467 protein-coding genes, 12 tRNA genes, 6 pseudogenes, 5 riboswitches and 2 other annotated features (2 of these 492 only partly in view) are annotated in these 461,373 nt (G+C 39.4%); of the genes and pseudogenes, 87 read left to right on the forward strand and 398 right to left on the reverse strand.

Going from position 1 to position 461,373, the window contains the following annotated elements:
- A protein-coding gene (locus tag LXM54_RS05955; RefSeq protein WP_233314161.1) for a helix-turn-helix domain-containing protein crosses the window boundary here: on the reverse strand, positions 1-576 show its 5' portion. Its footprint begins 150 nt before the window's first position; 576 of the gene's 726 nt are visible here — the first part of the coding sequence; the start codon lies at positions 574-576; its stop codon lies beyond the left edge, outside the window.
- 248 nt (positions 577-824) lie between these two features.
- Here LXM54_RS05955 and LXM54_RS05960 point away from each other — a divergent pair, with 248 nt between their 5' ends.
- On the forward strand, positions 825-2,012 hold the full coding sequence (locus LXM54_RS05960; protein ID WP_233314162.1) for a tyrosine-type recombinase/integrase: 1,188 nt from the start codon (positions 825-827) through the stop codon (positions 2,010-2,012).
- A 66-nt stretch (positions 2,013-2,078) separates the two neighbouring features.
- Here LXM54_RS05960 and glnA read toward each other — a convergent pair whose 3' ends face one another.
- The 11 genes from glnA to nadB form a co-directional block, all read right to left on the reverse strand.
- On the reverse strand, positions 2,079-3,416 hold the full coding sequence (gene glnA, locus LXM54_RS05965; RefSeq protein WP_233314163.1) for a type I glutamate--ammonia ligase: 1,338 nt from the start codon (positions 3,414-3,416) through the stop codon (positions 2,079-2,081).
- Positions 3,417-3,447: 31 nt separating this feature from the next.
- Positions 3,448-3,861, reverse strand: coding sequence for a MerR family transcriptional regulator (locus LXM54_RS05970; RefSeq protein WP_233314164.1), 414 nt, complete (start codon positions 3,859-3,861; stop codon positions 3,448-3,450).
- A gap of 107 nt (positions 3,862-3,968) precedes the next feature.
- Complete coding sequence (locus LXM54_RS05975; protein ID WP_233314165.1) at positions 3,969-5,237, reverse strand: methionine gamma-lyase family protein; 1,269 nt, start codon at positions 5,235-5,237, stop codon at positions 3,969-3,971.
- 10 nt (positions 5,238-5,247) lie between these two features.
- A complete protein-coding gene (hflX, locus tag LXM54_RS05980) occupies positions 5,248-6,513 on the reverse strand; it encodes a GTPase HflX (protein WP_233314166.1) in 1,266 nt (421 codons plus the stop codon).
- A gap of 262 nt (positions 6,514-6,775) precedes the next feature.
- Positions 6,776-7,765: a stage V sporulation protein K gene (gene spoVK, locus LXM54_RS05985; RefSeq protein WP_233314167.1), complete on the reverse strand. Its 990-nt coding sequence runs from the start codon at positions 7,763-7,765 to the stop codon at positions 6,776-6,778.
- Positions 7,766-8,020: 255 nt separating this feature from the next.
- Complete coding sequence (hfq, locus tag LXM54_RS05990) at positions 8,021-8,257, reverse strand: RNA chaperone Hfq (protein ID WP_127742850.1); 237 nt, start codon at positions 8,255-8,257, stop codon at positions 8,021-8,023.
- 39 nt (positions 8,258-8,296) lie between these two features.
- Positions 8,297-9,247, reverse strand: coding sequence for a tRNA (adenosine(37)-N6)-dimethylallyltransferase MiaA (gene miaA / locus LXM54_RS05995; RefSeq protein ID WP_233314168.1), 951 nt, complete (start codon positions 9,245-9,247; stop codon positions 8,297-8,299).
- A gap of 134 nt (positions 9,248-9,381) precedes the next feature.
- Complete coding sequence (locus tag LXM54_RS06000) at positions 9,382-10,812, reverse strand: hypothetical protein (protein ID WP_233314169.1); 1,431 nt, start codon at positions 10,810-10,812, stop codon at positions 9,382-9,384.
- A gap of 174 nt (positions 10,813-10,986) precedes the next feature.
- Positions 10,987-12,090, reverse strand: a complete 1,104-nt coding sequence (gene nadA / locus LXM54_RS06005; RefSeq protein WP_233314170.1) for a quinolinate synthase NadA — start codon at positions 12,088-12,090, stop codon at positions 10,987-10,989.
- A 27-nt stretch (positions 12,091-12,117) separates the two neighbouring features.
- Complete coding sequence (gene nadC, locus LXM54_RS06010) at positions 12,118-12,954, reverse strand: carboxylating nicotinate-nucleotide diphosphorylase (protein ID WP_233314171.1); 837 nt, start codon at positions 12,952-12,954, stop codon at positions 12,118-12,120.
- Positions 12,923-14,491 (reverse strand): L-aspartate oxidase, encoded by a 1,569-nt coding sequence (nadB, locus tag LXM54_RS06015; RefSeq protein WP_233314172.1) that lies wholly within the window; start codon positions 14,489-14,491, stop codon positions 12,923-12,925. The genes nadC and nadB overlap by 32 nt, the downstream gene beginning before the upstream one ends.
- Before the next feature lie 101 nt (positions 14,492-14,592).
- Here nadB and LXM54_RS06020 point away from each other — a divergent pair, with 101 nt between their 5' ends.
- Positions 14,593-15,711 (forward strand): IscS subfamily cysteine desulfurase, encoded by a 1,119-nt coding sequence (locus tag LXM54_RS06020; RefSeq protein WP_233314173.1) that lies wholly within the window; start codon positions 14,593-14,595, stop codon positions 15,709-15,711.
- Positions 15,712-15,729: 18 nt separating this feature from the next.
- On the opposite strand, the gene LXM54_RS06025 is transcribed toward LXM54_RS06020, so the two are convergent.
- From LXM54_RS06025 to LXM54_RS06040, 4 genes are all read right to left on the reverse strand, one after another.
- On the reverse strand, positions 15,730-16,323 hold the full coding sequence (locus LXM54_RS06025) for a TetR/AcrR family transcriptional regulator (protein WP_233314174.1): 594 nt from the start codon (positions 16,321-16,323) through the stop codon (positions 15,730-15,732).
- A 12-nt stretch (positions 16,324-16,335) separates the two neighbouring features.
- Positions 16,336-16,647 carry a DMT family transporter gene (locus LXM54_RS06030; RefSeq protein WP_245399861.1) on the reverse strand — a complete coding sequence of 104 codons (312 nt, stop codon included), beginning with the start codon at positions 16,645-16,647 and terminating at the stop codon, positions 16,336-16,338.
- Positions 16,647-16,988 carry a DMT family transporter gene (locus tag LXM54_RS06035; RefSeq protein WP_233314175.1) on the reverse strand — a complete coding sequence of 114 codons (342 nt, stop codon included), beginning with the start codon at positions 16,986-16,988 and terminating at the stop codon, positions 16,647-16,649. Before LXM54_RS06035 ends, LXM54_RS06030 begins: the two co-directional genes overlap by 1 nt.
- A 185-nt stretch (positions 16,989-17,173) precedes the next feature.
- Positions 17,174-18,136, reverse strand: a complete 963-nt coding sequence (locus tag LXM54_RS06040) for a glycoside hydrolase family 43 protein (RefSeq protein WP_233314176.1) — start codon at positions 18,134-18,136, stop codon at positions 17,174-17,176.
- Positions 18,137-18,382: 246 nt separating this feature from the next.
- Between LXM54_RS06040 and LXM54_RS06045 the strand changes: the two genes are divergently transcribed.
- Positions 18,383-19,642, forward strand: a complete 1,260-nt coding sequence (locus tag LXM54_RS06045) for an erythromycin esterase family protein (protein WP_233314767.1) — start codon at positions 18,383-18,385, stop codon at positions 19,640-19,642.
- Positions 19,643-19,686: 44 nt separating this feature from the next.
- Here LXM54_RS06045 and LXM54_RS06050 read toward each other — a convergent pair whose 3' ends face one another.
- Positions 19,687-20,334: a YcnI family copper-binding membrane protein gene (locus LXM54_RS06050; RefSeq protein WP_233314177.1), complete on the reverse strand. Its 648-nt coding sequence runs from the start codon at positions 20,332-20,334 to the stop codon at positions 19,687-19,689.
- Positions 20,335-20,881: 547 nt separating this feature from the next.
- Here LXM54_RS06050 and LXM54_RS06055 point away from each other — a divergent pair.
- Positions 20,882-21,643, forward strand: a complete 762-nt coding sequence (locus LXM54_RS06055; protein WP_233314178.1) for an SDR family oxidoreductase — start codon at positions 20,882-20,884, stop codon at positions 21,641-21,643.
- A gap of 32 nt (positions 21,644-21,675) precedes the next feature.
- On the opposite strand, the gene LXM54_RS06060 is transcribed toward LXM54_RS06055, so the two are convergent.
- The gene (locus tag LXM54_RS06060; RefSeq protein ID WP_233314179.1) at positions 21,676-22,434 is read right to left on the reverse strand and encodes a class I SAM-dependent DNA methyltransferase; all 759 of its coding nucleotides are present in this window, start codon (positions 22,432-22,434) and stop codon (positions 21,676-21,678) included.
- 90 nt (positions 22,435-22,524) lie between these two features.
- Here LXM54_RS06060 and LXM54_RS06065 point away from each other — a divergent pair, with 90 nt between their 5' ends.
- Positions 22,525-22,761, forward strand: a complete 237-nt coding sequence (locus tag LXM54_RS06065) for a hypothetical protein (protein ID WP_233314180.1) — start codon at positions 22,525-22,527, stop codon at positions 22,759-22,761.
- Between the two features lie 48 nt (positions 22,762-22,809).
- Here LXM54_RS06065 and LXM54_RS06070 read toward each other — a convergent pair whose 3' ends face one another.
- The 5 genes from LXM54_RS06070 to LXM54_RS06090 form a co-directional block, all read right to left on the reverse strand.
- Positions 22,810-23,241 (reverse strand): hypothetical protein, encoded by a 432-nt coding sequence (locus tag LXM54_RS06070; RefSeq protein WP_233314181.1) that lies wholly within the window; start codon positions 23,239-23,241, stop codon positions 22,810-22,812.
- Positions 23,242-23,314: 73 nt separating this feature from the next.
- A complete protein-coding gene (locus LXM54_RS06075; protein WP_233314182.1) occupies positions 23,315-23,776 on the reverse strand; it encodes a DinB family protein in 462 nt (153 codons plus the stop codon).
- A gap of 27 nt (positions 23,777-23,803) precedes the next feature.
- Complete coding sequence (locus LXM54_RS06080) at positions 23,804-24,667, reverse strand: GyrI-like domain-containing protein (protein ID WP_233314183.1); 864 nt, start codon at positions 24,665-24,667, stop codon at positions 23,804-23,806.
- 187 nt (positions 24,668-24,854) lie between these two features.
- Positions 24,855-25,085, reverse strand: a complete 231-nt coding sequence (locus tag LXM54_RS06085; protein ID WP_233314184.1) for a hypothetical protein — start codon at positions 25,083-25,085, stop codon at positions 24,855-24,857.
- 106 nt (positions 25,086-25,191) lie between these two features.
- The gene (locus LXM54_RS06090) at positions 25,192-25,815 is read right to left on the reverse strand and encodes a TVP38/TMEM64 family protein (RefSeq protein WP_233314185.1); all 624 of its coding nucleotides are present in this window, start codon (positions 25,813-25,815) and stop codon (positions 25,192-25,194) included.
- A gap of 309 nt (positions 25,816-26,124) precedes the next feature.
- On the opposite strand from LXM54_RS06090, the gene LXM54_RS06095 reads away from it, so the two are divergent.
- The 6 genes from LXM54_RS06095 (at position 26,125) to LXM54_RS06120 (ending at position 29,647) form a co-directional block, all read left to right on the forward strand.
- Positions 26,125-26,364: a YueH family protein gene (locus LXM54_RS06095; RefSeq protein ID WP_233314186.1), complete on the forward strand. Its 240-nt coding sequence runs from the start codon at positions 26,125-26,127 to the stop codon at positions 26,362-26,364.
- A 126-nt stretch (positions 26,365-26,490) separates the two neighbouring features.
- On the forward strand, positions 26,491-26,994 hold the full coding sequence (locus tag LXM54_RS06100; RefSeq protein WP_233314187.1) for a GNAT family N-acetyltransferase: 504 nt from the start codon (positions 26,491-26,493) through the stop codon (positions 26,992-26,994).
- A gap of 166 nt (positions 26,995-27,160) precedes the next feature.
- Positions 27,161-27,577, forward strand: a complete 417-nt coding sequence (locus LXM54_RS06105) for a BlaI/MecI/CopY family transcriptional regulator (protein ID WP_233314188.1) — start codon at positions 27,161-27,163, stop codon at positions 27,575-27,577.
- A 1-nt stretch (position 27,578) separates the two neighbouring features.
- Entirely contained in the window at positions 27,579-28,418 is an 840-nt protein-coding gene (locus tag LXM54_RS06110) for a M56 family metallopeptidase (RefSeq protein WP_233314189.1), read from the forward strand.
- A 107-nt stretch (positions 28,419-28,525) separates the two neighbouring features.
- A complete protein-coding gene (locus LXM54_RS06115; protein ID WP_233314190.1) occupies positions 28,526-28,927 on the forward strand; it encodes a DoxX family protein in 402 nt (133 codons plus the stop codon).
- A gap of 30 nt (positions 28,928-28,957) precedes the next feature.
- Complete coding sequence (locus tag LXM54_RS06120) at positions 28,958-29,647, forward strand: DsbA family protein (RefSeq protein WP_233314191.1); 690 nt, start codon at positions 28,958-28,960, stop codon at positions 29,645-29,647.
- 36 nt (positions 29,648-29,683) lie between these two features.
- On the opposite strand, the gene LXM54_RS06125 is transcribed toward LXM54_RS06120, so the two are convergent.
- The 4 genes from LXM54_RS06125 to LXM54_RS28215 all read right to left on the reverse strand — a co-directional run bounded on the left by LXM54_RS06125 (position 29,684) and on the right by LXM54_RS28215 (position 33,121).
- The gene (locus tag LXM54_RS06125) at positions 29,684-30,340 is read right to left on the reverse strand and encodes a Type 1 glutamine amidotransferase-like domain-containing protein (RefSeq protein WP_233314192.1); all 657 of its coding nucleotides are present in this window, start codon (positions 30,338-30,340) and stop codon (positions 29,684-29,686) included.
- A 157-nt stretch (positions 30,341-30,497) separates the two neighbouring features.
- Entirely contained in the window at positions 30,498-31,217 is a 720-nt protein-coding gene (locus tag LXM54_RS06130) for a YebC/PmpR family DNA-binding transcriptional regulator (protein WP_233314193.1), read from the reverse strand.
- Positions 31,218-31,404: 187 nt separating this feature from the next.
- Positions 31,405-32,103, reverse strand: a complete 699-nt coding sequence (locus tag LXM54_RS06135; RefSeq protein WP_233314194.1) for a site-specific integrase — start codon at positions 32,101-32,103, stop codon at positions 31,405-31,407.
- Between the two features lie 289 nt (positions 32,104-32,392).
- Positions 32,393-33,121 carry a replication initiation factor domain-containing protein gene (locus LXM54_RS28215; RefSeq protein ID WP_325169557.1) on the reverse strand — a complete coding sequence of 243 codons (729 nt, stop codon included), beginning with the start codon at positions 33,119-33,121 and terminating at the stop codon, positions 32,393-32,395.
- 469 nt (positions 33,122-33,590) lie between these two features.
- Here LXM54_RS28215 and LXM54_RS06145 point away from each other — a divergent pair, with 469 nt between their 5' ends.
- The 3 genes from LXM54_RS06145 (at position 33,591) to LXM54_RS06155 (ending at position 35,455) form a co-directional block, all read left to right on the forward strand.
- Entirely contained in the window at positions 33,591-34,250 is a 660-nt protein-coding gene (locus tag LXM54_RS06145; protein WP_233314196.1) for a hypothetical protein, read from the forward strand.
- Between the two features lie 14 nt (positions 34,251-34,264).
- Positions 34,265-34,747 (forward strand): hypothetical protein, encoded by a 483-nt coding sequence (locus LXM54_RS06150; RefSeq protein WP_233314197.1) that lies wholly within the window; start codon positions 34,265-34,267, stop codon positions 34,745-34,747.
- Between the two features lie 333 nt (positions 34,748-35,080).
- Positions 35,081-35,455 (forward strand): SET domain-containing protein, encoded by a 375-nt coding sequence (locus tag LXM54_RS06155; protein WP_233314198.1) that lies wholly within the window; start codon positions 35,081-35,083, stop codon positions 35,453-35,455.
- A 42-nt stretch (positions 35,456-35,497) separates the two neighbouring features.
- Here the strand turns inward: LXM54_RS06155 and LXM54_RS06160 are convergent, their stop codons facing one another.
- The 8 genes from LXM54_RS06160 to LXM54_RS06195 form a co-directional block, all read right to left on the reverse strand.
- Positions 35,498-36,499 (reverse strand): LLM class flavin-dependent oxidoreductase, encoded by a 1,002-nt coding sequence (locus tag LXM54_RS06160; protein ID WP_233314199.1) that lies wholly within the window; start codon positions 36,497-36,499, stop codon positions 35,498-35,500.
- 129 nt (positions 36,500-36,628) lie between these two features.
- Positions 36,629-37,234 (reverse strand): YesL family protein, encoded by a 606-nt coding sequence (locus LXM54_RS06165; RefSeq protein ID WP_233314200.1) that lies wholly within the window; start codon positions 37,232-37,234, stop codon positions 36,629-36,631.
- Between the two features lie 30 nt (positions 37,235-37,264).
- Positions 37,265-38,257, reverse strand: coding sequence for a LacI family DNA-binding transcriptional regulator (locus tag LXM54_RS06170; RefSeq protein ID WP_233314201.1), 993 nt, complete (start codon positions 38,255-38,257; stop codon positions 37,265-37,267).
- Positions 38,258-38,427: 170 nt separating this feature from the next.
- Entirely contained in the window at positions 38,428-39,330 is a 903-nt protein-coding gene (locus tag LXM54_RS06175) for a carbohydrate ABC transporter permease (RefSeq protein WP_233314202.1), read from the reverse strand.
- A 10-nt stretch (positions 39,331-39,340) separates the two neighbouring features.
- Positions 39,341-40,195 (reverse strand): ABC transporter permease, encoded by an 855-nt coding sequence (locus tag LXM54_RS06180; RefSeq protein WP_233314768.1) that lies wholly within the window; start codon positions 40,193-40,195, stop codon positions 39,341-39,343.
- A 168-nt stretch (positions 40,196-40,363) separates the two neighbouring features.
- Positions 40,364-41,971 (reverse strand): extracellular solute-binding protein, encoded by a 1,608-nt coding sequence (locus LXM54_RS06185; protein ID WP_233314203.1) that lies wholly within the window; start codon positions 41,969-41,971, stop codon positions 40,364-40,366.
- 553 nt (positions 41,972-42,524) lie between these two features.
- The gene (locus tag LXM54_RS06190; RefSeq protein WP_233314204.1) at positions 42,525-43,460 is read right to left on the reverse strand and encodes an NAD(P)H-binding protein; all 936 of its coding nucleotides are present in this window, start codon (positions 43,458-43,460) and stop codon (positions 42,525-42,527) included.
- Between the two features lie 82 nt (positions 43,461-43,542).
- Complete coding sequence (locus LXM54_RS06195; protein WP_233314205.1) at positions 43,543-44,121, reverse strand: TetR/AcrR family transcriptional regulator; 579 nt, start codon at positions 44,119-44,121, stop codon at positions 43,543-43,545.
- Positions 44,122-44,573: 452 nt separating this feature from the next.
- Between LXM54_RS06195 and LXM54_RS06200 the strand changes: the two genes are divergently transcribed.
- From LXM54_RS06200 to LXM54_RS06215, 4 genes are all read left to right on the forward strand, one after another.
- On the forward strand, positions 44,574-44,903 hold the full coding sequence (locus LXM54_RS06200) for a YolD-like family protein (RefSeq protein ID WP_233314206.1): 330 nt from the start codon (positions 44,574-44,576) through the stop codon (positions 44,901-44,903).
- Positions 44,904-44,921: 18 nt separating this feature from the next.
- Positions 44,922-46,187: a Y-family DNA polymerase gene (locus LXM54_RS06205; protein ID WP_233314207.1), complete on the forward strand. Its 1,266-nt coding sequence runs from the start codon at positions 44,922-44,924 to the stop codon at positions 46,185-46,187.
- Between the two features lie 67 nt (positions 46,188-46,254).
- The gene (locus LXM54_RS06210) at positions 46,255-46,992 is read left to right on the forward strand and encodes an AAA family ATPase (RefSeq protein ID WP_233314208.1); all 738 of its coding nucleotides are present in this window, start codon (positions 46,255-46,257) and stop codon (positions 46,990-46,992) included.
- Between the two features lie 77 nt (positions 46,993-47,069).
- On the forward strand, positions 47,070-47,549 hold the full coding sequence (locus LXM54_RS06215; RefSeq protein WP_233314209.1) for a hypothetical protein: 480 nt from the start codon (positions 47,070-47,072) through the stop codon (positions 47,547-47,549).
- Between the two features lie 126 nt (positions 47,550-47,675).
- Positions 47,676-47,758: riboswitch (cyclic di-GMP riboswitch) on the forward strand.
- A gap of 358 nt (positions 47,759-48,116) precedes the next feature.
- Here LXM54_RS06215 and LXM54_RS06220 read toward each other — a convergent pair.
- On the reverse strand, positions 48,117-48,347 hold the full coding sequence (locus LXM54_RS06220; protein ID WP_233314210.1) for a hypothetical protein: 231 nt from the start codon (positions 48,345-48,347) through the stop codon (positions 48,117-48,119).
- A 428-nt stretch (positions 48,348-48,775) separates the two neighbouring features.
- On the opposite strand from LXM54_RS06220, the gene sda reads away from it, so the two are divergent.
- Positions 48,776-48,964, forward strand: coding sequence for a sporulation histidine kinase inhibitor Sda (gene sda / locus LXM54_RS06225; RefSeq protein ID WP_233314211.1), 189 nt, complete (start codon positions 48,776-48,778; stop codon positions 48,962-48,964).
- 76 nt (positions 48,965-49,040) lie between these two features.
- Positions 49,041-49,130 (forward strand) — tRNA-OTHER (locus LXM54_RS06230).
- 419 nt (positions 49,131-49,549) lie between these two features.
- Here LXM54_RS06230 and mngB read toward each other — a convergent pair.
- The 4 genes from mngB to LXM54_RS06250 form a co-directional block, all read right to left on the reverse strand.
- Positions 49,550-52,156, reverse strand: coding sequence for a mannosylglycerate hydrolase (mngB, locus tag LXM54_RS06235; protein ID WP_233314212.1), 2,607 nt, complete (start codon positions 52,154-52,156; stop codon positions 49,550-49,552).
- On the reverse strand, positions 52,153-54,072 hold the full coding sequence (gene mngA / locus LXM54_RS06240; RefSeq protein ID WP_233314213.1) for a PTS 2-O-a-mannosyl-D-glycerate transporter subunit IIABC: 1,920 nt from the start codon (positions 54,070-54,072) through the stop codon (positions 52,153-52,155). Before mngA ends, mngB begins: the two co-directional genes overlap by 4 nt.
- 133 nt (positions 54,073-54,205) lie before the next feature.
- Entirely contained in the window at positions 54,206-54,931 is a 726-nt protein-coding gene (locus LXM54_RS06245; RefSeq protein ID WP_233314214.1) for a MurR/RpiR family transcriptional regulator, read from the reverse strand.
- Between the two features lie 49 nt (positions 54,932-54,980).
- Positions 54,981-55,523 carry a GNAT family N-acetyltransferase gene (locus LXM54_RS06250; protein WP_233314215.1) on the reverse strand — a complete coding sequence of 181 codons (543 nt, stop codon included), beginning with the start codon at positions 55,521-55,523 and terminating at the stop codon, positions 54,981-54,983.
- A 243-nt stretch (positions 55,524-55,766) separates the two neighbouring features.
- Here LXM54_RS06250 and LXM54_RS06255 point away from each other — a divergent pair, with 243 nt between their 5' ends.
- Positions 55,767-56,021: a hypothetical protein gene (locus LXM54_RS06255; protein ID WP_233314216.1), complete on the forward strand. Its 255-nt coding sequence runs from the start codon at positions 55,767-55,769 to the stop codon at positions 56,019-56,021.
- Between the two features lie 78 nt (positions 56,022-56,099).
- Here LXM54_RS06255 and LXM54_RS06260 read toward each other — a convergent pair whose 3' ends face one another.
- The 5 genes from LXM54_RS06260 to vanR all read right to left on the reverse strand — a co-directional run bounded on the left by LXM54_RS06260 (position 56,100) and on the right by vanR (position 61,617).
- Complete coding sequence (locus LXM54_RS06260; protein ID WP_233314217.1) at positions 56,100-57,032, reverse strand: metallophosphoesterase; 933 nt, start codon at positions 57,030-57,032, stop codon at positions 56,100-56,102.
- Between the two features lie 12 nt (positions 57,033-57,044).
- Positions 57,045-58,964, reverse strand: coding sequence for an FtsX-like permease family protein (locus tag LXM54_RS06265; RefSeq protein ID WP_233314218.1), 1,920 nt, complete (start codon positions 58,962-58,964; stop codon positions 57,045-57,047).
- Positions 58,961-59,722, reverse strand: a complete 762-nt coding sequence (locus tag LXM54_RS06270; protein ID WP_233314219.1) for an ABC transporter ATP-binding protein — start codon at positions 59,720-59,722, stop codon at positions 58,961-58,963. Before LXM54_RS06270 ends, LXM54_RS06265 begins: the two co-directional genes overlap by 4 nt.
- Before the next feature lie 130 nt (positions 59,723-59,852).
- A complete protein-coding gene (locus LXM54_RS06275; RefSeq protein WP_233314220.1) occupies positions 59,853-60,929 on the reverse strand; it encodes a sensor histidine kinase in 1,077 nt (358 codons plus the stop codon).
- Positions 60,922-61,617 carry a VanR-ABDEGLN family response regulator transcription factor gene (gene vanR / locus LXM54_RS06280; protein WP_233314221.1) on the reverse strand — a complete coding sequence of 232 codons (696 nt, stop codon included), beginning with the start codon at positions 61,615-61,617 and terminating at the stop codon, positions 60,922-60,924. The genes LXM54_RS06275 and vanR overlap by 8 nt, the downstream gene beginning before the upstream one ends.
- A 205-nt stretch (positions 61,618-61,822) precedes the next feature.
- Between vanR and LXM54_RS06285 the strand changes: the two genes are divergently transcribed.
- Positions 61,823-62,521, forward strand: coding sequence for a DUF2711 family protein (locus LXM54_RS06285; protein ID WP_325169547.1), 699 nt, complete (start codon positions 61,823-61,825; stop codon positions 62,519-62,521).
- 128 nt (positions 62,522-62,649) lie between these two features.
- On the opposite strand, the gene LXM54_RS06290 is transcribed toward LXM54_RS06285, so the two are convergent.
- Both LXM54_RS06290 and LXM54_RS06295 read right to left on the reverse strand, forming a co-directional pair.
- A complete protein-coding gene (locus LXM54_RS06290) occupies positions 62,650-63,120 on the reverse strand; it encodes a flavin reductase family protein (RefSeq protein WP_233314223.1) in 471 nt (156 codons plus the stop codon).
- A gap of 45 nt (positions 63,121-63,165) precedes the next feature.
- On the reverse strand, positions 63,166-64,431 hold the full coding sequence (locus tag LXM54_RS06295; RefSeq protein WP_233314224.1) for an acyl-CoA dehydrogenase family protein: 1,266 nt from the start codon (positions 64,429-64,431) through the stop codon (positions 63,166-63,168).
- 132 nt (positions 64,432-64,563) lie between these two features.
- Here LXM54_RS06295 and LXM54_RS28220 point away from each other — a divergent pair, with 132 nt between their 5' ends.
- Positions 64,564-65,118: a TetR/AcrR family transcriptional regulator gene (locus LXM54_RS28220; protein WP_325169548.1), complete on the forward strand. Its 555-nt coding sequence runs from the start codon at positions 64,564-64,566 to the stop codon at positions 65,116-65,118.
- Positions 65,119-65,244: 126 nt separating this feature from the next.
- Here LXM54_RS28220 and LXM54_RS06310 read toward each other — a convergent pair whose 3' ends face one another.
- The 5 genes from LXM54_RS06310 to LXM54_RS06330 all read right to left on the reverse strand — a co-directional run bounded on the left by LXM54_RS06310 (position 65,245) and on the right by LXM54_RS06330 (position 71,715).
- On the reverse strand, positions 65,245-66,675 hold the full coding sequence (locus tag LXM54_RS06310) for a 6-phospho-beta-glucosidase (protein WP_233314225.1): 1,431 nt from the start codon (positions 66,673-66,675) through the stop codon (positions 65,245-65,247).
- Between the two features lie 11 nt (positions 66,676-66,686).
- The gene (locus LXM54_RS06315) at positions 66,687-68,567 is read right to left on the reverse strand and encodes a beta-glucoside-specific PTS transporter subunit IIABC (RefSeq protein WP_233314226.1); all 1,881 of its coding nucleotides are present in this window, start codon (positions 68,565-68,567) and stop codon (positions 66,687-66,689) included.
- A gap of 104 nt (positions 68,568-68,671) precedes the next feature.
- Positions 68,672-69,508 (reverse strand): BglG family transcription antiterminator LicT, encoded by an 837-nt coding sequence (licT, locus tag LXM54_RS06320; protein WP_233314227.1) that lies wholly within the window; start codon positions 69,506-69,508, stop codon positions 68,672-68,674.
- Positions 69,509-69,917: 409 nt separating this feature from the next.
- Positions 69,918-70,733, reverse strand: coding sequence for a Cof-type HAD-IIB family hydrolase (locus tag LXM54_RS06325; protein ID WP_233314228.1), 816 nt, complete (start codon positions 70,731-70,733; stop codon positions 69,918-69,920).
- A 526-nt stretch (positions 70,734-71,259) separates the two neighbouring features.
- Entirely contained in the window at positions 71,260-71,715 is a 456-nt protein-coding gene (locus tag LXM54_RS06330; RefSeq protein ID WP_233314229.1) for a VOC family protein, read from the reverse strand.
- A gap of 328 nt (positions 71,716-72,043) precedes the next feature.
- Between LXM54_RS06330 and LXM54_RS06335 the strand changes: the two genes are divergently transcribed.
- Positions 72,044-72,238 (forward strand): CsbD family protein, encoded by a 195-nt coding sequence (locus LXM54_RS06335; RefSeq protein ID WP_233314230.1) that lies wholly within the window; start codon positions 72,044-72,046, stop codon positions 72,236-72,238.
- 192 nt (positions 72,239-72,430) lie between these two features.
- Positions 72,431-72,710 (forward strand) — a binding site (T-box leader).
- A 62-nt stretch (positions 72,711-72,772) separates the two neighbouring features.
- Positions 72,773-73,984, forward strand: a complete 1,212-nt coding sequence (locus LXM54_RS06340) for an MFS transporter (protein WP_233314231.1) — start codon at positions 72,773-72,775, stop codon at positions 73,982-73,984.
- Between the two features lie 130 nt (positions 73,985-74,114).
- On the opposite strand, the gene LXM54_RS06345 is transcribed toward LXM54_RS06340, so the two are convergent.
- Positions 74,115-74,795 (reverse strand): TetR family transcriptional regulator, encoded by a 681-nt coding sequence (locus LXM54_RS06345; RefSeq protein ID WP_233314770.1) that lies wholly within the window; start codon positions 74,793-74,795, stop codon positions 74,115-74,117.
- Positions 74,796-74,998: 203 nt separating this feature from the next.
- Between LXM54_RS06345 and LXM54_RS06350 the strand changes: the two genes are divergently transcribed.
- The gene (locus tag LXM54_RS06350) at positions 74,999-76,357 is read left to right on the forward strand and encodes an MATE family efflux transporter (protein ID WP_233314232.1); all 1,359 of its coding nucleotides are present in this window, start codon (positions 74,999-75,001) and stop codon (positions 76,355-76,357) included.
- A gap of 671 nt (positions 76,358-77,028) precedes the next feature.
- Here the strand turns inward: LXM54_RS06350 and mutL are convergent.
- From mutL to LXM54_RS06390, 8 genes and pseudogenes are all read right to left on the reverse strand, one after another.
- Positions 77,029-78,930 (reverse strand): DNA mismatch repair endonuclease MutL, encoded by a 1,902-nt coding sequence (gene mutL / locus LXM54_RS06355; RefSeq protein WP_233314233.1) that lies wholly within the window; start codon positions 78,928-78,930, stop codon positions 77,029-77,031.
- Positions 78,931-78,957: 27 nt separating this feature from the next.
- Positions 78,958-81,573 carry a DNA mismatch repair protein MutS gene (gene mutS, locus LXM54_RS06360; protein WP_233314234.1) on the reverse strand — a complete coding sequence of 872 codons (2,616 nt, stop codon included), beginning with the start codon at positions 81,571-81,573 and terminating at the stop codon, positions 78,958-78,960.
- A gap of 178 nt (positions 81,574-81,751) precedes the next feature.
- Positions 81,752-82,300 (reverse strand): outer spore coat protein CotE, encoded by a 549-nt coding sequence (locus LXM54_RS06365; protein WP_233314235.1) that lies wholly within the window; start codon positions 82,298-82,300, stop codon positions 81,752-81,754.
- Between the two features lie 190 nt (positions 82,301-82,490).
- Positions 82,491-82,940: a GNAT family N-acetyltransferase gene (locus tag LXM54_RS06370; RefSeq protein WP_233314236.1), complete on the reverse strand. Its 450-nt coding sequence runs from the start codon at positions 82,938-82,940 to the stop codon at positions 82,491-82,493.
- Between the two features lie 103 nt (positions 82,941-83,043).
- A complete protein-coding gene (locus LXM54_RS06375; protein ID WP_233314237.1) occupies positions 83,044-83,394 on the reverse strand; it encodes a hypothetical protein in 351 nt (116 codons plus the stop codon).
- Positions 83,395-83,406: 12 nt separating this feature from the next.
- Positions 83,407-84,402: a ketoacyl-ACP synthase III gene (locus tag LXM54_RS06380; RefSeq protein ID WP_233314238.1), complete on the reverse strand. Its 996-nt coding sequence runs from the start codon at positions 84,400-84,402 to the stop codon at positions 83,407-83,409.
- 71 nt (positions 84,403-84,473) lie between these two features.
- Positions 84,474-84,564, reverse strand: a riboswitch (cyclic di-GMP riboswitch).
- Between the two features lie 132 nt (positions 84,565-84,696).
- Positions 84,697-85,264 (reverse strand): annotated as a pseudogene (locus tag LXM54_RS06385) (histidine phosphatase family protein).
- Between the two features lie 68 nt (positions 85,265-85,332).
- Positions 85,333-85,671, reverse strand: a complete 339-nt coding sequence (locus tag LXM54_RS06390; protein WP_233314771.1) for a cupin domain-containing protein — start codon at positions 85,669-85,671, stop codon at positions 85,333-85,335.
- Between the two features lie 133 nt (positions 85,672-85,804).
- Here LXM54_RS06390 and LXM54_RS06395 point away from each other — a divergent pair, with 133 nt between their 5' ends.
- Positions 85,805-86,167 (forward strand): group I truncated hemoglobin, encoded by a 363-nt coding sequence (locus LXM54_RS06395; protein WP_233314239.1) that lies wholly within the window; start codon positions 85,805-85,807, stop codon positions 86,165-86,167.
- Between the two features lie 46 nt (positions 86,168-86,213).
- Here LXM54_RS06395 and LXM54_RS06400 read toward each other — a convergent pair whose 3' ends face one another.
- The 3 genes from LXM54_RS06400 to LXM54_RS06410 form a co-directional block, all read right to left on the reverse strand.
- Positions 86,214-87,248 carry a DUF3231 family protein gene (locus LXM54_RS06400; RefSeq protein WP_233314240.1) on the reverse strand — a complete coding sequence of 345 codons (1,035 nt, stop codon included), beginning with the start codon at positions 87,246-87,248 and terminating at the stop codon, positions 86,214-86,216.
- Positions 87,249-87,321: 73 nt separating this feature from the next.
- Positions 87,322-88,101 (reverse strand): Cof-type HAD-IIB family hydrolase, encoded by a 780-nt coding sequence (locus LXM54_RS06405; protein ID WP_233314241.1) that lies wholly within the window; start codon positions 88,099-88,101, stop codon positions 87,322-87,324.
- Positions 88,102-88,246: 145 nt separating this feature from the next.
- A complete protein-coding gene (locus LXM54_RS06410) occupies positions 88,247-89,533 on the reverse strand; it encodes an MFS transporter (RefSeq protein ID WP_233314242.1) in 1,287 nt (428 codons plus the stop codon).
- Positions 89,534-89,940: 407 nt separating this feature from the next.
- On the opposite strand from LXM54_RS06410, the gene LXM54_RS06415 reads away from it, so the two are divergent.
- Entirely contained in the window at positions 89,941-90,642 is a 702-nt protein-coding gene (locus tag LXM54_RS06415) for a YoaK family protein (protein ID WP_233314243.1), read from the forward strand.
- 51 nt (positions 90,643-90,693) lie between these two features.
- Here the strand turns inward: LXM54_RS06415 and LXM54_RS06420 are convergent, their stop codons facing one another.
- Entirely contained in the window at positions 90,694-91,026 is a 333-nt protein-coding gene (locus LXM54_RS06420; RefSeq protein WP_233314244.1) for a YisL family protein, read from the reverse strand.
- A gap of 593 nt (positions 91,027-91,619) precedes the next feature.
- Here LXM54_RS06420 and brnQ point away from each other — a divergent pair.
- From brnQ to LXM54_RS06435, 3 genes are all read left to right on the forward strand, one after another.
- Positions 91,620-92,954: a branched-chain amino acid transport system II carrier protein gene (brnQ, locus tag LXM54_RS06425; protein WP_233314245.1), complete on the forward strand. Its 1,335-nt coding sequence runs from the start codon at positions 91,620-91,622 to the stop codon at positions 92,952-92,954.
- Between the two features lie 148 nt (positions 92,955-93,102).
- Positions 93,103-93,348, forward strand: coding sequence for a DUF2164 domain-containing protein (locus LXM54_RS06430; RefSeq protein ID WP_233314246.1), 246 nt, complete (start codon positions 93,103-93,105; stop codon positions 93,346-93,348).
- A gap of 103 nt (positions 93,349-93,451) precedes the next feature.
- Positions 93,452-93,589, forward strand: coding sequence for a hypothetical protein (locus LXM54_RS06435; RefSeq protein ID WP_233314247.1), 138 nt, complete (start codon positions 93,452-93,454; stop codon positions 93,587-93,589).
- A 74-nt stretch (positions 93,590-93,663) separates the two neighbouring features.
- Here the strand turns inward: LXM54_RS06435 and LXM54_RS06440 are convergent.
- Together LXM54_RS06440 and LXM54_RS06445 are read right to left on the reverse strand one after the other, a co-directional pair.
- Positions 93,664-93,873, reverse strand: a pseudogene (locus LXM54_RS06440) (RsfA family transcriptional regulator); the annotation flags it as partial.
- A 158-nt stretch (positions 93,874-94,031) separates the two neighbouring features.
- On the reverse strand, positions 94,032-94,814 hold the full coding sequence (locus LXM54_RS06445) for a D-alanyl-D-alanine carboxypeptidase family protein (RefSeq protein ID WP_233314248.1): 783 nt from the start codon (positions 94,812-94,814) through the stop codon (positions 94,032-94,034).
- A 235-nt stretch (positions 94,815-95,049) separates the two neighbouring features.
- On the opposite strand from LXM54_RS06445, the gene LXM54_RS06450 reads away from it, so the two are divergent.
- The gene (locus tag LXM54_RS06450) at positions 95,050-95,262 is read left to right on the forward strand and encodes a hypothetical protein (RefSeq protein ID WP_233314249.1); all 213 of its coding nucleotides are present in this window, start codon (positions 95,050-95,052) and stop codon (positions 95,260-95,262) included.
- A gap of 27 nt (positions 95,263-95,289) precedes the next feature.
- Here LXM54_RS06450 and LXM54_RS06455 read toward each other — a convergent pair whose 3' ends face one another.
- From LXM54_RS06455 to LXM54_RS06465, 3 genes are all read right to left on the reverse strand, one after another.
- On the reverse strand, positions 95,290-96,072 hold the full coding sequence (locus LXM54_RS06455; RefSeq protein WP_233314250.1) for an arylamine N-acetyltransferase family protein: 783 nt from the start codon (positions 96,070-96,072) through the stop codon (positions 95,290-95,292).
- Positions 96,073-96,087: 15 nt separating this feature from the next.
- The gene (locus LXM54_RS06460) at positions 96,088-96,426 is read right to left on the reverse strand and encodes a cupin domain-containing protein (protein ID WP_233314251.1); all 339 of its coding nucleotides are present in this window, start codon (positions 96,424-96,426) and stop codon (positions 96,088-96,090) included.
- A gap of 66 nt (positions 96,427-96,492) precedes the next feature.
- Entirely contained in the window at positions 96,493-97,374 is an 882-nt protein-coding gene (locus LXM54_RS06465) for an AraC family transcriptional regulator (protein WP_233314252.1), read from the reverse strand.
- Between the two features lie 96 nt (positions 97,375-97,470).
- On the opposite strand from LXM54_RS06465, the gene LXM54_RS06470 reads away from it, so the two are divergent.
- Positions 97,471-98,388: a DMT family transporter gene (locus LXM54_RS06470; RefSeq protein ID WP_233314772.1), complete on the forward strand. Its 918-nt coding sequence runs from the start codon at positions 97,471-97,473 to the stop codon at positions 98,386-98,388.
- Between the two features lie 36 nt (positions 98,389-98,424).
- Here the strand turns inward: LXM54_RS06470 and LXM54_RS06475 are convergent, their stop codons facing one another.
- Positions 98,425-98,928, reverse strand: a complete 504-nt coding sequence (locus LXM54_RS06475) for a GNAT family N-acetyltransferase (protein ID WP_233314253.1) — start codon at positions 98,926-98,928, stop codon at positions 98,425-98,427.
- A gap of 158 nt (positions 98,929-99,086) precedes the next feature.
- Here LXM54_RS06475 and LXM54_RS06480 point away from each other — a divergent pair, with 158 nt between their 5' ends.
- Complete coding sequence (locus LXM54_RS06480; RefSeq protein ID WP_233314254.1) at positions 99,087-99,332, forward strand: YkuS family protein; 246 nt, start codon at positions 99,087-99,089, stop codon at positions 99,330-99,332.
- A gap of 365 nt (positions 99,333-99,697) precedes the next feature.
- Here LXM54_RS06480 and LXM54_RS06485 read toward each other — a convergent pair whose 3' ends face one another.
- Together LXM54_RS06485 and LXM54_RS06490 are read right to left on the reverse strand one after the other, a co-directional pair.
- Complete coding sequence (locus tag LXM54_RS06485; protein ID WP_233314255.1) at positions 99,698-100,660, reverse strand: RtcB family protein; 963 nt, start codon at positions 100,658-100,660, stop codon at positions 99,698-99,700.
- Between the two features lie 269 nt (positions 100,661-100,929).
- A complete protein-coding gene (locus tag LXM54_RS06490; protein ID WP_233314256.1) occupies positions 100,930-101,148 on the reverse strand; it encodes an RtcB family protein in 219 nt (72 codons plus the stop codon).
- 213 nt (positions 101,149-101,361) lie between these two features.
- On the opposite strand from LXM54_RS06490, the gene LXM54_RS06495 reads away from it, so the two are divergent.
- Together LXM54_RS06495 and LXM54_RS06500 are read left to right on the forward strand one after the other, a co-directional pair.
- The gene (locus tag LXM54_RS06495) at positions 101,362-102,375 is read left to right on the forward strand and encodes a DUF3231 family protein (protein WP_233314257.1); all 1,014 of its coding nucleotides are present in this window, start codon (positions 101,362-101,364) and stop codon (positions 102,373-102,375) included.
- A 28-nt stretch (positions 102,376-102,403) separates the two neighbouring features.
- Positions 102,404-102,523: a hypothetical protein gene (locus tag LXM54_RS06500; RefSeq protein ID WP_233314258.1), complete on the forward strand. Its 120-nt coding sequence runs from the start codon at positions 102,404-102,406 to the stop codon at positions 102,521-102,523.
- Between the two features lie 167 nt (positions 102,524-102,690).
- Here the strand turns inward: LXM54_RS06500 and LXM54_RS06505 are convergent, their stop codons facing one another.
- The 7 genes and pseudogenes from LXM54_RS06505 to LXM54_RS06535 form a co-directional block, all read right to left on the reverse strand.
- Complete coding sequence (locus LXM54_RS06505; protein WP_233314259.1) at positions 102,691-103,248, reverse strand: GNAT family N-acetyltransferase; 558 nt, start codon at positions 103,246-103,248, stop codon at positions 102,691-102,693.
- 14 nt (positions 103,249-103,262) lie between these two features.
- Positions 103,263-103,568 carry a YciI family protein gene (locus LXM54_RS06510; protein ID WP_233314260.1) on the reverse strand — a complete coding sequence of 102 codons (306 nt, stop codon included), beginning with the start codon at positions 103,566-103,568 and terminating at the stop codon, positions 103,263-103,265.
- 102 nt (positions 103,569-103,670) lie between these two features.
- Entirely contained in the window at positions 103,671-105,299 is a 1,629-nt protein-coding gene (abc-f, locus tag LXM54_RS06515) for a ribosomal protection-like ABC-F family protein (protein WP_233314261.1), read from the reverse strand.
- Positions 105,300-105,615: 316 nt separating this feature from the next.
- Positions 105,616-106,155: a GNAT family N-acetyltransferase gene (locus LXM54_RS06520; protein ID WP_233314773.1), complete on the reverse strand. Its 540-nt coding sequence runs from the start codon at positions 106,153-106,155 to the stop codon at positions 105,616-105,618.
- A gap of 57 nt (positions 106,156-106,212) precedes the next feature.
- Positions 106,213-106,830: pseudogene (locus LXM54_RS06525) on the reverse strand (HAD hydrolase-like protein); the annotation flags it as partial.
- A gap of 120 nt (positions 106,831-106,950) precedes the next feature.
- The gene (locus tag LXM54_RS06530; RefSeq protein WP_233314262.1) at positions 106,951-107,394 is read right to left on the reverse strand and encodes an SRPBCC domain-containing protein; all 444 of its coding nucleotides are present in this window, start codon (positions 107,392-107,394) and stop codon (positions 106,951-106,953) included.
- A gap of 145 nt (positions 107,395-107,539) precedes the next feature.
- A complete protein-coding gene (locus tag LXM54_RS06535) occupies positions 107,540-108,526 on the reverse strand; it encodes a DUF3231 family protein (RefSeq protein ID WP_233314263.1) in 987 nt (328 codons plus the stop codon).
- A 169-nt stretch (positions 108,527-108,695) separates the two neighbouring features.
- Between LXM54_RS06535 and LXM54_RS06540 the strand changes: the two genes are divergently transcribed.
- Positions 108,696-109,238 carry a helix-turn-helix domain-containing protein gene (locus LXM54_RS06540; protein WP_233314264.1) on the forward strand — a complete coding sequence of 181 codons (543 nt, stop codon included), beginning with the start codon at positions 108,696-108,698 and terminating at the stop codon, positions 109,236-109,238.
- Positions 109,239-109,267: 29 nt separating this feature from the next.
- Here the strand turns inward: LXM54_RS06540 and LXM54_RS06545 are convergent, their stop codons facing one another.
- The 7 genes from LXM54_RS06545 to LXM54_RS06575 form a co-directional block, all read right to left on the reverse strand.
- Positions 109,268-110,254 (reverse strand): ornithine cyclodeaminase family protein, encoded by a 987-nt coding sequence (locus tag LXM54_RS06545; RefSeq protein ID WP_233314265.1) that lies wholly within the window; start codon positions 110,252-110,254, stop codon positions 109,268-109,270.
- A 57-nt stretch (positions 110,255-110,311) separates the two neighbouring features.
- Entirely contained in the window at positions 110,312-111,622 is a 1,311-nt protein-coding gene (locus LXM54_RS06550; protein WP_233314266.1) for an MFS transporter, read from the reverse strand.
- Between the two features lie 318 nt (positions 111,623-111,940).
- Positions 111,941-112,879, reverse strand: coding sequence for a magnesium transporter CorA family protein (locus LXM54_RS06555; RefSeq protein WP_233314267.1), 939 nt, complete (start codon positions 112,877-112,879; stop codon positions 111,941-111,943).
- Between the two features lie 317 nt (positions 112,880-113,196).
- Positions 113,197-114,312 (reverse strand): DUF418 domain-containing protein, encoded by a 1,116-nt coding sequence (locus LXM54_RS06560; RefSeq protein WP_233314268.1) that lies wholly within the window; start codon positions 114,310-114,312, stop codon positions 113,197-113,199.
- Between the two features lie 95 nt (positions 114,313-114,407).
- Positions 114,408-114,749 carry an ArsR/SmtB family transcription factor gene (locus LXM54_RS06565; RefSeq protein WP_233314269.1) on the reverse strand — a complete coding sequence of 114 codons (342 nt, stop codon included), beginning with the start codon at positions 114,747-114,749 and terminating at the stop codon, positions 114,408-114,410.
- Positions 114,750-114,832: 83 nt separating this feature from the next.
- Positions 114,833-115,222, reverse strand: coding sequence for a hypothetical protein (locus LXM54_RS06570; protein WP_233314270.1), 390 nt, complete (start codon positions 115,220-115,222; stop codon positions 114,833-114,835).
- Between the two features lie 85 nt (positions 115,223-115,307).
- Positions 115,308-115,751: a hypothetical protein gene (locus tag LXM54_RS06575; RefSeq protein WP_233314271.1), complete on the reverse strand. Its 444-nt coding sequence runs from the start codon at positions 115,749-115,751 to the stop codon at positions 115,308-115,310.
- Positions 115,752-115,886: 135 nt separating this feature from the next.
- Between LXM54_RS06575 and LXM54_RS06580 the strand changes: the two genes are divergently transcribed.
- From LXM54_RS06580 to LXM54_RS06590, 3 genes are read left to right on the forward strand one after another with little or no spacing between them, the layout of a single operon-like run.
- Positions 115,887-116,438 carry a TetR/AcrR family transcriptional regulator gene (locus LXM54_RS06580; protein WP_233314272.1) on the forward strand — a complete coding sequence of 184 codons (552 nt, stop codon included), beginning with the start codon at positions 115,887-115,889 and terminating at the stop codon, positions 116,436-116,438.
- Entirely contained in the window at positions 116,438-116,761 is a 324-nt protein-coding gene (locus LXM54_RS06585; protein WP_233314273.1) for a DMT family transporter, read from the forward strand. The genes LXM54_RS06580 and LXM54_RS06585 overlap by 1 nt, the downstream gene beginning before the upstream one ends.
- 19 nt (positions 116,762-116,780) lie before the next feature.
- Complete coding sequence (locus LXM54_RS06590) at positions 116,781-117,128, forward strand: DMT family transporter (RefSeq protein WP_282581426.1); 348 nt, start codon at positions 116,781-116,783, stop codon at positions 117,126-117,128.
- An 18-nt stretch (positions 117,129-117,146) separates the two neighbouring features.
- Here the strand turns inward: LXM54_RS06590 and LXM54_RS06595 are convergent, their stop codons facing one another.
- Entirely contained in the window at positions 117,147-117,893 is a 747-nt protein-coding gene (locus tag LXM54_RS06595) for a phosphorylase family protein (protein ID WP_233314274.1), read from the reverse strand.
- A 38-nt stretch (positions 117,894-117,931) separates the two neighbouring features.
- A complete protein-coding gene (locus tag LXM54_RS06600) occupies positions 117,932-118,417 on the reverse strand; it encodes a tetratricopeptide repeat protein (protein ID WP_233314275.1) in 486 nt (161 codons plus the stop codon).
- 238 nt (positions 118,418-118,655) lie between these two features.
- Here LXM54_RS06600 and LXM54_RS06605 point away from each other — a divergent pair, with 238 nt between their 5' ends.
- Positions 118,656-118,841 (forward strand): hypothetical protein, encoded by a 186-nt coding sequence (locus LXM54_RS06605; RefSeq protein WP_233314276.1) that lies wholly within the window; start codon positions 118,656-118,658, stop codon positions 118,839-118,841.
- A gap of 211 nt (positions 118,842-119,052) precedes the next feature.
- Positions 119,053-120,063: an aliphatic sulfonate ABC transporter substrate-binding protein gene (locus LXM54_RS06610; protein ID WP_233314277.1), complete on the forward strand. Its 1,011-nt coding sequence runs from the start codon at positions 119,053-119,055 to the stop codon at positions 120,061-120,063.
- A gap of 85 nt (positions 120,064-120,148) precedes the next feature.
- Here the strand turns inward: LXM54_RS06610 and LXM54_RS06615 are convergent, their stop codons facing one another.
- From LXM54_RS06615 to LXM54_RS06650, 8 genes are all read right to left on the reverse strand, one after another.
- On the reverse strand, positions 120,149-121,462 hold the full coding sequence (locus LXM54_RS06615) for an LLM class flavin-dependent oxidoreductase (protein WP_233314278.1): 1,314 nt from the start codon (positions 121,460-121,462) through the stop codon (positions 120,149-120,151).
- Positions 121,463-121,484: 22 nt separating this feature from the next.
- Positions 121,485-122,330 (reverse strand): ABC transporter permease, encoded by an 846-nt coding sequence (locus LXM54_RS06620; protein ID WP_245399858.1) that lies wholly within the window; start codon positions 122,328-122,330, stop codon positions 121,485-121,487.
- Positions 122,327-123,094 (reverse strand): ABC transporter ATP-binding protein, encoded by a 768-nt coding sequence (locus tag LXM54_RS06625; RefSeq protein ID WP_233314279.1) that lies wholly within the window; start codon positions 123,092-123,094, stop codon positions 122,327-122,329. Before LXM54_RS06625 ends, LXM54_RS06620 begins: the two co-directional genes overlap by 4 nt.
- Positions 123,095-123,213: 119 nt before the next feature.
- Positions 123,214-123,366: a YezD family protein gene (locus LXM54_RS06630; RefSeq protein ID WP_233314280.1), complete on the reverse strand. Its 153-nt coding sequence runs from the start codon at positions 123,364-123,366 to the stop codon at positions 123,214-123,216.
- An 84-nt stretch (positions 123,367-123,450) separates the two neighbouring features.
- Complete coding sequence (locus tag LXM54_RS06635; RefSeq protein ID WP_233314281.1) at positions 123,451-123,612, reverse strand: Fur-regulated basic protein FbpA; 162 nt, start codon at positions 123,610-123,612, stop codon at positions 123,451-123,453.
- Between the two features lie 76 nt (positions 123,613-123,688).
- Entirely contained in the window at positions 123,689-124,891 is a 1,203-nt protein-coding gene (locus LXM54_RS06640) for a threonine synthase (protein WP_233314282.1), read from the reverse strand.
- A 248-nt stretch (positions 124,892-125,139) separates the two neighbouring features.
- Positions 125,140-125,643, reverse strand: coding sequence for a hypothetical protein (locus LXM54_RS06645; protein WP_233314283.1), 504 nt, complete (start codon positions 125,641-125,643; stop codon positions 125,140-125,142).
- Entirely contained in the window at positions 125,640-126,155 is a 516-nt protein-coding gene (locus LXM54_RS06650) for a hypothetical protein (RefSeq protein ID WP_233314284.1), read from the reverse strand. Before LXM54_RS06650 ends, LXM54_RS06645 begins: the two co-directional genes overlap by 4 nt.
- Before the next feature lie 133 nt (positions 126,156-126,288).
- On the opposite strand from LXM54_RS06650, the gene LXM54_RS06655 reads away from it, so the two are divergent.
- On the forward strand, positions 126,289-127,038 hold the full coding sequence (locus LXM54_RS06655) for a sulfotransferase family 2 domain-containing protein (RefSeq protein ID WP_233314285.1): 750 nt from the start codon (positions 126,289-126,291) through the stop codon (positions 127,036-127,038).
- Between the two features lie 13 nt (positions 127,039-127,051).
- On the opposite strand, the gene LXM54_RS06660 is transcribed toward LXM54_RS06655, so the two are convergent.
- From LXM54_RS06660 to lepB (LXM54_RS06685), 5 genes and pseudogenes are all read right to left on the reverse strand, one after another.
- Positions 127,052-127,921 carry a cation diffusion facilitator family transporter gene (locus LXM54_RS06660; RefSeq protein ID WP_233314286.1) on the reverse strand — a complete coding sequence of 290 codons (870 nt, stop codon included), beginning with the start codon at positions 127,919-127,921 and terminating at the stop codon, positions 127,052-127,054.
- Between the two features lie 226 nt (positions 127,922-128,147).
- Positions 128,148-129,157 (reverse strand): annotated as a pseudogene (locus tag LXM54_RS06665) (GerAB/ArcD/ProY family transporter).
- Between the two features lie 103 nt (positions 129,158-129,260).
- On the reverse strand, positions 129,261-129,920 hold the full coding sequence (locus LXM54_RS06675; RefSeq protein ID WP_233314289.1) for an HAD family hydrolase: 660 nt from the start codon (positions 129,918-129,920) through the stop codon (positions 129,261-129,263).
- 12 nt (positions 129,921-129,932) lie between these two features.
- The gene (locus LXM54_RS06680; protein ID WP_233314290.1) at positions 129,933-130,271 is read right to left on the reverse strand and encodes an HIT domain-containing protein; all 339 of its coding nucleotides are present in this window, start codon (positions 130,269-130,271) and stop codon (positions 129,933-129,935) included.
- 23 nt (positions 130,272-130,294) lie between these two features.
- Positions 130,295-130,852, reverse strand: a complete 558-nt coding sequence (lepB, locus tag LXM54_RS06685) for a signal peptidase I (RefSeq protein WP_233314291.1) — start codon at positions 130,850-130,852, stop codon at positions 130,295-130,297.
- A 138-nt stretch (positions 130,853-130,990) separates the two neighbouring features.
- Here lepB (LXM54_RS06685) and LXM54_RS06690 point away from each other — a divergent pair, with 138 nt between their 5' ends.
- Both LXM54_RS06690 and LXM54_RS06695 read left to right on the forward strand, forming a co-directional pair.
- Positions 130,991-131,446: a hypothetical protein gene (locus tag LXM54_RS06690; RefSeq protein WP_233314292.1), complete on the forward strand. Its 456-nt coding sequence runs from the start codon at positions 130,991-130,993 to the stop codon at positions 131,444-131,446.
- 45 nt (positions 131,447-131,491) lie between these two features.
- Positions 131,492-131,950 (forward strand): CBO0543 family protein, encoded by a 459-nt coding sequence (locus LXM54_RS06695; RefSeq protein WP_233314293.1) that lies wholly within the window; start codon positions 131,492-131,494, stop codon positions 131,948-131,950.
- Between the two features lie 19 nt (positions 131,951-131,969).
- Here LXM54_RS06695 and LXM54_RS06700 read toward each other — a convergent pair whose 3' ends face one another.
- A complete protein-coding gene (locus LXM54_RS06700; protein WP_233314294.1) occupies positions 131,970-132,683 on the reverse strand; it encodes a class I SAM-dependent methyltransferase in 714 nt (237 codons plus the stop codon).
- Positions 132,684-132,840: 157 nt separating this feature from the next.
- Between LXM54_RS06700 and LXM54_RS06705 the strand changes: the two genes are divergently transcribed.
- Positions 132,841-133,854 (forward strand): helix-turn-helix transcriptional regulator, encoded by a 1,014-nt coding sequence (locus tag LXM54_RS06705; RefSeq protein ID WP_233314295.1) that lies wholly within the window; start codon positions 132,841-132,843, stop codon positions 133,852-133,854.
- 51 nt (positions 133,855-133,905) lie between these two features.
- Here LXM54_RS06705 and LXM54_RS06710 read toward each other — a convergent pair whose 3' ends face one another.
- The 35 genes and pseudogenes from LXM54_RS06710 to LXM54_RS06875 all read right to left on the reverse strand — a co-directional run bounded on the left by LXM54_RS06710 (position 133,906) and on the right by LXM54_RS06875 (position 160,554).
- Positions 133,906-134,352 carry a CBO0543 family protein gene (locus LXM54_RS06710; RefSeq protein ID WP_233314296.1) on the reverse strand — a complete coding sequence of 149 codons (447 nt, stop codon included), beginning with the start codon at positions 134,350-134,352 and terminating at the stop codon, positions 133,906-133,908.
- A 160-nt stretch (positions 134,353-134,512) separates the two neighbouring features.
- Entirely contained in the window at positions 134,513-135,220 is a 708-nt protein-coding gene (locus LXM54_RS06715; RefSeq protein ID WP_233314297.1) for a M48 family metallopeptidase, read from the reverse strand.
- Positions 135,221-135,230: 10 nt separating this feature from the next.
- Positions 135,231-135,728 (reverse strand): DUF1456 family protein, encoded by a 498-nt coding sequence (locus LXM54_RS06720; protein ID WP_233314298.1) that lies wholly within the window; start codon positions 135,726-135,728, stop codon positions 135,231-135,233.
- Positions 135,729-135,903: 175 nt separating this feature from the next.
- Complete coding sequence (locus LXM54_RS06725; protein WP_233314776.1) at positions 135,904-136,881, reverse strand: tRNA dihydrouridine synthase; 978 nt, start codon at positions 136,879-136,881, stop codon at positions 135,904-135,906.
- 128 nt (positions 136,882-137,009) lie between these two features.
- Positions 137,010-137,090, reverse strand: a tRNA-Leu gene (locus LXM54_RS06730).
- A gap of 5 nt (positions 137,091-137,095) precedes the next feature.
- Positions 137,096-137,169 (reverse strand) — tRNA-Gly (locus LXM54_RS06735).
- 9 nt (positions 137,170-137,178) lie between these two features.
- A tRNA-Asp gene (locus LXM54_RS06740) sits at positions 137,179-137,255 on the reverse strand.
- A 15-nt stretch (positions 137,256-137,270) separates the two neighbouring features.
- A tRNA-Ser gene (locus LXM54_RS06745) sits at positions 137,271-137,363 on the reverse strand.
- 4 nt (positions 137,364-137,367) lie between these two features.
- Positions 137,368-137,443: transfer RNA gene (locus LXM54_RS06750), tRNA-Ala, on the reverse strand.
- Between the two features lie 18 nt (positions 137,444-137,461).
- A tRNA-Arg gene (locus tag LXM54_RS06755) sits at positions 137,462-137,538 on the reverse strand.
- 7 nt (positions 137,539-137,545) lie between these two features.
- Positions 137,546-137,620, reverse strand: a tRNA-Gly gene (locus LXM54_RS06760).
- A 19-nt stretch (positions 137,621-137,639) separates the two neighbouring features.
- A tRNA-Leu gene (locus LXM54_RS06765) sits at positions 137,640-137,724 on the reverse strand.
- 9 nt (positions 137,725-137,733) lie between these two features.
- Positions 137,734-137,809: transfer RNA gene (locus LXM54_RS06770), tRNA-Thr, on the reverse strand.
- Between the two features lie 6 nt (positions 137,810-137,815).
- Positions 137,816-137,891: transfer RNA gene (locus LXM54_RS06775), tRNA-Val, on the reverse strand.
- 7 nt (positions 137,892-137,898) lie between these two features.
- Positions 137,899-137,973, reverse strand: a tRNA-Glu gene (locus LXM54_RS06780).
- A gap of 216 nt (positions 137,974-138,189) precedes the next feature.
- Complete coding sequence (locus LXM54_RS06785) at positions 138,190-138,717, reverse strand: DUF3231 family protein (RefSeq protein WP_233314299.1); 528 nt, start codon at positions 138,715-138,717, stop codon at positions 138,190-138,192.
- A 64-nt stretch (positions 138,718-138,781) separates the two neighbouring features.
- On the reverse strand, positions 138,782-140,482 hold the full coding sequence (locus LXM54_RS06790) for a GMC family oxidoreductase N-terminal domain-containing protein (protein ID WP_233314300.1): 1,701 nt from the start codon (positions 140,480-140,482) through the stop codon (positions 138,782-138,784).
- A 1-nt stretch (position 140,483) separates the two neighbouring features.
- Entirely contained in the window at positions 140,484-141,125 is a 642-nt protein-coding gene (locus LXM54_RS06795; RefSeq protein WP_233314301.1) for a hypothetical protein, read from the reverse strand.
- Between the two features lie 282 nt (positions 141,126-141,407).
- Positions 141,408-142,328 (reverse strand): DMT family transporter, encoded by a 921-nt coding sequence (locus tag LXM54_RS06800; RefSeq protein WP_233314302.1) that lies wholly within the window; start codon positions 142,326-142,328, stop codon positions 141,408-141,410.
- Between the two features lie 21 nt (positions 142,329-142,349).
- Positions 142,350-143,153, reverse strand: coding sequence for a helix-turn-helix domain-containing protein (locus tag LXM54_RS06805; protein WP_233314777.1), 804 nt, complete (start codon positions 143,151-143,153; stop codon positions 142,350-142,352).
- A gap of 150 nt (positions 143,154-143,303) precedes the next feature.
- On the reverse strand, positions 143,304-143,864 hold the full coding sequence (locus tag LXM54_RS06810; RefSeq protein ID WP_233314303.1) for an AAA family ATPase: 561 nt from the start codon (positions 143,862-143,864) through the stop codon (positions 143,304-143,306).
- A gap of 47 nt (positions 143,865-143,911) precedes the next feature.
- A complete protein-coding gene (locus tag LXM54_RS06815; protein WP_233314304.1) occupies positions 143,912-144,223 on the reverse strand; it encodes a putative quinol monooxygenase in 312 nt (103 codons plus the stop codon).
- 33 nt (positions 144,224-144,256) lie between these two features.
- Positions 144,257-144,685: a GNAT family N-acetyltransferase gene (locus LXM54_RS06820; RefSeq protein WP_233314305.1), complete on the reverse strand. Its 429-nt coding sequence runs from the start codon at positions 144,683-144,685 to the stop codon at positions 144,257-144,259.
- A gap of 251 nt (positions 144,686-144,936) precedes the next feature.
- Positions 144,937-147,846, reverse strand: a complete 2,910-nt coding sequence (locus LXM54_RS06825) for an alpha-L-rhamnosidase (protein ID WP_233314306.1) — start codon at positions 147,844-147,846, stop codon at positions 144,937-144,939.
- 34 nt (positions 147,847-147,880) lie between these two features.
- Positions 147,881-148,783 carry an alpha/beta hydrolase gene (locus tag LXM54_RS06830; protein ID WP_233314307.1) on the reverse strand — a complete coding sequence of 301 codons (903 nt, stop codon included), beginning with the start codon at positions 148,781-148,783 and terminating at the stop codon, positions 147,881-147,883.
- Positions 148,784-148,859: 76 nt separating this feature from the next.
- Positions 148,860-150,158 (reverse strand): MFS transporter, encoded by a 1,299-nt coding sequence (locus LXM54_RS06835; RefSeq protein WP_233314308.1) that lies wholly within the window; start codon positions 150,156-150,158, stop codon positions 148,860-148,862.
- Positions 150,159-150,323: 165 nt separating this feature from the next.
- A complete protein-coding gene (locus tag LXM54_RS06840) occupies positions 150,324-151,592 on the reverse strand; it encodes a glycoside hydrolase family 1 protein (RefSeq protein ID WP_233314309.1) in 1,269 nt (422 codons plus the stop codon).
- Between the two features lie 137 nt (positions 151,593-151,729).
- On the reverse strand, positions 151,730-152,725 hold the full coding sequence (locus tag LXM54_RS06845) for an AraC family transcriptional regulator (protein WP_233314310.1): 996 nt from the start codon (positions 152,723-152,725) through the stop codon (positions 151,730-151,732).
- 116 nt (positions 152,726-152,841) lie between these two features.
- Entirely contained in the window at positions 152,842-153,387 is a 546-nt protein-coding gene (locus LXM54_RS06850; RefSeq protein ID WP_233314311.1) for a short-chain dehydrogenase, read from the reverse strand.
- Positions 153,388-153,474: 87 nt separating this feature from the next.
- Positions 153,475-154,536 carry a C45 family autoproteolytic acyltransferase/hydolase gene (locus tag LXM54_RS06855; RefSeq protein ID WP_233314312.1) on the reverse strand — a complete coding sequence of 354 codons (1,062 nt, stop codon included), beginning with the start codon at positions 154,534-154,536 and terminating at the stop codon, positions 153,475-153,477.
- A 118-nt stretch (positions 154,537-154,654) separates the two neighbouring features.
- A complete protein-coding gene (locus LXM54_RS28445; protein ID WP_442780432.1) occupies positions 154,655-155,602 on the reverse strand; it encodes a methyl-accepting chemotaxis protein in 948 nt (315 codons plus the stop codon).
- Positions 155,597-156,364 (reverse strand): annotated as a pseudogene (locus tag LXM54_RS28450) (cache domain-containing protein); the annotation flags it as partial. The gene LXM54_RS28445 and the pseudogene LXM54_RS28450, both read right to left, overlap by 6 nt.
- Before the next feature lie 180 nt (positions 156,365-156,544).
- The gene (locus tag LXM54_RS06865; RefSeq protein ID WP_233314314.1) at positions 156,545-158,158 is read right to left on the reverse strand and encodes a DUF1593 domain-containing protein; all 1,614 of its coding nucleotides are present in this window, start codon (positions 158,156-158,158) and stop codon (positions 156,545-156,547) included.
- A 200-nt stretch (positions 158,159-158,358) separates the two neighbouring features.
- Positions 158,359-159,021, reverse strand: coding sequence for a hypothetical protein (locus LXM54_RS06870; RefSeq protein ID WP_233314315.1), 663 nt, complete (start codon positions 159,019-159,021; stop codon positions 158,359-158,361).
- A gap of 78 nt (positions 159,022-159,099) precedes the next feature.
- Entirely contained in the window at positions 159,100-160,554 is a 1,455-nt protein-coding gene (locus LXM54_RS06875) for a diadenylate cyclase (RefSeq protein ID WP_233314316.1), read from the reverse strand.
- 330 nt (positions 160,555-160,884) lie between these two features.
- On the opposite strand from LXM54_RS06875, the gene LXM54_RS06880 reads away from it, so the two are divergent.
- Positions 160,885-162,003, forward strand: coding sequence for a GerAB/ArcD/ProY family transporter (locus LXM54_RS06880; RefSeq protein ID WP_233314317.1), 1,119 nt, complete (start codon positions 160,885-160,887; stop codon positions 162,001-162,003).
- 33 nt (positions 162,004-162,036) lie between these two features.
- Here the strand turns inward: LXM54_RS06880 and LXM54_RS06885 are convergent, their stop codons facing one another.
- The gene (locus LXM54_RS06885) at positions 162,037-163,491 is read right to left on the reverse strand and encodes a glycoside hydrolase family 1 protein (protein WP_233314318.1); all 1,455 of its coding nucleotides are present in this window, start codon (positions 163,489-163,491) and stop codon (positions 162,037-162,039) included.
- Positions 163,492-163,670: 179 nt separating this feature from the next.
- Positions 163,671-164,411 (reverse strand): MurR/RpiR family transcriptional regulator, encoded by a 741-nt coding sequence (locus tag LXM54_RS06890; protein WP_233314319.1) that lies wholly within the window; start codon positions 164,409-164,411, stop codon positions 163,671-163,673.
- 162 nt (positions 164,412-164,573) lie between these two features.
- Between LXM54_RS06890 and LXM54_RS06895 the strand changes: the two genes are divergently transcribed.
- A complete protein-coding gene (locus LXM54_RS06895; RefSeq protein ID WP_233314320.1) occupies positions 164,574-164,834 on the forward strand; it encodes a hypothetical protein in 261 nt (86 codons plus the stop codon).
- A gap of 8 nt (positions 164,835-164,842) precedes the next feature.
- Here LXM54_RS06895 and LXM54_RS06900 read toward each other — a convergent pair whose 3' ends face one another.
- Positions 164,843-165,706 carry a LysR family transcriptional regulator gene (locus tag LXM54_RS06900; protein WP_233314321.1) on the reverse strand — a complete coding sequence of 288 codons (864 nt, stop codon included), beginning with the start codon at positions 165,704-165,706 and terminating at the stop codon, positions 164,843-164,845.
- Between the two features lie 125 nt (positions 165,707-165,831).
- Here LXM54_RS06900 and LXM54_RS06905 point away from each other — a divergent pair, with 125 nt between their 5' ends.
- The gene (locus tag LXM54_RS06905; protein WP_233314322.1) at positions 165,832-166,605 is read left to right on the forward strand and encodes a class I SAM-dependent methyltransferase; all 774 of its coding nucleotides are present in this window, start codon (positions 165,832-165,834) and stop codon (positions 166,603-166,605) included.
- 52 nt (positions 166,606-166,657) lie between these two features.
- Here LXM54_RS06905 and LXM54_RS06910 read toward each other — a convergent pair whose 3' ends face one another.
- A complete protein-coding gene (locus LXM54_RS06910) occupies positions 166,658-167,182 on the reverse strand; it encodes an SRPBCC family protein (protein WP_233314323.1) in 525 nt (174 codons plus the stop codon).
- A 643-nt stretch (positions 167,183-167,825) separates the two neighbouring features.
- On the opposite strand from LXM54_RS06910, the gene LXM54_RS06915 reads away from it, so the two are divergent.
- The 3 genes from LXM54_RS06915 (at position 167,826) to LXM54_RS06925 (ending at position 168,966) form a co-directional block, all read left to right on the forward strand.
- Positions 167,826-168,206 carry a hypothetical protein gene (locus tag LXM54_RS06915; protein ID WP_233314324.1) on the forward strand — a complete coding sequence of 127 codons (381 nt, stop codon included), beginning with the start codon at positions 167,826-167,828 and terminating at the stop codon, positions 168,204-168,206.
- A 38-nt stretch (positions 168,207-168,244) separates the two neighbouring features.
- Positions 168,245-168,514 carry a hypothetical protein gene (locus LXM54_RS06920; protein ID WP_185766892.1) on the forward strand — a complete coding sequence of 90 codons (270 nt, stop codon included), beginning with the start codon at positions 168,245-168,247 and terminating at the stop codon, positions 168,512-168,514.
- 107 nt (positions 168,515-168,621) lie between these two features.
- A complete protein-coding gene (locus LXM54_RS06925) occupies positions 168,622-168,966 on the forward strand; it encodes a hypothetical protein (protein ID WP_233314325.1) in 345 nt (114 codons plus the stop codon).
- Between the two features lie 63 nt (positions 168,967-169,029).
- Here LXM54_RS06925 and LXM54_RS06930 read toward each other — a convergent pair.
- The 128 genes and pseudogenes from LXM54_RS06930 to LXM54_RS07560 form a co-directional block, all read right to left on the reverse strand.
- Positions 169,030-169,384 (reverse strand): annotated as a pseudogene (locus tag LXM54_RS06930) (IS3 family transposase); the annotation flags it as partial.
- Between the two features lie 69 nt (positions 169,385-169,453).
- Positions 169,454-169,576: a hypothetical protein gene (locus tag LXM54_RS27920; RefSeq protein ID WP_267913295.1), complete on the reverse strand. Its 123-nt coding sequence runs from the start codon at positions 169,574-169,576 to the stop codon at positions 169,454-169,456.
- An 81-nt stretch (positions 169,577-169,657) separates the two neighbouring features.
- On the reverse strand, positions 169,658-170,047 hold the full coding sequence (locus LXM54_RS06935) for a RicAFT regulatory complex protein RicA family protein (RefSeq protein ID WP_233314326.1): 390 nt from the start codon (positions 170,045-170,047) through the stop codon (positions 169,658-169,660).
- Between the two features lies 1 nt (position 170,048).
- Entirely contained in the window at positions 170,049-171,593 is a 1,545-nt protein-coding gene (miaB, locus tag LXM54_RS06940) for a tRNA (N6-isopentenyl adenosine(37)-C2)-methylthiotransferase MiaB (RefSeq protein WP_233314327.1), read from the reverse strand.
- Positions 171,594-171,773: 180 nt separating this feature from the next.
- Positions 171,774-172,709, reverse strand: coding sequence for a dipeptidase (locus tag LXM54_RS06945; protein ID WP_233314328.1), 936 nt, complete (start codon positions 172,707-172,709; stop codon positions 171,774-171,776).
- 190 nt (positions 172,710-172,899) lie between these two features.
- Positions 172,900-173,160 (reverse strand): stage V sporulation protein SpoVS, encoded by a 261-nt coding sequence (gene spoVS, locus LXM54_RS06950; protein WP_016201204.1) that lies wholly within the window; start codon positions 173,158-173,160, stop codon positions 172,900-172,902.
- A gap of 207 nt (positions 173,161-173,367) precedes the next feature.
- Positions 173,368-174,165 (reverse strand): TIGR00282 family metallophosphoesterase, encoded by a 798-nt coding sequence (locus LXM54_RS06955; protein ID WP_233314329.1) that lies wholly within the window; start codon positions 174,163-174,165, stop codon positions 173,368-173,370.
- Positions 174,166-174,305: 140 nt separating this feature from the next.
- Positions 174,306-175,877: a ribonuclease Y gene (gene rny, locus LXM54_RS06960; protein ID WP_233314778.1), complete on the reverse strand. Its 1,572-nt coding sequence runs from the start codon at positions 175,875-175,877 to the stop codon at positions 174,306-174,308.
- A 441-nt stretch (positions 175,878-176,318) separates the two neighbouring features.
- Positions 176,319-177,368: a recombinase RecA gene (gene recA / locus LXM54_RS06965; RefSeq protein ID WP_233314330.1), complete on the reverse strand. Its 1,050-nt coding sequence runs from the start codon at positions 177,366-177,368 to the stop codon at positions 176,319-176,321.
- Between the two features lie 181 nt (positions 177,369-177,549).
- Positions 177,550-178,791, reverse strand: coding sequence for a competence/damage-inducible protein A (locus LXM54_RS06970; protein WP_233314331.1), 1,242 nt, complete (start codon positions 178,789-178,791; stop codon positions 177,550-177,552).
- Positions 178,792-178,883: 92 nt separating this feature from the next.
- The gene (gene pgsA, locus LXM54_RS06975; RefSeq protein ID WP_233314332.1) at positions 178,884-179,462 is read right to left on the reverse strand and encodes a CDP-diacylglycerol--glycerol-3-phosphate 3-phosphatidyltransferase; all 579 of its coding nucleotides are present in this window, start codon (positions 179,460-179,462) and stop codon (positions 178,884-178,886) included.
- Between the two features lie 246 nt (positions 179,463-179,708).
- Entirely contained in the window at positions 179,709-180,620 is a 912-nt protein-coding gene (locus tag LXM54_RS06980) for a helix-turn-helix domain-containing protein (RefSeq protein ID WP_233314333.1), read from the reverse strand.
- A 20-nt stretch (positions 180,621-180,640) separates the two neighbouring features.
- Positions 180,641-181,432 carry a YmfK family protein gene (locus tag LXM54_RS06985; RefSeq protein WP_233314334.1) on the reverse strand — a complete coding sequence of 264 codons (792 nt, stop codon included), beginning with the start codon at positions 181,430-181,432 and terminating at the stop codon, positions 180,641-180,643.
- Positions 181,433-181,703: 271 nt separating this feature from the next.
- Positions 181,704-181,964, reverse strand: a complete 261-nt coding sequence (locus LXM54_RS06990; protein ID WP_233314335.1) for a DUF3243 domain-containing protein — start codon at positions 181,962-181,964, stop codon at positions 181,704-181,706.
- A gap of 93 nt (positions 181,965-182,057) precedes the next feature.
- Positions 182,058-182,780, reverse strand: a complete 723-nt coding sequence (gene ymfI / locus LXM54_RS06995) for an elongation factor P 5-aminopentanone reductase (RefSeq protein ID WP_233314336.1) — start codon at positions 182,778-182,780, stop codon at positions 182,058-182,060.
- A gap of 86 nt (positions 182,781-182,866) precedes the next feature.
- On the reverse strand, positions 182,867-184,153 hold the full coding sequence (yfmH, locus tag LXM54_RS07000) for an EF-P 5-aminopentanol modification-associated protein YfmH (protein WP_233314337.1): 1,287 nt from the start codon (positions 184,151-184,153) through the stop codon (positions 182,867-182,869).
- Positions 184,153-185,430, reverse strand: coding sequence for an EF-P 5-aminopentanol modification-associated protein YfmF (gene yfmF / locus LXM54_RS07005; protein ID WP_233314338.1), 1,278 nt, complete (start codon positions 185,428-185,430; stop codon positions 184,153-184,155). Before yfmF ends, yfmH begins: the two co-directional genes overlap by 1 nt.
- Positions 185,431-185,663: 233 nt before the next feature.
- Positions 185,664-186,623: an ABC transporter permease gene (locus tag LXM54_RS07010; RefSeq protein ID WP_233314339.1), complete on the reverse strand. Its 960-nt coding sequence runs from the start codon at positions 186,621-186,623 to the stop codon at positions 185,664-185,666.
- Positions 186,624-187,682, reverse strand: coding sequence for an ABC transporter permease (locus LXM54_RS07015; protein WP_233314340.1), 1,059 nt, complete (start codon positions 187,680-187,682; stop codon positions 186,624-186,626). It lies immediately after the preceding gene.
- Positions 187,675-189,210 carry an ABC transporter ATP-binding protein gene (locus LXM54_RS07020; protein WP_233314341.1) on the reverse strand — a complete coding sequence of 512 codons (1,536 nt, stop codon included), beginning with the start codon at positions 189,208-189,210 and terminating at the stop codon, positions 187,675-187,677. Before LXM54_RS07020 ends, LXM54_RS07015 begins: the two co-directional genes overlap by 8 nt.
- Positions 189,211-189,473: 263 nt before the next feature.
- Positions 189,474-190,535, reverse strand: a complete 1,062-nt coding sequence (locus LXM54_RS07025) for a BMP family lipoprotein (RefSeq protein WP_233314342.1) — start codon at positions 190,533-190,535, stop codon at positions 189,474-189,476.
- 74 nt (positions 190,536-190,609) lie between these two features.
- A complete protein-coding gene (locus tag LXM54_RS07030) occupies positions 190,610-191,341 on the reverse strand; it encodes a GntR family transcriptional regulator (protein ID WP_233314343.1) in 732 nt (243 codons plus the stop codon).
- Between the two features lie 301 nt (positions 191,342-191,642).
- A complete protein-coding gene (locus LXM54_RS07035; protein WP_233314344.1) occupies positions 191,643-194,000 on the reverse strand; it encodes a DNA translocase FtsK in 2,358 nt (785 codons plus the stop codon).
- Between the two features lie 122 nt (positions 194,001-194,122).
- Positions 194,123-194,335 (reverse strand): YlzJ-like family protein, encoded by a 213-nt coding sequence (locus LXM54_RS07040; RefSeq protein ID WP_233314345.1) that lies wholly within the window; start codon positions 194,333-194,335, stop codon positions 194,123-194,125.
- Positions 194,332-195,075: a ClpP family protease gene (locus LXM54_RS07045; RefSeq protein WP_233314346.1), complete on the reverse strand. Its 744-nt coding sequence runs from the start codon at positions 195,073-195,075 to the stop codon at positions 194,332-194,334. The genes LXM54_RS07040 and LXM54_RS07045 overlap by 4 nt, the downstream gene beginning before the upstream one ends.
- Before the next feature lie 229 nt (positions 195,076-195,304).
- Positions 195,305-195,460 carry a DUF3934 domain-containing protein gene (locus LXM54_RS07050; RefSeq protein ID WP_233314347.1) on the reverse strand — a complete coding sequence of 52 codons (156 nt, stop codon included), beginning with the start codon at positions 195,458-195,460 and terminating at the stop codon, positions 195,305-195,307.
- Between the two features lie 108 nt (positions 195,461-195,568).
- Entirely contained in the window at positions 195,569-197,245 is a 1,677-nt protein-coding gene (locus LXM54_RS07055; RefSeq protein ID WP_233314348.1) for a ribonuclease J, read from the reverse strand.
- A 182-nt stretch (positions 197,246-197,427) separates the two neighbouring features.
- Positions 197,428-198,711, reverse strand: coding sequence for an amino acid permease (locus LXM54_RS07060; protein WP_233314779.1), 1,284 nt, complete (start codon positions 198,709-198,711; stop codon positions 197,428-197,430).
- Positions 198,712-198,997: 286 nt separating this feature from the next.
- Positions 198,998-199,861, reverse strand: coding sequence for a 4-hydroxy-tetrahydrodipicolinate synthase (dapA, locus tag LXM54_RS07065; protein WP_233314349.1), 864 nt, complete (start codon positions 199,859-199,861; stop codon positions 198,998-199,000).
- A 37-nt stretch (positions 199,862-199,898) separates the two neighbouring features.
- Complete coding sequence (gene dapG / locus LXM54_RS07070; RefSeq protein WP_233314350.1) at positions 199,899-201,125, reverse strand: aspartate kinase; 1,227 nt, start codon at positions 201,123-201,125, stop codon at positions 199,899-199,901.
- 214 nt (positions 201,126-201,339) lie between these two features.
- On the reverse strand, positions 201,340-202,389 hold the full coding sequence (gene asd, locus LXM54_RS07075) for an aspartate-semialdehyde dehydrogenase (protein WP_233314351.1): 1,050 nt from the start codon (positions 202,387-202,389) through the stop codon (positions 201,340-201,342).
- Between the two features lie 174 nt (positions 202,390-202,563).
- On the reverse strand, positions 202,564-203,160 hold the full coding sequence (locus tag LXM54_RS07080) for a dipicolinate synthase subunit B (protein WP_233314352.1): 597 nt from the start codon (positions 203,158-203,160) through the stop codon (positions 202,564-202,566).
- Complete coding sequence (gene dpaA / locus LXM54_RS07085; protein WP_233314780.1) at positions 203,161-204,060, reverse strand: dipicolinic acid synthetase subunit A; 900 nt, start codon at positions 204,058-204,060, stop codon at positions 203,161-203,163. It lies immediately after the preceding gene.
- A gap of 196 nt (positions 204,061-204,256) precedes the next feature.
- Positions 204,257-204,514 carry a YlmC/YmxH family sporulation protein gene (locus LXM54_RS07090; protein WP_233314353.1) on the reverse strand — a complete coding sequence of 86 codons (258 nt, stop codon included), beginning with the start codon at positions 204,512-204,514 and terminating at the stop codon, positions 204,257-204,259.
- Between the two features lie 98 nt (positions 204,515-204,612).
- Entirely contained in the window at positions 204,613-205,851 is a 1,239-nt protein-coding gene (locus tag LXM54_RS07095; protein WP_233314354.1) for a M16 family metallopeptidase, read from the reverse strand.
- A gap of 124 nt (positions 205,852-205,975) precedes the next feature.
- On the reverse strand, positions 205,976-206,935 hold the full coding sequence (locus LXM54_RS07100) for a polysaccharide deacetylase family protein (protein ID WP_233314355.1): 960 nt from the start codon (positions 206,933-206,935) through the stop codon (positions 205,976-205,978).
- Between the two features lie 194 nt (positions 206,936-207,129).
- A complete protein-coding gene (gene pnp, locus LXM54_RS07105; protein ID WP_233314356.1) occupies positions 207,130-209,250 on the reverse strand; it encodes a polyribonucleotide nucleotidyltransferase in 2,121 nt (706 codons plus the stop codon).
- A 256-nt stretch (positions 209,251-209,506) separates the two neighbouring features.
- Positions 209,507-209,776, reverse strand: a complete 270-nt coding sequence (rpsO, locus tag LXM54_RS07110; RefSeq protein WP_101175791.1) for a 30S ribosomal protein S15 — start codon at positions 209,774-209,776, stop codon at positions 209,507-209,509.
- Positions 209,777-209,980: 204 nt separating this feature from the next.
- The gene (gene ribF / locus LXM54_RS07115; RefSeq protein WP_233314357.1) at positions 209,981-210,922 is read right to left on the reverse strand and encodes a bifunctional riboflavin kinase/FAD synthetase; all 942 of its coding nucleotides are present in this window, start codon (positions 210,920-210,922) and stop codon (positions 209,981-209,983) included.
- A 77-nt stretch (positions 210,923-210,999) separates the two neighbouring features.
- A complete protein-coding gene (gene truB / locus LXM54_RS07120) occupies positions 211,000-211,914 on the reverse strand; it encodes a tRNA pseudouridine(55) synthase TruB (RefSeq protein ID WP_233314358.1) in 915 nt (304 codons plus the stop codon).
- 136 nt (positions 211,915-212,050) lie between these two features.
- Positions 212,051-212,413, reverse strand: coding sequence for a 30S ribosome-binding factor RbfA (rbfA, locus tag LXM54_RS07125; protein ID WP_233314359.1), 363 nt, complete (start codon positions 212,411-212,413; stop codon positions 212,051-212,053).
- Between the two features lie 20 nt (positions 212,414-212,433).
- A complete protein-coding gene (locus LXM54_RS07130) occupies positions 212,434-212,715 on the reverse strand; it encodes a DUF503 domain-containing protein (protein ID WP_233314360.1) in 282 nt (93 codons plus the stop codon).
- The gene (gene infB / locus LXM54_RS07135; protein ID WP_233314781.1) at positions 212,712-214,883 is read right to left on the reverse strand and encodes a translation initiation factor IF-2; all 2,172 of its coding nucleotides are present in this window, start codon (positions 214,881-214,883) and stop codon (positions 212,712-212,714) included. The genes LXM54_RS07130 and infB overlap by 4 nt, the downstream gene beginning before the upstream one ends.
- Positions 214,884-214,902: 19 nt before the next feature.
- Positions 214,903-215,205 carry a YlxQ family RNA-binding protein gene (locus tag LXM54_RS07140; protein WP_233314361.1) on the reverse strand — a complete coding sequence of 101 codons (303 nt, stop codon included), beginning with the start codon at positions 215,203-215,205 and terminating at the stop codon, positions 214,903-214,905.
- Positions 215,202-215,486 carry an RNase P modulator RnpM gene (gene rnpM, locus LXM54_RS07145; protein ID WP_233314362.1) on the reverse strand — a complete coding sequence of 95 codons (285 nt, stop codon included), beginning with the start codon at positions 215,484-215,486 and terminating at the stop codon, positions 215,202-215,204. The genes LXM54_RS07140 and rnpM overlap by 4 nt, the downstream gene beginning before the upstream one ends.
- 15 nt (positions 215,487-215,501) lie before the next feature.
- On the reverse strand, positions 215,502-216,632 hold the full coding sequence (gene nusA / locus LXM54_RS07150; RefSeq protein WP_233314363.1) for a transcription termination factor NusA: 1,131 nt from the start codon (positions 216,630-216,632) through the stop codon (positions 215,502-215,504).
- A 192-nt stretch (positions 216,633-216,824) separates the two neighbouring features.
- Positions 216,825-217,295 carry a ribosome maturation factor RimP gene (gene rimP, locus LXM54_RS07155; protein ID WP_233314364.1) on the reverse strand — a complete coding sequence of 157 codons (471 nt, stop codon included), beginning with the start codon at positions 217,293-217,295 and terminating at the stop codon, positions 216,825-216,827.
- A gap of 285 nt (positions 217,296-217,580) precedes the next feature.
- Positions 217,581-221,903, reverse strand: a complete 4,323-nt coding sequence (locus LXM54_RS07160) for a PolC-type DNA polymerase III (RefSeq protein WP_233314365.1) — start codon at positions 221,901-221,903, stop codon at positions 217,581-217,583.
- Positions 221,904-222,080: 177 nt separating this feature from the next.
- Positions 222,081-223,778, reverse strand: coding sequence for a proline--tRNA ligase (locus LXM54_RS07165; RefSeq protein WP_233314366.1), 1,698 nt, complete (start codon positions 223,776-223,778; stop codon positions 222,081-222,083).
- A 90-nt stretch (positions 223,779-223,868) separates the two neighbouring features.
- Positions 223,869-225,137, reverse strand: a complete 1,269-nt coding sequence (rseP, locus tag LXM54_RS07170) for an RIP metalloprotease RseP (RefSeq protein WP_233314367.1) — start codon at positions 225,135-225,137, stop codon at positions 223,869-223,871.
- Between the two features lie 15 nt (positions 225,138-225,152).
- Positions 225,153-226,295 (reverse strand): 1-deoxy-D-xylulose-5-phosphate reductoisomerase, encoded by a 1,143-nt coding sequence (dxr, locus tag LXM54_RS07175; protein WP_233314368.1) that lies wholly within the window; start codon positions 226,293-226,295, stop codon positions 225,153-225,155.
- A gap of 74 nt (positions 226,296-226,369) precedes the next feature.
- Entirely contained in the window at positions 226,370-227,164 is a 795-nt protein-coding gene (locus LXM54_RS07180) for a phosphatidate cytidylyltransferase (protein WP_233314369.1), read from the reverse strand.
- A gap of 16 nt (positions 227,165-227,180) precedes the next feature.
- Positions 227,181-227,957 carry an isoprenyl transferase gene (locus LXM54_RS07185; protein ID WP_233314370.1) on the reverse strand — a complete coding sequence of 259 codons (777 nt, stop codon included), beginning with the start codon at positions 227,955-227,957 and terminating at the stop codon, positions 227,181-227,183.
- 497 nt (positions 227,958-228,454) lie between these two features.
- Complete coding sequence (gene frr / locus LXM54_RS07190; protein WP_233314371.1) at positions 228,455-229,012, reverse strand: ribosome recycling factor; 558 nt, start codon at positions 229,010-229,012, stop codon at positions 228,455-228,457.
- Positions 229,012-229,737: a UMP kinase gene (pyrH, locus tag LXM54_RS07195; RefSeq protein ID WP_233314372.1), complete on the reverse strand. Its 726-nt coding sequence runs from the start codon at positions 229,735-229,737 to the stop codon at positions 229,012-229,014. The genes frr and pyrH overlap by 1 nt, the downstream gene beginning before the upstream one ends.
- 225 nt (positions 229,738-229,962) lie before the next feature.
- The gene (tsf, locus tag LXM54_RS07200) at positions 229,963-230,847 is read right to left on the reverse strand and encodes a translation elongation factor Ts (protein WP_233314373.1); all 885 of its coding nucleotides are present in this window, start codon (positions 230,845-230,847) and stop codon (positions 229,963-229,965) included.
- Positions 230,848-231,075: 228 nt separating this feature from the next.
- Entirely contained in the window at positions 231,076-231,777 is a 702-nt protein-coding gene (rpsB, locus tag LXM54_RS07205; protein WP_233314374.1) for a 30S ribosomal protein S2, read from the reverse strand.
- A 142-nt stretch (positions 231,778-231,919) separates the two neighbouring features.
- Positions 231,920-232,504 (reverse strand): hypothetical protein, encoded by a 585-nt coding sequence (locus LXM54_RS07210; protein WP_233314375.1) that lies wholly within the window; start codon positions 232,502-232,504, stop codon positions 231,920-231,922.
- Between the two features lie 14 nt (positions 232,505-232,518).
- Complete coding sequence (locus tag LXM54_RS07215; protein WP_233314376.1) at positions 232,519-232,824, reverse strand: hypothetical protein; 306 nt, start codon at positions 232,822-232,824, stop codon at positions 232,519-232,521.
- An 18-nt stretch (positions 232,825-232,842) separates the two neighbouring features.
- Positions 232,843-233,607: a FliA/WhiG family RNA polymerase sigma factor gene (locus LXM54_RS07220; protein WP_267913299.1), complete on the reverse strand. Its 765-nt coding sequence runs from the start codon at positions 233,605-233,607 to the stop codon at positions 232,843-232,845.
- Between the two features lie 541 nt (positions 233,608-234,148).
- Positions 234,149-234,646 carry a chemotaxis protein CheD gene (locus LXM54_RS07225; protein WP_282581430.1) on the reverse strand — a complete coding sequence of 166 codons (498 nt, stop codon included), beginning with the start codon at positions 234,644-234,646 and terminating at the stop codon, positions 234,149-234,151.
- Positions 234,646-235,284, reverse strand: coding sequence for a chemotaxis protein CheC (locus tag LXM54_RS07230; protein ID WP_233314378.1), 639 nt, complete (start codon positions 235,282-235,284; stop codon positions 234,646-234,648). The genes LXM54_RS07225 and LXM54_RS07230 overlap by 1 nt, the downstream gene beginning before the upstream one ends.
- On the reverse strand, positions 235,284-235,754 hold the full coding sequence (locus LXM54_RS07235; RefSeq protein ID WP_233314379.1) for a chemotaxis protein CheW: 471 nt from the start codon (positions 235,752-235,754) through the stop codon (positions 235,284-235,286). Before LXM54_RS07235 ends, LXM54_RS07230 begins: the two co-directional genes overlap by 1 nt.
- A 46-nt stretch (positions 235,755-235,800) precedes the next feature.
- The gene (locus LXM54_RS07240) at positions 235,801-237,837 is read right to left on the reverse strand and encodes a chemotaxis protein CheA (protein WP_233314380.1); all 2,037 of its coding nucleotides are present in this window, start codon (positions 237,835-237,837) and stop codon (positions 235,801-235,803) included.
- 21 nt (positions 237,838-237,858) lie between these two features.
- Positions 237,859-238,965: a protein-glutamate methylesterase/protein-glutamine glutaminase gene (locus LXM54_RS07245; protein WP_282581429.1), complete on the reverse strand. Its 1,107-nt coding sequence runs from the start codon at positions 238,963-238,965 to the stop codon at positions 237,859-237,861.
- A gap of 10 nt (positions 238,966-238,975) precedes the next feature.
- Entirely contained in the window at positions 238,976-239,839 is an 864-nt protein-coding gene (locus tag LXM54_RS07250) for a MinD/ParA family protein (protein ID WP_233314381.1), read from the reverse strand.
- Position 239,840: 1 nt separating this feature from the next.
- A complete protein-coding gene (flhF, locus tag LXM54_RS07255) occupies positions 239,841-240,995 on the reverse strand; it encodes a flagellar biosynthesis protein FlhF (RefSeq protein ID WP_233314382.1) in 1,155 nt (384 codons plus the stop codon).
- Positions 240,992-243,028, reverse strand: a complete 2,037-nt coding sequence (flhA, locus tag LXM54_RS07260) for a flagellar biosynthesis protein FlhA (protein ID WP_233314383.1) — start codon at positions 243,026-243,028, stop codon at positions 240,992-240,994. The genes flhF and flhA overlap by 4 nt, the downstream gene beginning before the upstream one ends.
- Before the next feature lie 49 nt (positions 243,029-243,077).
- Complete coding sequence (gene flhB / locus LXM54_RS07265) at positions 243,078-244,160, reverse strand: flagellar biosynthesis protein FlhB (RefSeq protein WP_233314384.1); 1,083 nt, start codon at positions 244,158-244,160, stop codon at positions 243,078-243,080.
- 4 nt (positions 244,161-244,164) lie between these two features.
- On the reverse strand, positions 244,165-244,938 hold the full coding sequence (gene fliR / locus LXM54_RS07270) for a flagellar biosynthetic protein FliR (RefSeq protein WP_233314385.1): 774 nt from the start codon (positions 244,936-244,938) through the stop codon (positions 244,165-244,167).
- 4 nt (positions 244,939-244,942) lie between these two features.
- Positions 244,943-245,212 carry a flagellar biosynthesis protein FliQ gene (gene fliQ / locus LXM54_RS07275; RefSeq protein WP_233314386.1) on the reverse strand — a complete coding sequence of 90 codons (270 nt, stop codon included), beginning with the start codon at positions 245,210-245,212 and terminating at the stop codon, positions 244,943-244,945.
- Positions 245,213-245,227: 15 nt separating this feature from the next.
- Positions 245,228-245,893 (reverse strand): flagellar type III secretion system pore protein FliP, encoded by a 666-nt coding sequence (gene fliP, locus LXM54_RS07280; protein ID WP_233314387.1) that lies wholly within the window; start codon positions 245,891-245,893, stop codon positions 245,228-245,230.
- Positions 245,886-246,587, reverse strand: coding sequence for a flagellar biosynthetic protein FliO (locus LXM54_RS07285; protein WP_233314388.1), 702 nt, complete (start codon positions 246,585-246,587; stop codon positions 245,886-245,888). Before LXM54_RS07285 ends, fliP begins: the two co-directional genes overlap by 8 nt.
- Before the next feature lie 30 nt (positions 246,588-246,617).
- Positions 246,618-246,980 carry a response regulator gene (locus LXM54_RS07290; protein ID WP_233314389.1) on the reverse strand — a complete coding sequence of 121 codons (363 nt, stop codon included), beginning with the start codon at positions 246,978-246,980 and terminating at the stop codon, positions 246,618-246,620.
- Between the two features lie 30 nt (positions 246,981-247,010).
- Positions 247,011-248,192, reverse strand: a complete 1,182-nt coding sequence (gene fliY / locus LXM54_RS07295) for a flagellar motor switch phosphatase FliY (RefSeq protein ID WP_233314390.1) — start codon at positions 248,190-248,192, stop codon at positions 247,011-247,013.
- The gene (fliM, locus tag LXM54_RS07300; RefSeq protein WP_233314391.1) at positions 248,182-249,180 is read right to left on the reverse strand and encodes a flagellar motor switch protein FliM; all 999 of its coding nucleotides are present in this window, start codon (positions 249,178-249,180) and stop codon (positions 248,182-248,184) included. The genes fliY and fliM overlap by 11 nt, the downstream gene beginning before the upstream one ends.
- Positions 249,181-249,216: 36 nt before the next feature.
- Positions 249,217-249,645, reverse strand: coding sequence for a flagellar basal body-associated protein FliL (gene fliL / locus LXM54_RS07305; protein WP_233314392.1), 429 nt, complete (start codon positions 249,643-249,645; stop codon positions 249,217-249,219).
- The gene (locus tag LXM54_RS07310) at positions 249,632-249,856 is read right to left on the reverse strand and encodes a flagellar FlbD family protein (RefSeq protein WP_233314393.1); all 225 of its coding nucleotides are present in this window, start codon (positions 249,854-249,856) and stop codon (positions 249,632-249,634) included. Before LXM54_RS07310 ends, fliL begins: the two co-directional genes overlap by 14 nt.
- 57 nt (positions 249,857-249,913) lie before the next feature.
- Positions 249,914-250,696: a flagellar basal body rod protein FlgG gene (flgG, locus tag LXM54_RS07315; protein ID WP_233314394.1), complete on the reverse strand. Its 783-nt coding sequence runs from the start codon at positions 250,694-250,696 to the stop codon at positions 249,914-249,916.
- A 92-nt stretch (positions 250,697-250,788) separates the two neighbouring features.
- Complete coding sequence (locus tag LXM54_RS07320) at positions 250,789-251,175, reverse strand: TIGR02530 family flagellar biosynthesis protein (RefSeq protein ID WP_233314395.1); 387 nt, start codon at positions 251,173-251,175, stop codon at positions 250,789-250,791.
- 11 nt (positions 251,176-251,186) lie between these two features.
- Positions 251,187-251,825: a flagellar hook assembly protein FlgD gene (gene flgD / locus LXM54_RS07325; protein WP_233314396.1), complete on the reverse strand. Its 639-nt coding sequence runs from the start codon at positions 251,823-251,825 to the stop codon at positions 251,187-251,189.
- Positions 251,826-251,843: 18 nt separating this feature from the next.
- A complete protein-coding gene (locus tag LXM54_RS07330; protein ID WP_233314397.1) occupies positions 251,844-253,211 on the reverse strand; it encodes a flagellar hook-length control protein FliK in 1,368 nt (455 codons plus the stop codon).
- A 48-nt stretch (positions 253,212-253,259) separates the two neighbouring features.
- The gene (locus LXM54_RS07335) at positions 253,260-253,880 is read right to left on the reverse strand and encodes a MotE family protein (RefSeq protein WP_233314398.1); all 621 of its coding nucleotides are present in this window, start codon (positions 253,878-253,880) and stop codon (positions 253,260-253,262) included.
- Positions 253,880-254,332, reverse strand: coding sequence for a flagellar export protein FliJ (fliJ, locus tag LXM54_RS07340; protein WP_233314399.1), 453 nt, complete (start codon positions 254,330-254,332; stop codon positions 253,880-253,882). Before fliJ ends, LXM54_RS07335 begins: the two co-directional genes overlap by 1 nt.
- Complete coding sequence (gene fliI / locus LXM54_RS07345) at positions 254,329-255,651, reverse strand: flagellar protein export ATPase FliI (RefSeq protein WP_233314784.1); 1,323 nt, start codon at positions 255,649-255,651, stop codon at positions 254,329-254,331. The genes fliJ and fliI overlap by 4 nt, the downstream gene beginning before the upstream one ends.
- 2 nt (positions 255,652-255,653) lie before the next feature.
- A complete protein-coding gene (gene fliH, locus LXM54_RS07350; protein WP_233314400.1) occupies positions 255,654-256,400 on the reverse strand; it encodes a flagellar assembly protein FliH in 747 nt (248 codons plus the stop codon).
- Entirely contained in the window at positions 256,393-257,409 is a 1,017-nt protein-coding gene (fliG, locus tag LXM54_RS07355; RefSeq protein WP_233314401.1) for a flagellar motor switch protein FliG, read from the reverse strand. The genes fliH and fliG overlap by 8 nt, the downstream gene beginning before the upstream one ends.
- 16 nt (positions 257,410-257,425) lie before the next feature.
- Positions 257,426-259,009, reverse strand: coding sequence for a flagellar basal-body MS-ring/collar protein FliF (fliF, locus tag LXM54_RS07360; RefSeq protein WP_233314402.1), 1,584 nt, complete (start codon positions 259,007-259,009; stop codon positions 257,426-257,428).
- A 56-nt stretch (positions 259,010-259,065) separates the two neighbouring features.
- Positions 259,066-259,377 carry a flagellar hook-basal body complex protein FliE gene (gene fliE / locus LXM54_RS07365; protein ID WP_233314403.1) on the reverse strand — a complete coding sequence of 104 codons (312 nt, stop codon included), beginning with the start codon at positions 259,375-259,377 and terminating at the stop codon, positions 259,066-259,068.
- An 11-nt stretch (positions 259,378-259,388) separates the two neighbouring features.
- Entirely contained in the window at positions 259,389-259,847 is a 459-nt protein-coding gene (flgC, locus tag LXM54_RS07370; protein ID WP_233314404.1) for a flagellar basal body rod protein FlgC, read from the reverse strand.
- A 1-nt stretch (position 259,848) separates the two neighbouring features.
- Positions 259,849-260,229 carry a flagellar basal body rod protein FlgB gene (gene flgB, locus LXM54_RS07375; protein ID WP_233314405.1) on the reverse strand — a complete coding sequence of 127 codons (381 nt, stop codon included), beginning with the start codon at positions 260,227-260,229 and terminating at the stop codon, positions 259,849-259,851.
- A gap of 486 nt (positions 260,230-260,715) precedes the next feature.
- Positions 260,716-261,495 carry a GTP-sensing pleiotropic transcriptional regulator CodY gene (gene codY, locus LXM54_RS07380; protein ID WP_233314406.1) on the reverse strand — a complete coding sequence of 260 codons (780 nt, stop codon included), beginning with the start codon at positions 261,493-261,495 and terminating at the stop codon, positions 260,716-260,718.
- 123 nt (positions 261,496-261,618) lie between these two features.
- Entirely contained in the window at positions 261,619-263,028 is a 1,410-nt protein-coding gene (gene hslU, locus LXM54_RS07385; protein WP_233314785.1) for an HslU--HslV peptidase ATPase subunit, read from the reverse strand.
- Between the two features lie 15 nt (positions 263,029-263,043).
- Complete coding sequence (hslV, locus tag LXM54_RS07390; protein WP_233314786.1) at positions 263,044-263,586, reverse strand: ATP-dependent protease subunit HslV; 543 nt, start codon at positions 263,584-263,586, stop codon at positions 263,044-263,046.
- A 37-nt stretch (positions 263,587-263,623) separates the two neighbouring features.
- Positions 263,624-264,529: a tyrosine recombinase XerC gene (gene xerC / locus LXM54_RS07395; protein ID WP_233314407.1), complete on the reverse strand. Its 906-nt coding sequence runs from the start codon at positions 264,527-264,529 to the stop codon at positions 263,624-263,626.
- A 59-nt stretch (positions 264,530-264,588) separates the two neighbouring features.
- On the reverse strand, positions 264,589-265,902 hold the full coding sequence (trmFO, locus tag LXM54_RS07400; RefSeq protein ID WP_233314408.1) for an FADH(2)-oxidizing methylenetetrahydrofolate--tRNA-(uracil(54)-C(5))-methyltransferase TrmFO: 1,314 nt from the start codon (positions 265,900-265,902) through the stop codon (positions 264,589-264,591).
- A gap of 278 nt (positions 265,903-266,180) precedes the next feature.
- Complete coding sequence (topA, locus tag LXM54_RS07405) at positions 266,181-268,259, reverse strand: type I DNA topoisomerase (RefSeq protein WP_233314409.1); 2,079 nt, start codon at positions 268,257-268,259, stop codon at positions 266,181-266,183.
- Positions 268,260-268,493: 234 nt separating this feature from the next.
- Positions 268,494-269,333, reverse strand: coding sequence for a DNA-processing protein DprA (gene dprA, locus LXM54_RS07410; RefSeq protein ID WP_233314410.1), 840 nt, complete (start codon positions 269,331-269,333; stop codon positions 268,494-268,496).
- 193 nt (positions 269,334-269,526) lie between these two features.
- Positions 269,527-270,450, reverse strand: coding sequence for a succinate--CoA ligase subunit alpha (gene sucD, locus LXM54_RS07415; RefSeq protein WP_233314411.1), 924 nt, complete (start codon positions 270,448-270,450; stop codon positions 269,527-269,529).
- A complete protein-coding gene (sucC, locus tag LXM54_RS07420; RefSeq protein WP_233314412.1) occupies positions 270,431-271,624 on the reverse strand; it encodes an ADP-forming succinate--CoA ligase subunit beta in 1,194 nt (397 codons plus the stop codon). Before sucC ends, sucD begins: the two co-directional genes overlap by 20 nt.
- 328 nt (positions 271,625-271,952) lie before the next feature.
- Complete coding sequence (locus LXM54_RS07425) at positions 271,953-272,249, reverse strand: EscU/YscU/HrcU family type III secretion system export apparatus switch protein (protein ID WP_233314413.1); 297 nt, start codon at positions 272,247-272,249, stop codon at positions 271,953-271,955.
- The gene (locus LXM54_RS07430) at positions 272,246-273,517 is read right to left on the reverse strand and encodes a hypothetical protein (protein ID WP_233314414.1); all 1,272 of its coding nucleotides are present in this window, start codon (positions 273,515-273,517) and stop codon (positions 272,246-272,248) included. Before LXM54_RS07430 ends, LXM54_RS07425 begins: the two co-directional genes overlap by 4 nt.
- On the reverse strand, positions 273,518-274,303 hold the full coding sequence (locus tag LXM54_RS07435) for a ribonuclease HII (protein ID WP_233314415.1): 786 nt from the start codon (positions 274,301-274,303) through the stop codon (positions 273,518-273,520). It abuts the gene before it with no gap.
- 145 nt (positions 274,304-274,448) lie between these two features.
- The gene (gene ylqF, locus LXM54_RS07440; RefSeq protein WP_233314416.1) at positions 274,449-275,324 is read right to left on the reverse strand and encodes a ribosome biogenesis GTPase YlqF; all 876 of its coding nucleotides are present in this window, start codon (positions 275,322-275,324) and stop codon (positions 274,449-274,451) included.
- A 41-nt stretch (positions 275,325-275,365) separates the two neighbouring features.
- Positions 275,366-275,923, reverse strand: coding sequence for a signal peptidase I (gene lepB, locus LXM54_RS07445; RefSeq protein ID WP_233314417.1), 558 nt, complete (start codon positions 275,921-275,923; stop codon positions 275,366-275,368).
- A 276-nt stretch (positions 275,924-276,199) separates the two neighbouring features.
- Positions 276,200-276,544 (reverse strand): 50S ribosomal protein L19, encoded by a 345-nt coding sequence (rplS, locus tag LXM54_RS07450; protein ID WP_127734629.1) that lies wholly within the window; start codon positions 276,542-276,544, stop codon positions 276,200-276,202.
- A 141-nt stretch (positions 276,545-276,685) separates the two neighbouring features.
- Positions 276,686-277,420 (reverse strand): tRNA (guanosine(37)-N1)-methyltransferase TrmD, encoded by a 735-nt coding sequence (trmD, locus tag LXM54_RS07455; RefSeq protein ID WP_233314418.1) that lies wholly within the window; start codon positions 277,418-277,420, stop codon positions 276,686-276,688.
- Positions 277,420-277,938, reverse strand: a complete 519-nt coding sequence (gene rimM, locus LXM54_RS07460) for a ribosome maturation factor RimM (protein ID WP_233314419.1) — start codon at positions 277,936-277,938, stop codon at positions 277,420-277,422. The genes trmD and rimM overlap by 1 nt, the downstream gene beginning before the upstream one ends.
- Before the next feature lie 11 nt (positions 277,939-277,949).
- Complete coding sequence (locus LXM54_RS07465) at positions 277,950-278,330, reverse strand: YlqD family protein (protein ID WP_233314420.1); 381 nt, start codon at positions 278,328-278,330, stop codon at positions 277,950-277,952.
- A gap of 143 nt (positions 278,331-278,473) precedes the next feature.
- Positions 278,474-278,704: a KH domain-containing protein gene (locus LXM54_RS07470; protein WP_233314787.1), complete on the reverse strand. Its 231-nt coding sequence runs from the start codon at positions 278,702-278,704 to the stop codon at positions 278,474-278,476.
- An 11-nt stretch (positions 278,705-278,715) separates the two neighbouring features.
- Complete coding sequence (gene rpsP / locus LXM54_RS07475; protein ID WP_127734638.1) at positions 278,716-278,988, reverse strand: 30S ribosomal protein S16; 273 nt, start codon at positions 278,986-278,988, stop codon at positions 278,716-278,718.
- A 131-nt stretch (positions 278,989-279,119) separates the two neighbouring features.
- Complete coding sequence (gene ffh / locus LXM54_RS07480; protein WP_233314421.1) at positions 279,120-280,472, reverse strand: signal recognition particle protein; 1,353 nt, start codon at positions 280,470-280,472, stop codon at positions 279,120-279,122.
- 12 nt (positions 280,473-280,484) lie between these two features.
- Positions 280,485-280,817, reverse strand: a complete 333-nt coding sequence (locus LXM54_RS07485) for a putative DNA-binding protein (protein ID WP_233314422.1) — start codon at positions 280,815-280,817, stop codon at positions 280,485-280,487.
- A gap of 533 nt (positions 280,818-281,350) precedes the next feature.
- Positions 281,351-281,809, reverse strand: coding sequence for a DUF4064 domain-containing protein (locus tag LXM54_RS07490; protein ID WP_233314423.1), 459 nt, complete (start codon positions 281,807-281,809; stop codon positions 281,351-281,353).
- 172 nt (positions 281,810-281,981) lie between these two features.
- Positions 281,982-282,242, reverse strand: a complete 261-nt coding sequence (locus LXM54_RS07495; protein ID WP_233314424.1) for a hypothetical protein — start codon at positions 282,240-282,242, stop codon at positions 281,982-281,984.
- A 125-nt stretch (positions 282,243-282,367) separates the two neighbouring features.
- Positions 282,368-283,357, reverse strand: coding sequence for a signal recognition particle-docking protein FtsY (gene ftsY, locus LXM54_RS07500; protein WP_233314425.1), 990 nt, complete (start codon positions 283,355-283,357; stop codon positions 282,368-282,370).
- Positions 283,358-283,390: 33 nt separating this feature from the next.
- Positions 283,391-286,957: a chromosome segregation protein SMC gene (gene smc, locus LXM54_RS07505; protein ID WP_233314426.1), complete on the reverse strand. Its 3,567-nt coding sequence runs from the start codon at positions 286,955-286,957 to the stop codon at positions 283,391-283,393.
- 112 nt (positions 286,958-287,069) lie between these two features.
- The gene (rnc, locus tag LXM54_RS07510) at positions 287,070-287,822 is read right to left on the reverse strand and encodes a ribonuclease III (protein WP_233314427.1); all 753 of its coding nucleotides are present in this window, start codon (positions 287,820-287,822) and stop codon (positions 287,070-287,072) included.
- 323 nt (positions 287,823-288,145) lie between these two features.
- Complete coding sequence (locus tag LXM54_RS07515) at positions 288,146-288,376, reverse strand: acyl carrier protein (protein WP_185766980.1); 231 nt, start codon at positions 288,374-288,376, stop codon at positions 288,146-288,148.
- Positions 288,377-288,527: 151 nt separating this feature from the next.
- Complete coding sequence (gene fabG / locus LXM54_RS07520) at positions 288,528-289,271, reverse strand: 3-oxoacyl-[acyl-carrier-protein] reductase (protein ID WP_233314428.1); 744 nt, start codon at positions 289,269-289,271, stop codon at positions 288,528-288,530.
- Between the two features lies 1 nt (position 289,272).
- Complete coding sequence (fabD, locus tag LXM54_RS07525) at positions 289,273-290,217, reverse strand: ACP S-malonyltransferase (protein ID WP_233314429.1); 945 nt, start codon at positions 290,215-290,217, stop codon at positions 289,273-289,275.
- Between the two features lie 40 nt (positions 290,218-290,257).
- Positions 290,258-291,244 (reverse strand): phosphate acyltransferase PlsX, encoded by a 987-nt coding sequence (plsX, locus tag LXM54_RS07530; protein WP_233314430.1) that lies wholly within the window; start codon positions 291,242-291,244, stop codon positions 290,258-290,260.
- 15 nt (positions 291,245-291,259) lie between these two features.
- Positions 291,260-291,826 carry a transcription factor FapR gene (gene fapR, locus LXM54_RS07535; RefSeq protein ID WP_233314431.1) on the reverse strand — a complete coding sequence of 189 codons (567 nt, stop codon included), beginning with the start codon at positions 291,824-291,826 and terminating at the stop codon, positions 291,260-291,262.
- Between the two features lie 109 nt (positions 291,827-291,935).
- Positions 291,936-293,984: an ATP-dependent DNA helicase RecG gene (gene recG / locus LXM54_RS07540; RefSeq protein WP_233314432.1), complete on the reverse strand. Its 2,049-nt coding sequence runs from the start codon at positions 293,982-293,984 to the stop codon at positions 291,936-291,938.
- On the reverse strand, positions 293,981-294,865 hold the full coding sequence (gene sdaAA, locus LXM54_RS07545; RefSeq protein ID WP_233314433.1) for an L-serine ammonia-lyase, iron-sulfur-dependent, subunit alpha: 885 nt from the start codon (positions 294,863-294,865) through the stop codon (positions 293,981-293,983). The genes recG and sdaAA overlap by 4 nt, the downstream gene beginning before the upstream one ends.
- A 16-nt stretch (positions 294,866-294,881) precedes the next feature.
- Positions 294,882-295,544, reverse strand: a complete 663-nt coding sequence (gene sdaAB, locus LXM54_RS07550) for an L-serine ammonia-lyase, iron-sulfur-dependent subunit beta (RefSeq protein ID WP_233314434.1) — start codon at positions 295,542-295,544, stop codon at positions 294,882-294,884.
- 207 nt (positions 295,545-295,751) lie between these two features.
- Positions 295,752-297,431, reverse strand: a complete 1,680-nt coding sequence (locus tag LXM54_RS07555) for a DAK2 domain-containing protein (RefSeq protein ID WP_233314435.1) — start codon at positions 297,429-297,431, stop codon at positions 295,752-295,754.
- 16 nt (positions 297,432-297,447) lie between these two features.
- A complete protein-coding gene (locus tag LXM54_RS07560) occupies positions 297,448-297,810 on the reverse strand; it encodes an Asp23/Gls24 family envelope stress response protein (RefSeq protein WP_233314436.1) in 363 nt (120 codons plus the stop codon).
- 439 nt (positions 297,811-298,249) lie between these two features.
- On the opposite strand from LXM54_RS07560, the gene rpmB reads away from it, so the two are divergent.
- Positions 298,250-298,438: a 50S ribosomal protein L28 gene (gene rpmB / locus LXM54_RS07565; protein WP_066393509.1), complete on the forward strand. Its 189-nt coding sequence runs from the start codon at positions 298,250-298,252 to the stop codon at positions 298,436-298,438.
- Between the two features lie 144 nt (positions 298,439-298,582).
- Here the strand turns inward: rpmB and spoVM are convergent, their stop codons facing one another.
- From spoVM to LXM54_RS07645, 16 genes are all read right to left on the reverse strand, one after another.
- Positions 298,583-298,663 (reverse strand): stage V sporulation protein SpoVM, encoded by an 81-nt coding sequence (gene spoVM / locus LXM54_RS07570; protein ID WP_032088878.1) that lies wholly within the window; start codon positions 298,661-298,663, stop codon positions 298,583-298,585.
- A gap of 102 nt (positions 298,664-298,765) precedes the next feature.
- Positions 298,766-299,413, reverse strand: a complete 648-nt coding sequence (locus tag LXM54_RS07575) for a thiamine diphosphokinase (protein ID WP_233314437.1) — start codon at positions 299,411-299,413, stop codon at positions 298,766-298,768.
- Between the two features lie 68 nt (positions 299,414-299,481).
- The gene (gene rsgA / locus LXM54_RS07580; protein ID WP_233314438.1) at positions 299,482-300,366 is read right to left on the reverse strand and encodes a ribosome small subunit-dependent GTPase A; all 885 of its coding nucleotides are present in this window, start codon (positions 300,364-300,366) and stop codon (positions 299,482-299,484) included.
- Positions 300,367-300,381: 15 nt separating this feature from the next.
- Positions 300,382-302,376 (reverse strand): Stk1 family PASTA domain-containing Ser/Thr kinase, encoded by a 1,995-nt coding sequence (gene pknB, locus LXM54_RS07585; protein ID WP_233314439.1) that lies wholly within the window; start codon positions 302,374-302,376, stop codon positions 300,382-300,384.
- A complete protein-coding gene (locus LXM54_RS07590) occupies positions 302,373-303,131 on the reverse strand; it encodes a Stp1/IreP family PP2C-type Ser/Thr phosphatase (protein ID WP_282581425.1) in 759 nt (252 codons plus the stop codon). Before LXM54_RS07590 ends, pknB begins: the two co-directional genes overlap by 4 nt.
- 6 nt (positions 303,132-303,137) lie before the next feature.
- On the reverse strand, positions 303,138-304,229 hold the full coding sequence (rlmN, locus tag LXM54_RS07595; protein WP_233314440.1) for a 23S rRNA (adenine(2503)-C(2))-methyltransferase RlmN: 1,092 nt from the start codon (positions 304,227-304,229) through the stop codon (positions 303,138-303,140).
- A 1-nt stretch (position 304,230) separates the two neighbouring features.
- Positions 304,231-305,583: a 16S rRNA (cytosine(967)-C(5))-methyltransferase RsmB gene (gene rsmB / locus LXM54_RS07600; protein WP_233314441.1), complete on the reverse strand. Its 1,353-nt coding sequence runs from the start codon at positions 305,581-305,583 to the stop codon at positions 304,231-304,233.
- Positions 305,573-306,529 carry a methionyl-tRNA formyltransferase gene (fmt, locus tag LXM54_RS07605; protein ID WP_233314442.1) on the reverse strand — a complete coding sequence of 319 codons (957 nt, stop codon included), beginning with the start codon at positions 306,527-306,529 and terminating at the stop codon, positions 305,573-305,575. The genes rsmB and fmt overlap by 11 nt, the downstream gene beginning before the upstream one ends.
- The gene (gene def, locus LXM54_RS07610) at positions 306,529-307,011 is read right to left on the reverse strand and encodes a peptide deformylase (protein WP_233314443.1); all 483 of its coding nucleotides are present in this window, start codon (positions 307,009-307,011) and stop codon (positions 306,529-306,531) included. Before def (LXM54_RS07610) ends, fmt begins: the two co-directional genes overlap by 1 nt.
- A gap of 57 nt (positions 307,012-307,068) precedes the next feature.
- On the reverse strand, positions 307,069-309,483 hold the full coding sequence (gene priA / locus LXM54_RS07615) for a primosomal protein N' (protein WP_233314444.1): 2,415 nt from the start codon (positions 309,481-309,483) through the stop codon (positions 307,069-307,071).
- Position 309,484: 1 nt separating this feature from the next.
- On the reverse strand, positions 309,485-310,687 hold the full coding sequence (gene coaBC, locus LXM54_RS07620; protein ID WP_233314445.1) for a bifunctional phosphopantothenoylcysteine decarboxylase/phosphopantothenate--cysteine ligase CoaBC: 1,203 nt from the start codon (positions 310,685-310,687) through the stop codon (positions 309,485-309,487).
- Between the two features lie 180 nt (positions 310,688-310,867).
- Positions 310,868-311,080, reverse strand: coding sequence for a DNA-directed RNA polymerase subunit omega (rpoZ, locus tag LXM54_RS07625; RefSeq protein WP_233314446.1), 213 nt, complete (start codon positions 311,078-311,080; stop codon positions 310,868-310,870).
- 3 nt (positions 311,081-311,083) lie between these two features.
- The gene (gene gmk, locus LXM54_RS07630; protein ID WP_233314447.1) at positions 311,084-311,698 is read right to left on the reverse strand and encodes a guanylate kinase; all 615 of its coding nucleotides are present in this window, start codon (positions 311,696-311,698) and stop codon (positions 311,084-311,086) included.
- Positions 311,699-311,707: 9 nt separating this feature from the next.
- Positions 311,708-311,971, reverse strand: a complete 264-nt coding sequence (remA, locus tag LXM54_RS07635) for an extracellular matrix/biofilm regulator RemA (RefSeq protein ID WP_101576563.1) — start codon at positions 311,969-311,971, stop codon at positions 311,708-311,710.
- Positions 311,972-312,030: 59 nt separating this feature from the next.
- Entirely contained in the window at positions 312,031-312,906 is an 876-nt protein-coding gene (locus tag LXM54_RS07640) for a YicC/YloC family endoribonuclease (protein ID WP_233314448.1), read from the reverse strand.
- Positions 312,907-313,040: 134 nt separating this feature from the next.
- Positions 313,041-315,719 (reverse strand): calcium-translocating P-type ATPase, SERCA-type, encoded by a 2,679-nt coding sequence (locus LXM54_RS07645; protein ID WP_233314449.1) that lies wholly within the window; start codon positions 315,717-315,719, stop codon positions 313,041-313,043.
- A 291-nt stretch (positions 315,720-316,010) separates the two neighbouring features.
- On the opposite strand from LXM54_RS07645, the gene LXM54_RS07650 reads away from it, so the two are divergent.
- Complete coding sequence (locus tag LXM54_RS07650) at positions 316,011-317,717, forward strand: Rqc2 family fibronectin-binding protein (protein ID WP_233314450.1); 1,707 nt, start codon at positions 316,011-316,013, stop codon at positions 317,715-317,717.
- 41 nt (positions 317,718-317,758) lie between these two features.
- Here LXM54_RS07650 and pyrE read toward each other — a convergent pair whose 3' ends face one another.
- From pyrE to LXM54_RS07890, 48 genes are all read right to left on the reverse strand, one after another.
- Positions 317,759-318,382 carry an orotate phosphoribosyltransferase gene (gene pyrE, locus LXM54_RS07655; protein WP_233314451.1) on the reverse strand — a complete coding sequence of 208 codons (624 nt, stop codon included), beginning with the start codon at positions 318,380-318,382 and terminating at the stop codon, positions 317,759-317,761.
- Positions 318,379-319,095, reverse strand: a complete 717-nt coding sequence (pyrF, locus tag LXM54_RS07660; RefSeq protein WP_233314452.1) for an orotidine-5'-phosphate decarboxylase — start codon at positions 319,093-319,095, stop codon at positions 318,379-318,381. The genes pyrE and pyrF overlap by 4 nt, the downstream gene beginning before the upstream one ends.
- A complete protein-coding gene (locus LXM54_RS07665; RefSeq protein WP_233314453.1) occupies positions 319,067-320,008 on the reverse strand; it encodes a dihydroorotate dehydrogenase in 942 nt (313 codons plus the stop codon). The genes pyrF and LXM54_RS07665 overlap by 29 nt, the downstream gene beginning before the upstream one ends.
- A complete protein-coding gene (locus LXM54_RS07670) occupies positions 320,005-320,784 on the reverse strand; it encodes a dihydroorotate dehydrogenase electron transfer subunit (protein ID WP_233314454.1) in 780 nt (259 codons plus the stop codon). Before LXM54_RS07670 ends, LXM54_RS07665 begins: the two co-directional genes overlap by 4 nt.
- Positions 320,781-323,993, reverse strand: coding sequence for a carbamoyl-phosphate synthase large subunit (gene carB, locus LXM54_RS07675; RefSeq protein ID WP_233314463.1), 3,213 nt, complete (start codon positions 323,991-323,993; stop codon positions 320,781-320,783). The genes LXM54_RS07670 and carB overlap by 4 nt, the downstream gene beginning before the upstream one ends.
- On the reverse strand, positions 323,980-325,077 hold the full coding sequence (locus tag LXM54_RS07680; RefSeq protein WP_233314464.1) for a carbamoyl phosphate synthase small subunit: 1,098 nt from the start codon (positions 325,075-325,077) through the stop codon (positions 323,980-323,982). Before LXM54_RS07680 ends, carB begins: the two co-directional genes overlap by 14 nt.
- Positions 325,074-326,360 (reverse strand): dihydroorotase, encoded by a 1,287-nt coding sequence (locus LXM54_RS07685; RefSeq protein ID WP_233314465.1) that lies wholly within the window; start codon positions 326,358-326,360, stop codon positions 325,074-325,076. The genes LXM54_RS07680 and LXM54_RS07685 overlap by 4 nt, the downstream gene beginning before the upstream one ends.
- Positions 326,326-327,261 carry an aspartate carbamoyltransferase catalytic subunit gene (locus LXM54_RS07690; RefSeq protein ID WP_233314466.1) on the reverse strand — a complete coding sequence of 312 codons (936 nt, stop codon included), beginning with the start codon at positions 327,259-327,261 and terminating at the stop codon, positions 326,326-326,328. The genes LXM54_RS07685 and LXM54_RS07690 overlap by 35 nt, the downstream gene beginning before the upstream one ends.
- A 202-nt stretch (positions 327,262-327,463) precedes the next feature.
- Complete coding sequence (locus tag LXM54_RS07695) at positions 327,464-328,780, reverse strand: solute carrier family 23 protein (RefSeq protein WP_233314468.1); 1,317 nt, start codon at positions 328,778-328,780, stop codon at positions 327,464-327,466.
- A gap of 178 nt (positions 328,781-328,958) precedes the next feature.
- The gene (gene pyrR, locus LXM54_RS07700) at positions 328,959-329,501 is read right to left on the reverse strand and encodes a bifunctional pyr operon transcriptional regulator/uracil phosphoribosyltransferase PyrR (protein WP_233314469.1); all 543 of its coding nucleotides are present in this window, start codon (positions 329,499-329,501) and stop codon (positions 328,959-328,961) included.
- 172 nt (positions 329,502-329,673) lie between these two features.
- The gene (locus LXM54_RS07705) at positions 329,674-330,585 is read right to left on the reverse strand and encodes an RluA family pseudouridine synthase (RefSeq protein WP_233314470.1); all 912 of its coding nucleotides are present in this window, start codon (positions 330,583-330,585) and stop codon (positions 329,674-329,676) included.
- A complete protein-coding gene (gene lspA, locus LXM54_RS07710) occupies positions 330,554-331,087 on the reverse strand; it encodes a signal peptidase II (RefSeq protein WP_245399854.1) in 534 nt (177 codons plus the stop codon). The genes LXM54_RS07705 and lspA overlap by 32 nt, the downstream gene beginning before the upstream one ends.
- A gap of 86 nt (positions 331,088-331,173) precedes the next feature.
- A complete protein-coding gene (locus tag LXM54_RS07715; RefSeq protein ID WP_233314471.1) occupies positions 331,174-331,455 on the reverse strand; it encodes a hypothetical protein in 282 nt (93 codons plus the stop codon).
- Positions 331,456-331,627: 172 nt separating this feature from the next.
- Positions 331,628-334,387, reverse strand: a complete 2,760-nt coding sequence (gene ileS / locus LXM54_RS07720) for an isoleucine--tRNA ligase (RefSeq protein ID WP_233314472.1) — start codon at positions 334,385-334,387, stop codon at positions 331,628-331,630.
- A gap of 96 nt (positions 334,388-334,483) precedes the next feature.
- Positions 334,484-334,710: a binding site (T-box leader), on the reverse strand.
- A gap of 61 nt (positions 334,711-334,771) precedes the next feature.
- Positions 334,772-335,269: a DivIVA domain-containing protein gene (locus tag LXM54_RS07725; RefSeq protein ID WP_233314473.1), complete on the reverse strand. Its 498-nt coding sequence runs from the start codon at positions 335,267-335,269 to the stop codon at positions 334,772-334,774.
- A 206-nt stretch (positions 335,270-335,475) separates the two neighbouring features.
- Entirely contained in the window at positions 335,476-336,249 is a 774-nt protein-coding gene (locus LXM54_RS07730) for a YlmH family RNA-binding protein (RefSeq protein WP_233314477.1), read from the reverse strand.
- 69 nt (positions 336,250-336,318) lie between these two features.
- Positions 336,319-336,579 carry a YggT family protein gene (locus tag LXM54_RS07735; RefSeq protein WP_233314478.1) on the reverse strand — a complete coding sequence of 87 codons (261 nt, stop codon included), beginning with the start codon at positions 336,577-336,579 and terminating at the stop codon, positions 336,319-336,321.
- Positions 336,580-336,585: 6 nt separating this feature from the next.
- On the reverse strand, positions 336,586-337,071 hold the full coding sequence (locus tag LXM54_RS07740; RefSeq protein WP_233314480.1) for a cell division protein SepF: 486 nt from the start codon (positions 337,069-337,071) through the stop codon (positions 336,586-336,588).
- 12 nt (positions 337,072-337,083) lie between these two features.
- Positions 337,084-337,761 (reverse strand): YggS family pyridoxal phosphate-dependent enzyme, encoded by a 678-nt coding sequence (locus LXM54_RS07745; RefSeq protein WP_233314482.1) that lies wholly within the window; start codon positions 337,759-337,761, stop codon positions 337,084-337,086.
- 6 nt (positions 337,762-337,767) lie between these two features.
- Positions 337,768-338,589: a peptidoglycan editing factor PgeF gene (gene pgeF / locus LXM54_RS07750; protein WP_233314483.1), complete on the reverse strand. Its 822-nt coding sequence runs from the start codon at positions 338,587-338,589 to the stop codon at positions 337,768-337,770.
- 78 nt (positions 338,590-338,667) lie between these two features.
- Positions 338,668-338,931 carry a YlmC/YmxH family sporulation protein gene (locus LXM54_RS07755; protein WP_233314484.1) on the reverse strand — a complete coding sequence of 88 codons (264 nt, stop codon included), beginning with the start codon at positions 338,929-338,931 and terminating at the stop codon, positions 338,668-338,670.
- A gap of 166 nt (positions 338,932-339,097) precedes the next feature.
- Positions 339,098-339,877: an RNA polymerase sporulation sigma factor SigG gene (sigG, locus tag LXM54_RS07760; protein ID WP_233314485.1), complete on the reverse strand. Its 780-nt coding sequence runs from the start codon at positions 339,875-339,877 to the stop codon at positions 339,098-339,100.
- Positions 339,878-340,134: 257 nt separating this feature from the next.
- The gene (gene sigE / locus LXM54_RS07765; RefSeq protein WP_233314486.1) at positions 340,135-340,854 is read right to left on the reverse strand and encodes an RNA polymerase sporulation sigma factor SigE; all 720 of its coding nucleotides are present in this window, start codon (positions 340,852-340,854) and stop codon (positions 340,135-340,137) included.
- A 43-nt stretch (positions 340,855-340,897) separates the two neighbouring features.
- Positions 340,898-341,839, reverse strand: coding sequence for a sigma-E processing peptidase SpoIIGA (spoIIGA, locus tag LXM54_RS07770; RefSeq protein ID WP_233314488.1), 942 nt, complete (start codon positions 341,837-341,839; stop codon positions 340,898-340,900).
- Between the two features lie 281 nt (positions 341,840-342,120).
- Complete coding sequence (gene ftsZ / locus LXM54_RS07775) at positions 342,121-343,269, reverse strand: cell division protein FtsZ (RefSeq protein WP_233314489.1); 1,149 nt, start codon at positions 343,267-343,269, stop codon at positions 342,121-342,123.
- Between the two features lie 111 nt (positions 343,270-343,380).
- On the reverse strand, positions 343,381-344,670 hold the full coding sequence (gene ftsA / locus LXM54_RS07780) for a cell division protein FtsA (protein ID WP_233314490.1): 1,290 nt from the start codon (positions 344,668-344,670) through the stop codon (positions 343,381-343,383).
- Between the two features lie 144 nt (positions 344,671-344,814).
- On the reverse strand, positions 344,815-345,183 hold the full coding sequence (locus tag LXM54_RS07785; RefSeq protein WP_233314492.1) for a small basic family protein: 369 nt from the start codon (positions 345,181-345,183) through the stop codon (positions 344,815-344,817).
- Positions 345,183-345,911 (reverse strand): DUF881 domain-containing protein, encoded by a 729-nt coding sequence (locus tag LXM54_RS07790; RefSeq protein WP_233314493.1) that lies wholly within the window; start codon positions 345,909-345,911, stop codon positions 345,183-345,185. Before LXM54_RS07790 ends, LXM54_RS07785 begins: the two co-directional genes overlap by 1 nt.
- A gap of 50 nt (positions 345,912-345,961) precedes the next feature.
- Entirely contained in the window at positions 345,962-346,663 is a 702-nt protein-coding gene (locus tag LXM54_RS07795) for a DUF881 domain-containing protein (protein WP_233314494.1), read from the reverse strand.
- Positions 346,653-347,429 (reverse strand): cell division protein FtsQ/DivIB, encoded by a 777-nt coding sequence (locus LXM54_RS07800; RefSeq protein ID WP_233314495.1) that lies wholly within the window; start codon positions 347,427-347,429, stop codon positions 346,653-346,655. The genes LXM54_RS07795 and LXM54_RS07800 overlap by 11 nt, the downstream gene beginning before the upstream one ends.
- 258 nt (positions 347,430-347,687) lie before the next feature.
- Positions 347,688-348,779, reverse strand: coding sequence for an undecaprenyldiphospho-muramoylpentapeptide beta-N-acetylglucosaminyltransferase (gene murG, locus LXM54_RS07805; RefSeq protein WP_233314496.1), 1,092 nt, complete (start codon positions 348,777-348,779; stop codon positions 347,688-347,690).
- A 465-nt stretch (positions 348,780-349,244) separates the two neighbouring features.
- Positions 349,245-350,345 carry a stage V sporulation protein E gene (gene spoVE, locus LXM54_RS07810; protein ID WP_233314498.1) on the reverse strand — a complete coding sequence of 367 codons (1,101 nt, stop codon included), beginning with the start codon at positions 350,343-350,345 and terminating at the stop codon, positions 349,245-349,247.
- Positions 350,346-350,485: 140 nt separating this feature from the next.
- Positions 350,486-351,838, reverse strand: a complete 1,353-nt coding sequence (gene murD / locus LXM54_RS07815; RefSeq protein WP_233314499.1) for a UDP-N-acetylmuramoyl-L-alanine--D-glutamate ligase — start codon at positions 351,836-351,838, stop codon at positions 350,486-350,488.
- A gap of 2 nt (positions 351,839-351,840) precedes the next feature.
- On the reverse strand, positions 351,841-352,815 hold the full coding sequence (gene mraY / locus LXM54_RS07820; protein ID WP_233314500.1) for a phospho-N-acetylmuramoyl-pentapeptide-transferase: 975 nt from the start codon (positions 352,813-352,815) through the stop codon (positions 351,841-351,843).
- Positions 352,816-352,817: 2 nt separating this feature from the next.
- Positions 352,818-353,240 (reverse strand): hypothetical protein, encoded by a 423-nt coding sequence (locus LXM54_RS07825; protein WP_233314501.1) that lies wholly within the window; start codon positions 353,238-353,240, stop codon positions 352,818-352,820.
- A complete protein-coding gene (locus LXM54_RS07830; RefSeq protein ID WP_233314503.1) occupies positions 353,237-354,709 on the reverse strand; it encodes a UDP-N-acetylmuramoyl-L-alanyl-D-glutamate--2,6-diaminopimelate ligase in 1,473 nt (490 codons plus the stop codon). The genes LXM54_RS07825 and LXM54_RS07830 overlap by 4 nt, the downstream gene beginning before the upstream one ends.
- A gap of 217 nt (positions 354,710-354,926) precedes the next feature.
- A complete protein-coding gene (locus LXM54_RS07835; RefSeq protein WP_233314505.1) occupies positions 354,927-356,840 on the reverse strand; it encodes a stage V sporulation protein D in 1,914 nt (637 codons plus the stop codon).
- A 140-nt stretch (positions 356,841-356,980) separates the two neighbouring features.
- Entirely contained in the window at positions 356,981-359,140 is a 2,160-nt protein-coding gene (locus LXM54_RS07840) for a penicillin-binding protein (RefSeq protein ID WP_233314507.1), read from the reverse strand.
- A gap of 3 nt (positions 359,141-359,143) precedes the next feature.
- Positions 359,144-359,500 carry a cell division protein FtsL gene (ftsL, locus tag LXM54_RS07845; protein WP_233314509.1) on the reverse strand — a complete coding sequence of 119 codons (357 nt, stop codon included), beginning with the start codon at positions 359,498-359,500 and terminating at the stop codon, positions 359,144-359,146.
- Positions 359,501-359,520: 20 nt separating this feature from the next.
- On the reverse strand, positions 359,521-360,453 hold the full coding sequence (gene rsmH / locus LXM54_RS07850) for a 16S rRNA (cytosine(1402)-N(4))-methyltransferase RsmH (protein WP_233314510.1): 933 nt from the start codon (positions 360,451-360,453) through the stop codon (positions 359,521-359,523).
- A 38-nt stretch (positions 360,454-360,491) separates the two neighbouring features.
- Positions 360,492-360,923, reverse strand: a complete 432-nt coding sequence (gene mraZ / locus LXM54_RS07855) for a division/cell wall cluster transcriptional repressor MraZ (protein WP_233314511.1) — start codon at positions 360,921-360,923, stop codon at positions 360,492-360,494.
- Positions 360,924-361,161: 238 nt separating this feature from the next.
- Positions 361,162-362,796: a bacillithiol biosynthesis cysteine-adding enzyme BshC gene (gene bshC, locus LXM54_RS07860; RefSeq protein WP_233314512.1), complete on the reverse strand. Its 1,635-nt coding sequence runs from the start codon at positions 362,794-362,796 to the stop codon at positions 361,162-361,164.
- Between the two features lie 187 nt (positions 362,797-362,983).
- Entirely contained in the window at positions 362,984-363,376 is a 393-nt protein-coding gene (locus tag LXM54_RS07865; RefSeq protein ID WP_233314513.1) for a DUF3397 domain-containing protein, read from the reverse strand.
- Positions 363,376-364,299: a 2-dehydropantoate 2-reductase gene (locus LXM54_RS07870; protein WP_233314514.1), complete on the reverse strand. Its 924-nt coding sequence runs from the start codon at positions 364,297-364,299 to the stop codon at positions 363,376-363,378. Before LXM54_RS07870 ends, LXM54_RS07865 begins: the two co-directional genes overlap by 1 nt.
- A gap of 251 nt (positions 364,300-364,550) precedes the next feature.
- Entirely contained in the window at positions 364,551-365,117 is a 567-nt protein-coding gene (locus tag LXM54_RS07875; RefSeq protein WP_233314515.1) for an RsfA family transcriptional regulator, read from the reverse strand.
- Positions 365,118-365,315: 198 nt separating this feature from the next.
- The gene (locus LXM54_RS07880; RefSeq protein WP_233314517.1) at positions 365,316-365,774 is read right to left on the reverse strand and encodes a DUF523 domain-containing protein; all 459 of its coding nucleotides are present in this window, start codon (positions 365,772-365,774) and stop codon (positions 365,316-365,318) included.
- Positions 365,775-365,909: 135 nt separating this feature from the next.
- On the reverse strand, positions 365,910-366,083 hold the full coding sequence (rpmF, locus tag LXM54_RS07885) for a 50S ribosomal protein L32 (RefSeq protein ID WP_016200993.1): 174 nt from the start codon (positions 366,081-366,083) through the stop codon (positions 365,910-365,912).
- Between the two features lie 96 nt (positions 366,084-366,179).
- Positions 366,180-366,689: a YceD family protein gene (locus LXM54_RS07890; RefSeq protein ID WP_233314518.1), complete on the reverse strand. Its 510-nt coding sequence runs from the start codon at positions 366,687-366,689 to the stop codon at positions 366,180-366,182.
- Between the two features lie 333 nt (positions 366,690-367,022).
- Here LXM54_RS07890 and LXM54_RS07895 point away from each other — a divergent pair, with 333 nt between their 5' ends.
- Positions 367,023-368,237, forward strand: a complete 1,215-nt coding sequence (locus LXM54_RS07895; protein WP_233314519.1) for a nucleotidyltransferase — start codon at positions 367,023-367,025, stop codon at positions 368,235-368,237.
- A 28-nt stretch (positions 368,238-368,265) separates the two neighbouring features.
- Here LXM54_RS07895 and LXM54_RS07900 read toward each other — a convergent pair whose 3' ends face one another.
- On the reverse strand, positions 368,266-369,057 hold the full coding sequence (locus tag LXM54_RS07900) for a patatin-like phospholipase family protein (RefSeq protein WP_233314520.1): 792 nt from the start codon (positions 369,055-369,057) through the stop codon (positions 368,266-368,268).
- A 140-nt stretch (positions 369,058-369,197) separates the two neighbouring features.
- Between LXM54_RS07900 and ylbJ the strand changes: the two genes are divergently transcribed.
- On the forward strand, positions 369,198-370,424 hold the full coding sequence (gene ylbJ / locus LXM54_RS07905) for a sporulation integral membrane protein YlbJ (RefSeq protein WP_233314521.1): 1,227 nt from the start codon (positions 369,198-369,200) through the stop codon (positions 370,422-370,424).
- Positions 370,425-370,448: 24 nt separating this feature from the next.
- On the opposite strand, the gene coaD is transcribed toward ylbJ, so the two are convergent.
- From coaD to LXM54_RS07965, 12 genes are all read right to left on the reverse strand, one after another.
- A complete protein-coding gene (coaD, locus tag LXM54_RS07910; RefSeq protein ID WP_233314522.1) occupies positions 370,449-370,958 on the reverse strand; it encodes a pantetheine-phosphate adenylyltransferase in 510 nt (169 codons plus the stop codon).
- Positions 370,959-371,531, reverse strand: coding sequence for a 16S rRNA (guanine(966)-N(2))-methyltransferase RsmD (rsmD, locus tag LXM54_RS07915; protein WP_233314790.1), 573 nt, complete (start codon positions 371,529-371,531; stop codon positions 370,959-370,961).
- Positions 371,532-371,917: 386 nt separating this feature from the next.
- Entirely contained in the window at positions 371,918-372,193 is a 276-nt protein-coding gene (locus tag LXM54_RS07920; protein WP_233314523.1) for a YlbG family protein, read from the reverse strand.
- 139 nt (positions 372,194-372,332) lie between these two features.
- Positions 372,333-372,779 (reverse strand): YlbF family regulator, encoded by a 447-nt coding sequence (locus LXM54_RS07925; protein WP_233314524.1) that lies wholly within the window; start codon positions 372,777-372,779, stop codon positions 372,333-372,335.
- A 98-nt stretch (positions 372,780-372,877) separates the two neighbouring features.
- Positions 372,878-373,291, reverse strand: coding sequence for a hypothetical protein (locus LXM54_RS07930; protein ID WP_233314526.1), 414 nt, complete (start codon positions 373,289-373,291; stop codon positions 372,878-372,880).
- Positions 373,292-373,379: 88 nt separating this feature from the next.
- Complete coding sequence (locus LXM54_RS07935; RefSeq protein ID WP_233314527.1) at positions 373,380-373,619, reverse strand: YlbE-like family protein; 240 nt, start codon at positions 373,617-373,619, stop codon at positions 373,380-373,382.
- Between the two features lie 12 nt (positions 373,620-373,631).
- Positions 373,632-374,054, reverse strand: coding sequence for a YlbD family protein (locus tag LXM54_RS07940; protein WP_233314528.1), 423 nt, complete (start codon positions 374,052-374,054; stop codon positions 373,632-373,634).
- A gap of 151 nt (positions 374,055-374,205) precedes the next feature.
- Entirely contained in the window at positions 374,206-375,264 is a 1,059-nt protein-coding gene (locus LXM54_RS07945) for a CAP domain-containing protein (protein ID WP_396953775.1), read from the reverse strand.
- 106 nt (positions 375,265-375,370) lie between these two features.
- The gene (locus LXM54_RS07950) at positions 375,371-375,838 is read right to left on the reverse strand and encodes a DUF420 domain-containing protein (RefSeq protein ID WP_233314530.1); all 468 of its coding nucleotides are present in this window, start codon (positions 375,836-375,838) and stop codon (positions 375,371-375,373) included.
- A 309-nt stretch (positions 375,839-376,147) separates the two neighbouring features.
- On the reverse strand, positions 376,148-377,074 hold the full coding sequence (cyoE, locus tag LXM54_RS07955) for a heme o synthase (RefSeq protein WP_233314531.1): 927 nt from the start codon (positions 377,072-377,074) through the stop codon (positions 376,148-376,150).
- 391 nt (positions 377,075-377,465) lie between these two features.
- Positions 377,466-378,689 carry an FtsW/RodA/SpoVE family cell cycle protein gene (locus tag LXM54_RS07960; protein ID WP_233314532.1) on the reverse strand — a complete coding sequence of 408 codons (1,224 nt, stop codon included), beginning with the start codon at positions 378,687-378,689 and terminating at the stop codon, positions 377,466-377,468.
- A 189-nt stretch (positions 378,690-378,878) separates the two neighbouring features.
- Positions 378,879-379,160, reverse strand: coding sequence for a YlaN family protein (locus LXM54_RS07965; protein WP_233314534.1), 282 nt, complete (start codon positions 379,158-379,160; stop codon positions 378,879-378,881).
- 215 nt (positions 379,161-379,375) lie between these two features.
- Here LXM54_RS07965 and LXM54_RS07970 point away from each other — a divergent pair, with 215 nt between their 5' ends.
- Positions 379,376-379,867: a peptidyl-prolyl cis-trans isomerase gene (locus LXM54_RS07970; protein WP_233314535.1), complete on the forward strand. Its 492-nt coding sequence runs from the start codon at positions 379,376-379,378 to the stop codon at positions 379,865-379,867.
- Positions 379,868-380,067: 200 nt separating this feature from the next.
- Here the strand turns inward: LXM54_RS07970 and LXM54_RS07975 are convergent, their stop codons facing one another.
- Positions 380,068-381,408, reverse strand: a complete 1,341-nt coding sequence (locus tag LXM54_RS07975; RefSeq protein WP_233314536.1) for a PhoH family protein — start codon at positions 381,406-381,408, stop codon at positions 380,068-380,070.
- Positions 381,409-381,578: 170 nt separating this feature from the next.
- Between LXM54_RS07975 and LXM54_RS07980 the strand changes: the two genes are divergently transcribed.
- Together LXM54_RS07980 and LXM54_RS07985 are read left to right on the forward strand one after the other, a co-directional pair.
- Entirely contained in the window at positions 381,579-382,169 is a 591-nt protein-coding gene (locus tag LXM54_RS07980; protein ID WP_233314542.1) for a YhcN/YlaJ family sporulation lipoprotein, read from the forward strand.
- A gap of 79 nt (positions 382,170-382,248) precedes the next feature.
- Positions 382,249-382,449 carry a YlaI family protein gene (locus tag LXM54_RS07985; RefSeq protein WP_233314545.1) on the forward strand — a complete coding sequence of 67 codons (201 nt, stop codon included), beginning with the start codon at positions 382,249-382,251 and terminating at the stop codon, positions 382,447-382,449.
- Positions 382,450-383,064: 615 nt separating this feature from the next.
- Here LXM54_RS07985 and typA read toward each other — a convergent pair.
- The 3 genes from typA to LXM54_RS08000 all read right to left on the reverse strand — a co-directional run bounded on the left by typA (position 383,065) and on the right by LXM54_RS08000 (position 386,269).
- The gene (gene typA, locus LXM54_RS07990; RefSeq protein ID WP_233314557.1) at positions 383,065-384,900 is read right to left on the reverse strand and encodes a translational GTPase TypA; all 1,836 of its coding nucleotides are present in this window, start codon (positions 384,898-384,900) and stop codon (positions 383,065-383,067) included.
- A 188-nt stretch (positions 384,901-385,088) separates the two neighbouring features.
- Positions 385,089-385,889, reverse strand: coding sequence for an inositol monophosphatase family protein (locus LXM54_RS07995; protein WP_233314560.1), 801 nt, complete (start codon positions 385,887-385,889; stop codon positions 385,089-385,091).
- 185 nt (positions 385,890-386,074) lie between these two features.
- Positions 386,075-386,269: a hypothetical protein gene (locus LXM54_RS08000; protein WP_233314562.1), complete on the reverse strand. Its 195-nt coding sequence runs from the start codon at positions 386,267-386,269 to the stop codon at positions 386,075-386,077.
- Between the two features lie 313 nt (positions 386,270-386,582).
- Here LXM54_RS08000 and LXM54_RS08005 point away from each other — a divergent pair, with 313 nt between their 5' ends.
- Positions 386,583-387,197, forward strand: a complete 615-nt coding sequence (locus tag LXM54_RS08005) for a YktB family protein (protein WP_233314564.1) — start codon at positions 386,583-386,585, stop codon at positions 387,195-387,197.
- Between the two features lie 40 nt (positions 387,198-387,237).
- Here the strand turns inward: LXM54_RS08005 and LXM54_RS08010 are convergent, their stop codons facing one another.
- Entirely contained in the window at positions 387,238-387,510 is a 273-nt protein-coding gene (locus LXM54_RS08010; protein ID WP_233314565.1) for a UPF0223 family protein, read from the reverse strand.
- A gap of 407 nt (positions 387,511-387,917) precedes the next feature.
- On the opposite strand from LXM54_RS08010, the gene LXM54_RS08015 reads away from it, so the two are divergent.
- Both LXM54_RS08015 and LXM54_RS08020 read left to right on the forward strand, forming a co-directional pair.
- Entirely contained in the window at positions 387,918-389,387 is a 1,470-nt protein-coding gene (locus LXM54_RS08015) for an aminotransferase class I/II-fold pyridoxal phosphate-dependent enzyme (RefSeq protein WP_233314568.1), read from the forward strand.
- Positions 389,388-389,481: 94 nt separating this feature from the next.
- Complete coding sequence (locus tag LXM54_RS08020; protein ID WP_233314571.1) at positions 389,482-389,841, forward strand: hypothetical protein; 360 nt, start codon at positions 389,482-389,484, stop codon at positions 389,839-389,841.
- A gap of 139 nt (positions 389,842-389,980) precedes the next feature.
- On the opposite strand, the gene LXM54_RS08025 is transcribed toward LXM54_RS08020, so the two are convergent.
- From LXM54_RS08025 to LXM54_RS08050, 6 genes are all read right to left on the reverse strand, one after another.
- A complete protein-coding gene (locus tag LXM54_RS08025; RefSeq protein WP_311315869.1) occupies positions 389,981-390,235 on the reverse strand; it encodes a hypothetical protein in 255 nt (84 codons plus the stop codon).
- 213 nt (positions 390,236-390,448) lie between these two features.
- The gene (lpdA, locus tag LXM54_RS08030) at positions 390,449-391,858 is read right to left on the reverse strand and encodes a dihydrolipoyl dehydrogenase (protein ID WP_233314589.1); all 1,410 of its coding nucleotides are present in this window, start codon (positions 391,856-391,858) and stop codon (positions 390,449-390,451) included.
- 4 nt (positions 391,859-391,862) lie between these two features.
- Positions 391,863-393,182 (reverse strand): dihydrolipoamide acetyltransferase family protein, encoded by a 1,320-nt coding sequence (locus LXM54_RS08035; RefSeq protein ID WP_233314590.1) that lies wholly within the window; start codon positions 393,180-393,182, stop codon positions 391,863-391,865.
- 69 nt (positions 393,183-393,251) lie between these two features.
- Positions 393,252-394,229 (reverse strand): alpha-ketoacid dehydrogenase subunit beta, encoded by a 978-nt coding sequence (locus LXM54_RS08040; RefSeq protein ID WP_233314591.1) that lies wholly within the window; start codon positions 394,227-394,229, stop codon positions 393,252-393,254.
- A 3-nt stretch (positions 394,230-394,232) separates the two neighbouring features.
- Entirely contained in the window at positions 394,233-395,348 is a 1,116-nt protein-coding gene (pdhA, locus tag LXM54_RS08045; protein ID WP_233314593.1) for a pyruvate dehydrogenase (acetyl-transferring) E1 component subunit alpha, read from the reverse strand.
- A 589-nt stretch (positions 395,349-395,937) separates the two neighbouring features.
- Positions 395,938-396,624: a YkyA family protein gene (locus LXM54_RS08050; RefSeq protein WP_233314594.1), complete on the reverse strand. Its 687-nt coding sequence runs from the start codon at positions 396,622-396,624 to the stop codon at positions 395,938-395,940.
- 299 nt (positions 396,625-396,923) lie between these two features.
- On the opposite strand from LXM54_RS08050, the gene def (LXM54_RS08055) reads away from it, so the two are divergent.
- The 3 genes from def (LXM54_RS08055) to rnjA all read left to right on the forward strand — a co-directional run bounded on the left by def (LXM54_RS08055) (position 396,924) and on the right by rnjA (position 400,027).
- Positions 396,924-397,478: a peptide deformylase gene (def, locus tag LXM54_RS08055; RefSeq protein ID WP_233314595.1), complete on the forward strand. Its 555-nt coding sequence runs from the start codon at positions 396,924-396,926 to the stop codon at positions 397,476-397,478.
- A 669-nt stretch (positions 397,479-398,147) separates the two neighbouring features.
- Positions 398,148-398,360 (forward strand): DNA-dependent RNA polymerase subunit epsilon, encoded by a 213-nt coding sequence (locus LXM54_RS08060; RefSeq protein WP_233314596.1) that lies wholly within the window; start codon positions 398,148-398,150, stop codon positions 398,358-398,360.
- Positions 398,360-400,027 (forward strand): ribonuclease J1, encoded by a 1,668-nt coding sequence (gene rnjA, locus LXM54_RS08065; protein WP_233314598.1) that lies wholly within the window; start codon positions 398,360-398,362, stop codon positions 400,025-400,027. Before LXM54_RS08060 ends, rnjA begins: the two co-directional genes overlap by 1 nt.
- A 40-nt stretch (positions 400,028-400,067) precedes the next feature.
- Here the strand turns inward: rnjA and LXM54_RS08070 are convergent, their stop codons facing one another.
- The 5 genes from LXM54_RS08070 to LXM54_RS08090 all read right to left on the reverse strand — a co-directional run bounded on the left by LXM54_RS08070 (position 400,068) and on the right by LXM54_RS08090 (position 405,694).
- Complete coding sequence (locus LXM54_RS08070) at positions 400,068-400,727, reverse strand: potassium channel family protein (RefSeq protein ID WP_233314599.1); 660 nt, start codon at positions 400,725-400,727, stop codon at positions 400,068-400,070.
- Between the two features lie 111 nt (positions 400,728-400,838).
- Positions 400,839-402,665, reverse strand: a complete 1,827-nt coding sequence (locus LXM54_RS08075) for an ABC transporter ATP-binding protein (RefSeq protein WP_233314601.1) — start codon at positions 402,663-402,665, stop codon at positions 400,839-400,841.
- Positions 402,666-402,687: 22 nt separating this feature from the next.
- A complete protein-coding gene (locus LXM54_RS08080) occupies positions 402,688-404,433 on the reverse strand; it encodes an ABC transporter ATP-binding protein (RefSeq protein ID WP_233314602.1) in 1,746 nt (581 codons plus the stop codon).
- A 199-nt stretch (positions 404,434-404,632) separates the two neighbouring features.
- Complete coding sequence (locus LXM54_RS08085; protein WP_233314604.1) at positions 404,633-405,091, reverse strand: TlpA family protein disulfide reductase; 459 nt, start codon at positions 405,089-405,091, stop codon at positions 404,633-404,635.
- A 60-nt stretch (positions 405,092-405,151) separates the two neighbouring features.
- Entirely contained in the window at positions 405,152-405,694 is a 543-nt protein-coding gene (locus tag LXM54_RS08090; RefSeq protein WP_233314606.1) for a peroxiredoxin, read from the reverse strand.
- Positions 405,695-405,969: 275 nt separating this feature from the next.
- Between LXM54_RS08090 and LXM54_RS08095 the strand changes: the two genes are divergently transcribed.
- A complete protein-coding gene (locus LXM54_RS08095; RefSeq protein ID WP_233314607.1) occupies positions 405,970-406,827 on the forward strand; it encodes a mechanosensitive ion channel family protein in 858 nt (285 codons plus the stop codon).
- Between the two features lie 60 nt (positions 406,828-406,887).
- On the opposite strand, the gene LXM54_RS08100 is transcribed toward LXM54_RS08095, so the two are convergent.
- The 6 genes from LXM54_RS08100 to LXM54_RS08125 all read right to left on the reverse strand — a co-directional run bounded on the left by LXM54_RS08100 (position 406,888) and on the right by LXM54_RS08125 (position 410,995).
- A complete protein-coding gene (locus LXM54_RS08100) occupies positions 406,888-408,021 on the reverse strand; it encodes an N-acetyldiaminopimelate deacetylase (protein ID WP_267913303.1) in 1,134 nt (377 codons plus the stop codon).
- 95 nt (positions 408,022-408,116) lie between these two features.
- Positions 408,117-408,827: a 2,3,4,5-tetrahydropyridine-2,6-dicarboxylate N-acetyltransferase gene (dapD, locus tag LXM54_RS08105; RefSeq protein WP_233314608.1), complete on the reverse strand. Its 711-nt coding sequence runs from the start codon at positions 408,825-408,827 to the stop codon at positions 408,117-408,119.
- Positions 408,828-408,941: 114 nt separating this feature from the next.
- Positions 408,942-409,856 (reverse strand): LysR family transcriptional regulator, encoded by a 915-nt coding sequence (locus tag LXM54_RS08110; protein ID WP_233314610.1) that lies wholly within the window; start codon positions 409,854-409,856, stop codon positions 408,942-408,944.
- Between the two features lie 133 nt (positions 409,857-409,989).
- Entirely contained in the window at positions 409,990-410,424 is a 435-nt protein-coding gene (cbpB, locus tag LXM54_RS08115) for a cyclic-di-AMP-binding protein CbpB (RefSeq protein ID WP_233314611.1), read from the reverse strand.
- Between the two features lie 69 nt (positions 410,425-410,493).
- Positions 410,494-410,637, reverse strand: coding sequence for a hypothetical protein (locus LXM54_RS08120; RefSeq protein WP_233314612.1), 144 nt, complete (start codon positions 410,635-410,637; stop codon positions 410,494-410,496).
- A gap of 121 nt (positions 410,638-410,758) precedes the next feature.
- Complete coding sequence (locus LXM54_RS08125) at positions 410,759-410,995, reverse strand: YkuJ family protein (protein WP_127734982.1); 237 nt, start codon at positions 410,993-410,995, stop codon at positions 410,759-410,761.
- 265 nt (positions 410,996-411,260) lie between these two features.
- Between LXM54_RS08125 and LXM54_RS08130 the strand changes: the two genes are divergently transcribed.
- On the forward strand, positions 411,261-411,494 hold the full coding sequence (locus tag LXM54_RS08130) for a glutaredoxin family protein (protein ID WP_233314614.1): 234 nt from the start codon (positions 411,261-411,263) through the stop codon (positions 411,492-411,494).
- A gap of 57 nt (positions 411,495-411,551) precedes the next feature.
- On the opposite strand, the gene LXM54_RS08135 is transcribed toward LXM54_RS08130, so the two are convergent.
- Entirely contained in the window at positions 411,552-412,172 is a 621-nt protein-coding gene (locus LXM54_RS08135; RefSeq protein ID WP_233314615.1) for a DUF3993 domain-containing protein, read from the reverse strand.
- 175 nt (positions 412,173-412,347) lie between these two features.
- Positions 412,348-413,565 (reverse strand): EAL domain-containing protein, encoded by a 1,218-nt coding sequence (locus tag LXM54_RS08140; RefSeq protein ID WP_233314616.1) that lies wholly within the window; start codon positions 413,563-413,565, stop codon positions 412,348-412,350.
- 209 nt (positions 413,566-413,774) lie between these two features.
- Here LXM54_RS08140 and LXM54_RS08145 point away from each other — a divergent pair, with 209 nt between their 5' ends.
- Positions 413,775-414,482: a C39 family peptidase gene (locus LXM54_RS08145; protein ID WP_233314617.1), complete on the forward strand. Its 708-nt coding sequence runs from the start codon at positions 413,775-413,777 to the stop codon at positions 414,480-414,482.
- Between the two features lie 97 nt (positions 414,483-414,579).
- Here LXM54_RS08145 and LXM54_RS08150 read toward each other — a convergent pair whose 3' ends face one another.
- Entirely contained in the window at positions 414,580-416,715 is a 2,136-nt protein-coding gene (locus LXM54_RS08150) for an EAL domain-containing protein (protein WP_233314619.1), read from the reverse strand.
- A gap of 281 nt (positions 416,716-416,996) precedes the next feature.
- Here LXM54_RS08150 and LXM54_RS08155 point away from each other — a divergent pair, with 281 nt between their 5' ends.
- The gene (locus LXM54_RS08155) at positions 416,997-417,464 is read left to right on the forward strand and encodes a YkyB family protein (protein WP_233314621.1); all 468 of its coding nucleotides are present in this window, start codon (positions 416,997-416,999) and stop codon (positions 417,462-417,464) included.
- Positions 417,465-417,521: 57 nt separating this feature from the next.
- Here LXM54_RS08155 and LXM54_RS08160 read toward each other — a convergent pair whose 3' ends face one another.
- Positions 417,522-418,427, reverse strand: a complete 906-nt coding sequence (locus LXM54_RS08160; RefSeq protein ID WP_233314623.1) for a chemotaxis protein — start codon at positions 418,425-418,427, stop codon at positions 417,522-417,524.
- A 457-nt stretch (positions 418,428-418,884) separates the two neighbouring features.
- Positions 418,885-420,186 (reverse strand): MFS transporter, encoded by a 1,302-nt coding sequence (locus LXM54_RS08165; RefSeq protein ID WP_233314624.1) that lies wholly within the window; start codon positions 420,184-420,186, stop codon positions 418,885-418,887.
- Between the two features lie 319 nt (positions 420,187-420,505).
- Between LXM54_RS08165 and LXM54_RS08170 the strand changes: the two genes are divergently transcribed.
- Entirely contained in the window at positions 420,506-420,673 is a 168-nt protein-coding gene (locus tag LXM54_RS08170) for a hypothetical protein (protein WP_233314625.1), read from the forward strand.
- Between the two features lie 129 nt (positions 420,674-420,802).
- Positions 420,803-421,951 (forward strand): aminotransferase A, encoded by a 1,149-nt coding sequence (locus tag LXM54_RS08175; RefSeq protein ID WP_233314627.1) that lies wholly within the window; start codon positions 420,803-420,805, stop codon positions 421,949-421,951.
- A gap of 42 nt (positions 421,952-421,993) precedes the next feature.
- Here LXM54_RS08175 and LXM54_RS08180 read toward each other — a convergent pair whose 3' ends face one another.
- From LXM54_RS08180 to LXM54_RS08195, 4 genes are all read right to left on the reverse strand, one after another.
- On the reverse strand, positions 421,994-422,872 hold the full coding sequence (locus LXM54_RS08180) for an NAD(P)-dependent oxidoreductase (RefSeq protein ID WP_233314628.1): 879 nt from the start codon (positions 422,870-422,872) through the stop codon (positions 421,994-421,996).
- A 264-nt stretch (positions 422,873-423,136) separates the two neighbouring features.
- Positions 423,137-424,855 (reverse strand): phosphoenolpyruvate--protein phosphotransferase, encoded by a 1,719-nt coding sequence (gene ptsP / locus LXM54_RS08185; protein WP_233314630.1) that lies wholly within the window; start codon positions 424,853-424,855, stop codon positions 423,137-423,139.
- Positions 424,855-425,121 (reverse strand): phosphocarrier protein HPr, encoded by a 267-nt coding sequence (locus LXM54_RS08190; protein WP_127735011.1) that lies wholly within the window; start codon positions 425,119-425,121, stop codon positions 424,855-424,857. The genes ptsP and LXM54_RS08190 overlap by 1 nt, the downstream gene beginning before the upstream one ends.
- 451 nt (positions 425,122-425,572) lie before the next feature.
- Positions 425,573-425,767 (reverse strand): hypothetical protein, encoded by a 195-nt coding sequence (locus tag LXM54_RS08195; RefSeq protein WP_233314792.1) that lies wholly within the window; start codon positions 425,765-425,767, stop codon positions 425,573-425,575.
- 448 nt (positions 425,768-426,215) lie between these two features.
- Between LXM54_RS08195 and LXM54_RS08200 the strand changes: the two genes are divergently transcribed.
- The gene (locus LXM54_RS08200) at positions 426,216-426,389 is read left to right on the forward strand and encodes a YkvS family protein (protein WP_233314631.1); all 174 of its coding nucleotides are present in this window, start codon (positions 426,216-426,218) and stop codon (positions 426,387-426,389) included.
- A 53-nt stretch (positions 426,390-426,442) separates the two neighbouring features.
- Here LXM54_RS08200 and LXM54_RS08205 read toward each other — a convergent pair whose 3' ends face one another.
- Positions 426,443-426,547 carry a DUF6254 family protein gene (locus LXM54_RS08205; protein ID WP_233314632.1) on the reverse strand — a complete coding sequence of 35 codons (105 nt, stop codon included), beginning with the start codon at positions 426,545-426,547 and terminating at the stop codon, positions 426,443-426,445.
- A 187-nt stretch (positions 426,548-426,734) separates the two neighbouring features.
- A riboswitch (glycine riboswitch) is annotated at positions 426,735-426,810 on the forward strand.
- A gap of 246 nt (positions 426,811-427,056) precedes the next feature.
- Here LXM54_RS08205 and LXM54_RS08210 point away from each other — a divergent pair.
- Both LXM54_RS08210 and LXM54_RS08215 read left to right on the forward strand, forming a co-directional pair.
- Positions 427,057-427,332 (forward strand): ACT domain-containing protein, encoded by a 276-nt coding sequence (locus tag LXM54_RS08210; protein ID WP_233314633.1) that lies wholly within the window; start codon positions 427,057-427,059, stop codon positions 427,330-427,332.
- 17 nt (positions 427,333-427,349) lie between these two features.
- Positions 427,350-428,711 carry a PFL family protein gene (locus tag LXM54_RS08215; protein WP_233314635.1) on the forward strand — a complete coding sequence of 454 codons (1,362 nt, stop codon included), beginning with the start codon at positions 427,350-427,352 and terminating at the stop codon, positions 428,709-428,711.
- A 27-nt stretch (positions 428,712-428,738) separates the two neighbouring features.
- On the opposite strand, the gene LXM54_RS08220 is transcribed toward LXM54_RS08215, so the two are convergent.
- Entirely contained in the window at positions 428,739-429,779 is a 1,041-nt protein-coding gene (locus LXM54_RS08220; RefSeq protein ID WP_233314636.1) for a YkvI family membrane protein, read from the reverse strand.
- Positions 429,780-430,026: 247 nt separating this feature from the next.
- Between LXM54_RS08220 and LXM54_RS08225 the strand changes: the two genes are divergently transcribed.
- Positions 430,027-432,174 (forward strand): ATP-dependent Clp protease ATP-binding subunit, encoded by a 2,148-nt coding sequence (locus LXM54_RS08225; protein WP_233314638.1) that lies wholly within the window; start codon positions 430,027-430,029, stop codon positions 432,172-432,174.
- 36 nt (positions 432,175-432,210) lie between these two features.
- Here LXM54_RS08225 and LXM54_RS08230 read toward each other — a convergent pair whose 3' ends face one another.
- A complete protein-coding gene (locus LXM54_RS08230) occupies positions 432,211-432,729 on the reverse strand; it encodes an SF0329 family protein (protein WP_233314639.1) in 519 nt (172 codons plus the stop codon).
- 267 nt (positions 432,730-432,996) lie between these two features.
- Here LXM54_RS08230 and LXM54_RS08235 point away from each other — a divergent pair, with 267 nt between their 5' ends.
- On the forward strand, positions 432,997-434,127 hold the full coding sequence (locus LXM54_RS08235; protein ID WP_233314642.1) for a CamS family sex pheromone protein: 1,131 nt from the start codon (positions 432,997-432,999) through the stop codon (positions 434,125-434,127).
- Positions 434,128-434,326: 199 nt separating this feature from the next.
- Complete coding sequence (locus tag LXM54_RS08240) at positions 434,327-434,536, forward strand: DUF2642 domain-containing protein (protein ID WP_233314643.1); 210 nt, start codon at positions 434,327-434,329, stop codon at positions 434,534-434,536.
- Positions 434,537-434,601: 65 nt separating this feature from the next.
- On the opposite strand, the gene LXM54_RS08245 is transcribed toward LXM54_RS08240, so the two are convergent.
- Positions 434,602-436,299: a M3 family oligoendopeptidase gene (locus LXM54_RS08245; RefSeq protein ID WP_233314644.1), complete on the reverse strand. Its 1,698-nt coding sequence runs from the start codon at positions 436,297-436,299 to the stop codon at positions 434,602-434,604.
- Between the two features lie 201 nt (positions 436,300-436,500).
- The gene (locus tag LXM54_RS08250) at positions 436,501-436,944 is read right to left on the reverse strand and encodes a MarR family winged helix-turn-helix transcriptional regulator (protein WP_233314645.1); all 444 of its coding nucleotides are present in this window, start codon (positions 436,942-436,944) and stop codon (positions 436,501-436,503) included.
- Positions 436,945-437,196: 252 nt separating this feature from the next.
- Between LXM54_RS08250 and LXM54_RS08255 the strand changes: the two genes are divergently transcribed.
- The gene (locus LXM54_RS08255; protein WP_233314646.1) at positions 437,197-438,684 is read left to right on the forward strand and encodes a PAS domain-containing sensor histidine kinase; all 1,488 of its coding nucleotides are present in this window, start codon (positions 437,197-437,199) and stop codon (positions 438,682-438,684) included.
- Between the two features lie 445 nt (positions 438,685-439,129).
- Here the strand turns inward: LXM54_RS08255 and LXM54_RS08260 are convergent, their stop codons facing one another.
- Together LXM54_RS08260 and LXM54_RS08265 are read right to left on the reverse strand one after the other, a co-directional pair.
- The gene (locus LXM54_RS08260) at positions 439,130-439,390 is read right to left on the reverse strand and encodes an aspartyl-phosphate phosphatase Spo0E family protein (RefSeq protein ID WP_233314647.1); all 261 of its coding nucleotides are present in this window, start codon (positions 439,388-439,390) and stop codon (positions 439,130-439,132) included.
- 375 nt (positions 439,391-439,765) lie between these two features.
- Positions 439,766-440,938: a pyridoxal phosphate-dependent aminotransferase gene (locus LXM54_RS08265; RefSeq protein ID WP_233314648.1), complete on the reverse strand. Its 1,173-nt coding sequence runs from the start codon at positions 440,936-440,938 to the stop codon at positions 439,766-439,768.
- 186 nt (positions 440,939-441,124) lie between these two features.
- Here LXM54_RS08265 and LXM54_RS08270 point away from each other — a divergent pair, with 186 nt between their 5' ends.
- The gene (locus LXM54_RS08270; protein WP_233314649.1) at positions 441,125-441,913 is read left to right on the forward strand and encodes a carbon-nitrogen family hydrolase; all 789 of its coding nucleotides are present in this window, start codon (positions 441,125-441,127) and stop codon (positions 441,911-441,913) included.
- A 28-nt stretch (positions 441,914-441,941) separates the two neighbouring features.
- Here LXM54_RS08270 and LXM54_RS08275 read toward each other — a convergent pair whose 3' ends face one another.
- Positions 441,942-442,523 carry a DUF2087 domain-containing protein gene (locus LXM54_RS08275; protein WP_233314650.1) on the reverse strand — a complete coding sequence of 194 codons (582 nt, stop codon included), beginning with the start codon at positions 442,521-442,523 and terminating at the stop codon, positions 441,942-441,944.
- Positions 442,524-442,627: 104 nt separating this feature from the next.
- Positions 442,628-444,499, reverse strand: coding sequence for a PAS domain-containing protein (locus tag LXM54_RS08280; protein WP_233314651.1), 1,872 nt, complete (start codon positions 444,497-444,499; stop codon positions 442,628-442,630).
- A 359-nt stretch (positions 444,500-444,858) separates the two neighbouring features.
- On the opposite strand from LXM54_RS08280, the gene LXM54_RS08285 reads away from it, so the two are divergent.
- Positions 444,859-445,884, forward strand: coding sequence for an acyltransferase family protein (locus LXM54_RS08285; protein WP_233314652.1), 1,026 nt, complete (start codon positions 444,859-444,861; stop codon positions 445,882-445,884).
- Between the two features lie 33 nt (positions 445,885-445,917).
- Here the strand turns inward: LXM54_RS08285 and LXM54_RS08290 are convergent, their stop codons facing one another.
- From LXM54_RS08290 to LXM54_RS08300, 3 genes are all read right to left on the reverse strand, one after another.
- On the reverse strand, positions 445,918-446,058 hold the full coding sequence (locus tag LXM54_RS08290) for a hypothetical protein (protein ID WP_233314653.1): 141 nt from the start codon (positions 446,056-446,058) through the stop codon (positions 445,918-445,920).
- A 2-nt stretch (positions 446,059-446,060) separates the two neighbouring features.
- The gene (locus LXM54_RS08295) at positions 446,061-446,219 is read right to left on the reverse strand and encodes a hypothetical protein (protein ID WP_233314654.1); all 159 of its coding nucleotides are present in this window, start codon (positions 446,217-446,219) and stop codon (positions 446,061-446,063) included.
- A 112-nt stretch (positions 446,220-446,331) separates the two neighbouring features.
- Positions 446,332-447,687, reverse strand: coding sequence for a TrkH family potassium uptake protein (locus LXM54_RS08300; RefSeq protein ID WP_233314793.1), 1,356 nt, complete (start codon positions 447,685-447,687; stop codon positions 446,332-446,334).
- A gap of 201 nt (positions 447,688-447,888) precedes the next feature.
- Here LXM54_RS08300 and LXM54_RS08305 point away from each other — a divergent pair, with 201 nt between their 5' ends.
- Positions 447,889-448,083, forward strand: coding sequence for an alpha/beta-type small acid-soluble spore protein (locus tag LXM54_RS08305; RefSeq protein ID WP_233314655.1), 195 nt, complete (start codon positions 447,889-447,891; stop codon positions 448,081-448,083).
- Between the two features lie 112 nt (positions 448,084-448,195).
- On the opposite strand, the gene LXM54_RS08310 is transcribed toward LXM54_RS08305, so the two are convergent.
- The 8 genes from LXM54_RS08310 to LXM54_RS08345 all read right to left on the reverse strand — a co-directional run bounded on the left by LXM54_RS08310 (position 448,196) and on the right by LXM54_RS08345 (position 457,243).
- Entirely contained in the window at positions 448,196-448,963 is a 768-nt protein-coding gene (locus LXM54_RS08310; RefSeq protein WP_233314656.1) for a TerC family protein, read from the reverse strand.
- 54 nt (positions 448,964-449,017) lie between these two features.
- Positions 449,018-449,186: riboswitch (yybP-ykoY riboswitch) on the reverse strand.
- A gap of 112 nt (positions 449,187-449,298) precedes the next feature.
- Positions 449,299-449,751, reverse strand: coding sequence for a hypothetical protein (locus LXM54_RS08315; RefSeq protein ID WP_311315870.1), 453 nt, complete (start codon positions 449,749-449,751; stop codon positions 449,299-449,301).
- 201 nt (positions 449,752-449,952) lie between these two features.
- Positions 449,953-450,732 (reverse strand): amino acid ABC transporter ATP-binding protein, encoded by a 780-nt coding sequence (locus tag LXM54_RS08320; RefSeq protein ID WP_245399848.1) that lies wholly within the window; start codon positions 450,730-450,732, stop codon positions 449,953-449,955.
- Between the two features lie 16 nt (positions 450,733-450,748).
- Complete coding sequence (locus tag LXM54_RS08325; RefSeq protein ID WP_233314658.1) at positions 450,749-451,951, reverse strand: amino acid ABC transporter permease; 1,203 nt, start codon at positions 451,949-451,951, stop codon at positions 450,749-450,751.
- A 9-nt stretch (positions 451,952-451,960) separates the two neighbouring features.
- The gene (locus LXM54_RS08330) at positions 451,961-453,133 is read right to left on the reverse strand and encodes an amino acid ABC transporter permease (protein WP_233314659.1); all 1,173 of its coding nucleotides are present in this window, start codon (positions 453,131-453,133) and stop codon (positions 451,961-451,963) included.
- A gap of 87 nt (positions 453,134-453,220) precedes the next feature.
- Positions 453,221-454,291 (reverse strand): amino acid ABC transporter substrate-binding protein, encoded by a 1,071-nt coding sequence (locus tag LXM54_RS08335; protein WP_233314660.1) that lies wholly within the window; start codon positions 454,289-454,291, stop codon positions 453,221-453,223.
- A 537-nt stretch (positions 454,292-454,828) separates the two neighbouring features.
- On the reverse strand, positions 454,829-456,412 hold the full coding sequence (locus LXM54_RS08340; protein ID WP_233314661.1) for a peptide chain release factor 3: 1,584 nt from the start codon (positions 456,410-456,412) through the stop codon (positions 454,829-454,831).
- A 114-nt stretch (positions 456,413-456,526) separates the two neighbouring features.
- Complete coding sequence (locus LXM54_RS08345; protein WP_233314795.1) at positions 456,527-457,243, reverse strand: NAD-dependent deacylase; 717 nt, start codon at positions 457,241-457,243, stop codon at positions 456,527-456,529.
- A gap of 159 nt (positions 457,244-457,402) precedes the next feature.
- Between LXM54_RS08345 and LXM54_RS08350 the strand changes: the two genes are divergently transcribed.
- From LXM54_RS08350 to LXM54_RS08375, 6 genes are all read left to right on the forward strand, one after another.
- Positions 457,403-457,810, forward strand: a complete 408-nt coding sequence (locus LXM54_RS08350; RefSeq protein ID WP_233314662.1) for a YkvA family protein — start codon at positions 457,403-457,405, stop codon at positions 457,808-457,810.
- 72 nt (positions 457,811-457,882) lie between these two features.
- Positions 457,883-457,991: riboswitch (TPP riboswitch) on the forward strand.
- A gap of 157 nt (positions 457,992-458,148) precedes the next feature.
- Complete coding sequence (locus tag LXM54_RS08355; protein ID WP_233314663.1) at positions 458,149-459,150, forward strand: ABC transporter substrate-binding protein; 1,002 nt, start codon at positions 458,149-458,151, stop codon at positions 459,148-459,150.
- Positions 459,150-459,440: a thiamine-binding protein gene (locus LXM54_RS08360; protein WP_233314664.1), complete on the forward strand. Its 291-nt coding sequence runs from the start codon at positions 459,150-459,152 to the stop codon at positions 459,438-459,440. The genes LXM54_RS08355 and LXM54_RS08360 overlap by 1 nt, the downstream gene beginning before the upstream one ends.
- Positions 459,440-460,201: an ABC transporter permease gene (locus LXM54_RS08365; RefSeq protein ID WP_233314665.1), complete on the forward strand. Its 762-nt coding sequence runs from the start codon at positions 459,440-459,442 to the stop codon at positions 460,199-460,201. Before LXM54_RS08360 ends, LXM54_RS08365 begins: the two co-directional genes overlap by 1 nt.
- On the forward strand, positions 460,202-460,963 hold the full coding sequence (locus LXM54_RS08370) for an ABC transporter ATP-binding protein (RefSeq protein WP_233314666.1): 762 nt from the start codon (positions 460,202-460,204) through the stop codon (positions 460,961-460,963).
- Positions 460,947-461,373 carry the 5' portion of a TatD family hydrolase gene (locus LXM54_RS08375; protein WP_233314667.1) on the forward strand. The gene runs 347 nt beyond the window's last position, so only the first 427 of its 774 coding nucleotides appear in the window; it begins with the start codon at positions 460,947-460,949; its stop codon lies off the right edge, out of view. Before LXM54_RS08370 ends, LXM54_RS08375 begins: the two co-directional genes overlap by 17 nt.

Here is a 461,373-nt window from a genome sequence, read left to right on the forward strand (position 1 = left end):
ATAACGTATATTTTCTACTGCAGGTTTTATATATTTTTCAGGCATAACTACCCAACTGTAATGAGCAAATCCGTAATATTGTGTAGATTGGTATAGTGCTCTTTTCCAATTATGTAACTTTGCTTCAAAGGCATTAAACTCAATCTTGGGTAGTACAAAATCCTTAGATAATATATAAGATTTTTTTTCAGTTTGACTTACAATTCCAGAGTTTATTAGTAACCTAATCGACTTTTTTATTGTCTGTTCTGCAAGGAGTAATCTGGATTTAATATATTGGAACGTTCTTGGAGAATTATAATGCAAAAGAGAGAGAACTTGAGCATTTGTTAAGTTAGAAATACATTCAGCTTGATCAAAAGTCATCTTAAATTCACCAGTTATCTTTGCTGTTACTATATCTGCTCTCCCTTGCCAACAATCTACTTCTCTTAAGATAATTTCTCCTTTCTTATTATACTCATTCAACAAGTATCTCTCATGATAGAATGAAACCAAACTATCCTCAATTGTAGTTATAGTATCTAAATATGGACTCGTATTATTTTGTTTTTTATCCAAAAGTTCTTCAATCATTTTATTTATTCCTCCTGAATAAACATTTTATCATAAAATATACCGGATTAATTATAAATATTCTTTCCAACAGATGTATTAATAAATACCTATCTATAAGTTATTATTGACAAGTTTATTTTATTCGATTATCAATTTAAAAAAAACATATGTTCGGTATTTATATTATAATTAAATTAAGTACCTAAAGACAAGTTTATATGTTCCATTTGTTTTCATACTATTAATAATAAAAAGGGTGAATATACATGGCTAGTTTTAAAAGAATATCCCCCGGTAATTGGTCATTTCGCTATAAATATAAAGATAAAATCACAGGCGAACAACGGGAAGTTAAAAGAAGAGGATTTCAATCCAAAGCATTAGCAGAAAAGGAATACGAACACTTAAAGAGAAACATACAATTAGGGTTCGACTCAGCTCCTAACGAAACACTTGCGGAGTTTCTGGAGTATTGGATAAAAGAGTACAAAGAAGGAAAAATAGCTAAAAACACTTATAGATTACACGAGCGTAATATTAAAAATCACATTGTACCCTACTTCAAGAGTATTCAACTAAATGATTTGAGCTATAAATTATATCAACAGTTTATTAACCACTTAATTGAACTGAAGTATAGCAAAAGAACAGTTGAAATTATACATGGCACAATGTACGGTGCAATGCAGAAAGCAAAGATATTAAAGAAAATCCATGACAATCCTTGCACAGATGTTTCCATCTACTCTGCAAAGGAAAAAAGGGAAAAGGAAAATAAAGCAATAATAAAATTTATTCCATATGAAAAAATTGAAGCATTTTTAGAAGCTGCACTTTCTGATAACTATACTTACTATATTTTCTTTCGTTTCTTAATTGAAACAGGTGTGCGAAAAGGAGAAGCACTTGCCTTACAGTGGAGTAATGTTGATCTTACCTCTAATCGAATACGTATAGTCCAGTCTTTAGATTATGAAGCAGATTCAGAAGAGGAATTATTCAGCGATACAAAGACTTATCACTCTGTAAGAGAGATTCCTATAACTAATCGTTTGGCAATGGATCTTCGTTCACATAAGGTAAGACAGAACGATAATATCTTTAGATTAAAACAAGCATATAAAAATGAATTAGATCTGGTTTTTTGTAGAGAGAATGGAACACCATTACCAAAGTCCACTTTGTTTAATGCATTTCGTAGAATTCTTAAAAAGGCCGACCTCCCTGCTCTCAGTATACATACGCTACGTCATACACATGCAGTACTTCTTTTGGAATCAAATGTAGAAATGAAATATATCCAAGAAACATTAGGGCATGGATCTATGCAGATAACTTCTGATATTTACACTCATGTAAGTAAAAAGATTGAAACAGATGCTATAGAACGTTTTGAAAACCACACGAAAAATATTATTTTGGGGGCAGAATTGGGGCACAAATCAAATGGATAACTCTTTATAGAATAGTTGCCCCCATAAAAAAAGCCCTGACGCTTACAGCGTCAAGGCTTCTTACTCTTAATACATTTCCATGTATTGATCTCTTTCCCATGGATGCACTTGTGTGCGGAACATATCCCACTCAATCTCTTTAGCTTCTACAAAGTGTACGAAAATATGCTCTCCTAAAGCGTCAATCATTGTTGGATTTTGCTTTAGTTCTGTTAATGCGTCTGCAAGTGTTGATGGCAAATCAACGATGCCTTCTGCAAGGCGTTCTTCTTTGCTCATGATGTAAATGTTGCGGTCTACTGGTGCTGGCGGAGTCAATTCGTTTTTGATTCCGTCAAGGCCTGCTGTCAGCAATGCTGCCATAGCTAGGTATGGGTTTGCTGCTGGGTCTACGCTGCGCACTTCTACGCGTGTGCTTAGACCGCGTGATGCTGGAATACGCATTAATGGTGAACGGTTGCGTGCTGACCATGCAACATAGCATGGTGCTTCGTAGCCTGGCACCAAACGCTTGTAAGAGTTTACTGTTGGGTTGGTGATAGCTGTGAAGCTTGTTGCATGCTTATTGATTCCAGCGATGAATTGAAGAGCTGTTTCGCTCATTTCTAATTCTGTGTTTGGATCGTAGAATGCGTTTTGACCGTTCTTGAATAGGGAAAGGTTACAGTGCATTCCTGATCCGTTTACGCCGAACAATGGTTTTGGCATGAATGTTGCATGCAATCCGTGTTTGCGTGCGATTGTTTTTACAACCAATTTAAATGTTTGGATTTGGTCACATGCTGTGATGGCATCCGCGTATTTGAAATCGATTTCGTGTTGTCCTGGAGCTACTTCATGGTGAGATGCTTCAATTTCGAAGCCCATTTCTTCAAGCTCAAGCACGATATCGCGGCGGCAGTTTTCACCAAGGTCTGTTGGCGCAAGGTCGAAATAGCCTCCGTTATCGTTTAATTCAAGGGATGGTTGCCCTTTTTCATCCAATTTAAACAGGAAGAATTCTGGTTCAGGCCCTAAGTTGAAATCAGTAAAGCCGAGGTCTTCCATTTCTTTAAGTACGCGGCGCAAGTTGTTGCGCGGGTCCCCTTCGAATGGTGTACCGTCTGGATTGTAAATATCACAGATTAGTCGTGCAACTTTTCCTTTTTCTGCTGTCCATGGGAAAACTACCCATGTGTTCAAATCTGGATACAGATACATGTCTGATTCTTCGATTCTTACAAATCCTTCGATGGAAGAGCCATCAAACATCATTTTGTTATCAAGGGCTTTATCAAGCTGGCTGATTGGAATTTCAACATTCTTGATAGTTCCTAAAATATCCGTAAATTGAAGTCGAATGAATTTTACATTGCTTTCTTGTGCAAAACGTTTGATATCCTCTTTCGTATAGTTCTTTGCCACGGCTATTTCCTCCTCTTAGTCCCTTTAATATCTATCTCTGAAAAAATCGAGATCCTCCCTGTCCCATTGAATTGCCGCCATTATTAAAACGTCCAGCATTCAACAGCTCCTTGCGCAAAAGTTTACGCAAGTCTTCATCTGTAAGCTCTCTGCGAGCCTTTTCAGCTTCTTTCTTTACATCTTCTGTAAGTACTTGCTTTTCCTTCACTGAGAATATTTGTTTAATTCCAGCGAGGTTAACACCTTGATCGATTAGATCCTTAATTTCCAATAGTTTGTCAATATCCGTTAAGGAAAAAAGTCTTCTGTTGCCATCCGTTCTTGCTGGAGCAATTAATTCGTGTTCTTCGTAGTAGCGAATTTGTCGAGCGGACAGCTCCGTTAACTGCATGACAATACTAATTGGGAATAGAGGCATCGACCGACGAATTTGACTACCAGACATAGCGATTCGGCTCCTTTAGATTAAATTTACCCAATTTCATTATAGTTTTCGAGAGATTTATTGTCAACAAATGTTACAATTTCTAACCTCTGGATGCAGCTCTTTTTTTAAATTGTTATTAGCTTTTGTTCAAGCAGTCTGTTTACTGCCATACAAACAGCGATTTTCACATGCGAATATGTCAATCCACCCTGCACATAAGCAACATATGGTGGTCTGATTGGACCATCAGCAGTAAGCTCAATGCTCGCACCTTGAATGAATGTTCCTGCTGCCATGATTACATCGTCTTCATATCCTGGCATATAGTTAGGATATGGCGTTACATGGGAGTTTACAGGAGATGCGAACTGCACTGCCTGGCAGAATGCGACCATTTTATCCTTATCATCAAATTGCACAGCTTGAATTAAATCTGTGCGCGGTACATTCCATTTCGGCGATGAATTCATGCCGAGTTTTTCTAAGATTGCCGCTGTAAACACGGCACCCTTTAAGCTTTGGCCGACAACATGAGGCGCAAGGAAAAATCCTTGGTACATTTCCTGCAGGCTGTAAAGAGAGGCTCCTGCCTCCGCTCCGATTCCCGGTGATGTCATACGGTAAGAGCAGGCTTCTACAAACTTCTCTTTCCCGACGATATAACCGCCTGTTTTGGCAATGCCGCCACCTGGGTTCTTAATTAACGATCCTGCCATCAAATCAGCGCCAACATGGCAAGGCTCTAGAGCTTCTACGAATTCACCGTAGCAATTGTCCACGAATACGACTACATCTGATTTAAGCTCTTTAACAAAAGCAATCATTTCCTTAATTTCTGCAATCGTGAATGACGGTCTTGTTGCATAGCCTTTTGAACGCTGGATGCCGATCATCTTCGTATTGCTTTTAATGCTTGCTGCAATACTCTCAAAATCCGGGCGGCCGTCCTCTTTCAAGTCAACACTGTTATACGAAATGCCGAATTCCTTTAATGACCCTGTGCCATTTCCTCTGATTCCGACGATTTCCTCTAAAGTATCATAAGGTTTTCCTGTAATATAAAGCAGTTCATCCCCAGGACGAAGCACACCGAACAAGGCAATGCTGATTGCATGAGTGCCCGAGATAATTTGAGGACGGACAAGTCCTGCTTCACCGCCGAACACTTCTGCATAGATTCTTTCAAGTGTGTCTCTGCCAAGATCATCATAGCCGTAGCCTGTAGACGGGATGAAATGAGATTCACTCACTCTGTTATTTTGGAAGCTTTGCAGAACTCTAAATTGATTTTCATCAATGCGCTCATCGATTTTTTTATGAACCTCTTTAACTTGTTCCTCTACCTCTCCGACAAGTACTCGGAGTTTATCGCCAAATGTTAATTGATCGTACATTTCTGTTCTCCTATCGTGTTGCTTTATAAGCTTTTAACTGTCCTGACAAGCTGCTGTCATGTAAACAATAGCCTTTACATGAGTATTGCTGCTCCTCTTCTTCAAAGGCAAGGCTTCTTAGGATAGTCTCATTTTTCAGCTGTGCCAGCAGCTTGCCGTTGCTTGCTGGAACGACAACTTCATAATATTCCATATTCTTGATCATCGTGTCTTCAATTCTCTGTTTCAGACTCATTCTGTCGTCAGCATTCAAAGCGCTGATTTCAATGCTGTCGAGCTTAGAGCTTGGCACGAAATCTGAATGAACAAGATCACGCTTGTTGTAAACAGTAATTTGCGGAATTGCCGGAATTTCCAAGTCTGCAAGCAGTTTATGCACTGTTTCTTCATGCTGATAATATTCTTCATTCGACATGTCGACAACATGCAGCAGCAAATCTGCTTCTCTTACTTCCTCTAATGTGGAACGAAAGGCAGCGACAAGAGTTGTTGGCAAGTCTTGAATAAAACCAACTGTATCAGTAATAAGCGCGCTGAAGCCGCTCGGCAAGATCAGCTTCCTTGTCATTGGATCAAGTGTCGCAAACAGAATATTCTCTTCAAAGGAATCAGCTTCTGCCACGCGGTTAAACAGTGTTGATTTACCAGCGTTTGTATAGCCGACAAGCGCAATTTGGAAGGTTCTGTTGCGTTTTCTTCTTTCCCGGTATCTGTCACGATGCTCCACAATGACATTTAATTGGCTTTTAATATCATCAATTCTGCGGCGGATATGCCGTCTGTCTGATTCGAGTTTTGTTTCACCAGGACCTCTTGTACCGATACCGGCACCGAGTCTGGAAAGCTGGAGTCCTTGTCCGCCAAGGCGCGGCAGCAAATATTGCAGCTGCGCAAGCTCGACTTGCAGCTTACCTTCCTTTGAACGGGCTCTGCCTGCGAAAATGTCCAAAATTAATTGGGTTCTGTCTATGATACGTGCATCAATGTTTTTTGAAAGATTGCGGACTTGGCTTGGGGACAGTTCATCATTAAAAATAATAATATCTGCATCCAACTCTTCAGCCAATGTCTCCAATTCTTCGACTTTCCCTTTACCTATGTATGTTGAAGGATGAATCCTGTCTCGATTTTGTGTCAAGGAAGCGACAACTTCACCGTGTGCGGTTTCCGTCAAGGAAGCGAGTTCTTCCATTGAATATTCAAATCTTGCTGTGTCATCTGTCGTTTGACAGCCAACAAGAATAACTTTTTCTGTCGATTCTTTTGTTTCGTTCAAAAGAAAACCCTCTTTCTACCTTTTAAGATTATTATAGCAAAAATAACGCTTACTTTCCTGTTCCTGCAACTAGTAGTATGCGATTATTTCTCCTTTAATAAACACGCTTCGCCACTCGCATTCCTTTACAGTAGCATATTACTTGTCAGAAAAACAGCATTTTTTTACAGCCTAACTATTCCTATTAAAACAGACTTAAAAATACGAATATATATAAGAAAAACAGGAACATTAAGTTTCCTGTTCCTGTTTTTAGCCTTGTTTAGAAGCCGTTATTCATGAAGGGCATCTCTTCTTTTTGAATGGCTGCTCCTTCGTAAATAAGATCATTGCTTCTCAATGTCATCAGCTCATGCTTGTCATAGTTGCCCTGCATAAGCAAGCGCATGCTTTGAGCACGGATAGACTTTTCTAAAACATTGCGGATATACCTGCCGTTTGAGAAGCTCCGTCCATTTTGCACAGTTCGTACATAGGTCAAGTGTGTTTTCAATGATTTTTCTGCTTCATGGCTCAATGTATACTCCCGCTCAACCAGCATTCTTTTGCCGATTTCCATCAGCTGGTCTGTCGAGTAATCTGGGAAATCGATGACTAAAGGAAAACGAGAGTGAAGTCCCGGGTTCAATGATAAAAAGAAGTCCATTTCCCGTGAGTATCCTGCCAGAATTAAAATAAAGTCATGCTGTTTATCTTCCATATGCTTAACAAGTGTATCGATTGCTTCCTTGCCAAAATCTTTTTCCCCACCCCTGCCTAAGGAGTACGCTTCATCAATAAACAAGATGCCGCCAAGGGCCTTTTTTACAAGATCTCTTGTTTTTTGGGCGGTATGACCAATGTATTCTCCGACAAGATCGGCTCGTTCTGCTTCAATTAAATGTCCCTTAGACAGAACATTCATTTTTTGAAACAACTTGCCAATCAAGCGGGCGACTGTCGTTTTGCCGGTGCCGGGGTTTCCTTTGAACATCATATGAAGAGCTTGCTTGCCTGCCTTCAGACCATGCTCCTCTCTTTTTTTATTTACATAAATCCAGGCATATATTTCTTTAATCATTTTTTTCATTTCGTCCATGCCGACAAGACTGCTTAACTCTTCTTCTATTTCCTTAAGTGCGCTATGCTCACTAGTCATTTTTTTCGGTATCGATTCAGCTTCTGGCAATTCCTTTGGAAGAACCTTCTTTTTCTGCGAATTGATCACAACACTTATCTGTCCATTATTCTTCATCCGGATCGGATGCTCCAAAAGCCACACCTCCTAACGTGGATATGCCTAATTGGCATAAGGCATGTTCGCCTGTTTCTTTTACTCCATAAGTAATATATATTCATGAGTTGACTCATTCATTAGTGAAATTTTAGATATTTACTAAAGTTAAGGGGAAAAAGACGAGTGAAGGGAAGGGAAAGTGAGACTCCTATTTACACAAATGAGACAGCGAAGACAATTACTGCAAGCTTTTTTTAAAAAAAAATTCCAGGCTTTACGCCTGGAATTTTCTTATGCTTGTGTGCCTTCCAGATCAATCTGGACGTTCTTTTGCGGTGCAAAAGTTGAAATAGCATGCTTGTATACTAACTGTTGCTTTCCTTCAGATTCAAATAAAACAGTGAAGTTGTCGAAGCCTTTTATAAGTCCGCGAATTTGAAAACCGTTTAGTAAGAACACTGTTACACTAGTACCATCTTTACGTAATTGATTTAAAAATTGATCTTGGATATTTACTGATTGCTTCATGAAAATCCTCCTCTTTTCTCTCTGTTATTATGTATTCGCTTATTTTTTTAGCATTCCTTCTACATAGTGCGAAATTTCCATTATTTTTTTAGAAATGTCATTTGAAATGACACTATCTGTCATATCAAACCATTTTACACTCATTTTATTGCGAAACCAAGTCAATTGCCTTTTGGCATATCTTCGCGAATTTTGCTTTAATTCAGCGATTGCATCTTCCAATGTTGATCTATCTTCTAAGTACTTATATATTTCCTTATACCCGATCGCTTGGATGGATTGGCAATCTTTAAGGCCTGCATCATAAAAATGCTTCACCTCAGCGAGCAGCCCTTCAGCCATCATTTTATCAACACGGCTGTTAATTCTTTCGTATAGGAGCTCTCTGTCCATCGTTAAGCCAATAATGGCTGCATCATAAAGCATTTCCGGGCTTTGGTTTTCTTGAAGCTCTGAGACAGGTTTGCCTGTAACATGATAAACTTCCAGCGCTCTAATGACCCTGCGGACATTATGATGATGGATGCTTGCTGCTGTTGCCGGATCGACCTGTTCGAGCATATTATGTACCTCTAAAGTGCCTTTTTGTTCGGCAAGTGCTTCTAATGATTTCCGATAGTCTAAATCTGTAGGCGCTTCTTGAAATTGATAGTCATACAGCACCGATTGAATATATAGGCCTGTGCCGCCGACAATAAAGGGAAGCTTTCCGCGGCTTTTAATTTCCTCAATCTTGCTGCGGACTAGTGTTTGAAACTCAGCTACAGAAAAGGCTTCATCTGGATTGACAATATCAATCAGATGGTGAGGAATACCTTCCATTTCTTCCTCTGTAATCTTGGCTGTTCCGATATCCATTCCTTTATAGATTTGCATCGAATCGCCGCTGATGATTTCTCCATTGAATCTTTTAGCCAATTCAATGCTTAAGTTCGTTTTCCCAACAGCTGTTGGACCAATTAATACGATTATTTTTTCCTTATCTGTCAAACCATTCAACTGCCTTTTTTAACTTTTTAGCACAAGTAATCTTGACTTTGTTTATTGTACCATAAATGCTTGCCATAGTTTAACATCTAACCATTATTGCCTGGGTTTTGCGGAAATATACCAAGATTTGAGGCTTAATCTGTGATAATTTCTTTATTATTTGTTCCAAGAATAACAATTTTATAAGGGTCATCACCAGTGACTTCTTTTATTTTTTTGTTTTCCAAAAATATAGCAATACTTCTTTTTACTTCTCGGGCAATTTTCTCTCTGTCCTTGTCAGCATTAGTCAATTGCAGATTTATTTCTATTTTCATTATTCCGCCAGTAGAATATATGTTGATATTTTGGAATAAGTATTCTTCTTCCATAAGAAAAGCTGTGTTTATAAAGTATCCGACATTATTCCAGCGGCCTTGTTTTTCTTGTTCCTTATAGCTGTATTCTTCGAAAATTAGTTTCCGCTTATCTTCGTACTCCTCCAGCACAGTTTCAGCAATATTTTTAACTTTTTGTTTTTTGTCTGCTTCTAGTTCCGTCGGAATATGGATATACCAGGCGTCAGCTGTCCAAAAGACCCAAGAACCATAGCCCCCCATTTCTACATCGATTTTATTTAATAGCTTGTCCGTTATTTCAGATGAAATGTCTGTTTCTTCGTCTGCCTCTGCGTCAACCTCCTCTATGTCCGCTTCCTCCATTACGTAAAATTGTGGTTCTAAATAATAGGAAAGGTTTCTTTCTTTCATTTCATTTTCAACCATTGTGATAATATCCTTTTGCTTCGCTTCGTTTTCTTTCCCTTCTATGTCCAAATAAGCATATTCGACCTGACTATCTATGTAAAAACTCACATTTTCATAACCAGCTTCACTAATTATCTCAGCAATTTCATTTTCTATTTCTGTTATTCTGCTTGACTCGTTATATAACTTCATTAAATCGAGACCAGGCTTAACCTCTGCTTCCGCTTTAAGCGTCTCATTAACTGTACCACCAAGAAACAGAAACAAAAGCACAGCAGCCACTGACAGCAGCCGTTTTTTCTTGAAAGCATGCTTTTGTTCGTCATTATTTAAAGAGGATATCTCTATATCTCTCCATTCATTTCGCCACTGTTGCTGCAAATTTTGAGAATTTTCAATTGCAAACGAAGAAGACTTCCAAATTGGCAGCACAGTCATTAGTTGCTGCTTCCCTTCTTTTTCAGAGCAACCCATAATTTTCGCAAGTTGCCGGATATTAAAACCTTTATAATAATACAGCACGAGCAGCAATCTTGCTGGCTTTTCCACTTTCTGCAAACTCAGGGACAAAGGCTTGTTTTTTCTATATTCCCTATCATGGTCTTTCTGTTTATATGGTGTATTTTCTAATTGTTTGCAGAACAGTTTTAGCAGTGTTAGTTCAGACGTGATGGGAAAAAGAGCGTTTCTTGCTTCCTTTTTTGTTTCTTCTATTAAAAAGGCAGCTTCCGCTTCCTCATCCGCCACCATTCTTGCAATTATTTCAAGCTCTTGATATAGGAAAGTGATCTCTGCCTGCTTTTTATTCATACTCGCCAATCCACTACTCCCTTTCTATTAAACAATTCCAACTCTTAAAACGATAGTTTTGTATAGAATTCCATCATTACCATTTTATAGGGAGGTTAAAGAAAAGTCATTAAATTGTGACATTTTAAATAAAAAACTGTTTTCCTCGCGCATGAAGGAAAACAGTTAGGAAGAATGATATTTTTAGATTTTCAGCATTCTGTCTAATGCTAGCTTTGCCAGTTTTGCAACCCCTTCTTCCACAACAATACGATTGCTCTCAAATCCGTCCTCAACTGACTCAAGACACCACACAAAATGCGGCAAGTCAATACGATTCATGGTCAGGCATGCGCACATATATGGATTTAAGCTGATAATATGCTTGTCAGGATGTTGGTGCATGATTCTGTTCACTAGGTTCATTTCTGTGCCAACCGCAAAGGAGCTGCCTGGTGCCGCTTTTTCTATTTCGGTGATAATGTAATTGGTTGAGCCTGCCATATCGGAAAGGGCAACGACTTCACGGCTGCATTCTGGATGAACAATTATTTTCATGTCAGGATGCTGTTTTCTTACTTGCTCGATATTTTTTGTCGTGAAGTTTTCATGCACAGAGCAATGCCCTTTCCACAGGATTACCTTTACTTTTTCTATGTCGCCCTCATATTGTAAGCTGCTTTGAATCGGGTCCCAAACAGCCATGCTATCAAGGGGGATGCCGAGCTTATATGCTGTGTTTCTGCCTAAATGCTGGTCTGGCAAAAACAAGAGCCTTTCCTTTTGGGTTAGAGCCCACTCTACCATCTTTTCGGCATTGGAGGAGGTTACTGTCGCACCGCCGTGTTCTCCGACAAATGCTTTAATGGCGGCTGTTGAATTGACGTATGTTAATGGGATAATCGTATCGCCAAATTGGGCCTGTAGCGCCTCCCACGCCCGATTTGTTTGATGGATGTCTGCCATATCAGCCATTGAGCAGCCTGCTCTCATGTCAGGCAAATACACCTTTTGCTCATTCGTTGTCAAAATATCGGCTGTTTCTGCCATAAAGTGGACACCGCAAAAGACGATAAATTCAGCCTTTCGGTTTGCGGCAGCCACTTGAGCTAGTTGGAGACTGTCTCCTGTTGCGTCGGAAAACTGGATAACCTCATCTTTCTGATAATGATGTCCTGGAACAAACAATCGGTCACCAAGCTTCCGTTTTACAGCCCAGGCTCTTTCTTCCAGTTCTGTAACGTTCATGGTTAAATAATGTTCTGGTATTTGTCTTTTGTTTGCCTGAAGGCTCTCTAGTAAGTTCATAAGCTATCTCCCCCTCCTATTTCTTCTCTAGTCCAGTTTTACTTGGACGCTAATATCTAGTGCTTGTGCAGAATGTGTTAAAAAGCCTAGTGAAATATAATCAACACCACAATCTTTATAGGAAGCTAAATTGGCTAATGTTATGCCGCCAGACGCTTCTGTTGTCACTGTTTCCGGAACATGTGTAATCCAATCTGCTATTTCAGCAGGTGTGCGGTTGTCAAACATGATTACATCTGCTCCTGCTGCAAGTGCCTCTGTCATTTGTGCAAATGATTCTGTCTCTACTTCCACCTTAACCATATGGCCAATAGAATTTTTGACTGCCCGAACGGCCTCCGTAATACTGCCAGCAAAAGCAATATGGTTATCCTTTATCATGACGGCATCGTATAAACCAAACCGGTGATTAAATCCGCCCCCGACTGTGACGGCGTATTTTTCAAGCATTCTTAGGCCTGGTGTCGTTTTTCTTGTATCGCATATTTTTGTATAGCCGCTGTTAAGTGCTTCAACTGCCTTGTTTGTAATGGTAGCTATACCGCTCATTCTCTGAATCAGATTAAGAATAACTCGCTCTCCTTTCAGCAAATGGACAACAGCGCCACTAACGGTTGCAATTGGCTGACCAGGCTCCAGTTTTTGACCGTCTTCTACATGCAGTTGGATCTTGATTGAGTTATCAAGAATAAGAAAACCTTGTTCAATTATGTCTTTTCCGCAAAAAATGCCACTTGCTTTGGACAGGAATATAATTTCTCCTGTTTGTTTCTTTGGAAAAATGATGTCTGTTGTTAAGTCCCGATCGCCAATATCCTCCATAAAAAATTGTTCAAGTTGCTGTCGCAATTTTAGCTGATTCATTTGCCACACCCTTTTCTTCGTATCGATTTAAAATGATTGTTTTCTTTCTCCAGCTGTCTGATTCTTGTGGATAATCACTGCGATAGTGACCGCCTCTGCTTTCTGTCCTTTGCAAAGATGCCTTTGTGATTAACTGTGCTGTCAGCACCATGAAGTATGTCTCATGCTCTTCCTTGGTGTAATTGGTTGTATGCTCTTCTCCTTTTTCCCCGCGCAGCAAAGACTCTAACCAAAATAAATGGTCTTGCAGTTTTTGCTCTGTCCTCACAATCCCGACTGCTTCCATCGTTCTTTTTTGCAGTTCCTTTCTGCTGGGAAGCCTAGTCACATAGTGCTGGCGGGAAGCCGCTTCCTTCCAGGCAGAAGTTATACAGGGCTGTTCATTCAGCCGGTTCGCCAGCTCGCTGCCCATATACAGTCCTTCAAGCAAAGAATTGCTGGCTAAACGGTTAGCACCGTGCAAGCCAGTGCAGGCTGCTTCGCCAATTGCATAAAGGCCGTTAATCGATGTTCTGCCCCCTAAATCTGTTTCAATTCCGCCCATTAGGAAATGGCAGCCTGGAGCAACCGGAATTCTGTTTCGTCGCAAATCAACGCCATGCTGCTGACATAAAGAGGAGATGGCGGGGAAACGGGCTGTAAAGTTTGGTACAGTCGAAATATCTAAATAAACAGATTTCCCTGCTTGTAAGTATCGATAAATCTCCTGTGAAACGATATGTCTTGGAGCTAAGTCGCCTAAAGGATGGACTCCCTCCATAATCCGAACTCCCTTTTCATTTACAAGCACCGCACCTTCTCCTCTGACCGCTTCAGAGACAAGCCCTGCGGTTTTGCCATTTAAATACAGCAAGGTCGGATGGAATTGAATAAACTCCATGTCTGCGATATTCGCTCCTGCCAAATAAGCGAGCGCTATGCCGTCGCCTGTAATAGTTTGGGCATTTGAGGTATATTCATAAACCTGGCCGCAGCCTCCCGTGGCAATAATTGTCTGGTCTGCATAAAAGCTTTTCTCTGAACCATCATCCAGAATGCCTTTTGCACCGATGCAGCTGCCGCATTCTGACAGAATCAGCTCATGAACTAACACGTTTTCCGTCACCTTTACATGCAGCGGCATCGTTGCTGCGAGGAACTCCATTACCTTTTTCCCTGTCTCATCTCCTCCGCTATGGACAATTCGTTTTTTCGAATGAGCTCCTTCCATGCCGAGATTCCAGCTCCCTGTGACATCTTGATCAAATTGACAGCCCGCTGCCGCCAAATCATGGAGAAGAATTGGTGCCGCGCTGGTTACCTTTTTGACAGCATCGGCATGGTTGTGGAATCTGCCTGCTTCCAAGGTGTCAAGGGCGTGCAGCTGAAAACTATCGTCAGCACTTATGCTTGCGGCAATTCCACCTTGCGCTAAGTAAGAATTGCTGCTGAAAATGGTGCCTTTTGTGAGAATCATCACATTTAAATGTGGAGATAGCTTCCGTGCCAGCTGTAAGCTAGCCATTCCACTGCCAATTATTAATACATTTACCTTCATCTTTAACCCTCCTGTTTTAACAGGTGTCTTGACACATATATTTACATAGATTTACACTATTGACAAGAGTTTTTTTAGAAAAGTCTTGGAAGGGTGAGGAAATGATTTACTTGGATTATGCAGCAACATGTCCCCTTGATGCAGATGCTGGCAAGACCTATATCGAGGCAGCAAGCGACTATTTTGGAAACAGCAGCAGCCTCCACTCTATCGGCGGAAAAGCAACTGATTTATTGGAAAGCTGCCGGGAGGAAATGGCACGCTTGCTTAGCGTTGAAAGAGTAGGCATATACTTTACAAGCGGCGGAACAGAAAGTAATTTTCTCGCAATCCATGCCCTTTTGTCTGTGAAAAAAAAGGCAGGCAATCATATTATTACAACAGAAAGTGAACATTCTTCTATTCACGGAACGATGAAATGGCTGGAAAAGCAAGGGTACGAGATTACGTATTTGCCACTATCACCTCAAGGGATGGTTGATGCCGATTTGCTGCAAGCTGCTATTAAGCCGGAAACAGTGCTCGTGTCGATTCAGCATGTTAATGCAGAGATTGGGGCAATTCAGCCGATCGCAGCAATCGGCAAAATCTTAAAAGAAAAAGATATCTATTTTCATAGTGATATGGTTCAAAGCTTTGGGAAAATAGATATAAGCTCCATTTCTAATACAGTGGATGCCTTGTCGATTTCAAGCCATAAGTTTTACGGACCAAAGGGAATTGGTTTAGCGTATGTCTCCCCCTTGATTCCATGGACTGGCTTTCTTCCTGGCTCTACTCATGAAAAGGGCTTTAGGGCAGGAACGGTGAACATTGCCGGGATTGCTGCAATGACGACAGCCGCACAAAAATCTGTACGTACATTAGCAGCAGAAAGGGCGCATTATCAAGGATTAAGAGAGATGGTGCAAAAACGGGCAAAACACAATATTTCATTAACTGTATTTCAGTGTGAACACCAGCTTCCGTCGATTATTGGGATGAGGATTCATGGATTAGAAGGCCAATGGACAATGCTTGAATGCAACAGGAGGGGATTTGCGATTTCAACAGGAAGCGCATGTCAAACAGGACAACAAGCTCCTTCCAAAACAATGAAGGCAATGGGGCTATGTGATGGAAGTGCAAAAGAATTTATTCGCATTTCATTCGGCAGACAAACAAAACCTGCTCATGTGGAAGCCTTTATGGAAACAGTTGAAGCACTTGCAGTAAAATAAAAAGAGAGGGTCGCTTTTTCAGGCGATTCCCTCTCTCTTGTCCAATGCCTGCCAATAAATCTTCCAGCAAGCCTCGAGCTTTTCTTCTGCTTTTTTTTCTGTATGGTCATAAACGAGCTCAACCATAATACTCATTAGAATACCTGTATAAGCAATAGTCAACGACCTTGCGTCAGGTCCTGTAATTAAATCTTCGTCCAGCCATTTTCTGAAAGATTGCTCAAGCATGTTTTCTTGGAGTACTTCTACCTCAAGCACCTCATCTAAAATCGTTTCATATAGATGGCTTGGCGGAAAGAAGCTCATGCGCAGCCAAAACTTCAAGCTTTGGTTTTCTTCAAACATTTGCTTAACTGCTACTAAATAGCTATATAAAAATGTTTTCGGACTACTATTTTCCGTCTCGCTGAAATAAGCTTGCTTCATCTCAATTTCAGCTACTTTCGCCTCTCTAAGTACCTCAAGAAACAAAGCGTCCTTACTGCTGAAGTGTGAATAAATGGAAGATTTTTTTATACCGACCTCTTCGGCAATTTTCGAAAGGGAAGCTCCTTCATAGCCAGACTGTGTGAAATGCTTGAGGGCTGCTACCTTTAAATCGTCTTTTTTCACCGTACTCCTCCTTTAGCCAATTAACTTTAAGCCGATTGCCGCTGCTAAAATAAGTCCGATGAATAACAGCCTTTTTGCTTCGCGCGGTTCTCCGTACAGGAACATGCCGAGCAGTGCTGAACCGACTGTGCCGATTCCTGTCCAAACACCGTAGGCAGTTCCCATCGGAATAGTGTTCATAGCATATGATAGCAGAGAAAAGCTGCATGCAAAACCGATAATCAGCAAAACCACTGCATCCCATTTTTTCATGGCTGCCCTTTTCATGTTCACGACACCGAACACTTCAAATAATCCTGCTCCAACCAATGCTAACCAAGCCATTATGATCCTTCCCCTTCTGTGCTGTTTTCGTCTGTGACTAGCTTTAAGCCGACGACTCCTACAAGTAATACAACAACAAGCACGAGCTTTATGATGCGGAATGGTTCACCGAAAAAGACCATTTCCGCAATGACTGTCCCCATTGTGCCTAGGCCTGTAAATACAGCATATACCGTTCCTACTGGCAGATATCTTGTCGCATATATTAGCACGACAAAGCTGATGATAATTGCAGCAATAGTGCCTGCCCACTCTATTACGCTGTTGGCATGCTTTAAGCCGGACACCCACACAACCTCCATTAAGCCTGCGGCAAGCACCATTATCCAATGTCGATTCATTGCTGTTCCTCCTTCACAAAATCACCTACCGACCGTTCGTTAGTATTATTTCACATCAATAATTATAAGTCAATACTTTATGCTCACTCTAAAAACAACAACAATAATAGGAAACATACTATAAAAAGCAGCGGTTTTCAAACAATTGTCCAAAACCCGCTGCTTTTTATATTGTTATATTATCGCTAATAGGTTGGCCAACCGCTTGAATCCCAATACAAATCATTGATCAGCATTGTCGGCATACCATTGTTCAGTGCATCATAGGAATGACGGACAATGATGTTATTGTTCAAAATATCAGAATGACCCGGCCCTTTCCAACGGTCATTGCCTGTATCAAAAATTGTACCGCCACCATTTAACATATTGACACCATTCTTATCTACATAAGGTCCAGTAATTGATGTAGAACGGCCAACCGCCATTTTATATGTGCTGTTCACACCTTGACAGCAGCTGTCAAAGGATACAAATAAATAGTAATAACCGTTACGGTAAACGATATTTGGCGCTTCAACTGCACCATTATTATTCGGCCTTGATGCAATGGAATACAAACTGCCTGTCGGCTTCATCGTTGTCTTGTCAAGACGAGTCAGCTTGATGCCACTCCAAAATGATCCGAATGACATCCATGGATTTCCATCTTTGTCAATGACAAGATCGCCGTCGATTGCGTTATAATTATTCGACGAAGTGGAACGGATAACAAGACCATCATCGCGCCATTGTCCGGACGAGATACTTGGTGTGGAAAGCAATCCGATTAACGATGTGTTAGAACCAAAGGAAGATACAGAATAATACAGCCAGTATCTTCCATTATAGTAGCTGATATCTGGTGCCCATTGGTTTTTCTCATAGTTAGGCACATAATTAGCCCACCATGCTGGAGCAGTCGGGAAAATCGTCGGCGCTTGATACCAGTTTGTGCCGTTATCTGAACGAAGCACTCTAATGCCATTTGGGCTTCCAGTTCCAAATGTATACCATGTGTTGCCTTCTTTTATGATAGACGGATCATGTATTTGCAAATCTCCTGTTAAATTCCAAAAGCTGGCTGACGCTGAGCTAGTGATAGAGAAGCAAGCAACAAGGATAAGTAAAGCAATTTTAAACGAAAATTTTTTCCCTTTCCTTTTCATCGTTATCCCCTCTTTTCTCAAAATGAAAAGCGTTGTAAATCTGTACGGACATCCCCCTCCCTTTTTAATGCCAAACAATGGTATTATTCTCTTTCACGCAGTGAAAACCCTTTCATTTTTTCGCGAATTCTGCAGTTTTTTTCCGTTTTTTCTATTTTTATTTTCGGTTTCTATCCTATTGCATACATCTGATAGGAAAGAACAAGCTATTTTTATACCATTACTTATACGGAGGAGTTAGAAATGCTGATAAAAATCAACAAGCAGATTGAAAATATTCAAAAGCATAGTAAACCTTTTCACACTATTGATGATCTCGCCCCACTAATTAAAAAAGCAGGAAAAGCAAAATATGTCTTGCTTGGGGAAGCAACACACGGCACGTCAGAGTTTTATTCCCTTCGAGCTGAAATTACGAAAAAACTGATTGAAGACCACGGTTTTTCTTTTGTTGCTGTTGAAGGAGACTGGCCCTCTTGCTTTGAGGCTAATAGTTATATTAAGAATCGTTCAACAGCCGATCGGGCAGAAGATGTGCTAGGCCATTTTAACCGCTGGCCTACTTGGATGTGGGCCAATCAAGAAATCATCCCACTCCTTGAATGGCTCAAAAACTACAATAGCAAGCAAGATTCAGACAAAATGGCAGGTTTTTATGGCTTGGATGTCTACAGTCTGTGGGAATCTATGGAGGCCATTATTCAATATCTGCAAAAAACAAATTCGCCACATATTGATAAAGCTTTAAAAGCGATTGAATGCTTTGAGCCGTATAATCGCAAACCACAAACATACGGAATGTCAGCTGCTCTTTTAGGGGAAAGCTGCCGACAGGAAGTGCTTGACGTGCTGCAATCCATCCGCAAGAACAGTGAGTCAAATTCAGAGGAGCAGCTAAGTCTTGAAATCAATTCATTAGTTTCCAAAAATGCCGAAAACTATTATAAAACAATGATTACAGATGACCAGGAATCATGGAATATCCGAGATCATCATATGGTTGAAGCATTATCAAACATCAGCAAATTTTATGGCAGTGAAGCAAAAGGAATTATCTGGGAGCACAATACCCATATTGGTGATGCCCGGGCAACAACCATGGAGTTAGAAGGCTTAGAAAATGTCGGTCAAATCACTCGTGAAAAATTTGGCAAGGAAAACATCTTTTCAGTCGGGTTTGGGACATATACTGGAACGGTGATTGCTGCCGAAAAATGGGGAGCGCCCTTTGAAATCATGCCGTTGCCAAAAGCAATGCGCGGCAGCTGGGAAGAGCTGCTGCATCGGGCAGGTGCGCATGATAAATTCCTAATTTTCACAGATGAAAACAAGCATCTTTTTGAAGAACGAGTAGGACATCGAGCAGTTGGTGTCGTGTATCATCCTGAATATGAAAAATACGGCAACTATGTGCCCTCCAGCATTTCCGAACGTTACGACAGCTTTATTCATGTAGATAAAACGCAGGCTCTCTCCCCTTTGCCTGTTGAAGTAAAAGAAGAGTAACCTAAAGAAAAGGGAGCAGTTGTCTGCTCCCTTAAAGTGATGGCTTATTTTCTTCTCATAAATGTCATGATAATGGCGATCACTGATATAACAATCGCAGCAATGGATAAGATTGTGCTAGTCGAAGAGCCAGCTTGGTCCTCATCACCTGCATCTGCTTCATCCGTTTCAGCTTCATCTTCATGTGTGTGTCCGTGGCTGTCTGTTGTTGCTGTTGAAGCAGCAATTTCTGTCACAGAGTGCGGTAGGTCTGCATCCTCATCCCCAGTCCATTCAACGATGCTTCCATCTGTATAGTATTGGAATGCATCCCATGCAACGTCCCCTGCTTCAGCAGGGTTTTGCGCAGTAAAGCTGAATTGGCGGTATTCGCCCGGTTTAATCGCTGCATCATCATTTGCAGCTTCCCATGTAACAGTAGTTACTTTATCATCATCATTAGTCTCTGTAGTTACATTCCAACCCTCAACAGGCTCATACATTTTGAAATCTACAGTCTCAGGAATCTTGATAGCAACTTTATTTGTATTAATATCCTTTTCAACAGGTATTTTAACCGTATACGTTTCCCATGCCTCTGTAGTAGAAGAAGTAGGTTTTACGGTAACATGTGCGCTCGCTGGAAGTGCAATGAAGAAAACTGCCGCAAACGCGACTAAAAACGCCGTTAGCTTTCTTTTCGTATGTATCATGCTTTTAACTCCTTTTGTTCTTTTTTTCACAAGTGCTGGTAACTAAACACTATGCGAATAGTAATAAGTCCTTTTTATCTTAACAGAATTATAAAGCGCTTCACATTAAAAATGTGTCTGTTTTGTGAATAATTCATCATGACCATTTTTGCCAAAAAGTTTATTTTTAAAACGCAGATTTAAATAACATCTATTTTTTGTATTAACAGTCACATAACTGTCACAAATTAGTAATTTCCTCCCTTAAAAAATAGCCAATATTTGCAGTAAGCTTGTAGTAACTACATTCTTTAGAATCAGGTGATGGATATGCAACTAGGGCAAAAAGTAATATACAAACATAAAATTCATTACTTTTTTTATGATCACGGCAATGGCTTGTGGGAAATACAAGATATCGTGACAAAATCGATTATTCTTGTAACATGCGACGCTATCATTCATCGGATCAAATAAAAGTTCTTTTAAGCAATTATTTTTGCTGTATATAGGAAAAGCTTTATAGTATATTTTGAAAACATTTTTTTGTAAAAGGAGTCTGGGGGATATGAAGCTGACTGGTAATACAATCCTGCTTACAGGAGGAGGCTCAGGTATAGGACTTGCCTTTGCCGAGCGCTTTCTGAAACGAGACAATACAGTCATTATTGTGGGCAGAAATGAAGCAAAATTAGAGGAAGCAAAAAAAGCCTATCCAGGACTTATAACGAAATCCTGCGACTTGACGGATGAGCAGTCCCGGATTGATTTGGCTCAATGGGTTCTTACAGAATACCCGTCTTTGAATGTTTTAGTGAACAATGCGGGTATCCAGCAGCGAGTAAATTTAAAAAATGCAGCAGAGTCATGGAGCTATTATGAAAAAGAAATCACTTCTAATTTCAACGCTCCGATTCATTTGATACTGCTGCTTGCAGACCATTTAATCAGAAAAGACAATGCAGCAATCATGAATGTCACTTCTGGACTGTCTCTTACTCCAGGTGTATGGGTGCCGATATACAGTGCTACAAAAGCAGGTTTACGGTCCTTCACAAAGTCGTTGCGCCTTCAATTCGAAGACGCTGGTGTTGAAGTAATCGAAGTGCTGCCGCCAGCTGTCAATACAGATTTAGGAGGGGCGGGACTTCATACATTCGGTGCTCCGCTTGACGATTTTGCGAATGGAATTTTTGAAGGATTAGAATTGGGCTTAACTGAAATTGCTTACGGAGGAGCTGCTGATCGCCTTCATGCAACCATTAAAGAAAATGATGAACAAACAGCGAAAGTTTGGGCTGGTTTTAAGCAAAACAATCCTGACTTTTAAAAGGGGCGGACAGCAGTGTTGCTGTCCTCTTGTTATTTCCTGCAAATACAAATCATGTTCTGGCTGCCGTTTTTTAAAGGGGTTTTGTTCCAATCCTCATATATAGCAACCATTTCAAGCTGATGACTAGCTAACAGTCGTTTCAGCTCCTGCGGGTACACATAGCGGAGCTTAATATTCGTTCTGCTTTCTTTTTGCACTTCCCCGTTTTCCTTGATAAATTTACGGATTGTTACATAATGCTGAATTTGTCTTACATCATCATAATGGCTGATGGTAGAAAGCTGGACGGACAGACCGCTTTTGTGTTCTTTATATGTTTTCCAATATTCCTCTGTAACAGGCTGAAGCAATTCTTCTTTGCATGGAAATCTGGTATCAAAGATGAAATAGCCTCCTTCTTGGAGGGAAGCTGTGACACATTTGAGCAAGTTATCCTGATCTTCATTTGTCAAAAAATGCTGAAAGGAATTGCCGACCATGTACAGAAGCTTGCTTTTTTCTGCTAGTTTAAAGTCCGTTAAATCTGCATGCAGCCAATTAATTGATACATTCCGCTGAGCGCCTTTCTCCTTGGCGCGGTTTAGCATATTCTTTTGGATATCAACGCCTGTCACCGAAAACCCTAATTCTGCCAGCGGAATGGCAGTTCGTCCTGTTCCGCATGCAAGATCAGTTATTGGACCACAGACAAGCTTGGCATATTCCGATAATAACGGCAGCTCTGGTTTATATGCTTCATTTTCCGCGTCGTATCGTTCAGGGTTTTCATATTCTTCAAAATTGCTCATTCGGCTTCCCCTCCCTTAGTATAAGTTCTATCTGATAACCTATCACCCATTATCCACCACCTTCATAAAGTATCGGTAAAGGAGGGGAAAATGACAGTGTATCGTACAACAAGATTGCATGGGGGCGCACCTGTAGTAGCAGGTGTACATGTTGCACCCGTAGCCGCACACATGCCTGGAGCATTGACTGGCTTTGTGGCACCAACATCAGGCTTCGGTGCAGGTAATCCAACTATTATCTATCCATATAAGCAGTTTCCTGCCTATATGAGTCCAAACCCATTTTACCATTATTATCCTTACTATCCACCGTATTATCGCCATTAATCCATAACAAAAAAGCATTTCGTATATAGAACGAAATGCTTTTTTTGTTTAGACAATTGGTGCTTGTGCTGTATTTTTCGGCTTTCTCCACCCAAGCACAGTTATGCTTAAGCCGCCGACAGAAAAGATTATTCCGGCAATACTCAGTACTAATTCTCCGATATTCTTCTCACCTGCTGCTCCAGGACCATTTGTGCCATTCATGGCAGGCATATTTCCTCCCTGACTTGGATCAAAACCAGAAGTTGTGCTGTCAGTAGAAGCTTCTGTATCTGTTGTGCTTGTATCTGTGCTTTGTACTGTATTAGTACTTGACGTGTCGGTACTGCTTCCATTCATTTGCATACTTGGTGCTTGTCCTCCCATCTGTGCTCCATCTGGAACAGATCCTGAGCTGAAGTAAGATGTGATTCCTAGTACTGATTGTGCAAGCAATAATAGCATAGCGGCAATTACGGCGAAATGTTGTAGTTTTTTCATTTATTTTCTCTCCTAATTCATAATGTAGGTTCATTATGAGTTAAGAGTCTTAACTTTTACTTAACTTTTTATTTTAGAATAATCCTCTGCCGATAAAATTAGGATTAACTGGCGCTATTCCTAGTTCACGGGCCCACACAGACAACTGGCCGATATGATGAATCTCGTGGGCGATACAATGGTTAATAATTTCGCCTCTTGTAAATGTCTCCTTATTCCATGGTACTTTAATATGCTCATGCAGGTCTTTAGCAAGCTGTGCTGTCAGTATCTCCTCTATCTCCTGCTTCATTCTATCCGATAATGTCTTTACCTTCAAAAGACTGTTATAGTCAACCAGCGTAAACTCATCTGCATTCTTGCCGCTAAGAGCTGCTATCCAGCTATATTCTACATCGATAATATGAACGAGTGTTACGAGAATTCCTTGCACTCCTCCCGTTCTTTTCTGGAGGAGCTCTGCTTCCGGCAAGGTTTCACACCACTTCAGCCATTCATCTCGCACTTGCCAATTATATTGGAATAATGAATACATCTGTTCTCCTTTCTTTTCCTCTAAAGTTTATGATCTGTCAACTGGAATCCATATTTCTGAATAATAATCTTCACTATCCGCCTTTCCTTCTCCATACACCTCAAGCTGTGGCGAGTTTGTTTGGATATAGCCGCTTTTCGGGAACCACTCTGCATATATTTGCTTCCACGTGTTTTGCATACTATGAGGCATTGGTCCATGTACCTCAAACACAGCCCACTTTGATTGTGGAATAGTGATGGTTTCAAATCCTTCTGCCTTGTCTTTCGTTGTGGCTACTGCAATCCAGTAATCCATATCTTTAGTTGAGCTAGTAATCTCCGCACAAATTCCCAGTATCCCTTTAACACAACCATCATTCCATTCTGCAAGGGAATCAATCGTGCCATCACGATTAGCTTCCTCCCAAAAAAGCGGAATTCCCTTCAGGTTCTCTCCCTCTTTATACGAATAGGACTGCTTTTTCCCAATTGCTTGAAACTCATCCATATGGACAATCTTTACATTCATTGGTTCTGCTCCCTTCAAAACGATTTGTATAGCAAAAGGATTGTAAATCGTAAGCTTCCCCTTTCCGCTGCGGATAGCGCTTGGTGTTATTCCGTGCTGCTTGCGAAAAGCCTTCGTAAATGCCTCAGGAGACTCATAACCATATTTGATTGCTGCATCAATCACTCTTAAATCTTTATTCATCAACTCCTGCCCGGCAGCAGACAACCGCCTTCTCCGGATATACTCTCCGACAGTTGTGTCTGTCAGTACAGAGAACGTCCGCTGAAAGTGGAATGAAGACAGACAAGCCTGCTTAGCAATTTCTGCTGTCGAAAGCTCTTCATCAAGATGATCCTCGATATAATCAAGCGCCTTTTGCAATCCTTCCAGCCATGTCACTTACATCACATCCTTTTATTTTATATTAGCTTTTTCTGGTATTTCCCTGCCTGTTTTTTCTTGCTTTCCGCTAACAGATTGTAATCTTACTACACTTCTTTATTGCTGTTCCTTTTTCCTCCCCTTATTTAATAACAGGATTTATAAAAACAAAAAAAGTCCAGTAAAAACTGGACTTTTTCGTAAATTACGAGCTTCCTCCGCCGCCGTCACCGCCACAGCTGCCACCATCTCCGAAAGATGGACCACAATCATTGGAAGAATGAAAGCTATGTCCTCCATCATGGAAACCATTATTAGGTAAGTCCCAAGGCGTATAGCTTGCATGAGAAGATCGGGAACGCTTGGATGCCTTTGAGCTGTTCGTAAATAGAGATATAACTGACAGAATAATGACTAACAAGATAACAATATACATAATTTTCAGCCTCCTTTTATTGTTATACGGATTAACTGTTCATATAGTTTCAACTTTTTCACCAAAAATGTCAAAAGCTGCCTGAAAATTTCCCGGCAGCTTTTACTTATTTAGGATTAGATGAAGTTTTTACTTTATTTTTCCTTTGCTTTTGCACGAAATAAAGGCCGGCTGTAATTACTACGATGATCAGTACGATTAAAATCGGATTAATATCGGTTGACAAAAAGCCGTATGGTATTAAAGACAAAACAAAAAAGTACAAAAAGTTACCGATAGCTGTTCCTGTTACAAACCCTTTAAGAGAGATAGTTGTTACTGCAGCCAATATATTTAATATGCTTGTAGGGAAAAGCGGAAATATCCGTGCATAAAACACATAATGACCACCTTTATCCTCGATCTTCTTAAGTGCTTCGCCATGCGCTTTTTTTTGGACAAAATCCTGAAACCAATAGCGTACAGCTATAAATACAACAACTGCCGCAATAATACTTGATACCCAGCTCCAAAGAAATCCATAAAAAAAGCCAAAGGCATAGTAATTAATGGTAATGACAAGAATTAACGGTATGATTGTAAAGCTATTTTGTACAATCATGATAATTAAACTTAAAATAAGTGCATAAATCTCGTTATTTCGATAATAAGCTGTAAATTCCTCCAGCTTCCCGTTTCTGATTGCATGAAAAATTTCGAGTTCATATAACAAGAAACCGACCAGTAACACCGTTCCGGCAAAAGAAAGTAACTTCCATAAATTTTTTATAAGCTATCACCTTTTTCATATTTATATGGCCGGCTCCGCCAACCGGATACCGCTAAACGCCTAGGTTATGGTGTTTCGGCCAAATCTTTTAGCACTTTATTGTCTGCTCCCTCTTTACCTGTTAAACAGGCAAAAATAAACATGGATAATATATCGGTTTTATTATATTTCGGCAAATTCCTTTACAATTTGATTAAATTTGCCAAATATGCAAGATATGGTATTTAAAGAAGCGTATAATTGTCTGTAATCCCAAAAGGAGGTAATCCTATGGCTATTGTATTAGACACAAATTTAGGCCAGAAAGATACGGAGCTTTATATAACCCGTACGGAAGATGGACGAGTTATAGTAGCAATTCCAACCATCCATTGGTCTGCAGAGTTACAGCTAAGCGATGACGAAGTGAAACAAAATGAATATATTCAAGCCTCCCTGCAATTTCACATGTATGAAGGCGACATAACCGAATTGGCTGATAAGATACTTGAGCATACTGCAAAATGCTAACATATTTTTTTCTTTTTCACCACCTCCAAAATTACTGACTTTAAGGTTGCCCTTTTCCTTTGGACGAATGGTCCGACTTCTGCTACTCTATGTATATCCCATTTATTGTTTGAAGGAGTATTAAATATGAGTTATCTATTTACAAGTGAAAGGCTTGGCTTCCGCTTTTTGACTGATGAGGACCTAAAAGCATGCGAGTCATTTTGGGGCAGTGAAGAAGTTATGGCTTATACAGGTGGAAGCATTGAGGCAGCCCTACTGCCGCAAGTCATTCATTTCTATGAACAAACACACCAGGATTTCGGTGTTTCTGTATATGCTGTAGAAGAATTAGCGACAGGACGAATCATCGGTGCAGCAGGTTTTGATTTAGAAGCAAAATCAGAGGACATCGAGCTTATCTTCCATTTTATTAAAGATGTTTGGGGGCAAGGATACGGAGCTGAAGCAGCTGTTGCTTGTATTCAATATGCAGCAGAAGTGTATGAACCAAAAAGTATCATCGCCAAAGCAAGTGTTGAAAATAGACATGCTTTAAATGTTCTAGGCAGAATTGGCTTCTCTTACTTAGGAATTAATTATTCAGAAGACATCGAACAAGATGAGGCACTTTTCCAGCTTGTTTTGTAAATCACTTCTATAGGATGAGCACACATCTTGTTAAACACTGCTGATGGTGTGCTCTTTTAAGGTTTTTAGTTATTACGATTTATTTACTGTTTTGTTACACTGCACCTGATTCCTTGACTATGCCTAATTTACTGCACTACAATATGTAGTGTGAGGTGCAACTATCATGAGAATTAATAAATTCAAAGTGCATGAAAAAGGATTAAATCGTTTTTTTGGCCCTTTAGAAGCCAAAATTATGGAATTGCTTTGGGAAAAAGATGAGCTTTCCATAAAAAAGGTGCAATTATACTTAGAACCTGACAAGACTGTAAGCTTTAATACCGTCATGACGGTCATGAACCGTTTAACAGACAAAGGATTTTTGCAAAAGCGCCATGAAGGGAGAACATCCCTCTATTCGCCGATTCTCACTAGAGATGACTTCTTAAATAAGCAATCAAAGGAGCTTACACATGAGCTGATGGATGAGTTCGGATCTAGTGTCGTTGTCAACCATATGCTTGATGCACTGCAAAATGTCGATGAAGGTTTAGTAGCAAAACTGGAACAAAAAATAAAAGATTTAAAAAAGGATCGATAAGATGACGAGAAATTATGCTATTGGCCTGCTGCTGATCAGCATAATGATTAGCAGCAGTATTCTTATTCAGATGATTTGGTATATTTATTCGCTCACAAGTAATTTTGACGTTGGTTTTAACTTGTTCCAAGCTTGCCAAGCGCTGTTTGAAATGTTTGGCGTTCCATTTCTAGAGTATATTCTCCTTGCATTTGTCTTATTTACCATCCTGCATTCTCTGTGGTTCTGCACCATACAGATAAAAAAGCTGCACAACCTTAAAAAGAAAATGAGTGGATTGGCAATAGAAGAGTTAAGCCGTAAATGGAATAATCGGTATGAGACAGACCGTATTCAAGTCATCCAATCTGAACAGCCTTTTGCGATTACAATTGGGTTTTTTAAGCCAAAGATTGTCTTGTCAACCGGCTTATGGGAAATTCTATCTGATGAAGAGATTGAGTCTGTGATTTATCATGAATTTCATCACTTAAATCAGTTAGACCCAGGAAAAACCTTTATTATGGAGCTTTTTGCGAAGGTGCTTTGGTTCCTTCCTATCTTGAAATGGCTGGCACAGCAATTTTCAATTGTTCGAGAAGTACTCGCAGATAATTATGCTATTGAAAAAAGCGGACAGCGCCTGCATATATCAAGGGCCCTTTTGAAAATGATTAACAGTACGCAACTAAAACCGGCAAGTTTTGTTTCCTTTGCAGATGGCTCTGTAAACTACCGTATTCAAAACATGATTGAGCCAAATACTAGCAATCGAATTAAATGGCCGCTATTAAATGCTACTGCATCCCTATCTATTTTCGTCCTGCTTAATGCAATCTTCGCACAATTGCTGCGCTACTAATTTTTTTTAAGCTATTACACTACACAATGTAGTGTATCTAATCTATTTAATATACACACTGCTGTTGTGGTGTTTTATATACAATAATTATAAGGAGGCAAATAAAAATGAAAAACGCAAATATCGGAATCGCTATTATTCGAGTAGTTTTAGGTGCGATATTTTTCGCTCATGGACTGTCTAAATTCCAAGGAGGACTGGAAAATACAGCTGGCTTCTTCAGCAGTTTAGGTTTACCAGGCTTCTCTGCTTACATTGTCGCTGGTATAGAATTAATCGGCGGTGCTCTTATTATTCTTGGTCTTGCTACAAGAATCATTGCTGCATTATTTGCTGCTATCATGGTAGTCGCAATTGCAACAGTTAATCTGCAAAATGGATTTGTCGGCGGATATGAATTCGATTTGGCTTTGCTTGCAATGTCTCTGCTATTAGTTTTAAATAAAGAACAGGCATATGCTGTAGAAAATGTTATACTATCTAGTAAGAGGAAAGAACAGAATGTTTAAAAAGCTTGGTAAATAAAAGGAGAAGTCATTGTGGCAAAAACGAAGAAAAAACAAAATAACATGCAATCTAAAAAAAACAAGCCTTCTAGTTTCATTTATTGGATCATCGGCATCGTTGTCGCATGTATCGCAGGGCTTATCATCTTAGCAAATTTGCCTGAAGAAGGCTTTGATTTTGATTATGACAATCAGCCTGTTATAGGTGAAGAATCAGCGAGCGTGAGCATCGTTGAATTTGGGGACTACCGCTGTCCTGTCTGCAAAAACTTTAACGAGTCCTTTTTCCCAGTTTTAAAGGAAAACTTGATCGACACTGGAAAAGCTAAATTCTATTACATGAACTATCCGTTTATTCATGCAGATTCTACGACTGCTGCCTTGTACGGCGAAACTGTTTTTAATGAACTTGGTGATGAGATATTCTGGAAATTCCATGATTCTGTCTACGCTAATCAGCCTGACAATGAAACAGTCGAAACGTATACGGAAGAATTCTTAACAGACCGTTTGAAGGATGCTGGTGCATCTGATGAAGACGCTACGAAAGTAACAGAGGCCTTCCAAAATGAAACATACAAAAGTTCTCTCCAAGATGATATGGATGATGTGAAAAGCTTGAACATTACTGGCACGCCATCCATTTATGTTAATGGAGTAAAATTTGAAGGCAACAGCTATGATGAATTATTGGAAATGGTCAATGAAGCAGCTGAAAAGTAAGAATCGTTAGAGAGTACATTCGTACTCTCTATTTTTTTATCCAGGCAGCTTCCTGCATTTGCCGTCTACCATTTGATAAACTCCCCTGCCTTCGGTTGTCGCCAATCTGCCATTATGAAAATACACCCCTGTGTTTTCATCGATTCCGTAATGAATAGAGGATGGATGCTTTGCTGCTAGTTGCTGTAAATGGCTTTCCTCATCCCACTCTGAAAAATGAACTGCTAGAAAAATATTTTCTAATAGTCCGATGCCCTTTCTTTCGACAAAGGCATTCTCTCTATTGTCTTTAGCTGATATGCTTGTTTGTTGTGGACTGATTAAAGCTCCTGCTGAAAATCCCGCAACTGGTACTCCTTGGTCATACACTGCTTTAATAGCGGCACCTATTGCTGTATCGACAATATAGTCTGCATAACGGTCAGTCTCTCCGCCGCACAGAATGATACCTCCGCTTTTTTTGATTTCTGCTACTGCTTGTTTCTCTTGAATAGTTGGCAGCGGAATATAGGAAAATCTGTCATGACCACTTGCTATTAGTCGCTTCGTATAGTTAGGCATAAAAGATTGCCAATCTTCCCGTTCTACTAAAATAATAGCAATCGGTCCCCCGCTAGTCAGCTCGATATACTTTTCAGCCAATTTGTCTGTAAAAGGCGGTCCGCTTCCGAAAGCAAAAAAATGACGGTTCACTATTTTCACTCTCCCTCTTAAAAGCCTGCTTAATGGTCTTAAATTTTTTGTATCTCTTTAGCGATAATGCCAGAAAGTTCAAATTGTTACATGCACTACTGCTGCATGCCGCAGCAATAAAAAAGCCTTTCTCTTAAAACGAGAAAGGCTTAAGTTGTTATTCTCCTAAGTTAACATTGTGATAAACTTGGCGAACATCCTCTAAATCTTCTAGAGCATCTATCATTTTTTCAAATTTTGCCTGTGCTTCTTCATCAAGCGTTACATCACTTTGCGCAAGCATTGTTAATTCTGCTACAGTAAACTCTGTTACACCTGCAGTCTTAAATGCTTCTTGCACAGCATGGAATTGGTCTGGCTCTGCATAAACGATAACAGAGTCTTCTTCTGCAATAATGTCACGAACATCTACATCAGCTTCCATCAATAACTCTAATACTTCTTCTTCTGTTTTGTCCTCAACACCAATAACCGCTGTTGCGTCAAACATATAAGCAACAGATCCGCTCACACCCATGTTTCCGCCGTTTTTACCGAATGCGGCACGAACATCTGAAGCTGTTCTGTTTACATTGTTTGTAAGAGCATCAACGATTACCATCGATCCGTTCGGACCAAATCCTTCATAGCGAAGCTCATCATATGTTTCTTCTGATCCGCCCTTCGCTTTTTCAATGGCACGATCAATGATGTTTTTTGGTACACTATATGTTTTTGCGCGCTCTAGAACTACCTTTAACGCTTGGTTTGATTCTGGATCTGGCTCGCCTTGTTTTGCTGCTACATAAATTTCACGGCCGAACTTTGCATATATACGGCTAGTATTTGCATCTTTTGATGCTTTTTTCTCTTTAATGTTATTCCATTTACGACCCATTTTGAACACTCTCTTTCTGGTTTTTCCATCCATTATCTATTATAGATAACTTCTGGGCGGCACATCAATGCCTATAAGCGTTTTTTTAGTAAATTTCTTCTTTCAAGCAATGCTAAATCATTGCTAAGACGAATAATATTATACCGCAATTTTAACGATTTCCGCAATAATCCTTGAATACCAATGATTAGAAGGATTCTATCCCCTTACGAGGTAACAAAAAGAGTAACCATCTACTTTTAAATCCTTGGAGTACCTTTTCTTCATTTTCGGGTAACCTATCCAAATAATAATTCATGGTTGTTGTCGCCTTCGCATGACACAATCGCTTTTGAATCGTTTTAATATCTATCCCTTGGCTTAGTAGCCACATTCCATGACTATCTCGCAAATCATGTACTCTAATGTTTTCTAATACCTCGTTTTCTTTCGCTGTCTTATTCCACTTCTTTACTAAAGTTGTTTTCCAACAATTCCATCTTGTCGGTGTATACATCGTCCCATCACACATAAATATATAGGGTATGTCTCCAAATATATCACGTTGTTTTTCACGCCATTCTTTCAACATTTCTATAATTTTCGGGGTTAATTTGACCCAACCTGTACTACTAGCTGTTTTTGTTCCATCTTTTGTACTTGCCGACCAGTTTTCCTTATTTCGGTAATAGAGAGTGCTATCTACATAAATAGACTGATTATCCCAATCAATATCCGTCCATTTTCTTGCCATCATTTCTCCTATCCGTAAACCAGTGAAAAATAAAAAGTAGAATCCTGTTCTTTTTAAACAACCAAGATAGCTATTCTCCTCAATAACAGACAGAAAGCGTTGAAACTCTTCATATGTCCAATATTGAACTTTTTTTTTTGTTATTTGCCGCAACCCCTTGATATTTGGGCGATATTCTCCTTCACTACATCATGTTCACATGCTAAATCATAAATCTGCCCTAATGTACTTAATACTAGATTGAGAAACATAGAGGATAATGGTTCTCCATGTGAATTCTTCAAATCCATCAAGTAGCTTCGGAAATTCGCAATATCTTTTTGTCCTATCTCTTGAAACGTTTTTCACTTAAAATATCTTTTTATATGACGACAATGACCTTTTTTTTGCTGATAAGTTCCTTTTTTTAAACCTCGCTTAAAATGAGGAAGAACAACATTTTCTACAAATAACTCGAATGATACCTTTGATGTTTCACTTTTAGATAGCCTTGGAACAATTCAAGTAAAGATTTTTCACCGTTCGCATATGTTAGAAAGAAGTGCTGCGCTTTTTCGCGTCTGAATAAGGTTTCTGTTCGTATCTGTGGTGATAAATCCTTCTTTCTTATCCCTTGCTTTTTTGCAAGCTCTGCTTGTTTGTCGTAGAACTTCAAACGGTCATCGGCACTTGGTGGCTTCAAATATAGAGTAGATCCTGTTTGTTTATCTCCGTAAGGGAGGTAACTTGTACTTCTTCCATAAACGAATTGTTTCTTTTTGCAAATTCTAGTGAGTTGTATAGGTGTAAAAAATGGTGTTTGATTGAAGTCATCTATGGCTACATCAATTCGTGTTATAGTCACCCTATCTTCAAAGATTAGTAGATTTTTCATGAATGTTTTGAAAGATAGCTTTTTTTGTTTCAACCATACCTCCCGAAGAAACTCACAGGCACTACCACTAAGAACAATCATTTTATCTGTATATACTTCCTCAAGGTAATCGTAGATACGAATATCCCCGAACCGATAGCAACAGTCATAGTTGTAATGTTGCAACCTCCCTTTTTCAAGCTTGAAATATTCTTCTGGTATACCCAAAATATTGCGAGCAATATTTTTAAGCTCCATTCCAACTGTTTGAATTTGTAGCCAATCGACAACCGCAATTAATCCTTTTCGTGTTGCAATTTACATCACCCCCTTTTCATTTTTTAATTTCTTAGTTTTTACAAAAACTCACTTGCTGTAAACGTTGATATACCAACATTTACAGGAGATTCCACCTAGTGTTAGAGGGTGGTGTTGAAAAATTTTCGACCGCCTACGCTTCCCACAGATTTTGGGGCTCTGTGTTTAGCACTCGCCCCAAATCTGTGGGCTTGTCGTTCTCAATTTTTCCGTCCAAATAACCCTTTACGCTTAGGCTGTTCCACTAGTTGTACTAATCGCTTTTCTAAGCTATTTATAACCATTTTGAGTGTTCTATTCTCTTGATAGACATGTGTAATTTTTACATTTACTTCCTGTTCCCAGTCTATAAAGGAGAGTTCCAATAATTTAACACGCTCATTCAATGGTTTAGGTAGTTCTCTTTCGCTCGCAAAAGCACGTAAATTAAATTTTTTACGAAAAGTTTAAAGAGGGAGAGAGAAAAATTATGATGAAAAGAGTTAGAAAATTGGTAATAGTATTACTTGTTGTACTATCAATTGGAGGTGCCTTATCTCCAACTAGGTCGTATGCAACTGTTACAATAACAGATGAACAGTTAGCATTAATTATTATTAGTAGTATAGTTAATCAAGAAGACATTTCAGAAGAGGATGTTGCAGTACTCGAAACTGAGCTTGCAAAATTAGGTATAGATGCAGCATCATACTTTACTCTTGAAGATTATGAAAGTATGGCTTTAGCTAGAGGATATGGACAGACGCATAACTTAGGAGGAGGCTGGAGAGCCAGAGTAGATAAGCCGCATACTGGAGAGGGATTACCTCATGTTCATGTGGAGAACAATAAGGGAGTTAAAGGGGCAGAAAGCGTATTGGGTACAAAATCCCATAAAAAAACAATGAGTTCTTCTGGTATTCCAAATAGTGTCCAAAAAAAGGTAAAAGGATTGAAAGATTATAAGAAGGGGCAAGAAGATGCAAAAAAAATCCAAAAGGCAAAATCCCAAATAAAATCAAAGAAACTAAATTTAAAAAAGACAACCGATATAATTATTGCTATTGGTATATTTGTAGCAGTGGTAGGATTAGTTATATTTGCGACTAGCTCGATTGCAGCTTGGGGAGCATTCTTATTATTGATTTAAAAAGGAGGATTTTTTTGCTTAATAAACGATATTATCTTCAGCTAGAATTAAATATGAGTCAACATATAATTTTTGCAATCAACGAGGAGAAAAAAGGATGTGGTCGATTAATAGGGTATTTATATCTTGAAGATTTGAAAAGAGCCGGTACCCCAAAAGACTTCGAATTCTTAAATCCTGTTTTTTTAGAGGATTGGGATGATTTTCGTAATTTAATTGTGGCGAGAGTCATTACATATGAAAATATATCTGCTGAAGAAAAGGAAGAGTTGCTGTTCCTTGCTAGTACTATGATTGAATTTAAGCCAGCAGTTAATCATAAAGTAGAATTTTTTATTTCAAAGGAACTAAGTGCTTTTTCTGAAGACTATTTGAAAGAGAATTGTATGAAAGATAATATTCCTATTTACCAATGGATAATAGAGAACATGGCTGAAAATCCTATTAATCTAGAAAAAATAACAGAAGGTTCTTTGAATTATTTATCTCAAGATTAAACATAAATTTTAACAGTAGGCTATCTTTCTCTTAAAATTTAAAAGTGAAGGGTAGCCTACTGTTAGTTTTTGAGGTAACATTTGGGTAACAATCCATCTATCTTCCCACTTTTCCCACTCATTACAAATGAAGTAAAATCCCTTTATATCAATGGTTTTTCTTTTAATTGATACTATTATATTCTTATACCGCAATTATAGAATTTGTTCATCTATCTGGACTAGGATTGTTCATTTTTGAATAAAATTACTCCACTACTTGCGTTCTTGATTTCTTTTAGCAGCAATAAATGGTACAGTTAAGTGACAACTGTAAAGGAGCAATAGACAATTATGATTGAAGTAAAAGTATCTCCATTAAGTGATGGGGAATTCAACAGAGGTGTTTTCGCTACGGAAAACATCAAAAAAGGTGAGCTAATCCATAAGGCTCCCGTCATTTCTTATCCGAATGAACAGCATGAGCATATTGAAAAAACACTGCTTGCCGATTATGCCTTTGAATATGGAATAAATCATACTGCGATATTACTTGGCTATGGCATGCTGTTTAACCATTCTTACGAACCAAATGCTATTTATGAAATTAATTTTGACGAGCATACATTTGATTTCTTTGCTTATAAGGATATTACAGCAGGAGAAGAAATATTAATTAATTATAATGGCGATGTGGATGATAAAGAACCGCTTTGGTTTAACAAGTAAAAAAAGCAAACCTTCATTAACTTGAAGGTCTGCTTTTTTTTATTAGCGTCCGTCCACGATTTCTTTAAAGATTTCGTAGGAGCGGATTTGCTTTTTAAGATCATACATGTAAGAAACGGCCATAATCTCATTAACATTATACTTCTCTTGGAAGCTTTCAAGCTGTTCCTTGACGGATTCTTTGCTGCCGATAAATGCCATGCTGGACATGGAGGTTGCCATTTCTCTTTCCATTTGGCTCCAGATTGCGTCCATGCTTTCCACAGGCGGGCTTAACGGTGTCCGTGTTCCTCTGACAACATTTAAGAAAAATTGCTGCATCGTTGTTGCTTCTTTTTTTGCTTCCTCGTCTGTTTCTGCAGCAATAACATTTAAACAAACCATCATATATGGTTCAGCTAAATAGGCAGATGGCTGGAATCTTCTTCTGTAAATGGAAATCGCTTCTTCCATCTGTCTTGGTGCAAAATGGGATGCAAATACATATGGCAATCCTAATTGTGCAGCAAGGTAGGCAGAATCAGTGGATGAACCAAGAATGTAAATTGGAATATTTTTATTTGCTCCTGGGTATGCGCGCACATAGCCTTGCTCTTCTTCAGGACCGAAATATGTCAGCAATGCCTGCACATCATCTGGGAAGGTATAGACAGAATCATGAGCGGACCTTCTTAATGCACTGGCTGTTTTCATATCAGTGCCCGGTGCCCGGCCAAGACCTAAGTCCAGTCTGTCTGGGTAAAGAACAGCCATTGTGCCAAACTGCTCTGCAACAACGAGCGGAGAATGGTTTGGTAGCATAATGCCCCCAGACCCAACTCTGATTTTCTTCGTGTGTTCTAATGTATGTTTAATTAAAAGAGACGTGGCAGAGCTCACTAATGTTGGCGAGTTATGATGCTCTGCGATCCAGTAGCGTGAATAGCCCATTTCTTCTGTTGCTTGTGCTAAATCAACCATTGCGTCAATTGCTTCTTTTTCTCCCTGCCCAAGGCGAATTGGCGCCAAGTTCAAGACAGAGACTGGTATATTTATGTTAGACATTGTAATAATCCTTTCTGACAATAGATTCTATATTATAGTAACAATTTCCCCAACTGAAAAAAACTTATTTGCTTATAACGCTTAAAATGCAAAAAAGAGAGAGTCACCTCTCCCCAAATAAACATTATGTTATGATAATATTTTCGTTTCATCCATCCTCGCAAACACTTTGTGGCATAAGCTGTAATGCAAGAGTGCGGCGGTGCTGAAGAGGATGATGCCTGTAAACGGAATATAAAAGAGAATAACACTGCATAAACCGAACATCGCCAGAATCAAGACAGTTATATGAATATTCATCATCGACAGCAGCAAGGAATTTCTTAAAGCCGCCTTTATCGGCAAGCGATAATGAGAAATCAGCGGAAAGATATAGAAAAATGTCGCTAAAAAGAGGAAGCTGACCAATAATACTGGAACGGTCATTACTATTTTCATAAAGGTAGCATCTTGGTTTAAATAAAAGAAGTTAAAAAACAAAATGCTTAGCAAAACGGCCATAATGGCACCAATCGAGATGCTTTGCTTGAAGTTCTCTTTAAAATAATGAAAATAATTGCGGACAACACTATTATCTTCGTTGACTTTCCACTGCCTGACGACACTGTACATAGCGCTCGTAGCCGGTGCGATTGTAATGATCGGGATGCAGGACAAAAGCCAGAAAAGATTGAGGATGAAGAGATTCGATAGTTTATCAATTACACCATAAAATTTACTGTCGATAATATTCATAGCAACAGCCTCTTTTCTTTGAATTTTGCTTTAGGTTGATTCTCCGGCGATAAATCTGTACGATAGCTCTGTTGTCTCTGTGCCTATGTAACTGCCATTTTCGATTTTATGAACAATGCTCTCGACTGCTTTATAACCGATATCCTCCACAGGATATTCAATCGTCGTGAGCGACGGTGTAATATATTTGAGCACATCAATATTATCAAAGCCCATTACTCCTACATCTTCAGGAATCTGGTAGCCTTTCTTTTTTAAGAAACGCATCACTTCTAGCGCGTATAAATCACAGGAGCAAACGATCGCTGTCTTGGCCTGACTGCGAAAATCAATTGTATCTAAGTCTGCAAGATAATCATTATGTCTAATAATTTCTGCTTCTGTCAGATTTTCCGCAGACAATGCCTCAAGGAAGCCTTGGAGCCGCTCTTCTTGTGTGTAAATATTAGTCAGCCCTGCGTATTTTAAAGGAGGCGAGATATACATAAACTGCTTATAGCCTTTACTGATAATGTGACTGACACCATTTCTCATCGCTGCCCGCTCTGGTATGCCGATATATTCCCAATCTGCCGACAGGTAATTAAAAATCGTAACAATCGGAATCGACAGTCCCTGCAGATACTCCTCGAACTCCTTACCTTTATTGACCGAGAAAAGGATGATACCGTCGACTTTATGATTGGCCAAATACTCAATGCATTGCTTTTCATTTTCCATATCCTTATCTGTGAGTGCTATGTATAAAAAATAACCATATTGCCTTGCCCTCAGTTCGACTGCGTTTAACAGCTGTGCAAACGAGCGGTTGTACAAATCAAACAGCACTATCCCAAGTGTCATTGTCCGCCCCTTTACAAGGCTTCGCGCTGTGAAGTCTGGACGATATTTCAATTCCTTTGCTGCCTGTAACACCTTTTGCTTTGTTTTCTCTTTTATACCCGGACGATTGTTTAATGCCCGGTCCACAGTGCCTGAAGACACCCCGCAATGCTTGGCGATATCCTTGATAGTAACCCTCATAATGCCTCCATTTTATCTCCTTGCAGCCTAGGCATTCTGTTAGAAGGAATGCCTGGCATACTCGGAAACTATGCAAATAATTGTCTTTTATATCATTCTATTATACATATAATTCCATTACATTTCTCCTTATCTTTATTATTAGTGATCGTCATGAACAACTGCCTCTATCAGCCTTTCACAGAACCAATCATAACCCCTTTTTCAAAATATTTTTGAATAAATGGGTAGATAATTAAGATTGGCAGTGTGGACACGATTATGACACCATATTTAATCTGATCTGCATATTTCTGTGCATAGCCGCCGGCAGCACCGCCTGAGCCTGCTCCTTCGGCAAATACCTGATTTGATAGGAGAATATCTCTTAAGACGATTTGGAGCGGCTGCAGACTATAATCTCTTATATAAATTAAGCCTGTGAAGAAATCATTCCAATGGCCAACCAAATAGTAAAGACCTACAACAGAAATAACTGCTTTTGAAAGCGGCAGCGCTATCTTCCCGAAAAACTGAAAATGTGTACAGCCATCCATTTGTGCTGCTTCAAACAGTTCTTTCGGCAGTGAGCTTTCAAAGAAGGTTCTTGTAATAATCAGGTTGAACACATTGACTGAAAACGGCAGGATGAATACCCACATATTGTTGATTAAACTTAGCTCCTTCATCAATAAGTATGTTGGGATAAGTCCGCCATTAAAGAACATCGTCACAACAAACACAAACATTAAAAAACGTCTTGCCTTGAAATCCTGCCGTGAGAGCACGTATGCTGCAGGCAATGTAAACAGGAGATTTACAAATGTTCCTACAACCGTATAGATAATCGTATTTTTGTAGCCGATCCATATTCTTGAATCATTAAATATCTCTTGATAACCGAATAAGCTGAAGCCTTTCGGATATAGAGTCACTTGTCCTGTGGCAACTAAGGTTGAATCACTCACAGAGGCGATGACAACAAAATACAATGGATAAGCGACAAGTAAGAAGATAAATACACATAAAATCAAAATGATCGTATCAAAAACGATATCACTCTTCGTTTTGCCTTTTGTGCTGAATAACTTCATGACTTCCCTCCTACCATAAGCTTATATTAGAAAATCTCTTGGCGATATAGTTCATGGCGATCAAGAATACGAAATTGATGAGCGTATTAAAAAGCCCAATCGCTGCGGAATAGCTGAACTGATTCGAGATAATCCCGATTTTGTATACATATGTCGCAATAACTTCCGAGACTGGGAGGTTAAGAGGGTTCTGCATTAAAAATATTTTCTCAAATCCGGTGTTAAGAATATTCCCCATACTTAAGATGAACAAGATAATCATGGTTGGCACAATCGCCGGCAAATCTACATATCTGATTGTCTGCCATCTGCTGGCTCCGTCGATTTTAGCAGAATCATAGAGCTGCGGATCAACACTTGCCAGGGCTGCTAAGTAAATGATGCTGTTCCAGCCTGCATGCTGCCAAATATCAGAAAGAACATATACAGGCACGAACGCCTTTTCAGAAGCGAGGAGGTTAATGTCCCAGCCGAAGGTCGCCAAAATATGGCCGACCACTCCAGAGTTTGGCGACAATAGCACATTAAGCAGGCCGACCATAACTACAAGGGAAATGAAGTGAGGCAAATAAACGGTCGTTTGAATTGCTTTCTTCCATCTTTTCCAAATCACTTGATTGATAATAAGAGCAAGAATAATCGGTGCAGGAAATCCAAGGATGATGGTCGCAAGACTGATTACAACAGTGTTTTTCATCAAGTCAGCAAACATGTAACTGTTGATAAATTCCTTGAAGTAATGAAGACCGACCCACTCACCGCCAGTGATTCCCTTCGTAAAGTCATATTCTCTGAATGCCAATTGCACGCCGTACATAGGGATATAATTAAAGATGAAAATGATGACTATAGCAGGCAGAATCATAATCCACAATTGGTAATCTCGCTTCAAGCTCTGCAAGATATTCCGTTTTTTTGTCGGCTTCGATTGGAAGCCTGGCGCTGCTTTTTTTGCTTCCGGATTAACTACGGCCACAAGCTGTACCTCCTTTATAGAAGGATGCAGTCTGCATCCTTCCTCTTTTATAGGTGATTATTGATTCTTTTTGTAGTCATCATAATATTTCTGCATGATTTCAAGATTTTCCGGCAAGCCTGTTTTTTCCACATTTTCTAAATAAGCGTCCCACTCTTTTTCAATTCCGCCTTTTGTAATCCATTGCGAATATTTCGCCATCGCTAGATTCATTAGGTTTGTATTGTTAAGACTTAGCTTGGAGTTGTCTTCTTTGCTGTATTTAATAAACATGCTAGGAAGAACATCATTTTCCACATCAATAGCATCAAGTGCCGGCTGCAGAGGCTCTGTTTGCTTACCGACTGACTGCATATCTGTGCCAAGCTCCAGCTTAATATCATCTGCCACATACATTGGTCCGTTGTCTGCCCATGTTGTTGTCCATTTCCAAGTGCCTGGATCCATGTTCGCATCCTTAGGCGGCAAAACTTTGTAGCTGCCGTCTGCATTTTCCTCAATATTAGTTCCGAGTGAACCGAACAGAACCTGCATGCTCACTTTAGGATCGTACAGCTCATTAATAAATTTCAATGCAGCTTCTTTATTCTTCGACTGGGAAGATAAAGTAATCATGTTAACACCGTAATTAAGACCGTTATAGTCGTAATCCCATGACACTTGCTCATTAGCATCTGCTGTTACCTGCAATGGCGCCATAGAAGCATACTGTGGTGCCAGCTCATTTCCGAATCTGTCTGTCACTTCCCAGCCAAACGTATATCCAACTCTAGCTGTCTCTTTATCGCCTCGGGCAACAGATTGGTATTTCGTATAGTCTTGTGTGAATACTTCTTTGTTGATTAAGCCTTCTGCATAGCATTTATGCAAAAACTCAACAAGCTCCCTATAGCGCTCGTCTGTCAGGAAGTTCTTCACTTTGCCGTCTTCTGCATAGTAGCCTGCACCGCTGGCATCTGTCAGTGTAATGCCAAAGCTTCCTAAGAGGACTGTCGGCTGAAAGAATCCAAATCCAGTTGTACCTGTAGGTGAAAAGTCTAACGGGATTTCATCGTTTTTGTCGCCATTACCGTTCGCATCTTCATCTTTGAATGCTTTTAGGACTATATATAATTCATCCCAATTTGTCGGCATTTCCAAGCCGAGATTATCGAGCCAATCTTGGTTGATGAATTGCCTTGTCGCAGTTCCCGGCCAGAATCGCTGATATTTTGGAAGTCCGTAAATTTGCCCGTCAAGCTGTGTCGCTATCGCTTTTGTTTCCGGCTTTGCATCAAACATTGCCTTTACGTTCGGCAGACTGGAGTCAACGTCATCAGATAAGTCCTCAAACAATCCTGGAAATTGAACATAATCAGCGTCTGTAATTGCATTAGGACCGATGATCAAGTCTGGTACATCACCGCCGGCAAGCAGTGCGCCCTTCTTCTGATCCCAATCTGCTGTTACTTCCTGCCATTTAATATCAATACCGAGGCGTTCTTCAACATCTTGAAGCCATTCAATTTTATTCACATCCTGTGTTAATGGATGCTTTGTTATAAGTGCTGTAAGCTGCGGCTTCCCATCCTTTGTGACGGCTGCTTCTTCCTCTTTGTTTGAACAGCCTGCTAAAACAAGAGCGGCAAGTGATGCTGCAAGAAAACCATACCCTAATCTTTTCATCTTGTTTTCCCCCACTAATAAATTTTTTGGCGTTTGAACAAACAGCTAAAGCGGTTCTATGTTTTACCTCCTTTTTTAAGATTAATATTTATATGTAAAATGTGAACGTACACGAAAAACCATGTCCATTCTACATATACAATCACCAGTGCTAATAACATACTTTCAAAAAAAATGATAGGTAACAGAGAACGTGAATAAAGTGAAGGTTAAAATTGTGAACGTACACGAATTGAAAAAAGAGAAGAGGCATGAACTTACATGAGACTAAGATGAGTAATTTCTTGTGGGTAAGGGCTTTATGTTGAGTTAATGATAACGCTTTCTTTTTTGAGCGTCAATATGCTTTTATCGCAATCTTTCCGCCATTTTCCCAGCAAATCTGGCAAAAAAACACTGACTTGCTACTAAATGTTTACAATTATCTGGTGCTCTGCCTTTATTTCTTGTCGAAGTTTCAAAGAAAGAGCCATTTTTTGTGGTATTAAACTTATAAAAAAGGGACTGCAAAAAAAGCTGTGCGAAAAACTCTTTTTAGCCCCTTTCTAGCTTGTTAACGATTGCTTTTCATGTAGTCCAACGTTATTTTTATGCCCTGTTTGTAAGAGGTTCTCGCAAGCGGGCCAATTTGTTCTTCATATTTTTTACCGCTTAATAGTACTGGCTGTTCGTACAGATACATCATTTCAATCAATTCCTTCATGAACGGATTAAACAAAGCCATGAACTTAATCATTGTTTTTGATACAGTTCTAAAATTTTTGCTGTAATTCCATTCCGTTTGTAGGAGTTCTTTCATTTCATTGCCTGTTATTGGGGACACGCCGGGAATATTCCAATTCTGATTGTAAGCATTCTCCCGTAAGGCAAGCTCTATCATTGCCTTTGCCCCGTCTTCTGTAAACAGAAATTCCTTTGCTAGTGAAGGAGAGCCGATAAAATTGGCGGTTTTATTTAAGGCAACGTTTTTTAATGTTTCATTAAGCACTGTATTTCCCGCATTTGGTCCGTAGAAATCCGGCATATGAACGATCAGATATGGCACACCGCTCGTCTTGATTACATTCTCCATCTCCAGACGAATACTGCCTTTTTTCGTATGCGGTTCTTTTTTCGCAGCCTCATCTATCGGACTGTCTGTTTGCCTGCCGTAAGCGTAGATGTTATCAACAAGTGCAAATTTAGCTTCTTGACCTTTTGCTGCTCTCAGCATGTTTTTTAGTGCGAGCGGATGTGTCGTCTCCCATTCTTGATAAGGGAAGCTAATAGCATGGAACAACACATCAGCACCGTCTGCTGCATGAATGATATCTTTCTCCAATAAAGCATCCCCTGCTCGCACCGCTACACCTGGCATATTGTTAAATAGTTCTTTAAGCTTTTGCTCGCCTCTGGCAAAGGCAATTACTTCAATATTTCTGCGTCTAAGCTCTTGTACGAGTGCATACCCCATTCCACCTGTTGCTCCTGCTACTAACGCTTTTTTCATGCCCTTCTCTCCCTTAACCGTTTTATTAACCACTGGTCAATTAAAAGTAAAAAAATTGTTTTAGCTCATGGAAGAGCTAAAACTATGCATGACTTTCCAATCCTTGTATAAGGAATTGCACATGATATTCTGCAGCCGTTTTTGCTTCTGCAAATCCACCGACAACACCGTGATAATGGGAAACAAAGCCATGAAGTGACAAAAATGCAGACCAGATCCCGCTCAACTTTAGCCTGTTGGCTGAAAGAGCTTGAATAGCCTTAGCAAACTTTTCATAAGAAAGATTGGCAGCTTCCCGTGATAAACTGTCCACTTCCCTCTCCCGCTGCATAAACATCATTTCATATTGACTTTGATTGTCGAGGCCAAATTCAATAAATCTGAGCATCAGCTTGTGCAGCTTTTTCATATCTTGTTCCTTTCCATGTAACGTTTCCTCAATAAGCTGATTTAATACAGCAAACCCTTCATCGACTATTGCATAAAAAAGCGCTGCCTTATTTTTAAAATGATAGTAGATAGCACCGTGACTGCAGGCAAGCTCCTTTGCAATGCTGCGCATGGAAACTTCTTGATAACCTTTTTCCACAAACAGACTCCTTGCCTTTTGCACGATAATATCCCTCGTTAATTCTTGTGTTCCTGCTTTTCTGGGCGACATATGCTGCTCCTTTTATTGACCATCGGTTAATAAGATTATAACACATCTTCCTGTTTTTACAATAATCGGTAAAAAAATATATTGCTGGCTTTTCACCTCTGCTGTACGAATTTCCACCTGTTTAACATCGGAAGCGGCACGGAAAGCACGCTTCAGCTTTTCTAATAGCAATTGGCGTGAATTACTGGCTTATCCATTCCTTCGTTTTCCATTTGACAAACAATTGCTTATTTATAGAAGTTAACTTCCTTTTTTGAAACCTTTGCTGCAAACTTTTTTGATGCTGTCTTTTATTAGTCATTGAATGCGTAAAATTATTTTCAAGCTGCTTCCTTCCTTTTCCAGCATGATTTCTGCTGCTTTCCTAATATTACATGTAAGACTTTTTTAGAAGCCTTCTTGATTACGAACGTTTGTTCTGATATATTAAACACTATAAGGAGATGATTTTCATGATACGAGACAGAGGGGCGATTAAATGGACAGCAATGATGCTGCCAGAGCATGTCCAAAGCGTTAAAGAAGCGCTGGCAGAAGATAAGAAACTAACCCAGCCTATCCTTGACGAGGACCAGATCCGCGAAATGGAGCTGCTTATCCTTGAAAGCATGGAACACGGCTGGAGCCTTCATTGTGAGGTTTTCAAAAATGGTGAAATCCGGCATGTCAGCGGCCATGTCGTATATATTGATCATCTGAAACAGGAAATTCGCATTCAGGATGATTCAGACAATATTCATCCGATTCCTTTCCGCAGCTTAGTAAACATTCAAAAAGATTAAAAAAGGAGATGCTTTCGTGTGTTTGATTATACTCAATTTCCAAACCGCTCGATTCTGTGCGTGGATATGAAAAGCTTTTACGCAAGCATTATCGCCGTTCATGAAGGCTTGGACCCCCTCACCTGCCATCTTGCAGTTGTCGGCAATACAGATCGCACAGGCAGTGTCGTCCTCGCAGCATCTCCTGCCATGAAACGAGATTTCAAAATTAAAACCGGCTCCAGGCTTTTCGAGATACCTGACGATCCAAAAATTAAAATTTTTAATCCGCGCATGGGCTTGTTTGTCCGTGTATCAACAGAGATTACGAAGCTGTTCTTCCGATATGTTCCGCCATCAGCCGTTCATACATACTCTGTGGACGAAAGCTTTCTGGATGTAACCGGCCTTGAGAAAATTTGGGGCACACCAGAGGAAATAGCGAGGCAAATCCAGCAGGATATCCTTTTAGATTTCGGCTTGCCGTCAACGATTGGCATCGGCCCTAACATGCTGATGGCAAAGCTTTGCCTTGATTTGTCTGCAAAAAAGACAGCGAACGGCATTGCAAGCTGGACGTATGAAGACATTCCGGAAAAGCTGTGGCCTGTTTCCCCGCTCCGGGAAATGTGGGGCATTGGCAGCCGTGTGGAAAAAACACTGCACAGTATGGGGATATTTTCTGTCGGTCAGCTTGCCCGCTATGATTTGGCCTTGTTGGAGAAAAAATTTGGCATAATGGGCAATCAGCTCTACCACCATGCTTGGGGAATTGATTTATCCGAAGTCGGTGCACCGATTATGCAGGGCCAGATCAGCTACGGAAAAAGCCAAGTTCTGCTGCGCGACTATAAGGATGAGAGCGAAATTAAATCGGTCATTCTGGAAATATGTGAAGAGGTGGCAAAAAGAGCGAGGGCACACCACCATGCAGGAAGAACTATCAGCTTTAGCCTGGCCTACAGCAAAGAGGAGTTCGGCGGCGGATTCCATCGGTCGCGGACAATTGACAAGCCGACTAATATCACGATGGATATATACCGTGTCTGCTTGGAGCTGATGCGGGAGAACTATAATGGCCAGACTGTGCGGCAAATCTCCCTTTCTCTCGGAAAGCTCGAGAAGGATACAGAGGTTCAGCTCGATTTATTTGATACAAACAGCTGGAAAAAGAGAAAAATCGGCTATGTGGTTGACAGTATCCGCAACCGTTACGGTCCTGCCTCCCTGCTGCGTGCTGTTTCCTACACCTCTGGCGGGACTGCCAAACATCGAGCCAAGCTTCTTGGCGGCCATATAAAATAAAGGAATTGCCTGTTCGCTCAGCGAAAATAACAAAATGGCAAAGTCTTTAAAAGGAGGTACCCTTGCTATGTTCCTAAAAAAAATCTCACTTCTGGCAGACAGCATGCCAAAAAGCAGCTATCCCTTTTCCATCCCAGCCCTTAAAAATTTACGGGAATTGAAATTAACCAATAAAGTAACCTTCTTTATCGGCGAGAATGGCTCAGGCAAATCGACATTGCTCGAAGCGATCGCCGATAAATGCGGCTTTCATACAGCAGGAGGTGGGAAAAACAATTATTATGAAGTGCATTCTGCTAACTCTGATTTAGGTGACTATATTCGGTTATCTTGGATGCCTAAAATTACAAACGGCTTTTTTCTGCGCGCTGAATCCTTTTACCATTTCGCGACATATCAAGATGAACTGGAAAGTGACAAATTAACGCGTACTAACTACCGAGCTTACGGCGGCAAATCTTTGCTTGAGCAATCACATGGCGAATCCTTTTTAGCTCTTTTTCAAAACCGCTTTAACGGGCAGGCCATCTATTTACTCGATGAGCCCGAAGCTGCGCTTTCACCGCAAAGACAATTAGCCTTTATCCGTATTCTTTATGATTTGGCTGAGTATGAAGATTGTCAGTTTATCATTGCTACACACTCCCCTATCCTGCTTGGATACCCAAACGCATCCATCCTAAGCTTCGACGATGGCGAAATAAAAGAAATACAGTATGAAGACACAGACCATTACCAGTTAACAAAGTATTTTTTACAGCACCGAGAAAGGATGCTAAGTGAACTGCTCAAAGACGATGAATAATCATCATGACCTCTAATGGATATTCTTCTAGAAATAGGAAAATATAAGAATATCTTCATCTACACAAGGAGTCATTTATGATTGGTATGCTAGCTGCCATTATTCTTTTTAATGCTGTCGTCTATTTTATAAAAAAGCGTTTAACCTGGAACCAAATTTTGCATATATGGATGTTTACCATCGTGTTCCAGTTGATTTTTGATGTATATATTGATTTGAAATACCATGCCTATTGGTATTTGTCAAAAGGGATTGACTGGCTGGCAATTCCCCAGCTATTTTTATTGGTGCCTCCTGTTAATATTATTTTTTTGAATTATTATCCATTCAAAAAAAAGCTAAAATCAAAAGCTGTTTACATTGCAGTTTGGGCTTGTGCCATAGTCTTGTATGAACTAGTAACATTGCTGCCAGAGCCTTGGGGCTATTTTCATTATGGCTGGTGGAAGATATGGTACTCCATTTTGTTAGATCCTTTTCTGCTCATCATCGTAGTCAAATACTACAAATTTATTTGCCGTTTGGAAGCAAAAGCAGAAAAACATGCACCAACTTAAAAATGAGTATAATTTCTCAGTTGAAGAAAAAAAACATTTACAAAAAATTAATATGTGATAAAAGTCACCCCTTAGGAATCCAGGAGCTGCATGCGTTTTCCTTGACATTTCTTCGTATAATGATAGAATCGACTTGGGCAAATTTTACGAAAGTAAAAGACGCAAAGCCACGGGCCTAAAGCAAAAGCAATGGCAGCCGGGTTGCAGATAAAGAATGTGAGGCCGCGAAAATTAAGGATAGAAATCCCTGATTACGCAGCCTATTAAAGAACGACACTTCCTGTCTAATTTGCCTTAATAAATTAGAAAAGAGGAGAAGTATGTTTTATCCAACTGTTCTTAATGAAAAAACCAGCCTTCGACATATCGTGAAAGATAGGCAGTATTGCATGTGCGGTTCTAAGTATAATCCATATGCAACACTTGAAAAACGTGATTTTAAACGGATTGAATTTAAGCAGGAGCATGAAATTTCTTGCCCTAGCTGTAAAAGAATGTCTCATTAAGTGTAAAAAGGGAGCTGATGTCAGCTCCCTTTTCCTAATTTATGCAAAAAAAAAGAGCATCTTAACGAATGCCCATAACGCTTATATACTCTCTAAAAAAAACGCGTAAATCCTTTTCCTCATTGTGCAGTTCATAACTTTCCAATCTCAGTTTGGCTAATTCTTGCTGCAGGCTCTTGTTGGTTGAATCATGCTGGAGCTGTTTTATAATTAAAATCGACTTGGCCTTTGTTTCAAATTGGGCTTTAGCCAATAACTTCATTTCGTTGATAAAAGAGTCTTCTTTTAACATTTAAACACCTCCTATATATTCACTTCGACATTTGCTATTCATTTCCTTTTTTTTTCGCAAAAGTATCTTTTTTTCTTCCATCATTTTTTAGTACTTTAAACCCATAACATTTTTTTGTAATACAGGAAAAAAATACCTTAGCAACTACTTTCATAAGAGCTACAATAAAAATACAAACATAGACATGCTTAAAATATTTTTAAGGAGGATTTCTATGATTAAATCTTTTATTTGCTATATGCGCAGGTATCACAAATTCGACTATTATAATGATAGATGCAAAACTTGCGGAAAACTTAGAAAGCATCCTTAAAAATACAGAGCCTTTATAAGCTCTTTTTTTTTACAAAAAATTAGTAGAAAACAATGTTTAGTGGGGCCGGCGCTAGGGAAAAATGGGATAAATGATACTTATGAGAGGTGTTAATATGTCTTCCTTGAGACTCTTAAGTAATCAATCCTTGCTTCTCGCCTATCGGCATGCCCTTCGTTTACAGCTTGATCCAGCATTTACAATAATGCTTAAACAGGAAATAAAAAGGCGAAGACTTATCCGTATCGTCTATAAAGAAAACGAGAAATTTCTCTCTGAGCAACCTAAAAAAGGGCCAATCTAAGAAGCAGGAATTGGTGAAATGAATCAAGCTTTTAAAAAAAGAATAAAATTACGAAAATCAGCCCATACTATAAACAGGACTTGTAGCTCAACGGATAGAGCGACCAGGTTGTTCTAACATGAGAACAGCTTAGCGTATTTTGCGGGTTCAAATCCCGCCAAGTCCTATTTCCCTCCAATATACTCTCCACACTTCTATAGGTGATACAATGTCTATTCCTTAGTACTAACCGGTATTTTCCAAACAACAAAGCGCTGTCAGTGGTGGATAATTAAAGAAAATATCGCATTTTGACTGGCTATCCTTGTCGGCACAGTTTTTACCTTCTATTTTACATATAAAAATTGTCTCTTTACTTAGTGACAAACTTAATTGTCGGTGCTGGACTTTTTTTTGCTTTAAGCAAAAGGTATGAACACTTTATCAATTGGTGAATATCATGACGACTGTAGTCGCTGTTCTAATTTATCTATAACAAAGATGGCAAGGTGAAAGAGCGGGAAGAAAACGCCTCCTAAACGAGGCGTTTTTTGTGTATTTCCTACGATTGCGCCATTGCCCGGGAAATCTGCAAGACTTTTCAGATTATTTTTCTATTAATACAGTTTTAGCTTGGTTAGAACGGATAGAGAGAGAGAAACTATTGTCATATATAGGAAGCAAAGATTCAATATTTTCATTTAATTGACAGAGCCAGGCTTGTTTCAGGCTAGCGGCGTTGAAGCTGACAGAAATTTCGCCTTCGGTTGCAGCAGGGTTATACATCCGCACTATGAAACCGTCGCAGTTTTCTGCTTTTTTTAATGTACTTAACACCTCCGTTCCAGTTCCCTTTTCCTGAAGCAAACTGAAGCATAATGGCGTTTGCTTGTGTGACGAGTTAAGCTTCATCGCATGATAAGGAATTTTATTATATGTTTCAATAGGGGTTCTGAATTCTTTAGAGATTCTTGCTGTATATTGTGTGCCTTTACTGATGGAAATAGCAAATTCGACGTTAAGAATGCCTTGCATTTGCGAATCAGGTGTAGGAAGCTTGATTCCTGAAGGGCGTCCTGGCCTTCTTACTAAATTCTCCTTGCCAAGGTAACCAACACTGCGTAAGAGCGTTAAAGCAATCGTGTCAAAATGGTCTCCTATAATTTCATATTCTCTAATGCTGTTTGTAATAGCGCTAACCGTATAATGCTTATCATACAGGCTTACATAGGACAGCATTGGATAAATCGCATCAGGCCGCTCATCCCAATCTTCTTCCTCCCAGCTGTGCATCGCTGGATCGCTAACACCTCTTTTAATAGACCCAAACTGATTATCTGCAACAGAAAAAGCAGCAGCAATCTTTGTAGGAATTAACGTCCGTAAACGATAATCCTTTGCCTGATTATTAATTTCTCCAGACACTTTGATTATTTGCTGATCAGTAGGGATGATTATTTTCCAAGTTATCTCTGTGAGTGAGCTGTTTATATGCTTTTTTCTGTCCTCAGCGTCTTTTGGAACAGCGATTTTGACTTTCATATCTATTCGCGCTTCTAAGTCATTTTGGGAAATCGCATAAGAAGTGACAGCATGATGATGAACAACAGGCTCCTCTGCAAACACAGGAGAATAATCATACTCATCTCCATCATCGCCGGACGTTTCTAAAAGCAGCACATTACAAAATGTTCTGTCCATACTCTTATCATAAATAGTCAACGTCCCATTGAGATTAACGGTAATTCGATAAAATGGTGTTTCAACAGTATCCTTCTCAACGAAGGATACTTCTTTTTCTTTGTCCATTGGTACAACAAAAAAAGTTTTGTAGCCCATAGACGGAATAGTTGACTTAAATTGAATATGATAACGCCAAAAGGGTTCATAGTTTCCGTAATGAACAAGCTGCCTGTCAATCAAGCCAGGGTCCACCATTTCTTTAGCTATCATTTCAAACGGCACCTCATAACCATCTGCATCTTCTAAAATAAAGGAGCGATGTATCGTTGTAATCACTGCATTTACCGTATCATGTCTGCTATAAGGAAGAAGATTAAAGGCTGTGAGCAAATCCTCCTCTCGGTCTGTATCAATAGAATCAGTAATTTTCCGCTTATAGAACTCTATCAATCTGTCTGTCTTTTCTTCTGCCAGCAAAAAACGATTTTTTATTTCGGCATGAACTTTGTCAGAACAGCAGCAGCCAATACTGTCATGAGCATGATTTTTCAGGATTTCTTTCCAAATCAACTCGATTAAGCCATGATGATATTCAAATCCTAAAGAATAAGCGATAGCTGCTAATGGCTCAAGAATATCGACTAGCTTATTTTCAATTCGGGTATTGGCTGCCTTTATATCCATTCTGCTTGAATAAATGCTGCGATGAACTCGCATGTATTTGCCATCAAGCAACTCACCTTTTATAGTCGGCAAATGCTGCGCTAAATCTGCAAAACTATCTTGATAGCTGCTTAATAAAAACTGTCGATCTGGATAGATTTCTTTCAAGTTCTCGATAACTTGAAAGATATTTTTCTGGATTGGCATCTGGTCATGGCCATTTGGCAAAATAACACTCCCATTCGTGCTGCCTTTGTCCAATATTGGCAAATATTTATCCATTCTTTCGCGGAGTGCCACCTTGTTTTCTGGCAAATATTTGCCGATTGCATATCCTAACGGCAGCAGCTGAACAAGTACTTTGGAGCCTTCATCACTTTCCCAGTAAAATTCAGTTTTATCCGTTCCGTGCCGTTCAGAAGCTCCTCTCCAAAAAATAAAATGCTTCATATCAAAGCCATTTAATAGCTGCGGCATTTGCGATGACTGGCCAAAGGAATCAGGCAAATAACCGATCATCATTGCCTGGCCAAAGGCAGCACAATCCTTTAAGCCGTAAAGTAAATTACGGACAATCGACTCTGCTCCAACAATCATTTCATCTGTTTGTGTATACCAAGGTCCAATGAACAGCTTCCCCTTTTGCACAAGCGTTGTTATTCTGTTGCGGTTTTCTGGTTTTGCTGCTAAATAATCTTCTAAAATAGCTGTTTGGCCATCTAGCAGAAATGCTGGATAATCTGGGTTGTTTTCGAGCATTTCGAAAATTTCCTCCATGTTGTTTACAAGCAAGATCCGCGATTCTTCTGTTGAGAAATACCACTCTCGATCCCAGTGCATATGTGGGATAATATGTACTTTCTTCATCTTTCCCCTCCTGTTTCTTTGCTGAGTTTTCTTTGCCTGCTGATGATTAAAAGTGCTGTTGAAATACATGCTCCAACACATGCTGCGCCAAGCCAAATAAAACCAGCCATAAAGATTGATTTTCCTTGCAATAAGGCTAGAGAGAAAATCCCTGCTCCAGGGACGTTCAAGCCAATTTGCGAGCTGGCTACAACGGCGCCGGTAACTGCGGAACCAGCGATTAAGGACGGGATAACCCGAAGAGGATCGTTCATCATAAACGGAATCGCTCCTTCTGTAATCCCTGCTAATCCAAGGAGCCATGTTTGTTTGCCGATTTCCCGTTCTTGCTGATTAAAGAATTTCTTGCCAATAATAGTAGCTGCCGTTACAGCGAAGGCAGAAACCATTTTAACGGAAGCAAACGCTGCATAAGGAATAAAGTTGCCACTTGCCATCGCACCAATACAAAATGTGTAAGCAGCTTTATTGACAGGACCTCCCAGATCAAACGAAACCATCGCACCAATGATGGCCCCTAAAATAATGGCATTTGCGCCAGATAAATCTTCCAGCCAAGCATTGAGAGCTTGATTCAGCCATGCTAAAGGCTCGCCAACTACAAACAGCATGACAGCGCCAACGATTAATGTTCCTGCAACTGGATAAACCCAAAAACTAATAAAGCCAGCAAATATTCCATTCGTTTTAAATCTGTGCTTAAACCATTTGAGCAAAAATCCTGCCAGAAATCCGCCCAGCATCCCGCCTAAAAACCCGCTGCCAATTAAATTAGCTGCAATTCCCGCAGCAAAGCCTGGGGCAAGTCCCGGTTTATCCGCGATAGAATAGGCCATATACGCTGATAAAATCGGAATCATCAGCTGCCCGAGCATTCCGCCGCCAAGCTGCCTTAACAGCCACAGCCATGAGCCTTCAAGCTCATATACATCCTGTAATCCAAATGCTTGTGCTATTAATACAGCAGCAGCCAAGGTCATTCCTCCTGCGACAATAACAGGTATGATATAAGAAATACCTGTCAGGATGGAGTCTTTTACCTCTGTTTTAAAGGATTTGTTATCTGAGCTATCACTGTCGTCTGTCTGCGCATAACTATTTTTTTCTGCTGGCTGCCGTTCTGCTATGTTAATGGCTTTAGTGATGATTGCAGAGGCATTTTTCAGAGGTGCAGCAACATTTGTCTTCACTTTAGGCAAATGGCTGTATCGCTGCTCGTCTTTAATAGCCACATCGTTTGCAAAAATCACCGCATCTGCTCTATTTAAATGAGCATTCGTATGCATGTCTTCCACACCATTGGCACCTTGCTTCTCAACCAGCACAGCAACACCCAGCTCCTTGCCTGCCTGTATTAATGCCTCTGCTGCCATATACGTATGAGCCATGCCTGCTGGACACGCAGTAACCGCTAAAATCGTTTTGCTAGTCCCCGGTAGTTCAAAAGATTTTTGCTCGTCCGTGTTATCAAGCTGCTGCCATAACTCAACAGGGCTTGCCGCATTCAATAACCGGTGTTTATAGTCGTTATCAAATAAACGTTTCATAAACTCAGAAAGTAATGTTAGATGAGTAGAACCTGCTTTATCTTCTGGAATCGCCAGCATAATAACCAATTTTACTTCATTGTCTGGATTGACACTTTCCCAATCCAATAACGGCACTTTAACTGTAGCAATTGCAAAAGCTGCTTCTTTTACAGCTGTTGATTTTCCGTGCGGGATTGCAATGCCCCCCTCAAAACCTGTCGGTGACAATTGTTCCCGCTCCAGCACAGAATTAAGAAATTCTTGTTCAGAATATAGCTTTCCTTCCTTGTAGAGCAAATTCGTCAAAAACTCAATTGCCTGCTGCTTCGTTGCAAAATTTTTGTCGGTACACAATAAGCGGACAGATGTTAAGTCTCTTAACTTCATAGAACTAACCTCCTTTTTTGAAATCGATTTCATTTTTTCGGTTTAATACTAACAAAAAAAACAAGAAGAGCAGCTTTTCTTCTTGTTTTTACACAAATAAAAATTGTTTATGGAATTTTTGTGTATTTTTCACTTAATTTATGCTCCAATACTGTTCTGACAACGCTTGAAGTACAATCATAACAGGTGTTTTATCTGTAATGTTATAACCATTTTTCAACCTTTTAGGGGAATAACAGTATAAATTGTAATCTGTTAGTTTTTGTAGTGAATTATGACTAAAATGAGTCAAAGATATCGTTTGGATGTTCTGCTCTATTGCTAATTGGGCGATTTCAAGAACAAGCGGTGTTTCTCCTGAAAGACTGATTGTAAACAGCACATCTTGCTTTGTCATCGATTTAAGCATATGCATTAGCTCATGTCTGTGACTTAAATAGACAGAGCTTTTGCCGACTACTCTAAGATTTCTTACCATCATTTCACAAAAATCAGCAGAGTCACCAGCACCGTAAAATAAGATAGTTTTAGCAGAAACAAGTTTCCGCGCCAGTTTTCCAAGCAACTCTGCATCAAGAAGATCATATGTCTTTTTTATAAAAGCGAATGAAAGATGCTCCTCTGACTGTGCCGCTTGCAGCTCATCCTTCATGCTGTTTTTCATATGAGAAAAGCTGTCATAGCCAAGCTTTTTAGATAACCGTGTAATCGTATTAGGAACAGTGTACAAAGCAGCTGCAGAGGTTTGAATTGAATGATGGATAAAATCTTTTTTATGCTGAAGAATATACTCTATTATTTGGTCATCCGTATCATTAAGCTTATAATCAAACATATGTACTCGCTCTTCAAAGTTCATCTAAACTCACACCTAATGATAATTTTAGTAAATAGACAGAAAAGACCATTCACTTATCCATTTGCCTGCGCCAAATCATATGATGCGCTCCCTCTCCCCAATAATCTTCTAACAATAAGTATGGACTGCCAAGTTTTTTCGTCCATACTTTTTGAGCGAGCTGATAGCCGCTGTCCAAGCAATATTCTTTTATTCCCTTGCTTTTTAAGACTTCGAGGATGGCCTGCAAAAGCAGTGTGCCAATTCCTTTGTTCTGATGATCTGGATGAACAAACGCTGTGCCCACCTCCAACATATCAGTGAATTCTCCCTTTGTTTCTCTTACTATTAATGCACTTACAGGGCCATATGCAATGCAGCCGAGCAAGTCTCCAGTAGCTTTATCAGTTGCCAATAAAAAATATCGCTTCTTTCCGCCGCTCGCAAAATCTTCGTTAAGCTGGTCCAGCTTTTCTTGAAGCTCCGTTTGTCTGTCCTCGACAAGATTGGCAATACCATTCTTATCAAACGTGCTTTTGAGCATGATATCAAAAAAATGCTGCAGTTCTTTTCGGTCTGTCTCGAGCGGCCGTCTTATTTCTATTAAATGCATCTTTATTCCTCCCCATTATGCCTGTTTTTTCTAGTGTAATCCTTTTCTTCATGCATATAAATAGGACAATAATATAACTTGTGATAAGTTCCTATTTTTTGTAATATTAAAATCAAAAGGAGTGGATATTAATGGAATTAGCACTCAGTTTGTTTCGGTTTGTGGGGGAGATCATCGCAGCTATTGCGATGAGTGCTTGGGCACATTATGAGGAAAAATGGAAAAGAGACTAATCATACAAAGATGACTGATAATAAACTGCCTTGGTATCTGAAAGAAAAAGTATTGTTTGTGCTGTGCTTTATATTACCGCCAATTGCCTATTTCATTGTAATGGCTAATAAGAAAAAATTAGGCAGAAAACGGTACTTAGAGCTCTTAACATTTTCGACATTAATGGTTAGTATTTGGCTGTTAAAATTCCTGCCAAACTTGCTGTATTTTTTGATTTTGCTTATTATCATCCTGGCACTCATATTTAAGCCCTGGAAAAAATAAAAAAATAAGAGGAGTTTCCCTCTTATTTTTTTTAATGAAAAGATGGACTTTGCACTCCAAATTACCAGCTTTTATAGGTTACTTTGCTTTTAAAGTGATTAACCCAATGCTCGGTGTATTAAACAGACGAAATTGTGCAAACCAAGGTCCACTTACACCTAATCCGTTATTTATATATTGGGTATGATTATCAACCGTATGCACACCTGTTACGTTCACTTTACCAGGAAATAAGCCAAAATTCGGAGCATACAGCGGACCGATAATCGGCAATTTGAATTGTCCTCCAAGCGTATGACCGTTAAGACTGACATCCCATTGTCTCCATTCTTTGTCTGCATCATTTAATGTTGTTGTCCGATATTCATGCAGATACGGATCTTCATAATCAATTTCTGTGGCACGGTGGGATATTTCAACCGTAAAGGGGTCTTGCTGCTCCTTAAGTCGAGCTTCAAACGCTTCTTTTTCTTCTAACAATTGACTTGAAATATCACCTGCTCCTACTTCATTCATGCCAACATACGGATTTGTTTTTAACCAAATCGAGTCTCCTCCCTTCTTAATCTCCATCCCTGGATAGAGTGGCTTGACATTATATTTTGTAAACAAATCATAAAAACGGTCACCCTTTTTCAATGCAGCCGTACTGTTATCTCCATCCTTATCACCTAAAATATAATACATGTCGTTATTTTTCGGCATTCCCTTTAATAAGCTTTCAAGCGGCTGCAAATTCTCTTCTTCTTCGGAAATATAGTCTCCTGTGAAAACAACTGCATCATACTGCTGTTTTTTTATTACATTCACTAGTTTTTTTTGATTGTTTCCAAATTCCTTTCCTTTTAAATCAGATATCTGCAAAATTTTAAAGTTATCAAATGCTGCTGGTAAACGATTATGAGCAATTGTCACTTTGTCTACAGTTACATGTGAATTGCTCCAGATAGTGCCAAGTAGGAATAGAATAATTACACCAATAATAATCCAAGCTGTTTTTATTTTTTTCACTTTCATTCTCCTTTAGTGCTTAATGATTTTTTTATAGCTTTTTTCGGTGAATAGATAGGTTGCACCATAAATGACTGTAAAAATGATTGCTGCAAATAATCCGCTGCCTAACACAACAAGCCAATTATCCATTGCAGCGATACCAATGATTTTCGTTACAAGCGGCAAACCGGCTCCTAAATGAAGTAGTGCTACGGTGAGTGGGGCAAAAAACATAATCAGCGTTTGCTTTCTAATGGTTTTCATAATTTCTGCTTCACTCATGCCTACTTTTTTCATAATGGCAAAGCGATTTCGATCGTCATAGCCTTCTGAAATTTGCTTATAGAAAATCATTAACGCTGTCTCGGCAACTAAAACCGCACTAATAAAAATTCCTAAAAACAGCAATCCACCAAAACGAACTAACAGTGATTCTTTGTAAATTGACTTTGCTTCTACATCCAAATAGCCAATTTTGTCGGCCTCCTCTGCAATCGCATGGGAAAAATCATTCACTGCGTCTGCATCCCCCTGTAAGTTAAAGTCTTGATACATAGTAGTTGAGTTTTCCAAATCTAGTGTTTGCGCAAATTCACCAGTTAACGGAGCAATGACGTAAATCCAATTGCGATCAACACTATCAGCAAGGGCTGTATCAATTGGCAAATCTTCAACCATACTTTTCACTTTAAATGATTCTTCGTTTAGGTTGATGCTTTGTAATCCTGCAGTCTCTTTATCTTTTAAAAGCATTACTTCATCTGCAGCTAGCGAAATATCCTCGTTTGTTAGTGTATTAAAATCTTCTAACGGCAAAATAAGAAAGAAGTCTTCCTTTCCATCTCCTGTTAAATCAGCAGCAAACTGTCCCCCGCGGTATGATGCAGCAGATGTAGTGTCAACATCATAACGATTTTTATTGTTATCGATAAATGTTTGCAGCTGCTGCTGCTCAGGGATGTTTTCTGCCGGATTTGTAATGGATACATCGAACTGAAAGCTATTGTTCAGCATCGTATTCACACCTAAATATAAGGAAATGGTAGTTGTCATAACAATTAAGGTCGCCGTGCTTAACACAGCAATATTTGCTAATCCGACCGCATTTTGTTTCATCCGAAAAATCATGGTTGAAATGAGGGTAAAATTGTTTTTGTTATAATAAATGCTATTCTTTTTGCGCAGCATTTTAAGGAGAACAATACTTGCCGCAATAAAAAGCAAGTACGTTGCTGCCACAACAAGGACTATTGCTGTAATCATCGCACTTATATCTAATTTTGGGTCTTTAACAGTAAATGATAGAAGATATCCTGTGAATAAGAGGACACCACCAAGCACTGCCAGCACAAGCTTCGCCTTCGGTTCCCGCTCCCCTATTTGGGCCCCTTTCATTAATTCAATCACTGAAACAGAGTGAATCTGCTTTAAGTTAAAGACCAGGATAATGGAAAAGACCATTATGAATATGCCAATCGTTTTTAATAAGGCAGGTATAGAAATCATACTGACTGTTAACGGGACCTTCATCATGGCGGACATAGCTATGCCGACAGCTTGATTTAATACTAGACCAACTGCAATACCGCCTATCATTGTGAATAGTGCAATAAGCGCAGTTTCTAGTATTAATATTTTTCGAATATGCTTTTTCTCCAAACCTAATAAATTATATAAACCCATTTCCTTCTTTCGTTTCTTAAATATAAAGCTGTTGGCATACATCAAAAAGAACAGAGATAGTACGGTAAACAATAAACTGCCAAACTTCATCACGTCGATGGTAAAGTTCCCGCCTGAAATGGATTTTAGCGCATGAGCATTGACCAGGCTGTTAATGGTATAAAACAGGGCTATAATGACCATGCAAGTAAATAGATAGGGCCGAAACATTAAGCCATTGGTTTTGATGTTCGTTACCGCTAATTTCACATACCATTTTTTATTCATAGGCTGCGGCTCCTTTGTGCAATTGCTGCTGATTGCATGTCAAAAATTTGTTGGGTGATATCTTCATTCTTATCTCTTTTATGGATCTCACTGTTGATTTTTCCGTCTTTAATAAACAGCACACGGCTTGCTTTACTTGCTGCATACACACTATGTGTCACCATAATGATGGTTTGGCCCGCTTGATGAAATCTTGCAAACAAATTCAACAGCTCCTGTGCAGAACGAGAATCGAGTGCGCCAGTCGGTTCATCAGCTAAAATTAAGCTCGGGGCTGTGATTAACGCCCGTGCAACTGCAGCTCGCTGCTGCTGGCCTCCTGAAACTTCGTACGGATATTTTTCTAAAAGATGATCAATTTCCAATATGCTTGCTAAATCCTTTATTTTTGCATTCATCTCCTTTACAGAGTGATCAGCAAGGACTAGCGGTAAAAAAATATTATCCTTTAAGGTGAATTGATCTAATAAGTTAAAATCCTGAAACACAAATCCTAAATGCTGCCGGCGAAATGCTGCCAATTCATCATTTTGAATTTGTTTGTAGTTCACACCCTCCAGCAGTACTTCCCCTCTTGTAACGTCATCTAAAGAAGCTAAAATATTTAAGAGTGTTGATTTGCCTGAGCCTGACTCTCCCATAATGGCAATATATTCTCCTTTATTTACAGTGAAGTTAATATCAACCAATGCCTCAACCTTTGCACCTTTGTGAGACTGATAAACCTTTTTTACATTTTGCACCTTTAAAATTTCCATACTTATCCCTCCGAAAAATAAAAAAAGCCTTTGCTTTCAGTACTTTAATCATACTGAAACCAAAAGCTTTCTTTATTTGCGTTCTATAACAATTATCTGCTTTTTTTCTGCGTAAAATCTTACGAAATTCTTACGATAACGGCAGCTTCACAGTAAAGTTAATCTTTTGCCCATTTGAACTCGCTGTTATCGTGCCATGATGCTGTTCCATAATTTGCTTAGCAATAGCCAATCCAATTCCAGCACCGCCGCTTCGAGTCGATCTCGCTGCATCTAAGCGATAAAATTGTTCAAACAGGCGATCCAGCTTGTCACGTTCAATCGGATATCCTTCATTACTGAATTGAATCACCGCACTGTCCTCATCCTGCGTAATAGAAATAACAATTTCACTATCCTCAAAGCTATAATGCACAGCATTGCTAACTAAGTTATCAAATACTCTTTGAATTTTCTCTGCATCACAAGCAATTTCGATATGTTGCGTGTCTTCGATACGATATGTTAAATTTTTAGCTCTTAATATGGGCTGAAACTCAAACAAGAGCTGCTCCAGCATAAATGACAGATTCACTTTGCTGTAATGTAAGGAGATGGCCGATAAATTAAAGCGCGTTATCTCAAAAAACTCATTAATTAAATCATCTAAGCGCTCTGCATTAGACATTGTTACATGGATAAATTTTTGATACATCTCGTCTGAGAGATTTTTCTCATCTCGCAGTAATGTTAAGTAACCGATAATCGAGGAAATCGGTGTTTTCAAATCATGTGCCAAATACACAATTAAATCATTTTTCCGCTGCTCCGCTTCCTTTGCTGCACGCTCTTTTTCCTTCAGCTCATACCGCAGTCTTTCCATCCCCTCCTCTGCATCCTTTAAGATAGGCGGAAGCTGTAAGTCGTGTTTCTCTTCAATCGTGATCGTTTCTAGGTTTGCTGATAATGCAGCTAAATACGTTATCAGCTGTCTTCTTTGAATGATTAAAATAATAAATACGCAAGCAATAAATACACTTGGTGCCAGCAACAATAAACGGTTACTTGTCCATTTAACAGCATCTCCTATAACACCCGATAACGCTTGTGAATCATTAACACTTACTAGAATAAAAGACAAAAGAAAAATAATAACAAAACAAGATAAGGTCATGATGAAAAAGCGCAGTGCTAAATAGTTGGAGATTTGCTTAGCTTTCTTATTCAATCTTATACCCCACTCCCCAAACAGTTTTAATAAACCTCGGCTTTTTCACAGGCTCCTTCAGCTTTTCACGCAATCTAGCAATATGAGCCATCACTGTATTGTTATTCTCAATATATTTTTCTCCCCATACCTTCTCAAATAGCTCCTCAGCTGAAATAACTTTTCCTTGGTTTTCAGATAAGTGCCATAAAATAGAGAACTCGATCGGCGTTAACTCGATTGGTTCCTCAAATAAGGAACAGCGATGTGTGGATTTATTAATTTTTAATCCTCTAATATCGTACTCCTCTACATCCTTTACACTTCCTGCCTGTTCGTTGTAACGTTTATATCTGCGCAATTGAGTTTTCACTCTTGCCACTACCTCAAGTGGATTAAAAGGCTTTGTTATATAATCATCTGCTCCAATTGTTAATCCAGTAATTTTATCAATATCCTCAATCTTAGCTGTTAACATAATAATTGGATAAAAATATTGCTCCCGAATTTTTTTGCATAATTCAAATCCATTTATGCCCGGTAACATAACATCCAAGATCGCTAAATCATATTCTGTTGTTTTTATACGCTCTAATGCATCCTGCCCATTATGAAAAGTATCTACTGCATATCCTTGATCCTTCAAATAAATTTCCAATAAATTAGAAATATCCTCTTCATCTTCAACAAGCAATACTTTTTGATTCACTGCAAAATCCCCTTTTACTGTTTATGTAATTTCTAAAAATGTTTTTTTAGAATGAATTACTTTCCAATAGTATACATTAACTTTAAACTAATAGTTATATATACTCTATGAAAAGCCTTGAAGTAAGGATTCATTCTACCTTTTATATCATCATCTGCAGCTGTGTAAATATATTCTGTAAAAAGACAATGTTTGTCTAAATTTAGTGCTTAAAGGAGGAGAATACTTGTTAGATTATATTTGGTTTAATGACCAATCACCTGTTCTAAAACAACTTCCAAGCAACTTTAAATCTGCTGCCATATTACTACACCCTTTTGTCCAAATGCCTTTAGGGTGGGAGGAATCTATGAGAAAAACCCCTTGCGAACACATCTATCCAAGTAATTATGACGCCCTTACTATTGGAAAGCCTGTTTCTTGGCGGGAAATTATGTCTTATAGCGGGCTAGATTCTTATAATGCTTTAGCCTTAGCTTTGTTAACCTCTATTTATGCTCTTAAAAAAGAATATAAAGAAGTGGACTTATCTAACAAGTTAAATTCAAACCTAAAATCAGATCTTTATTTTCCAACAGATGATAGTACATCTGTATTCTTGTTACATAGCTTACTGAAAGTTCTTGGCTCAAGAGGTGCTAGCAAACTATATTATTTAGACCCAATCTTAGAAAACAGGGGGATATTAAATATAAATGATGCTACCCCTTTAGATATATGCAATCTATGTGATAAAGAGTTAATTGTGACGGATGAAAATATGGATTTCGCTTTTATGAGCTTGTATGAATCCTTTACAACCTTGTTCTTTACAAAAGATAAAAATATCGAACAAATTGTTCAAACGATGAATGGTGAAGCTGTTATATGTGACCAAAAAACGTTTATTAACTGGTATTTTTAAATATTCTTTTTGAATAAAAAAGCTGCCATGTTCATCACACAAGAAATGCTCTCCCTTTAATAGAGGGAGAGCATTTCTTGTGTGATTAGAATAAAAAAGTTAAATGATATCCGTATATCAATTTTCCGTTAATCTATCATCTCTTCTTTCAAAGAACCGTACTTCCCGTTATAGTAAATAAGCGGCGCCTTATCTTCTACATAAATATCGGTTACTTTACCAATGAATAATATATGATCTCCCTCGATATGCTCTCCACTGACTTCACAGGCAATCTGCGCAATTGATCCTGGAATTACTGGTTTCCCATCAAGACGGTTAAAATCAACTTGTTTGTCCTTTAGTTGTCCTGCAAAAATCATGGATACTTCCTGCTGATCTTCGCCCAAAATATTCACTGAAAAGGTTTGACTCGATTGCAATTTTGCTAGAATACTTGCTTGTTTCCGTACAGAAATAACAATCAATTTTGGATCAAGAGATACTGACATAAAAGCATTAGCTGTCATTCCGTGTACTTCGCCCTCTACTTCTGTAGCAATAACTGTTACCCCTGTAGCAAATTTCCCCATTGCTGTGCGAAATTGTTTATCATCCATTTTAAACATTGCTCCCTCTTTTTTATGATATATTCTTGCTACCTTTTACGAATGATTTCCAATCAATTCATCTTTTTTTAAAATGGATGCTGCACCTAATGTCATGATATGCTGTGGAGGTAAATCCATAAGGACCCTTCCGTAAAGTTCAAGACCAGTGGATGCAGTTGTAAGCGCATGATTAGAACCGCCTCGGATATCTCGGAATATCTGCGACAGTCGATTCGAATCAGCTATGACTCCACCACCGCTTTCTGCCATTAGCATATCCACTGCCTCCCAGCACAACATCGAAGCATATGTCATATCTGTTTGAAGTTGTGCCAATTCTTTTATACTGAATTTTTCTCCTGTTTGTACTTTATTCTCTAAATTATCAATCGTACGACTGATATGAAGATGAGCAGATTCAACCTTCATAGCCGCAAGCCCTACTTTATACTGAATATGGCCTACTTCTGCCTGAGAAGTGTGAACTGTCATGGTAATTGGCTTATTAGGCGCTTTTTCAACAAAATATTCAATAGCCCCTCTTGCAAGTCCAAGAATTGCGCTGATTCCTGTAGTTATACTAGTGATAACTTGTACATAAGGTCTATATTTGTCGCGTCCTTCTAGGTTTTCTATAGAAATAATTTGGGACATATCCTGGACGGTGACGTATTTTTCAGGTATGAATACATTTTTCATCTCTAAACTATTACTTGCTGAACCTTTTAGGCTCATCGTATACCAATCATCTACTATTTTAATGTCATTCATCGGAACAACTGCCAACTTCATTTGCATTGCCTTGCCTTGCTGTATGGTCCTAATGTCGTTTAAATTTAATAATGCATGAGTGGCATGCTTAGATCCTGAACCAAATCCCCAAAATCCGTTCTCTACTAAATAGCCTCCCTCTACTTTTTTTACATCTGCCTTTCTTGCTTGCAAGACAGAACAAAAACGCACTTCCTCTTCTTGATTAAAGACAGTATTTAATACTTCAGTGGGTAAAGACAGAGAAGCTGTATAATTATTTCCGTTTATTATTTGAACCACCCAGCCGACTGAACCATTCCCCTTAGCCACTTCAGAAATAATTTCCACCATGGCACGGATACTAACTTCATAACCTCCGTATTTTTTTAGTGTCCCTAGCTTAAATAATCCAGCATCTGATACTTTTTTAATGACCTCATCCGGAATATGTCTCTCCTCATCGATTCTTCTGCCAAATTGCTGAAGATACGGAACTAACTCCGTTGCATTCTCCAATAGCTGCTGTTCCATTGCTGTGAGCTTTTTATTTGTCATTAAATGGACCATTAATATCTCTCCTTTTTCTACACATGTATATTTAATTTCCGTTTGTAGTTTATATGTTAAGTTGTATAATTAAAGACATCAACCGATGAAATGATCGTTCTGTTGAATAACTATACAGAAAGAGGAAATTGTATGGATAAAATGAAACAAGATGACCTCCGAATAAGAAGAACCCGCAAGCTACTGTTCCATGCTTTATTAGAGCTTATGGACAAACAAGCCTTTGAAACTATTTCAGTTAAGCAGATATGTGATTTAGCCATGGTTCATCGAACCACTTTCTATACTCATTTTCAGGATAAATATGATTTACTTTCCAGTGCTATAAGACAGATTGCCGAAGAAGAGTTACCTCTTGCTGGTAAAACTCTTTCCCCATCTGAAAGCTTTCAAGAGATATTGTCGGTAGCAACTAAACATCATAAGTTATTTTCGCAACTTTTAAATAAAGAGAGGGATTCTCTAAGCAATATATTACGAAGAGATATGGGAGAAGGGATAAGAAAATACTTGGTTGAAAACTATGCTATGGAAGAAAATTCGATTGAACTTCACATTAGAACAGAAGCCTATATTGGAGCCATTCTCGGGGTGTTAAATTGGTGGCTAGAAAACAATATGTCTATTGATTTAGAGACTTTAATGAGCAAATTGGGTATTGTTAATGAGTGGGATTTTTTTGGATAATAAATATGCTGTTAGTATGGATTAATTCGGAGTATTTTTGATGGAAACATAAAGAAGGAGGTACTTTTTAAGTAGCTCCTTCTGCAAATATTACTATCTATTCTCATTTACCATTTAATCATACTTTTAATTCGATAAGTCTTCGCCATTTGTTTGAATTACCTTCTTATACCAGTTAAATGACTTTTTCTTCGTTCTGTTTAAGGTACCATTACCATTATTGTCTCGGTCTACATAGATAAAACCATATCTTTTTTTCATTTCACCAGTACCTGCTGACACTAAATCAATGCACCCCCAGCTAGTATAACCAAGAAGGTCCACTCCATCCTCGTCTACAGCTTCTTTCATAGCCTGAATATGTGCCGCTAGATATTCGATTCGATAATCATCTTCTACATACCCCGATTCATCTGGTATATCTACAGCACCAAGGCCATTTTCAACGATAAATAAAGGTTTTTCATAACGATCATATAAATCATTCATAGTAATACGTAAACCTAAAGGATCAATCTGCCATCCCCATTCACTTGCATGGAGGTACGGATTTTTTATAGTAGGGAATAGATTACCTGCCGTTTTTTCAACATTAGAATCTTCAGCTGCTGCTACACGGGAAGCATAATAAGAAAACGAAATAAAGTCCACAGTGTGTTTCTTTAGGATTTCAAGATCCTCAGGCTTCATATCAATGGATATATTGTTCCTAGCTAATTCTTTTAGCGCATACGCTGGATAGGCTCCTTTTGATTGCACGTCAATGAAAAAGTAATTCCCTCGATCGTTTTTCTTTGCTTCCCACACATCTTCTGGTCGACAGCTGTAAGGATAATAACTAGCAGCTGCTAACATGCATCCTACTTTATTTTCAGGATCAATCTCATGAGCAATTCTAGTTGCTTCTGCACTTGCAACAAGTTCATGATGTGCTGCTTGATATTTTACTTGCTCCTCATTTTCGCCTTCTTCAAAACAGATTCCTGCTCCAAGAAATGGTGCATGTAGAATCATATTAATTTCATTGAAAGTAAGCCAGTATTTTACTAGACCCTTGTATCGAGTAAACAATACAGTACATAAGCGTTTATAAAATTCTATCAACTGCCGATTTCGCCAACCACCATAATTTTCAATCAAATGTATTGGACAATCGAAGTGGGTGATTGTCACTAAAGGCTCAATTCCATATTTATGGCATTCTTTAAATAGGTCTTCATAAAATTTTAAACCTTCTTCATTTGGCTCCAGTTCATCGCCCTTTGGAAAAATGCGACTCCATGCAATCGATAAACGATACGTTTTAAAGCCCATTTCACCGAATAACCTAATGTCTTCTTTGAAATGATGGTACATATCAATCGCTTCTTTAGCAGGATAATAATACCCTTCTTCAAATTCAAACATTCTCTTTTTACCTGTAATAATACTTCTACGATCACTACCTGTTGGAATAACATCTACATTTGCTAAACCTCTTCCACCTTGATCGAATCCGCCTTCACATTGATTTGCAGCCGTAGCTCCGCCCCATAAAAAATCTTTTCTAAATCCCATTATTCTTCCTCCTATTTCATTATTTTAATTATTTCTTCTCCAAACTTAATTGCGTTATCATTTGCTGTTAGTATTTCTCCAACTTCTGCCGAATTTGTAATCACAATCGGAGTAATTGTCTTATATCCTTTTGATTTAATTCCCTCAAGGTCAAACTGAATCAACTTATCTCCTATTCGAACTTCTTGTCCTTTCTGAATAAGATACTCATATCCTTCGCCATTTAGTTGAACTGTATCTATTCCAATATGGATTAAAAGTTCTATACCATCTTCACTCGTAAGACCTATTGCATGTTTTGAATCAAACACGGCGCTTACTGTACCATTTATCGGTGAAACAACCGTACCTTCTGATGGTTCAATTGCAACACCTTGCCCTAATATTTCTTCTGAAAACATGCCATCATCTACGTGCTTTAAACCGTGTAAAGTGCCTTGCATCGGAGATAAAACTGTTGCACCATTTATATGCTGCTTCTCCTTTGCTGCCGGTTTTTTTGGTTCAGATGCTCCATCAACTACTGATTCTACTGGATCTTTATAAAGTATTAATGTTGCAATAAACGTTACTACAATACTGATAACTGCCCCTATACATGCAAAATAGAAGAAACTTAATGTGTTGTCTCCAATATAACTAGGTAATGTTAGCAGACCTGGTGAGCCACCAGAAAAGTTTCTTACTCTAAAAATCCCCATGAATAACCCACCTACTCCACCGCCAATCATTGCCGCGTAAAGTGGTGTTTTAAAGCGTAAATTAACACCATATAAAGCAGGTTCTGTAATACCAAATAGACCAGTCAAACCAGCAGAATAAGCTAATTGTTTAATCTTAGTATCCTTCGATTTAATACCAACCCCAATAGCAGCAGCACCTTGGCTTACATTGGAAGCAAGCATTCCAGGATAAATCACTGTATCATAACCTGTTGTCATCCGATTGTTAATTCCAATTGGAACTAGACCATAATGAGTACCTGTTGCTACAAGTAATGGAGTGAATGTACCAACCAACAATGGCACGATCCATGGACTAACAGATTCTAAAGCTGTTATTCCATTTGATATAGCATCACTAATCAAATAACCAATAGGTCCTAATACCACAAGACTAACTGTTCCTACAATAAAAATCGTAATCAATGGTTTACTAAAAAACTTAATTGCCTTTGGAGAAAGTTTATCTGCAATAGGTTCAATATAAGACATAAACCATACAGAAAGAATAATTGGTATTACAGAAGAAGAATAAGATACTGCTGAAATCGGCAGTCCCAAAAGATGAATGCTACCTCCAGACTCTTTTACTGTATTTACCATCGTAACAAAAGATGGATGTAGTAAGATTCCTCCAACCATTATAGCTAAATACATATTTGTCTTAAATTTTTGTGCAGAAGATGCTGCTAGCAAAATAGGCAAAAAGTAGAATGCAGCATCTGCCATGAAATTAATAACTTGATAACTTTGGCTTTCCGTTGTTAAAACCTTAAATACAACTAAAACAGATAAAACTGCTTTTAGCATCCCTGCCGCTGTTATGGCTGGAAGAATCGGTGTGAAGATACCTGTAATTGTATCAATCACTTTTGCAAAAGTAGAACGTTTATCTTCTCCTTTAGCCTCTTCCCCTTCATTTGAAATATTGGTTTGCTTAGTTATCTCTTTATAAACATTTCCTACATCGCTTCCAATAATAACTTGGTACTGACCACCTTTGTTTACTACTCCCATTATACCGGATGTGTTTTTTAACGCTTGTTCATCCGTTTTTGTGTCGTCTTTTAAATTGAAACGCAAGCGTGTAGCACAGTGATTCAAACTTTTAACATTTCCTTCACCACCAACTTTGTCGATGATTAATTTCGCTAACTCTTGATAGTTCATCTCTATCATCCTCCGTTTTAGAAAAAATGAATAAAAAAATACCTAAATGAATTCCTCAAAACACAGAGGGTCCATTTAGGTATAGCCTGCAAACAGTAACAATCCTAGTCATTTGTTATTCTTTTTATGTGTATCGTTAAATAGATTAACTCATCTTCTTCTAAATCTTTTCCAAGTTCCTTTTTTATATATTCCCTAATTTTCAATGCACAGGCATACTCATTTGTATATTTTTCCTTCAACATAAAAATAAAACTCGTTGTCCCTGCATCATCCAATTTCACATCACTATACAAACGTTGAAAGAAAAATTTCAAGTGCGTGATAAATCGTTCGTAATAAAGGGAATACTCGTCCAACTCAATTTTGAAGTGAAACTTTATAATACTTAGAATATTTTGGATAACCTTCGCTATTTCTGAAACGCGACTTATTTGTCCCATATCCAGTTCTGCATTTACAATATGTAAGGCAATAAATCCAGCTTCATCTTCCGGTAAATCAACCCCAAGCCGGTTTCTTACAATTGATAACGCTTCTTTGCCAATTAAGAACTCATGGTTATAAAACCTCTTAATCTCCCAAAGAAGAGCATTTTTAATTTCCATCCCATTCTCATAGCGCTCAATTGCATAACTAATATGATCAGTCAATGTTAAGAAGATGTTTTCACTTAATTTTTTTCCAAGTGAAACCTTCGCAAAGCTAATGATTTCATTGGCAACTTGAATATGTTCGAGTGGGATGGAAGAAAGCAACTGGGTTAACTTATTGACACTCCACTCCTTTGAACTGAGATAAATATTCTCAATTCGAGTTTCATCAATACCGTCGCCGACTTTTTTCTTAAAGCCGATACCGCTTCCCATTACGACAATTTCATGATTATCTTGATTTCTTGACAATACGATATTATTATTAATTACTTTATAAACATTCATCGATAGTCCCTATTCATCTTAAAATTCATTAATTAAAGCCATTCATTAATCAAAGCAAACATTAGGTATAGCCCACAATAAAGCGGTAACAATCCTTGAGGTAAGTCTAGCATAGGTAATTTCTTGTTGTCAATTTAATATTTACCAGTATTACTTGCCTATTAAAATTGGATAGCTTAGTACTAGTAGATTCCATAAAAATTGGATATTATTCTATCAAAATCGTCGATTCTTCACGATGATTAGTTTTATTTTCAAATCTACAAATCCTTTCAGGCTTATCAGAAAAAGACACGTTATATGAAATTGGATGGTTAACTGGAATAATTGAAACTGAATATACTACAGTTGAGACAAAAAAGAGCATTCCTTCTAAAGAAAATGCTCCACTATAGTGTCGATACAATATTTATGATGTAAATGGCCCTTGCTTAGCGAAGTATTGATCTATGATATCCAATACCCCATTATTATTATTAGATGGCGCTAAATATTTTGCTATATGTTTTACCTCAGCGCTTCCGTTTTCCATAGCAAACCCATACTCTACATGCTTTAACATTTCCATATCATTTCCACCATCACCAAAAGCCATCGTTTCATTGTCTTTTATATTCCACTTTTCTTGTAACAATTGAATTCCAGAGGCTTTATGAAAAGCAGGCACAATTAAGTCAATGCTTCCATGCCCACTAGAAACAGGTGATACTAAATTCCCAATGCTACTATGAAGCAAGTCTCTTAACGGAAGCGTCTCATCCTCTGGACAAGATAAGGCAAATTTTAAAATTTGATCATTTACATTATCAAAACTTGGAATCCTCTTCAAGCGGTGATAATACTTATTCATCGTATTAAAAAACGTATCAGAAACCTCTTCTAGAACATAGGCACTTTCTTTGCCACATAACACAGTTGTAAATTTATTATGTGACCCCAATTCTTCTAGGATTACCTTCACGTGGCTTTTTGGAATGTCAACAGAGAATACTTCTTCACCTTGATCGACTATAAAAGCACCGTTTTCGGAAACATAACTAATTTCATCTTGTATATCATCAAAAAATGATTTCAACTGGTAATATTGATTTCCACTTGCAACAACAAATCGTATTCCTAGCTCTTTCATCTTTTTATATTGCTTAAAAAATCGCTCTTTATCATATTCCATTTGATTATTTAGAAAAGTACCATCCATATCAACTGCTATGAGCTTAATAGTCATACTTTGACCTCCAGTAGTTTTATCCTTCCACCATTAAAGTACGGGTCCTTGTAGAAGTTAAATCTCTCTATTAAGAACAAAACTTATTAAACATGTTTAATAAGTTTTGTTCTTAATATACCATATCTTTTCAGATGAGGGTAATAATCATTTTAAATTCCTATTTTCTATTCGCTCAAACATTCTTCTACTCCACCAATATCATAAATTCACTTCATCAATTATTTAATGGAGTGAACAAGAACACATACAATCTTATACGTCTTTTAGTACAAGTTAATAATGCTATTTGCGAATTTGAGAAATAAATTTCTCCTCAATCTTCAAAAAAATACGTAGCAATAACTAAGTGAAAATTAAGTATTGCTGCGTATTTCATTATTAAAAGCGAGGTATTCATTCATAAATCGTTTATCCTACTAACTTTCTGTTTATATCTATTAGAATTATTCCACATCTTCTCAATTTATTATTTAATCTCAGCTTCAATCTCTGTTATTAGATTCGACTATTAAAAAAGGATAATTTATTTGAATTTATACCATTCTTCTAATGTCATCATTTTAAACTCTTCTTCATAATCCAATCTTAACGGAGAAATCAATTCAATACTATTTCCATCTGGATCTTTAAAATAGATTGCGGCATGTGCTTGTGGATTATTTGGTAATACTAATGGCTGTTTTTCAGGTGGAAAGCCAAAATTTGTTGAGACATCTATGTTTCTTTCTTTTAACCATTCTTTAATATCCTGCATATTATCTCTATCAATTTGGAAAGCAATATGCCTTAAAGAAGGATGGTAAGGTGTATTTACCATATCTGTTTCCCATAATCCTAACCAGCTTCTTCCCTTCTCAATCCAAAAAAATGCTAATTTTTCTTTTTGATAGGCTATTTCTAAGTCTAATTTTTTATAAAACTCAATAGATGTTATTAAATTACTGACAGGTAAATGTGCTTCATATATTCCTTTAATCATGATTAGTCCTCCCAAATATTGCACTATATGAATAAAAGAATTCTTCACCAATTAGATAAAAACCTTCTTGGACAATCCTGCCCGATTTGTTCCTTATCCATTTATGTTAAATCTATTCTATGAAAGCTACTACTATTGTACCAGAGCGGTAAAACTATCTTTCATCGCCTTATTAGAATGCATCAATATTTTAATATAAGTTATACATAGTAAGAAATTCTATGTAAACTACCCGTTATAGCTCATTCGATTATAGTAACGTTTAACAAAAATATGAACTGGGTACTAAATAATATAACCAAAAAGTACTAAAAAGGAGTGCATAATCATGGCAGAAAATAAACAAAGTATAGCAGATAAAGTAAAAAGCGGTGTATCTAAAGTTAAAGGGGAAGCGAAGGATCAGATAGGTAACGCGAAAGGCGATAAAAGTATGCAAGCTGATGGTAAAAAAGATAAAGTCAAAGGTAAATTACAGGAAACAACAGGTAAATTAAAAGAAGATGACGACCGTAAGTATTAATACCAATATTGGCTGCCCTTTGGCAGCCATTTTTATGCCAAACTCTCCGCAGGATCTCCAATAAGTTTTTACCGCTAGCTATCCAGCACGGTTTGTTACTAGAAATACTCTTTCCTTATTCAAACAAAAAAATTTCCATTGTTTTCAAGAATTACTTTTTTTATACTGTTAATTAATGTATAATCTCCATTAATAAATGCATTGAAGAGAAGAGTAAGTGTGCAAAAGCATAACAGAGAACTCCAGTTGCTGGAAATGGAGGATGTAATGGTACACTGAAACAAGCCTTAGAGCAGCATATAGGATATTTCGTTCTGATATTGATTATGTGCCGGTTTTCTCCCGTTAAAGAGAATAGTATAAACATTCCATTTAATGGCTGTGTTGTACTTGAAAGGTTTCTGTGGTAACACAGAAATAAACTGGGGTGGTACCACGAACTTCTAAACTTGTAAGGAGTCTCGTCCCCAAGGATATTATCCTTGGAGGTGAGATTTTTTTTATTTATAAATCTTATATTTAGGAGTTACTGAAATGAAATGGAAAAACCCGAGTTTACTGTTATTTGGTATTGGAATTTCTAATATAGGTGCATGGGTTTATTTAATCGCTTTAAACTTAATTATTTTAAATATGACGAAGTCACCGTTAGCCGTATCAATACTATATATACTTCTACCTCTTGCCACCTTAGTTACAAATTTTTGGTCTGGAACTGTCATTGACCGCTTTAACAAAAGGAATCTAATGATTTTTTTAGACTTAATTAGAGCCATATTAATTTTCACCTTGCCTTTTGTAGATTCTCTTTTTCTGATTTATGTGGCAGTCTTTATGATTAATATAGCCAGTTCAATCTTTGAACCTACTTCAATGGTTTACATGACAAAGTTAATCCCTAAAACAAGTAGGCAGAAATTTAATGCAATGAGAAACTTCATCCATTCATGCGGATTTATAATCGGGCCATCTGTTGCTGGGTTCCTTTTTATTGTTGGGTCACCTTACCTAGCTATATTTGCGAATTCCTTTGCATTAGCCTTATCAGCAATCGTCATTTTGCTACTTCCAAATGTGGAGATAAAGAATGAGGATATCATAATTCAGAGGATTAATATAACATTAATCTTAAATGACTGGAAAAATATCATTGATTTCAGTAGAAAAAATATTTATGTGACGCTAGTTTATGTTCTATTTAGTATGATTACAGTGTTTATGACTGCCTTAGATTCCTTAGAAGCAGCTTTTGCCACAGAAGTATTAGCGCTATCTGAAAGCAACTATGGATTTCTAGTCAGTATTGCAGGAGTTGGGATTATTGGTGGTTCACTAGTAAATGCGTTATTTGCCAACAAATTGAATCTAAACATTCTAATTGGACTTGGTGCCATCTTTACCCCTATTGGCTACATAATCTTTGCTTTTTCACCTAATTTCATATGGGCATCTATTGGGTTCATTACATTAACTTTTTTCTTATCATTCGCCAATATAGGATTTTTAACTTTCTATCAAAACAATGTACCCGTAGATATTATGGGAAGATTCTCTAGTATCTTAAGGATTTTCGAAGCTGGTTTAATCCTATTATTTACGATAACAATCGGCTTATTTGCTGAAATATTTGAACTTCGTGGTGTATATATAATAGGATCCTTCAGTTTTTTAGTATTGGGGATCATCATACATTTTATTGTAACTGTGAAGTCAAAAAGACATTATTATGAACGAGTGTTAGATTAATAACAACAAAGTTTAAGACAAAGCAAGTCCTTGTCTTAGACAGAAAAGAACAAGGCTATTCTTCTCCTCCATAAATGGTAAACCTAACTAAACCCGCCCATCGTGATAACTGATGAGCGGGTTTTGCCTATTATTTTTCCTGTTCCTTTATTACTTGCTCAATTCCCAATATTATCACCTTCACGCCGAACTCAAAAGCTCCGTCGGTTCCCATCAACTCGAACAGCCCGCCAGTGAACATTCTCTTAAACAATCCAGCGTCTGTTTCGCTCATACTGTCCAGAAGTTGTATCAGCTCATCACCTGGAAGTGTTTCCTGTTCCTTAAGGGCAACGGAAACATTCCGCTCATGCTGATAATCATCTAGGACAAAGTAAAAAACATAGTTTACAAGCGTCGTAACGACTTGCATTTTCTGCCCTTGCTCAAGTGGCGTCGATTCAACACAGAGCAGCATGCGGTTAGTGAAGCGAATGATATCCGGTTCATGGGGCAGTGTCATCATCATCATCTGTGTGGAACATGGATATCTGCTGAGCACGCTCCGTGTTGTTACCGCAAGTGCTGTCAGTTGCTCCTTCCAGTCTCCATCGGAGTGGAACTCTTCCATAATTACCTTCGATACATGGTTTGCTAGCCGTTGATAGAGTTTCTGCTTGCTTTTAAAATACCAATACAGTGATGGAGCCTGTATCCCAAGCCGGTTGGCCAAGCGTCTCATACTAAATTTTTCTATCCCATCCTCTCCAAGAAGCTCCCACGACGTTTCTATAATTTTATCCTCTGAAATCTGAGGCTGCTGCTTTTTCATCATCATCCACCCTTTTATCTAACAGTGTAAGTTTATGCTTTACAGGTTCATAAAAGGATGATATCATCTAACACTGTAAGAGGCAACCTTACACTGTTAGATAGAAACCCTACTAAAACGCGTTTATTAAATTGTTGGATAAAAGTTGTCATTGTATAGTATTTAAATTTTTTTATTAATTATAAAGAAAGTAGTGATTAAACATGGATGCAGAAAACCTCTATTATTTTGAAAAAGCACCTGTCGCAAAAGCTGTAGCTCACTTTGCAGTACCAATGATGATTGGTTCATCAATGAATGTTATATATTCCCTTCTTAATGCTTATTTCCTTGGAACACTCCATAATACTGCCATGTTAACTGCACTCGCATTAACATTGCCGTTATTCGCAATCATAATGGCATTTGGCAATTTAGTGGGCATGGGCAGCGGTACATTTATTTCCCGTTTACTAGGAGAGAAAAAATATAATGATGTCTTGCATGTGTCTTCATTTGCCTTTTACAGCAGTTTAATTCTCGGTCTTATTATGATAGTCGTAGGTCTTCCGTTGATTGATTCAATTGTTCATGGCTTGGGAGCAATGTCAGACTCCTTTATATTCACAAAAGAATATGTAACAGTTATGATTATTGGTTCCCCATTCGTTATATTGTTTTTCACACTGGAGAATATCGTACGCTCAGAGGGTGCAGCAATTACATCGATGATTGGGATGATTCTCAGTGTTGTTTTAAATATTATTCTTGATGCTTTAGTCATCTTCGTATTCCATTGGGACGTGATTGGTGTTGCAACTGCTACAGTTATTTCTAACTTGGCTGCGAGTGCCTATTTCGCCTACCATATAGGAAAAAAGAGCCCATTTTTAACGATCTCTTTAAAATGGTTTAAAGCCTCCAAAGAGATTTTGAGCAATGTAAGTAAAGTTGGAATTCCAATCTTTATCATGAGCATCTTTTTAGGTGCAATGTCGCTTATCTTTAACCATTTTCTTGTCGATTACGGGGAACAGGCTGTAGCGGCATACGGAATTTCATCTCGTTTATTGCAATTTCCTGAGTTTATTGTAATGGGCTTATGTGAAGGAGTCGTGCCATTAATTGCCTTCGCTTTCACAGCAAATAAATTACGTATGAAAACTACGATTGGATTTACGATTAAAGCAATTGTGACGTTAGCAGTCGTGTTCGGCATCGCCGTTTACTTTGTATCCGACCACTTAATCGGTTTATTTACAACTGACCCGCAATTAATTGAAATGGGCAGCTATATTTTACATGTAACGTTTCTATCCTTGTTCATTACAGGAATGACCACACTATTTACAGGCATCTTCCAAGCAACAGCACAAGGAACTGCCGCATTTATTATGTCCATTATTCAAGGAATTACGCTGATTCCTGTATTGTTTATTGCCAATCATTTATATGGATTTGAAGGGGTCGTTTGGTCGATTGTCATTGCAGATGCCGTCGCATTTCTTGTTGGTGCCTTTATGCTGTATGTTCTGCGTAATAAATTGCAGCCGGAATTGGATAGTTTAGTAGAAAACATATAACCAAAGTAATCTCATTAACAGCTGTATTCAAAAGAAGAATCTATATAGATTCTTCTTTGAGTTTATTTTTACTATCTGTACTGGAATATGACCGGAAAATTACTGAAGTAACTGCATTAAAGATATTTAAATTTAATGGAGCACGCTATGCTAAAAGTCCCGATAGATTTGAAGAAGATAAGTGATGAATAAAGAAGGATGAAAATGAAGGTTATAAAGCTCATCAATTTTTTTGCTAATCTGAAGAATAACACACAGAAATTAATATCTTATTACTCACATAAAGATTATTTCTATTAAATAGTAAAGAAAGCTATAACTGGCTTTCCTTTTTAAAGATATCCCCTTATAAAAAAGAAATATAAACCCCTACTTACAGCAAGGTTTAGCCATCACTTGATAACGAAGTCCCGGCCAACTCCGCCTGAGTAATTCCCCTTAAATCAATAGGATATGTAATTGCAAAAAGCCCCTCTAATTAGGGGCTTTTAACATACTAAGTAAAAAAAAGACCTTACCCGTAAAGTTTACATAAGAATAAGGTCTGCAATAATACTTGAACTTAATCAGCAATATTTATTATATAGTAAAAAATTCCTAATTCCAAGTAAAAAGACCTATAAATAGAATTTTACTAAAGGCTTTTTTAAAATATTTAACAAGGGGTTCTCCTACATCACACGTTTAAACATCTTCTCCATCTCATAAGAAGAATAATGAACAATAATCGGCCTGCCATGTGGGCAAGTGAAAGGATCTGATGTGTGGCGGAGCTCTTCAAGCAAACTTTCAATCTCGTCATTGCGGAGATGGCGGTTTGCTTTGATGGAGCCTTTGCAGCTCATCATGATGGCTGCTTCTTCCCGGAGCAGCTTGATGTCGACTTTTTTCATGGCAAGGACTTGTTCGATCATTTCTTCAATTGTTTCTATTTCTTCGTCCTTTGGAAACCATTGCGGATGGGAGCGGACGAGATAGCTTTGCTGGCCGAATGGCTCGAGGAAGACGCCGACTTTTTCTAGTTCTGCTTTGTTTTCCTCTATCTTCATCCATTCATCTAATGAGTATTCCAATGTAAGTGGAATCAGCAGCTCTTGCAGCTCGTTATGAACTTCACCGACTTTTTCGCGGTAAAATTCGTATTTGATGCGCTCTTGGGCGGCATGCTGGTCGATAATGTACAAGCCTCTTTCGTTTTGAGCGAAAATATAGGTGCCATGCATTTGCCCAATTGGGTATAATGGCGGAACGCGGTTTTCCGCTGCCACATCTTCGAGCACTTCCTCTTCCCACGTGTCTTCGCTGGTATCCACTACTGGTTCTGGAACATTTGGAAAAGCAGTTTCTTCTGTGTATAGTGGCTCCTCAACCGGAGGCTCTTTCATTGAAAACAGTTCTGGCAGCTCTGCATTTAGGAGCGGAGCTGTGTCTACTGGTGCATAATCAATGCTTGTATTGGAGAAAGCAAATGGCTGTGCCTGCTGTTTCGGCATTTCCTGACGATTTTCCCTGGCTTGGTCAAAGGAGAACGCTGTTTGCTCGTCCTTCGGTGCTTTCGCTTTTTCACGGATAAAGCCGGCTGGAATTAATTCCTTCTTTTTGAACGCTGCTTTAATACTCTCACACACCAGTTCATTGAGCTCTTGCTCCTTGCTGAAGCGAACCTCCATTTTAGATGGATGGACGTTAACATCGACTAGCATCGGGTCCATTTCCACATTCAAAAGAACGATTGGAAATCGGCCAATTGGCAGCAATGTATGATAGCCTTCTTGAATACTGCGCACAAGGGAGTAGTTCTTAATAAACCTGCCGTTAATCATCGTTGAAATATAATTGCGGGAGGCTCTCGTTATTTCAGGGAGCGCCATAAAGCCTGAAAGGGTAAAGTCCAGTGACTTTCCTGTTATTGGAATCATCTTTTTCGCTATATTTAACCCATAAATACTTGCCAAAACTTGCCTAACATCGCCGTTTCCGTTCGTATGAAGCAGCTTCCTGTCATTATGAACAAGGCGGAAGCTGATCTCAGGGTGCGATAATGCCAGCCTGTTAACGATATCTGTGATATTGCCAAGCTCTGTATGAATGGATTTCATGTATTTCAAACGTGCCGGTGTATTAAAGAACAGATTAGAAACAGTGATTTCCGTGCCTTTTCGTCCTGGAGCGCTCTCTTGCTTCTTAAGATGACCGCCTTCAAGCTCGACCATTGTACCTTTTTCTCCAGTTGATGTTGTCAGTACTACATGGGAGACAGAAGCGATACTTGGCAAAGCCTCGCCTCTGAAACCTAATGTGCGGATGCGGAAAAGATCGTTTTCATCCTTAATTTTACTTGTAGCATGACGGGAGAAGGCAGTCAGCACATCCTCTTCCTCAATGCCTGCGCCATTATCGAGAATGCGGATGCTTTGCAGGCCTGCTTCCTCGATAAAGATTTCGATATTGGTGCTGTTTGCATCAATGCTGTTCTCTACTAATTCTTTAACAACAGAGGCTGGCCTTTCGACTACTTCTCCTGCAGCGATTTTATTGGAAAGTGCATCATCGAGTTGAAATATCTTTGCCACTGTTTTCACCTCTTCTTTTATGTGAACTTAATCGTTTTTTATCTTTTTATGCAGTTCATATAATGTGTTTAATGCCTGCATTGGTGTCATATCTAAAATATCGAGTGATTTGATTTTCTGAAGAATTTGTTTTTCCTTTCCTGCCAATTTAGCAGCAGGTTTTTGGTTTTGCATTTCATCAAAGAATGACAGCTGGGCATCTCCATTACTCTCAACTGCTGGAGTTTCCTCCTTCACAATCACTTGTGCAGCAGCTTGCTTGCCATCTTCTTTCTGCTCAAGTGACAACAGAAGCTCTTGCGCCCTGTCAATCAGCTCTGGCGGAAGCTCTGCCAATTGTGCGACATGAATTCCGTAGCTCTTGTCTGCCGCTCCTTCTTTAATCTTATGAAGGAAGACGACTTTGCCGTTTTGCTCCATGGCACTTACATGAACATTGCTTAGGCGGGCAAGCTCTTGATCGAGCACTGTGAGCTCATGATAATGGGTAGAGAATAATGTTTTCGCACCGACTATATCATGAATATGCTCAATTATTGCTTGAGCAAGGGCCATGCCATCATAGGTGCTTGTCCCCCTGCCAATTTCATCAAATAAAATCAAACTGTCCTTTGTTGCATGCAGCAAGGCATTGCGAGCTTCTAGCATTTCTACCATAAAGGTACTTTGTCCAGAAATCAAATCATCTGCTGCCCCGATTCTAGTGAATACTTGGTCAAAGATTGGCAATGTCGCTTCCTCTGCCGGGACAAAGCAGCCGATTTGTGCAAGAATGCTAGTTAAAGCCACTTGCCTCATATACGTGCTTTTACCAGACATATTCGGACCTGTAATGAGCAGCAGCTCTCTGTCAGCATCCATTAAACAGCCATTAGCCACATAGCTTTGTGAATTCATCACCTTCTCGACAACAGGATGGCGTCCATTTTGAATGTGCAGCACTCTTTCAGAAGAAAAAGCAGGTTTCACATAACGGCGGTCTTCGCTGACGGTTGCGAAGCATTGGAGCACATCTAGTGCGCTGACGGTTTTCGCTAACATCTGCAGTCTTGGAATATAGTCTTTCACCGTTTCACGGATGATTGTGAACAAGTCGTATTCCAGCTCTACTATTTTTTCTTCTGCCTGTAAAATCAGGCTCTCTTTTTCCTTCAGCTCTGGTGTTATATAACGTTCTGCATTTGCCAATGTTTGTTTTCGCTCGTATTGGCCTTCCTGCAGCAAATGCACATTTGCTCTCGTCACTTCTATATAGTAGCCAAACACACGGTTATAACCGATTTTTAACGACTTAATCCCTGTTTTTTCCCGCTCTTGCCGTTCTAGCTGGGCAATCCAGGTTTTACCGTTGCGGCTCGCATCTCTGTATTTGTCAAGCTCTTCATTATAACCATCAAGAATGATATTGCCTTCCTTGACAGATAGCGGCGGATTTTCCACAATCGCTGTTTCCAGCAAATCTGTAACCTCTTCACAAGGGTCCAGTTCACTTGCAAGCAAGTTTGCTTCATTAGTGCCGAATTGAGCGACAAGCTCTTGAATTGCTGGAATTTGCTGCAGCGATTTCTTCAACTGCACAAGATCCCGTGCATTCACATTCCCGAAAGCAACTCTTCCGGCAAGTCTTTCTAGGTCGTACACTTCCTTCAGCTTTTCGCGCAAGTCCATTCTTTCGAAATAATGGCTGATCATGACCTCTACCATGTTTTGTCTTTCAGCGATTTTATCTCTGTTCAAGAGCGGACGGTCAATCCATTGCTTTAAGAGCCTGCCTCCCATTGCTGTTTTCGTCTCATCCAACAGCCACAGCAAAGAGCCTTTTTTCCCTTTCGAGCGGATTGTTTCTGTCAGTTCAAGATTGCGTTTTGAGAAATAATCAATTTTCATAAAGTCATCAATCACATATACAGACACGGGCTGCAAGTGATCAAGGCTTCGTTTTTGTGTTCGGTAAAGATAAGCAAACAATCGGCTCACAGTAGATTGCAGTGCTTCATCATGGACTTCAGCCAACAACACACCATACTGCTCTAAAACAGCAGCATCGTTTTCATAGGACAAAGTTAAATGAGCACGCTCCTGCATGCGTTTTTTGCTGTCTTCTGGAAAATCTGGGCTGATGATGACCTCCTTTGCTCCTGACAAGGACAATTCATTTAAAGCTGCATCAAAACCCGTTGTTTTAGTCGCTTTACACTCACCTGTTGACAGATCACTATAGGCAAAACCATATGTATGGTTATCCAATACCGTGATTGTGGCAATATAGTTATTTTCCTTATCGGAAAGGTTTCGCCCTTCCATCATCGTTCCAGGTGTAATCAGCTGAACAACTTCCCTGCGGACAACTCCCTTTGCCTGCTTCGGGTCTTCTGTCTGCTCGCATATTGCCACCTTATAGCCGCGCTCAACGAGCTGCTCGATATAGTTCTTCGCTGAATGGTGGGGAACTCCGCACATTGGAATCCGTTCATTTCCCCCGCCTTCCCTGCTCGTCAGCGTGATTTCCAATTCTTGTGATGCTTTAATTGCATCATCAAAAAACATTTCGTAAAAATCGCCTAAACGGAAAAATAAAAAGGCATCCTGGTAATCTGCCTTTACTTGTAAATATTGTTGTATCATGGGCGTGTACGTTGTCATAAAATCCTCCAAAAAGATGTTGCTCACATTAATTCAAATTTATTATTCTACCATTATAGCATATCGGGACACTTTGTTTCAGGTGGTTCCTTCTGCCAGAAAAAAAACAGTCTGCTTTAAGCAATTGCTTAAAGCAGACTGTTTTTTAAAAAATAAGAACTAGGAGAACCTCCTAGTTCTATTCTTCTTCTGAGCCTACAAGGAAATCAGGGTTCAAATCTTCAAACTCTTCATCCTCAACATCCAAGCCCCATACATCATCGCCATCATGTTCTTTATGCTCTGGGAACACTTCAACAACTACTTTTGTTTCCCCGATTACTTCCACTAAAAATTCTCTTTCCACATGAACGATGATTTTGTTGCCGTTTGGTGAGATAACTGCTTCAATGCAGTTCGGTTGCTGAAGCACACGTGCAATCACATCATGATCATCAAGGCAATCTGGATCACGATATTTTAATTTCACGATATCTGTATATTCAACCCGTTCAGTTACGACTTCTGTTTGTGTGTTGTCGTTATAGGAATACCAAACGTTGATATCGTAGTAACCGCTTATTTCTACTGTCTTGCCATTCTTTTCCGCTTCGTACGTATGGTTGATGATCCAGCACCCTAAAATGCTGGAAGGGCTGTTGTCTGGGCAGATCGTATGGTTGGATTTTGTAAATTTACGTCCTTTCGCAACGACTGCCTTTGTAATAATCTCTCTATATTCTCCCATTTTCGAGCGAAACCTCCTCATTCATTTTCATTTCATCCTATGCGGGATAGGAGACTAGTGTGCGATAATTTTTGAAGCTGATAAATTAAAGCTTAAGCCTAATTCATTGTATGAAAATGGAGGGCAAATGTGCCGAACAACAGGAGATTTTCTAGACGAACAACTTAATTTTCTTGCAAGTATGTTTTTGCTACAGTTCCAGCGAAAGCCGAATCATGTCTCTGCATATAATCCCGTTTTCAATGATTTCTTCCTCATAATCTTTAAAAAAATCAAAATCGATACCAACAATACGGAACCCGCATTTCTGATAAAATGCCAGCTGACCGATACTCGAGTTGCCTGTGCCAACGTCTATCTGCCTGAATCCTTGCTGTCTTGCCCAATTAATGGCATCATGCACAAGCAGCTTTCCGATACCGCGTCCTTGCATCGCTTCAGCGACTGCAATATTCACTAATTCCACAACTTTAGGTCGTGTTGGCAGAAGAACATATACACCTGCTATTGTGTTATTACTGTCTGCCACAAAACATTGTCCTCTGCTTAAATAATCATGGATATGACTAGAAGAAGGATCTGCAGACAGCAGCAGTGTTAACGGAGGTGTTTCATTTACTGACAGTTTACGTATATTCATCTCCAATCTCTCCTTTATCCATAAATAATTCTTTCTAAGCTTTAAAAAAACCTTCCTAACAAAAAAAGCCTGATAAGCAAAGGCTTATCAGGCTTACATTCATTTATCGTACTGCTTCTTCTAATTTATCAACAAAAATTCCTGTATAGTTGATGCTTGCTGCAAGCTTCTTCATTTGCATTTTGGAAATAGCAGATGATGGATTAATCATGATGATTTTTTTGAAGCCGTTAGACATATACAGCTTGAAGCATCCTTCTAAAACTGGGAGCATATCAGGCTTAGATGCAGCAAGATTGGTTGAATCAATAACTAATGTATATGTTGCTGGAACGATTGATTTAACATGCTTATTATACTCAGCAAGAAACGACTGACCATCTTCTTCTTTCATAAATCCGCTGACAGTAATAAATAATTCCTTTGTTGCTTCCTTTTTTTCAAATGTAAACATAATAATTTCCTCCTAAAATTGATATAAAAGTGATGACATACTATAGCCGACAGCTACAGAGCAAAAAACTACCTTATCTCCGTCTTTTATTCTTTTTCGTTCAAGAGCATCATGGAGCGCAAATATCGGGCTGGTTACGCCTGTATAACCAAACTTTTCACCTACAAATGTATAGTTGTCTAGACCAACCTTAAGTTTCTGCAATGCTTCTTCCACTTCTGGTCTGGAAAACTGAGAAAAAATCCAGTGGTCAATCTCCGCTGGCTGCACATTATGCCGAGAGAGCATGGCAGTAATCAGCTTTTTCCATTCGTCAGAGAAAAAGCTGACATCATGGGGATCAAACCGAAGTTTTTTACTTGCAGCAGGGATGTTCTCATTAAACAGTTGAGAAAATCCTACAGCTGGATACATGACGAAGTCTGCAAGACTTGCATCTGTGTGATAATTGCTTGCTATAAGTCCAATAGGCTCTTCTGTTTTTTCCAGAACTACAGCACATGCGCCGTCTGCAAAGTTAGGATACATAACAGTATCATCTTTTCTGGCGATATTGCTTACATACACACTGCCGATAATAAGTGCTCTCTGAAGGTCTGCACGGCTCTTCAAAAATGCATTCACTTGATCAATATCTGACAGCATTCCAATACAGTTAGCATTCATATCATAGACAATATGAGCATTTTTCGCCCCTAATATACGATTAAGGAGAAGTGCGTTGCTTGGATAAGTGTATTCGGGTGTGTCAGAGACAAAAACAATCATATCCAGTTCTTCTGCTTTAGTATTAGTACTATCAAGTGCTTTTACTGCTGCTTCGCTTGCCATCGTAATGGTGTTTTCTTTCTCCGGATTAACTAAATATCGTTCTTTCCTGCCAAGATGGTTCATCAATCCTTCTGCTTCTAGGCCTAATGCGTGAAAATGGTCTATAAAAAACTGATTATCATATTTTGTTTCTGGGTGGGCAATGCTAACACCCTTAATTTTGACTTGATTAGCCAACTTGCTCACACTCCCCCAAATTTCATAAAAAAAATCCACCCGAAAAAGGATGGATTGGTATCTGTCTCCTTTTCGGCAACCTGGCAATCATTGCAGCTTAACCACTGCTTTAGACCCATAGCTTTGCGTCCTTATTTTTCAATAAGTTTGCTAGTATCGAAGGCTTATCTTCTCATGTACGAGATTATTTTAGTATATTTATTTTCCTCCGTCTAGTATTTTAGAACTATTAAAGAAAGGTAAATATAACCAATTATTTGTATTTACCTAGTTTTATATACCTATAAACCCTCATCAAGTTAGATGTGTTGTACAATTATACAAGCTGCATCTCCAGCTGTTATCAATAAATGAAAAATTTGTAAAGGATGTATTTTTCAGCGGATGTTCCACACTAACTTGCGGGTCAAGCTCAGCTATAAGCATAGTTAGAAGTGCACCATGACTGACTATCAATATATTTTGATGTATTGCTTTGTCTAATCTTTCCCTTCTAAAGGCTTGTGTGCGTGCTTTGACACTTTCAACAGACTCTATCCCTAAGTCTAGCTCACGCCAATCCTCGCCCCATCTTGCTATTCTTTCTCGTTCTGTTGTTCCTTCTATCATTCCTCCGCCTGTTTCGCGCAGCCTTGTATCAAAAATAACCTTTATTTGCAGTCTTTCTGCCATGATTTCAGCGGTTTGTCGCTCTCATTAAGTCACTTGTGTAGATTACATCCCAATTATCTTGGCAAAGACGGTCTGCAAGCAAACGAGCTCCATCTACTCCCTCTTTATCTAAAGGAATATTGCTGCTCCCTTGTGCCCTTCCCTCTCTATTCCAAGCTGTACTGCCATGGCGAATTAATCCCAGTTTCATCTTGTTTTTCTCCCTCCTATAAAAAATGCTTTCCACTAGGAAAGCATTTTTAGCTATGTCTATGCAGCTCATGTGCCAGATATATCATTACTTGCCTTTTCAAAGCACAAATTAACCGTTCGTTCTAATGAGCGGGTTCGATGCATCACATTTGCCGGCACAGTATACATGTCACCTGGCTTTAAGCTTACTGTTTGGTTATTTTCCAAATCAATAAACAGCTCCCCTTCGATCACAATAAACAGCTCATCACAATCCTCATGCTTATGCCAATGATATTCTCCTTCAATGACAGCTATCCGAAGAGCGTGATCATTTACCTCACTTACTATAAAATTACTGTATTCTGCCTTACCCTTTGTCAACTCTAATAAATGAATTAACTCTAACTGTCCCTTTTTAACCAGCCTGCTCACATCCTGCCTTTCATTTTCATTTAATATTTCTCTGCTTATTTCTAATCTCCTGTTTTTTTTATAAAAAGGATAAAAGTAGTAAGAATGGTTAATCTATACATAGTGAATAAAAGGAGGAATAGTTATGGAGCAATCTTTATATGAAAAAGTTGGCGGAGAAGAAGCAATTTCTAAAGTAGTTGATTATTTCTATAATGAGTTAGTATTAAAGGATGAATCAGTAAGTCATTTTTTTGAGCATACAAATATGGAAAAACAACGCAGTCATCAGACTAAATTTATCAGTTTTGCATTAGGCGGACCGAAGCAATATACAGGAAAGGCAATGGCAAAAGCGCATGAAGGAATGAATATCCAGCCGGAACACTTTAATGCAATCGTCAAGCATTTGCATGATGCACTAGCTCATTACGGTGTAGAGGAGAACGATATCCAGACCGCTTTAGAAAAGGTTGGCGGCTTAAAGGACGATATTTTGTACAAATAAAGAGCAAAAGAAGGTTTACCCTTCTTTTGCTCTTTCCACTTACTATTTAAGGTTTGGCAAGATCATCCCGGTTAACTGCATGCGGCGGTTCTTCCATCCAGCCGTTTTCCATCATTATTTTTGCCCCGTTTGTCACAAACATCATAATATTCATAAGCGATTTCGTATACATAACTCCGATATCATGTCTGCCATTTACAGCAAGAGAATTTCCGAACGCTCTTATTTTCATGGAAAACATGTCAACTTTATGAAAAAGCATCAGCTTATCAGAAAAGGGCGCAAACGTCGAGGTTGTTATTAAATGGTCTAAGTATTCGGGAGACGGCAAGTTTTCCTCATGAAGTAAAAGCTTGTACCGTTCCACATTCTTATGCGTCATCTCTTTCCCTCTTATAAATAAGCTTTTCACTTTTTCCTGTCTTGCAACTTGACCGAAAGCCAGTATTAGCGCTTTGCTTGTGACATTGTTTTCGATATTGTCGTAAAGATGGGTAATCTCCATCGCATGAAGAGGGCGAACTTTCCCAATATATCCATTCAGAAAATTTTCGTTGGCAAATTCAGGCCTGTCTTGCACTGGAATAAGCGGCGGCTTCTTAATAAAGCCCTTCCTTAATAGAATCATTTTAATTTGCTCCATCAATTGCATCGTTGCATCCATACAATAAACGAAAAAATCACGAACATCCTCACGATAGACGAGGGGAATGGCTATTTGATAGATGCTCAAACCTGCTTTGGCTGCGTATTTTAAATAATGAACATAGAATTCATCTTCAAATAGCTTAGGAGCATTTAAATTAACATCCTTTTCTGTGAAGCCGACAGGAAATGGAATCTTATCTTTTTTAAATATTTCCTTCGTCGTTTCCAGGAAAACATCCGATAAGTGTAAAGCATTCTTTAATAATGCTTTAATATCCTCATCCTCCACATGCTGTAAATAATAGCTCAGTATGCATCTCGACATGCTGTTTCCCATATAGGTTGCCCACAGCTTTGCCACTTCTGCCGAAGTAAGTGGTTCATTCGGACTTGATTTATGTGAGCCTATTTTAATCGGTTTGATTGTATTCAAGGCATATTCCTCCACGTCGGTTTTGCTTATTTTTTCCGTGAAGGAATCAGATTATACAAAGGATTAGTTACTCTTACAGCAGACCTACCAACTGAAGACCATGAACAATTCCGTCTTCTTCCACCGATTTCGTTACATATTTGGCACAAGCCTTTATATGCTCCTCTGCATTGCCCATTGCCACACTGTTAACAATAGCTGTCAGCATTTCCAAATCGTTTTCACCATCGCCAAAGGCATATTGGTTCTCTTTAGCAATGCCGAGCTTTTCGGTCATTTTGGCAATACCTCGAGCTTTTGAGCCGCCTTTAGGCAAAATATCGACAGATACAGGATGCCATCTGACAAAGTCGAAGTCTTCAGAGACTTGTTCATACTGCTTTTCTTCCCCCTCCTGGCAGAATAATAGCGACTGGAACAGGTCTCTGTCTTTATAATAAAGAGGATCATGTGTTGGAAAATGGGCTATTTTCAGTGTTTGGATGCTTTCTTGTATAAAGATATGCTCCGGAACATTTGCTCTCATATCCTCATGGTCCATATACACTACCGGATGGTCATTTAGCAATGCGGCTTCGGCAAGCTTTTCCAATGATTGAATATTTAATGGGTTCTTATATATAACCTCGCCATTTAACACGACATACTGTCCGTTGTAGCTGACATACGAATCGATTTCAAGCTCCTTGCGTAAATCTTCGAACATAAACGGCGCTCTTCCTGTAGCAATCGCTACCTCATGGCCTTTTTCTTTTAATTGGAAAATTGCTTCTTTGGCAGACTGAGGCAATTGCTTTTCATGTGTAAGCAAAGTCCCATCTATATCAAAAAATATAATGCTTTTCTCGTTCATTTCATTCCCTGCTTTCTATTAGTAATCCTGCTGTAAAAATAACTCCGCTGTTATGTCTATTACTTGAAGTAACAGCTTAATTTTCATTTAGTTTACGGTATGAAACGCATTTCAGGTCAATTATTAATTGTGTAAACGCATTAAATCATATTATTTCTTTGTTTTTTTCTGTTGACCTATACAGAAAATAACAGCATACCGAGCATAAGAGAGCAAGCAGTCCTATAAATCCATAACCAAATTTCAAACCAATGATTTCACTGTTCGCTGCACCAAGGCTATTTGCAGCTATACGAGCTGTATCAATGATAAAGCCAATTAAGAAATTTCCGATCACACTCGCTATTCCCATTAAAGTAACGGTAAAAGTGATCGCAGCTCCCGTTCCAATCGGGTATCTCTTGGCGAGCAATGCCATAATCGTTGGATATACCAGGGCTATGCCTATGCCAGAAATGCAAAAGAAGATGGCGCCTTTTTCTCCGATAAGAATTCCTGCAATGGTGCAAATACCAGAAAAAGCCGAAAAGTACATGATGGACCGAGCAAAGCCAATCTTGTCTGTTACAGGACCTAGCAAAAGCCGTGCAAGCATAAAAAACAGAAAGAATAATGACAGCATATTCGATGCTTCCTTTATATCCCAGCTATATGCCTGCACTAAGAAATTGATCAGCCAGCCGCCTACTGCCATTTCTGAGACGACTCCTAACGAAAGAACAGCGACAATCAGCCATGCAACCCTGTCCTTAATCAAAGACTTAAAGGAAGCACCGTCGCCGTCACTTTTACTTTCAGCCGGAAATTTACTAAAAAGAGACGGTAGAATCGGCAATAAGGATAAAGCTAAAAACAAAAAATACATGCCGCGCCATCCGACATCTCCTTCTCCCCAATGCCAATCCATCACAGAGGCAGCGAAAATTGGTGCGACAGTGGAGCTTAATCCATAAAAGAAATGAGAGATATTCAGCATGGTACCTGTATTTTTTGTAAAAATTCTGGCTGCCATAATGCCAAGGGCAATCTCTAGCATGCCATTCCCTAAATATAAAACAAAAAAGGCAGCAGACAGCGAAGGAAAACTTGCTGACAGATAAATGAATACTCCTGAAAAGGTCATAAGTAGGAATGCAGAGATTCCTGTCCATTTCACTCCGATTCTGTCAGACATCCAGGATGTATAGGAGCATGCAAGAAGATAGCCGAATGAGTTTAAGGCTAAAAGCAAACCAATCTGCGTCTGACTAGCACGAAAGTCTTGTTGAATAAGCGGAATAGCCGGACCTTTTATATTTTCCGAAAAACCAAAAATCAAAAAACCGCCGAAAACTATACTTATGAGCAAATAGTGATTCCATTTACGATCCAACGGATTTTTTTGCAGCACAGCGCTTGCTGTATCGTCTTGTTTGTAATTTAAATTAGCCATAGACTTTCCTTTCTTTAGTCGGTTCTGTTCAATATGTATTTTGCAAAGAACTCTTGTGTCAACTACTAGAGGTCTATGCTAAAAAGCAAAGTTTTATCGATTAATTTCAATTCGATTATTGTCCTTTTCCCTCCTGTTTGCTGAATTTAGATAATGTTTTTATATTAGTCAGCACCTAAAAATATGACCAGCTCTCCCTAGAATCAGTTAAACACATCTAGAATATTAAATTCTTGATGGTTTGCTCTTTTCCTGCCTAAGCTTTGTAAAGAAAAAGAATAAACAGACACAAAATTTTCGGATGTTTTTCGGTTGTAACAAACTGATTATGATAAACTATATTTTGCAATTCATGCTTTTTATTATTATGGCAAGAAATTATTTTTAATGGAGAAGGAGAAATTTACATGCATGAAAAACTAAAAACCATTCCCTCCCTTTCTTCGAATTCTATTTATATGGGTCTTATACTCGCCATTGTGGGGGGCTTTCTTGATGCTTATACTTTTGTCAGCAGAGACGGAGTGTTTGCTAATGCCCAAACAGGAAATATGGTGCTTTTAGCTGTTAAGGCAGCAAACGGCGAATGGAAAGGGGCTCTTTTGTATATCCCGCCTATCATTGCCTTTATATTAGGTGTACTTGTTTCTGAAATAGTGAAAATACCGCATGTACGGCATGTTTTATACAGCTACCGACGCTCTATTCTAATATTGGAGTTTTTTGTTCTTGTGTTTGTCGGCTTTTTGCCATTAAGTGTGCCAAACATGCTTGTGACTGTCAGCATCGCTTTTGTTTCTTCCTTACAGATTTCCACATTCAATAAAGTGGACAAATGGGCCTATAACTCGACTATTACGACAGGAAACCTGCGAACAGCAACACAGGCTGCCTATGCGGCTATTGTCGGACACGATGAGGAAGCTAAGCGGCAGTTTATTGATTTCGGTGTAATCATTCTATCTTTTTTTGCTGGTGCTTTGCTTGGAACGTTTTCTACAACTTATTTTGGAAAAACTTCGATTTGGATTGCTGCAGGCATATTAATGATTGCTATTATTTTGTATCACCGTGATAAAGGATATTATAGGAAAGGGGCACAAAATTAATAAGATAGAACAAAGCCTGCAGCAAATCTTTGCTGCAGGCTTTGTTCTGTCTTATAGCGTAAAACCTAAATATAGTACGATAATAAGGGCGACAACAAACTGAATCCATAAAATAGATGTTTTTCTTCCCTTTTTAGTGCGAATTACAATCATCTCAAGCATTGCAATTACCCATAATCCTACTAATGTTTTTAATGTATGCATAACATCAAGGCCAGTGTAGGTAAGCATCGTCACACCTGTGCCAATGATGGCTAAGTACATCAGTCTTAAAACCATATGCACAATTTTACTTCCTTTGTCTTTGCCGCTCTTATGCAGAAGCAAAGATACCACAAAAAGAATCAAGGCAACCGACCATGCCGTTATATGTATATGTCCCAAACTTTTCCCCCTCCTTTCACTCTCTCAAATCTTATCATAGAATAAAAAAAAATATCCAATAAAACTATCAATTTCCAACTACTTATTTTATAACTGTCCAAACGCCTTGCAATATGGGCAGAACTGCTTTCAGCCCCTCTAACTGGATTCTTCCGAGAACCGAAAGTTCTATAGAAATGCTTGAAATTTTAATTTTAATATTATAACATAGTGAACGTTGTTTATAAAAAATACAATAGATAGTTAACAGAAAAAACAAAATCTTTGGCTTTTTTAGCCTTACTTAGTCAGCATGATGTTCCACTGCTTAATGTATGATTTATAGATTTGATGTCTCCGATTATTTTCAGAAATTTTTAGAAATACTAATAAGGACCGGCAAGGCCCCTAAAGACAAATCATTCTTTAAAAGTTAGACATTTGTTAATGAACAGCATTGAGACTTACGAAGTGGCAGCATCTGGTGATTTTTTCATTTGGCTATTATTTTTTGAAAATTGCTATCTTTACGATTTCGCCATTCAATAATCGTGAAGAGTATTTTCGAAAAGTAGTTAACTTTTATATTTGATCTAAGTTCTGGAGGTTTTATCGTGTCAACTAAAGTACCATTTTCCTTTATTATTATTATTGGCCTGATGTTATTTGCACTGTTTTTTGGTGCAGGAAACCTTATTTTCCCGGCCATGCTTGGCCAATCAGCAGGCAGTGAAATCTGGTCAGCTAATGCTGGGTTCCTTGTTACTGGTGTTGGCTTGCCACTTCTCGGTGTACTAGCTTTCGGCTTTTCCGGGAAAGAAGACTTGCAGTCATTAGCGAGCCGTGTACACCCACTTTTCGGGATTATCTTTACAACGGTTCTTTATTTAGCAATTGGCCCATTATTCGCTATACCGCGTACAGGCAATGTATCTTTTGAGATTGGTGTTAAGCCATTTGTGACAGAAAGTTCTGCCGGTATTGCCCTTCTTATTTTCACTATTATCTTTTTTGCTATTACTTGTTTCTTGTCTCTTAACCCAGCTAAAATAGTAGACATAGTCGGCAGATTCTTAACGCCAATCAAGTTAACATTTATCGGGATTTTGGTTGTTGTTTCCGTCATTTTCCCTATTGGTAAGTTTCAAGCTCCAACAGAGCATTATATGACAAACTCGTTTTTCAACGGGTTCCAAGAAGGATATTTAACAATGGACACACTTGCGTCCTTTGTGTTTGGAATAATTATTATCAATGCTATTCGTGAAAAAGGTGCTACTACTAGAGGCCAAATCATGAAGGTTTGTTTAATGGCAACAGCAATTGCGGCTGTCATCCTTGCTGCTATTTATTCAGCACTTTCCTTTATGGGTGCATCTAGTGTGGAAAAGCTCGGTTATTTAGACAATGGCGGAGAAGTTTTAGCTCGTGTTTCTGACTACTATTTTGGAACATACGGCGGAGTATTGCTTGGCTTGATGATTACAGTCGCTTGTTTAACAACTAGCGTCGGACTAATCACATCTTGTTCTTCCTACTTCCATAAGCTGTTCCCGTCTATTTCGTATAAAGCAATTGCAATCAGTTTATCCGTATTTAGTGCAGTAATTGCCAATGTCGGTTTGACTGAGTTAATTACGATTTCTGTGCCTGTGTTGACTATTATTTATCCACTGGCGATTGTGCTTATATTCCTGACTTTCCTTCATCCACTTTTTAAAGGAAGACCAGCAGTATATCAAATAAGCCTATTGTTTACATTTATCGTCAGCCTAGTGGACAGTTTGCAAGGAACTGTATTAAAAATTTCAGCACTTGATTCGTTCTTTGCAAGTTTCCTGCCAATGTACGGCATTGGTTTAGGATGGATTTTTCCTGCTATAGTCGGCGCTATAATCGGCTATGTAGTGCAGCTTAACAAAGAGAGTGTTGCTACTTTAAATAAATAGATCAAACGAAAGAAAAAAGGAGACTGACGCAATTGTCAGTCTCCTTTTTTCATGCTATTTGACAAAAATTTATAAAAAAAGCAAGACTGGTAAATCGTTCTAGTTCCATGTATAGTACAACTATCTTCTTATGAAAGGAATGTTTTACTTGTTTTATAAATTAACAAAAGAACAGCAGCAGCTAATGGTTTCGGAAATACAAACGTTTTTTGCAGCTGAACGGGACGAGGAAATATCAGAATTCGCAGCGGAAAGCGTGCTTGAGTTCTTTAAGGACACGATTGCTCCTCATTTTTATAATGCTGGCGTTATGGATGTCAAAAATTTAGTGGAAGAGCAATTCTCTGCTATTGAAGATGAAATTTTAACATTGGAAAAACCAATCAGAAAATAGAATCCCTTTTTCCTGCATATACCATTATTCAATGTACATATAGGAGCTGCCAAAGTAACATGCTATACTAGACTTCATTTCTTTTATAGGAGGTTTTCTGGCTATGCGTAAAACAATGCTTGCACTGCTCCTCGCTGCATTTCTTGGCTCAACGATGACTGGCTGTGATGAAATTAATCCAGGCACAGACCAGCCAGGAGAAGATGAAATCGGCGATAATGAAATTAATGACGAAGAATAAAGGCATCGAGTTTTCGATGCCTTTCTAAAAAGTAATTCAAGCTTTCCTCAATCCTCATTATTTGCGTATTTCAGTTCATATCTCTCTTTTTTTGCAAGCCTGAAAGCGCCGCGATAATTGTGCCTGACTGTATTGTTCCAGCGATACCCGCAGGTTGCCGCCGTTTTATTTAATACAACGGCAACCTCTTCAAAGGCAGCAATTGCTGTACTGCCCTCACGAATATGATTCAATACCGTTTCTGCCAGTAAAGCATCTTGTTCTCTCGTAAATGTATGTGGCATTTTATCACCTTTTGTTCGTCTTGATTATCCTTAATATCGACACGAAACAGTTTAGTTTTAGTGCCATTTTACATTTCTAGCAAATCTGTTTATATCATCGTTGTACCCTTTTTCGTTTATACCCAAAAGGAAGGAATGAAAACAGCGTTGGAACCCGCTTAATTATCCTCTACATTGGCAAAAAACTCTTCCAATGTCCAATTCTTCTCTTTTATTAATTTAGCTGCTTCCTTGCCAACATAGCGATAATGCCATGGTTCATATTCATATTGGGTTATGTCAACCTTATCTTTCGGATAGCGCAGAATAAATCCATATTTATAAGCATTGTCCATTAACCATTTGCCTTCTTTATCTTCTCCGAACTCTTCCGTTAATAAGAAATTCTGACCCTCTGAAGTGATATCCATTGCTAACCCGCTTTGATGTTCACTAGAGCCGGGAATTGCTACTGCCTGCTCTGCTTGTTCTTCCCCTACATTTGCAACCTCTTGGTCAAAAACTGCAGATTGTCGTTCATATGACCTGTATCCTGAAGAGGCATAAAGAATCATACCTTCTGATTTAGCTCCATTAAACATTTCAGCAAGCGCTTCTCCTGCTTCCTTCCTCATATAGCTTTTCTCAATATCCTCATTCCCAAAGGAAAAGGAAACTTCTGGTCTGATAAGATCCTTTGGTTCATAATCACTTGGCAAATAATATTCTTTATTAACTAACGCTAATATATTTTCAGGATTCAAAATGACATTATGTCCGTCTTCTTCCTTTACTTTATTTAGATTTTCACTTGGTATGGTCCATTCCTTTGTTTCTTGATTTTCTGCCTGCTGCTGGGAAGTTTGGTTCGTGTTTTCCTCTTTTGGCTGACTCTCTTGTTGTGTCGTACTGCAGCCGCTCAAAATAAAAGCAATAGCTGCAGTCGTAATTATTTTTTTCATGTTGTCACCTTTCTTCTCTTGCTCAGTAGTCCATTTTATGTATTTCTTTCCTTCTACCTTCATTATTATAAGGGAATATTAACATTATAGAAGTGTTTGTCGACAATACCATTACAAAAAAATGACAAAACAAAAAAATATCTATTACGTTCCGAATACGAATGGCAACATAAAAACCGCTTTTTCATCTAACAATAAGGAAGAGATACATCAAGCAATGGGAGGGAATCACAAAATGCCTAGAGATGCAGACAATATTCATGTGGAAACAGAATCTCATAAGGATGGTCCAAGAGAAGGAGTCATCCCAAGTGGAAACAGTAATCAGATGGGGATTAGAACAGAAGCTGGACATAAAAAGGCAAATGCCTTCCATGTTCAATCACTGAAAGCAGATGCTGATATGCAGCAATTCAGCGATACGATAGATAATGCCTTTCCTAAATAAAATAAACAGGATGCAAAAGCATCCTGTTTAGCTCCTAATACCAAATCTTTCTTTCGCCTTTAATATAAATTCTTGCGAATCTATGTCTTCCTTTTGTTTAGTTCCGTCCGACCATTCTGTAAATGAATGATTAGTCAAAACTATACTTCCCTTATCTGTTAACAAGCTAAGCAGAGGATCTTTATTAAAACGCGACGCAGGATGATTAACGATAATTCCTTGCATTTCATTTAACTCTTTGACATCATCGAAAACTTTAGTTGAGCAAAAGGCATAACCAATCCTCCAGTCCTCATCTTTATCCTTCAGCTTGACATATAACATATAATCTCCATACTCACTCGGCTTCTGCTCTATCTTAAATTCTCCATTATCTGAAACTATTAGCTCTCCATCAAGGGGCACAGGCTTTAATGGCAGATTGGCGCCATATCCTGAATCCACCACATATTGGCGTCCATTATCCTCAAGCAATATACAAGCGTGGGTAGCTCCTGTCTTGCTCCAAGCTTGATTGGCAGGATCATAGGTAATCCCCTTAATTAGGGCGACATTTAACCCGTTTTCACGTAAAAACAAGTAAAGAAGGGAATTTATATCATAGCAAAGCCCGCCTTCTTTTCGCTCAATGATCTTATCTTGTAAATAAGCGGGAGATATCTCGCCCGTTTTCCCTCCGATTATAGCCATATTTTCAAAAGGGACTGTTTTTGCCACCTTTTCCAATACAATTTCTAGATTTTGCAACGTTATTGCTTCTGCAAGAGGGAAGCCAATTCGCTGCCGAAAGCGTTCATTTAATTCATGCATTTGTCATCCTCCTAACTATATAAAAAGATTCTCTCCTTGAAGGACAAGGACTGTCATGCCTTGCTCACTGCCTGATTCATGGCCTTCTCCCTTGTCCCACAGCACTCCCTCACCTGTTTGCAGTGTCTGTATTTGTCCGTCCGCTCCTTTAATCCAGCCTTGCCCTTCCATTATGATGAAGGCCTGTTTAACCGGAGCATCATGATAACCTACCATTCCCCCAGGCTCGACATGAATTATACCGATACTAACAGGTTCATTTGTTCGCATTAAATTCGTGTAATAAGCAGCTACGGAATTATAATTGCTGATGGCCTTGCCTGTAAGCTTATTAAATGACATTATTTCCTTCATTTAAATACCTCCTTGTTCGCCATCTTATTATCGCATACATTTATTTAAGGTCTCTAGGAAAAGCTGTTACAACTGCTTCTGTTTTTTGTAGGCTAAAGGCGTTATCTTCATTTCCTTACGAAACTTTTGAATAAAGTAGCTTGTGCTGCTGAAGCCAACCCGATAAGCGACCTCCGTAATATTGGCATCCTCTTCTTGAAGCAAAATTAAGCTTTTCTGAATGCGATAATGCTCCAAATAATTAAAGGGCGAACGGTTTAAGATCCTTTGAAAATAGCGGCAGCATTCCGATCGACTCAAATGGCCTGCTGCAGCAATATCGACAAGCTTTATTTTCTCCTCATAATGATGATGAATCCAGTCAAGCATCTGTTTCATTCTTTCATTTTTAACTGACTCTGCTTTGTTAAAGGCAGGCGGAAGTCCATTTTTCATAAAACTTTTCCATAATAAGGAGAGCTGTATACTAATATCAATTTCAAAATACGGCTCCTTTTTTTGAAGGAGTTCGTTAATGGCTAGGATAGCGTCCAATATAATTCTGCCCCATTCTTTATGACCATCAAGAGGAACATATGGAAGATTGCTTGCTTGCATATATGGATAAACATACTGAGAAAAAAGTTCTTGTGTGAGCATAAAGGAAGGTGCGACGTTAAGGCAAATATAGGATGCGTCCTTTGTGACCTCCGCTGCCATATGCAGTAAACCGCTGTTTATAAATAGGCCGCTGTCTTCTTTCAGTAAAATATCGTCTCCATTTACCGAGAAATTCGCTTCTCCTTTATGCATGTACACAAACTGCAGTTCATCATGCCAATGCAGCGGGATGTGCCCATACATGTTTTTATTAATGGTTGTTTCGTAGCAGGCTACAGGCAATAATACAGTATAATGCTCTGTCAGCTCTTTTAGATCATCACCGATAGGAAAAGGACGGTTTTGCATAACAACCTCCATATTTTTATATTTTTTCCGTCTATTATCGTATTTTTCCGCTGATTATTCCTTTATTATAACAATATCTTTATAAAAGGCGGAGACATAATGACTAGAAATAGAGGTTTGTTTTTTGTAATTACAGGTGCTGCTTTTTGGGGAGTCGGCGGCACAGTTGCCCAGAAGCTCTTTCAAACCTATCAAATCGATGTAAATTGGCTAGTTGTCGTAAGGCTGCTGCTTTCTGGCTTAATGCTGCTTTTGCTGACAGCCTTTAGCAAAAAGCGCAGTCAAATTATTGCTGTTTGGAAGAGTCCTCAATCCGCTTTCCGATTGATTGCCTTTTCCCTTTTTGGGATGCTGGCCGTTCAGTATACTTATATGGCAGCCATCAATCATGGCAATGCAGCTGTTGCTACGTTGCTGCAGTATTTAGCACCAATCATGATTATGATATATTATCTTTTAACCAAAAAAGCGCGGCTGTCTAAACTAGACGGATATTCTGCCGCACTTGCATTAGGCGGCTGCTTTCTTCTGCTGACAAATGGTTCTTTTTCCGAGCTTTCTGTTCCTGTTCAAGCTGTTGTATGGGGTGTGCTTTCTGGAATAGCGGCTGCTTTTTATACTTTAAGTGCCGGACGCTTGCTGGAAAAGTTTGATTCTATGGTAATTGTCGGCTGGGCGATGATAATCGGGGGACTTTGCTTAAATACGTTAGAACCTGTGTGGAAGACAGCACCTGCTGAACTGCCTAGTGCAGCCATTGGTTATTTATTGTTTGTGATTGTGTTTGGCACAATGATAGCCTTTTGGTTTTATATAAAAAGTTTAGAGTCACTATTGCCGAAAGAATCCAGCTTGTTAGGCAGCATTGAGCCGCTTGCGGCTGTGTTGACGACGGTCTTTTGGCTCAACATGCCATTTGGCTTATTTCAATGGCTTGGCGCAGCCTGCATTATCGGTGTCATTCTGCTTCTATCTGCTTTTAAACGGCAGAACGCTCAATCTGTCCAACTATAAAAAAAGAGAAGCTGCCGTCAAAAAATCGGCAGCTTCTTATATTGCGTGCTCTTCTACCTTATACTTATAAAACTTCTTATCAACCTCCATAAGCGGAAAGGCCTTAGGCAGTTCGGCCAGCTCAATACTTGTAAACTGGTTTTTCTCATAAAAGCGATGAGCTGCTAAAAACTGAGGCGTAGTGCCAAGGTAAACTTCTAAAATATCGACTTCCTTTGCCCAAGCAAGGGCATTTTCCAACAAAAGTCTCGCTGTATTATAGCCTGCGCCGCGATAATCTTTATGCACGAACATTTTTCTTAAGGCAGCTTGGCTGTTGCCGATATCAAGTAAAGCAATGGTACCAACTACCTTCTCCTCACTACGAGCAACCCAAAAGTTGCCTTTTCCTCTTTGATAAAATGTTTCTATCATCAATAAATCAGGCTGGTCTTCTTTTGTAATAGGGATATTATATTCTGTTTGCTGAATCGTTAATATCAAGTCAACCACTTCAGCTTGATGCTTTTGCCGAAATAGTTCCACAATTGGTTTGTTCAACTATTGCCACCACCAAAAATTATTTTTCATGCCAATATCTCTTTATTCTGTTTATCCTGTTAAATTCCTCCTTTTAAATATCAGATTTTTCAGTTTAGTTTCACTTAGAATAATTCTGTTGTTTTAGGACAACTTACTTTTTGGAGGAGGTGATACATATGGCAAGAATTGGTGTAGAACAATCACTAACAAATATTTCAGAGGCTCTCCGTGAACAAGGGCATGAGGTGATTGATTTAAAGCAAGAGTCTGATGCACAAAACTGTGATTGCTGTGTTGTCTCAGGAATTGATTCTAACGTAATGGGCATGCAGGACACACAAATACAAGGCTCTGTTATTGAGGCAAACGGCCTTTCTGCTGATGAAGTATGTCAGCAAGTAGCACAAAGAACAAACAAATAAAAAACATGCTTAAGCAAGCACCTTTTTTGGGGTGCATGCTTAAGCGTAACCTCCTATGAATCCAGCTAGACTCCCCTTTTTCCTTCCCCTTATGTATGAAGAGCTTAAATCATGGCGATAAACATAAGGGACACTTTGCTTTTTTATCAAAAGAATTATGTATTTTTAGTAAAATTTCCACTCTCGTTACATTAGTTTTTTCCCTTTTGTCATATGATGTAGTATTCCTTTTAAAGAGGGGAGCTGATTAAATGATTATCTTTTTGATCGGGTTAGGCATATTGCTTGTAGATGTGTTTTTTTGAAGGTCATCTTCTCCAAAGAAAAGGAAGGATTACAAGCGCAATCCTTCTTTTTCTTTGGTTTTAATTGGCCTTAAAATTATACAAAGGCTTAATAACCTTCATAATTTCAATGGTATCAACACTATGTCTAATAATATCCTCCATTGGCTTGTATGCCATCGGGCTCTCATCTAATGTGCTTTCATTAACAGAAGTCGTCCATACTTCCTTCATTGAATCCTGGAATTCTGTCAATGACACCATCTCTTTTGCTTTCGTTCTTGACATTAATCTGCCTGCACCATGAGGAGCCGATTCATTCCATTCTGCATTACCTTTACCGATTGCAATTAAGCTGCCATCACGCATATTGATTGGAATGATTACTTTTTCCCCTTTTTTGGCAGAGATTGCCCCTTTTCTGAGAATCATTTGTTCCATATCAATATAATTGTGAATCGTTGTAAAGCTGTCCGCTATTTCCCAGCCCATACGGGAGACAATTTCTTCTGCCATTGCTTTACGATTCAAAAGTGCATAATGCTGCGCGATTTTCATATCATTCATATAATGATCAAAGCTTTTTCCTTGAAGATAAGCAAGATCCTTTTTGATGAAAGGACTTTTAAGGCTTTTTAACGCTTCTTCAATTTCCCTTTCCCTGCCTTCTGCTTTCAATTCATTAATCAGCGTTTGGCGTTCTTCCTGCAAACTTAACAGCTCATTATATGCTAAGTTTTGATAATGCTCTGCAATTACCTTGCCTAAATTTCTAGAACCAGAGTGGATGACAATCACAATTTTATCGTCTAATTCGTTCAACTCAACAAAATGGTTACCTCCACCTAAAGTTCCAACTGATGATTTAGCTCTTTTCAAGTTAAAAGGCGCGACCACATTACGAAAATCAATTTTTTTGGAATACGGATGGAATTGACTGCTTTCCCTTGTGGCAAAGCCGCTTGGAATATGTTTGCGGATTATTTCATCGAGCTTATCGAAATTAACTTCTGTTTTATTTTTATTTATAACGGCAACTTCCATGCCGCAGCCGATATCACATTTTTCTCCTAATTACTTAAGAGTTTGGACTATACCTTCTCTGCGGTTATCGGAGTTAGGCAGCTCCTATCGCAGGCTCGCCGTATTAATTATCCCATCATTTATAAGGTTTGGTAATAATTCTGCACGTAAATCTGCCACTAGCGTGCAAGTCTCTGAACCATTTGACTGTGTTGCCACAGCCTCTGGCTGCTGATTGCCCTAATAGGGGTTCCAGCAATTGAGCGAGTGGTTTAACGTCTGGGCCAACATCAAGCAACCCCGACTAAGTTTGGAACAATTTTATCTGTTATAGTCATCGTTGTTCCGATTGTACAGCCTGCGCCTGCATGAGTATCAGGCATAATCCGGATTTTGGTTCCTTCTGTAAAGTCCTGATCGCAAAGCTCTTGAATTTGCGACAATGCTGTTTCTTCGACTTTATCTGTAAAAACTTTGGCGCTGTTAAATCTCCCTTGCACTTCAATCATAAAATCCCTCCTCATTACACTTATAACAGCAGTTTCACAACTGGGAATGTGCTGCCGTTTTTAGTCCAGTTCGCTTAATAGTGTATATAATCCTGCTTATTTTGTAAAATAATAGAAAACAATTACAGCCAGCAATGAATGAAAATCAGACATATGGGAAAACTTTTTTTAGACAATATAGACCGTTATCGTTCTGATGGGAGCAAATCATATATGACGAAACTTAACAAACCACCGCTAACAAGTGCTGAACAGGGAAATTTATGGAACTTTTATATAGCAAACACGATGTCTCACTGTATGTTCCAGCCTTTTTTAATAAATGTGGAGGATAAAAGAATCAAGGCAATTATTAAAGACAGTGATGTTTTAAGCCAAAGAATCATTGATCATGTTACCATTTTATTCCAAGCAGATAATATCCCTCTTCCTGTCGGTTTTTCAGCAGAAAAAGATGTAAATCTTTCCGCACCACGGCTGTTTTCTGATGAGTTTTATCTTGAGTACATAGACATGATGTATAAGTTGGGAATTATCTTTTACAGCATTACCTTGCCTAATACATCAAGATTAGATATACGTCAATTTATTGTCGAAATCATGAGGGACGCTGCTACTCTTTCCAATCAGGTGACAGAGTTAATGCACGAAATGGGGATTCATGTGCGGCCTCCGAATATACCTGCGATGGATGCTGCTGAAATGGTTCAACGGCAAAGCTTTTTTAATGGCTTTTTTGGTGATAAAAGGCCATTAACAGGTATTGAAATTTCACAATTATTTGCTAATATCCAGTTCAACACGATGAAAACCGTGCTGCTGCTCGGTTTCAGCCAAGTCGCAAAATCAGAGGATATCAGCAACTATTTTATAAGAGGCAAGCATATAAATATTAAACAAAATTCCGTATTTTCCAATGTACTAAAGTCAGAAGACTTGCCATTGACAATGCCAAGTCAATTTAATATCACCACATCCCAAACAGCACCCTACTCTGAAAAACTGATGCTTTTTCATATCAGCAATCTGTCTTCTGCAAAATTACGAAATTTTGGTGATTCTATTGCAGTTAGTCCGCGCCATGACCTTGGTTCTATCTATCTTCGGCTAATGGTGGAAACTTCAAACTATGCAGAGGACGGCGGAAATCTATTAATCGAGCACAATTGGATGGACAAGCCACCGCATAACATCGACCGTAATTTACTTGCAAAAAAACAAAAATAATATATTTTGCTTAAAGGAGCCTTGATAGATGAAAAAAGAGCAAGAAGTTATCTCAGATGAATTTTTAGATCATCTCGTCGAGGAAATTAATGAAATATATGGATGGGATGATAAAAAAGACAGTAATGAAGAAGAAAATAGAGGTTAAAAATAGCCATGAAAAATGTTAGTCCCCATTTTTCATGGCTTTTAAAAATGTAAGTGCTACTACTCTAGGCATTGGTGATAGCATTACATTTCTATTGTAACGTTCTTTATAGAGAATGTCTCGTGCTTTTTACCATTTTAATAAATTTTTTATAGGAGTAAATAGTATTAGCTCTTAAAATCAGTCTTTAATAGGGAATACATATAAAGATCATCCATTTTTCCGCAGCTGTATTCATAGCTTCTTAACAGTCCCTCCTGTAAAAAGTTATTCTTTTCCAGCACTCTTTGTGATTGGCGGTTTGGAGGCTCTACAAGTGCTTGAATCCGCACTAGTTTCATTTGGTCAAAGCCATAATCAACGACAGCGTGAAGAGCCTCACTGACAAGTCCTTGTCCCCAATACTGTTGATGAAGCTCAAAGCCAACTTCTGAGCGAAAATGGCGCTTCTCCCAATTTAAAAAACCGCAGCTGCCAATTACTTTGTCTTCGCCTTTTAATGTAATGCCCCATCTTATTCCAGTCTGCTGCATGTGGATTTTGCTATACCAATCGATCTCCTCGACTGTTTCCTCCACTGACTGAAAAGGCTCCATTCCATAATATTTCATTACAGCTTTATCAGAAAGATAACGATAAATATCTGCTGCATCTTCCTTCGTTATTTTTCTTAAATGTAAGCGATCTGTTGCAAGCAGTGGGAAATCTTTATGCTTGAGGCACATGTATTTACCTCCATTTATTTATACAATTCCATAAACGTCCCTGCCACCATACATGGCTTAACATCAATTTTTTGCCACACATTGCCTGTTACATAGGGTTCTACCTTTAACCATTCGTCAACAGCTTCTCTTGTCGGATATTCAACGACCATCATCGAACCAATCATTTTTCCGTGATCATCCAATAAGGCTGCACCATATAAATGCTTTCCTTCCTTAAACCGCATTTCTACGGAACTTAAATGCTCTTTTCTTGCAAGCATTCTCCGTTCCAATGCCTGCTCATCCGTACCATCATATGCCGTAACAACAAATTGCATTAATCATGTCCCCTTTGTATTTGTAGATATCATTGCCATTAATATTCTTTCTACAGCAAACAGCACTTTTCCTTCACAGAAAAGTGCTTATTCTTGTAATCCTTATGACAGCTCTTTCAGCTTTTTTGTTAGCTCGTTGAATTTCGCATCAAGCTTAGAATATTCCTTATCATGCGGCATCATGAAACTTAACCTTCCTAGTATTTCCTGCCTTTCTGTTTCAAGCTTCAGCCGCAGTTCTTCCACATCATCTCTAGCTGCAGCAGGTGATTGCCATTGTTTGCGAACTCCATTATTCGTGATTAAAAGCGAGCTTGTTGTCGTTTTCTCCAGGAAATAGCGGTCATGTGAAACAACAATTAATGTTCCATTATATTGTGCCAGTGTTTCCTCCAGCTGCTCACGGGATGCAAGGTCCAGATGGTTGGTTGGTTCATCTAGTAAAAGCACATCTTTATCCTCTAATATATATGCCATCAGCTTGCATTTAACGCGCTCGCCCATACTCATCGAGCCGATTGGTTCCCTCCATTGAGACGCAATAAAACCTAACTGCTTCATTAAAGTTTGTACCTTGCCTCGTTCTGCAAACGTCTCGCGATGAAAAAGCTGTGAGGGTGTCTGTTCAAGGGGAAGATCAAAAACCTCCTGCGATAAATAGCCAATCTTAGCTGTAGGAGATACCCATATCTCGCCAATTCCTTGCTCACTACCAACAATCATTTTCAAAAGAGTCGTTTTGCCGGATCCATTTGGACCTGTTAGAGCTACTCTTTCGCCGTGTTTAATGGTAAAATGCACATCCTTAAACAATGTCCGCTTGCCATATGCTTTCGCCAAACCCTTCACTTCGAGAAACCGTTTGCCGACCTTACTGTTGGATTGAAGGGAAAAATAAACAGAGTGCTCGCCTTCAACAGGTTCCACCTTATTCTTCTCCAGCTCCTTTTCAAGCCGCTTTTGTTTTGATTTTACTTGTGCATCCATGCGCTTTGCTTTAACTCGGTAGTACTCCTTTACCCCTTCCTTTTTCGTGGATTCGGCGTGAGCTTTTTTTGACCAGGAATTCAATTCCTTAATCTGACCTTCTATTCGTTCTGTCAGCTTTTGCTGTTTTTCATATTCCCTCTGCTGCACAAGTCTTTTTTGTTTGCGAGCCTCCATATAAGCAGTATAGTTCCCCTTATGCTCCACAAGCTTCTTGCCTTCAATAGCCCAAATTTTTGTGGCCACTTCATCAAGAAAATAGCGGTCATGTGACACTAATACAATGGTGCCTTTATATTCCTTTACCTGCTTTTGAAGCATCTGCAGACCCTTGTCATCAAGATGATTTGTCGGCTCATCCAGCAATAACATATCAGCATCTTGTGCGAATCCTTCAGCAAGTCTGGCCTTTAGTTTTTCGCCACCGCTTAAGTATTCATATGGAGAGTCAGGCACTTGCCATTTTTCTAATAGCTTTACTTCAGCGACTGATTTATCTGCAGACAGATGCGTCGCTGATTCCTGAACAACAAGCCAAGAAGTTAAGGGAACAAGCCATTGGAGCTCACCGTTAGAAGGAGTTATGTCTTCATTCAACAGATGCAAAAGTGTCGATTTGCCAGCACCATTATTACCGATAATGCCGATTATATCCCCTTGCTGCACCGATGCTGTCACTTCTTCGAATACAAGATGGTCCTTGATCTCATAACTAATATGATGCAATTTGAATAATTCTTTCATTAATTAATCCCTCTCTTAAATAGGGAGGACAAAAAAATCCTCCCAAAAGTAATTTTGGAAGGATTAGCCGAACATTTTAAGCATGACCAAATAAGCCTTGTAAGACTTATTGATACGTATAGATAGAAAATGGGCAGACTAATCCTATTTTAGTTTGATTTGCAAATATGCATTTCAGGCTAAATAAAATAAGATTAGATAATCATCGTCCACCCATCATCCCTTTCTGCTTTGTTACTAACAGTGTAACAAAACTCTTTTTTCAATGCAATGGTTTACAAACTATAAATGACAAAAAAAGGAATCGGCTTATATGCTAAATCGCGCTCGTTTCCCATTCCTCCCGCAATATTCCCATGCGGATGGAATCATAATAAACACCATTATAATAACGGCATTTCCTGAGCCGTGCTTCTAGCTGCATCCCAAGCTTTTCTCCTACCTTCATCATGCGATGATTGCCAGACCATGTTGTAAAGCCAACTCTTACTAGCGGGAGTGTTTGAAACAAATGACTTGTCCACAGCTTTAGTACTTTTGTTCCGTATCCTCCGCTCCAATACTGAGGATTGAAAATAACGATACCCATTTCCAACCAATTGGAAGATTTATGCTCCCAGTAGTAGCTAACCGTACCAATAAGCTTTCCGTCTACCTCAATCCCCCAATAATCGCCTTGACCGATTATTTCATTCTTGCGCTTCATAAATTCGGCCCACGGAACAGCCTTATGTTCATAATAAGGCGCATCCCAGTTTTTCCATTCAGGTGCCTCTTCTTTATATGCCTGTTCCCAAAGCGGATAAAGATCAGCCTCTATCAACGGTCTAATGATGATGTTATCTTCTGCATACATGCTTGGAATAATGGAGCTTTGTCCGCCAAAGAAAATATTCTCAACCTCTTGAATAGTGTCTGCTAGATAGGTAGGCTTGGATAAAGCCAGCTCTTCCCGGGACCCATATCCATATGTAACACCGACAGAGTCTATGCCAGTATTATTCGCTCCAATTAAGTCATATTTTCTATCCCCAATCATGATAAAATCACTAGGTTCATATTCTTTGTAATAATCAAGCAAATATTGAATGATGTCTGTTTTCGCTGATCTAGTTCCATCGAGATTGCTGCCGACAATCATATCAAAATAAGAATCAATTGCAAAATGCTCGGCAATTTTTTCAGCAAAAACCGTCAGTTTTGAGGTTGCGATTGCCAAAATACAGCCGTTCGCTTTTAACCGGCTTAACAATTTTGGTATCTCTTCAAAGAGTTCATTTTCATACATTCCGTATTTTTTAAATCTCTCCCGATAAAATCCAATTGCCTTTGGAATTGTTTCCTCATCAAATCCAGCATATTCTGCAAAAGAAACATGCAATGGCGGTCCGATATAGCATTCTAATTCATCCAATGTTGGTACTTGTTTATTAAGCATTGCGAAAGCATGTTGAACAGATTTCGTGATTCCTTCCTTAGGATCTGAAAGTGTTCCATCCAAATCAAATAGTATGACTTTATATGTTTTCATTCCAACATCCCTTTCTGCTTGTAAACTACCTCATTTTACCATATTCAAATTCAATGAATACCCACATTGTCCTAAAAAAGAAAAAAACTGCTAGTTAAGCAGCAGTCTTATTGCACCTTCTTAATCAAACACTAGCGCCGCCCTCAAATCACAGACGTTATGTTCTAAGTAACCTTTTAAGCAGGTAAGGGTGTAAACCCAGCCTTCCTTTTGGCCGAGCAGTTTTTCAACAAGCAGGGGATCTTCGGGCTTGAAGCCCGATTCCCGCACTTCCATGATTGTATTTGTTTGTTCGTGCTCCCTTAATTTAATGGTAACGATTGTTTCCTCCCGTTCAGCGCCCCAAGCAAACACAATTTTTTCGTTATTCAGAATTTCCAGCAGACGAATTGCTGCTTCTGCCTTATACTCGTTATATTTAAGGATGACAGTATGACCTTGCGCCCAATTTTCTGAACTGGATGAAAACCAAAAATTGCCGATTTTTTCTCGCTCTACAATCGCTGCGAATACATTTTCAACAGGCTTGTTTATTTGCAGTTTAACAGTTACTTCTGTTACCAACTATAATGCCCCCTTTTTTATATTATTCTATTCTATCATAGGAGAATACGGTACCTAAACGGAGCAATGCGATAGTTTACATAATTAGCTTATCTTTAACAAAGAAGGTGGATACTGTTCTATCAGTATCCACCTTCTTGTACAGTTAAACTCTCATTTTCGGTGGTGACTCCAGCCAGCCTTTATCAATCATAATATTAGTTCCGTCCTCTGCATACAGTTCAATTTCTCCTAACAGACGGTTATAAGAGACGCCTAAATCCCGACGATAGCTTGTGCCTAACCCTAATCCATAAAAGCCTATGCCTGCTGATGTAAGTGCGCTTGCAATGAACATCATCAGCTTTTCAGAGAATACTTTCAAATCATGTGGTATGACCTCTTTATCCCAATGAAGGCTAGCGTACAAATCATTATCTTTCAAATATGCTTGGAAAATCTCGCAATGCTTCTCAGCAATTTCTTTTCCGCGAATTAAATATTTTTTTACTTCCTCTGAACGTGTTGATGGAAGGAAGCCAATCATTAATCCAGCACCTAAAGCATTTCGGTGGAAATTGGCATATAAATTTGTAATCTCTGGAGCAGTGAGCGGTCTCTTATCTCCTAGGAATCCAGACAGAAAGCTCTGGCGCTGGATATAATCGACTTCCTTTGCTGGCGGAACCTCCGGTAAGCTCTGGTATTTTCCTTTAAGTGTAAGAAGTTCCACCAGCATTTCATAAAGCTTCATAGCATCTGTTAGACACTTCTTATAATAGTCCATACAATCTTGTCTTTGAACAACAGATAAATTTATCCCATGCGCCCGTAAACCCATTCTGGCAAACTGGTGAATATACTCCAGTATAAAATCGTCTGTATACACCTTTTTTGCTGTTGGAGATATATCCTCTTCTACATGAAAACCATGAGGTATTGCCCTACCCTCAGACTTAAAGATCTTTTTTATTTCATCCAGCTGGCGAACCGATGTGTGATAAGCAAACTCCACAATATCCTTTGTTTGCTTATCTTCGGCAATTTTCAAAAAATAACTGAACATGCATACTTGAGAGCTTTCTCCCATATAAGATCCCCATAGCTGGGACACTTCTGCTGAAGATAATAGATGTGAGTCTTTTTTTGACACAGTAAGTCCTCCACGTATTTTTTTATGAGTTTGCCCATTACCGGAGGATTTCATGTATGTTCCTTAAAAACGCAAACCTTTTGCAATATTCTAATACTTGTATATAATAAAATGACCAGTACATACAGCTTTAAAAATTATTATTCTTTTTGTCTATAAAGGAGCAGTTATGGAGCAAAACATCGGCAGATTAATTTATGAGCTTCGGCGCGGCAAAAAACAAACATTGAAACAGATTGCAGAAAAAACTGGCTTATCTATCAGTTTTATATCTCAGGTAGAACGATCTAAGTCTTCCATTACGATTGAGTCGCTCACAAAAATTGCTGAAGCGCTTAATGTCAGCCCAAGCTATTTTTTCACAGATAAAAACAAAGAGAAAAAATTTGTTCATCGCAGTGTTAAAGATGCGGTAACCATTCAAGCGTCCCAATTCATTTATGAAAGCATCACAGGTGATGTAAACAACCCTGTGTTTGAACCGATGATTGTCACATTGTTGCCGCGCAATCAAAAAGTAACAACATTCACTCATTCAGGACAGGAGTTTCTGTATGTACTAGAAGGAATACTTACCGTCCTCTATGAGGAGGATGAATACGAGCTTCATCCTGGAGACAGCTTTCATGTAGAATCTACCAATCCTCATAACTGGTATAACAGAACGGATAAATTAGTTAAAATACTATATGTGCGCTCAAGCGTAACTTAAAGTATCTCCATCATAAGATGGGGATTTTTTTATAATGCAACTTCGTAACCCACCCCATTTTCAACTGCCTTCATAAAGACTGCAGCTGCAACGGCAGTATCTAAATAAGCAACACCGACAGATTTATATAGAGTGATTTCATCCTCCGAAGTACGGCCGGCCTTTCTGCCAGCTACAAGCTCTCCTAATTCCCCGTAAAGCATGTCAAAGCTCCACTGCCCTGCTTTTTCTGGTATGAGTAAGTCTCCTGCTTCATCACGAGCACCTTCGATTGTATCGACAACAATCTTGCTGCAGAGTTTTAATGTCACTAAATCAACTTCCCTCATCTGCGGCTTAAAGGCGCCGATTGCATTAATATGTGTGCCAGGCCGTATATGGCTGCCATCAAAAAGCGGCTCAGTCGATTTAGTGCTACAGACAATAATGTCTGCTTCTTTCACCGCATCATTGCCTGTTTTTGCAATCTTTATCTCACCATTCCAGTCTGGATAGAGGGAGGAGATTACTTCAGCAAACTCGACTGCTTTTTCCGTCGTCCGGTTATACAAAACCAGCTGTTCTAGATTACGAACTGCCATCACAGCTTGTACTTGTCCGAGAGCTTGAGCTCCGCAACCCAGTATGGCAGCACTCCTAGCATTCTTCCTTGCGAGATGGTCTGTTGCGACACCACTTGCCGCACCTGTTCGTAATACAGTTAAGAAACTGGCATCCATAAGGGCTGTTTGCTTGCCGGTTTGTGTTTCAGTTAACAAAATGACGCTTTTTAAGGCAGGATTGCCTTGTTCGTTATTCGGAAAAATTGTGATAACCTTAACCGCTGCATAGTCGAGCGGCTTTAAATATGAAGGCATTATAAGGGAAGTTCCACCTGCCTTTTCATGCTCCACTGCTGTCCTGACAGGAGTAATTGTCTCTCCTTGTGCATCATATAAAAAGGCTTTGCGCACATCTTCTAAACAATCTTCCATAGGATAAATGGTGCGAATCTGCTTCTGTGATAATATCAGCATCTTTTTACCTCCCCTTAAAAAATTTTTCTGGGAGCAGATCTATAGCCCCCATCCCCATCAATCCAGTTCTTCGTTGCTTTTATCTTTCGCAAAGTAAATGGCAATTAAAGATATGACACTTGTAGCAACAATATATAATGCAACAGGAATCCACGAATTACTGTATGCGCTTAACAATGCTGTTGCAATGAGCGGTGCTGTCCCGCCGGCAAGTGCAGCTCCAAGCTGATAGCCTAGTGTGACACCTGTATAACGGACATTTGTAGTGAATATTTCAGTAAACATCGTGCCAAGTACAGCTGTAACTGGTGCCCACAGAATGCCAAGGCCAATAACAGTTGCTATAATCAGCAAGAAATCTGATTGTAAGGATACAAGATAGAAGTACGGAAAGGCATAAAGAAGAATCGCAACCGTTCCGCCAATGTAGAGCGGTTTTCTCCCTACCTTGTCTGATAATTTTCCCATCAAGGGAATCATGACAGTTGCAACTAAGACCGAGATTGTAACTGCATTCAAAGCAACAGTCCGCTCATAACCTTGGTATTCAGTGGCATAGGCAATGATGAAGGTTCCAAAAATATAAAATGGTCCTGTTTCCACCACTTTTGCGCCGACAGCTATTAACACTGCTCTCCAGTGATAGCGCACTGTCTCAATAATCGGCACCTTTGCAACGTTTCCACTTTCTTTAGCTTCTTTAAATGCAGGTGTTTCATCAAGCCCCTTTCTAATCCAAAGGCCTAGAAATACTAATAAAGCGCTTAAAATAAACGGTATTCTCCAGCCCCATGACATAAATTGAGCATCACTTAACACAGTAGTCAAAATAGTAATGGATAATGTTCCTAACAGCATCCCAATTGTTACGCCGATTTGCGGGATACTTCCAAAAAAACCGCGGCTGTTTTTGTTTGAATACTCGACTGCTAGCAGCAAAGCACCGCCCCATTCCCCGCCAATGCCAAGGCCTTGAATACATCTTAATGTAATAAGCAGGATTGGTGCCCAAACACCAATTGCATCATAATCTGGCAAACAGCCGATTAAGACTGTTGCGCCGCCCATCAGCGACAATGTCATTACTAGCGTTGTTTTTCGCCCGACTCTATCACCAATATGGCTAAAGATAATTCCTCCAAGAGGTCGAATGAAAAAAGGCAATGCAAAGGACACATAAGATAACAGCAATCCGACAACAGGATCATGATTTGGAAAAAACAAGGTTGTAAATACTAAGGAAGCAACTGTGCCATATAGAAAATAATCAAACCATTCAATGGAACTGCCTATTAAACTAGCAATTAATGCTTTACTGGCAATCTTTTTTGTCACTGCCGGCTGAACTTGTATTGGCTGTGTCTCCATTATCCATATCACTCCATCTTCACATTTTTTTATCTGCTCTGCCTGCCCTAGATGAGGTAATCATATGTTTTCTCCTCCCCACTCCCCTTTTAACCTAATATCAAATATTTTGTTACCACTTCATATCCGTTTAAAAAATTGAAGTGACACTTAAATATTTAAGCAAAAAAATTTTCCGATAATTGGAGTATATTATATTCAGATTTTTCAGTCAATGTGTTTTGTAAGAAAATCTCTCCTTAAAAAATATCCGTAACTCTACTTGAATTTATTGGATAAAATAAAAAAGAGTGCATCTTATTATGCACTCTGTCTACTTTAAAAGAACCTCTTTCGCCAAAAAACAACCGCTGTAATACTAGATAAGATTGTTGAAATTAAAATAGCGACAAAAAAGGCATATTTATATTCTTGATAAGGAATGTCTACATTCATTCCATAAAAGCTCGCAACCATTGTCGGAAAGGAAAGAACAATCGTAAAGGAAGTTAAGAACTTCATTACCATGCTTACATTGTTAGAAATAATTGAAGCAAATGCATCCATCATGCTGCTTAAAATAGATGCATGTGTTTCAGCCATCTCAATCGCTTGCTGGTTCTCTATAATAACATCCTCAAGGAGATCCTGATCGTCTTCATACATTTTTAAAAATCTGCTTTTCATCATTTTATGCATAACAATATCATTTGTTTTGAGTGATGTTGTAAAATAAACAAGGCTCTTCTGAAGATGCAGCAGAGAAAATAACTCCTTGTTTCGCATCGACTGCAGAAGTTGACCTTCAATCGTATCTATCTTTTTGCTGATTTGTTTTAAATACTTTAAATACGCATTAGACATAGAATACAGGATTTGAAAAGCGAATCTCGTTCTTTTATATGTAAAGAAATCCTTGACTTTCCCTTGAGAAAAAGCTTGAAAAATCGGATTATCCTGTAAACAAATGGTGACGAAACAGTTTTTCGCAATGATAATTCCTAATGGAATCGTATCATACTCCGGTTTCTTTTTTTCATTCATCGTAACATTTGGAACGTTGACAATGATCAAAATATCTTCACCGTCTTTTTCAATTCTTGAACGCTCCCCCTCATCCAAAGAGTCTTTCAAAAATCCATTCGGTAGTTCAAGCTTCTGGGCAATAAACTGTATCTCTTGTTCCGTTGGGGCAACCATGTTGATCCAGCACCCGCTCGTAATCGTATTCGTTTCTTTAAGTACTCCTTCTTCGTTAGAAAGATAAATGTTTAACATGATAAAACCTCCTCTAAAAATTATGAGGAAGCCAAAACTTAGCCATAAACAAGTTGAATTTTACTTGCATTCAATATTTGAAGGAATGACTCCTTATTGACTTCCCCCTTGGTCGACTCGGGCTCTGGTTCACTGCAATAATGACTACTCATAAAAATTCAACTCCTTTTATAATCTAATTTTTATCAACTACTTCATTGTACTTATTTCCTATGGTTTTGCAACTAAACTAGTAAAATATTAAATAAAAATCCAAAAAATCAAACTTTTCGACTATTGTGTAATTCAATGCTACAAATTCGAATTTCCTATAGATTTTAATAAATTTTAAAGTAGGTTAACTTTCTCCACAAAAATTCAACTGCGCCTTGTTTAAAACGTTGTAACCAAAGATAGCTTAAGCCAATTTGGCAGACAGCAAGTACAAAAGAGATGAGTATTAACTTTGACGGCGGTATTGTTGCATACAAAGAAAAAATTCTAAAAATGAGTAACCCAATAATGTTTTGCATTAAATAATTAGTAATCGCCAATCTGCCAACATAACGGAAATAGATTAGACTCATTTTGCTTAGCTGCAAAAACAGTAAAATACTTAACCCATAAAACAATGACATAAGCGGATTACCAAATGCATCAGATGCTTGAATAAACAGCAAGGAATCAGGGTGCAGCACAGCCAATATTTTCAAGCCTAACCCTAGTCCTCCAAACAAAATCCATACAAACACATGCTTCTTCGTTATATGTATAATAGTTGATTTATTTTTCGCTAGTAAAACCCCGATTAAAAACATCGGAAAAATGCTTAGAAATAAATATACAATAGAAAAAAACTCAAAGGTTGACAGCCAATCATAAAAATTTTGTAAAAAAGCTGTGATTCCACTTGTCTGATAATTTTCAATAACGGTTAGTAAGTAATCGTAATCAAAGTACTCAGCCGGATTATACGGAAAATGAATAAATAAAAAAAGCAGCAACATATTTGGCAAATATAACAGTATTAGCAGAATGCTAATTGTCTTACTAGACGCCTTATAGAGTGGCAGCAACAAAAAGCCAAACAGAGCATAGGTGGTTAGGATGTCTCCGTACCAAATGAAAATAGCATGCACTGCCCCAATGCAAAGTAGAACGAATTGCCTTCTGGAAAATAGTATGTACGGATTTTTTCCCCTTGCCGCTGCCTTGTCCATAAACAGCATAAAACTGAATCCGAACAGAAGAGCAAATAAAGGATAAAAATTTCCTTGTACGAAAATAAATAATAATTGTTGTATTAATAAATCAACTTGTCCTGTCCAAAGACTGCTTGGAAAGCTGTCATATAATACGGGACTGCTTAACGGCACAATATTCGCAAAAGCAAGCCCTAAAACAGCAAAACCTCTTACTATATCTATTTCATGAATTCTCTCTAAGCTATTCATATCATCCCTTCTTTCATAAAAAAGACTCACCGCATATAACAATTGCAAATTCTGCTATATGCGGTGAGCCCCGCTACCTATATTTTTTAATGAAGTTATGCATCACATGAAATTCTCAGACCATTTTCCTCTAGCCAAGTAAATCTTTCCGTTTGGTCAGGGATATACCGGAGCACATCTTCAATCATCGGAAAATACTTCGTATTGCGTTCAAGAGAGTATATCATCCATTGCCCTCGTCTTTGTTCCTTCACAAGTCCTGCATCCTTTAACTTTCTTAAATGCTGACTGACTGCCGGTTGAGACATTTGAAAAATGTCAACAAATTCACATACACAGCAATCATGGATATTCAGCATCCCGATTATGGACAACCTAGTCTTATCACCTAATAACTTTAAAATGGCTGCTGTTTCTTCCAACTCTTCATTAGACATTATAATCATCCATTTCCATTAAATTATAATTATATAATAATGCCGTTTTCTAATGTCTGCAAGGATATGCTACTTCTAATTACCTATTTTGCTTTATTCTTCATAAATAGAACATCCAAAAATACTATACCGAATGAGCAGCCCAACGGGATAAATAAATAAGAGTATGCACCGTTATTATCTTGCTTGAGAACATTATTAATAAAAAAAGAAATAATGGCAAGCACAACAAACCAAGAGAGGAATTTTAGCATTCTCTTTTTAATTTCTGTCCGATTTGCCTTTCTCCAATATTTTAAAGCACTACCACCGAGGTACAAAGCATACAGCAAAATAAATACTATATATCCATAAATAAAATTTTCTGCAAAGGCAAGACCATTATGAAAATAAACAATAAAAATAGCTAAAACGGTAGATAATCCGAACACTGCAAGCATGAGCCAGTTAAACCAAACATAATTTTTTACCATCGTACACCACCAAAAACATTCATTAAACTGCTAATCCACTATCTCAAACTATACATTATTTGTAAACTTTTTTGTATTTTTCCAGTCAATCTGGATATTCCTCCAACACCCATGGAAGAAAAACTTCAAAATTCAGCTGAAGAATGGGCTCAGGAAAATTTGCTTGTACCTGTTCTGCTTCCTGTGCTAGACAAAACTCAAAAGGGCCGAGCTGGTATGTATGATGATCCTGCCAATCAGACATTGTACATGTGTTGCCCTTCAAAACCTTGCCGACAATATGATAAAAGCCTATATAATGATGCAGCTCTGCGTTTTCCATTGCAAACTCTGAAACTTCTGCCGGTTTTTCTGGTATGATGCCAAGCTCAGCAAAAAATGAGGTGACAGAAGCATCGGCACTTTTGACCGCCTCTGCATAATTACAGCAATAGAGACAATCACACACCTCTATATCTGTTTTGTAAAATTTATTTGTTTTTTCCACATCTATTTCCAATATCCAGCCATTATATGTCCGTATTTTCATATCCTTCCCTCCTATAAGAATAGATATATATGGAAAAACATAAAAGGTTTTCTTAGCAGTGTCAACAAATTCTTTTATTGACCAAAAAACCGTCCAGACGGTACAATAATAAAAAAACAGGAAGGAGACATTACAATGGATTCAAAAGCTGATGTTAAACGCCGGCTTATTATTGATACAGCGAAACAAATTATTCATGAGAGTGGCATTACCTCCTTAACCCTGGATGCTGTTGCCAAACAAGCTAATATCAGCAAAGGCGGTCTTTTGTATCATTATTCTAGCAAAGAGGCTTTAATAAAGGGGATTGCTTTGTCTATATTTGAAGACTTGGATACAGCTTTAACGGAATACGCAAAAAAAGACCCCGTTGAGACAGGCAAGTGGACAAGGGCAATGATTGAAGTGACAAAGGATGATTTATACAACCGTGCCGAGCTAAATGTTGCAGTGATGGCTTCCTCGTTATTGGATAAGGATGTAGCTGAAGGTATTTCAAACAGCTATCAAAGAGCTTTAACAAAATTGGAAAACGACGGCATTTCTCCTGTGACAGCTTCAGTTATCCGTCTCGCCCTTGATGGACTGTACTACTCGCAAATGCTCCATGTTGCTCCATTGGATAAAAAAATGCAAACAGCAGTGCTTGATCAGCTCACACTCATGACAAGGAAGGAGGATGTGTAATGAATCCATATTTACTACTTGTAGTTTCCATTATAAGTGAAGTGTTTGCAAGCTCGATGCTGAAAGCAACAGAGGGCTTCAAAAGGCTGCTACCGTCTGTTGGTGTCGCTTTAGGATATGGAATTGCCTTTTATGCTTTATCGTTGACATTAAAGACCATGCCGATTGGAACAGCCTATGCAATTTGGGCAGGTGTTGGCACAGCACTGACGGCGGTGGCTGGAGCCGTACTTTATAAAGAAAGCTTCAACAGCAAAAAAGTAATCGGCCTCTTACTTGTCATCGGCGGGGTAATCTTATTGAATTTTGGCGGAGCTCATTAATTGAAAGGAGACTTCCATTGTGAAAGGATATATTTATTTAACAATCTCGATTATAGCTGAAGTATTTGCCACAACAATGCTTAAATTGTCAGAAGGCTTTACCGTTATGCTCCCGTCTGTCGGTGTAATTATCGGCTATGTACTTGCCTTTTATTTCATTTCAAAAGCGCTCCAAACACTGCCGCTAAGCTTAGCCTATGCAATATGGTCAGGTGTTGGGACCGCTGCGACTGCGATAATAGGCGTCATTTTATGGGATGAGCTGATGAACACAGTCATGCTGTGCGGAATTGTGCTTATTATTGGCGGTGTTTTTCTTCTGAACGGGTCAGAAAAGACAGAAACAGCGAAGAAGCCTGCTAACTAATGAGCTTCTTCGTTTTTCTTAAAAAGATCTCCCTAAATATAAGGCAATGTCTCGTATCCTTTCATCTATTTCCGCTTCTATTGCTTCCCTTTCCTTACTATAGGAATAAAAAGTATCACCTTTAAGCAAATGGTCCGATAAATTTAATAAACTGACTGCTTTTTTGTTAAATTTGTTCGCAACAGCAAGTGTAACGGCTGACTCCATATCAACACCTAAATGCCCAGCTGTTGACCAGGCTTGAACCATCTTTTCTGTCTCTAAATACGGAGTGCTCACAGACAAAACACTGCCTGTAACATACTTGTAGTTTTTTTTCTGGCAAAATTCAATGGCCCTCATTGCCAGTTCCTCATCGGATGTTACCGTTTCACAGCCTGGCAAATAAGCAGCTGAAACTCCATCGTCCATTTTTGCCTCAGTCACTATCAAAATATCACCATAGTTGACTTTAGCTGACAAACCGCCAAAATAGCCTGTTTGGATAAATATGTCAGTGCCCATTGCTGCGAACTGGTGGGAAACTGCTGCAGCCATTGCTCCTCCGTATACATTAGCAAATCCTGTTAAGACAGCCTTATTTCTCCCAATGACTGTATTCCACTTTGGCAAAAGCATTTCCTGGCTCAAGATTCCCTTCCACTTATTGATATTATCTGCATGATTCCATTCCCCATGAACAATTAAAGCATCAGGAACATGGTGTTTTTGGATGCCAACAGCATGAAGCCAATCTTCTTCCGTAAAGTCTCCATATAGTTTCATATATTAGTAACACCTCTTAAAAGTTAGCTAATAAATCCCTACTTCCACGTTTCGTTCAATTTATCTGAATAAAAGGTAATTGCTTTCTTGTACTGTAATATACTTTCATCCATTGTTGTCTCCACTAAGGCAGTAAGCAGGAACTCCATCGCCTTTGCGTGATTCTCCAGATTGTATAAAGTCATCGCGTAAAACACTTGGAGTGCTCTGTTGGCCGGATACTTCTGAATTGCCTGTGAAAAAATGTCGCTTGCCTTCTCATAATCTCCTAATGTTCGGTATGTGCTGCCAAGCCCCAATAAGGCTCCTTCCAATTCCGCTTCGGGAAGTCCTAACTGAATAGCTTTTTCATAAAATAACACTGCCTTCCTTTCTTCTCCTAATAAATCTAGACTCCAGGCGTATTGATAAAGGATAAACGAATCCTCCGGATAGCTTTGGACTAATTCCATCAGCACACCGCTTGATTTATAATACTCCCCGTCCTCTCTCCACTTTAATGCTGCTGCAAGTTCGTTTCTCATGTTTCCCTCCTAAATACTGCTATTAACTTATTAAGTTCGCTTAATCCCCCGCTTCCCCTGCTTGTTTTTAATATAGGAACTTAGATTTTTTTATTATTTTTATTAAAATCCATCTAAACCACTTGGATTAGTGTATTTTTTTGTTGTATAATGAATATATGATAATACGAACAAACAAAATCAGAGTTATACAGTAATAGACACATATTGATATAGAATATCCATAGGAGGGAATACCATGGTAAATCTTAATGATGCAAAAAGAAGATTAATGATTCAAAAATTAGCAGTGTATGGCAATTACTCGTTTGATGCCTTAAATAGCTTTTCTCTTCCTGAACTGAATAAAAGATACCATGAGTGTATGGCAGCAGTGCATCCTCATGATGGAACAGGCTCTATTAAGTGGAAAAAGCAAAGATAATTTTTTACTCGAAAACCAACCTAACAAGTAAGAATAATTGGATATAAATATAATCTGCTAATCTAAATGAATATGCCGATCAGTCAGCCTGAAGGCCCTAATGTATAGTGTTTGCTATACTTAGGGCCTTTTTATTTTCAGCTTGAAAGGTGGTGAGAACTGTATAGGCTCTGATTTGTTTGTTTATAAAAATCGTATGGGAGGATACATAATGGTTTATTTTAAGAAAGCAAGTTTCTTACTATCTGTTTTACTGTTAATCTTTGTGAGTGCCGCCTGCGGTGCGCCCTCTGCATCAAACAGTTCGTCTGACGAAAAGGCTGGCGAAATAACTGTAAATATCGGGGTACAGCAAAGCATTTGGCCAATTCTGCTTGCGAAAGAGAAAGGCTGGTTTGAAAGTGAGTTTGAAAAGGCTGGTGCTAAAGTTAACTGGGTAGAATTTCAGAGCGGGCCTTCTTACTTTGAAGCAATTGCTTCTAACCGCCTTGACTTTGGCCGTGTCGGCAATATCCCCGTTTTAGCTGGCCAAGGCGGGGGAATAAAATTCGAGGAAATCGCAACAGCAAGCACCGGGGAGCTTGGTGATGCCATTATCGTTCCCAAAGACAGCCCGATTAAAACAGCAGATGATTTGAAAGGCAAAAAAATTGCTGTTGCTAAAGGCAGCAGTGCATATGGTCTTTTATACAGACTGCTTGAAAAAGAAGGCATTAAACCATCTGAACTGGAAATTATCCAGCTTCAGCCAGATGAAGCTCAGCCTGCATTTGAAACTGGTTCTGTTGATGCATGGGCCATCTGGGAACCTTATCAGTCCATTCAGGTGATTAACAAGAAGGCGAAAGTAATCGCAACAGGAAAAGATATCGGCAGCTACAGCCCAGGCTTCCAAATTGTTCGATCTGAATTTGCAAAAGAACACCCTGAACTTGTTGAGCTGTACTTAAAAGTTACGGAAAAAGCAACTAGATGGCAAAATGAACATAAAGAAGAAGCAATTAAAATTTATGCAGACTTAAAGAATACGGACGAAGAAATAATCAGCAGAGTCCTTGAAAATTCTGTTCCTGAAAACACACCTATTAGCGCTGACATTATCAAGGAACAACAAATAACTGCTGATTTGCTTTTGGAACAAGGTGGATTGACAAAAAAATTGGATGTGGCAGAGGTTGTTAATAACCGTTACATTGAAAAAGTTTTAAAAGAATACGAATAAGCTAATAGATTTCCTTCTGAATGCTTGTCTCTTACATTCTATCAAGCTAATGAAAGACACCTCTCTTTTTATGAGAGGTGTCTTCTTATATGCCCAGTTTATCTCGAAGCGTGCCGTCAGTGTATTCTGTTTTAAACAAGCCTCTGTTTTGTAGTTCCGGGATAACGGACTCGATAAACTCCGTCAAGCCTTCACTCATCTGCTGGGGCATGATGTTAAAACCGTCAGCAGCACCATTTTCAAACCAGACCTGCAGTTCGTCTGCAATTCTTTCTGGTGTTCCGGCAATAGTGAAATGCCCGCGACCGCCGGCTAAGCGGAGCAGCAGCTGTCTTAATGTGAGATTTTCTTTTTTAGCTAGGTCACTGATTAGTTTTGTTCTGCTCTGATGCCCCTTTATTTCTTTTATATCAGGCAGTTCTGGGAAAGGACCGTCTAACGGGTAAGAAGTCAAATCAAACCCGACTCTGTTGGACAGCTGAAGCAAACTGTACGCTGGATTTGTAAGCTTATGCAGCTCTGTCTCTTTTGCTTTTGCTTCTTCATCCGTATTTGCGATAACAGGGCAAATTCCCGGAAGAACAATGACCTTGCTTGGATCACGTCCAAAATCTTGAACTCTGGACTTTAGTTTTTTATAGAAGATTTGTGCGTCTTCCAGTGTTTGCTGTGCTGTAAAAACGATTTCTGCATATTGTGCCGCAAAGTCAATGCCGTCTTTAGAGGAGCCAGCTTGAACAATTACTGGCTTGCCTTGCGGTGATCTTGGGCTGTTTAATGGGCCTTTAACAGAAAAATAGCTACCTTTATGGTTAATTTCATGGACTTTTTCGCTTAACGCATAAACCCCTGTTGCCTTATCCTTGACAAGTGCATCTGCTTCCCAGCTGTCCCAAAGCTTATTGGTCACTTCTAAAAATTCCTGTGCCCGCACATACCTCTGTTCATGATCTGGTATTTCTTCTAAATTAAAGTTTTTCGCTTCTTCATCTGTTCCAGACGTGATAACATTCCAGCCTGCTCTTCCTTTACTCAAATGATCAAGGGAGGAAAAACTTCTGGCAACATTGAAAGGCTCTGTAAAGGAGGTTGATACTGTTCCAATTAAGCCGATTTCCTTCGTAACAGCTGCCAGCGCGGACAAGAGGATGAGCGGTTCCATCCCCCCTCCACCGAGTTCTCCGTATGTAACTGCTTTAGTCGAAACAGAGTACCTGTTTGCCATAAAGATAGAATCAAATTTTGCCCTTTCTGCTTTAGCAGCAATTTCTTGATAAAGCCTGAAATCCTGCACACTTTCTACTGCAGAGGCTGGATGCCTCCAAGCTCCTTCATGATGACCCATGCTTGTTAAAAACAAGTTTAAGCGCATTTTTCCCCCTTTTGTACGGTATGTCATTTGATTTCACTCCCTTTGTTCATTAGCCTTTAAAGCTGTCCTGCCATTTCAACAATCTTCTTTCAAATATCCTTATAAACGAATCTGAAGCCTTCCCAAACACTGCAAAGATAATAATTCCTACAAAAACGACTGTTGTTTGTGAAAATTGCCGGGCATCTGTAATTAAATAGCCGATACCTTCAGATGATCCCATCAGCTCTGCTGCCACTAACGCAAGCCAGGCTGCTCCTAAGGCAAGACGCAGGCCGAGCAGAATATTAGGAAGTGCTGATGGGATAATTAAGTTAGTTATTTGTTTCCATTTGCTGTACTGTAAAACTTTCGCAACCTCATACATTTTCCCATCAACACTGCGTATGCCTAAAAAAGCATTCACATATAGCGGAAAGAAAGCACCTTTGGCAATCAAAAGAACCTTTGAAACCTCTCCAAAACCAAACCATAGGATAAATAGCGGTATGACAGCTAATGTCGGAATTGTGCGCAGCATCTGCATAGTCGGGTCAAGGGTATGCTCTATTTTGCTAGAAAATCCAACAGCTAATCCAGCTAATAGACCAAGAGAACCACCAATTATAAACCCTCCGATTGCCCTAAGAAAACTGACTTGGAAATGGTAGAGCAAATTCCCTGTTGTCCATAAATCAATGAAAGCCATGAAAATCTCACTGGGTCTTGGAAGCAGTGTCTCTGATACAAACCCATATATTCCCGCTGCTTCCCATACTGCTATTAATAGAACAGGGAAAATCATTCCCCGCAAAAAAATAACCGTTTTAGAAGGAAGCTGTTTTCCTTTTATCTTTTTTTTACGCTTAGCTTTTACAACTGAGTCTCCGTATAACAGTTCACTATTATTACTCAATGTGACCTCCCTCCCATCACTGCATGCTCTGATTTCTCAAACTCCTGCAAAATCGCTTGACGGTATGCTTGAAATGCATTATCCGCTTTCTTCCGCGGGTAGGGAAGTTGAATATCTACAACCTTTTGTATCGATCCTGGTCTTGCATTCATAATGACAACTTTGCCTCCTAAATAGATGGCTTCATCTAAATCATGTGTTACTAGCAGCATGGTCGTTTTGTTTACTTGCCAGATATTCAACAAAGCATCCTGCATATGTGTCCTTGTGAATGCGTCTAACGCACCGAATGGTTCATCTAATAGCAAGACTTTCGGATTGCGGAGCAGAGCTCTTGCAATTGCTGCTCTTTGTGCCATTCCTCCTGATAGCTCCCTTGGGTATGATTTTGCAAAACCGTCAAGCTTAACGAGCTTAATCAGCTCTGCGACCTTTTCTTGAACTTTTTTGTCTTTCAGGGAGAAGTTTGCGGCGATATTTTTTTCTACCGTGTGCCAAGGAAAGAGGCGTGGTTCTTGGAAGATAAAGCCCTTATCGACGCTGGGCCCGGTTACTTCCACCCCCTCAATCGATACAGAGCCGGACACTTCCGTATCAAGGCCTGCTATGATTTTCAGCAAGGTGCTTTTCCCGCAGCCGCTCGGGCCGATAATGGTAATCAGTTCACCTTTTTCTACTGCTAAGTCAATATCCTTTAATGCATGTGTATCACCATTTTTCGAGCTGAATTTTTTATTTAATTGATTGATTGCTAATAATGTCATAAACTTCTCCTCTCCTTTCAATCTTCCTATTTACGATTGGAATATGGATAAAAAAAAGACACGAAGCAAAAAAATGAGCAACCGTGTCTTCTCCGGTGGTCCGGTAGCAAGAGCATCTTTTATTTTTTTGTGTCTGTTTGTATACGGATTTTTTCTTCTCTCTCAATTTGTGCTATTCTCCCGGCATGAAGGGTAATGGTGACAGAACCATACTCAATTTCCTTTAATATGGAGATGATATATTTTTCATTTTCGTAAGTTACTTCGGCCATTTAAATAACCCCCTATATAAATTTAAAAAAGCCGCTTACTCCAATATTGGGAAGCGGCCTTCAGTTGTCTGATCAGCACCTTGCTTATTCTTTTGTATTCTTTATGCGTGAATATTCCTTTTCCAGATCTGTTAGTGTCCATTCAAACAGATGCTGTCCCTCTTTTTTATAAATGCCTGCAGCTATCAAGGAATGGATTAAATAACTTTTTCTTCTGTCTACCAACTCTCTTAATTTTCCAGACATTTTTCATCGCTCCTTAGTAATCTCTTTGAATACTAATTATTTTAATCTCTTTACTAGGTATTAAATCACAAAAAAATTATGGACGAATTTTTTCTATATATTTTGCGGTATATTCCACTGTATCTGGATACTTAATACCAACTCCTGTATTTAAACAAACGACTTTTTCTTCCTTGCCAAGCCAGCCTGCTTCCCGAAGTTTATCAGCTGCTGCAATTGTTGCGGCACCCTCTGGACATATAAACTGACCTTCTGACTTTGCGACAAGCTGCTGAGCTTTCGTTAATTCTTCTTCTGATACTGCCACTGCACAGCCATTTGTCTCATATATCGCCTTTAAAACCAAAAAATCTCCTAGAGCTTTCGGTACATTAATTCCAAATGCTTTCGTTTCTGAATTCTCCCAAAAATCAGACTCTTCTTTTCCCTCTAAATACGCTTTGACAATAGGCGCACAGCCTTCTGCTTGTACGGCGACTAAACGGGGAGGTCGACCGCTGATCCAGCCAAGCTCTTGCATTTCCAGAAATGCCTTGTAAATTCCAATTAAACCGACACCGCCTCCAGTTGGATAGAGAATGACATCTGGTAGTTCCCAGCCAAATTGCTCAGCAATTTCATAGCCCATCGTCTTTTTCCCTTCAATCCGATATGGTTCCTTCAAGGTTGATGCATCAAAATAGCCATTATCCTTTACCAGCTGTGCCGTGATTTTGCCTGCATCACTTATAACACCATCAACTAAATATAGCTCTCCTCCAGAAACGCTCACTTCTTTGCGCGTAATTTCTGGAGCATCAAGAGGCATGACGATATGTGCGCGAATTCCCGCTTTTGCAGAATAAAGGGACCATGCAGCACCTGCATTCCCATTTGTAGGCATCGCAAGCTCCCTCACCCCAAGCTCTGAAGCTTTTGAAACACCGACTGCAGCGCCTCTTGCTTTGAATGAACCTGTTGGAACAAGTCCTTCATCCTTTAAATAAAGATGCTGAAAGCCTAACTCTGCTCCTGCCCTTTCTAATGGAAGCAGCGGTGTCATCCCTTCGCCTAAAGTTTTTACATTCTCTTGGTTCAATACTGGAAGCACCTCATGATATCTCCATAAAGTGTTTTCCCTGCCTTGCAAATCCTCTTTCGATAAGTCATGTTTTAATTTATCCAATTCATATCGAGCGAGTAGTGGGGAACCACAGCTACATAATTGCTGTATTTCTTCGGCAGAATAATATTTACTGCATTTTGGGCATTCCAGATGGTGTATGTAGCTAAATCTCATGGCCATCCTCCTGTATAAGTATTATGTAATTTAAGTTGATAAAAAAAGAGACCAACAAAATACAAGTCTGCTTGACATGTATTTCGCTGAATCTCTAGTGATCTAGTCGATTCCTTTAAAATATTTACAAATATCTGTTAAACCTATGTTAACAGCATCTAAAAGTCGTTGTCAATCATTTTTTAGGGTATTCTGATTGATTTACTTGGAATAATAGTTTAGTCCTATTAATCCTCCTACATTCGCTCTTATTGGACGGAATCTCCGCTAGGGTAGACTGTTGTAACATAGTGATAAAACAACCCAGTAATCGTCTGGGTTAACAAAAATATCGGGAAGGAATAAGGCAAGCTGTAATTATTCTGATAGGTGATGATATGCAACAAGGTGAAAAGCCATTGTGCAATAACCCCAAATAGAGCCCATCCTCCTACATAAAACGCAAACGTTTTTTTACGTATTTTTAATACTTCGTAAAAATATATAAAGGCATAGCCAAAAGGTCCATATAAAGCATAATAAAACAGGTCAAAAAGCTCGTAGTGGTTCGTATCATTTTCACGATATAAATCGAGTAATCCTCCCCCTATTGTAAAGTCATATAATATTCCCGTAGTTATTCCCCATAATATACTCATACAGGTTATTTCCCTGCTCAGCTTTTTCGGTGTGAACATAACGAACAAATAGGCGGCAACCGTCAAAATCAATAAGGATATCTCATTAATATCAAATTTTCCAATCCAAATCATTTTGTCAGCACCTCTTTCTCTTTATCCACCATATATGTTTGATACCATTTATGAATCCCTAACACTACAAGATGGAGAAGAAGATAGTAAACCAAATCATAAAATATCGACCAGTGTTTGACTGTAGTGACCTTTAATAAATGACTGATAATTGTTATACCTAATATCACTAATGATGACACGAGGATATGCATTAGCTTTTTCACTAGGGAAGATTGTTTGCGACCAAAATTCAAACAAATTAACACAATCACCGGAATAACAATGCTTCTCTTAATCAAATAAGCAACAAAATCCCACGGTTCACGAGAATAGGTAATCAACTCAAACTCCTCATAAACAAGCCAAGTCCAATTAAGATTTATAATTAAAACACTTAAAATTAAAACCGTATTTTCTACAATGCTGTACTTCTTCTTTTGAACAAAAAAACAAATAATGGTCAGCCACCCTATAAAAAAATAAATTGCAAATGCCATCATAACCTCCAACTGCTTTTTCCATATTGTCACCTGAACTCCAAAGAATTATGAATGTTTGCTAATAGATACATGTTAAAAGCTTCGCCCTTTTTTAGCTGATGATGCTTGCGCCATTCCCTTTTTTTTATAAATTTCATTTACTAATAAAAAGGAGATGTTTGTAATGACAGAACAAGACTTGATTATTTTTCTCCACATACCTAAAACAGGCGGGTCCACTCTTAATACTATTTTCAAACGGCAATTTTCGGTGGAGGAAATTTATGATCATGAGCTTTTTCAAAATGAAGTTATTCCATTGGATCAGCTGACAGAACGGCAAAAAAACGATATTAATGCATTTGCCGGCCATAATTTGTATGGAGTTCATGAGCATTTTCAAAAGCAGCACCACTACTTCACTATGCTTCGCCATCCTGTCGATCGGGTTTTATCCCTGTATTCTTATTTGAGAAACTATCCAGGCTATGAAAGATTAAAAGATATGACGTTAGAGGAGTTTGTGAGGACAGAACCAGAAGCTAATAACTGTCAGACACTGCTTTTATGCGGATATCCTGTCCAATATGATCTTAACTTAGCCAAAGAAAGATTAGAGTCATTTGATGCTGTGGGGATAACGGAAAGATTCGATGAATCCTTATATTTACTTAAATCTGTGTATAATTGGAACGACATTCATTATAACAAGGTCAATATTACAAAGAAAAAGCTTAGACGGGCAGATGTCCCGAAGGAAACGATCAAGCTGATAGAAGACTATAATAAGCTTGATATGGAACTGTATCAGTTTGCTAAAGAGCTTTTGCAAAAACGATTGAATGGCTTGTCAAAAAAGGAAAAAAAGGAAATGAAAAAATTTATTCAAGCCCAAAGAGCCTTAAACAAACAAAATAAAAAAGCAAAGCCTTAAAAAGCTTGCTTTTTTATTGGGGCTCTACATGGACATGCACTTGGTAAACTCCGTATTCACGCTGCAGCTCTGCCTCCACATCATCAGCTATCCCATGGGCTTTTTTAATATCCAATGTAGAATCAACGAGAATAGAAACATCGACCACTTCGTTATTGCCGTAGTTTCTCCCTTTTATTTCTTTAATGCCCTTTACCCCTTCCATAATCAAAATAGCATTCTTTAACTTTTGCAGCCTGTCCACATCAAAGCCGTCTGACAGCTCATGGGATGCTTGCCTGAATATCTCAATAGCTGTTTTACAGATCAGCATTCCGACAACCAGTGCAGTAACAGAATCAAGCCACGGCATATTCAACTGTGACCCGAATATGCCGACAGCCGTACCGATACTTACCCACGCATCTGAAATATTATCCTTTGCCGCAGACATAACAGCACTGCTGTTAATTTTCTTAGCCAAAGTGCTATTGTAGCGATATACACCATACATTACTGCTGCAGCAAATAAACCGACAAACCCTGCCATCATATCAGGTGACTGACTATCCTTGTGCATGAAGGAAGAAACAGAATCAATTAACACCTCAATGCCAACAACCATCATAATGAATGAAGCTACCATAGAAGAGATGCCTTCGCTTTTCCAATGACCATAGCGATGATTCTTATCTGCAGGCTTTTGTGATAGTCTTAATCCTATTAGGACTGCAACCGAAGCAATAATATCTGTTGCGTTATTCAGACCATCTGCCCGCAATGCTTGTGAATCCGTCATAAAACCTACCGACAGCTTTATAATCGAAAGGAAAATATAGGCAGCAATACTGATTAATGCTCCTCGTTCTCCTAATTTTAAGTCCTTAAATTTTTGCTCCTCCATGAAATCTCTCCCTACTTAATAATAATCATATGATAACAAGCATATTTCGGGTGGGTCTAGAGCAATCTTCTTGCACAAAAATTAAAAAATTCACTTTGCGTAATTGTTTTTCCGCCATGCAAAACTTATCCATATTTTTACTTCGCGATCCCTCGTTGTTTGACTGCCGTTTTTACCAAAATAATTAAATATAAAAAAAGTGAAAGCATAAATTGCAGCGGCATACTTAAAAGATAATGAATAACATGAAGACCTTCGTATACATGGTCAGCGAAATATCTGCTGATGAATCATAGAAACGATAAAAATAACGGGCATAACAAAAAAGCGATAGGGAAGCCGAAATATATATTCCAGCCCTTTTAGTCCTCCGTATATAAACACCGAGCTTTTTACCAACACTCAAAAGCATGATCATAAACACTGTAATAACATCCATTCTTTCAATAAATTCCCCATTTGATACAAGACGGGTTGCAGATAAGAGGGGGAAGTTTGCTCCTAAGGCAATCCTGCTTCCAAGGGATGCTGTTATCAGCAAACTAGTTAATGTTAAAAACAGCCCTGAAAAAATAATGGAAAATAAGTAGATGATTCTGCTTTTGTGTATATTCCCTACTAAAGGCAGAATGCACATAAAAACAATCATTTCTCCATATGGCCTTGCTACTTCGTATGGAAACATGCTTTTTACAAATGGTCCAATCCCTCTCCCTAATACAGGCTGAATGTTTTCAAGGTTGAGACTTCTGCTACCATACAAAAAAATCGTCAGCAATAGTAAAAAAACGATAGAGTATGGTGTCAGCACCTCCGTTGTTCGACCGAGCACTTCTATTCCAAGATATAAAATATAACCGAGCAGAAGCGTAAAGGTTAACGCGATGAATTCTATCGGTGTTAACGGCAAGATAGCAGCAGAAGTCAACACACTAAAGTCTCTGACAATCCTTGCTGCAATATAAAAAAATAGACAGCATAAATAAAACCTATTATGATTGCAACTGGTCTGTTAAAGCAGAACTCCAGGATTTGATATAAGTTCTTGTTCGGCTGTAACATAATCATATGATAATATAAATAGGCAATAATAACGCCGATAAATGTAGAAAATAAAATAACAAGCCAGCTGTCTTCCCTCGCCTCAAGGCCTATACCAAAAACAAGGGAGCTTCCTAGATTAAAGCCTAATATTAATGTAAATAATTGTGTGAGCGAAACTTTTTCCGTTAACATAACAGCAGCAGCCTCTTTCCCATTACCGATGTACCTATAATTCCCATAAGCCTCTCCATATATGTATAAACAAAAAAAGACCCTTTCAAATAGTTTGAAAGAGTCACTTTAATGACTTAGTAAAAATTGCAGGCAAATCACGCAAGTCATCTATTACTATATCTGCCTCGGATAACTCCTCTAGTTTAGCAAAATCAAAATGACATCCGACCGAAAGGAAGCCATTTCGACTCGCTGCTTGAATATCTGACAAGCGGTCACCGACAACAGCGCCAGACGCTATCTCATATTTCTGGATGCCAGCTCTTACTAAATCGGCTTTATTTAGTGAATGTATTTGAGCAATGCTAAAGGTTTCGGTTACCCATTTATCTAACTCGTAATACTCGACAATTGCTTTTAAATAGGCAGGCAGGCCATTGCTGGCAATAAAAATTGCAAAGTTCCTGTTTTTTAATTCTGCAAGCACTGCTTGTGTGTGAGGATATAATGCTCCTTTGCCATTGTTGATATTTTCTATTAATCTTTCTAAAAAATAAGCATCTATTGCCGCACGTACCTCTTGGCTGTGTAAGGGCAGTAAAGTTTCCCATACTTGCGGAAGCGGCACCCCCATAATTTCTCTGTATTTTTCAATTGGTGTGGCACTATTCCATAACTGCTGATCCCTTAAACGTTTAAAAGCATCTTCTAAGGCCAATTCTAAAATAGAATTTGTTTGAAATAACGTACCATCCATGTCAAAAATGATTGCTCGTAACATTATGCGCTCCTTTTACTGATTCGTTAGAGGATTGCCAAATACTATATGCCAATGAAGATGTTTGGAATCCTGATAATTTCCTAAATTTGTAATTACACGACATGCACCATATTCCTCCGTCACACTCGCTGCAAGCTTTTGAATGACACCTAAAAGCTCAAGCAGCAGTTTTTGATCACTTTCCTCAAGTGTCAATAGCGACGAAATATGCTTTTTTGGTATGGCCACGATATGTACCGGATAAAATGGTTTAGTGTGATAATAAGCTAAAACATTATCTGTTTCGATTATTCTTTTCACCTTTGTCTTATTACTCAGAACTTCCTCACAGTAAAAATCGTTTCCCAACATTTATTCCCCTTTTCACTTTTTTGTTAGTCTACGAGATGAATATTCTTGATTGGCCAATAAATAACATTTGTCGTCCCAACCACTTTGCTTGTCGGGATTACTCCGATATAACGGCTGTCCTTGCTGTTTCTTCTGTTATCACCGAGCACAAACAGGGAGTCCTTCGGAACTCGGTCCAACCCTAGCAGGCTCTTTAATGTAAAGTTTTCTGTTAACAATGCCCCGCTTCCGAATAATTGCCGTAATTCCTGCTTGTTTTTATCCAAGTAAGGCTCTTCATAAGCCTCGCCATTTATGTAGAGTGTATCATCCTTATATTCTATCTTGTCGCCCGGCAAGCCGATTACCCTCTTGATATAATCCTCCTTTTCATTAGCGTGGAACACGACAATATCAAATCTTTGAATCTTCCCTACCTTTGTAACAATCATTCTGTCGCCATTATCTAACGAAGATTCCATTGATTCACCGTCCACAATGATTGGGACAAAAATAAATAGGCGAATGACAAGCACTGCAATAATCGCTATAAAGGCAGATTTCAGCCATTCAAAATTTTCATTGTTCAGCAGATTTTTCAAGCTATCACTACCTTTTCTTGTTTGCGGACATTTTTCTCCCTATTATCGTACCATTTTATGGCATTATTTTGAACTAATTAAATGCGGTTAGGACGGAAATACTATATTTGATGTTGATAATTTTTAGGAGGAAAAAAGATGAGAAACTGGAAAATGTATGTGCTGCTGATTGGACCATGGTTCACTTTTTTACTATTTGGCGCGAAATCCTTTAGACGCTTTTTACCTACAGGCATTTTTAGTTCACTTCTAATTACTTTAATCAGTGAGCTTTCTAAAAGCTACACATGGTGGAAAGTAAAAAAACCGATTATTCCAGGACTCTCTACAGACATCACCTTTGTATTCGGCCTTTTTTTCACCTTAAATTTATGGATTTTTAAACTTACATATGAAAAAGTTTGGCTTTATATTATCTCGAATATTTTTGCCGATTTTCTGTTTGCCTACCCATTAAGTACACTCGCTGAAAAGTTCAAAATCTATAAGCTGGTCAACCTTAAGAGGCTGCAGCTCTTCTGCTTAAGTCTGTCTGTCGCAGGATGCAACTATTTCTTTCATCGTTTTGTTGTAGAAAAGGAAAGAAAAGGATAACGATATTTTTTATGGATTATTACACTAAAGGAACTGATGCGTATTATGACCTTTTTAATTATCTCCTGCCTCCTATTTATTGTTATCGCTTGGATAATTCCGAAGAGAATTTCACAAGCAGAGCAATATGCCGTTATCCTATATTCCATGTTTATTGGATTTTTTGTTGACGTACTGCTTGATCTTAAGCTCCATCTATATGGCTATTTTTCCCCAGGCATTCAATTTGCCGGGTACTTGCCAATCATCATTCTCTTTCCTGCATCCGGAATATTATTTGTAAATTTTTTCCCATATAAAAAATCAGTGCTTCATAAATCCTTATATGTAATTTATTGGAGTATTTTCTGTATAATTTATGAGTTTGCCTCCGTTAAATCAGGTTACTTTTATCATAATGGCTGGAACTATTGGTATTCTGCCGCTGCTTATCCGCTGCTGTTGATTTTTCAACTAATCAATATTGCTATCTTTAGGAAATTAATGAGGGGGGAAGCCGAATAATATACCCCCTTATTGGTTCTTAAGTAGCTTGAGCCTTATCTCTTGTGCAGATGAAGCCTCTAATAAGAAATGATCCAAAATAACAGCTGACATTAGTAAAGCCGCAGTCATACAATAATTCTTTCCATTCTTCGTCACTATTAACCTCTGTTCCCTGCCCAATTGTTGCAGCAAATTCTGCGAACTCTTCAGGTGATATGCCGTTTGAGATCATATAATTTCTCCAACCCGCCATTTGCATTTCGAAAGATTCACTGACCTGTTCTCCTTGAATGGCAGCAAGTAAAAGCGGTGCACCTGGTTTAAGGTGTTTAGCAATATTCAACAGAAATTTCCGTTTATTTTCTAACCCTTTTATAAAATGAAGAACAAGCAGGCATGTAGCTCCATCAAATTGTTTTTCGGTAGAAAACATATCCCATTCTGAGTGGTGAAAACAGATTCGATCTGCTATATTCTTTGTTCTGCTTTTCGCAAGTTTAAGCATCTCCTCTGAGGAATCGACAGCCACATATGACCAGAGCGAATTATTGCTGAATGTGACGAGTTCTTGCCCGCCGCCAGCTCCGACAATTAATACTGTATGATTACTGTCACCAATTAAAAAACCTTCCATCAAGTTCCCTGTCAGCTCATATAATAGTGGGTAACCTGCAATCTTTTTCCTTATTGTTGTAGCATAGGAATTAACACTAGGATCCTCCCAGCTCTTCGCTCGTTTGCTTTCCGGCATATGAATGCCTCCTTTTTTAATGAATGCAATTGTATTTCCCATTTGTTATCATTAAATTAATGATATTAATAATCATTATCATTCTATTTAAAAATTACAACAAGCAAAATCCCATATTTATGGGATAGTTATCACCCTGGAAAGAGGCGAACAAAAATTGAAGAAAGACACAGCGTTTATAACTGATTTTTTGAATAACTGTTTAATACATATAAAAAAGTCTATTTGTTATGAGGCAGGGTGTTTTACGACAGTCGACTCATTAACACTTCTATCAACAGGTGCCTTCACGGATGCTCGGATTGAAAAAATACATCCTCTTTTATTTGAAAATGAATATTTACAGAAGGACTTTAACCGGTTTGAAAATCTCATAAAGCTTCCTGTTCCAGTTGGTGTTTTAAGTCACTCTACAAATGGAAATCTTGCGTTGAGTACCCGCAGTAAAGAAATTCTTCAGCCTGCTGGTTTTTCAGATGAGCTGCGTGCAGCTGTTATGTATAAAGGAAAATCCTGCGGATTTTTGACATTGTTTCGTTCTAATAAACAGCAGATGTTTACCCAAAAAGATACGGACGAGATAATTTCGTTGTTGCAGCCGATCTCCATAAAGCTGTATGACTTTTTTGCTGCTCCATTGCCACCAGGCAATACAGCAGATTGGGATAAAAGTGTGATACTGCTTAATGAAGATATGCAAATAACCGCAGCCAATAAAGGCGGGCAGAGCTTGCTTGACTTTCTGCGTAAGCTAGAACAGATAGACAGCACCATTTTACCGCGGCCGGTTAGGGCAGTATGTACAAAAGCAAAGGCGAATGATCTAGTGCAGACAGAAGCAAAAATTTGTATTCACCCCTCTGCAGGAGAATTTTTCACAATCCATGCGACTTTAATGCAATCACAGGACCAGCACTTTGCCGTCACCTGCCAAAAAACAGCACCACAAGAAATTTTACATAATACAGCTTCCCTATATAGACTGTCAGACCGGGAAAAACAGCTAGTAAACTATATATTTCTCGGAAATACCACTAAAGAGATTGCAGCAGCATTATATATTTCGCCACATACAGTACAGGACCATTTAAAATCGATTTTCACAAAAACGAACAGTACAACGAGAGGAGAATTGGTGTGGGTGCTGCTTAATAAATATAGTTTTTCTTGAGGCATTAACAAAACTCTCCTGATGGTGGGAGAGTTTTGGGATTGCTTTAGTTTAGCCGTTTTCTGGAGGGCATTTGATCACCTTCCGATAAAACCAATACAAACCTAGATAAGATATAAAATATACAGGGATAGAGTGCCAAAGCTTCCACTCGAAATGCTTCATGAATCCTGCTTTATGCAAAAGATACTCAATCAAAAAAGAGATGGCTGTCCAAATGATTACATAGAGAAGATAATGATTATTTTTTTGAAAGTTTAAATATAATACTGTTAGCAACGGAGGAACTAATGAAACGAGAGCGAAATCCGTAAATTCTACCTCCTTGGATGGGCCAAAATCTACATAATCAAGCTTCACAGCAATGAAGAAATGAGCAAGCCAAGCACAATAGCTTACAATCGGCACAACAATGACATTTTCTCGCCATGTTAATTGCTTCGGCATAAAAAAGAGCATGATAACAAGCAAACCTACTGTACTCCATAAGATATACATATCAATCCCACCTATAACTTAAATATGGCAACTATTATTGTTTGAATGCTAACCAAGTTATATACATTTTTGGTGCAATTGCTTTACAACAATTCTAAAATACGTAAAAAAGAGCTCTCACAATCGTGAGAGCTCAATGAATTGTTTCCAGCCCTGTATTCTAAACAGTCATTTTCCAGTTTGAAAAGCTTAGCCAATTTTCTTTTTCCTTATAATCAGGCATTATTTTCCCAACAAGACGCCAAAACGAGCGGTCGTGGTTTAAATGGACCATGTGACACATCTCATGTACAACTACATAGTCAATGACCTCACGTGGTGCCATTGCCAGTCTCCAATTGAAGGTTAATTGCAAATTGGAATCACATGTACCCCAGTTCGTTTTACTATCTGATATCCGTACAGAACGGGGTTTTGTTTTAAAGTTGCCTTGATAAACAGAGATACTTTTTTGTACTAAGTCCTTACACTGCTGATAATAAAAACGTCTTAATGCTTGTTTACTCTTTTCATCGTCAAGCTGCTTCACATATATATACAGTGTTTCTTCTTCAAATACAACATAGTCCTGCTTAATTTTACGGTCTTGGAATATTTTAATAGGATATGCTTTCCCTAAATACAGAAAGCTTTCATCATTATCATAGACCTTTTCTTGTGGACCATTCCACCTATCCTTCATTTCTGCTAATTTTTCCTGTATGAGTTCCCATCTGTCTTCTAAAGCCTGAAGCACCTTTTCATCTGCTATCTTTTTCGGAGCTTGTACTTCAATTTCTCCATAGCTATTTATTGATATTCCGATGGAGGTTCTATTTTTGTACTTTACTTCATAGCTAATTGTCGAACCTGAGTACGTATGAATCATTTACATCACCTTATCCTCTGTATCGGACTGCGAGTCCTTTTAAGAAGTTTCTGGCGAATTTATCTCCACACTCTTTATAATTTTTATGTCCCTCTTTTCGCAATAAAGCACCCAACTCACCTTTTGTCACTGTTAACCCTGCGTTTGCAAAAATATCCAGCATATCCTCCGTAGTTAAAGACAGTGCTATCTTCACTCTTTTTAGAAGGAGGTTATTAATATGTTCCCCTTTTTGAGAGGGTTGAGCTGGAGCATTAGGCATCCCTGGTTTAGGCTCTTGTACTCCCCTTTTATAAATAATGAGACCATTTAAAAAGGAATCGAACATACTAGTTGTACATTTAATTTGATCGTCATTTTCCTCTTCTTCGTCATCTGTCTTTTTCAGGATTTGCACCACTTCAGGTACCGTTACCTCGACACCGCCAAGATTAAAAATCTCCACCATTTCTTTATTTTTTATTTCTAGCGCATATCTCAAGCGAATAAGCATATCTTTAATTTCCATTTATGTAACTCCTTATATTAAATAATAGTACCTTTTTATAAAGCAACAGGCACTTAATTTTAGTATAACTAATAATACTTCGCAACAGTCTAGCCATATACAATTGATAAAAGCAAAAATTGGCTGATGGGAGTCAAGGTAAATGTACTCACATCAGCCAATTAATCACATATTCTTACTCAACTATGTCAGCATTTTTCTCAAAGAGATCAAGCATTTCACGCACTTCATCCGATGAATTTGTGCTCATCAATTGATTTCTTAGTTCACTTGCTCCTCTAAATCCTTTAACATATATCTTGAAAAAGCGATGCAGAGCTCGGAATGAGCGTGTCTCTAATTCTTGTGAATATTTGTCATGTAGATCAAGATGCAATCGCAAGAGATCAAGCAATTCTTTACTGCTATGTTCTTTTGGCTCTTTTTCAAATGCAAATGGGTTTTTAAAAATACCGCGCCCAATCATTACCCCATCAATACCATATTTTTCAGCAAGCTCCAAGCCAGTTTGATAGTCAGGAATATCTCCGTTAATCGTCAACAATGTATCTGGCGCTATTTCATCACGGAGCTTCTTAATCTCTGGAATCAGCTCCCAGTGAGCATCCACTTGGCTCATTTCCTTACGTGTACGCAAATGAATTGAAAGGTTAGCAATATCTTGTTTCAATATATGTGCTAGCCATTCCTTCCACTCTTCTACTTCCGTGTAGCCAAGTCTTGTTTTCACACTTACAGGCAATCCGCCTGCTTTTGCTGCTTGGATTATCTCTGCAGCGACATCTGGACGGAGGATAAGGCCGCTCCCCTTCCCCTTAGATGCCACATTAGGCACAGGACAGCCCATATTAATATCGACGCCACGAAACCCGAGTTCTGCCATTCCAATACTCATTTGGCGGAAATTTTCAGGTCTATCTCCCCATATATGTGCAACCATTGGCTGCTCATCTTCTGTAAAAGTCAAACGCCCGCGTACACTTTGCTTCCCATCTGGGTGACAGTAGCTCTCTGTGTTCGTAAACTCTGTAAAAAACACATCAGGTCTTGCTGCTTTGCTCACTACATGGCGAAATACTACATCCGTTACCTCTTCCATTGGTGCAAGTACAAAAAACGGTCGTGGCAGTTCACGCCAGAAATTATCTTTCATCATTACAATCAAATCCTCTCATTATGGATTAATTTTTTATGATCAAATGGTGGTTTTCTTTTTAAAATAAAAAACGCCCCTTACAGAGTGTAAGAAACGTTGATTTCACTGCATAAGCAGCATCATAATACCGGTGGCCGGGGTCGAACCGGCACTCCAAAGGAACACGATTTTGAGTCGTGCGCGTCTGCCAATTCCGCCACACCGGCATAATTGGAGCGGGTGATGGGAATCGAACCCACGACATCAGCTTGGAAGGCTGAGGTTTTACCATTAAACTACACCCGCGAAATATAATGGCGGTCCGGACGGGACTCGAACCCGCGACCTCCTGCGTGACAGGCAGGCATTCTAACCAACTGAACTACCGGACCAAACTATTAAATTAATGGAGGAGGAAAGGGGATTCGAACCCCTGCGCGGTTTGACCCGCCTGTCGGTTTTCAAGACCGATCCCTTCAGCCGGACTTGGGTATTCCTCCGTATTGGTGGAGCCTAGCGGGATCGAACCGCTGACCTCCTGCGTGCAAGGCAGGCGCTCTCCCAGCTGAGCTAAGGCCCCGTAAAATGCAAATGTATATGGCGCGCCCGAAAGGAGTCGAACCCATAACCTTCTGATCCGTAGTCAGACGCTCTATCCAATTGAGCTACGGGCGCATATTTTTGGAGCGGAAGACGAGGTTCGAACTCGCGACCCCCACCTTGGCAAGGTGGTGTTCTACCACTGAACTACTTCCGCTTAGAGTATTTAAATTAAATGGTGCGGGTGAAGGGAGTCGAACCCCCACGCCTTGCGGCGCTAGATCCTAAGTCTAGTGCGTCTGCCAATTCCGCCACACCCGCAAAATCTAATGGTGCCGACGAGAGGACTTGAACCCCCAACCTACTGATTACAAGTCAGTTGCTCTACCAATTGAGCTACATCGGCGCATTATGGTGGAGGATGACGGGATCGAACCGCCGACCCTCTGCTTGTAAGGCAGATGCTCTCCCAGCTGAGCTAATCCTCCATTATATTGGTGACCCATACGGGATTCGAACCCGTGTTACCGCCGTGAAAGGGCGGTGTCTTAACCGCTTGACCAATGGGCCGTTTCATTTTCTTCGCTGTCATGTATCAGCGACAAGGATTATTATATCTAGTATTTAAATGAGCGTCAATACATTTTTTAATATTTTTTATTTTTTTGTATCAACTTTTGACTCAGACTGTCTTTAGCACAAATTATTATACCAAAAAAAGAAGCTGAATTCCTTACATTCAACTTCTCCCTTCTACTTATATATATTTTCACTTAAAGTGAATAACTATTTGTTGTAAAACGGCGGCACCCGCAGCCACCCATGCTCATCTAAGTATTGCTTAACAGTTAGACCGGCAATGGTCTTCTTCATAATATATTTAGAAAAAAGCAAACCGACATCTGCACGGATAGATTCTGTAAGACCTCTTGCTGCATAATTTACTCCTGCTGCAAGATTATAAGAAAGGAGGTTGGCAGTCTCTTCATCATTCAGTTTTGCTCCTTCCGGGATGTCGCGAAAATCTCCGACTGGTTTTTCTGGGGTAGTCTGTGGGAGCGGAACTCCTTCTTTTGTCAAAAATTCTTTTAACTCATCACGCATCGGAATATGCACAGAATCGGTAGTATCCTTAATGATTGCTTTTAATTTTGGATCTTGAACGATGTTAACAGCAAGCTCTTCATTACGAAGGGTTGTTTCCGTTGCCAACAAATAAAACCACAGATTGCTGACTTCTAAGACATTTAATGGTCTTTTTTCACCGTCCAAAAATGGCTCAAACGCATCGTACATGACTTCAAACAATTTCATAAGTAAATCCCACCTTTCTTAAGTATGTTTTTGAGTTAGTTTGTCTAAAAATTTTAAAAACATACTAAGAAAAATAAGTCTCTATCACCTTTTCTGCTGTCCTAGCAGCTAAGGCTTGAGTTGTAAGGGTTGGATTAGCACCACCGAGACCATTAGCATGCACGCTGTTGTCAGCAATATAAAGCCGTTTTACTTGATAGGCCTCACAGTTTTCATCCACAACAGAGCCGATTCTCATCGTGCTTTCCATATGAATCATCATACCCTCCGGCCAATTGGAGCGCAAAATTTGTTTCGCTCCCGCCTTGCGTAATAGGTCTGCAGCCAGTACAGCAAGTTTTCTGCGCCGCTCGGCTGATTTTTTTGTAGCTCTATACCGGATAACTGGCACAAAACCATTCTCATCGGAAATACGCGGATCTAGTGCGACACCGTTTCTGTCATCCACTTCATCGTCTGTTGTTACCAATATACTTAAAGATCGAGCATAATTATCCATCAAGTAATGTAAAGTTTGTCCAACTGGCCGTCCCTCCATATCCCATGGTCTGTGATTGCTTCGCTCTTTTCTAACAGCATACCCATCTGTACTCAAGCCATAAAAGGAAGCGGTCAATCCTGGACTCATTCCAGCTGTCTGTAGTGCACCAAGTCCTGGATAGTCTAGCCTTGCTCCACAAGTGTTTCCTACATATGGTCTTATTTGCGTTGCTCCTATAACAGACAATAAATCTTTCTTTTCAAAGATTCCTGTAATCCAGTCCATATAATGTGTGACTAATCCTTTGCCAACAAACTCATTTACTGGCAGGGATGAATTCAGCCAAAGTCGCGGAGTTTCTATACTGCCGCAAGCTAACACAACTACGGATGCGGTTAATTCTTCTTCTTGTCCTGTCCATGTATCTCTCACCTTCACGCCGATTGCACGGAATTCAGTACCCTCCTTTTCGGTCAGGATTTTCACAGCGAACGCATTTGGCCTTATGCTTACACTACCTGTCCTTAAAGCGAGTGGAATATAACTTACATTCGTAGAGCGCTTTGCGATTTTTTCAATGGAAGGTCCATGAGCACAACCGTTAATACAGTGTCCTGACAATGTACAGCCCTCCATCCAGGATAGCTCGACATCAGTAATATTGGGGTTAGTGATTGCTTCGTTTGGTGGAAGAATGGCATTAGGCTGCGGTCGATATCCAGGCGAATAAATATCAAGCGATGGATTTAAATGCAGCCCGAGTTTTTTTGCCCCAAAATAAAATAGTTCTTCCTTTGCCGTAACTGGCGCAAAGTTCACTGGTAAGGTTTCCTCTACCTTTTCATAATACGGGATAAGCTCCTTATACGAAAACGGCCATTTACCATCCACTGATTGCGGATAAGCTCGCGGACAGTTGGCTGTATAAACTTGCGTAGTGCCGCCAACGCCGGCACACTGCCATATCATTGCCTTTTGTTTAATATTCCGGAACCATTGCGCCTTGCTACGGTCTGCCGGTCCAAAGCGATACCTTCCTGTCACTAAATCATTCATGTTCATTTCCTTCTTATCCATTAACTGCTTGTATAGATGAATGTCGAGGTCAGACAAAGAGGAACTGTATTTGCTTCCTGCCTCCGCATTGGGGTCCGGCCATTGTTTATTGCCATACCAAGGTCCAGCCTCCAAAACAAGCACCTTTAATCCTTTTTCTCCAAGCTCTTTCGCCATGACAGCCCCTCCACCGCCAGACCCAATTACGATGACATCCTGCAACATCATACTATCCCTCCTTTTTATGTGGCATAAGAGCTAAAAAACCGCGAAAATCCCGATAAGCATAAGCTGGTCCTGGATAGCCTGCCCGATGCCAGCCAATAGGGAAATATTCCATTTGCCGGTTTTCCGGAGGCAAAAAAGCAGTACTGCCATATCCCGTCCATTCGGAATAAAACCCGAAAAAAGTCAGCTGATGCAACACATCAACGATATTTTGAATAAGTCCTGGATTATTGTCATAAGGCGGTTTTAAATTCACCGGATTTATTTCTAGCCTTTCTATATATGAGATTGCGTTAAGCCTGTCTAATGGTGCTAATAACGTGTAAGGACCACCTTCAGGGAATGTATTACAGCAGAGCGGATATATATTTTTCTGAGATTGGACCAGATAAACTGCTCCACTATCTAGCAGTTCTGCTGTAGACTTAGCCATTGATGCAATCATCAACTGTTTTTTGACCTTTAGGGGCATGGACTGATTTAGTATCTGCATTAGATATTCGTAAACCTGCAGTTCAAAGGCACCTGGCTTGATAAACGAAGTGCTGTTGGGAAGGTAATATGCTTGAGGAGGAATAACTGCCTGTACAAATGCTTGAAAAGTGGATTTAGTATGAGCATCACTAATTTCTATACTAACCATTCGCTAACCCCTGTTTCTCATTTTTATCAAATAGTTTACTATCCTTAATATTATTCACCTCAAGGCTTGGCTATGTCATTGCCAATAGTAAAAGATAGGAAAAATTGCGTTTTCGGCCAATAAGGTTCATTCTTATTATCTCTTAAACAAGCATTTCCCCTTTCCTTCCCATAAATCTTTTACCGAAATCTCGAAATCCAGCGGTAATCAATATCTCACCCTTCTTTATATATAAAAAGGAAGTCTGGCTATTTATCAGCAAGACTTCCTTAAACAAGCAACCTATTTCACTGCACTGCTTCCCAATGCTCTTTTTTTCTTAATCGTAATTTTCACCTCTGAAACAACCAGTCCTGCTAATGTAAGTAGTATTCCCAATGCTGACAGCTTTGTCAGCTGTTCGTGCAGCACAAGCATAGACACTACGACTGTAATGACAGGTACCATATAAATATAAACACTCGTTTTTATTGCCCCAAGAATGTTGACAGCTGTATTCCATGTTACGAAGCAGACGGCAGAAGCTCCTATTCCAAGAAATAGAATATTGAATAGATAGATTGGATTAGCAAACCTGGCAAGCTCAAGCTTGAAATCAAAGAAAAATAATGTTGGCACCATAAGAAGCAGTCCGTAAAAGAATACTCTTTTTGTTGTCTGGATTGGATGATAGCCATAGCTTGAGATCTTTTTTGTCAGCACGGAGTAGGCTGCCCACGCAAATGTTGCGACAGCTGCCAGCATATCTCCAAGTGGATTTAGCTGAAAATTGGCCTTTCCATTATAGCTGATTAAAAAGATGCCAATCATCGCCATTGCAAAACCAACAAAAAAATTTCCTTTTAAACGTTCATCTTTCAAAAACAGCATCGTCAGAACTGCTGTTGAAAACGGGACAATTCCGCTGATAACTCCCACATTAGAGGCCATTGTCATCGTTAAAGCGATATTTTCCAACAAATAATATAAGGTAACGCCACATAACCCGGCACAGATAAATAACAGCTCATGCTTTCTGTCTGTTACTTTCATCCTCGCTGGAAATATAATCAGCAGCATGATAAAGCCAATAGCAAACCGAAAAAACAAAATTTCAGTCGGTGTAAAACCTGTCAGTAAAACTTTAGTCGAAATAAAGGTAATGCCCCAGATAAAAATAGTCACTAGTGCTGCTATATGACCATTTGTAGTTTGATTTCTCATTTTTTGTCCTCGCCCTTTTCGTCATGCTTGTTTCTTATGTTGATAAATCTCCCGATACTGGCCTGGTGTCAGACCAATAAATTCAGTGAAAAAATTGCTGAAGTGGCTTTGGTCTGCAAACCCTGTCTCCATTGAAACATCTATTGGCTTACGCCCGCTCTCAAGCAGTTTTTTTGCCTCATTAATCCTAATAGTTTGTAAGTATCTATATGGAGTAATGCCAAAATTGCGTGTAAACGACCGCAAGAGCGTATATTTGTTCATATCACAAACCTCTGCTAAGTCAGTTAATGTTAAATGTTCTGTATAGTTTTTTTCCATATAGCGGCATACTGCATGCAGACGCTCATCTGTTGATGTACTTTCTTCATACTTAATGCTGCATTCTTTGATTAAATGTTCCATTAAAAAATAAAAGCTTTCTTCCTTTTCCAGCTCTTCATTGGTAGACATAATCATCTCATGCACTTCCTTTAACAGTGGTGCAAAGCTTGTTTGCACAAGAACAGGTGAAGTAAAATAAGGAAGATAATCTACTCCCATAATTTCCTTAGCTACTTTCTTCATAATATCAGCATTAATATTCAAGCAGCGGTAATCTAACGCATTAAGATCAACTTGTTCACATGCATGATTATCAAGAGGATTAAAGATGACCATATCTCCTTTGTTAATAATAAATTCCTTATTTTTGCAAGTGAGTTTCCTTTGCCCATTTTCGATAAAGCCGATAACATAATATTCATGGAAATGGTTTGGGAATTTCTGCATGATCCCATCAAAATGGTATGCTTCCACCTGCAGCTGAGAATCAAATTTCACCATTCTTTTTCCCTTCAATGAGACGTGCCTCCTTTTTCGTTCATTTTCTTAAAATTAGTGTAGCATATGACTTTATAGCTGCTCTTGTATGATATTGACTAAAAGCCAATAAAAAAAAGCCATGCTTCTGATCCAAGAAGCAAAGCAATGAATTTACAGCTTGAATTTGTCTTTAATCAACGCAGCAACGTCTTTAGGGCTTTTATCTGTATTGTTTATTTTTAAATATTCTTCTTTTTGTATCTCTCCTTCACGGGAGTTTAATCGATATTTTTCCAGAGAGCTTTTTAGCTCTGATTCCGACCATTCAATATTTCTTTTTGTTGGCTTATGTTCTAATCTGTTCGGAGTTTTATTTCTGTATAGCCGTTCGTCGAGATCTGCTTCTAATTCGACGTAATAGACTGTTCCGCCTTGTTGTTTAAAAATATTAGAGATTTTTTCAACATAATTCCAATCTTCTTTCAAATTAAATGCCCACACATAGGTGAAAATTAATCCAGGTAAATCACTTTTGGCGACTGTCTCAAAGATTTCCTGCCGAAAAAGATTTACAAGCCTGCTTCCTTCTTTCGTTCCATATCCGAAAAAATTACTGACTAAATCAATGCTCATATGATTGTGAAAAAGCTTTAAACCTGTAATGGCGGCTAACTCCTGGCCAACCGTCATCTTTCCAACAGCCTGCGGTCCAAATATAAGAACAAACTTCATGATGTATTCTTCCTTCCTACCTGATACTTATCGGGAATAAGACAGACTCAACGGAATGTTCCCTTGCCCCACACCTGCTTAAAGCTTTCCATTCTCTCCATCCCTGTAATCAATGGTTTCGCCTGATTAATTAGCGTTTGCACTCCTTCAAGGGATAAAGAAGCTTCGTGGGCGGCTTTACTGCTCCATACCTCATAAACATACACACTATCAAGTTCAGTTTCTGGCAGATTAATCGTATACAGTTGACAGCCTTCAACTGCCTCCATTTGCGATGCGGCTTCAATTAGAATGGCTGCAAGCATATCACGATTCTCTTCCCTAGCCGTAAACTTTCCTAATAATCCAAAATTCTCCATAGTTTATCCCTCTTCTCTATGCTATTTTTTCGCTTAAGATCTTTTTAAACGTTTTACTAAAATATACTGGCTGCTTTCCTTTGTAGGATGTTCACTAATGAGTCCAGCAATCTCATAGCCATGTTTCCGGTAAAATTCTGGGGCTTGGAAGCTGAAGGTATCCAGTTGAATATGGGTGCATTTGCATTCAATAGCACTTTCCTCGATTGTTTTGAGCAGACTGCTGCCATATCCCTCCCCTCTTTTTGTCTCATCCACCCATAATGATTCGATTTGCAAATGATGCCAAAAAATCACTCCCGAAATACCGCCAACGATTTTTTCGTTATCATCTCTGGCAGTAAAGCAGAGTTTGTTAACTGGATGCTTTACCGCATCTGGCAAGCGGGAAAGATTGTATTCTATTACCCTCTTTCGGAGAAAATCACTATTTTCTTGATAAGATTCTCTGCAAATTTTCATTCTCCTTTTCACCCCATCGATCTTTCTATTTGTCCGACAAAGTTTTCAGTGCATCATGCATCCTATCCATATTGCTGTTACCAAATATATTCATATCATCCGAAAAAATTTTTCCCTTACTTTCTTCACAGGCTCGTAATTTTTGCAAGTGGCCATAGTCTTTGTTGGAATAATTCTCCACCAGATGGCTATATCCCTTCTACTAAAATAGAAATAAGTCATTCATCAATTGATGAATGACTTATAATGCTTTATTTCACTAACTCTGCTTTCCACTCAATGGTGTTAAGCTCTTCTATTAAAGCATCCACTTGATTTTTTGTCAGGTTCGCTTCTGGAAACTCTGCTAATTCCTGCAATGTTTTTGTTCTCATCGCAAAAATGCCTGGCGGCTTAGCAATCCATGGTGCATGCTTATCGAGAATAGCTGCTGATGATTGATGTGCTAGCACATCAATCAATCGTGAGTTCTTCGTAAATTCCACCATTAATCCGTTCTTGTTATCATATTGGAAATGATAGCTGCCAGATCCGACGGTTAACGTGACTGTATCATCCTTTTCCTTATACGTATAAATTCCATTTGCTTGTGCAAGCGGGTTTCCGCCTTCTGACACATTCGCTGTTTGTGCAAACGGCAAGACAATTTCTGCTGTTGTATTTGCTGGGATCTCTACTTTCAGTTCAATCTTGTCTGCTGTTATGCTCCAAGCGGATTGGATTCTGCCATACATCGACTCAAAAGCAGCTTTTGCATAGGTTAAGTGAATTCCGGCAAATGCTGGCTGTATGCGGATTCGTTTGTAGGCTGGCAGCTCTTCATCCATATCAAGGCCTGCAACTTTTCTGTACATCCAATCCCCGATTGCGCCGTAAGCATAATGATTAAAGGAATTCATATCATCGCTCCAAAACGAACCATCCTCTTTAATTCCATCCCAGTGCTCCCATATGGTTGTAGCTCCTTTTTTGACAGAATAAAGCCAGGAAGGATAGCCCTCTTGCAGCAATAGTTTAACAGCTGTTTCGTGATGACCTGCTTTTGAAAGAGCAAAGCATAAATACGGAGTTCCGACAAACCCTGTTGTCAAATGATAATTATTGTTAATAATGAGCTCGTTTAATTCATGTGCTGTGCGCTTTTTTACGCCTCCATCGACGAGATCGAAAATCAATGCCAGAACATGGGCGGTTTGCGTCGGTGACACTAGCCTGCCAGATTTAGAGACAAATTCATGATTGAATGCTTCTATTATATTTTCAAGCAGCAAACCATAACTTTTAGCATCTTCCCATTTGCCAAGCACTTTAGCAGCATCACGCAGAATTCTCGTGGAGTGTGCATAAAAAGCTGTTGCAATAAAGTCCTTTGGTGTGGCACCGCTGTAGCTGCCTGACGGTGCATCAAGGGCAAGCCAATCACCGAAATTGAAGCCGACAATCCAGAGGTACTCATTTTCCCCTTGTCTGCGCATATACTCAACCCATGCCTTCATGCTGTCATATTGCTCTGCTAACAACCGCTTATCTCCGTATGCTTTGTAAATCTCCCATGGAATAATTGTTGCTGCATCACCCCAGGCTGCCGCATTGGCACCGCCGACTACAGCTGGAATAACAAAGGGAACTCCTCCATCTGGATGCTGCTCTGCCTTGAGATCACGAAGCCACTTTGTGAAAAAAGGACCTCCATGATAATTGAACAAAGCCGTCTGTATAAATACTTGTGCATCACCAGTCCAGCCAAGGCGCTCGTCACGCTGCGGGCAGTCTGTCGGCACATCAAGAAAATTGCCTCTTTGCCCCCATTTAATATTTTCCTGAAGCTTGTTTACAAGCGGGTTGGAGCATTCAAACTCTCCAGTCGGCTCCATATCTGTATGGATGACTTCGCCTACAAAGTGCTCGAGAGAAAGCCCGTTTTCCTGGTTTGGATACCCTTCCACCCTCACATATCGGAAACCTTGGAAAGAAAAGTGCGGAGCATAGTTTTCCAGCCCGATTCCTTTTGCAATATATTCTACTTGCTGGTCTGCCTTGCGCAAATTGCCGAAGTATATGTTTCCGTCCTTATCCAGCACCTCTGCATGCTTTAAAATAATCTTCGTTCCTTTATCAGCCTTAACAAAAAAGCGAATTCTGCCGACCATGTTCTGCCCCATATCGATTACCGTCTCTCCTGAAGGAGTCGTAAATACCGCAATAGGCTTAATAACCTCGGTCACTTTTGTCGGCCAATTTTCTTGTGCAATCAGCTGACCTACAGGCATTTGTTGTTCTTGCACTAAAGACCAGCTGCTGTCATCAAAGTCAGGCAGACTGAAACCCTCCTCAAGTCTTGCATCATATTTTTCTCCTTGATAAATCTCTGAATATACAACAGGCCCTAATGCTGCTTTCCATGATGGATCTGTCACAATAATATCTTCCGTGCCATCATTGTATCTTACATGCAGCTCAAAAAATGCTGCTCGCCTGTCGCCGTATATATGACGCTTGTTTTCCCATGTCATATTCCCTTTATACCAGCCGTCTGCAAGCATGATGCCAAAGGCGTTCGGTCCCGCTTGAAGTTGGGATGTGATATCATATGTCTGATATTGAAGACGTTTGTGATAGCTGGTCCAGCCGGGAGCAAACAGCTCATCACCGACACGCTCTCCATTTACATACAGCTCATACAGACCTAAGCCTGTGCCATATATGCGGGCAGATACAATGTCGTTTTGCAGCTGAAATTCTTTTCTTAGACAAAAAGCCGGCTCACTCAAACGGTCTATCACTTCTTCATCTGGTGTAATCCATTGTGCTTTCCAGTCATATTCGGCAAACAAAGCAGTCTCCCACCAAGCTGTTTCACTCCAAGCGGATTCGCGGCTTTTATTATCCCAGACTTTCACTCTGTAAAAATATCTAGTTCTTTCTTTTAGATCTGGACCTTCATATGGAAGATGCAAGGACTCTTGTGAGTGAATGATGCCTGTATTCCACAGTAATGTATCAAAAGTAGGATGTTCAGAAACTTGAATTTGGTAGGATTGCTGCAATGTTCCTCTTTCATCGGAAATGATTTTCCAGCTTAACCGTGGTTTTTTACAATCAATGCCGAGTGGATTTGTTCGGTACTCAGTTGTTAAGGATGCTGCTTTTAAGTGTGTCATAGTAACTTCCTTTCTAGTAAAATTTCTGTCATTATTAGAACTGCCTTTTCAGCCATGCGGCCGCTAAATCAAACCATGGCTGGCATGCTTCGTTTATGTGTTCAGCGTTGCCTGCTGTCGTTTCATCACTTAGCGACAATCCATGTACACCACTTTCAAATACATGTAATTCATAGGGAATATGATGCTTTGTTAGTTCTACAGCAAAAACTAAAGCATTTTCTGCATAAACTAAATCATCATCGGCTGTATGCCATAGGAAGACAGGCGGTGTATTTATAGTGACATAACGGGCAGGACTTGCTTCTCTTAGCTGTTGGTCAGTAGGTGTGGTTGTATCGAAAACTGCCTTGCTTGATATTTCCCAAAAGCTTTTTTTATTCTCATCCGCATCACGCTCTACTTTTGCTTTCATCCATTCATAATCAAGGAGCGGATATCCTAATATAACAGCATTTGGCTTAAATAAATCACTGCTTGCTTGAATAGACTCTTGGAGGAAGCTGTCTTGCCAATGAACAGCCATGCTTGCTGCCAAATGACCACCAGCAGAAAAGCCGCATAAAGCAATGGCATCTGGATTTACAAGCCATTCTTTCGCATTTCTTCTTACTAAAGATATCGCTTTCGCTAAATCAAGTAATGGATTGGGATAGAGAGAGCGCTCATTTACCTCCGGTAGCTGTTTGAAATCTTTCACCCACTCACGAAAGTACGTATTGTAGCGCAACACAAATGTATGGTAGCCTTTTGAAGCAAACCGTAAAGCAATCGGTTCTGCCTCTCTGTCAGATGTATTTAAATAACCCCCTCCTGGGCAAATAATAACAGCAGGACGCTTTTTATCTGTTTGAAATTCTTGAGAATTCTCTAGCAGATAGGCAGTCAAGGTAACATGAGCATTATCTTCCCATAACTGAATCTTTTCGATTTTCATACATGCTTCTCCCCTTTGGCAGCTTTATGCGTCACTTTCCTTAAAGGGATGAATAGATATTCATCCCAATCAACATTTAGGAAACGACGATTTCATCCATAGGTTCGTCATCAACATCCCCTTTTCCTTCCATTTCTGGAATCGGAAGAACAGCGATAGCAGAGAGAATGGAAAACACAGCGAGCACTAGGAAAAACAGCGTGTATCCATCACCGCCAAATGTACTTGCACCAAAAGCAATCAGAGCTGGAGCTGCAAAGCTGACTAATGTGGAGGCCATATTTGTTGTTGTATTCATGATAGAAATATCTTTCGCCGCATTTTCCTTAGAAGGCAGGATGCGGTTTACAAGGGCATTATCGACAGCATTGTACATACCGAACCCAAAGTTAAAGATGAAATTACCGACAATAACCCATGCCACGCTTGTGGAGAATGCAAAGGCAACAAGGCACAGTGCGGTAACTAGGGCCGCTCCCATTACAAACGGCTTTTGCTTTTTCACTTTATCTGATAAAAACCCGCCGAGAATGCCGGCTCCAACCATCATGATAATCGTAGGCGCAGTCAGCCCCATAATTTGAAAAATTTCCGCTTCGCTTAAATGAAATCTGGCAATATAAAACAAAGTGAGCATATTCAATCCTGCATTGGAGAAATTGATGAACAGCTTTGTTAAAAGGGCCCAAGTATATGCAGGATGCTGTTTATAGCTCGGATAAAAGCCGCGAATACCAAGTTTTTTTTTGCTGATTGTGGCTGTTTTCGCCAAATAATTATCCTTAATTAAAAGTGCCGCCGTTATTCCGCCGATCAGCTGGACAATAATCAATGCAATCATCTTTTGTTCAATCGTTGAATTGGCGAGCACCCCCATCAGCATTTGACCAGACATAACTAATGCAGGTCCAGCGGCTCCAATCAAACCTGACACACGGCCGAATTTATCCGGATCTACCTGCTCTGGAACTATTGCATAACTGGAAAGGGAAACCATGCCGTAAAAGAAATTCACCAAGCATAAAGAAATAATGAATATAGGAATGGATGATGCAAAGGTAAGCATCAGCATTGAAATCGCACCAAGAATGCTTCCTGCTACCATCCAAAATCTTCTTCTCCCCATTTTGAGCCTTGTCTTATCAGCAATCACCCCTCCAAACAATCCAAAAATAACAATGGCAATTCCTGTAATCCCTGATGCCGTTCCATAAACAGCAGTCGCATCCTCTGAACCTACAATTCTTATTACAATAAAAGTAGAAAGACCAAACCCTAATAATACTAGTGGTGCGATAGCAGTACCGACACCAAGCATTGCCGCTACTATCAACCTCTTAAACGGTGTCCTTTTCCAGCCAACTGTCTCCATCATTTTCCCTCCAACTTTGTCCTTAGTATTGTTTTTTCACATTATAGCAAGCGCTTTCATACAAATGAATGAGATAATCAAAGAATATTTTTGCTTGATTCAAAGATTATCGAATAATAACTATAATAAGAAGCTTGCTCCCTAAAAGCTTGGGAGCAAGTGGTAAGGTCATTTGTTAACAAGGGAGCAGGTTTGAGCGATTTGGCCAAGATATTTGGCGCTTTCTTTTACCGTCCTTTTTTGTGTAGTGCGGTCTACCTCAATTAATCCGAATTTTTTGGAGTAACCTGAATTCCACTCATAATTATCAAAAGTGGACCAATGCAAATAACCTCTTATATCAATACCATCCTCTATACAAGCCTGAACACCCTCTAATCCTCTGCGGATAAATTCTACACGTCTTTCATCATTGTCTGTAGCAATGCCATGCTCTGTAATAATGATTGGAATGGTGATGGCAGCTGATACTTTGCGAATGACATTTGCCAAGCCTTCCGGATAATATTCATAGCCCATTTGTGTTCGTTCTGCATGCTCTGTCAGCACTTGACCATTTGGACCGTACACTTCTCTCGTGTAGTTTTGCAGACCAAAAAAGTCATCACCTGCCATCATCGGCAAGTATTGTTCAAAATAGCTATGCCATTTTTCCGCAGCTATTTTCTCGCCCCCTGTGATGGATTGTACATCAGACAGCGCCATGGAAAAGCCAACTAATGTGTCAGGAGAAATATCCTTGATCACTTGGCGCGCTTTAACATGAGCTTTGTGGAGAAGCTTCATCGATTTCTCATCAGATATCATATGGAAAGTAAAATACTTGTCTGTTGTCGTACCACAACGCTCAGCTGCAGCCTCGCGCCATTTAGGCGCTGTCCATGCATCTTGATCAATTCCGACCGGCGGAATAAACCCAATGCCCGTAAACAGCTCACGAAGCATGACAGGCAGATTCACCTCATTCATCGTCAAAACATACGGAATTAAATGACCGAGCTCACGGAATACTGTTTCACAGTAGTTGGCAAAGCGTTCAGGTACATCTGGGCTTGCCCAGCCGCCAAATTGCATCAGCCATTTTGGTGATGTAAAGTGATGCATCGCGACAAAAGGTGTCATATTATTGGCATAGCATGTTTCAATAACGTCCCGATAATGATCCAAGGCAGCTTGTGAATACTGTCCTGGCTCTGGCTCAATTCTCGACCATTCTATAGAAAAGCGGAACACTTTTAAGCCAAGGCTTGCCATTAGGGCGATATCTTCTTTATAAAGATTGTAATGGTCGATTGCATCCCCCGATTTTTCTTGATACGGCGAGCCTTCGACTTGCTCCTCTGCCCAAAAATCACTGTTATTGTTATTGCCCTCCACCTGATGGCCTGCCGTTGCTGAGCCCCAGAGGAATTGCTTTGGAAATGAAAAACTCATCATGTATACACCCCTAATATCTTTTACTTACTCTTATGTCTTTTATTTTAGCAAGCGTTTTCAATTGATTTAATGGCAAATACAAAGGAAATGTTTGCTCGATTCAAAGATATTAGGTAGTTAAGAGACTTAAGTTATCATTAACGGTTTTGCTCTCTGTATTCCTTTGGTGTCTGAAGGAAAATTTCGTTGAATTTTTTATAAAAAAAAGAAACGCTTGAATAACCAACCTCTTCGGCAATGTCTGGAATCGGCATATCCGAATTCGTCAAATAAAGCGCAGCCTTATTAATCCGCTGAATTTGCAGCAAATCAGTGAACGACTTGCCAGTAGCTTTTTTTAGAATAGCAGAAATATAGTTAGGGTGATATTTAAATTGCTCTGACATTAAAGCAAGGCTGCAGTCCTTCCAATGGTTTTCGATATATTTCAAAAAATCAACAATAATTACGTCTCTTTCTGTTCGATGGTTCATCTTCATGCTTGTATAGCTGTTGCTGTGCCGGATCAACTCCGTAAACATAATAAACAAATAGGCATCTATCAAGCCTGATGTAAAAGCATCTTCATCAAAATACTCACACATAATATGCTCCATAATGTTATTAAAGTTGGAGCTAGCTTCAAACGGAAAAAAAAGATATTTATTAGCACTTCTGCTGCCGATGAGAGAGTCGACTAAAAACTGTGAGATAATACTTTTATTTGTAAATCTGCTCAAGAAATTCGTCGACAAGTAATCATGCTTCAGCTTAATTTCAATCACAATATCATAGCTTGTCGTCGCCTGTACCGTATGAGGAGTATTTTTGTCTATCATAATCATACCTCCTTCCAGAATATCGATGGCATCATCTTGAAGAATGATTTTGCATTTGCCCTGATACACATATATCAGCTCAATATATTGATGAATATGCATGGGAACATATGCATTTGCAGGACATTGGGACAGGAAGATATTATCTTCAATCGGATTATGTGATGGATCAAATATCATATTAAATTCATACAACGGCTCGCCATTAATTGTCGCAATCGGTTCAACCTGATAAGTAGTTTTGATAAAATTCCAGTCTGGAGGGTCCATCTTATTATAGCTTTCAAGCTTTGCTCTTAATTCAGCACTATTCACAGGCAGGCTCCTTTTTAGTAGATTTAGACATATTTCTTTGTTTGTTTTTATTTTCTTTTGCTTTTTCTTCAAATATATCATATAAACCTCTAAAACACTCACAAATAAAAATATTTTTATGGCCTTTGCTCCCTTGGCTCTGTTACTCCAACTATATGAATAGACTTCTTGTGTATCATAGCTTGGATTACACCACTTGCTATCTCCTTATTCGTCAGCCAGCGTGAATGACCATCATCCATCATAAAGCCTAGCTGAATTTGATGATATATCATATTTCGCTTGTCTGTAAGCCTGCTTTGCAAGACTTGCAAATCTGCATTACTTCCTAGCACATGAAATAACTGCCAAGTGCTTGAATCCTTAGAAACTGTATCTATAATAAGGTTAACAGCTTCTTCTGCATAAGAATGAATCCAAGCAACCACTAACTCAATATTGGTATGAATACGAATAGTATTTCGCAATTCTGACTCTAGATCTTCTAGCTTGCTGTAATCAACCAAAATTGGATGAATGATAGAATTTGGACAAATGGTTCTGATCTCGTCCATTCTATGTTTATTTCTTCCGATTACAGAGACGATATAACCCTGTTTTGCCAGCCAAATCGTTACTTCCGAAAGCATTCCTGTCCCGCCTACTACTAATGCATGCTTCATTCATTCCCGCTCCTTATTATTTTGTTTGTAAAAAAGGCACCTGCAAATTAAAAGAACCATGGTCTTTTTAATTGCAGGTGCACATGTTTATTTATACCAGTCAGCTTGCTCCATATGAACAAATGGGATATCTGTATCAATCAAGCCTTCGACCTTTTCAATCGGCAAGTCTTCTCCTTTAAGCCAGTTTGAAAAATTGAATTCAATTGGGTCTTGGTCACCGCCAAGTGCAAACCAAGCTTTTCCTTCCTTAGGGAAATAAGCAGAAGTATGAATGGTTCCAGCCCAAGCTCCATACAAATTGGAGAATATGCCTGCATTGGAGTCATTCAACAAACTGAAGGCTTCCTTTCCACCTATCAAACTGGTTTGATGGGTCTCGATAATTTCGAGGCGTCTTTTCGAATCATCTAGAACATGGCGGTTTTCTTCTGTCATAATATTAAAATGGTTTGTACAAGAAAAGCCTCTTCTCACTTCCACTCTTCTTGGAGAGGTTTCCACTATAAATGGTGTTTCACAGCTTCTGTCAAACAATACATAGCTAAAGGAATGACGGTGGGGAATTTCTTTGAGCAAAGCGGCCGCCTCTTCTGCCGTACTGCAAAGCTCTAAGATGAGCCTGCCGATCATATTGCACACAAAGCCCGTGCCCGGTTTCTTCCTGTTCATGAAATTATAGCCCATCGTCAAGCCTTGTTCATTCATGCCATCCATTCTGCCTGTGCCTCTTTGGCTTGGACCGATGATGGCATATCCTCCGTCAGTCGGCTTAAAAATGGTATAGCGGCCATCATATGTTTTTGGATGATAATCATAGTTTCGAATTAAATAATCACCGCCGACATAAATTGAACAGCCTGACTTGTCAATATCAAGACGATAGCCGCAAAATTCAAGGAGCACCTTGTCCATCGGCCATCCTAATGCATCACGAAAGCCTTCAAATTCCTCCCAGATTAACGGGGCGAATTTAGCAAAGATAAGTCGGGTTTCCTCGATATCTATCTTGAATTTCGGCTTTCTTACCTTCCATTGCCTTTCCCTGTTCTTTACAAGGATTGATTCTTTAAAATATTCTCCTTGCTTATAACCAAAGTCATAATGTGTTCCACGAAATTGCATGACATCTGCATAAACTTTTTTCATCTCATATCCCCCATCTCTGCTATTCTTTAGCATACTTGGAAAAGGAGGGAAATGGAAGAGATATACTTTTAACCTATACAGAAAAACCAGTCCCCAATTATTGGAGACTGGCAATCAATTATACTTTGAACTTGCTGATTACTTCTTTTAAGTCCTCTGCTAAATGAGATAAAGCTTGAGCAGATGCAGCAATTTCTTCCATGGATGCTAGCTGCTCCTCTGCTGAGGCGGCAACATTTTGTGAATGCATCGATGTTTGTCCAGAAATATTTTGTATCTCTGAAACAGTTGTCGCCACTTCTTGTGTGCCTGCAGCAAGTATTTCCGAAGTATGAGCCATTCCTTCAATTTGCTCTGTAAGATTTTGCATAAAGTCCATAATTTCTGTAAAGTTCGCTTTCGTCTGCTCGACGATTTCCAAGCCCTCTTTTACATCCAATGTCACTTGTTCCATTGACGCATTAGATTGGACCATATCTGCTTGGATTGTCTTAATAAGTGCTGATATTTGAGCAGAAGATGCTTGAGACTGTTCGGCAAGCTTTCTGACTTCATCTGCAACAACAGCAAAGCCTTTTCCGTTTTCCCCTGCTCTGGCAGCCTCAATTGCAGCATTCAACGCTAGTAAATTTGTCTGATTAGCGATATCTGTAATCACATTAGTAATTTTCTCGATTTCTTGTGAACGGGAGTCCAAATTTTTAATCGCTTCCCCTGTTTTGGCAACAGAATGATTGATTTCAGTGATTTTCTGAACCGTTTTATCCACATACAGTCCGCCATTCTTCGCTTTTTCAGTCGCCTTCAAGCCGACATCGGAAACTGCTTGAGCATTATCAGCAATTGATTGAATGCCTTCTGTTACTTCAACAAGAGCAGCAGCACTGTCTTGTACATTTGATGCTGATTGGTCTGCACCATTTGCGACCTGCTGGATTGATTCTGTAATTACTTCTGTCGCTTTGCTTGTCTCTTCTGAGCTTGCCGTCAGCTGTTCTGAAGAAGAAGCTAACTGTTCAGATGTTGAGATAACTTCATTCATCATCGATTTTAAACTGTCTGTCATTTTATTATAGCTTACAGATAATAGGCTCAGCTCATCAGTCGATTTATCCTCCACTTTTGAAGTAAAATCGCCGTTGCCTGCCAACTCCAAGGCTGCAGTAAGCTTTTTCAGTCTTTTTCTTATTGAATTTGTAAATAAAAGAACGACTGCCACTGCAATAACAACCATAATGATTAATACAATCACAAATTTCGTTAAGAAAGAAGACAGGATATTATCAATCATTTCTTCTGAGGCACCAACATACATGATACCTACAACTTCCCCTGCTGCATTTTTCAGAGGCATATAGGCTGTCTGATAGTTTTTCCCGACTACATTTGCTTCGCCGTAGTATGTTTCTCCATTATTAATAACGGTGTCAATTACTTCTTGTGATGCTTGTGTACCTGTTGCCCGCTTGCCGTCTGTCATTACATTCGTCGCAATTCTTGTATCACCTAAGAAGAATGTAACTGTATCGTGCGTGTCCTTGCCAATTATGTCGACTAATTCATTATTATCATTGATTATTGTCTCGCCTTTTAAAAGCTTATCTCCGTCCGCTTTCCACTCGCCAGGGTATTCACTATTTACATAGTTATAACTAAGCGCAAGATCACCTTTTGCTTTTTCTGTTGCAAACTCCTTTATTCCCCTTGTAATCTCACTATTTGCCACATACCCGACTACCACGGATAAAACAATAATAATGGCAACAACAATTAAGTTAATCTTTGTGCCTAATTTCATCTTAAGCTGTAATTTCATACACTTTCCCATCCCTTAAAAAATTAGCAATTTAATGATGCTAATGGTTGTATCGGTCCAAATTTGTGAAAATTAATCACTTTTCATCTTCATTTGAAAATATTGTTGTACAACAGAGGAAGGAGTTTCCATAACTTCTATACAATAGGAAAAAAGACGGCAGAATAGCTTCCACCGCCTTTAGACAATTGTTTATTTTACAGTTAGAATAACACGCTGATAGTATTTAAGCTTATGTGCACCGTCATCCTGCACCTCTACGATAATATGAAGTGTATCTCCAGATTTCGCATCTTTTGGCACAGTGAAGCTCACTGTTTTTGTGTCCTTGCCTGTTAATTCAATCGTATCCGTTGCTTCTCCTTCTGCCAATTCACGATGAAGGCCAAGCTGAAGACCATCTGTTACATCTGAAACTGTGTCGTTCTTAGCTACCTTTGACTCTTCGTACGTATCTGCTTCAAAATATCTCCACCATTTATAGGAGATTTCATCACCGTCTGGATCGCTGCCATTAGCATGCAACGTCACTTCCTCTCCCTTTTCAACCGCCAAATCCAAACCTTCTTCTACCTCAACTGTTGGATTATGGTTTGCATCCTCATAGCTTTCTGCAGTCAGCCAATCTGCCCTTGCTGCAAAATCGCTTTGTATATCATCAAACCAGCGTGTTAAAGAATACTCTGCTTCATAGCGGTTTGCGTACACATTAAAGTCTGTAACAGTGTTTTTATACACCTTGCTGCTCACAGCGTCAAAGCGGCCGCCCCAGCCTCCATATGTCGGGTCCTCCAAGCTTCTTAGTCCATTGTCGATTAAGTAGAAGAAGGATGGAGAATCACCTTCTGAAATAAAATCATACTTTTGATATTGAGGATTTTTCTGTAAGTATTCTTCCGTACCGCGCTGCTCCTCGAAAAGCTCTCCATCAATCATCTTGCCGTCACCCATTAATGCATACATATCCATTAACGGACCATGACCGACAATATTTTCTTTATGCCAATCACCAGTAAGCTTTGTGTTTAATTCCTCAGAATGTAATTTCCACGCATATGCAAAATGCCAGAAATTCGAGGTATCATTAATGATGCGGATATCTGGCCAGTTTTTAGCAATATATTTACTATAGCTGTCATCCTGGTCCAAAATGATATATAAAACAAGCTTATCGCTTACTTTCGATTTAATTTTCTCCCAATCATCTGTTTTGCTATATTCTTCTTCAATCGATTTCAATGCACGGGCCGTTGTATTTGTTCCACCCCATGTTTGCACATATAAATCACTATCATCATCATGGAGGAACAGTTCCTTCAAGAACTCAGATCCCTCTGTCTCTTCTTCCATTTCCCCTACATTAGAAATATTACCGATTTTTGTAATGCTGCGTAAGTAATCTGGTTCAGGATAGCCGTCAGCATGCTTCACCAAATTAGGATAACCCTCTTCGTACGCATTAATCATATCTGTAAGCCATTGGGTCCCTGTCCATCTAAAAGGTTCAATTCCTTTTGCTTTATCACCTGCATAATGGTAGACAGAGCTTGTCAGCACAATTCCTTCTAAATCCATCTCATTGGCATACACTAAGTAGCGGAGTACAGAGTTCATATCATCCACTTCGCCATCTGTTGTAATAACCGTTCTGGCTTTTTGCTTTTCAGCTGGTTTGCTGTCACTGCTGTTTTCTGTTTTTGTTTCGTTAGATGAATTAGTTTCCTCTTTGCTGTTTGAACAGCCCGCTGCAATGATAGCAAATATCAGCAACAAAGTAATTAACCCTTTTCCTTTCATCCTTTTCATCCCCTCTTTTTGGATTTTAGAAGATTACCTAACGGGAGAAAAACAAAAAACCTAAACAAACACACGGTAGCCATGCATTTGTTTAGGTTATGCCCGTTAGGTAACATTCCTAATGTCCATATGTATTTTAAGCGTTTACAACGATATTCTACCTTATCAATATAGCGTTTTCATCTTACTATTAGCCTATTTTTGCTGGTTTACTGCCTGTTCAAAAGTTGGCTGTAAACAGAATTTATAGAGTATGGATCGACTTCTTCCTCCTGTGGAGCATACATCTCTCTGTCATGATAAGGCAGCTCCAAATTTCTCCAAACTTCATTCGTTTCTGCATCCCCATTAAGACATTTTACGTATAGGTCATATCCTTCACCATCACTTGTTGATGCAGAGAGGCGTCCTTCTCCATACTTTAAGGCAACATCAATGGCATTTTTCAGCTTTATTAATGCCTCCTTATTAGCAACAATCAAGGCTTCATCATGCCAGGATTTTTGCCCGTATGCATGAAGTATAGGAAAGTGCCTCGTTTGGTTTTCATACTCTTTTAACACATGCTCAAATTTTGGTATAAGGGCTTCATGTGATAGATCTGTAGTGATCACATCCAAGTCAGAACTGCATATTCCAAAGATTTCTTCCATTTCCTTTATAAAGGGTGTTACTTCAACAAATAAAATAACTTCTTTTTTTAAAAAATAGGTACGGATTATCGTCTCGTCTTTTCTGTACGAGGCATAAGAAACATTCGGAGTTAGTTCTATTAAATCTGTCCTCTTAATTTGCCGTTTTTTTCTTTTATCTAAATTTCTTTGTAAGGAAATATTTGTATCAATTCCAACAAACAATGTAGTTGTTTCCATTTGTTGCCCCCCTATTCGTTCTATACTATTTATCATCCTAAAAAGGAAAGCCCTGGGTTGTTATCCCAAGGCTGTTCCTTATAATTTATTCGTATGTATCAAATCAATCATTCCATCCTCTGAAACTACAAGAATAAGACAATTTTTATACTTAGTACTATGTAAATAGCGATATGCAGAATTATATCTTGCACCTCTTGATCGATCACCGAAACGTGTATCTGCAGTGCCATCTAGTATAACACCGATAGCATGACAATTCCCATCTGGATGAAGCAGCACCGCTCCATCAATAGCGGAAATATGTTTGATAGAGCTGAAGAAATTTTTGTTATCTGCTTTATATTCTAAGCGTATGCATTGATTCGACAGGCGGCTAGCCTCTGCTGCAGCTTGTTCTGAAATAACGAGCATCGTACCTTTTTGTTGATTTTTAGCTTGTGTACACAAATCCCAAATCGCTCGGTAATGATACCGATTCGAAAAGGCTTGATTGAAGCATGCTGCAAATTCCGCTTCTTCTAAAGGCGCTTTTGGGAATTGGGGAATGCCATAACTAACATGAAATATCTTTTTCTTTCTATTTCCTGTTTCTTCTAAATCCCAATTAGCATGACTTACAAAAGTCACAGAGTAGCCGTTTATGCGATTATTCAGCTCCTTAGTCCATTCAATGAAACCGATTATTTCCTTGCCATTAGATAGGAGATATATATTTTCTTGGGCTATCTCTAGTAATTTACGAACGCCTTTATAATTAGTGAGCGGCATTCTATCAACAAACATTACAGCACTGTTAACTATATCATTCTCCTTGCAAAAGAGGATCTTGCCGCAGCATTCAGCTCCTTCGTAGTAACTCGTCGCAATCTCATTTAACTTTTGATAGATTGCTAAATCAAATACTTCAAGAATGGATAAAAATGTATTGCTAATATATTTCTCAGCAACATTTCGGACGATGTTATTTGTGCTAATATAATGTTCCATTCCTTCATGAATAAGAGGCTTGCTCGCATATACGATAGAATCTGAAACTAATTGATGAAAAAATCCACTGTTTCTGTACTTTTTAAACTCTCCTGTTTTCATTTCCACTACTTCTATAACAACCGTATTCTCACTTTCTATGAAACTGCAGAAGATGTCTATTATTTCCGACTTTCTTTTCGCAAACAACGCAGTAAGCGTGTCGTCGATATAATCCTTAAAGAATTCTTTTACTTTATTATCAGAGGACACATCCTCCGAATAATACGAAGTGGACCGAAGCGGAAAACGATGCTTCTGATTCATTTCTATTTTATAGTTATACTCCGGGTCGAAGATAATGGCTATGTTATTTACTTGCAGCGTATTATAACTCGGCTTTTTATTTTTAGTATTAAGGGAATAATCTAATTTAAATAAACTGACAATCGGTTTGTCTTTAATCGATACTATATCAAATGTTTCTCGCATCGTGTCAGCTAACTGTTCTTGATAACTTTCCGAAAAAGAATAAGTCTCTTGGAGCGTTTGGTATTGTCTCATAAAAGCCTCCGATATTAGTGTTTTTGTGTGAGTGATAGATTACTTGATTCAAACTAAAAATAGACACAAGTTAAACTTTTGCTGCAACAACGGTAATTGGAAACTTGCCAACCATTAGAGCTTTCTCTTTTGGAAATTTTTTATGATTTCATTTTACCAGAAAAGTAAAAATATTGATACTTTTCACAATGAAGGATTTTACTGCCTTTTTTACTCTTTTAATAAGCGAGATAGATGAATGGAAACAATTAGTATAATCACAAATTTTTAACACATACTACTCTTGTACAAGAAGGCTAAATCGGCCAAGAAAGAGGGAAAACTTCCCATATGATGAAGGAAAATATCTCATTAAATCAGCTGCTTGCCCTAGTCATTTGCTTTAATTTGGGAAGCTCTGTCGTGCTTGGTATCGGTTTAAAAGGGAAGCAGGACGCTTGGATTGTTGTATTAATCTCTTGCATTATTGGGATAGCGATTGTACTAGCCTATCACTATATGCATTCGTTTTTACCAGAAAAGAACTTATATGAACTGATGGAGTATTGTTTCAAGAGACCGCTTGCTGTCTTGATTAGCTTTGTATACATCGTTTATTTTTTTTATATGGCTGCCCGTGTCATCAGAGATTTTATTGAAATGACATCGACGGTTATTCTGCCAAACACACCAATCGAAGTTCAGACATTAGCACTTATGCTGACAATTGCCTATATCCTATATTCAGGAATTGAAGTACTTGGAAGAACCACTGAAATATTCACGCCGTATTCGATTATTTTTTTCATCTTACTGGCTGTTTTTCTGTATGCAAGCAGAAATTTCTCTGTTGAAAACATAACACCTATACTCGAAGGTGGAGTTAAGCCGCTTTTGAAAGTAATATTTCCATATGAGCTTGTGCGCCCATACGGCCAAATAATTGCATTTACTTGTATATTTCCTTTGCTTGCTAACTTCAAAAAAAGCAATAATGTGTTAATCTTTGGTGTTATTATGTCAGGCTTTTTTCTGACTGTGGCGACATTAATCGTTACCCTTGCATTAGGAAGCAATATCGCATCAAGAGCGACTTTTCCGCTGTTAAGCGCAACCCGCTTAGTTGCAATTGGGGAATTTATCGAAAGAATTGATGCGATAACAGCATTTATTATCTTGCTCGGCATATTGGTGAAAAGCTCTGTGTTTATGTTTGCTGGATTAAAGGGACTAGAATATGTATGTAAAATTCCGTATCGATATTTTACTATGCCGATTATGTGCATTATTACGCTATTTACGGTATTTATTGCACGGGGAATTGCGGATCATGTCCTCGAGGGATTTCAGGTTATTCCTTATTTTCTAAACTTGCCGCTGCAATTTTTTATCCCCATAATTATATTGTTCATCCTGTTAGTAAAAAAAGCACCAAGCAAAAGGGATAAAATTCCTGCTAGCAAAAATTAACGCCTTCTCCATGTGAGAAGGCGTTAATTTTAATTATAGTTCTGCCCCGTTTGTGGAAATAACATTTTTGTACCAGTCAAACGATTTTTTCTTCTTTCTTTCCAATGTACCATTGCCATAATCGTCTTGATCTACATAGATAAAGCCGTAGCGCTTAGACATTTCAGACGTACCTGCACTGATTAAATCAATACAGCCCCAGCTAGTGTAGCCCATTACATCTACGCCATCTTTAATCGCTTCGCCCATTTGTTCAATATGAGCACGCAAGTAATCAATTCGGTAGTCATCCTGAATAGTGCCGTCTTCCTCTACTTTATCATAAGCACCCAATCCATTCTCAACAATGAACAATGGTACTTGGTAACGGTCATACATTTTCTTCAACGTAATGCGCAATCCTTTCGGATCGATTTGCCAGCCCCAATCAGATGCTTCTAAATAAGGATTTGGAATGCCGCTAAAGAAGTTACCTTTTTCTTTCATTTTATCAGGTGAACCACTTGATACCATTGTCATGTAATAGCTGAAGGACAAGAAATCAACTGGATGCTGAAGCAGAATTTCTTCATCACCTGGAAGCATTTCAATCTTGATATCATTTTCCTCGAAATAACGGTTCATATAGCTAGGATAATAACCGCGCACTTGTACGTCTGTGAAGAAAAGATTTTTTTGGTCTTCATCCAATGCTGCAAGCACATCATCTGGATTGCATGTTTCAGCATATGTTTCCATGCGGGCAAGCATACAGCCTATCTGCGCACCTGGAATGATTTCGTGACAAGCTTTAACTGCTCTTGCACTTGCCACAAATTGATGGTGAAGTGCTTGGTAAACAGCCTGTTCACGGTTTTCAACACGGTCTACGAGGATACCGCTGCCGATATACGGTGAAATTGTGGAAATATTGATCTCATTAAATGTCAGCCAGTATTTCACTTTATCTTTATAACGGTTGAAGACGGTTTCAGCATAATGCACAAAATAGTCTACTAATCTGCGGTCAGTCCAGCCATTATACTTCTGCACAAGATTCAGTGGAAGCTCATAATGAGACAATGTTACTAATGGCTCAATTCCGTATTTTTGCAGTTCATCAAACACTCTGTCATAAAATGCTAGGCCCTCTTCATTCGGTACCGTTTCATCTCCATTTGGAAAAATACGCGGCCAAGAAATCGACATACGGAATGTTTTGAAGCCCATTTCCGCAAAAAGCGCAATATCTTCCTTATAACGATGATAGAAATCAATGCCGCGGCGTTTTGGGAAGTTATCTCCGCCTTTTCCAGCAAGCAGCTCTTCTAATTCCTCTTCACTTCTTACATCCATTTCAATTTCATGATTTCTTTCTTCCTTCGGCACGAATGCTACCATATCGAAAATAGATAATCCTTTTCCGCCTTCATTATAAGCCCCTTCGAGCTGATTAGCTGCTGTTGCTCCGCCCCATAAAAATCCTTCAGGAAAATGACTTTTTTTCATATCAATGCCTCCTAGTATGTTTATAAATCTATGATACTAGTATTCCACAAGAAAAACTGGTCTGATTAAGACCAGCTTATTGGCTTTATAAAAACTATTATTCACGTCACTAAGAATTAAAGCTGATAGACCAACACCTATCTGCTGTCAACGGGGGGAACTGGTCTGAATGAGACCAGTTAATAGCGGAAAAAGAGCACATCAAACAGCCTCAGAAGTGTATAACTGCTCACGCTTGAGTTTTCTATTTTGCCACATTGGATGATTTCATCGAAAACGCCTAATTTACCAAGCTCGTCCGAAAACGTTATAAGGAGCTTTTGACCTTGTGCAGCCTTGAATTTTTCAATAAATGGAAAATAGGCAGAAAATATATTCCCTTGAATGGAAATCGTAATAATGAGGTCATCCTCGCCGAGCTCTGCTAATGCATCCATTTGTTTAAAGAAATTGGTGCCGCACTCACTCAGCTTACCTAAAAGAAGCAACTTCTTCTGCAGTTCCATCGCTTGGACTTGATATTTCTCAAAACCTAGTATGATGATTCTTTTTGATTTTTTGATACGTGTTGCAATGCGATCAATCTGCTCTAGCGGTATTTGATCAATCATGGCAAGATTTTCGTTTAATTGCTGAAACAGTTCATGTGTATGTAGTGGAGTATGATTCGTTTCGTTAAGTGATGCATCAATTGGGATATTGACACTGTTGCGCATGCTAGAAAAATTCCGGAATCCAATTCTCTTACAAAAGCGGTTAATCGTAGATGGTGCCACATGACAAGCATCTGCAGCGCTTTCGAGTGAGAAGCTTTCAATCTCATGAATATGTTCAAGAAGACCTCTTGCTACATGATAATTAATATCCTTGTTCAAGGAATTGTTGATATATGCCAACAGCGTATAAATCAGCTGCTCCATTTTTACCACCTCGAATGCAATTCTACCATACTATTCACACTTGCTGAAACTTTTGGAGTAAGCAAAACTATTATTTTCTTTTAATAAAGAAACTTCTTTGACTGCTTGCACGTAGATAGTAACAAAGACAAAAAACTTTAATATAAACGGAGTTGCATGAAATTGTTAGATTTATTGTTCAGCCTGATAATAGGTATTTTTTCCGCTTCGCCCTCTCGATCACTTTATAAAAAATACAAGCTGCTTCAAAAAGAGACAATGTATATGCAGCTTTTAAACAAATATGGAACAATGCTGCAAATGAATAGTGCTGTTCGTGCATTCATAAAAGAAACGGATGTAAACAAGATTCTAGCTGACCATGTTCAAAAGCTGCATTTTCATAGAGAACTAGAAAAAATTATTCTAGCAGAGAACTTATAGCCGTTCTCCTACATGGTCGCAATCTGTCTTTTTAAAAACGAAATGAATAAATTTGCCTCCTTTGTTGTCACCTTCGACAATAAATAGGTAGTTGATGCTGGAGGCGATATTTTATCCGCCTTTACTTCCATTAGCCTGGCTTCCTTTATTTCTTCCATAACAGTCGTGTAAGGCAGATAAGATACACCGAGTCCAATTCCTATAAATCGCTTCGTTATTTCCATTTGATTTACCATCATCGTCCTGACAGCAGGATAATTTCTTTTAATGACATGTAGCAGATCCTCCCAATATTCTGGATGATTATGCGTAATTAACCTATATTTTTTTAGCACTTCCCCTTCCTCCATTTGCTTTTGAGGAGGCGCTATAAGCATTACTTTATCTTCATGAAGGGTTTCGACATGTAGACTAGCTTGGATAGGCTTTAAACGTGATAATCCGATATCTGCTTTTAATAGGCTGATTTCTTCCCCCATTTCATAGGAGCTCACCACGCGGACAAGTACCTCAATATCCGGGTATTGGTCCATAAAGCTGCGTAAAATCGACGGCAAAATGCTTGAAGCGATTTGCGGTGCTGCTGCGATAGTCAGTTTTTTTACATAACCTTGCTTCCACGATTCAAAACTCTCCAAGCCTTGCTCATATTTATCCATCATTTCCATAGCAAGGGGCAGAAAATGATGACCAGCTGATGTGAGCGAAATACTTTTGCCGATTCTATCAAACAATTCTGTATGCAATGTTTCTTCCAATCTTTTAATATGCTTTGTGACAGCAGGCTGTGTCAAAAACAGCTCCTCTGATGCGATGCGAAAATTCTCATGCTTTGCAGCAACAATAAACGTTTTAAGCCATTTAATATCCATGTTAACCTACTCTCTAATAACTATCCGTTATTAATTCCTTCGTTTTTTGTTAATTTCCAAACAATGTTATTCCCATTATAATCTAATTACAGAAATATACATATACGAAAGAAAGGGGAAAGACGATGAACAGCATAAGTAAGCAAGACATGTGGAATGCAGGCTTATACGATGAAAAACATTCATTCGTATCAAACTACGGAGGTGATTTAGTCAGCCTCCTTGCCCCGAAAGCTGGGGAAAAAATATTGGATCTTGGCTGCGGCACAGGAGATTTGGCAAACAAGTTATCTGCGAGCAACTGTGAAGTTCTTGGCATGGATAACTCGCCGAATATGATTGCTACCGCAAAAAAGAAGTACCCTCATCTGAACTTCCTTGTAGGCGATGCGACAAACCTTCCATATACCGAGGAATTTGATGCTGTTTTTTCCAATGCGACACTTCATTGGGTTAAGCCTCCTGAGCAAGCATTAGCTTCCATTTATACAAGTTTAAAGCAAGGAGGAAGGTTTGTTGCCGAATTCGGTGGAAAAGGCAATGTGCAAAAGATTTCAGAGGCAGTTCTATCAGAAATCGCTGCTTGCGGGTTGACCTTTGACTGGGATAAGTATCCCTGGTATTTCCCGAGTATTGCTGAGTATACAACCAAAATGGAGCAAATAGGATTCCGCTGTATTTATGCACAGCATTTTGACAGGCCAACACCTTTTATTGGTGAAAACGGTCTGTATAACTGGCTGGAGATGTTTGGTGGAGCATTTTTTGCAGGAATGGCAGAGAGCACAAAAAATAAGATTATTAAAAGTGTAGAAGCTAAATTAAGAGCAGATTTATATGTGGATGGGACATGGATAGCCGACTATAAACGAATTCGAGTCATCGGTATGAAGGAATAAACAATAAATAAAAAACAGAATGCTGTTATTAAAGGCATTCTGTTTGTTTAGTTTATAAGCCATTAGCAAGCAATTCGTCCAGACGGCAGAATTGGGATTCCATGCCTTGGACAACACCCATTTCCAACACTTGCATCAGCGCTTCCTCTGAAGCAAAGCCGCTCTTAATTTCAAGAAGTGTTTGCTGGCTTTCTTCCTTGAAAAAGACGCTGATCTGCATTTCCGGCATGTCAGGAGCAACATTTCCGTCCTTATCTGAGAACGCATCTGTATAGAGTATGACTTCTGGTGCAACCATTTTCTTATACACTGCAAGTCCCCAAGATTCCTGCCCAAAAAAATCTCCCTGATTTTCATCTGTACAAGTCATGCAATAATGCCATACGCCATTTTGCTTGAATTCAAAGCTTGTATTTTTAGTTTTCCAGCCCTCTGGTCCCCACCAAGCCTCTATCAGTGCTGAGTCGGAATAGGCCTTAAAAACCGCTGCTCTAGGTGCCTTAAACTTTCTCTCTATTACAAGATTATTACCTTCCGTGTAATAGACTATATGCTCAAAAGTTTGCTTTTCAGACATAACATACCTCCAAATATTTGATCCTGTTTTTCTAGCAGCAAAGATAAGTTTCCTATCGTTTACATTCTAGCAATACTCATTGAAATCCTGCTGTGTCACACGATGAACTTAGTATGCGGCACGAGGGTTGAACAGGAGCTGTGTACGGATAACCATTCAACTGTGATTCTTTATGTTAAGGCATCTTCGGCACAAGGATGAACACTACAAACTTCTTCATATAGATGAGTGCCCCTCTCTGCTGATAAATGGATCATCACTTTGTTCCTGCTTTTTCACATACTCAAGTGTCTTCTATATTCGGCGCTTTATTTATGAGGCTTGCAGTAAATGACTGCTGCTCCTCTTCGCCCTTCTTCATACTCTTCCCTGTCGAACAACTTGCACCTGACAGTCTGACTGCAAAGGCAAGTGGCTCAATAAAAATGAATGATAAATATAAAAATAAAGAAAAAAGCAGTGATGTTAAGCAGCAAATGCTGAAAACTCTAACCCTTTTGTTGTTTTTTAAGGTTCAAGAACGCTTTCAAACAAGGCTTATTTGTATTGTTGTCTTAAAAATATGCGTTTGCACTGATTAATTCGCGGATACAGCTTGGTCTCGTTTTTATATACTGTACTATACGGCAAGGGGGTGAGGGAGTTGGCAGGGAAATTCAATATAAAAGATCAATTCGATTTAAAGTTTAATGTAAATGGAAAAGAAGTTTCAAATGAAGAAAGAGCAGCATATGTGGAGCAGTTCATGAACAAGATGACAGAAGAAATGGGCGGCTTGGCAAAAAAGCTCAGCAGCAAGGTCACAGACACTGTTGCGAATAAAAGTGTGGATGCGATAAAGGAAAAAGCAGTCAATACACTAAATATTAATTCCATTAAAGACTTGCTGAATGAGGATAACCTCAGCAAGCTGAAAGAAAAGCTACCTGTCATTGACGCTTCAAATGAGGAAGGAAATTTAAAAGTAAATGTAAATGGAAAATCACTTTTCTCATTAGACCTTTCTAATTTCATAAAGAAATAACAAAAAAAGAAATGTTGCTTGAAAGGAGGTGAAATCATATGTTGTCTGGATGCACATCTGATTCTCACAAAAGAAGCCGTTCTGGCTCTGGTAACGGTACAGAACTTCGTGCATTTACAAACGCTACTCAAGGTAACGGTAACCTAGCTAACCAATTTTCTGCTGCTGGTGCTGCTGGAGGAGCTGCTGTAGGTGTAAACTTGTTGAACTTCTTCATTGGCGGAATTCTTGTAAATGCAAACAGTGCTGGTGATGCTACTGCTGTTTCTTTCAACGAGAACAACCCTGAACAGGTGAACGAAGCTTAATACTAATCAAAATTTCCGGGCAGCATTTCCGTGATTGATTCGTCAATTATGGGCATGACTGCCCTTCTTATCTTATATATATTACATAAACGAAAGGAAGTGGGAACATGGCGGAAAAGAACATTGGCTTAACGAAGGAAAAGCTGCAGGAATTAGGCGTGCCAGAGGAGCTTGTTGACAAAATCCTTGAATCAGGAGCACCTTCTGTCAACACACACGCAGAAGGAGGAAATGGGGGCAGTGCAGTCAGTTTAACCTATGTGGACAATTATTCGAGCTTAATGCTTGTTTACACCTTTCTTTTAAATACTATTCAGCAAAGTAACAATCGAGACAGAGAAACAAGACAGCTAAACAAATCCTTGCTGACTACTCTCGAGACTGCAATGAAGGAACAGCAGGAATACAGGAAAGCGTTCCTGCAAGCAATCAACATTCTTAATAATAAATAACTGTAAAAGATAAAAAGCCAACAACATGGAAGTGACCCCTAAAAGTTAGGTACGGTTATTTCATCAGACAGCTTGCTCAAAATGAGTTCGGTATTGTACCGGACTCATTTTGAATTTGCCTTATCCGTTTGGCATTATACTATTCCATATATTTTTCAAGGTTCTTATTTAAGATGTTCTACATATTCGAATTCCTTATATTAAAGGAATTCTGATTTCATCATCCCGAAGAAATTCTCCATCACTGAGCTATCGTAACAGTTTCCTTTATGAGACATACTTTGTTTCATTCCTCTTTTTTGGAGGGCATGATGATATTGTTTTCATCTGGTAATGCCAGCCTTGATCTGATTTGCTCTTCTGGTGAACGTTCAAGGGCTTTCTCTAACATCTCCGAAACAAGTGAATAGGTTGGTTTTTTTACGGATGGATGCCCCTTTTCTTGCGGTTCAGGGGCTTCTATATCGCCAACCTTCATTTATCTCTGCTAATTATACACCATTGTATAACTAGGGATTTTAAAAAGAATGCAGTATCCATTAGTGGCAATTACTTTCGGGTTGAAGCCTTGGACAATATTTAATTTTATATCACTTGTATATTTAGTCATAAAAAAACTGCACCTCCAATTGTTAGACAGTGTCTACCAATTGGGGCGCAGTTCAACATTGTTGGCTTTTTAACATGCTTCTTAATGAAGCTTATTTTTGTTTGTTGTATTTATATCATCAAAGGAATCAACAACATTGTTGGCAATTGTTTTCGTCACGAGCTGCAGCATGTCATTGACAATTTTTTGTGATTCTTTAAATTCTGATACGATCGGTATCTCGTCAATTTCTGCTTGAAGTGCATCAATCTTCGCTTCTGTTTCCTTCAGTGCTGAGATTTTTCCATAATGCTGCAAATTTACTGCTTGCTTCTGCAGCTTTTTAATCTGAGCAATTCGGTCATTCACTTTACTGTTTTGGTTGATTTGTTTTTCCGCACGTATGTAAAAATCAACCTCTTCTGTTTCCTGAATCATTTTGGCAAGCTCTTCTGTCCGCTTCAATATTTCTTCTTTAGAATATTTAGCCATCTCAGTTTGCCTCTACAGCTTCGATAATCTCAATCATTTCACCATTTAATGACCAAGTTTTCGCATCTGTAATTTTAACTGATACGAGCTTGCCGATTGCTGATTTCGGACCGACAAAGTTCACAAGCTTGTTTTTGCGCGTATAGCCTGCAAGCACATCCGATTGTTTTTTGCTTTCGCCTTCTACAAGTACTTCCACGATTTGGCCTTTATAGCTCTTCATGGATTCAGCTGATTTTGCATTCACCAATGCATTCAAGCGCTGCAGACGTTCCTTTTTCACTTCCATCGGCACATTGTCCTTCATTTTGGCAGCAGGAGTTCCTTCACGCGGTGAATAAATGAACGTATAAGCAGCTTCGAAGCCAACTTCTTCATATAAAGAAAGTGTTTCTTGGAATTGCTCTTCTGTTTCATTTGGATAGCCGACGATGATATCTGTTGTTAAAGTCAAGTTTGGAATCGCTGCTTTCATTTTGCGAACAAGCTCTAAATACTGCTCTCTCGTATATTTTCGAGCCATGATTTTCAATACATCAGAAGAACCTGATTGTACTGGCAAATGAATATGCTCAACCATATTGCCGCCTTTAGCCAAAACTTCAATCAAATGGTCATCAAAGTCGCGCGGATGGCTTGTTGTAAAACGAATGCGCGGAATATCGATTTTGCTGATTTCATCCATCAAGTCACCTAGACGGTAGTTCATATCTGTAAAGTCTTTACCATATGCATTAACGTTCTGTCCTAGGAGTGTGATTTCCTTATAGCCTTGTGCTGCCAACTGACGGACTTCGTGAATAATATCCTCAGGACGTCGGCTTCTTTCCTTGCCTCGAGTATAAGGCACAATACAGTATGTACAGAACTTATCACAGCCGTACATAATATTAACCCATGCTTTAATCTGTCCATTACGTACTTTCGGAAGGTTTTCAATAACATCCCCTTCCTTCGACCATACTTCTACGACCATTTCCTTGGACATATAAGCTTCATGAAGGATGTTTGGCAAACGGTGAATATTATGAGTTCCAAAGATAATATCAACTTGGTTATATGTTTTTAAAATTTTATTAACGACAGATTCCTCTTGAGACATACAGCCGCAAACGCCAAGTAGGAGATCAGGCTTCTCTGTTTTCAGAGACTTAAGATGACCAAGCTCACCGAACACTTTATTTTCTGCATTTTCACGAATTGCACATGTGTTCAGCAGGATGACATTCGCATCCTCTACTGTATTCGTCGGCTCATAGCCTAAACTTAAGAAAATACCTGCCATTACTTCTGTATCATGTTCGTTCATCTGGCAGCCGAATGTGCGGATATAAAACTTCCGTCCTTCTCCCATACCGCGGAATTGTTCAGAAATCACAAAGTCATTTTCATAACGGATTTCTTCCTTTCCTCTGCGCTTTGCATCCCTTAAGGATGGAGGTGTATAGACAGTTTCAAAATATTTGCTGTAGTCTTTTTCAGGTTTTTTAACCGTTGAAGTAACAGTATCCAATTTTTGAGTTTCTAAACGCTGTTTTTCGTTCATTTAACATACTCCTCTCTTATCGATGAGATGTCATTATCATCCATAAGCTTTTGTTGAAAAATTTCCCATTAACGCATTCATATGCTAGTTTTGACAAGTTTACATTATATTAGTATAAGCCTTTCAAGCTATGAACACAATAGGAAGGTTCTTAGAGCATACTGGATGAACGAATGTTGGCTACTCGTGTGGATACCGTTTTTTCATGTTCTGAAACAGAAACTTTTCTGTCTGACTGGTAGTATAGTATTTTAACAGTTCATTGATTAGATTTTCATAGCCATAAATGGACTCGAGGCCGCACACAAATGAGTCTGTGCCATCAAAATCGGAGCCGAATCCCACATGATCCTCGCCCCCTAATGAACAAATATAATCTACATGCCGAATCACATCTGTTAGCGCCGCAGAGTCTGTTCCGCTCAAAAAAGGTGGAACAAATGTGATGCCGATAACACTGTTCACATCAATCAGCGCTTTTATTTGATCATCTCGCAAGTTTCTTGGATGAGGACATAATGTGTACGCGTTCGAATGAGAAGCGAATGGGTAGTCTGCCACTTCCAGTGTATCCCAAAAGCCTCTTTCTGAAAGATGGGAGACATCGCACCAGACTTTCTGACTATTAAGCTCTTTCACTACTTCTTTGCCAAAGACAGTCAGCCCAGCCCCTCTTGGCTCCATCGCTCCATCGGCTACAGCGTTGGCGTGATTCCAAGTCAGTCCAACAGAGGTAACGCCAAGACGCAGCAAGGTTTTAAGCTTAACTAAATCCTCCCCGATTGCTTCACACCCTTCTAATGTTAAGACAATACCGATTTCATCCGGCAATAGGGAATCAATATTCTGCTGGCTTTTAATTAGCTTTAAAAGCGGATTCGGTTTTAAGATTTGTTCATAAAAGATATCAACCATTCTCAAGGCTGCATCAAAGCGCACATCAGGATGCACGGATTCAGGCAGATAAATCGCAAAGCATTGAACCTTTGCTCCGCTGCTGCGTAATCCCTTATAGGTAACTTGCAGTTTGTTGCTTTCATGAAAGTGAATCTTCTGGTCTAAAAACATTTTAAACAACACATCACAATGTCCATCAAAAAAAGGCAATGCTGCCATCTTCTCACCTCGTGAAATCATAATTAACTATATAATTCTGCTTTAATCCAAAAGCGCCTACTTGCTAAAAAAAGAACCTGTATGGCTAATCATACAGGTTCAGTCCCTTATTCCTCTGCCAGCTATTTACTATGTAAAAGAGCAGTGTTAACAGGGTTATGGTTTGTTCATTTGCCTATTTTTCGCCTGTTTATCTAGGCTCTACAATGAGCTTGATGGCTGTTCGTTCCTCACCGTCAATAACGATATCAGTGAAGGCTGGGATACAAATTAAATCCACTCCGCTAGGTGCTACAAACCCTCTTGCGATAGCAACTGCTTTAACAGCTTGATTCAATGCACCTGCACCAATAGCTTGGATTTCTGCTCCGCCTCTTTCACGCAGAACACCTGCAAGCGCACCAGCTACAGAATTGGGACTAGACTTTGCTGAAACCTTTAATATCTCCATTTCTAGCTCCTCCTTGTTAACCCCCCCGCATGTTCAGCATATTAATAGAACACATCAGGATATATATCATTCCATTGCTACTATATTCTGCTTTTAAAACACTTATTCCAGCTTGGACAAAAATTTAGGAAAAATAATCCTAAATTGCGTAAATCACTGTATAACAAAATAAAAAAACCGAAACTTTACGTTTCGGTTTCCACTTTATTAAGAGAAGAATGGATGATCTTCATTAATAAGGATTCGGTTGATTTTTTTCGCTTTGCCGGTTTTTTTGTCCACCTCGATCAGACATGCACTCAAAGTCGCTCTTCCTGCTTTTGGCGGCTCAAAGCGTGTCGGCAAGTTTGTCAAAAATCTGTTAATGACAGCTGACCGTTCCATTCCTAATATGCCGTCATATGGGCCTGTCATGCCGACATCTGCCATAAATGCTGTTCCTTGCGGAAGGATGCGGTTATCAGCTGTTTGTACATGGGTATGTGTTCCGATAACTGCTGTAACCCTGCCATCTAAGTACCAGCCCATTGCCTGCTTTTCACTTGTTGCCTCTCCATGAAAATCAACAAAGATAATATCTGTTCGTTTTTTCGCTTCAGCAAGCAGTTCATCTGCTTTTACAAATGGATCATCACTTGGATTCATGAAGGTTCTTCCTTGCAGATTGATGACAGCTACTTCTATATCATTGATTTTGACAAAAACCATGCCTTTGCCAGGATTATTCTCCGAAAAATTGGCTGGTCTCACCAAATATTTGGCTTCATCAATAAAATCAAAAATCTCCCGATTATCCCAAGTATGATTACCTAAAGTCACCGCTTGAGCTCCAACCTCTAAAAAGCCGCGGTAAATTTTTTCTGTAATCCCTTTGCCGCCAGCAGCATTTTCACCATTAATAATCGTCAATTGAGGGCGGTATTTTTCCTTCAGCTTCGGCACATATTCTTTAATCATGTCCCTTCCCATCGATCCGACCACATCGCCTATAAATAAAATATGCATAATATAAATCCTTTCTATGAAGCCCTGCCAAATATGGCAGCTTCCTATCCAAACTAGGTTCTCTTTAGTTTAACATACATTCATTCTTTTTCTCTTATACAGCTTTTCAAAATAAAAACGGTGCACATGGCACCGTTTTTTTATTTTGCGTATTCAACAGCTCTTGTTTCACGTATAACTGTAACCTTGATATGTCCTGGATAATCCAGCTCTTCTTCGATCTTTTTGCGGATATCACGTGCTAATCGATGTGATTCCAAATCGTCAATCAAGTCAGGTTTAACCATTATTCGTATTTCACGGCCTGCTTGAATAGCAAACGACTTCTCAACACCATCATATGATTCAGAGATTTCTTCTAATTTTTCGAGACGGCGAATATAATTCTCTAGTGTCTCTCTGCGGGCACCAGGTCTTGCAGCTGAAAGTGCATCAGCAGCAGCAACAAGTACCGCAATAATAGAAGTAGGCTCTGTATCGCCATGATGGGAAGCAATGCTATTAATAACCACAGGATGTTCTTTATACTTGGTGGCAAGTTCTACCCCAATTTCAACATGGCTTCCTTCGACTTCATGGTCAATAGCTTTTCCGATGTCATGGAGCAATCCTGCTCTTCTCGCAAGTGTTTCATCTTCCCCAAGTTCCGCAGCAAGTATACCTGAAAGCTGTGCAACCTCTATACTGTGTTTCAGCACATTTTGGCCGTAGCTTGTTCTGAATTTTAAACGGCCGAGAATTTTGATCAAGTCAGGGTGAAGTGCATGTACACCAACTTCAAATGTTGTCTGTTCACCGATTTCACGGATATGTTCATCAACTTCACGTCTTGCCTTATCGACCATTTCCTCAATGCGAGCTGGATGGATGCGGCCATCCTGCACAAGCTTATCAAGTGCCAGTCTTGCTGTTTCCCTTCTGATAGGGTCAAAACCTGAAAGAATGACAGCTTCTGGTGTGTCATCAATAATTAAATCAATTCCAGTAAGTGTCTCAAGCGTACGAATGTTGCGCCCTTCTCTACCGATGATTCGGCCTTTCATCTCATCATTAGGCAAGTTAACCACGGATACAGTTGTTTCGGCAACATGATCTGCGGCACATCTTTGGATAGCAAGCGACAGAACTTCTTTCGCTTTCTTGTCTGCTTCCTCTTTTGCTCTTGTATCGCTTTCTTTAATCATTATAGCGATATCATGGGCGATATCTTGCTCTGTTTTGTCTAAAATGATGGATTTTGCCTCTTCGCGAGTTAAACCGGAAATGCGCTCTAGTTCAGTTTGCTGCTTGCGAACCATCTCATCCACTTTGCTCTCCATCTCTTCCATATGCTGTTGTCTTTTATTAAGAGAATCGTCCCTCTTTTCTAAAATTGTTTCCCGTTTATCAAGCGCCTCTCCCTTACGGTCAAGGTTTTCTTCTTTTTGCAATAAACGATTTTCTTGTTTTTGTAGTTCATTTCTTCGATCACGAACTTCTAGTTCTGCTTCACTGCGAAGCTTGTGAATCTCATCCTTTGCTTCTAACAAAGCTTCTTTTTTCAATGCTTCTGCTTCACGTTTTGCAGTTTCAATCATTTGTTCAGCAGTCATTGTCGCATTAGCAATTTTTGCATTAGCATTGGACTTACGAATAAAATATACAACAAAGCCAACAACGGCAATTACGATTAGGCCAAGCAAAATGGAGATGATAATTGTATTGGTTTCCATCATTTCACCTCCTCTTGCTATTAAATTGTGTTGTTACGATTTTAAAAGTATTGGCTTATAGTTCTTTTTAAAGCGAAAATACTGCCCTAGCACATAGTTTCTAGGTTTTTCATACTCATAAAAATGTAAAATATACAATATAATTGTATAGTTGTGCCAATTCATTGTCAAGAGCTTGAATTAGGAGGATAGACACTAATTTAAGGGGTTTCATCTTATTCGCCTATGCATAATCTAGCATTTACTGGCAAATTATACATCTTTCTCTCTTCTTGTAAAAAACTGTTGCGAAACGAATAGATTCTAATTCCCAACCCTCAGATAAAATCGATTCGTATTACTAGTATAGACAGGAAAAAAATACCTAAACAGCACCTTTAGCTGTTTTTCAAATAACGAAAAAAGGATAGCAGTCTAGTGACCGCTATCCTATCCTTTACGTTAGTCTACTAATTCAAAAGACTCTTGGTCTTCTTCATCTTGTCCTGGTTTTAAGACAACTTCGTTATCCAAACCGTAGTGGTCACGAATCTTCTTCTGAATTTCAAGAAGAATATCTTTGTTTTCTTTAAGGAAAAGCTTCGCATTTTCACGGCCTTGGCCTAAACGCTCATCATTATAAGAATACCAAGATCCGCTCTTTTGAACAATATCCAGCTCAGAACCAAGATCAATTGTCTCGCCTTCTTTGGATATACCTTCTCCATACATGATGTCGACTTCCGCAACTCGGAACGGCGGTGCTACTTTATTTTTCACAACTTTGATTTTCGTTTTATTTCCGACTATATCCGTACCTTGTTTAAGTGTTTCAGCACGGCGAACTTCTAAGCGAACAGTTGAATAGAATTTCAATGCGCGGCCACCTGGTGTCGTTTCAGGGTTTCCGAACATAACGCCGACTTTTTCACGAATCTGGTTAATGAAAATCGCGATTGTTTTCGATTTGTTGATTGCACCTGAAAGCTTACGAAGCGCTTGTGACATCAAGCGAGCTTGCAAACCAACATGGGAATCACCCATCTCCCCTTCAATTTCCGCTTTAGGTACAAGTGCTGCAACGGAATCAATAACAAGGATATCAACGGCACCACTTCTTACCAATGCTTCCGCGATTTCAAGCGCTTGTTCTCCCGTATCCGGCTGAGAAAGAAGCAGCTCATCAATGTTTACACCGAGCTTTTGTGCGTAAACAGGGTCTAACGCATGCTCTGCATCGATAAATGCAGCTTGTCCACCAGTTGCTTGAACTTCTGCAATTGCATGTAGAGCAACAGTCGTTTTACCTGAGCTTTCAGGACCATAGGTTTCAATAATACGGCCTCGTGGATATCCGCCAACCCCAAGTGCTGCATCCAATGCTAATGAACCGCTCGGAATAGTGGAGACAACCCGGTCTGTCTGTTCTCCTAATTTCATGATACTACCTTTACCAAATTGTTTCTCTATTTGTTTTAATGCCATTTCTAAAGCAGCTTGACGATCGCTCAAAAAATTCTCCTCCTTTAATATATAAAAATGAATCATTTCCCATTCGGCAGATTCATTTGGTGTTCAAGAATATATATTAAATATACTCTTTTTCTCCGAGTTTGTACAGCAAAAAGTAGAACATTCATTCGTTTTTTTAAAAATGCTGCACCATAACTAAGAAACGAGCCAGGAGTGCTAATTACAGCTTCTTCAATTCTTTAAGCAGGAAAAATTGTCCGTATTTTGACGATCTGCTTCTGTTTGCCGAACGTCCTCCTCCAAGAAGAAGCTTTTCTGAAATAGTCGGTTTTCCTTTCACAGCAATTCCGATATAAACAGTTCCAACCGGATGCCCTTCTAACTCATCAGGACCAGCGACTCCTGTGAAGCTGATTCCGATATCTGTGCCAATCAGTTTAGCGACGTTTTCAGCCAGTTCAATTGCACACTGCTCACTTACAACACCGTGATTCTTAATAGTCTCTTCCTTAACAGAAAGAACATTTTGCTTCACTTCATTCGTATAGCAGACCACTCCACCGCCAAAAACAACGCCTGCTCCTGGGATGTTCGTCATTTCCTGCTGGAACAATCCGCCGGTGAGGCTTTCGGCCGCAGCGACAGTCAGTCCGTGTTTCTCTAATTCCTTAGAAAGCTCTTTAGCAAGAGTCGTATCATCATACCCATAGAAGAATTCGCCGACACGTTCAAAAATCTCTGTTTCAGCAGCATCAATTAAACGCTCTGCTTCCTCTTGTGAATCATGCTTGCATGTTATGCGGAGAGTGACTTCCCCTTCGCCAGCCAGCGGTGCGATTGTCGGATTTGACTGCTTATCAATCAAATCAACAATTTCTGTTTCCAGCAGCGATTCTCCTATGCCGAAAAAGCGCAGCACTCTTGAGACGATAAGCTCTTTTGTTGTCAGCTTTTCCTGCAGTGCCAAATAGCCGTATACATCGAACATTGGCTGCATTTCCTTAGGCGGACCAGGAAGGAGCATGTAGAAACGGCTGTCTTTTTCAAGGAACATTCCAGGCGCCATTCCATGATCATTTGCAAGTATGCGGGAGCCTTCCAGTACTAGCGCCTGCTTCTTGTTATTTTCTGTCATCGTGCGCTTAGAACGCACAAAGTATTGCTCGATTGAATGGAGAGCATCTTCATCAAAGACAAGCTTTTTCCCAAGATGCAAAGCGATTGTCTCCTTCGTCAAATCATCCTTTGTAGGACCAAGGCCCCCGGTAAAAATAAGAAGATCTGAACGAGACTCGGCAATCTTAATCGCATCCTCCAAGCGGGTTGAATTGTCCCCAACCGCTGTGTGATAATAAACATTTACTCCGAGATTTGCCAGTTGCTTTGAAATATATTGGGCGTTTGTGTTGGCGATTTGACCGAGCAGCAGCTCAGAACCAACAGCTATGATTTCTGCATTCATCCGTTCATTTCCCCTTTCTCTCTCCCATATATGGGTGTCTCTTTCCTTATTCCCAACTTGCCTTTAATTCAAAAGTTAATTTCTGCTGAAAATTATTTAGAATTAGCAAAAACATGCTTATTCTTAGCGAAATAGTCCCAACCAGACCAGATTGTAAAGATTAAAGCAACCCATAAAGCGATTTGATCGAATTGTAGTCCAATCAATTCAAAAATCATGTTGTGCAAAAGCAATGCGGAAATTGCGACGATTTGTGCCCATGTCTTTATTTTCCCAAGCATGTTTGCAGCGACCACTTCTCCGCCTTTTGCAAGAATAGCACGCAGCCCTGTTACAGCAAATTCTCTGCTGATAATGACAATAGTAATCCAGGCAGAAGCCATATCAAAACTTACAAGTACAATTAGAGCAGCTGATACAAGCAGTTTATCTGCCAAAGGGTCAAGAAATTTGCCCAAGTCTGTCACGAGATTATATTTTCGTGCGAAGTAGCCGTCAACCCAATCTGTTGTCGATGCCAAAATGAACAGAAGTGCGCCGACAAAATGAGTCACAGGCAATGAAACGCCAAGCAGCTCCAGTTCGCCCCAAGAAAAGTCTGCAAGCATAATGACTAAAAATACCGGAATTAACAGTATTCTTGAAATGGTTATTTTGTTAGGTAAATTCATCTTACTTCCTCCGTTTTATGTACAAAAATAGCGTTATTTCATCATTGGCCAGTCAAAGAAGACTTACGTTACGCAAAATTAGCCAAAATAGTATGAAAACATTAGTATTATACCCAATAATAATAAAAAAAGCGAAATATAGTGACCTAGCAGACTCTCTAAACATGCTGCATATTAAGAAAGAAGTCTGCAAAAAGCAAGAAAGAGCCGATTACACAGCCCTTTTTTCTTGCTAAATGGTTTTTGTTATTCACTATCCTTGACATACTTGATTGTGATGTCTTGGCGTACGGAATCTGACGGCGAAACAGCAAAATCGATTTTCTCATCATTAACATAAACCTCTGTTTGACTGCTGTTACCGATGACAAGCACCGCTTCTGTTTCCTTCGAGTAATCTACTGTCTTAGATTCTTCTCCATCTTTATCGAGAATGCCTTGGAAGAAAGAATACCCTTTGCCGTTTTGCATGTTCACCCATGTCTGTCCTGTTGAAACAAGCTTGACGCTGAACTTGTCCGCATTTTTCAATTCATATGTAGAGGCGCTTCCGCTTGTTCCGCTAACGGTAATTTCCTGCTTAGGCGTTTCCTCTTCCTCTTCTTCAGCAGGCTCATCTTCTTTAGTTGCTGTATCGGCCGCTTTTTCTTCAGAGGCATTGTCATCTTTCGCCTCGCTGTTTTCCGTATCCTTCAGCGTTTCTGACTCGCCATATTTCGCCTCTGTTGGGGCGTTTTCATTCTCTGCAGCAGAGTCACCATTGCCGCCTTTTGATATGAAATACCATGCAATGGCAGCCACACCAATAACGAGCAATGTGATAAGAATCTTCGGCAATATATCAAATACCTTTGATCCGCCTTCTGACATCGTTTGTCTTGATGTCACCCTTGAGAGCTTCTCTGGTATTTCCTCATTGCCGCTTGACGGGATTTCGCTCTTATATTCTTCAAACAAGTCATCAGCAGGCAAATTTACTGCTTCCGCATATTGTTTAATGAACGCTCTGGCATAAAAATTCCCGGGCATCATGCTGAAGTTGCCCTCTTCAATCCCGATAAGATAACGGGTTTGTATTTTTGTAATTTCTTGCAGCTCCTCAAGGCTTAAGCCTTTTGCAAGCCTTGCTTCTTTTAATCTGTTTCCTAGTTCACTCACAAATAACACCTTCCAACTTGCTAAAAATCAAATCCTTGAAACTCATTTTGTAAAAGCAGCGCATTCTTTTTGCGGACATCTAAGATGATTTCTTCATTCGGCTCATGACGAAGCTCGATAATATAATCAAAATCATCTAGTGAATATTCCGTATTATGAACAAACACATCCGGATGCTCGACCACTTTGACAGCAGGAAGGCGCATCACTTCCCTGATCAGCTGCCAATGCTTCTCGTTTATCTGCTTGCTAGAAACAACTCCATCTATAATAAAAAGATTGTTCTCACTATACTCATCTTGAATCAGTGAACTTCTGACAGTCTGTTTTAATAACGTTGAGCTGACTGGAAGCCACCTTTTGTTAGCACTGACGCTTGCTGCAACAATCGATTCTGTTTTGCCAACCCTGGGCATTCCTCTTATCCCTATTAGCCGATGTCCTTCGAGCTTAAACAGTTCTGCCATAAAATCGACCAATAGCCCCAGTTCAGTGCGGACAAACCGAAATGTTTTTTTGTCATCTGCATCTCTTTGTATGTATCTGCCATGACGCACAGCCATTTTGTCCCGAAGAGTCGGCACACGGAGCTTGAACACCTTGATCGTGTCCATCGTATAAAGGATGGATTCCAGACGCCTCACCTGCTCATCATCGGTTGTTGTCATTAAAAGGCCTCTCCGCCCATCATCGACCCCATTGATGGTAATAATATTGATGGAAAGCATACCTAGCAATGATGATATTTCCCCGAGTAGTCCAGGTCGATTTTTTTGGATTTCATATTCTAGATACCATTCCTTCTCTCTCAAAAAAATCCTCCCCAAATCTTGTTCTGTTCGTTTTTTTAACTCTATATAATAATAAAGGAAAGTTCCTAAAGATGAAAGAAAAAACCAAGCACTTTCCGATAAAATTAGAAGCATGTGCAGCTATGTATTATTTGAAGCTGTTTTTCAAAAAGGAAAAGAGGCAGCTTATCCATAAGGTGACCATAAAATGAAAAAAAGGAATAGCTTTAATTGCCTTCTTGCTTTTTACGGATCTCCCTATAGATATAGCCGCCTCGAAAAATAACCCTAATTAACGGTCAGTTCCGTTGTTTTGAACAAGCTTGACCATCATGTTCGCAATTGCATGCTGCTCTTCTTCAGAAGCAACAGACCAAAGATCAGCAAGAATTCTTTCCTGATCGTTTTTTGGTTCTACTTGGTTTGATAAGTAATCACCAATTTGGAATGCAAGATCACCAATAACGCCTTTGTTCATTCCTTCGTTTTGTGCATGATTAAGGCGGTCACCTAAAAAGTCTTTCCATTGATCCCAGTTTTGCAATATAGACATAGAGGTACTCCTTTCCATTCTGTAAGTTGTATTACATAGTTATTTTGGATTGTTCAACCGAATTATATGCATAACAACTTAGGAAAAAATCTTTTACACATGCCAGCCGCCATTTGGTGATAATACTTGTCCTGTTAAATAAGAGGAGTCGCCAGACAGCAAAAATAAAACGCTTTGTGCGACTTCCTCTGCCTTTCCAAGCCTGCCCATCGGAATTTCCTCTGCCATCCATTCCTTTTCTTCAGCTGTAAACATGCCGAGCATCTTTGTATCGATAGCACCAGGTGCCACAGCATTAACGCGAATACCATTTCTGGCAACTTCCTTGCTCAATGCCTTAACGAAGGATAGTTGGGCACCCTTTACAGTGGAATAAGCAACCTCCATCGATGCACCGATCTGTCCCCAAATCGAAGATATAGCGACAATATTGCCAGCTTGCTTTTGTGTCATTTTCGGCAAAAGCTCCCTTGTGACAGATATTAAGGAAGCGACATGTAGATTCCATAGCTGGTCCATTATTTCATCAGTCGTATCCGCCAACATTCCGTAAACACTCACTCCGCTGGCATACACGATACCATCAAGGGAAAAAATCGAATTTATCACTTGTTTATATCCATCCCGTTTGCTTAAGTCAGCTTTTATTGCTATATAATCTTGACCAAATGGCGCTATCTCTTCAAGTAGTTTTCGGATAGCCTCCTCATTCTGGTTATAATGCAAATACAAGGAATACCCCTTGCTTGCTAGCAATTTTGCAATGGCTGTGCCAATTTCCCCTGTTGCTCCTGTAATTAAAATATGTTTCCCCATTTTGTTCACTCCGTCATTTCTAATGTGTACAGCAAAAAAGGAAGTGGGTTTCATCCCATTTCCTTTTTGCTGTTAACTGCCTTATGCTATGCCTTTGGCACAACTTGGCAGACAGTGATTCTGTCTTCGTCAATAAACCGCTGTGCAGCTGCCTGAATGTCCTCTACAGTTATTTGTTCAATCGTTCCGACAACATCAAATAAATTCATATCATTGAAGGAATATCTTGTAAACTGATTCGCAATATATTCAGGTGAATTAACGGCACGAAGGAAGGTTCCGATTCGTTTCTTTTTCGACCGTTCAAGCGTTTCCTTTTGAATGGCAGTTGATTTTGCCTCTAGAAGTATTTTTTGAATTTGCTCTGCAAGTTCATCCGGCTTGCTTGTATCTCCGCCGACCATCGCAAAGCCAAAGCCCTTTTCCTGTGTATAATCATAAGAGAAGGTATCATCAATCAACCCTTCAGAAAACAGATATTGATAATTTTCGGAGCTGTTAGAGAAAAGCAAGTCGAGCAACGTGTTAATACACAGCTCATTCTTCAGCATTTCAGCACCTTGCTGCTCGGTGTCCACTGCTTTAACGCCGACAAGGCATTTGGATGTTTGCACATTCATATTAAGCACTTGTTTCTTTTTATGCACCTCTAGTGGTTCTTCCTCAAACTGCCTTTTTATTTCCGACTTTTTCGTATAGTCCTTCTTCTGCTGGTTTGCTTTAATACTTTCCATATATTCGTTAGGATCTACCGGACCGACAATAAACAAGAGCATATTGCTAGGGTGATAAAAAGTATCATAGCACTCATACAGCAAATCCTTTGTAATATGTGATATCGACTCAATTGTACCTGCAATATCAATTTTAACAGGATGGTTTTTATACATGTTTTCAATCAAGCCAAAATACAAACGCCAGTCAGGATTATCATCATACATCGTAATTTCTTGGCCGATAATACCTTTTTCCTTTTCAACTGTCTGTTCAGAGAAATATGGATCTTGCACAAAATCAATTAATGTTTCTAGGTTGTTTTCAACATTCTGTGTGCTAGAAAATAAATAAGCCGTTCTTGTAAAGGAGGTAAATGCATTAGCAGAAGCTCCGTTTTTGCTGAACTCTTGGAAGACATCACGGTCCTTCTTCTCAAAAAGCTTGTGTTCTAGAAAATGAGCGATGCCATCTGGAACTTTTTTATATTCTGTTCCGTTCAACGGGACGAACATGTTGTCAACAGACCCGTAATTTGTTGTAAACGTACAGAAGGTTTTGTTGAAGCCTTTTTTCGGGAGAATATAGACTTTAAGCCCATTATCAAGCTCTTCAAAGAAAAGTTCTTCCTGCAGCTGTTCAAAAGAGATTTTTTCCATTAGTTATTCCCCTCCGATCCTGATAGGAAATAGATTGTATCCAATTCGATTTTATTAGCAACACTTTGAATTTCTTCCTTCGTTACCTTGCTGATGGATTGCAGCCATTGGGACATATCCACTTTTACACCGCTTACTGCATTATGGTAGAACACCTCAATCATACCTCTTGCTGTATCAAGTGTTTCAAGCATTTGATTATGAGTGACTGCCTTTGTCTGCATAATTTCATCATCAGTGAAATCACCCTTTTTCATTAGCTCTAACTGCTCCTTAATGATAGATACAGCCTTTTCATAATTTTGCTGGTCAATCCCTGACAAAACCATCAGCAAGCCTTTATGACTTTCAATCCGGCTTGCAGCATAGTAAGCAAGACTTTCTTTTTCTCTTACATTAAGGAAAAGCTTGGAGTGGGAAAAGCCGCCATAAATGCCATTGAATATTTGCAAAGCAAAATAATCTTCATCCCCATACACAACATTTGTTCTGTAACCGATATGAAGTTTGCCTTGTTTCACATCTTGAACTTCCTTTACTTCCTTTTCCTTTACTTCCTTATGTACCGCCCTCGTATGTTCGGAAGCCGTTCTATCAGCAAATGGCAGCTTTGTGCTTATATAAGAGGCTATTTCCTCTTCATCAATATCTCCTACAACAAATACATCGATTTGATCCTCTTGTCGCGATTTCTCATAGTATTGATACAGTTCTTCTGCTGTGATAGGATCTACCTTATCAGCAATGCCGTTTACACCTAAAGCATATGGCTCTCCTTTAAACATTTCTTCTACTAAACGGAAATTAGCATACCTCATTTTGTCATCATAAATGGATTGAATTCTTTGCTTCAAGGCCCTTTTTTCATCTTCGACTATTTTTGCTACAAAGGATTTTCCATCTCCGTTAGGGTTAAAAAGAATTTCCGCCAAAAAATCGACGCCTTTTTTCAGCAGCGGGTCTGGATTGCTCAAAAACTTTTCATTAGCTATTTCTAAGGAGAAGGAAATAATTTGATAATCACCTTTTTTGGAAAGGTCAATAAAAAATGTCGCTCCATATAACTCTTCCAAATATGAACGAAGTGTTGCGGTATTTGGGTACTTATTGGAGCTGTTTTGCAGGACATACGGCAAAAGAGCCCTTAATGTAGCACTTTCTTCTGTAATGGGAGCCTTCCACTTTACGACAATATTATTTGTTTTAAACTTCTCTGTCTTAACAGTATGCAGATTATATCCGCCGTATTTCCTGACTTTCTCTTCAGCAACACTCATGGGCTACCTCCTAAGTTCACTGCACTAAAAAATGCATATTTTTATAACTATAGTATTGACTCTAATACAAAGGATATTCTTACTATAACTTTGTTAAGCACACGTTTTCAAGTTTCTTTCGTGCAAATCACAACCGTGTTTATCAAATGGTATGTTTTAATACCACTTCATAATCCTTAAAACAAAAAAATCTCCTGTTGCATAAATGCAACTAGGAGATTTTTGTAATATAATTATCTGCTTCCTTTTATATATGGGACACCGGAAGCTTTCGGTGCATCTGCTCTGCCGATGAAGCCAGTAAGTGCGATGATTGTCAGCACATATGGGGCAATCAGCAAGTATACATTCGGAATGTTCTCAAGGAATGGCAAGCTGCTTCCGACGATGCTCAATGATTGGGCAAATCCGAAGAACAGGGCCGCACCCATCGCTCCTAATGGATTCCACTTTCCGAAAATCAATGCTGCAAGAGCCATGAACCCTTGTCCGCTGATTGTAGAATGAGTGAAGTCATTTGTAATCGACTGTGCGAACACACCGCCGCCGATACCGCCTAACGCACCAGATAAAACAACACCGATATAGCGCATTTTAGTAACATTGATACCCATTGTATCAGCTGCCATCGGATGCTCCCCAACAGCACGGAGACGAAGACCGAATGGTGTTTTGAACATTACAAACCAAGAAATAATAGCTACTATAATAGCCAGATAAGATGTCCAGTACGTATTCTGGAAGAACAATTCTCCAATGACTGGAATATCTTTCAATACTGGAATATCCACTTTTTTGAAGCTGTATTGAATTGTTGCAGTTTGTCCTTTGTCATAAATCAGTTTAACCAAAAACATTGCCAAACCTGCTGCAAGCAAGTTTATCGCAACACCGGAAACAGTCTGATCAGCGCGGAATGTGATGGACGCAACAGCATGCAGCAAGGAAAAGACTGCGCCAACGACCATTGCACACAATAAGGCTACCCATGGAGTCCATGCTCCTAAGCTGTCTGCAAAAGTTAAGTTGAATACGATGGAAGAGAATGCCCCCATCAGCATAAGACCTTCTAGCCCGATATTAACAACACCGGCACGCTCTGAGAAGTTACCGCCAAGTGCTGTGAAAATCAGCGGAGCAGCCCATAATAGTGAAGAAGGAATGACAATTAATAATACATCCATTAATCCCACTTACTTCTCCCCCTTTTTACTTTTATTTTTGCTCATTTTCTCTAAGAAGATGCGTATCATATAGTTTGCTGCCACGAAGAATACGATTAATGCGATGATGATATCAACCATTTCATTCGGCACACCAGCCTCGAGCGGCATATTCAACGCTCCGACTTTCAAGAAGCCGAATAAAGCGGCTGCAAAGACAATACCTAATGGTCCATTTGCACCGAGAAGAGCAACGGCGATTCCATCAAATCCTACGCCTGTGAATCCAGCTTTATTGCTGACATATTCGAATGTTCCTAATCCTTCCATTGTACCTGCAAGACCTGCAAAGGCACCAGAGATTACCATAGAAAGAACGATATTTCTGTTAACATTCATACCGGCATATTGCGAAGCATTCTGGTTAAAGCCAACTGCTTTCAATTCATAGCCTTTAACGGTTTTCTCAAGAATAAGCCACATAATAAGCACACATGCTAGAGCTATTAAAATTCCCCAGTGTAAACGGGAATAATCTGTCATGCTGCTCAAGAAATCTGAGCGAAGAGACGCAGATGCCGGAATATTTTCCGTACGGTCTGCCTTATCTGTTAATACATTACGAATTAAATAGTTTGATACATGCAATGCGATATAGTTCATCATAATGCTGACGATTACTTCATGCACTCGGAAGCGTGCTTTTAAAAATCCTGGCACAAATGCCCATAATGCACCTGCAGCTGCTCCTGCAAGCACTGCCAACGGCAAATGAATGATTTTCGGCAAATCAAAAGCGACTCCGACCCACACTGCTGCAAGCCAGCCGACGATTAATTGACCCTCTACTCCGATATTAAACAAGCCTGTACGGAAGGCAAATGCCACTGCAAGTCCTGCAAGGATTAACGGAGTAATCTGGCGCACTACTTCACCGACAAAGTAGACTTCGCCGAATGCGCCGTTCCACAGTGCAGTATATGCTGCAGCAGGATCATAGCCGGTAACGAGCATGATGATTGTTCCAACTATAATGCCCAGCAATACAGATATAACAGGTATACTTATTTTTCTTATTGTATTAGACATTCTTCTCCACACCCACTTTTTTATCTTTCGATCCTGCCATTAATAATCCTAGCTCTTGTTCTGTTGTATTCTTCGGGTCTACCTCCGCAATAATATTCCCTTCAAAGATAACAGCAATCCGGTCGCTAACATTTAAGATTTCCTCTAGTTCGAAGGAAACAAGCAACACCGCTTTTCCTTTATCTCTTTGTTCTATCAGACGTTTATGGATAAATTCAATCGCTCCAACATCAAGTCCGCGTGTCGGCTGTGCCGCAATCAAAAGATCTGGGTTTCTGTCCACTTCTCTTCCGATGATTGCCTTCTGCTGATTACCGCCTGATAAAGCTCTCGCTGGAGTATGTGCGCCAGGTGTTCTTACATCGAACTCTTCAATCAGCGTTTTCGCTTTTAAATCAATTTCCCGTTTGTTCAAGAAGCCAGCCTTAGAAAATGGCTGTTTGTAATACGTTTGCAGCACCATGTTTTGACCAATTGGGAAATCAAGAACTAAGCCGTGTTTATGACGGTCTTGCGGGATATGGCCGAGACCGCTTTCTGTGATTTTTCTAGGTGTCAGCACGCTGAGCTCTTTGCCGTTCAGCTTAATGCTTCCGTTATCTTTTTTTAGCAGCCCTGTTATCGCTTCAATCAGCTCTGACTGCCCGTTACCATCTACACCGGCAATTCCGACTACTTCGCCGGCACGGACATTCAAGTTAAGCGAATTTACAACAGGTACTCCCCTAGAATCTTTAACAGTCAAATCAGAAATTTCCAAAACTGTCTCTTTAGGCTGCGGTGCTTTTTTGTCGGTTTTGAATGTAACTTCACGGCCGACCATCAAGTTTGCAAGCTCTGTTGGATTTGTTCCGCTTACATCGTATGTACCGATTCCTTCCCCTTTGCGGATAACGGTTACACGATCACAAACTTCCATGATTTCCTTCAGCTTATGAGTGATTAAGATGATGGATTTTCCTTCCTTAATCAATGTTTTAAAGATGCCAATGAGTTCTGTAATTTCCTGAGGTGTCAGCACAGCAGTAGGCTCATCAAAGATAAGGATTTCCGCTCCGCGGTATAAAGTCTTTAAGATTTCCACCCTTTGCTGCATACCTACAGAAATATCAGAAATTTTCGCCCGTGGGTCTACTGCAAGCCCGTAACGCTCACTGATTTCTCTTACTTCATTTTCTGCCTTTTTTAAGTCTATTTTTCCTTTACTTACTGTTTCTTTTCCTAAAATAATGTTTTCTGTAACAGTAAAGGTATCGATCAGCATGAAATGCTGATGGACCATCCCGATGCCCAAATCATTCGCTACATTAGGGTTGGAGATGTTGACCACTTTCCCTCTTGCTCTGATTTCTCCTCTTTCCGGCTGATAAAGTCCGAACAATACGTTCATCAATGTTGACTTTCCTGCACCGTTTTCCCCTAACAATGCATGAATTTCCCCTTTTTTTAACTGAAGGGTTATATTGTTATTGGCAACAATTCCAGGAAATTCTTTTCGGATATTCAGCATCTCAATAACATATTCCATCTCATTCACTCCTTCTTCTCCACAAACGAATGTCAAATAATTAAAAATACAGCTGGCAAAAAAATATTTAAGTGTCAGCAGTAAGAGGAATTTCTGCAACCTATGATATTTAACTATTTCGCTATAATTTCACCATCGTAAAATTTTTAATAAAAAGCAGAAGGCTTCTGCCTTTTAGTTAAAATTCTAGTTATGGTCGTAAAAAAGGAATAAGTGTTTTGCCATGCAAACCACTTATTCCTGTAAAAACTTCTTAAATCTAATTATTGTACAGTATCAGGAACAGTGTACTCACCGTTTTTAATTTTGTCTGTCCATTCTTTAACAGCAGCTTCGATGTCTGCTTTGTTTTCTGCTTCTTCGTTGATTTCAGCTAGACCAACACCGTCTTCAGCAAGTCCGTATACAGAAGTTTCTCCGCCTGGGAAGTTTCCTTCTTGAGCTTTAGTAGAGATATCTTGAACTGCAGCAGACACACCTTTAAGTGCAGAAGTCAATACGATATTGTGGTCGCCGACAACACCTTCAGATGCTTGGTCAGAGTCAACACCGATTGCCCAGATTGCTCTTGATGGATCTTTTTCCTTTAGCTCACGAGCTTCTGTGAAAAGACCAGCACCAGTTCCGCCTGAAGCGTGGAAAATTACGTCAACATCAGAAGAGTACATTTTGCTTGCAATTGTTTTTCCAACTTCCGGCTTGTCAAATGCACCAGCATATTGGGAATCAATTGTAGCGTCAGGGTTAGCTTCTTTTACACCAGCTTCAAAGCCAGCTTCAAAGCGAGTGATAACTTCACTTTCTACTCCGCCGATGAATCCGATTTTATTTGTTTTTGTTGCTTTACCAGCAGCTACTCCAGCAAGGAAGCCTGCTTCTTGTTCCTTAAATGTAATGCTTGCTACGTTTGGTTCGTCAACTACAGCATCAACAATTGCAAAATGAGCATCTGTTTGCTGTTTAGCAATTTCATCAATTGCCCCTTCCATCATGAAACCAATACCATACACTAAGTCATATTTTTGGCGTACTAAGCTGTTCAAGTTTGTTGAATAATCAGAGTCTGATTGAGATTGTAAATAGTCGATACCATTTCCTTTGTCAAGTCCATTTGCTTTACCGAAAGCTTGCAGGCCTTCCCATGCTGACTGGTTGAATGATTTATCATCAACACCGCCGACATCTGTTACCATTGCAACGCTGAAAGAATCACTCTTTTCTTCTCCAGAAGATCCTTCGTTATCATCGTTTTTACCACAAGCCCCTAAAACAGTCCCAGCAGCAAGTACTAAGGACAGCGCTAAACCAAATTTACGCTTTTTCAAGGTTTGTACCCCCTAATTTTTTTTGTTTTTTATTTTCATAGTGAGAAATGCTTTAACAATAGTTTCTCCGATTGTCACGAATAAATTCGTTTTCTTAGCACTTGAAAGCTAAACTTATCGGCTCTAAAGTAATTGACTGAATAAAGCACCGGCTCATCCTTTTCATCATAATGCATCTGCTTTAAGACTAGCAGTGCAGTTTCAGGCTCGCATTGTAAGATCGGAGAGATTTTTTCATGATAGCCGATCGGCTCGATTTGCGCGACAGCATATGTAATTTTCTTTTGGGCATCCGCTTCCAAAAACTGAAAAATTGAATCGTTTTCATACGAAAATCTTTCAGGCAGAATATTTTGCAGAAGCTTGTCTATACAATAAACAACAGGCTCTCCGTTAGCAGTTCGAACACGTTCGATCACTACTATCTCTTCGTCTTGCGTGCAGGAAAAACGCCTTGCATCCTCTTCAGTTGAACATTGAGTTGTTGAACTTAGAAAAATTGTTCCTGGATTCATTCCAGCTTGCCGAATCATGTGGGTCACACTGTGGAGCTGTTCAATGCCTGAATTGAAAAGCGGCTTGCTGTTGACAAATGTCCCAACGCCATGACGCCTTATGATGACATTTTCCTCTTCCAGTGTGCGCAGCGCCTCTCTTAGTGTAGCTCTGCTTACGCCCAAAGTTTTTGCAAGCTCAAATTCAGAAGGGAATTTTTCTTTTTCTTTGTAAATCCCATTCTCAATATCACGTTTCAGTCTGTCCACAACCTGCAAATATAAATGCCTTGTATCTGACTTAATTAGCATGCGACCTTCCTCCAAAAACTTTCTAAGACATCAGACATCTGATGTTCAATCATTCCTACTAATCGAAAATACTATAACACTTTTTGACTAATAAATAAATAGTGAATTGTGAAATAAGTCGAAAAAAAAAGAGAAAAGAAACAATTGTCCGGAAATGACTTCCAATTCTATTGCTTCTTTCTCTTAATATTCGTCTTTACAAGATATTTTTTCCTTTAGTCTAGTAAAACATTTGTATTATAATGCTTAAAACCGAACTTTAATAGTATAACCTATTTCGGCGTACGAAAGATAATCCGTTTTATAAATTGATCTCTTCTGATGCTTTTGGCACAAGAACTGTCCGCGGTTTGCTGCCCTCATACGGACCGACGATGCCCCTTGCCTCCATTTCGTCAATGAGGCGGGCAGCTCTTGTATATCCGATTCTAAACCGTCTTTGCAGCATACTTACAGACGCAGTCTGCATTTCAATAATCAAGTCGACAGCTTCTCCATACAAATCGTCCTCTACAGCTCCTTGATTTGTTTCAGCAATCTCATCAGGAATCATCTCCTCCTGATACTGGGCCTTTTGCTGGCCGATAACAAAGTCCACTACTTCTTCCACTTCCTCATCCGACAAGAAAGCACCTTGAACACGAACTGGTTTGCTCGCTCCATATGGGAAAAACAGCATATCACCGCGGCCAAGAAGCTTCTCCGCTCCGCCCATGTCAAGGATTGTCCGAGAATCTGTTTGAGAAGATACAGCAAAGGCAATCCGTGAAGGGATATTCGCCTTGATGACACCTGTGATTACATCAACAGAAGGGCGCTGTGTTGCGATGATTAAATGAATTCCAGCTGCACGCGCCATCTGCGCCAGTCTTGTTATCGAATCTTCCACATCATTAGACGCGACCATCATTAAGTCTGCAAGCTCATCTACGATCACGACAATATACGGCAAAAGAGGCTGCTTTTCCTGCTCCTCTGCATTATACCTTTTGACATAGTCATTATAGCCTTCAATATTACGAGTTCCTGTATGGGAAAACAAATCATATCTTCTTTCCATTTCGCTTACGACCTTCTGAAGAGCCTGAGATGCTTTTTTCGCATTCGTAACAACAGGTGCAAGGAGATGGGGAATACCATTATACACATTCAACTCGACCATCTTCGGGTCAATCATCATCATCTTAACCTCATGCGGTTTTGCCCGCATGAGAATGCTGGTGATAATCCCATTGATGCAGACACTCTTACCGCTCCCGGTTGCTCCGGCAACAAGCAGATGGGGCATCTTATTCAGTTCAGCACAAACAGCATTCCCTGTAATATCTCGCCCGAATGCGATCATTAACTTACTTTCCGGCTTATCATTTTTATTCGTTTCGAGCACTTCCCGTAATGACACCATCGCTACTTCCGAATTAGGCACTTCAATCCCAATTGCCGATTTGCCTGGGATTGGCGCTTCAATGCGGATGTCCTTTGCCGCAAGAGCCAATGCCAAGTCATCACTTAAATTGACAATCTTGCTTACCTTAACTCCCTCGCTCGGATGCACTTCATACTTTGTGACAGCAGGGCCGAGATGGACCTCAGTTACCTTTGCCTTAACACCAAAACTATGGAATGTTCTCTCCAGCTTTGCTGCATTTGCATGAATTTGTTCATATTCTCCGCTTTGGTCTGCCTTTTTCGGGGCCATTAATAGTTTGATAGGCGGAAGCTCATAATCTTTATTCTCCACCTCTGTGAAGGTAATCGGAGCAATAATCTCCTCTGTTTCAATTGGTTCACTAGCGTTGCCAGCTTCTTCCTGGACTTGTCTGTCATCATAAGCATTCTCTGTAAAAGAAGAAATGATAGGTTCAGCATATGCAGGCTCTTCAGACTGCTGGATAGGTGGATTAACAATTAAAGGCTGAACTTCCTCCTCAGCTTCTTGTCTACGCTCCACTCTTTGTCTCCTTGCTGTCCGGTCTGACTGCCTGTCCGCTTTTTTCGCTTCCCTTTTTGCAATGCGCGCTTCTTTCCACTCACGAATATCATCTAGAAACTCCAGCCATTGCCGCTTTATAAAGCTCCAAATAGACAGCATCATCTTGCGGAAAGCACCGCTGAGCGTCTTGCCTGTCAACAGAATTATACCTGTAATAATGGCTAAGAAGCTGACAATTTGCGTGCCTGCCGTATCAAATAAATAATGAAACATCGCAAACAGGACTGCCCCAATCATACCGCCTCCCAAGCCAATCTTTGAGGCATTGCCGTCCGCTTCATACCAAAACAGCTCCCAAGTATTAAAAATGACGCTTGGATTGGTAAATCTACCTTCCCCTGACAGCATATTAAACAAGGATACATGGGTTAAAAGCAGGATTGCTCCAACAATTAAATAGAGGCCATTCAGTTTAGTATGAAATAAATATGGCTTCTCTCTTTTCCACATCAAATAGCCGCCATATACAATCAGCCCAAGGAGGCTTAAAATATACCATTCACCCGTAAAGAAACGAAAGAACAGCACAATCGTCTTTCCTACAACTCCTAGCTGCAAGATAGAGATAAAGCTTAACGTAATTAAAAGAAGAGCAGCAAGTTCATACTGAATTGTTTTTTTCAGATGCTGTTTCTTTTTCGTTTTTCTTGTTTTTCTTTTTGCCATGTTTATCACCTAATGTTTCTATGTTTTCTTAAGTATCTTTATGTATGAAATAAGCAGCCTTAGTTCGGCTGCTTAATGTTTGGTTATTCAATTCTATTATATCATAAGATGGAAAAATACAGTCATAATAATGGAATCTTTGCCCCTGGCTGAACAGGAGCATGCAAATAATGGCTTGGATCTGTCGAAAGCACACGCACTACCTCATATTCATGCATCTCATTTTTGGCAACGAGGAGCGGAATACCGTTAAAATCAATTACTTGCTGTTTTTCATACGTTTCTTGACCGATAGGAAACATTAACTCCTCCGGCATCATCGTATACATAATCATTGTACGATACCTTCGTTCTTATCTTTATTCAGTTCAATGAGCTCATTTAGCTTTGTCATCGCTTCGCCCACTCCGCCGACACTGTCAATCAGTCCAGACGTCACTGCATCACTGCCAATTACATTTGTTCCAATATCCCTTGTCAGGTTACCTTTTGCAAACATTAAGTCTTTAAAGCCATCTTCTTCAATTTTGCTGTGCTTTGTCACAAATTTCACTACTCGCTCCTGCATCTTATCCAAATACTCAAAGGTTTGCGGAACTCCAATAACAAGACCTGTCAAACGAATTGGATGTATCGTCATTGTTGCTGTTTCTGCTATGAATGAATAATCACAAGATACAGCAATCGGCACACCAATTGAATGTCCTCCCCCTAGCACAAGGGAAACAGTTGGCTTAGAAAGGCTAGCAAGCATTTCAGAGATTGCCAAACCTGCCTCTACATCACCGCCGACTGTATTCAAAATGACAAGTACTCCTTCAATCTTCGGGTTTTGCTCAATGGCGACAATTTGCGGAATAAGATGCTCATATTTAGTTGTTTTATTTTGTGGCGGAAGCTGAAGATGTCCTTCAATCTGCCCAACAATTGTTAAACAATGTATTTTAGAATCCTGCGATAGTTGCGGTACATTCGTTTGACCAAGCTGCTGTATTTTTTCCATTAAAGAAGATGCTGGTTTGTCTTCTTTTGGCTGAGTCTCTTCTGTATTATTTGCTTCATTTCGGTTAGCCATAATTTTCTCCCTTCCTTTCACATGATGTTTTTATTATGAAGCTAGAAGGAGAATTTCATGCGAACCAAAATAAAAATTCCGCAAAGCCCCGTCATTGGGCTGAACATTAATGTGCTTGTTCTTTTAATATCTTTCTATTCGACATCGTAATCAAGCCAGGTGCCGTTTAAGACTGTAAGGATATGAGCATAAAGAAAGGACCTTGCTCATAGCAAGATCCTACTCCCGTTTATCCTTGTTCGTTTTCACTATCTTGTTTGTGTTTTACCCCTTTGCTTTTATAGGGTTTTGCACTTTTGGCTTTTTTAGCACTAGCCTGCCAGCGGTTCCAGCCTTTTTTACCGGTCCCTCTGCCTATACCACTCTTGCCTTTTGCTTTGCTCATTTTGTCACCTCATAATGTTAAACGCCATATCTACCCACTAATCTTTCCTTTGAAGGAAACGTACATGCAAAAAAGTTTCCTTGATTGCACAAGGAAACTTTTTTATCCTTACTTTCTTGGCGTTTTAACTTCCATAATAATCGGCAGAATCATCGGTCTGCGCTTTGTTTTTTCGTACAAGAACTGATTTAATGTATCTCTAATATCTTGTTTAATGCCTGTCCAATCAAAGCTGTCTTTGCTAATGCTTTTTTCGACAATGTCTTTAACCCGATTTGCAGCTTCTTCAAGCAGCTGTTCGGACTCTCTAACGTAGACAAATCCTCTAGTAATAATTTCAGGTCCGGCAGAGATTTTTCGCTCTTGCTTATTCAATGTTACGACAACTGTCAAAATTCCGTCCTGTGATAAAAGTTTACGGTCTCTTAAAACAATATTGCCGACATCGCCAATACCGCTTCCGTCAATAAGTACATTGCCTGATTGAACCTTGCCGCTTAAACGAAGCTTGCCGTCTTTAATTTCAATCATTTCACCTAGTTCAGGGATATGGATATTTTGCGGTTGCAAGCCGGTTTTTTCCGCTAGCTGAGCATGTGCTTTCAACACGCGGTATTCCCCGTGAATCGGCAGGAAGAATTTCGGCTTTAGAATATTGATCATAAGCTTAAGCTCTTCTTGGCTACCATGATTCGAACTATTGAATGTTTTGTTTCCTGTAAGGACACTTGCACCAAGTCGGTAAAGCATGTCGATTGTTTTTCCAACAAACACTTCACTGCCAAGGAGTGAAGATGCTGCAAATAGAATTGTATCTCCATCGCCAATATTTACTTGCTTATGGTTTTTCCTTGCCATTCTTTGCAGCGCTTCAACAGGTTCACCTTTGTTTCCTGTTGTTAAAATAATCGTTTGATTTTTCTCAAATCCTTGGATTTCCTGGAATGATACTAGAATATCTTCGGCAATATCGATATAACCGTGCTTCATCGCAATATTTAAGATAACTTGAAGGTTTTTCCCCATTATCGCAATCTTGCGCTTTGCCTTCGCAGCTGCATCAAAGATATGTTGAATTCTGTTCAAATCTGTTGCGAACACAGTTGCAATTATTCGGCCTTTTGTACGAAGAAAAGCAGCTGTCAATTCCTCTGTTACGACTGCATCTGACGTTGAGTAGCCCGGCTTGTCTGCATCCGTACTGTCAGAAAGCAAGCAAAGAACGCCTTTCTCCCCAATTTTCGCCATCTCTGCAAATTCCGGCTTATAAAGATCGCCTGCAGTTTGGTCAAATTTAAAGTCGCCAGTATGTACAATCGCACCTTCAGAAGTGTGAATGACAATAGCAATACTGTCAGGAATACTGTGGTTCACTTTAAAAAAGGATACAGACGCAGAAGGGAATTTCAGAACAGTTTTTGATGTGACAATTTCAAAACGAACTTGCCCTTTAAAGTCCTGTTCCTTCATTTTCTCTTTTGCCAGTTCAGCAGTAAGCCTTGTCGTATAAACAGGTACGTTCAGCTCTCTTAAAAAGAAGGATAGACCCCCAATATGGTCCTCATGTCCGTGCGTCAAAAAGATACCTTTTACTTTTTCTTCGTTCTGCTTTAAATAAGAGATATCTGGAACAACAATATCAATTCCAAGCATCTCGTTTTGTGGATACATTAAGCCAGCGTCAATTACAAATATGTCTTCATCGACTTCGACTGCCAACATATTTTTTCCGTTCTCCCCTACTCCTCCGAGGGCGACCAGCTTTATCTTTTCATTTGTTTTCAATTTTTGTTTCCTCCTATGTTGAGTTAGCCGACCATTGATCAGTTAACAATATTATACTTTATCTATTTAAATGTTTACAACCAATTTCAAAGAAAACGCCTGCAAGATGGAGGGAGAAATACGGCGTTACCTTAGAGTAAAAAACGCTTTTGCAAGAAAAATCCTTATGCAAAAGCATGTTTTTATTTTGTTTTCTTAAATTTAAATGCCGCATGTATGATTAAGTAAACTAGTACAAGCAAACATGCCATAATGCTTATTCGGTTGTCTTTATTTAATACAAAGCTGATGCTGATTAATGTTAGTGCTGCAGCTGCAAGTCCTGTGATATATGGATATCCCCATAGACGAAAACTCGGCATTGTCGGATAGCTTTTGCGCAGTTTGATTTGAGCAAGGCAAATACTTACCCAAACGATTGATACGACAAAGCCTGGGAATGCCATTAGAATCGTAAAGACTTCATCTTGTGCGACTAATGCAATCATTGATCCGAGAATCAATACTATCCCTGTCAGTATTAAACTGTATGTCGGCACACCGCTTTTTGATAATTTACTGAAAGCCTTAGGCGCCTCTCCTTCCTCTGCAAGAGAGTGAAGCATTCTAGTACAGCCGTAAATGCCCGAGTTTGCTGCGGATAACACCGCGATAATTAAAATAAAGTTCATCACATGTGCAGCTCCTTGAAGACCTGACATGGAAAGCACCTGTACAAACGGGCTTGAAGATTCTGTCAATTCATTCCAAGGAATCAATCCGCATATAACAAGAATTGGCAATGTATAGAAAAGCACAATGCGGAAAATAAAACTTTTAATAACTTTCGGCAGAATCTTTTCTGCATCTTGCGCCTCTGTTACGGTAACACCGATAAGCTCAGAGCCACCATATGAAAACATAACTACTAATAGTGCTGCAAAAATGGATGACCACCCATTCGGGAAAAAGCCTCCATGCTCTGTATAATTGCGGAAATAATCTGCTCCATCTGAAGGAATGATGCCAAATAAGATACCGGCACCTAATATAATAAAGACGATAATCATTGCGATTTTAATGCCAGCAAACCAAAACTCAAACTCTCCATAATGCTTTACGTTCATCAAATTGATGCTCAAAATAAATATGGTACAAAGAATGCTTAATACCCATAATGGAATGTTTGGAAACCAATATTGCAAAAAGCTTCCTGCTACAACCACTTCAATAATACAAACGGCAAGCCACAGAACACAGTAAAGCCAGCCAACAATAAAAGACATTCTGCTTCCAAAAGCCTTTAAAATGAAGCCCTTCATATTTGTGTTTGGGTATGCAATCGCCATTTCAGCAATGGCTCCCATCACGACTAATAATAATAAACCGGCAAAGATATAAGTAACAACTACTCCTGGACCAGCGACACCTACTGTTTCTCCGCTTCCTTTAAAGATGCCTGTCCCAATTGCCCCTCCCATCGCCATAAGGCTGATATGTCTCGGCTGCAATTTTTTCTGCAGCGTATTCTTTGTCTCCAATTTCAAATCCTCCTAAACAATGAATAACCAATAATAACAAAATGAAACAAAAAATCCAAATCTCCCGAAGTTCTACTGCAAGCACAGCAGGGCTTAACGGGAAATCTGGATTTGTTTTTTCCACATGTCTATAAGCCTTGACTAAAATTGTTTTACGTCTATTTGGATAGACTAGCTATGTAATTCCTATTTTGCTTCGTTTACTTAACTGATCTATCCACTAATAACTGCATTAGAAAAAGCTTGCTAGTTTTGTTCTCTCTTCTTCTGTCAGCGGCACTAGAGGCAATCTGACAGATCCAACATCAATTCCCTTTAATTGCAGGGCTGTTTTAACTGGCACTGGGTTCGGTGCAGCAAATAGTGCAGTCATGACAGGCAGCAATTTTTGATGCATTTGCGCTGCTTTTTTGTAGTTTCCTTCAAGGAAAGCACCAACCATTTCCTGCATTTCTGGACCGATTACATGTGAGGCAACAGAGATAACTCCTGTTCCGCCAACGGAAAGCAATGGCAATGTTAAGCTGTCATCTCCGCTGTACACATAAAAATCATCCGGGGTGCCTGCGATAATTTTTGTGATGTTGTTTAAGTTTCCACTTGCTTCCTTAACTGCAACAATATTTTCAACAGCTGATAATCGAATAATTGTTTCGGGTTCGATATTTACAGCAGAACGACCTGGAATATTATAAATCATGACTGGAAGGGTTGTGCTATCTGCGACTGCCTTCACATGCTGATACATGCCTTCTTGGTTTGGCTTGTTATAGTATGGGCCTACAACCATTACGGCATCCACCCCAGCCCGTTCTGCTTCTTTTGTCATCTCGATGGAGTCATAAGTGTTATTACTACCAGTCCCTGCGATGATTGGAACTCTCTTTTCCACTACCTTTACCACATGTTTGAATAATGCTATCTTTTCCTGTTTTGATAATGTTGGAGATTCGCCTGTCGTTCCTGCAACAACTAAGGAATCTGTTCCATTTGCTATCAAATGGTTAACAATCTGTGTTGTTTTTGGAAAATCAATATGTCCCTTTGCATCAAATGGTGTAATCATGGCCGTTGACACTCTACCAAATAAACCCATCGTTCCACTCCTATTCTCATTTTCAATCTTGTTGTGATTAATGCTGTTCCTTATCTAAATCAAACGAATCATGCAATACATTTACAGCACGTACTAAATCTTCCTGTTTAACGAGGACCCAAATGGTTGTATGGCTATCCGCTGATTGCAAAATACGAATTCCCTCACCTGAAAGTGCAGTGACTATTTTTGAAGTGACACCAGGTACACCTGCCATGCCGGCACCAACTACAGATACCTTTGCACATTCACTCTCTACAATCGGGTCATAGCCCATTTCCTGAAGAACACCTGTCGCCTTTTTAGCCATTTCATCGGTTACAGTGTAAACAACACTGTTCAGTGAAATATTAATAAAGTCAACACTGATTTCTTCATTGGCCATCGCTTTAAAGACTTGTGATTGCAGATCATATTGGTCTTTTTTGGCGAGAACTTTAATTTGAGTAACGTTTGCTACATGAGCAATACCCGTTACTGGTCTTTCCTGGATATCACTGCCTTTATTGTCATCACTGCTAGATGTCACAAGCGTACCAGTTCCCTTTGAATGTGTGGAACGAATGCGGATTGGAACTTTCGCCTGCATTGCAATTTCCACAGCTCTAGGGTGAATTACCTTAGCACCTTGATACGCCATATTGCACACCTCTGTATATGTGACAACAGAAAGAGGTCTTGCATTTTCTGCAATGCGCGGATCTGCAGTCATGATGCCTTCCACATCTGTGAAAATATCGATTACTTCAGCATTTAAAGCTGCGCCTAATGCTGCTGCAGAAGTATCACTGCCCCCTCTGCCTAAAGTAGTCGTATCTCCGTTTGTAGCAGCACCTTGGAATCCGGCTACTACGACGACATCATGTGTTTCAAGCTCTTTTAATACGCGAGTGCAATCCATTTCCAATATTCTTGCGTTCGTAAAATCATCGTTTGTGATGAAGCCAGCTTGTGCGCCTGTAAGTGCAGCTGCTTTTATGTCATTTTCCAGTAAAAGCTGTGTGAACACAACGCTGGAAATGATTTCTCCACAAGATAGCAGCAAGTCATTTTCTCTTTTGCTTAAATGACTGTCAGAACCTCCAATTAGAGACAGAAGAGTATCTGTTGCATACGGCTCTCCTTTTCTTCCCATTGCAGATACAACAACTACTACCTTTTTACCGCTTGCTAAAGCGTCTTGAATATGCTCTTTTGCTTGATTTCGGCTGTTTTCATCTCTTACAGATGTTCCTCCGAATTTCTGTACTACTATGTTTGTCATTGCTATACACCTCTGGACACTTTTAAAAAGTGTTTCTTAATAAAAAGGGGATCACTATGAAGAATCCGCATCTTCATTTGCTAGAAAGCTGCAGTTCCTCAAACATGTCCCCTTATTGCTATTATATGAAACAGTTTGCCGCAAATTTATGATAAGGGCAACGCTGCTTAGAATATAATAAAGAGATGTGCTGTGTTAAAAAGTGTATTCTTGTTTATTTCACTAGTCCCAGTTTTACAAGACTTTCAGCGATTTGAACAGAATTCCACGCAGCACCTTTTAGCAGGTTATCGGAAACAACCCACATATGAAACCCGTTTTCTGTATCAAGGTCTTTGCGGATACGACCTACAAATACATCATTTGATCCGACACAATCAGCCGGCATTGGATATACTTGATTTTGGATGTCGTCCTGCAAAATGACACCTGGAGCGTCTTTCAGCAAGCTTTGGATATCGGATGCTGTTACGTCTGTTGCATCCAGTTCAAAATAAACGGATTCAGAATGGCCTGTAGCAACAGGGATTCTCACACAAGTAGCCGCTACTTTAAGATCCTCGTCATGCATAATTTTTTTCGTTTCGTTGATCATTTTCATTTCTTCATACGTAAATCCGTTGTCCGTAAATACGTCAATTTGCGGAATAGCGTTGAAGGCAATTTGATAATGCTTCTTATCGCTTTTTACTGGAAGAATTTTCGGTTCAAAGCTCTCTTCATTGATGATTGCTTTCGTCTGGCTGTTAAGCTCATCCACCGCTGCTGCACCTGATCCTGAAACAGCTTGGTATGTGGAGACAAGCACTTTCTTCAAACCGTATTTTTCTTTTAACGGCTGAAGAGCTACAACCATTTGAATAGTAGAACAGTTTGGATTTGCGATAATGCCGTTATGCTTATGCAAATCTTCTTCATTCACTTCTGGAACGACCAACGGTACGTTTTCATCCATGCGGAATGCACTTGTATTATCGACTACAATCGCACCATGCTCTACAGCATGTGGTGCAAGATCCTTTGATACGCCTCCGCCTGCTGAGAACAAGGCAATGTCAATTCCTTGGAAGCTTTCAGGTGTCGCTTCCTCCACTGTGATTTCCTTGCCTTTATAAGTAACCTTTGTCCCTGCAGAACGCTTAGAAGACAAAAGAGTTAATTTTGAAATGGGAAAATCTCTTGTTTCCAATGTTTTAATCATTTGTTGTCCTACTGCTCCAGTTGCTCCAACCACTGCTACATTAAATCCTTTTTTTTGCTCCATAAAGGCTCCCCTTCTTTCAGGTGTTTTCTCTGTATATTATACAATTAATGACGGCGACAAGCTCGCCGCCAAATGAATATTCTCTATTTTAACATATTCGTGCTATATGAACAGAACCTTTTTACTTGAAATATGACAAAAAGTTAAAAAACAGTATAAATTATTCTATTATTTTCACTTATCTAAATATTTTTCGACGATAACAGGCTGTATTTGTTTTCCTTCTAATGCAGCGTTAATTGTCTCAGCCAGCATGCTCATTCTTGCAACCATGGAATTTGGCTTTTTGTCTGGATCGTCCTGGCCGAAAGGAATGAAATAAATATGTTTTGTTGCCATCAAGCGCATTAGGTTAACTCCATTTAAGCCTAAAGCATCATTCGTCGATATACCTAAAACGACTGGCTTTTGGTTTCTTAGCGTAGCTTTTGCTGCCATAAGTACTGCATTGTCTGTCATAGCATTAGCGAATTTACTCATGCTATTCCCAGTAAGCGGAGCTATTACCATGCAATCAAGGGGAATTTTAGGTCCTAGAGGCTCCGCTTTGACAATGCTGTCAATAATTTCATTCCCTGTTACTTCCTCCAGTTTACCGATCCATTCCAATCCTTTACCAAATCTTGTGTCTGTATGCTGAACATTGCCTGTAACAACAGGAACGACATCAGCTCCAAGACTTACAAGCCTTTCTACTTGCGGCATAACTTCTGCATATGTGCAGTGGGAAGCAGAAATTCCAAATCCGATTCTTTTTCCTTGTAAGCTCATTTATGATTGCTCCTTTCGACTTTGCCATTCTTCTTGCAGCAGCTGTGATAGAACCTCTGCTAGTATATTCCCAGCAGTCTTAGGCGCAACAATTCCAGGCAAGCTAGGTGCAAGCAGCGCCTTAACCCCTCTTTTTTCTGCATATTGGAAATCTGTACCACCTGGTTTGGAGGCAAGATCAATGATTAATGTATGCAGTGGCATTTTTTCAATGACAGAGGATGTAACAACAAGGTGGGGAATGGTGTTAATGCACATATCTATATCACAAACCGCTTTTTCTAATTCTGATAACGGGACGGGCGCCAAGCCCATTTCTAAGATTCTGGCCAGGTGCTCGCTCTCACTTGCTGCAACCTTCACCTTGCCTCCTAATGCATGAAACGTCCTTGCTACACTCATTCCAACACGGCCTAAACCAAGTATTAGGATATTCGAACCATGAATGGTTGTATCCGTATGCTGAATAGCCATCATAATCGTGCCTTCTACCGTTGGAATGCTGTTCAGTATTGCCACATCATCTCTGTTAAACAGCTGTACGAGCGAACGATTTGTACTTGAGATAATGCCATTTAAATAGTCATTGGTGATTCCCGAATAAATAGTACAATGGGACGGTGTTTTCTCTAGCAATTCTTCTGTTAAAAAAACCTTTTCATTTGAAAAGATTGTATCCACCTGTCCGTTTAGATCGGTTCCTTTAACAGGCAGAATGATCGCATCAATCATTGAAAAATCCACATTATCGATCTTTTCTTTTGTGGCTCCAGCAAAAGCATGATCCAGCTGTTCAAAGCCAACTAAAGAAAGCTGTGCATGCTGCTCTGTCAGCTTGCGGACAATTTCGAGCTGCCTTGCATCGCCGCCGATAATGGCGATTTTCATCCCTGTCAGCATGTATATTTCACCTTCTTTTTTAAAGATCCTAACACTAATCAATTACTACTCCAACATCTTATGTCACGATCTTGTTTTAGGTGAGTTGCTTTATAGATTTTCCTCTAAAATCATCGCATGCAGTATTTTCCAAAAACAAAAAAAGCCCGGCGCCATTTATCCCTGTTATGTTAACTTGGGATAATGGGCCGGACTTTTACAAATTAGTCGTGTCATCCTTATTCGGAATATCGATAATAATCATATCAGTGCCGATTTTTTTTATATGGGACCAAGGCACTCTCAGTTCATCCCCTGTCTTCCGGAAGCCAAACCATTTAAGGGAGGGAATCAACAAAGTTTTGATTTGCCCGTCCTTTTCATTTATTTCTAAATCTGTTTGACCGAGCATGCCAAGCCGGACGGCATTTTTCACATCTACAAGCTCTTTTCCGCTTAATTCGCTTAGTCTCATTTCTCTGCCTCCTAATGATTAATGCTTTTCTATTATCATATCAACAGAGGTAGAGAATTAGACTAGCTAAAAGTATTTTTTATGTAACCCCTTCTATATTATAGAAGGCTTTTCGGCATATTGCCGTCAGGACTGATAAGCGATACAGAAAAGGAATCAGTGAAAATCTGATGTGCCATCTTGTTCACATCTGCATTGGATACCTTGTCTATTTTCGCAATAATCTCATCTAAAGTATGGTGTTTTCCAAGCAATAATTCATTTTTACCGTTGCGGCTCATTCGGCTGTTTGTGCTTTCTAAGCTCAGCATCAAGCTGCCTTTTAACTGCTCCTTGCTGTTTGAAAGCTCTTTTTCAGTAATGCCATCTCGTTTTAGGTTAGCAAGAGTCGTCTGAATCGTTTCATACAGCTCATCCAGCTGTTTTGCACCAGTTCCGCCGTAGATTGTCACAATTCCGCTGTCTTGGAAGGAGGAATGATAAGAAAAGACTGAATATGCTAAGCCTTTTTGCTCCCTTACATCCTGGAACAATCTGCTGCTCATGCTGCCGCCAAGAATATTATTTAAAGAAATCAAGCTGTACATATCCTCATGGCCAACTTGCAATCCTTCATATCCTAGGCAAAGATGTGCCTGTTCTGTTTCCTTTTTACGAGAAATTCTGTTCGTATGGAACGATGGCTTACTAATTTCTCTTTCACTTTTACCTGCTTCAAACGCTCCAAAGTATTTTTCCACTTCAGCGATAAAGTCATCTGTGATATTTCCTGCAATGGAGATAACCGTATTTTCAGGTGTGTAATGTTCAAACATATACTCTCTCAATGTATCGCCATTGAAAGTGCTTAATGTTTCCTCTGTCCCTAAAATCGGATAACCAAGCGGATGCTTCTCATACACTGCCTGGCTCAATAAGTCATGAACAATATCGTCAGGTGTGTCTTCGTACATTTTTATTTCTTCGTAGACGACATTTTTCTCTTTCTTCAGCTCTCCCTCTTCAAAAGTGGAATGGAAGAACATATCAGCAAGCACCTCAAGTGCAAAATCTGCATGTGTATCAAGTACTTTTGCATAATAGCAAGTGTACTCTTTTGAAGTGAATGCATTAACCTGACCGCCGATGCTATCAAATGACTCAGCTATCTCTCTAGCATTTCTTGTTTTTGTTCCTTTAAAAAACATGTGCTCTAAAAAATGAGACACGCCATTATTTTTTTCGTCTTCTTTTCTAGACCCAGTGCCAATCCAAACACCGATAGCTACAGAACGCACGGTAGGGATATTTTCCAGCACTATTCTAACTCCGTTTTGGCAAGTGTATCTTTTTATCAAGTAAGTTCCTCCTGTTCTCGTTTGCCAATGTAACTGCTCGCGACTGCTAGTATATCTTATTCTTCGTATTTTTGCCAAAAAGTTGTTTCATTATGAAAATAATTGTTCTAAAACTTGCAAACAATTACTTATCAGGCATAGAACGGTCCTCGCTGAGCATTTCTGTGACAGTATTAATTTCCAAATTTTTAGCTTGGATTTGGCTGATGAGTTCATCTAAACTGTTTGCCGTAGATTCGGTTGGATGCATTAAAATCATTGCTCCATTATGGACTTTACCCATTACACGCTGCAGCAACACTTCCGGACTCGGCTTTTGCCAATCAATTGTGTCAACTGACCACATTAAGGTGCCTAAGTTTTGCTCTTTAGCAATTTTCACAACTGATTCATTATAATAACCGCTCGGAGGCGCAAGCCATGTTACTGTTTTTCCTGTTGTTGCTTCAATTACATCATTTGTTTTTGTTATTTCTTCTCTGATTTTCGCTTCACTAATTTTGCTCATATCAGGATGTGTGTAAGAATGATTGCCTACCTCGTGGCCAGCCTCTGCGATCATTTTTGCCAATTCTGGATTTTTTTGAACCCATCTGCCCTCAAGAAAAAAACTTGCCTTAACATGATGCTTTTTTAAAGTTGCTAAAATATCAGGCAGATATTCATTGCCCCAAGCAACATTAATGATAAAGCTGATCATTTTTTTCTCAGGATTGCCTTTATAAATGGCTGCTGCCGGAAGATCTTCGAGATGCACCTTCGGCTTTAGTTGTTTATATACGAGTTTTTGTTTATCAAAAACGCCGGCTTTTTTCATTTTCTTGTAGGATGCCTGTACGTCGACCTCTAACCCATTAATACCTGGAATCGCCTTCCACACAGGATCAATCTTCGCATCAACTGCTTCGACTCTGTACTTGTCTGCATTACTTTCAATTGTTTCATACAGTGGACTAGTGCTTTTGGACACAGTCACACTCTCTCTGTTATCAACTAAAGTTGCTACATATGTATTGGACAATGGATTGTTGGCAACAAACCATGCTGCTAACAATAGACCAGCCATCGGAATTATTCTTTTCATTCTAAATCCCCTCCTACTAAATCTTTATGTAGAAGGAGGACAAGGTAGAACGTAATGAAAAGCGTAAATATCTAAAGCTTGGCAGTCTTTTTACCATCTATATAAAAAAAGGCAGACCCTTAAAAATTCACTGCCTAACAGCAATAGCTGCGTTAAATACAGAAATCATTAGAGTCAAACCTCATTTTAAAAAATTATTTTGTTGCATCTTCTGCTTGTTCTTTTTGTTCCTTCAGTACAGCTTTGCGGGAAAGATTTACTCTGCCCTGTTTATCAATTTCTGTTACTTTAACAAGAATTTCGTCACCGATCGCAACAACATCTTCGACCTTACCGATTCTTTCTTCTGCAAGTTCAGAAATATGAACTAGTCCATCTTTACCGTTGAAGATTTCTACAAATGCTCCGAATTTTTCAATTCGTTTTACTTTACCAAGATACATTTGACCGACAACAACTTCACGGACAATATCTTCGATAATCGCTTTCGCCTTTTTGTTCATTTCATCATCCACTGAAGAGATAAACACTGTTCCATCTTGTTCAATGTCAATTTTTACGCCAGTTTCTTCAATGATTTTATTGATTTGTTTACCGCTTGGCCCAATAACATCACGGATTTTATCTGGATTAATTGTCATCATTAAGATTTTTGGTGCATATGTGGACAGTTCTTCTCTTGGTGTTTGGATTGTTGCAAGCATTGATTCAAGGATTTGCATACGGCCGATTTTTGCCTGTTGCAAAGCCTCTTCAAGAATTTGTCTTGAAAGTCCTTCAATCTTAATATCCATCTGCAATGCTGTAACACCTTTTGCTGTACCTGCTACTTTAAAGTCCATATCTCCAAGATGGTCTTCCATGCCTTGAATATCTGTTAAGATACTGTAATGTTCGCCTGATGCAATAAGACCCATTGCAATACCTGCAACCGGAGCTTTAATCGGAACACCAGCATCCATCATTGCAAGCGTGCTTGCACAGATACTTGCTTGGGATGTAGAACCATTAGATTCCAACACTTCTGATACTAGACGGATTGTATAAGGGAAATCCTTCTCAGATGGAATAATTGGTTCCAATGCTCTTTCACCAAGTGCTCCATGTCCGATTTCACGACGTCCAGGTCCGCGCATTGGCCCTGTTTCACCAACGCTGAAGTTAGGGAAGTTATAATGATGCATAAAGCGTTTTTCTTCTTCGACACCAAGGCCGTCCAAGATTTGCACATCACCTAATGCTCCTAAAGTACAAATGCTGAGCGCTTGCGTTTGTCCGCGAGTAAACAAGCCTGATCCATGTGTACGTGGAAGAAGGTCAACTTCTGATGACAGTGGGCGAATCTCTTCAAGTCCACGTCCATCAGGTCTTACTTTATCTTCTGTGATGAGACGACGAACTTCATTTTTAACAAGTTTATCAAGAATTTGCTTTACTTGTTTCAGCTTGTCTTCATCTGCTTCTTCTGTTTCATATTTCGCAACAACAGAATTTTTCACTTCTCTAATAGCTGCTTCACGAGCATGCTTTTCTTGAACTCTGATCGCATCAAGCATTTCTTTTTCGCATAGTCCGCGAACTTCTGCTTCAATATCCTTGTCCAACTCATAAAGAACTACATCTACTTTTTCTTTACCGATTTCGGATACGATCTTTTCTTGGAATTCAATTAGCTTTTTAATTTCGTTATGTCCAAACATGATTGCTTCAAGCATCACTTCTTCAGGTACTTCTAAAGCGCCTGCTTCAACCATGTTAATGGCATCCTTAGTTCCTGCAACAGCAAGCGTAATATCGCTTTTTTCTGCTTGTTCCACTGTTGGATTGATGATGAATTCGCCGTCAATTCTGCCGACATATACGCCTGCAATCGGTCCTCCGAACGGTATATCAGATACAGATAATGCCAAGGAAGATCCGAACATTGCCGCCATCTCCGACGTGCAATCTTGATCCACACTCATTACAAGGCTGACAACCTGTACTTCGTTACGGAAACCATCAGCAAATAGCGGACGGATTGGTCTATCGATTAAACGGCTCGCCAAGATTGCTCTTTCACTTGGTCTGCCTTCTCTTTTAATAAAACCGCCTGGGATTTTACCAACAGCATACAGACGCTCTTCATAGTTAACTGTTAAAGGAAAGAAGTCTAAATTCTTTGGTTCTTTTGATGCAGTTGCTGTACTTAGAACTGCTGTATCCCCGTAACGCACCAATGCTGCGCCGTTTGCTTGTTTTGCCAATTGGCCGATTTCGACTGAGAGCTTCCTGCCTGCCCAGTCCATTGAATAGACATGTTTATCTTGTCCCATTCTAAAAACCCCTCTCTACTCATTTCACTTGTTAGAGGTTTTGGTTATTTTAGTGCTACCTAAACCTACATGGATATTTTTTATCATTACCAAAATACTTATTACATATTATTTCAGTTAAATTCGTTTATGTCAAAAGTCAGTGTCCACCAACAATTATGTAATCTATTCATTAGTTATCAAGTATATATGTCAATAGTTATAGTTGTCTTCTTGCACAATAAAAAAGCGGGAACAAGTATCCCGCTTTTTAATACTATCTACGTAGACCAAGTTTGTTGATTAAAACACGGTAACGTTGAACGTCTTTATTACGTAGGTAAGTTAGTAGATTACGACGTCTACCTACCATTTTCAAAAGACCACGACGTGAGTGATGATCTTTTTTGTGCGTACGTAAATGATCATTCAGGTTGTTAATAGACTCAGTAAGGACAGCGATTTGAACTTCTGGAGATCCAGTATCGTTCTCATGCGTTTTGTACTCATTGATAAGTTCGTTTTTACGTTCTTGAGTGATTGCCATCCTGTTTCACCTCCTATATCCTATTACACTAATCCCCATTTACTGAGCAAAACGTTGGTGATTCGATTTTGCCAAGCAAAGGTTGTTTTTAGTACGTTTATAAGAATAACCTTTTTTCATAAAAAAAGCAAGAAAATCATCTATTAATTTTTTAGGATTGGGATACCTGTCACTATCATTGCCAATCCTAGTTATTTTTAAACATTATAGATTAGCAAAGTAAGCAATTGCTGTCTGCTTATCTCTTTCAATTTGCTCAACAAGCTCTTGAATGCCGTTAAATTTCTTCTCGCTTCTTATCCGCATATGCCATTCAATGGTAATAATCTGATCATAAATATCTTGATTAAACTCGAAAATATGCGCTTCAACGGATTGAACAGTCTTGCCAGGATGGAATGTCGGCTTCGTTCCCACATTACAGACGCCATTATACCATTTCTCGCCAACATTCACTTTCACAGCATATACGCCTTGTGGAGGAATGATTTCCTCGTCCCCAGTCTTGACGTTCGCTGTTGGGAAACCAATCGTTCTGCCCCGCTTGTCGCCGTGAATGACTTTACCGTGGTTTGTGTAGAAACGGCCAAGGAGCTTTGGAACCTTTTCCATATCTCCAGCATTTATATAGGATCTGATTAAGGTTGAGCTAACCTTCTCCCCTTCAAAGGTCTCCTTGCTGATTATTGTTGTCCCAAACCGCTCACGGCCATGAAGAGCCAATGTTTCGGAAGTGCCTGCTGCTTTCATTCCATACGTATAATCAAACCCGCAAACAACATGCTTAACATTAAGATCCACCAAATATTGATCAACAAAGCTTTGCGGATGCAATCCGGCAAACTCTTTTGTGAAATGGACGATAAATAAGTAATCAACACCAAGCTTCTCCATCTCAGCAATTTTCGTTTCCAGTGACGTAATCAGACCGATTTGTTTCTTTTCTTTTGACAACACTAGAGACGGATGGGGATCAAAGGTCATAACTCCAGTCTTCAATCCCAATTCGCCGGCAATTTTTTTAGCTTCCCCGATGACCTTCTGATGGCCAAGATGGACTCCGTCAAAGTAGCCCAAAGCCATAACCAGTGAAGGAATTTCCATAGAATGCATATTTTCTATATTATCTATTCTCACTACTCTCAAACTTGACTCACCTTTTTCTAGCACCTGAAATTTATTTTTCTTATGCCTGTCCTTATACCGACAACGCTACAGTCTATTTACAAAACCTTTAAAATTTTTGAAGGCTTTATCATTCCTTGTTTGGAAGGATGATGCACATAAATCGCTATAGCTTCACCACTTTCCGTAAACACAGCAATTGGCCCTTCCGTTTGGAGGAGCTCGGGCGGCGCTTCAAGCACTGCACCGTTGCGGACTCTCATAGCTAATGTATCATTTATTTCATATTTCGGCAAATAACTGAGCGCATCCTCAATCGGTCTCAAGCTTTGCTCTAAAAGCCCTTTACTTTGCGCTTCTTCAATCTGCTCAAAGGTAAGACAATCGGACAAAGTCATTGTGGCCGAACGGGTTCTTGATAGATCCGACATATGAGCAGGGTAACCGAGCTTCTCTCCAATCATAACTGCTAATGTTCGAATATATGTCCCTTTGCTGCAATCCACTTTAAAGCGGAAGGAAACTTGCTCACCGGACAGTGACTCCCACTCATCAAGCAGTTCTATCTTGTAGATTGTCACTTCCCGTGTTGGCCGCTCTACTTCTATTCCCTGCCTTGCATACTCGTAGAGCCTTTTCCCATTGACTTTCACAGCTGAAAACATCGGTGGAGTTTGTTTAATTACACCTGTCAGTGAACGGAGTACTTCCTCCACTTGTTCCCTTGTAATGGAACCTGTCACGACTTTTTCCTCGACCTTGTCGCCTGAGCTGTCTTCTGTTGTTGTGGAGTATCCGATGGTTACTTCCCCTTCATACGATTTACCTGCATCTGTTATGTATTCAGCAACCTTAGTCGCCCTTCCTAAGCAAATCGGTAGAACACCTGTAACATCAGGATCCAATGTCCCTGTATGACCGATTTTTTTCATGCGCAATATTTTGCGAAGCTTAAACACACAGTCGTGTGATGTCATGCCCTTCGGCTTCCATAATGGCAAAATGCCCTCCATATTTTCCAACCCTTTCTGTTAAACAAAATGACTCCTATTGTCTATTGTTTCAAAAACAAAGAGGAATACCCTCTTTGCTTTTAAGACAGATGAAAATAGGAGTCATACTTGCTGCTAAAGTTATTTAACAGCTTTCTTATTTATCTGATTCTGATTCCGATTCTCTTGCTATTTGATGAAGCAATGTATCGATTCTGTTTCCGTAATCAATAGACTCATCAAATTCAAAAGTAATCTCTGGCGTTTTGCGCAAGCGAATTCTTTGTCCAATTTCAGAACGTATAAATCCTTTTGCTTTTGCCAGCCCTTTTAGGGTATTTTCGCGTTGTTCTTGATCTCCCAATACGGAAATGTATACAGTTGCCTGCTGCAGGTCACCTGTTACTTGAACATCTGTAACTGTAACGAAGCCAATACGAGGATCTTTAATCTTTCTCGTAATGATCTCGCCAAGCTCTTTTTTCATTTGTTCGCCAACACGGTTGGGTCTAAGGCTCATAACATTCTCACCTCGTTCTATTAAAGCCATTCTATAGCTGTCGTCGAAGCTTCAATTTCCGGAAATGAATCGATCAGCTTCAAAGCATTCTGAAGCTCTCTTTCTGCTGCAACCTTGACAGATGCTACCGTTACAACGGCGAGCTCTGTCCGCTGCCACATATCCTGGAAGTCAACCTCCGAAACAGCTATATTAAATTTTTGTTTCAAGCGATCCATAATTCGCTGGAGTACAGCGCGCTTCTCCTTGAGCGAATGAGCATCATAAATGATGCACTCAACTGTCAGAAGACCGACAATCATTTGCGCTCAATTTCTTGCATTACATAAGCTTCAATGATGTCTCCTTCTTTCATATCATTGAAGTTCTTAATAGTGATACCACATTCATACCCTTGAGAAACCTCTTTTGCATCATCTTTGAAACGTTTCAGCGCATCAACTTCTCCTTCAAAGATAACAATGCCATCTCTGATGATGCGGATACCGCTGTCTCTTGTAATTTTTCCATCAGTTATATAAGAACCAGCAATCGTACCGATTTTTGAAACTTTGAATGTTTGGCGAACTTCAGCCTGACCGATAACTTTCTCTTCGAACTCAGGATCAAGCATACCTTTCATCGCCGCTTCAATCTCTTCAATTACTTTATAGATAATGCGGTGTAAGCGCACATCTACTGCTTCGGCATCTGCAGCTCTTTTCGCGTTGACATCTGGTCTTACGTTAAAGCCGATAACAATCGCATTAGAAGCAGCTGCTAGCGTAATGTCAGATTCGTTAATAGCACCGACACCAGTATGGATGATTTTAACATTTACACCTTCAACTTCGATTTTGTAAAGTGCTGCTGCTAGCGCCTCAGCTGAACCTTGAACGTCTGCTTTCAGTACGATGTTCAAGTCTTTCATTTCGCCTTGTTTCATATGTTCGAATAAGTTATCAAGGCTGATTCTTGCCTTTTCAGATCTCTGTGCCTGAATTGCTATAGAAGAACGTGCTTCACCAATTTGGCGTGCCGTTTTTTCGTCTTTAAATACAACGAAGCGGTCACCAGCTTGCGGTACTTCATTTAATCCCGTGATTTCAACAGGAGTAGATGGACCTGCAGTTTTAACACGACGGCCAAGATCATTTACCATTGCACGGACACGGCCAAATGTGTTTCCGACAACGATTGGATCACCGATGTTTAATGTTCCGTTCTGGACTAATAATGTCGCAACAGAACCTTTACCTTTATCCAACTCCGCCTCAATAACTGTACCAACAGCATTGCGATCTGGATTAGCCTTGTACTCTTCTACTTCCCCTACAAGAAGAATCATTTCAAGAAGTGTATCAATACCTTCACCAGTTAATGCAGATAGCGGTACAAAAATAGTATCTCCACCCCAAGCTTCTGGTACTAATCCATGTTCTGTCAGTTCCTGCATAACTCTGTCTGGGTTTGCAGTCGGTTTATCCATTTTGTTTACAGCTACGATAATTGGCACTTCAGCCGCTTTCGCATGGTTAATTGCTTCAACTGTTTGAGGCATTACTCCGTCGTCAGCTGCAACAACAAGGATTGTGATATCCGTAATTTTAGCACCGCGTGCACGCATTGTTGTAAACGCAGCATGTCCTGGTGTATCAAGGAAGGTAATTTTTTTACCGTTCTCTTCAATTTGGTATGCACCGATATGCTGTGTAATACCGCCTGCTTCACCTGCAGTCACTTTCGTGTTACGGATGCTGTCAAGCAATGTTGTTTTACCATGGTCAACGTGACCCATGATTGTAACAACAGATGGACGTTCGATTAAAGCAGCTTCTTCGTCATCACCGAAATACACTTCAAGATCAGTTGTATCAATTTTAATTTCTTCTTCTACTTCTACACCATAATCTCCAGCAATTAGTTCAATGGAATCTTTGTCAAGATCTTGGTTGATCGTAGCCATTACACCAAGCATGAATAATTTTTTGATGATTTCAGAAGGTTCACGATGCAGTTTTTTTGCAAGTTCTGCAACTGTTAATGAATCACTGAACGTAATTTTTGTTGGCAGTTCTTTTTCTTTTTTAGGAGCTGGAGGAGCTGCTGGAGCTTGACCTTGTTTCCCCTTGCGATTGTTGTTGTTATTTCTGTTTTTGTTGTTATTATTGTTGTTGTTGTTGCCTTTTGGTTTGTTGAAACCTGGTTTTGTATTATTAGTTTTAGTTTGAGTTGTTTTTCCTTTTTCAGCCATTGCATCACTTTCTTCTTCATAAGTTTCTGCTATATTTTTTGATACAGCATTCTTATTGTTATTTTGTATCGCTTCTGTACTTTTATTATAAATACTATCCAATTTTTTTACTGCTTCCTCTTCTAGTGTTGTCATATGATTCGAGACTTCTACATTCATGTCTTTCAGCTTTGTAATAACATCTTTACTTGATATGTTGAATTTTTTTGCGTATTCGTAAACTCGCATTTTACTCATCATTTCACCCCCGCAAGAATTAATCGAGCAGCGTTAAAAGTTTTTTTGCAAATCCATTATCCAAAACAGCGACAACCACTCTTGCTTCTTTGCCTATTGACTGTCCAAGCACTTCCCGGTTAGGTACCATTTTAAACGGCACTTTATAGGAATGGCACTTGTCCATTATTTTTTTGGCCGTGTTTTGTGAAGCATCTTCCGACAATAATATTAGTTTTGCATTTCCGCTTCTAATTTCTTTTACGGTAAGTTCCTCACCAGAGGTAATTTTCCGCGCTCGATATGCTAAGCCAAGTAATGACATCCATTGATTATTGTTCATTTGGATTGTCCTTGCTCCTTCTCTATTAAATCAAGCAGCTCGTCGTATACAGAATCTTCAATTGCAACGTCAAGCTGATTTCCTAGAATATTCTTTTTCTTGGCTAAAAGCACTGCTTCTTTATCCTTAGAAAGATATGCTCCGCGTCCTGATTTCTTTCCAGTTAAATCAACAGATACTAGACCTTCCTTCGAGCGAACGATGCGAACTAGTTCTTTTTTTGGTCTCATTTCACCTGTAGCAACACATTTGCGCATTGGTACTTTTTTTCTGCTGTTCACACTCATTCACCCCAATCAATCTAAATCTTCACTGTTTAAGCGAAAATCCTCTTCTTCCTCATCATTGTCATCAAACGTTAACAGCGAAGCTTCAGTTGGATAAATCCCAGCTTCTCTTGCATCTGTTTCAGATTTGATGTCAATCTTCCAGCCAGTCAGCTTAGCAGCAAGGCGAGCGTTTTGACCTCTTTTTCCGATTGCTAATGAAAGCTGATAATCAGGAACGATAACAGTTGTTGCTTTTTCTTCCTCATCTACAATTACTTCCAACACTTTAGATGGGCTTAGAGCATTAGCAACAAACACCTTTGGATCTTGCGACCATTGGACGATATCGATTTTTTCCCCTTTAAGTTCATTAACAATTGTCTGAACACGAGTTCCCTTAGGGCCAACACATGAACCTACTGGATCTACTTCTTCATTTTCAGAGTGTACAGAGATTTTAGATCTGTCACCAGCTTCACGAGCAACAGACTTAATTTCTACAGTGCCGTCATAGATTTCTGGAACTTCCATTTCAAACAATCTTTTTAGCAAGCCAGGATGTGTTCTAGACACATAAATTTGTGGACCTTTTGTTGTTTTTTCAACTTTCGTCAAAAATACTTTAATACGGTCATGAGGCTTGTAAAATTCATTTGGCATCTGCTCATTTGCAGGTAGAATCGCTTCGATTTTTCCTAAGCTCACGTAAATGAACTTGCTGTCTTGGCGCTGAACAATACCTGTCATAATATCTTCTTCACGGTCGATGAATTCCGAATAAATGATTCCTCTTTCCGCTTCACGAACACGCTGTGTAACAACTTGTTTAGCTGTTTGCGCAGCAATTCGGCCGAAGTCCTTTGGAGTCACTTCCAGTTCCACGACATCTTCCACTTCATAGTTTGGATTTACCTTTTGAGCATCCTCCAATGAAATTTCCAAACGCGGATCAAAAACTTCATCCACCACTTCTTTACGTGCAAATACACGCATTGTACCTGAACCTAAATTTAAATCTATGCGAACATTTTGTGCTTGATTGAAGTTTCGGCGGTATGCAGAAATAAGTGCGGCTTCAATAGCCTCAATAATTACATCACGCGAAATTCCTTTTTCTTTCTCAAGCAATACAAGAGCATCTACTAATTCACTGCTCATGAGAGTGTATCCCCCTTTAACCTCAACGGAAAATATAGAGCGGAAGCCCTTTGACCAAACCAAACAACTTACGAGTCAGTACTAGAAGTCGGGCCTGACTATTAAGTGTCGAAGGTTTAAGGGCTTGACGCAAAAATAAAATAAGTGCAAAAGTGCTTTGCTATAAAATTTTGCCAAAGCACTTCGTATTTCTTACGAGAAACTCACTGCAAGCCTAGCTTTAGCAACTTTCTCATAAGGAATTTCAATGGTTTTTTTTCTAGTTTTGATTTTCACTTCTACTGTGACAACATTGCCATCAAAACCTGTAAGGATTCCTTCAAAGGTTTTTTCGTTGTCAATCGGTTCATATGTTTTAATATGTACATTTTTCCCAATTGCCTTTTGGAAATCCTTATCCTTCTTCAAAGGTCTTTCGGCACCAGGAGAAGAAACCTCTAGGAAATAGTTTTCTGGAATCGGATCCAGTTCATCCAGTTTTTCGCTTAGCTTTTCGCTGACCGCAGCACACTCATCAATATCTACACCATTGTCCTTATCAATGAAGACGCGCAAAAAGTAGTTAGGACCTTCTTTTACATACTCAATGTCAACTAGTTCTAAGTTAAGATCTTCTAATATTGGGTTAACCATTTCTTCGACTATCCCTGTTACTTTGCTCAAACTTTTTCCCTCCTTAAGCAAGGAACAATTATTGAGGCAAGAATGCAGACTGTTCAAGCATGCTTTTCTTGTCTAACCTGTTTAATAATTTTTCGCTTTCCAAATAGAAAATACCACCCGTAAAAAGGTGCGTACAATAGGAAAGAGTGGGTTGCCCCACTCTCCATTCGCGAAAGTTATCTTTAGTATTTCCAACTAAACTATACCATAACCGCACTATTTATGCAAATAGAACTCTGATACAGCAAGGCTCCGCCTGCCTTTTCCCTAAATTAACAAACTGTCTTAGAATAGTGACAGCTGGTTTTGGTCCGGCATGTCAGCTAAGCAGCCATGGTTATCCAAGTACTCCATGATAGTTTTAGACACTTTTCCGCGCTGTTGCAAATCTTCTTTAGACAGAAACTCGCCGTCTTGTCTTGAACGCACAATATTCAATGCCGCATTTGTTCCAAGGCCTGGAATACTGTTAAACGGCGGAATAAGAGTATTTCCTTCAATAATGAATTCAGAAGCACTTGATTTATATAAATCGACTTTTTGGAAAGAGAATCCTCGCTCTACCATTTCGAAAGCAAGCTCCATAACTGTAAGCAAGTTTTTCTCCTTAGTAGATGCATCAAGACCTTTGCCGCTGATTTCATCTATAACTGCTTTAATGCTTTGGGCGCCTTTCACCATGGCGTCTACATCAAAATCTTCTGCTCTTACTGTGAAGTATGCTGCATAGTAAAGAAGCGGAAGATGCACTTTAAAATAGGCAATCCTTACGGCCATGAGGACGTAAGCCGCAGCATGCGCCTTCGGGAACATATATTTTATCTTTTTACAAGAATCAATGTACCATTCCGGCACTTCATTTTTACGCATTTCCTCTTCCATCTCATCAGTTAGACCTTTACCTTTACGGACACTTTCCATGATTTTAAAGGCAAATGCCGGGTCTAAACCTTGGTATATCAGGTAAACCATGATGTCATCACGACAGCCGATAACTTCACTCAGGTTACAGATATTATTGTGGATAAGCTCTTGTGCATTGCCGAGCCAAACGTCTGTACCATGTGAAAGTCCAGAGATTTGGACAAGCTCTGAGAATGTAGTTGGTTTTGTATCCTCAAGCATTTGTCGGACGAATTTAGTTCCGAACTCTGGTATTCCAAAAGTACCTGTTTTGCAATTAATCTGTTCCGCTGTAACGCCAAGTGACTCCGTACCGCTGAAGATTTTCATTACTTCCGGATCATCTGTCGGAATGGTTTTCGGATCAATCCCGCTCAAATCCTGTAGCATCCTGATAACAGTCGGATCATCGTGTCCAAGTATATCAAGCTTAAGCAGGTTATCATGAATGGAATGGAAGTCAAAGTGAGTCGTTTTCCATTCAGAATTTCTATCATCTGCCGGGAATTGAATAGGTGAAAAGTCGTAAATATCCATATAATCAGGTACTACGATAATTCCCCCTGGATGCTGACCTGTAGTACGTTTTACACCAGTACAGCCTGATGCAAGCCGATCAATTTCCGCACCTCTAATTTGCAGGTTATTATCCTGCTGATACGCCTTAACATATCCGTAAGCTGTCTTATCTGCGACAGTACCTATCGTTCCTGCACGGTAAACATATTCCTCACCAAACAGCACCTTTGTATAGTTATGGGCTTTTGGTTGGTATTCCCCGGAAAAGTTCAAATCTATATCAGGTACCTTATCCCCTTTAAACCCAAGGAAGGTTTCAAACGGAATATCATGTCCGTCTTTTTTATATCTAATTCCACAATTCGGGCAGTCCTTATCTGGCAAATCAAAGCCTGAACCGACTGATCCGTCATTGAAGAATTCTGATTGCTTACAGCTTGTACAGACGTAGTGAGGCGGAAGCGGATTAACCTCTGTGATTTCGGTCATTGTGGCAACGAAGGATGATCCTACAGAGCCACGTGATCCTACCAAGTATCCATCATCCAATGATTTCTTCACCAGTTTATGAGAAATCAAGTAGATAACGGCGAATCCATGGCCGATAATACTTTTCAGCTCTTTCTCTAGCCTTGCCTCTACGATTTCCGGCAATTCGTCCCCGTATATTCTTCGGGCCATGCTGTAGCTCATTTCGCGCATTTCTTCATCTGCGCCTTCAATTTTCGGTGTGTACAAGTCATCTTTAATCGGCTTGATTTCATCTATCATATCGGCAATCTTATTGCTGTTGGCAACGACGATTTCCTTTGCTTTGTCTTCTCCTAAAAAGCGGAAGCCGTCAAGCATTTCATTTGTAGTCCTGAAATGAACATCAGGAAGTTTATGCCTGTTCAGCGGGTTAGCTCCGCCTTGAGAACCGACGAGTATTTGTCTGTAAATTTTGTCGTTCGGGTTTTGGTAATGGACATTTCCTGTTGCGACAACAGGTATATCAAGTTTCTCACCGAGCTTTGTGATATTTCCGATGATTTCTTCAAGGGCCTTTTCATTTTGTACTAGCTCCATTTCAATTAAATGGGCATATACTTCTTTCGGCATTACTTCCAGATAATCATAAAACGGCGCCACACTTTCCACTTCTTCCGGCGCTTTTTGCATCATTGCCTCAAATACTTCTCCTTTATCACAGCCCGAGCCGACAAGCAATCCTTCTCTGTGCTTTTGCAGGACAGAACGCGGTATGCGCGGCACACGGTAGAAATAATTCAAGTGAGAAATTGAGACTAGCTTGAATAGGTTTTTCAAACCAACATCATTTTGGGCTAGCAGTGTGCAATGATATGGACGGGCTCTTTGATAGGCATTGCCTTGTCCCATATTCTCATTAAGCTGATTATGATTGGTGATGCCTTTTTCCTGTGCATCCTTCAACATTTTTAACACTAAATATCCCGTTGCTTCTGCATCGTAAATTGCACGGTGATGCTGTGTCAGTTCAATATCAAACTTTTTCGCAAGTGTGTTCAATCGATGGTTTTTCATCTCTGGATACAAAAATCTTCCTAGTTCCAATGTATCAATGACAGGATTATCTGATTTTGGCATTCCAGCCTTTTGATAGCCGACATTAATAAATCCGACATCAAAGGAAGCGTTGTGAGCAACAAGTATGCTGTCTCCAGCCCAGTCTTTGAATTTGCGCAGGACGATACCAATCTCTGGCGCACCTTGGACCATATCATCTGTAATTCCAGTCAGATTAATGGTTGTTGCCGACAATCTGTGATGAGGGTCTGCAAATGATTCAAAGCGGTCGATAATTTCTCCGTTATGAATCTTCACCGCTGCCAATTCAATGATTGTATTGTAAACAGCAGATAACCCAGTTGTCTCTACGTCAAACACGACATATGTTGCATCTTCTAAATGCAGATCCTTTTCGTTATATGCAATCGGCACACCGTCATCGACTAGATTCACTTCGACTCCGTAAAGGATTTTCACGCCATTTTTCTTTCCGGCACCAAAGGCTTCCGGAAAGGATTGGGCAACTGCGTGATCGGTTATAGCAATCGCTTTATGACCCCATTTTTTCGCCTGGCCGACAAGCGCGCCAACAGACGAAACAGCATCCATTTGGCTCATTGGAGTATGGAGATGAAGCTCGACTCTTTTTTCGCCTTCTTTAGCTGTGTCCTGTCTTTCGACTGGCTTTATTTCATTTAAGTCATTCCCGATCATCACTAAGTCTCTGACAAAGGTGTCGTTCTGAATGCTGCCTCGCGCCCTTAGCCACATTCCTTTTTTAACAAGCTGGAATAACGCTGCATCCTCCTTGTCTCTTGAGAACATCTTCACCATGATGGAGCTAGTGTAGTCGGTAATCTTGAATGTCAGCAATGTTCTGCCGCTGCGAAGCTCCTTCGTCTCTGCGAAGAACACGTATCCTTCAATTGTCACTCGTCTTTCTTCATCGACAATTTCCTCAAGTCGGCGGTAGTCGCTGTCATCCTTAATTGTTAAGCCGATTGTAAGCGGACCTGATGGAATGCTCGCATCGCCAGCTTCTTTGTCAGCCTCCATCTTCTGAATATCAAGCATGGCCTGTTTTCCTCTTTCTTGATCTTCCAGTCTTTTCGCTTCAAGGAACTGGGCATATGCGTCATTCGTCTCTTGAGTTGCCACTTCTGTATCGATCATCATAGCTGGAAAACCAAAATACTGATAAGCATTTGAAATTAAATCAGCATATTTGCGCTTAATAGCCAGTCCTTCCATTTCGTTATTGACTGTTATCGTCAACTTGTTGCCTTGAATTTTCGGCACTTGTTCATTAAGCAATTTAATGAGCGGCGGTGCAATTCCCTGCATTTGTTCAATACATGCAGACCAATAATCCCTTATAAGTATTTCATCAGCAAGGCTTGATTGAACATTTATATTGAATGTCACTGTTGCAATATGCTCGAAATTGCTGACAAGTTTAGTTGTGAACAATTGATAAATGTTATAAGGAATAATGCTTTCAAACGCGAAATGGAAATGCCATTTTTTCGCTTTTCTTTCAATGACTATTTTATCTATTTTAGCGTTACGAAAATGGGTAACAATCGCATCATCTGTTAATTGAAGCTGCTGCAATAGCAATTGAAATCGTTCCAATTTCCCTTCTATTTCTGCCATTTGTTCTCCCCTTACTTTTCTATATTTCTTTTATTGGTGCTCTACCAAGCTACATTATATCATAATCTATTTTTTCTTATTGAATAAAAGGCTGCTTAAATGTTGGCAATTTAAAGAACGGTTGGCAGCCTATTTACACCATAAAAAAAGCTACAGCTTGTCGCTGTAGCTGTAAAACTAGTTGGAAAGCTTTGCAAGAGTCTCAAGCAGATTATCAACATGAACCTCATGAACATCGCCGCTGCTTCTTTCTTTCAGTTCTACAATTCCTTCTGCCGCTTTTTTGCCGACAGTAATACGAATTGGCAAACCGATCAAATCAGAATCTGCAAACTTTACTCCCGCTCTTTCCGCACGATCATCAACAAGCACATCATAACGGTTTTGCTTCAAGCTATTATATAGCTTGTCTGTCAATTCTGTTTGAGCTTCGTCCTTAGCATTAACTGTAATCAGATGCAGATCGAATGGTGCGATTGCTTTTGGCCAAACGATGCCTCTCTCATCATTAAATTGCTCAACGACTGCAGCCATTGTTCTAGACACACCGATACCGTAGCAGCCCATGATGATAGACTGAGAACGGCCATTTTCATCCAGATAGCTCGCACCCATTGCTTCACTGTAGCGAGTTCCTAGTTTAAAGACATGACCAACTTCAATTCCTTTTGCAAACACGATTGTACCTTTTCCATCTGGAGAAACATCCCCTTCTTGAATGAAGCGCAAATCAGCATATTGACTTACAGCAAAGTCTCTTTCTGGGTTTACATTCGTATAATGATAGTCTTCTTCATTTGCTCCGCAAACACCATTAACAACATATTGAACCGCATTATCTGCAATTACTTCCACATCTTTAACGCCGATTGGTCCGAGTGAACCAACACTGCAGCCTAGAATATTCTTTGTTTCGGACGCATCAGCAAGCTCGACAGTTGATGCTTCAAGCAAGTTTTTCAATTTAATATCGTTCACTTCATGATCTCCGCGAACTAATACAAGTACATGCTTGTCGTCCACTTTAAATAGAAGTGATTTGATGCATTTATTTTCTGAAACATTCAAGAAAGCTGAAACTTGCTCGATTGTTTTAACGTTTTCTGTTTTTACCTTCTCAAGCTCGCCTTGAGGTGTATCCTCTTTTTCATATACAGCAAGCACTGGTGCCATTTCAATATTAGCTGCATAGTTTGATTCTGTTGAATAAGCGATTGTATCCTCTCCAACATCGGAAAGTGCCATAAATTCATGCGTATCTTTTCCGCCCATAGCGCCGCTGTCTGCAATAACAGCACGGTAGTTCAAACCGCATCTTTCAAAAATATTGCAATATGCCTGGAAGATTGCATCATACACTTCCCCAAGACTTTCGTGAGAGCTGTGGAAGGAATAAGCATCCTTCATGATGAACTCACGGCCACGTAAAATCCCGAATCTTGGTCTCTTTTCATCTCTGAATTTCGTTTGAATTTGATAAAGAGATAAAGGCAAACGCTTATATGATTTAATTTCATCCCTAATTAGGCTTGTGATTACTTCCTCATGTGTTGCACCGAGGGCGAATTCACGATTATTACGGTCATTTAGACGCATTAATTCTGGTCCGTAAGAATACCATCTGCCAGACTCTTGCCAAAGTTCTGCTTGTTGCATAGCAGGCATTAGCAGCTCGACTGATCCTGAATTATCCATTTCTTCACGGATAATTTGTTCAATCTTTTTCAGCACTTTATTTGCTAATGGCAAATAAGAATATATTCCGCTCGCATTCTGCCTGATATAGCCTGCGCGCAAAAGCAGCTGATGGCTTTTAATTTCTGCGTCTGCTGGCACTTCCCTTAAAGTCGGGATTAACATTTTACTTTGCTTCATTATTTAGCACCTCTATTTTTATTTTCAAACAAATCACGAATGAAGGTGAGGTCTATTTTCTCCTCACCCATTCACAGATTAACTAATTGATTATTTAAGGAAGAAACGCTGAATATCGTTCCACGTTACCACAATCATTAGCAGCATCAGCAATGCAAAGCCAACAAAGTGAACAATTCCTTCTTTATGCCTGTCAATCGGCTTGCCTCTGATTGCCTCAATAGCAAAGAAAATCAATCTTCCGCCGTCAAGAGCCGGCAGCGGCAGCAAGTTCATGATACCTAAGTTAATGCTCAAGATAGCCGCCCATCTCATCAATGAGTATATACCTGATTGAGCGACCGTATCCGTTGATTTATAGATTCCCACAGGTCCGCTTAACGCATCGATGGAGAATTGTCCTGTTACCAGTTTACCGACTGCTCCAATGATCGTTTTCGTCCATGTATAGGTTTCTGTTACACCGTATTGGAATGCTTTTAACGGGGATTTTTCCATCGGGCTGTATACACCAACTAATCCGATCTTTTCTCCGTCTTCCACTTCCGTTTCTTTAGGCGTAACGTCAACAGTCATTTCCTGCCCGTTTCGGACAAGCAGGAACTCAAGCTCTTCACCTGGGCTCTTCTGAATGATAGAGACAACATCCTCCCAAGAAGAAACAGATTGTCCGTCAATACTTAATACAGTATCTCCTTCTTTTAAGCCTGCAGTGATTGCCACACCATCCTCTGTCAATTTGCCAAGCTTCGGCTCATTGGAAGGCATTCCTTGTGTTAAAGCAATGATAACAAACACAACGAAAGCTAGAACAAAGTTCATCATCGGCCCTGCAAAGATAGCCAATGTGCGTTGCCATAGAGTTTTACTATTGAATTGACGATCATATGGCGCAATTTGTGTTTCAATGCCATTTTCGATGATAACCGCTTCTCTATGAATTCGGAATACTTGCAGCTCTTCATTCATATCATCTTCTGCATAACCTTTGATCGTTAAATCGTGATCTAGGTCGGCAGCTTCAACATTAATTATTCTTGCATTCGGATACTTTTCTTTGTTATTAAGAATGATTTTCTCCACTGATCCATCTTTGCCAAAAAGCAGCCCAATCCGATGTCCTGCTTTAATTTCAATCATTTCAGCGTCTTCCCCAGCCATGCGGACAAATCCGCCTAATGGAAGAAGACGAATGGTATACGTTGTTTCTCCTCTCTTTTGAGAAAAGACTTTTGGACCGAATCCAATTGCAAATTCACGGCACAGGATACCTGCCCTTTTTGCAAATACGAAGTGTCCGAGCTCATGAAAAAACACTAACGCACCAAAAATGATAATAAAAGCAACTACTGTATACAATATATAACCACCTTTTTATAGAAGTGTGCTTGCAATTTTTCTCGTTTCTTGATCAACCTCTTGGATAATGGCAAGGCTTGGATTAGCGATAAGACGATGATTGTTCAACGCTCTTTCAATCAGCTCTTCAATTTGCAAGAAGCTGATTTCCCCTTTCAAGAACCTGGAAACAGCCACTTCATTGGCAGCATTTAAAACGGTTGGCAGCGTACCGCCGGCTTTGCCCGCTTCAATCGCGAAATGCAGACAGCGGAACCGTTCAAGATCCATCTCCTGAAAATGCAGTTTCCCGATTTTTGCAAGATCGAGACGTTCTGACGATCGAAGAGGAAGGCGGTCCGGATATGTCAGCGCGTATTGAATAGGCACTTTCATGTCTGGTGTGCCAAGCTGAGCAATGACACTGCTGTCATGGAATTCGACCATAGAGTGGATGATGCTTTCCTTATGTAATAAGACATCAATTTGATCATAAGGCAATGCAAATAACCAAAATGCCTCGATAACCTCCAAGCCTTTATTCATCATTGTTGCAGAATCAATCGTGATTTTCGCACCCATTGACCAATTTGGATGCTTTAGGGCATCCTCTACTGTCACATGCTGCAGGTCTGCTCTCGATAAATCACGGAAGCTGCCGCCTGAGGCTGTTATGATTAAGCGTTCAATATTTTTTTCTTTTTCACCTTGCAAGCATTGATAAATAGCTGAATGTTCACTATCAACAGGGAGGATGGGAACATTATTCTTTTTCGCTGCTTCCATCACCAAGTGACCAGCTGTCACCAATGTTTCTTTATTGGCAATTGCAATTGTCTTTTTTGCTTCAATTGCCTGTAAAGTGGGGTATAAACCGACACTTCCAAGCACAGCATTCACCAGTATGTCCGCCTTGTCAAAGACTGCTACCTCTACCAAACCTTCCTGACCAAACGTAAACTTGGTATTAGCAAACTCAACCTTTAATTTGTCGCAGTCTTCCTTTTCAGTAACCGATACTAATGCTGGCTGGAATTCTGCGATGATCTGCCTTGTCAGCTCTATATTTCTGCCTGAAGAAAAGGCGACAAGCTTAAAGCTATCGGGATGTTCTCTTATGACATCCAGCGTCTGTGTTCCTACCGAACCAGTTGCACCTAATAAACTGATATGTTTCACTGTCTCACTCCCAGACCATGTTGCTATATTTCTTCATTCGTAAATTCACAGCATTTTTCAAACTTAAATGCCGATTATATCTTACCTACTATATCTAAAATAAAATACAGCAGCGGCCAAACAAACAGTAAACTGTCAAAACGATCCAGGATGCCGCCATGTCCCGGAAGAATCTTACCAGAATCTTTAACACCGTAATGGCGTTTAAGCGCAGATTCTGCCAAATCACCAATTTGTCCAAAAATAGACAAGATGATTGTAATAAACGGTATTATAGACCATTCTATGTAGCCAAACACATAAAATAGAACTGAAACGATAACGGCACAAACAATGCCTCCGATAAAGCCTTCAACAGTCTTATTCGGACTAATCTCCGGCCAAAGCTTCCTTTTTCCGATAGCTCGTCCAATAAAATAAGCACCTGAATCTGTCGCCCAAATAATAAATAATGAGTAAACGAGGATAGTCAGATCATTATTTGAAATTTGCACAAAAAAATGAAAACCGACACCCATATAAAGGACAGAAAGGACGGAAAAGCCGACATCATCAAAAGTAAATTTGTTTTTAGATGCAACCATATAGCTTAAATAAAGCATGATGGCAAGCAAGCCTATTTCTGTTTTTGACAAGTTCCAATGTGCTAGAAAACCGCTGTATTGATCTGGCAATATAAATATCCATGTCACCAGCAAGGAAAGAATGCCGCTAAAAGATAAAAGCGGAAGCTTTCTCATCTTCAGCAGCTCGTATAAACCAATGGCCGCAATTAAAAATGTAAACAGCACCAATGGCATGTCGCCAAGCAAGATAAACAGGATAAAAATAGCTGCCGCAATCACTCCTGTAATAGTTCTCTGTTTCATACATTCACAACCCTTATTAGACTCCTCCAAAACGCCGCTGGCGACTTTGGAATACTTCAATAGCTTCGATTAAATGCTCCTCTTTGAAATCCGGCCAGAGGACATCTGTGAACCAAAGCTCTGTATAGGCAAGCTGCCACAGCATAAAGTTGCTTATACGGATTTCGCCGCTTGTGCGAATCAGCAAATCCGGATCATTCAGTCCGCCTGTCATCAAATAAGATGAAAAGACTTCTTCTGTAATGTCCATTGCTTCCATACTTCCGTTTTGACAATCTTTTACGATGTTGCTTACCGCTTGAAGAATTTCCGATCTGCTCCCATAGTTCAAAGCGAAATTCAAATTCAAGCCAGTATTATTTTTTGTTTTTTCCACTGCATTATCCAATGCTTTTAAGGTATGTTCCGGAAGCTTTTCTTTATATCCAATGGCAGTCACGCGAACATTCTTCTCAATTAACTCCGGCAAGAAGGTTCCTAAAAACTGTTCAGGCAGTGACATGATATAATCAACTTCCGTTTTCGGCCGTTTCCAATTTTCTGTTGAAAAGGCATATAGGGTCAAAACTTTTATCCCCAAATCATCAGCCATCTTCGTAATGCGTTTGACACATTTCATTCCTTCATGATGGCCAGCTATCCTTGGCAGCTTTCTTTTTTTAGCCCATCTGCCATTGCCGTCCATTATGATAGCGACATGCTCCGGAACTTTCTGCTGCTTTATTTTGCTTATCTGGTCTTGGAGAGTATTAGTAGTGGTCCCCGTCTTCCATAACCTTAATTTGTTAAACATACTATTGTTCCTCCAAAGTAGATCCTCTCACATCAATTATATCCTTCTTATGTTACTTTAGCTTTTTCTTATATAAGTAGAAAAACATCCACATTCCTTGTATGCGCAAAAACAGTGAGGGTAGGCTTACAATGTTCCCTTTATATCTTATAGGAAACTAGACTGCATAAGCAACCAAAAATACAAATAGCTTATAATAAAGCGAAAAACCCCCTAATAATAGAGGGTTCTTTAGTTTAGACAAAGCCCTAACCAATCATTCAGGCATATAAAACAGGGTCTTTTACGCACCCTCTTGCCCAGAAGCTTTAACGCTACCTTATTACTGGAATAAGATGAGAAAGCACTGGCTACCCGAGAGGTTACGAAATCTTAATTGAATTCATCTCTGGCATGCAACCATTAAAGTCTGCATTATATCTTCCTTAGCGAGAGAAAGAGTGAAAAAGGCTTTGGTAAATTCAAATTCGCTTCCCTTTTTGGCAGCAAACTTTCTATTATACCTCTAGAATTTCTTTTTCTTTCTCTTTTGTCAATGCATCCACTTTTGTAATGTAATCATCTGTAAGCTTTTGAATATCATCACTGTAACCACGCAAAGCATCTTCTGTGATTTCACCGTTCTTTTCAAGCTTTTTCAAATCGTCATTCCCATCTCTGCGGATGTTACGGATAGCGATTTTCGCTTCTTCTGATTCTTTTTTAACGTTTTTAACCAGTTCCTTACGGCGTTCTTCTGTAAGCATTGGGATAGTCAGGCGAATGATATTGCCATCATTCGTTGGGTTTAACCCAATATCTGATTTTAGAATAGCTTTTTCGATTTCACCTAGAATTGATTTATCGTAAGGCTGAATGACAAGCAGTCTTGCTTCCGGCACGCTGATTCCAGCTAGTTGGTTTACTGGTGTTGGCGCTCCGTAGTAATCCACATTGATGCGATCTAGAAGGGCTGCATTAGCTCTTCCTGCACGGATGCTTGCAAGTTCACGTGAATAGCTTTGGATTGCTTTATCCATTCTTTCCTTTGTACTTGAAATGACTTGTTTTGGCATTATTTTTTCCCCCTTACTAATGTTCCGATTTTTTCACCCATAACTGCTCTTTTAATATTGCCTTCTTCCATAATAGAGAATACAATCAGTGGAATATCGTTATCCATACATAGGGATGATGCAGTTGAATCCATGACAGCAAGTCCATCTTTAATCACATCAAAATAAGTCAGCTGATCATACTTAGTTGCGTTTTTATCTACTCTAGGATCTGCAGAGTAAACTCCGTCCACATTGTTTTTAGCCATCAAGATAACTTCTGCTTCAATCTCAGCAGCTCTTAATGCAGCAGTAGTATCTGTGGAGAAGTACGGATTTCCAGTTCCTGCAGCGAAAATAACAACACGTTTTTTCTCTAGGTGGCGAATCGCACGTCTTCTGATGTAAGGTTCAGCTATTTGTCTCATATCAATTGATGTTTGTACACGTGTTTCAATACCTAATTGTTCTAAACTGTCCTGCAAGGCTAATGAGTTCATGATAGTGGCAAGCATTCCCATATAATCGGCATTTGCTCTGTCCATGCCCATTTCCTCACCGATTTTGCCTCTCCAAATATTCCCGCCGCCGACTACAACGGCAGCTTCTACACCTAGTTCAGCAACTTCCTTCACTTGCTCCGCTACATTTTTGATGACAGCAGGATTAATGCCAAAACCAGCTTCGCCAGCTAAAGCTTCCCCGCTTAATTTTAGAACAACACGTTTATATTTTGGATTACTCATGGAAACCTCCGTATGTATTAAATGTCTTTAAAAATAGGGAACACAATGTGCTCCCCTTCTTAAACTTGTCGAAACACCATTCTTTAGCCATTCCATGCTGCTTATCTTCCAAGATGGAAAAAGCAGTGGTTTTGGAAGAAGAGCGCATCCAATCAACTAACCATTTCATGAATGATACACAATATAAGGAACACAGGAGTGTTCCTATATTGAATCCGACAAATATTATTTTTTGTTAACTTGGTTCATTACTTCTTCAGCAAAGTTATCTTCGCGTTTTTCGATTCCTTCTCCTACTTCGTAGCGAACGAACTCACGCAAAGTTGCACCTTTAGACTCAACGAATTGACGAACCTTTTGGTCTGGGTTTTTAACGAAAGTTTGGTCAAGAACACAAACATCTTCGAAGTATTTGCCAAGGCGGCCTTCTACCATTTTTGCAACGATGTTTTCTGGTTTGCCTTCGTTAAGAGCTTGTTGAGTTAATACTTCTCTTTCGTGTTCCACTTCTTCTTGAGAAACTTGGTCACGAGAAACGTATTTAGGGTTTAGTGCAGCGATATGCATAGCGATATCTTTAGCTGCAGACTCATCAGTAGAGCCTTCTAATACTGTTAGAACACCGATGCGTCCGCCCATGTGAAGGTAAGCACCGAAAGCGTCGCTGTCTGTTTTTGATTTGATTTCAAAACGGCGTAATGAAAGCTTTTCGCCAATCTTAGCAATAGCAGCATTGATGTGAGATTCAACAGTAGTTCCTTCAGTGATGTTTTGAGCTACAGCTTCTTCTACAGTTGCAGGCTTGCTGCTTAGAAGATGTGCTGCAAGTTCTTTAACAAGCACTTGGAAACCTTCGTTTTTAGCAACGAAATCAGTTTCTGAGTTCACTTCAAGAATTACTGCTTCGTTACCTTCTACAGCGATGTAAGTAGTACCTTCTGCAGCGATACGGTCTGCTTTTTTAGCAGCGCTAGCGATACCTTTTTCACGAAGGAAATCGATTGCTTTTTCGATGTCGCCGTTTGTTTCTGTAAGTGCTTTTTTGCAGTCCATCATACCAGCACCTGTTTTTTCACGTAGTTCTTTAACCATTTGAGCTGTTACAGCCATGTTAATTGCCTCCTTGTATTTTCCGTATGTACGTATACTTATTGTTTTTCCATTTATTATTGCTTTTAAGCAATTCTCTTTAAAAAAAGGTGATAAGAGGGCTGCTCTTTATCACCTTTTTCACAAGTCCCTAAACTAGTGTGTCTAGCAAAAGACTACTAGGTTGATAAAGACCACATTGTGATCTCTATGCGCTGTTCGTTTTTCTAGCAGACACAGTTATTTGACTTAAGCAGTTGTTACTTCTTCGCCTTGTTTAGCTTCTAGAATAGCATCTGCCATTTTTGCAGTTAATAGTTTCACAGCACGGATTGCGTCGTCGTTCGCTGGGATAACAACATCAATTTCGTCTGGATCACAGTTTGTATCAACAATTCCAACGATTGGAATATTCAATTTATGCGCTTCTGCAACTGCAATGCGCTCTTTGCGTGGATCAACAATGAATAATGCATCTGGCATTTTTTTCATTTCTTTGATTCCGCCCAAGAATTTTTCCAAGCGCTCAAGCTCTTTGTTCAATTGAACTACTTCTTTTTTAGGAAGTACTTCGAAAGTACCGTCTTCAGACATTCTTTCGATTTCTTTCAAACGAGCAATACGTTTTTGGATTGTTTCAAAGTTAGTTAAAGTTCCACCTAACCAGCGTTGGTTTACATAGTATTGACCAGAACGGATAGCTTCTTCTTTAACTGAATCTTGAGCTTGTTTTTTAGTTCCTACGAAAAGAACAGTTCCGCCGTTACCAGCAAGTTCTTTCACATAGTTGTAAGCTTCTTCAACCTTTCTAACTGTCTTTTGAAGGTCGATGATGTAGATGCCGTTACGCTCCGTGAAAATGTATTTTTTCATTTTTGGGTTCCAACGGCGAGTCTGGTGACCGAAGTGTACACCAGCTTCAAGCAATTGTTTCATTGAGATTACTGACATGTTTGTTCCTCCTAATGGTTTTGTTTTCCTCCGCCTTTATCATTTTTAATCAAAACTGTATAAACAGCACCAATGATTAAATCCAAAAGCGTGTGTATTAACACCGTTTTTTAATATAGCATATGTATGATAGACAATCAAGCTATTCCTGATTATTTTGTCTAAATTTCAGTAAAAGCTCTATTTCTGTCTTACCTTTGTTTAATTTTTTGGCAATCTGTTCAATCGTTTCGCCTTGCTTCTCAAGCTCTATAACTTGTTCAAGCAGGGACATTTCCTTTGGTTCTTGCTCTATTTCTTCTACTATTGAGTCATCTTCAGCAAGAACTTCGCTTTGCGGTAAAATAAGATCCAATAGTTCTTCCACATCATCTGGCTTTATGTTACTGTCATAAGTTTGATAGGATTTGACTGCTGCTGCATAAGGATTCACCTTTGGCACTGTTAATGAAGCAGGCTCCTCATTCTTGTCCTCTTTTTCTTCGACAGCTTCTTCCAGGCTTTTTTTCGGCTGTTCATCAAGCTCATGAATTCTTTGCAGGAACAATTCGTTCTCTTCTTTTATTTCCGCAATAAATGTCGAAACGATTTCTTCCATTTCTTCCAAAGCTTTTTCTTGTCGGCTTTCAAATGCAGCCAGTCTGTTTTGTCTAATAAACAACAGCGCAATGCATAACAGCGCCAATATATTTAACGCAATACTAAAAACAAGCAGAAAATTAACCATTTTATTCCCTCAATCTATCCACTATAGTCTATCATATTCCCTTTATACGGGTGATCAGGAAGGGACAGCTCCTCCTGGGTGCGTTTCTTCTTCCCTTTCGGCAAATCTGCGCTCTCCCTGTCTTGTTGGTTGTTATTGGAGACATTCCCCTTTTCTTCCCCTTTAACAACACTTGTCCTTTTTTTCAATTCTTCTTGCAAGGTAGCTTGCAGGGCATGATTATTCATCAATTGCCCTCGTTGGTCCTGCTGCTCCTGGATTTTCCCAGCATCATATGTGCGGGGTAAGGCTACCTGCATTTCAATCGCCTTTAAGCTCATTTCCCTTTCCCACTCCCTTTAAATGACCTTCTCTAATGAATGTCTTAATTTAAAGATTGCTTTCGAGTGGATTTGTGAAATACGGGAAGTAGATAAATTCATGACTTGTCCAATTTCTGTTAATGTAAGCTCTTCTTTATAAAACAAGCTTAAAACAAGCTGTTCTTTATCGTTTAATGTCTCAATCATGGATGCCATTTCCTTAATTAATTCATCTTTCATTACTTTTTCTTCCGGTATTTCTGTTTTATCATCCCTGATGGCGAATGTCGGGCCTTCTTTTTCATCCGATTCATTAAGCTGCTCATCAATGGAGAGGACATTGGCAAAGAAATGTTCATTCATCGTCGAGTACACTTCTTCTGTCGACAAATCGAGCTCATTGGCAATTTCCTGAACTGTCACATTTCGCATCATTTTCTGCTCGAGCTTTTCAATTGCTGCCTCGATTTTTTTTGTCTTTTCCCGCGTGCCTCGAGAAAGCCAGTCTTCTTTCCTTAAACCATCAATAATGCTTCCTCTAATGCGAAAAGACGCGTATGTGTCAAACTTCAGATCGCGTTTAGGATCAAATCTTTCCAGTGCATCATATAGGCCGATCATTCCTAAACTGTTCAGCTCTTCTCTTGAGACGCTCTTAGGAAGACCTACAGAAATGCGCTGCACATGAAAGCTAACAAGGGGCATATATTTTTTTATCAATGTGTTGCACGCATCTGTATCTCTAGTGGTTATCCACATCTCCCATGCATTTTTCTCCTCTAACGTCGTCTCGCTTGCCATAAACATCCTCCTCAAAACAGCATTTCCATTCCATTTGGTATTATTTCTTTATTTTGAACGCTCTGAGCCATTCCCATACTAAAAACCTTCTTTTAAACAAAAGCTACTACGGCTAAAGTGTAAGAAAGGCTTTTTCTTCCAGGTACTTCCTGACCCGAGCAGACTTTTATGCAAATAATTTTATTATTTAAAACAGAATAGTACTTTACTACTCAATAAGATAATTGTACTACTCTAATTTGATAAGCCGCTTATCCTACATTTTTATTAAAACAGTTTTTTAAACTGACGCTGAAAACCCGTTTCTTCAAGTGATTAAACAGCTTTCCACCTATTAAACTTTAACATTGTCGAAATTTCTGCGGAATAGTACATTTAACCTATTTTTGTTGTAAAATTACCTAATGGAAAAAAAAGGATTGAATTTTTCGTTTTATATAGTTCTTTTGAACCATTAATATAATAGTTTATGGTAAACAAAAAAGCCTGCACTCTTTTAAGTGACAGACTTTCCTATTCTTTGGATATTTCTGATAAATCCTTAAATAATATGTGTTCCCTTATTTACAGTACGAATCGCAAGCTCATAGGTAGCAGGATTAAATTCTATCGTTCTTCCGCTGTTGCCGCCTACGTCCTCTCCGTAAATTTTAATATTGAGTGCATTCAGTTCCTTTTTAACTGCCTCTACATTGCGCGGACCGATTCTCATAATATCACTTGTTCCGCTAAACTGGAACATTTGCGCTCCGCCGGCGATTTTCGCCTTTAAGGAAAACTTGCTAGCCCCCAGTTCCCCTAGTCTGTTTACAAGCTCAGGAATCGCAGTATCAGCAAATTTAGCAATATTAACTGGGCCGCTCTTGCTTAGAGAGGAGTCAGGAAGCATTATATGTGCCAAACCTGCAATCGATCTTCTCTCATCATACAAAACAATGCCGACACAGGAGCCAAGCCCGGAAGTACGAATGACATCCGGTGCTTTTACTGTGTTCATATCCGCAATACCGACCTTTATAACAACAGCCTGATCGATCATCATCCAAGCTTCACTCCCAATGATTCAAACAAGGTATGAAAAGAGTCTGGGTCTGGAAGTAAGAAAAAATGACCTTTGACTGTTTCAGAAATTGATTTTTCATCTTCATTGAGGGCAGTGTTGATGACGATAGCATAATCGCTCACTTGCGAAAGTTCAATCAGCCCGTAGCTGACAATTGCGCCGACCATATCAATAGCAAGTGCTGGTACTGATGGATATAAAGATAGATTTGTAAAGTCAGAAAGTGCAGATAAATAAGAGCCTGACAGAATATTGCCTAGCTCCTGCAAAGCAGATAATGCTAATTCTTCATATGGAGGTTCAGCTAATTGGACTGTCTCATCACCGATCATATCTCTGATGAAATTCGTCGCTTGTTCAAGCGGCAACATGAAAAACATGCTGCCAGGAGCATCCCCTTCAATTCTAAGGAACACTCCTGCTGCTATATTATCTGATCCGCCTGCCATATCCATCATTTCATCAAATGAAACGATTTCTACATTCGGAACCTTCATATCAATCTTTTTATTAAGAAGCTTTGACAGAGCGGTGGCAGCATTTCCTGCCCCAATATTCCCTATCTCCCGCAAAATGTCGAGATGAAGCGAATTAATCTTGTCTGTAAAGCTCATTAAACTTCACTTCTAGCATATTTTTTTAGTTCTTCTCGATCGAACACTCTTTCAAGGTTAACAAGGATAAGCAAGCGTTTGTCCACTTTCACGACGCCGCTGATATAATCAACTTCCTTGCCTCCTACAACCTCTGGAGCTGGCTCGTAATCGTCTGAATTAACATCAACCACATCATTGGCAGCATCTACAATCAATCCAACTTCCATGTCCTCAATCGCTATGATGATAATTCTTGTTTGATCTGTATGCTCGATTTCTTCTAAATCAAAACGCCTGCGCAGATCAATGATTGGTGTAACAACTCCACGTAAGTTTATAACTCCTTTTACGAATGGAGCAATATTTGGGATTCTCGTAATATGCATGATTTTTTCAATCGATCTTACATCGTTAACAGGAATCGCATACTCTTTTCCCTTCAATTCGAAAATAATCAGTTTTACTTCTGTTGAAACCGATTCTACCATTTCATTTCTTCCTCTCTATCAATCTATCTTTGCATGAATTCTGACGTTATTTAATCAGGGCGTTGCAGTCAACGATCAAGGCTACTTGCCCATCTCCTAGAATAGTTGCACCTGAAATAGCAAATGCATTTGTCAAATAATTACCTAGTGATTTTAAGACGACTTCTTGCTGTCCAATGAAGGAGTCAACAACAAATCCTGCCAGCTTTTCACCTTTTCTCACAATAACAACAGAATAGAACTCCTCTTCTTCCTTCGTAACAGGAACTTCAAAGATATCCTTCAAGAATAGAAGCGGAACTACTTTGCCGCGGAAATCAATTACTGTTTGATTATGTGCTTGCATCACATCGTTCTTATTGACGATTGCTGTTTCAATAATAGATGATAAAGGAATCGCATATTTTTCCTGCTGAATTTCCACAAGCATCACGGAAATGATGGAAAGTGTCAATGGCAGCTGGATAGAGAATAAGGAGCCTTTTCCTTCTTGTGATTCAATTGTGATTGTTCCGCCTAATGATTCAATCGTGCTTTTTACTACATCAAGGCCAACACCGCGGCCAGAGATATCTGAAATTTTATCTGCTGTAGAGAAGCCAGATGCTAAAATAAGTTCTGCAATCTGTGAATCTGTTAAGCTATTAGCCGTTTCTTGCGTGATAATGCCTTTGCTTAATGCTTTTTGCAGGACTTTTTCTTTATTGATGCCGGCACCGTCATCTTCAAGCTCAATGAATACATGGTTTCCACTGTGATAGGCTCTTAGGACTACTGTACCTTCTTCGTTTTTATTGTTCGCTCTTCGAACTTCCGGTGACTCAACACCATGGTCAAGTGCATTTCGGATAAGGTGAACAAGCGGGTCCCCGATTTCATCGATAACCGTTCTGTCTAATTCTGTATCAGCACCGATGATTTCTAGATTGATTTTTTTGTTCAAATCTCTTGCCAGCTGTCTAACCATACGAGGGAAACGGTTAAATACAGTCTCAACCGGTACCATTCGCATGTTTAAGATAATATTTTGAAGGTCGCCGGTAATGCGGGACATTCTTTCCACTGTCTCATGCAGCTCTTGAACTTGCAGATCTTGCGAAATCTGGTCAAGCCTTCCTCTGTCAATCACAAGCTCCTCAAACAAATTCATCAAAATATCGAGACGCTCGATGTTAACTCTGATTGTTTTGCTTGATTGCTTCGCTACAGCAGCAGGTTTTTCCTCTTCTTTTTTCGGAGCTGCACTTGGTGTTACCGCTGCAACCGCTGTTTCCTGAACTGCTGGAGCAGTTTCTGTAACTTCTTCTGCAACTGTTACTTCAGATGCAGCAAATTCTTTAACTACTACTTTTTCAACTTCAGAAACCTTCATAATTTTCGCTTCAATTTGGCTAGGCTCTTCTTTTGAAACAATTGTAACCATGAAAGAGTTCTCAAACTTTTCTTCTTCCAGCTCTTCAACAGGAGGATTAGATTTAATCACTTCACCTAATGATTCTAATGCTTCAAATATCATGAACACCCTAGCTGCTTTCAACAAGCAGCTTGCACTTAGTGACACTTCAATCTCGTAAGCGTTGAAGCCTTGTTCCTTCGATTGCTGCATAACTGTTATCTCAAATTCGTCATAGCTGTTTTGCGTTAATGCTTTTTCTTCCACAACAGCGGCAGCTGCTTCCTCAGCACCTGTCTCAACAAATGCTTCGCCGTTTTCTATTGCTGCGAGCTTCTTTACAACTTCTTCTACGTTTCTTTTTCCGTCGCCACCGCTCGCGATTGATTCCACCATTGCCTCTAAGTCATCAACAGCAAGGAAGATAACATCGAGAACTTCTGGAGAAACAGAAATTTTCTCGTTTCTAATTGCATCAAGCACGTTTTCCATCTGGTGGGTAAGGCTTGCAAGGTCTTCATATCCCATTGTTGCCGACATCCCTTTTAATGTATGGGCAGAACGGAATATTTCATTTACAATTTGTAGGTTTTCTGGATTTTTTTCTAATTCCAGCAATTGCTCATTACATGTTTGCAAATGCTCCTTGCTTTCTTCAATAAATACTTCTAAATACTGACTCATCTCCATATAGTTTACACCCCTTGGCGTTTATACATATTTCATTATTGTTTGTGCGATATTTTCTACATTTTGAATTTCATTTACATAGTTTGTCGCAATGGCTGCCTTTGGCATTCCAAATACGATGGAAGTTTCCTTTGATTCTGCAATCGACTTAACTTTTCCTTTATTGACAAGCTTGATCAGCCCGTTCGTGCCGTCAGAGCCCATACCAGTCATAATAACAGCTAGCTTATGATAGGTTTCGAGTTCACTTGCCGATTCAAACATGACATCAACACTCGGTCTATGACCATTTACAGGTGCCGATTGGTCTAGATGAACGACAAGGCTATTCCCAGAGGATTTCACTTTTAAGTGATATCCACCAGGTGCAATATACGCGACGCCTTTATGAATAGTCTCTCCATGTTCCGCTTCCTTGACTGTTATCTCTGAAAGAGAATTTAAGCGATTGGCAAGTGACTGGGTAAAACCTGCCGGCATATGCTGAACAATCAAGATTGGCGCATTTATATTTGCAGGAAGTTTTGTAATAACATGCTGCAGTGCTCTTGGCCCGCCTGTTGACGTTCCTAAAACAACAAGTTTATTTGCTGCAGCATTCCAGCTCGGATCTGTCGGTTTAATTGGTTTGACTGGCATTACTTCTTTTGGTTCTATTCTACTATAAGTAGGACGATTGATAATAGAACTTTTTTCCTGCACTTGCGGTGGAAGCAATTTAGAGAGCTTCACTTTGCTTGCTGAAATTACCTTCTCAATTAATTCTTCTTTAACCTTATATAAATCAAGAGATATCGCTCCAGAAGGCTTTGCTATAAAATCGATTGCTCCGATTTGCATCGCCTGAATCGTATTCTCTGCTCCTACCTTTGTCGTGCTCGAAAGCATGATGACAGGGACTGGATTTTCCTTCATGATCTGTTCTAATGCACTGATGCCATCCATAATTGGCATTTCGACATCCATCGTGACCACGTCTGGTTTAAGTTCCTTTATTTTCTTTAATGCATCTTGACCATTTCTGGCAGTGCCTACGACCGACATGCGTGAGTCTTCTGTGAGAAAATCGGAAATAAGCTTACGCATAAACGCCGAATCGTCAACAATCAAGATATTAATTTTTCCCACGGCAACTCCACTACCTTTCAAACAGCAGCCTCTTTAATTTCGCCATAAACGGCCTTTTGTTATCTTGAGGATCTGCAAACTGTTGTTTACAATATCTATCGGCTATTTCTGACAAAGCTTTAGAGGCTTGTGAGTTTTCATTAAAAATAATGAATGGAACTTGTTTCCTTACCGCTCTTGCCACATTCTGATCATCAGGAATCGGCCCAAGATTGATAATATCTCTATCTAAAAATCGGCCCATGACATTTTTAAGCTTTTGGTATGTTTCTTTTCCATCAAGTGTGCTAATTGTTCTGTTTACAACTATATAAAAGGGAATATCATCCTTCTGCAAGTGAATAAATTTCATTGCAGCATACGCATCTGTAATAGATGTAGGCTCAGGTGTCGTTATAACAATAACGTCATCAACAGATAGAATGAACTTAAGGCTGTCTGTGCTTATTCCTGCTCCCATATCAAACAGAATATAATCGTATTGACGCATAAGACTTTCGAATTCCTGAAAAAATCTTTCAAGCTGCCTTTCTTCCATGTCAAGAAAATCAGTTAAGCCTGAACCTCCTGCAATAAAATCAATTCCTCCTGCACCGCTATGGATGATATCAGAAAAGGAGGCGTGATTCTTAAAAAAATCGACAATCGTATATCTCGGCTGTGAACCCATTAAAATGTCCACATTTCCCATTCCAATATCCATGTCTATCAATAAGACAGAATAGCCCTTTCTTTTAAGCGATAAGGAAAAATTTAAGGAAAAATTAGATTTCCCTACTCCGCCCTTTCCGCTGACAACGGCTAATGTCTTTTGCTTCTTATCGCTATGAAACTGTTCGAATCTTTTTCTGAGCATTGCCGCCTGATCTGTCATATTAATCGACCTCAATTATCCTTTTTGCAATTTCGCGGGGATTTGCCGGCATAATATCATCTGGAACGTTTTGTCCTGTAGTCAAATATGCCACACCCTTTTTGTATTTAACCACGAGGTTTATCATGGCTCCATATGTTGATGTTTCATCCATTTTCGTAAAAATAAACTGATCGATATGAATCGAGGAAAATTGCTGATAAATTTCTTCCATATCTGACTGTTTTGCGGTTAGTGACAAAACAAGCAATGTTTCCATGTCTCTATTATAATCGACCACTTCTTTCAAATCTTGAACATATTGTTGGTTGCGGAAATTTCTACCAGCTGTATCCACTAATATGACATCACAGTCTGACAGGCTTTGGGCCGCTTTTTCAAAATCTTCTAAGTTGTAACAAACTTCAATTGGGACATTGAGTATATTGGCATATGTTTTCAGTTGGTCTATTGCAGCGATTCTATATGTATCTGTTGTGATGAACCCGATTTTTTTGTTATGTTTCATCATAAATTCCGCTGCCATTTTGGCTAATGTAGTAGTTTTTCCAACACCAGTAGGACCGATGACATTCACAAATTTTTTCGTAAGCGTTAATCCGCCAAATGTGTATTGATTCATCTCTTCATAAAGGAATTCTTGTGCCCAGCTACGCACCTCTTCATCACTGCTGTTTGCTCCAGCTAAATACCATTTTTCCAACAGCTTTGCTGTCAAACTTGATTGAAGATCACTATCTAGGTCTTGTTTCTTTAAGCGATCGATTACTGACTTTAGCTGTTGCGGCAGCTCCATCTGTAGTGCATTACCGCTTTCTGCCATTCTTTGAATATATTCATTCATTTGGGCAAGCTGTCTTAAGATGTTATCATCTGCAAGAACAGGAGCCTTCACTTTAGGCTCCTCTATTGGACTACGCTCGACTTTTGAAATCAGCTTCGGTGTTGGCTTCGGTTTTTCAACTGGTGCCTTTGCTTCTGCCAATTCAGGGTCTATTGCAGCAAGTACTTCTATATTTCTTTTTTTAAACATTCCTAAAAAACCGCCGGTGTGAATGATTTTCGAATGCAATATCACCGCGTCATTACCTAATTCTGCCCGAATTCGCTTCATCGCTTCAGGCATGCTTGCTGCAACATATTTTTTTATTTTCATTCTACCGTCACCACCCCAACACTTTGAACTTCCACATTTGCTTCTAATTCGTTATAAGACAATATTGGAACCTGCGGGAAATATCTTTCTGTCAGCTGACGCACATACATACGCACAGCAGGTGAACACAAAATAATCGGCACTTGTTCCATAATAGATTGCTGCTCTACTTGTGAGGCAACAGCTTCTAAAATAGCTTGAGATATACTTGGATCCAACGCTAAATAATTTCCGTGCTCTGTCTGCTGAATATTGTCTGCTATCAGCTTCTCTACTTTGCCTGAAAGAGTAATTACCTTCAGTGTATCCACATTGCTTGAATACTGAGTAGTAATCTGACGGGCTAAAGCCTGTCTTACATATTCAGCCAGCAATTCAGTATCACTAGAGATTTTCCCGTAATCAGCCAATGTTTCAAAAATAACGGGCAAGTTGCGGATTGAAACATTTTCTTTTAATAGTTTAGCCAAAACTTTTTGAATATCACCAATTGATAATGGATTTGGTGTAACTTCTTCTACAAGGATTGGATAAGATTCCTTCACATGATCAACAAGCTGCTTTGTTTCTTGACGTCCTAACAGCTCATGAGCATTTGCTTTAATAACTTCTGTAATATGCGTGGAAACAACAGATGGCGGATCAACTACCGTATAGCCGAAAATCTCTGCCTGTTCCTTAACCGTTTCGGTTATCCATTTGGCTGGCAGACCGAATGACGGCTCAACTGTATCAATACCATCAATAGAGTCATCATCCATTCCTGGACTCATTGCTAAGTAATGATCAAGCAGCAGCTCTCCCCTTGCCATTTCATTGCCTTTGATTTTCAGACGGTATTCATTCGGCTGGAGCTGAATATTATCCCTAATGCGCACAACAGGAATAACAAGACCAAGCTCAATTGCCAACTGTCTTCTAATCATTACAACCCGGTCAAGAAGGTCGCCCCCTTGATTGGCATCAGCTAACGGAATTAACCCATAGCCGAATTCGAATTCAATCGGATCTACATTCAATAAGCTGACAACACTTTCTGGACTTTTCAGTTCGTTTGTCTGGACTTCCTCTTCGATTTCCAGCATTTCCTCGAGATCCTGTTTCGGTGCTTTTGATAATGCGTATCCTCCAAAAGCGAGCAATCCAGCAATAGGAATTGTGAGTAGGTCATTAATAGGTGTAATCAAGCCAAGGACAAAAATAGTTCCGCCTGCTACATACAGCATTTTCGGATAAGATAGTAGCTGCTTTGTTAAATCAGAACCTAAGTTGCCGTCAGAAGCTGCTCTTGTTACGACAATCCCTGTTGCAGTTGAAATTAATAAGGCTGGTATTTGGCTGACGATCCCATCCCCGATAGACATGAGCGAGAAGTTTTGCGCTGCATCAGCTATTGGCATATCCAGCTGTGTCATCCCGATGACAATCCCAAAAATTAAGTTGATGAAGACGATGATGATACCGGCAATGGCATCACCTTTAACAAATTTGCTCGCACCATCCATCGAACCGTAGAAATCAGCCTCTCTGCTGACTTTTTCCCTGCGTGTTCTTGCTTCTGACTCGGAAATAAGACCGGCGTTTAAATCGGCATCGATTGCCATTTGCTTACCTGGCATCGCATCAAGAGTAAAACGGGCAGCAACTTCTGATACACGCTCCGACCCTTTTGTGATAACAATAAATTGAATAATAACCAAGATGGCAAAGACGACAAGTCCAACAACCAAGTTTCCGCCGACCACGAAGGTTCCAAACGTATGAACAACTCCGCCAGCTTCCCCAGTGGAAAGGATAGATCTTGTTGTCGATACGTTCAGCCCAAGCCGGAACAGTGTCATTAAAAGCAAGAGCGATGGAAAGATGGAAAACTCCAGCGCTTCGTTCATGTTCATCGTCAATAATAAAATTAATAGTGCTAAAGAAATATTCAGCAAAATCAAGATGCTTAGCAACCATGTAGGGAATGGAATAATGAGCATCGCTATGATTAGTATTACGCTGAATACGACGGTTAAATCTCTACCAGACATATATTTTCGCTCCTAACTAACAACCAAACATCTATATTTAAAGGTCTGACTAAGAATGCTGTTTTTTTGTGCGGTAGACATATGCAAGTATTTCCGCAACTGTTTTAAAAAACTCTTCAGGGACTGTTTCCCCAACATCTACTTGGCTGTACAGTGCTCGTGCTAGAGGCCTGTTTTCCACTGTGATAACCTCATGTTCCTTTGCAATCAGCTTAATTTTCTGAGCCAGAAAATCAACACCTTTAGCAACAACATACGGGGCATCGTATTTATCTTCATCGTATTTTAAACAGATTGCATAATGAGTCGGATTTGTAATAACCACATCGGCATTCGGCACATCCTGCATCATTCGGCGCATTGCCATCTCTCTTTGCCTCTGTTTAATCTTTGATTTGATTAGTGGGTCCCCTTCGATGTTTTTATATTCATCCTTGATGTCCTGCTTTGACATCCGGATGTTTTTTTCATAATCATATTTTTGATATAAATAATCAAAAAGAGCTAAAAATAACAATGCTCCAGAACCGTATAACCCCATTTGAACCGTTAATTTTGCCAAGGTAATTAAGGTAGCCCCGATTGACTTTTGGGAAAGGAGAAGAATTTCCTCCAGCTTGTTCCAAAGAATAGCAAATGTAACAATGCCGATAACAGTAATTTTCAAGATAGATTTAAGCAGTTCGACAATGGATCTTATCGAGAACATTCTTTTTAAGCCTGATAACGGGTTTATTTTTTCGAGCTTAAACTTAATCGGTTCTGTCGTGAAAAGCACGCCAACTTGCAAGTAGTTGGCAATCACACCAGCAACTAATGCAGCTGCCATGATTGGGCTTAAAATTACAGCCGTTTGTATTAGTATCTCAATAAAGACACTTTTAATATTATGTTCTGTCAAATCCATGAGCATAAGATCCTGGAAGGAAAAATTCAGAAGGGAAACTATCCCTTTCATCATCGACCCGCCTACAAAGTTAAGGACAGCAAAGACAGCCAGCAGCACGAGAGCAGTATTTATATCTTGGCTTTTGGCAACCTGACCCTTTTTACGGGTATCCTGCCTTTTTTTCGGTGTGGCCTTTTCTGTTTTTTCACCAGAGAAAAACTGCAAATCCAATCTTAACAGCATGCTACTAACCTCCCATCAAATTCATCATATCCCGCATTGTCGTCAATATCGTCGAAAACAGATTGGAAACAGATGCCATGATAGCACCCATTACAATGATCAGCATAATAAGACCAACCACAATTTTCACCGGCACACCTACAACAAAAATATTTAATTGGGGAACAGTCCTTGCGACTATCCCAAGAGCAACGTCGACTAAAAAGATCGCGCCCACAACTGGGATGGACATTTGGAATGCAATGGCAAACATTAATGCGAGTGTTTTTCCGGCATATTGCATGATGTTTTCATCACCGAAGTTGACCCATGCCTGGTCAAGTGGAATGAATTGATAGCTGTAAAATACACCATCCAAAAGCAAATGATGACCATTAATTGCCAATAAAAAAAAGAGAGCAATAATATTTAAATACTGCCCTGTCAGCGGACTTTGTGTACCGGTTTGCGGATCAACAACATTGGCGATGGCAAATCCCATCTGAAAGTCAATTAATCCCCCGGCAACTTGGACAGCTGAAAATAGCATATATGCTAGAAAACCGATAAACAGTCCGACCATCGCTTCTTTAATAATAAGGAGATAATATGCCCCGTCCACTTCTAATGTTGGGGTTTCCATTCCAAAAAACATCATTAATGAAAGAAAAAATGAAAAACCTACTTTATGACTTGTCGGTATCGTCCGATAAGAAAAGAGAGGGAGCATAAGGAAGAAGGATGTCACCCTTACAACAATCAGCAAAAAAGCCGGGAACTTTGCTAAAAAATCCTCCATAGCTTCACCCTATAAACCTTGTCAGGTTTGAAAAGATGTCACTTGTGTAGGATAAAAGATGGCTTAACATCCAAGCTCCAAAAAAGATAATCCCTAAAAGGACAGCAACAATTTTTGGCACGAATGCAAGCGTCTGTTCTTGGATTTGGGTTGTAGCCTGAAATATACTGATTAACAACCCTACGGCAAGGGCTATAATAAGCAATGGCCCACTAACGACTAAAACCGTAAGGACCCCTTTTTCCGCAATTGATATAACCATTTCTTGTGACATGATGCATCACCCTTCTTAAAAGCTTTCTAATAAAGATTCAACTACCAAATACCAGCCGTCTACCATTACAAACAACAATATTTTAAACGGCAGTGAAATCATAACAGGCGGCAGCATCATCATACCCATAGACATTAAGATACTGGCAACGACCATGTCGATAACCAAAAATGGAATGAATATCATAAAGCCAATTTGAAAGGCTGTTTTCAATTCGCTGATTGCATAAGCCGGAACTAATGTTGTCAGTGGTATATCTTGGATAGATTCTGGTGTTTCCGCTTTCGAATAGTTGAGAAATAAAGCTAAATCCTTCTGTCTTGTATGCTTACTCATATATTCCTTAAAGGGGACTGCTGCATTCTCATATGCTTGTTCGAGACTAATCTCCTCATTAAATAATGGTGTTAAGGCTGTTTTGTTTACCTCTTGGAATGTAGGTGCCATTATGAAGAACGTCATAAACAAGGATAAGCCGATGATAACTTGGTTTGGCGGCATTTGTTGTGTCGCAAGCGCCGTTCTGACAAAGGAAAGAACAATGACGATTCTCGTAAAGCTAGTCATCAATATTAGGATGCTTGGAGCTAAAGAAAGGACAGTCAATAGCAATAACAATTGCACAGAAGTGGAAACATTTTCTGGTGCACTGTCATTAAAAAGCTGCATAAACTCATTCATCTTTTTCTGAACCTCTCTTTTTCAATTCATTCATTATTTCTTTGCGGCCGTTCGATACCTCTTGCAACTGCTTCTTTAAATGACTGGCGAAAGATTGTTGCTGCTGTTTCTGGTTAGGATAATTTTTTATGCCATTCATAACCTTTGTCACAATATCGCTTGGCTGTATAAGCTGGTCCATCTTTTGGTTATAGTCTTTGATGAGGCTTTTATATTCCTCTTCATCGTCTATTTCCTTTATAAGCTGGATGCTTTCGCCGACTCCAACCACGAGCAAGCGTTTGCCGACTTTCACAATTTGTATAGATCGATTGGCACCTAATGTCGTACCGCCCAGATTCTCAATAATTTGTGTGCTTTTAAACACATGATTACGTTTGTTAATAAAGCGGAGCACAACATAAAGCAGTGCAATAACAAAAAGAGTGGCAAAAATCATTCTGACAAAATCCCAAAATGTAAGCCCCACATCGCCAGCTTCTGTTACCGCAGTATCATTAGTTTCTGTCGTTGCTTCTGTCCCGCCGTTATCCGTTTGTTTATTACTTTTATTGTTTTCTTCTGTTTGGTTCTGATTTTTTTCAATTGCATCATAGACACTATTATCAAGTTGTTCTGCATAGGCTTGATGATTAAAGCCTAGCAGAACAATTAAGAGTAGTGAACATTTAATAAATAACTGTTTTGTATTCAAGTATGACACCCTCTAGTATTTGTTTCTAAATTATCCTAATGTTTTGCCGATTGCTTCAAGAACACGATCCGCTTGGAAAGGTTTAACGATGAAGTCTTTCGCTCCAGCTTGGATAGCATCAATAACCATCGCTTGCTGACCCATTGCTGAACACATAATGACTTTCGCATTTGGATTGATTTTTTTGATTTCTTTCAATGCAGTGATACCATCCATCTCTGGCATTGTGATATCCATTGTCACTAAATCTGGCTGTGTTTCTTTATATTTCTCGACAGCTTGTGCACCGTCTGCAGCCTCTCCAACTACCTCATATCCATTTTTAGATAAGATATCTTTAATCATCATTCTCATAAATGCTGCGTCATCTACAATTAGTATTTTCTGTGCCATAACTCTCTACCCCCATAAATATAAATTAGATTATTTTAAATTGTTTAAGCGGTCTGATTGACTTACAATGTCTGTTACACGAACACCAAAGTTTTCGTCAATAACTACAACCTCACCTTGCGCAATAAGCCTGTTATTGACAAGAATGTCAACTGGTTCACCTGCAAGCTTGTCCAGTTCAATAATAGACCCAGAGCTCAGCTCGAGGATTTCCTTAACAGAACGCTTTGTTCTGCCTAGCTCGACTGTAACCTTTAAAGGAATATCTAACAGCATGTTCAAATTCCTTGCTTCACTCTCATTTGGTGTGAAGGTTTCGAAATTAGAGAAAACTGCTGGCTGTACATTTGGCTGAGCTCCGCTGTAGCTTGACCCAAAGTGCTGCGGTGTGCTCTGCTGTCTTTGTGGCTGCGGCGGCGCATAGCTTGGTGCCGGTGCCGAATTCTGTTCTGCATAGCTAGGTTGAACTGGCGGCGCTAAAGCAGGCTCTGGCCGTGGTGCTTCTTGGGCCGGAACTGGCGGTTCAGCAGGCTCTGCAGACGGGTTCAATAGACTATCTACAAGGCTTTTTGCAAAATCAAGCTGCAATAGCTGCATAATATTCGAATCAATCAAGTCTCCGATTTTTAAACGGAAAGAGATTTTGACGAATATATCATGATCTGGAATCGTTTCTGCTCCTTCTCCATCTGACAAATTTAAGATGTCGATAGCAGGCGGCGAAATATCCACCTTTTTACTAAAAATTGTCGACATAGATGTAGCAGCTGAACCCATCATTTGGTTCATTGCTTCTTGAACTGCGCTTAATTGGATTTCATCAAGCATTTCCGGCGGATTAGTGCCGTCACCTCCAAGCATCAAATCCGCAATGACAGCAGCATCTGATTGCTTGATAACCAACAGGTTCATGCCAGAGAAACCTTCTGTATAATTCACACTGATTGCCACATATGGATGTGGGAATTCCTCTGCTAAGTCTTTCTTCAGGACAACCGTCACATTAGGCGTTGTGATGTCCACCTTTTGATTTAAAAGCGTAGAAAGTGCTGTTGCAGAGCTTCCAAAAGAAATATTTCCAATTTCACCTAGTGCATCTTCTTGGATTGAATTTAAGTAATCCTCCACTGCTAATTCTTCCTGCGGTTCAGGATTATCCCCTCTTAATAGAGCATCAATTTCATCTTGTGAAAGCATATCTTTACTCACCATCTTCTTTCCCCCTTTCTAAAGTCCCTAATACTTGTACAGCAACCTTCTTATTCACTTTTCCAGGCTGTCCGATAAATTTAGGTATGTCTCCAACTTTAATAATCAAGGGTTGATCTATCGTTTGATTCATCTCAATAACATCCCCTATATCAAGCATCAGGAAGTCTTGGATAGAAATATCCGATGTTCCAAGTTCAGCAACGACAGGAACAATCGATTTTTGAATGTTATTTTGCAACGCTTGAGCCACTTCAGGCACAGGTGCTTTCTTTTCTGTCTGCATCCAATAGTGTCCAGACAGCTTCGGTATTATTGGCTCTAACACAACATGCGGGATACAGATATTTATCATTCCGCTTGTATCACCGATTGTTGTATTTAGAGATATAACGACAACTGTTTCGTTTGGAGAAACCATTTGCAAAAACTGCGGGTTCACTTCAAACTCTGACAGCGTCGGTTCAATTTCCACAATATCCTCTAATGCTTCTCTTAAGTAATCGAAGGCCTGCTCGAATGTATTCGACATAATCTTCGACTCAATCTCCGTCAAGTTTTCTACTTTATTGACGCTTGTTCCTTTACCGCCCATCATGCGGTCCATCATTGCATAAGCAATATTCGGGTTCACTTCCATCAAGATTCTTCCATCAAGCGGTGTGACTTCAAACACATTCAGAATCGTCATTTTCGGTATAGACCGGATAAATTCTTCATAAGGAATCTGATCTGCTGAAGTAACCGAAATCTGCACTAATGTTCTGAGCTGAGCAGAAAAATATGTCGTCAAAAGTCTTGCGAAGTTTTCGTGGATTCTAGTCAAACTTCTGATTTGATCTTTAGAAAAACGGAGAGCTCTTCTAAAATCATAAGCCTTAACCTTTTTCTCTTGCTGTTCTTTCTTTAATTCGTCTGCGTCCATCTCACCTGATGACAACGCAGACAATAATGCATCAATTTCATTTTGGGATAAAATATCTCCTGACAAAAACCTTCACCTCAAATCTCATCATTCATCCCATTATTATTGGAGAAGAGAATTTGTTATATATACTTGCACTACTTTACCTTCTTGCATTAACTCATTAATCTTTTCTTTCAAATCATTTTCCAACTTAACTTGACCTTCTTTACCTTGCATATCTTTCGGTGTTTTTTCAGAAAGCTCTTGAATGATAATATTCTGAACTTGGAAAATTCGTTTTTCTAGTTCTTCTGCCGCTTTTTTACTATCTGTTTGCACTTTAAAGGATATGCGGATGAAGTTATCGGTTGCTAAATTGGTTGTTAATTCAGGAATATCAATAGAAGCTTCCACTACTTCATCAATCGTAGGTTCTTTCTCCTCTTTCTCTCCTGAAAATTTCCAAATATACACAAATGCTCCTGCTCCAACAAGAGCAATTGTCAGTATTAAAACTAACATAATAACAAGGACTTTATTGTTCTTCATCGTCTCTCTCTCCCAAGTTCGGTAATCCAAAAAGGTTAACAGATTGATAAAAAGCTCTCATTAACTTAGCAACTTCTTCTTCTTTTTCTTTCACAACATACTTTCTCCCATTCGCCAATGTAATGGTTGTATCTGGGAAGGATTCTATTGTTTCTATAAATAATGCATTAAGCTTGAAAGTCTTTCCGTTTAATCGAGTAACATTTATCACTGTTATTTACAGGAGAGGGGGATTTCTACTTATCTGCCTCTCCTGCTCCTCCTTTTATTATCGTTTTAAGTTAACTAATTCTTGCAGGATTTCATCAGAAGTAGTGATGATTTTTGTATTAGATTGGAACCCTCTTTGGGCAACAATCATATCTGTAAATTCTTCAGATAAATCAACGTTGGACATTTCTAAATAACCGCTGTTAATTGTTCCAGCTCCATTTTCATTTGCAAAAGTCAATGTAGCTTCACCAGAGTTACCGGATACTTGGTAAGTGTTGCCACCGGCTTTATCCAAACCTTCTGGGTTAGAGAACTTCGCAAGCTGAATTTGACCTGCATCTTGTGTTTCACCATTTTCATCCACATATGTGATGCTACCGTCTGTTCCGATACTGAAGGATTGTGCTGATTCAGGAATCGTGCCTGCTCCAGCTAATTTCAATCCGCTTGATGTTACAATGTTTCTGTCTGCATCAAAGTAGAAGTTACCGGATCTTGTATAGAAGTTAGAGCCTGCAGCATCTTGTACCACGAAATATCCATCACCGGAAATCGCTAAATCAAGCGTTCTCCCAGTTGTTTGCATACTTCCTTGTGTATGAATAGTGTCAATGGAAGCAACTTGAGAACCTAGACCAACTTGCTTAGAATTGATACCGCCTGCAGTTGCTGTTGGAGCTGTTGCACCTGCAGATGTTTGGCTGATAAGATCACTGAAAGTTGTTCTCCCTTTTTTAAAGCCATAAGTATTAACGTTAGAAATATTGTTTCCAATAACATCAAGCTTAGTTTGGAAGTTTTTCATACCGCTGATTCCTGAATATAGTGAACGTAACATTTAATTTTCCCCTTTCTAGTAAAAAGCTGCTTCTATCTATCCACAGCTAGGCCTCCATTACAGTCCAGCCTGACTCCCTAATGATTTTTTTTTTATTCATTCATAATTATTGTGCCATTTATATTTGTAAATATTTGCTCAGTTGCTTCTTTACGATTCATTGCCGTAATCACTGTATTATTTTTTGCGCTGACGATTAATGCTGCATCATTAAGCAAAACGAGTGATTCCTTGACTCCCATTTTTTTTGCTTGTTTCACTTTCTGTTCAATCTGCTTCCACTGTTCCTCATCTATCACGATTCCTCGCTGTTCGAGACGTTGTGATGCATGCTTGCTGATTGACAGTTTATCGAGTGAGAGCATTGATGTTTGTAAATGTGATGAAAAAGAAGCATTGCTGCTGTTTGATTTAATTGTCTTTATGCCACTATTGATTACGGCCTGTGATTTTAAAGAAGGATAAATAGGTCTATCCATCTAATCACTTCCTATTCAATTTTCGTAATTTGTCCTGCAGTTATCTGGCTTTGTTTGTCATCATCCAATATAAGCTGGATTTGGCCATTTTTTAATGATACTGACTTAACGACACTGCTAATTTCTTCGTTGTCTGCATTCATGTAGGAAACTGTTTTGCCGATTAGCTGGCTTGCTGTTACTAAATTATTGTCAGCAGATTCACTGTGTACAGTCGAAATGTTTCCAGGGTTGACAACAGTGCCATCCTCAAGCGTAAATTCAACATCTGTTCCTTTATAAGCAATAGATGCAACCTTGCCATTTCCAGATGTAATGGATTGTTCACCATTTTCACCTGTTTCCACTTTCGTCCATGAAACTTCCTTGCCGACAAACTGTCCGTAGGAAATCAAGTTCGATTGTGTTTGCAAGGAGATGAAATTACTCATTGTTGTGTTCATATTTGTCATTTGCTCCAAGCTTGAAAATGTAGCCATTTGAGCGATAAAATCTTTATCTTCCATCGGGTTTGTCGGGTCCTGGTTTTGCAATTGCGTAATAAGAATCTTTAAAAAGTCATCTTTGCCCAGACTTGTGCTACCCGTATTACTTGTTTGATTCTGATAGTTTGATAAATAAAGGGAAGAATCATCGATTTTAGTTGCCAATTAGTAAATCCCCTTTCCTTACAATCCTGCTTGCAGAAGTTCATCCATGAAGCTTGTTTCCTCTTGCTCCTTGTCTGTTGCTTTATTCCCTTCTTTGTCTGCAGGCTGCTGCTGTTTGTTTTCCTGCTGGCTTTGCTGATCCTTTGTTTCTTTGTCCTGTGCTTGTTGAACAAAGGAAACTTCAATCTTGTCAACATTAAGATTTTGTGAGCTCAGCCCATGCTTTAAGCTGTTCATATGAGCATCTAATGCTTCTTTTGCTTGTGCTGTGGTTGTCATTATCTTCGCAACTATATTCCCATCATTTTGCAGTATCTCAATTCTTAATGACCCAAGATTTTCAGGGGCTAGTCTTAATATCAGCTTTTGACTGTTGCCGACTTTCGTAAACGAACTGCTCTTTAAAATATTTTCAAGCTGCTCTTCGAGTTCGTTTCCAGTAACCGGGCTGCCTGAGCCTTGAATTAACGTTAATGCTCCTGGCTTTCCGAAAGAAGCTGTATTTTGAAGCTGTCCTGCAATTGCTGGCATCTTCCATTCTGTTTTGCTTGATGTGTCTGTTTCTTTTGGTTCAGCAGCTGACTCTTGTGTCACTGCCGCAGCTGTTGTTGCTTCTGCCTTCTTTAGTGTTCCAACAAGCAATGGGTTCAGCACCTTATTAGGCAATGCTGGAGCATTATCTTGCTTTTTAGCTAATGTTTCGACTTTTTGAATAATAGCATCTATCAAAGTTTTTACTGCAGTTTGCCCATCTTTTTCTGTACCTGCTTTGCTGCTTGGAGTCCCAGACATGTCATCAGTGGCCTCTTTCTGCAAAATAGCTGCAGCTTCTGCTGCTTGGGAAGCTGTTGGTGATTGACCACCTGCTGCTTGCATTAAGCTTGTGAACAGTTTAGCTAAGCTTTGAATCATATCTGCAACCTGATTGTTCAAGGAAAGATCAGGATTTTGGCCAGCAACCTGCTGAATTGCCTTTAATTGGTTGATCATTTCTGGAAGGTCAGTATTTGTAAACATGCCGTTTGAAATGTTTGCAATGTCCAGCCCTTTCAACAAATCCATCAATTGGTTGATCACTAGATCGTAAGCTGTTTCTAAAGAATCGGATACATCCTTTCCTTCTTCTCCATTAGCAGCAAGAAGCTGCTGAATCGCAGTTAAGCTTTCTGCGAGTTGCTCTTGATCTACCGGTTCTTCTGTTAAAATATCTGTTAAGCCTTGTAAACTCGCGCTTTTCTCTTGCTCTGGCGCTGCTGTTTCTTGCGGAGCTTTCCCTTTTAACATCCCGCTGATCATTGATGTAAATTTATTTTTATCTGCCGCCTTAAAGGAAAGCTGACTTGATGTATTTCCTGTTGCATTTATCCCCACACTATTAAGCAGCATCTTGTCACCTCCTTTCAGAACATTTCTATAAATGGATTTAATACTGTTTTAAGTGCTGCTATTATCTGTGGCAGTTTCACCTGCAGAATCAGTTGCTGCTAACAGTTCTGTATATTTGCTCGCTACAGAAGGTTCCATTTTCTCTAATATCGACGCAAGTTTAGCAGGTTTAAGGGATGCCAATATTTTCAATCCCTCATTCTCAGACATTTCTGAGATAATGGCCGCCGAATTTTTTGCTGACATTGTTTCATATGTCTTTACAATATCATCGAAGGCTTTTTGTGTTTTTTCTTGTGTATTTTTGAGTTCATCGAGCTGATTCTGGAGCTTGATTTTGTCAACTTTCAAAGCCTTGCTTTCCTCTTCACTCACTTTTAGCTGTGATTCTAGTGTTTCTATATTTGTTTGCTGCTCTTTAAGCTGACTTTCTAAATCTGCGATATTCTGTTTATTGTCTTCAATAATCTGATCTGTTGATGCTTTCTCAGAACTTAGGAATGGAATCTGATTCATTAATTCTTTTCCTTTTGTGACAACATCCGCACCGGAATATACCATTAAGATTAATCCGACGACAACAGCAAACATTATTGGTATAACAACAACCAGCAGAAAACGCTGAAAAAAGTTAAATGATTTCTTTTTATCATCGATTAAGTTATCCATTAGCTACCTAACCTTCCTGGCTGCATATATTGCTGGATGGAGATGTCATCCATCTGCTTTGCCTCTAGTACCTTTTCTGTATGGATAAATTGTAGTAAATCTTTCTCTTTGATTTTGACGAACTTCTTCACTTCCAGGTTTTTATCAATCAACTTCTGCTGATAAAAATTCATGGAGTTCCGTGCGTTAACAACCATTTGCTGACTATGCTCAATCATCTTAGCTAAGTTGTTGATAAAATGCTGATGATGCCTGATTGACTGAACAGAAAGTCCGCTAACAAGCTCGTTCGATTGGTATTCTTCCAATTCTTCCTTGCGCTTCAAGAGCTCATACAGCTTCTCGGCCGCTTCCTCAAAGCGCTTGACAGCTTGGTTGTAGTCCGCGCTCGCCTCATCCTTTTCTCTTTCTTTAATTGTCATGATTTTTTCAAACTTAAACTTATAGCTCATCGGTTATCCCCTACTCCAGATAATGATATTAATGCCTGAACACTTTCTTCTAGGGAGATTTTTTCATCTGTCGATTGCTTGATGTACGATAAAATATCAGGATATAAGCGGATTGCTGTATCGATTTCCAAGGAGGAACCTTTTTTGTATGCCCCGATATTAATTAAATCTTCAGAGTTGATATAGGTGCTCAGTAAATCTCTTAATTTTTCTGCTGCACGCACATGAGCTTTAGGAACAATATGGTTCATGACCCTGCTCACACTTTTCAAAACGTTAACTGCCGGATATTGGCCCTTATTGGCCAGATCCCTGTCTAATACATAGTGACCGTCCAATATCCCCCGAACAGTGTCGGCTATTGGCTCATTCATGTCATCCCCATCAACTAGGACCGTGTAGAAGGCCGTGATGCTGCCATGCTCATTTGTACCTGTTCTTTCTAAAAGCTTCGGCAAGATGGCGAAAACAGATGGAGTATATCCTTTTGTTGTCGGCGGCTCACCGATTGCAAGCCCCACTTCCCTTTGTGCCATCGCAACCCTTGTTACAGAGTCCATCATCAACATTACATTCAAGCCTTTATCACGGAAGTACTCGGCAATTGCTGTTGCAGTATAAGCTCCTTTAATCCGCATTAATGCTGGCTGATCACTTGTTGCAACAACAACGATGGATCGCTTTAAACCTTCTGGACCTAAATCTCTTTCAATGAATTCCCTTACCTCTCTGCCCCGCTCTCCGATGAGGGCGATGACGTTAAGATCCGCTTTCGTGTTTCTGGCAATCATACCGAGCAATGTACTTTTTCCGACACCACTACCTGCGAAAATACCAAGGCGCTGTCCTGTCCCGACAGTAAGAAGACCATCAATCAGTCTAACTCCCACTTCCATTGATTCAGATATAGGCGGACGTTTTAACGGGTTTGGCGGATCTTGGTCAATCGGCACACTTTTTAAGCCTTTTGGAAGGGAAGATCCATCAAGCGGCATACCTAGTGCATCGACGACTGTACCAATCATGCCGGCACCAGCCTTGATTTCTAGAGGATCAGATGTTCCTTCTACAAGGCAGCCTGGCGAAATATCATTCACAGTCGTATATGGCATCAGGATAATCCCGTCTTCCTTAAAGCCTACAACCTCTGCTTTAATGACTCGTTTCTTCTTTGTTCCTATATATATATTGCATACATCACCGATGGAGCTTTCAGGACCTTGCGACTCTATCATAAGACCAACCACTTTTTTCACTCTGCCATAACGTTTATACGGATCGATGGTATCAATCGATGATAGAAGTTCTGCCGCTTTCATCCTCATTCACTCTCCAATAGGTCTAGTAGTTTCTGCTTAATCATTAACAGCTGTGTATCCACACTCGCTTCAATTCTTCCGTTAGCCGTCTCAATAATACAGCCATTTTCTGCTGCTGCTTCATCAGGAAAGATGAACAAGCTTGGCTTAATTGGGAACAGCGCTAATAATTCATCCTTCTCTGACAGAAGATATTGATAATGTAATGGATTAACATGAAGCTGAATTTCCTTTTGATCTCTTGTTTCTTTTAAAACCTTTTTGACTAGCTGTAAGAAATGTTCTTTATTTTCTGAAATGCTTGTCTGAACGATTTTTTCGGCAACCTTCATACCAAGCTCTAAAATTTCCGTTTCTGCACTATTAATATAATTCTCATAGTCCAGCTTGCTAGCTTCAATGATGCTTTTGGCTTGTTCAAGATACTCTGCATACTCTGTGTATCCAGCATTTTGACCCTCGTTGATACCTATTTGGTATCCCTCGCGATGTGCTTCTTCCATCAAAGTGTTTTTTTCTGTTTGCCAGTTATCCTTTTCTTGCTGCAGCAGCTCTCTTGCAGCTGCTGCTTCGCTTTTTGCCTCTTCAAGAATTGCTGCAGCCTCGCGCTTTGCTTGATCAACAATTCGTTTATATTCTTCATCTGATTGAATATCTGCAGTTTGAAAGCTATTCACGTATTTTATGGAGATGATTTTTTCATTTGCCTGTTCTGCATTTGCCAAACTTGATTTAATAAGCCTAGACAATAATATCATCTCCTCCGCCGCGTGCTACGACAATCTCACCAGAGTCTTCTAAACGTCTAATAATAGCAACAATTCTTGATTGAGCTTCTTCGACGTCTTTCAAGCGGACAGGTCCCATGAATTCCATTTCGTCTTTGAAGGACTCGACCATTCTTGCTGACATGTTGCTGAATACAATTTCTTTTACCTCGTCGCCAGAAACCTTTAGTGACAGCATGAGGTCTTCGTTTTCACACTCACGGATAATACGCTGAATTGCACGGTTATCCAATGTAACAATATCCTCGAATACAAACATTCTTTTCTTAATCTCTTCTGCCAGTTCAGGATCTTGTATTTCAAGCGCATCTAAAATTGTTCTTTCTGTTGAACGATCGACACCGTTAAGAACTTCAACAACTGCTTCAATGCCGCCTGTTTGTGTGTAATCCTGCGTAACAGTGCTAGATAATTTCCGCTCTAAGATTTGCTCTACTTCATTGATAATTTCCGGCGAAGTGCTATCCATAACCGCAATCCTTTTTGCGATATCTGCCTGCATTTCTTGAGGCAGTTCAGACAATATTTGTCCAGCCTGAGTAGGATCTAAATAGGATAGAATCAATGAAATTGTCTGTGGATGCTCATTTTGGATAAAGTTCAGGATTTGACTCGGATCTGCTTTTCTTGCAAAATCGAATGGTCTGACTTGCAGTGAAGAAGTCAATCGATTCAAGATAACAGATGCCTGGTCTGATCCTAGCGCTTTTTCCAAGACCGTTTTTGCATAGCCAATACCGCCCTGGGCAATATAATCTTGCGCCAATGCTATGTTATGAAACTCTTCTAGTACCTCTTCCTTTGAAGTGTTCTCTACTTTCTTCACACCAGAAATCTCTAAGGAGAGTTTTTCTATCTCTTCTTCACTCAAATGCTTATAAACAGAAGCTGCTACATCTGGTCCTAAAGATATAAGCAGAACAGCAGCTTTTTGTTTTCCCGTAAGTTCCGTAGCTTCTTTTCTGGCCATCGTTGTCCTCCTAGCCTTATTCCTCTGTTATCCATGTGCGAAGGAGTTTCGCAAAGTCTTCCGGCTTTTCTTTCGCCATTTTCTCTAATTGCTTTCTGCGAAGCGTTCCTTCTGATTCCACTTCTTCGTTTACATCAGGTATTGAGACAGGAGAAATAATTTCTTCTTCCGGCTCTGCTGCTTTCTTCTTGCGTGCTCTAATAACTAAGAAGATTAATAGTCCAATTACTGCTAGCAATACTCCACCAACTGCATATACCCACCAAGGGATTCCAGCAGATACTGTTTCAGTCGTAGTTGCTTTGCCGTTAAATTGCTGAACAGATACAGCGATTTTATTTTGTAAATCTTCATCAGTAAGATCGCCAGCTGCCGTCTTATCAATAGATGTTCTTACAATCGTGCCTAGCATATTTGTGATGTCATCAATGCTTTCTTGCGGCAGTGATGTCGGATCATCTGCTGTTGGCGGCTCAACCATTACTTGAATACCAAGATCACGGATTTTATAAGGGCTTTCTGAGATTTGCTTTTTAATTCTATTAACCTCGTAATTTATCGTGTCATCGACTTTTTCATAGTCGCCATCACCAGAAGTTGTTGTTTCTGTGTTAGTAGTTGTTGTATCTGTCTCTTCTTCAGCAGCAGGTGTTCCTTGTGCCGCTGCATTTTCTCCCGTGTATGTTTCCGAGATTTTTTGTGCACTTACAGCAATACCTTGCATATTTTCTTCATCAACTGGTGTAACTAGGTTTTCTTCTCTGTTTTCTTGGGTAAAGTCTATATCAGCAGTTACTGAAACCATGACTTTATTTTGTCCCATTAATGTTCCAAGCATTTGCTGTACTTGTCTTTGAATATCCTTTTCAACTTGCTTCTTCACATTGTTTTGAGCAGTGAATGTATCACCTGCTGTATTAGTTGTAGAATTTAGGTCAAAATACTCAAAGTTTTGGTTTGTTATGACGATATTTTCTGTAGGAAGGTTTGGTACACTTTTAGAGACGAGTGTATATAATCCTTTTATTTGACTCTCTGAGAAGTTATAGCCTGCTTTTGTGTTCAGTACAATGGAGGCTGAAGCGTCTCCTGTTTCATCTGATACAAACACACCTTCACTTGGCAATGTAATGACTACATTCGCATCATTGATACCGTCAATCCCCTTGATCAAGTTCGCGATTTCTGTTTGCATTGCATCTAACTTCATGACATTAAACTCATTATCTGTCATTCCAAAGCTTGCATTTTCACTAAAGAACGAATAGTCAATATTTCCTGAGTTTGGAATCCCTTCAGCTGCCAACTCAACTTTCAGCGTGTCAACAACCTCTTCTGGAACACTTATCGTTTTTCCGCCATCAGAAATTTCCGACTTAATTCCTCTGCCATCAAGGTTTTCTTTAATCGCACCTGTTTCGGACGGAGACAGATTGCTGTATAAAGGAACTAAATTTACTCTTGTTAAAAAGAAAACCGCAATACATATCACAAGAAGAAGCAAAAGAACACTGCTTATTAACATTGTCTTTTGCTTTTTCGAACGGTTTGTCCAATATTCTTTTAAAGGATTAAAAAACTTATTCATATTCTCTTTCATTTCTACCCCCGGTTACCGTTATTTTATATGTTAATAACCGCCCCTAATTCCCTAACCTAAATAGACATTCTCATCATCTCTTGGTATGCTTCAACTGCTTTATTTCTAAATTCCATTGTTGCCTGCATCATAATGCTTGCTTTTTGAGAAGTAATCATCACTTGCGATAAGTCGACGTCTTCCCCTTTGGCTAGCTTGTTAGTTAAAGCGTCTGATTCGTTCTGTGCTTTATTTACTTCATTAAGTGAGTCCTTTAAGAAAGAAGCAAAATTCTTTTGAACTTCTGAACCTGTTGCTTTCGCCGTTGTTGCAGAAGAATTATTTAAAGGAAATGCGGATGACACTGCTGGAAAATTTACTGTTGCCATTTAGAATACCTCTACTTTCCAATCTCTAATGTTTTCATAAGCATGCTTTTCGATGCGTTCAATACAGTGACATTCGCCTCATACGATCTCGTTGTACTCATCAAATCAACCATTTCCCTTAACGGGTCTACATTAGGCATTTGTACATAGCCATCTTCGTTCGCATCTGGGTTTTCTGGGTCATACACTAGTTCAAAAGGTGTTTCTGTATCTTCCTCAATCGCACTAACTTTCACACCATTACCTGTTCCATCATTACTTCCTTGTGCTGCACTTAAATGTGATGCAAAGGAATTCCCTTCTTGTGCTTGTAATACGACTGATTTTCTTCTGTACGGCTCCCACTCGCCATTAACTAGCTTTCCTCTTGTCGTTTCTGCATTCGCCATATTGGAGGAAATGACGTCCATCCGCAAGCGGTTTGCACTTAATGCTGTTGCAGTTGTATTCATGCTGTGGAATATCGACATCTTATCTTCCTCCTTTTATGACAGTTGATAGGGAATTGAACTTGCCGCTAATTCTTTCAACAAGTGCATTGTAATAAATCTGGTTTTCTGCCAGTTCACTCATCTCTTTTTCGACATCAACACTGTTACCATTGTTATTGTAAGTAACGTTTTTATCTGTAGTAACATTCACAGAACCAGTTGAGCCTTCGAAATCAAAATGCCTGCTGTCAGTCTTATTTGCATTCATTGCTGTTGACAATGTATTTTTGAAGGATACTTCCTTCGCTTTATAGTTAGGCGTATCGACGTTAGCTATATTTTGCGATATAACCTTCTGTTTTGTATTAGAGTAATTTAACGCACTCTCAAGTGTTGAAATAGTATTTGAAAAAAGTTTCATCACACACCTCTTACATCTATAATTATCGTTTTGTAGAATTTTGCAGTTTAATGACGAATTTTTCACGCGATGTCTATAATTGTAATAAATGAAAAATAATATGTCTATCGGTAGAACCGCAATTTTAATGATTCTATAGTCCTATTTTAGTTAACTTTATGATAAAATCGGTCAATTTTCTAATTAAAAAGGTATATTTTTGTTTTTTATAACCAGCATTTACTTAACAATTAAACGACTAAGTTCATAGTATCAATGAACTATCGGTGAAAAAATATTGTTGTCTATGTAACGAATATAATCGACAGAGATTGTAATGTAAATGAAATTTTATGGAAAAATGTCGAATCATGTAGTTCGAAAATCGCAGATTATCAACATTCTGTTAGAAAAGAATATTATTTCCCACTAATTTCCTGTTAAAAAACAATGTTTTAGAGCAAAAAAAAGAATCTTTTCCAACAAGGAAAAGATTCTTTTTCTATATTAGTTTGCTTTCAATTTTTCTAATTCTAATAAGAACTTATCGTTCAATACTTTAATGTAAGTACCTTTCATACCAAGTGAACGAGATTCAATAACACCAGCACTTTCAAGTTTGCGCAATGCGTTAACGATTACTGATCTTGTTATACCGACTCTGTCTGCAATTTTAGATGCAACTAGAAGTCCTTCATTTCCGTTCAACTCTTCAAAGATATGCTCAATTGCTTCAAGCTCACTGTAAGACAACGAACTGATTGCCATTTGAACAACTGCTTTACTTCTAGCTTCCTCTTCAATTTCTTCTGCTTTTTCACGCAGAATTTCCATTCCAACAACTGTCGCACCATATTCAGCCAAAATAAGGTCATCATCATGGAATTGCTCTTGCAGTCTTGCAAGAATTAACGTACCAAGTCTTTCTCCACCGCCAATGATTGGAACGATAGTTGTCAACCCTTTGCTGAATAGCTCTTTGTTTTCGATTGGGAATGCAGTGTATTCACTTTCCACATCAAGGTTGCTTGAAGTTACTTGAATATTGAAGAGATTATTTGTGTACTCTTCTGGGAACTGACGGTCTTCCAGCATTTTAATCATACGGTCATTTTCGATTTGCTGGTTGATTGCAAAACCTAACAGCTTCCCTCTTCTGCTTACTACAAATATGTTTGCCTCAATTACTTCGCTCAATGTCTCAGACATTTCCTTGAAGTTAACTGGTTTTCCAGCAGCTCTTTGCAGCATCGCATTAATTTTTCTCGTTTTTGACAATAAATCCATTTTCTTTTTCCTCCTATTAACTAAAACCGAAACTATCATTTATTCTTTATCTAATGGCAAGAGCATTTATTTGCTCTAATCATTGTAGGAGTATTTTATTAACAATCTAACACTGACTTAAAGTTAAAGAATAAATTGACTTAAATCTTTATTTCTTGAAATTGCACCTAGTTTTTCTTCTACATATTGCGGTGTAATGGTAATTTTGTCCATTGTTATATCAGGTGCTTCAAACGATAAATCCTCGAGTAATTTCTCAAGAATTGTATGAAGCCTTCTAGCACCAATATTATCTGTGTTCTGATTCACTTCAAAAGCCACTTCAGCTATCTTACGTATAGCATCGTCAGAAAATTCAATTTCTATACCTTCAGTTTGCAGTAATGCTTGATATTGCTTAATCAATGCATTATCCGGCTCGACTAAGATGCGATAGAAATCGTCCACTGTCAGCTTGCCAAGCTCCACACGAATTGGGAAACGACCTTGAAGCTCAGGGATCAAATCTGAAGGCTTGGAGATATGGAAAGCTCCAGCAGCAATGAATAATATATGGTCTGTTTTTACAGAACCATATTTCGTCACAATTGTAGAACCTTCTACTACGGGAAGAATATCACGCTGAACTCCTTCTCTTGAAACATCAGCGGAAGAACCACCGCTGCTTTTGCTGGCAATTTTGTCGATTTCATCAATAAAGATGATACCCATTTGTTCAGCTCTTACGACTGCCTCTTGTGTAACTTCATCCATATCGATCAGCTTTTGGGCTTCTTCATTCGTCAAGACAACCCTTGCTTCACGTACAGTCAATTTGCGTTTTTTCTTTTTCTTCGGCATGAAACTGCTTAATGCATCTTGCATATTCATCCCCATCTGCTCCATGCCTGAGCCCTGCAGCATATCAAACATCGATGGCTGCTGTTCTTCGACTTCCACTGTAATCACTTCGTTCTCAAGCTCGCCAAGTGCTAATTTTTCTTTAAGCACTTTTCTTTTTTCATAGCGGCTTGATTCCTCCACAGTCGGCTCCTCTGCTTGAGGTTCTGTGTTTCCGCCGCCGAAAAGCATTTCAAGTGGATTACTGTAATTTTTTTGCTTTTTAGCCGAAGCAGGCATCATCAGATCAACTAGTCGATTATTAGCTGCTGCTTCTGCTCTTTCTTTTACCTGAGCCATCTTTTCTTCTCTTACGATTCGCACAGATGTTTCAACCAAGTCTCTTACCATTGATTCAACATCTCTGCCGACATAACCGACCTCTGTGAATTTAGTAGCTTCCACTTTAACAAATGGAGCGCTGACTATTTTCGCTATACGCCTTGCTATCTCCGTTTTACCTACACCAGTAGGTCCCATCATAAGGATGTTCTTCGGACTGATTTCGTCACGCAGCTTCTCATCAAGCAAACCGCGGCGAAAACGGTTTCTTAACGCAATCGCAACAGCTTTTTTGGCATCCTTTTGCCCAACAATATATTGATCAAGACGTTCTACAATTTGACGAGGTGTTAAGCTTGTGTTCTTATTCATCAAGTAATCCTCTCCTTATAATTCTTCTACAATAATATTATTGTTCGTATATACACAAATATCGCCAGCGATTTCAAGAGCTGCTTTTGCTATTTCGTATGCAGAAAGATGTTCACCTGAGTATTGTTTAAGCGCTCTTCCCGCTGACAGAGCATAGTTACCGCCTGATCCAATCGCCAAAATTCCATCATCCGGCTCAATTACTTCCCCTGTGCCAGATACAAGCAGCAAATCAGTTTCGTTCATAATGATCAGCATTGCTTCAAGCTTGCGTAAAACCTTATCGCTTCTCCAAAGCTTTGCAAGTTCTACAGCTGCTCTTTGCAGATTCCCATTATACTCTTCCAATTTTCCTTCGAATAGCTCAAATAAGGTAAAGGCATCGGCAACAGAGCCTGCAAAACCTGCGATTACTTTTCCATTAAAAAGTTTTCTTACCTTCTTGGCAGTATGTTTCATCACGACAGCATTGCCGAAAGTGACTTGGCCGTCACCTGACATGGCGCATTTCCCTTTATGTTGAACAGCAAAAATAGTAGTTGCGTGAAACTGTGGCAGTCCAGACATGTTTACTTCCTCCTTTATCCGTTTACAGCTATGCCCTTGGGTGAAAGGACATATATGTTTTTTTTAAGTACTCGCTTGTGACATGCGTATAAATCTGGGTGGACGATAAAAAGGCGTGACCTAATAATTCTTGAACAGTCCGCATATCGGCACCGTTTGCCAAGAGATGTGTAGCAAATGAATGTCTAAGCTTATGCGGATGGATCTTTCCTTTGGCAGCAGAATGTTCCATCATTCGGTTAAGAATGTCGCGTACACCGTTCTCTGTCAGCGGACCACCCTTGTAGTTAACAAATAAATAGGGGTGATTCGTCTTGTATTTATCCATCAGCTTGCTTCTGCAGTTCTTTATGTAAGATTCAAGAGCGGAATGAGCAAAACTCCCAAACGGCACATACCGTTCCTTTTTCCCTTTTCCTTTGACAAGCAATGTCGAGATGCTGAAATCAATATCCTTCATCTCGATTTTTGTACATTCGCCGACCCGGATTCCTGTTGCGTACAGGAGCTCCAGGATGGCGACATTTCTTTTTCCAAGCATGCTTGTCGTATCTACCGAACGAAAGATATGCTGCAATTCTTCTTCATAAAAGAAATCAGGCAGTCTGCTTTCAAGTTTCGGTATGCTGATAACGGCAAAGGGGTTAGATCCCACTATATTTTCTCTAGCTAAAAATCGATAAAAGCTCCGAAGGCTTGAAATTTTGCGGGCAATTGATTTTCTTGCAAGCTCTTCATGGAAAAGCTCTGTCAAAAAAATCCGCACCTCTTGGGCGCTTACTTCCTGTACATGTTCAAGCAGCTGCTTGGACATAAATAGATAAAATTGCTGGATGTCCTTTTTGTAGACATCAATCGTATATGGTGAGCAGTTTTTTTCAATCTTCAAGTATTCAATAAACAGGTTCAAGAAAGCGTTTTGTTCCTTATTCATTGCTTCACCTCACAACGGCTTCACTATATTAACATACTTTGTAGCGACAAGCAATTAATTTACACATTCTTCATAAAGTTCTGAATTGTTTCCAACGCTCTGTTAGCGTGCTGTTCATATCTTTCTTTTTTCCCTTTTATTCTAGTTGGTAACTCAGGGAAAAGTCCAAAATTAGCATTCATCGGCTGGAAGTTTTTAGCATTCGTCTTTGTGATATAGCTAGCCATGCTTCCAATCGCTGTTTCAACAGGGAATTGAATTGGTTCTTCGCCGTTAACAAGCTTCGCTGCATTAATACCTGCTACAAGTCCGCTCGCTGCTGATTCTACATAACCTTCTACGCCTGTCATTTGGCCTGCGAAGAATAAGTTTGGACGGTTTTTGAATTGATATGTTGCATTTAGAACCTTCGGTGAATTAATGAATGTATTTCTGTGCATAACACCATAGCGAACAATTTCAGCGTTTTCAAGACCTGGTATTAATTGTAGCACTTCTTTTTGAGGTCCCCATTTTAAATGTGTCTGAAAACCGACAATATTGTACAATGTGCCTGCAGCGTCATCCTGACGTAGCTGAACAACTGCATAAGGGCGTTTTCCTGTTTTCGGATCTTCTAAACCAACTGGCTTCATCGGTCCAAACAGCATTGTCTTTCTCCCTCTTGAAGCCATCACTTCAATCGGCATGCATCCTTCGAAGAAGATCTCTTTTTCAAATTCCTTCAAAGGTACAGTTTCAGCACTAATTAGCGCTTCATAAAATCGATCAAATTCCTCTTCTGTCATCGGACAGTTCAGATAAGCTGCTTCCCCTTTATCATAACGGGATTTCAAGTAGACCTTATCTAAGTCTATGCTGTCTTTTTCGATGATAGGAGCAGCTGCATCATAAAAGTACAAATAATCTTCCCCTGTAAGCTCCTTTAGACTTTCTGAAAGAGCTGCACTCGTAAGTGGTCCTGTCGCAATAACAGTTACCCCTTCTGGTATAGAAGTAACCTCTTCATTAATAACTGTTACATTGGGATGGTTCTTCACCATTTCTGTCACTCTGCCAGCAAACTCATGTCTGTCCACTGCAAGTGCTCCACCTGCCGGCACTGCGCAAAGATCCGCAGACTCAATAATAACAGAGTCCAGTCTTCTCATTTCTTCTTTTAGAACACCAACTGCATTAGTAAGTGCATTTCCTCTTAATGAGTTGCTGCATACAAGCTCTGCAAATTTATCAGTATGATGGGCAGGCGTCTGCTTGACAGGTCTCATTTCATAAAGGTTTACCTTAATACCTCTTTTCGCTATTTGCCATGCTGCTTCACTTCCTGCAAGTCCTGCACCGATGACATTTACTACCTTTTGTGTATCTTGCATTGTAAATCCTCCAACTTTTTTAAATATCTATATGTTTTTATATGGGCGATAGCATTTTTATCATGCATATGTATGCTAATTCCTATCCGTTTTCGGTAGAAAGACTAGAAAAAAACAAAAGTCCATACAGTTTCGGCTTAAAATTATATCCTTTAGCATTTTACACTACGTTTGCCAAGTTGAAAAGTTTCAACTAAAGATTAATTATTTAAGAAACTTCAGGAGACACTTCTTCAAAAACACACGGAAAGAGTGAGCATGGACCGCTCACTCTTTTTTTAGCTTTGAGGTTCTTCCTTATAGTCACACTCTACACATTGGACCTGGACACCTTTTTTCAGCTTTTTCTCTACAAGCATATTATCACATTTCGGACATGGACGCTGTATTGGTTTATCCCATGAAATGAAATCGCACTCCGGAAAACGGTCACAGCCGTAGAAAATTCGGCGTTTTTTGCTTTTTCTTTCAATAATATTACCTTCGCGGCACTTAGGACATTTCACACCGATTTCCTTGACAATTGCCTTCGTATTGCGGCAATCCGGGAAATTACTGCATGCCATAAACTTGCCATATCTGCCCATTTTAAATACCATCGGACTGCCGCATTCCTCACAGTCTTCCCCTGCAGGCTCATCCTTTATTTCGACAGATTGCATTTCTTTTTCAGCTTTTTCGAGACTTTGTTCAAAAATCTTATAAAAACTATCGATTACCTTTACCCAATTGATCTGGCCTGACTCAATATTATCAAGATTCTGCTCCATATGTGCTGTAAATTCAACGTCAAGGATTTCCGGGAAAAACTCGAGAATCAATTCATGAATGATTTCTCCAAGCTCAGTCGGTATAAATCTTTTGTTATCGAGAGCCACATACCCGCGTTTTTGGATAGTATCCAAAGTCGGCGCAAATGTGGAAGGACGGCCAATTCCAAGCTCTTCTAATGTTTTAACAAGCCTTGCTTCCGTATACCTTGGTGGCGGCTGTGTGAAGTGCTGCTTCGGATTGATGTCCTTATTGATGACTTCATCTCCCTCTTGCAAATCAGGAAGCTGTTTGTTCTGCTCTTCAACCGCATCATCTGATCCTTCCACATACACCTTCATAAACCCAGGAAACTTAATCTTTGAACCTGTTGCACGGAATATGACATCCCCGTTACGTAAATCTACACTCATTGTATCCATCACAGCAGGCGCCATTTGGCTTGCAATGAATCTTTCCCAGATCAGCTTATACAAGCGAAGCTGGTCTCGAGAAAGGTGCTCTTTCAGGGAGTTTGGCTCCTTGAACGTACTTGTAGGTCTTACCGCTTCATGGGCATCCTGTGCATTTGTATTTTTCTTTTCTTTGCGGTTTTCTTCTTTCGTATACTCTTTTCCGTAGTTGGCTGTTATATATTCATACGCTTCATTTTGAGCCACTTCAGAAATACGGGTTGAGTCTGTTCTCATATAGGTGATTAAACCGACTGTCCCTTCTTTTTTGCCTAAATCTATTCCTTCATAAAGCTGCTGGGCAAGCATCATTGTCTTTTTCGCCCTGAAGTTTAGCTTTCGCGCAGCTTCCTGCTGTAGGGAGGATGTTGTAAAAGGTACTGCTGGGTTTCGTTTACGTTCCTTCTTCGTTACCTTCTCAACAGTAAATTTATTGCCATTGAGCTGTTTTTTAATATTGTCTACATCCGCTTGAGAATGCAGCTCCATTTTTTTATTTTTCAGCCCGTAAAAAGCTGCTTCAAAGCTTGTTTTCCCTTTTGCGAAGTCTGATTCAATTGTCCAGTACTCTTCCGGTTCGAATGCTTTAATCTCTTTTTCTCTGTCGATGATTAAACGAACTGCGACAGATTGCACTCTTCCTGCGCTAAGTCCTTTTTTGACCTTTTTCCATAACAGCGGGCTGATGTTGTAGCCTACTAGGCGATCAAGCACCCGTCTTGCTTGCTGGGAATCAACTAGATCCATATTAATTGGACGGGGGTGTTTAAATGATTCTTTAATGGCGTCTTTTGTGATTTCATTAAATACGACACGGCAATCCGAATCTACATCAACCTGCAGACTGTTGGCTAAATGCCAGGCAATTGCTTCCCCTTCTCTATCGGGGTCGGCTGCAAGATAAATCTTTTTTGCCTTTTTGGCTGCTGTCTTCAATTCTTTAAGAACAGGACCTTTTCCGCGGATCGTTATGTACTTCGGTTCATATTCTTTATCAGTATCAACACCCATTTGGCTTCTTGGTAGATCTCTTATATGTCCCATTGATGCTTTTACTTTATATTTTTTTCCTAAATAACGTTCAATCGTTTTTGCCTTTGCAGGCGACTCTACGATTACTAGAAACTCTGACATCCAACGTCCTCCTTAGAGGGATAATAAATATTCACTATTATTGTATACTATGATCTCTTTTGTCAAACATTACGAAAAAAAGTAAACGGTTACACCGTTATTATATGAATGAAAATCCATAAAAATTAAAGTTATATCTGTGCAAACAGTATAACAAATTCAAAAAAATAGCAATACCTTTTTAAAAATTTTTGAAAATAGATGAAAAACATTTTTTTCCTTTTCCATTCTATTTTATGGATAATATTCCCACTCTTCTAATATATCAGTCGCACATAAAACTGGCTTTGCTCCTTGTTTTATCAAGTCATTCGGTCCAAAAGAAGTGGGGCTGAATATGCTGCCAGGAACAGCAAAAACATCTCTTCCTTCTTGCAAAGCAAGATGCGCTGTGATTAATGAGCCGCTTTTTCTTTTTGCCTCGACAACAAGCGTTCCCCTTGAGAGGCCGCTTATGATCCGGTTGCGCATTGGGAAATGCCATTTTAATGGTTTTGTATCTGGTGGATACTCTGATAAAAGAAGATGTGATCTTGTTATTTTATCTGCAAGTAAAATATTTTCCTTTGGATAAATATGCTTAAATCCTCCTGCAATAATGGCGATTGTCTTGCCGTTATGTTCGTCTGCTGTCCTATGAGCAATAGCATCCACACCTTTTGCTAGACCGCTGACAATTACTACTCGTTCGCGAACAAGTTTAGTCATCATGGCTATCATTACTTGTTTACTGTAAACTGTCGGATAACGGGAGCCTACAATTGCCAACTTTCGCTGCTCCTGCAAAAAAGACAGATCTCCTTTTGCATAAAGCACCCATGGAGGCTGATATATTTCTTTTAACAAGCTTGGATATGCAGGATCAAAATAAGTGATGGTTTGTATTCCTAATGTGGCGTATTGGTGGATAGTTTGCTGGATGGAGTGTGAGTGAAAGTCTGTAACGATTTTTTGAAGGGGACGGTTGAGGGCGTGCAGATCAGGGTCTGCTTTGAGGAGAGTGTAGATCCTTTTCCAAGACATATTGCGGCAATGATGGAGCTGTATTAATCTTTCTCTAAAACTTTTTAGCAAGTAACTCAATTCCTTTCTCACAATATTCTATGCAAAGTATAAAAATACAAACCTTGCTATCTCTATTATAATCATTTCTTGCTATAGTTTCCAAAGATTTGCTATATAATAGAAGAAACACGTCGTTTTTTTGCAGCATAAAAAGACTAGCCCAACTGCATGGCGCAAAAGGGGGCTAGTCTTTTTTTTAAAATCAGACTCTGCTTTCTTCTACCTGATGGGTTTTGCACTTGTCGAAAAGATCTGTTTCTTTGAGAACTTCAATTAATGTTGCACCCATTTCAGCAGGTGTAGGAGCTACTTTAATGCCGCACTCGTTCATTGTTTTAATCTTTTCATCAGCAGTCCCCTTGCCTCCTGAAATGATGGCGCCCGCATGGCCCATTCTTTTTCCTGGAGGTGCCGTTCTACCGCCGATAAAGCCGACTACAGGCTTTGTCATATTGGCTTTTACCCATTCAGCCGCTTCTTCTTCTGCTGTTCCGCCGATTTCACCAATCATAATAACAGCATAAGTATCTTCATCTTCGTTAAATTGCTTTAAGACGTCAATGAAATCAGTTCCATTAACCGGGTCTCCGCCAATTCCTACCGCTGTAGACTGCCCTATTCCCGCCTGTGTAAGCTGATGGACAGCTTCGTATGTCAAAGTACCAGAACGGGATACAACGCCTACATGGCCCTTTGTATGGATATAACCAGGCATAATTCCTATCTTGCATTCTTCAGGAGTAATAACTCCCGGACAGTTCGGTCCTATTAATCTTGTCTTTTTGCCTTCCATATATCGCTTAACCTTCACCATATCAAGAACTGGAATATGTTCTGTAATACAAATCGTCAAGTCAAGCTCTGCATCTACAGCTTCCATAATAGCATCTGCTGCAAACGGGGCAGGCACATAGTTGACAGACACTGTCGCGTTTGTCGCTTCAACAGCTTCTTTCATCGTATTGAAGACCGGCACACCTTCTACATCCGTGCCACCCTTGCCTGGTGTTACCCCTGCAACAATTTTTGTGCCATATTCGAGCATTTGCTTCGTATGAAAAAGAGCCGTTGCCCCTGTAATACCTTGAACAATGACTTTTGTTTCTTTATTGATGAATATGCTCATTGATTTCTCCTCCTTTTTGTACATATGACACGATTTTTTCTGCACCGTCCGCCATGGAGCTTGCAGATATTATATTGATGCCTGATTCATTAAGAATTTTTTGGCCAAGCTCTACATTTGTCCCTTCCAGTCTAACAACAAGCGGCACCTGCAGGCTCACCTGTTTAGCTGCTTCAACGATACCTTCTGCAATGATATCGCATTTCATAATTCCACCGAATATATTAACAAAAATGCCCTTCACTTTTTCATCTGACAGAATGATTTTAAATGCTTCAGTAACTTTTTCAGCTGTCGCACCGCCGCCAACATCAAGGAAGTTTGCCGGCTCTCCGCCGTAATGCTTCACGATATCCATTGTAGCCATTGCAAGACCAGCACCATTTACCATGCAGCCGATATTTCCGTTCAAGGCAATATAACTCAAATCAAATTTTGAAGCTTCCAGTTCCTTCTCATCCTCTTCATCCAAATCACGGTATGCAAGAATATCCTTATGTCTGTACAAGGCATTGGAATCGAAGTTCAGCTTAGCATCGAGCGCCATTACATCGCCCTCTTCTGTCAATACAAGAGGATTGATTTCGGCAATTGAGCAATCTTTTTCACAAAATACACGATAAAGGCCTGTCATAAAAGCAACCGCTTTATTTACTTGAGGACCAGGGATATTGATGGCAAATGCAACTCTTCTAGCCTGGAAAGGAGTTAGCCCAGTCAGCGGGTCAATAACTTCCTTGATGATTTTTTCAGGCTGTGTTGCTGCAATTTCCTCAATCTCTGTTCCGCCTTCTTCTGATGCCATCAAGACAATCCGGGAAGTGGAGCGGTCGACTACAAAGCCAATATAGTATTCCTTCTTAATACGGCAGCCTTCTTCAATCAGCAAACGTTTAACAACTTTTCCTTCAGGACCAGTCTGATGTGTGACAAGCGTGCTTCCTAAAATCTGTTCAGCATATTGCTTCACTTCATCGAGAGACTTAGCAACCTTGACACCGCCAGCTTTCCCTCTTCCTCCGGCATGAATCTGCGCCTTAACAACCCATGCATCACTGTTTAAATGCTCAGCAGCAAACAGGGCCTCTTCCACGGTAAAAGCAACACTTCCTTTAGGAACAGCTACACCGTTTAATGCTAGAATTTCTTTCCCTTGATATTCGTGAATATTCATTCTCCCACACCCCTTTTGCTAAAATTTCTTTCGCTTCTTGCCAGGTTCATTAGTGCATACTCTTACTTATGTACGAGGACGAAAAAAAATGGCTTTTTTCCTTCTCGACAAAAAAATATTTTTTCCAATTTAAAAGGACCCCTTCCTTTTAAAAAGTATCTTTAATACTGTATTAATATTCTTTATCAACACAATATTTTCTTACTTTTTGGAAAAAACACTCTATTGTTCACGCTTTCATTTTATAAAAAAGCAACCGTTTTGTCTATCAAAAAGGCTCTATTTTCCAATAAAAAAAATAATCCCCTTCGTTTAGGGGACTAATATACTAGATTTCCTTTTGTGTGCCATAGGTTTTATCAAGCTTATAAATAAAAGCAAACACCTCTGCGACAGCCTGATATAAATCTTCCGGTACTTGTTCCTGGATATTGAGCTTGCTTAACAGTTCCACAAGGGATGGATCTTCTTGGATTGGCACTCCATTTTCTTTCGCCTTCTCCACGATATTGTCGGCAATCAACCCGCTTCCCTTAGCAGCTACTATTGGAGCTGCATGCTGATGCTGCTTGTAGCTTAAAGCCACCGCTTGCCTTCGCTGGTTTTCCTTATCCTTGTTCTTCATATTCTGTAATCTACCCCCTTGTAGTAGGCAGAGTTATTTCGCTTTGAATCTAAATCTATTTTCTTCTCTTTATCTTCTTGAAAGGATTTAAAATCTATTGATGACAGACTGTATTGGACTTCGTTCAATTTTTCTCGCAAACCTGCAAGCATACTTTTCATAAGCGGCTCAATCTCACGGTTTTCATTAAAGACCGTTAAATGAACAATCCTCTTTTGCACATGCATATCAATGGCTGTTTCTTTTAAATATGCTAAATCAAGATAAAAAAGGATACGGCAAAAGTCTGCGTCTATTTTTCCGTCTTTCGTTTTCTTTCCACTGTATTGCAGGGTTGCATCCATGGAATGATGCTGAAAATGAAGGGGAAATTGAAGCATCAGCTGCGTAATAGGTCCTGAATCCTGACTTAATAGCTGCAAACCTGTTATCTTGTCCGTAAGGGCATTTGCTAACTCCTTTACAGAAGCGGGAGCATCTTGTTTTAATACATCAAGCAGGAGCGGTTTTAGCTGGTTCCATTGAGCTCCTTTGCCTTCGTCCGGATTGTTCAAAAGTTCATTTTCATAAGAAAACCCAATTGTATGCAGCAGTCTTTGCAAATGCTCTTTGATGGCACCGCCATCTGGCAAATCAACATTTTTACCCGTCTCAAACAACCTTAATGTTTCCTCGAGCTTTGGAAGAGAGAGTTGTTGAGCACTCATCTCACTCAGCAATTTACCAGCAAGATTGTTCATCGTATTGCCGTCCCTTGTTGCCATTAGGCTTGTAAACACCTTCTCTGTGAACGGAAGATTTCTCTGCAGCATTTCCTTAATTGTTTCGATAGCTTTCGAGCTGTCTTGTGCTGATTCCATCCATTTTCCAGCAAGAAGGAGCATTTCTTTATTGAACGGCATTTTTTCATTTAGCAATTGGGCTGCCAAGTTTTTCAGATCATTTGTACGAGGCAAGGACCATTGCTCAAGAAGAGAGTCAGCCCCCCCATCAAGATTTACTGGACTTGCTGCTGATAATACCTTTAAGCTAAGCTTCCCATCTTCATTGTCTTGAACTTGAAACCAATAGTTCTTGTCTGTGCTTAAGGGAGCAGAAAGTTCTGCAAGGAGCCTTTGGCTTCCTGCCTGCACTTCAGCCATATTGTTGGGAAAATGCTTATTAACATGCCCCATTATAATTTGGCCTTGGCGAAGCTCCAGCAGCTTTGAGCTGATTGTTCTTTCTAGATTTGGTTGAAAACTTGGTCCAATTCGTATGTCATTCATTTACATGCTCCTATTCTCCTCTGCCATTTCCTTAATTGGCGAAAAGCTTTTGCGATGATGAATTGTATATCCCTCTCTGTCTAAAGCAAGAAGATGTTCCTTTGTGCCGTAACCCATATTACTCGCAAAACCGTATGCTGGAAATTCTTTATCAAGCTCTCTCATCATTTCATCTCTCGTGACTTTCGCAATAATGCTAGCAGCAGCAATGGAAACACTTTTACTGTCTCCTTTTATAATCGATTTGCTTGGATATGGAACGTCAAGCTTCATCGCATCAATCAACAGGAAGTCAGGCTGCTGATCAAGATTTTGAAGGGCTGCAAGCATTCCTTTTTTGGTCGCCTCGTATATGTTTATACGGTCAATTTCCGCAGGAGCGATAATGCCTACTCCAATAGAAACGGCTTCCTTTTGGATAATCTCGTAAAATTGCTCTCTTTTTGCTTCAGACAGTTTTTTTGAATCATCTATTCCAGGCAAATAAAAGTTTTCCGGGAGTATAACAGCTGCTGTTACAACGGGACCTGCAAGCGGGCCTCTTCCCACTTCATCAATACCTGCAATATATGTATATCCTTGCTTTCTTAGTTCTGTTTCATATGTGCAGAGCTCTACAAAACGGGCATGAAGCTGCCACTCTTTTTCCTTTTGCTTTTCCCATGCAGTTACGAGCTTTTGCACTCCGACTCTTTTGTCTTCTTTTATCGTCTCCCAGTAAGGGTCATTATTGTCTGTTATATCATCTAATCTAGCTTTTATTTCTTTTAATGTTCCATTTGCCACTGTTGAAACTTCCCTTCTCTCTCTTTATATCGTCCCATATTATGAAAGATTTAAGTACAAGTTATGTATCCTCAAAATCAAAAAAGAGAAGTGCCCAAAATAATGGTCAATTCTCTTTTTTAACAAGGTCAGACTCACCCAACTATTAACTATCGCTTTCGTCTTCCTCTATGAAATCTCTTGCTCTTTCGAATGTCAGCCTTCCGAATTTTTCGCTTCTGATTTCTCTGATGACCAGTTCAGTAACTTTGTCATAATCGACTACAGCGCCTCCTGTAAGGCAGCCTCTAACTACACCGATTTTGTCAAACAACTCAACGATATCCTCTGGGATTTCTTCAAGCTGGAACCGTTCCTTTAGCCTTTCAGGATACTCTTTCTCTAAAAAGCGCAAACCAAAAATAGCGATATCCTGCAAATTAAGAATGGTGTCTTTAATCGCACCAGTCAAAGCAAGCTTTAAACCTACTTCTTGATCCTCAAATTTTGGCCAAAGAATCCCTGGAGTGTCAAGCAGCTCTAATTCTTTTCCTACTTTAATCCATTGCTGTGCTTTTGTTACACCAGGAGTGTTCCCTGTTTTTGCGATATTCTTTTTGGCAAGCCTGTTGATTAATGTTGATTTGCCTGCATTCGGAATTCCGACAATCATTGCTCTGATTGCACGGGGTCTAATTCCTTTTGCTCGCATTCGGTCGAATTTCTCTGCAAGCACCACATTAGCTAAAGCTGTGATTTCTTTCATTCCAACACCAGCCTGTGAGTTGATCGCTAATGCTTGAATGCCTTTTTCTTTAAAATAGGCAATCCATTCTTTCGTTCTTTCTCCATCTGCCATATCTGCCTTGTTCAGCAAAACAATCCTTGGCTTATGCTGGATGATCTCATCAATCATCGGATTTCTGGAAGATTGGGGAATTCTTGCATCCACCAACTCAAAAATAATGTCCACAAGCTTCAGCTTTTCTGTTACTTGTCTTCTTGCTTTGGCCATATGGCCGGGAAACCATTGTATCGTCAAAATATCCACCTCAGTTACAAGCTTGCTATATAAGCAAAGCCTTAGTTCACTATTTGTATGTCTGTTAACGGCCAGTAAATCACGCTCGTGTTGCCAAGTACTTTCTCATAAGACACTGTCCCAATATGGCGGCTGTCTTTGCTGTCACGGCGATTATCACCCATTACGAACAGTTCTCCCTCGGGAACTGTGCTTCTGCCGATTTTATCTTCGAGTTTAAAGGATTCTGTCAGCGGTCCGTCAGTCACCTGCTTTTTGTATTCATCTAAGTACGGCTCGTCATATGCTTTTCCGTTCACATACAAAACGTCGTCCTTATACTCTATTGTATCACCAGGCAAACCGATTACTCTCTTGATATAATCCTTTCCTTCAGGGGCATGGAAAACAATGATATCAAAGCGGTTAGGCTCGCTGATTTTGTAGTTAACCTTGTTAACAATCATTCTGTCTGAATTATGTAATGTGGGCATCATCGATTCCCCGTCCACTACGATCGGAGCAAATAAAAAGGAGCGGATCACAAAAGCCAATGCTACTGCGATTACAAGCGCCTTACCCCATTCCCATATCTCATTTTTCTTTTTCTTCTTTGCCATTTCGTTCACCAATCCTTGTTTTTAGTAAGCATCTCTTCTCCATGCCTTCTAATTGTAACTGTCTTAAGTTTATTAAAAGGCTTTTTTAAACAAAATAATGCTAAAGGACAAACCCTCTCCCTTTTATTGTAGCGAAATAAAAAGTCGAAGTAAAATGCCATGGTCCGTTCCTAATTAAATTATCATGCCTAATATAAGTACGGAAGAAAAAGGGTGAATAGCCAAGTTGCAATAAAAAAGAGCTTGTTGCAAAGAACAGGCTCTTTTTTGAAAATATTATCGAATTTCTTTAATACGAGCTTTTTTACCACGTAGGTTACGTAGGTAGTAAAGTTTAGCACGACGGACTTTACCGCGGCGAATAACTTCAAGCTTCGCAATTTTTGGTGTATGAACTGGGAATGTACGCTCAACGCCTACTCCGTAAGAAACTTTACGTACTGTAAAAGTTTCGCTGATTCCACCACCACGACGCTTAATCACAACACCTTCGTATACCTGAATACGCTCACGAGTACCCTCAACAACTTTAACGTGTACACGTACAGTGTCACCAGGACGGAACGCAGGAAGATCTGAACGAAGTTGTTCTTTTGTGATATCTTCTATTAATTTTTGCATCGTTTTCAACTCCTTCCAACAGACGCTCTTGCAGTCAAATCCTTGCAGCGGAACATCGTTATAAGACTTTCATTGCAGAAATACTTCTGCTCAAGTCACAAGTGTTATCTTAACATAAATAACTTAAGACATCAATATCTATTATTTGTTTTTCTGCAATTCATTTAATAGTTTTTGCTGTTTTGCTGTGAGCGGGTAATTTTCCAGCAAATCCGGACGTCTTTCAAGTGTTCTTTTCAGCGACTCTCTTTCTCTCCATTCGTCAATATGAGCATGATTTCCTGAAATGAGTGTATCCGGCACCTTCATCCCCCTGAAATCAGCAGGACGGGTGTAGTGTGGATGCTCAAGCAGTCCTGTGCTGAAGGAATCATTCACATGAGACGCCTCGCTCCCAAGTACTCCTGGAAGAAGTCTGACGACACTATCAATCACTACCATTGCTCCAAGCTCGCCGCCTGTAAGCACATAATCGCCGATTGAAATCTCATCTGTCGCTAAATGCTCGCGAATTCGCTCATCATAGCCTTCGTAATGACCGCAGATAAAAATTAAATGCTCTTCCTTAGCCAGCTCTTCCGCCTTTTTCTGTGTATAACGCTCGCCTTGAGGACACATTAGTACCACTTTCGGCTTAGTGCCGCTCTTTTTTTGCAAATCCTCAACCGCATCAAAGATCGGCTGAGGTTTAAGGACCATTCCCGCACCGCCGCCATATGGATAATCATCCACAGACTGATGCTTGTTATCAGAATAATCCCTGAAGTTAGTGACACCATAGGTCACCTTTTCTGCTTCTTTCGCTTTTTTCAATATAGAGCTGTTAAACACACCATCAAACATTTCTGGAAATAGTGTTAATACATCCACTCTCATTATGATAACAGTCCCTCCATTGGCTCGATAACAACTAACTTCTCCTTAACATCTACTTTCATAACAACTTCCTCGATATAAGGAATTAAAACTTCTTCTTTTTTACTAGTTTTGATGACCCATACATCATTCGCACCTGGTGTAAGAATTTCAGATATAACCCCTATCTCGTCTCCTTCAACTGTTACAACCTTACAGCCGATGATTTCGTGGAAATAGTATTCATTCTCTGCCAAGTCTCCTAAAAAGCTTTCAGGCACCTTTAAAGCGCCGCCTTTCATGTATTCCACCTCATTAACATTATCATAGCCCTCAAATGTCAAAAGGTTAAAGTTTTTATGAAGGCGATGTGTTTTTATTTTTAGTTCTTCTGGATCTTTTTTGCCTTCTCCAAATAGAAAAATCGTATTGCCAATCTTATATCTTTCGTCTGGAAAATCCGTCCGGGAAATGACACGCACTTCACCACGAATACCATGTGTATTAACAATCTTTCCTACATTAAACCATTTTTCCACTATTATCACCTCTAACGTATGTCTACAACTTTTCCATCTTTCAGGAGTATTGTTTTATGAAGCAAGGCCTCATCCCAAACATCTCCAACTTTTATATCAACAATGCCAGTAAGCTCTTGTTCTTTTAGTTCACTGCCCAATGGTAGTATATGTAATTGTGCTAATTGAAACTCTAGTGATTTCTTTTTTTCCTCTTTGTTGGCAAGTCTCTTGCTAATCTGCTGTTTAATAGCATTTGCAGGATGACTTTTAAGCAGCTTTTTTTCTTCAAACTTGAATTGTTCGCACTCCTTTTCAAGCTGAAGCAGCTCTTCTGTGAGTTTCTTCTCTAAGGCTTGTTTCGTTTGTTCGGTTAATATTTGTTTGACTGTGACAGTATGGAGAATCTGCATTTTTTCCTCCTATCCATGCACTGCTATTTTTAATGCTCGCAAAGCGTCAAACGGCATCCCACCAATACGCTCCCACTTCTAGTATAAAGAATCTGCAAAGAGATATAAACAAATAAAGGAGAAGGGTTCCCCCTCCTCCTTTATTATTCGCTAATTTCTAAAACCAGCTTTTTTTGCTGCTGTGAGCCAGCAGCGTAAACAATCGTTCGAATCGCTTTAGCAACCCGCCCTTGCTTCCCAATTACCTTTCCCATGTCATTCTTGTTGACAGAAAGCAAGTAAATGATTCGATTATCCTCTTCAGTAACTTTTATCGCAACATCATCCGGAAAATCCACAAGGGGCTTAACAATCGTTTCAATTAATTCCTTCATCTTCAAACGAATTACTTACCGTTTTTGATGTTGTGGAATTTCTCCATGATACCTTCGTTAGAGAAAAGGTTACGAACTGTATCAGATGGTTTTGCACCATTTTGTAACCATTGTAGAGCTTTCTCTTCGTTGATATCCACGATAGCAGGGTTTGCTACTGGATTGTAAGTTCCTACTGTTTCAATGAAACGTCCATCACGTGGTGAACGAGAATCTGCTACTACAATACGATAGAAAGGAGTCTTTTTAGCTCCCATACGTTTTAAACGAATTTTTACTGCCATTTTAAAAATGCACCTCCGAATAGTTTCACACAAGATAGTATAATATCAATAGTTGAACAGTTTGTAAAGTGTTTTTTCTTGTCAGACTAAACATTCTGTTCAAATTAATAAAAAACCGCTTGTTAACACCCTTAAAAAGGGTTAAATGGTAATTTAAACTTGCCTTTTTTCTTGCCTTTTTGAGTCATACCCGTCATTTGTTTCATCATTTTTTTCATGTCCTCAAACTGCTTCAACAGCCTGTTCACTTCAGGAACAGTTCTGCCGCTCCCTTTAGCTATACGCTTCCGTCTGCTTGAGTTGATGATTTCCGGGTGTTCTTTTTCTGCCTTTGTCATGGAGCGAATAATCGCTTCCACATGGCTGATTTGCTTTTCATCTACTTGGAGATTATCCAAGCCCTTGATTTTGTTGGCTCCTGGCATCATTTTCAGCAGCTCATCAAGAGGCCCCATGTTACGGACCTGTCCAAGCTGTTCTAAAAAGTCATCTAAAGTAAAGGAAGCTGTTTTCATTTTCATTTCCAGCTCTTTTGCCTTTTCTTCATCGACATTCATTTGCGCTTTCTCGATTAGGCTTAGCACATCACCCATTCCAAGAATACGTGATGCCATACGCTCTGGATGGAACGCCTCTAATGCATCCATCTTTTCACCCAAACCGACAAATTTAATCGGTGTTTGTGTAACAGAACGAATAGATAACGCTGCCCCGCCTCGAGTGTCACCATCTAGCTTCGTTAATACGACACCTGTCAGTCCAAGCTGCTCGTTAAAGCTGCTTGCCACATTGACTGCATCCTGACCTGTCATCGCATCAACTACAAGGAATATTTCATCTGGATTGGAAAGCTCTTTAATTTGCTTTAACTCGTCCATCAATGCTTCATCCACATGCAGACGACCTGCAGTATCGATTAACACATAATCATGATGGTCTTCTTTTGCTTTAGCAATCGCCTGTTTCGCAATCTCAACAGGGCTGACTTGATCTCCAAGTGAAAAAACAGGGAAATCGAGCTGCTTACCAAGTGTTTCGAGCTGCTTAATAGCCGCAGGACGATATATGTCTGCCGCAACAAGCAACGGCTTTCTATTATGCTTTTTACGCAGTAAATTAGCCAATTTCCCAGTTGTAGTTGTCTTACCGGCACCTTGCAAACCAACCATCATAATGACTGTCGGCGGACGGTTCGATACAGCAATCTTGCTTTGTTCTCCGCCCATCAGCTCCGTAAGTTCTTCTTTAACAACTTTAATGACCTGCTGTCCAGGAGTCAGACTTTTCATAACCTCTTGTCCAACAGCACGCTCACTGACTTTTTTAACAAACTCTTTGACTACCTTAAAGTTAACATCCGCCTCAAGCAATGCAAGTCGGACTTCACGCATCATTTCCTTAACATCCGCCTCATTTACTTTCCCTTTTCCGCGGATCTTTTGGATCGTATTCTGCAGTCGGTCAGCTAAACCTTCAAATGCCATTGCGCCGCCTCCTTAATCTAATTTCTCCAGCTCGCAAACTGCTTCCAGCAATGCTGAAACCGAAGGAGTATCATCCTTTAATAACTCTTTTATTTGAACAAAAAGAGTATTACGCTCTTGAAACTTTTGAAGTAAGAGTAATTTATTTTCATATTCTTCCAGCATTGCCTCAGTCCGTTTAATATTATCATAAACAGCTTGACGGCTAACGTCATATTCATCAGCAATTTCACCAAGAGAATAATCATCTAAATAATAAAGAGACATGTAACTTCGTTGCTTCGGTGTCAACAACGACTGATAGAAATCAAACAGATAATTCATTCGTGTTGTTTTTTCAAGCATCGAACAATACCTCCATGTTAAGTCAAACACCTTTACACCCTTATTGTACACACCAACAAAAAAGATGTCAACAGAAAAGCGGAAGGCGCCTGCTTATCGGCGACTAGCATAAGACGAGGTGGCCGAGAAGGGGTGCTCTTCCCCCTTCTTGGACAGCTTGGCTTATGACCTCGAGCCGATGGCGCCTGCAGCTGGATCAACAGAAAAGCGGAAGGCGCCTGCTTATCGGCGACTAGCATAAGACGAGGTGGCCGAGAAGGGGTGCTCTTCCCCCTTCTTGGACAGCTTGGCTTATGACCTCGAGCGGAAGACGACCGTTTAGCGGCGGAGAAACTGGAGGGCCTTGACTGAGATAAAGAGGAAACACGGCAAACAGAGTGAAGTGATGTTGACTTATCGCAGGGATGCGGAGATGCCCTGTTTATCCACATACGCACTGATACAATCCTATAAGTTAATTAGAAACATCAGCACACTCCTAAACAAAAAAAGCCCCGCTTAAGCTTTAGGAAAGCTTCAAGCAGGACTATTGTTTAAGCGGGTATGCCCGCTTCCTTATTATATCTTGACCATCTGTTAAGAATCATTACACCTGCTGTGATTAACAGGATTGGAATAATGATGGAGAGAAGGGAAACTACTCCGACGATAATGAATAGAATACCGCTTGTACGAGGCATTTTATTCATCATAATTACGCTAAACAAAGTTGCTGCGCAAGCAATTATGGAGAAGATAACAGGAAGCAACAGGAATTTTTTTCCTGCAACAATCAACTCATCAGCAAATTCCTCTCCTGTACTAGGAATGTTTTCGAGTCCTAAATCTTCTTGGTATGCAGGATCTGTATTATATGCATCTATTAAAGAATCTCTCAGAATATCCACCTTATCTATTTGCGTATAAAACACTAACGAAAGGAGAAATCCAATTAACAATAAAACAAACGAAACTATGCCTAAAATTCTTGGCGCTCTCAAATTAAGACTCATCTAAAAAAATCACCTCAAGTTTTATGTATGTAACCTCTTTCACAAAAAGGATTACACCCCTATGATAACATACTTTCTCTAGTACGTTCTTCTTATTTTTTGTTAATTATTCCAATATATAACAAAAAAAAGATCTCTTTATCAATGGTTTGACAAAAAGATCTTTAGTCCACTATATGTGGAATAAGATGATTAGGCTAGCTGTAATTCCCATCATTAGGGCACCGATTATTTTCATCCGTATTCCAGAAAGGCTGCGCAAAAATAGATTTTCCTCTTCTAATGTTATTGGATACGCTTCTTCCTCTAGCAGCCCTTTTTGTCCTAGCATATTGCCAAGATGCCATACGGAACTGCGTTGAACAAGTCGGCCTTTAATAGACAGAAACGCTCCAAACAACATGATAGTTATGAGAATCAGCTGTATGAACACATTATGTTCCTCCTTGCTTTCTTATCATATTTTGCACAGTCTTATTATCTGCCTTGCTGTTGTTTTTATAACACAAAAAAAGCTGTGCAGATATCACAGTAACGGGATGTCTGCACAGCTTTTGCTTATTCTTCCTCCGCTTCAACCAAATTGGAAAATAAGCCGTATACGTATTTTTCTGCGTCAAAGTTTTGTAAGTCGTCCATCTTTTCACCAAGTCCGACTAATTTAACTGGTATTTGCAGCTCATTGCGGATAGCTAGCACAATTCCACCTTTTGCTGTGCCATCAAGCTTAGTAAGCACGATTCCGCTTACGTTAGTCGCTTCTTTGAAAGTCTTCGCTTGAATAAGTGCATTTTGTCCTGTTGTTGCATCAAGCACTAGAAGCACTTCATGTGGAGCACCAGGGATTTCTCTTTCAATTACGCGTTTTACTTTTTCTAATTCATTCATAAGGTTAACTTTGTTTTGCAGTCTTCCAGCCGTATCACAAAGGAGGATATCTGCATTTCTTGATTTTGCAGCCTGCACAGCATCGTACATAACCGCTGCAGGATCGGAGCCGGCAGCTTGCTTAATAACATCCACTCCAGCACGCTCTCCCCATACTTCAAGCTGTTCAATGGCACCTGCACGGAACGTATCTCCTGCTGCAAGTACAACCTTTTTGCCTTCTGATTTATATCGGTGGGCGAGCTTGCCGATAGTTGTCGTCTTACCGACTCCATTTACACCAACAAAAAGAATGACAGTCAACCCGTCTTGCTGAACATTTATGGCAGAAGTTTCTTCCTCACCATTTTGATAGATAGCTACTAGCTTCTCTGAAATAACGGATTGTACTTCTCTCGGATCTTGTATATTCCTTTTTTTCACTTCGCTCTTCAGCTCGTCGATTAATTCCATTACTGTCTCAAAGCCGACATCTGCTCCGATAAGAATTTCTTCTAATTCTTCAAAAAAGTCCTCATCCACTTTGCGGTATCTGGACACTAAATCATTCACTTTATCGGAGAAATTACTTCTAGTTTTTGCAAGTCCATCTTTGAATTTTTCCGTAACCGTATTTGTCTGCAGAGACATTTTTTCTTTTAGCTTTTTGAAGAAACTCATTTGATTCCCACTTTCTCATTTAAAGTTGATTGATTATGTTGCAACAAGCTCACTTGTTTCACTTAAGCGAACAGAAACAAGCTTTGATACGCCTGATTCTTGCATTGTCACACCATATAGGACATCTGCTTCTTCCATTGTCCCTTTTCGGTGTGTAATAACAATGAATTGCGTTTCACTGCTGTAAGACTTCAGATAAGAACTGAATCTGAATACATTTGCTTCATCAAGGGCCGCTTCCACTTCATCAAGTATGCAAAACGGCACGGGACGAACCTTTAATATCGCAAACAACAAGGCAATTGCAGTCAAGGCTCTTTCTCCGCCTGATAGCAAGCTTAAGTTCTGCAATTTTTTCCCTGGAGGCTGTGCGACAATCTCTACACCTGTGTTCAGTAAATCGTCTGGATTTGTCAAACGCAATGCTGCATGACCGCCGCCAAACAACCGCTGGAACACGCCTTCAAAATGGCCTTGAATTCCTTCGAACGTTTGCTGGAACCGTTTTTTCATTTCGTCATCCATTTCGTCAATTACTTGGTAAAGGGTATCTTTTGCCTCTTCCAGGTCGGTCTTTTGCTCAAGAAGAAAATCATATCTTTCAGATATTCTTTCATATTCCTCTATCGCCCCAAGGTTAACTGTTCCAAGCTCTTCCATAGCCAGCTTAATCAGCTTCACTTTTTTACGGGCATCTTCTAATTCCATTGTTAGAGGATACTCTTCCTTCGCTCCCTCAAATGTCATCATGTATTCTTCTCTTAAGTTAGTGAGTCTTGAATCAAGTTCTACATCAATTCTGTTTAATTTTACTTCCTCGTCTTTAAGAGCTTGTACCATACCACGGTGTATGCGGCGTGTTTCCTTTACATCAAGATCGAGTTCATCAAGCTGCATTTGGAGCTGCAGGCGTTCTGCGCGGCGCTCGCCAATCAACTGAATAGCAGCAGCCTTCTCCTGCTGTTTTTTTTCAGCAGCATCCTCTAGATGCTCTTCACCTGAATGACTGTCTGTCATTTCAGATGTCAGCAGCTCGAGGTCTTCCTTCACAAGCTGCCATTTAGCTTCTGACTCTTCTAAATCAGAAGTTACCGTAGCCAGCTTTTCTGTTGCGTTGGAAAGCTGTTCTTTTTTTGCAGCGAAGGCTACTCTCAACTCGCCAATAGACTCTGCAACTTGTTCTCTTGATTGGCTTTGTTGATTTTTCTGTTCGGTCAATTGAGCAATCTCCTGCTCAAGTGCTTGAATGTTTTGCACAAACTCGCCAAGCTTTTCGTTCAGAAGCATTTTCCTGTCCTTTAAAGCTTGCTGTTCATCAAGGTAATCTGCCTTATTACGATCATATTGGGACAGCTTCTCATTCATTGTTCTTTCTTCGAATTCAATCTCTCTCTGTTCATCTTTAATGGATTGAATGGAGAAACGGATATCCTCTTGCTTTAATCGCAGTTCTTCTAACGCTGCGCTTTCTTCTTGCGTGGTGTTTTTCCCTTTTTTAAGCTGGTCCTCCAACTTTAAAGATGTCTTTTCCATCTCAAAGATTTTTGTCTTCAAGTCTTCCAATTCACCTTTACGTGTAAGAATGCTCGCTGACTTTTGCTTGATGGCTCCTCCTGTCATGGAGCCGCCAGGATTAACGATTTCTCCTTCTAGCGTGACAAATCTTGACCTATATTGCAGTGCCTTTGCCATTTCATTAGCGCCTTTTAAGTCTTTTGTGATAATGACATTTCCTAATAAATTCCCCATAATATCTTGGTACTTTGAATCATAGGAAATTAAGTCAGCTGCAACTCCGATAAAGGAGGAATGGCCTTGTACTAACCGAAGCTGAGATTCAGACAGCTTTTTGCCCTTAATAATGCTCATTGGCAAAAACGTTGCTCTGCCGTAGCCGTTTTTCTTTAAATAGGCGATTGCCTGGCGTGCATGCTGTTCTGCTTCCACAACTAGATGCTGCATGCTACCGCCTAAAGCAATTTCAATGCTGACATTATACTCTTTCGGAACGTTCATTAATTCTGCAACAGCACCATGTATCCCAGTAAGCGCCTTGTCTCTTGCCTTAAGAACTTCCTTAACACCTTGGAAAAACCCAGCATAGTCGTCCTCAAGCTCCTCAAGCATCTCTTTTCTTGATTTCGCCTGTTGAATGAACTGGTATGATTGATACAGCGATTTTTCAATTTTTTGGACTTTTGCCTTCATTTCATCCACTGCTAGCTGTTTTTGCTCGTATCCAGCAGCACTGTTTGCCAATTCTGCTTCTAATTCAGCCAATCTTGCCGTAATGCGGGCTTTCTCTGCCACAATCCGTGCTCTTTCCGACGTGAATTTTGCATTATCTTCATCTAGAAGAGAGGTTTTCCGAGTTTGTGATTCCAGCTGCTGGGTGATATAGCTGCTTTCGTTTTTTGAGGCAGCTTGTTCATTCAGCAACTCGATATAATCACTTTTCAAGGATTCAATTTTTTCTTCAAGATTAACATTATAAAGCTGCATTTTCTTTTCGTTGACTTTTAGCTCTTCCTCAATCTGGGTTGCTTCGCTCTTAAGCTGAGTCACTGAAAGAAGATGCTCCTCTTTTTGCTGCTTTAATAAAGATACTTTCTCTTCCAGCTCTGCCTTGCTTTTTTCAAGTTGTCCTCTGTTTTGTGCAGCGTTCTTTTTCCGTTCTTTCAGTACTTCTTTTCTGCCTTCAAGCTTTTCCAGTTCTTCACTTACAAGGAGCAGCACTTGCTGAAGGTCATTGATGGATTCATCCAATGCAGAAACGTCGTTCTTCCATTCTTCCATCTTAGCTTCCTTGCTTTGCAGCATAGAAAGAAGTTGGAGCTCTTTTTCCTTGTAGCCTTCAAGCTGTGCTGAAATAGCTTCGAACTTTTGATGAGCTTCCTCTATATCATGAACCATTAGCGCTACTTCAATTTGTTCAAGATTTTCCTTATGGTCAAGATACTCCTTAGCCATAGAGCTTTGAATCTTCAGCGGCTCGACTTGCCCTTCCAGCTCGTGGAGAATATCATTCACCCTGTTTAGATTCTCTTGTGTTTCTACAAGCTTGCCTTCTGCTTTCTTTTTTCTTGTCTTATATTTAAGCACACCAGCAGCTTCTTCAAAGATGGAGCGGCGATCCTCTGCCTTGCTGTTAAGGATTTCTTCCACTTTCCCTTGGCTGATAATCGAAAAAGCTTCTCTTCCAAGCCCTGAGTCCATAAATAACTCAATAATATCTTTCAGCCTGCAGGACTGCTTATTGATTAAATATTCGCTTTCCCCTGAGCGATAAACCCTTCTGGTTACACTCACCTCGTGATAGTCTAGCGGGAGAAACTGATCATCATTTTCAAGTGTTAAGGTTACTTCCGCAAAATTAACTGCCTTTCTGGAATCACTGCCCGAGAATATGACATCCTCCATCTTACTTCCTCTGAGGCTTTTGGCAGATTGTTCTCCTAATACCCAGCGAATTGCATCTGTTATATTGCTTTTACCGCTTCCATTTGGTCCCACCACTGCGGTCACACCTGGCACAAAATCCACTGCAATTCGATCAGCAAATGATTTAAAACCAACAACATCCAACCGTTTTAAAAACACTTACCTCACCTCCTAAACCCCTTTACTTTTTTGCATCATCTCTAGTTGTCTTTGGTTATTAAGAAAGCAAAGAATCAACAGTGATTTCGCTTTCTTCTTATAGGTGCTTTTATCAGTTTTTATCTGTCTTAGCATCTTTTGTCTTCAGCATAGTTAACGACATCTGTGCTGCATGCTGTTCTGCTTCTTTTTTAGAGCGTCCTGTTCCAGTTCCTAACTCCATATCATTTAAGAACACTTGGGATACGAACTCCCTGTTATGAGCAGGACCTTTTTCTTGCAGAATTCGATAGGAAATAGTCCCAACTGCGTCTCGTTGGACAAATTCCTGAAGCTGACTCTTAAAATCCATCACATGAGAAAAAGCACCGGAATTAATCTTCGGAAACACGACTTTCTCAAGGAAGACAACAACCTGCTCCAGTCCTTGATCCAGGTAAAGAGCTCCGATAAATGCCTCAAAAACATCCGCTAGAAGAGCTGGACGAGCTCGCCCTCCTGTCATTTCCTCTCCCTTGCCAAGCAAGACAAACTTGCCGAACGATTGATCATTAGCAAAAGAAACAAGTGACGGTTCACAAACAATTGCTGCCCGCAGCTTCGTCAGCTCACCTTCGCTCATCATCGGGAATTTCTTAAAGAGGAATTGAGAAACGGTAAGTTCTAATACTGCATCTCCTAGAAATTCGAGTCTTTCATTGTCTTCATGAGGCTTTCTGCGATGCTCATTCACATATGATGAATGAGTAAATGCTTGTTTTAACAATTTTTCGTTTTCAAACTGGATGCCCAGATTTTCTTGCAATTCTTTTAATTTTTTATCATTTGGACGTGTATGTCTCTTATCTTTTCCGTTGCCTCGCATTTTGCCTCCACCTTAGCACTAAGTTTACATATCAATAATAAGTTTAAGTAAAACAGATAAAAAACGCAAAGAAACTTGGAAAGTTTTTTCTCTCCAAGCCGTTCCTTTCAGATAGGCTGTCTTTTATATGCGCTTTTTGCTTATGAAATCCTTATTATTTTAAACTAACTTTCAGCCATTTGCCAGCATTTTTCTAACAGAGGCTTGTATAAGGTTCCATGCAAAAGTGCGCTGTACATTTTAATAAACTTCGACAGCATTAATTTCCCTATTTTTTTGCAATCTAAAAGCCCCGCTATTTAACGGAGCTTTTATTGGTTGGATTAACGATTACCTATGTAATTAACAGCATCTCCTACTGTTACAATCTTTTCAGCATCGTCGTCAGAAATCTCCATGTCGAACTCATCTTCAAGTTCCATAACAAGTTCTACTACATCTAGAGAATCTGCTCCTAGGTCATCTTTGAAAGAAGCTTCAGGCTTAACTTCTGACTCTTCAACTCCAAGACGATCAACAACGATTTTCGTTACGCGTTCTAATACATCTGACATTCTAGTCACCTCCCCTCAATGATTATAGAGCATTTCGAGCAAATAATAAATGCTCTTTTTATTACAAATGAAAAATATGCTGAAATAAGCTTTACGTTAAAGTATTTCTTGATTGCATCATTTTTATTAATATCAGCATATTTCAAATTTATTACATATACATACCGCCATCAATGTGGATTGTTTGCCCTGTAATATAGCCGCTCTCATCAGAAGCTAAAAATACAACTGCATTTGCGATATCATCCGGATCGCCGAATTTCGCAAGGGGAATTTGCGAAAGCATCGCATTTTTCACATCTTCTGGCAGTTTATCCGTCATATCTGTTGTGATGAACCCAGGTGCAACTGCATTTACAGTAATATTTCGTGCTGCAAGCTCTTTAGCAGTTGTTTTCGTTAAGCCGATAACTCCTGCTTTTGCTGCTACGTAGTTTGCTTGCCCGGGATTACCTGTTACACCGACAATGGAAGTAATGTTAATAATTCTTCCTTTTCTTTGCTTCATCATTTGTCTTGTAACACCCTTCGTGCAATGGAAGACGCCCTTCAAATTCGTGTTGATAACATCATCCCACTCTGATTCTTTCATGCGCATCAAAAGGTTATCTCTTGTAATACCAGCATTGTTCACAAGAATGTCCAGGCTTCCAAAGTGAGCAATTGTTTCTTTTATCATCTCAGCTACAGATTCGCCGTTTGAAACATCGCATTGGATTGCAATCGCATCTTTGCCAAGCTGTTTGATTTCCTCAACAACTTCATTAGCAAGAGCTGCACTTCCTGCGTAATTGACAGCTACGTTAGCTCCTTCTTTCGCAAGTTTTAAAGCAATCGCACGGCCGATTCCTCTAGACCCGCCTGTTACTAACGCTGTTTTACCATCTAGTTTCATATTATTCGTCTCCTTTTAACGCTGCTGCAACACTGTTGCTAGTTTCTTCATCATACACAGAATAAATGCGCACATTCCGGTCAATTTTCTTCACTAAGCCTGCCAACACTTTCCCAGGTCCAATCTCGATAAATGTATCAACACCTAATTCTATCATTTTTTGGATAGAATCCTCCCATAGAACAGAGGAATAAAGCTGTTCGATTAATTTTTCTTTGATTTCTGTTTTTGCGGAAAGTGGTGCTGCTGTTACGTTTGCAATTACAGGAATCTCTGCGTCGTTCATAGACAGTTCATCAAGGACGGATGCGAATCTTTCCGCAGCAGGCTTCATTAACTCAGAATGGAAAGGCCCGCTTACTTCCAACGGTATCGCCCGTTTTGCGCCAGCTGCTTTTGCTTGTTCAGAAGCAAGCTCAACACCTTTAACTGTTCCAGAAATAACGATTTGACCTGGACAATTCAGGTTAGCAAGCTGTACTGCGTTTCCTTCACTTGAAACAGCCTCTGTAACCTCTGTTAACTTACCGCGCTCAAGTCCCAAGACTGCAGCCATTGCCCCTTGTCCTGCCGGTACTGCTTCCTGCATGTATTCCCCTCTTTTGCGGACAGCATAAACTGCATCCTCAAAGGATAGAACATTAGCAGCCACTAAAGCAGAATATTCACCTAGGCTGTGACCTGCTACAAAATCTGCTTGAATTCCATGCTTTTTAAAGTGCTCAAGCAGTGCTGTACTTGCTGTAAGCAATGCAGGCTGTGTATTTTGTGTTAATGTCAGCTCTTCTTTAGGGCCTTCAAAGATAATGGAAGATAAAGAAAAACCTAATCTTTCATCTGCTTTTTTAAAAATTTCACCGGCAGGTTCAAAATTTGCCGCTAAATCCTTGCCCATTCCAACAGATTGGGAGCCTTGGCCTGGAAACATAAAAGCTATTTTACTCATTACCATCTTTCCTTTCTATGCTGGTTTGCTTGTTTTAGCATTACCCTTCATTTTCAATCGTTGTCTTGATAGTGCCGATTACTTCAGACTTTACAACATCTCTTGTCTGTCTGATGGCGTTGTATATCGCGTTGCTGTCAGAAGATCCGTGAGCTTTAATAACAGGGGCGTTAAGACCAAACAATGCTGCACCGCCATACTCAGAGTAGTCAAGCTTGTTCTTCAAGCCCCTTAGCTCCGGTTTCATTGCACCTGCTGCAAGCTTTGTCTTTAAACTGCTTGTCATTACTTCTTTAAGCATCTTAAACATGGACAATGCTGTTCCTTCAATAGTCTTAAGGACCATATTCCCAGTAAATCCGTCTGTTACAACAACATCACAGACACCGTCAAGCAAATCTCTTGCTTCAACATTCCCGATAAAGTTGATAGGGGCATTTTTTAACTCTTCAAAGGTTTTCTTCGTTAAGTCATTTCCTTTTTTCTCTTCTGTTCCGATATTTAAAAGCCCAACTCGCGGCTCGGCAATTCCAAGGGCTTTCTCCATATAGATACTTCCCATTATCCCGTATTGCACAAGATGCTCCGGTTTAGCATCTACATTTGCACCAACGTCAAGTAGCAAAAAGCCATCTCCGCCTATCGTTGGGAGTGTCGGTGCTAAAGCTGGTCTTTCAATGCCATTTATTCTGCCAACGACAAAAAGGCCTGTTGCCATCAATGCGCCTGTATTTCCTGCTGAAATAAAAGCATCGGCTTTTTGTTCCTTTACTTCATTTGCACATAAAACCATGCTGGCATTTTTCTTTCTTCGCACTGCCCGTGCAGGTTCATCTGTAGCAAGTATTTGTTCTTCCGTATGTAAAATAGATATTCTTTCTTTCTCCGTCAAGAAGGGATTAATTTGTTTTTCGTCACCAACAAGCAGAATTTCGATATCTGGAAAAGCTTGAACAGCTTTTATAGCACCAGCGACAATTTCCTTTGGTGCGTTATCTCCGCCCATTGCATCTAACGCAATTCTCATAATAATTTCTCCCAGTTATTTATTTTTTGACCGGTACATTTCAAAATGACCTTTAAAAACAAGTTCAGACTGCACATAACTGTTTACTTCGACTGTTGTTCTGCCACTTTTCTCGTCAATATTTGTTACTTTTGCTTTTGCGATGATACGTTCACCTAAATTGACAGAAGATGTAAAGTGGATATTAGCTTTAGCAGTAAGAGCCAAGTCATCATCTATTAAAGCAACAGCTAAAGAATTCGCCTGTGCAAACAAATGATGCCCTCTGGCAATACCGTTCCGCTTGAAAACATGCTCTGGCATGATTTCTAGCATAGATATAGCGTTGCTGTCTAATTCGACATCTATAATTTCTCCGATTACCTCTTCAATCGGCAATGATTTCACTTCATCCTCTAGTGTCTTCGTCGCAACCGTTTTTATCCTTTCCCTCAGCTCAGGAATGGATAATTCTAAACGATCTAATCTGATTGTCTGCACACTAACCGAAAATTTTTCCGCCAATTCTTCATCTGTAATGAAAGGTGTTTCTTTTATTGTTTGTACTAACAATGATTGCCGTTCTTTTTTGCTTCTTCTCATCTGCAACACCGTCCGCGCTATTAAGACTAGGTACTAATAGTAGTATATAATAAATAAAAGGCAGATTGCAAGCTGTAACTTTGCAATCTGCCTTTCTTCCATTCTCGTTTTAATCCAGTTTTTCTCCTGACATTACTCCCGTACGCTCGAGCATCTCCCTTAAAATGCGGTATTCATCAGACTCCCAAAACGCCTTCGAGTCGACAAGAACAGCGGCGTCATTTCTGGCTGTTTCAAGAACTCGATAGTCATGAACCATATCTGCCATCTTAAATTCTGGCACACCGCTTTGCTTCCTGCCAAAAAAGTCACCTGGGCCTCTAAGCTCCAAGTCTTTTTCGCTCAAAACAAACCCGTCGTTTGTTTCCGTCATAATTTTCATTCGTTCTTTTCCAACATCCGTTTTCGGATCTGCTATTAGCACACAATATGATTGAGCATCGCCCCGGCCGACACGGCCTCTAAGTTGGTGCAGCTGTGACAGACCGAATCTTTCTGCATCATAAATGAGCATGAATGTAGCATTTGGAACATTTACACCAACCTCGACTACTGTTGTGCTGACAAGAATCTGTGTTTCATTTTCGCTGAATTCCTTCATAATGGCATCCTTTTCAACTGCAGGAAGCTTGCCGTGCATGAGTCCAACCTTATAACGGTCTTGGAAAAAGGTCGCCAATGTTGTATGCACATCGATTGCATTTTGCACATCCAGCTTCTCTGATTCTTCTATCAGCGGACAAATGACATATGCTTGTCTTCCTTGGGAGAGCTCTTTCTCCATGAATTGCAGTATTCGTGTCAGCATATCATGTTTCACCCAGTATGTTTCAATCGCTTTTCGCCCTGCCGGCATCTCATCAATAATACTTACATCCATTTCTCCAAAAGCTGTAATCGCAAGCGTTCTTGGAATCGGTGTCGCTGTCATAAAGAGAACATCTGGACTTGACCCTTTCTCTCTCAGCACTCTGCGCTGTTCAACACCGAAGCGATGCTGCTCATCTGTAATAACAAGACCAAGTGATTGGAATTCGACATCGTCTTGTATAAGGGCATGCGTGCCGACTAAGATGTGTATATTTCCTTCTTTCAGCTCGCTTAAAAGTTCTCGTCTTTTTTTTCCTTTGACAGAGCTTGTCAGCAAAGCAACTCGGATTCCTACTTTTGAAAACATGGACGTAAGTGATTCTGCATGCTGCTCTGCCAAAATTTCAGTTGGAACCATTAAAGCACCTTGATGACCTGCAAGAATGGTTGCATACAAAACGATGGCAGCTACAACCGTCTTCCCAGAGCCTACATCTCCCTGTAAAAGCCGATTCATACGGTAATGACTTTTCATATCTTTTAATATCTCATTTACAACCCTTTTTTGTGCGCTCGTAAGGGGAAACGGCAGACCGTTAATGAAATCCATCAGCATATCAAGCTTATATTCCTGCTTCATTCCTTGCGAGTTTTCGCGCTCGTGCTTCCGCAATGCCTGCATTTTTAATTGAAACAGCAAGAATTCTTCGTAAACAAACCGCCTTCTAGCAAGCTTTAACTCTTCTCTACTAGGCGGAAAGTGGATGATTCGCAGTGCGTCACTTCTTCTCATCAGCTTATATTTCGCTAAAAGTGAATCTGGAAAAATTTCTTCTATTTCCTGCTCGAATTGAGTGAGCGCTGCTGAAATGTATTTCCTTAAAGCTTTAACCGTTATACTTCCTCTTACCGTATAAACAGGCTCAAAGTCTTGGGCTTTTTGGTTACTGCCGACTTGCAGATGTGTTGCCGTTATTGTTTGCCGGTGCTGATCCCATTTACCTGTAACGGTAATCAGCTCTCCTAGAGCCAGCTTGTTTTTTAAATAATGCTGGTTAAAAAAGACAGCACTAATTAAAACATTGCCTATTAGCACTTTCACCGTTAATCGGGATTTTTTGCGTCCGTGAAAGATTAGGGAAGGTTCACTATGGACCTTCCCTTCTACTGTCACCTTTTCTTCATGCTTCATATCTTCTGGATTACGGACACGAAAATCTTCATAACGATAAGGGAAATATTCAAGCAAATCATAAATCTTGTGAATTCGCATATCTTCTAACTGTTTTCTTGTCTCAGGTCCGACGCCTTTTAGCTGGTCCAATGGAAGATTTAAATTTTTATTCACTTTCCTGCTGCAGCATTACCGAAGATTTCTGCTTCCAGTCTCCGGCCAGTTGGTGTTGCTGCCAACCCTCCTTGCGCTGTTTCTCTTAAGCTTGACGGCATACTTAGACCAATGCGGTACATAGCATCGATAACTTCATCACACGGAATTCTGCTTGTAATTCCTGCAAGCGCCATATCTGCTGCTATCATCGCATTTGCTGCTCCCATTGCATTTCTTTTCACACATGGAACTTCCACTAGTCCAGCAACTGGGTCACATACTAGTCCAAGCATATTTTTTAACGTGATTGCCATCGCATTAGCGCTTTGTTCTGGCGTGCCTCCTGCCATTTCTACAATAGCTGCCGCTGCCATACCTGCAGCTGATCCGACTTCCGCTTGGCAGCCTCCAGCTGCACCAGAGATAGACGCATTGTTTGCAACAACAAACCCGAATGCTCCTGATGTAAATAAAAAGTTAAGCATTTGCTCCCTAGTTGGATTCAGTTTGTTTTTCACTGCAAATAATGTTCCTGGAACAACGCCAGCAGAGCCTGCTGTCGGAGTCGCACAAATCATTCCCATTGCCGCGTTCACTTCATTTGTTGCAACCGCTTTGCTGACAGCATCAAGGATTACTTCACCTGACAGGAAGTTGCCCTTATTTATATACTCTTGCATAAGCACTGCGTCTCCGCCAGTTAAGCCTGAATGGGAAACAACACCGTTAAGCCCTCGTTCAACTGCCTGCTCCATCACTGTTAAATTTGTATCCATTTGGGCAATAACTTGTTCCCTTGTTTTTCCTGTAATTTCTATCTCTTGCTCAATCATTATTTCTGAGATGGGCTTATTTTGCGTGTTTGCCATCTCTACAAGTTCCGCTACATTTCGAAACATCGTTCTTCCCCCTAGCTTAATCAACAATTCTTGTAACCTTTTCCATTCCTTCAAGGTCTTCTATTTCTTTCAGAATTTTTTCTTCTATATTTTGGTCTACCTCAATCGTCATTAAGGCAAGTTTTCCTTTTTCTTTCCGGCTTACTTCCATATGCCCAATGTTAATTTCATATTTTGCCAAAACATTAGACACTTTAGCAATCGCACCAAACCTGTCATTATGAACAACAAGAATGGCTGGATGATGCCCGGATAGCTTGAGTTGAAAACCATTAAGTTCTGTGATTTCAATCTTTCCACCACCGATTGAAATTCCGACAAGTTCCAGTTCACCGTCATCATCGCCTACACGAATTCTTGCGGTGTTAGGATGTTCCGGAATGGCCTCTTCTACATGAAACTGAACCTTCATTCCCCTTTGCTCAGCCAACTCAAGGGATGATTTTATTCTTTCATCAAAAGTATCAAAATCAAGAATACCTCCCACGATGGCAACGTCTGTTCCATGGCCCTTATAGGTTTCAGCAAATGATCCATACAGATGTACATCAACCCATTTCGGCTGTCTTTCAAACAAGCTTCTTGCCACCCGGCCAATTCTTGCCGCGCCTGCTGTATGGGAACTGGACGGGCCGATCATTACTGGTCCAATAATATCAAAAACGCTTTTATATTTCATATAAATAACTCTCCCTTAAACTGACTCGTGAACACAAAACAAACAATCTATATTATTCAAACGCGAAAAAACGTAAATTCTTTTAATATAATAACATAGGTTATGCAAGTTACGCCGATATTTCTTCTTTTTCCATTTCATTCGTTAAACACAAAAAAACCACTGTTTTAAACAGTGGAAAAAATCACCATGATTTTATTTTTTTGTTTATTCGACTGAGAAAATGAAGGAATACAGCGGCTGTTTACCGTCATGAATTTCCACTTCTACATCTTCAAACTTATCTTCTACAAAGGATACGATTGCTTCTAACTCTTCATCAAGGGCATCTTCCCCTTTGATGATTGTCAGTATTTCTGAATCTTCGTCAATCATCGTACTAAGCAGCTCTTTAGCAGATTGTGCTTTATCCTTGCCTTTAGCCACAATCTTTCCATCTGCTATTCCCATGAAGTCCCCTGTTTCTATTTGAAGTCCGTCAATTGTTGTATCTCTGACTGCATACGTTATTTGACCTGTTTTCACATGCTCTAACGCAGCAATCATACCTTTTTTATTTGACTCCATATCACTTGTCGGATTGAATGCAAGCAATGCGGACATTCCTTGCGGCACTGTTTTAGACGGAATAACTGCAACATCTTCCTCTAAAACCTGTGCTGCCTGTTCTGCTGCCATGATGATATTTTTGTTATTAGGCAGAATGAACACTTTTTTAGCATGAACCTTTTTCACAGCATTGACAATATCTTCTGTGCTCGGGTTCATCGTTTGTCCGCCTTCAATGACACTATGTGCCCCGATGCTGCGGAACATGTCAGCAATACCGCTTCCCATAGACACAGTAACAATACCGTATTCTTTTAGCTCCTCACGCTTTTGGGTTGGAGCATCAAAGGATTCCTTTGATCCTTCAACCAAGCTGCTGTGCTGTTCACGCATGTTCTCTATTTTCATCTTAATAAGATTTCCATATTTTTGCCCAAACGTTAGAACTTCACCTGGCAGATTGGAGTGGATATGTATCTTAACAACTTCATCATCTGCAATGACTAGCAATGAATCGCCGTATTTGCTTAAATCCTGTCTGAATTGATCCTCTGAGAACGGCTTGCCTTCCAGTTTATCTTCTTCAAGACGCACCATGAATTCCGTACAGTATCCAAACTCGATATCTTCTGTATTCATGAAGCCATGAACATTTTTATGGTGCTCAGCGTTAACAAGATCGTTCATAGAAACTGTTTGCTGTACTGTCTCTGGCAGCTCTTCTCCAGTCAGGACAGACAAGAAGCCTTCATAGACAAAAACAAGACCTTGGCCACCGCTGTCCACAACGCCAACTTCTTTCAGCACAGGCAGCAGTTCAGGTGTTCTGTTTAAAGACGCTTTTGCTTCTGTAACAACATCTGTCAAAACTTCTGTGATATCATCTGTCTTTTCTGCTGATTTAACTGCTTTTTTCGCCGCATCTTTTGCAACAGTCAAAATCGTTCCTTCAACCGGCTTCATTACTGCTTTATAAGCGGTTTCCACGCCGAACTGGAGGGCATTTGCGAACTCTTGCGCAGTGATGCTCTCTTTTTGTTCAATTGATTTTGAGAAGCCGCGGAATAATTGGGAAAGAATAACACCAGAATTCCCTCTGGCTCCCATAAGCAGTCCCTTTGAAAGGGATACTCCGACTTTGCCGATGTGGGACTGAATATTATTTTGAACTTCCTTTGCACCAGATGTCATCGACAGGTTCATATTTGTTCCTGTATCTCCATCGGGCACTGGGAAAACATTTAACGCATCTACATAATTAGCATTAGAGGATAAATGGTTTGCTCCCTGGATTACCATTTCGGCAAATCGCTTTCCTTCTAAGACTGTAATTGTCACTAAGATTTCCTCCTCACTACGGGTTCGTGACACGAACTCCCTGAACGTAAATATTAACCGAGTCAACGGCAAGTCCAACTGTTTTATTGAGTGTATATTTCACTTTAGATTGAACATTGTGCGCAACCTCGGAAATTTTCGTTCCGTAACTTACAATTATATACATATCAATATGCACTTCATCATCTACTTTTCGAACCATAACTCCGCGAGTGAAGTTTTCTTTTCGCAAAATATCTGTTAATCCATCTTTAATTTGATTTTTTGATGCCATCCCAACAATGCCATAACAATCAACAGCAGCTCCTCCTGCGATTGTTGCGATTACTTCTGTTGAAATATCAATTTGTCCGAAATTTGTTTTTAGTTCAATGGACATGAGTGTTCCCCCTTTGGAATTGCTCCTTGACTAATGACATTTTACTATAACACACTGCTTTTTGAAAGCTATTGTTGAAAACCTTTTATTTCTGGCTATAAAAAGCTTTCCAGCCTTTTACTATTTGGAAATTAATGCAACAGACTTAGCGTTTTTTTGTCTGTTTAAGCTGATTTCGCGCTCTCCAATTATATTTTTTTCTTCTATTGTTTCACTAGATTACAACAATATACACACTGCTTTTTTCTCCCTGTAAAAAACATGTCAAGGAAATTTTCTTGAAACCTTCCATCACAGCTATTGCATTCATGTCCGTTGTATGATAAATTATTAAAGTATCTTTGTGAGGACTATTTAGGATATTTCTCAAGATTAATGCTATCTATGAATTTTTAAAGCTCGTTTATGATGAGTTTTGGTTATAAGGAGGGAAATATACATGCCACGTAAATGTGTTGTAACTGGTAAAAAAACAACTACAGGTAATGCTCGTTCCCATGCGATGAATGCTAACAAGCGTACTTGGGGAGCAAACCTTCAAAAGGTTCGTATTTTAGTAGACGGTAAACCTAAACGTGTTTGGGTTTCTGCTAGAGCTCTTAAATCTGGTAAAGTTGAACGCGTATAATGCGAAAATAAAAAAGGACACATTGCTGTCCTTTTTTATTTTTGTCTAAATTTTCAAATGAAGTCGGTCTATTTTGTACAGACAACACTAATCTAAAAATGAAAGGTTGTCTGTACAAAAAAGAAATGCTTCCCATACTGGTGTTTATTCTTTTTTGAATGTTCCTAACATTGCACGGACAAGCCCGCCTAAAAACTTAGGCAATTTAATGGTATAAAATCTCATGAATACCGTCCCTCCTTCAACATTAGCAAAAAACCGCAAACTCGCTACAACACACTACATGCTATTCAAAAAATCCAAAATGAGTACATATTTTTTCCATCATTAATCATGACTCCTTACCACCATTAATATGCCGCTCGCAAATGAAAAAGTACCATAATCCTCAATAATTTCATTGCTGATACACAATGTGCTGCTGACAGGAAGATCCCTATCATTTAAAGGATATTTGAAGCCTTGTAAAGTTAGACCAGTTATTTCAGATCCGTACGGAAAAAAAGACACATAGCGGCGGCTTTCCTCTCTTTTTAATTTATAAGTGCCTGCATTGACTATTGTGACGATATTTTTCTTATCTATTATTTCAATCGTTACATCAGGATGCTCGGTTAAATACTTAAGCAATAACTGGAGATTCGCAATCGTATGGTCTAATCTCCCTCCAGTTGCTCCAAATAGCCTTATAGTGGACGCACCGAAGCTTATAGCCCAGTTGATTGCAAGTTCCATATCTGTTTCATCCTTTTCCGGCTTAAAGGTTTTTAACTCATGTGAATGGCTGCTAATCCGTTGTCTTTCGGCATCTGTTACAGAGTCAAAATCGCCAAACGATGCAAAGATAGGAATATCTCTTTCCACTAAATATAGAGCTCCCCTGTCCACACCTACCCATTTGCTGTTATCTTCCATATATCCAGGCAATGACGGTATTAGACCGGCTGGACCGCCTGCCATAATATTAATTTTCACGTTAGTTCCTCCCTTTAGTTAGCAAAAAAAGAGCATGGGAATTACATCCATGCTCTTTATTAATTTGATTAATATTTCGGCTTCCTGTCTTTTAGTTCTTGCAAGAAGTCTTTATAATGCTCATAGCGGTACTCTTGAATATTACCAGCGTCGACTGCCGCCTTAACAGCACATTTCGGCTCAGACAGATGCAAGCAGCCTCTAAACTTGCAAGCTGCGCTTGTGCTTTCTATTTCAGGGAAACAATAATTTAAATCCTCCAGCTCCATTTCATCCTCAAACTCTAAGGAACTAAAGCCCGGCGTATCTGCTACTAGAGCATCTCCGACAGTTATGAGCTCCACATGGCGGGTAGTGTGTTTACCCCTTCCTAAATGGGATGATATTTCATCTGTTTTTAAACTTAAATCTGGACGGATTGCATTTAAAAGAGACGACTTGCCAACACCTGATTGGCCTGCAAATACGGATATTTTTCCACTTAGTTCAGGGAGCAGTGTTTCAATACCCTGCTCTGTTTCAGAAGAAGTAAGGATGACCTTATAGCCGACTTGCTCATAGTAAGCAGCATATTCTTTCATCCTGTTTGCTTCTTCCTCACTCGTCAAATCCATCTTTGTGATACAAATAACAGGATCAATCCGGTTGAATTCGACTAATGCAAGAAAACGATCCAGCAATGCAGTGCTGAAATCAGGCTCCACACTGGAAAATACAAGTATTGCCTGATCAACATTGGTAATCGGGGGTCGAATCAGTTCATTCTTGCGCTCCTTTACCTCTAAAATATAACCATCTGTCACATTCTCTGCCTGAAATACTACTTCGTCGCCTACTAATGGGGTGATTTTATTCTTGCGGAATACACCCCTGCCTCGGCACTGTGTAATCTCTCCATCGCTAATCACATAATAAAAACCGCTTAATGCTTTAATGATTTTGCCTTCTGGCATAGATTATAACGCTCCTTAACCTGGATATGGCACTTCTTCATCAATGATGACACTTTGATCACGAAACACGCGATAGTAGCCCTTTCCGCCTTCTGGAATTCTTAGTGTAATTGTCTTTTTTGTCGTTTCCGTTATAGAAAAGGTATCTATTGGCTCTGTCATATTATTTTCCAAATCGCCAATATATATTTTTACTTCTTGCGCTTTCGGCTGTCCGTCTTCTGTCATTTCAGTCGGTTCAAATGGTATCGTGATTTCCTGTGTTACTTCTTTAGGGGGCACTTCTTCCTTACCCTTTGAAAGCACAACAGAAACTTGTGCGCTAATCCGCACATTTGTACCCGCTGCCGGTGTTTGAGAAATGACTTTTCCTTCATCGACGGTGTCGCTGTATTCCTCCGTGAAGGTCACCGCTAAATCTTGTTCATCAATATAATCATTGACTTCTTTTTTTGTATAACCAGCCAAATCTGTCAGTTTAATAAACTGTGCTCCTTTGCTGATCGTAAATTCTAACTCAGCATCTTCCGGAACGACTTCGTCTCCTTTTTCAAAATCTTGTTCAAGGATAGTTCCAGAAGGCTGTGATTCATCGAATTCCTCCACTTTGCTGATGTTCTTAAAGCCCTGCTTTTCCAACAGCTTCACAACATCTTCATATTCCCTGCCGACGTAATCATCCAGTTCATACTTCTCTTTCCCTAAGCTTTCATAAAGGGTGATTGATGCACCTTGTTTCGCATTATTGCCTGCTTTCGGTGCTGTGCGGATTATAGAACCTGCATCCACTTCTTCATCATTTAGTGTCTTGATTTCTCCGATTTTAAAACCAGCTGCTTCGAGTTCTGATATTGCTTCATCTTTTGTCGAACCTGCAACATCAGGGACCGCAACTTCCTCAGGAATGTAAATGGCCGGAAAAAGTGTGATTGTCAGTATGGCGAGAATAACTAAAACCAAAAATGTAGAAACTAACGCAATCGTCAGCTTTTTCCCTTTCTTTTTCGGCTTTTTTTGCTTTTTCTCTTTGCCTGCCTTCTCCTTCGGTTCTTCCTTTGCATGCTTTTCTTCCTTCGCATGTACAATTGTTTCGTCTAAGTTAGGAAAGCTGCGGTCATCGGTAATAATCGGAATAGCTTTCGTTGCTTCATCATCCACCGGGACATGAAATTTCGGTTCATTTATCCGTTCCGGGTCAAGTGCTGTCCGCAAATCCTCTTGCATTTCTTCCATGCTGCTGTAGCGGTGGAATGGATCTTTTGCAGTTGCTTTTAAGACAATGTTCTCCACACTTTGCGGAACCTCACTGTTCCATCTCCTGACACTCGGCGTTTCTGACTGGAGATGCTTCAAGGCGATGGAAACTGCTGATTCGCCTGAAAACGGCAGTCTTCCTGTCAGCAGCTCAAACATGACTATCCCCAGTGAATATATATCCGACTTTTTATTGGCCATCCCGCCTCGCGCCTGTTCTGGTGATAAATAATGGACAGATCCGAGTACCGAGTTTGTCTGCGTAATGCTCGTTGCACTCAATGCCATCGCTATGCCAAAATCTGTGATTTTAACATTGCCATGGTTATCAATTAAAATATTATGGGGCTTTATATCCCTGTGGACAATATTGTTTTGATGGGCATGAGAAATTCCGGATGTCAGCTGTCTCATGATATCTAATGCTGTTTCAATAGGCACGGGAGAATGTTTTTGTATGTATTGTTTTAAGGTGTCTCCTGCCACATATTCCATGACAATGTAATAGATGTTTCCTTCTTCGCCGACATCATAAATATTGACGATATTCGGATGAGCCAAACTGGTGGCCGATTGTGCTTCTCTGTGAAAACGACGGATAAATTCTTCATCATTGACGAAATCCAGACGCAGCATTTTCACTGCTACATCACGGTCAAGAATCATATCATGGGCAAGATAAACATTGGCCATTCCCCCGCCGCCGATCATATCAATTATCTTATAGCGACCACTTATCCTTTTGCCTATCATCATCTTGCTTCACCTGCTTTATTACCGTCAAAAAATTCAAGGATAATGACTGTTATATTATCTTCGCCGCCATTTTTATTGGCTGTTTCAATTAAATACTCAGCCTTTCGTTCTAAAGTTTCTGGAGCTCCAAGCACTTCCTTAATCTCCTCGTCTCCCACTTTATTAGATAAGCCGTCCGAACAAATGAAAATAACATCTCCCTGTTCAAAAACAATCGTAATCACGTCTATGTCAAGCTGCTCATCTGTGCCTAGCGCCCGCAGCACAACATTTTTTCGCGGATGATGCTCAGCATCCTCCTTCGTGATCTGTCCCATCCTTACTAGCTCATTCACAAGGGAATGGTCCTCTGTAAGCTGCTTAAAGCCGTCCTCGTTATAGAGATAACAGCGGCTGTCGCCGACATGGGCAATCGTAGAAAAACTGTCTGTACTGATAACAGCTATAATCGTTGTCCCCATCCCATCACATTCCGGGTTTTCTTGGGCATAACGCAAAACAATCTTGTTGACTTCAAGAATATGCGATTTTAACCAGTTTTCAGCTGCATCTGCTGTTATGATTGCTTCCGCATTCTCCCAAAAGTTAGCTAGATTTTCAACAGTTAAACGGCTTGCAACATCACCAGCACGGTGGCCGCCCATACCATCGGCTACGATGGCAAGGCGCTGTCCGGCTTTGTTGAAGCAAATCGCTCCACTATCTTCATTATGCTGTCTGACTTTCCCTTTATCTGTCATGAATATTTGACTCAAAAGTTATCACCTCGTCTCTTCTTGTCTCTCCTTCGCGCGAAGCTGGCCGCAAGCAGCATCAATGTCTGAACCTTGTTCTCTGCGGATTGTTACATTTACACCACGGTCTTTTAACGTTTTCTCAAACAAGAAAATTTGATCTCTTGGTGTGCGAACATAATCGCGTTCTGGAACATAGTTAACAGGTATTAGATTCACGTGGCATTTAACCCCTTTTACAAGTTTAGCCAATTCTTCCGCATGTTCTACCTGGTCATTAACATTTCCGAATAAACCATACTCAAAGCTTACTCTTCGTCCTGTTTTATTAATATAATAACGGATAGCATCCATTAATTCAGGAAGCTTATACGCTCTGTTGATTGGCATAAGTCTGCTTCTAATTTCCGTATTTGGAGCATGCAGAGAAACGGCAAAGTTGATTTGCATGTTCTGGTCGGCAAATTCATAGATCTTCGGAATGATACCACTTGTCGAAACCGTGATATGTCTAGCACCGATATTTAATGCTTTATCATGGTTAATGATTTTTAAGAAGCTGAGCATGCTGTTGAAGTTATCAAAAGGCTCACCAATTCCCATGATTACGACAGAGCTTACACGCTCATCCAATTTATCAAGGGCTTGCTGTACTTTTACGACTTGAGCAACAATTTCTCCTGCTTCTAGGTTTCTTTTTAATCCGCCAAGGGTAGAAGCACAGAATGTACAGCCGATACGGCAGCCGACTTGTGTCGTTACACATACAGAATTACCATAATCATGTCTCATTAAAACTGTTTCAATGGAATATCCATCATGAAGTTCAAATAAAAATTTAATAGTACCATCACTTGATGTTTGTTCAATAATCGTTTTTAATGTTGTAATTGTGAAATTCTCTTCTAAAAGCAAACGGAGATTTTTCGACAAGTTAGACATATCTTCAAAGGAAGTAACCCTTTTTTTATAAAGCCATTCAAAGATTTGTTCTGCTCTAAACGCTTTTTCATTATGCTCTTTTAACCATTCTCTCAACTCGTCCAATTGCAAAGAGTAGATGGATGGGATTGTCGGTTCTGCTGTTTGTTTTCTTCTTGATGATTTTACTTGTTCCATTTTATTGCACCTTCTTTCTTAATGCCGCAATATAAAAGCCATCAGAGCCAAAATATTGTGGTAATACCTGCAGTTCATGCCCATTTGCATATTTCTGAATAGATGCGGGCAATCGTTCCACTAAACTTGTATCTTTTTCAAATTGGTTATTTGTTTGCAAAAATTGTTCCAGCACTGCTTCATTCTCGGCTTTATCAACAGTACAAGTGCTGTAAACCATTGTACCGCCCTTTTTTAACAATGGAGATAATGATTCAAGGAGCTGAAGCTGTATCGCATGAAGACGGCTGACATCCTCTTCTTTTTTTGCGTATTTAATATCAGGCTTTCTCCTCATTACCCCAAAACCGGAGCAAGGGGCGTCAAGCAGAATTCTGTCAAAGGATTCTTTCTCCAATACTTCAGGCAAACGACGGCTGTCCATCGCTTTTGTGTTAATATTATCCAAATGAAGTCTTTGGGCATTTTGCTGAATAAGTTTCACTTTATGCTCATGCAAATCAACAGACAGCACATTGCCACCATTTTGAAGCTTTTCAGCTATATGAGTTGATTTGCCTCCTGGTGCAGCACATGCATCCAGGACAGTTTCGTCTCCATCCACATTAAGAGCATAGGCAACAATCATAGAACTCTCGTCCTGAATTGTCAACAAGCCTTGCTTAAAGCAGTCAGAATTAGCGAGATTGCCTTTTAGTCCTTGGATGCCTTCAGGAATAATGTCGCTTGCTGCAACTTGATAGCCTTCCTCCTCTAACATACGCAAACATTCACCGACTGTTGTTTTGGTTGTATTGACCCGTGCTGTCTGCACAGGAGCAGTTAAGTTAATTTCGCACATTTTTTTTGTGTCTTCAAAACCAAGCTGATCTATCCAGCGTTTAACAAGCCACAAAGGATGACTCATCTCAATGGAAAGCCTTTCGGCTGGATCCTTAATGGAATCAAAGGCAGGAAGCCCTTTTCTTTGGATATTGCGAAGAACACCATTTACAAGACCTGCTATTCCTTTATGACCTTTTCTTTTTGCAATCTCAACTGCCTCATTGATAGCAGCATGATCTGGAATACGATCCAGAAATACGAGCTGATATAAAGTCATTTGCAAAAGTGTAATGACCCAGCTTTCCATCTTTTTCTTGTTTGTCAAAAAGGTATCCAAGTAAAAGTCCAAGGTCATTTTCCGCTGCAGTGTGCCGTAGACGATTTCTGTCAAAAGCCCGATATCCTTTTGCGGTATTTCATTTTTTTTAATGCTGCTGTTCAACAGCAGGTTGCTGTATGCCTGGTTGCTGTTAATGCTCTCTAAAATTTCGAGTGCTGCTTCCCTGACGTTTTTCTTTTTAGTTTTCATTGATAACTCCTAATATTTCCTTGACAGCAAGCTTCGCACCTGCACCACGCAGGAAAACGTCAGCTGTCATTTTTTTCTTGCCTGCTGGCTGAAGTTCTGTAATCTTTATGAACGAACCGCTGCCAGTTGCTACGATTAGACCGTCTTCCTCAATGCTTACAATCGTGCCTGGAAGATCATCTGTCTGTCTAGCTATTTTTTTTGCTCCCCATATCTTCATCGGCTTACTTTCGTATTCTGTAAAGGCAACAGGCCACGGATTCATGCCGCGAATTTTATTGTATATCTGCTCTCCTGATGACGACCAGTCGATTCTTTCATCAGATCTTTTTATATTTGGTGCAAATGTCGCCTTCTCGTCATCTTGAGGAATCGGTGTTAATTCACCGGCAATCAGCTTAGGTAAGGTGCTGGACAGGAGCTCACTGCCAGTTTCACTTAGTTTATCATGCAATGTACCAACTGTATCTTCTTCCTCAATCGGCACTTCTGCAACAGTCAGGATGTCTCCCGCATCTAGTTTTTCCGCCATGTACATGATGGTAATACCAGTTTTCTCTTTCCCTTGAATAATGCTGTAATGGATTGGCGCTCCGCCTCTAAGTTCAGGCAACAGAGACGCATGGACATTAATACAGCCCAGTTTCGGAGCATCAAGAAGCTCTTTCGGCAAAATTTGACCGAAAGCAGCTGTCACAATTAAATCAGGATTCAAAGCGATTATTTGCGCTAATTCTTCAGATTGACGTATTTTCTCTGGCTGGTAAACAGGTATACCGTGCTTTAATGCTTCAACTTTTACTGGTGGAGGAGTAAGCACTTTTTTTCTGCCAACAGGGCGATCAGGCTGTGTGACAACGGCAATAACTTCATAACCGTCCCCAATGATGCGCTGCAAAACCGGCACGGAAAAGTCAGGCGTTCCCATAAATACTATTTTCGTCATCAGCTCTCCACTCCTTCAAGTTCATCTTCTTCTAAATATCTAGATACTTTGGAAGTAAATAACACTCCGTCCAAATGATCCATCTCATGTAAAATGGCTCTTGCCAAAAAGTCCTCTGCTTCAATCGTAAACCATTTCCCTCTGCGATTTTGTGCTTGGACTTTAATGGAGTATGGTCTGCTTACTTCACCGAAAAGGCCTGGAAAGCTCAAGCAGCCTTCTGGTCCAGTTTGTTCACCGTCTGCAGACAGCAGCACAGGATTAATAAGTTCAATCGTTCCAGAACCATCGTCAATATCAACAACTGCAATGCGTTTTCCTATGCCAATTTGCGGAGCTGCTAGCCCAACACCGTCAAATTCTAGCATTGTATCATACATATCATTTAGTAATTTTGCTAACTTTTTGTCAAAAACTGTTACTTCCGTACACGGCTGTTCTAAAACCGGATCAGGAGACAGCACTATTTTTCTTACAGACACTGCTTTTCCTCCAATAACTTTTATATCTAAAAATACTTTTTTATTTTAATAATGCTATCACATTAGTATATAAGGATTAACATCTATCGAAATTTGTAAACCATTTGTGCTCATTTCACCTTGATAGTGATCTAAAATCGACTTCAATACCTCTTTCAGGTTTGGTTCCTGTTTGTATTTTATCAGACACTGATACCGATATCTATTTTTTATTCTGGAAATAGGGGAAGCAACTGGTCCTAATACGACCGTCTTAGGAGAAAGCTTATGTCGCACGACTTTCGTAATTTGTTCCGTTACGGCGACTGTTTTCATCAGTTCCTCATGGCTGACAGTTATTAGTGTTATATAATAGTAAGGAGGATAGGAGTGGTTTCTTCTTATCATCATCTCACTCTGATAAAAGCTGTCATAATCTTGCTGGCTTGCCAATTCAATACTGTAATGGTCCGGTGTGTATGTCTGAAAGATTACTTCCCCTGCCAATTCATGCCTGCCAGCCCGCCCGCTGACCTGGGTTAGAAGCTGGAATGTCTTTTCTGAAGATCGAAAATCAGGCAAATGCAGCATCGTGTCTGCTGAAAGCACTCCAACTAACGTGATTTTCGGAAAATCCAGCCCTTTGGCAATCATCTGTGTTCCTAACAATATGTCTGCATTGCCCTCTTGAAACTCTCTTAAAAGCTTCTCGTGTGAACCTTTGCGACTTGTTGTATCAACATCCATGCGAATAACTCTTGCTTCTGGCAGCACTTTAACGAGCTCTTCCTCAACTTTTTGCGTTCCTGTGCCGAAATAGCGAATATGCTCGCTGTTGCACTCAGGACATTGAAGCGGCGTCTGGTCTTCATAACCACAGTAATGGCATTTCATCTGATTAGAAAAGCGATGATAAGTTAAGCTGATATCACAATGAGGACATTTTACCACATAACCACAATCACGACACATGACAAACGAAGAATGACCCCGTTTATTCAGGAACAATACAGTCTGTTCCTGTTTTTCAATGCGCACTTTAAGCTTTTCTAACAGCACCCGTGAAAACATGGAGCGGTTTCCTTCTTTAAGCTCTTCCCGCATATCGACAATTTCAACTTGCGGCAGCGGTCTGTTATTCATTCTGCTCGGAAGCGACAATTGGGTGTAGACACCCTTTTGCGCTCGGGCGAAGCTCTCCAGTGACGGTGTAGCACTGCCAAGAACAACAGGACAGCCATGACGTTTTCCTCTTTCAATCGCTGCATCTCTTGCATGATATCTTGGGTTTTCTTCTTGCTTATACGTCATCTCATGTTCCTCATCGATGATGATAATTCCAAGATTCTCAAACGGAGCGAATATCGCGGATCTGGCACCTACTACTACCTTCACTTCTTTACGTTGGATTTTTCTCCACTCATCATACTTTTCTCCGACAGATAATCCGCTGTGGAGGACCGCTACCTGGTCGCCGAACCGTCCTTTAAAACGATTAACCATTTGCGGAGTTAAAGCAATTTCTGGAACGAGAACAATGGCTTCTTCTCCTTTTTCAAGGACATTTTGAATGGACTGCAGATAAACCTCTGTTTTGCCGCTTCCTGTAACGCCATACAGCAAAAACACTTCATGCTTATCATTCCTAATGGATGAATGGATTGGCTCGATTGCTTTTGCCTGCTCGGCTGTTAAGGTAAGTGGCTCTGTTTTGGCAAATTGCCTTTGCTCGTATGGATCACGGTAGATTTCCATGTTTTTTTCAGCTAAGACTTGCTTCTCCACAAGGCCTTTTACTGCAGAACTTGAAATTTGTAATCTTTCAAGCAATTGCTTTTGTTCAATCGGATCTCTGTTTTCAATAAAAAACTCGACCACTTGCTTTTGTTTACTTGCTTGCTTAGACAAAGAATCTGCATATCTTTGCATTTCACCTGCACTCATCAGCGGAATGATATGCTTTGTTTTTTTCTGCTTTCCCCTTGATTGGACTTTATATTGAACTTCCACAATACTGTCTTTAACAAGCTTCTGAATCGCAGGAATCGAAGCATGCTTTATCGCTTCCTCCCAAAGCACTGTCTCTTCGTTTTTAAAAAGCTGTCTTAGTCCTTCAGGCAGCAAAAGTTCCCTGTCTTCCTTTATAAGTTTAAGGCTTCGTTCGTATTTCGCTTTTAATGCAGGTGGCAGCATTACCTGATAGGCAGAGATTTTATAGCATAATGTTGTTTTGGAAAGCCAGTCCCCAAGCAATAGCAGCTCTTCATTTAACACTGGAACAACATCCATCGGTTCAATCACTTTTTTCAGTGACTTAAAGGATGATGTCTCTTCTATGGATTCAACAAATCCCTGCACCTTTCTCGGTCCAAACGGCACAATCACCCGCATTCCTGGCTGAATGACTTCTTCCAAGTGCTCTGGTATTAAATAGTCAAACGGCCTGTCCGTTTGCTTTGCAGGCACGTCCACAATTACCTTTGCAACACTCATTTTAAATCTCTTCCTTTATTTTATAAGCTTGCTCGAGAATCTTTTTTGCGACCTCATCCTTTGTCATAAGAGGCAGCTCATCCTTTTCGCCATTGCGTTTATAGATGGTCACTAGATTTGTATCTGTGCCAAACCCCGCTCCTGCAGCAGTTATATTGTTGGCTACAATCATGTCAGCATTTTTCCGGTTGAGCTTTTCACGGGCATATTCATCAACGCTCTGTGTTTCAGCAGCAAAGCCGACCAGCACTTGATTGGTTTTTCGTTTTCCCAGCTCCAGCAAAATGTCCTTTGTTCTCGTAAACTCGATCATTTCTGTGCCGTCTTTCTTTTTAACTTTATGCTCATGTGCCAAGACAGGCTTATAGTCGCTGACTGCAGCAGTTTTCACAATAATATCGGCATGATTGCTGTTTTCCATAACTCGCTCGTACATTTCCTCCGCACTTTCGACAGGAAATACTTCCGCTTCTTTAGGAGGTGTCAAATGAGTAGGTCCTGTAACAAGAATTACTTTTGCTCCCATTTTGATTGCCTGCTTCGCTATACTGTAACCCATCTTTCCAGTTGAATGGTTGGAAACAAACCGCACTGGGTCAATTTTTTCCCGGGTAGGTCCTGCTGTTACCAAAACCGTTTGCCCCTCGAGCAGCTTCTTTTCCCCTTGAAAATGAGCCTCCATATGCTCAATGATTTTTTCCGGCTCTTCTAATCTGCCTTTTCCAACATAGCCGCATGCTAAATAGCCTTCTCCTGGATTAATGAAACGGTACCCGTAATCATACAATACTGCTATATTTTTTTGCACGGCTGGATGATCATACATATGCACATTCATTGCTGGAGCAATCCACACCTCAGCGGTTGCCGCTAACAGTGTTGTGGAAATCATGTTATCAGCAATTCCGTTCGCCAACTTCCCAATGATATTAGCGGTTGCCGGTCCGACTAAAATCAAATCAGCCCAATCTGCAAGGTCAATATGCGCGATGACTTTTGGATCTTTTTCATCAAAAGTATCTGTGAACACCTCGTTTTTCGAAAGCGCCTTAAATGTGAGCGGGGACACAAATTGCATAGCCGATTCAGACATGATTACTTTGACTTCTGCACCTTTTTGGGTAAGCTTGCTAGTCAACGCACACATCTTATAGACAGCGATACCCCCTGTCACACATAATAGAATCTTTTTACCTTGTAACAATTTGCATCCACTTCTTTCTCTTCTTTAGTACTTCTTATTATGCAAGAAATTAAAAGATTTTTCACCTGAGGTAACTCGTGAGTTTACAAACTTTGTCCACTCCATGAAAAAAGACTGATCTGATGAAAGATCCAGTCTTTTTTTGTTGATATTCACTCTTCTAAACGTGAATCTAATAGATCATTCTGTTTCAGCTGGGTCGTTTACACGGTATGTCAGCTGATCATGATTGATTTCCTCTAGCGCTTTTCCTACGTTTTTGTGTGAAATATATTTATCCAATTGCGGTTTTGCGTTTAATTGAAGCTTTCTTGCTCTTTTAGCAGCAACAGACACTAATGAATATTTTGAATCAATTTTAGTTAATAAAGAATCAATAGATGGATTTAGCATAGATTAGTTAGCCTCCAGCATTTTTTTATATTTTGGTTCTACTCTTTCTCTTCTGCAATGCTCTGCAACAATAATTGCTTTTATTTTTTCACATGCATTTTCAACTGTATCATTTTCAACTACATAGTCATACAAGTGCATCATTTCAATTTCTTCTCTTGCCACATTCATACGGTTATTAATGATTTCTTCTGTTTCTGTACCTCTTGTCACAATGCGGTTTTTCAACTCGGACAAACTCGGCGGGCTTAAGAATATAAACAGGCCATCAGGAAATTTCTCCCTTACTTGCCTTGCACCTTCCACTTCTATTTCAAGGAAAACATCTTTCCCTCTGTCTGTTGTCTCTCTGACATAGTCGACAGGCGTGCCGTAATAATTGCCGACAAACTCAGCATATTCCAGCAGCTTCCCTTGCTCGATTAAATCTTCAAATTCTTCTCTAGTCTTAAAGAAATAATCAGTTCCATCCACTTCACCAGTACGCGGAAGCCTTGTTGTCATGGAAATGGAATATTCAAAAGAAGTATTTTCCTGAGAGAAAATCTCCTTGCGGACCGTTCCTTTACCTACTCCGGAAGGTCCTGACAAAACAATCAAAAGCCCTTTATCTACCAAATCTTTCTCCTACCCTTCATCCAAAATTTCATCACGGTCATTTAATCGATGTGCAACTGTTTCAGGCTGAACAGCCGACAGGATAACATGATCGCTATCCATCACAATTACGGCTCTTGTTCTCCGGCCATATGTTGCATCAATAAGTGAGCCTCGATCTCTAGCATCTTGAATAATTCGCTTAATTGGAGCTGATTCAGGACTTACGATCGAAATGATCCGGTTTGCAGAAACAATATTACCGAAACCAATGTTAATTAGCTTGATGGACATAATTCTACCCCAATCATATTGTATTATTTTTGACGAGTTAGACTTAATCTAAACGTTCCTTATTCAATGTTTTGGACTTGCTCCTTTATTTTCTCTAAGAGACTTTTCAGCTCCACTACAACAGAGGCTATATCTGCCGCATTGCCTTTTGCGCCGACGGTATTCGCTTCCCTGTTCATCTCTTGTAAAAGAAAATCAAGCTTTCTGCCAACAGGTCCAGTTTCCTCTATTATAGAAGTAAATTGGTGAATATGGCTATACATGCGCACCAATTCTTCATAAATATCGGCTTTGTCAGCAAATATTGCAACTTCTGTCAAAAGCCTGCTCTCATCAAAAAGACCATTTGTATAGCTTTCCAGCTTTTCCTTGAGCCTCTCCCGGTAGCTTTCAACCACTTTTGGCGCAAGTTCCTTCAACTGGTCTGTGACTTGGCGGACGTTTTCGAGCAATATGCTTATGCTGGCCTTTAACAACCGTCCTTCCGCTTGTCTCATTACAGACAAATGCTGTGCAGCTTCACCTGCAGCATCCAATAGGAGCGGCTCCAGTACTGCAGCATTAATGGAATCGTCCAATGTTTTAAAGCAATCTTTGTTTTCCAACAGCTCATGAATCGACACCGCTTGGCTGATGCCATACCTGGCTTTCATTTCTTCAAGTACTCGGTAATACTCATCAAGCAATTGCCAATCAACGACCATCTTTTGATTTTTGGCATTATCGCCTTCAATCGTGATGAATATTTCTGCTCTTCCTCTATGTATATAAGCTGCTATTGTCTTTTTCACTGCATCTTCCAATAGTATATATTGTTTCGGCATACGGACAGTCTGTTCACAGAAGCGGTGATTAACAGTCTTAATTTCGACAGTTATGGTAATGCCCTCACCGTTTCGGGAACCTAGCCCATAGCCCGTCATGCTTTTCACCATATATCAACACATCCAAATGTTTTGGCATTTCGCTTTGCTGCTGCCATTTAATCACTTGCTCATTAAGAGATATCCACATAAAAAAAACAAAAGGCATAGAGTTATCTCTAGTACCTTTTGGATTATAACATATTTTATTTTGATTTACTTAACAAAAATGATCCTGCTAGTAAAAAAGTTGGAACAGAAGCTAGACCTATCACCATTAGCCAATCCTTTGGAACGATGGCTACTGTATGGAAAATGCTTTGCAATGCTGGTACGTAAATAACGACAAGCACTAACAGTAAGGAAGAAATAACCGCCCAAACTAAATACATATTTCCAAATGGATTGCGGGACAAGATTGATTTTTCACTGCGGCAGTCAAAAACATGAATCAGCTGTGCCATTACTAATGTAGCAAAGGCAATTGTCTGGGCGTATGCAAGATTATCAGGATTTTCATTATATGCGAACATAAAGGCCGCGATAGTTGATAACCCGATTAGAAAACCTCTGGAAATAACCTTCCAGCCAAGTCCCCTTGCAAATACACCTTCATTCGGACTGCGCGGATCACGCTTCATGACATTATCTTCTGGTCTGTCTAATCCAAGCGCCATCGCTGGCAGACCATCTGTGACTAGGTTAACCCAAAGAATCTGGATTGGCACTAACGGCAGGGGCAGTCCTAATATCATTGCAAAAAGCATCACTAGAATCTCACCAACATTGGATGCTAGCAAATAGCGGATAAATTTGCGGATATTTTCATAGATATTTCTTCCCTCTATAATCGCTGCTTTAATAGAAGCGAAGTTGTCATCCATTAAAACAAGGGAAGAAGCTTCTTTGGCTACATCTGTGCCTGTAATGCCCATCGCAATCCCGATATCAGCCGTCTTAATAGCTGGAGCATCATTGACTCCGTCACCTGTCATTGCCACGATATGACCCCTGTTTTGGAAGGCCTGAACAATCTTCAGCTTATGCTCAGGTGAAACCCTAGCAAACACAGAAACATCCTCTACAACATCCTCTAATTCTTCCACACTCATATTTGAAAGCTCTTTACCTTCAAGCACTTTTGACTGGCTGTTAGCAATGCCAAGCTGTTTAGCAATGGCGTTTGCTGTAATCACATGGTCACCTGTAATCATAACCGTTTTAATTCCAGCTTCCTTACATTCCTTTACGGCCTGTTTCACTTCTGGACGCGGAGGATCGATGATTCCTTGCAGTCCAATAAACACAAGCTCGCTTTCTGCTTCTTTTTCATGCAAAATAATAGTGTTAGCAGAAATCTCTTTAAAAGCGATGGCAATTGTTCTTAATGCTTGGGATGCAAGTCCATCAATGGCAGCTTGTACGACCGACTTCTCCCGACTGCCGATGTTCTCCATTCTATTCCCCATCAAGATTGTCTTACTTTGTCCAATTAACACATCTGGGGCGCCTTTTGTTACAACAAACTGTCTTCCAGTAGAATCCTTAACAATGACACTCATCATCTTTCTTGTTGAATCAAATGGGAATTCCTTTACTATCTCGAATTGACTCAACAGCTGGCTTTTCGTAAATCCGGCCTTCATCCCGGCAACGATTAGCGCTCCTTCTGTTGGGTCACCATTCAAAACATACTCACCCGATTTTTGTTCAATTTCTGCATGATTGCAGAGCATCCCGAATGTGAGGAGCTGCTGCAGGCCTTTTTCGTTTTTAGGATCAATAACTTGATCTTTTTCATAATAATTCCCTTGCGGTTCATAGCCTGCACCGTCCACAGACCAAGTACGCCCGCTGCTCCAAATCTTAGTTACTGTCATCTTATTTTGTGTTAATGTTCCTGTTTTATCTGAACAGATTATAGAAGCACAGCCGAGCGTCTCTACAGCTGGAAGCTTCCGGACAACAGCATTTTTACGAATCATTTTTTGTACACCGAGGCTCAGTGCGATAGTTACAATTGCTGGCAGTCCCTCTGGGATAGCTGCAACAGCTAAAGATACACCTGCAAGCACCATTGTATACAGATCATTGCCTTGCAGCACACCAATACCAACAACAAGTACCGTTAAGAACAACGCTGTGACAATCAAGATTTTTCCGAGCTGTTCAAGTCTGCGCTGCAACGGTGTCGTTTGTGACTCTGCATTTTGCAAAAGATCTGCAATTTGGCCCATAGCCGTTTTCATCCCTGTAGCAATGACAACCCCCATGCCGCTTCCTCTTGTGACCATTGTTCCCATGAAGCCCATGTTTTCCATATCACCCAAAGTCAAATTGGGATTTTTTATAGAGTTAGTCACTTTTTGCACAGGCACTGACTCACCTGTCAAAGCTGACTCTTCTACTTCCAAGCTCCGTGATTCGATAACACGAACATCTGCACCAATTCTGTCACCACTGGAAAACTTGATTACATCTCCAGGCACAAGCTCTCTTGACAGCACCTTTATCCATTCGCCATTTCTTCGCACTTGGACTTGCGGCTGCGAAAGCTCCTTCAATGCAGAAAGTGATTTTTCAGCCCTTCTCTCCTGGAAAAAACCAAGAAAACTATTGAGAATGATGATTGCAATGATTGCAATCGCATCGATATATTCGCCTAATAAACCTGAAATCAACGTTGCTGCTAAAAGCACCAGAACCATAAAATCCTTGAACTGGTTGAAGAATAAGAGCAAAGCACTTTGCTTCTCTCCTTCCTCCAACTCATTTGATCCGAATTGCTTTACGCGCTTGCCGACATCATCATCCGACAATCCAGCCGAAAAATCGGTATTTAATGCTTCTTCCACTTCGTTCTCATTCATTTCATGATAGTTCATCCGGCCATCTCACTTCCCCCTTTTCTAAAATCAGGCTCGCCACTTAAAAAGGCGAAGAAATTATAGTCGTTCGAACACCTGCCAAACCTACATAGTTGTCCCACACCACTATATAAGAAATCATATTCATGCATTTGTGAAATAATGCTATTAATAATTGGAAAAGCATAAAAAGCCCCTCACAAGCCGTAAATTCCCTAATAGAGGCTGATGCTTTATAATAAAAGAGATTTCATGTACATTAATAGAAGGTACTTATGTTTTTACTCGTAAAGAAAAGGAATGTTTATTATGTCATTTGATGGTTTATTTACTAGAGCGATGGCTTCGGAAATATCGCAAAATCTTAAAGGGGGAAGAATTAATAAGGTTCAGCAGCCTTTTACGAATGAAATTGTCTTAATTGTCCGGGCAAACGGCAAAAACCAAAAGCTGCTTCTTTCCGTTCATCCAAGCTATGCAAGAATTCAGCTCACTCAAGAATCATATGAAAATCCTAAAGAACCGCCTATGTTCTGTATGCTTCTGCGCAAGCATTTAGAAGGCTACTTTATCGAAAATATATATCAAGTCGAAAATGAACGGATCATTGTCCTTGAAGTAAAAGGACGCAATGAAATCGGTGATATCTCCTATAAAAAGCTGATCATTGAGATCATGGGAAGACACAGCAACATCATCTTAGTGGATCAAGAGAAAAAAACAATTTTGGACAGCATTAAGCATGTTTCCTATGCGGTTAACAGCCATCGGGCCATTTTGCCTGGTTATGAATATATCTCACCGCCAGCTCAAGAAAAAAGCAACCCTCTTGAAGCAACGGAAGAAGATGTACTCAAAAAGGTTGATTTCAATAGCGGAAAGCTCGATAAGCAGCTTGTTCAGCATTTTTCAGGCCTATCACCGCTCATCGCTAAGGAGATCGTATACAAAGCAGGGCTAGCGAATAGAACGACTCTACCCGCAGCCTTTGCAGCAGCGATGACCATCGTGAAAACCGAAAAATTCGAGCCTGCAATCATGATGACTGAAAACAAGGAATACTTTTATTTCGTGCCGATTGAACATGTCGGCGGTGAAGCAAAAAGCTTTTCTACATTAAGTGAAATGCTCGACCGCTTCTATTTCGGGAAAGCCGAAAGAGATCGTGTTAAGCAGCAGAGCAATGATTTAGAGCGTTTTATTCAAAATGAGCGGGATAAAAACAGCAAAAAAATCAGCAAGCTGGAAAGAACTTTATCTGAAGCAGAAAATGCTGATCATTACCAGCTCCTTGGTGAACTGCTGACCGCAAATCTATATGCTGCTAAAAAAGGGATGGAAAAGCTTGAAGTTATCAATTATTACGACCCTGAAGGAAGCAGCATGGATATTGAATTGAATCCAAGACTATCACCATCTGAGAATGCCCAAAAGTATTTCACTCGCTATCAAAAAGCGAAAAACTCTATTGATATCATTAAGGAACAGATTGCTATTGCAAAAACGGAGCTAGAATATTTTGAGGCCTTGTATCACCAAATATTGACTGCCTCTCCGAAAGATATCCAGGAAATACGCGAGGAATTAATAGAGGAAGGCTATTTAAGAGAAAGACAGAAAAAACAAGCCAAAAAGCCGCAAAATGCGAAGCCTGTTCTTGACCAGTATACTTATGATGAAACAGAAATATTAGTAGGGAAAAATAATAAGCAAAATGATTACTTAACTAATAAAGTCGCAGCAAGAGATGAAATTTGGCTGCATACGAAGGATATACCAGGCAGTCATGTGGTTATCCGCAGCAAAAACCCTTCAGAGGAAACAATCTTGCAAGCGGCAAAACTGGCTGCTTATTTCAGCAAGGCTAGACAATCGAGTTCCGTTCCTGTTGACTATACACTAGTCCGCCATGTAAAAAAACCAAGCGGGGCAAAGCCTGGCTTTGTAATTTACGATAATCAGCAGACAGTTTATGTTACACCAGACGAAGAAACGGTTATTTCCTTAAAAAAATAAGAGGATAATCCCGGGTTAAGCCGGGATTATCCTCCTTTTGTTTACTTGCCCCATTCAGCAGGATTTTCCTTCCATGCCTGCAGGCTTGCAACATCACTTTCCTTAATGTAGCCATGTTGCTGTGCCACATGCAGAAGCGCTGTATAACCAGTTAAAGAATGGCTTTCTATATTTGCATCCTTCAACAGTTCTTTTCCTTTTGGCAGCTCGTATGTAAAGATCGATACAACTCCGAGCACCTCACAGCCGGCCTCACGCAGACTGTTTACAGCAGTAATTACACTGCCTCCTGTCGAAATTAAGTCTTCTACCACAACGACCTTTTGGCCTTTTTCCGCTTTTCCTTCAATTTGGTTGCCTTTGCCATGTTCCTTTGCCTTTGAACGGACGTATGCCATTGGCAAATCAAGCACATCACTTACCCATGCAGCATGAGGAATGCCAGCAGTAGCTGTTCCTGCCACTATCTCTGTTTCAGGGAAGTTTTCTTTAATTAAGTCTGCCAATCCTTGAGCGATTTCTTTACGTACCTCTGGATAAGACAATGTTAAACGGTTATCACAATAAATTGGTGATTTTAATCCTGAAGACCATGTAAATGGATCATTGGGCTGTAAAAATACCGCTTTTATTTTTAGTAGCTGTTCTGCAATTCTTTCTTTCATAATGTTACACCTTCCCATTCTGTTTTGAACAATTGATAGCTTGCATACGGATCTTGTGCGCGTGTAATTGGTCTGCCGACAACAATGGCCGATACCCCTGATTCTTTAGCTGAGTGTGGTGTGGCCACACGCACCTGGTCTTGAACATCAGCTTGTGCCAATCGGATGCCTGGTGTTACTGTCAAAAAGTCTGCTCCAAGTTGTTCTCTGATCATGCTCGCTTCAAGGGGCGAACAAACGACACCGTCCATGCCTGCTTGTTTTGTAATCGCCGCATATTGAGCAACAGATTCATGCAATGGAAGCTTTATTTGCTGCCATGTTTGCATTTCTTCCTGTGAAGTACTTGTGAGTTGTGTTACAGCTATTGCGTATGGTCTTTTTTGTCCTGCAGTTGTTCCAGCCTCGAGGCCTTCAAGAGCGCTTTCCATCATGCGGATTCCTCCTGCTGCATGGACATTGACAAGATCTGCACCCAGTCCTGCGATATTGCGCATCGCGCTCTTCACTGTATTTGGTATATCATGGAGTTTTAAGTCAAGGAACACTTGATGGCCTTGTTCCTTTAATTCTCGTACGATATTCGGCCCTTCTTGATAGAAAAGCTCCATGCCTACTTTAACAAACAGCTTTTCCTCGTTAAAGCGGTCTAAAAAGCGGAAAACCTCTGTTTTGTCGGGAAAATCAAGCGCGATGATAAGTGAGTTGTTCATTCTTTCCCCAGCTCCTTCCTGTACATTCTGAGATGTGGTCTATTCCGTATTTGTCCAGTAATGCCGGCAGGTCCTCAATGATATTAGGACAGATGAATGGGTCTACAAAGTTTGCTGTGCCGACTGCAACAGCACTTGCGCCAGCATAGAAGAATTCAAGAACATCTTCTGCACTGGAAACCCCGCCCATGCCGATAATCGGGAGCTTTACATGCTGGCTCACTTCATAAATCATGCGAATAGCAACAGGCTTAATGGCAGGTCCTGATAATCCTCCTGATTTATTGGCAAGGATAGGATTGCCTGTCTTTAAATCAAGGCGCATTCCTAGCAATGTGTTAATCATAGTCAGGCCGTCTGCACCGCCCATTTCTACCGCTTTTGCCATTTCCACTATATTAGTGACGTTAGGCGACAGCTTTACGTAAACAGGTTTTCCCGAAACTTCCTTCACCTTTTTCGTCAAGCTTTTTGCCACTTCTGGAATGGTACCAAAGGCAATGCCCCCAGTCTTAACATTTGGACAAGATATATTAAGCTCCAATGCTGCCACATTTGGCGCCTTTGATATTTCTCTTGCGACTTCTATATAATCCTCTTCAGACGATCCTGCCACATTTGCGATAATCGGCACATCATAGCCACTTAACCACGGCAGCTCTTCGCCCATTACCTTTTTTAAGCCAGGGTTTTGCAGACCGATTGCATTCAGCATTCCAGAGTTAGTTTCTGCAACACGCGGTGTCGGATTTCCGAATCTTGGCTCTACCGTTGTCGCCTTAATCATTATTGCGCCTAATTTGCTCAGGTCATAAAGATTGCTGTATTCCCGCCCGAATCCGAAGCAGCCTGATGCAGGCATAATTGGATTTTTTAAACTCAAGCCTGGAAGCTCGACATTCAATCTGTTCATATTACTACCTCCCCTGCTTTGAATACTGGTCCGTCTGTGCAAATCTTTTTGTAGGAGATGCCTGTTGGGTCTTCTTTCGTATGACACACACATGCAAAGCATGCGCCAATGCCGCAGCCCATTCGTTCTTCTAAAGAAATATAGGCTCTTTCTTTAGCAAAGTTTTTCTCCAGATTTCTTAGCATTGGTGTCGGCCCGCATGAATAAAGAACATCATACTGGATATCTTCTTGTGTAATTACATCTGTAACAAACCCTTTTACACCCATTGTTCCGTCCACTGTTGCTACAAAAGTCGCTCCCATTGCAGCAAATTTCTGTTCATAGAAAGCTGCTGAAGCTGTTTGGAATCCAAGGACAATGACGACATTTACTCCTTTTGCTGTCAATTGTTGGGCAAGCTCGTATAATGGCGGAACACCGATTCCGCCTCCAACAAGCAAAGCGGTTTCTCCTCGTTTAGCTCCATCTACAGGAAAGCCATTCCCAAGAGGGCCAAGGACATCGATCAGCTCCTGCTCTTTTCTTTGTGCAAGCAGCTTCGTCCCCTTTCCTTCCGCTCTGTATATCATTGTGAAGGTATTCTCTTCGTGATTGATATTACATATGCTTATAGGTCTTCTTAATAAAGGATCAAAGCCGTCTGCGACCTTAATGTGTACAAACTGGCCTGGCGCGCTCATTTCATGAACAAGCTCACCTTTTAAGGTGAGCTCCATAATGTTTTCTGCTATTTCCTTGTGTGAAATCACGGTGCATTTTTCATTTTTGATCATGCAAGGACCGCCTCCCATTGCTTGCCTGCTGGTGTCATCGCTTCAGCAGAGAATGTCATTGATTCTACAACTCGCAGAATTGCTTCTGCTGTATCAAGAGAGGTTAGGCATGGAATTCCATTTTCAACTGATTCCCTTCTTATTCTGAAACCATCGCGAGCTGGCTGGCTTCCTTTAGAGAATGTGTTGATCACAAATTGCGCCTGTCCATCGCGGATGACATCAATCAATGTCGTGCCTTCGCCGCCGATTTTATCCACCACTTTGACTGGAATATTATTGTCCTGCAAAAACTCTGCTGTTCCGCTAGTTGCCATTAAGCTGTATCCAATATTGACGAAACGCTTCGCAAGCAGCAATGCTTCTTCCTTGTCCTTATCACCGATTGTAAGCAAAACTGTTCCAAATGTCTGGATTTTCATGCCAGAAGCAATCAATCCTTTATATAAAGCTTTCTCCAAAGTAATGTCTTTACCCATTACTTCTCCAGTTGATTTCATCTCAGGTCCAAGCGTTATGTCCACACGGCGCAGCTTCGCAAACGAGAAGACTGGAACTTTAACAAATACGCCCTGCTTTTCTTCAACAAGCCCGGATGTATAACCTTGCGCTTTCAAGCTGTTGCCCAGAATCACCTTTGTAGCGATTTTTGCCATTGGCACATTTGTGATTTTGCTCAAGAAAGGAACCGTTCTGCTTGAGCGCGGGTTTACTTCCAGTACAAACACTTCGCCTTTTGAAACAACATACTGGATATTTAAAAGCCCTACGATATTTAATCCTTTTGCTAGTTTCGTTGTATACTCAATCAATGTTTGTTTAATTTCCGCTGATAAGCTTTGCGGCGGATAGACCGCGATAGAATCACCTGAGTGAACCCCTGCTCTTTCAATATGCTCCATGATGCCTGGAATCACTACATCTTCCCCATCACAGATTGCATCTACTTCAATTTCCTTACCAGTTAGGTAGCGGTCAATCAAAATCGGCTGTCCTGGACTTGCCTCTACCGCTTTTTCCATATATGGAATCAGCTCTTCTTCTTTATATACAATCTGCATTGCTCTTCCACCCAGCACATAGGATGGGCGCACAAGCACCGGATACCCGATAGAGTCTGCTACTTTTACTGCTTCCTCTACTGTCAATGCCGTTTTTCCTTCAGGCTGTGGAATGCCTAATGCGTGCAGGCTGGATTCGAATTTATCTCTGTCTTCTGCTCTATCTAAATCTTCTAAGGAAGTTCCAAGAATCTTAACTCCTCTGTTTGCCAGCTCTGAAGCTAAGTTGATTGCTGTTTGTCCGCCGAATTGCACAACTACACCTTCTGGTTTTTCTAAGTCGATGATATGCATAACATCTTCAATTGTCAGTGGCTCAAAATACAGTTTGTCAGAAACGCTGAAATCTGTAGACACAGTTTCTGGGTTATTATTGATAATAATCGCTTCATAGCCTGCTTCTTTGATTGCCCAGACAGAATGGACTGTTGCATAGTCGAACTCGATTCCTTGTCCGATTCGGATTGGACCAGATCCTAATACGACGATGCTTTTTTTGTTTGTTACGACAGATTCATTCTCATCCTCATAGGTGCCATAGTAGTATGGTGTTTCGGATTCAAATTCAGCTGCACATGTATCAACCATCTTGTAAACTGGCACAAGCTTGTTGTCTTTTCTCCAGTTGTACACCTCAAGTTCAGTCGTATTCCATAATTTTGCAAGCTGTATATCAGCAAAGCCCTTTTCTTTAGCGATTTTTGCATATTCCAAATCAAACGGATGTTCTGCAAGCTGTCTTTCCAACTTGATAATACCTTCTAATTTATGCAGGAAGAATAAGTCTATTTTGCTCCAGTCATGGATTGTTTCAATAGAAACGCCTCTGTTTAATGCTTCTGCTACATAGAATAATCTTTCGTCACCTGCAACTCGAATTCTTTTTTCCAGAAGTTCATCACTAACTTTTTCGCCAGAATTCAATGCAAAGTGGTAAACCTTTGCTTCCAATGAACGGATTGCTTTTAGAAGCGATTCCTCAAATGTTCTGCCAATCGCCATAACCTCGCCAGTCGCTTTCATTTGCGTGCCTAGATTTCTTTTAGCAGATTCAAATTTATCAAACGGGAAGCGAGGGATTTTGCTTACTACATAGTCGAGTGCAGGCTCAAAGCTTGCATATGTTTTTCCTGTTACTGGGTTCATCATCTCATCCAATGTTAAGCCAACAGCGATTTTAGCAGCAAGCTTCGCGATTGGATAGCCGGTTGCTTTGCTGGCAAGAGCGGACGAACGGCTTACCCTTGGATTTACCTCGATAATATAGTACTGGAAGCTGTCTGGATCCAGTGCCAGCTGCACATTACATCCACCCTCGATTTTTAGTGCACGAATAATCTTTAATGATGTGTTTCGCAGCATCTGGTATTCTCTATCGCTTAATGTTTGGCTTGGTGCAACTACGATGCTATCCCCAGTATGAATGCCGACAGGATCAATATTTTCCATGTTGCAGACTACGATTGCATTATCATTACTGTCGCGCATTACTTCATATTCGATTTCCTTAAATCCGGCAATGCTTTTTTCCAACAGACATTGTGTAACAGGGCTGTTTTTCAAACCGCTTGTCACGATTTCGTTCAGGTCATCATCATTATGACAGATGCCGCCTCCAGTTCCTCCTAATGTAAAGGCAGGACGAACGATAACTGGATAACCGATTTGTTCTACAAACGCTTTAGCTTCATCCATGTTATGAATAATTTCACTGTCAGGAACTGGCTCACCAAGTTCATTCATTAAGTTGCGGAATAAGTCTCTATCCTCTGCCTGCTGAATGGCAGAAAGCTTCGTTCCGAGAACTTCCACGCCGCATTCTTCAAGAACTCCAGCCTCTGATAGTTCGACAGCGAGATTTAAGCCTGTTTGACCGCCAAGTGTCGGCAGAATCGCATCAGGTCTTTCCTTGCGGATAATTCTGCTTACGAATTCTAGTGTCAGTGGTTCAATATAGACACTGTCTGCCATTTCTGTATCTGTCATGATTGTTGCCGGATTGGAATTGACCAGGATGACACGATATCCTTCTTCTTTCAAGGCCATACATGCTTGTGTTCCTGCATAGTCAAATTCTGCTGCCTGACCAATGATGATTGGACCTGATCCTATAACTAGTATGCTGTTAATATCTTTACGCTTTGACATATGCGGCACCATCCTTTTTCTGTGTTAGTATCATGGACATGAATCGATCGAATAAATAGTTCGCATCTTCTGGTCCTGGTGAAGCTTCTGGGTGGTATTGCACGGTGAATGCTGGATACTGTTTATGCTGCAATCCTTCAATCGTCCCGTCATTTAGTGCTAAATGAGTAATTTCTAAGTCTGTTTGTTCAATAGATTCTTCATTCACTGTGTAGCCGTGGTTTTGGGAAGTTAAGGAAACCTTGCCTGTCAGCAAATCTTTTACAGGGTGGTTAGAGCCTCTGTGTCCGAACTTCATTTTCTCTGTGTTTGCGCCGCTTGCTAATGCAAACAGTTGATGGCCTAAGCATATACCGAATAGTGGAACCTTGCCGATAATGCCCTTAATCGCTTCAATCGCCTCTGGAACATCCTTTGGATCTCCAGGTCCATTTGACAGCATGACACCATCTGGACTTAAAGACAGAATTTCTTCAGCTGTCGCATTATAAGGCACAACAATGACATCACAGTCACGCTGATTCAGCTCTCTTAAGATTCCATGTTTCATGCCGTAATCAACTAGCACGACCCGGCTTCCTCTGCCTGGACTTGGATATGCTTTTTTAGTTGACACTTGCTGTACTTGGTCTGTCGGCAGCTCGGAAGATTGCAGCTGTCTAATAACATCTTCTACATTCTCTTCCATGCTGCAGATTGCTCCTTTTAATGTACCGTATTTACGAATGATTCTTGTTAATTTTCTTGTATCAATCCCAGCAAGTCCTGGTATGTTCTTTTGTTTAAAAAACTCATCCAATGACAGCTCATTTCTCCAGTTAGACGGAGCATCACAAACTTCCTTCACAATAAATCCGTTAATGGCTGGTGCGATTGATTCAAAATCATCTCGGTTAATTCCATAGTTGCCTACTAATGGATATGTTAAAGTTACAATTTGACCGCAGTATGATGGATCTGACAAAATTTCCTGATACCCTGTCATACCTGTATTGAAGACTACCTCCCCAATAGTATTAGTATCTGCTCCAAAACCTTGCCCGATAAATACGGTACCATCTTCGAGAATCAGCTGTTTTTTCATGCGTGTACACTTTCCTTTCTCCAAGCGATTTTTCCGGCCACAATCGTTGTTTCAGGCCATCCTTGACAAACCCATCCTGCAAACGGGGTATTTTTCCCTTTAGATAAGAAGTTTTCTGGATTGATAGTCTCCTTATCTTCTAAATCTACGATGACAATATCTGCAGTTTTGCCGACTGCAATTGTTCCTGCTTCCAGCTTAAATGTTTCTGCCGGTTTATTTGTCAAAAAGCTGACTAGTTGCTGCAAGGTCATGATGCCTTCTTTTACAAAGTGTGTATATAAAAGCGGAAATGCTGTTTCCAAGCCGACAATTCCAAATGGAGCTAACTCAATTGGCTGTGCTTTTTCTTCTGCTGTATGCGGAGCATGATCTGTTGCAATGAAATCTATTGTTCCATCTAGCAAGCCTTCTATTAATGCTTCTCTGTCTGCTTTTCCTCTTAAAGGCGGGTTCATTTTATAGTTTGTGTCGATGCTAGGGATGTCCTCGTCACATAGTAATAAATGATGCGGTGACACTTCTGCTGTTACGTTAATGCCTGCTCGCTTCGCGTCTCTTACTACGCGGACAGATTCCTTTGTGCTGATATGGCAAACGTGGTAGTGACAATCTGCTGCCTCTGCAAGCAAGATATCCCTTGCTATATGTACAGATTCACAGACAGATGGAATGCCATTTAGGTTGTTCTCTTTAGAAAACTTCCCTTCATGAACTGACCCTTTATTTATAAGGCTGTTGTCTTCGCAATGAGCTACAATGGCCATATCAAGGCTTGCTGCAAGCTTCATCGCTTCAAGCATTTTTCCTGCACCTTGAATACCAACACCATCATCTGTGAATGCAAATGCTCCTAATTCCTTTAAAGCTTTAAAATCTGTCAGCTCTGCACCTAATTGTCTGATTGTAATGGATGCATACGGACGAACATGAACATTTGCTGTTTCGTTAATGCGATTCATTAAATTTTGAAAGTTCTCGACTGTATCCGGGACTGGACGAGTATTAGGCATATTGGCGATTGTTGTGAATCCGCCTCTAGCAGCAGCCATTGTTCCGGTCGCAATTGTTTCCTTCTTCTCTCCGCCAGGCTCGCGCAAATGCACATGGACATCAATGAAACCTGGTGCTACCAGCTTGCCCTTAGCATCAATCACTTCTTCGGCTGCTGTATTAATCTGTGGAGCGATTTCAGCGATGACTCCGTCTTGAATGAGAATATCCTGTGTAATAAGTTCCCCTTTTTCATTAAGCAACTGGCCATTTTTGATAATCATTGACATGTACATTTCCTCCCTCAACTGATTGTAAAGATCTTTTTAATACTGCCATGCGGATGAATACTCCATTTTCCATTTGTTTAAAAATTCTGGACCGGTCGCATTCTACTAACTCATCTGCAATTTCTACATCCCTGTTAACAGGAGCAGGGTGCATAATAATGCTGCCTGGCTTCATGCGTCTTTCTCTTTCTGTAGTCAAACCATACATTTGATGATAATCTTCTTTTGTCCAAGAGGCTCCGCTTTCATGCCGTTCATGCTGAATACGCAGCAGCATGACAACATCGGAGGTTTCAATCGCAGTATCAATATCCTCATAGTTTGCTTCTTTCAGGATGCTGTCATCAAACCATTCTTTCGGCCCGGAGAAAACTACATTTGCACCAAGCCTTGTCAGCGCATCTGCATTCGACCTAGCCACACGGCTGTGGCGAATATCACCGATGATGCTGATTTTCAAACCATGGAAAGATTTAAATTCCTGTTTGATTGTCAGAAGATCAAGCAAGGATTGTGTCGGATGATTCCCGCAACCGTCTCCCGCATTGATAACAGGAATCTTAACTTTCCCGATTAGTTCCTGAAAGTAATTATCCTCGTTATGGCGGATAACAACACCGTTCACACCGATGCTTTCCAATGTCCGGACGGTATCATATAATGTTTCTCCCTTAACAACGCTAGAAGTAGTCGTTTCAAAAGGAATGACTTCAAGACCCAGCTTTCTTTCTGCTACTTCAAAGCTGCACTTCGTTCTTGTGCTAGGCTCAAAGAACAGGTTTGCTAAAAATAACTGCTTGGCTGGCTTCCACTCCTTCCCTTCTGCAAAGGCTTGTGCTTCCTCCAGTATTTCTTTTATTTCAAGCACTGTCAGTTCCGAGGTTGTTAATAAGTTTTCCATTATTTATTGCCTCCTTCATGGACTTTTTCTGCTATCGTCAATGTTTTTCGGGCAAAAAAAGCACCCATCTTTGAAAAATGGGTGCTAAAAGTTGAATGTTCTTGGCTAAAGATCCTTATTTAAGCCTGCTTAAATAAGCGGATCCCTTCGCCTAACCTTCAACACCCTTATAAGTCTCTCTGTACTTGTTTAAAAGGTGTAACTATTTAGTTTCTTTTACTGCTTCTTCTTCGAACAAGTCGTCTGTGGACTTTTCTCTTCCTGGAAGCACATAGTTTAAGATGATGCCTAGAATTGCTGCAAGTGCCATTCCTTCTAGTTTAAAGTCTGTACCGATATGAATGGAAGCTCCACCGATTCCAGTAACCAAAATTACTGATGCAATCACAAGATTTCTGTTTTTCGAGAAGTCCATTTTTGCATCTACCAAAATTCTCAATCCAGAGGATGCGATGATTCCGAATAACAGAATGGATACTCCCCCCATTACAGGTGTTGGAATCGATTGGATAAGTGCTGTAATCTTCCCGATGAATCCGAACAGGATGGCAAATACTGCTGCTCCCGCAAGAACATATACACTATATACTCTTGTTATTGCTAATACTCCGATGTTTTCACCGTAAGTTGTTTTTGGCGGTCCACCCATTAAGGAGGAAATTAAGGTTGCTGTACCATCACCTAAAATACTGCGGTGAAGTCCTGGGTCTTTAATATAATCTTTACCGACAACTTTGCTTAATACAAGCTGATGACCGATATGCTCTGCAAGTGTTACAACTGCGACTGGCACGAACAATGCCAGGATGGCGCTGTTTATCGTAAGGTCATAATCCCTGAATGGGAATATGAATTCTGGCATTGCAAGCCATTTAGCATCGATGACACCTTGGAAATCAACAACTCCTACTAATAATGCGTAAACGTAGCCAACGATAATCCCTGCAAGAATCGGAATGAAGCTGAATACTCCTTTACCGAAAATCGTGAATAATATCGTCGCAAGCAATGTTACTAATGCTACTGATAGATATAAGAGACTGTAAGTTTGATCTGGTGTACCGTTATTTTCATACATCGCCTGGCCGACTGCTGTTCCAGCAAGCGCAAGCCCGATTACCATGATTACTGGTCCGACAACGATTGGCGGCAGCAAGTTCATAATCCAGCGATAGCCACCTTTTTTAATAATCAATGCGACTATTCCGTATACAAGACCTGCTATGAAGGTTCCAATCATCGCAGCTCCAGGTCCGCCAAGCTCTTGTGCCGCAATCATTGGAGCGATAAAGGCAAAGGATGAGCCTAGATAGGCAGGAACTTTAAATCTCGTAATGAGGAGGAAAGCTAGTGTTCCCAGTCCGCTTGAAATCAATGCAATTGCTGGACTCAAGCCGATTAAGTATGGTACTAACACAGTTGATCCAAACATGGCGAATAAGTGCTGTAAGCTTAATGTAATCCATTGGGATGCATTTGGTTTATCTTTTATGCCGAGTATTGGCTTTGTTTGATTCATATTTTTCCCTCTTTCCATCTATGGTGCATGTACTTAGTTCGTGTTGTTAGTATACGCAATTCCAATAAAAAACCCCTTTTCGCATGGCAAAAAGGGGTTTTTGGACAGGTGAAAACACACCTGTATTCCATTTCCCCCTTTGAAGCCTCTCTGGACTGTCATTTAAAAAGGGTTATATTTAATTTTCGTATATATTTACTTCATCTTGACCATCAACTTCTACGAGCTCTACTACAATCTTTTCTGAGCTTGAAGTCGGAATGTTTTTGCCAACATAATCAGCGCGAATCGGAAGCTCTCTGTGTCCTCTGTCTACAAGGACTGCAAGCTGTATCGACCCAGGTCTTCCCACATCCATCAAGGCATCCATTGCTGCGCGGACTGTTCTTCCTGTGTACAGGACATCGTCCACAAGAATTACCTTAAGGTCCTCAATGCTTGTAGGGATATCTGAACCTTTAACAAGCGGCTCTTGATTCTCTGTCTTTTTGCTTAAGTCATCACGGTATAATGTAATATCCAATTCTCCAACCGTTATGCTTTTGCCTTCAATTTGCGAGATTTTTTCTGCAAGGCGGTTTGCGATATAAATTCCTCTCGTGCGAATACCGACTAATACGCAGTTCTCAATACCTTTATTCTTTTCAATGATTTCGTGTGCAACTCTCGTTAATGCTCTTCGAATCGCTTGGTCATCAAGGACTTGTGCCTTACGTGACATCTGCATCACCTTTTTCTTAAAATAAAAATCCTCCCACCTATTAAGTGAGAGGACAGACCGATAGCCGTTCATGGCTATCTAAAGAAACAAATCCGATACCTTCTCAACCTCACAGGATTGACTTAAAGGACTTATTTAATTGAGTTAATCTTATAATAAAGCTCGAATTTTGTCAACGATTATTTCTAATATTATCTAGCAACTCTTCAAAATCTTTCGGAAGCGGTGCTTCAAATTCAATATATTCACCTGTTCTTGGGTGGTCGAATCCAAGGATGCCAGCATGAAGCGCCTGGCCGCCGATGTCGATCGTTTTTTTCGGTCCGTACTTAGGATCGCCTGCCAGCGGAAAACCGATGTATTTCATATGAACGCGGATTTGGTGCGTTCTTCCTGTTTCTAGCTGACATTCAATGAATGTATACTCACCGATGCGCTCTAATACGTGAAAATGAGTGACAGCATGCTTGCCGTTATCAACAACTGCCATTTTTTGACGGTCTTTAGGGTCTCTGCCAATCGGTGCATCCACTGTTCCGTAATCATGAGGTATGCTTCCATGAACAAGTGCTTTATATTTTCTTGTTACTGTTTTTGCAACAAGCTGGTTCACAAGGCTTTCATGAGCTGCATCATTTTTGGCAACCATTAATAGACCGGACGTATCTTTGTCAATGCGGTGGACAATCCCTGGACGCATGACACCATTAATTCCAGAAAGATCTTTACAATGGGCCATCAAGCCGTTTACAAGTGTTCCTGTTACATGACCAGGGGCAGGATGTACAACCATCCCTTTTGGTTTGTTGACGACAATGACGTCACTGTCCTCATAATACACTTCCAAATCCATTTCCTCTGGCAGAACATCAAGCTCTGTTAATTCTGGAATTTCAATTGTAACAACATCATTCAAGATGCCTTTGTACTTTGTCTTTACCACATTGCCGTTCACAGTCACATGGCCGTCCTTAATCCATTGCTGCACTTGTGTGCGCGACCATTCTTTGTTGATAGTTGAAACGATTTTATCTATTCTTTCACTTACTTGTTCACTCTGAATGATATGTTCCCTTTTTTCCATTTTCTTTCTCCTTCTTTGCTTCTCTTTCCTCCTTTAGCATCACAATGATAAGCAATATAACACCAATTACTAAAGATGAGTCTGCAATATTAAATATAGGAAAATCATAATTGAAGATATACGTATTTACAAAGTCCACGACATACTGATGTCTGACGCGGTCAATAAAGTTTCCGATAGCCCCGCCAAGAATCAGGCCTAAGGAAACTCCATAAAGCAACTTGCCTTTTGCACCTTTCTGGATGAAATAAACGATGCCGACAATAACAACTGCTGTGATGATATAGAAGAATGTCATTTGCCCTTCCAGAATCCCCCAAGCAGCACCGCTGTTGCGATGGGATGTTATATAGAAGAAATTCTCAATGACAGTAATGCTTTCTCCAAGTTCCATCTTCGTTGCCACAAGCCATTTTGTCCATTGATCCAATGCAATGATTATAAGTGCAATTATGTAATAAAACACTAAAGTTTCCTCCAATTCTCGAGTCTCCTTTAGCATTTTAGCATAAACTACTTAAAAACGATAGCTTGTGCCGTCTTGAAGCTTATTTTTCTAAGGGTTCCTTCAAATAATGTAAGTTTTCTTTAGTGCAAGGACTTTCTGTAGTAGGTTTGCATTTGTTCCAAATCTTTTTTTGATTTGATGGTGGGCACAAGCTGCAATAATTCTGCAGGCATTAATTCTCCTGAAATTTCACATGTTCCGAATTGGCCATTTTCCAGCCTGCGCATTGATTCTTCCACATCCAGCAGCTCTGCCTCAATATAGTGGTTTATTTTTGAAGATCTTTTCACTCTAAGTGTGGCTTGTAGTTCTATTTGTGTCATACGGAGTTCTGTATAAAGCTTTTCAACATCAAGGTTCATGGCTAAATTCCTCCGTTTCTATGTTGTTACAGATAGCTTTTCCAAATTGATGTTCAAAAACCGGCTTAAGATTTAACAGGCATAACAACAATTTACGGAGGTGGAATTTTTTTTAGCTGAAGGGAAAACTGACCAAAAAAAACATTCCGGCTTTCGCCGGAATGTTAACATATTAATAATTTTCTTGTACTACTGTTGCACAGCGAGCACATAATGTTGGATGTTCTTCAACAGTTCCAACATCAAGTGTTACTGTCCAGCATCTATCACATGTTTCTCCTTCTGCTTTTGCAACGACAATAGCAGTATTTTCTAATTTCAGCGCATTGTCTGGAGCTTCCTCAAACTTACCAGCAATTTCAAAGCCTGACACGATGAACAGCTGCTTCAAGTTCTCTTCGATGGAATCCAGCAATTCTTTCGCATCTTCACGTACATACAGGGAAACTTTCGCCGCAAGTGATTTACCGATTACTTTTTGATTGCGGGCTTCTTCTAAAGCTTTCAACACGTCATCGCGCAAATTTAGGAACTTGCTCCATTTTTCTGTTAAAGCTTGTGCGTTGTCATATTCCACATATTCTGGGAAGTCTGTCAGCTGTACACTTTCTTCTTTAACAGATGTGATATGCTCCCAAACTTCTTCTGCTGTGTGCGGAAGAATCGGCGCCATCAATTTCACTAATGCAATCAAGCTTTCATACAATACAGTTTGAATAGCTCTTCTTTCATGATTATCTGCCGCTTCAATATAAAGGACATCTTTTGAGAAATCAAGGTAGAAGGAGCTCAAGTCTAATGTACAGAAATTGTTGATATCTGAGTAAATAGTTGAGAACTCAAATTTATCATAGGATACTGTAACATTTTTGATTAGATTATTCAGCTTCACTAACATATACTGATCTACTTCACGCAAGTTTTCATACGCAACAGCATTTTCTGCTGGGTTGAAGTCAGCAAGGTTTCCAAGTAAGAAACGGAATGTGTTTCTGATTTTGCGGTAACCTTCTGTTACTTGCTTCAAGATAGCATCAGATACACGCACGTCTGCTTGGAAATCAACAGAAGCTACCCATAAACGCAAGATATCAGCACCAAGCTGATTCATTACTTTTGAAGGAACCATAACGTTTCCAAGAGACTTACTCATTTTTCTGCCTTCACCGTCTAAAACGAAGCCATGGCTTAATACACCTTTATATGGCGCTTTGCCTGTTACAGCTACAGCTGTAGATAGGGAGGAGTTAAACCACCCGCGATATTGGTCAGAACCTTCCAAGTAAAGGTCTGCAGGTCTTTGCAATTCTTCTCTTTCTTCTAGTACAGATTGATGAGAAGAACCAGAATCGAACCAAACATCCATGATATCTGTTTCTTTTGTAAAGTTTCCATTCGGGCTGCCAGGATGTGTGAAGCCTTCTGGAAGAAGTTCGTTTGCAGTTCTTTCAAACCAGATATTTGAACCATGCTCTCTAAACAAGTTAGAGATATGCTCGATTGTTTCGTCTGTTATGATGCTGTCACCATTTTCAGCATAAAATACCGGAATCGGAACACCCCATGCACGCTGTCTGGAAATACACCAGTCACCGCGGTCGCGAACCATATTGAATAATCTTGTTTCTCCCCATGCCGGAACCCATTTTGTTTCTTGGACTGCGTTAAGCAAGTCTTGTCTGAAATCTTTAATAGACGCAAACCATTGTGCTGTCGCACGGAAAATAACCGGTTTTTTCGTTCTCCAGTCATGCGGATAGGAGTGTGTGATAAATTTCAGCTTCAATAAAGCTCCCGCTTCTTCTAATGCTTCTGTGATCGGCTTGTTAGCTTTATCATAGAATAAACCTTCAAATCCTGGCGCCTCGTCTGTCATAACACCTTTGTCATCAACTGGACAAAGAACTTCGAGATTATACTTTTGACCAACAATGAAGTCATCCTCACCATGTCCTGGTGCAGTATGAACACAGCCAGTACCTGCATCTGTTGTTACATGCTCGCCAAGCATTACTAATGATTCACGGTCATATAGTGGATGAAGTGCTTTAATGTATTCCAATTCAGAACCTTGAACCTCTTGGATGATAGCTGCTTCTTCCCATGCCACTTCTGTTTTAACTGCTTCTAGCAAGTCTTTAGCAACTAAATACTTGTTTCCTTTTTCTTCCACTACAACATATGTCAAGTCAGGGTGAACAGAAATACCAAGGTTTGCAGGAATTGTCCATGGTGTTGTTGTCCAAATCACAATTTGTACATCTTCACTAAGCACATTCTTGCCATCCTTTACTTTAAAGCCAACATAGATGGATGGAGATTGTTTGTCCTGGTATTCAATTTCCGCTTCTGCCAAAGCAGATTCACTTGTAGGAGACCAATAAACCGGCTTTTTACCTTTATAAATATAGCCTTTTTTCGCCATTTCCCCGAACACTTTAATTTGTTGTGCTTCGTATGCAGGCTTTAATGTGATGTATGGATTTTCCCAATCAGCCCGTACACCTAGGCGTTTGAATTGCTCTCTTTGGCTGTCAATTTGGCCAAGAGCGTATTCTTCACACAGCTTACGGAATTCAGCGATTGTCATTTCCTTACGTTTAACACCTTTGTTAGTCAAAGCTTGTTCAATCGGCAATCCATGTGTATCCCAGCCAGGAACGTATGGTGCTTGGAAACCAGTCATCGACTTAAAGCGCACAATAAAATCCTTCAAAATTTTATTCAATGCATGTCCAATATGGATATCTCCATTCGCATAAGGAGGTCCGTCATGCAAAACATAAAGCGGACGGCCGCTAGTGCGTTCTTGAACTTTTTCATAAATATTCATTTCATTCCATTTTGCTTGAATTTCAGGCTCACGGTTTGGCAAGTTTCCTCTCATCGGGAAAGCCGTTTTCGGCATGAGCAAGGTATCTTTATATTCCATTAAAAATCCTCCAAATAATGTTCTAAATTCATGGTTTTTTGATGCGTTAGGGATGTATCTTGTGGTTTTTAGACAATAAAAAAACCCCTCATCCCAAAAAGGGACGAGAAGGTTTATTCTCCCGCGGTACCACCCTTATAGATAGTTAGACTATCCACTTAAGCATTTTTTAACGGTTATGAACCGCCTTTTCTTACTAAAAAGCCTTTCAGAAAAGGACTCAAGGGTGATATTCCAATTCCCGCTTATGCCAGGCTTCCACCGTCCCCAGCTCGCTTAAAATAAGCCAACAGTAATTGTACTGTCCCTATCAACGTACGCATGAATATTGTTTTGTGTACAAATTATAGGCTATTAACAGATGCTTCGTCAAGCTCTCTGCAATTATTTCGTTGAGTTAAGCTCTGATGCATCAAGCTCATATTCAAGCAAATGATCCCAATCATCGTTGTTCAGCATATCAAGCTGCGCTTCGATCAGCATTTTGAAGCGTGTGCGGAACACTTTTGACTGCTTTTTTAACTCTTCAATTTCCAATGCGATTTTTCTTGCTTTAGAAAGTGATTCATTGATAATGCGGTCAGCATTTTTTTCTGCTTCTTTAATGATCAGCTTTGCTTCTTTTTGAGCGTTTCGCTTTACTTCCTCAGCTGCCTCTTGAGCAACAACGATTGATTTATTTAATGTTTCTTCTATATTATTGTAGTGCCCGATGCGATCATCTAATTCACTAAGTCTTGCATCTAGTTCTTTTTTCTCACGAATTATATTTTCATAGTCCTTGATTATTTGGTCTAAAAACTCATTTACTTCATCTTCATCATAACCGCGAAATCCTTTGCTGAATTCCTTATTGTGAATATCCAACGGTGTTAATGGCATAATGCCACCTCCCAAACTTCAATTTCTTATGTATTTTTTTCGACAGCTTTTTTAGTATTCCTGCATTTCCAAAGAGAAAACGCCAAAAAAACAGGAAGTGAGACAAATTATACTGTTGAAAATATTGTAACATAGATAATATATAAATAACTATGGAATTTTGGAATGACATGAAAATTATTAGTGTTTGTAAAACAAATGACTGATTATTTTAATTTGCCGATAACAATCCGCCATTTATCTTTTTTTGTTTTACCTTCGAGTGATTTAATGATTGACCTGCCATGTCCTCTGACGGAAATAACATCTCCTTCTTCACAAGTAAAAGAGATGTTTTCCACAGTACCCCAGTTTACTTTCACATGACTTGCTGCAATGTAGCCTTGGGCCTTTTGTCTCGAAATATTGTAAATAGCAGCAATCGTTGCATCAAGCCTTAATGAGGTAAGTGTTGTGCTTGTTTCAACCCATTCTTCCTCTATAGCAATTGCCCTCTCCCAAGGAATTGGATGTAACGATACCTTTGCTTTTCCGATAGAGTCAAGCTGCAAGCGGATGTAGTCTTCTACTTCTTTACCTACAATCAGCTGAACATCGCCGTCCTTAATGAGAATATCCCCAAACTTACTGCGCGATAATCCTAATGACATAATACTACCAAGCACTTGCGGATGCTCAATCGTAACAAACTTTTTCGCATACTCGATATTTTGTAAGGACAGCTGAAAGTCCGCTTGCTCTACTTCATAGTAGGAAGGATACAGAAATGCCCGTTTTCTTTCAGCAGCTCTCGTCCCGCCAGAAAACGATACTAAAACATCTGCATTTTGTCCAATAATTGTATTAACAATCTTCTGTTCGCGAGGATCTAAAAAATCTGTCAGTTTCGGCGCATAAGCATCCTCCACATATTGACGCCAATTAAGCACTTGATCAATGAATTCCTTTTCCTCTGGCCGAAAATGCTGGTATATCGACATATTACAAACTCCTTTAATAGATGTATCTAAATGACTGCATGAAAAAAGGGCTTAATGTAAGCCCTGATTTTAAAACCATAGAAATAACTGTCTAACACCATTGCCTGCTAAATTCAAAACAAAGATAGCCACAATCGGAGAAATATCAATCATACCGATTGGCGGAATTATCTTTCTGAACTGCTCTAAATACGGTTCACAAATACGGGCAAGGAAGATTCCGATTCCAGTTTCTCTTGCATTAGGTATCCATGACATGAAAATATAAATGATCAGCGCATAAGAGTAATAAGTTAGTACTCTTGAAATAATTAAAAAGACCAAATCCATCTAAGATTACCACCTCGCATTTTCAAATTCAGTTTCTTGAAGTATTTGGGAGATGTTCCCTGATACTTCGACATTATCCGGTGTGCATAGGAAGATATCTGTACCCACTTTTTGGATGTCTCCCCCGATTGCATAAACAGTTCCGCTTAAGAAATCGACGATTCGTTTTCCTTGTTCTTTATCAATTCTTTGCAGGTTCACGACAACTGCACGTCTATTTTTTAACTGGTCCGCAATATCCTGTGCTTCTGCATAAACTCTTGGCTCAACCAAAAATACTTTGGACGACTTTTGCACGCTTTGCAAGCTAACAACATTTTGTTTTTGCTGCTGAACAGGCTGTTGCTGTTGTTGCTGCTGTTGAAAATAGGACTGTGTTGGCTGCTGTCTCTGTTGATTTCTCACTGGCTCCTGCTCCTGTTCATACTCTTCTTCCTCATAATCTTCATCTTCTAAGAAAAAAAATGTTTTTATTTTCGACTTTATACTCAATTTCTAAACCTCCTATTTATCGCTGCCAACGAGTGCTGTGCCGATACGAATCATCGTTGCACCTTCTTCAATGGCAATCGAGTAGTCGTTAGACATTCCCATGGAAAGCTCCGTGCACGGGGCATTGCTGATTTTTAAGCTCTGAACTTCTGTTTGCAGTGCTTTTAAGTTACGGAAGCAGCTGCGCAGAAACTCTTCGTTATCTGTAAATGGCGCCATTGTCATTAAGCCGACTATTTCGATATTTGGAAATGCATCGAGGCTTTTGATGAAGTCAATTGTCTCCTCAGGGGCAATGCCGTGCTTAGATTCTTCTTGCGATACATTGACCTGAACAAAACACTTGATCTTTTTGGATGCACGCTTATTAATTTCTTTGGCTAAAGATAAGCGGTCCAAGGAATGGATATAATCCACATGATCAATAATGCTCTTCACCTTACGCGTTTGCAAGGAACCGATAAAATGCCAAACCGGCTCGTCCATCAGCACCTCACGCTTGGCAAGCAAGCCTTCTTCCCGGTTTTCGCCAAGATTGGTCACACCTGCCTCTACTGCCTCTTTTGCCCTTTCTATTGTAACATATTTTGTCACTGCGATAATGGTGATATCTTCAACAGATCTATTGACTTTTTCACAAGCCAATTTCATCTTTTCCCTAATTTCTTGCAAATTAACCTTTACTTGCATCTTACTTTAAACATCCTCTCTCCAGCCAATAAAGCTCATCATTCTTCCTGTTTTCCCTTGATCTCGCCTGTGGGAATAAAAGTATGACTCCTGAACACTTGTGCAAAGGCCAGTCACCAAAATGTTGGATTCCTGAATACCTGCCTTTATTAACAGCTGTTTGTTCAGCTTTTGTAAACTCAATGAATATTGATTCGGGGAGACAAGCACATATGGCTTATCATCATCTTTATCTAACGCATCTTCAACTCTGTTTATGACACGCCCGTCTACTATGTATTGTTCGTCAGTTATGGACGGACCGATGGCTACTTCAATTTCACTCGAATCAATTCCGTGTGATTTGAACACCTCGACCATTTTGTTGGCAATTTTCTTAACAGTACCTTGCCAGCCGGCATGGGCAATGCCGATCGCCTTCGTTTTCCTGTGGATGAAATACAGCGGAACACAGTCAGCATAGCAAAGGGTCAATAAAATGCCTTCATCCATTGTAAATAAGCCATCTGTATCTGGCAATGCACTTTCATAGTCGCACGCCCCTTTACCTACATCTGCTTTTGTCACTTCCCAAATGTTGTTCTTATGGGTTTGTTCAGAACCAACCCAATTTCTCAACGGGAAATGGAGTTTATTTGCGACAATTTGGCGATTTGCTGTTACCTTCTCATTTGAATCATTAACATGATAGGCCATATTTAAACCTTTATGATGGCCAATGCTTGTGCCGCCGTTTTTTGTAGTGAATCCTGCTGCTAATTGCGGGTAGTCTTTACACCATGATTGAATGGTAAAATATTCATTTTCATGTAATAAGAAAGGTTCCATTTTTTATAACCTCAGCTTTTTTTTATAGTTTACCATAGACTTGTGCATTGGTCATAAAAAAACCAATAATATTTCGCCCTATTCTTCCACTTCTGTGAGCTCGAGCGACTTTGTATATTTAACTAAGATTACGTCTTCTCCGATTTTTAAAATATTGCTCCATGGAATCACAATATCTGCTTCTCTATTGAAGAATCCTAACACCTTTCCTGGCCCGCCAATAATAATCGATTCAATCTTTCCTGTCTGCAAATTAATATCTATATCTCCAATATTACCAAGCTTTTTCCCATTCGCTACATTGACGACATCTTTTATTTGAAAATCAGAAATTTTAAGCATTGCTCCCACTCCTATATAATAATCACTGAATGCAAGGATAGCCTTTATAAAAATATATGTTGCCAATTACGATAATTAGTACAAATTCTCGTACGTCAGGAAGATAATTGCCCATAAAAAAACTGCCGAAACATTTTTTCGGCAGTTCTCATGTACAAGCTCACTACTAGCTTTGGATATTTTTATTCATTTGTTTAATAGCAGCCTTTTCCAGTCTTGATACTTGAGCTTGGGAGATACCTATTTCATCAGCAACTTCCATTTGCGTTTTCCCTTGAAAAAAACGCTTTCTTAAAATAAGTTTTTCCCGATCGTTCAATCTTCGCATTCCTTCTTTGAGGGCGAGTTCTTCCACCCACTGTATATCCTTGTTCTTCTCATCACTCAATTGATCCATCACATAGATTGGATCGCCACCGTCATTATAGATCGGCTCAAAAAGAGAGACTGGATCTTGAATTGCATCCAATGCGAAGACGATATCCTCATGGGGAATATCAAGCTCTTTTGCAATTTCCTCAGCTGTTGGTTCCTTTGATGTCTTGCTCATTAATCGCTCTCTGACTTGCAATGCTTTATAAGCTATATCCCTTAAGGACCTGGACACCCTTATCGGGTTATTGTCACGCAAGTAACGGCGAATTTCACCAATTATCATCGGGACAGCATAGGTGGAAAACTTTACGTTTTGACTTAAATCAAAATTATCAATAGATTTCATTAGACCGATACAACCAACTTGAAATAAGTCATCGACAAACTCGCCTCTATTGTTGAACCTTTGAATCACACTTAATACAAGGCGGAGATTTCCATTAACGAGACTTTCTCTTGCGGTAATATCTCCCTGATGCATTTGCTTGAAGAGCTCTCTCATTTCTTCGTTTTTCAATACTGGAAGCTTAGATGTATCCACACCGCAAATTTCTACTTTATTTCGAGTCAATCTATTTCCCTCCTCACAGGAGCTGCTGTACAAAAAACAGTATCTCCTTGAGAAGGAAAAATATGCATAAGTGATTTTCCATCCTAATCCAAATTCACTACCGTTTTCTCTTCAAAAAACTATCAGTACAATGTTTTTCTGCAATAATAATTCGCACAAAAAAATTTTTTATTCGACAAAAAATGCCAGCCGCACTTTCTAACAAGAAAGAAGAATTAATTCATCCTTGTTAGTTGAAGTTTAGCTGACAGATCACTCTACACCATTTTATTAAATTCCTTTTGCAGTCTTTTTATAATCCTTTTTTCCAATCTGGATATATAGGACTGAGAAATACCAAGCATATCTGCTACATCCTTCTGCGTCTTTTCTTCGCCTGTTCCAAGGCCGAAGCGCAGCTCCATAATTTGCTTCTCTCTTTTAGAAAGCTGATGCAATGCCCTTATGAGCAGTTTTTTATCGACGCTTGCATCGAGGTCTTTCGTGATGATATCTTCCTCTGTACCCATTACATCTGATAACAGCAGTTCATTGCCATCCCAGTCAATATTCAGCGGTTCATCGAAGGAAACCTCTGACCGTATTTTATTGTTTCTTCTCAAATACATCAGTATCTCATTCTCGATACATCTTGATGCATATGTAGCAAGCTTGATTTTCTTTTCAGGATTAAAAGTATTGACAGCCTTTATTAGTCCGATGGTTCCAATACTAATTAAGTCTTCAATATTGATGCCCGTATTCTCAAATTTCCTGGCAATATAAACAACAAGACGCAAATTACGTTCAATTAAAATAGATCTTGCTGCCTGATCACCTTCTGGCAGCTTCAGAAGCAGTTCTTCTTCCTCTTCTTTGCTTAACGGTGGAGGCAATGCTTCGCTTCCGCCAATATAAAAAACTTCATCTGTTTTCAAACCTAATTTCATTAATAGCTTATACCAGTAGTAAGTTAAGCGAAGCTTTAGTTTTTTCATAATTGTCCTCCTTCTAAATGATGTATCAAAAGAGTATAGTATATTAACTAACCATTCCTTCGTTTACCACATTGATTTTTTTGCCTGTCAGCATTTTAGGATGCACAATGCATGAAAAAGCATCATCTGATGAAAGCTGCTGTCTTGTAAAAGAAATCAGCCCTTTTTCCACTAAATATTTGTCATCTTTTTGTTCAATGACAAGCTGTTCTGGCTTAATGGCAATCATGAGCTGATGCTCTTTCCCCATCACCTTATAGGGGATAATGCGCATCCGGTATTGCCAGTCATCACTTAGCTGCTTTTGCCCATGAATAATCGCTTCCGAGTCATCAACAATTTCACATAACTCAGCTGGCAGATCATCGCCCATTCCATTAATAGATACAAACATGACGGGAACTCTTGAAATTGGATCATATACTTGGTTGCCGCTGTCAACGAGCCCCTTTAAAGTAAAAGCCTTGCCGGCTATTTGAAAGCTCACTTGGACAATCTCTTCATATTTGATTTTTGTTATTTCAATGCTTTCTACATTCTTTCTAGAAAAATGCCAGGCTGCTGGAAAGCCAAGCAATACAAACAGCCAGCTAATTGGATCACCAAAACCTTTAACACTAGCTAGCATAACAGAAGAAGATAATTGAAAATCAAACTGAACAAAATAATGGCTGCCAATCAGGACCCCTCCAATCAGGAAGGTGACAAAATAAAAGGTCATTAATCCACTAAGATAATAGCGCAGTCTTTTAAAGCCAAAAACAGTCAAAATCATCACACAAGAGAAGCCTAGCTTTGAAATCGGGTGACTTGTATAGATGTGGTATGGAGTAACTGCCAAAAGAATGATTATCGATCCTATCAGGCCGCCGCACAGCACTCTCCAAAGCTTTACGTCTCTTTTTAAGATGATGGCTGTCAAGTAGAGCAGCAAGCTGTCAAACAAGAAATTTAGCAGCCATATGACATCTAAATAAACGGCCAAGTAGTTTGAGCCTCCTTCCTAAAGTTTTATGGCATGATTGCTTGCTCATCTAACTCTATTAATCTGTTACGAAAAAGTATAACCTACTGCTTGAGGAAAGTGTGTCACTTCCTGTAATCAAAAAATCAGAAATTTTCTCTATTAACAACAGATTTTGTCACTATTTCTTGCCTTCTGCTATAAGTTTGTTCTAATGGTAAATTTTCAGTTTTTTTTAAAATGAAATTATTTCCCAGGCTATGAAAGCATAAAAAAAAAGCGGGAAATTATCCCGCTTTTTTTTATCTTCTGCGATTTCTGTTACGTAAGAATGTTGGTATATCCAATGTATCTTCACCTGTTTGGATTGAGTTTCCGCGTACAGGCTCTTTTGCACTGTTTGGATTTTCCTCGCGTTTCACTTCACGTGAGCTGCTAGGGTTGCTTGAAGGCTTCATGCTATTTAAAGATGGCCTTGAAGCAGATACTTGAATCGCATCTTGGTTAAATCCAGTTGCAATTACTGTTACGACAATTTCGTCTTTTAAGTTTTCGTTAATAACAGAACCGAAGATCATATTAACATCTTGGTCAGATGCAGAAGCGACAATGTCAGCTGCTTCCTGAACTTCATATAGGCTTAAGTTAGATCCGCCCGTAATGTTCATTAACACACCTTGCGCTCCATCGATAGATGTTTCAAGCAACGGTGATGAAATTGCCTTTTTGGCTGCTTCTGCCGCGCGATTTTCTCCTGATGCAACACCGATTCCCATCAATGCAGATCCTTTGTTAACCATGATTGTTTTCACATCAGCGAAGTCAAGGTTGATTAACCCTGGTGTTGCAATAAGGTCAGAGATACCTTGTACACCTTGACGGAGTACATTATCTGCTTCTCTGAATGCTTCAAGCATCGGAGTGCTCTTATCCACAATTTCAAGCAAGCGGTCATTCGGGATGACAATCAAAGTATCTACAGCTTCTTTAAGAGCAGAGATACCGCTTGCTGCATGTGTTGAACGCTTTCTGCCTTCAAATGTGAACGGTCTTGTTACAACACCAACTGTTAATGCGCCGATGTCTTTTGCGATTTGTGCGATAACAGGTGCTGCACCAGTACCTGTTCCGCCTCCCATACCTGCAGTAACAAATACCATATCAGCTCCTTTTAGAGCCTCTTCGATTTGTTCTTTGCTTTCCTCTGCAGCTTTTTTACCCACTTCAGGGTTAGCACCGGCACCCAAACCTCTTGTCAGTTTGCCACCGATTTGCATTTTCACTTCAGCTTTTGATAAGTTCAACGCTTGTGCGTCCGTATTTACTGCAATAAACTCTACTCCTTGAACACCATGTTCAATCATTCGATTGACAGCATTGTTCCCGCCGCCACCGACACCAATAACTTTTATTACAGCTAATGAATCTATATTTGTATCAAATTCTAACATGACAAATCCTCCTAATTCGTCGATATTCAGCAGTATCGAACTGTCCGCGTCTCAAATCTTGGTGATATGGAGTAAACATACCATTTTAATAGTTCTTATGTTTTTTATCTTTTAATCGAAAAAGTATCCCATAAATTTCTTTAGCTTGGAAGGTCCTTTTTCGACAGGCTGTTTTTCGTATGAAGCTTTTGGTGGAGCCTGTTTTGGTGCTCTTTTTTCCTTTGGTTCCCCAACTGCAACAGGCTCAGCCTGTTGAATACTGCCGCCTTGCAGCTTGTTGTTCTTGTATGAGAATTTAATCAAGCCGACAGCAGTTGTATATTGAGCTTCCCTTACACCAATATAATCAGGTATCGCGATGCGGACCCGATTTTGGAAAACTTCCTGGGCCAATTCCAAAATGCCTTTTGTTCCGGCGACTCCTCCAGAAAGTACGAAACCGCCTGGAAGATCATACACACCTAGTCTTTCTAGCTCGTCCATCACTAAATCAAACATTTCTTCCAATCTTGCTTCAATAATATCGGCAATTTCCAGTTGGTTGAACTGCTGATGCTGGTCACTTCCGATAATCGGAACGCTGAATACTTCTTCCTCTGATGCGTGATTGTAATAGGCATAGCCATATTTCACTTTGATTTTTTCTGCATCTTCGGTTGTTGTTCGCAAGCCAATGGACAGATCTTTTGTTATATGATCTCCTCCGATTGGCAAGACGCTTGTTTTTTTCAAGAAGCCATTTTCAAAAACAGCGATTGTAGTAGACCCGCCTCCAATATCAAGCAGTGCCACTCCAAGATTTTTTTCATCCTTTGACAGCGCGAAGGAACCAGCGGCAAGAGGCTGCAATGTAATATCAACAATCTCAAGGCCTGCTTTTTCCACGCAGCGAAGCGTATTATGTAATATTGTCTTGCTGCCTGTTATAATGATTCCTTCCATTTCAAGGCGGACGCCTATCATCCCGCGAGGATCTGTAATTTCATCAAGACCATCCACGATAAACTGCTTTGGGATAATGTCGATTATCTCCCTCTCAGGCGGAATGGAAACAACTTGTGCTGCATCCTTTACTCTCATTACATCTTCTATTGTTATTTCACGATTTTCACTTGAAACTGCCACTACTCCATGTGAGGGCTGCAAGCTTACATGATTTCCCGAAACGCCAACAATAACTTGTTTAATTTCTACACCAATCATTCTTTCCGCCTGTTCAATAGCTCTTCGTATGGAATGAACGGTTTCATCTATATCGACAATAGAACCCTTCCTCAACCCTTCAGAAGGTACGATGCCTACTCCAATAATGTTTAAGGACTCATTAATCATTTCGCCGATGATTACTTTCACGCTGGATGTACCGATGTCTAGACTTACATAAAATTCATTGCTGTTCATTCTCGGGCACCTCCTTTTGCTTTTTAAAAATAAGTGAACAACAGCTATCCTGCTTATTTAGCGAATGTTAAATTTTAATGAATAAAATTCCCTATTAATATATTATTTATTAAATAATTCGCCAAAACTAATATATTCCCTTTTTTATGATTGATTTTTTTCAGTTTTTTCTCGTTTATTTTCCCACTTTGTCAAGATGATTCTTCTAATGACTGCGATATTTTGAAACAGCCTTACACCGAAGGCAAATATGGCAGCTAAGTATAAGTCTACACCAAGATGAACACCGAGAAAAGCTAAACTTGCAGCAAGGAGAATATTAAAGAAAAAACCTGATACAAACACCTTTTCATCATATATGTTCTGCAAATGCGCCCTGATGCCGCCAAACAGCGTATCGAGTGCTGCTAGTACTGCAATTGACAAATAGTTGGCATATTCATCCGGGACTGTAATATCTGTCATAAGACCAAGTGATATGCCGATAATAAGGCCAAATATAGGCAGCCACATTAAGCACCGCCTCCTTCTTCATCTCCTGCAGGCTTCATATACCGAATCCGGATATTGTCTTCATATGCTGGAATGGTTATTGTTTGCTGCGGCTTTTTAACATCCAGCAACAGATTGTCCATAAAGAAATCATCCGCTGATTGTGAAACCTTCATGCGATTATACAGCTGCTCGGCACTGTTTTTATCTGCAGCAATCACTTTTATCGTCAAAGGAAATTTGTTGACAGAATACCCGTTCATCTTTGTCTCCCCATTAATATCCCTAATGACAGAAGTATTAATGTAACGATGTTCGTCAATGGCTATTTCCTTTGCGCCGTACAAATTCAACTCATTAATGAGCCGTTTCAAAAGATCGGCTGTAATGGAGCCTTGCTCATCACCCATCAGCAAATCTGAGCTGACAGGCTGAATGGATATAACGATTCCATATCCAGCTTTTTCTGTAAGACCAATATCATCTTTCAGCTCAGCAATTGTCTCTTGAAGGAGCTCTTCTTTCGTCTGTGAGCTGTCGCTTTTATACTCGTCGACTTTTTGGCTGTTTGCACGAATATCGCTTAACAGCTTAAGCTCCGTTTCTTTTTCCTTGAGAAGGGCTTGCTTTAACTCCCAAGTATCCCTTGTGTCTCTCACCTTCGGCTTTTTGACTGTTTGGAATTGAACGGCAAGCATAAACCCGATTACTAGCAAGATTATTGTCATAGTGAAAAGTTTTTTGTTCATGCCTTCACCATACTTCCATAATAAATATTCGGCAGCACATCTCTTTTCACCTAATTTGTTCTAAGTGCCTCCATTGTAATGGTCTCTTTCTTTTCGAGTGTGAATTTGATGTTTTCATTCACCAATGTATCCTTCACTCCGCCTTTAATGTTTAATGCACCTTCCATTACTTCACTGTCTCCAATGGCAGTAATCACAAATGGAGCAGGATACTGATTTCCGTCAATTTCAATCACAGGTCCATTACATAGAATATAAGAATCATGGCTTAGGCGCTGGCCGTTAATGCTAACGGCTGCTGCGCCTGAAACATAAAGCTCATTCACCACTTCAAAGATATGATGTTCATGAACAAGATAATTATTAACATTATCATCATTCGGATCATAATTCCCATCTTCTAGAGTAACCTGCACTCCTTGTCCCACAACGCCAACCTTGCCTAAATACATGCGGTAATTATTGGCATCTTCAGCAAGATTGTAATAGGCATCCGCTTTTGTGGAGAGCTCTTTTTCGTAATCGGACAGATCCTTTTGAACTTGTTCGAGCTCTTTATAAAGCTCATTATTTCTTTCTTCTTGTTCGATCAGCTCATTTCGCAATGCAAGATCCCGATCAAACTGGCTGTCACTCAAACTTTTCGGACCGTCTTCAGCATTGGCCATTTGGAAGGCAAAGGCAACAATGAACCCTAGTACAAGAAAAACAAAAGAAAAGATTACGTGGCTCCCCTTTCGTTTATTCTTCACTATTTTCCTCTCCTTCTGATGATCCATACTCCTTGAAATAAGAGCCGACTTCTAAGTCAATAACACCCTTTTTCTTTGGATTCAATTGGCTGATAATCGATGGATAGTGTTCCATCTTCTCTGCAAAAGTGCTTAAAGAGGCTGCCACTTCAAATCCATCATTCATAAATACATTAATATGGTATGAATCCGTTTTTTTCGGTGTGTAATGGATCTCAGAGATAGCATTGTAAACACCAGCTGGGAGTTTTTTCAGCTCCTTGACTGTTTTCTCCAGCGCTTTGTCATTATCAAAATCCATAATGAGCGGAGCATCATACGGTGTTGATTCAGAGCTTCTTCCCTCTAATTCAGTTCCGCTTTCCAGAATGGGAATATACTTATTGCCGCTTACCATGTAAGCAATCCGTTTATATTCTTCCACTTCAATATTCACTTTGTTTGGAAGCTTTAAAGAAACAGAGGATGACTTGATTTCAGGCAGTGCATTCAGTTTTTCTTCAATCTTGTCCTTTTTTATAGTCCAAATATTTGTCGAAGAGCTGATTCCGCTGATTTCCTCTATCTCCCCTTCCGTATACAAGATGTTTCCTGTCACGATTGTTTCTTTCACATTGCTTAATGGTGACTGAAAGTAAATAATGCATCCAATGAGGAGAAAAAATAGCATGAGCAGAAATATGAGGCGTTTGTTTGCTTTCTTTTTTCGCTGCTGTTTCAATTTAGGAATTCTATCTTCAATGGAAACAATCTTCCCTTTATCCAAATAACCACCTCTAACAAACAAGCAACAGTATGTAAGCTGCCGTTTCATAATCACTTAATATATATCGGAATATATCTGTTTTATTTAAAGCAGAAAATGTCTTGTTTTGAAACTTTTTTCATGACTTTCAAGGTGATAAAGCTTGTCTATTACAAATATAATAGACTTAACTCTTCTAATGTTTGATTATAGCATCCTGATTACATTAATTGAAGAAAAGTCTGGATGGGAAACGGAAAACTTTTCCCACCCAACTGATTATTTTGTGACATCCTTCATAACATTGAAAAGTCTCATCGCAGCATCTGGAATCCCTAATTCCAATGAAGCAGCTTTCATGCTTTTCAACTTTTCAGGCTGCAGCATAATATCATCGATGTCTTTCACCAGGCTATCACCAGTCAATTCACGTTCAAGCAATAGTTTTGCTGCACCGTTATTAGTAAGTGAATGGGCGTTTTTCTCTTGATGGTTATTCGTCACGTAAGGGCTTGGGATTAAAATGCTTGGAATTCCAAGGGACGTGAGCTCAGCCAATGTTGTAGCTCCTGCCCTTGCTACTGTCAGGTCAATTCCTGCAAGCACCTCTGGCATATTATGCACAAACGGTTTGATAATCACATTTTCCGGATTGCCGACTTTTTCGACTTCCTTCTTCACTGATTCATAATGGACTTCTCCCGTTACATAAAGGATCTGATAATCCTTCTTCCCAAACTCAGGCAATGCAGCAATAACCGCATCATTAATCGGTCTCGCTCCTCTTGAGCCTCCAAAGATTAGCACAGCTGGGCTATTAAGTTTAAGTCCGGCAGAAAGCTTTCCTTTAATTGCATCCTGGTTTAATACTTCCGATGCACGAGGGTTGCCTGTTAGAACAACCTTTTCCTTCGGGAAAAACTGTTCGGCTTCGGCAAAGCATGTTGCCACTTTATCGACATACTTGCTCAAGAATTTATTAGTCAATCCAGGCACACTGTTCTGTTCATGAATAATCGTAGCAATCCCCATTTTTGCGGCAGCATACACTACAGGTCCGCAAACATAACCGCCTGTTCCAATTACCACATCTGCTTGGAATTCTTTCAAGATTTTCTTGCATTTATTGACACCCGAAATAAATCTCCAAACGGTTTTCACATTTTCAGGTGAGAGCTTTCGTTTAAAACCAGTTATATGTATCGCTTTAAATGGAATATTTTCACGGCGCACTAGTTTACTCTCTAGCCCTTGTTCTGTTCCTATGTATAAGAACTCGACATCCTTGACTTCTTTTTGTATTTCACGGATTAAGGCAAGTGCTGGATAAATATGTCCTCCGGTACCACCGCCGCTAACCACTATTTTCATTTTCCCACCTCATAACACGTACTTGTTCTAGCTGCTTATTTAAGCATTTATTTACGATTTTCAAATCTTCTTTATTATAGCTTTATTTATGAAAAACAGAAACTATCTTCTTTGAATATTTTGGAGGATTTTCTTAAAGCCCAAAACTAGATGTTCCCTATTGTACTATATTTTAAACCTATTCGTGTAATTTACTAAAATTGAAAACAAATTGTAATACATTTATTGAAGGATAAAAAGAGCTTCATTTGCGGGGCTTGCATTAATAACCCCTTGTCAAACAAGCATTTTATTTGAGCATCCTCCCCCTTCCCCTCCCCTCTCCCTACATTCGTAGTGAAATAATTGTTATCATTTGTTTATATTAGTGAATTATATGAAGATTTTAAATAAAATTACCTGCTGAACGCATAAAAAAAGGAAGGCTTTAAGCCATCCTCTCCGTGTAATGCTGCTTCTCTTTATTTAATATCTCGAATAGCGACTCACATTCAATAAAACCCCTATTGCCACAAGCATTAATGTCAAGGAAGATCCGCCATAGCTTAAGAACGGCAGTGTAATCCCAGTAACTGGCATTAAGCCTGTTACAACTCCGATATTGATCATAACTTGAATGGCAACCATTGCGATAATTCCTACAGCTAGCAAGCTTCCAAACAAATCTTGTGCTCCGAGGGCAATCCTAATGCCTCTCCACAGCAGTAAGGAAAACAGCAGCAGGATCAAAGAGCCTCCAATGAATCCAAGCTCTTCTGAAAGAATCGCAAAAATAAAGTCCGTTTGCGGCTCTGGCAAGTAAAAGAATTTTTGTCTGCTTTCTCCAAGCCCTAGGCCAAACAATCCTCCTGGTCCTATCGCGTATAAAGACTGAATGATTTGAAAGCCGCTTCCAAGAGGGTCTGACCACGGATCAAGGAAAGAAGTTATCCTTTTTATCCGGTACGGCGCTGAAGCAACCAGTCCGACAAAGCCGGCTAGTCCAATCAAACCGAGAAACACGAAATGCCGTATTCTTGCACCAGCGATAAAAATCATCACAACACTTGTCCCAACCATGACGGTGCCTGTCCCTAAATCAGGCTGAAGCATAATCATCCCAAACGCTAAAAATACAATGCCTAATGCTGGCACAAGCCCCTTTTTAAAGGAAGTAATCTTTTTCTGATTTTCTGACAGAAATTTTGCAAGGAAAGCAATCATCGCCATCTTCATAAATTCTGATGGCTGAATGGAGAATGCTCCCACTCCAATCCAGCTGCGCGATCCATTACGGACATTCCCAATTCCCGGTATAAGTACAAATACTAACAGAACAAAACATACAATAACGATAATTTTCGCCCATGTTCTCCAAGTCCAATAGTCGATATTCATGATGAAAAACATGGCGACAATCCCGACTCCGGCAAAAAGCATCTGTCTTTTTGCAAAGAAGAAAGAATCATCAAACTTGTAATCTGCCCATACAGCACTTGCACTGTACACCATGATCAGTCCTATCGCCAGTAATGTAAACGTGATGATAATAAGGAATATGTCGGGAGTTGTTTTTTTTGTCGGCACCTTTTCCACACCTCGAGTTGCAAGTATTAGGGCTTGCATCGGACTTTAGAATGAAGGGTGACATTCCTATCCCTTTTAAGGTGATAAAATCACCTTAATCATCATTTTCCTAATTTGAAACGATGGATGTAAACAAGCCCTTATTTAAGCTTATGCACCGCTTCAATAAAAATGTCTCCTCTGACTTCAAAAGTTTTGTATTGATCCCAGCTTGCACATGCTGGTGACAGAAGGATAACATCGCCTTCCTCAGATAGCTGGAAAGCAGCCGGTACAGCTTTGTCCACATTATCGACACGTTGGATAGTTTTTATTCCTGCCTCTTTGGCAATTCGCTCCAGTTTTTCAGCAGTTTGGCCAAACGTAATCATCGCCTTGACATTTTTAAGGGACGGAATGAGCTCATCAAACTCATTGCCTCTGTCTAAGCCTCCAGCAAGAAGAATGGTAGGTGCCGTAAACGCTGCAAGCGCATTTTCCGTCGCAAGGATATTCGTTGCTTTTGAATCATTATAAAAGCGTCTCCCTTGGATCTCATCAATGAACTGCAATCTGTGTTTTACCCCTTTGAATGAGCTCAATACACGGTGAATGCTGTTATTGTCAACACCAGTCAGCTTCGCTGCAGCAATGGCAGACAAAATGTTTTCCAAATTATGAGCGCCAGGCAATACGATATCCTTAACCTCAATCACTTTTTCATCATGGAAGTAAATAGAACCATCTTTTACAAATGCTCCGAATTCAAGGGGCTTTGCTGTTGAAAAAGGAATGATGGTTGCTTTGCTTCTGCGGGCAATATCCATTACCACCTCTTGCTCCACATTGACAATAAGGTAATCATGCTCATCCTGGTTGTTTGTAATATTACCCTTCGCTTTTGCATACTCATCCCTAGTGCCATGGTAATCCAGATGGGCATCATAAATATTCGTAATAATCGCGACTTTCGGCTTGAATTGATCAATCCCCATCAGCTGGAATGATGAAAGCTCAATAACAATTTGATTGTCGGCTTCTGCTTTTTGTGCGACATCTGCAGCAACAGTTCCAATATTCCCCGCAATCAGTGGCTTTTTGCTGGCAGCCTCAAGCATCTCAAACAATAGGGTAGTTGTCGTTGTCTTGCCATTTGAACCAGTAATCGCAAGAAAAGGAGCCTCAGAAACCTTATAAGCAAGCTCCACTTCTGTAATGATGGGAATCCCTTTTTCTACAGCTCTTTCAACCATTGGGTTATAGTATGGAATACCAGGATTTTTCACAATTAATTGAAATCCTTCCTCTAATAGCTCCACAGGGTGACTGCCGCATATAACCGTAATCCCCTGCTCCAGCAATTCTTGCGCCTCAGGATTTTCTCCAAGTGGCTTGCTGTCGTTCACAGTCACAAACGCCCCTAATTTATGCAAAAGAGAAGCAGCGCTAACGCCACTTTTCGCAAGACCTAATACAAGTACCTTTTTATGATGATAATCAGTGATATGTTTCATTTTTATAACCACACCTCAATATAAATTCCTAATACTGCAAACAGCAATCCTACACTCCAGAATGTCACAACAACGCGCCATTCTGACCAGCCTACAAGCTCATAATGATGGTGAAGCGGGCTCATTCGGAAAATCCTTCTTCCTGTTGACTTAAAGGAAATTACTTGAAGGATAACTGACAATGTTTCGATAACAAAGACTCCCCCGATTAGAATAAGCAAAATTTCCAGCTTCGTTAAAATAGCGATTGCCGCAATTGCTCCTCCTAAAGCTAATGAACCTGTATCTCCCATAAATACCTTCGCAGGATGGGCATTGAATACTAAAAAGCCTAAAACAGCACCGACAATTGCCACAGAAAAAATGCTGATTTCAAACTGTGACTGGCTCCATGCAAGTACCGCAAACGCACCAAAGCTTATGGCAGAGGTTCCGGACACTAGTCCGTCTAAACCGTCTGTAAGGTTGATTGCATTTGAAAAACCTACAAGCCAGAAGACGATGAATACAACATAAAACCAACCGAGATCAAATGATTTATCAATCAGCGGAATATTGATGCTTGTTGAGAAATCATTTTGCATCAGCACAAAATAGAAAATAACGGAAATAACAATTTGACCTAAAAGCTTTTGTCTGGAAGTTAATCCTAAATTCCTTTTCATCACAACTTTAATAAAATCATCCAAGAAGCCAAGCAATCCGAATCCTAACATAACAAAAAGGAGCATGTATGTTTTCATAGTCGGCTCTGTAAACTTATAAGTCATTACGAGTGTTGTTACGACAACAGATAATAAAATCATCAGACCGCCCATTGTTGGCGTCCCTGATTTCTTCTGATGGGATTTTGGGCCTTCCTCTCTAATGCTTTGTCCGAATTTCAGCCTTCTCAAGAAGGGAATAAAAACTGGTGAAGTAAGAACCGTTATTAAAAACCCTAATATTATTGTAAAAAAGATAACTTTCTCCATCATGTTCATTCCCCTCCTTTCACAGCGCCAAGCACATTTTTGATTACAGCTCCGTCGTATGTTTCCAAGGCCTTCGCGCTTTTGTCTTTTGCATAAATAAATTTAGCTTGTTGTTGTCCATTTAAGTTTTGTTCATATAGTTCGATCATTTTGTATAAGCCTTTCTTTATATCATTTGTATAGAATATTGGAAAATGATTTGGTGTATAGGATGGTATTTCTTCTTCTTTGTCCCATATTGCTCCTATTGCACCATTTGCAATTGCTGTGGACAAATCCCCGGACTCTTTGCCATACAAGGGCGCAAACAGTCCTTTAGTCTGCTGTTCATCACTGAAAAAAGAAACCGTCAAAAAGTTTATCTCTTCATTTGCGTATCCTTTCGCATCAGGAATTGCCTGCAGAATAGTTTTATAGGACAGTGTCATTTTTTCACTCCTAATATCGCCTCTTTCGCTACAAGGCGGTCATCAAAGTCAAAAGTTTGTGCTCCTATTTGCTGATACGTTTCATGCCCTTTACCTGCAATTAAAATAACATCATTTGCTTTTGCAGTCTTAACCGCATGATCAATAGCTTCTTTTCTGTCGGCAATGACGTTATATTCCTTGCCAGGAACGCCTGAAACCATGTCTTTCAATATTTCAAGCGGGTCCTCGCTTCTTGGGTTGTCGCTTGTAAATATAGCATGGTCGGCATATCTGCACGCTATCTCTGCCATTAAAGGACGCTTCGTTTTATCTCTGTCACCGCCGCAGCCGACAACAACATGAATATCACCTTTTGCAAACTCTTTAATGGTTACAAGGGCATTTTCAAGACTGTCTGGTGTATGAGAATAGTCGACGATAACAGAAAAATCCTGACCTGCATCAACTGTCTCAAATCTGCCTGACACACCCTTTACTGATTCAAGGGCGGAAATAGCCGTTTCCATTGGAATGCCGCTCACAAACGCTGCTGCAATACTCGCTAAAGCATTATATACACTAAATTTGCCGACCATTTGCAGGGAAACGGCATAGCTTCCTGCAGGTGTTATTAATTCAAACTTCGTTCCACCTGCATCGATATGTATATCCTTCGCCATGATGTCTGCATCTTTGTCAATTCCATACGTAACGACAATTGCTGCTGTCAGTTTTTCATATTCTTCACTTGCAGCATCATCCTTGTTCAAAACAGCATATTTCGGATGTTTTGTTGAATAAACATTGCCCAGCCTTGTGAATAACAAGCCTTTTGCTCTTCTGTATTCATCCATCGTGCCATGGAAATCTAGATGATCCTGTGACAAGTTCGTAAACACTGCCACATCATAATCGCAGCCAAACACCCTGCCTTCATATAAGGCATGGGAAGAAACTTCCATCACGGCAGTATCCACCTGTTTTTCTGTCATTTGATGAAAAATCTTTTGTAAAGTTACTGCTTCTGGTGTAGTGTTTTTTGTTTCCTGAATTTCATTGTCTATTTTTGTATACATTGTTCCAATGATACCTGTACGTCTATTAGCCTTTTGCAGGATTGTCTCAATCAGATGGCTTGTTGTTGTTTTGCCATTTGTTCCTGTTATGCCGATAAGCTTTAGCTTTTGTGTTGGATGACCATAGAACGCGTCAGCAAGAATGCTGCTCGCCCTTTTCGTGTCCTTCACAATAATGACCGGTATGTCAAAGTCTTCGGCTAATTCTCTTTCTGCAAGGATAGCAGCGGCACCTGCCTCATAAGCCTTATGAGCAAAATCATGTCCATCGACAGTAAATCCTTTGATGCAGATGAACAAGCTGCCTTGACCCACTTTGCGGTTATCATTTTCAATTGAAGTGATTTCTGCATCTGTTCCATTATATAAAGCATATGGCCCTAAGCTTTTTAATAATTGTTTTAACTGCATGATTCAAATCCTCTTTTCTAATAAATCCATATGTACTCATTTTATTCATAAATACTAATATTATATCAAATGCATGACCAATGTTAGAAAATGCATTTTTTCTTAGCGTTTATATTTTACATGATAAAAAGGAATTGTGCCATCGTGTTCGGTTTTTTCTCCGTAATAATGAAAAATAAAGGCGGCGATTGTGCCGCCTTTATCTTAAAAGGTGTGGTTAATTATTATAGTATAAACGAATGGTTGAGCCGTCTTTTACCTTTGTTCCCGGCTCTGGCGACTGCTTGATAACAGTGTCTCCGCTTCCGCTCGGCTCAATCTTGAGGTTAAGGAAAACTTCACTGATTTCTTTTTTCGTCAGGCCTACTAAATCTGGAACTTCGATTAAAGGATTTTCTGGATATTTATATTCTTTTTCCAGCTGATCCTTCCTTTCCTTCACTCCAAGTGCGCGAAGGCTGTCACCCATGATGCTTCCTACAATCGGAGCTGCTACTACTCCACCAAATTGGACTGTACCTTTCGGATTATCGACCGCCACATACACGACAAGCTCAGGATCGTCTGCTGGTGCGAAACCGATAAAGGAAACAATAAAGTTATTCTCTAAATATTTTCCGCCAGAAGCTTTTTGGGCTGTTCCTGTCTTCCCGCCGACACGGTACCCATCTACAAAGGCTTTCCCCCCTGAGCCTTGGGCAACGACGCTTTCCAGCGCTTCCCTGATTTTTTTCGAAGTATCTTCGGATATTACCTTCCTTTTTGCAACTGGCTCCTTCTTCATAATGACTTCACCTGTGTTTGGGTCAATCAGCTCGCTTGCCACATATGGCGTGTACAATGTGCCACCATTGATGGCTGCTGATAATGCTGTCACCTGCTGGATAGGCGTTACAGCAACACCTTGTCCAAAGGCAGTTGTCGCAAGCTCAACAGGTCCGACCCTATCTAAGTTAAAAAGGATACCTTTCGATTCTCCCTGAAGATCAATTCCGGTTTTTTCGCCAAATCCGAAGCTGCGAATATATTTAAACAAAGTATCCTTACCCAGCTCTTGCCCTAACGATACAAATCCAGGGTTACAGGAGTTTTGGACAACTTCTAAAAAGGTTTGTGCTCCGTGCCCGCCGCGCTTCCAGCATTTCAGCTTCGTTCCATCGACATCAGCATAACCTGGGTCTGTAAATGTGTCTTTTTCCAAGTCTACCTTGCCTTCTTCTAAGGCTGCAGCAAGGGTAATAATTTTGAATGTCGATCCCGGCTCATATGCGCTCCAAATCGGCAAGTTTCGGTTAAAAACCTCTGATGAAACATTACGGAAATCTGCCGGGTCAAAGCCAGGTCTGCTTGACATCCCCATAATTTCACCTGTATTCGGATTCATCGCAATGGCGATTATGCTGTCTGGATTGTAAGTCTGTTCGGCGATATCCAGCTCCCGCTCTATAATTGTCTGCACTCTCGTGTCAATTGTCAGCTTCAAGTCGTTTCCGTTAACAGGGGCTTCGTAATCATCTGCCATATCATTCATCCTCTGCCCTTTAGCATCAGAATAATATTGCACAGACCCCTTCGAGCCTTTTAATTCATCATCATATTCCAGTTCAAGACCTATTAAGCCTTGATTATCTATCCCTGCAAATCCTAAAACATGTGACAAGTAGTTTCCGTAAGGATAAGACCTTTTAGAATCCTCTCCTATATACACACCGTCAATATCTAACGCTCTTACCTTTTTTGCCTTTTCGTGAGAAATCTTTCTGCCCTCAGGCAATCTGACACTCATTTCTTTTTGAATTAACTCTTTATATATCTTCTCCTTGTCCGCTTCTAGGACTACCGCAAGCTTTTCAGCAGCATCTGCTGGGTCCTTTAATTGCCGCGGAACAACATACACGGTTGGAGCACTGATATTTGTCGCTAATGCAACACCGTTCCTGTCAACAATTTCGCCTCGTTCCGGCTCAAAGGAAATTTGTCTGCTCCATAAGCTTTTCGCTTTGCTTGTCAATTCATCCCCAAGAAAAAATTGCACATACCCAAGTCTCAAGTCAATGATAAAAAAAATAGCAATGCCTACAATTAAAGCAATCGTCAACCGCTTACGAACGGTTACGTTTGAAACCCGCATCCATTTAGAACCTCCTTTTTCTATGGCTCGTTCCAATATATGCTTGTACACCTTTGTTTAGAATCAAAGACTATAGAAGTTGCAGGCATTTACCATCCCTTTACAAAAAAATAAGGCCCGCTGCATGCGGACCTTATTTTTTATTCTGGTTTTTTCAATTGTATCGTTAATGTATCATTTTCCTTGACTGTTTTACCTGCTTTTATGCTTTGCTTTGTCGCATAGCCGTTGCCGTTCGTTTTCAGCTTTAAGGACTGCAAGTCTGTCACTTTTAGTATATCTCGCAATGACCAGCCAATCATATCTGGCACAGTTCCTTTTCCGTCTGTCTTCACGACAATTTTTTCTCCTTCGAGATAACTTTCCCCTGCAGCAGGGAGCTGGTCTGTAATCGTGCTACCTTCACCTGTTACTACCAGTTCTAAACCAGATTTCTTCAGTTCTTTTTCCGCTACAGATGTGCTCATACCAGCAAGATCTGGGACATCAACTGTTTGCAGGGAACTGTCAGCAGTAGGCTGAATCTCCATATATTGAAGGCTGCTCTTCATAACAGATGTAAAGATTTCAGCAACAGGGTCAGAACCTGTTTGTGTTTCTTTCAATTCAGGCTGCTGAACTGCCACATACATAACAAGTTCTGGGTCGTCCTTCGGCGCCATTCCTAAAAAGGAGAAAACATAATTGCTGCTTCCTGTTAAATAGCCGCCGCCTGCTTTCGGAATGGAGGCCGTGCCCGTTTTACCGGCAACACTGTACCCATCAACATTATATTTTTTATAGCCTGTCCCTTTAGGATCTGTCACTACTGTTTCTAAAATGTCGCGAACTTCTTTTGCTGTAGCTGCTGAAATAGGTGTTCCGACAACCTCTGTTTTCACTTGTTTTACCACTTTATTCGTATTCGGATCAACAATCTTGTCAATTACATGTGGCTTGACCATTTTGCCGTCATTGGCAATGGCCGTTACCGCTTGGATTTGCTGAATAGGAGTCAAGGCTGTTCCTTGTCCATATGCAGTTGTAATTTTCTCAACAGGCCAAGTAAAGGCAATCGAGCTGTTCGCTTCATGCGGCAAGTCAATCCCTGTTTTTTGGTCAAGTCCAAAGTTTGTGATGTACTCTCGCAGCTTCTCAAAGCCAAGCTGTTCTTTCGCAATTTTTGCAAAGGCCACATTAGATGAGCGCTGAACTCCTTCTAAATAAGTTATTGATCCCCAGCCGCTTCCATTATGGTCATGGATTGTCTGCGAATTTTTTGTTACTTTGTATGAACCTGATTGATATTTTGCGTTTGCATCAAACTTGCCCTCTTCAATCGCCGCTGCCAATGTGAAGATTTTCATCGTTGACCCAGGCTCATAGGAAGTTTCGATTGCTTCATTATGCCAAGTAGCATTGATTCCTTCCAATGTTTCCGGGTCAAAGCTAGGCCGCTGGCTCATAGCTAAAATTTCACCAGTTTTTGGATTTGCCACAATCGCAATCATCTTTTTCGGATTATACTTCTCCTGCACCTTCGACATCGTATCTTCTAGGAAGGATTGAATTTTTTTATCCAATGTCAAATAGACGTCATCACCGTTCTGAGCAGGTGTTATATCTTCCTCTGAATCTGGCAGTATATATCCCCAAATATCCCGCTTATAATTTAAGTAACCGTCTTTACCTGTGAGAAGATTATTCAAGCTCTCTTCAATGCCCAGTTTTCCTGTAGCTGTATATTTACCTGTTGCCTCATCTTCCTTTTCCTCTACATACCCGATGACGTGGGAAGCAAATGTTCCATTAGGATAGAAGCGTTTTTTCCCTTCCACTATGAGAACACCAGGAAGCTTTAAGTCTTCAATTTTCTTCTTTGTTTCATAAGAAAGATTTTTACCTGCAGATCCGAATTCTACCTGCTTAGCTCCTTCTTTTGTCAAGATTCTATATATCTCTGATTCTTCCATATTAATATATTTAGCAAGCTCTTTAGCCGTTTTTTCTGGATCAGCCACATGAATTGGATTTTCAGTATCATTCTTGCTCAAAGAACTGTCTGTAACTGCTACAAGCTTATAGGATGACGCATCCTCTGCAATCACATCTTTATTTCTGTCATAAATCGTCCCTCTCGACGCTTCTAATACCATAGAGGAGCTGTATTTTTTTTCAGCTTCTTTTGCCAGCACCTCACCAGAGACTTTCCCTGTTGATTGAATGACGGCAAACCGGACGATTAAAATAAAAAAGAGCAGACAGAAAAATAAAAACAAGATGGCTGCTCCAAGGTTAATATTCTGCTGCTTTCGAATCATTTTTTATTGCACAACCTTTACATTATCTTTGCTAAAATCAAGGCCAAGTTTTTCTGCCACTTCCCTAATTCTTTCAAAGCTGCTCAAATCCTTCACTTCAATATCCAATTCCTTATTGGACTTCTCAAGCTTAGAAATCGAGCCTTCGGCAACTTGGATATCCTTGTTCACTTGATAAATCTCTGCTTGGTTGCTGACAATCTTCACACCGCCAATGCACAGCAATGCAACGAAAGCAATTCCAAGCAGTTTTTCTCCAGGAGATAATAATGATTTAGTTTGCTTTATTACCTTTTTAAATGTTTGTTTTTCTTCTTGCTGAAACTGTTCCTGCTGCAGCTTTCGCGCTAAATTGCTCATTTGTATACCTCCTAAAGTTTTTATAATTTCTCTGCAATGCGAAGCTTCGCAGATCTTGCTCTGTTATTTTCTTCAAGCTCTTCTTCAGACGGAACAATCGGTTTCCTAGTGATTAGCTTTAACTCTGGCTGAAACTCATCAGGAATGATTGGCAAACCTGGCGGTAAGTCAGGTAAATCGCTCGCCTTTTTAAATGCAGCCTTGCAAATTCTATCTTCAAGGGAATGGAAGGTAATGACACTTATTCTTCCGCCCTTATTTAACAATGAAATAGCTTGTCCAATGGAGTCTTCAAAAACACCCAATTCATCATTTACAGCAATTCTGATGGCTTGGAATACTCTTTTTGCCGGATGTCCGCCTTTTCGTCTTGCAGGTGCTGGAATTGCGTCTTTAATTAATTCAACAAGCTCCCCAGTCGTTTCTACAGGCTTTGTTTCCCTTGCCGCTTCAATCTTGCGGGCGATTTGCTTTGAAAATTTCTCTTCCCCATAACGGAAAAAGATTCTCACTAAATCTTCATACTTCCAATTATTAACAACTTCGTATGCAGATATATCTGCATCACTGTCCATTCTCATATCGAGAGGGGCATCATGGTGATAGCTGAAGCCTCTTTCTGGTGTATCTAGCTGAGGTGAGGAAACACCTAAATCGTAAAGCACCCCATCCACACCTGTAATTCCAAGATTATGTATTTCTTCCTTTAAATTGCTGAAGTTGCTTTTGACGATTGTCAGCTTGTCCTTATAGGGTTCAAGTTTTTTCTCTGCATTCATGATAGCTGTCTCATCTTGGTCAAAAGCAATCAGTCTGCCTTTGTCAGATAGTTTGGATAGAATCAGTTCACTATGTCCTGCTCCACCAAGCGTACAGTCGACATAAATGCCATCTGGTTGTATATTTAAGCCGTCAACGGCCTCATTCAGCAATACTGTAGTATGTTTAAACATGTTGTCCACCTGTCTATAGATTATTCTAAAAACCATTTTTAAATATCAAAGCCAATCATATTTTCTGCAATTTCTGCAAAAGAATCCTCAGATTCTGAAAAATATTCTTCCCAGAGTGATTTACTCCAGATTTCGATGCGATTGGATACACCTAAAATTATGCATTCCTTTTCCAGCTTTGCATACTGCACAAGCGGGGAAGCAATATTAATGCGCCCTTGTTTATCGAGCTCGCATTCTGTGGCTCCAGAAAAGAAAAAACGTGTAAAAGCCCGAGCGTCCTTTTTCGTTAAAGGCAGCGCCTTCAGCTTCTCTTCTATTATCTCCCATTCTGAGAGCGGGTAACCGAATAAACATTGATCAAGTCCGCGGGTTAGTATAAAGGTTTCCCCTAAATGGTCCCTAAATTTCGCAGGTACGATCAAACGACCTTTGGCGTCAACATTATGATGATATTCGCCCATAAACATACCTGCAACCCCCACTTTCTAACCTCAATGTACCACATTCCCCCACTTTCCACCACTGATACATAAATTCTATCTGTATTATGCATTTCCTGCAAGAGATATCCCTGTATTTTTATAAGCAAATTTTGCGGTTTCGCCTTTTATTTCGGCTGTTTTACTGAACATTTGAGGAAAAATGTTTGATTTTGCCTGATAAACGCAAAAAAAGCTGCCCTTTTTAACAGGACAGCTACAAATATTACAATTTAACAACCTTGTGGCTGCCGTCAAACTCCATCGGCAGCTTCAGTACATCTTCAAGGAAATGAAGACCAAAGTGATTCAAAAAGTAGAAAATATTCCATACACGCTCTTGCGGTATCCCGTCTGGCCTGATACATCGTTCAATTCGTGCATACTTATTTAAAATCACCTCATGCTTCGTCTTTAGGTCCATTTCCACCTTTTTAGCGAGGAAATCCACTTGATTAAGCAGGAGATTCTCATTCTTTTGAAGCAATGGCAGCATGCCTTTCATGGTTTTTTCCATTTCACTTTGCAAATCCTTGTATTTATTGGCAATGTCGGATTTCAGCTGAACAATAAGATCATCCACCTTATCATTGCTAACAGCTGCAAGGAACGAGTTGCATGCTTCCTCTGTGCCTGACTGTAATACATCTGCGAGCGTTAAACCAAGCTCTTCCATATCAGCTTCCACACATCTCTCAAGCAAGGTGATATTTAGACGCGGTACAATTGGCGGCATTTTAATATTCATTTGTTCAAAAGCCTGCTTCAGCTCGCCCCAATAAGCGATTTCCCCAGGACCGCCAATAAACGCAAGTGTCGGGAAAAGAAGGTCCTGCATGATTGGTCTTGTCACCACATTATTGCTAAGCTTATGAGGGAATTCACTTGCGATTTCCTTTAATTCCTCTAACGTAAAATGTACTGTCTGGTCTTTACCGACAAACAGACTTTTTTCTTCATCATATGTAAGCAGTATTCTCTCTGAATTTTCTTCATCATAATAGAACAAGTTGACAGGATTATCACTCATTTCAATAACTGTAGAATAGCCGCTTTCTTTAACAATCGTTTGCTGTTTTTGAACAGCTTCTCCTATTTCTTTAAACTGGTCTATCTGGTTTAAGAAAATTTCTTTTTCGAGAACACGTAATGCTTTATCACCTGAATCAACAATCAGTAAACCAAACTCCTGGAATAAGTGCATCACTAAATAGCTGAACAGGTCAACAAAAGTATGGGATGCATCAACTGCCTCTTTCACTAATACCAAGAGCTCTTTTGAATGCTCTGTTTCGCCATCAGCCTTGATTAGCTTCTCTGCCCATGCATAACAAATTTCTTTATCGAGCTCAATATCGGAGGCCATCTTCTTTTCCACTACCCTTTGCGGGAATGTTTTTCTTTCCATTTTCTCTGCTCCAGGCACAAATACATGGTTTACTTCCAAATAATCATGATCTTCACCAGCAATCCAAAATACAGGAACTACAGGTATTCCAAGCTCACTACCCTTTTTTTCTGCAAGGAGAATGATGCTGATGATTTTATGTACAGAATAGAGCGGGCCTGTAAGTATACCAGCCTGTTGTCCACCAATGACAACAACACTGTTGTCCTTTCTTAAATTGGCGATATTTTGCTGGACTTTCTCTGATTGCGGAAAAGCTCTCATATAACCAGCAATATGATCAGCTAATTCATTTCTCATGAACTGTCTCTTCTCCAGTTCCTTCACCCTTTGAAAATAACTATCTTTATCACCATGATTATAATGATAAAAACCTTTCACTTTATCGTCCTGTGATAAATAATCTGTCACAAACTGATTCCCCGCTGGCAACGAGAGATTTACCATCTCCATTTATGTACTTCCTTTCTCATCAAAAAAGTTTTCATTTTTATTTATTATTTTATGTCGTCCGTGATTATTATATTGCTTAAAGAAAATAACCTATACTTTACATACATAGAGAGTATAGCATTCTCTTTAAAAAAAAGAAAAAGACTTTGCTTAAAAATTGTCTTTTTCTTTCAGATATGCTCATTAGCTATATGCCAAACTGTTTCATTACATAGTAGACGAGTCCGTATGCCATTAAAAAAAGATAGGCACAAAAAAAGAGCAGAAAGTTAATTCTCCAAAATCCTCGGAAGACTTTCTTATAAATAATTTCTTGTTTCACTTTCCAATGAAGGATCACAATGAAGACACCAATAAAAAGGATCACTAACAATATATAAGACAGCATGGACTTTCCCCAAATAGATATAATTAAAAAATGAACAGAAATGATAAAAAAGAGCGTGCTTATATCTAACGCAATATGTACAGATAATTTATGTTTTTTCGTCATTTGTTTACTGAGGATAAATATCAAAAGATAGCAAATAACTGGGAATGCAACGAAAAAACTAATGACTGCAGACGTAAATTGAAACATTATATCCCCCCTTTCCTTTCCTGCTCTTTGCCTTTTAGCATGGCATAATAGGCAGCGCATAACGGCAGATGTTTATTTGTCTGTGCAGCAATCTTCAACACATACCCTAAGATAGCATCAATTTCTGTCTCTCTCCCTGCCTCTATGTCCTTCAGCATAGAAGACTTATTTGCAGCTGTCTGCTTAATAACCTTCCAAACGTACTGTTTGCATGTCTCTTTTTTTTGTTCATTCCAGCCGAAGGTATCCGTTATCTCTGCTAAAAAAGGTGCTAGAAGTCGTTTATAGTGAGGATTTTCGAGTAGCTGGCCATTAGTCACTTCCAAAATGCTTGTCAATGTATTAACCAAACAGTTTACTACCAGTTTTTTTTGCATCATCCATATCGGGTCTGGCTGAATCTGCACCAAAAATCCTGGAATACTGTCCTGCTCTAGAATAGTGCCTGTCAGATTCAAACGGACTTGGTCTTTAAATGGTAGACTAGCAATTTGAATCGTCCCGATTCCGGTGTGTCTAATAGAAGTGCTGTCGAGCTTCATCACACCATGCTCTACAATCCCAACATATAATTCTTCCACTGCCAAACTATTTAGTGCTTCCAGGTGAGCCATTCCATTTTGCAGAAACAAAAGCCCTCTGATTTCGGATGACAGTTCCGTCACTTTTTTCATCACAGGCAAAAGCTGATACTGCTTAACAGTTATGATGGACAGATCTCCTGCTCCATCCCAATTTTCAAATAATTCTACCGTAAAATGATGCTGTTCTTCTTTATTCGCCAAAAAGAGGGTCAGTCCCTTTTCCCTTAATTGTGCTTTTTGGCTTTGTGTGCGGACAAATACGGTTACATCATGTTTTGGTGCTAAATAAGCTGCACAAAGCAAGCCAATAGCCCCACCGCCGATAATGCTTATTTTCATTTCAACACCTTTTCCCCTGTATTCTTTATTATTCTGTAGTACCATCTTAACATTTTCCAGCTAAATTAGTAGCAATTAAGACCAAAGTACCTATAAATATAAAAGATGTAAAGCAAAAACAGTTCCATATGATCAGAAAAAATAATTATGAATGAAAAATTTTATAGGGAGATATATCCATTTAGACGAAAAAGCCCCCTTGAATCCTTTTGCAAAGAAAGGTTCAAGGGGGCAAGACCATGTTGCTTTTGTTAAGCGTTTTGTTGTTTTTCTTCTTCTTTAAATACAACCATTTTACGAGCCTTTTCCATCAAATCAACAAGCGCTTTATAGGCTTCATCCATTGTTTGCAATTCCTTTTGGAGCTTTTGGTTCTCATTGTGCAGCTCACTAATTTTTGCTTCAAGTTCAGCAGTCTCTTTAACAGCTGCATTATCAAGCTTATGATGTTCTTCAAGCTGTAAAGATTTTTGATATATATCTTTTAAATATTCTAAAATTTCTTCAAAGTTTTTCGTTTCAACAGGCTCTGGCTGACCGCCTATGAAAGAAACTTCTTCCACTGGCTCTTCCACAAGAACAAAACCTTTTTTTAACTGCTTTCTTTGGCTCTTTGCTAATTCAATAGCTGATTTATATTGTTTGCGCACATATGAATTCCAGCGGAATCCGCATGCTGCACTTGTTCTTGTTAATAGCTTTCCTACTTCCTCGAACGCTTGAAGCTGTGTTCCACCTTCTCTAATTAAACGGAGTACTACTTCTGCTAGCAGTATATCTTCATCTTTTGACCAAGCATCTTGTCTTGTTGTTGACATCAGCTAAATCCCTCCTAGTGTTTTTTATTCATACATATGCGTATACTAGAAAAGATAGACTGATATTTAGTCTTTTAGAAAAAAAATATTTAAAATCACACTAGAACAAAACAAGACTTGTCTTAACTAGACTAGTTATTGGCCTAAACCTGCATTTCACAAAGAATCTACTCTGAAATTTTCTAAAAAGCTAGTCTATCACAGCAACGCTTTTGCGAGTTCGTTCTCTGATATAACTTTAATTCCTGCCCTTCTTAATAGCGCTGTTGTAATTCCTGCTCCCTCATGCTGTATCCCTTCAAAATTACCATTGTATATATAGCTGCTACCACAAGATGGGCTAGACTCTTTAAGAACGACTGTACTCGCCTGCAGCTGCTTCACAACAGCCAGTGTTTTAAAGGCACCATCTACATATAAATCTGTAACATCATTCCCACTTTTATCTATTACAATTGCATGACCATCGAGCACATCATAGCCATTGCCGCCTTTAATTTCACAGGGCTCTCTTGGTGTCTGAAAACCTCCCAGCAATTCTGGACAAACGGCAATCGCCTCTTTTTTGTCAATCAGCTCTTTAATCTTTTCATTAAGACTATGCGACCCGTTATATCTTACCTTCAACCCTGCTAAACAGGAACTGACCACAATCACGCCAAAGCTGCCTCCTTCGTCACTACTATTTAATACCTCTATTATACAAATAACTAAGTGTTTTTTTCTCCTAAGATTAACTTAAGCACAAAAAAAGCACCGGACTATTTGTCCGGTGCTTTTTTCAAAGGAAAATTAGTTGCTTACAACTTCTTTACCTTTGTATGTTCCGCAAGCGCTACATACGCGGTGAGCAAGTTTCATTTCACCACAGTTAGGGCATTCTACCATACCAGGCACTTGTAATTTAAAATGTGTACGACGTTTTCTTTTTGCAGTTTTAGATGTTCTTCTAAAAGGTACAGCCATTCTTCCCACCTCCTTAAAGAGTATTAAGAAAGTCTTGAGAGCAGATACAATCCATTCTCAGGTTTTCTTGTTTGTCCAAGCATAAAGCAAGGAGCTTTACTCATTTTCAAAAAATTTCGCAAGTCCTGCAAGCCGAGGATCAACTTTCTCCTTCTTCTCTTGCTCATGGATAACTTCCCAGTCCTTACCGGATTGAGGAGCACCCTCTTCTGTACTGTCTTCACAGAAGACTTGCATTGGTACTTCAAGTAAAAGTATTTCTTCTATAATTGGCAATAAGTCAATTACATCGCCCTTTACTTGATGAACTTCCTCTTCTCCTGTTTCATAATCCGGAACATTCAAAAGGAAAGTTTCAGTCGTTTCTACATTAATTGGATAATCCACGTCTACTAAAGTACGAGAGCAAGGTAATACTAAATGACCTTGTATTTTTAAATGAAAAGTCACTTTCTTTGAATCAATATCTGTTCTTCCTGTAATATGCATAGGAGATACACGCCTGATGGAGGAATCAACTTCCTTAATTCCATCTGCGTTGATTGTTTCATCAATAGATAGTCCCTTACTTCGGTATTTTTGTAACTGGCTTAACGTCCATTTCATATATATCACCCCAAGGCAACAAAGGTAATTATAGCTTTCATATAATTATTTGTCAATATTTTTTCTTTACACTATCTTTGCTTTTCCCTTTTATACTTAAAAGCATGATGGGTTTGCAATTCTAATGCAATAGCACTGTATCTATTCTACCTCGAATAGACGGAATTGCAAATATTATGGCTGCACCTTTTTCCGCAAAAAGAATCCTTGCTTTATAAGCTTTGCTTATCGTTTCTTTATCATGTATTCTAGGATAAGAAATTGAGCTTTAATCGATATAGTTACGAAAGCAATGCCAATCATTCTTGAAAGAAACTTGTAAGGAGATTTGAAATGAAAGCTGTTGGGATAATTGTCGAATATAATCCATTTCATAATGGACATTTACATCATATCCAAAAAGCAAAGGAATTATCAGATGCAGATATTGTCATAGCAGTTATGAGTGGACCATTCCTGCAGCGGGGCGAACCTGCATTAGTTTCCAAATGGCACAGAGCAGAGATGGCGATTTCTGGCGGTGCTGATCTTGTCATTGAACTTCCCTATGCGTTCAGCGTACAACATGCAACCATTTTTGCACAAGGAGCAGTGCAGTTGTTGGACAGTTTACACTGTCATGCTGTTTGCTTTGGCAGCGAGTCTGGAAAAATCAATGAATTTATGAATGCATACCATATCTTGACTAGCAAGAATGCTTTATTCGCTGAAAGGATCAAGCAGCATCTGCAGGAAGGCTGCAGTTATCCAAAAGCAATGTCACTTGCCTTTACGGATTTAGCAACAGGTGAGGATAATATTGCCGACTTAACATTGCCAAACAATATTTTGGGCTTTGAGTATGTAAAAGCAGTAATGTCAAAAGGCTTGCAGATGGGTCTTTATACCATTCCGCGGATTAAAGCAAATTATCATGATTCATATTTTAGTTCCGAGACTATTGCCAGCGCTACGAGCATCCGCAAGGAAATTTTTGAAAAACATAGCGTTCAAACGATTGCACCCTACGTGAATACCACTACTCTGAAGATCTTAGAAGACTACAAACAAACCTTCTCTATTTTTCATCAATGGGAAAATTACTGGCCATATCTTAAGTTTAGGCTTATACAAATGTCACCGAGTGAACTGCAAACGATTTATGAAGTAGAGGAAGGTATTGAGAACCGAATTTTGGCGATTTGTCAAAAAGCAGATTCCTTTCAGGAGTTCATGTCCTTGTTGAAAACGAAACGCTACACTTGGACAAGGCTCCAGCGAATATGTGTCCATATTCTGACAAACACAACAAAAGGGGAAATACAAAAGAACGAAACACCTGCATACTTGCGACTGTTAGGCAGCACAAAACTAGGGAGAGCTTATTTGAAGAAGCACAAAAAGACACTTAAACTCCCACTTATCAGCAAGCTTTCTTCCATACAACATCATCAAATTGACTTAGACATACGAGCAGCATCTATTTATGCACTGGGTGCACACCCTGCAAACCAGAAGGAGCTATTAGCGATGGAATACAGTCATGTTCCTATCATGGTAGATGAATAAAAAAAAGGAATGACCAAGTAAAAACAGGTCATTCCTTTTTTTCTCTTTTCCATTTTGCTATCGCTTTTTTTATGTTAGCTGTATGCAGTCTTGCCTCCTCTTCTCCTCTTTCAATTATTTTCTCTAAATCGGTAAAAGCCTTGCTGTTAAACATTTCAACTTGGGGCCTTATCATAAAATCACTCGCCTCTTCCCGATAATTAACAAGCTCCCGCTGCATAATGTCAATACTGCGCATGATGACATCGTATATAGAGCTTATCTCGGCATCATTGCCTACATTTGCTACATCAACGGCAATCACTAAGTCTGCTCCCATTTCTTTCACGACAGAAACAGGAATCCTGTCGATTACTCCTCCGTCCACTAGAAGCCGCCCGTCCATTTTTTCCGGGACAAAAATGCCTGGAATCGAAATGCTTGCCCTGACAGCCTCTGCAATCGGCCCCTTTTTAAAGACAACCTTTTCTCCCAACGACAAATCTGTTGCGACAATCGCAATAGGGAAATCCAAATCTTCAATATTTTTTCCATACGTAAACAAATGAATAAGCTCTTTCACTTTGTTTCCTGCTATAAAACCCATTCTCGGGAGTGTGAAATCAAGATAATATTTTCGTTTAAAAAATTTAGAGATGAAATAAAGTCTGTCAATATCTGAGCCTGCCGCATAAAGGGAAGCAACTATCGCTCCAATGCTGCTTCCTGCGATATAATCTATCGGAATATTGGCCTCTTTTAATATTTTGATGACTCCGATATGCGCAAACCCTCTGGCACCGCCGGAACCAAGTGCTAATCCAATCTTCGGTCTATTCATTAAAGGAAAACCCTCCAATTATTTAATTTGGTCATAGTAATCTTATGGTCTTTTTTTTCTGCTTATGAGTATATTGTTTGGTAGAGGGCTAAAAGGACGAGTTTGAAATAGATGTTTTATAAAGGGGAGGGAATATATTCTTGTATCGTTCGAAAGTGAAAACCATAATTCTAGCTGGCACTGCATCTTTTTTAGCTTTTGCACTAGTTACATTCCCTGCAACAGCAGTCGAAGCATCCAAGGACGGTCTAAACACATGGTGGACAATCGTCTTTCCATCATTGCTTCCTTTTCTCATTTTATCTGAAGTTTTAATCGGATTTGGAGTTGTTCGATTTTTAGGGGTTTTACTAGAACCGGTAATGCGCCCACTTTTTAAAGTTCCAGGTGTCGGCGGGTTTGTATGGGCGATGGGGATGGTATCCGGCTTCCCTACAGGAGCAAAATTAACAGCCAGGTTAAGAGAAGAAAAGCAAATTACGAAGGTTGAAGCTGAAAGGCTCGTTTCCTTTTCAAATGCTTCTAACCCGATGTTCATTATCGGCGCCGTTTCTGCTGCTTTCTTTCATAATCCGAAGCTTGGATTTCTGCTGGCAGGAGCCCATTACTTAGCGAATTTTACTGTCGGTCTTTGTATGAGATTTTACGGAGTAGATGAAAAGATTCCGAAAGATAAAAAGAGCAGCAAAGTTCCTTCTTTGAAGCGTGCATTGCGGGAGCTTCATCACACCCGCTTGAAGGATAAGCGTCCATTAGGAAAGCTGCTAGGTGATGCTGTAACATCTTCCATACAGTCTCTATTAATGGTAGGCGGGTTCATCATTCTTTTTTCTGTTATTAATCGCTTGCTGTTTCACTTGCAGGTAACTTCCCTTTTGGCTGGGTTCATAGATAAATTCTTTGAGCTTTTTTCCTTCTCCACCGCTTTGTCTATCCCATTTATTGCCGGGATTTTCGAGATTACGCTGGGAAGTAAATTAACAAGCGGAGTAGAATCGAGCACTTTAATGCAACAAGCAATTGTGACAAGCATGATTCTTGGCTTTTGCGGATTGAGTGTGCAAGCACAGGTTGCAAGTATCTTAGCACAAACAGATATTGGTTTTAAGCCGTTCTTCTTCGCACGAATTCTGCAAGCTATTTTTGCAAGTATTTACACGTATTTGTTCTGGGATGTTTTCAGCGCGAATTTCCTTAATGATGATAAACCAGCGTTTGCGATGCCCGCGTTTTTAGAAGACCAGGGATGGATTAGCCAAGCTATGCAAAAATGGATGGAGATAGGTCCGGCATTTACCATTATTTGCTTGTCCGTTTATGTTGTCATCCTTTTCTTCCGGCTTCCAGGAAAGAAACGGACAGTTTAACAAAAAAGGGATTGTGAAAAATCTTCACAATCCCTTTTTATCTGTACTTTTTAACTGACGAAATTTTTCCTTTAACGCACTCTCAACCGATGGCGGTACGAGTTCAGATATATCTCCATCGTATTTACTGACCTCTTTCACAATACTAGAGCTCAAAAATGAATATTGGTTATTTGTCATCACAAAAAAAGTTTCAATTTCATCTGATAAGACTCTGTTCATAGATGTGATCTGCATCTCATACTCAAAATCAGAAACAGCACGAAGGCCGCGAATGATGGCAGTTGCATTGACACTTTTCGCATATTCAATAAGAAGACCTTCATATGAGGAGACAGTTACATTAGGAATGTCCTTTGTTACTTCCTTTATTAACTCAAGTCTTTCCTGCACAGAAAAAAACGGCTTTTTCGATGAGTTGTTTAAAACACAAACATAAACTTGATCAAAAACTTTTGCCCCTCTTTTAATAATGTCGATATGACCATTTGTGATTGGATCAAAACTGCCAGGACATACTGCAATACTAGCCATTTATGCATTTTCCTCCATATCTGTTTGTTTTGAATAAATCGATACAGCAATGATTCCATACTTTTCATATTTAATTTGCTGAAAACTGCCGATTTTTTCCGGGAGTGCTACTTCTGAACCATGTTCGCAAACTATTACACCATCATCAGCAAGGAGGCCCTCTTCATTAATAATCAGGACTAATTTCTCCAATTGCTGTTTTTTATAAGGCGGGTCTAAAAATATGTAATCAAAAACTACATCTCTTTTTATTAGCGCTTTAAGCGCCCTGTCTGCTTCATTGCGATAAACCTCTGCTTTAGCTTCCAATTTGCAAGCAGCGATATTCGTCTTAACTGTATGTATAGCTTTTCCATCCTTATCAACAAAAATGACCTTTTCAAGCCCCCTGCTTAACGCCTCAATCCCTAATCCACCACTGCCGGCAAACAGGTCGAGACCAATTCCGCCTTCAAAATACGGGCCAATCATATTGAAGATTGCTTCTTTCACTTTATCCGTAGTCGGTCTTGTCGAATTGCCAGGCACCGCCTTTAATGAAATGCCTTTATTCGTTCCTGAAACGACTCTCATCATACATCACCACTGATTTATTAGTTGATAGTTTATCATTGACTATCCTATCATAAACATTCCCGGGATTCCAACACTCATTTACACTTCTATAAAGAATCAGATATCGGCACACACAAATCTCAAGCTGTTTTTAATTTTTCACAAAAAAGCAAACTTTGATGTATAAGGTGCGCTTCCTTGGCAATACTGTAATTAACAACATCTATTCGAGGATGTTGTTGCCAACCGCGGAGAAGACTTACGTTTCCCCATAAGTTCTTCCTCCGGTTTCTCCTCTCCCTTTACCTTCTTTCCTGTAAGAGGATATAGAAGGAGCCTGCAAGCAAATAGCTTGCAGGTTTTTTTTTTCAAAATAAAAAAACCAAGATGTATTCTTAGTTTTTTTATATGCCCATCTTATAATCATATTCTTTTGCTTTGTCCGGTTTAGAATTTTCAAATTCCATTTTTAAAAACGGTTTATACGAAGGCTCTACTTTTTTCACAAATGAAAAGGAGTTTAACTTTTCCATTAGAGCTTCTGTTTCCGTTAAATTAGTATATAGCACAACATACTTTAATCGTTTGGAAATATAGTGGACATTTCCATATCTGCGCAGCATTTTCGCCTGCTTCAACGAATAAAGGTACACGATGATGCCTTGTCTCTGCCCTAGCATGATATTCCCCCGCTTCTATTTTTTTATATTCTAGCATAGCAATAAAAAAATTCATATGAATTATGTAAATTTTAGAAAGGTTCCGCCTTCATTAATCCATAAAAAAGGCGATGAAGCAATCATCATCGCCTTCTATCATTTATGCCGAACAGCTGCAGCTGCCTCCGCTTCCGCAGCCTCCGCTGCAGCCGGAAAGCTCATCGAAGAATGGGTTTCCTGTTGGTACCTTTACGAATTCAGAAACAGATCTTCCGATGATAACACTGACCTCATCGAGCAATTTTTGCAGATTATTTTCTGCTATCTTAAATGCAGCAACATTCTCGTCCATATCCATATCCCTTTTGAGCTGTCTGATTTCCATCATAACTCTCTTATACTCAGGATGATATTTGCCGAAGCGCTGCACTTCTTCGTACAGTTCTTTCATTTCATTAAAAGAAATGATTTTCCCCTGTGTTTCTTTATCAGTTATAAGGTTTGCCATGCGCATACGATATTGTTCTGCCACATCTGATTCCAATATCATTTCCGCTATGGACTCTGCCTCTTCTTGTAACATAAGCATTTCAGTTGTAGCAAGCACGATTAGCTCACCTCCAATTCTCATTTTAACTGATAAATACGAGAAAAGAAAGCAATCTGTTACGAAAACAGCTGTACATAAACTTGCCTTAACAGGACTTAGTTGATTGTCACGGTAAATTCTTTTTGAAACAAATTTATCCCTTTGTTATTAATAATTTTAAGAAGAGCTTGGTGCTGGCCGCTTTCTACATTCCTGACAACAAATGCGGCGCTTTTGTATTCCCCTACAGTCTTGCCGTCCATTTCTAATATAATTTTCCCTGTTTCCTTGCCACTGTCTTCGCGAAAAGAAAGAGATGGTGCTTTACAATCAATATAAACATTATTACCCTTAATGAGGTAATGCACGGTAATATCTTGACTCTGAACGTATGCTGATGCTAATGCTGTTTCACTTCCTAAATTCATTGCTGCTTGTCCTTCCTCCTTCACTTGAGGATCTGGAACGTCATTGTTGCAGCCATTCAAAAGGAATAAAGCAGGAATACAAAACATTAGAATTTTTTTCATAAGGAACAGCTCCCTAACATGAATTCTTTTCGTTTAGTATTCGCTGCTGCTTCCCTTTTTACTCACACAGAGTGCCGAAAATTTACCATCACGATTGTGAGTTCATTGCTTGGAACATCCCGACCATCATCGAGGCCATTTGGACACCATTGGAAAACTTCTCCACATGATGAGGAATAGTCTTTTTATAATAATGTAATGAAGCAACTTCAAAACTCTGTAATTCACCTGGATTTCTGCTTAATTGTCTGTACCAAAGCGGCTGTTCCCGGATAAATTGCTGCAATTCCCTGTTTTCCTCTAAGTACTCTTTCACGTTTTTCCTCAAAGATTTGCCTCCTTAATCTTTTCTAAATGCAAAAGGACCTGTCGGCTGTTGCACTTTACCTTTGCTGGCCTCTTGAGAGGGGCTGCTGTTTGGAGAAAACTGCGCAATGACACCTTGAATTGTACCAAGCGCTTGGTTGATATTAGCGATATAGCCTTGCAGCTGATTTTGATCCATATTTTTTATGGAATCCATAATAGAAGACATCCATAATGATTTACTTGTATTTGTTCCTGTCTCTTCGGTTTTTTCTGTACTTTGCCCTGTATTTTGCTCACTGCTCCAGCGAGCGTCTTCTTCTCCCAGCAAGTACCAATCTTCAAATAACTGCTGCCATGTTGCTTCGCCACTTCTCACCTCTTGAATAATGTGGGGATTCTCTTTCACAAACTCTTTAAATTGTTGGACTGAAGGATGAAGTTGTTTACCTGACATGCTTTTTTCACCTCTATTACGCTGAATTTGCCTACCTTACTATATGTTAACTTCCTTAAAAGGTGCCTAGTTGGCAAAAGAAAATTGGGCATAAAAAAGCACTTTTATTGTTAAGTGGATTCTTAGCAATAAAAGTGCTGCAGTTAACCTTTTACCATTTTTCAATAAAGTTTTGCGTGTAGTATTTATTATATACTCCTACACCTAAATGGGTGAAGCTTTCATTCAAGAGGCATTCCCTGTGCCCCTTGCTGTTCAGCCAGCCTTCCATAACAGCAGCTGCATCTGTGTATCCCGCTGCTATATTTTCCCCTGCAAGCTGATAAAAAACATCTCCTGTCTTGAGCCGTTCCTCCAGGTCGCCATATTTATCAGATGTATGGGAAAAATTCTTCGTATCATACATATCTACACTATGACCTAAAGCTACTGTTGCTGTGTCTTCATCCCATTGAACCTTCCCTAAATTAAACCTGCTTCTAATAACATTCGTAATATCTAATATTTGACGTTCATTGCCATCCTCAACAGCTTCATTTTCCTTCACTACCAAATCTGCTTCCAAAAGCTCTCCTCTGTATACAAGCTCATACGGCCTGATTTGAAGCAATGTTCGTGCATCCATATAACGGACGCTTGAGAGTGTTCCTGTAAACTTATCAAAGTACAGCTGCACATAATAATCGCCCATTTTCACAAGAGGCCTGTTGTTAATTTCATCTTCTGAAAGCTCAAACCGGTAGGAGGAGTCCTCATAATTCAAACTGATATTTGTCTCGATTGGTGTCTTTTCATATATATTGCCGATTTCTTCGCCAATCTTGTACGGAGCTATGTTCACATCTTGTCCAATTGCAAAAATCGTCACCACTTTATCATCGAGCACACCAACCTGAAAATATTTAGAGGAATCTTGATTGTATATCCACCATTCATATTCGTAATTGGATGGGTCTTTTCTTGCTGGTTCTCCGTATTTTTTGACAAGGTCCTTTGCACTGCTGCCGATCATGCTTCCAAGCCCCTCTTCAGGCATTGAAATCGATGTGTCTTCGTCCGCTTCTTCTGAAAGACCTTCATCGACTTTCGCTGAGTTCGTGCCGTCATCTACAAGGGCATCAGAGTTTTCACTTGTATCAGTAATACTCATGTAAAACCAGACCGCTAGCAATATAGAAATAATAATTACAATTCTGAGTAATGTCTTCAGAGGCTGAACCCCCTCTCTACCATCATTTCTATCATTATATGTTTGCTGCTTACTAAATAGTATAGCATTATTAAAATAAAATCTGATAGACTGAACTTTTTAGAAATTAAAATCCTAGTATAGCTTTAATAACAGAGGTAGTCTCTCCGCCATGATAGATTACATAAAGCAGTAAATAAACCGCAACACCGGTAATGGCAGTGAAGAACCAGATAATGCTCGTAGTTGGGCCAATCTTACGGTGAATTTCATATTTCTTCTTATAACCTGTGACAAGCATCGTAATTCCTAACACAGCGCCTGTTGTTGCTAAAGTGATATGAAAAATCAGAAATATTGTGTAGTATATTTTAATATCATCTGGTCCACCGAATGCAGTATTCCCGATAAAAATAGTTCTGGAAGCGTAGATGACAAAGAAAATAACCGCACAGATTGCGCCAATAAGCATTGCTTTTTGATGTGCTTCCAATTTTCGTTTGATTATTAAGCCCCAGCCAATTGCGACAAAAATCGCACTCAATACAATAAATGCAGTGCTAATAGTAGGTAAAACCGGTAGTGAATAATTCATTTTCAAACCCTCTCTAAATAAGTATTTTTAAAGGGAATTCCCTAAGCTTTTAACAAGTGTACCTTGCACACAATAAAAATATGTATGAAACAAGCAAGACAAAAAAAGGATATTCTAGCAAAAGGATAACACTTCTATTCGACAATCTCTCCAAAGTTTGTCTAGCTTTCCCTTTCATCTTAACGGCTTCCTAAAGCAAGAATCAAGTATACTGTGCCTGCTTTAGGAATTACTGTTAAGTAAGTCTGCCTTAAGTATTGGAGTTATGTTGAATGATCGTGTCTATCCATTGATAGAATATCCTCTTACTTAGATGATGAATGTGACAAGGACCATGGCAACGAATAAAATGGTCATATATTGAAGAGAATATACGAACATAGCAGTCGCCCATTTAATCTCGTCCTTTTTCTTGCTTGCAATAATACCTGTGATAATCCAGCCGATATTAAGCAATGTTGCCAGAATTAAGAAAGGAATACCAAGTTTCACTAATAAGAATGGCAATGGAAGTAAAGCGATAACCCATGCATACGTATGTTTTTTTGTTACTTCAAAGCCTTTTACTACAGGAAGCATCGGCACTCCTGCTGCTCTGTACTCCTCTACTCTTCTAATTGCCAATGCATAGAAATGCGGTGGCTGCCAGAAGAACATAATTAAGAACAAGCTCCATGCCATAATATCAAGATTCGGATCAATTGCCGCCCAACCGATTAAAGGCGGAACAGCACCGGAAAAGCTACCGATAACTGTGTTTGAAACAAGTCTTCTCTTAGACCACATTGTGTAGACAACCACATAGCTGAAAGCTCCTACCAATGCAATCACCGTTGCAGAGATAGTCGTTAGAAGCATAAAGAATGTTCCGATTGCAAGCAAACCGAATCCGAGAACTGCAACCTTGCCTGGTGTGACTTTCCCAGTAACAGTCGGTCTCTCCTTAGTTCTTTCCATCAGCGGATCAATATCCCTGTCAATATAATTGTTTAGTGCACAAGATCCTGCAATAATTAAGGCTGAACCAATTAATGTATACAAGACTGTGTCGATATTCACCAAAAATTTCTCTCCAGAAAAATGCAGCGCCAGCCACAATCCTGTAAAGACTGTAATTAGGTTAGAATTTACAATACCTACTTTGATCAGCGCTAAGAAATCCTTCCACGCAGATGTTTTTGGCAGTGATTCTTCCCCGTCAACCTGAGCTTCAGGATACGCTCTATAATTTGCCATAGATGTTTCCTCCCTTATTTAAACCAAATCTATATCCTTTATAAAAAGCTTAAAAGTGCAATTGGAATTACTGTTCATTCCCACTTAAACTCATCTTTCCTTTATATAAACATAAAGGTAAATGATTGTTTGTGCCCAATTTCACAATTATTAACAACATTTAAACGATGAAAAAAGGCCCTTTTATAATTAAAACATATTTCAATCTTTTTTTCCGCATTTTTTTACAAAAAAATAAAAGTCTCTCTATGCGAAATAGATTCCTTCGACCCACAATCTATTATAAATCTAATTGCCCCGTTAGCCAAATAAAATAACTGAAATGGATATACTTCACTTACATAGGAAAATTAAAGAAGATGCCCTAATCCACTAGGGCATCTTCTTTATGCTAGATTCTTTCCTGCTGTGCGATTCTTTTTCTCAAAGGAACCTCAGGAACAGCCTCTTCTCGATTTTTATACACTTTTTCATATTTAGTGAACATCGAAACATTCAGCAATATTCCCATGCCTATGGCGAGCTGTACAAGCGATGACCCTCCGTAGCTTACGAAAGGGAGCGGAACACCTGTTAGAGGTATCACTCCTGACACACCGCCGATGTTAATGAAAGACTGGATGCCAATCATGCTTGAAATCCCGATTGCAAGGAGGCTGCCAAAAGGATCTTTGCATTTCAATCCAATATATATACCTCTTAACACGATATAGCTTAAGCATACGACTACAAAGCCTACTCCAAAAATACCGAGCTCTTCTGCAATTACCGCCATAATGAAGTCTGTGTGGCCGTCTGTTAAATATCCGAGCTTTTGTATACCCTGTCCTAATCCAAGACCTTTTAAGCCTCCTCCGCCTATGGCAATAAGCGAGTTGCTCATTTGGTAGCCGGTGGATTGGACCATGTCTTCAGCAAAAGGCGAATCCATAAATACGAAAATCCTGCTCAGCTGCTTTTCAGTCAAGACATCTTTGCCAAAAAGCTGAAGAACTACTACAGCAATTGCCACTACAGCAAGGCCGATGCCGGCTAGCTTTGACAAGTTCTTCAAACTCATTCCGGAACAGATAATAATCGTTGCCGCAATCATGAAGATTATCGCTGCTGTTCCAAAGTCAGGCTGTAAGCCGACAAGCATACATACAAGCAATAAGTATGCGAGCGGCGGTGCAACCCCTCTGTTAAATTCGTTTATGTAAGATTGCTTTTTCGCATAGATGGCGGAGAGATAAACAATCACCGACAGCTTAACGAATTCCGCAGGCTGCAGGCTTGCCGTTCCAAGCTTATACCAGCTTTGTGCATTTCCTGCCACATGACCAAGAACAAAAACACCGAAAAGACCAATTAACGATATAAAAACCATGGGAACGAGAAATCTATTGCTCATAAATGCCTTATAAGGAAAAAGGGCGACAACAATAAAGGCCACTCCTGCCACAAGCAAGTTAAGAATCTGTTTCTTATAAAAGAAACTGCTGCTGTCTTCCCCATAATATTGGACAGATGATACCATACTGGCACTGTATATCATAATTACTCCAAATAGAGAAAGTAATACCATTGCAACAATCAGTGTATAATCATATGATTTTAAGATTTTTTTGAACATCCGCTGCTACCCCTTACTAAAGTTTAAGCAATGACAATACATTCGCTGCCATTTGTTTCAATTCCTGCCTATTAGCTTGGAAGTTTTTCTTTTGCTGCTTTTACTATTCTAACATGATATAAAAAATATCACATGGATTTCAACAATAAAAAAACTCAAACAATAAGTTCGTTTGTTTGAGTTCGCTTATTATTTTCTTATAGACGCTTCATGTAATACTGAGAGTTCTTTTTCTAATTCGTCTAGTATCTTCTTGCCGACGCTTTCTTCCACTAACCCTAACCGAATAGCAAAATCTATCTCCTTGGATAATCCAAACATTTGTGTATCCAGAACTTCTTCATATAAAGGACATTGCGGCATTGTTAAGTTATCCATTTGAACTTTTATAAGCTTTAGTATTTTGTCAGCATCTGCTTTTAACAGTGCATTTGCTTTCTCTTTATGGTTTATGATCATATCAGAAGTCAACCCTATCCCCCCGTTTCCGAGCGATTATCCTATCTATAAAGTTTAAACTCAACATAGGAAAATTGCAAGAACTATCACAAGAAAGTTATTTACAGGAAAGCTAATCTAGAATTCTCCTTATCTGCCGAAAGTTAAAAACTGACAAAGAAACATAGACAAGATATACTAAAAACATACATACTAATTGCAGTCATACAGACAGGAGAGATAAAAATATGAACCAAATCATGCAAGTAAAGGGATTAGTCGCATTTCCAATTACTATCGATCCAAGTGTTTGGATTTTTGATGACCGAAAAAAAACAAGTGAGGAAATATTTGCTTTGACGCAATCTGAGTCTGATTTGGAAGCATATACGAAAGAGGTTTCGAAGCACTGGGACCGGGAATTGCTTGAAGGTGCACATTTGCCTGAAAAAGCTGCAGGAAAAAAATTTAAAAAACAAGAGATAATAACAGGTACATTTTACATGCCGCTTGCGCCTTTTATAAAAAATGCCGAGCCATTAAAAGAAGCAGAGCAAATTGTGATCCAATCTGCAGAAAAGGAGCTTACTTACCCACTAAGCGTTGTAGATGAGATGGTGCTGCTTTTCTGCAAAAACGGAAAGCCGCTAACGGACAGCGGACCTATTCATTTATTTTTTAAAAACAAAGGAATAGACCAAACGCCGTTAACGTCCATCACAGGATTTGAACTTACTTAAACATTGCTTTTTAGTTATATCAGCTTGCCCTTTTTATGGTTACTAACTAAAGTACTTTAAATCCAACTATGCCAGGCTGTTTTGAAACCTCTTATCTTTCTAAATGTGATCTCAAGCTGTCAATCGATATGCGTTTTTATCAGACACACTTTCAGAAGGATATACTGTCACAACAGCCTGAAATAGATGCACATACTTTATTACAGCAGGTCTGCAGCCAATTGGGCTAAACCAGACCGCTCTCCTTTGACAAGCTTGACATGCCCTGCAATCTGCTGGTCTTTAAACCTTTCGACTACATATGTCAAACCATTATTGAAAGCATCAAGATACGGATGGTCAATTTGCTCCGGATCTCCCATGAGTACTATTTTACTGCCTTCTCCCACTCGTGTCAGAATCGTTTTCACTTCATGCTTTGTTAAGTTTTGCGCTTCATCAATGATGATGAACTGATCTGGTATGCTTCTTCCCCTTATATAGGTTAACGCCTCTACTTCAATAGACCCCATTCCAGCTAGTATTGCTTCCAGCTCTCCTGGTTTTTTTGTATTGAAAAGATACTCCAGATTATCAAAGATAGGCTGCATCCAAGGTCTCAGCTTCTCTTCCTTTTCTCCAGGAAGAAAACCTAAGTCCTTCCCCATTGGTACAATCGGTCTTGCAACAAGCAGTTTTTTATAATCTCCATAATCCTCTGTCTGCATCAGACCTGATGCTAATGCAAGCAAAGTTTTACCTGTTCCAGCCTTGCCAATCAATGTGACAAGCGGCAAGTCTCTTTTCAGCAGCAGTTCAATCGCCATCGTCTGCTGAACATTTCTCGGACGAATTCCCCATATATGTTCATGATCAAAAATGAGCTTCTTCACATACTTACGAGTTGCATCCACCACTGCTAACGCTGATGAGGACGAACCAAGTACATCCTTCAGGAGGATAAATTGATTTGGATAAAAAGCTCCTGTATTATAGCCAGCTCCCAATTCAGAAATAAGCAGCTGCCCTTTTTCATAAAACTTATTTAATATATCTAAGGTTACTTGTACATCCGTAAAACCAGTATAAAGATGATCGTTTTCCACCACCCGGTCGCTCAGAAAATCCTCTGATTCAAGGCCGATTGCATCTGCCTTCACTCGGACGAGCGTATCCTTACTAACCAGTATGACAGTTCGTCCATCCTCTTTTTTCTCTTCCTCTAAAGACAAGTTTTTTGCAACTGCCAGAATGCGGTTATCGTTTGTTTTCTCCACAAAAATTTCCTGCAGCTGGTGAAAAGAGCGATGGTTCAATTCGATTCGTAATGTGCCGCCATTTTCGAGTGGTATTCTTTCATGCAGCTTTCCTGATTCTCTTAGATTGTCAATTAGTCTGGATATTTGTCTTGCATTCCTCCCTATTTCATCCATATACCTTTTTTTGCTGTCTACCTCTTCTAAAACTACTGCTGGAATGACTACATCATTTTCTTCAAAAGAAAAAATGGAATAAGGATCCTGTAACAAGACATTTGTATCTAAAACATAAATTTTACTCAAACTGATGCCTCCTGCTCTAAAACGTCATGAGTTGCCCTACTCTCCGATATCGGAAAGAACCTTGATAAAATATATGTTTTATCGAATAAAGATAGAAGATATTTTGCACAATAAACATTAGAAGTGTAAAAAAATTTTAGAGGAATCATCATAAAAGGAGGAAATCCTGCATGAAAAAAAGCATTTTATGTACTTGTCTTGTACTATTGCTTGCTGGCTGTGCCGCTAACGGTAATCGTGATGCACAAACAGACAACGATCTAGCGGACGTTAAAAACTCAACGATAGATGATGTAAATCGAAAATCCGGCCAAGAAATTTCCGAGCGTCTTGTAAATTTAGCAACAAGCATTCCTAATGTGAATGATGCCACAGCCGTAGTAATAGGAAGATATGCTATTGTCGGAATTGATATAAATTCTAACTTAGACCGATCAGAGGTTGGCTCCATTAAGTATGCTGTAGCAGAAAGCCTTAAAAACGACCCAAATGGCGCAAATGCGATGATTGTTGCAGATCCTGATATCAATGCGCGCCTAGCAGAAATTGCCGAAGACATCCAGGACGGTGAACCAGTACAAGGCATATTCAATGAACTCGCCGACATTACCGGCAGAATTATCCCAGAATTACCAGCAGATATCCTGAATAACGACCCAGGCAGCAATCTGAAAACACCTGACAATAAACTGAACGAAAACGAAAAGAATCAGCTCAAAAAAGACCAAGACGAACAATCAAACAATCACTTGAAAGACTAACATTCGATTTCCACAGCATTTTTTATTATAATAAACCTATAATCAAATAAATAACAAAGATTGATTAGAGGTGCACGTATTGAGAGTGAAATGTGTAATATGCGACAAAATCGAAGATATTGAAGAAAACTCCTTTCAAGCAAAAAGACTAAGAAACAGACCCATTCACACATATATGTGCAAAGAATGCGAAACAAGAATAACCGAAAACACACAAAAACGAATCGACTCCGGAAAATTCGTACTCTACAGAAGCAAAATAAAAGAAGAAGAATGGTAAAAGAAAAGCGGAGAGCGCCTGCTTATCGGCGACTAGCATAAGACAAGGTGGCCAGTGAGGGGTGCTTTTCCCCTCATTGGACAGCTTGGCTTATGACTCGAGCCGATGGCGCTCGGAGCTAGACACCTGAAAAGCGGAGAGCGCCTGCTTATCGGCGACTAGCATAAGACGAATAAGCCAAGGAGGTGCGGTTTTCAACCTCATTGGCTTATTTGGCTTATGACCTCGAGCCGATGGCGCTCGGAGTTGGACAACCGAAAAGCGGAAGGCGGCGTTTAGCTGCTGATGAACTGGAGCTCTTCGACTGAGATAAAGGAAACACGCTGAACGATAGTGAAGCGATGTTGACTTATCGTAGGGAGGAGAGGGAAGTTCATCGAGCAGCTGCCGCCTGGAGCTAGACATTACGAAAAGCGGAGAGTGCCTGCTTATCGGCGACTAGCATAAGACGAATAAGCCAAGGAGGTGCGGTTTTCACCTCCTTGGCTTTATTTACCTATGACCTCCTCCCCAAACAATCACACGCCCCTATAAAAGCGCTAGTACCTATCTCAACAGAACTCAAAAATCAAACACAAAAAAAGCTGTTCCCTAAAGGAACAGCCTTTTTAATTATTATTGATCAGCAAGCTTTTTCTTTTTCGCTACACGTTCACGCTCTGATTTATCAAGGATCTTCTTACGAAGACGGATAGATTCAGGCGTTACTTCACAATACTCATCGTCATTCAAGTATTCTAAAGATTCTTCCAAAGTCATGATTCTTGGTTTTTTCATTGTAGCTGTTTGGTCTTTGTTTGCTGAGCGGATGTTTGTCGCTTGTTTTACTTTCGTGATATTAACAGTGATGTCATTTTCACGAGTGTGTTCTCCGACGATCATTCCTTCATAGATTTCTGTACCAGCTTCTACGAAAATGATACCGCGGTCTTCTACTTGCATGATACCGTAAGTAGATGCTTTACCAGATTCCATGCTGACAAGCACACCTTGACGTCTTCCGCCTACTTGACCTGAAGCCATTGGCTGGTAGCTGTCAAATGTGTGGTTGATGATTCCGTAACCGCGAGTTAGTGTTAAGAACTCAGTAGTATATCCGATTAGTCCGCGTGCAGGTACATTGAAGATCAAACGAACTTGGCCGTTACCATTGTTGATCATATCTAGCATTTCACCTTTGCGGGCACCGATAGACTCCATAACGCTTCCAGTATGCTCTTCTGGCACATCGATTTGTACGCGCTCGATTGGCTCACAACGAACTCCATCGATAGTACGAACGATAACTTCTGGCTTAGAAACTTGTAGTTCATAACCTTCACGGCGCATGTTCTCAATCAAGATAGACAAATGCAATTCACCGCGTCCAGATACTGTCCATGCATCAGGAGAATCTGTGTTTTCTACACGCAAGCTTACATCTGTTTCTAATTGTGCACGAAGTCTTTCTTCAATTTTTCTTGAAGTCAGGTATTTACCTTCTCTACCTGCAAATGGGCTGTTATTCACTAGGAATGTCATTTGCAATGTCGGCTCATCAATGCGCAATACAGGCAATGCTTCTTGATGCTCAACAGGACATACTGTTTCTCCTACGTTGATGTCTTCCATTCCAGAAACTGCAATCAAGTCTCCAGCATAAGCTTCTTCTACCTCTTGTCTTTTCAGACCGAAGAAACCAAAGATTTTTGTTACACGGAATTGTTTTACCGTTCCATCAAGCTTCATTAAAGCAACTTGCTGACCTACTTTCATTGTTCCGCGGAATACGCGGCCAATTCCGATACGTCCTACATAGTCATTGTAGTCAAGAAGAGATACTTGGAATTGAAGCGGCTCATCTCTATTATCAACTGGAGCTGGAATATGCTCAACAACTGCATCATATAATGATTGCATGTTTTCATCTTGCTGCTCTGGGTTTGTGCTTGCAGTTCCGTTAATTGCAGAAGCATATATAACTGGGAATTCAAGCTGCTCTTCAGATGCATCAAGTTCAATGAACAAATCAAGTACTTCGTCGATAACTTCTGTTGGACGTGCGAAATCACGGTCAATTTTGTTAACTACGACGATTGGCGTTAAGTTTTGCTCAAGCGCCTTTTTAAGAACGAAACGTGTTTGTGGCATACAGCCTTCATATGCATCGACAACAAGAAGCACACCATCAACCATTTTCATGATACGTTCTACTTCTCCACCGAAGTCAGCATGTCCTGGAGTATCCAAGATGTTGATTCTTGTATCTTTATATTGAATTGCAGTATTTTTTGCAAGGATTGTAATACCGCGTTCTCTTTCTAAATCATTTGAATCCATTGCACGCTCATCTACATGTTCATTCGTACGGAATGTACCAGATTGTTTTAACAGCTGGTCAACTAGCGTTGTTTTCCCATGGTCAACGTGGGCAATAATAGCGATATTACGAATATCTTCTCTAATCTTCAAAAATTTCACTCCTACCTGAAATGTCTATCTCGTTTATCATTAGTTTACACATTATAACTGAGTCATTATACCATAGAAAATGAGAATAACCTAAAGGGTTTTTCTCTTAAAACAAAAAAAACAGTAAAAAAATAAATGTAAACGGAAACATTATTTACATTTAAAAAAGACAGCAATTATTTGCTGTCTCACCATTTTCCATTATTTAAATAGTTTTGCAATATCTCTTCATGAAGATCTGGTTTTGAGGCAAAGAATGAATTTTGCGTCAGCATATCAAGTTCTTCATTTTTGAGACTGGTTACTTTACCGCCGAGCTCCTCGACCATTATCTTGCCTGCAGCATAATCCCACGGAGACAGCCTTAACGTTATATAGGCATCCATTCGTCCTGCTGCGATATAGGCAAGCTCCAGACAAGCTGAACCAAACGAGCGGGTGCCTCTTGCATCCTTCGTAAGCGGAGCAAGATATTTAGGATCAATCCTTTTATTCTCCGTTACCCATGTTGCATTCAAGCCGATGATAGCTTCTTCCACTTTAGTAGGCTTTAACGGCTTCAATTTCGTTTTGTTCATATATACGCCGTTCCCTTTTCTCACATGATAAAGTTCATCAGCGACTACATCATAAATAAGTCCGATTTGGCCGACTCCATCTTCGTATATTCCGATTGATATGGCAAAGTCCCGTTGCATATGGACGAAATTCATCGTTCCATCAATCGGGTCAATAATCCAGACAACCCCTTTCAGGTCATTAACTCCTGATGACATGCCCTCTTCGCCTAGAATATGATGTTCCGGGTATACCTCTTTTATTTTACTTATTAGGAATTGCTCTGTCCCTTTGTCTATTTCTGTAACTAAGTCATTTTTGTTAGATTTTGTTTCTACTACTAATTCTTTGGTGAAGGATTTTTTTATCCTATCCCCCGCTTCTTTAATCCAAAGTTTCGCATATGTATCGACCTCTTGCCAATTTGTCATATTCTCATCCTTCTCGTACTGAAATAATTTTTTCAGGCTGCCCTATTCCGTATGCTATTCTTATATTTTTGCTTATCGTTATTTTATCATGCATGAAGAAATAAATTCCAACAAAATGACAACAACGGAAAAAATCATAAATAAAACCGGGAGAAGGGTTTTATTTATGATTTTTAAACCGCTACCTATAATGCCTTAAGTCTCAGAAGTTCCTGTCGAATCTTTTCAAGCTTCTGTTTGCTAGCTTTTTTCTGCATTTCATTGTTTTCCTTAATTGCATCAAATAATGTAGCAAGCTCATAATCCATTTCTAATCGCAAAACAGCTTTCTTCTCATTTTCTAGTCTATTTCTTTTTGATGAATTCATTAATTGTTTCACGGACAGTACACCCCTTCCATAGACTTTAGTGGATTGCTTCTTTTATTTCTTATATAATATGTCGCTTTCCTTATCAGTGGTACAAATATGTGCTATTACCTAACCTTTAGTCCTAATCATTTCTCTTGTCAGCAATATGTATGCTAAAATACAGAATAGCGGTACAGAATTAGGAATTACTGTAAGCAGATAGTTAATTTAAGAAAAGTTTTAGAGAAATGATCACACGCTCTCTAACTAACTTGCTTTCCTTCTTACAATCTGTTTACCCAAAAAGCTAAGATATAAACGAGTAAAGGAGTTTCTAGAAATTATGAAATTTGCTGGTTTTAACAAAAACGATTTCGAAACATTTACAATAGATGGTTTAGAGGAAAGAATGGAAGCAATCCAAACTCGCATACAGCCGAAATTTAAGGAGATTGGTCAAGAGCTGACTGACAGCCTTTCAAGCAAGCTAGGAATCGAAATGCATTTGCATATTGCGAAGCATGCACGCCGCACCGTAAATCCTCCGAAGGATACATGGATGGCAATTGCAGGGAACAAACGAGGCTATAAGCAGCATCCGCATTTCCAGCTTGGATTATTTGATGATCATGTATTTATATGGCTTGCCTATATTTACGAGCTGCCAAACAAAAGCAGCATCGCAAATGTATTTTTAGAGAATATGGAGCGATTCTCTACAGAAATCCCAGGAGATTTTGTAGTATCAATGGATCATATGAAAAAGGAGTCTTTCCCAATAGCTGAAATTGACTTACAAAAGGCATTGGAAAGATTCAGAGATGTCAAAAAAGCCGAATTCCTTGTTGGCAGACATTTCGATGCAAATGATCCAATCTTACAAGACGGAGCAAAGTTTGCTGAATTAGTGGACAACACATATGAAACGTTGCTGCCATTTTATAAACTATCCATCTAAAAAAGAGGAAGAAAACAATATGTTTTCTTCCTCTTTTCTATTAAGGCATTTTTATTTTAGTTCCAGCTTCCGCTTCCTTCGCCTTCTTTATAGTGCGATACGTAGAATAGCCGCTGACTTCTTCAAATTCATCACATACATTTTTTTCTTGTGCTTTACCAGGGACAATTTTTTTGAACAACTTATACTGTTCCATAAGTGCTTCCTTTTCAATCCCCTTCTCATATGCTGCTTCGATGCATTCAAAAAACTTTACTACCTCAACTATTTCCTCTGTTGACCAATCAATATCTATCGGGTATTGATATTCCATATAAGTACCTCTTTTGTTTTTTAAAATTTTTAGTTCTCTTTATTTTAGTGGAATAAAAACAAATTGTAAAACACCTTCCTACTATACGCATTCTGCCGCAGTTTAAAACACTTCTACATGCTTTCCAGCTTTAATTCACTGCGGAAATTAGGCTGTTATTACAAGGCAAATATATATTTTATAAATTCGTTACAATAATTCTTTCCTTTATAGTAAAAACTAATTGTATGCAAAAAAAATAAAAAGTGCTATAATTCTTTTGTTTTATGAATTTAATAAGTTTTTAAGGGTAAAACCCAATATCCATTTGTTTTTACAAACAGTGGAAAACTTCTATTTTTAGGAGGATCAAAATCCGTTATGAAAACGGCAAACAAAATACTAACTTAAAGAGGTGTGGTAATAAATTGTCACAATACGAAACACCGTTATACCACGGTTTATTGGAACATGCAAAAAAAAATCCTGTTCAATTTCATATTCCTGGACATAAGAAGGGAAATGGAATGGACCCAGAGTTTAGAGAGTTTATTGGAGAAAATGCCCTCTCCATCGATTTAATAAACATTGGTCCACTTGATGATCTTCATCAACCGAAAGGAATTATTAAACAAGCGCAAAAATTGGCAGCGGAAGCATTTGGTGCTGATTATACCTTTTTCTCGGTACAAGGAACCAGCGGCGCCATTATGACCATGATTATGAGCGTTTGTGGTCCAGGAGATAAGATAATCGTACCAAGAAATGTTCATAAATCTATTATGTCTGCCATTGTTTTTGCTGGTGCTATTCCAATATTCATCCACCCAGAAGTGGATAAAGAGCTTGGCATTTCGCATGGTATAACAGTGGAAGCTGTTCAGCATGCCCTAGATTTACATCCAGATGCAAAAGGTTTATTAGTAATAAATCCTACTTACTTTGGCATAGCTGCAGACTTAAAAAAAATTGTGGATTTAGCCCATTCTTATAATATACCAGTCCTCGTCGATGAGGCTCATGGTGTGCATATACACTTCCATGACGAGCTGCCAATGTCAGCAATGCAGGCAGGCGCAGATATTGCAGCAACCAGCGTTCATAAGCTAGGTGGTTCGATGACGCAAAGCTCCATTTTGAATATGAGGGGCAATCTTGTTAATTATAAACGCGTCCAAGCGATTATGAGCATGCTGACTACAACGAGCACATCATACTTATTGCTCGCATCATTAGATGTAGCAAGAAAACGTTTAGCAACAGAAGGAAAAAAACTTCTTGATAATACGATTGAGCTTGCCCAAAACATTCGCAGACGAGTGAATGAAATCGAACATCTTTATTGCTTAGGTGAAGATATCGTTGGTTCATCTATGGCCTTCGACTTTGATCCGACTAAACTAGTTATTTCTGTGAAGGATTTAGGCTTAACAGGCCATGATGTGGAAGAATGGCTGCGTAAGCATTATAATATTGAAGTAGAGATGTCTGATTTATATAATATCCTTTGTATTATTACACCAGGAGATACAAAAAAAGAAGCAGACATGCTCCTTCATGCATTAAATGAACTGTCCAAAGAATGTCATAGTAAAGCAGGCAAGGTAGAAGCAAAAGTAATGCTTCCTAATATACCGTTGCTTGCCGTCACTCCTCGTGATGCGTTCTATTCGGAAACAGAGCTTGTTGATTTTAATGACTCTGTTGGAAGAGTTATTGCTGAATTCATCATGGTCTATCCACCGGGAATTCCTATTTTCATTCCTGGAGAAATTATTACAGAGGACAATCTGGAATACATTCGCAGGAATATGGAAGCAGGACTACCTGTGCAAGGTCCTGAGGATTATGATTTCAAAAAACTGCGCGTTATTAAAGAACATAAAGCTATCCGCTAAATTTAAATTTGCATAATCATATACGGATGCAACTACCTGCATCCGTATATATTTATTTGCGGGAAAAGATAGATAAAGATAGGAGAATTATTCATTGAAGAGAGTTATTATAGTTGCAATTATCAGTCTTATCGTCAGCTTAAGTTCCCCGTTCATCTTTCATAACTACTTAGAGAAAAAACCGTTAGAACAGAAAGAAACATTGGTTTTTGGCGGACCTATCCCCTTTGCTGAACAAAAGGTACAATTACCCGAAGAGGAAAATGCCTACCCTGCTGAATTCACTTTCCAATCACCTTTAGAAACGGAAACAAAGCTTCAACCATTTCCACTTGTGTTTACATTCATCTGTTATTTCTTATTAATTTTCAGTGTATACACAGTAGTTGCAAGCTTCAGCACAAAAGCAATTAATAAAAATGGCAGAAAAAAAGATAAAAAAGATGAACTTTAATTTTTAAAGATCTACTATATGAAAAAAGACTTCTATTATAGAAGGCTTTTTTTATTTGTATATAATGTTGCGTGAGACGCCCACAATGACTGGAAGGCAAGAAGTTATGCTAAACATTGATAGGAACCCTTATTCACTCTTAAACGACTGCTATGATACTCATAATCATCTGAAAGGAGCCATAAATAGAAAGACTTATGGCAGTAGCCAGCATGGTTTTCCTTTGCGACCTATTTACGTAATTCCCTAGTATAACAGCCAAGTATAAAAACACGCCAAACATCACCACTTTATAAATGAAAAGGTCATGTTCTGACAGCCATTCAATGATAGAGTAACCGCTCCATAACATAAGTTGCAGTAGAATTGTCGTATAAACCTTCAAGGAAAACACCCCACTCTCCATTCCGCTTAAGTTCGTCCATTATGAAATGTAAGTATGATACACTATATTTATGCATGTCCTCACAATTCATGCCGTATAATAACGATTTTTCCTTCCATTATATAGTCCCCTCAAACTTGCAAACCATTCTCAGCACCCAAGCATAGAAAACTGTTAAATAATACAAAAAAAACCTCTCTATAAAGAGAGGTTTTTTTATTATTACTTAATGATATGAATTGGGCTACCAATTGCTACTTCAGCAGCTTCCATAGTGATCTCTCCCAATGTTGGGTGAGCATGGATAGTCATTGCCAAGTCTTCAGCAGTCATACCTGCTTCGATTGCTAGACCAAGTTCAGCGATCATATCAGATGCGTTTGCACCAGCGATTTGAGCACCGATTACTAGGCCATCCTCTTTACGAGTAACAAGCTTCATGAAACCTTCGCTTTGGTTAAGTGCAAGTGCACGGCCGTTAGCAGCGAATGGGAATTTAGCAGCTGTAACTTCGATTCCAGCTTCTTTAGCAGAAGCTTCTGTGTGTCCAACTGTAGCCAATTCTGGCTCAGCAAACACAACAGCAGGAATTCCAAGATAATCGATTTCAGAATTGTGACCACCGATAACTTCTGCAGCAATTTTACCTTCATAAGAAGCTTTATGTGCAAGTGGTGGTCCTTCAATGATATCACCGATTGCAAAGATATTGCTTACAGTAGTTCTGCATTGCTTATCAGTTTTGATAAGTCCGCGTTCAGCAAGTTCAATTCCTACTTGTTCAAGACCTAGTTCGTCTGTGTTTGGTTTTCTTCCAACCATTACGAATACATAGTCAGCTTCGATCTTTTGCTCTTGACCTTTTGCTTCATATGTTACAGTAACGCCAGTATCTGTTTCTTCGACACCTTTAGCCATTGCTTTAGTAATGATTTCCGCACCTTTTTTCTTCAAGTTGCGAACTACCAATGAAGACATTTGCTTTTCGAAACCGTTAAGAATATCGTCAGCACCTTCTAGAATAGTTACTTTAGTTCCGAAGCTAGCGTATGCTCCACCAAGCTCAGTACCTACATAACCTCCACCGATAACAACGATTTTCTCTGGAATTTCTTTAAGAGAAAGTGCACCAGTAGAATCTAGAACACGTTTAGAGTATTTGAATGCAGGAATTTCAATTGGACGAGATCCAGTTGCAATAATTGCATTTTTGAAAGTGTAAGTTTGAGATGACTTATCATCCATTACTTTTAGTGTGTTAGCATCAACAAAGTATGCTTCGCCATAAGCGATATCTACTTTGTTTCCTTTAAGAAGGCCTTCTACACCGCCAGTAAGCTTGTTAACAACACTTGCTTTCCATTCTTGAACTTTTGAGAAATCTACTTTTACATTTTCAGCAGTAATCCCAATATCGTCAGAATGCTTAGCAGTCTCAAAACGATGACCTGCTGTGATTAATGCTTTTGATGGGATACAGCCTACGTTTAAGCAAACTCCGCCCAATACATTTTTCTCAACGATTGTTACTTTTTGTCCTAGTTGCGCCGCACGGATTGCAGCTACATACCCACCAGGGCCAGCACCAATGACTATAGTATCTGTTTCAATAGGAAAATCTCCAACTACCATGTTTTTACGCCTCCATTAACAATAGTTCTGGATCGTTTAGCAAACGCTTGATGTGATTCATTGCATTTTGAGCAGTAGCTCCGTCGATCATGCGGTGATCGAAGCTTAGAGATAGAGCTAATACTGGTGCAGCAACAATCTCGCCGTCTTTAACGATCGCTTTTTCTGCAATACGTCCGATTCCAAGGATAGCCACTTCTGGGTGGTTAATAACTGGAGTGAACCATTGTCCGCCAGCAGATCCAATGTTTGAAATTGTGCAAGAAGCACCTTTCATTTCAGCTGGAGCAAGTTTACCGTCTCTAGCTTTACCAGCAAGTTCGTTGATTTCGTTAGAAATATTGAAAATCCCTTTACGATCAGCATTTTTTACAACAGGAACTAGAAGTCCTTTTTCAGTATCAGCAGCGATACCGATGTTGTAGTAGTGCTTGTGAACGATTTCGCTTGTAGCATCATCTAAAGAAGTGTTAAGTGCTGGGAATTCTTTTAATGCACTTGTCAATGCTTTAACAACATATGGCAAGAACGTTAATTTAATGCCCTTAGCAGCAGCAACTTCTTTGTATTTCTTACGGTGAGCAACAAGGTTTGAAACCTCTACTTCATCCATAAGTGTTACGTGTGGAGCTGTATGTTTAGAGTTTACCATCGCTTTAGCGATTGCTTTTCTGATACCGCTCATTTTTTCGCGAGTTTCTGGGAAGTCGCCTTCTGGAATCGCAAGTGGTTTTGGTGCTTCTTGTTCTGCAGCTGGAGTAGCTTCAGCAGCTTCTGTTGCAGCAGGTGCAGCAGCTCCACCGTTCAAGAATGCATCGATATCTTCTTTTGAAATACGGCCGTTTTTGCCAGTACCAGATACTGTGCGGATTTCCACACCTTTATCACGAGCATATTTACGTACAGATGGCATAGCGATAATGCGTCTGTTTGGATCCACTTCTTCTGCAGCAGCAGGAGTTTGGACTGGTTCTTTAGCTACAGTATCGCCAGCTTCTGCTGTGCCTTGTACTTGAGCTTCTGTTTTAGCTTCTTCTTTAGGAGCGTCATGTCCATGGTCGCCCTTAAATTGAATGTCTTCATAACCAGGAGCATCGAAAGTGATTAGGATATCACCTACAACTGCAACTGTACCTTCTTCTACAAGTACTTCTTCTACTGTACCGTCAACTGGAGACGGAATTTCTACTACTGCTTTATCGTTTTGTACTTCACACAAAACGTCGTCTTCTTGAACTTTATCGCCTGGTTTAACAAACCATTTTACGATTTCACCTTCGTGGATACCTTCACCGATATCCGGTAATCTGAATTGAAAAGACAAAGTAATTCAACCTCCTACATTTCCATTATTTACGTTGCTTCTTATTATCCCTGACTAATAACTACTTTATTAGAAAGTAAGGACTTTTTTAGCTGTTTCAATGATATCTTTGTAATTTGGAAGCCAAATGTTCTCAGCTTGTGTAAATGCATAAACAGTATCAGGAGCAGCTACACGCAATACTGGAGCTTCTAGGCTAAGGATAGCGCGCTCGTTGATTTCTGCGATAACATGTGCAGCGATACCTGCTTGTCTTTGCGCCTCTTGAACTACAACAGCTCTTCCTGTTTTTTCAACAGAAGCAACGATTGTATCAACATCCAATGGGCTGATTGTACGCAAGTCAACAACTTCTACAGAGTATCCTTCTTTTTCTAGTTCTTCAGCAGCTTTAAGTGATTCGTGAACCATTGCACCGTAAGCGATCAATGATAGGTCTTTACCTTCACGTTTAACGTCTGCTTTACCGATTTCGATTGTGTACGCTTCTTCAGGTACCTCTTCACGGAATGAACGGTATAATTTCAAATGCTCAAGGAAAACAACTGGATCATTGTCTCTGATTGCAGCAATCAATAGACCTTTTGCATCGTAAGGTGTTGATGGAACAACAACTTTCAAACCAGGTTGAGTTGTTACAAGTGCTTCTAAGCTGTCTGAGTGAAGCTCAGGAGTATGAACACCACCGCCAAATGGAGAACGGATAGTAACAGGTGAATTGTAGCGTCCGCCTGAACGGTAACGCATACGAGCCATTTGACCGTTGATGCTGTCCATTACTTCATATACGAAACCGAAGAATTGGATTTCAGGAACTGGACGGAAGCCTTGAAGACCAAGACCTACAGCCAAACCACCAATACCGGATTCAGCTAGCGGAGTATCGAATACACGATCTTCGCCGAATTCTTTTTGAAGTCCTTCCGTTGCACGGAATACACCGCCGTTAACACCTACGTCTTCACCGAATACTAAAACGTTCGGGTCATTACGTAATTCTGTGCGTAACGCATCAGTGATTGCTTGAATCATTGTCATTTGCGCCATGGCTTATTTCGACTCCTTTGCTGCATAGATTTCATATTGTTCTTTCAAGTTATTTGGAAGCTCTTCAAACATGTTGTTGATCAAGTCAGTTACTTTTTGCTGTGGTTCAGCATCAGCAAGTTTGATTGCTTCTTTAATTTCGTCTTTAGCACGAGCGATTACTTCGTTTTCTTTTTCTTCGTTCCAGATTCCTTTGTTTTCTAGGAATTTACGGAAGCGAACCAATGGATCTTTCTTTTCCCATTCGCTATCAAGATCTGATGTACGGTAGCGAGTTGGGTCATCTCCAGCCATTGTATGTGGACCATATCTATAAGTAAGTGTTTCGATCAATGTTGGACCTTCACCATTAACAGCTCTTTCACGAGCATCTTTAACAGCTGCATAAACAGCCAATGGATCCATTCCGTCTACTTGGATACCTGGGATACCAGCAGCAACTGCTTTTTGTGCAATCGTTTTTGCAGCAGATTGTTTTTCAACTGGAGTAGAGATTGCGAAACGGTTGTTTTGTACGATAAAGATAGCAGGAGCTTTGAATGCACCAGCAAAGTTAATACCTTCATAGAAGTCACCTTGTGAAGCACCGCCGTCACCTGTGTATGTGATAGCTACTGATTTCGCTCCGCGTTTTTTCATACCTAGTGCTACACCAGCAGTTTGGATGTATTGTGCACCGATGATGATTTGCGGTGAAATTACGTTAACACCTTCAGGCATTTGGTTACCTTTGAAATGTCCACGAGAGAATAAGAATGCTTGGTATAAAGGAAGTCCGTGCCAGATTAACTGAGGAACATCACGATATCCTGGAAGAATAAAATCTTCTTTCTCCAATGCAAATTGAGAAGCTAATTGAGAAGCTTCTTGACCTGCAGTCGGTGCATAGAAACCTAGACGACCTTGTCTGTTTAAAGAAATTGAGCGTTGGTCAAGAATACGAGTGTACACCATGCGAGTCATCAATTCTTGTAATTGCTCATCACTTAAATCAGGCATTGCAGATTCATTTACCACTTCGCCCTCTTCATTTAGAATCTGAAGTGTTTGAAATTGGTTTTCTACTTGTTCAAGCTGTGCTTGCACATCTAATTGAGCCTTCTTCGTTTTAGAAGCCATTTAAGCCACCCTTTCCTTTCTTTTTAAAAAGACGCATCAAAAAAAATCTAACGCATTTTCTTTTCGTTGTTTCATGGTAATGAAAATGTGGTAACCTAGTTAGACAGCGCTTTCTAGTTTATCCTCCACATTGTTTTTCAACTTAAAAAAAACCATACTTATGCAGTTTTCCACAAAATCCGCTAGAAAAAACGTCTTTATAAATAATTCGGTATCCGTATGTTCTGTATCAATAAGTACAATAAAATATATTAATACAACTTTTTAATACATGTATAAGTTTAATATACATAAATATTATCCGTCAATCTTAAAGTACTATGTTTTTTGTGTATTTTTTTATTTTGCTAAAAAAAATTTATTTAAACTGTATTATCAGCTGTTATATATCTGTACTATAAAAATAACACTATCCGAATCTGTATTATAATATCAACATTTTTTTCCAGCTCGCCATTTTGTCGAAAACATCCTAAAAAACGCCTATGTAAAACAAAAAGCGCCCTAGTGTAATGAATGCCCAGATAAGTAAATGAATATACATCCAATACCTATCTGGCATCCAATCTCTTAAGACGCTTACTTTAGTCTATTTATTTTGTGTTTCTTCTACTTTAATTTCGACTCCCGCTTTTTTATAAAAATCGAGCTTCTGTTCATTGTATTGCTTCGTCAATTTATTAAACTCTTCATTATTGGCAAGCACTTTTTGATATACTTCATTAATTTTATTAATCTGCTCTTCAAGCGCATCTATTTTTACATCTTTGTCTTTAAACATTTCATACAGCTCTTTATCATACTTTAAGCCGGTAGTGTAATTTGCATATAATTGGTCATGCACTTCATACCTGTCTATCATGACATTGTATAACTCCTCTGCTTTTGCTTTAAGCTCTTTTTCATCTTCATCCATATCTTCAATAATTGGTTTAACCTTCTTAAAAGCTTCCTTTGATTTCTGGATGCTTTCTTCCTCTTTATTCATATATTCTTCCCGTTTGGCTACTGATGCAAGTGCCTCATCTGAGAGACTTTTTATTTCATCCATTTTTTCGAGCCCTAACGAGATGATGTTGGCGTAAATCTCTTGTTCACTCTTTTCTAGTTTTACTAGCGGATCTTGCTGATCCTCAAACTCTTTCTCTAGCTCTACTACCTTTTCCAGCTTGCCATGCATTTTTTCACCAGAAGATTCGAAGCCCTTGCAAGCGGACAAGCTGGTAATAATGACAATCATAAGTGCTGCTGCTGCCAGTCTTTTCGCTTTTTTCAATTATATCCTCCCCACTCTCGTTTCATTTGCTATTAAGTATAAATATAATGCTGTATGGTTTTATGATATAACCACTCTATTCTGCCATTTGTGAAACATAAGGGCAAATACCTTTACGAAAACCCAAATAGTAATCTTCTATTAAAAGCTATTCCGTTCTCTTCTTTTATATTACTTATTCTAGTATTTTATTTTTCATATAATTTTGGATGAATTCCAAAAGATTAACTTTTTAGCATTTGTCTGTTAGACTTATATTCGTATTTATCATTTTATGTATGCAAAAGGACGTGATCAGTATGATAACGATGAAGGATATCATTCGTGACGGTCATCCGACATTAAGAAATGTAGCAGAAGAAGTTTCTCTGCCTGCCAGCGAGGAAGACAAACAGATTTTACAAAGCATGATGGAGTATTTAATAAATAGCCAAGACCCTGAAAAAGCTGAAAAGTATGGCTTAAGGGGCGGTGTGGGCCTTGCAGCACCACAGATTAATGTTCCAAAACGCATGATTGCCGTTCATGCTAAAGATGAGGATGGAAAACTTTACAGCTATTGCTTGTTTAATCCTAAAATAATCAGTCATTCTGTTGAAAAGTCTTATTTAACTGGCGGCGAAGGCTGTTTGTCTGTGGATGAGACCATCCCTGGTTTCGTGCCGCGATATGCTAGAGTCACTGTTAAGGGAGTCGATCTTGATAATAAGGAGATAAAGCTGCGTCTTAAGGGACTTATTGCTATCGTCTTCCAGCACGAAATTGACCATTTGAACGGTGTTATGTTCTATGACCATATCAATTCAGAAGCTCCGTATACACCGGTTGAAAACGCGATTCCAATTGATAGATAATGGGTTAAGGCGCTGCTATTAGGCAGTGCCTTCTGTCGCCCATTTTCAAAAAAACCTCTCCTGACATAAAAGATTTAACTAGTGTTACATATACTAACAATATAGAGTCATTACTAATTTTCCTCCTATAATATTCTCCACTATAGACATAATTTTCTCTTTTCAGGACAAAATACACCATATACTAAGAAGCAAGGCTTTACTTTGTACAAGAATGGTTTAAAATAGGAAGTAAGGAGATGATCCACTATGTTAAAAAAGCTTCGTCAAAAGCTTCGTAGACAGTGGAAAGATTTGTTGCGTAAAAAAACAATTGCTTAAAAACTAACCGATTGTTCCATTAGGGTCTGACCTCATTTTGCCAACACGTATATAAAGCACGGCTGTCGAATGGCCCTTTATATGCATGTACACTTATCAGAGGGTTGGGCCTTTTATTTTTTTCATGGACTTGCTTGTGAACATCTGTTTCATCTATATTATTTATGGGAAAATAATGCTATGATACGATTATCATTGTTCTAAAATAAGCAGGATTTCAGGAAAGATTGAAACCTACAAATTTACATATCTTTACATTAAAGCGATTTCTATATAGAAAAACATGAAAAACATGTTAATCTTTTATATAATAAAAATTAGATAATATTTTTTTAAGGAGCGATTCAAATGGTTTATAAAGTTTACTTCCAAGAATTAAAAACAGAGGTACCAGTAAGAGAAAAAACAAAAACAATTTACGTTGAAGGTATATCAGAAAGAGATGTCCGTACTAAACTAGCTGAAAAACCTTACAATATTGAATTTGTACGCCCAGTAGATGGAGCTTACCTAGACTATGAAAAACAAAATGAAGATTTTACAGTATTGGAGATTGAATAATGAAATTTGTTAAAAACGATCAAACAGCTGTATTTGCTCTAGGTGGACTAGGGGAAATCGGTAAAAACACATACGGTGTGCAATTCCAAGATGAAATTATACTTATTGATGCTGGAATTAAGTTTCCTGAGGACGAGCTCCTCGGTATCGATTATGTAATTCCTGATTATAGTTTCCTTGTGAAAAACGCAGATAAAATTAAAGGATTATTCATTACACATGGTCACGAGGACCATATTGGCGGTATTCCTTACCTGCTTAGACAAGTAAATATTCCTCTTTATGGCGGAAAGCTTGCTCTTGCTCTTGTTCGCAATAAGCTTGAAGAGCATGGATTATTAAGACAAACAACTATGCATGAAATTAAAGAAGATGATGTGATTAAGTTTAGAAAAACATCTGTTTCCTTCTTTAAGACAACACACAGCATCCCTGATTCTTACGGGATTGTCGTTAAGACACCGCCAGGGCAAATCGTTCATACAGGAGACTTTAAATTTGACTTTACTCCTGTCGGCGAACCTGCGAACTTAACAAAAATGGCTGAAATTGGAAAAGAAGGCGTGCTTTGCCTACTGTCTGACAGCACAAACAGTGAAGTGCCGAATTTCACTATGTCTGAAAGAAAAGTCGGCGAAAGCATTCAAGATATTTTCCGCAGAGCAGACGGACGTTTGATTTTCGCGACTTTCGCTTCAAATATCTACAGACTGCAGCAAGTTACAGATGCAGCAGTAGAATTTGGCCGTAAAGTTGCCGTGTTTGGACGTAGCATGGAAGCTGCAATCAATATTGGTCTTGAGCTTGGGTTTATTAAAGCTCCGAAAGAAACGTTTATTGAACCGCACCATATCAATCGTTTACCTGCAAATCAAGTAACGATTCTATGTACAGGAAGCCAGGGAGAACCGATGGCAGCGATGTCTAGAATTGCCAACGGCACACATCGCCAAATCCAGATCATACCTGGAGATACAGTTGTCTTTTCATCTTCCCCGATTCCTGGGAATACATTAAGTGTCAATAAAACAATTAATCAGCTTTACCGCGCTGGTGCCGAAGTTATCCACGGACCTTTAAACAATATTCATACATCAGGTCACGGCGGACAGCAAGAGCAAAAGCTTATGCTGCGATTAATTAAACCTAAATTCTTCATGCCTATTCACGGAGAATTCAGAATGCAAAAAATCCACACACAAACAGCAATTGACTGCGGTGTGGAAGAAGAAAACTGCTTTATCATGGATAATGGTGAAGTGCTTGCTCTTTCAAGCGATACAGCACAGGTAGCAGGGAAAATTCCGTCCGGTTCTGTTTACATTGATGGAAGCGGCATCGGGGATATCGGCAATATCGTCTTGCGCGACCGCCGCATTCTTTCAGAGGAAGGCCTTGTTGTTGTCGTAGTGAGCATTAATATGAAGGACTTCAAGATTTCCGCTGGACCTGACCTTATTTCCAGAGGTTTTGTATACATGCGAGAATCTGGCGACTTAATCAACGATGCGCAATCATTGATTAACAAGCATTTAAACAAAGTAATGGAGCGTAAAACAACGCAATGGTCTGAAATTAAAAATGAGATTATTGATACCCTATCTCCATTCTTATACGAAAAAACAAAAAGAAGACCAATGATACTTCCTATCATTATGGAAGTTTAATAAAAAGAGGCCAGCTTAATCGCTGACCTCTTTTCTTTATTTAGGACATTACTTTTTTCTCAAACCGGTTAATATCAGAATCGGCCCCAATTACGATGAGAACATCATCCTCTTTTATCGGTTCATTCGCTTGCGGAGAAACAATGATATCATTTTCTCGCTTGATAGCTACAATTGTAATACCGTAGCGGGCACGGATATCAAGATCAACCATTGTATGTCCCGCCAAACGGCTGCTTGATTTGATTTCGACAATACTATGTTCGTCAGACAGCTCGAGATAATCGAGGACATTATTAGAAACGATATTATGGGCAATTCTTTTCCCCATATCCCGCTCTGGATGAATAATTGAATCTGCGCCAATTTTCTTTAGCACTTTTTCATGATAATCATTTTGGGCTTTAACGGTAATGTTATTGACACCCATCTCCTTTAAGATAAGCGTCGTCAAAATGCTCGCCTGGATATCGTCGCCAATCGCCACAATCACATGCTCGAAATTTCGAATGCCTAGGCTTTTCAGTACATTTTCATCTACAGAGTTGCCGACAACTGCATGTGACACAATATTAGCATACTCATTGACACGTTCCTCATTTTTGTCAATGACCATCACTTCCATACCAAGCTCCATTAATTCTTTACATATGCTTCCGCCAAAGCGGCCAAGTCCGATTACTGCAAATTCCTTTTTCACTGTATTTCCTCCAGTTTTAGTACCTTATTCTATAATAATAAAGGAACAGCTACTATTTTACCAGCTATACCCATACTGTCACTAAAAGGAATACCATTTTCGTTTTAAGATCTATACTGCATTTAACATCTTAAATTGCGCTTCTACGAGATGATAATATATACCGTTTTGTTCCATCAATTGTTCATGTGAGCCTTCTTCCATTATGCTGCCGTGGTCAAGAACAACTATTTTATCCGCATCTCGAATCGTAGAAAGTCTATGTGCTATCATGATGGCAGTCCTTCCCTTTAGTAGGGTCTTTAATGCTTCTTGGATTTTGACTTCCGTTTCTGTATCAATGCTTGCTGTCGCTTCGTCTAAAATTAATATGCGTGGATTTGCCAAAAGTGCTCTTGAAAAGGATAAAAGCTGCCTTTGGCCGACAGATAAGATATTCCCTCGTTCTTCTACTTCTGTTTCATACTTTTTAGGCAATGCCTCTATAAATGAATGAGCTCCGATTGCCTTCGCCGCAGAAATCACTTCCTCATCTGTTGCATCAGGTCGGCCGAAGCGAATATTTTCCATAATGGTTCCTGAGAAGATGAATGTGTCTTGCAGCACAATGCTGATCTGACTTCGTAACGATTTCAGTGAGATGTCTTTTATTTCGATACCATCTACGAAAATTTCTCCCTTTGTCGGATCGTAAAAGCGGCTGATTAAATTGGCAATAGTGGTTTTTCCAGAACCTGTATGGCCAACAAGAGCAACTGTCTGACCAGCTTGAATGGTCAAATTAATTCCATTTAAAGCTTTGCGATTACTTGTATAAGCAAACTCCACCTCTTTAAAGCAAACTTGCCCCTTCATTTCTGGAAGGGTGACAGGATCGTCCGCCTCTGAAACATTTGGCTTCTCATCCAAAAATTCAAATATCCGCTCCGAGGAAGCCATTCCCATTAAAAGCTGGTTATATACCATGCCTAGTCGGGATATTGGCTCCCAGAACATTCCTAAATAAAACGCAAAGGAAACAAAAACACCTATTGTCATTCCGTGCTGGATTAAATAGGCTCCATACCAGATGAGTACTGCTGTACCAATGGCATTGGTAATTTCCACAAACGGACGGAACATAGCATTCTGCTTAGAAGCATCTTTCCAGCTCTCAAAGTTTTCATTGTTCAAGCCATCGAAAAACATCATATTTGGCTTTTCTTGAGTAGAAGCTTGGGTAACCCTAATTCCTTGAATGCTCTCGTTTAAATGCGAGTTCAGCTTAGATTGTTTAAGCCGAACAATTTGCCATGATTTCCTGATTTTCCGTCTTAACGCTGTAGAGATAAAGAACATGACAGGAATGACCACTAATACAGCTAAAGCCAGTTCTGGACTTAATGTTAGCAGGATTACAAAAATTCCAATCAGTAATATGATATCCATTAATAGGTTGATAACACCATTTGTAAATAGCTCTTGTAGGGAATTAATATCATTTAATATTCTAACAAGTATAGAACCGGCAGACCGCTCATCAAAAAACCGGTGTGACAGCTTTTGCACATGTGTAAATAGGCCTTTTCGCAAATCATAGATTACCTTTTGACCTAATTCGTTCATCCATTTGATTCGATAGAAATTGGCTGCATATGAAACGGCATACATCGCTCCGATTAGCAGTACAAATGTTGTCAACTGGCTGCCATCCTTATTTGTGATAGCTTGATCGAGGACATAAACACCAATCAGGATTGGAATTATCAGCCTTACAGCTGTTGTTATCAAAACAGTGATAATGGACAACGGCAATAGATTTTTTTGATATGGTTTCATATAGCTCAGCAAGCGCCACATTTGCTTCCAGTTAAACGGCTTTTCAATTACTTCTTCTGTCGTATATTCAAACCTGTTTAAAATTAGGGTATCTTTATTTTCCGTTTTCTGTTTACTCAAAGTTTCTTACCCCCTTGCTTCCCTAAGCATTTATTATCTTTTTTTTATCTTGGAATTGAATATCATATATTCTTCGATACTGCCCATTTTGGGTAATTAGCTCCTCATGACAGCCCCTTTCTACAATCCGCCCTTCATCAAGCACGATTATTTCATCAGCATGCTTAATAGACGAAATCCGATGGGCAATAATAAAGGTCGTTTTATTGTCCATTACTTCTTTCAGTTCCTTCTGAATAGTAAATTCCGTCTGCATATCAACTGCGCTTGTTGCATCATCTAAAATAAGAATACTAGGGTTAATACAAATAGCCCTCGCAATAGCGATACGCTGTTTTTGCCCTCCAGACAGTCCTAAACCGCGCTCCCCAAGCATTGTATTATAGCCGTCTGGCAGCTCCATAATAAAATCATGTGCTTGAGCCCGTTTAGAAGCATGGATAATCTCCTCCATTGTACTTTCCGGTTTGCCATATGCAATATTGCTCTTAATAGAAGAGGAGAATAAAAACGATTCTTGTGACACTAATCCGATATTGCCCCGAAGCGACTCAATCTCATACTCTTCCACATGATGCCCGTCAACAAGAACAACGCCTTCTGTTGCTTCATAAAATCTTGTCAGCAGCTGGGTAATGCTTGTTTTGCCGGAGCCTGTTCCGCCGATCAGGCCGATTGTTTTGCCAGGTTGTGCATAAAAGCTGATGTCCTGTAGGGCAAAACCTTCTTTTGTTGCATACTTAAGGCTGACATTGCGGAATTCCACTTCCCCAACCAGCTTTTGTGCATATTTAGCATCCTGTTTATCTTCGATAATAAAGTCCTTTTCCAAAATTTCTAAAAGTCTTTCACCAGAGGCCTTTGCCTGGGAAAACTGATTAACAACAAATCCCAAGTTCATAATTGGCCACATAATATACCCAAGCAGACTGTAAAATGCCACAAGTTCACCTGGCTGCAGCTTGTTTTCAATAACTAAATATCCGCCGTAAGAAATAAGCAGGACAATGCTGGCATTTCCCAGAAACTCCATTAATGGGAAGTATTTTGACCAAATACTTGAAGTGAATAAATATTGATCTTTATAGTCACCGTTCGCTCTATTAAACTTTCCGACCTCAAAATCCTCTCTGGAAAGTGATTTCACTGTATTAATGCCGCTGATGTTTTCCTGCACCTTTGTATTGAGGACACCGAAGGATTTCCTGATTCCTCTAAACGCAGGATGAACTGCTTTATCGAACTTGTATGTAACTACAGCTAAAAACGGAAGCGTTACCAAAGTTACAAACGTTAAAGATACAGAGTAATTCAGCATTACAGTAAAGCTTACTGCGATTAACAAGATAAAACGGATCAGCTCAGAGAAGCCTGCTGATAAGAAAAAGCGGAATCCTTCTACATCTGCTGTCAGCCTCGACATCAGATCACCAGTTTTTGCATTATCATAATAGGAAAAAGGCAAATACTGCAGCTTTTTGTATAACCCATTCCGCAATAAGTACACAGAGCTGATACCGAACATATCACCTGTGTACTGGTAAATATATGTTGCAATTCCTTTAATAATCATCACCCCGATAAATCCGATTGACAAATACGGTATCCAATCATACTTGCCTTGCAATACGACTTCATCGATGGTGATCTGCAAAATAATCGGATACACAACGGTAATGCCAGTCACCACAATTAAAAAACAAATCGAAACCATAAAATACTTTTTAAACGGCAAATAATACGACTTTAACTTCTGAAATGTCTCCAAATACCGCTCCCCCTCTTCTTCCCTAACAGACTCCATTTTTTAAGAGCAAAAAAAGTTGCACTATTAATATAACGGTTTTCGAAATATTAATCTACTGCTTTTATAAGATTTTTAGCAATTTTTTGAAAACAAAATGATTCAAAGTTTTTTTACTGCATAATAAAAAGCATAGATTAAAATCTATGCTTTTTAAATTTGCTTAATCACCCTTCTTAATCGGCTCATCAAGCACTCTATTCACACGTTTCTCCAGCATTTTCATACCGCTTCCGCCAGCCTGGAAATGTCTCAATTCACCGGTCAGATCAAATACATAATAGGAAGGGACATACTCATTTTCGAAGGCATCAGCAAGTTTATGCTCATTATCTATAAAAATTGGCTGTGTTATGCCATATTCTTCAGCTGTTGCTTTGATTGTATCCATATTTAAATCCTGCTCTACCCTTGGTATGTGCACGGCGATAAAATGAAGCTTTTCACTGTATTCGTCCCTAAACGCATTGAATTGGGACATTATTTCTTTACATAAGTAGCAGCTTACAGACCAAAAATGAATCAAAGTTGGTTTGTCACCAATCAAATCGGCTTTTGATTGTTCTTTGTTCAGCCATGCTGTGGCACCTGTTAATTCAGGCATCTGCTCTCGTAGTTTCATTTTGATTTCTCCCCCAATTGGTTCTCCATTAAGTATATATTCTCTTATTCTTTAACCAGATCATATAGTAGCTTGGCCAGGCTTCCAATTAGCCGGGCAAAGTCCGCCTGTTTGCAGTGCTTGGAGTACGCGCAATGTTTCAGTAACATCTCGGCCGATATTATTATGATTCACAACTGAATACATCAATTCCCCTTCAGGGCTGATGATGAATAAACCGCGCAGAGCAATCCCTTCCTCTTCAATCAGAATGCCGTATTCTCTTGATACTACATGATTCGTATCTGCTGCCAGCGGGAAGTTTACGTCCCCTAGCCCATTTTCTTTACGATCTGTTTTAATCCACGCTAAATGAGTATGTATTGTATCTGTAGAAACACCAATTACTTCTGCATCAAGATCTTCAAACTCGTCATAACGGGCAGAAAGTGCAGTGATTTCAGTGGGACATACAAAGGTAAAGTCCATTGGATAAAAAAACAGTACTGTCCATTTGTCATTTTTCATATTTTCTTCGAGACTAACTTTTCCAAATTCTCTATTTGCTAATACTGCTTCCATTTCAAATTTTGGTGCTTGCTTGCCTACCATACGTTCCGGCATTATTAATTACCTCCAAAAAAACTGATTTAATTGAGAATACTTAGTAACGAGACGAACAGAATAATCTTATTATTCTAATTATAAACACTATATTTTCACCAGTCAAATACACGTAATATTAAATATAAATTAATAATAATTATTAATAATATTTTTACAAAAATCGGTTAAAATACTTAGGAATAATTAGTCAGCCAAAAAGTTTACAATTTATTTTTTAGGGAATACATTAAAAAAGTTTTTAATAGCAGCAATACATATAAAGGAAGTGCAGTATGAATACAATTACAGATATGCAAGATTATTTTATAAACTTTAATTGGGCAAATCTCCTTGTCAGCACAGGATTAATTTTACTTAAGCTGCTGCTGATATTCTGTCTCTATTTTATCATCAAAAAAATCTGCTTATTATTTATATCCAAGCTTTTTGATTCTTATATGAAGAAGCATTCCATCTCAACAGGGAGAGCTTCAACATTAGAAAGTTTAACCAAGAATATTTTGTCCTATATCCTTATTTTTATTTTGGCAGTCACTGTTCTTCAAACATTCGGGATTGATGCTACTGCTATCCTTGCTGGTGCTGGTATTGTTGGTCTTGCCGTCGGCTTTGGTGCCCAAGGACTTGTCAGTGATATTGTCACAGGTTTTTTTCTTTTATTAGAAAAACAGCTCGATGTCGGTGATTCTATTACTACAAGCACCTTCTCAGGCACTGTGGAACAAGTCGGACTAAGAACAACACAGCTCCGTTCTCCAGATGGCACCCTTCATTTCATACCTAACAGGGAAATTAAAATTTTAAGTAACCACTCTAGGGGAGATATGCAGGCACTTGTTGACGTTATTATTTCTAATGACAATGACATCCCGGCTTGTTTGGAAATACTCAAGGATGTTTGTGATACTATCCGTAAGGAAAGTGATGTAATCACAGATGGTCCGAATGTTATTGGTATTCAATCGTTTGCTGGGACAAGCTTGACTATCCGCATTATTGCCAAAACACTTAATAATGAGCAATGGGGTGTCGAAAGAATACTGCGGCAAAGAGTTCAGGAAACATTGGAGGAAAAAGGAGTTAAATTGCCATCACCGGCAAGTTTAGCTTTAGAAAACGGCAATAAGTAAATAAACTAAAAATCCTCAAAGACTGAAATGCATACTTTAGTCTTTGAGGATTTTTTTTGCTCAGTTGTTATTGCCTTTAAACTGTAAGTAGGAAGTAATCATAGTAATAGCAGTTTGCAATGCATCTTCGTCTGGGTTCAGTTTGCTGTGATGAAGACCATATGGAGAATGGACACCAAGCCAAAACATAAACCCAGGGATTTCCTTCAGCATATAACCGAAGTCTTCACCTGTCATTGCTTCTTTGCATTCAATCAGCTCAATCGTTGTGTTTTGTCTAATAAAGTCCATAAATTCTTTCGTGACTGCTTCTTCATTATAAACTTGATAATATCCGCTTCCAAAATCGATTGTACATTCACATTCATACCCTGCTTCAATTCCTTTAACGAGCGCTTTAACTCTATCCTTAACCTTGGTCATGGATTCAGCAGAAAGCGTCCGCATCGTCCCTTCTAATCGCGCTGACTCTGCGATAACATTCTGAACTGTGCCTCCAGTAATCTTACCGATTGTGACGACAGCACTGTCTAGAGGATCGATATTTCTTGCTACAATTGATTGCAGCTGTGTTACTAAGGAACAAGCCGCTACAACCATATCATTCGTCTGATGCGGATAGGCAGCATGCCCGCCTTTACCTTTCAGATCGATGAAAAGCTCTGAAGTATTGGCAAACAAGAGACCAGGTTTCACTGCAATGGTGCCGACAGGATACTCTGGTGCCACATGCAGGGCCATGATCATATCAGGCATCCATTCCTGCATGATATCACTTTTCAGCATTGGTTCAGCACCGCCGGGCCCTTCCTCTGCCGGTTGGAAAATAAACAGCATATCATCATCAATTGGAGTTTCCACTATATTTGTTAATACACCGAGGGCAATTGTCATATGAAAATCATGTCCGCATGCATGCATTGCCTGCTCATGACTAGAGCTGAAGGGAAGGCCTGTCTCTTCGGTAATCGGCAAACCGTCAATGTCCGCACGATAACCGATAAGTCTTGCAGACTTTCTGCCTTTCACCTTTACAAATATCCCGGTTTTCCAAGTCTTTATTTCAATCCGCTCGCTAGGTAATGCATGAATATAATTTAACAGATATGTTTGTGTTTTGAATTCTTGAAACCCAAGTTCAGGGATTTGATGCAGCTCTCTTCTGATTTGTACATAGTCTGTATTTGCCACCATTTCTCTCCTCCAGCTTAATGTAAATATAGCTCCTGCTTATAAATTGCAGGCTAAAAGGAAAAGCGCGGAATGAAGTTTCCACGCTTTTTTTAACATTATAGTTTACGAAGCTCTTGCATAATTTCTGTTTTAGATTTTGTCTTCTCATCGATTTCTTTGATGATGCGTGCTGGAGCTCCTGCAACCAATGTATTTGCCGGAACGTCTTCAAGAACGATTGCTCCTGCTGCAACGACAGCACCTTTTCCAACTGTAACACCTTCAACTACAACTGCGTTTGCACCGATAAGAACATCGTCTTCAACGATAACCGGCTTAGCAGATGGCGGCTCAATAACACCAGCAAGAACTGCGCCTGCACCTACGTGGCTGTTTTTTCCGACAGTAGCTCGTCCACCAAGAATCGCACCCATATCGATCATTGTACCTTCACCGATGCTTGCGCCGATATTGATTACAGCACCCATCATGATAACAGCATTATCACCGATTTCTACTTGGTCGCGAATAATTGCGCCTGGCTCAATACGAGCTTTAATATTTTTCATGTCCAATAGAGGAATCGCTGAGTTGCGGCGGTCGTTTTCGATTACAAAATCAGTGATGCTGCCTTTGTTAGCTTCAATCACTTCATTGATATCAGACCACTCACCGAATACAACCCCTGCATCTCCGCTGATGAAAGATTGAATCTTTTCGCCAAAGTTAACTTCAGATAAGTTTCCTTTAACATAAACCTTTACAGGTGTAGATTTTGTACTATTTGCAATAAATGAAATAATTTCATTTGCATCCATCATTTTCATTGTTAGTTACCTCCAATATGTATATATAACACTAAGCATTACTTTACCAAACAAAAGCATAGAAGACAAGCAAAAATAACGGTTAGTCTATCTTTCTGCCTGCCTTTTAGCCATTCACTGCGGGTGAATATTTCCTTCTCTTATCGCCCGCTTTTCTCCAGCTACATACTCTTCAATAATTTCAAAAAATGCCTGCACTTGCTTTAATTGAAACGCCGCCTCATAGCCAATCAGCCACGTGCTTCGGAAAATCGGTTGATTTTTTTCATCGAGCAAAGGCACTTGAAAGAGGTTTTGATTCGCCTCTTTAAGAGCGATGGCTGGAAGTATGCTGTAGCCTATTCCGTTAAAAGTCAATTGCTTGCATGTTTCGATTTGATCGACATAAATTGTATTTTTGGGAGGCGCAGGAAACTGTCTGTGCCACCATTCCTGGATTTCCTCATAATAGCTCGAATCGCTTTTAAATTGAATAAACGGCCTGTCAGTATCCATCAGCTGATCCAAACTGGAAATTTGGCTGTCAACCAAATATAGGGGATCGTCAAACAAATGCTTTTTGGCCCCTTTCCAATCAGCACTTCCCCGGATAATGCCAAGATGAATGCTGCCGTCAGTCATCGATTTTAAAATCTCGCTGCTCCAGCCAGTGATCAATGATACTTTAGCTTGGGGATATGTCTTAATAAACTCCTTCAGCACTCCAGGCAGCCAGTTCTGTCCGACAATGCTGGCGGCTGCAATACTTAAAGTTCCATGAACTTCTCCCTTTAACGCATGGATGGACTCTTTTACACTATCTTCCTTGCTTATTGTTTCTATTGCAAACTGCGCAACAAGTTCTCCTGCTGCCGTTAAAGAAAGCCCTTTTTGGGATCGGATAAACAATTTGGCGCCCCATTCCTTCTCAATATTTTGCAGCCGCTGCGAAAGGGCAGGCTGAGACACAAACAGCTTTTCTGCAGCTTTTCTCATATTCATCTCTTGGGCAAGGACCTTTAATAGTTGCAGCTCAGATATTGTTGACATATATTTCCCTTCTTTTTCCTGTTGTTCTTTTTGCCGGGTAAGCAGTATTGCAATTAGATGGAATAAACAGATGTGTTACGTAGGGGGAATAACTTTAAGGAAGCCAGTTAAAACGAAGCCATGAAAAAACTCTCTATATTTCCAAAAACGTATTCAGCCTTTTTAACACAGACCTTCTTGTCAAAATGCCATCAAAATAGCCTTCATTATCCTCCAGGCAAATGAAGGGATTATCCGTTAAAAGTTCCATCATATCCTTGAATGATGTATTTGAATTTGCTCTAGGAACAACTGTGTTCATTACTGTTTCCACTTTTATGCTCTCTAACTTTTCGAATTCAATCCGCTCAAGTCCGAGTATGCTGTCCATAATAATGGGCGTACTCAGCAAACCATGGAGCTTGTAGGAGGGATCTAAAACCGGTATGGAAGAATAGCCGCTTTTTGTCAGTACTAAAAGGGCATGTTCTAAATTATTACCAACTTGCACATGGGCAACACGCTCTGAAGGAATCATTAATTCTTTCACCGTAATGTCTAAAAATTCTCCGTTGTGTATGCTGGTCATAGCCGAAAACTCCTCAATAGTTTATTTTCTACTCCACTATCTTACCATAGTTTTCGGCCATTTGCTCATTTAACCCTTGCTCGTTTCGATATTGCGCTGATTAAAACCACAGTTAGGACAAGTGTAGATGACATTCTGATTTGATTGGGCTGTCAGTACATTCTCTAACAACTCCTGTTGCTGACATTCAGGGCATGTTACTGCAATCTGCATGCAAACTCCATCTCCTTTCTTTTAGAGTGACTCTGTTATTAGACTGTTAATTTATTTAAGCTATTATGCAAGGATTAATGACAGAAAAAGGAGCCGTAAGAATACGGCTCCTTTTTAGTGATTATTGAATAAGATCAAAGATTTCGATTGTAATCATATCGATATTGTCAAATTGATATCTTTTTGGCTTTTCTTTATCATTGTATACTTCCAACTCATACGTTTCTGTTTTAGGATGGAATGTAACTTGACATTTTCTTTCGCCGTTTACCTCAAAAAAACGTTGGGAAGGTTCTCCCCCTGTTGATTGTTCTTGTAAATTTTTTAAACGTGTTAATATGCCTTGAAGCTGTGACATGCTCTCTCTCCTTTCAAACAAACCCATATATTACTTATAGGTTTAACTATTAGCATGTTTCTATACACTTTCCCTTTAAATTAAAGCAAGCGTTCTTGCTTTGTGTAAATGCCAATAATAACAGAATAAAATATTGCGGAGTGTTTGTCCAAGTAAAATTGAAGAATGAGCAAATCTTTTTTCTCAGACCCTTAAAATATGCTATGATTAGGCAATATATATATTATAGATAGCGAAATTTTCAGATAGATGGAGGCAATTTTTTTTGAAAAAAATAACGATGTATACACAGCCTGATTGCCCGCCTTGTGAATATGCGAAGACGTTTTTACGGGAAAAGGGATTTGAACTGGATTTGAGGGATATTCAGAAAGATGCCAAAGCTAGAAAAGAGCTTGTGCAAAAATATCAATGCTTTTCTACTCCTACTTTTGTAATCGGTGAAACAGTTATTGCCGGTTTTGACCATGACAAGCTGCAAGAGGTTCTTAAATTTTAAAGAAAGCAAGCTGTACCAACAAGGTACAGCTTTTAATATGCAAACAACTCCCATTATTTATCGTCCATTTTGTGCAAAAGGAAGACTAAAGATGACTTTTAATTGTGCGAAAACTTGTAAGTCTGCAAGTTTGTTCAACCTAGACACCTTTTCCACTTCACTATTTTCATTCTTCGCATTCTTTGACAAATACTTCGTTATTTCTTCATCGGAAAGCTGCTTTGATACTTTCCATTGACCATTTATTTTCTCCAGTAGCATTCCTTCATAGTGGTCCTCATAATATAGGGGGCCATCATCTGGTGATTCAAAATATTCGTATACATAAATCTTTTGAGAATCAATATCTATTTCTGTATTTTCTGAAAACTGAAAGTACGGAATATAGTATGGTGCAAAATCACTGCCATAGATTATATACTTTCCGTTTTCTTTGACTAGATTTGCTTTTAGAAACTTATTAATATAATCGTCAGAAAAATACGGTGTTAACAATGAGTTAACTTCAGAGAGTTCTCTGTGCTTTTCACTTAAATGTACCTGTGCATGAAAGGCTTCCTCTAAAAATAAGAGTACATCCTTTCTTTCAGACAGCTTGTCCTTCTCCATAGCATAGGTAAATTGGGCATTTCCAAAGGCAAGTATTAATAAAAAAATGCAAAGCATCGTTTTCTTCATTGCCGTCTCCCCTTTCTCTTTCTAATGATAACAATAATCTATTCACAGTATTCGATTTTTCGTTCGTTAAATTCTGTAATGCTTTGACAATTTTCTGCGATATTATACATATACCCGAAAAACAACCGAAATAACTAAAGATTGACACCCAAAATAAAAAAGACCCATAGCGGGTCTAATTAATAAGCACTTCCATCTTATCAAGGAAGTTATAGGACAGATCAATAAAAAGAAATTCGTTAGCATCAAGAGGATAGGAGAATGTTCTGACTGTCCCGCCTGTTTCAATATCACTGTACAAGTCCGATAAGATGCCCTTTTTTTCATTTTGCATCTTAATGATATTTTCGAGAAAATATGGGCGCCAGCTCCAGTTTTTATTAACATACTCCCTTTGCAGTACCCAATTGCTGTTATCATAAAAAATATTGGCTGATTTTTGAAATCCATCTTCATTACAGACATACATTCTAAAGGCTACATCTGTCAACTCGTTAGACAAGTTCTTTAACAGTTCTTCATAGCTTGAATATTTACGATATTTCTGCAGCAGCTCATGAAGTTTCGTTTGAAATTTATCTGTTAATTGAAGGATTGATGTCAGCTTTTTCTTTTCATAAGAGATAAATTCATGAAACTCTGCCCCTAATTTGGCTTGCCGGATGGTTGGTTCCACAAAATGTTCTTCTGGATGATGCAAATAAAAGCCTTGATAAAATCTGCCGCCGTTTTTCCAAGCAAATTGCAGCTGATGTACCATTTCAATATTCTCAAACAAAAGGTTCGCCCCTATTTTTCGAGCAAGCATTGATAAGGAATAGAGAACATTCTGGTACATATGGGAAGTGGAAGTGGAACGAAGAGCCAATAGGTCAATTTTCAGGATATCAGGAGCCAGTTCTCCAATTCTGTCAACATAACTGCTTTCGCTTCCCATTTTGTCAATAGCGATTTTAATTCCAAATGTTCGATAGTAGACAAGCAAATGATCGAGATGCTCTGATTGTCCGGTATAATTTCGTTCCGATATCTCCAGTACAATCCGATTTAAATCAAAGCCTTTTTCTTCATAAGACATAAGCATTTGCAAGAAATCCTCGCCGTCATCATACATAAGAAGATCTGCATCACGATTGATAAATAGCAGGAAATTATCATCAAGCTCTATCGCTCTGTCTAATGCTTTTGTTAGCACTACTTTGTCTACTTCATTTTTATACTCTTCTGGAATCGACTCATCTAAAAAAAACGGGCCTAAGCTTTCTGTTCCATTTATTCCAGTATATCTTCCTAATACTTCATATCCAATAACGGTATGTTCGTCAGCACTAAAAATGGCTTGGAAATAAGGGATGACATTATCTAGATCTGTCAAAATATCTAAAGCGTCCATATTTTGATCAGCCTCCCTATAAATAATGACTTATTATACCATAAAAATTTAGACTTTTTCCCTTTAATATAGCCATAAAACGTATTTATTTTGAATATTGAGCATATAAGCAAATCGTTCATTCAACTGGAAAGTGTTGATACTTATAAACAGGAAATAAACACATATCCTAATTACCATAGGAGCCGGCAATCGAAAGTAGGTTGCTAATGCGTATATTTAGACTTTTATCTCTGTTGGTGCTTATCACTTGCTTCCAACAATCACAAATAGGAATGGAATTTGCCTTAAGTCAAAAAACACACGCTGCCTCCACGCAGAAAAGGTCCATCATGCTTAATGTGCCGCTGATCAAGCAAAACCCTGAGCTTAAATATGGGTGTGAAGTCACAAGTCTTGCTATGGTACTGCAATATGCTGGGGTGAAAGTAACGAAAATGGATTTATATAAAAAGGTATCTAAGGATACTGACCCTCTTGTTAAAAAACGAGGGGACATCATAAGCTGGGGTGACCCGGCTGTAGGGTTTGTAGGAGATATGACAGGCAAAACGAGCGGCTACGCTGTGTTTGACCAGCCAATAGAAGATTTAGTAAATAATTATTTGCCTGAAAGGGCCGTTAATTTAACTAACCTTTCTTTTTCCGCTGTTGAAAAGCATGTTTCTGACGGATACCCCGTTGTAGTATGGACTACTGGAGACTACCGACTACCAGACAGATGGGAATCATGGCAGCATAATGGCAGAACAATCAAAACACCACTTGATTTGCACGCTGTTGTCCTCGTTGGGTATGATGATAAATATGTTTATTTAAACGATCCACTGTCAGGAAGAAAAAAAGTAAAAGTAAGCAAGTCACGATTTATTGAATCTTGGGCAGCATTAAAGCATAGAGCTGTCAGCTATAGATAAAGAATGCCATCCTCGGAAATATCCAAGGATGGCCGTTAAAAACAAGAGAATAGCCAGATTCCCTGCCTATGTTTCCTATAATCCACTATCATTTTATTCACAAACCAGGTAGTTCATTCCTGTTATTAATGCTGTTTTTTGTTTGTAAAAAACGTTCAACTTCCTCAGCAGGGAGCGGCTTGGAATAATAAAATCCTTGCGCTTTATGACAGTTAGCTGCCTTTAAAATATCAGCCTGTTCCCGGCTTTCTACTCCTTCTGCAATGACATCCATGCCCAGATTCTCTCCTAAGTGGATAATGGTTGTAATTATAGCCGCATCCTTTACATTCTCTAGCACATCTCTGACAAATGATTGGTCAATTTTTAAAATATCAATCGGAAATTGTTTTAAATAACTGAGTGAGGAGTATCCTGTCCCGAAATCATCAACAGAAATAATGACCCCAAGCTCCTTTAATTTCCGAAGGATAGGAATAGCATCTTTAGAATTATGCATAGCCCCTTCTGTTATTTCAATTTCCAGCAAGTGCGGCGGAATATCATTTTTTATAATGGCTGTTTTGATAATATCAACAAAATTCGGCTGTTCAAACTGTTTTGGTGAAATATTGACGGCAATTCGAATACCATCATTAAATGACTTCAACCATTTGCTGATTTGCTGACAAGCTGTTTCAATCACCCAGTTGCCAATTGGGATGATAAGTCCAGTATCCTCTGCAAGAGGGATGAATTCACCTGGAGAAATAATTCCAAGGACAGGGCTATCCCAGCGCAGCAACGCCTCAACACTTTTAATACTCTGAGTTTTTAAATCAATCTGCGGCTGATAAAAAAGGGTCAGTTCTTTATTTTGCACCGCTTTTCGCAAGTTAGTTTCCAATGTTACGATATTTGTTAAAGCGACATTCATATCAGACCGGTAAAATTGAGAATGAGCTTTTCCTCTTTCCTTCACTCGGAAAAGTGCTTCATCCGCATTTTTGATAAGTGTATCTTCATCCTTCCCATCGTTAGGATACATGCTGATGCCGATACTTGGCGTTATATAATATTCTTGTGAATTTAGATAAAAAGAGCTGGCAAACCTCGACAAAATTGCTTGAGCAAAGGCGCTCGTTTTCTGCCTTGTTGTGTTAGATAGCATAATATTGAACTCATCTCCGCCTTGCCTGTAAACATGGCAATCTTGGTTATTGAATTCTAACAGCCTTTCAGCAACCTTTATCAATATCTGGTCGCCGACAATATGGCCAAATGTGTCATTAATGTATTTAAACCGATCAAGGTCAATTGTCAATAGCGCGATTTCTTGGCCGGTTTTAGTCGCCTTGTTTATTTCAATATTTAAATCTTCCAGAAGAGCGCGTCTGTTATACAGACCTGTCAGTTGATCGTGAAAAGCCATATATCTAATTTTCTCGGCAGTCTCTGTTTTCTCAGACATATCTCTTAAAATGATATACATCCCTTTTGCAGTACTACTAATTAGAATGGGGATGATTTTAATATGAACATTAAGTACTTGGCCATTCTTCATTTTCAGCATGCTGTCGAGTGACTGAGATAGGTGAGTCAACCTGCATTTCCTAACTTGATCCTTAAAGGATGTATGGCTTACTTCTTCTATTAAATCAAAGATTGACCTGTTTTTTATTTTGTCTAAAGGATATTCCATTAACTTTTCAGCTGCCGGATTAATCGTTTGGACCAAGCCGTTTAAATCAATCCCTAAAATGGCGTCTAGATTATGATCGACGATGGAACGAATTTCCTGCTCTCTTTCAATCAGTCTCTGCTTTTCTTCCTGCAGTTTTGTCACATCTCTAGTAACAGAAACGATGAATTTAACATCCCTATTTTTATCCAGTATAGGTGTTAAGACAGATTCACCATATCTTTTAATTCCTTCTGGCAACATAACTTCATCAGAGAATACATGGATGTTTTTTTCCGCATACACCTTTTCATATTCTAGCTGCAGGCCACCATATACACCTTGGTGCAGAACATCCTGCAATGATTTCCCGATATAATCAGGTGTGAGCTTCGCGTGAATATAGCCTGCCTTATTGGCAAATACATAGCGAAAAACAGGACCAGGCTCTGCCTTCATGATATATACCAGATCATTAACATGATTAAAAATGATTTCAAATATGATTCTCTCTATTTTCATATTAGGGTCTAGATGCTGTTCGTCCTTAATACTCTCAAAAAATCCGTTCATTTGTATCATCCTTAATTACTTCTTTTATTGCTTTTCGTTCAAAATTAGCCATGCGCTAAAATGTATAAATCCCAGGCTGTTCGTCTACAATAATGGAATCAATAATATATCTACGTTTTTCTTAGTATAATTATCGGCAATTAGTAAGAAATGTTTATAATAACCTTTTAAAAAGGAATCATTCCATTATAGAAGACGCTTTTAGATTAGGATTCCTTTTCTATTGGAAAAATAGTATAATAGCTTGTATTCATTCTCTACTAGAAAGGAGTTTATAGATAATGCACAAGCATCCATCAAAAATGCCGCAACTGCATCCAACGATCGAAAACCTCTCTCAATCCATTTCAGTAGTAAATCGCCATGCTAAAACAGCAACAGATCCGAAATTTCTTTATAAGCTGAAACAGGCAAGTCTGCAAAAACTGCTGAGTGAAGGGAAAGCAAAAAAGGTAGGGCTTCACTTTTCCAGCAATCCAAGAAACAGCCAGCAGCAGTCTGATATCCTGGTTCAATGTGGGGAATATACCTTTCACTTGCCGCCAACAAAAAAAGATTTTGAAGAATTGCCTCATCTTGGTTCTTTAAACCAAAACGTCAGGAATCCAAAATCTACCCTCTCTCTTAACCAGGCAAAAAAGCTGTTGATTGCATATACTGGTTTAAAAGAAGACAACCAAGATCAAAACAAGCCGCCAAGCAAACGATATGTTAAGCCTGTTTTCAAAAGACTTGGGGAAAGCTATTAGTTAAATGCATATAGCAAAAAGACTGCAAGAATTCATCATTCATGCAGTCTTTCTTTTTTAGATAATATACTCATCAACTAACAGAATTAATTCCGCTATTTCTGGTTTGCTTACTTGTGCATTCGCTCCGACACGTTTCCCTTTATGTCTTAAATCTTCCGTAATTAAGGAAGAGAAAATGATAACTGGAAGATGGCTCAGCTTAGCTTCCTCTTTAATCTTTCTTGTTAAATGATGTCCATCCATTTGCGGCATTTCAATATCTGTAATCACCAATTGGACAACATCTTCTATCTTTTTGCCAGAATCAATGACTCCTTGCAAATGTTCCAATGCTTCTCGGCCATTTTCAAAGAAATGCACCTTCTCATAGCCTGCCTCTGCTAGCGTATCCTCAAGCAGTTTTCTTAGCAATGGTGAATCTTCGACTACAATAAGCTGTTTATTGCTTCTTTCACGTGTTCCTAATCTTTTCACTTGCTGAACATTAATACCTGAATCTGGATTAATATCAACAACAATGCGTTCGAAGTCAAGAAGCAAAATCATTTCGCCATTCAGCTTAATTACACCAATGATTTGACTTTCTGCACCTTGGTACATTTCAGAAGGCTTTTCAATGTCTTCCCAAGAGATACGATGTATCTGGGAGACATTATGTACGTGAAAGATAATTTTTGTTTTGTTGAACTCAGAAACAATAAATTTATCTTTCTCCGGCTCCTCTGAAGGCGGCAAACCTAAAGCATTTGCAAGGTTTACGACTGGCAGCACTTCTCCTCTCAATTCCATAATGCCCTCAACATTAGGATGGGCATGGGGAATTGACGTAATAGGTACAGGGTTAATAATTTCTTTTACCTTAATAACATTTATCCCGAATTTATTTTTGCCTACACCAAATTCTACAATCTCTAATTCATTTGTACCTGTCTCTAGTAAGATTCCTTTATCGTTGTTCATTATTTTCGTCCTTCCTACTAAACATAATCTGCTTACTCGTTATATCGTTGCAATTATTGTAAACTTAAACATTTATTTTATAATTGGCAAAAGTTTGTTCAGATGAAAGCTTTGCCTTGATTCTTTTTTTATATCGGCCGCTTTTAAAATCTATGAAGAGTGCTAAAAAAATAATTTGCACAGATGTGTCTCATAAACCCAACAGGAGATGAGACAAAACAAAAGATAGCCAATCTAAATACGAATAAATTGTTCGGTTCATTAGCTCTCGTCCAATCGCTTTTTTCGGGGGGAGGAAGCTAAAGTGTCCTCTTTTACCCGCAGAAGTCTAGTGTCCTCCGCTCCATTCTGCTAAGACTTTTCATTATTATATTCATACAAAAAACCAAACTATTAATCGTTAATAGTTTGGTTTTGATTAGAGATTGACGTCCTTATGTTTCAGCCTATTTATTCGTTATTTATCTGTTTGTACCTTTCCGTGCACGATCAAACCAATTATAGTTAGGATGATTAGTGACCCTAATGCCATCCTGCTCGCTGTATCTCCTAAATCGGCAAAAATTAAGGTGATGCTTCCATATAGAAGCGGACCAACAATAGAGGAAACTTTACCTGAGAATGCAAATAAACCAAAAAACTGGCCCCTTTTTTCCTCGGGGGTAATTTCAACGATATACGTTCTAGAAGTAACCCACATGCTGCCAAGAGCAATACCAAACATGCTTCCAGCAATCCAGAACATCAGCTCATTCCAAGCAGCTGTTGCGATAATTAAGGCAGCAACTAATAGATACCCCACAATTCTGATTGATTGATAAGCACCGATTCTTTTTGCAATGTAACCAAAAATAAAAGAGCCTATTATGCTTGATAGTGTCGAGACTAAATATAAAACAATAAACTTGCCCGTAGAAAACCCAACTATGGCTTGTGCATAAACAGCCATCATCGCAATTGTCGTAGCCACTGCATCATTTAAGAAGAAATAAGCAATCATAAAAGTAAAGATATTACGGTAGCTCTTTGCTTGCTTAAATGTTTCATAGATTTCCTTATAGCCAGACAGAAAGGATTGTTTTTCTGCAGTCTGTTTTGGAGTATCTTTAATAATAAAGAAAAGCGGTAGAGACAATAATAAAAACAGCAAGCCTGTCGGGATAAATGATTGATGAAAGTTATCATCTCCAACAAATATGTATACAAGCAAGCCAATCAATGTCCCCATATATCCAACTGCCACACCAAATCCAGAAATAAGCGGCAGCTGTTCTTTTGTGCCAAGATCTGAAATCATCGCATCATAAAATACAAGACTAGAATGGTAAGTAAACTTTGCAAAAACGAATAATAATATAACGATAAATAATGACATAGGTATGCCTATGATAGAGTCTTGGAATGTGATTCCTCCGAAAACTCCCATCAGAACAGTTGAAATAACTGTTATGATCGTAAAAATGATAATATATTTCTTTTTCCTCCCTGTTCTATCCATAAGCACGCCAAACAAAGGGGAGAATAAAACTAACAAAAAGCTAGCTAGTGCGTTAGAATACGATATTAACGTGCTGGCTATTTGGTCTTGAACCTCATTTGAGCCAATTACCTCTTTTAAATATAAAGGGAAAAATATCGTGTTAATATTGGAAGAAAATATCGTGTTTGCTGCATCATATAGAGCCCAAGCGAGTATTGGCAATGAAAAATACAGTGCGGGCCCTCGTAAATCTTTCGTTTGGATTTTTCGTTGTTCCATTCTATAAATTGACCTCCTTCAATCAAACAGAACTTGTTTTATCATTATATGAAAGGAAATGAAGATTACCCCCATTATCCATACATTTATGGTAATAACCTCCTCCTTTTCCATCTTATCTGCTGAAATTAAAGGAAACAACCCTTTTTATGTAAATAAACTGTAATCGTAAAACTTTAAGTGTTCTGCCATACGCTTTAAAAAAGCACAACTTTGTGAATTTCGAGCTAAAATCTAATCGAAAATATCCTTTGCGAATAGGATATTGTATAGGGCATCAGTAACTTAAGATGGAGCGTATAAGGGGGGAAGTAAACCGATGAATAGTACAGCCATTTTCTTTAACCTTGATTCATCTATCATCATTGTTGAAAATATACAAATTGCAGACACTTCTGTCACAGAGGAAATAAATTTCATTTTTACGCCCGCGGATGGAGACATCGTTTTTCTCAAAAATGATATAGATTGGGACTACGGTTATTAATCTTTGCAATAAACTTTAGCGCTTTTTTCAAAGTGCTTCTTTTTTTATGGTCAGGCTAATGTTTTCAAGATAACACGGATTTGTTATGATACTAATAATAAGCAGAAAATAAAAAATAAGGTGGAAAACATGGAATATTTGATAAACAAAAAAGTAAAGGATATTGAAATATCCGGAATTCGTAAATTCTCCAACATGGTTGCAGGCAAAAAAGACATGCTTTCCCTTACAATCGGCCAGCCTGATTTTCCTACACCAGATCATATTAAAGAAGCTGCCAAAAAAGCAATTGATGAGGATTTTACGACATATACTCATAATGCAGGAGATCTTTCACTCAGAGAGGCAGCAAGTAACTTTGTCAACCAAAAATACGGCTTAAACTATAATCCCCAATCAGAGGTTATTGTAACTGCAGGCGCAAGTGAAGCAATCGATATAGCCTTCCGGACCATATTAGACGAAGGTGTCGAAGTGATACTTCCAGGACCTGTTTATCCTGGATATGAGCCGATAGTTCGCCTTTGCGGGGCAGATCCAGTTTATGTGGATATTAAAGACAATGGGTTTCGCTTTACTGCAGAGCTTATTGCACCATACATAACAAATAAGACTAGATGCATCGTTTTGCCGTATCCAAGCAATCCGACAGGTGTCAGCCTTAACAAGCAGGAACTTTTGGCTATAGCTGAACTGCTTAAAGACAAAGATATATTCGTACTGGCAGATGAAATCTACAGCGAACTACTCTTTGATGCTGATCATATATCCATTGGCAGTTTTTTAAGAGAAAAAACGATTGTGATTAATGGTCTATCTAAATCTCACAGCATGACAGGCTGGAGAATTGGTTTTCTGTTTGCTCCTGAAAGCATTTGCCAGCAAATATTGAAAGTTCATCAATACAACGTGACATGCGCCTCATCTGTTTCCCAGCGAGCAGCATTACAGGCATTAACTGTCGGCATTAATGACAGTTTAGCAATGAAAGAGGAGTATAAAAAAAGACGGGACTATCTTTACTCCCGCCTGGCAGATATGGGCTTAGAAGTGATAAACCCTGACGGCGCCTTTTACTTTTTCATTAAGATACCTGTAGCAGGCACAAGCTCCTTTGACTTTTGCTTGGATTTAGTGGAAAAGGCCAATTTAGCAGTTGTTCCAGGCAGCGCTTTTTCAGCTTTAGGAGAAGGCTATTTCCGCATTTCCTTCGCTTATTCTTTTGATACATTAAAAGAGGCATGTGACAGACTTGCAGCATATTTAGCCTCCCATTAAACAAAAAAAGGAACTCTCCTGTGCTTAAGGAGAGTTCCTTTTTTATTGCTGCCAGTATTTATATAATGCCTGTGTGCCCAACTCGTCTTGACCTAAAGCAGACAGTCTGCTGTACAAGCTTTCAGCCAGCGTCAAGCCTGGTGTTTCCATGCCCATTTTTTCTGCTTCTTCCATGGCAATTTTCATATCTTTAATAAAATGCTTAATATAAAAACCTGGGTCGAAGTCTCCTTTAATCATTCTCGGAGCCAAGTTAGTCAACGAAAAGCTGCCCGCTGCTCCTGTCGAAATGCTTTTCAAAACATTTTCCGGGTTTAAGCCTGCTTTTTCAGCATAAACAATCGCTTCACAAACTCCTATCATATTCGAAGCAATGGCAATCTGATTGCACATCTTCGTATGCTGTCCAGAGCCTGCCGGACCTTGGTAAACGATATTTGTTCCCAAGATTTCGAAAATTGGCAGCATATCATGGAAGGCTTCCTTGTCTCCTCCGACCATTATCGACAGCTTAGCCTCCCTAGCGCCAATATCGCCGCCAGAAACAGGTGCATCTAATGCATGCATCTTTTTGCTCTTAGCTTCTTCAAAAAGCTTTTTAGCCAAGCTTGGAGTTGATGTTGTCATATCAATCACATATGTATTTTCTTTGCCGTTTGTTATGATTCCATTCTCCCCTAAATACACTTCTTCCACATCTTTAGGGTAGCCAACGATCGTAATGATAACATTAGCTTTTTCCGCTGCTTCTTTCGGACTTGCAGCCCAAGCTGCGCCTTCCTGCAGCAAATCTGCTGCTTTTTCCTTCGTGCGGTTATACACCACAACAGAATACCCTTTTTTCATGAGATTGCGCGCCATGCTTTTTCCCATTACACCGATGCCGATAAATCCAATTACCGTATTTTCTTTAGAAAGCATTCCATTCTCCCTCCCAATTTCTTCGTTTGCTCCTCAATCATACCATACAGGCTTAAAATAATTCATTAACAGGACATGAGAAAAAGAAGCAAAAAAAGGACTGACTAGGCTACTAGTCAGTCAATAAGGGGAAAATGAGAATAGCTTAGCAAACTTAAAAAACTTTAAGTGCCTGTGCTTAGTTTATTTTTACCCGCTGTAAGCAATTCTAAACATGAATCCTCACTTTTTTTATTAAAAAATTTATTTATTTTTTCTGCCTGATTAAGAAAGTTTTGCTGCAGCTTTAACTGCTTCCATAACTTCTTCTGTTGTGGACATTTGCAATGCTTTTTCAGCAAGCTCTTCCATTTCTTTTTTAGACAGGTTAAGAATTTGTGATCTTGCTTTAAGGATAGATGTCGCACTCATAGAGAATTCATCCAATCCTAAACCTAACAATAACGGAATTGCTGTTTCGTCTCCAGCCATCTCTCCGCACATTCCAGCCCATTTGCCTTCTTTATGCGCAGCATCAATAACCATCTTAACAAGACGTAGAATGGATGGGTTGTAAGGCTGATACAGGTAAGAAACTCTTTCGTTCATGCGGTCAGCAGCCATTGTGTATTGGATCAAGTCATTTGTTCCGATACTGAAGAAATCAACTTCTTTCGCAAATTGGTCTGCCAATACAGCTGTTGAAGGAATCTCAACCATAATTCCAAGTTCGATTTTATCAGCAACTGTTACACCTTCAGCAGTCAAGTTTGCTTTTTCTTCTTCAAGCAATGCTTTAGCAGCACGGAATTCGTTTAATGTTGCAATCATTGGGAACATGATTTTCAAGTTTCCATATGAGCTTGCACGAAGCAATGCTCTTAATTGCGTACGGAAGATTCCAGTTTCTTCTAGACATAGACGAATTGCACGGAATCCTAGGAATGGATTCATTTCTTTAGGAAGTTCAAGGTATGGAAGCTCTTTGTCTCCACCAATGTCCAATGTACGAACAACAACCGGCTTACCTTTCATTCCTTCAAGAACAGCTTTGTAAGATTCGAACTGCTCATCTTCTGTTGGAAGCTGATCTCTGCCCATGTAAAGGAATTCTGTTCTGTATAGACCTACTGCTTCTCCACCGTTAGAAGTAACACCTTCTAAATCGTTTGGAGTACCGATGTTTGCAGCCAATTCTACATGCACACCATCAGCGCTGACAGTTTGCTCGTTAACAAGCTTAGCCCACTCAGCTTTTTGCTCTTCATATTCTGCAGCAACTTTTTTGTAGCTTTCTACTACTTCTGGAGTTGGATTGATATGGATTTCACCTTTCAATCCGTCAACGATTACTAAATCACCGTTTGAGATTTCTTCTGTCGCTTTTTTCGTTCCAACTACTGCAGGAATTTCCAAAGAACGAGCCATGATAGCAGAGTGAGAAGTTCTTCCGCCGATATCTGTTGTGAAGCCTTTAACAAATTGACGGTTCAACTGAGCTGTATCAGATGGAGTTAAGTCCTCCGCTACCACTACAACCTCTTCTGAAATCATGCTTGGGTTAGCCAAGTGTACACCTAGCAAGTGAGAAAGAACCCTTTTAGTAACGTCACGGATATCAGCAGCACGCTCTTGCATGTACTCATTATCCATTGATTCAAACATGTTGATAAACATATCTGTTGTTTCTTTCAAAGCAACTTCTGCATTTACAGATTCTGTGTTGATTTTGTCTTCAATTGGAGCGATTAATTCTGGATCGCTTAATACTAAAAGATGCGCTTCAAAGATCGCTGCTTTATCAGCACCTAATTCTTTGTTCGCTTTTTCACGAATAGCATCCAACTCTTGCTTAGAAGTAGAAAGAGCAGCTTGGAAACGGTTAATTTCAGCAGCAGCATCTTCTACTGTTTTCTTTTCAAAAGATAAATCCGGTTCTACTAAACGATATGCTTTAGCAATGGCAATTCCACTAGAGGCAGCAATTCCTTGTAAAAAACTCATTATTCAGCAAGTCCTTCCTTTTTCAATGTTTCTTCTAAACCGTTAATAGCTTCTGTTTCGTCACTGCCTTCTGCAATGATTTTAATGTCAGCGCCTTGGCCGATTCCAAGAGACATAACACCCATGATAGATTTAAGGTTAACCTTTTTTTCTTTGAACTCCAAGTTAATTTCAGAGTCAAACTTGCTTGCAGCTTGTACTAAAAGAGTTGCTGGACGGGCATGAATCCCTGTATCTGCGATAACTTTAAATTGTTTTTCTACCATTAAAAATCAAACTCCTTCATTCAAATAATAAATAAGATGCATTAAGCCTTTTCAACTTAAACAACCCTATATAATAGTCAAGAAAATTGTTTATCCATAACTAATATATAATTTAATAGCTACTATTGTAAACTGAAAGTATAAAAGATGTAAATTTTAAACTTGTCCGAATAGCCATCAAGCGTACAAGACTTGCTGGATTGTTGTGTTTACTGTAAAATCAACATTTTTATATATATTATTTGACCATTATAGTTTTTTCCAAAAGCATAAGAAAAAATGTAAATTAATGATAATTATCAGGCATTTAAGTTATTTTTAAAAAAGACATCTCAAAAGTAGGATAGCATTTCTTTTCCGATGAGACAATGAAAAATATCGCACAAACTTAAAAAAGCTTTGTACGCACATACCTCATACCAATTACCTACAACTAGTCTTTTCCTACCAACTAGCTTCTCGGTTCTTCGAGGTATTGATAAATAACATCGCCGCCTCTTTGAGCAATTCCCCGGTAATGCTTAAAATCCTCCCTCTTAACGAGTTCGAGACGGAAAGCGAGAAAATCGGCTTTGCTTACTTTATATTCCTTAAGTTCTCCAGATTTTAATTGCTCTAACACATGTATAACTTCTTCCTGCAACATATAATCCAATTACCTGCCTTTTCATTATTACCTATCATTTCTTTAAACAATGCACATATAAATATTATTATCACACATGATTGCTGGAAACAAATTTGTTCATCCTTGCATACAATGTCTATAAGATATGAATGTGCATATAATTACCAATTACTGAAAACTATGTTATAATAACTTCATTCATACGAATAAACTTTTGTCCAAGCTGTTGAACGTGTGCATAAGCCTAATATCCTACTTCTAAGATGCAAAAGTTAGCTTAGATTAACTGCATCGATTAATGGATTACCCCAAAAGGTAAGCGGTTTAATTTTAAACTGCACGAAATGGATATAAACAAATGCCTTCTTTGTTCATCATATATCCATATTTCTTTACGGGAAAGTTTTTTTAGTGCAAACTAAAAATACAGAATTATATAAATTTGGCATATAAGGAGAGAGTACAAATGAAGAGAGCTGAGGTTGGCAATATCATTGAATTTAGAGGCCTGCAAGGAATTGTAGAAAAAGTAAATGAGAATTCGGTAATAGTAGATTTGACATATATGGATAATTATCGCGACCTTGAGCTGGAACAACGTACGGTCGTTAATCATAAAAATTATAAAATAATTAAATAACAAGAAGCCGGCTATGCCGGCTTCTTGTTATTTACTCTAAGTATAAATAGCTTCTACTCTTCAGCAAGCTCTTTTTTTGTTTTGACCTTTCCGTGCGGCTTCTGTTTCTGCTTACGGACAGTCCACTCTCTTTCTTCTTCTCGTTTTGCCTTAGACATAGTGCACCTCCTTTCTTGCTATTGTTAGCATGAGCGGAGTTTTTAAAATTATCCAGCGTCAACCTATTTGCCAGTAATTCTTGCTGGAAGAAATGTTGTTGACCAAATCAAAAAAAACTGATAACATCACAAATATAATTTTATATACGAATAGCGTGCGTTGAATGTCATGGATTACACTATGGCAGGAGCAGCTTCTGGAGAGACCTTTTTCAAGGCACCGAAGGATTCACAATCTCAGGTAAAAGGACAGGAGAGTAACTGATCTATACTTTTATAGTGTATTCGTTATTCTTTGGACTAGAGATTGGAGGAATTCCAATCTCTTTTTTGTTTTAGGAAGGAACGTTTTCTCTCTTTTAACGTGTACAAATTGTAATTGTCTTTTTTATAAGAACCACTACCTTAAGCTTACATAATTTTAGGGGGTAGCAGCAGAATATGCAGTAACAACTAAAACTTTGTAAGGCGTTCTTAACAAAAGACCATCATTATAATGAGGTGATATCATGCAGCAACGACGTGCAGTTGTAAGTGTAGTAGGTAAAGATCAAGTAGGAATTATCAGCAAGGTGACTACTATCATATCAGAAAACAATGTCAACATTTTGGATATTAGCCAAACGATTTTACAGGACTTTTTTACGATGATGATGATAGTCGATATTACTCAAAAAGAAAATCTCGATGAGTTGCGCCAGCAGCTGGATGAATTGGGCAATCAGCTTGGTTTAAAAATTAATATCCAATTAGAAGACATATTCCAATCCATGCACCGTGTCTAAGAAAGAAGGGAAAAAAAGTGAAAATTGCATTAAATGAAATGATGGAAACCATCAATATGGTCCAAATGGAGAATTTGGACATCCGTACAGTTACAATGGGGATAAGCCTGTATGATTGTGCTGACTCTGATTTCAATAAAATGAACAGCGCTGTTTATAAAAAAATCACTACTTATGCAAGCAAGCTTACAGAGGTTGCCCAAGCAGCGGAAAAAGAATATGGGATCCCTATCATCAACAAACGGATTTCTATTACTCCAATTGCTGAAATTCTTGGAAATGCAACAGTAGAACAAGCAATTGAGCTGGCAAAAACTTTGGATAAAGCAGCAAAAGACTTGAATGTTGACTTTATCGGCGGCTACTCTGCATTGGTTCATAAAGGCATCACAAAAGGTGATCAAACACTGCTTGATGCACTGCCTGAAGCGCTTGCTGTAACAGAAAGAGTATGCTCATCTATCTCTGTTGCTACTACAAGGACTGGAATCAATATGGATGCTGTGAAACAAATGGGAATTATCATTAAAAACGCAGCGGAACGGACGAAAGACCAAAACGGATTAGCATGTGCAAAACTAGTTGTCTTTTGTAATCCTGTTGAGGACAATCCATTTATGGCTGGTGCTTTCCATGGAGCTGGTGAAGGAGAAGTTGTTCTTAATGTTGGCGTCAGCGGACCTGGTGTTGTGCTTAATGCATTGCGAAAATATCCTGATGCAGATTTAGGAGAGGTTTCTGACATTATTAAAAAGACAACTTTCAAGATTACCCGTGCTGGTGAGCTGATTGGTCGAGTGGTAGCAGAACGCCTAGGGGTTCCATTTGGAATTATGGACCTGTCTTTAGCACCGACGAATGCTATTAATGACAGTGTTGCTGATATATTGGAAGAAATCGGTCTTGAACGTGTCGGTACACACGGAACGATTGCAGCACTTGCACTTATGAACGATGCTGTGAAAAAAGGTGGCGCAATGGCAAGCTCCTATGTTGGCGGCTTGAGCGGAGCGTTCATTCCTGTCAGCGAAGACAATGGTATGATTCGCGGAATTCTTGATGACAGCTTAACATTGTCAAAACTAGAAGCAATGACATGCGTCTGCTCTGTTGGACTTGATATGATTGCACTTACAGGAGACGTTTCACCTGCCACCCTTTCGGCAATTATCGCTGATGAGGCAGCAATCGGAATGATTAACAAAAAAACAACTGCTGTTCGTGTAATCCCTGTACCTGGTAAAAAAGAAGGCGAAATGGTTGAATTCGGTGGCTTGCTTGGCAGAGCTCCAGTTATGGGTGTTAATCCGTACAGCTCTCAAAAGCTTATTGACCGCGGCGGCCGCATCCCTTCCCCACTGCAAGCGCTTATTAACTAACAAGTAAAAATGTCTGGCTCTTTGGAGTCAGACATTTTTTTGTGGAATCGGCTTTGCCCATAACAGCAGTAAAAAAACAAGGCTTATATACCCAAAAAGCGGATATAGATAAGACAGCAGTGTTCCATAGTGAATGAAACTGATCAAATAAGATACTGCAAAGATTAAGGCAATAATGAGGATGCCCGGGATTTTTATATACTGGTTCAATTGCCTTTCCAACCCGTAAACATTGCCTATGACAGAAGTGAAGATTTCCCCATATATGACAAGAATATATATCCAAGAAAGATTTGGAGCCAGATTTCTCATAATAGACGCCATCGGAATCGCGTAGCTGTCGATATTCTCGAGCATAATTAACGTAAAATGACTCGAAAGAAGGATAAACATTAAAGCAATACCACCGATTATCCCACCCCATTTTACTGTTTCATCATCCCCTATTTCTGAAGCTGCCGGAACAAGTACAGCAATCGCCAAAGAAAGATTTAATGCTGTATAAGAAAATGGAGATGTCAGCCCTTTCCAATCCACCATTGTGTAATCATCAATACGATCCATAAAGCCAGGCAGCTGAATCGACAAAGAAAACAAAATGAAGCTGAAAGTTATCATTATAGGTACTACAAATGTATTAACCGCAAATAATCCCTTCATACCAACAAGCATAACAATTAATGAAAGAATTATGGTAAAGATAACTCCAAAAGATTTGCTTAACCCAAGCTGCTCTTCAAAGACAGCTCCTGCCCCTGACAGCATGACAGCACATACTCCAATAAGCATGATAAGCATTAAGACATTGACTAGACTTCCTGCTATTCTGCCGAACAGAAATATTGTAAATTCCTGATATGATCTCGCTTTTATTTTTACCGATATTCTCATTAGTTTTGAGCCTAAATAAGAGAATATTAGACCAGAGGCAAGTATCCCAAACAAACCGATCATGCCAAACTGAGAGAAAAATTCTACTATTTCTTTACCTGTTGCAAAACCAGCTCCCACAACAGTACCTACATATACAGCTGCAAGCTGAAAGGCTCCACTCCATTTGTTTTTCACATATTTCCCTCCTTATCTAATCTATATGACAAAATGGACAAACAATGACGAGCATTTTCTTTGTAATCTGCTTTTATTTCCGCTAAAGTGTCTGTAATCTTTCTTTTTTCTTAGGTGGATTTTTAAAAGGACCATTAAATTTCCAATAATTTCATCAGGCAAAATAGTTGAAAGTCAAAAAAGGTCAAAGTATAATCATAATTACAAAAGGTCAAAATTGATCAAATTCCAAAAGGAGGATTTTTATATGAAATGTCAAATATGCCAAACTAACCATGCAAATGTGAGCCTGCGTTTTGTTCTAAATAATGAAGAAAACAATGTAAATCTATGCCACAGCTGCTATCAAAAAGAAAAACAAAAAATGACATCTAACCAAATGTTTTTCCAACAATCTTCCCCTTTTGATGAATTGTTTAAATCATTTAATCAAAACTTTCAACAATCAGGGGCAAGCAAAGAAAATCAAGAAGCTCCATCTCATAAAACAAATGGTATTTTAGATAAATTCGGAAAAAACTTAAATCATTTAGCTCATGCAGGTCTGATTGATCCAGTTATCGGCCGCGAGAATGAAATCGACAGAGTGATTGAAATATTAAATAGAAGAAATAAAAACAACCCAGTCCTGATTGGTGAGCCAGGTGTTGGTAAAACAGCAATCGCAGAGGGCTTGGCGCTTAAAATTTCAGAAGGCAATGTACCTAAGAAATTAAAAAACAAAGAAATCTATTTGCTTGATGTCGCTTCCTTAGTAACAAACACAGGCATACGCGGTCAGTTTGAGGAACGTATGAAGCAAATTATTCAGGAAATCCAAGAAAGAAAAAATGTTATCGTCTTTATTGATGAAATTCATCAGCTGGTGGGAGCTGGATCAGCTGAAGGCTCTATGGATGCTGGAAATATCCTTAAGCCGGCTCTTGCTAGGGGCGAACTGCATATCATTGGTGCAACAACGTTAAAGGAATATCGCCAAATTGAAAAAGACGCTGCACTTGAACGAAGATTCCAGCCGATCCAAGTGGCTGAGCCAACTGTTTCGGCAGCTGTTGCCATACTAGAGGGAATTAAAGATAAATACGAAAAATTCCATGAAGTAGCTTACACAGATGAAGCAATTAAAGCATGTGTAGAATTGTCACACCGCTACGTTCAAGACCGTTTCTTGCCAGATAAAGCAATTGATTTGCTTGATGAAGCCGGCTCTAAAATGAACTTAGCTTCAAGCTACACAAATACAGAGGAAATTGATAACCGTCTAGCAGAGATTGCTAAACAAAAAGAGGCTGTGTTAAAAGAAGAAAACTATGAAGCAGCTGCAAGCTTGCGCAAAGAGGAACAGGAGCTTGAAAAAGCATTAAATAATCCAAATACAGAAAAACCTGTTGTAGATGTTACGCTGATTCAAGAGCTGATTGAGAAGAAAACTGGCATTCCTGTCGGCAAGCTGCAACAGGATGAACAGCAAAAAATGAAAAACTTGGCAGATAATTTAGAAGCTAAAGTCATCGGTCAAAAAGCGGCTGTTCTAAAAGTGGCGAAAGCAATTAAACGAAGCCGTGCAGGTTTGAAATCTAAAAACAGACCAATTGGAAGCTTCTTATTCGTCGGACCGACTGGTGTTGGTAAAACGGAATTAACAAAAACATTAGCGAATGAATTATTCGGAAGCAAAGACAGCATGATTCGCTTAGATATGAGTGAATACATGGAAAAACACAGCATCAGCAAAATCATCGGCTCTCCTCCCGGTTATGTCGGCCATGAAGAAGCAGGTCAGTTAACAGAACAAGTACGTCGCAATCCGTACAGCATCATTCTGTTAGACGAAATTGAAAAAGCACATCCAGACGTTCAGTCAATCTTCCTGCAAATTTTAGAGGATGGCAGATTGACTGACAGCCAAGGCAGAACAGTAAGCTTTAAAGACAGTGTTATCATCATGACAAGCAACGCCGGCATCGGCCATAAACGCATCGTCGTTGGTTTTGAGAATAACGCTGCATTAGAAGAAAGCACTCTGCTTCAGTCATTAGGCAATTTCTTTAAACCGGAATTCTTAAACCGCTTTGATGCAATCGTTGAATTTAAATCATTAGAAAAAGAACATTTGCTAAAAATTACTGATTTATTATTAGAAGACCTTTCAGATGCACTGGCAGAACAGCATATCACTTTGACTGTTACTGCTGAAGCAAAAGAAAAACTGGTAGAACTGGGAACACACCCAGACTTTGGTGCACGCCCGCTAAGAAGAGTCATTCAAGAGCATCTCGAAGACAGCCTTGCTGACTTTATCTTAGATGAACCAGAGGCTGGCGAACTTACTGCCGTATTAGAAGATGATAACATCATCATTAAACAAGTGAACAGCAGCACGGTTGTCCAATAAATGCTTCAACGCTCAGAACATTTCTGAGCGTTTTTTTTACTTATAAACATTTATCCCACAAGCTTCACATCTTAGCTTGTAAAAGAATTGCACAAGTTCCGATTCTGTTTGGATAGTGTCAAAAAGGCGTATTAACGTCCTTTTACCGACACGTCTATCAAGCAGAGCTAAGATTTTTATCAGCATATTGCTTGATTGCAAGGATACGTGAATTTGTGTGCTGAAGTATTGTTGCAGCCCATCAAAAAAATCAGCTTGGGCAAAGCTCTCCTCCTTCATGCGTTTATGAGCAAAGTCCCCTCTCGCTGTTGTTTTGACAAAACCATCTAAATCATCTACGTTAACTGATGTTCTGACATTCTCTAATTTTTTTCGCTCAGCTGTTATTGTACACATATTCCATACTTCTTTTTTATCCACCGTAATAACCGCTCTTCCTAAGTTATCATGGACTTTACGATAATTGATAATCAAAAAATCGACTCTGTTTATTAAGGATGGACTTATAAAGCTTTGTAAATGCTTTTTTACTTTACTCCATTTCGGTGCAAACATATTAAACCTCCAACGGATAATTTACATCTTTTTCCTTCATTTTAACATATACAACAAAAACAGAGCTGTAATATCCAGAAGGTGAGATACTATTTTCATTTAGCTCCCCTACAAATCAGACATCATTTTACTAAAGAAAATCTACATGGTAGAATAAACATTGGCTTTACACTCTATATTTTTGTAATTTAATAAGACATTAACATGTTACCATATAAATGGTATTCATTTTTTCTACATATTTTTACTTGGTTAGGAGCTACTTTAATGAAATACAAGAAATTATTACTGAGTACGGTTTTAGTGACACTGCTCGCTGCTTGTAATAACGACACTGGCAATGGAGGCACAGAAGAAACTGTTCCAACTACTGTCATACAAAACAAAGAAATTTACCGAATTGCAGAGCCTGTTAAAGTAAATATTGCAAGAGGCGCAATAGTAAACAATGTCGATAATCTAGTCGACATTAAAGAGTTGGAAATGGGCTTGATGGATTTATCAACAGACCAATTCCCAACAGATAACTACTATCTGCAAGAAGGGCAATATTTGGATTCAGCAACGATAAACAGCTGGATTGCAAGAAAGTCAGATGACAAAAATGGCTTAAACCCATCGTTAACAGATACTGGCGACATATTAAAGGACGAAAAGAAAAATCCGAAGGTGCTTTCACATGTGCTCGAACAAGATTATGTGAATAGCAAAGGAAAGATTCAAGGCATCTCTTTAGCTGTTTCCTTAAATAAAATCTATTATATTCGAGCAACAGATGATGCAGGATTGGTTTATACAGACGAAATAAAGGTAGATCAAACAGAAAACGGTAAAAACGAAGTCGAAGAACAAGGGAAAAAAATTGCAGAAACGATTTTGAAGAGAATAAGAGCGAACAGCGATATCCCAGATGTTCCAATATTTTTAACTCTTTATGAAGAAACAAATAAAGGCAATATCGTGCCAGGTAAGTTTTTAGCTTCCTCTTATATTGACAAAAACGACAATACTATTGCTAAATGGAATGACATTAACAGAAAGTATATCGCCTTCCCTTCGAGTACATTTGAAAGCTTAGACCGCTCGTTATCGAATGTTCTTTCGACGCTGGAAGAAGATATACAAACACAGTTTAAATCATTGAACATTATCATGACCGGAAAGCTTCTCTATGAAGAAGACGAGCTGTCCAATATTACCCTTGATATTGAAGCACCTAATATCACCTCTTCTGAAACAACAGCCATGATAGAGTATGTCGGCGGCAAAATTGAATCACAAATACTTCCGGATTATTTACCGATTACTGTTCAACTGTCTGGAACAAATGAAGAATCAAAAGCAATTATGATATGGGACCCTTCTGAAAAAGAAATTAAAACAGAAATATATGAGTAAACGAAAAAACCGGCAAGGAGTATTCCTTGCCGGTTTTTTTTCCTATATTTCATTCTCTGACTTTAGCACCTTTATGAATGCTTAACATACTTTATTAGTAATAAAGGAGTTGATTCATTAATGCAGCCATTCCAGCAATGGCAACAGCAAACGAAACTGCCCCTTTCCATTATACATTTCTAAACAATTTCCCGATATAATGAAGCAATTATCCCCTGCTTATACTGTCTCAGCAGAGCCTGTGTTTCTTGATCACCTATTAGACAAAAACCTGCGCGTTATTATAACAATGGGAGCATTAGATGAAGTATGGAGCGGGGTCGCGATTGACCATATTCCATTAACTGCCGGCGATGCTCATTATCATATTCGCTATCCGCACATCGTTTACTTTGTCGGAAAGCCATAGATTATTTCTAAAACGTCTTTAAAAAAAGAAGACTACATCATAATGATGTGGTCTTCTTTTCCTCTTTAAAGCTTGCTGTCATCAACAGATTGAAGCCATGCATCAATTTCTCCAATTACTGATTCCACACAGCCATCTTCAAATGGAGATATCAGGTTTGCTTCCTTCACCAGTTCTGTGAAAGGCAGGCTTCCCCCCAGCTGGCATAGTTTCACATAATCAGCCCAAGCTTCCTCCTGATTCTCTCTTGATCGCTTCCAGAATTGGAAGGCACAAATCTGGGCAAGCGTATAATCAATATAATAGAACGGAGATGTGTAAATATGGGATTGTCTTTGCCAGAAGCCGCCCCCTTCTAGATAGTCATTTCCATCATAATCTTTATGCGGCAAGTATTTTTGTTCAATTTCTCTCCAGGCCTGCTTTCTTTCCTTCGGTGTTGCTTTCGGATTTTCATAAACCCAATGTTGAAACTCATCAACAGACACTCCGTATGGAAGGAAAAGCAAGGAGGAGCTTAAATGGGAAAATTTATATTTATCTGCATCTTCCTGGAAGAACAGGTCCATCCACGGCCATGTAAAAAACTCCATGCTCATTGAATGTATTTCTGCCGCTTCATATGTCGGCCAGTAGTATTCTGGGATATCAAAATTAGCACCGCTTGAATACACCTGGAATGCGTGTCCTGCTTCATGTGTCAATACATCGATATCACCGGAAGTTCCATTGAAGTTAGAAAAGATAAACGGCGCCTTATAATCCTCAATAAAAGTGCAGTACCCTCCGCCGGCTTTTCCTTTTTTAGCGACTAAATCCATCAGTTCATTTTCATTTAACAGTTTAAAAAACTCGCCTGTTTCTTTTGACAATTCATTGTACATCTTTTGGCCATTTTCAAGGATCCATTCTGAATCACCTTTAGGCGCTGCATTACCTGATAAGAAATTGAACGGTTCATCATAAAATTTTAGTTCTTCTACGCCAATTCGGCTCTTCTGTCTTTCTTTTAACTTAGATGCAAGGGGAACAATATGCTCCTTTACCTGCTCTCTGAATTTAGCAACCATCTCTGCATCATAATCTGTGCGATACATACGGTAGTAAGCAAGCTCAACAAAATTATTGTATCCTAATTTCTTTGCGATTTCGGTGCGGACCTTAACCATATCATCATAAATCCGGTCAAGCTGTGCTTCATTTTCCGCTAAAAAGGCAAACTTCTTCTCATTTGCATCCTTCCGGACAGCACGGTCTTTCGATTCAGTAAAAGGCTCCATTTGTGCCAATGTTCTTTCTTCACCCTCAAAATGAATCTTTGCAGAAGCCATTAGCTTTGTATATTCTGTTGACAGCTTATTTTCCTGCTGCAGCAAAGACATTACTTCTTCGGAGAAGACTTTCAGCTGAGCGTCTGCTAAAGCGAATAATTGTTTGCCCCATTTCGCTTCAAGCTCATCCTTGAATTTCGATTGCACAAGTGCCTCGTAATACTTCGTTTCTAACCCTTCTATTTCAGGAGAGATTTCGTCAATATAATCCTGCTCCTGTTGATAGAATTCATCAGCAGTATCAACCGAATGGCGTATATAGCAAATATTAAACTGTGTGGAAACATTGTTGCGGATCTTATTGATTTTTTCAATTACTGCAATCTGCTGTTCGAGATTTTCAGCAGTTTTAAAGGTTTCTAATAATGCGCCCATCTCTTTTTTTATGCTAGTTACATCTGGTCTTTCGTATGTAAATGCTGAAAATTTCACGTATGTTCCTCCAAGCTATTTTATTTTTCACAAAGCTTTCATAATTATAGTTGTATAACGGAAATAAATCTAATTTCTTATCCAACTATTCTTATTATACAGCGAGCCTCTATATTCCTGCATTCTTAGTAAAACTTGTTTATACTAATATATTATTAGTATAAAAAAAAGAGGGGTATCTCCCCTCTTTAAACAAATTGGTTATTTTTTTCCGCTGGCAGAAAGACCTAATCTTTTTACAAGCTGTATGACGGTTTCCTTTTCTTCAGTGGAAAGCTCAGACATTAGATCATGAATTCTTTGTTCATGGCTTGGAAAGATTGTTTCGATCATTTCTTTTCCGCTGTCGGTAATGGATGCAAATGTCACCCTTCTATCAGTAGGACAGGCAACCCTTTTCAAATAGCCTTTTTCCTCAAGTTTATCCACAACATACGTGATACTTCCGCTTGCCAATAAAATTTTTCCGCCAATTTGCTGCAAAGGCTGATCACCTTTATGATACAGCAGTTCTAAAACAGCAAATTCTGTTGGATTCAATCCATATGTGTGAATAAGTTTATTGACGTTTTCGTTAATTGCTCGATATGCTCTTGACAGCACAATAAATAATTTTAATGATTGATTTGTTTCTTCATTGCCCATATTTATTCTTCCTTTATATAAAAATATCTCGAATTCAAATTAATTATACTTTTTTTCCTTGTATTTGTCAATTTCTCTTCTTACCATACCCTTTTTTTCCGAATGAATCAACAGGATTGTTTACAGACAATTTGTTTAATCGAAAGATAGGCATCTAGTTGCTTACTTCTTTTGGAATTTATGGTATATTATAAGTTTAGAAACAAATCTACTTAAAACATAAATTGGTTATTTTTAATGGAGAAGATGTGTATGATTGTTAAAAAATTATTAATATATATAACTGTTGCCATCTTCCCGTTTCTTCTGGCAGCAGGGATATTATTGTTTACAAAAGAAAAGGAAGAAGTCGCAAAGCATGAGAGAAATGCATACAGAATTGCTTCTGTTCATCAAAGGCAATGGGATAATTTTATTAATAAAACGATTAACTCATTGAATACTGTCAGCATCATGCTGGAATCCTCTTCAGGTAATTGGGATAAAGCTAAACAAAATATCTTCCTGAAAAAGCTCCTGTTACAGGAGCAAATGTATGGAGGAATTTACATACTCGATCCTGCTGGCAATAGAATTGCTGGAACAGACAGGAAAATTGAAGAAATGGCTATCCCTCAAGAAGATTATGTAAAAGAAGCCATTAAAGCAAAAATTGCAACCGTCTCAAACAAAACAGATTACCTTGTCGATGGACAAAAAGTAATCGGTCTTGCCAAGCCAGTTTTAGATGATCAGCAGCATGTGGTGAACTTAATTATTGCTTATTTAAGGGTCGATTATTTATCGAATGTGATGGAAATGCTCACACCCAAAAGCAATATTGCCGTTATTAGCGAAGAAAAAGAAACTATATTAAGTATGAATAAACCAATATCTCTAAGCAGCTCCACAATTGCCTTGCCTATGAACAGCTTACCTTGGAAGATAATTGTAGAGCAAAAAGAAATTAAAACCGAAAAAATCTTAACAAAGAACTGGCCTTTACTGCTCATCTTCTTTATATGTTTTCATTTACTGTATTTTGTCATCATTCTTTATCATCACAAAAAGAAAGCAGACCAAGAAAATAAAGAAAATGAACTGCATAAGCTCGAACTGGTCGGCAATATGGCCGCTAGTTCTGCACATGAAATTAGAAATCCTTTAACTGGCATCAAGGGCCTCGTACAGCTGTTAAGTGAAAAGCATAAGGATGCGGAAGATCAATTCTACTTCTCGATTATTCAAAAAGAGATTAATAGAATTAATGAAATAGTCAGCCAGTTTCTGATTTTGGGCAAACCGACAGAACTTAAAAAACAGCTTTTAAACATTGAAAACATTGTTACAGAATTAAAGCCCCTGATCCTCTCAGAGGCAAATCTTTATAACGTAGAATGTCATTTTGAAATTGCCAAAAAAAAGCTGTTTGTATATTGCAATGCTGATCAAATGAAACAGGTCATTCTAAACATTACGAAAAACGCATTAGAAGCAATGGAAAACGGCGGTACACTGACAATTAAATTAAAAGAATTGAATAATCGTGTCAGCATTACGGTATATGACACTGGTGTAGGTATTCCTGAAACAGAACTGAAAAAGCTGTTTGAACCGTTTTATACATCCAAGTCATCTGGAACAGGCTTAGGTCTTGTCGTATGCAGAAGAATTATTCAATCATTCAATGGGGAGATATATCTTTCAAGTGTGGAAAACAAAGGTACGAAAGTGGATATTATCCTGCCGTTAAATTCATAACAAAACATATCAGAGCCTTTAGCAAAAAGTCCTTATCTATATAAGGGCTTTCTACATTTCTTAATGAGGCGAGGCGACGATGGCTCTTGCTTTCATACTTTATTAAAAACTCTTAGAAGGGATATAGTGATAGATGCTAATCTTAAATGCGTAAACTGTCCATAACCCTTCAGCATTAATCGAAGGTTTTGTTTTGTCATCATCCTTCATGCTGTTTTTCTTAATAAAAGAAAACTTTCCTTATGTACAAAAACATCGTTACTTTTCCAGATAAAATAATGCATGGCGCAAAATCAAAATGACTTTACCTGATTTGTTACAAGAAACTCTCGTTGTCTTTTATATTTGGAATATAACAGATTGTCCCAAGGAGGCGAGAAGAAAGGATATTGACTTTCAGCCATTAACGTATTCTTTTTTAAATGAAAGGCAATGTTGTAATGTTTCATAGTATCTCTGAAATCTTTTTGTGCTGGTAGACGAGATGCTTTGGCCATACGATCATTGATTTATAGGATTTTTTCACAAAATTCATCTTTGTCTTTTGCAGCCGAACATGCAATTGATACTGAAAAATCAGCTCATCGAGTTCCTGACTGTATCGGACTGTTTCCTCACTCGTATACCCTGAACGTTGCGCTTCCTCAATCATCACCTCTCTCTTCTTTTGGATAGCAAGCAGTAATTCTTGTTTCCTCGGTTGCACTTTCTTTTCCTCCTAATCGTATTTATATTAATTATTTGTAAAGACAAATTCACGTTTACTTGATGAATTATTACAAGAAAATAAATAAAAGTAAATAGAATCGCAATATTAGACATTTTTTTCTTTAAAATAGGTATTTGGAATTAGAATAGTCAAAAAATAACTGGATTTTCGACAAATAAACCTTCAAAAACCTCCATAACCCCCCAAAAACATGAAGCGCTTTCATTTTATTTTTGAAAAATATTATTGTTTAAGTGCTTTTTATCGCTAAATCACCATACAAAATTTTACATTATTTAGCCTTTATTTTCGACGTTTTCTTTCAGAAAAGGAAAAACCCGCCTGCTTTACTTTACGACGGGTTTTTGCAAGTTATTCATTAGCCAGCTTTCTGAGCCGTTCTACAGCCTCTAAAAGCCGTTCTTCTGATGTGAGCAAGCCTGCTCTGACATATCCTTCTCCATATTCTCCAAATCCTGTTCCTGGCGCTACAGCAATATGAGCCTTCTCTAATAAATAGTCTGCAAACTGCTCAGAAGTATAGCCGTCAGGTACCTTCAGCCATGCAAAAAACGAGCCGCTCGGCGCCTCCACCTTCCAGCCGATACTTTTTAATCCATTGATGAAGACATCCCTTCTTCGTTGATACATGCTGTTTAGCTTGTCTACTTCCTCAAGGGAACTGGTCAGAGCTGTGATAGCTGCTTCTTGTACTGCTCCGAACAAACTGACATACAGATGGTCTTGGTAAAGGTTTAGTGCAGAGATTATACTTTTGTTTCCTACTGCAAAGCCTACTCTCCATCCTGCCATATTAAATGTTTTCGATAAGGTGTAGATTTCAATGCCGGCATCCTTCGCTTTCGGGGTGGAGAGAAAACTGATTGGTTTTTTTCCGTCAAATCCAATTGCTCCATAAGCAAAATCATGAACTACACAAATATCATGTTCAAGGCTTAGAGATACTGTTTCTTGGAAGAATTCACTCGTCGCCGTAGCCCCAGTCGGATTATTGGGATAATTTAAGAACAGCAATTTTGCTTTCTCCAGCACAGAATTAGAAAGCTTACTATAATCTGGAAGAAATTGATTCTTCTCTTCAAGAGGCAGCATTACCATCTCACCTTGTGCAAGTGCCACACCTGACAAATAATCAGGATAGCCAGGGTCTGGCAGCAGCACCGTATCACCTGGATTAAGAAGACATTGAGGTATTTCCACTAAACCAGCTTTTCCTCCGAACAAAACAGCCACCTCTGTTTCCGGGTCCAAATCTACGGCGTATTCTCGCTTGTAAAATTCAGCAACCGCTTTTTTTAAGGCAGGATAGCCTCTAAAAGGGGAATATTTATGGTTGATTGGCTTTTCTGCAGCATTCTGCAGGCTTTTAACAATATACTCAGGTGTTGGTTGGTCAGGATTGCCTTGACCTAAATTAATTACATCACAGCCCTTTTCGGTGTACGACGCTACCTTTTCTACAAGAGATGCAAAAAATTGAACTGGGAGTCTGTCTAACAAGGCTGATTGACGATATTCCTTCATTCCTTCTACCTTCTTTCTAAATTAATACACGTATTTTAATACAGTCGTCTTTTTTCTTGATGCACTTCACCTAGAAAATATATAATATTCAAATTATTTATGTTATAAAAGAAGCAAGGGAAGTAAACGTAAATGTTGTTTTTCATTATAAGCGATAAAATTCAAGATGAATAGAGGGTGATTTTTTTGGAATGGAACATAAGCATCATTCAAATGGATATTGTTTTTGGTGATCCAAAGCAGAATTTTCTTGCTGCTGAAAAATGGATTAAAGAAGCCTGTGCAGGAAAGCAGACAGATATTGTCATTCTGCCAGAATTGTGGACGACAGGCTATGATTTGCCACATCTTGACACTATTGCAGATAAACATGCAGAGAAGGCAATCAGCTTTTTGCAACATCTCGCTAGGAGCTATCAAGTTCACATTATCGGAGGTTCTGTTGCCAATAAAAAGGAGGATGGGATTTTTAATACACTTCTTGTCATTAATAAAGAAGGAGAGTTAATACATACTTACGACAAGCTCCATTTATTTAAACTCATGGATGAACATCTTTATTTACAAAGCGGAACAGCAACTGGGCTCTTTCAGCTGAATGGAGAAACGGCAGCAGGTCTGATTTGCTATGATATTAGATTTCCGGAGTGGGTCCGTACACACACTTCCAAAGGAGCTAATGTGCTGTTTGTATCAGCAGAATGGCCGCTTGCAAGGCTTGCTCATTGGAGAGCACTCTTAATTGCCAGAGCTATTGAAAATCAGTGCTATGTGGTCGCATGCAATAGAAGCGGTTCTGATCCTGCAAATGTGTTCGCAGGCCATAGTATGATAATTGACCCATGGGGAGAAATTGTCGGAGAAGCAGGAGAAAACAGTGAAATCCTAGCACGGACCATCGACCTAGCTAAAGTATCCGAGGTACGAAACATGATTCCAATTTTCTCTGATAGAAGACCAGAATATTATGGATAAGAAATAGGGATAGATGATTCTATCCCTATCATTTTGCCCACATTTCCTCCGGGTTCAATTCATAAATATTATTTTCCCTATACATGAAATGGTTAATGATAAATTCTCTGCGAATCGTCGCATAATCATCAAAAAACCTTTTGATATATTCATTTAATTCTTTCTCTTCGTATTTTATGCCTTCTTTAAGCCCCTTTATGATATGGCGAAAGATGATTAATTTCTTCTTTCTTTGTGCAGGGATATTCTTGAGCCTTCCGTCTGAACCGATAAAATTCTCGATAATCTTAGCTGCTTCTTCATTATTCCTATTCATATCCAACGACTGCTCTCCTTTCTCCAATAGAGACAATTTAACAAGCGCTTCTGCCTGTTGGGAAATGACTGATTTATTTAAATAAAAATAAATCGTGTTTTTTTCTCTTCGTTCATACACTACATTTATTTCTCGCAGTTTCTTTAAATGGTGTGTGATAGTAGGTGCTGTCAATCCTAATTTGCCTGCAAGAGCAGTACCATTCCACGGCTTTGCTGCTAGTAAAGCAATAATTCTGATTCTTGTTGGATCACCGATTGTTTTGTGGAAAGCGACCAGCCTGTCTAACTGCATATAACCACTCCTAAATTAGATAATCGTCTAATTAGATAATAATAAAAAGACTTCTGTGCTGTCAAGAAGTCTTTTTATTACGTAAAATTATGTTGATTTGAGCTTCATTGCTTTTTGCGCGGAAGATAAATATGAAATTTCGTACCTTCCCCCTCTTCCGACTCTACTTCAATTTTCCCAGCATGCTCTTTAATAATTTTGAAGGAAACCATCAAGCCTAAGCCTGTGCCCTTTTCCTTCGTTGTATAAAATGGTTCTCCGAGCTTTGCTAGTTTCTCTTTACTCATCCCATTGCCATTGTCTTCAATTGTGATATGAAAATATTCCGGAGTGGACTTTATGCTTGTCTTGATCTCTCCTCCTACTTCAAGCACCTCAATCGCATTTTTGACAATATTAATAAAGACTTTTTTTAATTGGTTTGGTTCACAAAACATTTCTGTAAGGGAATTTGTATAATTTCTTGTAAATTGAACATTATATAAGACCGCTTGTGCATTGAGAAGGTCTAGTGTCTCATTCATAATCTGCTGCAAATCCGCTTTAACAAACTTAACGTTTTGCGGTTTTGACAGCAGCAGGAATTCATTGATGATCGTCTCAATCCTGCTGAGCTCTGATTTAATAACAGTGAAATACATCGGATGCTTTTCACTGTCATTGCTGCTTTCCAGTAATTGTATGAATCCTTTTAATGCAGTCATTGGATTCCTGATTTCATGGGCAATTCCAGCTGCAAGCTCCCCGATAACATGAAGGGTGGAGGACTTTCTTATCTGCTCCTCGAGTATCGCGTTCTCTGTTATATCTCTTAGAGCGGTTATGCTAAAGCCAGAATATATATTATACTTGTTCCGAAATTCCAGCTGTGTCCAATCATCTCCGTTAAAGGAGGCAGTATAGATACCTCTGTTCTGCCCTTCCTCTCTTAATGAAAGAAGTTTTGGCTTAATCTCTTCTCCAATTGATTTCCCTTCTGGCAAATAATCAATCAGGTTTAAGCCAAGCAAACTTTCTTTATCCTTTTGAAGCATTCGCAATGCGGCTTTATTAATATCACTTATGTTATAATCCCTGTCCCATAGAATAACACCATCAAATACTTCCTCAAAAATTGTTTCAAACATGCTTTTGCTGTCAAGCAGCTCCAGTTCCATATTATAGCGTTCTGTAATATTGCGAAAAATACTCATATGAAGACCTTCAACAGAATGAAGCTTTGTTGTGAACTCTAGCAGCTTTTTTTGCCCATTCGGCATCAAAAACATCAGCTCATCCCGATGGGAGTTTTTGCTGCATAAGCTTTTAATAATATGAATATAGCTGTCGTCCTTTTTATAGACATAATCACTGATTTTTTTCCGTTTCATTTCTTCCAGACTGCTTTCAAAGATAGCCAAAGCTGCCTTATTTGCTGAGACAATCTCGCCGTTTTCCTTCCATAGAACGATTCCATCTAGTGCTTCTGTAAAGAAATCGTGAAATAAAGCAGCATCCTTTCGTTGCCTTCTTTCTAAATTGCGCAAATACGTGACATCTTTTAAAACAGCTAAAAAATATGGATACTTAGTTATTCTGGATATATGGATTTCAGAAAAGGAGTCTCTCGCGGGATTTGCCATTGACAGAACAGCTGTTTTTGCGTCTTTTTCGAAAGACTGTAAGCTGATCCAGTTCCTCAAATCATCTCTGTACTCTTGCGGAAGATAGTGAGTAAGGTTACGCCCAACCATATCTTTTTTGTGGATGTGAAATATATCTTTTATTGCATAATTTACTTCCAGGATTACTCCCTTTTCGTCCAGTATGACCATTCCTTCACTGGAATTCTCAAAGGCCGCTGTTTTCAGCTCCTCGACCATTTCTCTGCAATTCTTTTCATCCTTCAGCCGCTTATTCTCTTGTTCCAAAAAGCTGATTTTCTTTTTCAGCTGCTGGATATGCTGCATTTCTTTTGTATAGATTTCACCAGACAAGGATTTCCCGCCTCTCGTAAAACTTGGTGCATTATTTATTCTACAAAATTCGAGAAAATCCTTTACAGTTACAAAATAAATTAATCATAAAGTTAGTCAACCAAGTTAAGGAAAATTTCAGATGCTTGTATTAACCTTAAATTTACAATTAAAAAAGTTTATTTACAAAAATATTTCACTTTTATTAATAAGTAGATATTTAGTTAACAACTTGCGAAAAACAGTTTAGCTATTGTTTATATGTGCTATAAATAATAGTGGCTAAACAGCCAATCATCTGCCTGAAACGTTTTCCGATTGACTATATTTGGAAATGGCATTGCTGCTAAAAGGTTAGCTTGCAAAGAAGGGAGAACAATATGAAGCAAACCCGAGATTATTACTTTGATAATGCAAAGTTTCTGTTGATTTTTTTCGTTGTATTCGGTCATTTTATTCAATCTTTTAATAGTGACAGCAATAGTATTTATAGTTTGTATAAAGTCATTTACACTTTCCATATGCCGGCATTTATTTTAGTTTCCGGATTTTTTGCGAAAGGGATTTACGAGGAAGGTTATGTACAAAAGTATGTAAAGAAGCTGATATTACCATATATTATCTTTCAGGTTATATACAGTATCTTTTATTTTTATCTTTACGGAAAATCAAGCTTAACGGTTGATCCATTAAGTCCGCATTGGTCACTTTGGTTTTTAATCAGCTTATTTTTCTGGAATATGCTATTGCTGGGCTTTTCCAAGCTGAAGCCAATTTATGGCTTGTCAATAGCAATGTTTTTCGGCCTTGCAATCGGATTTGTTGATTGGACTTCCAGCTACTTGAGCCTTACAAGAACATTTGTATTCTTTCCCTTGTTTTTATTAGGCTATTATATGAACAAAAAACATTTTGAGTGGGTCAGAGCAAAGCCTTTCAAAATAGGAGCCATTCTTATTTTCGTGAGTTGTTTTGCTGTATTTTATAATTTCCCAGATATAAATCACCAATGGCTATTAGGATCGAAGCCATATGATGTATTAGCTTCTTCTTCGTTTGAAGCAATACTAGTCAGACTTGGTTTCTACTTATTGAGCTTTTTAATGATTTTCTGCTTTTTTGCCTGTGTGCCGCAGAAGCAATATTTCTTTACTCGATTTGGTAAAAACACGCTTTATGTTTATTTATTACACGGTTTCTTTATCCGGATTTTTCGGTCAACTGATTTGCAGGAAGCGTTCACTACACCGAAATCTTATTTTCTCATCGTGCTAATGGCTTTTCTGCTAACATTAGTACTGTCAACCAACTTGGTAGCATCACTAGCACAGCCATTTATAGAATTCAGGACAACTAAAATGCAAAAATGGTCTACAAAAACAAGCTATAAAGAGAAGCTCTTTTAAAGAGGCTTCTCTTTTTAGCTTATGACAATACCGTTATTTTCTTTTGCCGCTTTTTACTTTGTCTTTAGTCAAAGCCCCTGTATCATAAAGTTTGCTTGCATTAAGATCGCCAAACTCCTGGCCAAATTCTACATTAGCTTGTTCTTTTTTATTTTTATTCGCTTTTTTTGCCATAATTATCTCCCCTCTCTTCCATGCTTGGAGTTTCGATTAGCATTCTTCATCGGGTCCTCGCCGCGAATGAATTCAGCGGAGAACTCTGTTTCCTGGATGTTCTTTTTAGGAGTTTTGCTGTATTTTTCAACAGCATTGAATTCTGCCTTTCTTTTCGCCATATGATCGTCTCCTTTAATGGATGGTACAAACCTATTTTTTGCAAATTACAGGAACGTATCCGTACCATGATATGACAATCCAACCATAAAAAAAGCCAAGGCGGAATACGCCTTAGCCAATGATTATTCTCTCTTTTGGATAATGGAAATTATCCTTTTTCTCTTTTCCTCCAATAATATAGATAAAGGAAGTTAGCCCTATTCTTCCAATAAACATAAGTACCATGATGACACATTTGCCTACATTGGACAAATCAGGAGTTAAACCAAGTGATAAGCCTGTTGTTCCAAATGCAGAACAAACCTCGAACAATATTTTTATGAGCGGAGCACTTTCGGTGATGCACAAAATAACTGTTGCGGTAAAGCATAAGGCAAAAGCTAAAATTGTGACGACCATCGATTTAATAATATCCTCTTCATGGATTTCTCTTTTAAAAATTTTAATATGCCGATTGCCGTTCGCGTAATGATAAATGAACATTAAGTTTAATGCAAACGTAGTTGTCCGAATTCCCCCACCGACAGAGCTTGGGGATGCACCGATAAACATCAGAATACAAAAAATCACCAGTGTTCCGAGTGAATAGTCATTCAAGTCCATTGTCGCAAGCCCACCGCTTCTAGTTGAAGCCGAGTGAAAAAATGCATTAAAAAAGATTTGATGCCAAGTCATTTCTGCAAAATAATTTGTTGATTCAATCAAAATAATGCTGAGAGTACCAAAAAATAACAGCAGTCCAAATGTTAAAGATGTCAATTTCGAAAATAGAGAAAACCGGAAAACTTTTCCAGGGTTCTTCGGGAATAGATAATTCTTCACTTCAATTAAAACTGGAAATCCAATCGCACCAAGGGTGATTAGAATAATATGTACCAACTGAATAAAATAATCATCTTTATAAGGCATTAGGGAGGTCCCTGTTAAGTCGAATCCCCCGTTCGTTGTTGCACTAATCGAGGCGAACAGTCCATGAATGATTGCATCCTTCCATGATAGGAAGTATTGATGAAACTGCAGTGTCAGCACGATTGCCCCAACAAGCTCTATAATTAAGATCAGCTTGATGATTTCCCTGATAAGCTGGACCAGTCCAGAAAGATGTGATTGGTTATGGTCAAGCATTATCAGCTGCCGCTCCTTTAAACCGATTTTTTTCCTGAGCAGCATCCAAAAGAACGTTCCTAAAGTCATGACTCCAATTCCGCCGAATTGAAGGACAAACATCAATATGAAAATGCCTAATGTGCTATAAGTATCGGATATATTTATTACAGTCAGACCAGTGACACTCACTGCACTTATTGCCGTAAAAACAGTGTCCATAAAGGAAACATGCACACCTTCTTTATGAACAGCTGGTATGCTTAACAACAAGACAGATACGCTGACCGCCAGCAAATAATATCCTGTAATAATTTGGGCCGGGGTAAATTTATTCAGCAAATCCCTTACCGTTCTTTTCATGTCCATACAAATCCCTTCTATTGCTCTTCCTCTTATCTCCCCATTACACAAACATTACCACTCATGAAATGAATGAAAACCCCGCATATTATAAGTACAGAAATTAATATTGCCAAACAACTTACCTATTATCAGCATAATAGCCTTTTGTTAACGGTATATAAGTTCTGTATTTTATTTATCAAGGAGGTCCCTGACATTATGGCTAGTTCAAACAAATTATTAGTTCCTGGTATTGAACAATATTTAGATAGTATTAAATATGAAATTGCTCAAGAGTTCGGCGTTAATTTAGGTTCTGAAACAGTTGCCAGATCCAATGGTTCTGTTGGCGGAGAGATTACAAAACGCCTAGTTCAGCAAGCTCAAGCAGAGCTGTCTGGCAAAACTCAATAATAACTATACCTTAAAATTATCAATGCTCAAAGAAAAAATAAAAAAGGAAATAATGATTGCTCACTTTGGCACCTGCAAAGTTTTAAAGCAAACATTATTTCCTTTTTAACATTTAGTTATCTTCCACCGTTTTCTGTGCTTTTCGACCAGAGATAATATAGCCGCCTACTGCAATGATTAACAATACAGACCAGAAGAAGAATTTCCAAACTTTCGACTCAGGAAAATGCTGATCAAGAAGACCAACTTCTGGATGTGCCAATGTAAATACAGCCAGCTTCACACCTACCCAGCCGACAATTAAAAAGGCTGCTGTCTCCAGGGAAGGTCTTGTTTGCAGAAGTTTTACGAACGAGTTTGCTGCAAAACGCATGATAACTAGTCCGATGATCCCACCTAATAGCATGATTGTAAATTGTCCTCCGTCAATGCCTCCAATATCAAACCAGCCTGTTGGTGTCAGCGTGATTGCTAATGCAACTGCTGCTAGCATAGAGTCAATTGCAAAGGCAATATCAGCAAGTTCTACTTTCAAAACAGTCATCCAGAAGCCAGATTTTTTCCTTTCCTTTTCTTTCTCCTGTTTCTCCTTTGGTGAGAACTTTCCATATAAATTGTGGATACAAATATACAGTAAGTAAATAGCACCAAGCGCTTGAACCTGCCAAACGTCTACTAGAACAGAAATTAAGAACAAACTCGCGAAACGGAATATAAATGCACCGAACAAACCATAGAACAATGCTTTTTTCTGCTGCTCTGGCGGTAAATGCTTAACCATAACTGCCATAACAACCGCATTGTCAGCTGCCAGTATCCCCTCTAACCCTACTAGAATCAGGAGCACCCAACCATACTCTAACAGTAATGCAAAATCCATATTTTCTCCTCCTATCAATAGTTTTTGTATACCGACAGGTATCCCCCTATTGACAGGATTGTCTTATATGTACAAAAAAGCGCAAAAAAGACCTCTGCCAATAGGCAAAGGTCTTGCTAAGCACTTTTTAATAGTGCCAACAAAGCCGATGGTACTAGACCACGAACTGACGACTTTGTTTTAGGATAAAATATCCTAAAAGCTACTCCCCTTTGAGTAGATATACGATTGATATAAGCTTATTATATACGAAAGATTCTTTCTTGACAATCAAAAACCGAAAAAAAATAAACAAGACCTGACTATTTTTTACTTTCGAAAGTTAGTATCGTTGTTTATTCTTTATTCGGATTGAACTGACCTTTAAAATACAATATTGCATACTTCACTAAAAAACCGCTTAAAATACCTGGAATCAAAAAGAGCATCGGTGTAAATATAGGACCTGGAAAAATACCAAATATCTTAAACCGCGTCGAATACATAACCCCTACTGTAACAAAATAAGCACAAAATACAAACGGCAAAAATGCATATTCATCCTGTTCTTTCATGGTCGACTTATATGCATCCCACATTGCGAACAAATATAAGCAGGGATAAAACATGATCCATTGAAAATCAAGGGCTTCTATGGAAGATTCAAAATTACCTAAAAAGCTTTGCATGATTGCATAATTGAAATTACTTTGCACATTAATAATAAATTCCAGCACCACTAAAAGAGTACCTTTCCAATACTGTTTCATCAATAGTTGACTGAAGCCAGGGAGTGCTATGCTCCACATAACAGCCTCTAATTTACTTAGGTCCCTCATAGGTTATCACCATCTACTTCTTATATACCTTTTCATTTTTTCATTTTTAGCTAAACTGCATTTTTTTATACAGTATCCGTTCATGTTGCTGAAAAGAAATTTACAAGAGCAATAAACTGTCAGCTGAAACGATAAAAATAACCGAAAAAAAAGAGCCGTATTTGGCTCTTTTTACAGGATTTGTGAAAGAAATAGTTTTGTGCGGTCATGCTGTGGATTATCGAAAATATCCTCCGGTTTGCCCATTTCGACGATTTCCCCTTTATCAAAAAGAATGATTCTGTCAGCCACCTGACGAGCAAAACCCATCTCATGTGTAACGACAAGCATAGTCATCCCAGATTCTGCTAGTGTCTTCATAACATCAAGGACCTCTTTTACCATCTCTGGATCAAGTGCTGATGTCGGTTCATCAAACAGCATAATCTTTGGCTGCATCGCTAATGCCCTAGCAATAGCCACACGCTGCTGCTGCCCGCCGGATAACTGACCAGGATATTTTTGTGCCTGCTCTGGTATACCTACTCTTTCGAGAAGCTCTATCGCAATTTGCTCTGCCTTTTTCTTTTTCCATTTCCGCACCCATATCGGTGCCAGAGAAATATTCTTTAATATTGTCATATGAGGAAATAGGTTAAAGGACTGAAAAACCATGCCTGTTTCCTTTCTTATTTCTTCAATATTTTTCAAATCATCTGTCAAGGCAATATTATCCACCATAATAGAACCCTTCTGAAACTCTTCTAACGCATTGATTGTCCGGATAAAGGTAGACTTGCCAGAGCCAGAAGGTCCGAGGATAACAATCACCTCTCCTTGCTTTACTTGCAGATCAACATCCTTTAAAACATGATGGTCGCCATACCATTTATTCAAACCCTTCACTTTGATGATATCTTCTCTTTGCTCTACCGGTATCGAAAGCTTTTCTACAGAAAATACACTCTCCATTGTTAGTCCTCCCCTATTAGCGGCTGCCTGCCCCTAGTGATTTTTCCAAAGCTTTGCTGACATGTGACATTAAGTAGCAGAATATGAAATACATTAATGCAATGAACACATATAATTCCATGTACTTACCTAAGTACTCTGGATTTGCTGCGACTTTTTTGGCCATACCAAGAAAATCTGCTAAACCGATAACGGCAACTAATGATGTATCTTTAAATATAGAAATGAATTGACCGACCATTGCGGGGATTACCGCCTTTAAGGCTTGCGGTAAAATGACAAAAACCATCAATTTAAAATTATTTAATCCTAATGCTTGAGCTGCTTCGAACTGGCCGCGGGGAATAGACTGTAACCCGCCCCTGATATTTTCTGCCAAATACGCAGCACTAAAAAGTGTGAAGGCAATCATTGCTCGTAAAACATTATCCATTTGGATTTCGCCGCCAAGAAACATCGGGAGCAGCAATTGCCCAATAAACAGCACCATAATCAACGGCATGCCACGGATGATTTCAATATAAACAATGCATGTATATTTGATGACAGGCAACTTGCTTCTTCGGCCGACAGCAAGTAAAAGTCCTATTGGAAAGGAGCAAATGATTGCGACCGATGCGAGCACGAGTGTAAGCAAAAACCCGCCCCAAACATTCGTGCTCACCGGCTCAAGGATGCCAAATCCGTTAATAATTCCAACTGCTATCGGTATAATGAGAATCCAAAGAATTAATACTGGTATTTTTAAAACAGAAAGATTTCTGCCAAGGGCATAGCATAAATAAATGGCAGCGATGCTGGCACCTAAATAGGCCTTTGTAATAGGTTCTGTGTAAGGGACAACCGCAAAAATAAGCATGATAACTGACAAGGTAATGGCTACATGCCCAATGACACCTCGCCATAATCCCCATGATGTCCCAAATAATATCGAGATGAGGATTACTCCGACCCAAAGTCTCCAAATCTCCTCCATCGGAAATTGACCAACCATTAAGAGGCGCAGATTTGCACTTACTACACTCCAGTCACTGCTTGCTAGAAATCCAACAACTTTGACGATGATCGCACCCGTAAACATCGCAGCAATTATGGTGAGTATCGCATTTTTCCAATCCTTAAAGAGATTTGATTTCAGCCAAAGCTGTACTTTTACTAGCCTGCTGAGCGAAGTTGATTCTACTCTTCTTTCACTGTTATTAAGCTGTACATTATCCAATTTGCATCACTACCTTTCAACCAACTGGAATTTTTTATTAAAGAAGTTCATAAACAGTGAAGTCCCTAAGCTGAACAGTAAATAAACAGCAATCATAATAAGGATGATTTCAAATGTATGCCCTGTCTGATTAATGATTGTATTGCCGATTCCAACAATATCCTGATAAGCAACAGCCATCGCTAAGCTTGAGTTTTTGATTAAGTTTAAGTACTGGCTCGTCAACGGAGGAATGATAATGCGAATTGCTTGCGGAAAAATAATTAATCTTAATGCTGTAGGGCTCTTAAAGCCAAGGGCTTTGGCTGCCTCTGTCTGTCCTTTCGGAACACCTAGGATACCGGCACGTACAATTTCGGCTATATATGTTGATGTATAAATGGACAAGGCGACAAGCATGGACAAGAAACCTATAGATAAGGATGTACCTCCGACAAAAGCATTGCCATCAAATTCCGGAACGGAAATACCAAATGGCCCATTGCCTAATAAGAAATAAGAGATGATAAAGCCGAAAATTAAAAAGCCAATAGCAGTTAAGAGTGGATGTGTATTTTTACCATTATTAATAGTTAACGATGTCAATTTTTTAAACAAAAAAATGGAAACTGCTGCCAATACGACAATTACACCAATCCATATGAGTGTATTATCATAGGTTGTAAACCAAGGAATAGCTGCACCTCTATTTGAAAAATAGAAGGAACCGATTGACGCTGCGTTATCAATTTTTGGCATTGGTAAGAATACTGCAAAGTTCCAAATGAAAATTTGCACTAATAATGGTGTATTACGGAACACCTCCACATATACAGTTGCAAGACTACGAATAAGCCAGTTAGAGGATAGCCGGGCAATTCCCATAAGAACTCCAAGTATAGATGCAATAATTACTCCAAAAAATGACACTTTCAGGGTATTTAACAAGCCAACAACAATTGCTCGGCTATAAGGGTCCTCAGGTGTATAGGAAATCAGCGATTCTGCAATCGGAAAAGAAGCTTTCAGATTTAGAAAATCCAACCCTATCTTCAATCCGATTTGCTCTAAGCCAGATTGAACATTCCGAACCATAAAGACAATAGCAAATCCGACAATTACCACAAATAGTAATTGGATAAGTATTGGTAACATCTTTTTGTTTCTCCACAGGGGGGTTGCTGCAGTTCTTTTATTCTCCATTTGTATGCCTCCCTTAGCTAAAAGAATAGGCCTGCTAGAAAAGCAATATCAGCAGGCCTTCCAAACTGTTATAAAATCATCATCTTTTTAACGGAATGGGATAGAATATAACAGTCCGCCATCACTGTATAATGCGTTTTGCCCTCTTTCAAGCTTGAACACAGTGTCTGGGCCAAGGTTTCTGTTATAAATCTCTCCATAGTTGCCGACTTGCTTGATTACTTGGTACGCAAAATCATTTGATAATCCTAGCTGTTCTCCTAAATTATTACCGCCGACACCGAGCAGGCGCTGAATTTCAGGATTTTCACTCTCCAGGAATTCATCGACATTTTCAGAAGTGATACCAAACTCTTCTGCTTGAATTGTTGCATAAACAATCCAGCTTACAGCATCTTTCCATTTTTCATCATTATCAAGGACTGCTGGTGCTAAAGGCTCTTTCGAAAGAGTAGCATCTAAAATGATATGTGCATCAGGATCTTGCAGCATTGATTGACGTGACACTAGACCAGATTTATCTGTAGTCCACGCATCAATAGAGCCAGATTCGTATGCGGCAATGACTGCATCTGCATTATCAAATGTTTGCGGGGTATAGCTTACTCCAGCAGCCTTCATTTGATCCGCAAGATTCAATTCAGTTGTAGTTCCTGTTTCAACACCGATTGTTTTTCCTTCTAAATCTTCTAAAGAAGTCCAGCCGCTGTCTTTCGGAACCATAATTCCTTGACCGTCATAGAAGGTGACCGGTGCAAAACTTAACCCAACTTCAGCGTCTCTGTTTGTTGTCCAAGTAGAATTGCGGATTAACACATCAACTTCTTTCGATTGTAATGCTGTAAACCGGTCCGTCGCTGATAATGGACGGAATTCGATTTTGCTAGCATCACCTAAGACACCTGCTGCAATTGCTCTCGCAAAATCAACATCAAATCCAGTGTTTTTCCCATCAGAATCTATGTATCCAAATCCAGGAAGGGCGTCATTGACTCCAGCTTTCAGCGTTCCCCTCTTAATGACCGTATCTAACAAGCTTGACGTCTTTGAATTCTCATCTGCATTCGTATTGGATTCTTCCGAATTCCCCGAGCACCCTGCCAATGCTAATATAAGCACTAACAGCATGCTGAATATTACTGATAGATTCTTTTTCATCCTTGTTCCCCCTATATTTTTTTATAAAAATATCATCTTAACTTAAAAGAATATTCAGATAATTAACCTTACTATCCGAGACTTTTCCCTTAATTAAAATGATACTCATACCAAAATTGTCCTTCTCTTCAAATGTTAATATATATAACATAGGTTTGTTACTATTTATTACAACATGGTTTTATTATACCTAAATTTTAGTCGATTACAATTATTTTTTAGAAAGTTTTAACTTTTTTAAAAAATCTAAACAGTTAGAAATTATATAAATACAACAAAAAACCTTGCTATGCTTAATTTTAGCTAAGCGAAATAATTCATTTACCATAGTATAGTTTCAAGTAATTTAATAGAAATCCTTTCTTTTTTAGGATACACTTACACCATCAATCAACATTGATATTATACTAATATAAAAAAATACCAAATATTCCTTTTAAACATTTGTTTACATCGCTACAACTCCCATAACAAGTTAAGAAAACTAACATTTAGATACAAAAAAACAAGCGATTAAGATAATCGCCTGTTTTTTTGTTAGGATTCTTCTGAATCCATTGGATTATAAAGTTTAACATCAGGATTTTTATCCTGGAACCAGCGCAATGCAAATTCATTTTCAAACAAGAATGCTTTTTTCCCATATCTGTCTTCAACCAACAGACTTCTGCCACTTGATAAGTTTTCGTTTACTTCCTCATCCACTGTCCATCTGGCAATTTTAGAACCAACATGCTCCATAAGCACATCTACATTATATTCATTTCTCATGCGGTGCTCGAACACCTCAAATTGCAGCTGTCCAACTGCACCAAGAAGATAATCCTCTGTTTTTACTGTTTTATATAGCTGGATTGCTCCTTCTTGAACAAGCTGTTGAATTCCTTTGTGGAAATGCTTCTGCTTCATGACGTTTTTAGCTGTGACACGCACGAAAAGCTCTGGTGTAAATTGCGGAAGCTTTTCATATTGGAAGGTGTTTTTGTTTACTGTCAATGTATCGCCAATCTGGTAAAATCCTGGATCATACAATCCAATAATATCACCGCTTACCGCTTCATTGACAGTGCTTCTGTCATCCGCCATAAACTGAGTGGATTGGGCCAGTTTAATTTGCTTACCTGTCCTTGGCAAATTGACAGTCATTCCTCTGTCGAACTTACCTGAACAAATTCTTAAGAAAGCAATTCTATCCCTGTGTGCTGGGTTCATATTTGCCTGAATCTTAAAGATAAAGCCTGAGAATTCTTCTGACAACGGATCAATTTTTCCTGCAGTAGAGCTTCTTGGCTGCGGCGATGGCGCAAAATCCAAATAAGTTTCCAAGAAAGTCTGTACGCCGAAGTTCGCTAAAGCACTACCGAAAAATACTGGTGTCAAATCTCCGCTGTTAATTCTGTCTGCTGAAAATTCATTGCCTGCTTCATTTAGCAGCATGATTTCCTCTAGCGTCTGGTCATACAGGGAATCCTTTTTAATCGGATGTTCTCCCTCAATTTCCCCATCCTCATTTAACGAGATATATTTATCGCCTTCCTCTACACGAAACTGCTCAATTCGGTTATAGTAACGATCATAAATACCTAGGAATTCTTTCCCCATACCAATTGGCCAGTTCATCGGGTACGACTCAATTCCCATTACTTCCTCTAGCTCCGCAAGAAGCTCTAATGGCGCCTTCCCTTGACGGTCAAGCTTATTGATGAATGTAAAAATCGGAATCCCTCTCATACGACAAACCTTGAACAGCTTTAATGTCTGTTCCTCGATCCCTTTTGCTGAGTCAATAATCATGACAGCACTGTCAACGGCAGTCAATGTTCGATACGTATCCTCACTGAAATCTTGGTGTCCTGGTGTATCCAGAATATTAACTCTCGCATTGTTGTAGTCAAACTGCATAACACTTGATGTTACGGAAATACCTCTTTGCTTTTCAATTTCCATCCAGTCACTTGTTGCAAATTTCCCGGTCTTTTTCCCCTTTACTGTTCCAGCATCGCGAATTGCTCCGCCGAACAACAGTAATTTTTCCGTAAGCGTTGTTTTACCGGCATCCGGGTGGGATATTATTGCAAAGGTACGTCGGGACAATACCTCATCTTGAAATGTTTTAGACATGTTTTATTCCTCTCTTTTGCACTTTCATTTATGCTCATCTCTTAATAATAGCTCGATACACAAAAGTTTGCAATCCCTTCCCCATACCCTAGTTTTTGCAAAGATTGCATTTTTTTATATGCTGTTAAGCTTTGCCTCTGCACATTCAAGCGTTTGGCCGATTGCTTCGCTGATTAGGAGATCAGCAAGGTAATCAAACTCTGTTTCTTCGTTATTAATAATTATTAATTTACTTCCCGTCTGCTTAGCGAGCAAGGGGATTTGATTCGCTGGTGACACACTCAGTGAAGAGCCTAGCACGATAAACACATCTGATGCAATAGCTGCTTTTTCTGCAAGAAGAAACGGTTTTTCCGGCAGCATTTCTCCAAATAAAACAATGGATGGACGCAATGTGCCGCCGCATTCACATACATAAACCTCATGCAGATATTCGTTGCACGAATATGTTTTTTTACATGTTTGGCAATGGAGCTTTTGCAGAGTCCCATGCAGCTCATACACCTTTTTACTTCCTGCAAGAAAATGAAATCCATCTACATTTTGGGTTATAACCCCTTTTAACAAACCTCTTTTCTCCCACTCTGCCAACAGAAAATGGCCCTTATTCGGCTTAAATTCAGAAATTCCTAATACTCTTTCCCTGTAAAAGGCGATAAAATCTTCTAAATGATGGTTCAGTGCATCTGTGCTTGATAAATATGATTTTTGTTCATTTGTCCATAATCCTTTATCTGCAGACCGAAAATCGGGCAAACCACTTTCGGTTGACATACCTGCACCGGTAAAAACGACAAGGTGGTTGGCATTTTTAATCCATTCTTCCAACATCATGATCAGCTCCAGTTCTAATCTTTACTTTCATTGTAACAACCATACGAAAAGAAAGTAAATTTCTCCTTATTAGTTTTATCTCCTATATAAAGGGAAATGTTTAATGAATGGTAAAGAAGCAAACATTATTTATACAGTACACTTTATACGGAGTTGATGATGTTGTTATTTAAAAAAGATAAAATAGAAACAGGATATAAAAAACATGAAAAAAAAGCGGCTGCACTTGTGGAACAGCCTTCCAGACTAACAGAGCTGTTAAAAAAGGCTGTTCCAAAAGCAACCTCTAACAGAAAGTGGCTATCGTCTCTTTGGGACAAGCTTCAGTTACTGCTTTCGTTAGTCAAGGCATACCAAAACGGCACATATCGGCAAATTAACAAGAAATCAATGGTGCTGATTGTTGCAGGATTATTATATTTTTTGTCTCCATTAGATATTATTCCGGATTTTATCTTTGGCATTGGAATTGTCGACGATGCACTTGTCTTAAAATACGTCCTTTCTGCTGTTAATCAGGAGCTGATTGCTTTTGAAAAATGGAAGAAAAACAGCCAAATTTGATTTATATGATGGAAGATATAGGACAAGTCTTATATATCTGCTATAATAAGCAGGAAAACAGAATGAGAAAAAAAGAATTACTAGGGGAACCAGTGTTGCTGGTTGAGAGTTATCCGAAAGATAAAAACCCTTTGAACCTGATCTGGTTAATGCCAGCGTAGGAAACGGACATTCTTTACATACCTTTGTATTTAAAGCGTTCAGGTTCATGTAACTTGAACTTTTTTTTCGTTTTTATAACAGTTGCCGGCTCACTTTTAACTTAACGTTACAGTGCAGCAACTTTCCTACTTCGTTACAGGTTCCTAACTTTTTTTCTTACTACAGGAGGAAGCATTATGAAAAAAGCTTTAATGGCTTTTGCCGCAGTCCTGCTTTTAGCAAGCTGCAGCAACACATCAGAAAACAGCAAGGAGCAAGGGGAAGACAAAAAGCAAAAAATCACTGTTGTTCTGGATTGGACACCAAACACTAATCATACAGGACTTTATGCAGCAGAGGAAAAAGGTTATTTCGCAGAGGAAGGACTTGATGTTGATATCATCACACCTGGTGAAGCTGGTGCTGATTCCTTAGTCGCATCCGGAAAAGCAGACTTTGGCGTTAGCTATCAAGAAGGAATTACACAAGCAAGAGTTCAAGGTGTGCCACTCGTATCAATCGCAGCAATCATTCAGCATAATACATCCGGATTTGCTTCACCTGCAGAAAATAACATCAAATCACCTAAGGATTTTGCAGGTAAAACATATGGAGGCTGGGGTTCAGAAGTTGAAGCTTCTGTCATCTCATCCCTGATGAAGCAGGAAAATACGGATGTTAAAGATGTTGATATTGTTAATATCGGAGATGCTGACTATTTCACGGCAATGAAGCAAAACATTGATTTCGCCTGGATTTATTACGGCTGGACCGGAGTGGAGGCAGAGCTTCGCGGCGAAAAGATTAATATGATTTACTTAACTGATTACAGTGATAAGCTTGATTATTACACACCTGTACTTTCCACAAACGAAAGTATGATTGCAGATAATCCAGAAACCGTCAAAGCTTTCCTTAAAGCAGCAACAAAGGGCTATGAATACACAATAGATAACCCGGACGATGCAGCTTCCATCCTGTTAAAGCATGCACCAGATTTAGATGAGGAGCTAGTGAAAAAAAGCCAAGAGTGGCTGGCATCTAAATACCAAGATGACGCACCTCGCTGGGGTGAACAAAAGCTGTCTGTTTGGAAGAACTATGCTGATTGGATGTATGACAATAAGCTGTTAGAAAAGCAGCTTGATGCAGACAAAGCATTTACAAACGAATTTCTGCCTGAAGGAGGAGACGAATAATGGCAAATGCTTTAATTAGTGTACAAATCATTCCAAAAACAAAAAACGGGGAAAATGTAATTCCCTATGTGGATGAGGCAATTAAAATTATTCAAGATTCTGGTGTTAAATATGAAGTCCATCCGTTAGAAACAACGATGGAAGGTGACATGGATGAGCTGTTTCAAATTATCAGCTCCATGAACAAAAAGATGACAGACATTGGATCGAGCAATGTTATTACCCAAATTAAAGTTCTTTATCAGCCTGACGGAATTACAATGGAAGACTTAACGGGGAAATATCGCTAATGAATAAATTTTTATTAACATTTTGGAGACCGTTACTGGTTCTCCTTCTTTTATTTGGACTTTGGGAAGCTGCTGTAAGGTTTTTTCATATCGAGAACTGGTTGCTTCCCTCTCCTTCGGCGATACTCACGGAAGCGTATGCAAGCTGGGATACTTTTTTCGTTCACTTGATTGCCACTACAAAGCTGTCTGTTATCGGGTTTTTGATTGGTAGTGCAGTCGGACTACTGATTGCTGTCACATTGCATCGGGTGGCTTTTTTCCGGGAAGCTGTGTATCCTCTGCTGATTCTGTCTCAAAACATTCCAACTATCGTGCTTGCACCACTGCTTGTAGTATGGTTTGGTTTTGGTATTATGCCGAAGCTAATTGTTATTACACTCGTATGCTTTTTTCCGATTACAGTAGCCTGTCTTGACGGATTCAGACAAACATCTCCAGAGCTTAAACACTTTATGCAAATGTCAGGCAGCACAAAACGGCAAATGTTTTGGAAGCTGGAGTGGCCTTATGCCCTGCCGTCGATTTTTTCTGGATTAAAAATATCAGCTACCTATAGTGTTATGGGTGCCGTTATCTCTGAATGGCTTGGTTCGAAAGAAGGAATTGGAGTATATATGACTATGGCATCCAAATCATTCCGCACAGACCGTGTATTTGTGGCGATTTTTGCTATTATGGCATTAAGCTTGCTCTTTTTCGTTGTCATTAAACTGCTTGAGAAATGGTGCATCCGCGGCCAAAGCAAGGAGGAGAAGTAAATGGGCAAACTGGAATTAAAAAATATAAGCATGTCATTTGAAAAAAAACCTGTTCTACGAGATTTAAATATGACGGTTCAAGAAGGAGAATTCGTTTCTATATTAGGACCATCGGGGAGTGGTAAAAGCACCGTCTTCCATCTCATCGGCGGGATGCTAAAGCCTGATGCAGGAAACATCATGCAAAACGGCAAGGATATTACTGGACAAAAAGGCCATATCAGCTATATGCCTCAAGCACCCTCCTTATTTCCTTGGCGGACTGTATTGGAAAATGTATTGATTACCCAAGAAATTAACGGCAAAAAGGATAAGGCGCTTGCACTGGATATGCTCAAAAAAGCAGGCTTATCCTCCTATGCTAATGCCACTCCTGCTGAACTATCAGGAGGGATGAAACAACGTGTTTCCTTTGTTCGAGCCTTAATGAGTCCGATGCCACTGCTTCTTTTGGATGAACCGTTCGGCGCCCTTGATGAGCTGACGAGATTGGAAATGCAGAAATGGCTCTTATCGTTATGGAGTATGGATAAAAGAACGGTTCTCTTTATTACTCATAATATTGATGAAGCCTTGTATCTGTCGGATAGAATTTATATCCTTCCTTCTAATCCAAACGATAAGCTTATGGAAGCAACGGTGCCGTTTCCTCGGCCGAGAGCAGACGATCTTTGGCTCAATCAGGAATTCTTAGAATGGAAGAAAGATATCTATTATAAACTTAAACCTTCGGAGGTAAAGCAGATTGAACAGAATAATTGATGCTCATATTCATCTTGACCAATATTCCGAGGAGGAAATTGCCAATATCCAAAGAGATGAATCGATAGCTGCTCTTATTGCTGTATCAATGGACAAAGCTTCCTCCATCCGCAATCGGCAATTAAGCAAAAATTTCTCTTTCGTTCACCCGGCATTCGGCTTTCATCCAGAACAGCCGCTCCTAAAGGATAGAGACTTCGCAGACTTATTTGAATGGATTAGGCTGCATCAGCAAGATATGATTGCAATAGGCGAAGTTGGTCTTCCTCATTATGAAAGACAAAAAGACCCACAAAGTTATCCTCTTGAGCCGTATCTTGAAGTACTTGAGCAATTTATCCTGCTCGCCAAGGAAGTGAAGAAACCAATCATTTTGCACTGCATTTATGATGAAGCACCGCTTGCTTTGG

It is taken from the genome of Bacillus sp. Au-Bac7 (assembly GCF_021341655.1).
Taxonomy (GTDB): Bacteria; Bacillota; Bacilli; order Bacillales; family Cytobacillaceae; genus Niallia.

Excerpts from the sequence above, each read along its gene's own strand:
- LXM54_RS06615 (WP_233314278.1), bottom strand. The coding sequence starts at position 121,462 with ATGACATACCGTACAAAAGGGGGAAAAATGCGCTTAAACTTGTTTTTA.
- flgC (WP_233314404.1), bottom strand. The coding sequence starts at position 259,847 with ATGTCGATATTCCACAGCATGAATACAACTGCAACAGCATTAAGTGCA.
- LXM54_RS07930 (WP_233314526.1), bottom strand. The coding sequence starts at position 373,291 with ATGAAAAAAATTCTAATGTTTTGTATTCCTGCTTTATTCCTTTTGAAT.
- LXM54_RS06215 (WP_233314209.1), top strand. The coding sequence starts at position 47,070 with ATGATTGGTATGCTAGCTGCCATTATTCTTTTTAATGCTGTCGTCTAT.
- fliR (WP_233314385.1), bottom strand. The coding sequence starts at position 244,938 with ATGGAGGATTTTTTAGCAAAGTTCCCGGCTTTTTTGCTGATTGTTGTA.
- LXM54_RS06570 (WP_233314270.1), bottom strand. The coding sequence starts at position 115,222 with ATGGTAAAAAATTATGTTTGGTTTAACTGGCTCATGCTTGCAGTGTTC.
- asd (WP_233314351.1), bottom strand. The coding sequence starts at position 202,389 with ATGGAGCAAAAAAAAGGATTTAATGTAGCAGTGGTTGGAGCAACTGGA.
- LXM54_RS06030 (WP_245399861.1), bottom strand. The coding sequence starts at position 16,647 with ATGGCTTGGTTAGCATTGGTTGGAGCAGGATTATTTGAAGTGTTCGGT.
- dapA (WP_233314349.1), bottom strand. The coding sequence starts at position 199,861 with ATGGGTTTATTTGGTAGAGTGTCAACGGCCATGATTACACCATTTGAT.
- LXM54_RS08090 (WP_233314606.1), bottom strand. The coding sequence starts at position 405,694 with ATGCCGGAACGTATGGTAGGCAAGCAAGCACCAAAATTTGAAATGGAA.
- LXM54_RS06970 (WP_233314331.1), bottom strand. The coding sequence starts at position 178,791 with ATGAATGCAGAAATCATAGCTGTTGGTTCTGAGCTGCTGCTCGGTCAA.
- LXM54_RS06340 (WP_233314231.1), top strand. The coding sequence starts at position 72,773 with ATGAAATGGAAAAACCCGAGTTTACTGTTATTTGGTATTGGAATTTCT.
- LXM54_RS06330 (WP_233314229.1), bottom strand. The coding sequence starts at position 71,715 with ATGATTAAAGGAATATATGAAGCACATTTACCTGTCAGTAATTTAATA.
- ftsZ (WP_233314489.1), bottom strand. The coding sequence starts at position 343,269 with ATGTTAGAATTTGATACAAATATAGATTCATTAGCTGTAATAAAAGTT.
- rpmB (WP_066393509.1), top strand. The coding sequence starts at position 298,250 with ATGCCACGTAAATGTGTTGTAACTGGTAAAAAAACAACTACAGGTAAT.
- priA (WP_233314444.1), bottom strand. The coding sequence starts at position 309,483 with ATGAGTGTTGCAAAGGTAATTGTGGACGTGCCTGCAAAGCAAACGGAC.
- lspA (WP_245399854.1), bottom strand. The coding sequence starts at position 331,087 with ATGCTAAAGGAGACTCGAGAATTGGAGGAAACTTTAGTGTTTTATTAC.
- carB (WP_233314463.1), bottom strand. The coding sequence starts at position 323,993 with ATGTCAAAGCGTAAAGATATTAACAGCATACTAGTTATAGGATCAGGT.
- LXM54_RS06955 (WP_233314329.1), bottom strand. The coding sequence starts at position 174,165 with ATGCATATTTTATTTATAGGCGATGTGGTCGGATCGATGGGAAGGGAC.
- LXM54_RS07230 (WP_233314378.1), bottom strand. The coding sequence starts at position 235,284 with ATGAGCTTTACAGACAAGATTAATTCGCTTCATCTCGACATTTTGCGG.
- bshC (WP_233314512.1), bottom strand. The coding sequence starts at position 362,796 with ATGGAGATGGTAAATCTCTCGTTGCCAGCGGGGAATCAGTTTGTGACA.
- LXM54_RS06825 (WP_233314306.1), bottom strand. The coding sequence starts at position 147,846 with ATGACACACTTAAAAGCAGCATCCTTAACAACTGAGTACCGAACAAAT.
- mraY (WP_233314500.1), bottom strand. The coding sequence starts at position 352,815 with ATGATGGAGAAAGTTATCTTTTTTACAATAATATTAGGGTTTTTAATA.
- LXM54_RS06345 (WP_233314770.1), bottom strand. The coding sequence starts at position 74,795 with ATGAAAAAGCAGCAGCCTCAGATTTCAGAGGATAAAATTATAGAAACG.
- LXM54_RS08235 (WP_233314642.1), top strand. The coding sequence starts at position 432,997 with ATGAAATACAAGAAATTATTACTGAGTACGGTTTTAGTGACACTGCTC.
- LXM54_RS06075 (WP_233314182.1), bottom strand. The coding sequence starts at position 23,776 with ATGTATTCATTATTCCAATATAATTGGCAAGTGCGAGATGAATGGCTG.
- LXM54_RS06480 (WP_233314254.1), top strand. The coding sequence starts at position 99,087 with ATGGCAAGAATTGGTGTAGAACAATCACTAACAAATATTTCAGAGGCT.
- LXM54_RS06070 (WP_233314181.1), bottom strand. The coding sequence starts at position 23,241 with ATGAAAAAACTACAACATTTCGCCGTAATTGCCGCTATGCTATTATTG.
- fabG (WP_233314428.1), bottom strand. The coding sequence starts at position 289,271 with ATGAAACTAGATGGTAAAACAGCGTTAGTAACAGGCGGGTCTAGAGGA.
- fabD (WP_233314429.1), bottom strand. The coding sequence starts at position 290,217 with ATGAGTAAAATAGCTTTTATGTTTCCAGGCCAAGGCTCCCAATCTGTT.
- nusA (WP_233314363.1), bottom strand. The coding sequence starts at position 216,632 with ATGAGCAGTGAATTAGTAGATGCTCTTGTATTGCTTGAGAAAGAAAAA.
- LXM54_RS28445 (WP_442780432.1), bottom strand. The coding sequence starts at position 155,602 with ATGACAGACAGTTTAAAATCGATGATGAATGAAGTTATCTCAACATCT.
- fliQ (WP_233314386.1), bottom strand. The coding sequence starts at position 245,212 with ATGTCACAAGAAATGGTTATATCAATTGCGGAAAAAGGGGTCCTTACG.
- LXM54_RS06175 (WP_233314202.1), bottom strand. The coding sequence starts at position 39,330 with ATGAAGTTATTCAGCACAAAAGGCAAAACGAAGAGTGATATCGTTTTT.
- LXM54_RS06195 (WP_233314205.1), bottom strand. The coding sequence starts at position 44,121 with ATGTCGCCCAGAAAAGCAGGAACACAAGAATTAACGAGGGATATTATC.
- ftsY (WP_233314425.1), bottom strand. The coding sequence starts at position 283,357 with ATGAGTTTCTTCAAAAAGCTAAAAGAAAAAATGTCTCTGCAGACAAAT.
- ffh (WP_233314421.1), bottom strand. The coding sequence starts at position 280,472 with ATGGCATTTGAAGGTTTAGCTGACCGACTGCAGAATACGATCCAAAAG.
- LXM54_RS06165 (WP_233314200.1), bottom strand. The coding sequence starts at position 37,234 with ATGAATATTATCGACAGTAAATTTTATGGTGTAATTGATAAACTATCG.
- LXM54_RS07645 (WP_233314449.1), bottom strand. The coding sequence starts at position 315,719 with ATGAACTATCATGAAATGAATGAGAACGAAGTGGAAGAAGCATTAAAT.
- LXM54_RS06575 (WP_233314271.1), bottom strand. The coding sequence starts at position 115,751 with ATGAAAATACGGACATATAATGGCTGGATATTGGAAATAGATGTGGAA.
- pknB (WP_233314439.1), bottom strand. The coding sequence starts at position 302,376 with ATGATGATAGGCAAAAGGATAAGTGGTCGCTATAAGATAATTGATATG.
- LXM54_RS07680 (WP_233314464.1), bottom strand. The coding sequence starts at position 325,077 with ATGAAAAAACAGCTGATTCTCGAAGATGGTACCGTATTTATCGGGCAA.
- rny (WP_233314778.1), bottom strand. The coding sequence starts at position 175,877 with ATGGAAACCAATACAATTATCATCTCCATTTTGCTTGGCCTAATCGTA.
- LXM54_RS08180 (WP_233314628.1), bottom strand. The coding sequence starts at position 422,872 with ATGCTTTCTAAAGAAAATACGGTAATTGGATTTATCGGCATCGGTGTA.
- LXM54_RS07035 (WP_233314344.1), bottom strand. The coding sequence starts at position 194,000 with ATGGCAAAAAGAAAAACAAGAAAAACGAAAAAGAAACAGCATCTGAAA.
- LXM54_RS06795 (WP_233314301.1), bottom strand. The coding sequence starts at position 141,125 with ATGGTTAGTATAGAAATTAGTGATGCTCATACTAAATCCACTTTTCAA.
- LXM54_RS08120 (WP_233314612.1), bottom strand. The coding sequence starts at position 410,637 with ATGCAGATTGCAGTAACATGCCCTGAATGTCAGCAACAGGAGTTGTTA.
- LXM54_RS06445 (WP_233314248.1), bottom strand. The coding sequence starts at position 94,814 with ATGAAAAAAATAATTACGACTGCAGCTATTGCTTTTATTTTGAGCGGC.
- LXM54_RS07650 (WP_233314450.1), top strand. The coding sequence starts at position 316,011 with ATGTCATTTGATGGTTTATTTACTAGAGCGATGGCTTCGGAAATATCG.
- mngB (WP_233314212.1), bottom strand. The coding sequence starts at position 52,156 with ATGAAGAAAGTACATATTATCCCACATATGCACTGGGATCGAGAGTGG.
- LXM54_RS08320 (WP_245399848.1), bottom strand. The coding sequence starts at position 450,732 with ATGGAGAGTGTATTTTCTGTAGAAAAGCTTTCGATACCGGTAGAGCAA.
- LXM54_RS06820 (WP_233314305.1), bottom strand. The coding sequence starts at position 144,685 with ATGAAAATTTGCAGAGAATCTTATCAAGAAAATAGTGATTTTCTCCGA.
- LXM54_RS06910 (WP_233314323.1), bottom strand. The coding sequence starts at position 167,182 with ATGTCTGAAAAGCAAACTTTTGAGCATATAGTCTATTACACGGAAGGT.
- LXM54_RS07695 (WP_233314468.1), bottom strand. The coding sequence starts at position 328,780 with ATGAATCAAACAAAGCCAATACTCGGCATAAAAGATAAACCAAATGCA.
- fliG (WP_233314401.1), bottom strand. The coding sequence starts at position 257,409 with ATGGCCAGAAAAGAAGCTACGGAACTTACGGGAAAACAAAAAGCTGCT.
- LXM54_RS06290 (WP_233314223.1), bottom strand. The coding sequence starts at position 63,120 with ATGGATGATAAACAATTTCGCACAGCAATGGGGAAATTTGCTACAGGG.
- LXM54_RS06295 (WP_233314224.1), bottom strand. The coding sequence starts at position 64,431 with ATGGTCCATTTAATGACAAATAAAAAGCTCACAGCAATGGAACAGCAG.
- rpsB (WP_233314374.1), bottom strand. The coding sequence starts at position 231,777 with ATGTCAGTAATCTCAATGAAACAATTGCTTGAAGCTGGTGTACACTTC.
- miaB (WP_233314327.1), bottom strand. The coding sequence starts at position 171,593 with ATGAACGAAAAACAGCGTTTAGAAACTCAAAAATTGGATACTGTTACT.
- LXM54_RS06095 (WP_233314186.1), top strand. The coding sequence starts at position 26,125 with ATGGCTATTGTATTAGACACAAATTTAGGCCAGAAAGATACGGAGCTT.
- LXM54_RS08370 (WP_233314666.1), top strand. The coding sequence starts at position 460,202 with ATGGGCAAACTGGAATTAAAAAATATAAGCATGTCATTTGAAAAAAAA.
- trmFO (WP_233314408.1), bottom strand. The coding sequence starts at position 265,902 with ATGCAAGATACACAAAAGGTAGTAAATGTCATCGGTGCAGGACTTGCA.
- truB (WP_233314358.1), bottom strand. The coding sequence starts at position 211,914 with ATGGAGGGCATTTTGCCATTATGGAAGCCGAAGGGCATGACATCACAC.
- LXM54_RS06210 (WP_233314208.1), top strand. The coding sequence starts at position 46,255 with ATGTTCCTAAAAAAAATCTCACTTCTGGCAGACAGCATGCCAAAAAGC.
- LXM54_RS07215 (WP_233314376.1), bottom strand. The coding sequence starts at position 232,824 with ATGAGCTTAAAGGCGATTGAAATGCAGGTAGCCTTACCCCGCACATAT.
- LXM54_RS08255 (WP_233314646.1), top strand. The coding sequence starts at position 437,197 with ATGATTGTTAAAAAATTATTAATATATATAACTGTTGCCATCTTCCCG.
- ftsA (WP_233314490.1), bottom strand. The coding sequence starts at position 344,670 with ATGAACAGCAATGAATTTTATGTAAGTCTAGACATCGGTACATCCAGC.
- LXM54_RS07160 (WP_233314365.1), bottom strand. The coding sequence starts at position 221,903 with ATGGCAGAAATAGAAGGGAAATTGGAACGATTTCAATTGCTATTGCAG.
- LXM54_RS07950 (WP_233314530.1), bottom strand. The coding sequence starts at position 375,838 with ATGAATTATTCACTACCGGTTTTACCTACTATTAGCACTGCATTTATT.
- fliJ (WP_233314399.1), bottom strand. The coding sequence starts at position 254,332 with ATGAGCTATAAGTTTAAGTTTGAAAAAATCATGACAATTAAAGAAAGA.
- fliL (WP_233314392.1), bottom strand. The coding sequence starts at position 249,645 with ATGAAGAACAATAAAGTCCTTGTTATTATGTTAGTTTTAATACTGACA.
- LXM54_RS07470 (WP_233314787.1), bottom strand. The coding sequence starts at position 278,704 with ATGAAGGAATTAATTGAAACGATTGTTAAGCCCCTTGTGGATTTTCCG.
- LXM54_RS06790 (WP_233314300.1), bottom strand. The coding sequence starts at position 140,482 with ATGATGTTGCAGGATGTCATCGTAATTGGGTCTGGCGGTGGAGGGGCT.
- cyoE (WP_233314531.1), bottom strand. The coding sequence starts at position 377,074 with ATGGCAAATTATAGAGCGTATCCTGAAGCTCAGGTTGACGGGGAAGAA.
- LXM54_RS07665 (WP_233314453.1), bottom strand. The coding sequence starts at position 320,008 with ATGAACAGATTGAATGTCGAGCTTCCAGGCTTGAGTTTAAAAAATCCA.
- LXM54_RS07050 (WP_233314347.1), bottom strand. The coding sequence starts at position 195,460 with ATGAGCAAAGCAAAAGGCAAGAGTGGTATAGGCAGAGGGACCGGTAAA.
- LXM54_RS08295 (WP_233314654.1), bottom strand. The coding sequence starts at position 446,219 with ATGGCGAAAAGAAAGGCAGAATTCAATGCTGTTGAAAAATACAGCAAA.
- LXM54_RS06655 (WP_233314285.1), top strand. The coding sequence starts at position 126,289 with ATGACAGAACAAGACTTGATTATTTTTCTCCACATACCTAAAACAGGC.
- LXM54_RS06855 (WP_233314312.1), bottom strand. The coding sequence starts at position 154,536 with ATGAAAAAAGTTTATGCAGATGTCATGCAATTTCGTGGAACACATTAT.
- LXM54_RS06365 (WP_233314235.1), bottom strand. The coding sequence starts at position 82,300 with ATGGGAGAATATAGAGAGATTATTACAAAGGCAGTCGTTGCGAAAGGA.
- LXM54_RS06155 (WP_233314198.1), top strand. The coding sequence starts at position 35,081 with ATGATTGAAGTAAAAGTATCTCCATTAAGTGATGGGGAATTCAACAGA.
- LXM54_RS06465 (WP_233314252.1), bottom strand. The coding sequence starts at position 97,374 with ATGCAAAACCGTCCTTTTCCTATCGGTGATGATCTAAAAGAGCTGACA.
- LXM54_RS06800 (WP_233314302.1), bottom strand. The coding sequence starts at position 142,328 with ATGAGAAATCAAACTACAAATGGTCATATAGCAGCACTAGTGACTATT.
- LXM54_RS06920 (WP_185766892.1), top strand. The coding sequence starts at position 168,245 with ATGTTGTCTGGATGCACATCTGATTCTCACAAAAGAAGCCGTTCTGGC.
- LXM54_RS08305 (WP_233314655.1), top strand. The coding sequence starts at position 447,889 with ATGGCTAGTTCAAACAAATTATTAGTTCCTGGTATTGAACAATATTTA.
- LXM54_RS06115 (WP_233314190.1), top strand. The coding sequence starts at position 28,526 with ATGAAAAACGCAAATATCGGAATCGCTATTATTCGAGTAGTTTTAGGT.
- LXM54_RS06555 (WP_233314267.1), bottom strand. The coding sequence starts at position 112,879 with ATGTTAAACATTTATCTTTCTAACGAAGAAGGAGTACTTAAAGAAACG.
- LXM54_RS06410 (WP_233314242.1), bottom strand. The coding sequence starts at position 89,533 with ATGGCTAATTTAAATTACAAACAAGACGATACAGCAAGCGCTGTGCTG.
- LXM54_RS06935 (WP_233314326.1), bottom strand. The coding sequence starts at position 170,047 with ATGGCTAAATATTCTAAAGAAGAAATATTGAAGCGGACAGAAGAGCTT.
- LXM54_RS08135 (WP_233314615.1), bottom strand. The coding sequence starts at position 412,172 with ATGAAGAAAACGATGCTTTGCATTTTTTTATTAATACTTGCCTTTGGA.
- murD (WP_233314499.1), bottom strand. The coding sequence starts at position 351,838 with ATGAAACATATCACTGATTATCATCATAAAAAGGTACTTGTATTAGGT.
- LXM54_RS08175 (WP_233314627.1), top strand. The coding sequence starts at position 420,803 with ATGGAATATTTGATAAACAAAAAAGTAAAGGATATTGAAATATCCGGA.
- LXM54_RS07640 (WP_233314448.1), bottom strand. The coding sequence starts at position 312,906 with ATGGTGAAAAGCATGACGGGCTATGGGCTAGGTTCCCGAAACGGTGAG.
- rplS (WP_127734629.1), bottom strand. The coding sequence starts at position 276,544 with ATGCAAAAATTAATAGAAGATATCACAAAAGAACAACTTCGTTCAGAT.
- fliF (WP_233314402.1), bottom strand. The coding sequence starts at position 259,009 with ATGAAAGAGAATATGAATAAGTTTTTTAATCCTTTAAAAGAATATTGG.
- frr (WP_233314371.1), bottom strand. The coding sequence starts at position 229,012 with ATGCCAAAACAAGTCATTTCAAGTACAAAGGAAAGAATGGATAAAGCA.
- LXM54_RS07430 (WP_233314414.1), bottom strand. The coding sequence starts at position 273,517 with ATGAATGACATACGAATTGGACCAAGTTTTCAACCAAATCTAGAAAGA.
- LXM54_RS07235 (WP_233314379.1), bottom strand. The coding sequence starts at position 235,754 with ATGGTAGAATCGGTTTCAACAGAAGTAAAACTGATTATTTTCGAATTG.
- LXM54_RS06370 (WP_233314236.1), bottom strand. The coding sequence starts at position 82,940 with ATGAATATACGTAAACTGTCAGTAAATGAAACACCTCCGTTAACACTG.
- LXM54_RS06610 (WP_233314277.1), top strand. The coding sequence starts at position 119,053 with ATGGTTTATTTTAAGAAAGCAAGTTTCTTACTATCTGTTTTACTGTTA.
- LXM54_RS08250 (WP_233314645.1), bottom strand. The coding sequence starts at position 436,944 with ATGGGCAATGAAGAAACAAATCAATCATTAAAATTATTTATTGTGCTG.
- LXM54_RS06900 (WP_233314321.1), bottom strand. The coding sequence starts at position 165,706 with ATGGATATTAAATGGCTTAAAACGTTTATTGTTGCTGCAAAGCATGAG.
- infB (WP_233314781.1), bottom strand. The coding sequence starts at position 214,883 with ATGAGTAAAATGCGAGTTTACGAATACGCAAAAAAATTCAACATATCA.
- LXM54_RS06990 (WP_233314335.1), bottom strand. The coding sequence starts at position 181,964 with ATGTCTATATTGCAAAACTGGGATCAATGGAAAGACTTTTTAGGTGAC.
- pyrF (WP_233314452.1), bottom strand. The coding sequence starts at position 319,095 with ATGAACAACTCACTTATCATCGCGCTTGATTTTCCCGACAAAACAGAG.
- LXM54_RS06830 (WP_233314307.1), bottom strand. The coding sequence starts at position 148,783 with ATGAAAATCGAAAAGATTCAGTTATGGGAAGATAATGCTCATGTTACC.
- LXM54_RS08190 (WP_127735011.1), bottom strand. The coding sequence starts at position 425,121 with ATGGTAGAAAAACAATTTAAAGTTATCGCAGATACAGGGATTCATGCC.
- LXM54_RS06460 (WP_233314251.1), bottom strand. The coding sequence starts at position 96,426 with ATGAAGGAAATAATGTCATTTAATAAGCTTACAGGCAAGGCCATCAGC.
- LXM54_RS06335 (WP_233314230.1), top strand. The coding sequence starts at position 72,044 with ATGGCAGAAAATAAACAAAGTATAGCAGATAAAGTAAAAAGCGGTGTA.
- LXM54_RS07515 (WP_185766980.1), bottom strand. The coding sequence starts at position 288,376 with ATGTCAGATGTATTAGAACGCGTAACGAAAATCGTTGTTGATCGTCTT.
- rpsP (WP_127734638.1), bottom strand. The coding sequence starts at position 278,988 with ATGGCAGTAAAAATTCGTTTAAAACGTATGGGAGCTAAAAAGACTCCT.
- LXM54_RS06595 (WP_233314274.1), bottom strand. The coding sequence starts at position 117,893 with ATGAAACTATATGGAGACTTTACGGAAGAAGATTGGCTTCATGCTGTT.
- LXM54_RS06415 (WP_233314243.1), top strand. The coding sequence starts at position 89,941 with ATGCATGAAAAACTAAAAACCATTCCCTCCCTTTCTTCGAATTCTATT.
- yfmF (WP_233314338.1), bottom strand. The coding sequence starts at position 185,430 with ATGAGTGTTGCTGAAGAGAAAGTCAGGAAATACGGCGGATATAATCTG.
- LXM54_RS06580 (WP_233314272.1), top strand. The coding sequence starts at position 115,887 with ATGGATTCAAAAGCTGATGTTAAACGCCGGCTTATTATTGATACAGCG.
- LXM54_RS27920 (WP_267913295.1), bottom strand. The coding sequence starts at position 169,576 with ATGACTAAATATACAAGTGATATAAAATTAAATATTGTCCAAGGCTTC.
- LXM54_RS06925 (WP_233314325.1), top strand. The coding sequence starts at position 168,622 with ATGGCGGAAAAGAACATTGGCTTAACGAAGGAAAAGCTGCAGGAATTA.
- LXM54_RS07020 (WP_233314341.1), bottom strand. The coding sequence starts at position 189,210 with ATGGAATATGTTATTGAGATGCTGAATATCCGAAAAGAATTTCCTGGA.
- LXM54_RS07725 (WP_233314473.1), bottom strand. The coding sequence starts at position 335,269 with ATGCCATTAACACCGTTGGATATTCACAATAAGGAATTCAGCAAAGGA.
- LXM54_RS07240 (WP_233314380.1), bottom strand. The coding sequence starts at position 237,837 with ATGGAGATGAGTCAGTATTTAGAAGTATTTATTGAAGAAAGCAAGGAG.
- LXM54_RS06485 (WP_233314255.1), bottom strand. The coding sequence starts at position 100,660 with ATGGAAGTTGCCGTTATAAATAAAAATAAAACAGAAGTTAATTTCGAT.
- flgB (WP_233314405.1), bottom strand. The coding sequence starts at position 260,229 with ATGAAACTTTTTTCAAATACTATTTCAACACTTGAGAGTGCGTTAAAT.
- LXM54_RS06715 (WP_233314297.1), bottom strand. The coding sequence starts at position 135,220 with ATGATTCATACGTACTCAGGTTCGACAATTAGCTATGAAGTAAAGTAC.
- codY (WP_233314406.1), bottom strand. The coding sequence starts at position 261,495 with ATGGATTTATTGTCAAAAACGAGAAAAATTAATGCGATGCTGCAAAGA.
- pgeF (WP_233314483.1), bottom strand. The coding sequence starts at position 338,589 with ATGGAACCTTTCTTATTACATGAAAATGAATATTTTACCATTCAATCA.
- tsf (WP_233314373.1), bottom strand. The coding sequence starts at position 230,847 with ATGGCTGTAACAGCTCAAATGGTTAAAGAACTACGTGAAAAAACAGGT.
- LXM54_RS07940 (WP_233314528.1), bottom strand. The coding sequence starts at position 374,054 with ATGTCAGGTAAACAACTTCATCCTTCAGTCCAACAATTTAAAGAGTTT.
- sdaAB (WP_233314434.1), bottom strand. The coding sequence starts at position 295,544 with ATGAAATATAAAAGCGTTTTTGATATTATTGGACCAGTAATGATCGGC.
- LXM54_RS07485 (WP_233314422.1), bottom strand. The coding sequence starts at position 280,817 with ATGCTTGAAAAAACAACACGAATGAATTATCTGTTTGATTTCTATCAG.
- LXM54_RS07250 (WP_233314381.1), bottom strand. The coding sequence starts at position 239,839 with ATGACAGATCAGGCGGCAATGCTCAGAAAAAGATTCGAACAGTTTCAT.
- LXM54_RS07210 (WP_233314375.1), bottom strand. The coding sequence starts at position 232,504 with ATGGTTAATTTTCTGCTTGTTTTTAGTATTGCGTTAAATATATTGGCG.
- LXM54_RS06250 (WP_233314215.1), bottom strand. The coding sequence starts at position 55,523 with ATGCATTTAATAGAAATAAGACGGCCGCTCGAGACAGACCGAAAAGAA.
- LXM54_RS08125 (WP_127734982.1), bottom strand. The coding sequence starts at position 410,995 with ATGTCACAGCTTCAAGGCATATTAACACGTTTAAAAAATTTACAAGAA.
- dapG (WP_233314350.1), bottom strand. The coding sequence starts at position 201,125 with ATGACAAACATAGTAGTACAGAAATTCGGAGGAACATCTGTAAGAGAT.
- mraZ (WP_233314511.1), bottom strand. The coding sequence starts at position 360,923 with ATGTTTATGGGCGAATATCATCATAATGTTGACGCCAAAGGTCGTTTG.
- LXM54_RS06885 (WP_233314318.1), bottom strand. The coding sequence starts at position 163,491 with ATGAAAAAAAGTCATTTTCCTGAAGGATTTTTATGGGGCGGAGCAACA.
- LXM54_RS07080 (WP_233314352.1), bottom strand. The coding sequence starts at position 203,160 with ATGAGCTTACAAGGAAAAAGAATCGGATTTGGAATTTCTGCTTCCCAC.
- rsgA (WP_233314438.1), bottom strand. The coding sequence starts at position 300,366 with ATGCCAGAAGGCAAAATCATTAAAGCATTAAGCGGTTTTTATTATGTG.
- LXM54_RS06110 (WP_233314189.1), top strand. The coding sequence starts at position 27,579 with ATGACGAGAAATTATGCTATTGGCCTGCTGCTGATCAGCATAATGATT.
- dapD (WP_233314608.1), bottom strand. The coding sequence starts at position 408,827 with ATGAAAATGATGGATGCAAATGAAATTATTTCATTTATTGCAAATAGT.
- LXM54_RS08240 (WP_233314643.1), top strand. The coding sequence starts at position 434,327 with ATGAAGCAATTATCCCCTGCTTATACTGTCTCAGCAGAGCCTGTGTTT.
- LXM54_RS08170 (WP_233314625.1), top strand. The coding sequence starts at position 420,506 with ATGAATAGTACAGCCATTTTCTTTAACCTTGATTCATCTATCATCATT.
- LXM54_RS06500 (WP_233314258.1), top strand. The coding sequence starts at position 102,404 with ATGAAAAAAGAGCAAGAAGTTATCTCAGATGAATTTTTAGATCATCTC.
- LXM54_RS07015 (WP_233314340.1), bottom strand. The coding sequence starts at position 187,682 with ATGTCTAATACAATAAGAAAAATAAGTATACCTGTTATATCTGTATTG.
- LXM54_RS06815 (WP_233314304.1), bottom strand. The coding sequence starts at position 144,223 with ATGGAGAATTTTGGATTATTAGGAAAGTTTACGGCTAGGGAAGAGAAT.
- LXM54_RS06835 (WP_233314308.1), bottom strand. The coding sequence starts at position 150,158 with ATGATGGAGACAGTTGGCTGGAAAAGGACACCGTTTAAGAGGTTGATA.
- LXM54_RS08195 (WP_233314792.1), bottom strand. The coding sequence starts at position 425,767 with ATGTTGCAGGAAGAAGTTATACATGTGTTAGAGCAATTAAAATCTGGA.
- LXM54_RS06185 (WP_233314203.1), bottom strand. The coding sequence starts at position 41,971 with ATGAAAAGATTAGGGTATGGTTTTCTTGCAGCATCACTTGCCGCTCTT.
- LXM54_RS08315 (WP_311315870.1), bottom strand. The coding sequence starts at position 449,751 with ATGTGGAGCATAGCACTCCCTGGCTTCAGTCAACTATTGATGAAACAG.
- LXM54_RS08265 (WP_233314648.1), bottom strand. The coding sequence starts at position 440,938 with ATGAAGGAATATCGTCAATCAGCCTTGTTAGACAGACTCCCAGTTCAA.
- LXM54_RS06035 (WP_233314175.1), bottom strand. The coding sequence starts at position 16,988 with ATGAATCGACATTGGATAATGGTGCTTGCCGCAGGCTTAATGGAGGTT.
- LXM54_RS07100 (WP_233314355.1), bottom strand. The coding sequence starts at position 206,935 with ATGAAAAGAATAATTCCGATGGCTGGTCTATTGTTAGCAGCATGGTTT.
- LXM54_RS07875 (WP_233314515.1), bottom strand. The coding sequence starts at position 365,117 with ATGTCAACAACAAGACAAGATGCTTGGTCAAAAGATGAAGATATACTG.
- LXM54_RS06605 (WP_233314276.1), top strand. The coding sequence starts at position 118,656 with ATGGTAAATCTTAATGATGCAAAAAGAAGATTAATGATTCAAAAATTA.
- LXM54_RS06805 (WP_233314777.1), bottom strand. The coding sequence starts at position 143,153 with ATGGTGAAATTTGATTCTCAGCTGCAGGTGGAAGCATACCATTTTGAT.
- LXM54_RS06880 (WP_233314317.1), top strand. The coding sequence starts at position 160,885 with ATGATGAAGGAAAATATCTCATTAAATCAGCTGCTTGCCCTAGTCATT.
- LXM54_RS08110 (WP_233314610.1), bottom strand. The coding sequence starts at position 409,856 with ATGTCAACAATATCTGAGCTGCAACTATTAAAGGTCCTTGCCCAAGAG.
- LXM54_RS08010 (WP_233314565.1), bottom strand. The coding sequence starts at position 387,510 with ATGGAATATCAATACCCGATAGATATTGATTGGTCAACAGAGGAAATA.
- pyrR (WP_233314469.1), bottom strand. The coding sequence starts at position 329,501 with ATGTCACGTAAGGCACAAGTCCTTGATGACCAAGCGATTCGAAGAGCA.
- LXM54_RS06085 (WP_233314184.1), bottom strand. The coding sequence starts at position 25,085 with ATGTATATTGTTATCTTGTTAGTCATTATTCTGTCAGTTATATCTCTA.
- LXM54_RS07960 (WP_233314532.1), bottom strand. The coding sequence starts at position 378,689 with ATGTTCAAAAAAATCTTAAAATCATATGATTATACACTGATTGTTGCA.
- LXM54_RS06625 (WP_233314279.1), bottom strand. The coding sequence starts at position 123,094 with ATGACATTATTAGCAATCAATCAATTAAATAAAAAATTCAGCTCGAAA.
- LXM54_RS08345 (WP_233314795.1), bottom strand. The coding sequence starts at position 457,243 with ATGTTGGAAGAATGGATTAAAAATGCCAACCACCTTGTCGTTTTTACC.
- fapR (WP_233314431.1), bottom strand. The coding sequence starts at position 291,826 with ATGAGAAGAAGCAAAAAAGAACGGCAATCATTGTTAGTACAAACAATA.
- LXM54_RS06050 (WP_233314177.1), bottom strand. The coding sequence starts at position 20,334 with ATGATACATACGAAAAGAAAGCTAACGGCGTTTTTAGTCGCGTTTGCG.
- LXM54_RS06905 (WP_233314322.1), top strand. The coding sequence starts at position 165,832 with ATGAACAGCATAAGTAAGCAAGACATGTGGAATGCAGGCTTATACGAT.
- LXM54_RS08160 (WP_233314623.1), bottom strand. The coding sequence starts at position 418,427 with ATGAACAACGATAAAGGAATCTTACTAGAGACAGGTACAAATGAATTA.
- LXM54_RS08060 (WP_233314596.1), top strand. The coding sequence starts at position 398,148 with ATGGTTTATAAAGTTTACTTCCAAGAATTAAAAACAGAGGTACCAGTA.
- LXM54_RS07835 (WP_233314505.1), bottom strand. The coding sequence starts at position 356,840 with ATGCGGGTTTCAAACGTAACCGTTCGTAAGCGGTTGACGATTGCTTTA.
- LXM54_RS08100 (WP_267913303.1), bottom strand. The coding sequence starts at position 408,021 with ATGGTGGCAAATACAGACTATGTACAAATCAGAAGAGAGCTGCATCAA.
- LXM54_RS08150 (WP_233314619.1), bottom strand. The coding sequence starts at position 416,715 with ATGAACGGATTTTTTGAGAGTATTAAGGACGAACAGCATCTAGACCCT.
- cbpB (WP_233314611.1), bottom strand. The coding sequence starts at position 410,424 with ATGACCAGCATACACAACGGAGAATTTTTAGACATTACGGTGAAAGAA.
- sdaAA (WP_233314433.1), bottom strand. The coding sequence starts at position 294,865 with ATGTTTCGAAATGTAGCGGAACTTGTAGAGATGGCAAACACGCAAAAT.
- LXM54_RS08005 (WP_233314564.1), top strand. The coding sequence starts at position 386,583 with ATGAAATTTGCTGGTTTTAACAAAAACGATTTCGAAACATTTACAATA.
- coaD (WP_233314522.1), bottom strand. The coding sequence starts at position 370,958 with ATGGCTAGTATTGCAGTATGTCCTGGCAGTTTTGATCCAATCACAAAT.
- LXM54_RS08340 (WP_233314661.1), bottom strand. The coding sequence starts at position 456,412 with ATGTCTAAAACATTTCAAGATGAGGTATTGTCCCGACGTACCTTTGCA.
- LXM54_RS06725 (WP_233314776.1), bottom strand. The coding sequence starts at position 136,881 with ATGAAAGATAATTTCTGGCGTGAACTGCCACGACCGTTTTTTGTACTT.
- LXM54_RS06675 (WP_233314289.1), bottom strand. The coding sequence starts at position 129,920 with ATGTTACGAGCAATCATTTTTGACATGGATGGTACGTTATTTCAAACA.
- LXM54_RS06265 (WP_233314218.1), bottom strand. The coding sequence starts at position 58,964 with ATGAATAAAAAATGGTATGTGAAATTAGCGGTAACGAACATCAAAACC.
- LXM54_RS06100 (WP_233314187.1), top strand. The coding sequence starts at position 26,491 with ATGAGTTATCTATTTACAAGTGAAAGGCTTGGCTTCCGCTTTTTGACT.
- plsX (WP_233314430.1), bottom strand. The coding sequence starts at position 291,244 with ATGAGAATTGCGTTAGATGCAATGGGCGGAGATAACGCACCAAAGGAA.
- LXM54_RS07690 (WP_233314466.1), bottom strand. The coding sequence starts at position 327,261 with ATGGAAAACTTATTAACAACCTCGGAACTGACAGTGCTTGAAATAAAA.
- LXM54_RS06455 (WP_233314250.1), bottom strand. The coding sequence starts at position 96,072 with ATGCATGAATTAAATGAACGCTTTCGGCAGCGAATTGGCTTCCCTCTT.
- LXM54_RS06545 (WP_233314265.1), bottom strand. The coding sequence starts at position 110,254 with ATGCTGATATTATCACAGAAGCAGATTCGCACCATTTATCCTATGGAA.
- LXM54_RS07900 (WP_233314520.1), bottom strand. The coding sequence starts at position 369,057 with ATGAATAGACCGAAGATTGGATTAGCACTTGGTTCCGGCGGTGCCAGA.
- dpaA (WP_233314780.1), bottom strand. The coding sequence starts at position 204,060 with ATGCTGACAGGGATGAAAATCGCCATTATCGGCGGCGATGCAAGGCAG.
- LXM54_RS06865 (WP_233314314.1), bottom strand. The coding sequence starts at position 158,158 with ATGAAAAGGATGAAAGGAAAAGGGTTAATTACTTTGTTGCTGATATTT.
- spoVS (WP_016201204.1), bottom strand. The coding sequence starts at position 173,160 with ATGGAGATATTAAAGGTTTCAGCAAAGTCTAGTCCCAATTCTGTAGCT.
- LXM54_RS07335 (WP_233314398.1), bottom strand. The coding sequence starts at position 253,880 with ATGGATAACTTAATCGATGATAAAAAGAAATCATTTAACTTTTTTCAG.
- LXM54_RS08300 (WP_233314793.1), bottom strand. The coding sequence starts at position 447,687 with ATGAAAAGAACGGTAAGGGATTTGCTGAATAAATTTACCCCGGCCCAA.
- LXM54_RS06435 (WP_233314247.1), top strand. The coding sequence starts at position 93,452 with ATGCGTAAAACAATGCTTGCACTGCTCCTCGCTGCATTTCTTGGCTCA.
- LXM54_RS08290 (WP_233314653.1), bottom strand. The coding sequence starts at position 446,058 with ATGGCAAAAAAAGCGAATAAAAATAAAAAAGAACAAGCTAATGTAGAA.
- LXM54_RS07970 (WP_233314535.1), top strand. The coding sequence starts at position 379,376 with ATGAACCAAATCATGCAAGTAAAGGGATTAGTCGCATTTCCAATTACT.
- LXM54_RS08335 (WP_233314660.1), bottom strand. The coding sequence starts at position 454,291 with ATGAAAAAGAATCTATCAGTAATATTCAGCATGCTGTTAGTGCTTATA.
- LXM54_RS06490 (WP_233314256.1), bottom strand. The coding sequence starts at position 101,148 with ATGATTGAAGTGCAAGGGAGATTTAACAGCGCCAAAGTTTTTACAGAT.
- LXM54_RS07785 (WP_233314492.1), bottom strand. The coding sequence starts at position 345,183 with ATGTGGCTGCCTATATTTGGCCTTATTATCGGCATATCACTTGGTCTT.
- LXM54_RS06640 (WP_233314282.1), bottom strand. The coding sequence starts at position 124,891 with ATGAGATTTAGCTACATACACCATCTGGAATGCCCAAAATGCAGTAAA.
- flgG (WP_233314394.1), bottom strand. The coding sequence starts at position 250,696 with ATGTTACGTTCACTATATTCAGGAATCAGCGGTATGAAAAACTTCCAA.
- LXM54_RS06635 (WP_233314281.1), bottom strand. The coding sequence starts at position 123,612 with ATGTCTGGAAAATTAAGAGAGTTGGTAGACAGAAGAAAAAGTTATTTA.
- rsmB (WP_233314441.1), bottom strand. The coding sequence starts at position 305,583 with ATGAAAACTAAAAAGAAAAACGTCAGGGAAGCAGCACTCGAAATTTTA.
- mngA (WP_233314213.1), bottom strand. The coding sequence starts at position 54,072 with ATGAAGTTAAGAGACTTAACATCTGTCCGCTTATTGTGTACCGACAAA.
- LXM54_RS06600 (WP_233314275.1), bottom strand. The coding sequence starts at position 118,417 with ATGAGAAACGAACTTGCAGCAGCATTAAAGTGGAGAGAGGACGGGGAG.
- LXM54_RS06505 (WP_233314259.1), bottom strand. The coding sequence starts at position 103,248 with ATGTGCCTCAAGCATAAAGATTTCCCACTGCTTGCAACAGATCGCTTA.
- rpoZ (WP_233314446.1), bottom strand. The coding sequence starts at position 311,080 with ATGCTAAATCCATCTATTGATTCTTTATTAACTAAAATTGATTCAAAA.
- remA (WP_101576563.1), bottom strand. The coding sequence starts at position 311,971 with ATGTCCATCAAGCTAATTAACATTGGTTTCGGTAATATTGTTTCTGCA.
- LXM54_RS06405 (WP_233314241.1), bottom strand. The coding sequence starts at position 88,101 with ATGAACGAGAAAAGCATTATATTTTTTGATATAGATGGGACTTTGCTT.
- LXM54_RS08275 (WP_233314650.1), bottom strand. The coding sequence starts at position 442,523 with ATGCAGTTAGACAGGCTGGTCGCTTTCCACAAAACAATCGGTGATCCA.
- LXM54_RS08165 (WP_233314624.1), bottom strand. The coding sequence starts at position 420,186 with ATGGAACAACGAAAAATCCAAACGAAAGATTTACGAGGGCCCGCACTG.
- LXM54_RS06540 (WP_233314264.1), top strand. The coding sequence starts at position 108,696 with ATGGAGCAAAACATCGGCAGATTAATTTATGAGCTTCGGCGCGGCAAA.
- LXM54_RS07705 (WP_233314470.1), bottom strand. The coding sequence starts at position 330,585 with ATGGAAAAAAGGGAACATATCATTCAGAGTGAACAAGTAAGTGAAAGA.
- LXM54_RS08310 (WP_233314656.1), bottom strand. The coding sequence starts at position 448,963 with ATGGATTTTGCATTACTGTTAGAGTATGGTTGGGTGCTCCTGATTCTA.
- LXM54_RS08230 (WP_233314639.1), bottom strand. The coding sequence starts at position 432,729 with ATGTTTGCACCGAAATGGAGTAAAGTAAAAAAGCATTTACAAAGCTTT.
- flhB (WP_233314384.1), bottom strand. The coding sequence starts at position 244,160 with ATGCTGTTAAGATTGGATTTGCAGTTTTTCTCTGGTGAAAAAACAGAA.
- topA (WP_233314409.1), bottom strand. The coding sequence starts at position 268,259 with ATGTCAGAGTTTCTAGTAATCGTAGAGTCGCCTGCAAAGGCAAAAACG.
- LXM54_RS06040 (WP_233314176.1), bottom strand. The coding sequence starts at position 18,136 with ATGAAAAGGAAAGGGAAAAAATTTTCGTTTAAAATTGCTTTACTTATC.
- LXM54_RS07670 (WP_233314454.1), bottom strand. The coding sequence starts at position 320,784 with ATGATCAAAAATGAAAAATGCACCGTGATTTCACACAAGGAAATAGCA.
- LXM54_RS06375 (WP_233314237.1), bottom strand. The coding sequence starts at position 83,394 with ATGTTTACATTTGAAAAAAAGGAAGCAACAAAGGAATTATTTATTACT.
- spoVM (WP_032088878.1), bottom strand. The coding sequence starts at position 298,663 with ATGAGATTTTATACCATTAAATTGCCTAAGTTTTTAGGCGGGCTTGTC.
- LXM54_RS08285 (WP_233314652.1), top strand. The coding sequence starts at position 444,859 with ATGAAGCAAACCCGAGATTATTACTTTGATAATGCAAAGTTTCTGTTG.
- LXM54_RS07225 (WP_282581430.1), bottom strand. The coding sequence starts at position 234,646 with ATGATCGATCAGGCTGTTGTTATAAAGGTCGGTATTGCGGATATGAAC.
- LXM54_RS06315 (WP_233314226.1), bottom strand. The coding sequence starts at position 68,567 with ATGAACTATCAAGAGTTAGCGAAATTAATCATCGACAAAGTTGGTGGT.
- LXM54_RS06130 (WP_233314193.1), bottom strand. The coding sequence starts at position 31,217 with ATGGGTCGTAAATGGAATAACATTAAAGAGAAAAAAGCATCAAAAGAT.
- LXM54_RS07730 (WP_233314477.1), bottom strand. The coding sequence starts at position 336,249 with ATGTCGATATACCAGCATTTTCGGCCAGAGGAAAAGGAATTCATTGAT.
- rnc (WP_233314427.1), bottom strand. The coding sequence starts at position 287,822 with ATGCGAGGCAACGGAAAAGATAAGAGACATACACGTCCAAATGATAAA.
- LXM54_RS08145 (WP_233314617.1), top strand. The coding sequence starts at position 413,775 with ATGCGTATATTTAGACTTTTATCTCTGTTGGTGCTTATCACTTGCTTC.
- LXM54_RS07165 (WP_233314366.1), bottom strand. The coding sequence starts at position 223,778 with ATGAAGCAAAGTAAAATGTTAATCCCGACTTTAAGGGAAGTGCCAGCA.
- rnjA (WP_233314598.1), top strand. The coding sequence starts at position 398,360 with ATGAAATTTGTTAAAAACGATCAAACAGCTGTATTTGCTCTAGGTGGA.
- LXM54_RS06560 (WP_233314268.1), bottom strand. The coding sequence starts at position 114,312 with ATGAATAGCTTAGAGAGAATTCATGAAATAGATATAGTAAGAGGTTTT.
- LXM54_RS08365 (WP_233314665.1), top strand. The coding sequence starts at position 459,440 with ATGAATAAATTTTTATTAACATTTTGGAGACCGTTACTGGTTCTCCTT.
- LXM54_RS06450 (WP_233314249.1), top strand. The coding sequence starts at position 95,050 with ATGCCTAGAGATGCAGACAATATTCATGTGGAAACAGAATCTCATAAG.
- LXM54_RS06695 (WP_233314293.1), top strand. The coding sequence starts at position 131,492 with ATGACCTTTTTAATTATCTCCTGCCTCCTATTTATTGTTATCGCTTGG.
- LXM54_RS07995 (WP_233314560.1), bottom strand. The coding sequence starts at position 385,889 with ATGACAAATTGGCAAGAGGTCGATACATATGCGAAACTTTGGATTAAA.
- fliI (WP_233314784.1), bottom strand. The coding sequence starts at position 255,651 with ATGAAAGCGGCAGAACTTCTATCATCGATTGATACCATCGATCCGTAT.
- LXM54_RS06200 (WP_233314206.1), top strand. The coding sequence starts at position 44,574 with ATGATACGAGACAGAGGGGCGATTAAATGGACAGCAATGATGCTGCCA.
- abc-f (WP_233314261.1), bottom strand. The coding sequence starts at position 105,299 with ATGAAAGAATTATTCAAATTGCATCATATTAGTTATGAGATCAAGGAC.
- nadC (WP_233314171.1), bottom strand. The coding sequence starts at position 12,954 with ATGAATCAGCTAAAATTGCGACAGCAACTTGAACAATTTTTTATGGAG.
- LXM54_RS06350 (WP_233314232.1), top strand. The coding sequence starts at position 74,999 with ATGGATGCAGAAAACCTCTATTATTTTGAAAAAGCACCTGTCGCAAAA.
- LXM54_RS07685 (WP_233314465.1), bottom strand. The coding sequence starts at position 326,360 with ATGTCAATGATTATCAAAAATGGCCAGTTGCTTAATGAAAAAGGGGAA.
- LXM54_RS06055 (WP_233314178.1), top strand. The coding sequence starts at position 20,882 with ATGAAGCTGACTGGTAATACAATCCTGCTTACAGGAGGAGGCTCAGGT.
- xerC (WP_233314407.1), bottom strand. The coding sequence starts at position 264,529 with ATGAATAAGGAACAAAACGCTTTCTTGAACCTGTTTATTGAATACTTG.
- LXM54_RS06875 (WP_233314316.1), bottom strand. The coding sequence starts at position 160,554 with ATGAGACAATACCAAACGCTCCAAGAGACTTATTCTTTTTCGGAAAGT.
- LXM54_RS06810 (WP_233314303.1), bottom strand. The coding sequence starts at position 143,864 with ATGAAGTTTGTTCTTATATTTGGACCGCAGGCTGTTGGAAAGATGACG.
- LXM54_RS06270 (WP_233314219.1), bottom strand. The coding sequence starts at position 59,722 with ATGGAAATTTTAAAGGTGCAAAATGTAAAAAAGGTTTATCAGTCTCAC.
- LXM54_RS07830 (WP_233314503.1), bottom strand. The coding sequence starts at position 354,709 with ATGCAGTTAAAACAATTATTAAAAAGCTTAGGGCCATATGCTTTATAT.
- LXM54_RS06180 (WP_233314768.1), bottom strand. The coding sequence starts at position 40,195 with ATGATTCTGCCTGCTATAGTCATCATTTTCATCTTTAATTATATCCCT.
- LXM54_RS07560 (WP_233314436.1), bottom strand. The coding sequence starts at position 297,810 with ATGTCCATTGAACTAAAAACAAATTTCGGACAAATTGATATTTCAACA.
- LXM54_RS06890 (WP_233314319.1), bottom strand. The coding sequence starts at position 164,411 with ATGGAGCAGCTGATTTATACGCTGTTGGCATATATCAACAATTCCTTG.
- LXM54_RS05975 (WP_233314165.1), bottom strand. The coding sequence starts at position 5,237 with ATGTACGATCAATTAACATTTGGCGATAAACTCCGAGTACTTGTCGGA.
- LXM54_RS05970 (WP_233314164.1), bottom strand. The coding sequence starts at position 3,861 with ATGTCTGGTAGTCAAATTCGTCGGTCGATGCCTCTATTCCCAATTAGT.
- LXM54_RS07030 (WP_233314343.1), bottom strand. The coding sequence starts at position 191,341 with ATGCTAATTAAGTCAGATACAAGGCATTTATATTTGCAGGTTGTGGAC.
- lpdA (WP_233314589.1), bottom strand. The coding sequence starts at position 391,858 with ATGGTAGTTGGAGATTTTCCTATTGAAACAGATACTATAGTCATTGGT.
- rlmN (WP_233314440.1), bottom strand. The coding sequence starts at position 304,229 with ATGGAACAAGTAAAATCATCAAGAAGAAAACAAACAGCAGAACCGACA.
- nadB (WP_233314172.1), bottom strand. The coding sequence starts at position 14,491 with ATGAAGGTAAATGTATTAATAATTGGCAGTGGAATGGCTAGCTTACAG.
- ptsP (WP_233314630.1), bottom strand. The coding sequence starts at position 424,855 with ATGAGTTTTTTACAAGGAATTGCTGCCTCTAGTGGAATTGCCATTGCT.
- LXM54_RS08140 (WP_233314616.1), bottom strand. The coding sequence starts at position 413,565 with ATGGACGCTTTAGATATTTTGACAGATCTAGATAATGTCATCCCTTAT.
- rpmF (WP_016200993.1), bottom strand. The coding sequence starts at position 366,083 with ATGGCTGTACCTTTTAGAAGAACATCTAAAACTGCAAAAAGAAAACGT.
- fmt (WP_233314442.1), bottom strand. The coding sequence starts at position 306,529 with ATGACGAAAATAGTATTTATGGGAACGCCTGACTTTTCCGTGCCGGTT.
- yfmH (WP_233314337.1), bottom strand. The coding sequence starts at position 184,153 with ATGGAAAAAATCTCTTTTGAACAGCTGCAGGAAGAACTTTTCTTTGAA.
- LXM54_RS08200 (WP_233314631.1), top strand. The coding sequence starts at position 426,216 with ATGAAGAGAGCTGAGGTTGGCAATATCATTGAATTTAGAGGCCTGCAA.
- LXM54_RS06710 (WP_233314296.1), bottom strand. The coding sequence starts at position 134,352 with ATGTATATCTTATGGAGTACAGTAGGTTTGCTTGTTATCATGCTCTTT.
- LXM54_RS08095 (WP_233314607.1), top strand. The coding sequence starts at position 405,970 with ATGAATACAATTACAGATATGCAAGATTATTTTATAAACTTTAATTGG.
- LXM54_RS06495 (WP_233314257.1), top strand. The coding sequence starts at position 101,362 with ATGACGAAACTTAACAAACCACCGCTAACAAGTGCTGAACAGGGAAAT.
- LXM54_RS06020 (WP_233314173.1), top strand. The coding sequence starts at position 14,593 with ATGATTTACTTGGATTATGCAGCAACATGTCCCCTTGATGCAGATGCT.
- LXM54_RS06645 (WP_233314283.1), bottom strand. The coding sequence starts at position 125,643 with ATGATTTGGATTGGAAAATTTGATATTAATGAGATATCCTTATTGATT.
- pnp (WP_233314356.1), bottom strand. The coding sequence starts at position 209,250 with ATGGGACAAGATAAACATGTCTATTCAATGGACTGGGCAGGCAGGAAG.
- LXM54_RS07290 (WP_233314389.1), bottom strand. The coding sequence starts at position 246,980 with ATGGCACAGAAAATACTAATTGTAGATGACGCAGCATTTATGAGAATG.
- LXM54_RS06065 (WP_233314180.1), top strand. The coding sequence starts at position 22,525 with ATGACAGTGTATCGTACAACAAGATTGCATGGGGGCGCACCTGTAGTA.
- LXM54_RS06585 (WP_233314273.1), top strand. The coding sequence starts at position 116,438 with ATGAATCCATATTTACTACTTGTAGTTTCCATTATAAGTGAAGTGTTT.
- rsmD (WP_233314790.1), bottom strand. The coding sequence starts at position 371,531 with ATGAGAGTCGTTTCAGGAACGAATAAAGGCATTTCATTAAAGGCGGTG.
- LXM54_RS07465 (WP_233314420.1), bottom strand. The coding sequence starts at position 278,330 with ATGCAGATTCTCCATACTGTCACAGTCAAACAAATATTAACCGAACAA.
- LXM54_RS07490 (WP_233314423.1), bottom strand. The coding sequence starts at position 281,809 with ATGAGTCTTAATTTGAGAGCGCCAAGAATTTTAGGCATAGTTTCGTTT.
- sigE (WP_233314486.1), bottom strand. The coding sequence starts at position 340,854 with ATGAAAAAACTAAAGCTTCGCTTAACTTACTACTGGTATAAGCTATTA.
- LXM54_RS06520 (WP_233314773.1), bottom strand. The coding sequence starts at position 106,155 with ATGTATGCAGAAGATAACATCATCATTAGACCGTTGATAGAGGCTGAT.
- fliP (WP_233314387.1), bottom strand. The coding sequence starts at position 245,893 with ATGAATGAGTTTATGCAGCTTTTTAATGACAGTGCACCAGAAAATGTT.
- LXM54_RS07870 (WP_233314514.1), bottom strand. The coding sequence starts at position 364,299 with ATGAAAATAAGCATTATCGGCGGTGGGGCTATTGGCTTGCTTTGTGCA.
- LXM54_RS06945 (WP_233314328.1), bottom strand. The coding sequence starts at position 172,709 with ATGGCAGCATTGCCTTTTTTTGATGGACATTGTGATGTGTTGTTTAAA.
- LXM54_RS06255 (WP_233314216.1), top strand. The coding sequence starts at position 55,767 with ATGACTGATAATAAACTGCCTTGGTATCTGAAAGAAAAAGTATTGTTT.
- LXM54_RS06680 (WP_233314290.1), bottom strand. The coding sequence starts at position 130,271 with ATGTTGGGAAACGATTTTTACTGTGAGGAAGTTCTGAGTAATAAGACA.
- pyrH (WP_233314372.1), bottom strand. The coding sequence starts at position 229,737 with ATGAGTAATCCAAAATATAAACGTGTTGTTCTAAAATTAAGCGGGGAA.
- fliE (WP_233314403.1), bottom strand. The coding sequence starts at position 259,377 with ATGGCAACAGTAAATTTTCCAGCAGTGTCATCCGCATTTCCTTTAAAT.
- LXM54_RS06840 (WP_233314309.1), bottom strand. The coding sequence starts at position 151,592 with ATGATGAGTTTTTCATTTCCAAAGCAATTCCTCTGGGGCTCAGCAACG.
- LXM54_RS06550 (WP_233314266.1), bottom strand. The coding sequence starts at position 111,622 with ATGGAGACACAGCCAATACAAGTTCAGCCGGCAGTGACAAAAAAGATT.
- LXM54_RS06510 (WP_233314260.1), bottom strand. The coding sequence starts at position 103,568 with ATGCAATTTGTTGTTACGGCATATGATGGTACGGATGAGCAGGCATTG.
- LXM54_RS07895 (WP_233314519.1), top strand. The coding sequence starts at position 367,023 with ATGAAAGCTGTTGGGATAATTGTCGAATATAATCCATTTCATAATGGA.
- LXM54_RS07130 (WP_233314360.1), bottom strand. The coding sequence starts at position 212,715 with ATGATTGTCGGTCTTCTGACAGTTGAGTGCATCATTTATGATGCTCAT.
- LXM54_RS08360 (WP_233314664.1), top strand. The coding sequence starts at position 459,150 with ATGGCAAATGCTTTAATTAGTGTACAAATCATTCCAAAAACAAAAAAC.
- LXM54_RS06190 (WP_233314204.1), bottom strand. The coding sequence starts at position 43,460 with ATGAAAAAAGCGTTAGTAGCAGGAGCAACAGGTGGAATGGGGTATGCA.
- LXM54_RS06160 (WP_233314199.1), bottom strand. The coding sequence starts at position 36,499 with ATGTCTAACATAAATATACCAGTCTCTGTCTTGAACTTGGCGCCAATT.
- LXM54_RS07715 (WP_233314471.1), bottom strand. The coding sequence starts at position 331,455 with ATGAACCTTGATGTTGAAAAGCTTTATACAGAACTCCGTATGACACAA.
- LXM54_RS07220 (WP_267913299.1), bottom strand. The coding sequence starts at position 233,607 with ATGGCAAGCGAGACGACGTTAGAGGAGAAAAATGCATGGGAGATGTGG.
- LXM54_RS07140 (WP_233314361.1), bottom strand. The coding sequence starts at position 215,205 with ATGAACAATAATCAATGGATGTCATTACTTGGCTTAGCATATCGAGCG.
- LXM54_RS06325 (WP_233314228.1), bottom strand. The coding sequence starts at position 70,733 with ATGACTATTAAGCTCATAGCAGTTGATATGGATGGTACTTTTCTAAAT.
- LXM54_RS07790 (WP_233314493.1), bottom strand. The coding sequence starts at position 345,911 with ATGAACAAAAAACTTTTCACTATGACAATAATCTTGCTAGTAATCGGG.
- LXM54_RS06170 (WP_233314201.1), bottom strand. The coding sequence starts at position 38,257 with ATGAGGGTTACTATCAAGGATATCGCCAAGCATTGCGGGGTGTCTTCA.
- sucC (WP_233314412.1), bottom strand. The coding sequence starts at position 271,624 with ATGAATATTCACGAATATCAAGGGAAAGAAATTCTAGCATTAAACGGT.
- LXM54_RS06060 (WP_233314179.1), bottom strand. The coding sequence starts at position 22,434 with ATGAGCAATTTTGAAGAATATGAAAACCCTGAACGATACGACGCGGAA.
- LXM54_RS07090 (WP_233314353.1), bottom strand. The coding sequence starts at position 204,514 with ATGAGACTAAGCGAATTAAGCGGAAAAGAGCTTGTAGATGTGAAAAAT.
- LXM54_RS07425 (WP_233314413.1), bottom strand. The coding sequence starts at position 272,249 with ATGAAGAACAAGGATAAGGAAAACCAGCGAAGGCAAGCGGTGGCTTTA.
- LXM54_RS28220 (WP_325169548.1), top strand. The coding sequence starts at position 64,564 with ATGGATAAAATGAAACAAGATGACCTCCGAATAAGAAGAACCCGCAAG.
- rpsO (WP_101175791.1), bottom strand. The coding sequence starts at position 209,776 with ATGGCAATCACTCAAGAACGTAAAAACGAACTTATCAATGAGTACAAA.
- LXM54_RS08225 (WP_233314638.1), top strand. The coding sequence starts at position 430,027 with ATGAAATGTCAAATATGCCAAACTAACCATGCAAATGTGAGCCTGCGT.
- hfq (WP_127742850.1), bottom strand. The coding sequence starts at position 8,257 with ATGAAGCAATCAGTAAATATCCAAGATCAATTTTTAAATCAATTACGT.
- LXM54_RS07840 (WP_233314507.1), bottom strand. The coding sequence starts at position 359,140 with ATGATTCGAAAGCAGCAGAATATTAACCTTGGAGCAGCCATCTTGTTT.
- LXM54_RS07755 (WP_233314484.1), bottom strand. The coding sequence starts at position 338,931 with ATGCTTAAAATTTCTGATTTTCAAATAAAAGATGTCGTCAATGTAGCG.
- ileS (WP_233314472.1), bottom strand. The coding sequence starts at position 334,387 with ATGGAATATAAAGATACCTTGCTCATGCCGAAAACGGCTTTCCCGATG.
- LXM54_RS08350 (WP_233314662.1), top strand. The coding sequence starts at position 457,403 with ATGATGTTGTTATTTAAAAAAGATAAAATAGAAACAGGATATAAAAAA.
- LXM54_RS07920 (WP_233314523.1), bottom strand. The coding sequence starts at position 372,193 with ATGCTAGGGCAGAGACAAGGCATCATCGTGTACCTTTATTCGTTGAAG.
- LXM54_RS06220 (WP_233314210.1), bottom strand. The coding sequence starts at position 48,347 with ATGTTAAAAGAAGACTCTTTTATCAACGAAATGAAGTTATTGGCTAAA.
- LXM54_RS08040 (WP_233314591.1), bottom strand. The coding sequence starts at position 394,229 with ATGGCGCAAATGACAATGATTCAAGCAATCACTGATGCGTTACGCACA.
- LXM54_RS07045 (WP_233314346.1), bottom strand. The coding sequence starts at position 195,075 with ATGGCTAACCGAAATGAAGCAAATAATACAGAAGAGACTCAGCCAAAA.
- LXM54_RS06785 (WP_233314299.1), bottom strand. The coding sequence starts at position 138,717 with ATGAAATTGTTTGAAGTCATGTACGATGCGTTTGAGCCATTTTTGGAC.
- ymfI (WP_233314336.1), bottom strand. The coding sequence starts at position 182,780 with ATGGGGAAACATATTTTAATTACAGGAGCAACAGGGGAAATTGGCACA.
- LXM54_RS06145 (WP_233314196.1), top strand. The coding sequence starts at position 33,591 with ATGATGAAAAGAGTTAGAAAATTGGTAATAGTATTACTTGTTGTACTA.
- murG (WP_233314496.1), bottom strand. The coding sequence starts at position 348,779 with ATGAAAATAGTGGTTAGCGGCGGTGGTACCGGAGGACATATTTATCCA.
- LXM54_RS06690 (WP_233314292.1), top strand. The coding sequence starts at position 130,991 with ATGAGAAACTGGAAAATGTATGTGCTGCTGATTGGACCATGGTTCACT.
- nadA (WP_233314170.1), bottom strand. The coding sequence starts at position 12,090 with ATGAACTTACTAGAGAGCCTTCAGGCAAACAAAAGACAAATACCAGAA.
- trmD (WP_233314418.1), bottom strand. The coding sequence starts at position 277,420 with ATGAGAGTGGATGTATTAACACTATTTCCAGAAATGTTTGATGGTGTG.
- LXM54_RS06720 (WP_233314298.1), bottom strand. The coding sequence starts at position 135,728 with ATGGAAATTAAAGATATGCTTATTCGCTTGAGATATGCGCTAGAAATA.
- fliY (WP_233314390.1), bottom strand. The coding sequence starts at position 248,192 with ATGGTGAGTAAAGATATGCTTTCACAAGATGAAATTGATGCTCTATTA.
- mutS (WP_233314234.1), bottom strand. The coding sequence starts at position 81,573 with ATGACAACGTACACGCCCATGATACAACAATATTTACAAGTAAAGGCA.
- rsmH (WP_233314510.1), bottom strand. The coding sequence starts at position 360,453 with ATGTTTAAACATACTACAGTATTGCTGAATGAGGCCGTTGACGGCTTA.
- LXM54_RS06700 (WP_233314294.1), bottom strand. The coding sequence starts at position 132,683 with ATGCCGGAAAGCAAACGAGCGAAGAGCTGGGAGGATCCTAGTGTTAAT.
- LXM54_RS06565 (WP_233314269.1), bottom strand. The coding sequence starts at position 114,749 with ATGTCTAATGAAGAGTTGGAAGAAACAGCAGCCATTTTAAAGTTATTA.
- LXM54_RS08210 (WP_233314633.1), top strand. The coding sequence starts at position 427,057 with ATGCAGCAACGACGTGCAGTTGTAAGTGTAGTAGGTAAAGATCAAGTA.
- LXM54_RS06310 (WP_233314225.1), bottom strand. The coding sequence starts at position 66,675 with ATGGGATTTAGAAAAGATTTTTTATGGGGCGGAGCTACGGCTGCAAAT.
- sda (WP_233314211.1), top strand. The coding sequence starts at position 48,776 with ATGTCTTCCTTGAGACTCTTAAGTAATCAATCCTTGCTTCTCGCCTAT.
- LXM54_RS06105 (WP_233314188.1), top strand. The coding sequence starts at position 27,161 with ATGAGAATTAATAAATTCAAAGTGCATGAAAAAGGATTAAATCGTTTT.
- flhF (WP_233314382.1), bottom strand. The coding sequence starts at position 240,995 with ATGAAAATAAAAAAATATGTTGCAGCAAGCATGCCTGAAGCGATGAAG.
- LXM54_RS07980 (WP_233314542.1), top strand. The coding sequence starts at position 381,579 with ATGAAAAAAAGCATTTTATGTACTTGTCTTGTACTATTGCTTGCTGGC.
- pgsA (WP_233314332.1), bottom strand. The coding sequence starts at position 179,462 with ATGAATTTACCTAACAAAATAACCATTTCAAGAATACTGTTAATTCCG.
- LXM54_RS07060 (WP_233314779.1), bottom strand. The coding sequence starts at position 198,711 with ATGGCGATGGGAGGGGCAATTGGGACAGGCATCTTTAAAGGAAGCGGA.
- licT (WP_233314227.1), bottom strand. The coding sequence starts at position 69,508 with ATGAATGTTTATAAAGTAATTAATAATAATATCGTATTGTCAAGAAAT.
- rbfA (WP_233314359.1), bottom strand. The coding sequence starts at position 212,413 with ATGAGCCTTAGACCCAACCGTGTTGGCGAACAAATGAAAAAAGAGCTT.
- LXM54_RS07745 (WP_233314482.1), bottom strand. The coding sequence starts at position 337,761 with ATGCAAGTAAAGGTTAATTTGCAAGAAATTAGGGAAAAGATGAAATTG.
- lepB (WP_233314417.1), bottom strand. The coding sequence starts at position 275,923 with ATGGCAAAGAAGAAAAAGAAAAATGAGATATGGGAATGGGGTAAGGCG.
- ftsL (WP_233314509.1), bottom strand. The coding sequence starts at position 359,500 with ATGAGCAATTTAGCGCGAAAGCTGCAGCAGGAACAGTTTCAGCAAGAA.
- flhA (WP_233314383.1), bottom strand. The coding sequence starts at position 243,028 with ATGTCTGGTAGAGATTTAACCGTCGTATTCAGCGTAATACTAATCATA.
- LXM54_RS07890 (WP_233314518.1), bottom strand. The coding sequence starts at position 366,689 with ATGAAATGGACGTTAAGCCAGTTACAAAAATACCGAAGTAAGGGACTA.
- LXM54_RS05960 (WP_233314162.1), top strand. The coding sequence starts at position 825 with ATGGCTAGTTTTAAAAGAATATCCCCCGGTAATTGGTCATTTCGCTAT.
- LXM54_RS07320 (WP_233314395.1), bottom strand. The coding sequence starts at position 251,175 with ATGGATAGACCTATTTATCCTTCTTTAAAATCACAGGCCGTAATCAAT.
- LXM54_RS08085 (WP_233314604.1), bottom strand. The coding sequence starts at position 405,091 with ATGAAACTACGAGAGCAGATGCCTGAATTAACAGGTGCCACAGCATGG.
- LXM54_RS06395 (WP_233314239.1), top strand. The coding sequence starts at position 85,805 with ATGGAGCAATCTTTATATGAAAAAGTTGGCGGAGAAGAAGCAATTTCT.
- LXM54_RS08355 (WP_233314663.1), top strand. The coding sequence starts at position 458,149 with ATGAAAAAAGCTTTAATGGCTTTTGCCGCAGTCCTGCTTTTAGCAAGC.
- LXM54_RS07185 (WP_233314370.1), bottom strand. The coding sequence starts at position 227,957 with ATGTTTAACAAATTAAGGTTATGGAAGACGGGGACCACTACTAATACT.
- LXM54_RS06630 (WP_233314280.1), bottom strand. The coding sequence starts at position 123,366 with ATGGCCGAAGTAACTTACGAAAATGAAAAATATATCATCTCCATATTA.
- LXM54_RS07865 (WP_233314513.1), bottom strand. The coding sequence starts at position 363,376 with ATGTTTCAATTTACGTCTGCAGTCATTAGTTTTTTCGTTGCATTCCCA.
- def (WP_233314595.1), top strand. The coding sequence starts at position 396,924 with ATGATAACGATGAAGGATATCATTCGTGACGGTCATCCGACATTAAGA.
- hslU (WP_233314785.1), bottom strand. The coding sequence starts at position 263,028 with ATGAATAAGAACACAAGCTTAACACCTCGTCAAATTGTAGAACGTCTT.
- LXM54_RS06870 (WP_233314315.1), bottom strand. The coding sequence starts at position 159,021 with ATGGAAACAACTACATTGTTTGTTGGAATTGATACAAATATTTCCTTA.
- LXM54_RS07180 (WP_233314369.1), bottom strand. The coding sequence starts at position 227,164 with ATGAAACAGAGAACTATTACAGGAGTGATTGCGGCAGCTATTTTTATC.
- LXM54_RS08330 (WP_233314659.1), bottom strand. The coding sequence starts at position 453,133 with ATGGAGAATAAAAGAACTGCAGCAACCCCCCTGTGGAGAAACAAAAAG.
- LXM54_RS07330 (WP_233314397.1), bottom strand. The coding sequence starts at position 253,211 with ATGCTGCTTAATAGTGTGGGGATAAATGCAACAGGAAATACATCAAGT.
- LXM54_RS06245 (WP_233314214.1), bottom strand. The coding sequence starts at position 54,931 with ATGAACTTTGAAGAGCGAGTACATATGTTTGATTATAAGCTTAATGAT.
- LXM54_RS06850 (WP_233314311.1), bottom strand. The coding sequence starts at position 153,387 with ATGAAGCATGCATTAGTAGTAGGCGGGACAGGAATGCTTTCGGAAGTA.
- LXM54_RS07040 (WP_233314345.1), bottom strand. The coding sequence starts at position 194,335 with ATGATTATGTATACGATGATGCCGGAGGAGTTAATGTTTCCTATCGGT.
- pyrE (WP_233314451.1), bottom strand. The coding sequence starts at position 318,382 with ATGAAAGAAAGAATTGCAGAACAGCTACTAAAAATAAAAGCGGTATTT.
- LXM54_RS07735 (WP_233314478.1), bottom strand. The coding sequence starts at position 336,579 with ATGGATTTGGTCTTTTTAATTATTTCAAGAGTACTAACTTATTACTCT.
- LXM54_RS08155 (WP_233314621.1), top strand. The coding sequence starts at position 416,997 with ATGCACAAGCATCCATCAAAAATGCCGCAACTGCATCCAACGATCGAA.
- LXM54_RS08205 (WP_233314632.1), bottom strand. The coding sequence starts at position 426,547 with ATGTCTAAGGCAAAACGAGAAGAAGAAAGAGAGTGGACTGTCCGTAAG.
- sucD (WP_233314411.1), bottom strand. The coding sequence starts at position 270,450 with ATGAGCATATTCATCAATAAAGAAACAAAAGTCATTGTTCAAGGTATT.
- LXM54_RS06660 (WP_233314286.1), bottom strand. The coding sequence starts at position 127,921 with ATGGAGGAGCAAAAATTTAAGGACTTAAAATTAGGAGAACGAGGAGCA.
- LXM54_RS07825 (WP_233314501.1), bottom strand. The coding sequence starts at position 353,240 with ATGACACTGTCCTATAAAACTATTCTGCAGGCAATTCCTGATGCGAAA.
- pdhA (WP_233314593.1), bottom strand. The coding sequence starts at position 395,348 with ATGGCTTCTAAAACGAAGAAGGCTCAATTAGATGTGCAAGCACAGCTT.